Annotated in this window: 372 protein-coding genes and 51 pseudogenes (1 of these 423 only partly in view); 199 read left to right on the top strand and 224 right to left on the bottom strand. The window is 68.9% G+C overall.

Annotation, left to right across the window (positions count from 1 at the left end; genetic code table 11):
• From STRCI_RS42865 to STRCI_RS42825, 9 genes are all read right to left on the bottom strand, one after another.
• Window positions 1-234, bottom strand: partial view of an NACHT domain-containing protein gene (locus STRCI_RS42865; protein WP_269664393.1) — the beginning only. It extends 1,731 nt beyond the left edge of the window; the window shows 234 of its 1,965 coding nt (coding positions 1-234); it begins with the start codon at window positions 232-234; the stop codon falls past the left edge of the window.
• A gap of 35 nt (window positions 235-269) precedes the next feature.
• The gene (locus STRCI_RS42860) at window positions 270-722 is read right to left on the bottom strand and encodes a hypothetical protein (protein ID WP_269664392.1); all 453 of its coding nucleotides are present in this window, start codon (window positions 720-722) and stop codon (window positions 270-272) included.
• 1,055 nt (window positions 723-1,777) lie between these two features.
• Complete coding sequence (locus STRCI_RS42855) at window positions 1,778-2,179, bottom strand: hypothetical protein (protein ID WP_269664391.1); 402 nt, start codon at window positions 2,177-2,179, stop codon at window positions 1,778-1,780.
• Between the two features lie 626 nt (window positions 2,180-2,805).
• Entirely contained in the window at window positions 2,806-3,399 is a 594-nt protein-coding gene (locus STRCI_RS42850) for a sigma-70 family RNA polymerase sigma factor (RefSeq protein WP_269664390.1), read from the bottom strand.
• A gap of 282 nt (window positions 3,400-3,681) precedes the next feature.
• Window positions 3,682-3,930, bottom strand: coding sequence for a hypothetical protein (locus STRCI_RS42845; protein ID WP_269664389.1), 249 nt, complete (start codon window positions 3,928-3,930; stop codon window positions 3,682-3,684).
• A gap of 120 nt (window positions 3,931-4,050) precedes the next feature.
• Window positions 4,051-4,902, bottom strand: a complete 852-nt coding sequence (locus STRCI_RS42840; RefSeq protein ID WP_269664388.1) for a tyrosine-type recombinase/integrase — start codon at window positions 4,900-4,902, stop codon at window positions 4,051-4,053.
• Window positions 4,903-5,857: 955 nt separating this feature from the next.
• Complete coding sequence (locus STRCI_RS42835) at window positions 5,858-6,061, bottom strand: hypothetical protein (RefSeq protein ID WP_269664387.1); 204 nt, start codon at window positions 6,059-6,061, stop codon at window positions 5,858-5,860.
• A gap of 279 nt (window positions 6,062-6,340) precedes the next feature.
• A complete protein-coding gene (locus STRCI_RS42830; protein WP_269664386.1) occupies window positions 6,341-7,684 on the bottom strand; it encodes a WD40 repeat domain-containing protein in 1,344 nt (447 codons plus the stop codon).
• Between the two features lie 248 nt (window positions 7,685-7,932).
• Window positions 7,933-8,304 carry a hypothetical protein gene (locus tag STRCI_RS42825; RefSeq protein ID WP_269664385.1) on the bottom strand — a complete coding sequence of 124 codons (372 nt, stop codon included), beginning with the start codon at window positions 8,302-8,304 and terminating at the stop codon, window positions 7,933-7,935.
• 212 nt (window positions 8,305-8,516) lie between these two features.
• On the opposite strand from STRCI_RS42825, the gene STRCI_RS42820 reads away from it, so the two are divergent.
• Window positions 8,517-8,927 (top strand): hypothetical protein, encoded by a 411-nt coding sequence (locus tag STRCI_RS42820; protein ID WP_269664813.1) that lies wholly within the window; start codon window positions 8,517-8,519, stop codon window positions 8,925-8,927.
• 492 nt (window positions 8,928-9,419) lie between these two features.
• Here the strand turns inward: STRCI_RS42820 and STRCI_RS42815 are convergent.
• A pseudogene (locus STRCI_RS42815) lies at window positions 9,420-9,603 on the bottom strand (alpha/beta fold hydrolase); the annotation flags it as partial.
• A gap of 808 nt (window positions 9,604-10,411) precedes the next feature.
• Here STRCI_RS42815 and STRCI_RS42810 point away from each other — a divergent pair.
• The 7 genes and pseudogenes from STRCI_RS42810 (at window position 10,412) to STRCI_RS42780 (ending at window position 19,407) form a co-directional block, all read left to right on the top strand.
• A pseudogene (locus STRCI_RS42810) lies at window positions 10,412-11,169 on the top strand (transposase).
• A 442-nt stretch (window positions 11,170-11,611) separates the two neighbouring features.
• A complete protein-coding gene (locus STRCI_RS42805; RefSeq protein ID WP_269664799.1) occupies window positions 11,612-13,000 on the top strand; it encodes a site-specific integrase in 1,389 nt (462 codons plus the stop codon).
• A gap of 74 nt (window positions 13,001-13,074) precedes the next feature.
• Complete coding sequence (locus STRCI_RS42800) at window positions 13,075-14,814, top strand: hypothetical protein (RefSeq protein WP_269664384.1); 1,740 nt, start codon at window positions 13,075-13,077, stop codon at window positions 14,812-14,814.
• The gene (locus STRCI_RS42795) at window positions 14,811-16,889 is read left to right on the top strand and encodes a site-specific integrase (protein WP_269664383.1); all 2,079 of its coding nucleotides are present in this window, start codon (window positions 14,811-14,813) and stop codon (window positions 16,887-16,889) included. Before STRCI_RS42800 ends, STRCI_RS42795 begins: the two co-directional genes overlap by 4 nt.
• Complete coding sequence (locus STRCI_RS42790) at window positions 16,886-17,293, top strand: hypothetical protein (RefSeq protein WP_269664382.1); 408 nt, start codon at window positions 16,886-16,888, stop codon at window positions 17,291-17,293. The genes STRCI_RS42795 and STRCI_RS42790 overlap by 4 nt, the downstream gene beginning before the upstream one ends.
• Window positions 17,294-17,633: 340 nt before the next feature.
• On the top strand, window positions 17,634-18,701 hold the full coding sequence (locus tag STRCI_RS42785; RefSeq protein WP_269664381.1) for a hypothetical protein: 1,068 nt from the start codon (window positions 17,634-17,636) through the stop codon (window positions 18,699-18,701).
• Between the two features lie 112 nt (window positions 18,702-18,813).
• Window positions 18,814-19,407, top strand: coding sequence for a hypothetical protein (locus tag STRCI_RS42780; RefSeq protein WP_269664380.1), 594 nt, complete (start codon window positions 18,814-18,816; stop codon window positions 19,405-19,407).
• Here STRCI_RS42780 and STRCI_RS42775 read toward each other — a convergent pair.
• Both STRCI_RS42775 and STRCI_RS42770 read right to left on the bottom strand, forming a co-directional pair.
• Window positions 19,404-19,565 (bottom strand): hypothetical protein, encoded by a 162-nt coding sequence (locus STRCI_RS42775; protein WP_269664379.1) that lies wholly within the window; start codon window positions 19,563-19,565, stop codon window positions 19,404-19,406. The genes STRCI_RS42780 and STRCI_RS42775 overlap by 4 nt on opposite strands.
• A gap of 80 nt (window positions 19,566-19,645) precedes the next feature.
• Complete coding sequence (locus STRCI_RS42770) at window positions 19,646-19,852, bottom strand: hypothetical protein (protein ID WP_269664378.1); 207 nt, start codon at window positions 19,850-19,852, stop codon at window positions 19,646-19,648.
• A 16-nt stretch (window positions 19,853-19,868) separates the two neighbouring features.
• Between STRCI_RS42770 and STRCI_RS42765 the strand changes: the two genes are divergently transcribed.
• Window positions 19,869-20,756 (top strand): ATP-dependent DNA ligase, encoded by an 888-nt coding sequence (locus STRCI_RS42765; protein ID WP_269664798.1) that lies wholly within the window; start codon window positions 19,869-19,871, stop codon window positions 20,754-20,756.
• 119 nt (window positions 20,757-20,875) lie between these two features.
• On the opposite strand, the gene STRCI_RS42760 is transcribed toward STRCI_RS42765, so the two are convergent.
• The 3 genes from STRCI_RS42760 to STRCI_RS42750 all read right to left on the bottom strand — a co-directional run bounded on the left by STRCI_RS42760 (window position 20,876) and on the right by STRCI_RS42750 (window position 24,993).
• Complete coding sequence (locus STRCI_RS42760) at window positions 20,876-22,168, bottom strand: amidohydrolase family protein (RefSeq protein WP_269664377.1); 1,293 nt, start codon at window positions 22,166-22,168, stop codon at window positions 20,876-20,878.
• Between the two features lie 84 nt (window positions 22,169-22,252).
• On the bottom strand, window positions 22,253-23,680 hold the full coding sequence (locus STRCI_RS42755; RefSeq protein WP_418953446.1) for an amino acid permease: 1,428 nt from the start codon (window positions 23,678-23,680) through the stop codon (window positions 22,253-22,255).
• Window positions 23,681-23,808: 128 nt separating this feature from the next.
• Window positions 23,809-24,993, bottom strand: a complete 1,185-nt coding sequence (locus tag STRCI_RS42750) for a trans-sulfuration enzyme family protein (protein WP_269664376.1) — start codon at window positions 24,991-24,993, stop codon at window positions 23,809-23,811.
• Window positions 24,994-25,147: 154 nt separating this feature from the next.
• Here STRCI_RS42750 and STRCI_RS42745 point away from each other — a divergent pair, with 154 nt between their 5' ends.
• Complete coding sequence (locus STRCI_RS42745) at window positions 25,148-25,591, top strand: Lrp/AsnC family transcriptional regulator (protein WP_269664375.1); 444 nt, start codon at window positions 25,148-25,150, stop codon at window positions 25,589-25,591.
• Between the two features lie 10 nt (window positions 25,592-25,601).
• On the opposite strand, the gene STRCI_RS42740 is transcribed toward STRCI_RS42745, so the two are convergent.
• Complete coding sequence (locus STRCI_RS42740; protein WP_269664374.1) at window positions 25,602-26,444, bottom strand: PhzF family phenazine biosynthesis protein; 843 nt, start codon at window positions 26,442-26,444, stop codon at window positions 25,602-25,604.
• Between the two features lie 95 nt (window positions 26,445-26,539).
• Window positions 26,540-28,159: an amidohydrolase gene (locus STRCI_RS42735; RefSeq protein WP_269664373.1), complete on the bottom strand. Its 1,620-nt coding sequence runs from the start codon at window positions 28,157-28,159 to the stop codon at window positions 26,540-26,542.
• A gap of 145 nt (window positions 28,160-28,304) precedes the next feature.
• On the opposite strand from STRCI_RS42735, the gene STRCI_RS42730 reads away from it, so the two are divergent.
• Window positions 28,305-29,273 carry an Lrp/AsnC family transcriptional regulator gene (locus STRCI_RS42730; RefSeq protein WP_272591604.1) on the top strand — a complete coding sequence of 323 codons (969 nt, stop codon included), beginning with the start codon at window positions 28,305-28,307 and terminating at the stop codon, window positions 29,271-29,273.
• A gap of 292 nt (window positions 29,274-29,565) precedes the next feature.
• On the opposite strand, the gene STRCI_RS42725 is transcribed toward STRCI_RS42730, so the two are convergent.
• Complete coding sequence (locus STRCI_RS42725; protein WP_269664371.1) at window positions 29,566-29,805, bottom strand: hypothetical protein; 240 nt, start codon at window positions 29,803-29,805, stop codon at window positions 29,566-29,568.
• Between the two features lie 316 nt (window positions 29,806-30,121).
• Window positions 30,122-30,664: a hypothetical protein gene (locus STRCI_RS42720; protein WP_269664370.1), complete on the bottom strand. Its 543-nt coding sequence runs from the start codon at window positions 30,662-30,664 to the stop codon at window positions 30,122-30,124.
• A 570-nt stretch (window positions 30,665-31,234) separates the two neighbouring features.
• Here STRCI_RS42720 and STRCI_RS42715 point away from each other — a divergent pair.
• Window positions 31,235-32,148 (top strand): annotated as a pseudogene (locus STRCI_RS42715) (replication-relaxation family protein).
• An 85-nt stretch (window positions 32,149-32,233) separates the two neighbouring features.
• Here STRCI_RS42715 and STRCI_RS42710 read toward each other — a convergent pair.
• The 3 genes from STRCI_RS42710 to STRCI_RS42700 all read right to left on the bottom strand — a co-directional run bounded on the left by STRCI_RS42710 (window position 32,234) and on the right by STRCI_RS42700 (window position 35,514).
• Window positions 32,234-32,923 carry a hypothetical protein gene (locus STRCI_RS42710; RefSeq protein ID WP_269664369.1) on the bottom strand — a complete coding sequence of 230 codons (690 nt, stop codon included), beginning with the start codon at window positions 32,921-32,923 and terminating at the stop codon, window positions 32,234-32,236.
• A 243-nt stretch (window positions 32,924-33,166) separates the two neighbouring features.
• The gene (locus STRCI_RS42705; protein ID WP_269664368.1) at window positions 33,167-33,508 is read right to left on the bottom strand and encodes a hypothetical protein; all 342 of its coding nucleotides are present in this window, start codon (window positions 33,506-33,508) and stop codon (window positions 33,167-33,169) included.
• 1,802 nt (window positions 33,509-35,310) lie between these two features.
• A complete protein-coding gene (locus tag STRCI_RS42700; RefSeq protein ID WP_269664367.1) occupies window positions 35,311-35,514 on the bottom strand; it encodes a hypothetical protein in 204 nt (67 codons plus the stop codon).
• 179 nt (window positions 35,515-35,693) lie between these two features.
• Here STRCI_RS42700 and STRCI_RS42695 point away from each other — a divergent pair, with 179 nt between their 5' ends.
• The 4 genes and pseudogenes from STRCI_RS42695 to STRCI_RS42685 all read left to right on the top strand — a co-directional run.
• Window positions 35,694-36,386, top strand: a complete 693-nt coding sequence (locus tag STRCI_RS42695; protein ID WP_269664366.1) for a collagen-like triple helix repeat-containing protein — start codon at window positions 35,694-35,696, stop codon at window positions 36,384-36,386.
• 99 nt (window positions 36,387-36,485) lie between these two features.
• Window positions 36,486-36,734, top strand: coding sequence for a YdeI/OmpD-associated family protein (locus STRCI_RS43670; protein ID WP_418953444.1), 249 nt, complete (start codon window positions 36,486-36,488; stop codon window positions 36,732-36,734).
• Between the two features lie 87 nt (window positions 36,735-36,821).
• On the top strand, window positions 36,822-37,097 hold the full coding sequence (locus STRCI_RS43665) for a YdeI/OmpD-associated family protein (RefSeq protein ID WP_418953443.1): 276 nt from the start codon (window positions 36,822-36,824) through the stop codon (window positions 37,095-37,097).
• Window positions 37,098-37,234: 137 nt separating this feature from the next.
• A pseudogene (locus tag STRCI_RS42685) lies at window positions 37,235-37,604 on the top strand (peptidoglycan bridge formation protein FemAB); the annotation flags it as partial.
• A 221-nt stretch (window positions 37,605-37,825) separates the two neighbouring features.
• Here the strand turns inward: STRCI_RS42685 and STRCI_RS42680 are convergent.
• Both STRCI_RS42680 and STRCI_RS42675 read right to left on the bottom strand, forming a co-directional pair.
• Complete coding sequence (locus STRCI_RS42680; protein ID WP_269664365.1) at window positions 37,826-39,838, bottom strand: NACHT domain-containing protein; 2,013 nt, start codon at window positions 39,836-39,838, stop codon at window positions 37,826-37,828.
• Window positions 39,835-40,281: a hypothetical protein gene (locus tag STRCI_RS42675; RefSeq protein ID WP_269664364.1), complete on the bottom strand. Its 447-nt coding sequence runs from the start codon at window positions 40,279-40,281 to the stop codon at window positions 39,835-39,837. The genes STRCI_RS42680 and STRCI_RS42675 overlap by 4 nt, the downstream gene beginning before the upstream one ends.
• Before the next feature lie 258 nt (window positions 40,282-40,539).
• Between STRCI_RS42675 and STRCI_RS42670 the strand changes: the two are divergent.
• Window positions 40,540-40,839, top strand: a pseudogene (locus tag STRCI_RS42670) (thiamine pyrophosphate-dependent enzyme); the annotation flags it as partial.
• Window positions 40,840-40,842: 3 nt separating this feature from the next.
• Here the strand turns inward: STRCI_RS42670 and STRCI_RS42665 are convergent.
• Entirely contained in the window at window positions 40,843-41,928 is a 1,086-nt protein-coding gene (locus STRCI_RS42665; RefSeq protein WP_269664363.1) for a type III polyketide synthase, read from the bottom strand.
• 173 nt (window positions 41,929-42,101) lie between these two features.
• A pseudogene (locus STRCI_RS42660) lies at window positions 42,102-42,567 on the bottom strand (endonuclease I family protein); the annotation flags it as partial.
• Window positions 42,568-42,819: 252 nt separating this feature from the next.
• Between STRCI_RS42660 and STRCI_RS42655 the strand changes: the two are divergent.
• Complete coding sequence (locus STRCI_RS42655) at window positions 42,820-43,119, top strand: type II toxin -antitoxin system TacA 1-like antitoxin (RefSeq protein ID WP_269664362.1); 300 nt, start codon at window positions 42,820-42,822, stop codon at window positions 43,117-43,119.
• Window positions 43,116-43,508, top strand: a complete 393-nt coding sequence (locus tag STRCI_RS42650; protein ID WP_269664361.1) for a fic family toxin-antitoxin system, toxin component — start codon at window positions 43,116-43,118, stop codon at window positions 43,506-43,508. Before STRCI_RS42655 ends, STRCI_RS42650 begins: the two co-directional genes overlap by 4 nt.
• 17 nt (window positions 43,509-43,525) lie before the next feature.
• Here the strand turns inward: STRCI_RS42650 and STRCI_RS42645 are convergent, their stop codons facing one another.
• Window positions 43,526-43,678 carry a DUF6415 family natural product biosynthesis protein gene (locus tag STRCI_RS42645; RefSeq protein ID WP_336298844.1) on the bottom strand — a complete coding sequence of 51 codons (153 nt, stop codon included), beginning with the start codon at window positions 43,676-43,678 and terminating at the stop codon, window positions 43,526-43,528.
• A gap of 328 nt (window positions 43,679-44,006) precedes the next feature.
• On the opposite strand from STRCI_RS42645, the gene STRCI_RS42640 reads away from it, so the two are divergent.
• On the top strand, window positions 44,007-44,459 hold the full coding sequence (locus tag STRCI_RS42640; RefSeq protein WP_269664359.1) for a hypothetical protein: 453 nt from the start codon (window positions 44,007-44,009) through the stop codon (window positions 44,457-44,459).
• A gap of 161 nt (window positions 44,460-44,620) precedes the next feature.
• Here STRCI_RS42640 and STRCI_RS42635 read toward each other — a convergent pair whose 3' ends face one another.
• Window positions 44,621-44,989, bottom strand: coding sequence for a hypothetical protein (locus tag STRCI_RS42635; protein WP_269664358.1), 369 nt, complete (start codon window positions 44,987-44,989; stop codon window positions 44,621-44,623).
• An 850-nt stretch (window positions 44,990-45,839) separates the two neighbouring features.
• Here STRCI_RS42635 and STRCI_RS42630 point away from each other — a divergent pair.
• The 9 genes and pseudogenes from STRCI_RS42630 to STRCI_RS42595 all read left to right on the top strand — a co-directional run.
• Window positions 45,840-46,316: pseudogene (locus STRCI_RS42630) on the top strand (delta-60 repeat domain-containing protein); the annotation flags it as partial.
• Between the two features lie 158 nt (window positions 46,317-46,474).
• Window positions 46,475-46,963 (top strand): annotated as a pseudogene (locus STRCI_RS43660) (DUF7933 domain-containing protein); the annotation flags it as partial.
• Between the two features lie 120 nt (window positions 46,964-47,083).
• Entirely contained in the window at window positions 47,084-47,392 is a 309-nt protein-coding gene (locus tag STRCI_RS43655; RefSeq protein ID WP_418953492.1) for a calcium-binding protein, read from the top strand.
• Between the two features lie 166 nt (window positions 47,393-47,558).
• Window positions 47,559-47,738: pseudogene (locus tag STRCI_RS42620) on the top strand (transposase); the annotation flags it as partial.
• A 198-nt stretch (window positions 47,739-47,936) separates the two neighbouring features.
• Entirely contained in the window at window positions 47,937-49,661 is a 1,725-nt protein-coding gene (locus tag STRCI_RS42615) for a dolichyl-phosphate-mannose--protein mannosyltransferase (RefSeq protein WP_269664356.1), read from the top strand.
• 96 nt (window positions 49,662-49,757) lie between these two features.
• Complete coding sequence (locus tag STRCI_RS42610) at window positions 49,758-50,186, top strand: SRPBCC family protein (protein ID WP_269664355.1); 429 nt, start codon at window positions 49,758-49,760, stop codon at window positions 50,184-50,186.
• Window positions 50,187-50,403: 217 nt separating this feature from the next.
• A complete protein-coding gene (locus STRCI_RS42605; RefSeq protein ID WP_269664354.1) occupies window positions 50,404-50,871 on the top strand; it encodes an SsgA family sporulation/cell division regulator in 468 nt (155 codons plus the stop codon).
• Window positions 50,872-50,934: 63 nt separating this feature from the next.
• Window positions 50,935-51,636, top strand: a pseudogene (locus STRCI_RS42600) (Bax inhibitor-1/YccA family protein); the annotation flags it as partial.
• 181 nt (window positions 51,637-51,817) lie between these two features.
• Window positions 51,818-53,050, top strand: coding sequence for a cytochrome P450 family protein (locus STRCI_RS42595; protein WP_269664353.1), 1,233 nt, complete (start codon window positions 51,818-51,820; stop codon window positions 53,048-53,050).
• Between the two features lie 87 nt (window positions 53,051-53,137).
• On the opposite strand, the gene STRCI_RS42590 is transcribed toward STRCI_RS42595, so the two are convergent.
• From STRCI_RS42590 to STRCI_RS42575, 4 genes and pseudogenes are all read right to left on the bottom strand, one after another.
• Window positions 53,138-53,728, bottom strand: coding sequence for a DUF308 domain-containing protein (locus STRCI_RS42590; protein WP_269664352.1), 591 nt, complete (start codon window positions 53,726-53,728; stop codon window positions 53,138-53,140).
• A 43-nt stretch (window positions 53,729-53,771) separates the two neighbouring features.
• A pseudogene (locus tag STRCI_RS42585) lies at window positions 53,772-55,368 on the bottom strand (tannase/feruloyl esterase family alpha/beta hydrolase).
• A gap of 85 nt (window positions 55,369-55,453) precedes the next feature.
• Window positions 55,454-56,227, bottom strand: coding sequence for a cytochrome b/b6 domain-containing protein (locus tag STRCI_RS42580; protein ID WP_269664351.1), 774 nt, complete (start codon window positions 56,225-56,227; stop codon window positions 55,454-55,456).
• On the bottom strand, window positions 56,175-56,897 hold the full coding sequence (locus tag STRCI_RS42575) for a molybdopterin-dependent oxidoreductase (RefSeq protein ID WP_269664350.1): 723 nt from the start codon (window positions 56,895-56,897) through the stop codon (window positions 56,175-56,177). Before STRCI_RS42575 ends, STRCI_RS42580 begins: the two co-directional genes overlap by 53 nt.
• 368 nt (window positions 56,898-57,265) lie before the next feature.
• Between STRCI_RS42575 and abc-f the strand changes: the two genes are divergently transcribed.
• From abc-f to STRCI_RS42560, 3 genes are all read left to right on the top strand, one after another.
• Complete coding sequence (abc-f, locus tag STRCI_RS42570; protein ID WP_269664349.1) at window positions 57,266-58,897, top strand: ribosomal protection-like ABC-F family protein; 1,632 nt, start codon at window positions 57,266-57,268, stop codon at window positions 58,895-58,897.
• Window positions 58,898-58,976: 79 nt separating this feature from the next.
• Window positions 58,977-60,623, top strand: a complete 1,647-nt coding sequence (locus STRCI_RS42565; protein ID WP_269664348.1) for an ABC-F family ATP-binding cassette domain-containing protein — start codon at window positions 58,977-58,979, stop codon at window positions 60,621-60,623.
• Between the two features lie 115 nt (window positions 60,624-60,738).
• The gene (locus STRCI_RS42560; protein WP_269664347.1) at window positions 60,739-61,293 is read left to right on the top strand and encodes a CGNR zinc finger domain-containing protein; all 555 of its coding nucleotides are present in this window, start codon (window positions 60,739-60,741) and stop codon (window positions 61,291-61,293) included.
• Here the strand turns inward: STRCI_RS42560 and STRCI_RS43650 are convergent.
• A pseudogene (locus STRCI_RS43650) lies at window positions 61,283-62,014 on the bottom strand (AraC family transcriptional regulator); the annotation flags it as partial. The gene STRCI_RS42560 and the pseudogene STRCI_RS43650 sit on opposite strands and share 11 nt — an antisense overlap.
• A gap of 303 nt (window positions 62,015-62,317) precedes the next feature.
• Here STRCI_RS43650 and STRCI_RS42555 point away from each other — a divergent pair.
• The 4 genes and pseudogenes from STRCI_RS42555 to STRCI_RS42540 all read left to right on the top strand — a co-directional run bounded on the left by STRCI_RS42555 (window position 62,318) and on the right by STRCI_RS42540 (window position 64,701).
• Entirely contained in the window at window positions 62,318-62,734 is a 417-nt protein-coding gene (locus STRCI_RS42555) for an esterase/lipase family protein (protein ID WP_269664346.1), read from the top strand.
• Window positions 62,735-62,847: 113 nt separating this feature from the next.
• Window positions 62,848-63,518: pseudogene (locus STRCI_RS43645) on the top strand (discoidin domain-containing protein); the annotation flags it as partial.
• A 2-nt stretch (window positions 63,519-63,520) separates the two neighbouring features.
• A pseudogene (locus tag STRCI_RS42545) lies at window positions 63,521-63,955 on the top strand (RNA-guided endonuclease InsQ/TnpB family protein); the annotation flags it as partial.
• Between the two features lie 194 nt (window positions 63,956-64,149).
• Window positions 64,150-64,701, top strand: coding sequence for a hypothetical protein (locus tag STRCI_RS42540; protein WP_269664345.1), 552 nt, complete (start codon window positions 64,150-64,152; stop codon window positions 64,699-64,701).
• Window positions 64,702-64,727: 26 nt separating this feature from the next.
• Here the strand turns inward: STRCI_RS42540 and STRCI_RS42535 are convergent, their stop codons facing one another.
• From STRCI_RS42535 to STRCI_RS42505, 7 genes and pseudogenes are all read right to left on the bottom strand, one after another.
• The gene (locus STRCI_RS42535) at window positions 64,728-65,333 is read right to left on the bottom strand and encodes a GOLPH3/VPS74 family protein (RefSeq protein WP_269664344.1); all 606 of its coding nucleotides are present in this window, start codon (window positions 65,331-65,333) and stop codon (window positions 64,728-64,730) included.
• Window positions 65,330-66,769 (bottom strand): dihydrolipoyl dehydrogenase family protein, encoded by a 1,440-nt coding sequence (locus STRCI_RS42530; RefSeq protein ID WP_269664343.1) that lies wholly within the window; start codon window positions 66,767-66,769, stop codon window positions 65,330-65,332. Before STRCI_RS42530 ends, STRCI_RS42535 begins: the two co-directional genes overlap by 4 nt.
• A 107-nt stretch (window positions 66,770-66,876) precedes the next feature.
• Window positions 66,877-67,323 (bottom strand): VOC family protein, encoded by a 447-nt coding sequence (locus STRCI_RS42525; RefSeq protein ID WP_269664342.1) that lies wholly within the window; start codon window positions 67,321-67,323, stop codon window positions 66,877-66,879.
• Window positions 67,324-67,556: 233 nt separating this feature from the next.
• Window positions 67,557-67,982: an organic hydroperoxide resistance protein gene (locus STRCI_RS42520; protein WP_269664341.1), complete on the bottom strand. Its 426-nt coding sequence runs from the start codon at window positions 67,980-67,982 to the stop codon at window positions 67,557-67,559.
• Between the two features lie 244 nt (window positions 67,983-68,226).
• Window positions 68,227-68,421 carry a hypothetical protein gene (locus STRCI_RS42515; protein WP_269664340.1) on the bottom strand — a complete coding sequence of 65 codons (195 nt, stop codon included), beginning with the start codon at window positions 68,419-68,421 and terminating at the stop codon, window positions 68,227-68,229.
• Window positions 68,422-68,499: 78 nt separating this feature from the next.
• Window positions 68,500-68,979 (bottom strand): hypothetical protein, encoded by a 480-nt coding sequence (locus STRCI_RS42510; RefSeq protein WP_269664812.1) that lies wholly within the window; start codon window positions 68,977-68,979, stop codon window positions 68,500-68,502.
• A 115-nt stretch (window positions 68,980-69,094) separates the two neighbouring features.
• Window positions 69,095-69,358 (bottom strand): annotated as a pseudogene (locus STRCI_RS42505) (alpha/beta fold hydrolase); the annotation flags it as partial.
• A gap of 405 nt (window positions 69,359-69,763) precedes the next feature.
• Between STRCI_RS42505 and STRCI_RS42500 the strand changes: the two are divergent.
• Complete coding sequence (locus STRCI_RS42500; protein ID WP_269664339.1) at window positions 69,764-69,979, top strand: Rossmann-fold NAD(P)-binding domain-containing protein; 216 nt, start codon at window positions 69,764-69,766, stop codon at window positions 69,977-69,979.
• Window positions 69,980-70,104: 125 nt separating this feature from the next.
• Here the strand turns inward: STRCI_RS42500 and STRCI_RS42495 are convergent, their stop codons facing one another.
• Window positions 70,105-71,547 carry an aldehyde dehydrogenase gene (locus STRCI_RS42495; protein ID WP_269664338.1) on the bottom strand — a complete coding sequence of 481 codons (1,443 nt, stop codon included), beginning with the start codon at window positions 71,545-71,547 and terminating at the stop codon, window positions 70,105-70,107.
• A gap of 262 nt (window positions 71,548-71,809) precedes the next feature.
• Between STRCI_RS42495 and STRCI_RS42490 the strand changes: the two genes are divergently transcribed.
• Window positions 71,810-72,868: an alpha/beta fold hydrolase gene (locus tag STRCI_RS42490; protein WP_269664337.1), complete on the top strand. Its 1,059-nt coding sequence runs from the start codon at window positions 71,810-71,812 to the stop codon at window positions 72,866-72,868.
• A 92-nt stretch (window positions 72,869-72,960) separates the two neighbouring features.
• Here STRCI_RS42490 and msrA read toward each other — a convergent pair whose 3' ends face one another.
• A complete protein-coding gene (gene msrA, locus STRCI_RS42485) occupies window positions 72,961-73,476 on the bottom strand; it encodes a peptide-methionine (S)-S-oxide reductase MsrA (RefSeq protein WP_269664336.1) in 516 nt (171 codons plus the stop codon).
• 195 nt (window positions 73,477-73,671) lie between these two features.
• Here msrA and STRCI_RS42480 point away from each other — a divergent pair, with 195 nt between their 5' ends.
• On the top strand, window positions 73,672-74,523 hold the full coding sequence (locus STRCI_RS42480) for an alpha/beta fold hydrolase (protein WP_269664335.1): 852 nt from the start codon (window positions 73,672-73,674) through the stop codon (window positions 74,521-74,523).
• Between the two features lie 265 nt (window positions 74,524-74,788).
• Here STRCI_RS42480 and STRCI_RS42475 read toward each other — a convergent pair whose 3' ends face one another.
• Window positions 74,789-75,085, bottom strand: a complete 297-nt coding sequence (locus STRCI_RS42475) for an FAD-binding protein (RefSeq protein WP_269664796.1) — start codon at window positions 75,083-75,085, stop codon at window positions 74,789-74,791.
• A gap of 17 nt (window positions 75,086-75,102) precedes the next feature.
• Window positions 75,103-75,342: a hypothetical protein gene (locus STRCI_RS42470; protein ID WP_269664334.1), complete on the bottom strand. Its 240-nt coding sequence runs from the start codon at window positions 75,340-75,342 to the stop codon at window positions 75,103-75,105.
• Window positions 75,343-75,491: 149 nt separating this feature from the next.
• On the opposite strand from STRCI_RS42470, the gene STRCI_RS42465 reads away from it, so the two are divergent.
• Together STRCI_RS42465 and STRCI_RS42460 are read left to right on the top strand one after the other, a co-directional pair.
• Window positions 75,492-78,278, top strand: coding sequence for an ATP-binding protein (locus STRCI_RS42465; protein WP_269664333.1), 2,787 nt, complete (start codon window positions 75,492-75,494; stop codon window positions 78,276-78,278).
• Window positions 78,279-78,402: 124 nt separating this feature from the next.
• Window positions 78,403-78,879 (top strand): SRPBCC family protein, encoded by a 477-nt coding sequence (locus STRCI_RS42460; RefSeq protein ID WP_269664332.1) that lies wholly within the window; start codon window positions 78,403-78,405, stop codon window positions 78,877-78,879.
• Window positions 78,880-78,902: 23 nt separating this feature from the next.
• On the opposite strand, the gene STRCI_RS42455 is transcribed toward STRCI_RS42460, so the two are convergent.
• A complete protein-coding gene (locus STRCI_RS42455; protein ID WP_269664331.1) occupies window positions 78,903-80,438 on the bottom strand; it encodes an MDR family MFS transporter in 1,536 nt (511 codons plus the stop codon).
• 183 nt (window positions 80,439-80,621) lie between these two features.
• On the opposite strand from STRCI_RS42455, the gene STRCI_RS42450 reads away from it, so the two are divergent.
• Window positions 80,622-81,110 (top strand): TetR/AcrR family transcriptional regulator, encoded by a 489-nt coding sequence (locus STRCI_RS42450; protein ID WP_269664795.1) that lies wholly within the window; start codon window positions 80,622-80,624, stop codon window positions 81,108-81,110.
• A 76-nt stretch (window positions 81,111-81,186) separates the two neighbouring features.
• On the opposite strand, the gene STRCI_RS42445 is transcribed toward STRCI_RS42450, so the two are convergent.
• Window positions 81,187-81,714, bottom strand: coding sequence for an LLM class flavin-dependent oxidoreductase (locus STRCI_RS42445; RefSeq protein WP_269664330.1), 528 nt, complete (start codon window positions 81,712-81,714; stop codon window positions 81,187-81,189).
• Between the two features lie 693 nt (window positions 81,715-82,407).
• On the opposite strand from STRCI_RS42445, the gene STRCI_RS42440 reads away from it, so the two are divergent.
• Entirely contained in the window at window positions 82,408-85,167 is a 2,760-nt protein-coding gene (locus STRCI_RS42440; protein WP_269664329.1) for a helix-turn-helix transcriptional regulator, read from the top strand.
• Here the strand turns inward: STRCI_RS42440 and STRCI_RS42435 are convergent.
• On the bottom strand, window positions 85,155-85,955 hold the full coding sequence (locus STRCI_RS42435; RefSeq protein ID WP_269664328.1) for an alpha/beta hydrolase: 801 nt from the start codon (window positions 85,953-85,955) through the stop codon (window positions 85,155-85,157). The genes STRCI_RS42440 and STRCI_RS42435 overlap by 13 nt on opposite strands.
• Window positions 85,956-86,278: 323 nt before the next feature.
• On the opposite strand from STRCI_RS42435, the gene STRCI_RS42430 reads away from it, so the two are divergent.
• Window positions 86,279-86,749: an SsgA family sporulation/cell division regulator gene (locus STRCI_RS42430; protein ID WP_269664327.1), complete on the top strand. Its 471-nt coding sequence runs from the start codon at window positions 86,279-86,281 to the stop codon at window positions 86,747-86,749.
• Between the two features lie 478 nt (window positions 86,750-87,227).
• Here STRCI_RS42430 and STRCI_RS42425 read toward each other — a convergent pair whose 3' ends face one another.
• Window positions 87,228-89,000 carry a S8 family serine peptidase gene (locus STRCI_RS42425; RefSeq protein ID WP_269664326.1) on the bottom strand — a complete coding sequence of 591 codons (1,773 nt, stop codon included), beginning with the start codon at window positions 88,998-89,000 and terminating at the stop codon, window positions 87,228-87,230.
• Window positions 89,001-90,444: 1,444 nt separating this feature from the next.
• On the opposite strand from STRCI_RS42425, the gene STRCI_RS42420 reads away from it, so the two are divergent.
• From STRCI_RS42420 to STRCI_RS42395, 6 genes and pseudogenes are all read left to right on the top strand, one after another.
• Window positions 90,445-91,185: a peptidoglycan recognition protein family protein gene (locus STRCI_RS42420; protein ID WP_269664325.1), complete on the top strand. Its 741-nt coding sequence runs from the start codon at window positions 90,445-90,447 to the stop codon at window positions 91,183-91,185.
• A gap of 74 nt (window positions 91,186-91,259) precedes the next feature.
• Window positions 91,260-92,834, top strand: a complete 1,575-nt coding sequence (locus STRCI_RS42415; protein WP_269664324.1) for a glycoside hydrolase family 10-like protein — start codon at window positions 91,260-91,262, stop codon at window positions 92,832-92,834.
• Between the two features lie 625 nt (window positions 92,835-93,459).
• Window positions 93,460-94,065 carry a dihydrofolate reductase family protein gene (locus STRCI_RS42410; protein WP_269664794.1) on the top strand — a complete coding sequence of 202 codons (606 nt, stop codon included), beginning with the start codon at window positions 93,460-93,462 and terminating at the stop codon, window positions 94,063-94,065.
• A 652-nt stretch (window positions 94,066-94,717) separates the two neighbouring features.
• A pseudogene (locus tag STRCI_RS42405) lies at window positions 94,718-94,927 on the top strand (transposase); the annotation flags it as partial.
• A 42-nt stretch (window positions 94,928-94,969) separates the two neighbouring features.
• Window positions 94,970-95,127, top strand: a pseudogene (locus STRCI_RS42400) (IS630 family transposase); the annotation flags it as partial.
• Window positions 95,128-95,416: 289 nt separating this feature from the next.
• On the top strand, window positions 95,417-97,195 hold the full coding sequence (locus STRCI_RS42395; RefSeq protein WP_269664323.1) for a hydroxysqualene dehydroxylase: 1,779 nt from the start codon (window positions 95,417-95,419) through the stop codon (window positions 97,193-97,195).
• 913 nt (window positions 97,196-98,108) lie between these two features.
• Here STRCI_RS42395 and STRCI_RS42390 read toward each other — a convergent pair.
• Window positions 98,109-99,200, bottom strand: coding sequence for a tartrate dehydrogenase (locus STRCI_RS42390; RefSeq protein WP_269664322.1), 1,092 nt, complete (start codon window positions 99,198-99,200; stop codon window positions 98,109-98,111).
• On the bottom strand, window positions 99,197-99,886 hold the full coding sequence (locus STRCI_RS42385) for a GntR family transcriptional regulator (protein ID WP_269664321.1): 690 nt from the start codon (window positions 99,884-99,886) through the stop codon (window positions 99,197-99,199). The genes STRCI_RS42390 and STRCI_RS42385 overlap by 4 nt, the downstream gene beginning before the upstream one ends.
• A gap of 96 nt (window positions 99,887-99,982) precedes the next feature.
• Here STRCI_RS42385 and STRCI_RS42380 point away from each other — a divergent pair, with 96 nt between their 5' ends.
• The 5 genes from STRCI_RS42380 to STRCI_RS42360 are packed head-to-tail and all read left to right on the top strand — an operon-like array spanning window position 99,983 to window position 104,010.
• Window positions 99,983-101,230, top strand: a complete 1,248-nt coding sequence (locus tag STRCI_RS42380) for an MFS transporter (protein WP_269664320.1) — start codon at window positions 99,983-99,985, stop codon at window positions 101,228-101,230.
• A gap of 6 nt (window positions 101,231-101,236) precedes the next feature.
• Window positions 101,237-102,145, top strand: coding sequence for an NAD(P)-dependent oxidoreductase (locus STRCI_RS42375; RefSeq protein ID WP_269664319.1), 909 nt, complete (start codon window positions 101,237-101,239; stop codon window positions 102,143-102,145).
• The gene (locus tag STRCI_RS42370) at window positions 102,142-102,336 is read left to right on the top strand and encodes an NAD(P)-binding protein (RefSeq protein WP_269664318.1); all 195 of its coding nucleotides are present in this window, start codon (window positions 102,142-102,144) and stop codon (window positions 102,334-102,336) included. The genes STRCI_RS42375 and STRCI_RS42370 overlap by 4 nt, the downstream gene beginning before the upstream one ends.
• On the top strand, window positions 102,333-103,694 hold the full coding sequence (locus tag STRCI_RS42365) for an acyclic terpene utilization AtuA family protein (protein WP_269664317.1): 1,362 nt from the start codon (window positions 102,333-102,335) through the stop codon (window positions 103,692-103,694). The genes STRCI_RS42370 and STRCI_RS42365 overlap by 4 nt, the downstream gene beginning before the upstream one ends.
• Window positions 103,687-104,010 carry a DUF4387 domain-containing protein gene (locus STRCI_RS42360; RefSeq protein ID WP_269664316.1) on the top strand — a complete coding sequence of 108 codons (324 nt, stop codon included), beginning with the start codon at window positions 103,687-103,689 and terminating at the stop codon, window positions 104,008-104,010. Before STRCI_RS42365 ends, STRCI_RS42360 begins: the two co-directional genes overlap by 8 nt.
• 435 nt (window positions 104,011-104,445) lie before the next feature.
• Here STRCI_RS42360 and STRCI_RS43640 read toward each other — a convergent pair.
• The 3 genes and pseudogenes from STRCI_RS43640 to STRCI_RS42345 all read right to left on the bottom strand — a co-directional run.
• Window positions 104,446-104,793 (bottom strand): annotated as a pseudogene (locus STRCI_RS43640) (transposase); the annotation flags it as partial.
• Between the two features lie 58 nt (window positions 104,794-104,851).
• On the bottom strand, window positions 104,852-105,421 hold the full coding sequence (locus STRCI_RS42350; RefSeq protein WP_269664314.1) for a hypothetical protein: 570 nt from the start codon (window positions 105,419-105,421) through the stop codon (window positions 104,852-104,854).
• A gap of 2 nt (window positions 105,422-105,423) precedes the next feature.
• Window positions 105,424-106,440 (bottom strand): Ig-like domain-containing protein, encoded by a 1,017-nt coding sequence (locus tag STRCI_RS42345; RefSeq protein ID WP_269664793.1) that lies wholly within the window; start codon window positions 106,438-106,440, stop codon window positions 105,424-105,426.
• A gap of 554 nt (window positions 106,441-106,994) precedes the next feature.
• On the opposite strand from STRCI_RS42345, the gene STRCI_RS42340 reads away from it, so the two are divergent.
• From STRCI_RS42340 to STRCI_RS42330, 3 genes are read left to right on the top strand one after another with little or no spacing between them, the layout of a single operon-like run.
• Window positions 106,995-107,360 (top strand): ArsR/SmtB family transcription factor, encoded by a 366-nt coding sequence (locus STRCI_RS42340; RefSeq protein ID WP_269664313.1) that lies wholly within the window; start codon window positions 106,995-106,997, stop codon window positions 107,358-107,360.
• Complete coding sequence (locus tag STRCI_RS42335; protein WP_269664312.1) at window positions 107,357-107,890, top strand: SRPBCC family protein; 534 nt, start codon at window positions 107,357-107,359, stop codon at window positions 107,888-107,890. Before STRCI_RS42340 ends, STRCI_RS42335 begins: the two co-directional genes overlap by 4 nt.
• A gap of 2 nt (window positions 107,891-107,892) precedes the next feature.
• Window positions 107,893-108,450 (top strand): TIGR03086 family metal-binding protein, encoded by a 558-nt coding sequence (locus STRCI_RS42330; protein WP_269664311.1) that lies wholly within the window; start codon window positions 107,893-107,895, stop codon window positions 108,448-108,450.
• Window positions 108,451-108,832: 382 nt separating this feature from the next.
• On the opposite strand, the gene STRCI_RS42325 is transcribed toward STRCI_RS42330, so the two are convergent.
• The 3 genes from STRCI_RS42325 to STRCI_RS42315 all read right to left on the bottom strand — a co-directional run bounded on the left by STRCI_RS42325 (window position 108,833) and on the right by STRCI_RS42315 (window position 113,451).
• Window positions 108,833-109,447 (bottom strand): hypothetical protein, encoded by a 615-nt coding sequence (locus STRCI_RS42325; protein WP_269664310.1) that lies wholly within the window; start codon window positions 109,445-109,447, stop codon window positions 108,833-108,835.
• A gap of 8 nt (window positions 109,448-109,455) precedes the next feature.
• Window positions 109,456-109,821: a helix-turn-helix domain-containing protein gene (locus tag STRCI_RS42320; RefSeq protein ID WP_269664309.1), complete on the bottom strand. Its 366-nt coding sequence runs from the start codon at window positions 109,819-109,821 to the stop codon at window positions 109,456-109,458.
• A 495-nt stretch (window positions 109,822-110,316) separates the two neighbouring features.
• Window positions 110,317-113,451 (bottom strand): protein kinase domain-containing protein, encoded by a 3,135-nt coding sequence (locus tag STRCI_RS42315; protein WP_269664308.1) that lies wholly within the window; start codon window positions 113,449-113,451, stop codon window positions 110,317-110,319.
• A 467-nt stretch (window positions 113,452-113,918) separates the two neighbouring features.
• On the opposite strand from STRCI_RS42315, the gene STRCI_RS42305 reads away from it, so the two are divergent.
• Both STRCI_RS42305 and STRCI_RS42300 read left to right on the top strand, forming a co-directional pair.
• Complete coding sequence (locus STRCI_RS42305; protein WP_269664307.1) at window positions 113,919-114,152, top strand: hypothetical protein; 234 nt, start codon at window positions 113,919-113,921, stop codon at window positions 114,150-114,152.
• Window positions 114,153-114,522: 370 nt separating this feature from the next.
• A complete protein-coding gene (locus tag STRCI_RS42300; RefSeq protein WP_269664306.1) occupies window positions 114,523-116,748 on the top strand; it encodes a tetratricopeptide repeat protein in 2,226 nt (741 codons plus the stop codon).
• A 285-nt stretch (window positions 116,749-117,033) separates the two neighbouring features.
• Here STRCI_RS42300 and STRCI_RS42295 read toward each other — a convergent pair whose 3' ends face one another.
• On the bottom strand, window positions 117,034-117,279 hold the full coding sequence (locus tag STRCI_RS42295; protein WP_269664305.1) for a DUF2283 domain-containing protein: 246 nt from the start codon (window positions 117,277-117,279) through the stop codon (window positions 117,034-117,036).
• A 465-nt stretch (window positions 117,280-117,744) separates the two neighbouring features.
• On the opposite strand from STRCI_RS42295, the gene STRCI_RS42290 reads away from it, so the two are divergent.
• Window positions 117,745-118,143 (top strand): hypothetical protein, encoded by a 399-nt coding sequence (locus tag STRCI_RS42290; protein ID WP_269664304.1) that lies wholly within the window; start codon window positions 117,745-117,747, stop codon window positions 118,141-118,143.
• A gap of 247 nt (window positions 118,144-118,390) precedes the next feature.
• On the opposite strand, the gene STRCI_RS42285 is transcribed toward STRCI_RS42290, so the two are convergent.
• A complete protein-coding gene (locus tag STRCI_RS42285) occupies window positions 118,391-119,371 on the bottom strand; it encodes a GNAT family N-acetyltransferase (RefSeq protein ID WP_269664303.1) in 981 nt (326 codons plus the stop codon).
• Window positions 119,372-120,077: 706 nt separating this feature from the next.
• Window positions 120,078-121,508 carry a group II intron reverse transcriptase/maturase gene (ltrA, locus tag STRCI_RS42280; protein WP_269664302.1) on the bottom strand — a complete coding sequence of 477 codons (1,431 nt, stop codon included), beginning with the start codon at window positions 121,506-121,508 and terminating at the stop codon, window positions 120,078-120,080.
• A gap of 41 nt (window positions 121,509-121,549) precedes the next feature.
• Between ltrA and STRCI_RS42275 the strand changes: the two genes are divergently transcribed.
• Entirely contained in the window at window positions 121,550-121,882 is a 333-nt protein-coding gene (locus STRCI_RS42275) for a hypothetical protein (RefSeq protein ID WP_269664301.1), read from the top strand.
• A 502-nt stretch (window positions 121,883-122,384) separates the two neighbouring features.
• Here STRCI_RS42275 and STRCI_RS42270 read toward each other — a convergent pair.
• Window positions 122,385-122,585 (bottom strand): annotated as a pseudogene (locus STRCI_RS42270) (winged helix-turn-helix domain-containing protein); the annotation flags it as partial.
• Between the two features lie 304 nt (window positions 122,586-122,889).
• Entirely contained in the window at window positions 122,890-123,396 is a 507-nt protein-coding gene (locus STRCI_RS42265) for an SRPBCC family protein (RefSeq protein ID WP_269664300.1), read from the bottom strand.
• Window positions 123,397-123,459: 63 nt separating this feature from the next.
• Between STRCI_RS42265 and STRCI_RS42260 the strand changes: the two genes are divergently transcribed.
• The 3 genes and pseudogenes from STRCI_RS42260 (at window position 123,460) to STRCI_RS43635 (ending at window position 125,728) form a co-directional block, all read left to right on the top strand.
• Window positions 123,460-124,041, top strand: a complete 582-nt coding sequence (locus STRCI_RS42260; protein ID WP_269664299.1) for a TetR/AcrR family transcriptional regulator — start codon at window positions 123,460-123,462, stop codon at window positions 124,039-124,041.
• 211 nt (window positions 124,042-124,252) lie between these two features.
• Window positions 124,253-124,810, top strand: a complete 558-nt coding sequence (locus tag STRCI_RS42255) for a tellurite resistance TerB family protein (RefSeq protein ID WP_269664298.1) — start codon at window positions 124,253-124,255, stop codon at window positions 124,808-124,810.
• A 529-nt stretch (window positions 124,811-125,339) separates the two neighbouring features.
• A pseudogene (locus tag STRCI_RS43635) lies at window positions 125,340-125,728 on the top strand (hypothetical protein).
• Window positions 125,729-126,203: 475 nt separating this feature from the next.
• On the opposite strand, the gene STRCI_RS42250 reads toward STRCI_RS43635, so the two are convergent.
• The 5 genes from STRCI_RS42250 to STRCI_RS42225 form a co-directional block, all read right to left on the bottom strand.
• Window positions 126,204-126,656 (bottom strand): SLATT domain-containing protein, encoded by a 453-nt coding sequence (locus tag STRCI_RS42250; RefSeq protein ID WP_269664297.1) that lies wholly within the window; start codon window positions 126,654-126,656, stop codon window positions 126,204-126,206.
• 1,413 nt (window positions 126,657-128,069) lie between these two features.
• Complete coding sequence (locus tag STRCI_RS42240; protein ID WP_269664296.1) at window positions 128,070-128,558, bottom strand: DUF5959 family protein; 489 nt, start codon at window positions 128,556-128,558, stop codon at window positions 128,070-128,072.
• A gap of 125 nt (window positions 128,559-128,683) precedes the next feature.
• Window positions 128,684-129,469 carry a hypothetical protein gene (locus STRCI_RS42235; protein ID WP_269664295.1) on the bottom strand — a complete coding sequence of 262 codons (786 nt, stop codon included), beginning with the start codon at window positions 129,467-129,469 and terminating at the stop codon, window positions 128,684-128,686.
• 103 nt (window positions 129,470-129,572) lie between these two features.
• Window positions 129,573-135,578 carry a toxin TcdB middle/N-terminal domain-containing protein gene (locus STRCI_RS42230; protein ID WP_269664294.1) on the bottom strand — a complete coding sequence of 2,002 codons (6,006 nt, stop codon included), beginning with the start codon at window positions 135,576-135,578 and terminating at the stop codon, window positions 129,573-129,575.
• Window position 135,579: 1 nt separating this feature from the next.
• Entirely contained in the window at window positions 135,580-139,212 is a 3,633-nt protein-coding gene (locus STRCI_RS42225; protein WP_269664293.1) for a Tc toxin subunit A-related protein, read from the bottom strand.
• Between the two features lie 1,185 nt (window positions 139,213-140,397).
• On the opposite strand from STRCI_RS42225, the gene STRCI_RS42220 reads away from it, so the two are divergent.
• Window positions 140,398-141,117, top strand: coding sequence for a trypsin-like serine peptidase (locus STRCI_RS42220; protein WP_269664292.1), 720 nt, complete (start codon window positions 140,398-140,400; stop codon window positions 141,115-141,117).
• Window positions 141,118-142,615: 1,498 nt separating this feature from the next.
• Here STRCI_RS42220 and STRCI_RS42215 read toward each other — a convergent pair.
• Window positions 142,616-143,893 (bottom strand): NsdA family TPR-like regulatory protein, encoded by a 1,278-nt coding sequence (locus STRCI_RS42215; RefSeq protein ID WP_269664291.1) that lies wholly within the window; start codon window positions 143,891-143,893, stop codon window positions 142,616-142,618.
• Between the two features lie 32 nt (window positions 143,894-143,925).
• On the opposite strand from STRCI_RS42215, the gene STRCI_RS42210 reads away from it, so the two are divergent.
• From STRCI_RS42210 to STRCI_RS42190, 5 genes are all read left to right on the top strand, one after another.
• Window positions 143,926-144,195 carry a hypothetical protein gene (locus STRCI_RS42210; protein WP_269664290.1) on the top strand — a complete coding sequence of 90 codons (270 nt, stop codon included), beginning with the start codon at window positions 143,926-143,928 and terminating at the stop codon, window positions 144,193-144,195.
• A 565-nt stretch (window positions 144,196-144,760) separates the two neighbouring features.
• Window positions 144,761-145,195: a hypothetical protein gene (locus tag STRCI_RS42205; protein ID WP_269664289.1), complete on the top strand. Its 435-nt coding sequence runs from the start codon at window positions 144,761-144,763 to the stop codon at window positions 145,193-145,195.
• Window positions 145,192-145,422, top strand: coding sequence for a hypothetical protein (locus tag STRCI_RS42200; RefSeq protein WP_269664811.1), 231 nt, complete (start codon window positions 145,192-145,194; stop codon window positions 145,420-145,422). Before STRCI_RS42205 ends, STRCI_RS42200 begins: the two co-directional genes overlap by 4 nt.
• Window positions 145,419-145,934, top strand: coding sequence for a DUF6415 family natural product biosynthesis protein (locus STRCI_RS42195; RefSeq protein ID WP_269664288.1), 516 nt, complete (start codon window positions 145,419-145,421; stop codon window positions 145,932-145,934). Before STRCI_RS42200 ends, STRCI_RS42195 begins: the two co-directional genes overlap by 4 nt.
• 351 nt (window positions 145,935-146,285) lie before the next feature.
• On the top strand, window positions 146,286-147,332 hold the full coding sequence (locus STRCI_RS42190) for a methyltransferase domain-containing protein (RefSeq protein WP_336298843.1): 1,047 nt from the start codon (window positions 146,286-146,288) through the stop codon (window positions 147,330-147,332).
• 47 nt (window positions 147,333-147,379) lie between these two features.
• Here the strand turns inward: STRCI_RS42190 and STRCI_RS43630 are convergent.
• A pseudogene (locus tag STRCI_RS43630) lies at window positions 147,380-147,457 on the bottom strand (endo-1,4-beta-xylanase); the annotation flags it as partial.
• Window positions 147,458-147,683: 226 nt separating this feature from the next.
• On the opposite strand from STRCI_RS43630, the gene STRCI_RS42180 reads away from it, so the two are divergent.
• The 3 genes and pseudogenes from STRCI_RS42180 to STRCI_RS42170 all read left to right on the top strand — a co-directional run bounded on the left by STRCI_RS42180 (window position 147,684) and on the right by STRCI_RS42170 (window position 149,009).
• The gene (locus STRCI_RS42180) at window positions 147,684-148,238 is read left to right on the top strand and encodes a DinB family protein (protein ID WP_269664286.1); all 555 of its coding nucleotides are present in this window, start codon (window positions 147,684-147,686) and stop codon (window positions 148,236-148,238) included.
• Window positions 148,239-148,396: 158 nt separating this feature from the next.
• Window positions 148,397-148,639, top strand: a pseudogene (locus STRCI_RS42175) (response regulator); the annotation flags it as partial.
• Between the two features lie 55 nt (window positions 148,640-148,694).
• Window positions 148,695-149,009: a hypothetical protein gene (locus STRCI_RS42170; RefSeq protein WP_269664810.1), complete on the top strand. Its 315-nt coding sequence runs from the start codon at window positions 148,695-148,697 to the stop codon at window positions 149,007-149,009.
• 261 nt (window positions 149,010-149,270) lie between these two features.
• On the opposite strand, the gene STRCI_RS42165 is transcribed toward STRCI_RS42170, so the two are convergent.
• From STRCI_RS42165 to STRCI_RS42155, 3 genes are read right to left on the bottom strand one after another with little or no spacing between them, the layout of a single operon-like run.
• Window positions 149,271-150,695 carry an eCIS core domain-containing protein gene (locus STRCI_RS42165; protein ID WP_269664285.1) on the bottom strand — a complete coding sequence of 475 codons (1,425 nt, stop codon included), beginning with the start codon at window positions 150,693-150,695 and terminating at the stop codon, window positions 149,271-149,273.
• Window positions 150,696-150,717: 22 nt separating this feature from the next.
• Window positions 150,718-155,157 (bottom strand): NB-ARC domain-containing protein, encoded by a 4,440-nt coding sequence (locus STRCI_RS42160; protein WP_269664284.1) that lies wholly within the window; start codon window positions 155,155-155,157, stop codon window positions 150,718-150,720.
• A 5-nt stretch (window positions 155,158-155,162) separates the two neighbouring features.
• Complete coding sequence (locus tag STRCI_RS42155; protein ID WP_269664283.1) at window positions 155,163-155,531, bottom strand: CU044_2847 family protein; 369 nt, start codon at window positions 155,529-155,531, stop codon at window positions 155,163-155,165.
• A gap of 452 nt (window positions 155,532-155,983) precedes the next feature.
• Here STRCI_RS42155 and STRCI_RS42150 point away from each other — a divergent pair, with 452 nt between their 5' ends.
• On the top strand, window positions 155,984-156,226 hold the full coding sequence (locus STRCI_RS42150; protein ID WP_269664282.1) for a hypothetical protein: 243 nt from the start codon (window positions 155,984-155,986) through the stop codon (window positions 156,224-156,226).
• Window positions 156,227-156,794: 568 nt separating this feature from the next.
• Here the strand turns inward: STRCI_RS42150 and STRCI_RS42140 are convergent.
• Window positions 156,795-158,093 carry an RICIN domain-containing protein gene (locus STRCI_RS42140; protein ID WP_269664791.1) on the bottom strand — a complete coding sequence of 433 codons (1,299 nt, stop codon included), beginning with the start codon at window positions 158,091-158,093 and terminating at the stop codon, window positions 156,795-156,797.
• 100 nt (window positions 158,094-158,193) lie between these two features.
• Window positions 158,194-159,624, bottom strand: a complete 1,431-nt coding sequence (locus STRCI_RS42135; RefSeq protein ID WP_269664281.1) for an endo-1,4-beta-xylanase — start codon at window positions 159,622-159,624, stop codon at window positions 158,194-158,196.
• Between the two features lie 742 nt (window positions 159,625-160,366).
• Between STRCI_RS42135 and STRCI_RS42130 the strand changes: the two are divergent.
• A pseudogene (locus STRCI_RS42130) lies at window positions 160,367-161,833 on the top strand (non-reducing end alpha-L-arabinofuranosidase family hydrolase).
• A gap of 206 nt (window positions 161,834-162,039) precedes the next feature.
• Here STRCI_RS42130 and STRCI_RS42125 read toward each other — a convergent pair.
• Window positions 162,040-162,942, bottom strand: coding sequence for an SDR family oxidoreductase (locus STRCI_RS42125; protein WP_269664280.1), 903 nt, complete (start codon window positions 162,940-162,942; stop codon window positions 162,040-162,042).
• Between the two features lie 78 nt (window positions 162,943-163,020).
• Between STRCI_RS42125 and STRCI_RS42120 the strand changes: the two genes are divergently transcribed.
• Window positions 163,021-163,617, top strand: a complete 597-nt coding sequence (locus STRCI_RS42120) for a TetR/AcrR family transcriptional regulator (RefSeq protein WP_269664279.1) — start codon at window positions 163,021-163,023, stop codon at window positions 163,615-163,617.
• 668 nt (window positions 163,618-164,285) lie between these two features.
• On the opposite strand, the gene STRCI_RS42115 is transcribed toward STRCI_RS42120, so the two are convergent.
• From STRCI_RS42115 to STRCI_RS42060, 12 genes are all read right to left on the bottom strand, one after another.
• Window positions 164,286-164,468, bottom strand: a complete 183-nt coding sequence (locus STRCI_RS42115; protein ID WP_269664278.1) for a hypothetical protein — start codon at window positions 164,466-164,468, stop codon at window positions 164,286-164,288.
• A 153-nt stretch (window positions 164,469-164,621) separates the two neighbouring features.
• A complete protein-coding gene (locus tag STRCI_RS42110) occupies window positions 164,622-165,086 on the bottom strand; it encodes a DUF6174 domain-containing protein (RefSeq protein WP_269664277.1) in 465 nt (154 codons plus the stop codon).
• Window positions 165,087-165,508: 422 nt separating this feature from the next.
• The gene (locus tag STRCI_RS42105) at window positions 165,509-167,032 is read right to left on the bottom strand and encodes a cellulase family glycosylhydrolase (RefSeq protein WP_269664276.1); all 1,524 of its coding nucleotides are present in this window, start codon (window positions 167,030-167,032) and stop codon (window positions 165,509-165,511) included.
• A 20-nt stretch (window positions 167,033-167,052) separates the two neighbouring features.
• Window positions 167,053-167,637 (bottom strand): carbohydrate-binding protein, encoded by a 585-nt coding sequence (locus STRCI_RS43480; protein WP_336298842.1) that lies wholly within the window; start codon window positions 167,635-167,637, stop codon window positions 167,053-167,055.
• Window positions 167,638-168,744: 1,107 nt separating this feature from the next.
• Window positions 168,745-169,998, bottom strand: coding sequence for a low temperature requirement protein A (locus STRCI_RS42095; RefSeq protein ID WP_269664275.1), 1,254 nt, complete (start codon window positions 169,996-169,998; stop codon window positions 168,745-168,747).
• A 464-nt stretch (window positions 169,999-170,462) separates the two neighbouring features.
• A complete protein-coding gene (locus STRCI_RS42090; protein WP_269664274.1) occupies window positions 170,463-170,795 on the bottom strand; it encodes a putative quinol monooxygenase in 333 nt (110 codons plus the stop codon).
• A 252-nt stretch (window positions 170,796-171,047) separates the two neighbouring features.
• Window positions 171,048-172,127 carry an ABC transporter ATP-binding protein gene (locus tag STRCI_RS42085; RefSeq protein WP_269664273.1) on the bottom strand — a complete coding sequence of 360 codons (1,080 nt, stop codon included), beginning with the start codon at window positions 172,125-172,127 and terminating at the stop codon, window positions 171,048-171,050.
• 1 nt (window position 172,128) lies between these two features.
• The gene (locus STRCI_RS42080) at window positions 172,129-173,217 is read right to left on the bottom strand and encodes an ABC transporter ATP-binding protein (RefSeq protein ID WP_269664272.1); all 1,089 of its coding nucleotides are present in this window, start codon (window positions 173,215-173,217) and stop codon (window positions 172,129-172,131) included.
• Entirely contained in the window at window positions 173,214-174,059 is an 846-nt protein-coding gene (locus STRCI_RS42075) for a carbohydrate ABC transporter permease (RefSeq protein WP_269664271.1), read from the bottom strand. Before STRCI_RS42075 ends, STRCI_RS42080 begins: the two co-directional genes overlap by 4 nt.
• Entirely contained in the window at window positions 174,056-174,934 is an 879-nt protein-coding gene (locus STRCI_RS42070; protein ID WP_269664270.1) for a carbohydrate ABC transporter permease, read from the bottom strand. Before STRCI_RS42070 ends, STRCI_RS42075 begins: the two co-directional genes overlap by 4 nt.
• 82 nt (window positions 174,935-175,016) lie before the next feature.
• The gene (locus tag STRCI_RS42065) at window positions 175,017-176,618 is read right to left on the bottom strand and encodes an extracellular solute-binding protein (RefSeq protein WP_269664269.1); all 1,602 of its coding nucleotides are present in this window, start codon (window positions 176,616-176,618) and stop codon (window positions 175,017-175,019) included.
• Between the two features lie 18 nt (window positions 176,619-176,636).
• Window positions 176,637-177,662 (bottom strand): NAD(P)-dependent alcohol dehydrogenase, encoded by a 1,026-nt coding sequence (locus STRCI_RS42060; RefSeq protein ID WP_269664268.1) that lies wholly within the window; start codon window positions 177,660-177,662, stop codon window positions 176,637-176,639.
• Window positions 177,663-177,844: 182 nt separating this feature from the next.
• Here STRCI_RS42060 and STRCI_RS42055 point away from each other — a divergent pair, with 182 nt between their 5' ends.
• Together STRCI_RS42055 and STRCI_RS42050 are read left to right on the top strand one after the other, a co-directional pair.
• A complete protein-coding gene (locus STRCI_RS42055; RefSeq protein ID WP_269664267.1) occupies window positions 177,845-179,632 on the top strand; it encodes a sigma-54-dependent Fis family transcriptional regulator in 1,788 nt (595 codons plus the stop codon).
• Window positions 179,633-180,540: 908 nt separating this feature from the next.
• Window positions 180,541-181,734 (top strand): pentapeptide repeat-containing protein, encoded by a 1,194-nt coding sequence (locus STRCI_RS42050; protein ID WP_269664266.1) that lies wholly within the window; start codon window positions 180,541-180,543, stop codon window positions 181,732-181,734.
• Between the two features lie 207 nt (window positions 181,735-181,941).
• On the opposite strand, the gene STRCI_RS42045 is transcribed toward STRCI_RS42050, so the two are convergent.
• The 6 genes from STRCI_RS42045 to STRCI_RS42020 all read right to left on the bottom strand — a co-directional run bounded on the left by STRCI_RS42045 (window position 181,942) and on the right by STRCI_RS42020 (window position 191,342).
• Window positions 181,942-184,407: a site-specific integrase gene (locus STRCI_RS42045; protein WP_269664265.1), complete on the bottom strand. Its 2,466-nt coding sequence runs from the start codon at window positions 184,405-184,407 to the stop codon at window positions 181,942-181,944.
• A complete protein-coding gene (locus tag STRCI_RS42040) occupies window positions 184,404-185,228 on the bottom strand; it encodes a tyrosine-type recombinase/integrase (RefSeq protein WP_269664264.1) in 825 nt (274 codons plus the stop codon). The genes STRCI_RS42045 and STRCI_RS42040 overlap by 4 nt, the downstream gene beginning before the upstream one ends.
• A 587-nt stretch (window positions 185,229-185,815) precedes the next feature.
• A complete protein-coding gene (locus STRCI_RS42035; RefSeq protein WP_269664263.1) occupies window positions 185,816-186,016 on the bottom strand; it encodes a hypothetical protein in 201 nt (66 codons plus the stop codon).
• A gap of 137 nt (window positions 186,017-186,153) precedes the next feature.
• Window positions 186,154-186,609 carry a hypothetical protein gene (locus STRCI_RS42030; RefSeq protein WP_269664790.1) on the bottom strand — a complete coding sequence of 152 codons (456 nt, stop codon included), beginning with the start codon at window positions 186,607-186,609 and terminating at the stop codon, window positions 186,154-186,156.
• Between the two features lie 1,061 nt (window positions 186,610-187,670).
• A complete protein-coding gene (locus tag STRCI_RS42025) occupies window positions 187,671-190,322 on the bottom strand; it encodes a fibronectin type III domain-containing protein (protein ID WP_269664262.1) in 2,652 nt (883 codons plus the stop codon).
• A 639-nt stretch (window positions 190,323-190,961) separates the two neighbouring features.
• Entirely contained in the window at window positions 190,962-191,342 is a 381-nt protein-coding gene (locus tag STRCI_RS42020) for a hypothetical protein (RefSeq protein WP_269664261.1), read from the bottom strand.
• Here STRCI_RS42020 and STRCI_RS42015 point away from each other — a divergent pair, their 5' ends adjacent.
• A complete protein-coding gene (locus STRCI_RS42015; protein ID WP_269664260.1) occupies window positions 191,343-191,594 on the top strand; it encodes a hypothetical protein in 252 nt (83 codons plus the stop codon). It begins immediately after the preceding gene.
• 243 nt (window positions 191,595-191,837) lie between these two features.
• Here the strand turns inward: STRCI_RS42015 and STRCI_RS42010 are convergent, their stop codons facing one another.
• The gene (locus STRCI_RS42010) at window positions 191,838-192,911 is read right to left on the bottom strand and encodes a helix-turn-helix transcriptional regulator (protein ID WP_269664259.1); all 1,074 of its coding nucleotides are present in this window, start codon (window positions 192,909-192,911) and stop codon (window positions 191,838-191,840) included.
• 136 nt (window positions 192,912-193,047) lie between these two features.
• On the opposite strand from STRCI_RS42010, the gene STRCI_RS42005 reads away from it, so the two are divergent.
• A complete protein-coding gene (locus tag STRCI_RS42005) occupies window positions 193,048-193,470 on the top strand; it encodes a VOC family protein (protein WP_269664258.1) in 423 nt (140 codons plus the stop codon).
• Between the two features lie 160 nt (window positions 193,471-193,630).
• Here the strand turns inward: STRCI_RS42005 and STRCI_RS42000 are convergent.
• Window positions 193,631-193,810: pseudogene (locus STRCI_RS42000) on the bottom strand (transposase); the annotation flags it as partial.
• A 25-nt stretch (window positions 193,811-193,835) separates the two neighbouring features.
• On the opposite strand from STRCI_RS42000, the pseudogene STRCI_RS41995 reads away from it, so the two are divergent.
• Window positions 193,836-194,576: pseudogene (locus STRCI_RS41995) on the top strand (IS630 family transposase); the annotation flags it as partial.
• 121 nt (window positions 194,577-194,697) lie between these two features.
• Here STRCI_RS41995 and STRCI_RS41990 read toward each other — a convergent pair.
• The 5 genes from STRCI_RS41990 to STRCI_RS41970 form a co-directional block, all read right to left on the bottom strand.
• Window positions 194,698-195,897: an FAD-dependent oxidoreductase gene (locus STRCI_RS41990; protein WP_269664257.1), complete on the bottom strand. Its 1,200-nt coding sequence runs from the start codon at window positions 195,895-195,897 to the stop codon at window positions 194,698-194,700.
• Between the two features lie 491 nt (window positions 195,898-196,388).
• Complete coding sequence (locus STRCI_RS41985; protein WP_269664256.1) at window positions 196,389-197,618, bottom strand: eCIS core domain-containing protein; 1,230 nt, start codon at window positions 197,616-197,618, stop codon at window positions 196,389-196,391.
• 297 nt (window positions 197,619-197,915) lie between these two features.
• Window positions 197,916-198,062, bottom strand: a complete 147-nt coding sequence (locus tag STRCI_RS43475; protein WP_336298841.1) for a hypothetical protein — start codon at window positions 198,060-198,062, stop codon at window positions 197,916-197,918.
• A gap of 495 nt (window positions 198,063-198,557) precedes the next feature.
• Window positions 198,558-199,121, bottom strand: coding sequence for a lamin tail domain-containing protein (locus STRCI_RS41975; RefSeq protein ID WP_269664255.1), 564 nt, complete (start codon window positions 199,119-199,121; stop codon window positions 198,558-198,560).
• A 694-nt stretch (window positions 199,122-199,815) separates the two neighbouring features.
• Window positions 199,816-200,736 carry a hypothetical protein gene (locus tag STRCI_RS41970; RefSeq protein WP_269664254.1) on the bottom strand — a complete coding sequence of 307 codons (921 nt, stop codon included), beginning with the start codon at window positions 200,734-200,736 and terminating at the stop codon, window positions 199,816-199,818.
• 425 nt (window positions 200,737-201,161) lie between these two features.
• Here STRCI_RS41970 and STRCI_RS41965 point away from each other — a divergent pair, with 425 nt between their 5' ends.
• From STRCI_RS41965 to STRCI_RS41955, 3 genes are all read left to right on the top strand, one after another.
• Entirely contained in the window at window positions 201,162-204,143 is a 2,982-nt protein-coding gene (locus STRCI_RS41965) for a LodA/GoxA family CTQ-dependent oxidase (RefSeq protein WP_269664253.1), read from the top strand.
• A complete protein-coding gene (locus tag STRCI_RS41960) occupies window positions 204,140-205,282 on the top strand; it encodes an NAD(P)/FAD-dependent oxidoreductase (protein WP_269664252.1) in 1,143 nt (380 codons plus the stop codon). The genes STRCI_RS41965 and STRCI_RS41960 overlap by 4 nt, the downstream gene beginning before the upstream one ends.
• Window positions 205,283-205,390: 108 nt before the next feature.
• A complete protein-coding gene (locus STRCI_RS41955) occupies window positions 205,391-205,525 on the top strand; it encodes a hypothetical protein (RefSeq protein WP_269664251.1) in 135 nt (44 codons plus the stop codon).
• A gap of 13 nt (window positions 205,526-205,538) precedes the next feature.
• Here STRCI_RS41955 and STRCI_RS41950 read toward each other — a convergent pair whose 3' ends face one another.
• The 5 genes and pseudogenes from STRCI_RS41950 to STRCI_RS41930 all read right to left on the bottom strand — a co-directional run bounded on the left by STRCI_RS41950 (window position 205,539) and on the right by STRCI_RS41930 (window position 210,552).
• Entirely contained in the window at window positions 205,539-205,994 is a 456-nt protein-coding gene (locus tag STRCI_RS41950; protein ID WP_269664250.1) for a (2Fe-2S)-binding protein, read from the bottom strand.
• Between the two features lie 28 nt (window positions 205,995-206,022).
• Window positions 206,023-208,119, bottom strand: a complete 2,097-nt coding sequence (locus tag STRCI_RS41945) for a xanthine dehydrogenase family protein molybdopterin-binding subunit (RefSeq protein ID WP_269664789.1) — start codon at window positions 208,117-208,119, stop codon at window positions 206,023-206,025.
• Between the two features lie 651 nt (window positions 208,120-208,770).
• On the bottom strand, window positions 208,771-209,757 hold the full coding sequence (locus STRCI_RS41940; protein ID WP_269664249.1) for a phosphotransferase family protein: 987 nt from the start codon (window positions 209,755-209,757) through the stop codon (window positions 208,771-208,773).
• Window positions 209,758-209,813: 56 nt separating this feature from the next.
• Window positions 209,814-209,995, bottom strand: a pseudogene (locus tag STRCI_RS41935) (IS21-like element helper ATPase IstB); the annotation flags it as partial.
• 197 nt (window positions 209,996-210,192) lie between these two features.
• Window positions 210,193-210,552 carry a VOC family protein gene (locus STRCI_RS41930; RefSeq protein WP_269664248.1) on the bottom strand — a complete coding sequence of 120 codons (360 nt, stop codon included), beginning with the start codon at window positions 210,550-210,552 and terminating at the stop codon, window positions 210,193-210,195.
• A 439-nt stretch (window positions 210,553-210,991) separates the two neighbouring features.
• Here STRCI_RS41930 and fxsT point away from each other — a divergent pair, with 439 nt between their 5' ends.
• The 4 genes from fxsT (at window position 210,992) to STRCI_RS41910 (ending at window position 214,940) form a co-directional block, all read left to right on the top strand.
• On the top strand, window positions 210,992-213,130 hold the full coding sequence (gene fxsT, locus STRCI_RS41925; protein ID WP_269664247.1) for an FxSxx-COOH system tetratricopeptide repeat protein: 2,139 nt from the start codon (window positions 210,992-210,994) through the stop codon (window positions 213,128-213,130).
• Window positions 213,131-213,344: 214 nt separating this feature from the next.
• A complete protein-coding gene (locus tag STRCI_RS41920) occupies window positions 213,345-213,836 on the top strand; it encodes an SRPBCC family protein (protein ID WP_269664246.1) in 492 nt (163 codons plus the stop codon).
• A 196-nt stretch (window positions 213,837-214,032) separates the two neighbouring features.
• The gene (locus STRCI_RS41915; protein WP_269664245.1) at window positions 214,033-214,197 is read left to right on the top strand and encodes a hypothetical protein; all 165 of its coding nucleotides are present in this window, start codon (window positions 214,033-214,035) and stop codon (window positions 214,195-214,197) included.
• Between the two features lie 278 nt (window positions 214,198-214,475).
• Window positions 214,476-214,940 carry a hypothetical protein gene (locus tag STRCI_RS41910; protein WP_269664244.1) on the top strand — a complete coding sequence of 155 codons (465 nt, stop codon included), beginning with the start codon at window positions 214,476-214,478 and terminating at the stop codon, window positions 214,938-214,940.
• Between the two features lie 163 nt (window positions 214,941-215,103).
• Here STRCI_RS41910 and STRCI_RS41905 read toward each other — a convergent pair whose 3' ends face one another.
• The 4 genes from STRCI_RS41905 to STRCI_RS41890 all read right to left on the bottom strand — a co-directional run bounded on the left by STRCI_RS41905 (window position 215,104) and on the right by STRCI_RS41890 (window position 216,697).
• On the bottom strand, window positions 215,104-215,376 hold the full coding sequence (locus STRCI_RS41905) for a hypothetical protein (RefSeq protein WP_269664243.1): 273 nt from the start codon (window positions 215,374-215,376) through the stop codon (window positions 215,104-215,106).
• Window positions 215,377-215,800: 424 nt separating this feature from the next.
• The gene (locus STRCI_RS41900) at window positions 215,801-216,073 is read right to left on the bottom strand and encodes a helix-turn-helix domain-containing protein (RefSeq protein WP_269664242.1); all 273 of its coding nucleotides are present in this window, start codon (window positions 216,071-216,073) and stop codon (window positions 215,801-215,803) included.
• Window positions 216,061-216,306: a hypothetical protein gene (locus STRCI_RS41895; protein ID WP_269664241.1), complete on the bottom strand. Its 246-nt coding sequence runs from the start codon at window positions 216,304-216,306 to the stop codon at window positions 216,061-216,063. Before STRCI_RS41895 ends, STRCI_RS41900 begins: the two co-directional genes overlap by 13 nt.
• 154 nt (window positions 216,307-216,460) lie before the next feature.
• Window positions 216,461-216,697 carry a nucleoside triphosphate pyrophosphohydrolase family protein gene (locus tag STRCI_RS41890; RefSeq protein WP_269664240.1) on the bottom strand — a complete coding sequence of 79 codons (237 nt, stop codon included), beginning with the start codon at window positions 216,695-216,697 and terminating at the stop codon, window positions 216,461-216,463.
• A gap of 562 nt (window positions 216,698-217,259) precedes the next feature.
• Here STRCI_RS41890 and STRCI_RS41885 point away from each other — a divergent pair.
• The 3 genes from STRCI_RS41885 (at window position 217,260) to STRCI_RS41875 (ending at window position 219,179) form a co-directional block, all read left to right on the top strand.
• Window positions 217,260-217,850 carry a hypothetical protein gene (locus tag STRCI_RS41885; protein ID WP_269664239.1) on the top strand — a complete coding sequence of 197 codons (591 nt, stop codon included), beginning with the start codon at window positions 217,260-217,262 and terminating at the stop codon, window positions 217,848-217,850.
• Between the two features lie 450 nt (window positions 217,851-218,300).
• Window positions 218,301-218,564 (top strand): hypothetical protein, encoded by a 264-nt coding sequence (locus STRCI_RS41880; RefSeq protein ID WP_269664238.1) that lies wholly within the window; start codon window positions 218,301-218,303, stop codon window positions 218,562-218,564.
• Window positions 218,565-218,804: 240 nt separating this feature from the next.
• Window positions 218,805-219,179: a hypothetical protein gene (locus STRCI_RS41875; protein WP_269664237.1), complete on the top strand. Its 375-nt coding sequence runs from the start codon at window positions 218,805-218,807 to the stop codon at window positions 219,177-219,179.
• Here STRCI_RS41875 and STRCI_RS41870 read toward each other — a convergent pair.
• Window positions 219,142-220,038 (bottom strand): NAD-dependent epimerase/dehydratase family protein, encoded by an 897-nt coding sequence (locus STRCI_RS41870; RefSeq protein WP_269664236.1) that lies wholly within the window; start codon window positions 220,036-220,038, stop codon window positions 219,142-219,144. The genes STRCI_RS41875 and STRCI_RS41870 overlap by 38 nt on opposite strands.
• Before the next feature lie 148 nt (window positions 220,039-220,186).
• Between STRCI_RS41870 and STRCI_RS41865 the strand changes: the two genes are divergently transcribed.
• Complete coding sequence (locus STRCI_RS41865; RefSeq protein ID WP_269664235.1) at window positions 220,187-221,149, top strand: GlxA family transcriptional regulator; 963 nt, start codon at window positions 220,187-220,189, stop codon at window positions 221,147-221,149.
• Between the two features lie 861 nt (window positions 221,150-222,010).
• On the opposite strand, the pseudogene STRCI_RS41860 reads toward STRCI_RS41865, so the two are convergent.
• Window positions 222,011-222,127: pseudogene (locus STRCI_RS41860) on the bottom strand (IS5-like element IS4811 family transposase); the annotation flags it as partial.
• A gap of 179 nt (window positions 222,128-222,306) precedes the next feature.
• Here STRCI_RS41860 and STRCI_RS41855 point away from each other — a divergent pair.
• A complete protein-coding gene (locus STRCI_RS41855; RefSeq protein WP_269664234.1) occupies window positions 222,307-223,266 on the top strand; it encodes a hypothetical protein in 960 nt (319 codons plus the stop codon).
• Between the two features lie 392 nt (window positions 223,267-223,658).
• Here the strand turns inward: STRCI_RS41855 and STRCI_RS43710 are convergent.
• Window positions 223,659-223,746, bottom strand: a pseudogene (locus STRCI_RS43710) (transposase); the annotation flags it as partial.
• Between the two features lie 608 nt (window positions 223,747-224,354).
• Between STRCI_RS43710 and STRCI_RS41845 the strand changes: the two are divergent.
• Window positions 224,355-224,960 (top strand): dihydrofolate reductase family protein, encoded by a 606-nt coding sequence (locus STRCI_RS41845; protein ID WP_269664233.1) that lies wholly within the window; start codon window positions 224,355-224,357, stop codon window positions 224,958-224,960.
• Between the two features lie 482 nt (window positions 224,961-225,442).
• Here the strand turns inward: STRCI_RS41845 and STRCI_RS41840 are convergent, their stop codons facing one another.
• Both STRCI_RS41840 and STRCI_RS41835 read right to left on the bottom strand, forming a co-directional pair.
• The gene (locus STRCI_RS41840) at window positions 225,443-226,561 is read right to left on the bottom strand and encodes a fatty acid desaturase family protein (protein WP_269664232.1); all 1,119 of its coding nucleotides are present in this window, start codon (window positions 226,559-226,561) and stop codon (window positions 225,443-225,445) included.
• A gap of 7 nt (window positions 226,562-226,568) precedes the next feature.
• A complete protein-coding gene (locus STRCI_RS41835; protein WP_269664231.1) occupies window positions 226,569-227,624 on the bottom strand; it encodes a ferredoxin reductase in 1,056 nt (351 codons plus the stop codon).
• Window positions 227,625-227,710: 86 nt separating this feature from the next.
• Here STRCI_RS41835 and STRCI_RS41830 point away from each other — a divergent pair, with 86 nt between their 5' ends.
• Window positions 227,711-228,850 carry a PucR family transcriptional regulator gene (locus STRCI_RS41830; RefSeq protein WP_269664230.1) on the top strand — a complete coding sequence of 380 codons (1,140 nt, stop codon included), beginning with the start codon at window positions 227,711-227,713 and terminating at the stop codon, window positions 228,848-228,850.
• 873 nt (window positions 228,851-229,723) lie between these two features.
• Here STRCI_RS41830 and STRCI_RS41820 read toward each other — a convergent pair.
• Window positions 229,724-231,220 (bottom strand): IMP dehydrogenase, encoded by a 1,497-nt coding sequence (locus tag STRCI_RS41820; RefSeq protein WP_269664229.1) that lies wholly within the window; start codon window positions 231,218-231,220, stop codon window positions 229,724-229,726.
• 650 nt (window positions 231,221-231,870) lie between these two features.
• Here STRCI_RS41820 and STRCI_RS41815 point away from each other — a divergent pair.
• The 3 genes from STRCI_RS41815 to STRCI_RS41805 all read left to right on the top strand — a co-directional run bounded on the left by STRCI_RS41815 (window position 231,871) and on the right by STRCI_RS41805 (window position 237,792).
• Window positions 231,871-232,203, top strand: a complete 333-nt coding sequence (locus STRCI_RS41815; protein WP_269664228.1) for a CU044_2847 family protein — start codon at window positions 231,871-231,873, stop codon at window positions 232,201-232,203.
• A complete protein-coding gene (locus STRCI_RS41810; RefSeq protein WP_269664227.1) occupies window positions 232,187-236,413 on the top strand; it encodes a trypsin-like peptidase domain-containing protein in 4,227 nt (1,408 codons plus the stop codon). The genes STRCI_RS41815 and STRCI_RS41810 overlap by 17 nt, the downstream gene beginning before the upstream one ends.
• 545 nt (window positions 236,414-236,958) lie before the next feature.
• On the top strand, window positions 236,959-237,792 hold the full coding sequence (locus STRCI_RS41805; protein WP_269664226.1) for an alpha/beta fold hydrolase: 834 nt from the start codon (window positions 236,959-236,961) through the stop codon (window positions 237,790-237,792).
• Between the two features lie 223 nt (window positions 237,793-238,015).
• Here STRCI_RS41805 and STRCI_RS41800 read toward each other — a convergent pair whose 3' ends face one another.
• Both STRCI_RS41800 and STRCI_RS41795 read right to left on the bottom strand, forming a co-directional pair.
• Window positions 238,016-238,909 (bottom strand): SDR family oxidoreductase, encoded by an 894-nt coding sequence (locus tag STRCI_RS41800; protein ID WP_269664225.1) that lies wholly within the window; start codon window positions 238,907-238,909, stop codon window positions 238,016-238,018.
• A gap of 110 nt (window positions 238,910-239,019) precedes the next feature.
• A complete protein-coding gene (locus tag STRCI_RS41795; protein ID WP_269664224.1) occupies window positions 239,020-240,510 on the bottom strand; it encodes an MFS transporter in 1,491 nt (496 codons plus the stop codon).
• Between the two features lie 140 nt (window positions 240,511-240,650).
• On the opposite strand from STRCI_RS41795, the gene STRCI_RS41790 reads away from it, so the two are divergent.
• The 3 genes from STRCI_RS41790 to STRCI_RS41780 all read left to right on the top strand — a co-directional run bounded on the left by STRCI_RS41790 (window position 240,651) and on the right by STRCI_RS41780 (window position 244,437).
• Window positions 240,651-241,223 (top strand): TetR/AcrR family transcriptional regulator, encoded by a 573-nt coding sequence (locus tag STRCI_RS41790; protein ID WP_269664223.1) that lies wholly within the window; start codon window positions 240,651-240,653, stop codon window positions 241,221-241,223.
• A 799-nt stretch (window positions 241,224-242,022) separates the two neighbouring features.
• Entirely contained in the window at window positions 242,023-244,185 is a 2,163-nt protein-coding gene (locus STRCI_RS41785; RefSeq protein ID WP_269664222.1) for a bifunctional lysylphosphatidylglycerol flippase/synthetase MprF, read from the top strand.
• A 30-nt stretch (window positions 244,186-244,215) separates the two neighbouring features.
• Window positions 244,216-244,437: a hypothetical protein gene (locus STRCI_RS41780; protein WP_269664221.1), complete on the top strand. Its 222-nt coding sequence runs from the start codon at window positions 244,216-244,218 to the stop codon at window positions 244,435-244,437.
• 216 nt (window positions 244,438-244,653) lie between these two features.
• Here the strand turns inward: STRCI_RS41780 and STRCI_RS41775 are convergent, their stop codons facing one another.
• Both STRCI_RS41775 and STRCI_RS41770 read right to left on the bottom strand, forming a co-directional pair.
• Complete coding sequence (locus tag STRCI_RS41775; RefSeq protein WP_269664220.1) at window positions 244,654-245,019, bottom strand: hypothetical protein; 366 nt, start codon at window positions 245,017-245,019, stop codon at window positions 244,654-244,656.
• Window positions 245,020-245,379: 360 nt separating this feature from the next.
• Window positions 245,380-246,672 carry a PP2C family protein-serine/threonine phosphatase gene (locus STRCI_RS41770; protein WP_269664219.1) on the bottom strand — a complete coding sequence of 431 codons (1,293 nt, stop codon included), beginning with the start codon at window positions 246,670-246,672 and terminating at the stop codon, window positions 245,380-245,382.
• 368 nt (window positions 246,673-247,040) lie between these two features.
• Between STRCI_RS41770 and STRCI_RS41765 the strand changes: the two genes are divergently transcribed.
• Window positions 247,041-247,927, top strand: a protein-coding gene (locus tag STRCI_RS41765) for an IS5 family transposase (RefSeq protein WP_269664788.1) whose coding sequence is annotated in 2 segments (ribosomal slippage) — window positions 247,041-247,695 and window positions 247,695-247,927 — 888 coding nt in all. Because the reading frame shifts where the segments join, the coding sequence is not laid out codon by codon here.
• A 15-nt stretch (window positions 247,928-247,942) separates the two neighbouring features.
• Here the strand turns inward: STRCI_RS41765 and STRCI_RS41760 are convergent.
• From STRCI_RS41760 to STRCI_RS41735, 6 genes and pseudogenes are all read right to left on the bottom strand, one after another.
• Window positions 247,943-248,242 carry a DUF6506 family protein gene (locus STRCI_RS41760; RefSeq protein WP_269664218.1) on the bottom strand — a complete coding sequence of 100 codons (300 nt, stop codon included), beginning with the start codon at window positions 248,240-248,242 and terminating at the stop codon, window positions 247,943-247,945.
• Window positions 248,243-248,406: 164 nt separating this feature from the next.
• Window positions 248,407-248,853 (bottom strand): annotated as a pseudogene (locus tag STRCI_RS41755) (CHAT domain-containing protein); the annotation flags it as partial.
• Between the two features lie 135 nt (window positions 248,854-248,988).
• On the bottom strand, window positions 248,989-249,348 hold the full coding sequence (locus tag STRCI_RS41750; protein WP_269664217.1) for a hypothetical protein: 360 nt from the start codon (window positions 249,346-249,348) through the stop codon (window positions 248,989-248,991).
• Window positions 249,349-249,421: 73 nt separating this feature from the next.
• Entirely contained in the window at window positions 249,422-249,823 is a 402-nt protein-coding gene (locus STRCI_RS41745; protein WP_269664216.1) for a hypothetical protein, read from the bottom strand.
• Between the two features lie 296 nt (window positions 249,824-250,119).
• Complete coding sequence (locus STRCI_RS41740) at window positions 250,120-251,391, bottom strand: MFS transporter (protein ID WP_269664215.1); 1,272 nt, start codon at window positions 251,389-251,391, stop codon at window positions 250,120-250,122.
• A gap of 400 nt (window positions 251,392-251,791) precedes the next feature.
• On the bottom strand, window positions 251,792-252,466 hold the full coding sequence (locus tag STRCI_RS41735; protein ID WP_269664214.1) for an NAD(P)H oxidoreductase: 675 nt from the start codon (window positions 252,464-252,466) through the stop codon (window positions 251,792-251,794).
• Between the two features lie 112 nt (window positions 252,467-252,578).
• Between STRCI_RS41735 and STRCI_RS41730 the strand changes: the two genes are divergently transcribed.
• The gene (locus STRCI_RS41730) at window positions 252,579-253,508 is read left to right on the top strand and encodes an AraC family transcriptional regulator (protein WP_269664213.1); all 930 of its coding nucleotides are present in this window, start codon (window positions 252,579-252,581) and stop codon (window positions 253,506-253,508) included.
• 210 nt (window positions 253,509-253,718) lie between these two features.
• On the opposite strand, the gene STRCI_RS41725 is transcribed toward STRCI_RS41730, so the two are convergent.
• Window positions 253,719-254,108 (bottom strand): peptidase inhibitor family I36 protein, encoded by a 390-nt coding sequence (locus STRCI_RS41725; protein WP_269664212.1) that lies wholly within the window; start codon window positions 254,106-254,108, stop codon window positions 253,719-253,721.
• 342 nt (window positions 254,109-254,450) lie between these two features.
• Between STRCI_RS41725 and STRCI_RS41720 the strand changes: the two genes are divergently transcribed.
• From STRCI_RS41720 to STRCI_RS41710, 3 genes are all read left to right on the top strand, one after another.
• The gene (locus STRCI_RS41720) at window positions 254,451-255,608 is read left to right on the top strand and encodes a hypothetical protein (RefSeq protein WP_269664211.1); all 1,158 of its coding nucleotides are present in this window, start codon (window positions 254,451-254,453) and stop codon (window positions 255,606-255,608) included.
• A gap of 50 nt (window positions 255,609-255,658) precedes the next feature.
• Window positions 255,659-256,780 carry a caspase family protein gene (locus STRCI_RS41715; protein WP_269664210.1) on the top strand — a complete coding sequence of 374 codons (1,122 nt, stop codon included), beginning with the start codon at window positions 255,659-255,661 and terminating at the stop codon, window positions 256,778-256,780.
• A 2,168-nt stretch (window positions 256,781-258,948) separates the two neighbouring features.
• Complete coding sequence (locus tag STRCI_RS41710; RefSeq protein ID WP_418953491.1) at window positions 258,949-260,733, top strand: glycosyltransferase family 2 protein; 1,785 nt, start codon at window positions 258,949-258,951, stop codon at window positions 260,731-260,733.
• Window positions 260,734-260,892: 159 nt separating this feature from the next.
• Here the strand turns inward: STRCI_RS41710 and STRCI_RS41705 are convergent, their stop codons facing one another.
• Window positions 260,893-261,942, bottom strand: coding sequence for a mechanosensitive ion channel family protein (locus STRCI_RS41705; RefSeq protein ID WP_269664209.1), 1,050 nt, complete (start codon window positions 261,940-261,942; stop codon window positions 260,893-260,895).
• Window positions 261,943-262,540: 598 nt separating this feature from the next.
• Here STRCI_RS41705 and STRCI_RS41695 point away from each other — a divergent pair.
• From STRCI_RS41695 to STRCI_RS41685, 3 genes are all read left to right on the top strand, one after another.
• A complete protein-coding gene (locus STRCI_RS41695; RefSeq protein ID WP_269664208.1) occupies window positions 262,541-263,128 on the top strand; it encodes a TetR/AcrR family transcriptional regulator in 588 nt (195 codons plus the stop codon).
• The gene (locus STRCI_RS41690) at window positions 263,125-263,499 is read left to right on the top strand and encodes a hypothetical protein (RefSeq protein WP_269664207.1); all 375 of its coding nucleotides are present in this window, start codon (window positions 263,125-263,127) and stop codon (window positions 263,497-263,499) included. Before STRCI_RS41695 ends, STRCI_RS41690 begins: the two co-directional genes overlap by 4 nt.
• 218 nt (window positions 263,500-263,717) lie before the next feature.
• Window positions 263,718-264,491 carry a glycosyltransferase family 2 protein gene (locus STRCI_RS41685; protein ID WP_269664206.1) on the top strand — a complete coding sequence of 258 codons (774 nt, stop codon included), beginning with the start codon at window positions 263,718-263,720 and terminating at the stop codon, window positions 264,489-264,491.
• Between the two features lie 420 nt (window positions 264,492-264,911).
• On the opposite strand, the gene STRCI_RS41680 is transcribed toward STRCI_RS41685, so the two are convergent.
• The 4 genes from STRCI_RS41680 to STRCI_RS41665 form a co-directional block, all read right to left on the bottom strand.
• Entirely contained in the window at window positions 264,912-266,792 is a 1,881-nt protein-coding gene (locus STRCI_RS41680; protein WP_269664205.1) for an eCIS core domain-containing protein, read from the bottom strand.
• Window positions 266,793-267,517: 725 nt separating this feature from the next.
• On the bottom strand, window positions 267,518-268,396 hold the full coding sequence (locus tag STRCI_RS41675) for an LLM class flavin-dependent oxidoreductase (protein ID WP_269664204.1): 879 nt from the start codon (window positions 268,394-268,396) through the stop codon (window positions 267,518-267,520).
• A gap of 207 nt (window positions 268,397-268,603) precedes the next feature.
• Window positions 268,604-269,575 (bottom strand): alpha/beta hydrolase, encoded by a 972-nt coding sequence (locus tag STRCI_RS41670; protein WP_269664203.1) that lies wholly within the window; start codon window positions 269,573-269,575, stop codon window positions 268,604-268,606.
• Between the two features lie 95 nt (window positions 269,576-269,670).
• Window positions 269,671-270,603 (bottom strand): NADP-dependent oxidoreductase, encoded by a 933-nt coding sequence (locus STRCI_RS41665; protein WP_269664202.1) that lies wholly within the window; start codon window positions 270,601-270,603, stop codon window positions 269,671-269,673.
• 357 nt (window positions 270,604-270,960) lie between these two features.
• Between STRCI_RS41665 and STRCI_RS41660 the strand changes: the two genes are divergently transcribed.
• The 6 genes and pseudogenes from STRCI_RS41660 (at window position 270,961) to STRCI_RS41635 (ending at window position 276,065) form a co-directional block, all read left to right on the top strand.
• Window positions 270,961-271,518, top strand: a complete 558-nt coding sequence (locus STRCI_RS41660) for a MarR family winged helix-turn-helix transcriptional regulator (protein ID WP_269664201.1) — start codon at window positions 270,961-270,963, stop codon at window positions 271,516-271,518.
• 584 nt (window positions 271,519-272,102) lie between these two features.
• Window positions 272,103-272,321 (top strand): RNA polymerase sigma factor, encoded by a 219-nt coding sequence (locus tag STRCI_RS43470; protein ID WP_336298840.1) that lies wholly within the window; start codon window positions 272,103-272,105, stop codon window positions 272,319-272,321.
• Window positions 272,322-272,489: 168 nt separating this feature from the next.
• Window positions 272,490-273,554 (top strand): alkene reductase, encoded by a 1,065-nt coding sequence (locus STRCI_RS41650; RefSeq protein ID WP_269664200.1) that lies wholly within the window; start codon window positions 272,490-272,492, stop codon window positions 273,552-273,554.
• A gap of 619 nt (window positions 273,555-274,173) precedes the next feature.
• A pseudogene (locus tag STRCI_RS41645) lies at window positions 274,174-274,869 on the top strand (LLM class flavin-dependent oxidoreductase); the annotation flags it as partial.
• Between the two features lie 5 nt (window positions 274,870-274,874).
• Window positions 274,875-275,540, top strand: a pseudogene (locus STRCI_RS41640) (CE1759 family FMN reductase).
• Window positions 275,541-275,582: 42 nt separating this feature from the next.
• The gene (locus tag STRCI_RS41635; RefSeq protein WP_269664199.1) at window positions 275,583-276,065 is read left to right on the top strand and encodes a MarR family winged helix-turn-helix transcriptional regulator; all 483 of its coding nucleotides are present in this window, start codon (window positions 275,583-275,585) and stop codon (window positions 276,063-276,065) included.
• 48 nt (window positions 276,066-276,113) lie between these two features.
• On the opposite strand, the gene STRCI_RS41630 is transcribed toward STRCI_RS41635, so the two are convergent.
• Both STRCI_RS41630 and STRCI_RS41625 read right to left on the bottom strand, forming a co-directional pair.
• Complete coding sequence (locus STRCI_RS41630; RefSeq protein WP_269664198.1) at window positions 276,114-276,593, bottom strand: MarR family winged helix-turn-helix transcriptional regulator; 480 nt, start codon at window positions 276,591-276,593, stop codon at window positions 276,114-276,116.
• A gap of 228 nt (window positions 276,594-276,821) precedes the next feature.
• Window positions 276,822-277,089 (bottom strand): annotated as a pseudogene (locus STRCI_RS41625) (LysR family transcriptional regulator); the annotation flags it as partial.
• Here STRCI_RS41625 and STRCI_RS41620 point away from each other — a divergent pair.
• Both STRCI_RS41620 and STRCI_RS41615 read left to right on the top strand, forming a co-directional pair.
• Window positions 277,076-277,890: pseudogene (locus STRCI_RS41620) on the top strand (amidase); the annotation flags it as partial. The pseudogenes STRCI_RS41625 and STRCI_RS41620 sit on opposite strands and share 14 nt — an antisense overlap.
• 571 nt (window positions 277,891-278,461) lie before the next feature.
• Entirely contained in the window at window positions 278,462-280,369 is a 1,908-nt protein-coding gene (locus STRCI_RS41615; protein WP_269664197.1) for a P-loop NTPase family protein, read from the top strand.
• Between the two features lie 238 nt (window positions 280,370-280,607).
• On the opposite strand, the gene STRCI_RS41610 is transcribed toward STRCI_RS41615, so the two are convergent.
• The 4 genes from STRCI_RS41610 to STRCI_RS41590 form a co-directional block, all read right to left on the bottom strand.
• Window positions 280,608-280,763 (bottom strand): hypothetical protein, encoded by a 156-nt coding sequence (locus STRCI_RS41610; protein ID WP_269664196.1) that lies wholly within the window; start codon window positions 280,761-280,763, stop codon window positions 280,608-280,610.
• 791 nt (window positions 280,764-281,554) lie between these two features.
• Window positions 281,555-283,849, bottom strand: a complete 2,295-nt coding sequence (locus STRCI_RS41605) for a GDSL-type esterase/lipase family protein (RefSeq protein WP_336298856.1) — start codon at window positions 283,847-283,849, stop codon at window positions 281,555-281,557.
• Window positions 283,850-284,297: 448 nt separating this feature from the next.
• Complete coding sequence (locus tag STRCI_RS41600; RefSeq protein WP_269664194.1) at window positions 284,298-285,716, bottom strand: FAD-dependent oxidoreductase; 1,419 nt, start codon at window positions 285,714-285,716, stop codon at window positions 284,298-284,300.
• 964 nt (window positions 285,717-286,680) lie between these two features.
• Window positions 286,681-287,559, bottom strand: coding sequence for an alpha/beta fold hydrolase (locus STRCI_RS41590; RefSeq protein ID WP_269664193.1), 879 nt, complete (start codon window positions 287,557-287,559; stop codon window positions 286,681-286,683).
• 112 nt (window positions 287,560-287,671) lie between these two features.
• On the opposite strand from STRCI_RS41590, the gene STRCI_RS41585 reads away from it, so the two are divergent.
• Window positions 287,672-289,642, top strand: coding sequence for an AfsR/SARP family transcriptional regulator (locus STRCI_RS41585; protein ID WP_269664192.1), 1,971 nt, complete (start codon window positions 287,672-287,674; stop codon window positions 289,640-289,642).
• A gap of 365 nt (window positions 289,643-290,007) precedes the next feature.
• On the opposite strand, the gene STRCI_RS41580 is transcribed toward STRCI_RS41585, so the two are convergent.
• Window positions 290,008-290,841, bottom strand: a complete 834-nt coding sequence (locus STRCI_RS41580; protein WP_269664786.1) for an alpha/beta fold hydrolase — start codon at window positions 290,839-290,841, stop codon at window positions 290,008-290,010.
• Window positions 290,842-291,714: 873 nt separating this feature from the next.
• On the opposite strand from STRCI_RS41580, the gene STRCI_RS41575 reads away from it, so the two are divergent.
• On the top strand, window positions 291,715-292,752 hold the full coding sequence (locus tag STRCI_RS41575; RefSeq protein WP_269664191.1) for a helix-turn-helix domain-containing protein: 1,038 nt from the start codon (window positions 291,715-291,717) through the stop codon (window positions 292,750-292,752).
• Window positions 292,753-293,620: 868 nt separating this feature from the next.
• On the opposite strand, the gene STRCI_RS41570 is transcribed toward STRCI_RS41575, so the two are convergent.
• On the bottom strand, window positions 293,621-296,452 hold the full coding sequence (locus STRCI_RS41570) for a tetratricopeptide repeat protein (protein ID WP_269664190.1): 2,832 nt from the start codon (window positions 296,450-296,452) through the stop codon (window positions 293,621-293,623).
• A gap of 631 nt (window positions 296,453-297,083) precedes the next feature.
• Here STRCI_RS41570 and STRCI_RS41565 point away from each other — a divergent pair.
• Window positions 297,084-297,546 (top strand): annotated as a pseudogene (locus STRCI_RS41565) (transposase family protein); the annotation flags it as partial.
• A 124-nt stretch (window positions 297,547-297,670) separates the two neighbouring features.
• Entirely contained in the window at window positions 297,671-298,087 is a 417-nt protein-coding gene (locus tag STRCI_RS41560; RefSeq protein ID WP_269664189.1) for a hypothetical protein, read from the top strand.
• 133 nt (window positions 298,088-298,220) lie between these two features.
• Here the strand turns inward: STRCI_RS41560 and STRCI_RS41555 are convergent, their stop codons facing one another.
• Window positions 298,221-298,958, bottom strand: coding sequence for an SDR family oxidoreductase (locus tag STRCI_RS41555; RefSeq protein WP_269664188.1), 738 nt, complete (start codon window positions 298,956-298,958; stop codon window positions 298,221-298,223).
• A 92-nt stretch (window positions 298,959-299,050) separates the two neighbouring features.
• Between STRCI_RS41555 and STRCI_RS41550 the strand changes: the two genes are divergently transcribed.
• Window positions 299,051-299,911, top strand: coding sequence for a LysR family transcriptional regulator (locus tag STRCI_RS41550; protein ID WP_269664187.1), 861 nt, complete (start codon window positions 299,051-299,053; stop codon window positions 299,909-299,911).
• A gap of 387 nt (window positions 299,912-300,298) precedes the next feature.
• Here the strand turns inward: STRCI_RS41550 and STRCI_RS41545 are convergent, their stop codons facing one another.
• The gene (locus tag STRCI_RS41545) at window positions 300,299-301,252 is read right to left on the bottom strand and encodes an immunity 49 family protein (RefSeq protein WP_269664186.1); all 954 of its coding nucleotides are present in this window, start codon (window positions 301,250-301,252) and stop codon (window positions 300,299-300,301) included.
• A gap of 568 nt (window positions 301,253-301,820) precedes the next feature.
• Window positions 301,821-302,468, bottom strand: coding sequence for an NADPH-dependent F420 reductase (locus tag STRCI_RS41540; RefSeq protein ID WP_269664185.1), 648 nt, complete (start codon window positions 302,466-302,468; stop codon window positions 301,821-301,823).
• Window positions 302,469-302,564: 96 nt separating this feature from the next.
• Here STRCI_RS41540 and STRCI_RS41535 point away from each other — a divergent pair, with 96 nt between their 5' ends.
• The 6 genes from STRCI_RS41535 to STRCI_RS41510 all read left to right on the top strand — a co-directional run bounded on the left by STRCI_RS41535 (window position 302,565) and on the right by STRCI_RS41510 (window position 307,921).
• Window positions 302,565-302,918 (top strand): winged helix-turn-helix transcriptional regulator, encoded by a 354-nt coding sequence (locus STRCI_RS41535; RefSeq protein ID WP_269664184.1) that lies wholly within the window; start codon window positions 302,565-302,567, stop codon window positions 302,916-302,918.
• Between the two features lie 436 nt (window positions 302,919-303,354).
• Complete coding sequence (locus STRCI_RS41530) at window positions 303,355-303,978, top strand: RNA polymerase sigma factor (RefSeq protein ID WP_269664183.1); 624 nt, start codon at window positions 303,355-303,357, stop codon at window positions 303,976-303,978.
• 5 nt (window positions 303,979-303,983) lie between these two features.
• Window positions 303,984-304,346: a hypothetical protein gene (locus tag STRCI_RS41525; protein WP_269664182.1), complete on the top strand. Its 363-nt coding sequence runs from the start codon at window positions 303,984-303,986 to the stop codon at window positions 304,344-304,346.
• Between the two features lie 799 nt (window positions 304,347-305,145).
• Window positions 305,146-305,424 carry a hypothetical protein gene (locus STRCI_RS41520; protein ID WP_269664181.1) on the top strand — a complete coding sequence of 93 codons (279 nt, stop codon included), beginning with the start codon at window positions 305,146-305,148 and terminating at the stop codon, window positions 305,422-305,424.
• Window positions 305,421-306,335, top strand: a complete 915-nt coding sequence (locus STRCI_RS41515) for a hypothetical protein (RefSeq protein ID WP_269664180.1) — start codon at window positions 305,421-305,423, stop codon at window positions 306,333-306,335. The genes STRCI_RS41520 and STRCI_RS41515 overlap by 4 nt, the downstream gene beginning before the upstream one ends.
• A gap of 350 nt (window positions 306,336-306,685) precedes the next feature.
• Window positions 306,686-307,921 (top strand): PP2C family protein-serine/threonine phosphatase, encoded by a 1,236-nt coding sequence (locus tag STRCI_RS41510; protein WP_269664179.1) that lies wholly within the window; start codon window positions 306,686-306,688, stop codon window positions 307,919-307,921.
• A gap of 21 nt (window positions 307,922-307,942) precedes the next feature.
• Here STRCI_RS41510 and STRCI_RS41505 read toward each other — a convergent pair whose 3' ends face one another.
• Window positions 307,943-308,110: a hypothetical protein gene (locus tag STRCI_RS41505; RefSeq protein ID WP_269664178.1), complete on the bottom strand. Its 168-nt coding sequence runs from the start codon at window positions 308,108-308,110 to the stop codon at window positions 307,943-307,945.
• Between the two features lie 158 nt (window positions 308,111-308,268).
• Here STRCI_RS41505 and STRCI_RS41500 point away from each other — a divergent pair, with 158 nt between their 5' ends.
• From STRCI_RS41500 to STRCI_RS41485, 3 genes are all read left to right on the top strand, one after another.
• On the top strand, window positions 308,269-308,976 hold the full coding sequence (locus STRCI_RS41500) for an alpha/beta fold hydrolase (protein ID WP_269664177.1): 708 nt from the start codon (window positions 308,269-308,271) through the stop codon (window positions 308,974-308,976).
• 158 nt (window positions 308,977-309,134) lie between these two features.
• Window positions 309,135-309,668, top strand: coding sequence for a transposase family protein (locus STRCI_RS43465; protein ID WP_336298839.1), 534 nt, complete (start codon window positions 309,135-309,137; stop codon window positions 309,666-309,668).
• 659 nt (window positions 309,669-310,327) lie between these two features.
• Complete coding sequence (locus STRCI_RS41485) at window positions 310,328-311,032, top strand: calcium-binding protein (RefSeq protein WP_269664176.1); 705 nt, start codon at window positions 310,328-310,330, stop codon at window positions 311,030-311,032.
• A 624-nt stretch (window positions 311,033-311,656) separates the two neighbouring features.
• Here the strand turns inward: STRCI_RS41485 and STRCI_RS41480 are convergent.
• Window positions 311,657-313,072 carry an FAD-binding oxidoreductase gene (locus tag STRCI_RS41480; RefSeq protein WP_269664175.1) on the bottom strand — a complete coding sequence of 472 codons (1,416 nt, stop codon included), beginning with the start codon at window positions 313,070-313,072 and terminating at the stop codon, window positions 311,657-311,659.
• Between the two features lie 102 nt (window positions 313,073-313,174).
• Here STRCI_RS41480 and STRCI_RS41475 point away from each other — a divergent pair, with 102 nt between their 5' ends.
• Entirely contained in the window at window positions 313,175-313,873 is a 699-nt protein-coding gene (locus STRCI_RS41475; protein ID WP_269664174.1) for a winged helix-turn-helix transcriptional regulator, read from the top strand.
• Window positions 313,874-314,052: 179 nt separating this feature from the next.
• On the opposite strand, the gene STRCI_RS41470 is transcribed toward STRCI_RS41475, so the two are convergent.
• Window positions 314,053-314,883 (bottom strand): maleylpyruvate isomerase family mycothiol-dependent enzyme, encoded by an 831-nt coding sequence (locus tag STRCI_RS41470; RefSeq protein ID WP_269664785.1) that lies wholly within the window; start codon window positions 314,881-314,883, stop codon window positions 314,053-314,055.
• A 198-nt stretch (window positions 314,884-315,081) separates the two neighbouring features.
• Between STRCI_RS41470 and STRCI_RS41465 the strand changes: the two genes are divergently transcribed.
• Both STRCI_RS41465 and STRCI_RS41460 read left to right on the top strand, forming a co-directional pair.
• A complete protein-coding gene (locus STRCI_RS41465; protein ID WP_418953438.1) occupies window positions 315,082-315,759 on the top strand; it encodes an adenosylcobinamide amidohydrolase in 678 nt (225 codons plus the stop codon).
• 825 nt (window positions 315,760-316,584) lie between these two features.
• Complete coding sequence (locus STRCI_RS41460) at window positions 316,585-317,169, top strand: DinB family protein (protein ID WP_269664173.1); 585 nt, start codon at window positions 316,585-316,587, stop codon at window positions 317,167-317,169.
• 388 nt (window positions 317,170-317,557) lie between these two features.
• Here STRCI_RS41460 and STRCI_RS41455 read toward each other — a convergent pair whose 3' ends face one another.
• From STRCI_RS41455 to STRCI_RS41440, 4 genes are all read right to left on the bottom strand, one after another.
• Window positions 317,558-318,448: a glycoside hydrolase family 19 protein gene (locus tag STRCI_RS41455; protein ID WP_269664172.1), complete on the bottom strand. Its 891-nt coding sequence runs from the start codon at window positions 318,446-318,448 to the stop codon at window positions 317,558-317,560.
• A gap of 394 nt (window positions 318,449-318,842) precedes the next feature.
• Window positions 318,843-319,313: a hypothetical protein gene (locus STRCI_RS41450; protein WP_269664171.1), complete on the bottom strand. Its 471-nt coding sequence runs from the start codon at window positions 319,311-319,313 to the stop codon at window positions 318,843-318,845.
• Window positions 319,310-319,936: an IS3 family transposase gene (locus tag STRCI_RS41445; RefSeq protein WP_269664170.1), complete on the bottom strand. Its 627-nt coding sequence runs from the start codon at window positions 319,934-319,936 to the stop codon at window positions 319,310-319,312. The genes STRCI_RS41450 and STRCI_RS41445 overlap by 4 nt, the downstream gene beginning before the upstream one ends.
• A 345-nt stretch (window positions 319,937-320,281) precedes the next feature.
• Window positions 320,282-321,193, bottom strand: a complete 912-nt coding sequence (locus STRCI_RS41440; RefSeq protein ID WP_269664169.1) for a DUF5937 family protein — start codon at window positions 321,191-321,193, stop codon at window positions 320,282-320,284.
• Window positions 321,194-321,508: 315 nt separating this feature from the next.
• Between STRCI_RS41440 and STRCI_RS41435 the strand changes: the two genes are divergently transcribed.
• Both STRCI_RS41435 and STRCI_RS41430 read left to right on the top strand, forming a co-directional pair.
• Window positions 321,509-321,907, top strand: coding sequence for a DUF3869 domain-containing protein (locus tag STRCI_RS41435; RefSeq protein WP_269664168.1), 399 nt, complete (start codon window positions 321,509-321,511; stop codon window positions 321,905-321,907).
• A gap of 315 nt (window positions 321,908-322,222) precedes the next feature.
• Window positions 322,223-322,624 (top strand): hypothetical protein, encoded by a 402-nt coding sequence (locus STRCI_RS41430; RefSeq protein ID WP_269664167.1) that lies wholly within the window; start codon window positions 322,223-322,225, stop codon window positions 322,622-322,624.
• Between the two features lie 178 nt (window positions 322,625-322,802).
• Here the strand turns inward: STRCI_RS41430 and STRCI_RS41425 are convergent, their stop codons facing one another.
• The 6 genes and pseudogenes from STRCI_RS41425 to STRCI_RS41400 all read right to left on the bottom strand — a co-directional run bounded on the left by STRCI_RS41425 (window position 322,803) and on the right by STRCI_RS41400 (window position 327,498).
• Window positions 322,803-323,237, bottom strand: coding sequence for a hypothetical protein (locus STRCI_RS41425; RefSeq protein ID WP_269664166.1), 435 nt, complete (start codon window positions 323,235-323,237; stop codon window positions 322,803-322,805).
• A 407-nt stretch (window positions 323,238-323,644) separates the two neighbouring features.
• Window positions 323,645-324,364, bottom strand: a pseudogene (locus tag STRCI_RS41420) (SGNH/GDSL hydrolase family protein).
• Complete coding sequence (locus STRCI_RS41415; RefSeq protein ID WP_269664165.1) at window positions 324,361-324,831, bottom strand: cupin domain-containing protein; 471 nt, start codon at window positions 324,829-324,831, stop codon at window positions 324,361-324,363. The pseudogene STRCI_RS41420 and the gene STRCI_RS41415 overlap by 4 nt, the downstream one beginning before the upstream one ends.
• Before the next feature lie 82 nt (window positions 324,832-324,913).
• Window positions 324,914-325,750, bottom strand: a complete 837-nt coding sequence (locus STRCI_RS41410) for a helix-turn-helix domain-containing protein (RefSeq protein ID WP_269664164.1) — start codon at window positions 325,748-325,750, stop codon at window positions 324,914-324,916.
• Between the two features lie 99 nt (window positions 325,751-325,849).
• On the bottom strand, window positions 325,850-327,073 hold the full coding sequence (locus STRCI_RS41405; RefSeq protein WP_269664163.1) for a transposase: 1,224 nt from the start codon (window positions 327,071-327,073) through the stop codon (window positions 325,850-325,852).
• Window positions 327,074-327,111: 38 nt separating this feature from the next.
• Window positions 327,112-327,498 (bottom strand): transposase, encoded by a 387-nt coding sequence (locus STRCI_RS41400; RefSeq protein WP_269664162.1) that lies wholly within the window; start codon window positions 327,496-327,498, stop codon window positions 327,112-327,114.
• A 210-nt stretch (window positions 327,499-327,708) separates the two neighbouring features.
• On the opposite strand from STRCI_RS41400, the gene STRCI_RS41395 reads away from it, so the two are divergent.
• Complete coding sequence (locus STRCI_RS41395) at window positions 327,709-327,978, top strand: hypothetical protein (RefSeq protein ID WP_269664161.1); 270 nt, start codon at window positions 327,709-327,711, stop codon at window positions 327,976-327,978.
• A gap of 326 nt (window positions 327,979-328,304) precedes the next feature.
• Here the strand turns inward: STRCI_RS41395 and STRCI_RS41390 are convergent, their stop codons facing one another.
• Complete coding sequence (locus STRCI_RS41390) at window positions 328,305-330,512, bottom strand: NACHT domain-containing protein (RefSeq protein WP_269664160.1); 2,208 nt, start codon at window positions 330,510-330,512, stop codon at window positions 328,305-328,307.
• A 281-nt stretch (window positions 330,513-330,793) separates the two neighbouring features.
• On the opposite strand from STRCI_RS41390, the gene STRCI_RS41385 reads away from it, so the two are divergent.
• Complete coding sequence (locus STRCI_RS41385) at window positions 330,794-331,114, top strand: metallophosphoesterase (protein WP_269664159.1); 321 nt, start codon at window positions 330,794-330,796, stop codon at window positions 331,112-331,114.
• 613 nt (window positions 331,115-331,727) lie between these two features.
• Here the strand turns inward: STRCI_RS41385 and STRCI_RS41380 are convergent.
• Together STRCI_RS41380 and STRCI_RS41375 are read right to left on the bottom strand one after the other, a co-directional pair.
• Window positions 331,728-332,180: a nuclear transport factor 2 family protein gene (locus STRCI_RS41380; protein ID WP_269664158.1), complete on the bottom strand. Its 453-nt coding sequence runs from the start codon at window positions 332,178-332,180 to the stop codon at window positions 331,728-331,730.
• A 19-nt stretch (window positions 332,181-332,199) separates the two neighbouring features.
• Complete coding sequence (locus STRCI_RS41375) at window positions 332,200-332,907, bottom strand: SDR family NAD(P)-dependent oxidoreductase (protein ID WP_269664157.1); 708 nt, start codon at window positions 332,905-332,907, stop codon at window positions 332,200-332,202.
• A gap of 103 nt (window positions 332,908-333,010) precedes the next feature.
• On the opposite strand from STRCI_RS41375, the gene STRCI_RS41370 reads away from it, so the two are divergent.
• The 4 genes from STRCI_RS41370 (at window position 333,011) to STRCI_RS41355 (ending at window position 336,618) form a co-directional block, all read left to right on the top strand.
• Window positions 333,011-333,853: a helix-turn-helix domain-containing protein gene (locus STRCI_RS41370; protein WP_269664156.1), complete on the top strand. Its 843-nt coding sequence runs from the start codon at window positions 333,011-333,013 to the stop codon at window positions 333,851-333,853.
• A 120-nt stretch (window positions 333,854-333,973) separates the two neighbouring features.
• Window positions 333,974-334,849, top strand: a complete 876-nt coding sequence (locus STRCI_RS41365) for a hypothetical protein (RefSeq protein WP_269664155.1) — start codon at window positions 333,974-333,976, stop codon at window positions 334,847-334,849.
• Entirely contained in the window at window positions 334,818-335,198 is a 381-nt protein-coding gene (locus tag STRCI_RS41360; RefSeq protein ID WP_269664154.1) for a hypothetical protein, read from the top strand. The genes STRCI_RS41365 and STRCI_RS41360 overlap by 32 nt, the downstream gene beginning before the upstream one ends.
• Window positions 335,199-335,430: 232 nt before the next feature.
• Window positions 335,431-336,618, top strand: coding sequence for an IS4 family transposase (locus STRCI_RS41355; protein WP_418953437.1), 1,188 nt, complete (start codon window positions 335,431-335,433; stop codon window positions 336,616-336,618).
• Window positions 336,619-337,131: 513 nt separating this feature from the next.
• On the opposite strand, the pseudogene STRCI_RS41350 reads toward STRCI_RS41355, so the two are convergent.
• A pseudogene (locus tag STRCI_RS41350) lies at window positions 337,132-337,479 on the bottom strand (IS701 family transposase); the annotation flags it as partial.
• Window positions 337,480-337,690: 211 nt separating this feature from the next.
• On the opposite strand from STRCI_RS41350, the gene STRCI_RS41345 reads away from it, so the two are divergent.
• Window positions 337,691-338,149, top strand: coding sequence for an SRPBCC family protein (locus STRCI_RS41345; protein ID WP_269664152.1), 459 nt, complete (start codon window positions 337,691-337,693; stop codon window positions 338,147-338,149).
• Between the two features lie 177 nt (window positions 338,150-338,326).
• On the opposite strand, the gene STRCI_RS41340 is transcribed toward STRCI_RS41345, so the two are convergent.
• On the bottom strand, window positions 338,327-338,623 hold the full coding sequence (locus tag STRCI_RS41340; RefSeq protein WP_269664151.1) for a hypothetical protein: 297 nt from the start codon (window positions 338,621-338,623) through the stop codon (window positions 338,327-338,329).
• Between the two features lie 303 nt (window positions 338,624-338,926).
• Between STRCI_RS41340 and STRCI_RS41335 the strand changes: the two are divergent.
• The 5 genes and pseudogenes from STRCI_RS41335 to STRCI_RS41320 all read left to right on the top strand — a co-directional run.
• A pseudogene (locus STRCI_RS41335) lies at window positions 338,927-339,174 on the top strand (transposase); the annotation flags it as partial.
• A 57-nt stretch (window positions 339,175-339,231) separates the two neighbouring features.
• Window positions 339,232-339,444, top strand: a pseudogene (locus STRCI_RS41330) (DUF6192 family protein); the annotation flags it as partial.
• Between the two features lie 86 nt (window positions 339,445-339,530).
• Window positions 339,531-339,890, top strand: coding sequence for a RacP protein (locus tag STRCI_RS41325; protein ID WP_269664150.1), 360 nt, complete (start codon window positions 339,531-339,533; stop codon window positions 339,888-339,890).
• 239 nt (window positions 339,891-340,129) lie between these two features.
• Window positions 340,130-340,354, top strand: a pseudogene (locus STRCI_RS43620) (transposase); the annotation flags it as partial.
• Between the two features lie 64 nt (window positions 340,355-340,418).
• Entirely contained in the window at window positions 340,419-340,811 is a 393-nt protein-coding gene (locus STRCI_RS41320; protein ID WP_269664149.1) for an integrase core domain-containing protein, read from the top strand.
• Here STRCI_RS41320 and STRCI_RS41315 read toward each other — a convergent pair.
• The 3 genes and pseudogenes from STRCI_RS41315 to STRCI_RS41305 all read right to left on the bottom strand — a co-directional run.
• Window positions 340,809-341,297: pseudogene (locus STRCI_RS41315) on the bottom strand (transposase); the annotation flags it as partial. The gene STRCI_RS41320 and the pseudogene STRCI_RS41315 sit on opposite strands and share 3 nt — an antisense overlap.
• Before the next feature lie 179 nt (window positions 341,298-341,476).
• A complete protein-coding gene (locus tag STRCI_RS41310) occupies window positions 341,477-341,614 on the bottom strand; it encodes a hypothetical protein (protein ID WP_269664148.1) in 138 nt (45 codons plus the stop codon).
• Window positions 341,615-341,668: 54 nt separating this feature from the next.
• Window positions 341,669-342,883, bottom strand: a complete 1,215-nt coding sequence (locus STRCI_RS41305) for a right-handed parallel beta-helix repeat-containing protein (protein WP_269664147.1) — start codon at window positions 342,881-342,883, stop codon at window positions 341,669-341,671.
• A gap of 231 nt (window positions 342,884-343,114) precedes the next feature.
• Between STRCI_RS41305 and STRCI_RS41300 the strand changes: the two genes are divergently transcribed.
• Window positions 343,115-343,720 (top strand): TetR/AcrR family transcriptional regulator, encoded by a 606-nt coding sequence (locus STRCI_RS41300; RefSeq protein ID WP_269664146.1) that lies wholly within the window; start codon window positions 343,115-343,117, stop codon window positions 343,718-343,720.
• Window positions 343,721-344,344: 624 nt separating this feature from the next.
• On the opposite strand, the pseudogene STRCI_RS41295 reads toward STRCI_RS41300, so the two are convergent.
• The 7 genes and pseudogenes from STRCI_RS41295 to STRCI_RS43700 all read right to left on the bottom strand — a co-directional run.
• Window positions 344,345-344,794, bottom strand: a pseudogene (locus tag STRCI_RS41295) (transposase).
• A gap of 140 nt (window positions 344,795-344,934) precedes the next feature.
• Entirely contained in the window at window positions 344,935-345,129 is a 195-nt protein-coding gene (locus STRCI_RS41290) for a hypothetical protein (RefSeq protein WP_269664145.1), read from the bottom strand.
• A 424-nt stretch (window positions 345,130-345,553) separates the two neighbouring features.
• Window positions 345,554-346,086, bottom strand: a pseudogene (locus STRCI_RS41285) (DUF4396 domain-containing protein).
• Window positions 346,087-346,254: 168 nt separating this feature from the next.
• On the bottom strand, window positions 346,255-347,874 hold the full coding sequence (locus STRCI_RS41280; RefSeq protein WP_269664144.1) for a multicopper oxidase family protein: 1,620 nt from the start codon (window positions 347,872-347,874) through the stop codon (window positions 346,255-346,257).
• A gap of 653 nt (window positions 347,875-348,527) precedes the next feature.
• Complete coding sequence (locus STRCI_RS41275; RefSeq protein ID WP_269664143.1) at window positions 348,528-348,863, bottom strand: metal-sensitive transcriptional regulator; 336 nt, start codon at window positions 348,861-348,863, stop codon at window positions 348,528-348,530.
• A 6-nt stretch (window positions 348,864-348,869) separates the two neighbouring features.
• Window positions 348,870-349,235: a hypothetical protein gene (locus STRCI_RS43705; protein WP_472926758.1), complete on the bottom strand. Its 366-nt coding sequence runs from the start codon at window positions 349,233-349,235 to the stop codon at window positions 348,870-348,872.
• A 128-nt stretch (window positions 349,236-349,363) separates the two neighbouring features.
• A pseudogene (locus STRCI_RS43700) lies at window positions 349,364-349,522 on the bottom strand (HAD hydrolase family protein); the annotation flags it as partial.
• A 133-nt stretch (window positions 349,523-349,655) separates the two neighbouring features.
• Here STRCI_RS43700 and STRCI_RS41265 point away from each other — a divergent pair.
• From STRCI_RS41265 to STRCI_RS41240, 6 genes are all read left to right on the top strand, one after another.
• The gene (locus tag STRCI_RS41265; protein WP_269664142.1) at window positions 349,656-349,982 is read left to right on the top strand and encodes a rhodanese-like domain-containing protein; all 327 of its coding nucleotides are present in this window, start codon (window positions 349,656-349,658) and stop codon (window positions 349,980-349,982) included.
• Window positions 349,983-350,025: 43 nt separating this feature from the next.
• Window positions 350,026-351,255 (top strand): NAD(P)/FAD-dependent oxidoreductase, encoded by a 1,230-nt coding sequence (locus STRCI_RS41260; RefSeq protein WP_269664141.1) that lies wholly within the window; start codon window positions 350,026-350,028, stop codon window positions 351,253-351,255.
• 137 nt (window positions 351,256-351,392) lie between these two features.
• Entirely contained in the window at window positions 351,393-352,778 is a 1,386-nt protein-coding gene (locus STRCI_RS41255) for an MBL fold metallo-hydrolase (protein ID WP_269664140.1), read from the top strand.
• A gap of 87 nt (window positions 352,779-352,865) precedes the next feature.
• The gene (locus STRCI_RS41250) at window positions 352,866-353,447 is read left to right on the top strand and encodes a rhodanese-like domain-containing protein (protein ID WP_269664139.1); all 582 of its coding nucleotides are present in this window, start codon (window positions 352,866-352,868) and stop codon (window positions 353,445-353,447) included.
• Entirely contained in the window at window positions 353,444-354,364 is a 921-nt protein-coding gene (locus STRCI_RS41245; protein ID WP_269664138.1) for a sulfite exporter TauE/SafE family protein, read from the top strand. Before STRCI_RS41250 ends, STRCI_RS41245 begins: the two co-directional genes overlap by 4 nt.
• 160 nt (window positions 354,365-354,524) lie before the next feature.
• Window positions 354,525-354,815, top strand: coding sequence for a hypothetical protein (locus STRCI_RS41240; RefSeq protein WP_269664137.1), 291 nt, complete (start codon window positions 354,525-354,527; stop codon window positions 354,813-354,815).
• An 11-nt stretch (window positions 354,816-354,826) separates the two neighbouring features.
• On the opposite strand, the gene STRCI_RS41235 is transcribed toward STRCI_RS41240, so the two are convergent.
• From STRCI_RS41235 to sqr, 3 genes are read right to left on the bottom strand one after another with little or no spacing between them, the layout of a single operon-like run.
• On the bottom strand, window positions 354,827-355,300 hold the full coding sequence (locus tag STRCI_RS41235) for a DsrE/DsrF/DrsH-like family protein (RefSeq protein ID WP_269664136.1): 474 nt from the start codon (window positions 355,298-355,300) through the stop codon (window positions 354,827-354,829).
• A gap of 14 nt (window positions 355,301-355,314) precedes the next feature.
• On the bottom strand, window positions 355,315-355,632 hold the full coding sequence (locus STRCI_RS41230; RefSeq protein WP_269664135.1) for a TusE/DsrC/DsvC family sulfur relay protein: 318 nt from the start codon (window positions 355,630-355,632) through the stop codon (window positions 355,315-355,317).
• Between the two features lie 17 nt (window positions 355,633-355,649).
• Entirely contained in the window at window positions 355,650-356,891 is a 1,242-nt protein-coding gene (sqr, locus tag STRCI_RS41225) for a type III sulfide quinone reductase, selenoprotein subtype (protein ID WP_269664134.1), read from the bottom strand.
• Between the two features lie 277 nt (window positions 356,892-357,168).
• On the opposite strand from sqr, the gene STRCI_RS41220 reads away from it, so the two are divergent.
• The 5 genes from STRCI_RS41220 (at window position 357,169) to STRCI_RS41200 (ending at window position 360,547) form a co-directional block, all read left to right on the top strand.
• Entirely contained in the window at window positions 357,169-357,621 is a 453-nt protein-coding gene (locus STRCI_RS41220) for an OsmC family protein (protein ID WP_269664133.1), read from the top strand.
• A complete protein-coding gene (locus tag STRCI_RS41215) occupies window positions 357,618-359,312 on the top strand; it encodes an aminotransferase class V-fold PLP-dependent enzyme (protein ID WP_269664132.1) in 1,695 nt (564 codons plus the stop codon). Before STRCI_RS41220 ends, STRCI_RS41215 begins: the two co-directional genes overlap by 4 nt.
• Before the next feature lie 50 nt (window positions 359,313-359,362).
• Entirely contained in the window at window positions 359,363-359,743 is a 381-nt protein-coding gene (locus STRCI_RS41210; protein WP_269664131.1) for a thioredoxin family protein, read from the top strand.
• A gap of 69 nt (window positions 359,744-359,812) precedes the next feature.
• Entirely contained in the window at window positions 359,813-360,100 is a 288-nt protein-coding gene (locus STRCI_RS41205; protein ID WP_269664130.1) for a metal-sensitive transcriptional regulator, read from the top strand.
• A gap of 42 nt (window positions 360,101-360,142) precedes the next feature.
• Window positions 360,143-360,547: a DUF302 domain-containing protein gene (locus STRCI_RS41200; RefSeq protein WP_269664129.1), complete on the top strand. Its 405-nt coding sequence runs from the start codon at window positions 360,143-360,145 to the stop codon at window positions 360,545-360,547.
• 679 nt (window positions 360,548-361,226) lie between these two features.
• Here the strand turns inward: STRCI_RS41200 and STRCI_RS41195 are convergent.
• Both STRCI_RS41195 and STRCI_RS41190 read right to left on the bottom strand, forming a co-directional pair.
• The gene (locus tag STRCI_RS41195) at window positions 361,227-362,450 is read right to left on the bottom strand and encodes an MFS transporter (RefSeq protein WP_269664128.1); all 1,224 of its coding nucleotides are present in this window, start codon (window positions 362,448-362,450) and stop codon (window positions 361,227-361,229) included.
• The gene (locus STRCI_RS41190) at window positions 362,447-363,850 is read right to left on the bottom strand and encodes an NAD(P)-binding domain-containing protein (protein ID WP_269664127.1); all 1,404 of its coding nucleotides are present in this window, start codon (window positions 363,848-363,850) and stop codon (window positions 362,447-362,449) included. The genes STRCI_RS41195 and STRCI_RS41190 overlap by 4 nt, the downstream gene beginning before the upstream one ends.
• A 547-nt stretch (window positions 363,851-364,397) precedes the next feature.
• Here STRCI_RS41190 and STRCI_RS41185 point away from each other — a divergent pair.
• Window positions 364,398-364,772, top strand: a complete 375-nt coding sequence (locus tag STRCI_RS41185) for an ArsR/SmtB family transcription factor (protein WP_085573763.1) — start codon at window positions 364,398-364,400, stop codon at window positions 364,770-364,772.
• A gap of 83 nt (window positions 364,773-364,855) precedes the next feature.
• Here STRCI_RS41185 and STRCI_RS41180 read toward each other — a convergent pair whose 3' ends face one another.
• Genes STRCI_RS41180 through STRCI_RS41170 form a run of 3 tightly spaced genes read right to left on the bottom strand, consistent with a single transcriptional unit; the run spans window position 364,856 to window position 367,062 of the window.
• Window positions 364,856-365,893 carry an ArsO family NAD(P)H-dependent flavin-containing monooxygenase gene (locus STRCI_RS41180; RefSeq protein WP_418953490.1) on the bottom strand — a complete coding sequence of 346 codons (1,038 nt, stop codon included), beginning with the start codon at window positions 365,891-365,893 and terminating at the stop codon, window positions 364,856-364,858.
• Between the two features lie 17 nt (window positions 365,894-365,910).
• Window positions 365,911-366,708 (bottom strand): aquaporin, encoded by a 798-nt coding sequence (locus STRCI_RS41175; RefSeq protein WP_269664125.1) that lies wholly within the window; start codon window positions 366,706-366,708, stop codon window positions 365,911-365,913.
• Window positions 366,709-366,747: 39 nt separating this feature from the next.
• Window positions 366,748-367,062, bottom strand: a complete 315-nt coding sequence (locus STRCI_RS41170) for an ArsR/SmtB family transcription factor (RefSeq protein WP_269664124.1) — start codon at window positions 367,060-367,062, stop codon at window positions 366,748-366,750.
• A gap of 103 nt (window positions 367,063-367,165) precedes the next feature.
• Here STRCI_RS41170 and STRCI_RS41165 point away from each other — a divergent pair, with 103 nt between their 5' ends.
• The 4 genes from STRCI_RS41165 to STRCI_RS41145 all read left to right on the top strand — a co-directional run bounded on the left by STRCI_RS41165 (window position 367,166) and on the right by STRCI_RS41145 (window position 370,286).
• Window positions 367,166-367,801, top strand: coding sequence for an arsenate reductase ArsC (locus STRCI_RS41165; RefSeq protein ID WP_269664123.1), 636 nt, complete (start codon window positions 367,166-367,168; stop codon window positions 367,799-367,801).
• Between the two features lie 39 nt (window positions 367,802-367,840).
• On the top strand, window positions 367,841-368,260 hold the full coding sequence (locus STRCI_RS41160) for an arsenate reductase ArsC (protein WP_269664122.1): 420 nt from the start codon (window positions 367,841-367,843) through the stop codon (window positions 368,258-368,260).
• 5 nt (window positions 368,261-368,265) lie between these two features.
• Window positions 368,266-369,246 carry a thioredoxin-disulfide reductase gene (gene trxB, locus STRCI_RS41155; RefSeq protein WP_418953489.1) on the top strand — a complete coding sequence of 327 codons (981 nt, stop codon included), beginning with the start codon at window positions 368,266-368,268 and terminating at the stop codon, window positions 369,244-369,246.
• An 872-nt stretch (window positions 369,247-370,118) separates the two neighbouring features.
• Window positions 370,119-370,286, top strand: coding sequence for a suppressor of fused domain protein (locus STRCI_RS41145; protein WP_269664120.1), 168 nt, complete (start codon window positions 370,119-370,121; stop codon window positions 370,284-370,286).
• 1,494 nt (window positions 370,287-371,780) lie between these two features.
• Here the strand turns inward: STRCI_RS41145 and STRCI_RS41140 are convergent.
• Genes STRCI_RS41140 through STRCI_RS41130 form a run of 3 tightly spaced genes read right to left on the bottom strand, consistent with a single transcriptional unit; the run spans window position 371,781 to window position 374,244 of the window.
• On the bottom strand, window positions 371,781-372,143 hold the full coding sequence (locus tag STRCI_RS41140; protein WP_269664119.1) for a hypothetical protein: 363 nt from the start codon (window positions 372,141-372,143) through the stop codon (window positions 371,781-371,783).
• Window positions 372,140-372,709, bottom strand: coding sequence for a sigma-70 family RNA polymerase sigma factor (locus tag STRCI_RS41135; RefSeq protein WP_269664118.1), 570 nt, complete (start codon window positions 372,707-372,709; stop codon window positions 372,140-372,142). Before STRCI_RS41135 ends, STRCI_RS41140 begins: the two co-directional genes overlap by 4 nt.
• On the bottom strand, window positions 372,706-374,244 hold the full coding sequence (locus STRCI_RS41130; protein WP_269664117.1) for a sodium:solute symporter family protein: 1,539 nt from the start codon (window positions 374,242-374,244) through the stop codon (window positions 372,706-372,708). The genes STRCI_RS41135 and STRCI_RS41130 overlap by 4 nt, the downstream gene beginning before the upstream one ends.
• Window positions 374,245-374,412: 168 nt before the next feature.
• Here STRCI_RS41130 and STRCI_RS41125 point away from each other — a divergent pair, with 168 nt between their 5' ends.
• The 3 genes from STRCI_RS41125 to STRCI_RS41115 are packed head-to-tail and all read left to right on the top strand — an operon-like array spanning window position 374,413 to window position 377,037.
• Complete coding sequence (locus STRCI_RS41125; RefSeq protein ID WP_269664116.1) at window positions 374,413-374,625, top strand: DUF3311 domain-containing protein; 213 nt, start codon at window positions 374,413-374,415, stop codon at window positions 374,623-374,625.
• Between the two features lie 55 nt (window positions 374,626-374,680).
• Window positions 374,681-376,834 (top strand): carbon starvation CstA family protein, encoded by a 2,154-nt coding sequence (locus tag STRCI_RS41120; protein WP_418953436.1) that lies wholly within the window; start codon window positions 374,681-374,683, stop codon window positions 376,832-376,834.
• Window positions 376,831-377,037 (top strand): YbdD/YjiX family protein, encoded by a 207-nt coding sequence (locus tag STRCI_RS41115; protein WP_269664114.1) that lies wholly within the window; start codon window positions 376,831-376,833, stop codon window positions 377,035-377,037. Before STRCI_RS41120 ends, STRCI_RS41115 begins: the two co-directional genes overlap by 4 nt.
• Before the next feature lie 354 nt (window positions 377,038-377,391).
• Here the strand turns inward: STRCI_RS41115 and STRCI_RS41110 are convergent, their stop codons facing one another.
• Window positions 377,392-378,246, bottom strand: a complete 855-nt coding sequence (locus STRCI_RS41110; protein ID WP_269664113.1) for a hypothetical protein — start codon at window positions 378,244-378,246, stop codon at window positions 377,392-377,394.
• 390 nt (window positions 378,247-378,636) lie between these two features.
• Here STRCI_RS41110 and STRCI_RS41105 point away from each other — a divergent pair, with 390 nt between their 5' ends.
• Entirely contained in the window at window positions 378,637-378,870 is a 234-nt protein-coding gene (locus STRCI_RS41105) for a hypothetical protein (protein WP_269664809.1), read from the top strand.
• Window positions 378,871-379,176: 306 nt separating this feature from the next.
• On the opposite strand, the pseudogene STRCI_RS41100 reads toward STRCI_RS41105, so the two are convergent.
• Window positions 379,177-379,422 (bottom strand): annotated as a pseudogene (locus STRCI_RS41100) (TerD family protein); the annotation flags it as partial.
• Window positions 379,423-379,806: 384 nt separating this feature from the next.
• Between STRCI_RS41100 and STRCI_RS41095 the strand changes: the two are divergent.
• Window positions 379,807-380,329 (top strand): annotated as a pseudogene (locus STRCI_RS41095) (replication-relaxation family protein); the annotation flags it as partial.
• 49 nt (window positions 380,330-380,378) lie between these two features.
• On the opposite strand, the gene STRCI_RS41090 reads toward STRCI_RS41095, so the two are convergent.
• Entirely contained in the window at window positions 380,379-380,564 is a 186-nt protein-coding gene (locus STRCI_RS41090) for a hypothetical protein (protein WP_269664112.1), read from the bottom strand.
• Between the two features lie 16 nt (window positions 380,565-380,580).
• Here STRCI_RS41090 and STRCI_RS43460 point away from each other — a divergent pair.
• Window positions 380,581-380,875, top strand: a pseudogene (locus tag STRCI_RS43460) (transposase); the annotation flags it as partial.
• 314 nt (window positions 380,876-381,189) lie between these two features.
• On the opposite strand, the gene STRCI_RS41080 reads toward STRCI_RS43460, so the two are convergent.
• The 9 genes from STRCI_RS41080 to STRCI_RS41040 all read right to left on the bottom strand — a co-directional run bounded on the left by STRCI_RS41080 (window position 381,190) and on the right by STRCI_RS41040 (window position 389,578).
• Entirely contained in the window at window positions 381,190-381,522 is a 333-nt protein-coding gene (locus STRCI_RS41080) for a phosphotransferase family protein (RefSeq protein WP_269664111.1), read from the bottom strand.
• Window positions 381,515-382,297, bottom strand: a complete 783-nt coding sequence (locus STRCI_RS41075; RefSeq protein ID WP_269664110.1) for an SDR family oxidoreductase — start codon at window positions 382,295-382,297, stop codon at window positions 381,515-381,517. The genes STRCI_RS41080 and STRCI_RS41075 overlap by 8 nt, the downstream gene beginning before the upstream one ends.
• Window position 382,298: 1 nt before the next feature.
• A complete protein-coding gene (locus STRCI_RS41070) occupies window positions 382,299-383,528 on the bottom strand; it encodes an acyl-CoA dehydrogenase family protein (protein ID WP_269664109.1) in 1,230 nt (409 codons plus the stop codon).
• Entirely contained in the window at window positions 383,515-384,336 is an 822-nt protein-coding gene (locus tag STRCI_RS41065) for an enoyl-CoA hydratase-related protein (protein ID WP_269664108.1), read from the bottom strand. Before STRCI_RS41065 ends, STRCI_RS41070 begins: the two co-directional genes overlap by 14 nt.
• Window positions 384,333-385,151, bottom strand: a complete 819-nt coding sequence (locus STRCI_RS41060; RefSeq protein ID WP_269664107.1) for an SDR family oxidoreductase — start codon at window positions 385,149-385,151, stop codon at window positions 384,333-384,335. Before STRCI_RS41060 ends, STRCI_RS41065 begins: the two co-directional genes overlap by 4 nt.
• Before the next feature lie 141 nt (window positions 385,152-385,292).
• A complete protein-coding gene (locus STRCI_RS41055) occupies window positions 385,293-385,988 on the bottom strand; it encodes a TetR/AcrR family transcriptional regulator (RefSeq protein WP_269664106.1) in 696 nt (231 codons plus the stop codon).
• 84 nt (window positions 385,989-386,072) lie between these two features.
• Complete coding sequence (locus STRCI_RS41050) at window positions 386,073-387,599, bottom strand: class I adenylate-forming enzyme family protein (protein ID WP_269664105.1); 1,527 nt, start codon at window positions 387,597-387,599, stop codon at window positions 386,073-386,075.
• A gap of 139 nt (window positions 387,600-387,738) precedes the next feature.
• Window positions 387,739-388,368 (bottom strand): HAD family hydrolase, encoded by a 630-nt coding sequence (locus STRCI_RS41045; protein ID WP_269664104.1) that lies wholly within the window; start codon window positions 388,366-388,368, stop codon window positions 387,739-387,741.
• A 10-nt stretch (window positions 388,369-388,378) separates the two neighbouring features.
• Window positions 388,379-389,578: an acetyl-CoA C-acyltransferase gene (locus tag STRCI_RS41040; RefSeq protein WP_269664103.1), complete on the bottom strand. Its 1,200-nt coding sequence runs from the start codon at window positions 389,576-389,578 to the stop codon at window positions 388,379-388,381.
• A gap of 238 nt (window positions 389,579-389,816) precedes the next feature.
• Between STRCI_RS41040 and STRCI_RS41035 the strand changes: the two genes are divergently transcribed.
• Together STRCI_RS41035 and STRCI_RS41025 are read left to right on the top strand one after the other, a co-directional pair.
• A complete protein-coding gene (locus STRCI_RS41035) occupies window positions 389,817-390,656 on the top strand; it encodes an alpha/beta fold hydrolase (protein WP_336298838.1) in 840 nt (279 codons plus the stop codon).
• A gap of 47 nt (window positions 390,657-390,703) precedes the next feature.
• Window positions 390,704-391,525 (top strand): annotated as a pseudogene (locus tag STRCI_RS41025) (SCO6745 family protein).
• A 60-nt stretch (window positions 391,526-391,585) separates the two neighbouring features.
• Here the strand turns inward: STRCI_RS41025 and STRCI_RS41020 are convergent.
• The 4 genes and pseudogenes from STRCI_RS41020 to STRCI_RS41005 form a co-directional block, all read right to left on the bottom strand.
• Window positions 391,586-392,383, bottom strand: a complete 798-nt coding sequence (locus STRCI_RS41020) for a maleylpyruvate isomerase family mycothiol-dependent enzyme (RefSeq protein WP_269664100.1) — start codon at window positions 392,381-392,383, stop codon at window positions 391,586-391,588.
• Between the two features lie 314 nt (window positions 392,384-392,697).
• Window positions 392,698-393,492 carry an SDR family oxidoreductase gene (locus STRCI_RS41015; protein WP_269664099.1) on the bottom strand — a complete coding sequence of 265 codons (795 nt, stop codon included), beginning with the start codon at window positions 393,490-393,492 and terminating at the stop codon, window positions 392,698-392,700.
• Window positions 393,489-394,497 (bottom strand): annotated as a pseudogene (locus STRCI_RS41010) (NADP-dependent oxidoreductase). The gene STRCI_RS41015 and the pseudogene STRCI_RS41010 overlap by 4 nt, the downstream one beginning before the upstream one ends.
• Window positions 394,498-395,135: 638 nt before the next feature.
• A complete protein-coding gene (locus STRCI_RS41005) occupies window positions 395,136-396,221 on the bottom strand; it encodes a DUF2855 family protein (protein WP_269664098.1) in 1,086 nt (361 codons plus the stop codon).
• Between the two features lie 127 nt (window positions 396,222-396,348).
• Here STRCI_RS41005 and STRCI_RS41000 point away from each other — a divergent pair, with 127 nt between their 5' ends.
• Complete coding sequence (locus tag STRCI_RS41000) at window positions 396,349-396,945, top strand: TetR/AcrR family transcriptional regulator (protein ID WP_269664097.1); 597 nt, start codon at window positions 396,349-396,351, stop codon at window positions 396,943-396,945.
• Window positions 396,946-397,541: 596 nt separating this feature from the next.
• Window positions 397,542-397,832: pseudogene (locus tag STRCI_RS40995) on the top strand (tetratricopeptide repeat protein); the annotation flags it as partial.
• Window positions 397,833-397,992: 160 nt separating this feature from the next.
• On the opposite strand, the gene STRCI_RS40990 reads toward STRCI_RS40995, so the two are convergent.
• The gene (locus STRCI_RS40990; protein WP_269664096.1) at window positions 397,993-399,402 is read right to left on the bottom strand and encodes an IS701 family transposase; all 1,410 of its coding nucleotides are present in this window, start codon (window positions 399,400-399,402) and stop codon (window positions 397,993-397,995) included.
• A gap of 400 nt (window positions 399,403-399,802) precedes the next feature.
• Window positions 399,803-400,231, bottom strand: a complete 429-nt coding sequence (locus tag STRCI_RS43615; protein ID WP_418953488.1) for a transposase — start codon at window positions 400,229-400,231, stop codon at window positions 399,803-399,805.
• Window positions 400,232-401,308: 1,077 nt separating this feature from the next.
• Here STRCI_RS43615 and STRCI_RS40980 point away from each other — a divergent pair.
• Complete coding sequence (locus STRCI_RS40980; protein ID WP_269664094.1) at window positions 401,309-402,229, top strand: DUF3828 domain-containing protein; 921 nt, start codon at window positions 401,309-401,311, stop codon at window positions 402,227-402,229.
• A 241-nt stretch (window positions 402,230-402,470) separates the two neighbouring features.
• Here the strand turns inward: STRCI_RS40980 and STRCI_RS40975 are convergent, their stop codons facing one another.
• Window positions 402,471-403,754 carry a helix-turn-helix domain-containing protein gene (locus tag STRCI_RS40975; RefSeq protein ID WP_269664093.1) on the bottom strand — a complete coding sequence of 428 codons (1,284 nt, stop codon included), beginning with the start codon at window positions 403,752-403,754 and terminating at the stop codon, window positions 402,471-402,473.
• A gap of 684 nt (window positions 403,755-404,438) precedes the next feature.
• On the opposite strand from STRCI_RS40975, the pseudogene STRCI_RS40970 reads away from it, so the two are divergent.
• The 3 genes and pseudogenes from STRCI_RS40970 to STRCI_RS40960 all read left to right on the top strand — a co-directional run.
• Window positions 404,439-405,169: pseudogene (locus STRCI_RS40970) on the top strand (IS5 family transposase); the annotation flags it as partial.
• Window positions 405,170-405,291: 122 nt separating this feature from the next.
• On the top strand, window positions 405,292-406,374 hold the full coding sequence (locus STRCI_RS40965; protein WP_269664091.1) for an AAA-type ATPase lid domain-containing protein: 1,083 nt from the start codon (window positions 405,292-405,294) through the stop codon (window positions 406,372-406,374).
• A 174-nt stretch (window positions 406,375-406,548) separates the two neighbouring features.
• A complete protein-coding gene (locus STRCI_RS40960) occupies window positions 406,549-408,963 on the top strand; it encodes a SpoIIE family protein phosphatase (protein WP_269664782.1) in 2,415 nt (804 codons plus the stop codon).
• 61 nt (window positions 408,964-409,024) lie between these two features.
• On the opposite strand, the gene STRCI_RS40955 is transcribed toward STRCI_RS40960, so the two are convergent.
• The gene (locus tag STRCI_RS40955; RefSeq protein ID WP_269664090.1) at window positions 409,025-410,644 is read right to left on the bottom strand and encodes a sodium/solute symporter; all 1,620 of its coding nucleotides are present in this window, start codon (window positions 410,642-410,644) and stop codon (window positions 409,025-409,027) included.
• Window positions 410,641-411,177, bottom strand: a complete 537-nt coding sequence (locus STRCI_RS40950) for a DUF485 domain-containing protein (protein WP_269664089.1) — start codon at window positions 411,175-411,177, stop codon at window positions 410,641-410,643. The genes STRCI_RS40955 and STRCI_RS40950 overlap by 4 nt, the downstream gene beginning before the upstream one ends.
• Before the next feature lie 1,405 nt (window positions 411,178-412,582).
• Between STRCI_RS40950 and STRCI_RS40945 the strand changes: the two genes are divergently transcribed.
• Window positions 412,583-414,319 carry an HAD hydrolase-like protein gene (locus STRCI_RS40945; protein ID WP_269664088.1) on the top strand — a complete coding sequence of 579 codons (1,737 nt, stop codon included), beginning with the start codon at window positions 412,583-412,585 and terminating at the stop codon, window positions 414,317-414,319.
• A gap of 2 nt (window positions 414,320-414,321) precedes the next feature.
• Here STRCI_RS40945 and STRCI_RS40940 read toward each other — a convergent pair whose 3' ends face one another.
• Together STRCI_RS40940 and STRCI_RS40935 are read right to left on the bottom strand one after the other, a co-directional pair.
• Window positions 414,322-416,358, bottom strand: coding sequence for a tetratricopeptide repeat protein (locus STRCI_RS40940; protein ID WP_269664087.1), 2,037 nt, complete (start codon window positions 416,356-416,358; stop codon window positions 414,322-414,324).
• 188 nt (window positions 416,359-416,546) lie between these two features.
• Entirely contained in the window at window positions 416,547-416,882 is a 336-nt protein-coding gene (locus tag STRCI_RS40935; protein ID WP_269664086.1) for a hypothetical protein, read from the bottom strand.
• 428 nt (window positions 416,883-417,310) lie between these two features.
• Between STRCI_RS40935 and STRCI_RS40930 the strand changes: the two genes are divergently transcribed.
• Entirely contained in the window at window positions 417,311-417,856 is a 546-nt protein-coding gene (locus tag STRCI_RS40930) for a hypothetical protein (protein WP_269664085.1), read from the top strand.
• Window positions 417,857-419,089: 1,233 nt separating this feature from the next.
• Here the strand turns inward: STRCI_RS40930 and STRCI_RS40925 are convergent.
• From STRCI_RS40925 to STRCI_RS40910, 4 genes are all read right to left on the bottom strand, one after another.
• On the bottom strand, window positions 419,090-419,659 hold the full coding sequence (locus STRCI_RS40925; RefSeq protein WP_269664084.1) for a lamin tail domain-containing protein: 570 nt from the start codon (window positions 419,657-419,659) through the stop codon (window positions 419,090-419,092).
• A gap of 819 nt (window positions 419,660-420,478) precedes the next feature.
• The gene (locus tag STRCI_RS40920) at window positions 420,479-421,312 is read right to left on the bottom strand and encodes a PIG-L family deacetylase (RefSeq protein ID WP_269664083.1); all 834 of its coding nucleotides are present in this window, start codon (window positions 421,310-421,312) and stop codon (window positions 420,479-420,481) included.
• On the bottom strand, window positions 421,305-421,778 hold the full coding sequence (locus STRCI_RS40915) for an ADP-ribosylglycohydrolase family protein (RefSeq protein WP_269664082.1): 474 nt from the start codon (window positions 421,776-421,778) through the stop codon (window positions 421,305-421,307). The genes STRCI_RS40920 and STRCI_RS40915 overlap by 8 nt, the downstream gene beginning before the upstream one ends.
• A gap of 152 nt (window positions 421,779-421,930) precedes the next feature.
• Window positions 421,931-422,128: a hypothetical protein gene (locus tag STRCI_RS40910; RefSeq protein ID WP_269664081.1), complete on the bottom strand. Its 198-nt coding sequence runs from the start codon at window positions 422,126-422,128 to the stop codon at window positions 421,931-421,933.
• A gap of 201 nt (window positions 422,129-422,329) precedes the next feature.
• On the opposite strand from STRCI_RS40910, the gene STRCI_RS40905 reads away from it, so the two are divergent.
• Window positions 422,330-424,906: a tetratricopeptide repeat protein gene (locus STRCI_RS40905; RefSeq protein ID WP_269664080.1), complete on the top strand. Its 2,577-nt coding sequence runs from the start codon at window positions 422,330-422,332 to the stop codon at window positions 424,904-424,906.
• A gap of 237 nt (window positions 424,907-425,143) precedes the next feature.
• Here STRCI_RS40905 and STRCI_RS40900 read toward each other — a convergent pair whose 3' ends face one another.
• The gene (locus STRCI_RS40900; protein WP_269664079.1) at window positions 425,144-425,356 is read right to left on the bottom strand and encodes a hypothetical protein; all 213 of its coding nucleotides are present in this window, start codon (window positions 425,354-425,356) and stop codon (window positions 425,144-425,146) included.
• Window positions 425,357-425,564: 208 nt separating this feature from the next.
• Between STRCI_RS40900 and STRCI_RS40895 the strand changes: the two genes are divergently transcribed.
• Together STRCI_RS40895 and STRCI_RS40890 are read left to right on the top strand one after the other, a co-directional pair.
• Window positions 425,565-430,151, top strand: a complete 4,587-nt coding sequence (locus STRCI_RS40895; RefSeq protein ID WP_418953434.1) for a caspase, EACC1-associated type — start codon at window positions 425,565-425,567, stop codon at window positions 430,149-430,151.
• An 11-nt stretch (window positions 430,152-430,162) separates the two neighbouring features.
• Window positions 430,163-430,552, top strand: coding sequence for an effector-associated constant component EACC1 (locus STRCI_RS40890; RefSeq protein WP_269664077.1), 390 nt, complete (start codon window positions 430,163-430,165; stop codon window positions 430,550-430,552).
• A gap of 360 nt (window positions 430,553-430,912) precedes the next feature.
• On the opposite strand, the gene STRCI_RS40885 is transcribed toward STRCI_RS40890, so the two are convergent.
• Window positions 430,913-431,347, bottom strand: coding sequence for a hypothetical protein (locus tag STRCI_RS40885; protein WP_269664076.1), 435 nt, complete (start codon window positions 431,345-431,347; stop codon window positions 430,913-430,915).
• A gap of 439 nt (window positions 431,348-431,786) precedes the next feature.
• A complete protein-coding gene (locus STRCI_RS40880; RefSeq protein WP_269664074.1) occupies window positions 431,787-432,668 on the bottom strand; it encodes an NAD(P)-dependent oxidoreductase in 882 nt (293 codons plus the stop codon).
• 139 nt (window positions 432,669-432,807) lie between these two features.
• Between STRCI_RS40880 and STRCI_RS40875 the strand changes: the two genes are divergently transcribed.
• On the top strand, window positions 432,808-433,170 hold the full coding sequence (locus STRCI_RS40875; RefSeq protein WP_269664073.1) for a winged helix-turn-helix transcriptional regulator: 363 nt from the start codon (window positions 432,808-432,810) through the stop codon (window positions 433,168-433,170).
• A gap of 561 nt (window positions 433,171-433,731) precedes the next feature.
• Here the strand turns inward: STRCI_RS40875 and STRCI_RS40870 are convergent.
• The 3 genes from STRCI_RS40870 to STRCI_RS40860 all read right to left on the bottom strand — a co-directional run bounded on the left by STRCI_RS40870 (window position 433,732) and on the right by STRCI_RS40860 (window position 437,154).
• Complete coding sequence (locus STRCI_RS40870; protein ID WP_418953487.1) at window positions 433,732-435,018, bottom strand: alginate lyase family protein; 1,287 nt, start codon at window positions 435,016-435,018, stop codon at window positions 433,732-433,734.
• A 663-nt stretch (window positions 435,019-435,681) separates the two neighbouring features.
• Window positions 435,682-436,812 (bottom strand): methyltransferase domain-containing protein, encoded by a 1,131-nt coding sequence (locus STRCI_RS40865; protein ID WP_269664071.1) that lies wholly within the window; start codon window positions 436,810-436,812, stop codon window positions 435,682-435,684.
• Between the two features lie 12 nt (window positions 436,813-436,824).
• Window positions 436,825-437,154 carry an SPASM domain-containing protein gene (locus STRCI_RS40860; RefSeq protein WP_269664070.1) on the bottom strand — a complete coding sequence of 110 codons (330 nt, stop codon included), beginning with the start codon at window positions 437,152-437,154 and terminating at the stop codon, window positions 436,825-436,827.
• 194 nt (window positions 437,155-437,348) lie between these two features.
• On the opposite strand from STRCI_RS40860, the gene STRCI_RS40855 reads away from it, so the two are divergent.
• A complete protein-coding gene (locus STRCI_RS40855; RefSeq protein ID WP_269664069.1) occupies window positions 437,349-437,648 on the top strand; it encodes a type II toxin -antitoxin system TacA 1-like antitoxin in 300 nt (99 codons plus the stop codon).
• A complete protein-coding gene (locus STRCI_RS40850; protein ID WP_269664068.1) occupies window positions 437,645-438,034 on the top strand; it encodes a fic family toxin-antitoxin system, toxin component in 390 nt (129 codons plus the stop codon). Before STRCI_RS40855 ends, STRCI_RS40850 begins: the two co-directional genes overlap by 4 nt.
• Before the next feature lie 316 nt (window positions 438,035-438,350).
• Here the strand turns inward: STRCI_RS40850 and STRCI_RS40845 are convergent, their stop codons facing one another.
• The 3 genes from STRCI_RS40845 to STRCI_RS40835 form a co-directional block, all read right to left on the bottom strand.
• Window positions 438,351-439,106, bottom strand: a complete 756-nt coding sequence (locus STRCI_RS40845; RefSeq protein ID WP_269664067.1) for a hypothetical protein — start codon at window positions 439,104-439,106, stop codon at window positions 438,351-438,353.
• Between the two features lie 161 nt (window positions 439,107-439,267).
• Window positions 439,268-439,696 carry a peptidase inhibitor family I36 protein gene (locus STRCI_RS40840; protein WP_269664066.1) on the bottom strand — a complete coding sequence of 143 codons (429 nt, stop codon included), beginning with the start codon at window positions 439,694-439,696 and terminating at the stop codon, window positions 439,268-439,270.
• A 417-nt stretch (window positions 439,697-440,113) separates the two neighbouring features.
• Complete coding sequence (locus STRCI_RS40835) at window positions 440,114-440,488, bottom strand: hypothetical protein (protein WP_269664065.1); 375 nt, start codon at window positions 440,486-440,488, stop codon at window positions 440,114-440,116.
• A 133-nt stretch (window positions 440,489-440,621) separates the two neighbouring features.
• Here STRCI_RS40835 and STRCI_RS40830 point away from each other — a divergent pair, with 133 nt between their 5' ends.
• The 3 genes from STRCI_RS40830 to STRCI_RS40820 all read left to right on the top strand — a co-directional run bounded on the left by STRCI_RS40830 (window position 440,622) and on the right by STRCI_RS40820 (window position 442,680).
• Window positions 440,622-441,587: a hypothetical protein gene (locus STRCI_RS40830; protein ID WP_269664064.1), complete on the top strand. Its 966-nt coding sequence runs from the start codon at window positions 440,622-440,624 to the stop codon at window positions 441,585-441,587.
• A gap of 434 nt (window positions 441,588-442,021) precedes the next feature.
• Complete coding sequence (locus STRCI_RS40825) at window positions 442,022-442,369, top strand: hypothetical protein (RefSeq protein ID WP_269664063.1); 348 nt, start codon at window positions 442,022-442,024, stop codon at window positions 442,367-442,369.
• Window positions 442,370-442,464: 95 nt separating this feature from the next.
• Entirely contained in the window at window positions 442,465-442,680 is a 216-nt protein-coding gene (locus STRCI_RS40820; RefSeq protein ID WP_269664062.1) for a hypothetical protein, read from the top strand.
• Window positions 442,681-442,957: 277 nt separating this feature from the next.
• Here the strand turns inward: STRCI_RS40820 and STRCI_RS40815 are convergent, their stop codons facing one another.
• A complete protein-coding gene (locus STRCI_RS40815; RefSeq protein ID WP_269664061.1) occupies window positions 442,958-443,395 on the bottom strand; it encodes a hypothetical protein in 438 nt (145 codons plus the stop codon).
• A 221-nt stretch (window positions 443,396-443,616) separates the two neighbouring features.
• Between STRCI_RS40815 and STRCI_RS40810 the strand changes: the two genes are divergently transcribed.
• A complete protein-coding gene (locus tag STRCI_RS40810; protein WP_269664060.1) occupies window positions 443,617-444,510 on the top strand; it encodes an NAD-dependent protein deacetylase in 894 nt (297 codons plus the stop codon).
• 269 nt (window positions 444,511-444,779) lie between these two features.
• Here the strand turns inward: STRCI_RS40810 and STRCI_RS40805 are convergent, their stop codons facing one another.
• The 3 genes from STRCI_RS40805 to STRCI_RS40795 all read right to left on the bottom strand — a co-directional run bounded on the left by STRCI_RS40805 (window position 444,780) and on the right by STRCI_RS40795 (window position 448,008).
• Window positions 444,780-445,565, bottom strand: coding sequence for a hypothetical protein (locus STRCI_RS40805; protein ID WP_269664059.1), 786 nt, complete (start codon window positions 445,563-445,565; stop codon window positions 444,780-444,782).
• Between the two features lie 308 nt (window positions 445,566-445,873).
• The gene (locus STRCI_RS40800) at window positions 445,874-447,376 is read right to left on the bottom strand and encodes an FAD-dependent monooxygenase (protein ID WP_269664058.1); all 1,503 of its coding nucleotides are present in this window, start codon (window positions 447,374-447,376) and stop codon (window positions 445,874-445,876) included.
• The gene (locus STRCI_RS40795) at window positions 447,373-448,008 is read right to left on the bottom strand and encodes a PadR family transcriptional regulator (RefSeq protein ID WP_269664057.1); all 636 of its coding nucleotides are present in this window, start codon (window positions 448,006-448,008) and stop codon (window positions 447,373-447,375) included. Before STRCI_RS40795 ends, STRCI_RS40800 begins: the two co-directional genes overlap by 4 nt.
• A gap of 1,203 nt (window positions 448,009-449,211) precedes the next feature.
• On the opposite strand from STRCI_RS40795, the gene STRCI_RS40790 reads away from it, so the two are divergent.
• From STRCI_RS40790 to STRCI_RS40775, 4 genes are all read left to right on the top strand, one after another.
• A complete protein-coding gene (locus STRCI_RS40790; RefSeq protein WP_269664056.1) occupies window positions 449,212-449,538 on the top strand; it encodes a hypothetical protein in 327 nt (108 codons plus the stop codon).
• Between the two features lie 82 nt (window positions 449,539-449,620).
• A complete protein-coding gene (locus tag STRCI_RS40785; RefSeq protein ID WP_269664055.1) occupies window positions 449,621-451,699 on the top strand; it encodes an NB-ARC domain-containing protein in 2,079 nt (692 codons plus the stop codon).
• Window positions 451,700-451,813: 114 nt separating this feature from the next.
• Window positions 451,814-453,373 carry a hypothetical protein gene (locus tag STRCI_RS40780; RefSeq protein ID WP_269664054.1) on the top strand — a complete coding sequence of 520 codons (1,560 nt, stop codon included), beginning with the start codon at window positions 451,814-451,816 and terminating at the stop codon, window positions 453,371-453,373.
• Entirely contained in the window at window positions 453,370-454,590 is a 1,221-nt protein-coding gene (locus STRCI_RS40775; RefSeq protein WP_269664053.1) for a hypothetical protein, read from the top strand. The genes STRCI_RS40780 and STRCI_RS40775 overlap by 4 nt, the downstream gene beginning before the upstream one ends.
• An 871-nt stretch (window positions 454,591-455,461) precedes the next feature.
• Here STRCI_RS40775 and STRCI_RS40770 read toward each other — a convergent pair.
• Window positions 455,462-456,103 carry a TetR/AcrR family transcriptional regulator gene (locus STRCI_RS40770; RefSeq protein ID WP_269664052.1) on the bottom strand — a complete coding sequence of 214 codons (642 nt, stop codon included), beginning with the start codon at window positions 456,101-456,103 and terminating at the stop codon, window positions 455,462-455,464.
• A gap of 84 nt (window positions 456,104-456,187) precedes the next feature.
• Between STRCI_RS40770 and STRCI_RS40765 the strand changes: the two genes are divergently transcribed.
• Entirely contained in the window at window positions 456,188-456,925 is a 738-nt protein-coding gene (locus STRCI_RS40765; RefSeq protein ID WP_269664051.1) for an SDR family NAD(P)-dependent oxidoreductase, read from the top strand.
• A 147-nt stretch (window positions 456,926-457,072) separates the two neighbouring features.
• Here STRCI_RS40765 and STRCI_RS40760 read toward each other — a convergent pair.
• Both STRCI_RS40760 and STRCI_RS40755 read right to left on the bottom strand, forming a co-directional pair.
• Window positions 457,073-457,292, bottom strand: a pseudogene (locus STRCI_RS40760) (IS5/IS1182 family transposase); the annotation flags it as partial.
• 274 nt (window positions 457,293-457,566) lie between these two features.
• Window positions 457,567-458,475 carry a LysR family transcriptional regulator gene (locus tag STRCI_RS40755; RefSeq protein WP_269664050.1) on the bottom strand — a complete coding sequence of 303 codons (909 nt, stop codon included), beginning with the start codon at window positions 458,473-458,475 and terminating at the stop codon, window positions 457,567-457,569.
• A gap of 138 nt (window positions 458,476-458,613) precedes the next feature.
• Between STRCI_RS40755 and STRCI_RS40750 the strand changes: the two genes are divergently transcribed.
• Both STRCI_RS40750 and STRCI_RS40745 read left to right on the top strand, forming a co-directional pair.
• Window positions 458,614-459,432 carry a 3'(2'),5'-bisphosphate nucleotidase CysQ gene (locus STRCI_RS40750; protein WP_269664049.1) on the top strand — a complete coding sequence of 273 codons (819 nt, stop codon included), beginning with the start codon at window positions 458,614-458,616 and terminating at the stop codon, window positions 459,430-459,432.
• A 40-nt stretch (window positions 459,433-459,472) separates the two neighbouring features.
• The gene (locus tag STRCI_RS40745) at window positions 459,473-460,069 is read left to right on the top strand and encodes an NADPH-dependent F420 reductase (RefSeq protein ID WP_269664048.1); all 597 of its coding nucleotides are present in this window, start codon (window positions 459,473-459,475) and stop codon (window positions 460,067-460,069) included.
• A 132-nt stretch (window positions 460,070-460,201) separates the two neighbouring features.
• Here STRCI_RS40745 and STRCI_RS40740 read toward each other — a convergent pair whose 3' ends face one another.
• Window positions 460,202-460,480 (bottom strand): DegT/DnrJ/EryC1/StrS family aminotransferase, encoded by a 279-nt coding sequence (locus tag STRCI_RS40740; RefSeq protein WP_269664781.1) that lies wholly within the window; start codon window positions 460,478-460,480, stop codon window positions 460,202-460,204.
• Window positions 460,481-461,373 lie beyond the last annotated feature (893 nt).

Below are 461,373 nucleotides of genomic sequence, written 5' to 3'. Positions count from 1 at the left end.
GTGCAGCGCGGCCCCTTTCGCTTCCCTGTTCGCTTCCGGGCGCAGCGTGTAGGCGAGGTCGATCCGGGCGACGTCCTCGCCGAGCAGACGGAAGCACTCCGCGCTCTCATGGGCACGGACGGTTTGCCGCAGCCGGTTGAGGACCAAGGTCAGCGGGTCCTCAAGCCTCACATGTTGTTCGACGCGGTCGATGTGCAGCGCGGCCACCGCGCCGTTGTACGCGTTGATGCCCAAGGCTTCCGGATGGCCATGGGGCGCTCCCGGGACGGTCAGCGCTGTTCCGTCCCGGGGTGCGGAGGGTTTGCGACCGTCACCCCGCCGGTGATCACGGCGGCCGCCACACTGCTACCACCCGCCCTGACATTCAGGTCACCAGCCACGTGGAGCGCCGGTGCGCCGGCCGCGCACCGCAACTGTTCGACCTCCTCCATCAGCGTGTGCAGCCGCGCCGCGAACTCGGGGTCGTCGTCGGATGCGGCCCCCAGCGCCCGCGCCGCCGCGTCGAGGGTCTCCCCGGCCGGTGCCCCACCGGCCTCGATCTCGGCCCACAGCAGCCGGAACCGCGGCTCTTCCTCCAGGCGGGCAGTGACTAGGTCGTGAACCCGCTGCATGCCCGCGTCCAAGGCCCTGTCGGCCTCGGTGTCGGCCGGTCGGCCGCCTCTGCGCGGTATGTGCGCGGCCCATCCGACGACACACGAGATCACGACTTCCGGGCCGGACATCTCTTCTCCAGGGGGCGCTGCCCTGGGTGTTCCGCCAGGGCGTGGAACTTCGAACGGCCGGATTCAACACGCGTGCCACGGGCCGCGAGGGCGGTATTGCGGTTCTGCCCCAAGGTGAACGAATGTGATCACCAGGGACCGAACAGAGCGCGAGTTGGCGGATTCTGGCAGGGGCCTGACGAGAATCCCCTCCACCGATCTGACGCTACCGTCAGCAGCGGTGAACAACCGGCACGCACAGCGGGCTGGACCAGGCCCGGGTATGGCAAGACGTCGGTCGCATGCCTGATGTCGACGTCCCCGCGGCCATGTCGTACGGCGTCTGCCTCGGGATGGCGACGCACATGGCGGCGGTGGGACAAGGGATCCGGCCGCGGGCCCCTCGGCATCGAGGTACGCACCGTGCACTTCGTAACGGTCCTCCTGTCCCCGGCCCGGGGACTAGCAGATGAGGGATGGACGCGATGTGATCTGCCAGCCCTCGAAGATTGCGTGGCAGGGGTGGGCGGGCGTGGCGGTGGGACGGGGCCCCGGGCGAGCTCGCGCCGTCACTGGTCTGCGGATGCGCGGGAACGGGGGCGACGAATCGGCGCTGCCGATCTTGCCCAACAGTCCCTGATGCGCCCTCAGCGCTACCCGGCGGCTCGTTCGCCCGAGGGTGGCATCGCGGGCGTCGAGCCTGGCAGCGAACTGGCGCACCAGGTCGTACGTTCGGTTCAGATCCGGGCAGTGCTGATTGAGCCGCCGGAATGCCTCGGCTGTATCCAAGCTGCGGCGGGATGACCCGCTGGAAATTCACCGGGACGCCAGACCCAGGCGCTGGCAAGGAGCGCGCTCGACACCCACGAGCCGGGTCCCGGTGGAGAACCAGCGCGGTGCAACCGGCTGCCATCACATCACCCCGCCCCATGCCCACCATCACAAGCCGCCCAGACGGGACAACTCGCTTCTCTGAACTAGCCGCGGTGCTCTTGGAGCCGGTGCACATGGCGAAGGCCCTCACCGGAAGGAATGGCGAGGGCCTTGATAACAGGAGGAAAGCTTCCCGTCCCGCTCTACTTGCGTAGGGAACGGATCGCAGCGGCACCGCCCCACGCGGCGGCCGCCAAGGCGAGGGCGTTGGCGGCCCCCAAACCGCTCACCATCAAGACGATGGCGACGAGGAACGCGATGGCCCCGACAAAGGTGAGCATCACGGGGGAGGCGGTGGCGGTCAGGTGGACGGCCTTCGCGGAGAGGGCCCGGCGCCGCTGGTGTCGCCGGGCCCGGAGTTCCTGCCGGTGTTCCCGTCGCTGCTGACGCCTGAGTTCCCGGGCCTCGCGCTCGGCGTCGGCGAGCTTCTGACGGCAGCAGGCGAGATTACCCTCGGCGAGCTCCAGCCGGAGTGTGACGGAGTCCGTACGAGTCACGGTCGGGAAGTCCTGGCTCTTGCCGCCGTCAGAGGGGATCGTGGTCATGGTGTTCCTTCGGGAGGACCAGCCCGCCGCCCGGGGTTGGAGAGCCTGGGGGCGGCGGGCCCGACGCGTCGATGCGCCAGTACCTAGAAGCAGCGAAGCCGGGCCCTCACTGTGAGAGGGTCCGGCTCCACTACCGATGGTTTACCTTCCAGTCGTCAGCCCTTCGACGCGGCCGTGGACTCGGGTCCGCGGACCGCGCTCCCGGCGAGCCGGTCCGACGACCGGGCTGCGGGGAGGCAGCAGCAACAAAGCCGCCTCGACCCGGCAGCCGATCCACGCCCAAACGGCCATCACCGTGGCGATCACCGCGAAGTACCCGCGGTGGATGTGGTTACCCATGCCAACCTTCCGTTCCGTAAGAAGTGCCTCGCAGGGAGGCGTTCACCATGAGGTCGTCCGGACTTTCGTCCGGTTCTGGTGTGGATCCGCGGCTCGTGCTTGCCGGCCGGCCGCGGATTCACTCGCTTCTAGAGCTCCGCGGCCGCTGTCCCCTGGCCGTGGACCCTCAGTTCCAGCTGGTTCTCCTCCTTTCCTTCTGTCGGGATGGCGGCTGACGATGAGCCCCCACTCGGAGCTACGGGCTGAGCCGTCGTCGTTGCGGACCAGCCCAGGGCTCCTGGAAGCGACTAATCGTCGTCGGACACGACTCCCAGGCGGGCACCGACTCGTCGGGTTCCGAGCTTGCGGCGGGCGTGGCGAAGCGCGTCACGCACGTTGCCGGGCGTGGTGTCGATGAGCTCGGCGATCGACGGTGCCTTCAGGCCATACGCCTCGGCAAGTACGAACGCACGGAGCTGGAGCGTGCTGAACTCCTTCTTCAACACAGCCATCGCCTCGACGAGCTCGACCTGGCTCGTGAAGTGGACGCTGATGTAGTTGGCGGGGTCCTCCAGATTCGAGGTCTCGTCGCCCACGAAGTTCTCAGCGCGGGCAGACAGCTCGCTGAGGTGCTGGCCCGTGTGACGCTTGATCATCGTCCACAGGTACGGGGCGACGCTCTCGTTCAACGGGCCCGACAACAGGCGCCGGTAGAAGGCGATCGCCACCTTCGAGCAGATGTCATCCGCATGGTCGCGCCCAGCGCGGGCGCACGCGGACTTCCAGAGGGTCTTGCGCATCTTCACGTAGGCGTCCCACTGTTTCTGCGCCTCGTGGCACAGGACGCCAGCGGGGACGTGCTGGTGCGGGACCCTCCTCCCGTTCTTGTCGCTCCCGTTCATCGGTTCCTCTCGGCGTCGGCGGCGGTGAGATCGAAGACCGCCTCTCGCGCGGGCGATCTGCCTATAGACAGCGGGAGGAGCCGGAGACTGTGAGAGAGGAATCGCGAGAAATTTTTGCGGCCCGTCGGCGGCCCTGACGGGTGCACTCATTTCCCCAGATCAGGGCACGTTCGGGCGGCAGGAAGGCCTCGGCCGGACTGCAAGGCAGCTTGGCCGAGGCCATGGAAACGGGGTGGTCACCCTGCCGAGACGACGTCGAGCACTTCGCGCGCAGATGGTTCGTCAGGGCGAAGCCTCGGGTGAGCCGACCGAGCGGGCTGTGATCTGCTGGAGGGTCGGAACACCGAGGAAGACGGGCGAGGCTTTGCGGTCGTGTCTGGCGGTGATCTCCGCGATCTTCTCTTCGGCAGCGGCCAGGCTGGTGGATAGCCCTTCGACCTCCCCCAGCCATCCCTCGCGCTCGGCTTCCCTGATCCGGTCGGCAAGGTTGTCGCGGATCTCGACCAAGCGGGACATCTCGCCGAAGTCCACGATGAGCACGGGGCAGCGAACGCATGCGTGCTCGTGGATGCAGTCCGTTCCGTAGGCTCGTCCGCAGCTGCCGAGGGCGAGCTTTCTCTTCTCGAAGTGGCCGAGGAAGTCGTTCCACTCCTAGGGCGTGACAGCGCGATATTCCTCGACGGGCCTGAGTGCCCGCCGGCGCGCGATGAAAGCCCGGTGGGACTCGATCGCGTCGACCGGATAGATCGCCGCATAGCCCATCGTGCTGTTGATGTTGTTGCGACCTGCAACGACTTGGGCAATGTGCGGTGGAAGGCCGCTGAGGATCGCGTCGGTGATGAAGATCCGACGGAAGTCGTGGAGCTGGAACCTCAGCGGCTTGCCCGCGCTGTCAGTGAGCCCAGTGGCTTCGAGGGTCTGGTTGATCGCCTTGCGGATCGTGCTCTCCGCGAGCGGCCGGTTCTGGCCGGAGACGTTCCACTGATAGAGCAGCGGCATGGGAGGGTTCCAGACGCCTTCGTGCTGGTCATAACTGGAGACCAAGGGGACGCTCCCGTCCGAGCCACGGACGCGCGACACGATCGCGCTAAGCACGTCAGCGAGTTCAGGGCTGACGAGCAGGAGCCGTTCTTGATCGGTCTTCGACGGTGCGACCTGCAGCAGCGGAACCACTTGCCCGGTGGTTGGGAGCTTGTAGCTGAGGATGCTGTGGTGGCCGAGTTCCCGGAGCTCTTCGATGCGAATGCCGGTATGCCGGAAGATCTCGATCGTTGCCCAGGCCCAGAACGCGACCTTTTCCTCGGTCGCGAGCAACCGGCGGCGGCCGTACTCGTCGCGGACGCTCGCTGCCCGCCCCTCTGGGCGATTCGTGAAGCGCGGGGCAGTGAAGGCCTCGCCGAGCACTGTGAACGTGGATCCTGGCGCCGCGGCATGGAGAGCTTCGAGGCGAAGACGGGCTTCCTTCAGCCGGCGGTCGGCGACTCGGACGAGCGTGGGCAGCACGGGCAAGCGCTCACGAGTCCGCTGGTCTTTCCTGGACTTTTGCAGCTTTTCGAGCTTCTTTGCTGAGCATTCAGCCTCGCTGATGGGGGCGGGTGCCGCCCATGGCCCCCAGCGTTCTGGCTCGTCAAGAGCCCACTGGGCGATGTCCAGGTAGAAGGCCCGGACTGAGAGCTTGCCGGAAACCGCGCTGGACCGCGGTTCGACGGACTCCGTGACAGTTCCGTCGGCTTGGCGTCGGCGACATGCAGACGCGCCTGCCGTACACCGCATTCAGCCCCACCGGAACAGCAACCAGCACCGGAGGACGCATCCACGACCACTGCGCCAACACCATCCGCTCCAGCAGACCCGGCACCAACAACCCGGCAGAAGTACTGAGGCGCCCATGACTGGTTTGACGCCGCGTCCTGATCGCGGACGCGCGGGTGTCCCGGGGGCTGAGGACGGGGCGCCGTCCCGTACGGAGTTGGAGCGGTGGTTCTTCCTGGACGACGCGGATCGGGCGTTGATCGAGCCGAAGGCGCTGTCTGATCACCGGATGGCTTCGGGGTCCATATGGCGACGGCCCGTTTCCTCCGGGGTGTTCCTGAACGGCCCGGCAGACGTGCCTGTGACAGTGATCAACTGCCTCCGATTTGAGAGGGTCGTGGACCGCCGCGTGTCAGAGTCGTCTCACCGTCGGCGGTGATGGTGACCCGGGCGCCGTACACGGAAAGTCGTCCGGAGGTGTTGGGGCGGTTGCGCATGCGCTCCAGCTCCGACCACTACCGACCGAGGGCCTCCCTGAGTGGGCCGAGATGGACGTCGTCCGGACAGCCATGATCGAGTGGCGAGGGGGTGGGCCCGAGGCGTGGGCCGCCCCCAGGTAGCTCGGAGCCTGGCCCTCTGCACTGCAGCGCGTTCGTGACCCCGCCTCGACCGGACGCGGACCCAGCGCTTGAATCGAACGCATGGACTAGATGTCGCCGGATCCCCCGCGCCTCCGCGCGATCTGGCCCACCTCGACCGCCAGCTCGCCGACACCGAGACGATCGGCACCTGCCTCCGGCTTCAACGCGACGCCGTCCAGGCCGCGCTCGCCCGAACCGAGGCCCACCCCACGGCGCCTGGGCCGACTCCCGGTGGGCGGAAGCTCCTGCGCCGAAGCCCTTGCGTTCATCGCTCTGACCGTATTGATGGCCGCGCTACCGCTGTGCGTTCGCCAGCTCTCCGGCCCTCGCGCGGAAGGGCAATGCCGGGCGTCCGCGATTGGCTGATCAGCAACAGCTGGCTGGTCACCATCATCGTCTGTGCGATCTTCATCCTTCTGATCCTCGCGTAGAGCGCAACGGCCGTGAGCACAGCCAAGGGGCCGGCTCCAGGGCCAGCACAAGGGCCAGTTCAAGGGAGCAGCATGCCCCCTTGAACTGGCCCTTCATCGTGTGCTCCGGGCAGGGAATCAGTTGCGGGTGATCTCGACCGTCGCCTCAGCCGAGGAGGCGGCGTGCCAGTGGTCACCGCCGTACGCCACGACGTAGCGGACCTCGCCGGGCTTGGCCGGGGCGTCGGTCGCCGTGAAGGTGCCGTCGGCCGCCACCGGTACGGCGCCCAGGGAGACGCCTTCAGGGTTGGTGGCGTCGTGGCGTGTGACCGTGACCGTGGTGCCGGGAGCGATTCCGGGGGTCAGCGTGCCGGTGAGGGTCAGCGTCCGGCCCTTCCTGCTGGTCGCCGGCGCGTCGAGGGCGATCGCTGTCTGCACCGTGGTGTTGACCTGGAGAGAGTGGAACCGGAGCCCCATGACCCCGCTCTCCCCCGTCACGGCGAAGAGCCGGCTTCCGTCCGGCGCCCAGGCCAGGCCCCGGACCACCGGGCTCTGCGTGGCGGCGCCCAGCTCGACCGTGGTCAGCGGATCCGGGGCAGCCGGAGCGTAGAAGGACACGTCCGGGACGTCGGCGCTGGTGTTCTGGGCGCCCCCCGCCACCCTGCCGTCGGGTCCGGCGGCGACGGCCAGGGGCGAGGCCGGGGCCGTATGCGTCGCCACGTCCGAGAGATCGTCGAGGCGGAAGGCCCGGTACCCCGGCGATATGAGGGCGGCGGTCAGGATCGTACGGCCGTCCGGTGTCACGTCGATGTCCCGCAGACCGTTCATCTCGGTCCCGGACAGCACCCGCCGCTTGGCCATCACGGGCATGCCGCTGCTCACGTCGTACACCGTGAGGGTGTTGCGGTTGGGGTCACCGGTGCCGACCACCAGCACGTTCGGGTCGGCGGGGGAGGTGACGAGCTCCGCCCCAAAGTCCAGCGAACTGTCCAGCCCCAGTTCGACGACCGGCTCGGGGCCGCGCACGTCGATCGAGCCGAGGTCCCCGCTGACGCCGTAGCCGAACCACAGCTTCCCACCCGCGACCGCCACGCCCAACGGGGCTGTGCCGTCACCGACGTGGTAGCGCGCGGTCTCCGCCAGCGTCGCGGTGTCGTACGCCACGATGGTGTCGATGTCCCGCGCGGCCACGTACAGGGTCTGGTTGTCGGGCGAGAGCGCCAGCCCGCTGGCCCCCGGGAGGCCGCCCAGCCACGTGCTCTTCCCGTTGTAGTCCGTCACCACTACGCGGCCGTCGGCGCCGGCCGGCATGCTGAGGAAGATCTTCTGATGGCTGCCGTCGACCTTCATGTCGGCGAGCTGGTACAGCGGCAACGACACACCGGTCGCCGCGTACGCCGGCATGGCCCCCGGTATCGCCAGCAGTACGGAACCGAGCACCGCAGCGAACGTGGCACCCAGCGTGCGTCTGGATCTGCGCACGGCAGAACCCCCCTCTGTGTCCTGTGAGTTCGCACCGGCAGCCCCCTCGACCGGCCGGCGGAGACGACGCATGACGCCGTCGTCGATCATTCTGCGCCGCGATGAACGAAACCGGCGAACTATTTGGCAAGAAGAGCCAGCAAACCAGCGTCTGTTGGGCAGGTCACGATGTCACCCGATCGTGCAGCACACCCCTGACTCCGGGCCCGGTGTCGGTTCAGCAAGGACGCGCGGCCTCGCCACCGCTCTCACACGGGCACATAAAGGTCCTGCGGCGATGCGCCCAGGATGAGCCCGTTGTCGAAGCGGACCCGCACCGTCACCAGTGCTCCCTGTTCCTGGAACGCCACCCACGCCGGCTGCAGCGCGCCAACCTTCTGCTCCAGCTGCCGCCTGCTCTCCGGGGGCATGCCGTCACCGTAAGAATCGAGCAGCGACTTGAGCCGCTCGTACTCGCGGACGTCGGCATCCTCGCGGACGTGCTCCGTGACTTCTACTACGGTTCCTACGGTGTCGGCGGCGAGGGAAAGGATGCCAATGACCGCCCCGGACACCTCGATCGGGTCACTCAGACGAAGATCAGCGGCCAGCTTGACGCGCTGGCCTTCCTGCAAAGTCATGGGATTCCCTGTTCCACGGTCCGGTCGTACTCGTCCCATGATCGCGCCCGCCCCGCTGAGCCGAAAACCGGCCGGGCCGATGGCGGCGATCTCACGGTGGGAACTGGCAGAGAAGCTGCACGACGGCCTGACAGCGGTCGGCGGATATCTCCTGATCGCCTTAGATCCGAGTGGAATGCCTATGCCGCCAACTTCAACATCGGCGACGCCTGGTGAACGACCCCCACGCAGCACCCGCTGGACAGCTGGCGCCCCCGGGCTGGTCGTCGCAGCCCCCTGCAAGGACGCCGTCGAGCGCCCGCCTGACGGCCCGGGCGAGGGGTTCTCTGGCCCTGCTCGCCACCCTCGTCTCCGGGGGCGCCGAAGCTACCGACAAGGCCTTGTGGCAGCTCTGGACGAGTCTTCACCATCAGGGCGGCACGACCGCGGCAGGAGCACTGGCGGTACCGCTCCTGCTCCGGATCGCGGTGGCCGGGCGCCCCGAACTGCGTGCCGATAGCCTTCGCCTGATCGACGAGATCGGGCGGTGTCAGTACATGGGGGACGGATCGCGGGAAGGCCTGCTCCAGGTCGCCGAGGAGCCGTTGATGGTTGAGGGCAGCACGATGTGCCCAGTGGACTGAACGATCCAGGCCGCCCGTCAGGCCGTGATGGACAACCTGCACATTCTGCTGCCGCTGCTCTGCGACCCCGACCCCGAGGTCCGCTCCGCGACCGCCTACGTTCCGGCGGCGTCGGCCGGCGAGGTCACCCTCCTTTCCACTGCTCTGCGGTCCAGGCTGGCGGAGGAAGACGATGCGGTAGTCCGGGCGTCTCTGATCCCGGCGATCGCCCAACTCGCCCGCGAACACCATCATGAACACGCTCCCCGGTGGGCCCGGGGCCTGTGGTCGGATCCCGGGCGACTGCCCGAGGCCCGTAACGGCGTCGGCCTGGCCTGGCTGTGCCTGGTCCCCAATCCCGTTCCCGACGAGCTCCGCGCCCTCCTCACAGGCCCCGGCACCCGTCCCTACCAAAGCATGCTCGAGCAGGTGCCATGGCTCACCCGGATCGACGCCACCGGCAGCAGCGGGCTGCGCCGTTGCATCGCCTTGGCGCTGCGAGTGGACGTGGTCCGAGAGCGCTGCCGAGGTGGCACGGGTGAAGCCTTCGGGGTTGTCCAGCATGATGTTGTGCCCGCAGTCCGGGACCGAGACCACGGCCACCCCGGCTGCGGTGAGCCGATCGGTGCCTGGGAGCGGGCCGCCGGCCTCGGGCAGCAAGTAGGGTGCGGGGGATCTCCAGGTCCAGCAGAAGCTGGACGTTGCACGAACACCAAAAGGCTCGAGCCCTGATCAAGAAACCCCACCCGCCTTTGTTCACTACGTCGTACACGCCGCAAACCGGCTCACTTTTCAAGCGCCGCTTACGTCGCACCAGGTCCGGCCCTGAGGGTGCCGGCTCCCGGGCTTCGACGAGGCTGCCGACGGTGCAGGGACTCGGAGCCTTCGGGAGATCACGAGCCAGGGCGTCGAGCTCTCAGGGTTCGTGGTCGGAACCGACCATCCGGCCAAGACCGTGCGGGCGGTCCTGCGTACCGGGCCAATGACACTGTGAGCGCCGCGACTCCAGCACTGCCGACCGGCGCGCAGATGATGCGGAACCTGATCGAGGCCACACACGGGACACGGCAGCCGGCCCCCGACATGGCGGACCTTGCTCCTCGTTCTCCTCGACGAATCCGCCGTCGGCCTCGATCCGGTCCCGCCTCTCGATCGGGCAGCGCTGTCGTCGGGGTAGCGGTGTGCTGCCCGTTCGGCGCCATGTTTTGTCATACCGGCCGCCGCATGAACGGCGCTCCAGGGGGACACCCCCACGACGCCGCATATAAACCGGCACGGCCCGCGCGGCCGACAGCCAACAGCATTCAAGTGAAGGAGAAACTCATGTCCTTCGACAACGCCAGGCAGCAGGACCCGTCCGACTCGCCTGCTTGCCCGAGGCAGACCCCGGCCAGCCGCGAGCGGACCGCGGCCCGGCGGTCGAACCATCTGCGGCGACGGATCCGCGACCGGGCCGCCCTAAGTCTTGTCCCGTAACTGCTGGTCACGGGCGAGATGATCTTGACGTGACTGGTGTGATCGCGGCGTCGGAGTCGTCCTGGATAGCCCCGTTCACCGGGCTGAGCCCGCGTCAGTTCAGCAGGTTGATCACCGCGTTGCGGCGCGAGGGCGCGGACCCGGTGCGCAAGGGCCGGCCCTGGAGCCTTCCGCTGGAGGACCGGGTCCTGCTGGTCGCCGCGTACTGGCGGACCAACCTCACGCTGCGTCAACTCGCGCCGCTGTTCGGGGTGTCGAAATCCGCGGCGGACCGCATCGTCGACCATCTCGGGCCCGTGCTGGCACTCCATTCCGGAAGGACACGGTGCTGATCGTGGACGGAACCCTGGTGCCCACCCGCGACCACGCGGTGGCCGAGAAGTCGAAGAACTACCGGTACTCGACCAACCACCAGGTCGTCATCGACGCCGACACGCGGCTCGTGGTCGCGGTCGGCCGGCCGCTGCCCGGCAACCGCAACGACTGCAAGGCCTGGGAACTGTCCGGCGCCAAGGACGCCGTCGGCCGCACCACAGTCATCGCGGACGGCGGCTACCGGGGCACCGGCCTGGTCATCCCGCATCGCCGCGAACGAGGCCAGGCCGAACTCCCGGCCTGGAAAGAGGAACACAACGCCTCGCACCGCAAGGTCCGCGCCCGCGTCGAGCACGCTTTCGCCCGCATGAAGACATGGAAGATCCTTCGCGACTGCCGCCTCAAAGGCGACGGCGTGCACCACGCGATGCTCGGCATCGCCCGCCTGCACAACCTCACCCTCGCCGGGTAACAGACGAACGGGCAGGTCAACCACCGCGCCGTAGATCATTTACGGTACAAGCCTCAGGTGTCGCGCACGGCATGGGTACGGCTGCCGGCAGCATCGTCATTACCGCCACGATCACATGGGTCCAGACCCGCTGACCAACCGTGCTGTTCAATCTCGTGAACACCAACCGCAGTCCGGAGCAGACACCTCCCAAGATGCTGAACACCCGCCGTCGGAAATCGTGGACAGAGCCAGCCGGGCACGGTGCTTCCTGTTCTTCGTCCTGCAGGCCGATCAGCACCCTTCATTTATGCGCTGTTGAGCTGTCCACGGGCTATCGTCCAGCGTCATGTCGATCACGGGTTGGCGGGTGCGCTTCACCCGCAGGGACCCGGCGTGGCCACATGAAGCGACGCCGTTCATACGTGAGTTCAGTGCTCTGTTCTCCGGGCTCGATCAGCGATTGGACGATCTGGGCGTGCCCGAGGGGCAGCCGTTCCTGATCAGTCCGGCGGGTCAATACGACGTGGCGTTGAACCGCTACTTCTCGGTGTGGTTGGCGTCGTCTCCGTGGAACACCCAGGCCGCCCATGCCCGGGACCTGCGCACGTACTTCGATTTTCTGTGGTTCGGGCGAGGCCAACGCGACTGGCGCGATGCGTCCATGGATGATCGAGCGGCGTATGAGTGGTGGCGTCGTCGGGACGAGCACGGACCCCGGGTGGAGGACACCAGCTGGGACCGGGAGGTCTCCACGGTCAACCAGTTCTATCTGTGGGCGATTGAGGAGGATCTCGTCCGGGCCAATCCCATCCGCCAGCGCGCGGCTACGGCGTGGTCGCCCTGGGCACGCGGGACCGGTAGCGGCGTAGCGCGAACGGTGCCGGCCGAGGCGTCACACACCGGTGGGCGACGTGAGGTGAAGTGGCTGCCGCCGATGTCGTACCGACTGTGGCGCAATGTCGGGCTGTGCGGGTTCGACGCGACGGAGATGCCGAGGCGAGCGTTTCGCGGACGGTGGGCGGCGCGGAACGTGGCGTACGCCGACTCGATGATCCGTACGGGACTGCGGCTGTGCGAGCACTCGGCGCTGACGGTGTTCGAACTGCCGGAGCTGCCGCCGCCCGGGGCGGGGATCGTCAACGCGCGGGCGATGCTGCCGCACGCGATCTCCAAGGGGAGTTCGGGGCGGGCGGTGTACTGGCCGGTCTCGGTGCTGCGGGACGTACGCGACTACATGGAGTGGGACCGAACCGAGATGCTCGACTACGGCCGCGCGCGCGGCTTCTACACCCCCACGCCCCGGTCGCTGCTGGTGGAGGACCCAGCGGTGCCCAAAGTGCGGATAGGCGGCCGGTGGGTGCCGGTGGCCCGCCTGGACGCAGCCGAGCGGCGCCGACTGCTGGTGGCCACGGTGGGTGGCGGGTGGGAGCCGGCGATGGTGTGGCTGAACCAGTGGGGGCTGCCGATGACGACGTCCGGGTGGAAGCAGGTCTTCGCCGACGCCAACGAGCGATGCCGTGTGCAGGGCGTCGGCGTGGCGGCAACTCCGCACATGCTGCGGCACTCGTACGCGGTGATCACGCTGGAGTTGCTGTGGCGGGGACATCTGCAGGCGCTGGGAGAGATGAACGAGCAGCAGCGGCTGACGTATCAGCGGGTGTTCGGTGATCCGCTGAACTGGGTGCGGATCAGGCTCGGTCACCGGTCGGCGACGACGACGGCGGTTTACCTGCACACCTTGCAGGAGCTGGAGATGCGCACGCGGCTGGAGTTGGTGCCGGAGGGGGCGTGGGAGCCGGCGGGCTTCAGCGAGGAAGGCTGGCTGGAGCGGTCGGCGGTGGACGCGTGATCGAGGGCGGGGCGCGTGCGGGTCGCGGTCGTACCACAGCCGTGCCGGACGGTTTCTACGAGCCTCCTCCCGCAGTGGAGTTCCCCGAGGACGGCGGGGCGCCGGTGGTGCACTTCACCGGTGAGGACGGCCGCGAGTGCGTGTTCCGGTTCGCGGAGCTGCCGCTGCCGGGGATGCACCGGGACTTCGCCCACGCGCTCGGGGTGCGGATCGGGCCCGGCGGCGGGCGCCGCACGCAGCGGGCCGCGAGCGGCCAGTGGCAGACGGTCAAGCGGTTCCTCCTGCTCTTGGGCCAGCTCCCCATGCCGCCGCAGCGCGTGGAGGAGCTGCGGGTGCGCCACTTGGAGCGGTACCTGATGTCGCGGCGGGAGACGTGCCTGGAGACGTCCGCCCGCCGGTCTCTGCAGGATCTGCTGCGGATCGTGCGCGTGCTGCCGGACCAGGACCGACTGGACGGCGCCGTGGTGGACTACGCCGGACAGCCCGGGCACGGCGTGGATGCCCAGCAGGCGGTACGCCCGGGCTACTCGGATCGCGAGTTCCAGGCCGTTATGACCGCGGCCCGCTCGGATGTGGTGGCCATCCGTGACCGCATCGCGGCGGGCGAGGAGCTGCTGCGCCGTTTCCTCGACACCCCCGAGGCTCTGTCGTATACCGATCGGGAGCAGGGCGCGCGGCTGGAGGCGATGGCGCGTACGGGTCGCGTCCAGGTGGATTACCGAGGGCTGGCGGTGGGCGAGTACCCGGCGGCCTGCTACGCGCAGGCGCGGCAGCTGTTTGTGGTCGACCAGGACCTGGCTCCGCTGTTGGTCTACGCGGCCGGGCTGAGCGGCCGTAACCCGGAGACGCTCAAGGAACTGCCCGCCGAGCACCGGCTGATGGAGGAGCGGGCGGTGGCGGTGACGCTGGTCAAACGCCGCCGGGGCAAGGCCAACTCCCGTACGACCGTGCACTGGAGCGTGGATCCTGAACGGCAGTTGAGGACGATGGGCAGCTTCTACCTGCTGCTGCACCGGATGATGGCCCGCAGCCGGGCGCTGTCCGGCACTTCCTCGGTGTGGTCGATCTGGGCGGGCAACGGCCGGGGTGGTGTCCGCCATGCCTCAACCGGCGGGCACCTTGGTCCGTTCGACGCCGAGCTGGCGCGCAAGCTGAAGCTCGGGCAGTGGGCCGAGGGCCACGGCCTGGTCGGCGACGATGGGGCACCGCTGCAGATGATGCTGACCCGGATGAAGAAGACGGCCGAGGCGCGGACGGCCAAGCAGGTGGGCGGGCACCTGCCGTCCGCGCGGCTGACCAACACGGCTGAGACGTCCTTCACGCACTACCTGCGGGCGGATCCATTCATCACCGAGTGGGCTGCCGATGTGCTGACCGAGGCGATCCACGATGCCGAACGGCATGCCCGCGCCGTCGTCGTGCGACTGGGCGGCGCGGACGCGGACGCCGTCTCGAAGCGGTCGCTCGGCCAGGCGGAGGCGGGCGAGCTGGACACGCTCGCCGCCTCGTGCCTGGACATCGAGGACAGCCCGGCCGGCGGCCGGTGCCGCCAGTCGTTTCTGGCCTGCTTCGCCTGCCCCAACGCCCTGGTCCTGGAGCGGCACTTGCCCGCCCTGCTCGCGCTGGCCGACGCGCTGCGCGAGGACCTTGAGCGGCGGGACGTCGATCAGTGGACGGCCCGGCACGGGGTGACCTGGACGGTTTTGACCCGCGACATCCTGCCTCGGTTCAGCCCGGCGCAGCGCGCCGCCGCGGCCCACACCCGGCCGGTTCTCCCGCTGGACCTGCTCGACGGCCCGAAGGAGCTTGCGTGACCAGTCCTGTCGAGATCGCTCCACGGTCCTGGCCGGTGCCCGACCGGGCGCTCGTGCTGGCCGCGCGACCGCTGCGCGCCGAATTCCGGCTGGAGGAGACGTCCCGGTTCGCCGACGACGCGTGGTGGCTGACGCCGGCGTGGCTGCGGGCCGACCGCAAGTCGCTCAAGTTGGACTTCAGCACGGTTCCGTCGCCGTTCGTGGCCACGGCCAAGAGCCTGTTCTACACCCTGCTCACCCAGGACACCCCGCCCGGCGAATTGCCGCTCACCATCCCCAGCATCCGCACCTACTTCAGCTGCGTACGCCGTTTCCTCACCTGGGTTCACGACCGCGGACGCGTCCTCGCCCAGGTGAGCGGAGAGGACCTTGACACCTTCCATCGCGAGCTTGCCGAGCAGCGGTTGTCCCTCGCCTCCACGTACCGCTACCGCCGCGCGGTGCGCATGCTGTGGGCCTACCGCAGCCGGATCCCCGACGCCCTGGTCACCGACCCGCTGCGGCGCCCGGCCTGGCAGGCGTGGGCGCGCGCGAACCCGCGGCGGTTCGGCGAGAACCTCACCGAACGAATCCCTGAGCAGATCATGGGCCCCCTGCTCACGTGGGCGCTGCGCTGGATCGACGACTTCGCCGAGGACGTCCTCGCCGCCCGTGACGAGCGCGCCGCCCTCGACACCCGGACCCCGGCCGACCCCGACGCGGTGTCGGCCCTGGCCGTGCTGCTGGACGGATACCGCCACCGGCGCCAGCCTCTGCCCGCCCTTCCCATCGGCCGGCTGCGCCGCACGGCGCACCCGGCGCCGTGCCTCAGCCACCTGGCCCGGCTGCTGGGCCATGACCGCGACCGGCTGGAGCGCCTGGATGCCGAACGACTGATCGCCGAGGCCGCGCGCGAGGTCGGCGTGGACTCCGACTGCCCCCTTGCCCACCGAGTCCACGGACAGCTGGATGGCCGTCCGTGGCTGGCGGCGATCTCGTACTACGACGTGCCGCGATACGAGCGGCTGCTGCAGGGGGCCTGCTGGATCGTGATCGCCTACCTCTCCGGGATGCGCGACTCCGAGGCCAAACACCTCCAGCGCGGCTGCCTGAGCGTCCAACGCGATCCCGAAGGCCGCGTCTACCGCCACCGCCTGCACAGCCTCGCCTTCAAGGGCGAGGACGCCCACGGCGCGCAGGCCACCTGGATCGTCACCGCCCCGGTCGCTCGGGCCGTCGCCGTTCTCGAACGCTTCCAACCCGCCAACCAGCCCTACCTGTTCGCCCCGCCGCTAACCTCCCGCAGCTACCGCCAGCGCCGCAGCCCTTTCGGCGTGCTGGACAGCAACGCGACCAACACCGACATCACCGACCTGATCAGGTGGATCAACGACTACTGCACCGCACACCAGCGCCCGGATGGCATCCCGCCGGAGCGCGGGCGGGTGCCGCACCTGACCACGCGGCGGTTTCGCCGGACTCTGGCCTGGTTCATCGCCCGCCGCCCCGGCGGCACCATCGCCGGCGCCCTGCAATACCGCCACCAGGGGATCCAGATGTTCGAGGGCTACGCCGGCACCAGCGACTCAGGGTTCCGCGACGAGGTCGAAGCCGAAGAGGCCCTCGCCCGGGGCCAGTTCCTCGCCGAGATGGGCGCCGACGTCGACCGTCCGACACTGGCCGGACCGGCTGGAGCCGAGGCCGGAGCCCGGCTCGCCGAATTCGCCCGCCACACCCTCTTCGACGGCCAGGTCGTCACCGACGAAGCCCGCCTGCGCCGCATCGTGCCACGCCACGACCCGCACCTGTACCCGGGGACCTTCGTCACCTGCGTCTACAACCCCGACCGCGCCCTGTGCCGCGCCCCCGCCGACACCGGCCACCAACCGATCCTGGCCGACTGCCAGCCCCTGGCCTGCCGCAACACCGCCCTCACCCCCGCCAACCACAACGCCCTGGCCGGTCACCTCACTCAGCTGGAGGACGCCCTGGAAGACGGCGCCCGCCTCGCCCCTTACGTCCGCCACCGTCTCCAGGAACAGCACCGTGCCACGGCCGCGTTCCTGGCCCGCCACGATCCGGAGCCCGCCGAGTGAAACGCGCTCTGCCTGACACCGACACCGTCAAGGCCGCCATCGACACCGTCCTGGATGAGGCGTCCGCCAGCGGACGCAGACCGACCGTCACCGCCATTGAGCGGCACCTCGGCATCCCCCACGCCACCTTCCACCGCCACTACGCCGACCTGATCGACACCCACTTCCGGCCCCGAATCCCCGCGGCCCGCAATGAGACGCGCACGGCCCTGCCGAAAACCAACGAACTCAAGGAGGAGAATCTCCGCCGACTACGGCAGGAGAACACCGACCTGCGCCGAACCCTCGCGCTGTACGAGGAGGCCATCCGGCAACTCTCCCTTGAAAACCACGCCCTGCGCGGCGGCGCCACCGTCGTCCCGCTGCCCATGCGCAGCCGGCCCTCCTCACCATCACAGCCCTGATCTGGGCCCTGTCCGGGTCCGCCCAGCGCGCGAGGACCGGCGTCACCGCGTAGATGTGACGGTGTGGCCCTGACACCCCCGATCACGCCGATGCTTGCCGAAGCGCGGCGGCAGCTGCCCCCGGACGAGGCACTGCCGCGGGACTGGGTCGCGGAACAGAAATTATGAGGGGACGTTAGATCTGTCCGTTTGTCCGCCAGGGTGCCGGGCGTCGTGTAACGGCTGGGGTGAGACAACAACCCCGGGACACCAGCACCCCCGGTAAACCCGTTTCAAGGCAAGGGATCTGCCTTCTATCCTGGAGTCTTCGCCTAGCGGCGGAGTCCCTTGGGAGAGCCCCATGAGTTCGGAGCCCACCGCGATGTTCCCCGTGACTGATCCGGGTCGGCACGCAAAGGGGCGCTTGAAGATGCGCACGCTGGCGCTCGACATCTCGCGCATCTGGGAGGCCAGTGCCACGACCTCAACAACCTTGTGCCGCGACCACGGCATGGAGGTGGACACCGAACCCATCGAGATGGAGATCGGCTCGGCGCTGGCGGCCATTCGCACCCTCGACCTTGAGGTGATCCAGCGCAGCCAAGGCCACGACAATCGCGCTGAGGGTTGGCGGCGGTACGAGGCCACGCGAAACGCAGACGTTCAAGGGCGTGCGGTCCGGGGACTCACCCTCCTGCGGAACGCCGATACCCATGCTGCTGGAGTTGTCGAGGTATCACCCGAGGAGGTGTTCGGGGGAACCGCCGGATACCGCGTCTTCCCTTTCTGGAAGTTGTATGACGAGCTGCCCGAGGCCGTTCGTGCGAGCAGTGGGAACGAGGAGGCGTATCGGGAGGCGGTCGGTGGCCGGCTCGTGATCGAGACGTTGCTCGACGCCTTCGCCTTCCTCAACCGGTGCGACCCGACCCTTGCGAGCAGGGACCCGAAGACTGGCGAGCTGGAGTTCTTCCCCCTGAAGCCGTACCCCGGCCCGGTGGGCTACGAGAGGCGTCACCCGGATCAGCCCGGTCGGGCCGAGATCCACCTTGAGGTGCGACGGAGGGCCGAGGCGAAGTCTCCGGCTGGCATTCGGCGGACGATTCAGTACAGCTTCCCGTCCGGGGACTCCACGGTGTACTGCGGGTACACCGACAACGGCTCCCGCGGTCAATGGGCGTTCACGGAGTCGGCTGTCCAGGTGGCGCGCGACGTCCGCAACGGCTTCCCGTACATCGTCGCCACGGCCGACGGGGCACACCGCCGCGTCTCCGCAGGTCCCGACGGGCGGCTCTTCGCGGGCAGTACCGGCCTCGACGCTCTAGCGTTTCCCGCTTCGTCGGTGGATCCAGCCCCCGAGGTGTGGGAAGGCTGGTGGAAGTGGGCCAGCGAGGATGCGTTCCACTACAGGGACCAGCGCCATCTAGGTTGAGCAGTAGCGGAGTTGGTGCCCCGGGGCGCCGTTCCCGCCGGCCAGGGACTCGCGCATCCGCTGGGTCGGAACCCGGTGCATGCGCCCCGGTACTCCGGCCTAGTGTTCACTCGTGAGCCGAAAGAAGAGCGCAAAATACGCTGCCAACGCCTTCAAGAACGAGATCGACCGCATCCTTGAGTTCACCCGGGAGGCCGAGGACGCGAAGCTCACGGACCAGGCGATGACCTGGACGTACGAGCTTGCGTTGGTCAAGACCGCCGTCGCCTTCGAGCACCTGATGCTTGAGTGCATCGTCTGCGCGGTGAACAACGACACCGGGACGATCTCCGCACAGACCGGGATCAACTTCCCCAAGCACCTCACCGACGAGGTGTGCGAGTACCTCGTGACGGGCGGCGGGTACTTCGACTTCAAGGGGCGCGACGGCCTGATCAAGGTCCTCAAGCAGTTCATGCCGCCCGACCACTACCTGACCGTGGCGGTAAAGGACACGAAGTTCAGGGATGCGCTTGACCAGCTCGTGGCCCTGCGGAACTTCGCGGCTCACGAGAGCCCGGCGAGCAAGAAGAAGGTGCTCGAAGCCCTCAAGATCCAGAAGATCGGCAGCGCTGGAGCCTGGGTGAAGCGACAGGACCGTTTCCCGAAGCTTGCCGGGCGGCTGACTGATCTGGCGGACGCGATCAGCGACGCCGCGCCGTACTAGCCCTTCGGGCGAAGTCGCCGGACCCCGATGCTCACCTGCAACTCCCGTTCGAGCTCTTCGTTCCGAACGGTGAGCTGGCGGACGTTCTCGGCGTAGATCTGCACGAGCTTGCGGAGTTCGGTGTTCTCTTGTCGGACCCGGTGCAGGGCCTGGCGCACTGGCTCCTCCGCGTCGTCGGGGGAGCCGGCGGCGGGCTCGTCCTGCGGCCGTGCGGCGCGGGGCCGGAAGTGGTCCGTGATCAGGGATCGGTAGTGCCGGTAGAACGTTGCGTGTCGGTGCCCAGGCGGCGTTCGACCTCGGTGACTGTGGGCGTGTGGCCGGTGCGGGCCGCGTCGGCAAGCACGGCGTCCATGACCGTCCGAACCTCGGCAGGTCCCGCCGGGTGAAGAACACCCGCCATCCCGAGATCGACATGGCATCGGACTCTATCGATGGACATGTTCACAACCGCATAATTCAAGCTGGACGGCTTCAGAGCCATCCTCTTCGCGCGCCCCGGACTCGTCATGCTCCAGTCCCGCCAGGGCGCGGACCTCACCAGTGCCTTCCCTGACATCGCTGGCGCAGCCACCGGCCTGGGTGAGGCGCTCGTTTTAGACGGCGAGCTCGTGGTGCCGTACGAGGGGCGGCTGCACTTCGGCGAGCTGCAGCGCCGTGCGTGCCACCGGTGCCGCAGCGCCGCCCTGGCGGCGGCCGAACGGCCCGCCTATCTGATTGTTTTCGACGTCCTGGAGGCCGGGGGCACCGAGTTGCTCGCCCGGCCGTACCGTGAGCGGCGCGCGATCCTAAAGGACCTCTTTGCCCGCGACGTGCTCGCCGCTCCGTTCACGCTGTGCCCCGCCACCAGCGACCGGCAGGTCGCGCTGGATTGGCTGGACCCGGCCTGGGGCATGGTCGGCATCGAGGGCGTCGTGATCAAGGGCGGCGGGCAGCCGTACCTGCCAGGCAAGCGTGCCTGGATCAAGGTCCGCTCCCATAGGACTGCCGAAGGGCTGATCGGCGGTGTCACCGGCGCCCTGGCTTCGCCGGCCACGCTGTTGCTGGCCCGCTACGACGCCCTCGGGTACCTGCGGCTGATCGCGCGCAGCACGCCCCTTTCCACTGCTACACGCCGCGACCTCGCACTGCGGCTGCACCGGGCTGACTCTGATCACCCCTGGCAGGGACGCCACTTCAGTGTCGGCTGGGGCACCAGCGGCGAGCTGGAGTATCACCCGGTGCGTCCCGATCTGGTGGCCGAGTTCCAGGCCGATACCGCCGTCGACGCGGGCCGTTACCGTCACCCGGTGCGCTTTTTGCGGCTTCGAGAAGACCTCACACCGGGAGACGTGCCGCCGTTCGGCAACTGAGTCCTCGGCACCAGTGCGCCCCGTCAGGAGGAGCGCACTGGTGCGCGCCGCGTCCGCGCAGGTGGCCCCACGGGTGTGGAGGCAAGCGAGACGCAGAGGTCTTCGAACATCGAGTGCGCCTATTCGGCTGTCGGCTGCGGGCGCCAGGTGCCGTCGAGCGGGATGCCGGCGGCGGCCGCGATCCGGTCACGAGACGCGAGCAGCCGGGTCCTCAGGGCCGCCAGGTCCATGTCCACCAGTACACCGTCGCGTTTGACCACCCGGCCGCCGACGAGGACGGTGTCCACCAGGCCCGGGTGGCCGGCGCTGACGACGGTGGCGGCCCGGTCGGTGACCGGGAAGACGGTCAGGTCGTCGGCGCGCAGCAGAATTATGTCGGCGTCCTTGCCGGGCGTGATGCTGCCCGTTCGGGCGCCGAGTCCGCACGAGGCGGCGGCGTCGATGGTGGTGAAGGCAAGCAGGTCGCGGGAGCGCAGGCCGCCGTCCAGACCGCGCTGGACGGCGAAGGCGGTACGCATGGTGGAGAACATGTCGCCACCGGCGGAGGGGACGTCGTCGACGGACAGGGTCGGGCGCAGTCCGGCGGCCAGCGCCCGGCCGGTCATCGGGTTGCCGAAGCCCATCTTCAGCTCGACGTCCGGGCTGATCGACAGCGAGCTCCCCGCGTCGGCGAGCATCCGCAGTTCCTCGTCGCTGAGCCCGTTGCCGTGCACGAAGGTGGTGGTGTCCCGCAGGAGGCCGTGCTCACGCAGATCGGCGACAGCCCCGCTCACGATGTCCACATGCAGGCTGGTGCGCAGGCCGAGTTCGTCCGCCAGCTTCAGCTCGTGGGCGACGGTGTCCATGCCGGTGGCCTCGGGGCCCCGGAGTCCCAAGGCCATGGAGACCGGGCCGTCGTCGCCGAGTTGGGAGCGGACGCGGCGAATGGCGGCGTCGACGGGGTCGGTGGTGCCCCAGCCGGCGCCGAGGCAGAAGATCGACCGTCCCGGCGCGTCGCGCAGCGCGGCGACGGCGGCGTCCTCGTGCTCGGGGGTCTGCGCGACGTGGTACCAGTCCAGCATGGTGGTCACGCCGGAGTGGAGGGCCTCCAGGCGGCCGAGGAGGGTGCCCGCGTAGACGTCCTCGGGCCGGTAGTGGGGTTTGACCGTGCCGTGCATGGCCACCGCCCACTCGGCGAACGTCCAGTCCGCGCCGACGCCTCGGAACGCGGTCTGCCAGGTGTGGCGGTGGTTGTCGACGAAGCCGGGCATGACGATCCGGTCGGTCGCGTCGATCACCTCGGCGTCCGGCGCGTCGATGCGTTCGGCGACCTCGACGATCACGCCGTCCTCGATGAGCACGTCACCGCGGGCGAGATCGCCGACAGCCGAGTCCATGCTGACCACGGTGCCGCCACTGAGCAGGGTTTTCATCGGATGCACTCCTTCACGGACTTCTTCGGATGGGGCGAGATCGTGGTGTGGCGGCCGTAGCGGTGCCGCGCGGCTGGGCGCCGGTCAGGCACGGGCGGTCTGGGCTTTCTGGCGCAGGTAGCCGATGAGGGAGAGGGCCAGGGCCAGGCCGCCGGTGAAGTACAGCTGCACGCGGGTGTCGCCCTCGCGGGCCATGAGGGCCAGGATCGCCAGCACTCCCGCGAGCGCCGCCCAGGTCAGGGCGGGGAAGGCCCACATCTTCACGACCAGCTTCTCGGGCGCCTCCCGCTCCAGCTTCCGGCGCATCCGCAGCTGGGCGGCGGCGATGAAGCCCCACACCACCAGCACGGCCGCGCCGACCATGTTGAGGAGCCAGGTGAAGACGGTCTCCGGCCACCAGTAGCTGAGCAGGACCGCGATGAAGCCGAAGGCAGAGGAGGCGATCACCGCGCGTCGTGGAACTCCGCTGGTGACTGTGCCGAGGGCTTTCGGGCCCTGTCCGCGGGCGATCAGGGAGTAGGCCATGCGGGAGGAGCCGTAGATGTTGGCGTTCATCGCGGACAGCAGGGCGATGAGCACGATGACGTTCATGAGCTGGCCGGCGGCGGGGATGTCGAGGTGGTCGAGGACCGCCACGTACGGGCCGCTGGTGGTGACGGTGGGGTCGTTCCAGGGGATCAGCGTGACGATGACCAGCATGGACCCGACGTAGAAGACGCCGATCCGCCACATCGCAGTGCGCACGGCTCTGGCGACGCCGCGGACGGGGTTTTCGGACTCGGCGGCGGCGATGGTGACCGTCTCCAGGCCGCCGTAGGCGAAGACCGAGGTGAGCAGGCCGATGACCAGGCCGTTCGTACCGTGGGGCAGGAAGCCGCCGTCCCCGGTGAGGTTTGCTGTGCCCGGGGCGTGCGTGCCGGGCAGGATGCCGAAGATCGCAAGGCCGCCCAGGACCAGGAAGAGGGAGATCGCGCCGACCTTCAGTGCCGCGAACCAGAACTCGAACTCACCGAAGTTGCGGACCGCCGCGAGGTTCGTGCCGCAGAACGTGGTCATGAACAGCAGGACCCACATCCAGGACGGGGTGCCCGGGAACCAGCCGGTCATGATGCCCGCGGCGCCGATCGCCTCGGCGCCGACGCCCACGCACAGCAGCGTCCAGAACATCCAACCGGCCGTGAAGCCCGCCCACGGCCCGATCGCCCGTTCGGCGTGCACCGAGAAGGACCCGGAGGCCGGGTTGGCAGCCGACATCTCGCCGAGCATGCGCATCACCAGCATGACGAGCACGCCGGACAGTGCATAGGCGAGGACGATCGACGGTCCGGCCGCCGCGACGCCGGCGCCGGAGCCGACGAACAGGCCCGCGCCGATGACCCCGCCGAGGGCGATCATCGACAGGTGACGCTGCTTGAGCCCGCGCGCGAGCGGGGCACCGCCGCCGGGTGCGTCACCCTCGGATTCGTGGGCGAACGCAGCGTCGGCGAGGCCGCGGTTTTGCAGGTGGGACATGGACATGCACCTCTTCGTTGAGCTGCTGGACTCTCAAGGGCCGGTTGCGGCCGGACCCGCACCGGTCACGAGTGGAGGCACGGGCAGGTGGCGTCGCCGAGGCACGCGGTCGACGCACTGGTGGTGGTTCAGGCGCTTTCCGTCGTGGTGTGGACGGCGTCGGCGGCGGCGAGCGCGTCGGCCACCAGGTCGGCGGTGTCCTCGGTGCCTGCGGCCAGCCGGACCAGACCGAGCGGAACGGCCTCGGCGATCTGGTCCTCGCTGAGCATGCCGCGCCACATGGACGCCGGGTGCACGGCCAGGGATTCCACGCCGCCGAGGCTGGCCGAGCGCAGGGAGTAGCGCAGTTTGCCGAGGAAGGCGTCGGCAGTCTCGAAGCCGCCGGTGAATTCGATGCCGAGCACGCCGCCGAAGCCGCTCATCTGGTCGGCGGCCAGCTTGTGCTGCGGGTGGGTCGGCAGGCCGGGGTAGTGCACCCGGGCCACGGCCGGATGCTCGCTGAGGGCTTCGGCGAGGGCCAGGCCGTTGGCGTTGTGCCGGGGCACGCGCAGGGGCAGGGTGCGGATGCCGCGCAGGAGCAGCCAGGCGTCGATGGGGCCGAGGGTCGCGCCGGTGAGCAGGCCGACGTCCCAGATGCGGTTCAGGAGTTCGGCGGGTCCGGCGATCACTCCGGCGGAGACGTCGGAGTGGCCGTTGAGGTACTTGGTCGCGCTGTGCCAGACCAGGTCGATGCCGAGGTCCGCGGGCCGCTGATTGAGCGGGGTGGCGAAGGTGTTGTCCGCCATGGTCAGCACGTTGTTCGCCCGGGCCAGGTCCGCGACGGCGCGCAGGTCGGTGATCTGCAGCAGCGGGTTGCTCGGCGTCTCGACCAGGATCAGGCGGGTCTGGGGGGTCAGGGCCTTGGCGAACGCTTCCGGGTCGGTCTGGTCGACCTGGGTGGTGGACACGCCAAGGCGCGGGAGCAGGTTCATCAGGACCGAGCCGGTGCCGCCGTAGGTGGACTTCTGCCCGATGACGTGGTCGCCGGCGGAGACCAGGGCGAGGACGGCGGTGGTGAGCGAGGCCATCCCGGACGCGGTGACCATGGCCGCCTCGGTGCCCTCCAGCTCCGCGACGACGGCCGCCACCTGGGCGTGGTTGGGGTTGCCGAAGCGGGTGTAGAAGTCCTTGCCGCGCGGTTCGACGGCGCCGCGTGCGAACGTCTCGCCGTCCTCGGCCCAGAACGTCGCCGTCTGGTAGATGGGCGGAGCCACCGCGCGAGTGGGATGGATCCCGCGATCGGCGTGGACGGTGATGGTGCTCTTGCCTGGCATGGCCTGCCCCTCAATGGACGTCGGTTGCGACGCCATGAAGCGTGGCCGACCATCAGCCGAATGTGAGCCGATCATGGCAACTTTGGCAGCAAATTGCGCTTACTGAGGGCGCATGATTGTGGTACTCGATTGTGCGGCGCAATAATCTGCCGCCATGGATGAGGTGGACCGGGCGATTCTCGCCGTGCTTGAACAGAACGGCCGGATCAGTAACAACGAGCTGGCCGCCCGGGTCGGGCTGTCGCCGTCACCCTGCCTGCGGCGCGTGCGCCAGCTGGAGGACGCCGGGGTCATCCGCGGCTACCGAGCGCTGATCGACCCCGCGGCGGTGGGCCGCAGTCTGCGGGTGTTCGCCGGGGTGCGTTTGATGCGGCACACCAGGGCGGACGTGGTCGCGTTCGAGCGTGGGATCACCCAGCTGCCCGAGGTGGTCGCCTGCCACCACATCACGGGCAACTTCGACTACCTGCTCCAGGTCGAGGTCGCCGACCTGCCGGCCTACGAGGACTTCCACGCCAACCAGCTGGCCGCCCTGCCCGGCGTGGCCACGGTGACCAGCTACGTCACCATGAAGACGTTGTCCCCTGATCGCCCATGAGGTGTGGCGGTCAGAGGGTGATGGTGCCGCGGATGCAGATGACGGCGGCGCCGCTGACCCAGACCGTGCCGTCCGGATCGGCGGTGACTTCGATCCTCGCGGCCCGTCCCACCCTCGCGCCCTGGGAGACCCGGTAGGCGGAGGGGGCGGCGCCGGTGGAGGTGAGCCACTGGCCGACGGCGGCGTTCATGCTGCCGCACGCGGGGTCCTCGGGCACGCCAGCGCCCGGAGCGAACGTACGCAGCTCGAAGGCGTACCCGGATCCCTCGGCACAGGCGCCGATCGCGCCGACCATCGCGTCCGGGATCAGGGTCAGATCGGGTTCGAGGGCGAGGACCTCCTCGGCGGTGGCCAGCTGGAGCACGGCCCAGCCGGGCCCGTTGTCGACCCACTGATGAGCCACGACCCGCTCCCGCGTGATGCCGAACGCGGCCACGACCTGCTTCAGATAGTCCTCGTCGAGTACGCCGGTACGGATGCGGGGCGGGGCGGCAAAGGACAAGGTGTCTTTGCCGCGGCGCACGGTGACCAGGCCGGCCGCGCACTCCTGCACGATCCGGTCAGCGTGCTGCGGGGTGCCGCCGCCCTCCAGCCAGGCACGCGCGGAGCCGAGGGTGGGGTGCCCGGCGAACGGCAGCTCGCCTCCCGGGGTGAAGATCCGCAGCCGGTAGTCCGCCTCCCGGACGGTGGGCGGCAGGACGAACGTGGTCTCGGACAGATTCGTCCAGCGGGCCAGTTGCTGCATCTCCTCATCGGTCAGGTCCGTCCCGTCCAGGACGACCGCGACCGGATTGCCGGAGTAGGGGCTCGTGGCGAACACGTCGACCTGCACGAACTCTCGGGTACGCGGCATGGTCATCGACACCTTTCGGGAGCGGCCGTCATGAGGTCCATCTCAACGGCCGCTCGCGCCACCGGGACAGAGCCAGTCCCGGCTGAGTGGACTGATTACCGGCTGCCGGTCGGGGTGACCAGGAGGCCGCCGACGAAGGTGTGGCTGGGGCTGAGGTCACGCAGAGCCTCGCCGGCACAGTGGGCGGGGTCCTGGTCCCAGACGGTGAGGTCGGCGAGGCGGCCGGGGGTGAGGGTGCCGCGCAGGTGCGCTTCGCCGGTCAGGCGAGCGGCGCCCGCGGTGTGCAGGGCGAGGGCCTCGTCGTAGGTGATGGCGTGCTCAGGGCCCTTGATGCCGATGACGGTCTGCCGGGTGGTCATGCCCCAGATGGAGCGCATCGCGCCGAACTGGCCGACGGGGAAGTCGGATCCGGCGCTGACCTGGGCGCCCAGGTCGATCCAGCCGCGGGCCGGGAACAGCCGGGCGACCCGTTCCGGGCCCCAGAAGCCCTCCTCGACCTCGGCGGTGTCGTGCAGCAGCGGCTGCTGGATGGTGACGGGGATGCCCAACGCGACGGCGCGGGCCTGCTGTTCGGGACCGGCCAGGCCGCCGTGCTCCATCACCAGCGTGCCGGCGGCCAGCCCGGGATTACGCTCAAGGACGCGCTCGTAGACGTCCAGCAGGGTGCGCACCGCGCGGTCGCCGTAGGCGTGGGTGCCGACCCTCCAGCCGCGCCGGACCACGGCCTCGACGGCCTCGACCAGCGCGTCCGGATCCCAGGTCAGCATGCCGGAGAAGGAGTGGTCGCAGGCGTACGGTTCCTCGGTGGCCCCGGCCTCCAGGCCGCCGTCGAGGCCGAACTTCGCCCCCCACACCGACAGCCACGGGTCGCCGTTGTCCCGCCACTCCTCCATGACGTCGAGCAGGTCCTCCACCTGCGCGGCGCTGGTCAGTCCGAGGGCCGAGATCAGCGCCCGCACCCGGGTGCTGAGCACCCCCGCCTCGCGGGCGGCCAGCAGCACCGCGTAGTCCTCGGGGGTGACCGCGCAGTCGCGTATGGTCCCGATGCCTGTGGCGGCGTAGTCGCGGGTGGCCAGGCGCAGTCCGTCGATGCGCTCGGCCCGGTCCGGGGCCGGGACCAGGTGCTCCACCAGGTGCAGGGCGTTGTCGATCAGCCGGCCGTCGAGCTTGCCGTCGGCGTCGCGGCCGATGGTGCCGCCCGGTGGTACGGGGGTGTCCTCGGTGATGCCCGCCAGCCGCAGCGTGTAAGTGTTGACGACGTCGTTGTGGCCGCCTCGCTTGACGAGGACCGGGTGCCGGTCGGTGGCCGTGTCGAGTTCGGCCGCGGTGGGCATGCGGCGCTCGGCCAGGTTGAGTTCCTGCCAGTTGGTGGTGGTGCGGATCCACTCGCCCTCGGGGGTGACGGCGGCCCGCTGCCGGATCAGCTCCAGGAACTCGGGGATGTTGCGGGCCCGGTGGACGGGCACGTCGTGGGCACCGAGCGCCGCGAAGATCAGATGGGTGTGGGTGTCGTCGAAGGCCGGCAGCACGGTGGCACCGGGCAGGTCATGAACCTGCGTGTCCGCGCTCACCAGGTGATCGAGGCCGTGGCGGTCGGCGGACACGGCGGCGATGCGGTCGCCGCGCACGGCCACTGCCCTCTGCACCGCCTGACCGGACACCAGGGTGTGCACCGCCCTGGCGCGGATCAGCAGGTCGGCTCCGTGATCAGTCATCGTCTTCTCCCTCATCTCGCAGGTGCCGGATCCCGAACCAGCCGTTCGGCGACGAGACCTTTGTAGGAGCGATGCGGGACTTCACCGCCAAGCTGACGGCTCCTGCGCAGAAAGTACGCCAGCACTGGGGCCTATCATGCGGATCATGCGACAGGTGCTCGATGGAACCGACCGGCGGATCGCGGCCGCTCTGGTCGCCTCGCCGCGTGCCTCCTGGCGGGAGGTGGCCCGCTGCCTGGGGCTGTCCGAGCGCACTGTCGTACGCCGGGTCGCCCTGCTGTACGCCGACGGCACCCTGCGCGCCACCGTCGTACGTAACCCGGCACGCTTCCCGCATCTGATCCCCATCGCCCTGCGCATCCGCTGCAGACCCAACAAGATCCGGCAGGTCGCCCAGGCGCTGGCCCGCCGCACCGACACCGTCTGGGTCGACATCCTCGGCGGCGGCGACGAGATCTCCACGATCTTCTTCCTGGAAGGTCCGGAAGCCCGCAACAACCTGCTGCTGCGCGACCTGCCCGCCACCGACGCCGTCGGCACCTGGACCTCTCACACCCTGCTGCGCGTCTTCCCCACCGCGTTCCGCTGGACGGCCGGCCTCCTCTCACCCGCAGAACTGGCCGAACTCGCCCCCGACCCCGCGCCCTCGACGGTCTCGGCACCGTCGTACACGCCTGTCGACGTTGACACCGCGCTGATCGCCGGGCTGACCGAGGACGGCCGGGCCACCTTCACGGACCTGGCCCGCCGCGCCGGCACCACCGCCCTCACCGCCCGCCGACGGCTCGAAGCCCTCATAAAAGGTCAGGTGCTGCGCCTGGCCACCGAGCTCGATCTCGCACTGCTCGGCGCCAAGACCGAGGCACTGCTGTGGATCTCGGTACGGCCGGGTGCGCTGCAGGAGACCGCGCAGACCCTGAGCACCCACCCCCACGTCCGGTTCTGCGCCGCCACCACCGGGCCCGCCAACCTGGTCGTCGCCGTCGCCGCCGAGAACCTCGACGCCCTGTACACCTTCCTCACCGACGCCGTCGGCCCCTTGGAAGCTGTCACCGCCATCGACACCACCCCGTTGCTGGCGACCGTCAAACGCACGGGCCTGATCCGGCACTGACGAAGTGTGAACTCACTGTCCGATCGGCCGCATCCGGTTGGGGACCGCCTACAGAGACCTCCCAGCGGGCCGTGGCACTGGACAACGGACAACAACAAACCCTGTCCATAACGGATACTCCCACCACCCCGTCACCGGAATCAGGACCCACCCGCTGACCGGTCTCACTTCCCACCCATAGAGCGGTGTGGCGGCTCAGAGGCTCAACTGGCTCCGGCATCAAGGAAGTTCGCAGGAAAGCGGAACGAGCGGAGTACCATTCAGTGTCGGGGATGCAGCCATGGAAACGGCCTCAATAGCAACCCTGGCTACGGGTGTCGCTGCCGCGATCGCCGCGCTCATCGGGTATCTGATAACGCATCACAGCCACCGCCGCGACCAGGCTGCAAAAATGTATGCGGATGCGCTCCAAACGATTGCCGAGTACCAAGAGCTTCCCTACCTCATTCGACATCGGCCAGGCACCAGCGCGGAGACGCGAGCCAACCTTATTCAACGACAGGCAGACGTCTTCGCTCGACTCATCCGTCACCAGGCGGTGCTTGACCTGGAGTCACCCCTAGTGGGTGAGGCGTACCGCACCCTTTTTGAACGTACCCACCAAGAGTGCCGCCGCTATCGAATGGCTGCCTGGGCTGCCACTCCCATCGAGGAGGACGGGCAGGTTCCAAACCTAGGCGCCAACTATCCATACGACAACGCACTCGAGCTTGAGCACTGTCTCACGTCGATGCGTCGCGAGCTGGCCCCGTGGTCGTTCTTAACGAATCGTCTCACACGCCGAGATCATCGTGCTCTGCGCTCCCGGCGGCCCCTGCCCCCTCAATCGCCACCATGAGCCTGACGCCTCACTCTTCGGGGGTCGAACGTGATCCAGCCACATGTGTCGACAGGTAGCCCCGATGCCTGAGTGAAGCAACACCAGGTGGAAGCGTCGATGCTTCAGGACCAAGCAGGTCTTCCCGCACGCAGCTGATGAACGTCAGCATGAGGTCGGTCCAGCGAGGCCTATCGAACTGCCTGCCACGCCACGCGACGTCCTCGATCGCCGCAATCAGGTCGTCGGCCGCGGTGACGACCCGGGGAGCCCCAATGTGCAGCAGCGGGATGAAGGCCAGGTGGACCTCGTCACGCGCTTCCCGCACCTTGCCGAGGTAGTCCTCAGCGGCAGAAGTCGAGTCACCCGCCACGACGCCCCGGGCTCTGCCCGCCTCAAGGTGGAAAGCCATGTATGCCTGGCGTTTGTCGGCATGAAGTCGGTAACCATCCTCACGCTCGTACTCCTCACACCTGACCCGGCGCGCTTCACGCGCCTGCCATCGATGTCCGATGAGCGAACCTGCGATGGCGATGAAGCCTCCCAGAGCAGCCAGCGCCAAAGAACTGATCACGTTGTACGACTACCCCGCACTCATGATCAGCACCAGGGATCGCAGACAGACACGACCCCGACCAAGCAACATCAGGACAGACCCCCACACACGGCACGGGAACAACACCCGTGAACACCCTCCCAGAGCCGGGCCACGCAACCCCAACCACCGCCCCGACCACGACCACGGCATACGGGCGTTCCCGGGTCGTGACCCCGGCCGGGGTCACGACGACCGGGCCCTCACGGCCGGACGGCGGGCGGTCAGGGTTTGAGGACTGCCTCCCACCCATGACCCCTCCCACACCAGACGTCCCCCCACCAAGCCGCCCCCAACCCCCGCCGGACGCCTGCGCCTGCGCCTGCGCCTGCGCCTGCGCCTGCGCCTGCGCCTGCAGATCCTCACCGCACTCGCCGGGCACCGCCTCAGCCTCACCCGGCCACGGCCCGAGTGAGGCCGGGATGTGAAGAAGCACCCTGACCACTGCCGCGAGCTTCTCCTGCCGAGCCCCGATCGCGAGTTCTCATGCCCCGCGGTACAGCCGCGTGGTCGGGGGCCGGGTCGGGGACGGCGGGTTGGCTCCCCTCCATGACCCGTCCCCCACCAGATGCTGCAGCAGCCGAGCCGGCCCCCAGCCCCGCCGAACCCCTGCGCCTGCAGATCCTCACCGCACCCGCCCTGCACCGCATGGCCACCACCGGCCAGCTCCGCCAGATGCTGCGCCCCGACAACTCCCGCCAACTCATCTCCCGCGTCCTCAACAGACTGCGCTGCACAGGCCTCGTCGGCCTCACCCCGCTGCCGGAATCCGGCCGGTCCCGAACGCACGCCTGGTACCTCACCCCCGAAGGAGCACGCCTCACCCGCGACCTCCCCCTCCTGCGGGGCGTCCGCCGTACCCCATCACCTCGACCACCGCCGCGTCACTGAAAACCCCGCACACACTCACCGTCGTCCGCACCCACCTATCCTTCGCCGCCGACGCCCGCCGGCTCGGGCACGAACACGGCCCCTTCGACTGGACCCCCGAAGTGGCCCACCCCATCGGCGAGGGCGAGCGGCTCGTCGCCGACGCCGTCATGCACTACACCCTCATCACCAGCGAACACCGGCAGAAACTGCGCGCGTTCATCGAAGTCGACCGCACCACCATGAGCAGCGAACGCCTCGCCGTGAAACTCATCGACTACGCAAGGCTGTTCCACCATGAAGCGCAGCCCGCCGGCCGCCGCCGAGCCGTCTCCAACGGCCCGGCCTGGCTGCGCTGGTACCCCCTCTTCCCCCGCGTCCTCTTCGTCCTCACCGGCGCCTCCCGGACCCGACTCACCAACCGGATCAGCGACCTGAAGGCGATGGCCGCCCACCACCCCCTCGTCGCCGCCCTCGCCCGCGAAGTACCGCTCGCAGCCGCCATCCTCGAAGACACCGAGGAACACGGGCCATCCGGGCCGGTGTGGACACCCCTCATCGGCGGTGAACCCCGTTCATGGACCGACCTGTAGCCACCCCGCCCATGCCGGCCAGGAGACCCAAGGCCAGCAGTCCTTGAAAACCAGCCCCGCCGCAGTGACAACAGGAAAAGGGCGGTCACCTCGCCTTGCGCCGGCGGCGCCGCTGCGCCGGGACGTGCCGCCGCGTTGGGCACGGCCCCGCGGTGCCCGCATACCTCTGATGTGCAGGTGGACCGGACGCGGAAGGCGTAACCAACGAACGCCTGATGCCTGCCTCGGCAAGGCTTACTCTGGGCACCGCTCCCCGCTCCGGTACCAGCGCCTCCAGCGGACTGGTAAGGCTGGGCGCCGGCTTGACCAAGGGCTGCCGCCTGTCTGCCACGCCCAGCACCCACGCGCCCAGCATCCGCGGCTCAAAGATGCATTCCAACGGCCTGAACCTGTGAGCCCCGTCGAGGAGGACGTAGACGGGCTCAGGCTGGCGGGCTGTGCGGTACTTGTGCAGCGCGCCGTAAGAGCCGGGATCGGAACGGCAACGGTAGTTGATGAAGACGAAGGGCAGCCGCTTGCCGGTGCCCAGGGGCGTCGCGGCATAGACAGTGGCGGCCTCAGTCAGACGGCGCAGACGGCGCTGCATGAAGGCGAAGAACCAGCCCTGCTCGCGCCTGGGGGCGGGCAGTTGGGGAACCTGGTCATAGGCGCGCAGCAGGTAGCCTCGCGTCTTCGCGGCGCATGCGGGCTGGTGCTGTGCTGCGGTGAGGGCCGGCGACTTCGCCGCTTTGCAGCGGTGCCGGTAGGCAGCCTGTTTGCCGGGGTCGCTGCACAAGCGCCGGGCACGGCCGGTGGCGCGCTGGACGAGCGGCGGGGATGTACATCCGGCACTCCCGCACCGGTGCACCGGTACTCCCTTGCGGCCTTCCCACCACAGCCAGGAGAACCTCGGCCCGCCCGCTGAGCGGAACTCCTCAAGCAGCGCAGGCCCGTACTGGGAGGTCTTGATTGCTGGTCGGGGGCTGTCAGGACCGCGAAGTGCCCGGAGCATCCGGCGCCTGATGCATCCGGACACCGACTACGTGCGCTCACCGCCCTCCGGTACCTCGTCGAGACGGTCCATGTTGCGCTCGATGAGCCCCCAGTACTCCCCCTCCTTTCCCGGAACCTTGATGCGCACCGCTCCACAGCGCAGGAGCAGCCTGCGCAGCTCCTCGTCCCCGTACCCCGGCACATGAAACTGGATCTTCGAAAATAGGCGCCTGCGGTACTTCCTGTGCTTCAGCAGCAGCACCAGAGCAGCCTCCACCCGGAACTCCGTGCGCAACTTCAGATTCCGCTCGACATACACCGTCACCGCAGCGCTCAGAATTCCAGCACAAACCCCACTGACCAGCGCAATCACAATCTCTTCCGACATGACGGCACGGTAAGCGGCTACGGCACCCCCACCCAGCGGCCCACAACACCGCCGCACCACATCCACCGAAATAGCCCACCAGCCGCCCCCATGACGCCCCGTCAGCCCCCCGGCCGAAGACGGATCACTTTCCGCACCTCACGGCACCCCCATGCACGGAGGCAGACACCCCCTCCAAGCCGTCCGTGACCGGCAGCCGGGCCGCACGAACACGAGCCCGGCACCAGCAGACGTCACAGCCCCGCACAAGACACCACGCCGACCATGCCCCCGACCACCGCCCCCACCACGCCAGCTCAGACAACGTCGCCGCTGCGCAGGTGACGTCCGGCTGCGCAGCCCAGCCCATCTGCGCCGTCCAGCCCGTGCGCGCCTGTGCAGACACAGACCACAGTGCGCAGGCCCCGCCCTGCTGCACGGCACAACAGCCTCACCCAGTCATCACGCCACCCTGTGCGCAGCACCCGCACACGGCATGGGCCGGCACCCTGACGCAGGACCGGCCAGGAGGCACCCACCGCCTCCACCACAAGCCCGACCACAGGACTGCCCACGACCATCAGGGCGTACGCAGCCACCGCGCCTGACGCCTCCTGCACAGGTACGGCTTCTTGTCAGGTCAGCAGGCGCCGAAGGCGATGGCGGCCCGGGCCAGAGCGCTGGCGCAGGTGGCACGGTCCAGGCGGGCGGGCTTGCCCGCGCCGACGGCAGCCGGCCAGCACCCCTCGCGTCATTCCTGCGGGATGTGACGCTCCGCATGTTCGATCTCATGTGCGGATCCTTGAGCCGGAACTTGCCCGGCCGGCGTGGCGTCTGACACGCCGTAGAACGGGGACATTGGTCTTTCACAGCCAGTGAAGTACCCCCCTCCCGCCGACCCCAGGCGGTGGTGCTCTGCCATGAGCGCCAGCTTTGTCTCTCCCAGAGATGGGAGGGGCGAAGACGAGAGGCTGAATACAGTGTCGATCACCGAGCTCATCGAGGCCCTGTCAGCAGCTTCACCCTGGATCCCCGTGATCCGGCTGACGGCACAAGGACTGTCGGCATGGCTGCGGCGCGGCGACGGCAGCACCCAGACCGCACGTGTCCGGGACTCTCTCCATGACGAGGAGGAAGAGAACGGGGGCAACAAATGCCCCCGATGCCGTGAGGGCTGAAACCCCCTCACCGTCAAACAGGCCCATCGATGAGACAACCAGGAACACCTGTGGGCCCCACCCGGGGCCCACAGGCCCCGCCACCGGCCAGCCCCAGCCCCCAAGGCCGCGGGGAACAGGCCTCGACCGGCCCCGACAGCCCCATACCCGGCAACCAACCCCCGCGAGCACGGGAACCAGGACAAGCCCGCACACACGGAGACGCACGCCACGGGACCATCCCCGCAGATGCTGGGAGCAGTTCACGGATGCCCCCGGCCAGCTCCTCACCGCGGGACCATCCCCGCGGGCGCGCGGAGCACATATCCCCTCCCCTTGGCGGCCGCGATGTCCCCAGGGTGGACGGGGATGACCGCATGACGGGTTCTCGGATCAGTCCAAGTCTTCCCACGTCCACGGGGCAGCGGCGCTTCCATAAGGCACCGTGCTCAGCACAAGATGCTCCTCGCCGGCTCGCGGCCGGCAAGAGCGGTGACGGCAGTGAGTGACGGCAACGCAGCCAGACAACGGCAGTCAGCAGCTGACCCTGTGCAGGGTCGTCGCCCGGGACGTCAGGAGACCATCCACGATTCACCCACCAGTACAAAGCCCCCGCCGGTCTTGGCGGGGGCCTTCGACATCCGCATCCGACATCAACGGAGACGATCAGGAGCGGCTATGCCGCCCCCGCAACAGCCGGTCCATGTGCCCGGCCGCCTCGCGGGCCACCGCTTCGGCGAGGGCCGCCGGAGACGAACGGGCGGTCCATGATCCCGGGCGGCTCAGTGAGCTCTGCTCGGCGGCGCGGCCCCGGGTGGTGCATACGGTGAAAGCAGGCGACGCGGCGCCCGGCAGGCGCGGCCGCGCCATGCGCACCAGGTGGGCGAATGCGACGGTCCGGGCCTGCTGGCGCCCTGACGGATTACTCCGGCTTACTGATAATCGCCGCGTGTCGACCAGCCGTGACGATCTATCAGCTGCCCACGGGACAGGCTCGCCGTTGGGTTCGGACGTTACATCCCCAGCCGATCGCGACAAGGAGCACCCACATGAGTCCCGACAACAGGACAGACACCCGACTGGGACCCCTGCCCCGCCGCGTCAGGTGGAGGGGCAGCGGCACGATCGCCTCCCTCACACTGGTCCTGGCCGCGGGAATGGCCAGTCCGGTCACGGCCGTGGCCCAGGCCATGAGCGAACACGTCAGCGCAACGAGCAGTACGGGCGGCGCAGGCGACAAGTGCAAGCACCAGTCCCACCACGGCGGCAAAGACACCTGCCACAAGGGACCCAAGGGCGCCACCGGCGCGACAGGAGCAAAGGGCCCCACAGGCCCGACAGGAGCGGCCGGTGAGGACGGCGCCACAGGCCCGACAGGAGCGGCCGGTGAGGACGGCACGGCCGGGCTCACCGGAGCCACAGGAGCGACCGGCGCCACAGGAGCCACGGGAGCGACCGGCGCCACGGGAGCTACGGGAGTGAACGGGGTCGCCGGGTATCAAGTCGTCATCGAAAGCAACCTTCCCGTCGCCGCAGGAGGAGTCGCCCAGGAAGTCGTGGACTGCCCAGAGGGCAAGAAGGCCATCGGAGGCGGCTTCTTCGGGTTCGTCCCCGAAGTGGTGGCGTTCAGATCGTTCCCCCAAGGAGCGGACTTCGAGGCCTGGATCGTCGTCGTCAAGAACACAGGCAGCGGAGCCAGCGCCTTCGACGCCTACGCCATCTGCGCAGACGTCGACGGATGACCCCACGGCATCGCAACCACACCCGCCATCACCATGACGGCCGCGCGCAGCGATGACCCTTCGGGCCGCATCACTGTTCAAAAGCCTCCGGAATGCCTCATGACCATCGGCCGGGTGCGGTCCGCTGCCGGGGCGACCCAGGACGTGGAGACCGTCGCCTTCGCATCCGCCGAGGCATTCCAGGCCTGGCTCGGCGAGAACCACGCCGTCTCGCCCGGCATCCGGCTCAAGCTACGCAAGAAGGGCCCCGCAACCGCCGCGCTGGACTACGCCCAGGCACTCGACGCGGCACTACTCTGCCACGGCTGGACCGACGGCCAGAAAGCCACCTTCGACGACCAGTGGTGACTCCAGCAGTTCACCCCGCGCACGCCACGCAGCAACTGGTCCAAAACCAACCGGGACAAGGCAGCCGCCCTGAACGAGCAGGGCCGGATGCGTCCGCCGGGACAGGCCGAAGCCGACCAACGCACGGCAGACGGCCGCCGGGCGGCGGCCTACGACGGCGCGAGGACCGCCACGGTGCCGGACGACCTGACGGCAGCCCTGACCGCCGACCCGGCCGCGGTGGCGTTCTTTCAGACACTCGACCGGCACAACCTCCACGCGATCCTGCACCGGATCCAGGACACCAAGAAAACCCACACCCGGGCACGCCGCATCGAAAAATACACAGCCATGCCGGCGAAAGGCGAAAAGCCGCACCCGTAGTCACGCAGAGGGACCGCGGCCGTGTACTGCCCTGGACCCCCGGCGCCTGCGGCCCCGGCAGCCACCAACCGCCTTACTTGCCGTCGCTGAGCGAAACGACACATCAGAAGCCCTCAGCAGCCGCACCGTTCAAGAAGGCCGACAACGACGACCGGATGCGCCTCTGCCTCGCCCATCACCAAGGCGAGATGTCCGCCGCCGCCACGATGCTGACCGCCGGCGAGCACGTCTGGTCTTCCTACGGCGCCTCGACCAGCCGCAAGCGCGGGGTCCAGCCGCACCACGCCATCCAGTGGTGGCCGATGTCCGACGCCCACGAACTCGCAGCGGCCGTCCACGACGTCCGCGGCACCACCCGACACCCCGGAAGAGAACAACCGCCTGCTGGGGCTGCTCCGGTCCAACGCCGGCACCGGCGGCCAGGCCGTCGAATACGTCTGCGCGTGGGACTACCCGCTCAACAAAACCCTGGACACAGCCCTCGACATCTCCATGTCCCGCCGCTGACCTGAGGGTTCACGGTACTGCGGCCAGAGCCCTCAAAAGGGCCAAGGGCGCTCTTCCGTTCTCCAGCCGGCCGGTGTCGGCGAGAAGACGAACGAGATCACCTGCATCCAGCCACTGCCGGACACCGTCGCCGACCCGGCAGGCGCCGTCGTGACCAGCGACGCCATGCACACCCGGCGCGAACACCCAGGCAGGCCCGGCAGGACGCGGCACCCACCTGATCACTGCGGCCGGCGGGCCAGCCGCTCCTGGAGCCGTACATGCCGGAACTCGTACGCGGGCCCGCTCGCCCGCAGCAGACCACGCCGGTGCGCATCGTCCAGGAAGGCCATCAGGCGCAGGGGTGTGCCCTCGCGGACGGAGAGCTGTACACCGGTGAGGGCGGTGGCGATGGCCGCATTGCTGAGAACGCCGGCCATGAGGGCATGGCCGATGCCTACAGCAACGCCGAGGGCGAGACCGAATCCCGCTCCGTTCGAAGTCGCCGCCAGCACCCCCGCGTACAGGCCCACGGCGCCCCCGGCCAGCAGTCCGAGGGGGAACAGCATGCGCGTGTGATGGCGCCAGACGTCCCTGGGACCCAGCACCCTCGTCGCGGTCTCCAGCTCGGGGATCCATTCACGTGCACGGCGTGCCAACGGGAAGGGTGCCACGATGGTCCTGGCCACCAGGTCGGCGGCACGCCCCCGCATCAGCATGCCGCCGAATCCGAACGGCAGCCCCAGCAGGCAGCACCACAGCAGGTTCTGCGGATACCCGGCGAAACGCAGCCCGAACCAGGCCACCCCACTCACCACGATCCAGTCGAACAGACCGCCCAAGACCGCCAGGACGGGCAGGACATCCCGCCAGCCAGCGCTGGTCAGCTGCTGCTCATGGTGGAGCCGGGACATGCGGATGCCAGCATCGACAGTGCCCAGGGTCCACCCCATCAGGGCGGCGCCCGCGGCCCACAACGGTCCGATCCACGCTGTCAGTGCGAGGACGACGACCGTCAGGTAGACCACGGTGACAGCGGTCCCCGTGAACCACGCCCGTGACCGCTGCCCCGGCCAGGACGGAATCCGCCACCAGCACAGGACCGTGGTGTCCTCCTCGGTGAGCCTCGTGGCGAGATACCGCAGCGTCCGTTCGGCCGTCTCGGGGGCGTAGGGGCGGCACCCACGGGGCCGCGGCTTCCTGGTGTAGGCCGCAGCGACCGCGTGATCGAGCAGGTGGTCCCGGATGGCATCGGCGTCGGCCAGGCCGAGCACCTCCTCGACCGGCCCGTGGGGCGCGTAGACCTCCGCCAGCAGGCTCACCGTGAGGGGATCGGCCAGGGCACGGGCCACCGCGCTGTCCGGCTCCTCCAGCAGCTGCCGGACAAGCTTCTGCCAAGCCGCGGGAGCCGGGTCGTCCAGCGAGTCCAGGAGGTACTCGGCGGCGTCGGCGGGCCGCACCGGATCGAGCTCCAGGGCCACGGCGCCTGCCGGCAGCTCCCGCTCGGCCGTGTGCGCGGCCTCCTCGGTGCGGGAGATCAGGACGACACGGAACGGGGCGGACTCCAACGCGGCCACCGCCAGGGCCCGTACCTCCTCACCGACCTCGTCGAAACCGTCGACAAACAACGCGATCCGGCCGGTGTCCAGTAACGGGCGGAGATACCTGTGCCCCTTGTGCATGCTGGACAGCCGCTCGACCGCCCAGTCGACCACGTCCCTCTTGGCGTCGTCCGGCGCCCAGCCGTCCAGCGTCACCAGTACCGGTACCGGGATCCCTGACCTGTACGGCATGCTCGCCGGCTCCGCGCGGTGCTCCAGCGCAGCGCGCAGCAGCACGACCGCGGCCGACGTCTTGCCCGCCGCAGCTGGCCCGACGATCATCACACGCCCCGAGGCCAGGCCCCCGTACACCCGGTGCAGATCGGCCAGGCTGCCGCCCGCGCGCAGACTCTCCTCGGTCACCGGAGCGAGACCGGGCAGCGGCGGGAACCTCGGCGAGCCCCGCTCGGCCGTGGCAGCGGCGACCCGGGTCGTGAGCCGGTGCCGGCTCACCCTCCAGTGCACGGGCACCTGGCTCTTGAGCAGCCGCCGGCTGCCCGCCTCCCGGTTCCAGTGCCCGGCTACCGCATCAGCCAGCTGGTTGGCGGCCTCATCCAGCCCGCTCTCGGTGATCGTGACGCTCGTGTAGTGAATCTCGGCATGACTGCCCTGGCCGTTCAGCACGACCGCGGGCCTGAAGAAGTTGTTGATCACCCGGCCGTCCCGAAGTTGACCACCGCACGGCCGTGCGCGCCGTTCACGACCACAGGGGATCCACCATGGAAATGGTTGGCCACGCCCGCCCCTGCCGACCCGCCGCCGATGGCGAACTCCCGCGCCAGCGCCCGCGCTTCAGCAGCCACCCGGCCCCGCTCGGCGGGTTCCATCCGCTGCAGCATCCCGGCGAACTCCGCCGTCCACCTCCGCGCGTGCTCCGCACGCACCCGCTCGCGCTCATCATCGTCCGATGCTGCGTCCAGTGCGGCCAGCGTCTCCTCCCAGCTCGCCTCCACCTCACTCTCGCGCCCGGTGTCACCCCGGCCCAGACACCGGGTGAACCGGAGCACCCCGGCGTTGTAGCCGTGATTCAGCGCCGCCGCAAGCACCGTCGTCCCGCAGAACGCCGCCAGCCCCGGGACATCGTTCAACCAGTCCACAGCCCTACACCCCCCAACTCACGCGGGAGCTCCGCCCCGCACCCAAACCAGATCCTCGTGCCGCCCCCGACCCCCAAAAAGCCCCGAACTGTCGGCCGCAGCATCGATCACACTAAACTCCCGACAACTCTCCGCCCCGACAAAGGCACACTCTGTTACGAAAACGAGGCGAGCGAAACACCGAACAACCAGACCCGCGGGCGCGGACGCGGTCCATCAACCGCCTACGCGCTCAACTCAACGGGATTTTCCCCGCACGCCATCGCGGAGCTGGCGACTGCCCGCCAGTACGACCTGAACGTCACCTGGCTGATCGTCGACGACGGCGGCTACAGCATCCTGCGCGAGTACATGACGGACACCTTCGGCCAGGCCACGGCCACCGAGCTGACCCGCCCGGACCATGTGGCGCCGGCCGAGTCCTTCGGCGTTCCGGGAGTGCGGACCACGCCTTCGACGCTGGAGGCGGACCTGGCGAAGGCGCTCGCGGCACCGGGCCCCTCGGTGGTCGTACTCCCGGCGGTGCTGCGGATGTTCGCGCCGACACACCCCGGCTGAGTATCACCTTCCGTCCCAGCGCAGCAGCACGAGTTCGGCGACGATGCCGGGCCCGAAGGCCGCCACCACGCCCCAGTCACCCGCCGGGGACGCGGTCTTGATGGCGTCGGCCAGTATGTGCAGGGTGCCGGCGGAGAAGATGTTCCCGTTGCGCGCGAGTACCGACCGGGACAGGGCCATGGTGTCGTCCGCGAGGGACAGCCCTTTGCCGAACCCGTCGATGACCAGGGCGCTTCCGGGATGGCAGACCCATACGCCGACGTCGTCGACCGTCAACTGGTGACGGGACAGCAGGCGTTCCACGGCCGGGGGCGCGAAGGTCTCCACCAGGGCGGGCAGCCCGGGGCCGAGGAAGGTCTCGATGCCGTCTTCGGCGACCCTCCAGCCCGTGAAGCCGGAGGAGTCGGGCAGCAGCATGCTCATGGCGTCGACGACGCGCGGCGAGCGGGCCGCTGGGACGCAGCGATCGGCGCCGGTCATCACGACCGCTGCGCTGCCATCGCCGAAGAGCGCCCATTCGACGAGTCGGCTGAAGGCTTTGGTGCTCTGCCCGGCCATCACGGTCGGCGCCTCGGAGGCGACACCGACGGCGATCTGCCCCAGGTTGCCCTTCAGATGCTGATGCATGCGGGCTACCAGCGCCACGCCTCCGGCGCAGCCCATCTCGAGCAGCGGCAGTCGTTGCACATCGCTGCGGAGCCCGGCCAGTCGAGCCACGTCAAGGTCCCAGGGCGGGGAGCCGATGGCCATGCACGACGTGGTCACCAAGAGATCCACCTCGTTCGGGCGCAGACCGGCGTCCGTGAGCGCGTCTGTCAGCGCGGCGGCACCGTACTCGACGATCTTCTCGCGCTGCAGCCGACTCGCTCGTGCCGCGGAGGTCAGGCGGAAGGAGTCGGTCAAGGGCTGGACCGTATGACGGTGTTGCACGCCGGAGTTGGCGAACATCCGGCGTGCCGCGGCATGACTCACCGTCTTCGGCCCGGCCGGGAAAGGGTCTGGCCGGTGGGCCAGTGCCGCGTCCGCGAACTCGCTCTGGGCGTAGCGGTGCGGAGGCAACAGCCCGCGGATGGAAACGAGAGAAGTCATAGCCGCTCATTCTGTCCGGACCAGAGGGCGGAAGAAATCAATCCCCGTCCTTCATCCGGTCGTTGAGCGGCAACGCACGACATCCCCGCTCTCTTCGAGCCGCGGGGCAGGTGGTGAGGCGGGCCGGGGCCGAGTGGAACCGGGGCGCCCGACCCGCCCTGTGCGTGGATCCACCAGATCGCCCCGACCCATTCCGGGTGGTCGATGAACGGGTTCCGGTTGCCCTGGTAGTTGGTGTGGATGAGCTGGTTGCGGCGCTCCTCGAAGGCGTCCGGCGGGTCCTCGTCGTTCCATGCCTTCAGGACCGAGAGCCGGCCGTGGCATGGCACGCTCCGGTTGGTGACCGCGTCGTTGGGCTCCAGGTTCGGCCAGCTGTCGTCGCCCTCGTAGCGGACGGCCATGCAGAGGATCATGCGGGCCACGTCGCCCTTGACGGCGTCGCGGGGCCCGAAAGGGGTTGGAGTCGGTCAGGCTGCCACCGGAGTTGGTGAAGCTGCTGCCGCCGATGTCGAAGTCCTCGTTACCGCGGACGCTGTCGACCGACACGTCCTCCGGGTGCAGATGGTGCAGGTCAGTGCCCGGACCGGCCCAGGTACCGAAGCCACCATGGGACTGCGCCCAGACGTGCTCACGGTTCCAGCTAGGCCCCCGACAACAGCAGCAGACTCCCCCACCGGAGCACCATGATCGTCGGCCATCCGATCGAGCCCGGCCACTGGACGGACTGCCATCCCCGCTGGCGCCGGGCGTTCATCCCCTTCTGCAACCGGCCCGACGGCGCCATTGACGCGAGCCGGAGCGACCCGCTCGGCGCCGTCTCCTTGCGGGGCGGCTTCCCAGGCCAGGGCCGCGGTGTGACAGCGGATCGGTACCACTGGTACCGTCGGTACCATGTCGAGTTCACCGAAGGCTATGAACCTGCGCTTCCCGGACCCCGAGCAGCGGGCCGCCATCGAGGCCGCCGCCAAGAAGGAAGGGGTCAGCATGCAGGAGTACATCCTCTCCGCGGCCTACGCCCGGGCGACCGCCGTAGAGGAAGCCTTCCTCACGGCCTTCCGGGACTCGATGACCTTCGCCGGCCCGGCGTTCGCGGCCGAGCCGAGCATCGTCGACCCTTCAGCGGCACAGCGGGAGGCCGAGCGGCAGGCGCGGCAGGCACTTGAGTCCGGGGAGCAGGGTCACGCCGCGTGAACCAGCCCCATGCTGAGCAGCCAGTGCCCTTGGATGTGCCGTTCCTGCTGCATGCGGCCGGGCTCCTCGACGGTGATCCCCAATTCGATGACTACGGGCCGCTCTTTGCGGCGGTGGGGCGTGTCAATGCGCACGCGATGGGCCGTGACATCTACGGGTCGGCGTACCTGCGGGCCGCGGCATTGCTTCAGACACTGGTGAAGCTGCCCCCACTGGAACACTCCAACGAGGCCTTTGCCTGGCACTCGTGCGAGGCGTACCTCGCCCTCAACGGTCACCGTCTGACCTATCAGCCCAAAGACGCCGTGGCCCTGGTCCGCGATACCGCAGCCGGCACGGTGGGCGTCGCACAGACGGCACGCCTGCTGCACACCTGGGCCGGCAGCTGAGCCGTCGCCGTGGCCCCTCAGCGGGTGTGCCGCTCGTCGGCCGCAACCGTGCCGCGGGCCTCGCGGACACAGGCGAGCGCAACGCAACGGGGCACGCCGTCCCCGGGCAGCCGCGCGGCGGCCTGCTCGATCTCGGGGATGAGGAGCTGCATGTGGCCCCCCCAGCACACCCGGCAGCGTCTCCAGCGCGGCCCAGCATCTGGCGCTTGAGCATGTTCATCCCGTTGACGTGGCCTTCGACGGCGCCCGAGTTCCAGGCCAGGGTGAGGTCGGCGAAGACGGCGTCACGGTCTCGGTCGATGCCGGCGGTAAGAGTGTGCAGGCTGGGCAGCTCGTTTTGCCCGATGGCACCGAGCCAGTCCGGCAGCCGCACTCCCGGCCGGTAAGCATGGCCGCGAAGGAAAAGGAAAGTGAGCTTCGGTGATCGGCGGTCCCAACGGAACACCGGCAGTCGATCAAGGACGAGATCGGGCGTATCACGGGGACGAGAGTGAGCGAATGAGCAAGGGCGACGGCACGGCAGCAGTCGGCGGACCGGGGGAAGCCAGCAGCACGGTAGAGATCGGCGGACTGGCCCTTCCCAAACCTCTGGCAGACGCGATCGAGGACGGATCGTGGACGCGCCCGAAGGACGCGGAGGTCCTCCGACGCGTCTTCGGCGACGAGCCGGACGGCCCGATGTTCTACGACCTGCCGTCGATGACACGGCAGAACAGGTCATTCCAGCAGTCCGCTCTGCAAGACGTCTTTGGAGACGCGTCTGCGACAAGCCTTGGCGTCAGTCCCCGCCAGGCAGTCCTGATCGGTGATCTCGGCGCCGAGATGCCCATCGCGCTGGACTACCGGGAGCACGCGGAGAGCCCGCGGGTGATCTACCTCGGCCCTGAGGGCTGGATCGAGGTGACCCCGCGGATCGACATGCTGCTTGATCTGCTGCACGGACAAGGCTGACAAAGGGACAGGTCCGAGAGTGCGTGCACGGCGCGCCGTCGTGTCGGGCAGTCGGTTGCCGCTGCCGCGCGCGGCCCTGCCGGCGTGTCACGTGGTGAGCGGTGGCAGCGGCGACCCGGCCCCCAGGGCTTCGGCGTAGTCGGCGGGCGCCCGTTTGGTGATCACGCGAGGCCGAGGAGTGCGAGGGGTCGGCGGGCCTCGCGTGCGTTGCGACGGAGGCCGGAGGCGACGTTCTTGACGCCGCTCGGCCGGAGGGCACCGACGGCGAGGTTGGGCCAAGCCGCCATCGCGCGGGGTGCGTTGCCGGTCCGCAGCTGGGAGGCGTCCTCGGCGAAGGTGATGTCGCGGACGTGGTGCAGGGCCTCGATCTTCCAGTGGTCGCAGATCAGTCTCGCGAGTTGGAGGAGGGTGGCCTGCTCGGCAGTCAGGCTGACGACCGCGTAGACGGTCGTGATGCCGGTCTCGCGGTCGGTGCGGCGGCGCTTGATCTCGACGGCCTGGCGGGCGCCGGGCAAGAGCACGTTGTTCACGGTGGCGACCTTGATCCGGCGGATCTCCGCGCGGCCGTGGCCGGTGCCCCCGCGCGCAGCCCTGGAACGGGATGCCCTTCCAGGGAAGGGACTTCAGCTGCTTGCGCAGCTTGTGCTGGCTGCCCTGGACGATCGCGATGCAGTGGGCCCCGCGGCCCAGGAGGTAGGCGGCGTGCTCGCGTTGCGTAGGAAGGGCGTCGCTGGTGACCACGGTTGCGGCCAGGTCGGCGACGGTGTCGAGCAGCAGTGGAAGCGGGTGACCTCGCCGGTCCTCTTGCCGACGTCGAGCTGGGCCAGGACCAGCCCGGTGGAGTGCTCCACTGCAGCAAGTAGGTGGATCCTCCACCCCTGGGCGTTGGCCGCTCCTCGCAGGGACTTGCCGTCCACGGACAGTCCGCGCAGCCGAGAGCTCTCGGGCCGACGGTCGGCGAGCCATCCGCCCACCGTCTGGTCCAGGGCATCACCGTCGATGCGGGGAGCAGCCGGCGGATCGTCGCGTCCGAGGGCATCAGCCTCCGGGGCAGTACTGGATCGAGGCGCACGCCGAGTCGCTCCGGCACGTGCGGCGGTGCGTCCGTGAGTCGCGAGGCGGCCACGTGGGCGGCTGTCCGAGGTGCTCGGCGGTTCTTGGAGGCTACGGGGTGACGGCTGATCAGGTACTGCCGTGTACCGCTTGGCCGAACCCGTGCAGCGCCACCGGGATCGCGCGGAAAGGCTGTGGTGGTGAGCGTCCTGGGTCGGCATGTGCCGACCTTCTGGGACCTGCCGCGAGCGGGTGCACGAGCCACCCGCGACACAAGCCGTCGCCGGGGCGATCTGAGGGGCGGCACGAAGGCGAAAGGTAGCTTGAATGGCCATCTCCAGGCTTCTTCCGGATCCGCTCTTCAGGTTCGTACGACGCACGAGAGGGGATGTAGGCCGGCGGCGGTCGAGGAACGGCCGGGTCGGGGCGGCGGCCGCGGGCGCGGCGCTCGTGTTGTTCTGCCCCGGGACGGCGCTGGCGGCGCCGGGCGACCTGGATCCCACCTTCGACACCGACGGCAGAGTGACCACCGACTTCGGCGGCTTCGACCAGGCCTCCGGAGTAGTGGTGCAGCCCGCCGACGGCAAGATCGTCGCCGTCGGCCCTGCGGGCGGCAACTTCGCGCTGGCCCGTTACAACCCCGACGGCAGCCTGGACACCACATTCGACACCGACGGCAGAGTGACCACCGACTTCGGCGGCATCGACGAGGCTTTCGGGGTGGCGGTCCAGCCCGACGGCAACATCGTGGCCGCCGGCCGCAGCAACTTGACCGGGAACAACTTCGCGCTGGCCCGCTATGACACCGACGACGGCAGCCTGGACGCCACCTTCGACACCGACGGCAGAGTGTCCACCGACTTCGTCGGCGTGGACACCGCCTCGGCGGTGGCCTTGCAGTCCGACGGCAAGATCGTCGCCGCCGCCGGAGCAACACGGCCGGCACCGTCGACTTCGCGCTCGCCCGCTACAACCCCACCGACGGCAGCCTGGACACCACCTTCCACGCCGACGGCAGGGCGACCACCGACTTCGGTGGCAGCTTCGACTCGGCTGCCGGGGTGGCGGTGCAGGGCGACGGCAAGCTCGTTGCCGCCGGCGGCAGAAGCGTGAGCGGAAACACCGACTTCGCGCTGGCCCGCTACCAGGTCGCCCAGGCGGGGCCGGACCTGTCGGTCACCAAGACCGGGCCGGCCACCGTCAGCCTGGGCGACCAAGCCTCCTACACCGTGACGGTGACCAACACCAGTGCCACCGACGCGGCCACCGGCGTCACGCTGACCGACACCCTCACCGGCCCCGGCACCCTGGCGTCGGCCACGCCCAGCCAGGGCACCTGCACCACCACAGCCGCCAGTGCCAGTTGTGCCCTGGGCTCCCTCGCTGCCGGCGCCGCGGCGACCGTGACCGTCGTGGTCGAACCCACCGCCACCGGCACCCTCACCGACACCGCCACCGCCGACGCCACCGAGACCGACCCCACACCGGGCAACGACACCGACAGCGCCACCACCACCGTGAACAACGCCCACGGCTGCACGATCCTCGGCACCAGCAGCGCCAACAACCTCATGGGCACGGCCGGCAACGACGTGATCTGCGCCTTCGGCGGCAACGACAACATCAACGCTGCCAACGGCAACGACACCGTCTACGGCGGATCCGGAAACGACACGGCCAGCGGCGGCAACGGCAACGACACCCTCAACGGCGGACCCGGCAACGACACCCTCAGCGGCGGCAACGGCGACGACACCCTCAACGGTGAAACCGGCGACGACACCCTCAACGGCGGCAACGGCGCCGACAACATCAACGGCGGACCCGGCACCGACGTGTGCTCCACCGGCCCCGGCGACACTGTCACCACCTGCCCATAACCCGACAACCACGGCGCATGCCTCCAGCCCCGCTGACCCGCGACCTGGGTGACCACGCCGAAGCATGCGGAGCCGTATCCGACGACTGCGGCGAACGCGTACGGGGTGGCGATGTACACCCGGGCCGAGAGCGCGGCCGCGGATGCCACGACGAAGGGGCGCCCCAAGGTCACACCTTCATTTCCTGCGCAACGTCTTCAGCGTGATCGACAAGGATTCCGGTGAAATGGTCGCCGCGACGATCCGCACCATCTTCACCCAGCCCACCGCCGGCCTCGTGCGCACCCAGCTGGACACCGTCACCGACATGCTCGGCACCCAGTTCCCCAAGGTACAAGCGATGCTGCTCGCACCGCACGGTCGGGGCGCACCTGTACCAGATCTACCCAAGCTCGGCATCGCGTCCCGGGTGGCGCTGCGGGACGTGCTGCACCGGCGGGATCCGGTGTGAGGCGCGGGCCTCAACTGCCGTACACCTCCGGGACCATGGCCTTCTTTCGGCCACCGGCGACGCACCGGCCGACACGACGTTTAAGGTCGCCCGGTGACGAGTAGCAACACGACAGGTTTCCCCGTCCTCGACGAGACCCGTCCGACAACGGCGCCCAGAACCTGGCAGGAACGTCTTCGCCGGTTCGGTTACGTGGCACGCCCCGGCGCCGGGGTTCGCGAGCGTCTTGTTCCGCCCTTCCCGAAGCCACCCGCGCGCCTGTGGGAGTTCACACGTGTCGGGCCGGGGCAGGCGTACCGCCTCGCGAAGGTGATGGAGTGGCTGGGGCCGGTACTCGTCGCCGTGCTGGCCGGAGCCATCCGCTTCTGGCACCTCGGCCGGCCGCGGGCCGTCATGTTCGACGAGACGTATTACGCGAAGGACGCCTGGTCCATGTTGCGGCTCGGCTACGAGGGCACCTGGCCGGACCGCAAGATCGCCGACCCGCAGATCCTCGCCGACCCTCAGGTCATCTCGCTCTCCGACCCCGGAGCCTTCGTCGCGCACCCGCCGACGGGCAAGTGGGTGATCGCCCTCGGTGAGTCGATGTTCGGCCTGGACCCGTTCGGCTGGCGCTTCATGACGGCCGCTCTGGGCACCCTCTCGGTGCTCATGCTGTGCCGAATAGGCCGCCGCCTGTTCCGGTCGACGTTTCTGGGCTGCCTGGCCGGTGCGTTGCTGGCCATGGACGGTCTGCACGTGGTGATGAGCCGTACCGCGCTGCTGGACCTCGTCGTGATGTTCTTCGTCCTGGCCGCCTTCGGATGCCTGCTGATCGACCGGGACCATGCCCGGGCCCGACTCGCGGCGGCTCTGCCGGTCGGCGCGGACGGTGGTGTCCGGCCGAACGCACACACCGGTGACCGCGCCAGGATGGGGCTCCGTCCCTGGCGGCTCGCCGCCGGTGTCTGCCTGGGACTTGCGGCCTCCAGCAAATGGAACGGCCTGTACGTCCTCGCCTTCTTCGTCGTCATGACCCTGCTCTGGGACGTCGGTGCCCGCCGCGTCGCCGGGGCTCGCCGGCCGTACCGGGCCGTGCTGCGCAAGGACTTCGGCTGGTCGGTGCTCTCCCTGGTTCCGGTCGCCGCGCTGACCTATCTGGCGACATGGACCGGCTGGTTCCTCTCGGACGACGGCTACGGCCGCCATTGGGCCGACGGCCGCGGCGGCACGTGGTCCTGGATACCCGGGTCGCTGCGCAGCCTGTGGCATTACGAGCACGGGGTCTACGAGTTCAATGTCGGGCTGCACTCCGCGCACACCTACGAGTCGAACCCGTGGAGCTGGCTGGTCCAGGGCCGGCCCGTGCTCTTCCACTACGAGTCTCCGAAACCCGGACAGGACGGCTGTCACACGGCGGCCGACTGCTCGCAGACAGTCCTCGCTCTCGGCACTCCGCTGCTGTGGTGGTCGGCCTGTGCCGCCCTCGTGTACCTGCTCTTCCGCTGGGCGCTGCGCCGCGACTGGCGCGCCGGCGCGGTGCTGTGTGCGGTGGGTGCCGGCTATCTGCCGTGGTTCCTCTACCAGGACCGCACCATCTTCTCCTTCTACGCGGTCGTCTTCGTGCCGTACCTGTGCCTGGCCGTGACGATGGCGCTGGGGGCCTTGGCGAGTCCGGAGGGCGCGTCCGACACTCGCCGTACCGTGGGCGTCGCCGCGGCGGGCGTGCTGGTTCTGCTCATCGCCTGGAACTTCATCTACTTCTTCCCGATCTACACCGGCCAGACGATCCCGTACACCGACTGGAAGTCGAGAATGTGGCTCGACACCTGGGTGTGAGAGCCCCAGTAAGAAATAACCGCCTTGACAGGTGACGCCCATTCCTGCGAACCTCGCGTCACCAGTCAGAGCAGTTATTTCGCGTGAGGAAGACCCATGACAGTCGTACGGTTCGATCTCGTCTCCCGGCTCAGCCAGAAGGACGTGCTGGCGGTGCTGACGGACTTCAGTCCCTCGCGCGCGGCGTCCTGGCCCACGATCGACGCCGAGCACTTCGAGGTGCACGAACTCGGCGACACCTGGGCCGAGGTGACCGAGGGCACCGCCGCCGCCTGGGAGCGGGCCCGCTACGAGTGGGAACCGGCCGGTGACACGGTCACCATCACCACCCTGGACTCCAAGCTCTTCGGGCCCGGCGGCGGCTGGGTGTTCCGGATGACCCCCGAGGGCGACGGCACCCGGGTCGACGTCGAGCTGACGCGGCAGCCGGCCACCCTGAAGGGCAAGATGCTCGCCGCCCTGCTCCCCCTCGCCGCCCCCGCGTCCTTGCGCAAGTCCTTCGCGGGCCCCCTCCAGGGCAAGTGACCTTCCGCCGGGCGACTGGGCACCACCAGCCCCGCCACCCGGCCCCACAGCACATTGACTTACGACGGCTCCCCGGCAGTCCGTACGGCGGATCCCGGCGGCCTCGGACACCGCGCGCGGTCCCACCCTTTGACCGTCAAGTGACCGATGTGCGGGTTCCGTTCCAGGCGAAGAGTGAGAGTCACAGAATTCGCCCTACGGAGGGGAACCCCCTGTCATGCAACGTGACCACTCACCACTGCGGGCACGCTCGTCGTCCGAGCTCGTGCCGTCGCTGCTGCTGGACGTCGATCAGATGCTCGACGAGTTCACGCGGCTTCCGATGCGGGCGAAGTTCCGTTTCGACCCGGACATGGCGTCGGTCATCACGGTCGAGTTCCTGCCCGGACGAGGGCCCGGTCTCATCTGGCACATCGGCCGTGAACTCCTGCACCGCGGGGTGTCGTCGATGAGCGGCTCGGGCGACGTGCGGATGTGGCCGACGCTGCCCGGGGTGCGGCCCTCGTCGTGGCTGCTGCTCGAGTCCGAGGAGGTGGAGGCACTGTTCGAGGTGCCCACCGAGGCGCTGGCGCAGTGGCTCGACGCCACCTACCGGATCGTCTCGGCCGAGGCGGAGATGGACGGTCTGAACTGGGACGGCTTCCTCATGGAGCTGCTCGACGGGCCGGGAGCACCGTCGGAGTGACCGCCCGGCATCCATACGCCTCCCCCGCCGCCACCGGTCTGCCGACCCCATCGACCGGCTCGACCGGCTCGACCGGCCTCGACCCCGGTGACCATGGACGACGTCGTCGTCCGCACCGCGACGACCCTCGGCGCCGTAACCCTGACCGCCGTACTGTCCTGGCTCCTGCTACCCGTCGACGAGGCGAACATCGGCCGGTCCTACGGCATCGCCCTGGGCGCCGGTCTCGCCGCTGCGGTGCTGTCCGTGATCCAGGCGTTCCGGCGGGCGCCGGCTCCGGGCCTGATCCTGGGATACGCGGCGCTCGAGGGCGTCTTCCTGGGAGTGCTGTCCAGCACGGTCTCGACCTACCTATCGCCGGGCGTGGTCGCCCAGGCGGTACTCGGCACCCTGGCGGTCTCCGCGGGGACGCTCGTCGCGTACCGGATGCGCTGGATCCGGGTCACCCGGCGGTTCACCGGCTTCGTCCTCGCGGCCGCGACCGGATTCCTGCTGCTGCTCTTCGCCGACCTGCTCTTCTCCGCGTTCGGCGCGGGCAACGGGCTCGGCTTCCACAGCGGCGGCCTCGGCATCGCCTTCGGTCTTCTCGGCATCGTGCTCGGCGCGGCCTTCCTCGCCCTGGACTTCAAGCAGGTCGAGGATGCCGTCGCCTACGGCGCCCCGCGCGAGGAGGCCTGGCTCGCGGCTTTCGGGCTCACCATGACGCTGGTGTGGATCTACTTGGAGGTGCTGCGCGTGCTGACCCTCTTCAACAGCAACAGCTGAAGCCTGGCGAAAACGCCTCAGGGGCATGCGCACCGCGCATGCCCCTGAGGCGTTTTCCGGACTCGTTTCCGTAGGGCCCGAACTCCTCACCGGGCCGCGCTCGTTGCCATGACGAACAGCCCGGGAGGCCGCCCGGCCGTCCCCGGACACCACGAGAACGCCACAACGGAAGAGAGGTCCCATGAGCCTCCACGAGCAGTGCCTGTACGAGGACGGCAGGGTGAACCTGGGTCCGGCCTTCAAGGCGGACGCCCCCGCTCAATACGCCCGGCTGCGCGAACTCGGCCCCATCCACCCGGCCCACTTCCACCTCGGTCTGCGCGGCTGGGTGGTCGTCGGTTACGACCTGGCCCGGGAGGCTCTCACACACCCGGGCCTCCTCAAGGACTCCACGCCCGCCGCCGAGGCCCTGGCCGCCGCCGGATACGTCCTCAACAAGCCGTCCGTGGGGCTGGGCGCGCAAATGCTCGAGGCCGATCCGCCCGAGCACGGCCGCCTGCGCCGACTGGCCTCGGCCGCCTTCGCCGCGCGCCGCACGGCGGAACTCGCCCCGCGCATCGAACAGATCGCACACGAACTGCTCGACGCCCTGCCGCAAATCGGCGAGACCGACCTCGTCGAGGCGTTCCACGCGCCGCTGCCCGCCACCGTGATCGCCGAACTCCTCGGCATCCCCGAGCAGTGCCACGCGGACTTCCGCCGCTGGTCGAGCCACGCCCTCCAGGTCACCTCTCCCGAGCACCGATCCGCGCTGGCCGGACTGCACGGACTGCTGGCCGACCTGATCGCGGACAAACGGCGTGCCCCCCAGCACGACCTGCTGTCCGCCCTGGTCGGCGTCCGCGACGAGCAGGACGGCCGGCTGTCCGAGGAGGAACTGGTGGGCACCGCCCTGATGCTCGTCGTCGCGGGCCACGAGAGCACGGTGAACCTGCTCGGCAATGCCACACTGGCGCTGCTGCAACGCCCCGACCAACTAGGGCTCTTGCGCGAGCGGCCGGAGCTGATGCCCTCGGCGGTGGAGGAGTTCCTGCGCAACGACACCTCCGTCGAGCGGTCCACGAGCCGTTACGCGGCCCATGACCTGGAACTGGGCGGAGTGCGCATCCCGCGGGGAGGCATCGTCGTCGTGGCGCTCGGCTCGGCCGGACACGACGCCCCGCAGGCCGACGACACCGACCCCGCCGTTCTCGACGTGACCCGGCCCGGCGCCCGCCATCTGGCCTTCGGACACGGCATCCATCACTGCCTGGGCGCCCCGCTGGCCCGGCTGGAGGCCGCCATCGCCCTGCGGACCCTGCTGTCCCGCGTCCCGGAGCTGGAACTCGCCGTGCCGGTGGACTCGTTGGAGTGGATCGGCTCCGGCATCATCCGCGGCGTGCGGTCCCTTCCGGTGCGCTACCGCCGCGTCTGACCGCCGTGGCACCGGCCCCGCACAACAGGAAGTCCCGGCCCTCGCCACGGGGCGCGGGCCGGGACGGCACCAGAAGGGGTACTGCGGTCAGACGGTACGGGTGCGCAGTTGGCGGGTCTTCCAGCCGAGCAGGGCGGCCTGGGCGATGAAGAACACCCCACCGCCCGTGGCGTAGACGGACAGCACGTCGAGCGAGGGCTCGTCGCCCGCGGCCTGGATGTTGTAGAAGACGCCGACGAGGAAGGACAGTCCGCCCGCGATCAGCATCGGCCACTGCTTGCCCAGCTCGGGGCCGCGCCGCTGGAGCCCGACGATCACCTGGGCGGCGCCGGAGACGACGGCCCAGGTGCCGAACACATGGAGCACCGGCACCACGCCGCCGGCCCCGGCGATGCCGACCGCGACGGCCGCGAGCGTGCTCAGCACGCCGTTGAACGCCGTGATCCGGCGCTCCGAGCCGTCGGGGAGGGCGCGGTGGTCGATGAGTGAGGACACCGCGTCGATCAGCGGGTAGACCACCAGCAGGGTGATCGCCACGGCGTCGACGTCCTCGTGGGCTCCGGCGAAAGCCAGGGCCCACGCCACGGCGAGGACGCCACGGCCCAGGTACAGCCTCAGCAGGGAGGAGCGGCTCTCGGCCGGCGCCGGGTCCGTCGGCGTCGTGGTCTGCGTGCTCATGATGGTTCGGCCTTTCTCAGGTCAGGGGGCGTCGACGACCCGGTCAGCGCCAGGACGGGGAGACGCAGCGGAAACTGGCGGCGGCGTCCGGGTCGCCGTAGCCCTGGTAGCGGGACACCTTGGGGTAGCTGCACAGGTTGCGGGCGACCTGCTCGCCGTCGGCGTTGACGAGGGTGGCGGGCAGCGTCTTGGGCGCCTTGCCGTGCTCGACCCAGGCGGTCAGGGCGGCGAGGCCGTCGGCCGAGCCGTCCTGGCCGTTGAGGCCGCAGTGGTTGGTGCCGGGGGCGAGGAAGAGGCGGTAGAAGTCGTCGACCTTCTTGGCGCCGCCCATCTTCCGCTCGACCTGCTCGCGGTAGTCCACGGTGCCTCGGGTCGGGATGAACTCGTCGGCCTGCCCATGCCACGTCAGGAGCTTGCCGCCGGACTTGCGGAAGGCGGACAGGTCCGGGTCGGCCGTACCGATGACCTCGTCGTACTCGGCCCGGGACTGCTGGAACAGCTGGGTGAACTGGCTGTAGGTGACCGTGGAGAGGTCGAAGGACGGGTCCTTCTTCACCCAGTACGACAGCCAGGCCGCGGGCACCGGGAAGGGAGCGCCCTTGATGACACCGTCGGTGCCGGGCGCGCTGGAGGCCAGGCCCTTCAGATCGGCGCCGACCGGGACACCGGGCCAGAGCTTCTTGCCGGTGGTGGTGCGCGGGCCGTCCCAGATCTTGCGCACCACGGCCGGCCGCCGTGATGGTCAGCTCCTCGCCGTTGCACACGACCTTGGTGCCGATCAGCCGCCGCGGGTCGAAGTCGCACCGGGAGGCGTCGTTGACGAGGCCGTCCTTGGCGCCGTCGAGCGGGTCGCAGGCCTTGACGGCGGCGTTGGTGAAGGCGTCGAGCTCACAACCGGTGGGGTAGGTCTTCTCGTTGTTCATGACGACCTGCGGCCACAGGGTGGCGACCTCGTACTCGGCCCAGCTGATGGCGGGCGCGTCGGCGAGGATGCCGTCGTAGTCGTCGGGGAAGCGCTGGGCCTCCATGTAGCCCTGGCGTCCGCCGGTGGAGCAGCCTGTGAAGTAGGAGTAGGCGGCGTTCCTGCCGTAGACCGCGCCGACGACCTGCTTGCCGACCACGGCCGCCTCGTGCTGGGAGCGGGAGGCGAAGTTCTTCAGCAGGGCGGTGTTGACCTGTCCCGCGCTGTTCAGTGCCCAGCTGGTGTCGAGGACGTCACCGACGCCGGCGTCGGTGGTGGTGGCCGCGTAGCCGTTCTTGACCGCGGTGGCCAGATCGACACCGTTGTCACCGGCCCGGTAGGCGGCGCCCCCGAGCCCCTGGAAGCGGCCGTTCCAGCCCTGCTCGGGCAGCCAGGTCCGCACCGTGGCGCGGTCGTCGGCGCCGGGGTGGGAGATGGTGATGGTCACCTCGCAGAAGGCCGGCACACCGGTGACCTCGCCACCCAGCAGGCCGGTGCCCTTGATGGTGCCGCCCGGTCGGCTGACCGCCGTCACGGACTCCACCTCGGTGCCGGCCGGGGCCTTCACCGTCACCGGGCCGCAGTTGAAGGGCTGGGCGGCGTCGGCCGACGCCGTCGGCAGGTACACAGCCGCGGTCAGCGGAACGCCGGCCGCGAGGGCAACCAGAAGTCGTCTCATGGGATTCCGTCCAAGAAGTAGGTGTGCGCCTCGACTGGGCGGCACGTGTGTACAACTCTGATCAGGCAATGGGGGCCGACAACAGTCAGTTGACGGTCCGTGTTCCCGGCTCCCGGCTCCCGGCAGGGATCGGGTACGCACGTGTTAGGTCATTCGGCGGTGAAGGTGTGCCCAGGGGGCACCGCTTGTCCGTGCTTTCGTCGCGCTCCTCGCTCAGCCAGCGGGCGTGGTACCGCCGCGCCCAGGACCGGCTTACGTAACCGGTTCGCATCCCGAGCCGCGCCTCCGGGTCCTCCATGGCCCGGCGCACGTGCTCGAGTACGGCGATAGTGATGGCCCAGGCCAGCACGTCGTGGACGAAGATCGCGCTGGTGCGGGAGAGGGCGGGCAGCAGGCCGATGAACCACATCAGCAGGCCGGTGAACATCATGACCAGCACGGCGCCGGCGATCCAGCCCGCGTAGATCTTCTGCCCCGCGTTGAACTTGCCGGCCGGGCGCGCCTCGGGCGAGGTCCTGCGCGTGCGGACGGCTCGCAGCCACGTCCGGTCGTACGGCGCGAAGCGGTTCAGTCTGCGCAGGTCCGCGCGGAACTCCGCGGAGAGGAGCCCGAGGAAGAAGGGCAGCGGCAGCAGGATGCCCGACCATTCGTGGACTGTGATCATGAGGTGCCGTCGTCCGACCAGCAGGGCGAGCGGACCGATGTACAGGCAGGCGGCGGTGATCAGGCACAGCAGCATCAGGTAGCCCGTGGCGCGGTGGACCAGGCGCTCAGCGGTGCCGAAGCGGCGCACCCGGTCGGGGGTGTCAGGCTCCGTCGCCGTTCCGGTCGGCGTCGTCGAGCCAGCCGTCGATCGCATATCCGCGCTCCTCCCAATAGCCCGGGATCACCTTGTCGGTGACCGATATGCCGGACAGCCACTTGGCCGACTTGTAGAAGTACATGGGCGCCACATACAGGCGGACGGGTCCGCCGTGCGCGTGGGTGACGGGCTTGTCCTGCATCTTCAGAGCCACCAGGACGTCCGAGCGGCGGGCCTGTTCCAGGGTGAGGCTCTCGGTGTAGGCGCCGTCGAAACAGGTGAAGCGGATCGCCGTACCCGGCGAGCGCACTCCGGCGGCGTCGAGGAGGTCCGCCAACTTCACCCCCTCGAAGGGCGTTTGGTTCACCCGCCAGCCGTCCGTGCACAGCACGTCGTGGACGACCCGGGTCTGCGGCAGCGCGCGCAGATCGCCGAGGGTGTAGGTCTTGGGTCGGTCGACCAGCCCGTCGACCCGCAGCGTGTAGTTCGTCTCGTCCTTGTGGGGCACGGAGCCGACGACGCTGTAGTACCGGAATCCGCCCGGGTTGGGCAGCAGGCCGGTGAGCCCGGTCGAGTCGACCTCGGAGGCGGCGGCGAGGAAGTTCTCCCAGCCGCGCTGGAGGTAGGGCGCGGCGGCGAGCCCCGCGGCCCCCGCACCGAGCATGCCGAGCATCGCCCGCCGCGCCACCGGTGCGCCCTCGGCCTCTGGTTTCGGCTGTCCTGCCATGGTCAGTGTGCTCCTTCACGACGGCGAGCCCACACGTGTGAACGCCATCGGCCGAGCACCGCGACGTCACCGGTTAAGCTGGTGACGATGGTGGCACACCGCCACTGCGGCCGTCAACGGGGGTCCTCACACATGTGCAGGAAGCACGCAACGCGGGCTGCTACGCTGGCCCACGACACAGACCTTCGATCGAGGAGTCGCAGACGTGGTGGGTGACGACGACATCTCCGGGTGAGAGCCGGATCTGACGGCCACCGGCCGGCGCTGAGAGCGCTGCCGAGGTGGTCCGCTTCGTCGTACCTCTTTTCCCCACGTCTGCCCAGGGCAGAGATCTGAGTCCTGCCCTCCGTACCTCCGAGGTCACTTCCATGTCCGACGCCGCCGTCGTCTGCTCGAACCTGTCCTTCACCTGGCCCGACGACACCCCGGTCTTCCAGGATCTGTCCTTCACCGTGCCCCCGGGCCGTACGGGCCTGGTCGCCCCCAACGGCTCCGGCAAGAGCACCCTGCTCAAGCTGATCGCGGGTGAACTCAAGCCCGCCACCGGCTCGGTGACGGTCACCGGGACTCTGGGCTACCTCCCGCAGAGCCTGCCCCTGACCGGCGATCTCACGGTCGCGGAGGTCATCGGCGTCGCCGAGGTGATCCGCGCCCTGGACGCCGTCGAGTCCGGAGACGTCAGCGAGGAGCACTTCACCACGATCGGCGACGACTGGGACATCGAGGAGCGCACCCGCGCCCAGCTCGACCGCCTGGGCCTCGCCGACCTCACCCTGGACCGCAGGCTCAGCACCCTCAGCGGCGGCCAGGTCGTCTCGCTCGGGCTCGCCGCCCAACTCCTCAAGCGGCCCGAGGTGTTGCTGCTGGACGAACCCACGAACAACCTCGACCTGGAGGCCCGGCACAAGGTGTACGACGTCCTGTCGGACTTCACCGGCTGCCTGCTCCTGGTCAGCCACGACCGCGCCCTGCTCGACCGCATGGAACGCATCGCCGAACTCGGCGACGAACTGCACCTGTACGGCGGCAACTTCACCGAGTACGAGGAAGCCGTCCGCGCCGAGCAGGAGGTCGCCGAGAAGAACATCCGCAACGCCGAACAGGAACTGAAGCGGGAGAAGCGGGAGATGCAGCAGGCCCGCGAACGCGCCGAGCGCCGCGCGAGCAACGCCGCCCGCAACCTGAGCAACGCCGGGCTGCCCCGCATCTTCGCCGGCAACATGAAGCGGGGCGCGCAGGAGTCCGCGGGCCGGTCCGGCCAGATGCACGCCTCCCGGGTGAGCGAGGCCAAGGCCCGCCTCGACGAGGCCGGGCGCGCCCTGCGCAACGAACAGCGCATCACCCTGGACCTGCCCGACACCCACGTGCCCGCCGGACGCAACCTCTTCTTCGGCGAGGGCATGCAGATCCGGCTCGGGGACCTGCCGGTGTTCGCGGCGGGCGGGGTGGACCTGACCGTCCGGGGGCCCGAACGCATCGCACTCACCGGACCCAACGGCGCGGGCAAGAGCACCCTGCTGCGGCTGATCACCGGCGAACTCGTCCCGGACGGCGGGGAGATCAAACGCAACGACGGCCGCGTGGCCTACCTCTCGCAGCGCCTGGACCTGCTGGACCTGGACCGCACCGTGGCGGAGAACTTCGCCGCGTTCGCCCCCGAGCGACCCGAGGCGGAGCGGATGAACCTCCTCGCCCGCTTCCTCTTCCGCGGCGCGCGGGCGCACCTGCCGGTCGGGGTGCTGTCCGGAGGTGAGCGGCTGCGCGCCACCCTGGCCTGCGTGCTGTGCGCCGAACCGGCCCCCCAGCTCCTCCTGCTCGACGAGCCGACCAACAACCTCGACCTGGTCAGCGCGGCCCAGCTGGAGAGCGCGCTCAACTCCTACCGGGGCGCCTTCATGGTCGTCAGCCACGACGAGCGGTTCCTCGCCGAGATCGGCGTCAACCGCTGGCTGCGACTGTCCGACGGGCAGCTCAAGGAGACGGGCGCCCCCGAGGTGTGAACCGCCGACGTGTGCAGTGGCCCGCGTCCGAGGCTCCGTGCCCGGCGGGCCGTACATCGATCACGTTGGACGGTTGCCCATGCCACAGCCCGCTCTGCTCGCCCACGACATCGTCCGCGACCTTGGCGGCCGACGCGTCCTCGACGGCATCTCCCTGACCGCCTCCCCCGGCCACCGCATCGGCCTGATCGGGGAGAACGGCGTCGGCAAGTCCACCCTGCTGCGGGTGCTCGCCGGTGTGGACGAGCCCGACTCCGGAAACGTCACCCGCCCCGCCGTCCTCGGCTTCCTCCACCAGGAAATGCCCTACGACGCCCACGCGACGATCGCCACGGTGCTGGACGAGGCACTGCGCGAGGCCCGCGAGGACCTCGCGGAGCTAGACCGGCTCGGAGAGGAACTCGCGCGTCTCGCCGAGGACGACCCCGCGCACCAGGAACTCCTCGACGCCTACGGCAGGCGCCTCGAACAGGCCCAGGACCGGGAGTCCTGGGCCGCCGACCGCCGGGCCGCCATCGTGCTGGACGGACTGGGCCTCGGCGCGTTCGGGCACGACCGCACGCTCGGCTCGCTCTCCGGCGGACAGCGCGGCAGACTGGCCCTGGCCGCGCTGCTCGTGCGGCGGCCTTCGGCCCTGCTGCTGGACGAGCCGACCAACCACCTCGACGACGGCGCCGCCGCCTTCCTGGAGGAACAGGTGCGCGGTCTGCCCGGGACCGTGGTGGTCGCCAGCCACGACCGCGCCTTCCTCGACGCCGTGTGCACTGACCTGATCGACCTCGACCCTGCGGTGGACGGCCCCGTCCGCTACGGCGGCAACTACGGCGCCTACCTGTCCGAGAAGCAGGCCGAGCGGGCGCGCTGGGAGCGGCGATACGCGGAGGAGCAGGAGGAGTTGGCGGAGCTGCGCCACTCGGCGGGCGTGACCGCGCACCGGGTCGCCCCGGACCGGGGCCGCACCGACAACGAGAAGATGGGTTACGGGCACCGGGCCGGACGGGTGCAGAACCAGATCTCCCGCCGGGTCCGCAACGCCGCCCGACGGCTGGACGAACTGGAGCGCACTCAGGTCGCCGAGCCGCCGCGTCCCCTGCGGTTCGCGGCCGGAGAACTGACGGCACGTGCCGAGGACGGCTCCCGGCCCTTGGTGTCCTTGGGCGAGGTACGGGTGCCCGGCCGACTCGCGCTGGCCGGCCTGAAGGTGTCGGCGACGGACCGGCTGCTGGTCACGGGCGGCAACGGCGCGGGCAAGTCGACTCTGCTGGCCGTACTCGCCGGGCGCCTGCAGACCGAGGGCGAGGTGCACCGGCGTCAGCGGCTGACGGTGGGGCTGCTCACCCAGGGCACCGTCTTCGAGCGGCCCGAGCGCACGGTCCGGGACACCTACGAGCTGTCGCTGGGCGAGCAGCGCTCCGAGAAGGTGCCGCTGGCCTCCCTCGGTCTGATGCACGAGGCCGACCTGGGCAAGTCGGTCGGCCAGCTGTCCGTCGGCCAGCGCCGCCGGCTCGCGCTGGCCCTCCTGGTGGCCCGCCCGCCCCAGTTGCTCCTGCTCGACGAACCCACCAACCATCTCTCCCCACGGCTGTGCGACGAACTGGAGTCCGCGCTGGGCCCGGCCCCCGGCGCGATCGTCGTGGCCAGCCACGACCGCTGGCTGCGCCGACGGTGGCAGGGCCGCGAGTTTCGCCTGGAGCCGGGACGCCATCACCGGGAGCCCCGCTCCTGACCTGCACCGGCAGCACGAAAGGACGTCCTGCTGCCGGGCGGGGCGTCCTCTGGTGTCCGAGGATAGTGTCCGAGGCTTCTTGCCCTCCACCCGAGTCACCTGTCAAGATGGTGATGTGAATCTTGACCATGTATTCGTGTGCGGACACCCGGCGCTCGACTTCGCGGCCACCCTGCGAGCCAGGCGCTCGACCCGGTTCGAGATGTTCGTGACGCCGGAGCGGCTGAATGCCTGGTACCTGGAGTCCGGTCTGGTGGACACGATCACCCCCGGCGACGAAATCGACCTCCGGGCGGCCACGACTCTGCGCGAGGCCATCTACCGGCTCGTCACCGACCGCCGGCTCGGCGAGGAGTTCGACGCGGCGGCGCTCGACACGGTCAACACCGCCGCGCGCAAGACCCCTGTGACGCCCCAGCTCACCAAGGCGGGACGGCACACCGAGGCCACGCCCGAACAGGCGCTCGCGACCGTCGCCCGGCAGGCCGTCGAACTCCTCAGCGGCCCGGACGTCCCCCTGATGAAGGAGTGCAGCAACCCCGAGTGCACCCGCGTCTACATCGACCGCTCCCGGGGCATGCGGCGCGAGTGGTGCGGCATGGAGTCCTGCGGCAACAAGATCAAGGCCGCCGCGTACCGGGCCCGCAAGAAGGCAGCCACAACCGCGTGAGGGTCCCCTCGCCCTCGCGGAGCCGCTTGGCCGCCAGTTCGATCCGCCACGCCGTGAGGTACTCGTACGAACTTCGCCCGACCGCCTTCTTGAACCGCTCGGCGAGCGCCGGTGCGGGACACGGAACCGCGCGCGCCGGTTCGGCGACCGTCCAAGGGCGGGCCGGGTCCCGGTGCACACAGGCCAGCGCCGCGGCGACCGCCGGGTCGGCCAGACCCGCGAGCCGGCCGGGACGGCGCGCTCCCCGCTGGTCAGGTGAGACCGCAGCACCCGGACGAGCATGACGATCGCGAGGTGCTCCGCGATCAGGTCGGCGCCCAGCCGCCGGTGCCGCAGCTCCTCGTCGATCGCGTCGAGCACCCAACCCACCGTCCCGGCCCGGCGAGAAGCGCCCACCCAGTAGGTGCACGTCCTCGCCCGCCCGGGCCATGCCCGCGTCGGCCTTCGCGAAGAGATGCCCCACCGGTACGGCCGGGACGTCCGGCTCGCTGCGGAGCGTGAAGGCACGTCCCTGGGTCAGCAGAAGCAGTCGCCCGCCGACAGCTCGACCGGCTTTGGCACGCCCTCGACCTCCAGCAGACAGCTTCCGCTCCGGACGGCGTTGAACTTCACACCGAGGCCGGCGGGAAATCAACCGCCCACCGGCCGCGCCCGCCACCAGGCCGGCCGAGAGGTGACCGCGCGTGTCGAGCAGCACGAGGACGTCCTCCAGCGGGTCCACGCCGTCTTCCTCCCCTCAGCTGCGGACGCGTATCGCGGTTTGCCCCGCGCTGCGGGCGGGACCGGCGGGGAGGAGCCCACTGGCGTGGACGAGCGCGCAAGTCTCCCGGACGTCCGGACATGGTGCCCACGGGGCACACTCTCTACGCTGGCGAGCGCGACAAGCGAGACATGTCTCTCCCGCGCGATGCCGGCGGTCACTTGTGCTCCCTCCCGCCTCCTCGTCCCCGATGCCCACTGCCCCGAACCAGCGGGCGTGCGTCCGCATGCCCAGCCGGTTCCCTTCAAGAATGTCGTCCCCCGCATGAACAGCGCACTGCCCAACGACCCCGTGATCCTGCTCGTCCACGGTGCCTGGCACGGCTCCTGGTGCTGGGAGCTGCTGGCTCCCGAACTCGCCGCGCTCGGCTGGCGGGTGGAGAGCGTCGGCCTTCCGAGCGCGTCGGCCGGCCCCGGCAGCACGGCCGGGATGTACGACGACGCCCGCGTCGTCCGCGCCAAGCCGGCCGGGCTCGACGGTCCGGTGACGGTCCTCGCGCACTCCTACGTCGGGCTGCCCGTGACCGAGGCCGGGGCAGCCCCCAACGTGTCCCGGCTGGTCTACCTCTCCGCCTCCCAACTGGACGAAGGCGATTCCCTGTCCGGCCTGAGCGGCGGCACCCTGCCCACCGGCGAGACCGGCACCCTGCCCGCCCACGAGGACGCGAGGCACCACCTGTAGGCGGACGTCCAGGACGACATCGCGCGGCAGGCGGTCGACCGGCTGGTGCTGCTGACCGTCGTGTCTTTCAGCGAGCCCCTGACCACCGCGATCAGTTGGCGGCACGCTCGGATGACACCCCGCTGAAGTTCACACCGTCCTCCGACGCCTGCACGCAGACCGTCCAGCTCGGCGCCCGCCGCGCCCGGCACGTCCACGTCCGCTGTCCGACCCGGGCCACCGGCTGGGGCAGTTCGCTGTGGATGCCGGCCGTGTACGACAGCGCCCGTCCCGGCGGAGGCCTCCAGCGTCGACGAGGACGGCCACTGCGCGGCCAACGCGACCGACAGCGACCCGCGCACACGCTGGTCCTCCACCCACACCGACGACCAGTGGATCCGCGTCGACCTCGGCTCGGTGCACTCCTTCGACCGGGTCGACCTGACCTGGGAACAGGCCTACGCGCTGACCTTCGTCGTGCAGGTCTCCAAGAACGGCGAGAAGCGGACCGACGCGGCCTGCGTGGACAACACGGCTGTCCCGCTGCCCTTCAACACCGCTGACGCCGCGCTGCGGGTGACCGACTTCGAGGCCCGGACCGCCTGCTACGTCCGTCTGTCCTGCGGTGTCCGCAACACCAGTTGGGGCAACTCCCGGTGGTCGCTGGCCGTCGTGGACAGCGCCAGACCGGGCACCGATCCCGCCCTGCGCCGGAAGGTGACGGCCTCCACCGAGGAGGACGGCCATCCGGCCGCGCACGCCACCGGGCAGCCGCGGCACTCGCTGGTCCTCCGCCTACGAGGACCAGCCAAGTCCGTGCACGACGCTGGATGGTCGGCGTTCGTGACCATGCTGCAGTACAAGGCCGCCCGGTACGGGCGGACCTTCGTGAAGATCGGCCGCTTCGAGCCCACCTCCCAGGTGTGCTCAGCGTGCGGCGTCAAGGACGGCCCCAAGCCCCTGCATGTCCGTGTGTGGACGTGCACGGGGTGCGGGGCCGTTCTGGACCGGGACGTCAACGCGGCGGTCAACCTCGCCAAGGCGGCCGGACTGGCCGTGACAGCCCGCGGAGCGCAGGTAGGACCGGGACTCGTCCCGGCACCGCGCGGCGAAACGGGAACCCACCCGACACCGCAGCCTTCAACAGCGCGGTGGGCGGGAATCGCCGTCCTCCAGGGCGGCGAGGATGCCAATCACTCCCCCGGTCACAGCGCGGGGGTGAACCTGTCGGGCCACATGTAGCCGAGCTCGGTCTCGGTCCCGGCGAAGGAGGCTGGCCTCGCGGCCCGCACATACGCCGGACAGTCCACACACATTCTTCATCTGTCGCGAAAGAGCAACTTGCCCGGAACACCTGCCAGAGTTGACACTTATCTACGAGAAGTCCACGTGGTGGGTACCGTGCGCAGCGTTACCCGTGTCGAGGGAGGAACAGTGTGACCAGCCAATCAGCCGCCACGCTCCGGTCGCGTTACCTGGACCAGGCCGCGTCGGACCTGGAGCAGAACCGTCGGCAGCAGCAGGAGTTGACGGAGAAGCTCACCAGGTTGAAGCAGGAGGAAGGACTCCTGGCGGGCATCCTGAACCTCGCCGAGCAGTACGAGGGTTTCTCGGATGCGTCGCGTCTGCCCGAGCAAGCACAGGACGAGCCCGTCGTGGCAAAGTCCAGGCGGACGCAGTCCGCAGGCGGTTCCAAGCGTTCGGCACCGGCGAAAACCTCCGGAACCACAGTGAAGAAGTCCGTTGCGAAGAAGTCACCCCAGCCTCTGCTCGGTGACGTCCTGACGGACCTGCTCTCCCAGTACCAAGAGCCGCGTGCGGCGAAGGAGCTGCGGGACGAACTCCTAAAGAAACACCCCGACCGCAACCCGACACCGCAGGTCGTGCGGAACACCCTCGAATCCCTGGTCGCCAAGGGACGCATCGAGCGCCACAAGCAGGATCGCTCGGTCATGTACACCCTGGTGGAGCCGGGCGCGACCGCCTGACGCCCGCCCTCCACCGGAGCACCGCCCTAGTAACCCCGCCAGATGTTGTCGAAGGCGGCATCCTCGACGTCCCGGCGCAGCCGCACGGCCCGCAGCTCCGTCACCGTGTCCCCGACGGCTCCCACCACTTTGGTGATCGCGTCCCCGTCGGGGTTTTCGTGGTGGTCCGGCGGTGTGTCCCCGATCCTCAGGACCGACGTCAGAGCGGCGAGGACGGGCTCGCCCGATGCCTGGCGCTCCGCGGCGCGGCGGAGCTGCGGTGTGTCGGCCGGCGCGCTGCGCGAGGTCCGCGGCCGAAGGCCGCGCCCCGTTGAGGGGGCGATGAGCCCAGCCCCTTCCAGCTCCTTCGCGTAGACGCCGGCGAGCCCGCTGCCGCGACGCCACAGCCAGTCCTCAACCGTCTCGTACGGCTCCCGCCCGACGAGCGCGGTGGCCGCCTGGTCCAGCAGCCGGTCGCCCGTCGCCGGCTCGGGGCCGGGCACCATGCGGTCGCCGTCCAGGGTCAGCGCACCCGCCTCCAGCAGGTCGATCGCCTCGGCCCCGGCCAGCGCCAGGGAGAGGTCGCCCCGCTCCACGGTCCGGTCGGGCGGCAGGCTCAGGATGACGAGCGCGAGGTCACGTGCGGTGGTCATCGGTCCCTCCTCGTCTCCAGCAGGCGCAGCCATACCTCACTGATGGTAGGAAACGCGGGCACGGCATGCCACAGACGCTCGACGGGCACTTCACCGGTGATGGCGACCGTGGCCGAGTACAGGAGTTCGGCGACCCCCGGTCCGGCGAAGGTGGCACCGACCACGGTCCGGCGGTTCCGGTCGATGACCAGGCGTGCCCGGCCCTTGTAGCCGGAGCGGTACTGATGGGCGCCCGCGAGCTGACCGATGTCGTAGTCGACGACCTCCACGGCCCGGCCCTCGCGTTCCGCGCCGGCCTCGGTCAGCCCCACGGTCGCGATCTCGGGGTCGGTGAAGACGACCCCGGGGACGGCCACGCCGTCGGCGGCCGCGCTGTGCGGGGCCCAGCGTCCGGTGTCGAGAGTCTCGCCCCGGGCGCGGGCACCGATCACGGAACCGGCGATACGGGCCTGGTACTTGCCCTGGTGGGTGTAGAGCGCCCGGCGGTTGACATCGCCCACGGCGTACAGCCAGTTCCCGGGTGCGTCGGTGACGGTCAGAGTGTCGTCGGTGGTGAGCCAGTCCCCCGGTGTCAGCCCCACCGCGTCGAGCCCGATGTCCTCCGATCGCGGGGCGCGGCCGGTGGCGAAGAGCAGCTCGTCGGCGGTGAGTTCGCCGCCGTCCGCCAGGGCGACGCGGACCTCGCCGTCAGGGAGCCGCTCGGCAGCGACGACCGACGTGTTGAAGCGTACGTCCGCACCGGCTTCCTTCAGGCGCTCGGCGACCAGTTCGCCCGCGAAGGGCTCCATGCGCGGCAGCAGCCCGCCGTCCCGGGCGAGCAGCGTCACCCGGGAGCCCAGACCCTGCCAGGCGGTGGCCATCTCGACGCCCACCACTCCGGCGCCGACGATCACGAGGCGGCCCGGTGGCCGCTGGGCGCTGGTCGCCTCGCGGCTGGTCCAGGGACGTACGGTCCCGATCCCCGGCAGATCGGGCAGGGCGGCACGGCTGCCGGTGCACACGGCGACGGCGTGCCGGGCCCGCAACCGGACTGTACGGCCGTCGGGTGTCTCCACGGACACCTCGCGCTCTCCCACCAGGCGGCCGTGTCCGCGCAGCAGGTCGATGCCGGCCGACTTGAGCCATTCGACCTGACCGTCGTCCGTCCAGTCGGCTGACATGCGGTCGCGGTGCGCGAGGACCGTCTCGGTGTCCAGAGGGCTCTTGAGAGCCGGACCGAGACCCGGAACGTGCAGTGCGTCGGCGCGCATCAGGACGGGGCGCAGCAGTGCCTTGCTGGGTTCACAGGCCCAGTACGAGCATTCACCGCCGACGAGCTCGCTCTCCACGACGACGGTGCTCAGACCGGCGGCGGTGGTGCGGTCCGCGACGTTCTCGCCGACCGGTCCCGCGCCGATCACGATGACGTCGTAGGTGGCTTCGGTCTCGGTCGTCATGTGTCCTCCGGTGGTTGGGTGCCGGTCGGATGCGGTCGGTTGGATGGTGTCGGTCGGAGGTGGGTCGGCCCCGGCGCGGCAGGGGGTGGCCGCGCCGGGACCGGGTCTCAGCGGCCGGGAGCGCGTTCCGTGACCTCCTGCAGGAACCACTCGTTGCCGTCTACGTCCTTGAAGGCGGCGAAGCTGCCGTAGCTGGCCCGCTCGGGGTGCGGGCCGGGGACGCGGTGTGCGTCGCCCGCGTGGTGGAAGGCGCCGGTCTCGTCGCGGAATGGCCCGGAGACCTCCACACCACGGGAGGTCAGCTCCTTCTGAGCCTTGACGATGTCGGTGACGGTCAGCTGGAGGCCGTGCAGCGTGCCCGCCTCCTGCTGGGTGAGGCCGGTTCCGAAGATGATGGAGCACTCGGAGCCGGGCGGGGTCACCTGCACGATCCGGTAACCGTCGTTGATCGGGAAGTCGGCGTCGAGACGCCAGCCGAGCCGCCCCACGTAGAAGCCCACGGCACGGTCCACGTCGGAGACGGGGAGGATGACGACTTCGAGCTTCATGTCCATGGCTGTGTTCTCGCTTTCAATGGTTCGAGTCAGGCATACGTGTGAGTCGTCGAGTCCCTGTCTCCGATGGGACATGTCACCCGAGAAGGCTCGAGGCCGCCGGGCCGTATCCCGAGAGCGTCACGCTCTGGGACCACAGCCACGCCTGGGTGTCGGTGGGCCAGTCCCGGTCCTCGCGGTGTCGTTCTTCGCGGGGCGGCGGCTCGGCGTTGCCGGCGGAGGGGCTCTCCATGTCAGGCCGCGGCGGCCTTGATGGTGACCGGGACGTTGTCGCGCGTCGCCTTGGAGTACGGGCAGATCTGGTGGGCGGCGTGCGCGAGTTCCTCCGCGGTGGCCTGATCGACACCGCCGAGGACGGGGCTGAGGACCGCGGACAGCGAGAACTCGCCGTCGTCGCCATGGGTGAGGGTGATCTCGGCGGTGATGGTCGTGCTGGTCAGCCGTATCTTGCGGAGCGTGGCCGCGCGGCGGAGGGCACCGAGGAAGCAGGCGGCCCAGCCGGCGGCCAGGAGCTGCTCGGGGTTGGTGGCCGTGCCCGCGCCGCCGAGCTCCTTGGGGAGGGCGAGGCCCGTCTCCAGCAGGCCGTCGGAGGAACGGACGTGACCGCCGTTCCGGCCTTCTCCGTCCACGTCGACAACGGCGGTGTAGCTGACTGCCATGGCTGCTGCTCCCCATCTGGGTCGAAAGGTGGTGGGACGCCTCCCGACCAGGACTCTTCTGCGTCACTGGTTGAGGCGGTGATGTAATCATGGCAGCACCAACATCACCCGTCAAGCCGGTGACGGAATGATCGGCCGCCTGCCGGAGACGCCGCCGGGAAAGCAACGACGCCGCGGTTCCGGCGGCCCCCTCAGGGCCACCGGAACCGCGGCGTCGCCGGTACCGGAAGGTCTCGAGACGGGCCTACAGGCCCATGTCGAGAGCCAGACACGAGTAGTACTTCCACGAACCTTCAGGGCTGTAGGTGGCGTTCACCCCACCACCCGGCTCGCCCTCGACCTCTTCGGTCATGTCCTCGAAGCGGATCCGCTCGGGAAGCTTGCCGAACCGTTCGTGACGAGCCGCCGCGGCGGCGTCGATCGTGAGTTCCTTGTCCATGACCATTCCCCACTTCGCGGATCGCGTGCCACTCGTCACCTTGGACGACCATCAGGATGACCCACCATGCATCACCTGTCAAACCGGTGACTTTACTGACGGGGTGATCACCACATCCCGCCGACTTCGACGATGGCGTAGACGAACGCCCCGGGCTGCTCCTGCGGCAGGTTGTGGCCCCCTCCCGGGACGAGTCCAGGGGCCAGAGAAGTACGGGGCGTAGGAGCTGCCGTCCGTGGGCGGGATGACGCCGTCGGCCTGGCCGTCCAACGTGACCGCGGGGACGGTGATCTTCGGCTGGCCCAGCAGTCTCCGCTCCAGGCCGGAGTCGCGCGGGTCACCGGGGGCCACGGCCAGGCGGTGGCGGTAGCTGTGAATCACCACGTCGACGTAGTCCGGATTGGCCCACAACTCCGCCGCCTGCACGAATTCGGCCTCGGCGAACTGCCATTGGGGTGAGTTGCGCTGCCAGACGACGCGCGCCAGGTCCTCCCGGTGGCGCTGGAACCCCTTCCGCCCACGCTCGGTGGCGAAGTAGAAGAAGTACCAGTACCCCAACTCCGTCTCGGGGGTCAGGAGTTCCTGGGCGAGGGCCAGGTTCTGGATCAGATAGCCGTTCCACGGAGACCAGTCCGGCGCACCGCTCCGGCCACAGCGCCGCGGCCACGTCAGCGGCCCGCCTATCCCAGTCGTATCCGGCGAACAGGGCCCGGGGAACGCGCAGGGCGTCCATGAACGCGAGCAGGTCCGCGCCGAGCGCCGCCTGCTCGCCGGACCGGAAGGTCTCCGCGTCGAGGAAGCGGGTCTCTCCGTGGCCGCGCAGATAAGGGACGTAGCAGCGGTAGCCGCGCCGGGCGAGCACGGGCGCCACCTCGGCGTAGGAGCCGACCGGACTGAAGAGCCAGCCGTGCAGGAGGATCACCGGCCTGCCGCGCATCGGCCCTACGTCGTGATAGGCGATGTCCAGGACGTCGGTGCGGGCGTACCGAAGGGGCCCCAGGTCGCGCACGGTCCGCCCGGCCGGCATCGCCACGGCGCCGGACAGCGCCGACGCCTGGGAGACACCGGTCGCTCCTGTCACGGTTGCCGCCGTCATGACCTGAGCCAGTCTCCGTCTGCTGATCACGTCACTTCCTCCCGTTCGATCCGAAGCGTGCGAGCAACGTGTGCACACATTTACCTCTCGTCACCGCTCTGACGGGTTACGAGAATTGCGGTGTCGGATGTCGCTGTCAAGGCGGCCCCCCGGAGACCGATGGCCCAAAAACATGTGCCACCACCGGATGATGCGCGAGAAACCCGCAGTCAAACGACGGACGTCCGCCGGTGCTCACGCGAGGGCGTGGTCGGGGCCGTCGTCTCACAGATCCGTGGCGCGGACGGCCGGCAGCCCGGCGACCCGGCCCGGATCGCGCGGATCCTGCTGGACATCGCCGAGACCGGCAACCCGCCGCTGCGCCTGCTGCTGGGCAAGGACGCGGTGGCCGTCGCGCAGCGCATGGCCGACCGACTCGCCACCGAGGACGCCGCATGGCGCCCTGTCAGCGAGTCCGTGTGACCCAGTGAGCCGGACCGCGGCTGCGGCAAGCCGGTGGCAGGGAGACGCGCCGACGGCGGCAGGTGGTTCGCCCCACCTGCCGCCGTCGGCGCGTCTCCCCATGGTGTGTCCCGTACGAGCGCGGGTCATACGGTGATCGTCTTGTACTCGGTGTAGGTGCCGAGGCCGACCGCGCCGTACTCACGGCCGATGCCGCTGGCCTTGAAGCCGCCGAACGGGCCGTCGAAGGCGATGGAGGCGCCGTTGACGGTGACCGTGCTGGTGCGGACCCGACGGGCGACCGCCAGCGCGTGCTCCTCGTCGGCGGACCAGACCCCGCCGGACAGGCCGTACTCGGAGTCGTTGGCGATGCGGACGGCGTCGTCCTCGTCGTCGTAGGCGATGACCACCAGGACCGGTCCGAAGATCTCCTCCTGTGCGATGCGCATGGAGTTGTCGACGTCGGCGAAGACGGTGGGGGTGACGTAGTTGCCCTTTTCCAGGCCCTCGGGGATCTGCGGGCCGCCAGCCACCAGGCGGGCGCCCTCCTCGATGCCGAGCTGGATGTAATTGCGCACCCGCTCCTGCTGGTCAGGGCGGATCATCGGGCCGATGAAGGTGTCGGGGTCGGCCGGGTCGCCGACCTTCAGCGACTCGACCAGTTCCTTGAGGCCGGCCACGACCTCGTCGTACCGGCTGCGCGGGGCCAGGATCCTGGTCTGGGCGATGCAGGACTCGCCGTTGTTGAGCAGCGAGCCGAACCTCAAACCCGCGACGGCCTTCTCGATGTCGGCGTCGGGCAGGATGATCGCGGCGGACTTGCCGCCCAACTCCAGGCTGACCCGCTTGAGCTGCTCACCGGCGATCACGGCAATACGGCGGCCGGCCCGCGTCGAGCCGGTGAAGGCGATCTTGTCGACCTCCTTGTGCGAGACCAGGTACTCGCTGGTCTCCCGGTCGGCGGGCACCACGCTGATCACACCCTCGGGCAGGCCCACTCGCTCCAGCAGTTCGGCCAGGAAGCCCATGCTCAGGGAGTTCTCGGGGGACACCTTCAGGACGACGGAGTTGCCCGCGAGCAGCGCGGGGATGATCTTCGAAGTGGCCGAGGAGAAGGGCGAGTTCCACGGGATGACCGCTGCCACGACGCCGATGGCCTCACGGCGCACCACGCTGCGTACCGGGGAGGCGGGGTCGGAGGGCGCGAGGGTCTCCTCCCAGCCGAATTCCTCCGCCGCCTTCAGGTAGGCGTTCGCCTGCCGGGTCAGGCCGGGCTGTCCGGCGCGGGTGAACCATCCGGCCGAGCCGTTCTCCAGCGAGATCAGGTGTGCGATCTTCTCCGCGTTCTCCTCGCGCAGGCTGTTGAAGCGGCGCAGGAGCGCGATCCGCTCCGCGGGCGGTGTCAGGCGCCACTCCCCCGCCTCGAAGGACGCCCGCGTCGCGGCGACCGCGCGGTCGATGTCCGTCGGCTGCGCCTGCGCGGCGCGGCCGACCACCGACTGGTCGTGCGGCGAGGCGATGTCGAGCAGTTCCGGCTGGCTCGGCTCGACCCAGGAGCCTCCGATGAAGAGCCGGTCGTAGGTGATCATGCGCTCTCTCTCTCTTCCGTACTCGATTCGCTCGGACACGGCGCCCAAGTGCCACATCAATGTAGCACTTAGGAGCGTTAGATGCGCGTGCGCGTGAAGGATGTCCGTCATGGTCGCCCTTCAGTCGAATGACCTCGCACACGTCGGCCGACCCCGCCCGCGACCTACCGTCACATGACTGATGTGTGTGCATGTGTCACCGGCGAGAGTGTGTGGCGTCGGCCCACCTGGGCGACAAGGCGCACCACGGAGGTTTTTCCACATGATCAACAGGCGTACCTTCAGCAAGGCCGTCGGCCTGGGTACCGGCGCGGCCGCGGTCTCACTGTCCGGCCTGCAGAACAGCGCGTTCGCCGCGCAGGACACCAGCGGCACACGTGTTTCCACCGCGCCGACCGTCACCCCGGGCACGCACACCGAATTCGCCACGCTCAAGCAGGTCAAGGCGGGGGTCCTCGACATCGGTTACGCCGAGGCGGGGCCCGCCCACGGCCCGGTCGTCATCTGCCTGCACGGCTGGCCCTACGACATCCACAGCTTCGTCGACGTCGCCCCACTGCTGGCCGACCTGGGCTACCGGGTCATCGTTCCCTACCTGCGCGGTCACGGCAGCACCCGGTTCCTGTCCCGCCGTACGCCCCGCAGCGCCGAGCAGTCCGCCATCGCGCTCGACATCATCGCGCTGATGGACGCGCTGAAGATCGATCAGGCCGTGCTGGCCGGCTTCGACTGGGGTTCGCGGACCGCCGACATCATCGCCGCCCTGTGGCCCGAGCGCGTCAAGGCCCTCGTCTCCACCAGCGGTTACCTCATCACCAATCGCAAGGCGCAGCTGGAGCCCGCGAACCCGGCCGTGGAGCGCAACTGGTGGTACCAGTGGTACTTCGCCACCGAGCGCGGCAAGAAGGCCATGGAGCAGGTCGACGAGCGCATCGCCCTGTGCCGGTATGTGTGGACCCTCGTCTCCCCCAACTGGAAGTTCGACGACGCCACCTTCCAGCGCACCGCCGAGGCGTTCAAGAACCCCGACTACGCCGCCATCGTCCTGTACAACTACCGCTGGCGGATCAGCCTGATCGAGGGTGAACGCCGGTACGACCGCTACGAGAAGCAGCTGGCCGCCCAGCCGCCCATCGGCGTCCCGACCATCACCCTCGACCCCGCCCTGGACCCCTTCACCGCGCCCGGCGACGGATCCTCCTACCGCAGCCGCTTCACGGGGCCCTACGAGCACCGCACGATCGCGAACATCGGCCACAACCTCCCGCAGGAGGCTCCCACGACGTTCGCTCAGGCCGTCGTCGACGCCGACCACCTCTGAGTCCGCGCGACCTTCCGCCTCGGACGGCTGACACACATACGGCCGGGCAGGATCCAACCTGCCCGGCCGCGTGTGCGCTCAGAACTCAGGACTCACGACTCGGCGCGCTTCGGCAGCCGCCAGTTCGGCCGCGGGAAGTGGCAGGTGTAGCCGTTGGGGTAGCGCTGGAGGTAGTCCTGGTGCTCCGGCTCGGCCTCCCAGAACTCACCGGCCGGCACGACCTCGGTCACCACGGACCCCGGCCACAGTCCGGACGCCTCGACGTCGGCGATGGTGTCCTGCGCGACAAGCCGCTGCGTGTCGTCGGCGCAGAAGATCGCCGAACGGTAGCTGAGGCCGATGTCGTTGCCCTGCCGGTTGCGCGTGGTCGGGTCGTGGATCTGGAAGAAGTACTCCAGGATCGCCCGGTAGTCGGTGACCTTGGGATCGAAGACGATCTCGATCGCCTCCGCGTGCTGTCCGTGATCGCGGTAGGTGGGACGAGGCTTGCCGTCGTCACCGCTGTATCCCACACGGGTGCGCACCACCCCGGGAAGGGACCGGATCAGCTCCTGCATACCCCAGAAGCAGCCGCCGGCCAGCAGCGCCCTCTCCTCGACGTCACCCATGGCGCCTCGCCTTTCTCTCCGCGTCTGTCCACGAGGGTCAACCTCGCACACCGGGCTCGAGTTTCCCGCATCTTTCGTCACCACCTTGACAGGTGATGACGGGGATGACACGTTCGTCACCAGTCAGGGCGGTGACGCGATCCGGTGAAGACCGGCGGCCCGCCCGTACTCGTAGCGCCTGAAAGGGGCATTTTCGTGCTGAGCATCAACGGTGGACGCAAGCGGCTGGTGACGGGTGTGGTCTCGCTGGCCACGGCGGGTCTGGCACTCGGAGCGTTCGCACTCAGCGGCACCGCCTCCGGCGCGACCAAGACCACCGGCGCCGACAACAGCACCAAGCCGACCATCGTCCTGGAGCACGGCGCCTTCGCCGACGGCTCCAGCTGGAACGGCGTCATCGCCGACCTGCGCGCCGACGGCTACCCGGTCGTCGCCGCCGCCAACCCGCTGCGCGGCCCCGCCTCCGACGCCGCCGCCCTGCGCACCGTCCTCGACCACATCAAGGGCCCGAAGATCCTCGTCGGCCACTCCTACGGCGGCAACGTCATCAGCCAGGCCGCCACCGACGACCCCCAGGTGAAGGCGCTCGTCTACGTCGCCGCCTTCCTCCCCGCCCCCGGGGAGACCGCCCTGGAGCTCACCAACAAGTACCCCGGCTCCACCCTCCCCGGCACCCTCGACCCCGTCACCTACCAGCAGGCCGACGGCACCACTGCCACCGACCTGTACATCCAGCAGGACAGGTTCCGCCGGCAGTTCGCCGCCGACGTCCCCGCGCGGCAGGCCGCCCTCATGGCCGCCGCGCAGCGCCCCATCGCTCAGGCCGCGCTGGAGGAGAAGGCCACCACGGCCGCGTGGAAGACGAAGCCGACCTGGGACATCGTCACCACCAGCGACCTCAACATCCCCGCCGCGGTCCAGCGCTTCATGGCCAAGCGTGCCCACGCCCACACCACCGAGGTCGCCGCCTCCCACTCGGTCGCCGTGTCCCACCCGCACCTGGTCGCCGACGTCATCGAGCGAGCCGCCCGGGCCACCGTCCGCTGACACCCCACAGAGGTCCGGCGCACCGGACAGACGCCGCCGCTCCGCACTCCGGAGCGGCGGCGTCGCTGTACGCAGGGGAGCGAGTGCGCCGCCCTGGTGCCTTTCACCACAGCGGACGACGGCCGGGCCTGGGCCGGACACGCCCAAGCACTGGAGCCCAGAATCAGGGAGATCGCCCGGAACCTGCTGGACAATCTGGACCACGAAGGACCGGGCGAGCCCGTCGACCCCGAAGGACGCTTCGCCCATCCGCTGGCCCTGCTCGTCATCTGCGAGCCGGGCCATGTTCTCGCCCGCGAAGTAGATGCCACCGCCGTAGAAGCGCGAGAACCGGCTCCCCCCCAGCAGCGGGCTCTGACCGCCACCGAGGAGGTACCCGACCACCCCGTACGTCCGGGGCCGAACCCGCGATCGGGGCCAGGCCGAACTCCGCGGCGCGCGGCAGCACGTCGGACCACCGGGCACCCGGCTCGGCCCGCACGGTGCGCTCCGGCGTGTCGACGACGATCCGCCGCATCCGCCGCGTCGTGATCAGCAGCCCGCCCTCGGCCGACGAGACCACCTGATGGGCGGCGAACTTCACCGCGACGGGCAGCCCGTGCCCACCGCGAAGCGGACCGCCGCACGGACGTCCGACTCGCCGGCCGCGCCGACCACCAGAGCCGGCCGGAGGCCGCAGGTCAGGTTGTAGGTGGCACACTCCGCCACGTACTCCTCGGTACCCGGCTCCAGCACCGGCCCCTCCACGGAGCGCCGCAGCGCCGCGATGTCCTCCGCCCGGAAATTCACCCTGGCCGCAGCAGACTTGTCCGTACTCACCTTGACCTGCCTCATTCGCTCACAACGTCCTTGACGTCACTGAGACGAGCCGGACCCGCCCTGTTGTTCACATCGATGCCGCCGCCGGCCGAGCGCACGGCGGAAGTGGAATCTGGACGCCCTTCACAACTCGGTGATTGCATGGCCGCATGAAAGCGGGGGCGGACAGGCACGGCCGGGTCGGCACGGATCTGGTCGGACGGGACGAGGACCTCGCGTTCGTCCGGTCCTTCCTGGCCGACTCCGAGGTCCAGGGTGCGGCCCTGCTGCTCTCGGGCGAGGCGGGGGTGGGCAAGACCGCGATGCTCGACGAGGTGGCGCGGGACGCCGCACACCAGGGCGTCCGGGTCCTGCGCGCGCGAGGCGTGCAGTTCGAGGCGGACATCGGCTACGCCGGTCTCAACCAGCTCCTCGTGCCCCTCTTCGACGACTTCGACGTCCTGGACCCCGTCCACCGCGACGCCCTGCGGGTCGCGGTCGGCATCGGCACCGGGCCGGCTCCCGACCGCCTCCTGACCTCCACCGCAGTCCTGCTGCTGCTCCGCCAGACGGCCGCCCGCACGCTCCTCCTGCTAGTCGTCGACGACCTGCCGTGGCTGGACCGGGCCACCAACGCCGTGCTCGGCTTCGTGGCCAGGCGGCTGGTCGGCAGCCCGATCGGCTTTCTGACCGCCGCCCGCGAGGGCTCCGACAGCTTCTTCGAATCGAGCGGTCTGACCGAGTACCGGCTCAAGCCGCTGACCGACGCATCGTCGGCGGAGCTGCTGTCCCGCGCCCACCCCGACGTCTCCCCCGCGGTACGGCGCCGCATCACGACCGAGGCAAGGGGCAACCCGCTGGCGCTGGTGGAGCTGCCGACGGCGCTCTCCGCCGAGCAGCGCACGACCCTGGCGGCGGTGCCCTCTGTGCTGCCCCTGAGCGAGCGGCTGCAGGCCCTGTTCGCCTCGCGTGTGGCCGGACTTCCCGTGCCCAGCCGCAAGCTGCTGCTGATCGCCGCTCTCGACGGCACCGGTGACCTGGCCGCGATCGAGGCGGCCGTCGCCGGCCGGGCCGGCGTGGACGATCTCGCTCCCGCCTCCCGCGACCGGCTGGTGACAGTCTCGGCCGACCACCGGCGGCTGTCCTTCCGGCATCCGCTGATCGGCTCCGCGGTGGTGGAGCTGGCGACGCCCGCGGAGCGCAGAGAAGCCCATCAGGCGCTCGCCGACGCCCTCAAGGACCGACCGGAGCGCCGTGCCTGGCACTTGGGCGAGGCCGCCCTGGGCCCGGACGAGACGGTCGCTGCGCTGCTGGAGGAGGCGGCACGCCTGCGCCTGCGCCGCGGGGACGCGCTCGGCGCGGTGGCCGCGTTGACCCGTGCCGCCGCGCTGAGCCCCGCGAGGGCCGACGAGAGCCGTCGGCTGGCCGAGGCGGCCTATGTCGGTGTGGACTCCGGCGGCGAACTGGACGACGCCACACGGCTGCTCGCCGGAGCCCAGGCGCATCCTTCCGGGCAGCAGTCGCTGCACGCGGCGGCCGCGTCCGCGTTCCTGCTGATCAACCAGGACGGCGACATCGACACCGCCTACCGGCTGCTGGTCGGCGCGATCGAGACCGGGCAGCACGGCTGGGACGCCTCGGACGACGCCCTCGTCGAGGCTCTGCACCTTCTGGTGCTGCTGTGCTGGTACGGCGGTGAACCGGAGCTGTGGCAGCCGCTGTTCGCCTTCGTGGACCGGCTGACTCCCGAACCGCCCGAGCTGCTGTGGGTGATCACCCGGACGTTCGCCGACCCGGCACGCACCGGACCGGCCGCGCTGCCCCGGCTGGCGGAGCTGATCGCGACCGTGGGGGACGAACCCAACCGGGTAATCCGGGTGGGCACCGCCTCGGTCTTCGCCGACCGGCTCGGGGAATTCCGGTGGGCCACCCGCCGGTTGGCCGAGCAGGGCCGGGCCGGCACCGCACCGGTCCGCAGGCATCTGGGCGCGCTGATGCACCTCGGCCTGGACTATCTGCACCTGGGCCGGTGGGACGACGCCGACGACCTGGCGGTCGAGGGCCTGGCCCTGTGCGAGGACCACGACTACCGGTTCTTCGCCTGGTACTTCCAGTACATCCGGGCGGTCGTGGCCGCGGTGCGGGGCGACCGGGAGACCAGTGACGCGCTCACCGGGGAGATCGTCCGATGGGCGGCACCGCGCGGAGCACGCGGCGCGGTCTACTTCGCCGACCATGCCCGGGCGCTGGCGGCCCTGGGCGGCGGCGACTTCGGGACCGCCTACCAGCATGCCTGCGCGCTCAGTCCGCCCGGGGCCGTGGCGCCGTACGTCCCGATCGCGATGTGGGGCACGATGAACCTGGTCGAGGCGGCCGTCAGGACCGGCCGGGACGCAGAGGCCACCGCCCACACGGCGGCGATGCGCGCGTCCGGGATGGCGGAGCTGTCACCCCGGCTGGAACTGCTCGTCCTGGCCTGCGAGGCACTGACCACGCACGGCGAGGAGTCCGTGGCCCTCTTCGAGCGGGCGCTGTCCCTGCCCGACCCCGAACGCCGGCCCTTCGACACCGCTCGCGTCCGCCTCTTCCACGGGGAACGCCTGCGGCGGCTGCGCGCCACGACGGAGGCCCGAGAGCAACTAACGCTGGCGTTGCGGTCGTTCCAGCAGCTGGGCGCCCAGCCCTGGACGGCCCGGGCGGCGGCGGAGTTGCGGGCGAGCGGCCGGGCCACCCCGACCGCCGCCACGCCACGACGGCAGGCGCTCACCGCGCAGGAGCTGCAGATCGCCACCCTCGCCGCGACCGGACTGACCAACAAGCAGATCGCCGAGCGGCTGTTCCTGTCCCATCGGACGATCGGCACCCACCTGTACCAGATCTATCCCAAGCTGGGCATGACCTCGCGGGCCGCCCTCAGGGACGCGCTCGCCGAGCTCGACGCCGAGGCGGGCGCCTGAGGGGGCCTGAGAATCGTTCCGACCGCCCAGTCATTCGACGTATGCCGGGCCCCGGACACCCGCGCAGAGTGGACGCCGAGTGGCCGTGCCCGATGCCACCAAGCACCACGAGAGGAAGAACCGGATGCCCGGTGTCTCAGACAGTCATCCCGACATCCACTGGCCGTCGGGGTTCTCGCCCGATCACGCCCACAGCTTCTGCCAGGCGCAGGCCGTCGTGCACGCCCCGCCGGCCACGGCCTTCGGCCTGCTCGCGGAGGTGGGGCGGTGGCCCGACTGCGTTCCGGGCATCACCGAGGCGTGCGCCGGAGTCGCGGAGGACACCTTTCACGTCCGGTTCCACGGCCACCGTTTCGAGGTCTACGTCGGCGAACGGGTGCCGCCGCACAGGCTCGGCTGGTCGGGTGTGGGCGCCGGGGTGCAGCTGTACCAGGCCTGGTTGCTCACCGAGGTCGGCGGCGGCACCCACGTGGCGTCCGAGAACGTCGTACGGGGGCCTGCCGCCGAGCGCCTGCATGCGCTGCGGCCCGTGTGGGCACAGCGCATGCAGGCTCTGTGGCTCGCGCAGCTGAAGAGGCTCTGGGAGAACGCCCCGGCGTAGTCCTCCGAGACCTCGGCGGCGTCTCAGGCCGCGGTGACGGTGTCCTCGGCCGCGCGGACGGGGGCAGGGGCGCCGGTGGTGTTCCCGGTCCTGCGGGACGGCCTGAGGAAGAGGGCGAGGACGACGCCGACGGCCAGGGTCGGGGCGATCCAGAGGTAGCCGGTGGCCGTGGCGTGGGCGAAGGCGTCGAGCGCGGTGTCGCGCAGGGCGGCGGGCAGGTGGCCGATGGTGTCGGGGCGGGCCGCGTCGAAGCCCCCGCCGGTCGGCAGGTCGTCGGTGCCGTCGGCGAAGCCGGTGTTGAGGAGGGTCCCGAACACGGCGACCCCGAAGGCGGCGCCGATGGAGCGGGCGAAGGTGACGACGGCGCTGGCGGCGCCGAGGTCGGCGGCGGGGACGCTGTTCTGAACCGTGGTCAGCACGACCATGGGCACCATGCCGATGCCGATGCCGGTGATCAGGAAGTAGCCGCTGAGCACCAGGGTGCCGGTGGCGGCCCCGATGGTGCCCAGCAGGAGCAGCCCGGCGAGGTTGGCGGCCAGGCCCGCGAGCAGGATCGGGCGCAGCCGGTCGGCGTGTGCGGACCAGCGTCCGGCCAGGGACTGGCTGATGACCAGACCGGCGACGAGGGGCAGCATGTGGATGCCGGAGAGAGTGGCCGAGACCCCCTGCACGATCTGGAGATACGTCGGCAGGTACACCAGGACCGCGAACATGGCGGCGTTCGCGAAGAACCCGATCAGCGAGGAGAAGACCACCGTCCGGGAGGCGAGCATGGCCGGCGGCAGGACCGGGGCGGCGGCGCGGCGCTCGGCGGGCACCAGCAGCACGGCCAGGGCGACGGTGGCGGCGATCAGGCCGACGATGGACGGCGAGCCCCAGCCCCAGCGCTCGCCGAAGAACGTGATCAGGACCAGTCCGGTGGCGATGGCGGCCAACAGGGTCGCGCCGAGGTAGTCGATGGGCGCCTTGGCACCCCGGGTGGCGCTGGGCAGCGCCCGCGCTGCAATGGCCAGGGCGACGAACCCGACGGGCAGGTTGATCAGGAAGGCCCACCGCCAGGACAGCTGGTCGGTGAAGACGCCGCCCAGCAGCGGTCCGACGATGCTGGCCACGCCGTACACCGAACCGAACATGCCCTGGTAGCGGCCGCGTTCGCTCGGCGCGACGATGTCGCCGACCAGGGCGAAGGTCAGCACGATCATGCCGCCGCCGCCCACGCCCTGCAGCACCCGGGCGCCGATCAGCTCGGGAAGGTTCTGTGCGAGGCCGCAGGCGACCGAGGCGACCAGGAAGATCGTGGTCGCGGCCAGGTAGAGCCGCTTGCGGCCGAACATGTCGCCGAGCTTGCCCCACAGCGGTGTCACCGCCGTGGAGGCGAGCAGGTAGGCGGCGCTGACCCAGGCGATGTCGTCGAACCCGTTCAGGTCCCGCGCTATGCGGGGCAGCGCGGTCGACACGATGGTCTGATCCAGGGCCGCGAGCAGGACCGCGAGGATCAGCGCGCTCATCGCCGCGGCGACACCGCCCTCCCGGGGTGAGGGGGACTGTGACTTCGGCATCGGAACTTGCCTTTCGCTTGGCACTACCAGAGTTAACTGTCACTTCAATGTAGCACTTAGCTGGCAGATCTCTACATCCATGAGGTGGTAGGTGCCTCAGAGGTCACATGCCGGGCTAGACTGCCTGCCGTGAGAGCCGACGCCGTACGAAATCTGGAAGCCGTCCTGACCACCGGAGCCCGCATGCTCGCCACCGATCCGGGCGCGAGCATCGCGAGCATCGCCGCCGAGTCAGGGGTGGACCGGCGCACCGTCTACCGACGCTTCGCCTCGCGCGAAGAACTTCTCGCCGCCATCTACGAGTCCCGTCTGACGGCCATCGAAGAGGCCATCGAGGACGCACGGCTGCGCGAGGCCCCCGTCGCCGTCGCCCTGCACCGCTACGTCGAGAACATCATCGCGGTCAACCGCAGGTGGCCCGTCGACCTCGCCCGCATGCTCGCCGACGACACCGTCCGCCGACGCCGGGACGCATCCGCCCACGAGGTCGACGTCTTCCTCGAACGCGCGACCGAAGAGGGATTGCTGCGCCCCGGGCTGCCCGAGGGCTGGGCGAGCGCGCTGCTGCCCCAGCTCATGCATCTGGTGTCCGGGCAGCTGCCCGAGTTGAGCCCCGCGCAGGCCGCGGACGTCGTGGTCGACACCCTGCTGAACGGTCTCGGAGCAGCCTGACACGACGAAGCCCCCGGAAACACATGTGTTCACGTGTTCCCGGGGGGCGGTGTGCGCGATGGTCGGGCGTGTCCCGTCAGCCGCGCCGTACTCCTTCGATGAAGCGGCCTGCCAGGTCGACGCGTTCGGCCAGGGTGGCGGGGGTCTGCCCGAAGTCCATGAACAGTTCGTGCACGCCGGCCTCGGCGGCGGTACGCGCGTAGTCGATGTACTGACCGAGGGTGCCCGCGCGGGGCATCAGTTCCGCATCGGTCCTGATGTCGGTCAGCTCCGGGTTGACGCGCAGTGCCATGTGCAGGCCGGCCGGGTCGCGTTCGGCCTCGACCGCTTCCTTGCAGATCACGACCCACATGCCGAGGAGGTGCGGCAGCGGCATCGCCACCGGCAGCCAGCCGTCGAGCCGCCGGCCGATCCGGCGCAGGCCGCCCGGGGCGAACGCGGCGAGCAGCACGGGCGCTCCGGGCCGCTGGCTCGGCTTGAGCCCGACCACGGTCTCCGGGACCGTGAACAGCGGCCCCTCGTGGGCGAAGACGTCGTCGGCCCAGTACTTCTTGAGCACGTCCAGCGTCTCGTCGAGCTGCGCCCCGCGGCCCTTCCAGGGCACGGAGACCGCGGTCTACTCGTCCGGCATCCAGCCGAGGCCCAGACCCACCAGCAGGTGTCCCCCGCTGAGCAGGTCGAGGCCGGACACGTGTCGTGTGGGATGCGGCGAAGGTGAGCGCCACCAGCGGATCCATGTGGTTCTCGTAGACGCGCGGCATCCGGCCGTCGGGGCTCGGATAGGGGGCGGAGGGCGCGAGCGGGGCAAGGACCCGGTCTCCCGTCCACAGGGAGTCGTACCCCATCTCCTCGGCGGCACGGCAGACTTCAAGGATGCCCTCCGGCTGTGCGTCGGGACCGAAGGTCGGTATGGCCAGGCCCAGTTTCATGTGTGTCTCCTCGTGAAGTGACTGCCCTTGCGGCGCCCGGCCATGGTCACAGCGGGGTGGTCGGGATCCCAAAGCACATGTGTCGAGCCGCGTGTCGGGGCCCGGACACACCCGGGGAAGTGCGAGCAACAAGAACCTTTTCGGCCAAACCGCGTGACGAGGTCACCTGAGACATCTACTCTTCTCGTGTGAGGACCGAGGTGTGAAGTGGGCGGTAGGCGGCGGCACGTCACAACCGATCCCCGCTTCCACCAGGAGACCGCTCCGCACCCGCATGTGACGGGCCGGACACCGGCCGCGCAACCATGATGCGGCGGAGCGACGTAACCTCGCTCTTGCGCCTCAACGGGGAAGACAGTGGGGGAAGTATGGAGTCCGTCGTCGGGACCATGTTCGGCCGCGCAAGCGAACAGGACGTGCTGTACGAGTTCGTGACGGCCCCTGGAGGCAAGGCTCTTGTGCTGCGGGGCGAGACGGGCGTCGGCAAGAGCGCCCTGCTGGACCATGCCGCCGAGCTGGCGGCCCGCGAGAACCACCGGGTGATCCGCGCGGCCGGGGTCGAGGCCGAGTCGGAGCTCCCGTTCGCCGGTCTGCACCAGTTCCTGTACCCGCTGCTGTCCTACGTCGATCGCCTGGACGACGTGCACCGGCGAGTGTTCGACGTCGTCTTCGGCAGGAATGAGAGCACACCCCCCTCGGTCATGACCCTCGGCATCGCCGTGCTCGACCTGCTCTCGCTCGCCGCGTCGCACAAACCCCTGCTCCTCGTGCTCGACGACGGCCAGTGGCTGGACTCCTCCAGCACCGAGGTGTGCGGATTCGTGGGACGCCGGCTCACCGGCAGCTCCGTCCGGCTCATCGTCGGCCTGCGCTCCGACATACCCTCGGGCTTCGACACCGCCGCCCTGTCCGTACTGCCAGTGAACACGCTGGATGAGAAGGCCTCCGAGCAGCTCCTCGACCTGCGCCACCCCGGCCTCGACGCCCGGATCCGCCAGCTGGTCCTGAACGAGGCGCAGGGAAACCCGCTGGCCCTGCTGGAACTTCCACCCTACGTCGAGCGGGCAGGGCTGAACTCAACCGACAGCGTCGGGTACACCGGCGTACCGTTGCCCCTGCGTCTTCAGCAGGTGTACGGCTCCCGCATCGGCGCTCTCGGCGACGCCCTGCGCGCCGAGTTGCTGCGCGGCGCCCTGGACGGTGTCAAGGCGGGTACCGCGGCGGGCGGCACCCGTGGCACGCGCTACCGGATGCGGGACGCCGACGAGGCGGTGGCGGCCGGCCTGCTGGACATCGACCCGCTCAGTGGCGCCTTCGTCTTCCGGCATCCTCTGGTGCGGTCGACCGCGGTCCAGATGGCCACCCCGAACGAGCGGCGGGCGGCACACGCGGCTCTCGCCCAGGTCCACCGGGACGACGTGGAGCGACGGGCCACCCACCTCGCCGCCTCGGTGGTCGATCCCGACGAAGAGGTCGCGCTCGCGCTGGAGGCCGCCGCGGAGTCGGCCACCCGGCGGGGCGGCGCCGTGGCCGCCGTCGCCTGGCTGACCCGGGCTGCGGAGCTGAGCGAGCGGCACGAGGACCGCTCCCGCAGACTCGGTGACGCGGCCTTCGTCGCCGGCCACACCGGCCGCCTCGACCGGGCACAGCAACTGCTGCGCTCCGACACCGCGTCCGGGCCGGGCGACTCCCCGGCCGCGGTGGTCGCCTCGGCCTATGCCGCGCTGTACGAGGACGGGGACGTGCGGTCCTCGCAGCACCTGGTGCGGGCGGCGATCGAGAGCATCCGGGACGGTGGCGCGGGAGAGTCGAGCGAGGTGCTGACCCGGCTGGTCAACCTGCTCCTGGCCATCAACCAGTACGCGAGCGACGAGGGACCCTGGCAGCGGACGCATGAGCTGCTCGACTCGCTGGGTGACCTAGTGCCGCCGTACTCCCGCATCTACCAGGACTCCTGGAGCGATGTGGTGCGGCGCGGCGCCGGCGTCCGCGAGCGGGTCGAGCATGCCTTCGCCGGCCTGCGGGCGCTCGAACCATGGGACATCAGCCGGCTGAGCGTCGCCGCCTACCACGTGGACACCCTCAGCCAGTACCGGCCGCATCTGCAGCGGACCGTGGACCGAGAAGTGGAGACCGGAGCCATGGCGCCGGGCATGACGATGCTGCATCTGATCATGCTCGACCAGATCGCGGCCGGTGAGTGGCAAGAGGCCGAGCGGACCGGGCAGCGCGGTCTGGAGCTGATGACGTCGCACCGCCACGACCTGTTCGCGCACCACAGCCGGGCATACCTGGGCCTGCTCGCCGCCCTGCGCGGCGACACCGACCGAGCACGCGAACTCCAGGCCACGGTCGACGCCTGGGCCCGGCCCCGCGGCGTCGGCTTCCTCACCCAGATCGCCGACGCCATCGGCACCACTGCCGCCCTCAACGACGGCGACTACGAGGCCGCCTACCTCCACGCCATCGGCATCACACCCCCAGGCACCTTCCAGCCGTACACCCACCAGGCCCCCCGCACCCTGCTCGACCTCGTGGAGGCGGCCCTCCACACCGGTCGCACCGAACAGGCCCGCGCGCACGCCCTCGCCGCCCAGCACGCCCGACTCCCGGACATCTCCCCCCGCCTCGCCCTGATCACGTACGGCGCCCTTGCCATGACCGCCACCGACCCCGGGGAGGCGGACACCATGCACCGCCGGGCCGAGACGCACCCCGGCGCCGCCGGCTTCCCCTTCGAACTCGCCCGCATCCGCCTCGCCCACGGCATCCGCCTGAGGCACACCCAGGGCCGTAAAGCCGCACGCCACACACTCATGATCGCCACGGAGACCTTCGAACGGCTCGGCACACCCGCGTGGACCGAGCGAGCCCGGGCCGAACTCCTCGCCGCCGGCTCCTCCGCCCCTGCCACCTCGGCGCACCCCACCGCGCTGACCTGGCAGGAGCGCCGGATCGCGGATCTCGCTGCCGGCGGACTCACCAACAAGGAAATCGGCGACCGAATGCACCTGTCGCCGCGCACGGTCAGCTCCCACCTCTACCGTGTCTTCCCCAAACTGGGCATCACCTCTCGCGCCGCCCTGCGCGACGCGCTGGGCAGGCTGCCGAGCGATCAGGACGTGTGAGGGCGGACGCCGTGCTCGTCGAGCCAGCCGAGCACATAGTCGGCCACGAAGCGCCATCCGCTGTCCATCACCAGTGAGTGGGCACGGTCCGCGAACTGCTTGAGGTCGGTCACGGCCGTGGAGTCGCCGTACTGCTTGTAGACCGCGCGCGTCACGGAGTCGGGCACAAGGCGGTCCTCCTGTCCCGAGATCAACAGGAGCGGTCCGCGACGCACGTTGCCGGTGTCCGCCGCCGCGAGCGGGCTACGCACGGCTCCCCCGCATCCGAGGTCGGCGAGCAGTCGGCGCGGTGCCGGTATCGCATAGCGCTCGAAGAGCCGGCCGGACTCCTCGGGCCCGACGGTGTTCGCGACGACGTGCCGGAACTGCTCCGGGGACAGGGACACCAACGGATCGGTGTCCTCGCCCCGGCCGGGTGCCCACAGCGGAACGGGGGGCGCGGGCTGGGTGAAGTCGTTGATCGGGGCGGGCGCGATCGCCACCGCGGCCCGGCCGACATCGGCGCCGACGAGATGCTGTGCGATGAGCCCGCCGACGGAGTGACCGACGATCACCGGCGAGACCTCGAACGACCGCACGATGCCGGCGTAGTGCTCCGTAAGCGTGTCCAGGCCGAGCCGGCCGAACGGCCCGGGAGACATGCGCGTCTCGCGGACGGCCGCGGCCTCCCCGGGCCAACCGGGGGCAACGGCGAGGAACCCCCGACTCGCGAACCGCTCCGCCCATGCCTCCCAGGACAGCGCGTGCAGCCACGCGCCATGGATGAAGACGACGGGAGTACGGTTCACGGCTGGTTCCTCCGAGCATCACGACCACCCGGCACCGGCACGCGGGCGATTGGTTCAGCATCGTTCAGACGTGCGCCGGGGACGACAGTCGAATGACTGAATGCCGAAGCCCCCGTCCGGCGCGTCCGCGGGCCGCGGCCGGGCCCGGATGCCCCGACTTCACGGACCCCGGAGAGGGGCAACTGCCCGCAAACCGCCCAGCGGACACGGTGATCACTCTGAAGCCAGGTGAGACGGGACAGTCAAGTTACTTATGTACACGGCTGCCGCGGCGACGAAAGTAGATCGGGCCACCCTCCGTCCCAGCGAAGGACCACTCCGACATGAGCGGCAACGAACCCGGTTCCCAGGCCCCTCGAAAGGCACCGCCCGGCCGACTCGACCTGACCCTGGACATCGAGCGCGTGCTCGGCGTCTGCGCGCGGCAGCCCGTCCGGGCGGAGTTCCGGTTCACCCCGGAATCCCCCTTGATCGTGAGCGTGGAGCTCCTCGTCGAAGGAGGCCCGCGGGTCCTTTGGCGGATCGGCCGGGACCTGCTTCAGCAGGGGCTGTACTCGATGAGCGGCCTCGGCGACATCCGGATGTGGCCCTCGCACCTGGAGGAGGGCGCCACCGCGTGGCTTCAGCTGGCCGCGAGCGACATGGCGGCCCTCTTCGAGCTGCCCGTGCCACCTCTGGCGCAGTGGCTGGAGCGCACGTATCACCTCGTCCCCGCGGAACAGGAACTCGCCTGCGTCGACTGGGACGTCGCCACCGCGGACCTGCTCCCCGCCCAGGGAGCGCCGTCCGGCTGAAGGCACGGGAACGTGCCCCACGGGGCGAGCCGCGTCCTTCGCTCACCGGACGATCACGCGTGGCCACCGGCCGCCGACCACCACACGGCCGTCATCGCCGTGGCCTCCGAGACGGCGGCCAGCCGCTCGTAGTCCAGGGTGCCGGGACGGTCCGTCCGTCGACCCGTGGTCGTGCGGACTACGGAAGTTGGCGGTGTCCGTGAGCATGAGCGCGGGAATCTCCCGGTTCCAGAACGGTGCGTGGTCGCTGCGCCCCAGGTGGTTGGCAGGCGGCACGGCCAGTCCGACGAGCAGACCGTCCGGCCGCCGGTCCCGCAGCAGCAGACCAGGGCAGGCCGGGGACTACGGAACCAACAGAGCCCCTTCGGTCGCCGGTGTGCTGAATGGAATCACCACGCCGACGACGAGGGGCCCTGCCTCGTCACCACACCTGCCGACCAGCCCACTTCCCTGCCAGCACAGGATGAAAAAGGTTCACTTAGAAGGTGACGTTCCAGGAGTCGATCCTGCCGGTGTCGCCGCCGGCGTTGTCGTTGACCCGGAGCTTCCAGGTGCCGTTGGCGGCCTCGGCGGAGGCGTTGACGGTGTAGACCTGGCTGATGTTGTCGGTGCTGCCGCCAGATCGGTTGTGGACCGTGTAGACGGTGCCGTCCGGGGCGATCAGGTCGACCTTCAGGTCCCCGATGTAGGTGTGCACGATGTTCACACCCACCTTGAGGGTCGCCGGGGCGTTGCCGGTCACGCCGCTGACGGTGATCGGGCTCTCCACGGTCGTGTTGTCACCGATGGCGAAGTCCGCTGTGTTCTCGAAGTACTTGCCGGGTGGCGGGGTGCTGCCGACGGCCTTGAGGGCGTCGACCTGCCCTTCGCCGAAGAAGCCGTTCTTGGCCGTGGTGCCCTTGCAGCGGCTGTCCGACGGGCAGGCGACGTCGTTGGCCTGGGTGGCCAGCTTGTCGCGCAGCTGTGCCGGGGTGATGCCGGGGTTGGTGCTGGCCAGCAGCGCCGCCACGCCGGCGACGTGCGGCGAGGCCATCGAGGTGCCGCTCTTGGAGCCGTACTTGCCGCCCGGCAGCGTGCTGTAGATGCCGGTGGTGTCTCCGCCCGGGGCCGTGACGTCGACGACGTTCAGACCGTAGTTGGAGTAAGAGGCCTTCGCGGTCGTGCCCATCGCCGAGACAGTGACGACGCCCGGCAACTCGGTCGGGATGTCCAGGCAGGCGTTGGTGATGGTGCGGGTGACCGGCGTCGAGTCGTTCGGGCTCTCGGTGTCGGTCGTCTTGTTGGCCAGGTCGATGTTGGAGTTGCCGGCCGCCGCGACCTGGAGCGAGCCCTTGCCCTCCGCGTACTCCTGGGCGCGCCTGACGCCCTCGATGATCGCGGCCTGGTCGGCGTCGTCCGGGCAGTTGAACTGCCACGGGTCGGTGTAGTAGCTGTTGTTGGTGACCTTGAAGCCGTGGTCGCCGGCCCACATGAAGCCGCAGATGGTGTTCTCGGCGAAGAAGAGCGAGCTTCCGGGCTCGGCGATGCGCACCGAGGAGATCTTCACGCCCGGGGCCACGCCGATGACGCCCTTGCCGTTCTTGGCAGCCGCGACCGTACCGGCCACGTGCGTGCCGTGGGTGCCGACGTCACGCCAGGCGCCCGTACGGGTGTCCGGCTTGCCGTACGCGCAGGACGCCGAGTCCGCGGCGTTGAAGTTCGGCGCCAGGTCCTGGTGCTGGTCGTCCACCCCGGTGTCCAGGATGCCGACCTTGACGGAGGCGGAGCCGGTGGTGACGGCCCATGCCTGGTCGGCCTTGATCTGGGTCATGTCGGCGCGGACCGGCTCGCCCGAAGGGGTCGTGGACTGCGCCGGGTTGGCGGGCAGCGCCGGGTTGTAGGCGTCCGCCGGCACGTCGGAGGTACGGGTGGCGCCGACCTGCTGAACTCCGCCCACACCGCGCATCGTGGCGGCGAAGGAGGCGGACGCCGAGTGGGCGGTGATGACACCGATCGCGTCGTAGTACTGGAAGACCGTTCCGCCGTTGGCGGTCACCGCGTTGCGGACCGCCGTGGTGTCACCCGGGGCGGTGATCACGAGGTACGCGCGGGTGCCAGCAACCCAGGTCGCATTCGGGGAAGCGGGGGCCGCGCCCTGGGACGTCGCTGCGGGGGCGGGGGCGGCAGAGCCGGAGGGGGAGACGGGTGCGGTGTCGGCGAGCGCGGCGGGGGCCCCGAAGGCGAGCGCCGCGCCGAGCGTGGCGGCCGGCACGAGGGTACGTAGAGGGCGGTTGGATCTGTGGGGTATCAATGCGTCCTCCGAGGACCCGGTGGTCAGGCCGGGTCGTACGAAACAAGTGATGGACGCAAGATGTCATGCGCGCGACTAGTTGCGAAAGTGCCTTTACAGCAGAGGAGTTCGTTTATCGGTGGCCGAATACCGACTATAGGTGCAAGCACAGTGAATGCGGCGGGCCGACTGAGGAGGGGGCGCAGACCGTTACGCCGTCCTGCCCTTGGGTGGTGCGTGGAGACCAAGTGGCAGTCGCTTCGGAGGTCGGGCCCGCTTCCGCCGGCTCCGTCCCGACTGGGACGGTCCACGGTCCGCCCGCCCCTTCTCCGGCGCCCTGCGGGAAGCACTGGGAACGAACCGGTGTGCCGCCCTGGTCTACGGCAATGCGATCGACTCGCTCACCTGGGGCTGGGCCCTTCCGCTCCTCCTGGCCAGGCAGCTGCCCAGGCTCGACTCTGCCGTGATGATCGATATCGAGCACCGCACCGGAGCTCGATCCACGTTCTCCTTCCCCATCACGTACCGACGCTCGCTCCTTGTCGGTGCCCAGGTACTAAGCCGCAGCCGTCGGGCTGGTGACTGCCTCGGTCCGACGCGACCGGGGAAGCCTCTCGCCATGACTTCGACCGTCCCGAACGCGGCCGTCACCGCCTCGACATCCACATCGTCGATCCCGGCGAACACCAACGAGTCCCAGAACGGTGCACCGGCCTGCATGACCAGCACCATCACCGTCCCAAGCCAACCGCAGCGGCGGTCTACAGGAACTGAGGGAGCGTCAATTCTGGTCGACGGACGACAAGCCGTACGCGGTCTCACGCGAACAGTTCCCGGGTCTGACTGGGGAGGAACAACAAGAACCGCGATCAGAACCAGTCCACTTGCCGTGAGTGCGGTGGCCGCCCTGACAGACGGTTCTTCAGGCGCACACGCCGCGGCCAAGATGGCAAACGCACCCAGAAGTCCCCGGAACGGTGGCGACTGAAATGACCGTTCGGCCGGTGTGCGAGGAGGGCGGGGCGGGGATCGAAGCCTCTGAGACTGCGCACATCGGTCCACGACCACCAACAACGGAATGGCTTCCGTGCCGGTACGTCGGACGACTACCGCCATCTTGACTGGAACCTGTCAACATCTCGACAATTGCTTGTAGCTCCTCACCCCTTGGAGGACTGTTGACCCACGGCCCGTCTCGCCGCACGACGCTGCTGGCGGCAGCCGCCTGTGCGTTCGCGCTGCCCGCCATATGTTCCGCACCCGCACGTGCGGGCACCCCCCTCCCGCCGGGACGCCGTGAACTCCCCATCGTCACGCACTCCCGCCACCCCGGCGCCGTCCACGGCCCCGCAGCCGCGCGCGGCGCCCACGCCGAACCCCTCAACGCAGCCGTCAACTGCGCCCTGGACCAGGGAGGGCCAAGCTGATGGCCACGTTCGTCACCCGCTCCCAGTGGGGGGCCAGAGCGCCCAACAGCGTCAGCAACAACATCACCCCAGCCCAGGGCGGCGTAGTCGTCCATCACGTCGACGCCGTAAAGGTGGCCAAGGCCAATCACGCCGACTGCGCCGCCCAGGTCCGGGGCATCCAGAACTTCCACATGGACTCCAACGGCTGGTCGGACATCGCCTACAGCCACCTCGCCTGCGTCCACGGCTACCTCTTCCAGGGCCGTGGCGAGTACGTCCGCACCGCCGCCCAGGGCACGACGCAGGGCAATGACGACTGGTACGCGGTCTGTGCACTGACCGGCGGCTCCGCCAGCAACTACGACACCATCACCGCCGGGCTCATCGACGCCGTCCGCCACGGCATCAACCGCCTGCGGGTGTCGGGCGGCGCCGCGCGGGCCATCACCGGCCACCGGGACCACCACGCGACCGCCTGCCCGGGCAACCTGTACGCCAGGGTGCTCAGCGGCGAGCTCAACCCCGGCGGCGGCCCCCTGCCCTACCCCGGCGTCAACTTCCGCCAGCCGCCCACCTTCGTGCACGCCAGCGTGGCCACCTGGCAGTACCGGATGAACAGCACGCACGGATACTCCCTCACCGTCGACGGCCAGTACGGCCCGGGATCCGACTCCGCCTGCCGCAGCTTCCAGTCGAGCAGGGGCCTGAGCGTCGACGGCGTCGTCGGGCCGGCCACCTGGGCAGCCACGTTCGCCTAGAACCGGCCAAAGCCCACCGCCTTCCCACGACGTACGCCCGCAGCCGACGAACTCCACCGAGGGGACACCTCGACATGCGTTTGCCTCGCGTACTCACAACCCTGGCGGCGGGCCTCGGCCTGCTCCTCGGCGCACTCACCGCGCCGCCCGCCCACGCCCGTGCCGACGACGGCGCGGCACCGCCGGCCCAGTGGCGCAGCTACTGGGTGGACGCGTTCAACCCGGGCATCTACACACCCGCACAGGTCACGGCCCTGGTCCAGGACGCGTTGGACGTCAACGCCAACGCCCTGATCGTGCAGACGGCCCGGCGCTACGACTGCTTCTGCAACAACGCCCTGTACCCGCGCACCGACGCCGCGATCGCCCCGGAGCCCTACGACCCACTGGCGGAAGTGGTCCGGCAGGGACACGCCGCCGGACTGCAGGTGCACGCCTGGGTCAACGTCAACACCATGTGGAACAGCAGCACCCCGCCCCGCTCCCCGGACCACGTCTTCAACCAGCACGGCCCGGGCGCCACCGGAGCCGACCGCTGGCTCAACAAGAAGGCCGACGGCCAGGAACTGGTGGGTGCCAACGCCTATGTGGACCCCGGCCATCCGGCGGCCGTCGACTACATCGTCCGCGGCATCCAGAGCATCGTGCGCAACTACGACGTGGACGGCGTCAACCTCGACTACGTCCGCTACCCGGACGGCAGTTCCACCACCACCCACAGCGACTGGGGCTACAACGCCGTGTCCCTCGCCCGCTTCCAGCAGGCGACGGGCCGGACGGACGTACCCCTCCCGTCCGACACCGCCTGGAGCGACTGGCGGCGCAACCAGGTCACCCAGCTGGTGCGCAGGATCTATCTCGGAGTCTGGGAGATCGACCCGCAAGCCCGCCTGTCGATGGACGCCATCACCTACGGACACGGGCCGCAGGCGGTCGGCGGCTGGCGGGCCACACGCACATACACCGAGGTCCTTCAGGACTGGGCGGGATGGCTGGACGAGGGGATCATGGACACCGCCGTGACCATGAACTACAAGCGCAACTGGAATCCGGACCAGGCGCGGATGTTCTCCGAGTGGTCCGAGTTCCTGGCCGACCACCAGGGCGAGCGGCAGGCGGTCAACGGACCCGCCCTGTACCTGAACAGCGTCGCGGACTCGCTCAGCCAGGTCAGGCAGGCGCTCAGACCCAGCACGGCTGGCAACGCCGCGGCCGGCTGGAGCGGCTACTCCTACGCCGCCCCCAGCAAGGACGTGGCAGCCAACGGCCTGCCGGCCGAGCGGGCCAAGCTGGTGCAGGCGCTGACGCGGGGCGAGGACGCGCCGTTCAGCAACGAGGCGACGGTGCCCGGCATGCCATGGAAGACGGCACCCCGGGACGGGCACGTGACCGGCAGGCTCCTGCTCCACAGCGGCGGCCCGCTGGACCAGGTACCGGTGACCCTCACCCCGCTCACCGGCGGCGGCGAGAAGACCACCCGGCTCAGCGACGGCTCGGGCTGGTTCGGCTTCACCCATGTGAAACCAGGTCTGTACCTACTCACCCTCCTTCTGCCGGAGGGTGTGATCGGCGCTCCGAAAACCGTGGTGAGGGTGACGAAAGGCAGCATCGCAAGAACCGCGTTCCCGCCATTCCTCGCCGTACCATGACGCCCGCGGCTGAACGCAGCACAGCACCTACCCAAGGGACCATCCCCGCGGGGATGCGACCGCGGCCGTGCCGACCGCGCGGCGATGTGCTCCCCGCACCCGCGGGGATGGTCCCGAGGACTACCCGGTCCGCGTGATTCAGGTCTTGTGCTCCCCGCACCCGCGGGGATGGTCCCTCCTCATCACCGGGCTGGAGAAGAAGGTCACCGTGCTCCGCCCACCCGCGGGCATGGTCCATTGCTGGGCGGGATGCTCGACACGGGCCTGTTGTCCGCGCGGTCTCCGCCCGTGACCTCGCCCGGACTCTACGGCGAACGAAAGCCCGTCAGCCGGTACTTCACCGGCGCCATGGGGCTGCAGAGTCCTGGCTTGGACAGGCTGACGGTCATGGACCGTATAGGCCTGGCCGCTGTTTTGTTCACCGATGACACGCTCAAGCTGGGGGCACCGCAGCCCACCGGTGTCCGGACAACCAACTCCGTCCGCCGTTGGGTTCCTGAATGCCTGTCAGAATCCCTCCAACAAGGATGTGCGTCCGAGGTCTCTCGTTGCTCCACGGCGCGGCCGATGAGTTTGTGGCTCCCGGCCGGTGCAAACTCGTGACACCCCAGGAAAGGACACTGCCATTCCGGAGCTTCTCGTTGACTTCATCACCTCCCTCGACCGCTACGCATCGGCAGAGGGGTGGCCGGGGTTCTGGGGACTGGAGGGCCCGGAGTACCTCGCATGGCTCGGCGAGCAGCCCGAGGCCACCTACCTGATGGGAGCGAATACCTACCGCCTGATGTCGAGCTTCGCTGCAGGCGAGGTCCCGAAGGGCCAAGACGAGTTCAGGCCCGAAGAAGAGGCGTCCGTCGACGAGCTCACGCAGGCATCCAAGGTGGTGTTCTCCTCCTCACTCAACGAGCCACTGACGTGGGCCAACTCAACGCTCGTCCGCGACAACGCCGTCGAAGCTGTCCGCGCCATGAAGTCCAGTGGCTCGGGGCTCCTCAGCACGATCGGCAGCCTCAGCCTGTGCCGGTCCCTGCTACGAGCCGGACTCGTCGACCGCTTCCGGGTCGTTATGTTCCCGGTGATCACCGGCGCCACGGGCGAAGAGCGCATCTACGACGGCTACCCGGACGTTGCCCTCGAGGTGATCGACCACCGCACCTTTGACGACCGTATCCAGCTGGTTGAGTACAAGCCCCGCGTGCTCGAGCACCCGCCGCTCGGCGTCCCTGCGTGACGTCGCCCCGTCCGCCGGTCTGGACGGCCGCCAGGCCGGCGCCGACGGGTGCGGAGCAAGACCTAATAGGGCGAACGGCCAACATCGTGACGCCGGTCCAGGTCCACGTGGTTAAGGGCGGCAGAGTTCCTCTCGCAGCTGGAGGCGCTCCCGTGCCCGTACACGGCCGGGAGACCAGCGATGCCCCACAAGCCCTCCTTGTTGTTCGGCTGCGTCCACAACCCCGGTTGTTGCTCCCGGATTCGATCTCCGGGAACGAAGCCACCAGGCTCGTGCCCCCCCGTGAGTGCAGGACGACCCGGCCCACGTGGACGGCGACCAGCGCCCGCCACCCCGTGCCACTTCGGCTCACCCGCCAACCCCGGCAGCAGCGCAGGGTCGGGCAGGGGGCAGCGGGCATCGGTTCCGGGGCGTGTCCACGCCACAGCCCATGCCTTCCAGCCAGCCCGCCCGTCGGGTAAACCGAGTGCGCCTTCGCACCCGACTACCGGTCCGACCAGGGCAGGTCAGCGCACTACAACACTTCCCTGGACGCAACCGCACGTCCTGGCAGCGCAGGTGGACACTGCGCTGTCAGGATCCCGTGTCGTATGGTCTGTTGTCGCGGGCACCCACCGTCTGCAACGGATCTGACCGAACCCGGCAGTGCCCGATCGAGAGCGTCAACGCCCGCATCCGCAGAGCCGTTCGTGCCCGCGGACACTTCCCCAACGAGGCCGCCGCCCTCAAGTGCATCTACATGGCGCTGATGAGCCTGAACCCGACCGGGAAGGGCCACAAGAGGTGGGCCATGCGCTGGAAGGCACCCCTGAACGCGTTCCAGATCGCCTTCGAGGGCCGCCTGACCCCGAGCAACAACTGACCACTCAACAACCAAGATCAGCCGCTGAATTGACACACCCACTTCCTGCCGGCGTATGCACCGGACCTCAACCCCGTCGAGGGCATCTGGCCACTGCTGCGCACGGTCTCCGCCAGGTCCAGTACCGGAACATCCTCATCGCCGGATGTCTCGCCGAGTCCGGCCTCACCTTGACGACATCACGCCAGCAAGGTCAGTAGCGGTCAGCAAGAGGACATGCCTGCGGGATCACAGCTCACAGCCGCAGGCACACCGAAGCATCGATGAGACCTCACACCGCGGCAGCCGTCGCCATGAGCGGCCTCACACACAGCGTGCGGCATATGGCACCGCGGGCTCACCGTGTCCGGGGCGCTTGCCGCGTCGGGCCGCGACCCCCATTTCCAGCCATCGAAGGAATGGGGCCTCAAGTGGCTTCCGGGTCACGCGGGTTCTCCGTATGCTCCTGCGCCGGACGGGTGGTTACCTGCGGGTAAGAGGGGGAAACTGATGGCTGGTTCGGGCGCCTCACGACGTACACTCATCGCTGCAACCGCCGCGGCCGGCGGTGCTGCCGCGCTGGGTACGGCCCGTACGGCGACAGCCGCGGCAGCCACCTCCGCAACACGCACGCCGGGGTCGGTCGCCGTGCTCGGCGGTGGGGTGGCCGGGCTGACCGCCGCGCACGAACTCGCCGAACGCGGCTTCCGCGTCACGGTCTACGAGCGCCGGGCGCTGGGCGGCAAGGCCCGCAGCATGGGGGTCCCGGGAAGCGCGCGCGGCGGGCGGCGGGAGTTGCCCGCCGAGCACGGCTTCCGCTTCATCCCCGGCATCTACCACAACCTGCCCGACACGATGCGGCGCATCCCGTTCCCGGGCAACCCCAACGGCGTCTGGAACAACCTCGTCGCCCCTTCCGAGATGTCCTTCGCCCGCACCGGCCGTGAGGACCTGCGGCTCCCTCTCCCCTGGCCCGGCCACCAGCCGCCCGACCTCACACTCGACGACGTGCGCCGCGCGCTGACCGCCGTCATGGAGACCGTGCGCGGGATACCCCCGCACGAGACGGCGTACTTCCTGAACCGCGTCCTGGTCTTCCTCACCAGCTGCGACGAGCGGCGCAATGACGTCTGGGAGGCCACGCCCTGGTGGGACTACATCAGGGCCGAGCGCATGAGCCACGACTACCAGCGCATCCTGGCCGTCGGAGTCACCCGCAACATCGTCGCCACCAAGGCGGAGGAGGCCAGTACGCGCACGGTCGCCAGCCTGCTGGAGGCGTTCGTCTTCAACGCGCTGGGGCGCGGCGCGGACGGCCCGCTCGACCGTATCCTCAACGCGCCCACGAACGAGGCGTGGATCGACCCGTGGGTCGCCCATCTGACGTCGCTCGGTGTCGAGTTCGCGGTAGGCAGGACCGTACGGGAAGTACTGTACGACGGGGGCAGGGTCACCGGAGCTCGGATCACGGACCCGGACGGCGCGGCGCGGACCGTGACCGCCGACCACTACGTGTGCGCCATGCCCGTCGAGCACGCCCGCCGCACCTGGGGCGCGGACCTGCGGGCCGCCGATCCCCAGCTCGCGCGCTGCGACAAGCTGCAGACGGACTGGATGACCGGCATCCAGTTCTATCTGACCGAGTCCGCGCCGCTGCTCGACGGGCACCTCAACTGCGTGGACTCGCCCTGGTCGCTGACGGCCATTCAGCAGGCCGGGCACTGGCCGGACCGCGACTTCCACGCCGACTACGGCGACGGCGCCGCCGTCGACTGCCTCTCCGTCGACATCTCCGAGTGGGACAAGCCCGGCATCCTGTACGGCAGGACGGCCAAGCAGTGCACCCGGGACGAGGTCGCCAAGGAGGTGTGGGCGCAGCTGAAGGCCGCGCTGAACGACACGGGGAAGGTGGTGCTGAGGGACGGCGCGCTGCACTCCTGGTTCCTCGATCCGGGCGTCGACGGCATCGGAACGCCGCATCCGGTCAACGAGGACGAGCTACTGATCCACCCCGCGGGCACCTTCCACAACCGGCCGACGGCGGCGACGAGTGTCCCGAACCTCTTCCTCGCGGGTGACTACGTGTCCGTCGACATCGATCTGGCGACCATGGAGGGCGCCAACGCCTCCGCGCGGGCGGCGGTCAACGCGCTGCTGGACAGGGCGGGTTCGGACGCACCGCGCTGCACGATAACACCGTTGTACCGGGCCCCGGAGTTCGAGGCTCTCAAGCGCCATGACCGGACCCGCTACCGCTGGGGCCTGCCGAACGCGTTGGACCTGGGCTAGCCGGCCGCCGCCGTCGAGCAGAACTTCGCCCAGCTCCACCAGTTCAAGCGCCTCGCCGCCCGTTGGGAACGACGCCTTGACCTCCCCAAGGCCTTCGTCTCACTCGCCTGCGGACTCATCTGCTGGCGGCGTCTCAAGAAGACCCGCCCGTGATCGTGGCACGAGCTTTTACGGGGCAGCTTTGGCCTTCACCCACTGACCTGTCTCCTCATCCCATCTCACCCGGATCGGCGCGGTGTCCGTTCCTCCACGCACGAACTCGTCGAAGTCCCGTATCAAGGCTTGGTGAGCCTCCTCTGCCAAGTTGCCAGGGACTCGCATGTTGAGCTGCTCGTCCTCCGTACACACGATCGTCAGGTACACACCGTTCGGATGTCGATCTCGCAGTTCACTCAACTGCGAGAGCACTCTTCGGAACGACTGCCAAAGAGCATCAGTAACGCGGGAAGCGAGAACCTGGGCGAGAGGTGGGCGGCGGCGACCACACCCCCTCTGTCGCCACCGTCCCCACCACTATCGATCCCTCGCGCTGGCCGATCCTCCTGGAGCGCACGAACATTTTGCGCCAGTTGGAGCCGACGTGAGCGCCGCGGCTCACGGCAGCCGGACCGCGACATCCAATCCCCCCACGGCATCGGCGTTCGCAAATGATCTCCCCGTCGTGGGCGCGTACCACGACCCGAGCGATGAACAGGCCGAGTCCGGAGCCCCGCAAGTCGCGTACAGGTTGGCCGACTGACCGCGGCGGCTGCACGACCTACACCCGTGCTGCGCGTCCCCAGCCCCTGCTCCCGCACCGACAACGTCTCCCCGCGGTCAACCATCGGGTGACGGATCCAGGACCAGACCTCCTCTCGCACGGTCAATCGTCCGGCAAGCGGGCGAAGGACCGGCGCGGGGCTGAGCGGCAGGGTCAGATCGGCGACCGCTCGCGGACTCGGTCCGCTATCGCGCGGGCCAGCTCGACCGTGGTGCCCTTACCGTGCAGGTCGGGGGTGAGGGGCGCCTCGGCGGGGCCGAGGGCCAGCACGTCCTCGATCGCGCCGAGCAGGTGAGCGGCCGCCTCGGGGTGACCGAGGTGCTCGAGCATCATCGACGCGCACCAGATCTGGCCTACCGGGTTGGCGATCCCTTGCCCGGCGATGTCCGGGGCCGAGCCGTGCACCGGCTCGAACAGGCTGGGGTGGTCGCGCTCAGGGTTGATGTTGGCGCTGGGGGCGATGCCGAGGGTTCCGGCACAGGCCGGGCCCAGGTCGGAGAGGATGTCACCGAAGAGGTTGCTGGCCACCACGACGTCGAAGCGCTCGGGGTGCAGTACGAACTGCGCGGCCAGCGCGTCGATGTGGAGCTTGTCGACCCGCACGTCGGGGAACCGCCCGGCCATGTCGGCGACGCGCTCGTCCCAGAACGGCATCGAGATGGAGATGCCGTTGCTCTTGGTGGCCGACGTGATGTGCCTGGCGGGGCGGCGCGCCGCTTGCTCGTACGCGAAGCGGAGGACCCGGTCGACGCCGATGCGGGTCATGACGGTCTCCTGGAGCACGGTCTCGCGCTCGGTGCCCTCGAAGACGCGTCCGCCGACGCTGGAGTACTCGCCCTCGGTGTTCTCGCGCACCACAACGAAGTCGATGTCACCGGGCTCGCGGCCGGCCAACGGGCTGCGCACCCCGGGCATGAGCCTGCAGGGGCGCAGGTTCACGTACTGGTCAAACGTCCGTCGGATCTGCAGGAGACTGCCCCAGAGCGAAACGTGGTCGGGCACGATCTCGGGCCAGCCGACCGCGCCGAAGTAGATGGCGTCGTAGCCGCGCAGGGTCTCTTCCCAGTCGGCCGGCATCATCGTGCCGTGCCGCTGCCAGTACTCCGCGCTGGCGAACCCGAACTCGTCGAGTTCGAGGCTGATGCCGAAGCGGCTCGCGGTGGCGTGCAGTGCCTCGAGTCCGGCGGGCACAACTTCCCTGCCGATGCCGTCGCCGGGGATCACGGCGATGCGGTGCCGGCTCACCGGGCCTCCCGCAGCGCGTTGAGGCCGCCCTGGGCGTCGGACACGGCGAGGCGCTCGGCGGTGGCCTCATCGCGGGCACGCAACGCGCGGACCAGGGCACGGTGGCTCGCGTACCGCTCCAGGCCGAACGTCTCGTCCTCGGCGACGCGGCTCAGCAGCAACTCGCGGCGGCGGGTAGGGGTGAACACGCGGCTCTGCTCAAGCATGCGGACCAGCACCGGATTGTGGGCGCAGGCGCTGACCGTGTCGTTGAACTCCTGCATGGTGTCGAGCAGTTCGGTGAGATGCCGGTCGGTGGGCCGGTCCTGGCGGCTGCGCTCCTTGAGCAGGATGAGCAGGTCGTCGGCGCGGTCGAGGATGGCGTCGAGGGCGTCGAGCTGCTCGGCGGTGGCGTGGCGGGCGGCGAACCGGGCGACCAGGCCGCGCAGTCCGACTTCGACCTCTGCGAGGTCGTCCTTGGCGGCGTCGCGGATCGCGGCTACCAGCACCGTACGGGGGCCGATCCGCTCGATGAGGCCGTCGATCTCCAGGCGTCGCAGCGCCTCACGGACCGGAGTGGGGCTGATGGCGAGCCGGTCGGCCATGCCGCGCTCGGTCACCTTCTCCCCCGCCGCAAGCTCGCCGCTGGCGATCGCGGTGCGGACATATCGGTACGCCTGATCGGCGAGGGTCTCAGCGGAGTTCATACCGGCATCCTAGCTCACGCCATGGCGAAATAGTCTTGCAACTGTTGCTTATTTTGCTACATCAAAATACCGTGACGCCGGACACGTGGAGGTCACATGGCTGAAACCCCCCGGAGAATCACGCTCTTCATCGCTCTCGCCCTGTTCGCCCAGGAGGCGACCTGGAACTTCTACGACAATCAGGTGCCCGTGCTGCTGCGCGAGCACGTCACCAGCGCCGCACTGATCGGCGCGCTCATGGGCATGGACAACCTGCTCGGCATCTTCGTCCAGCCCTGGATCGGCAACCGGTCGGACAACACCCGCACCCGGTGGGGACGGCGGGTGCCGTATCTGGCGGTCGGCATGCCCCTGGCGGCGCTGCTGTTCACCGTCCTGCCGTGGACCACCTCGGCGGCCATGCTGATCGCGGTCATGGTCCCGTACGCGCTGGTCGCCAACACCATGCGCCCGCTCGCCGAGTCGCTGGTGCCGGACTTCATCGCGCCGGAACGGCGTAGTCACGCCAACGCCATCGTCAAGATCGCCACCGCGCTGACCATCATCGTCGCGTCGCTGATCAGCATTTTCGTCGTCGACGAGCACCCCAGGGCGGCGTTCGCGATCCCGTCGGCGATCCTGCTGCTGGTCACCGTCGTGGTTGTCGTCAAGGTGCGCGACAACCGGTCGGCCGCCTATCAGGCCGCGGTGGCCGAGGACGCGACCGTCGGACCGCAGGCCGCACGAGAACCGTTCCGGCAGGTCATCACCGAGATGGTCACCGACCACGACCGGCGACGCCTACTGCTGCTGCTCACCATCATGCTGTTCGGCGGCGCCTGGTTCGCCTCACGGTCGCTCGTCACCCCCTACGGCATGGAGGCCCTTGGCCTTTCCCGCGGCAACGCCGGCGGCCTCACCCTGCCCAGCGGCATCGCCTACGTGATCGCCGCCTACCCGGCCGCGCTCCTGGCCGAACGCTGGGGCCGCGTGAAGACCATGGGCGCCGGGATAGCCCTCTTCGCCGGCGCGATGGTTGCCGGTGCCCTGTTGCGGAACACCACGGCGACCGTCGCCGTGTTCTGCGTCGCCGCGGTCGGCGCCGCCGCCTTCCTGATCAACGCGGCCGTCGCGCTGTGGAACCTGGCCCCGTCCAGCCGGGTGCTCGGCACCTACACCGGCCTGTACGCGGTGTCCTGGTATCTCGGCGGCTTCGGCGGCCCCGCCCTGATCGGCGGCGCCGTCGACCTGACGGGCTGGAACCTGCTGATGCTTCACATCGCGGTACTCGCCGTCCTCTCCCTTCTCGTCCTGCTCCGACTCGGCCGCCTCCAGTGCCTGGCCGTCACCCCGATCCTGAAGTGAAGCCCGATGCCGACCATTTTGATCACCACCGACTATCTGACCCCGGGCGACGAGGTCGACGCCTACCTCACCGGGCTCGGCTTCATCACCCGCCACGATCCGATGCGCGGCATGCGCACCGCCGAGCAACTCGTCACCGCCCTGGACGGCGTGACGGGCGCGTTGGTCGCCAACGAGCCGATGACGGCCGAAGTACTCGGCCGGGCACCCCAGCTGCGCGCCGTCGTGCGTACCGGCGTCGGGTATGACTCCGTCGACGTCGCCGCCGCGTCGCGGCTCGGCATCAGCGTCAGCAACCTGCCGGGTGTCAACGCCAACGCGGTCGCGGAGTACACCATCGGGCTGCTGCTCGTGCAGGCCCGCAACCTGGGCGGCACGGCCGCCGGGGTCGCCGCGGGCCGCTGGCCCCGTCGCGACGGCTTCGAGCTGCGCGGCAAGACGCTCGGCATCATCGGGCGTGGGGCGGTGGCTCAGCGGGTACGGCCACTCGCCGAGGCGTTTGGCCTGAACGTGCCCGAGGGTCTCCCCCTCGAAGAACTGCTGCGCGTCTCGGACTTCGTGTCGATCCACACAGCACTCACCGACCGGACCTGGCACCTGATCGACGCCGCCGCACTGGCCACAATGAAACCGACCGCGCACCTGATCAACACCGCACGCGGCGGCATCGTCGACGAGAACGCCCTGGCCGACGCCGTCCGCACCGGCCGGATCGCCGGCGCGGCGCTGGACGTCACGGAGACCGAGCCCCTGCCGGCCGGAAGCGTGCTGCGCGGTATCGACGGAATCACCGTCTTCTCGCACATGGCCGGGCAGACGGCCGAGGCCCGCCGTGACGCCGGCATGAAGGGCGCCCGCGAACTGGTAGCCGCCCTCGCCGGGCACCCCGCACACGCTCTAGGAGGACCACGGTGATCAGCACGGACGTCAACACCGTCGGTGCCGGACCGGCCGGGCTCGTCGCCATCGCCGAAGTAACCCGGGCCGGCCGCCCGGTGACCCTCCTCGACCAGGCATCCCAGCAGAACCTCGGCAGGCAGGCAGTCTCCGGCCGCCAGCCGGCCCACGCCATCAGCTACGTCACGACACAAGGAGCAACCCGGTGAACGAAGTACGCGTCCTCACGCCGGTCGGCATGCTCGGCGCGGGGTTCCCGCCCGAGACCCTGACCCGCGGCCTGGAACTGGGCGCCGACGTGATCGCCGTGGACGGCGGCTCGACCGACTCCGGCCCCTACTACCTGGGCGTCGGCATCGCGAAGACCGCCGCCGCGGCCGTCGCCCAGGACATGCGGCTGCTCCTGCGCGCCGCCGCCGGCTCGGGAATCCCACTGATCATCGGCTCGTGCGGAACCAGTGGCACCGACTCGGGCGTCGACTGGGTGGCCGACATCACCCGCGGCATCCTCGCCGAGGAGGGCCTCGATCTGAAGGTCGCGACCATCTACAGCGAGCAGCGGGCCGCCGACCTCGGCGCGCGGCTCGACCGGATCCACCCGCTGCCGCCGACCGGTCCGCTCGACGCAGCGACACTCGACAGCTGTAGGCACATCGTCGGCATGATGGGCCACGAGCCGATCGTGGCGGCCCTCGAGGCCGGCGCCGACGTGGTGCTCGCCGGGCGGGCCACCGACACCGCCATCGCAGCCGCGTTCCCGCTGATGAAGGGCATGCCGGCCGGGCCCGTCTGGCATGCCGCGAAGATCGTCGAGTGCGGCGGGCAGTGCACCACGAATCCGCGCGCCGGCGGGGTGCTGGCCACCATTGACGCGGCCGGCTTCACGATCGAGCCGCTCGATCCGGACAACGCGTGCACACCGACATCGGTCGCCGCACACATGCTCTACGAGACGGTCAATCCGTTCACCATGCGTGAGCCGGCCGGCACCATCGACGTGTCCCAGGCCGTCTACGAAGCACTCGACCCGCGTCGGGTACGGGTGGAGAAGTCCCGGTTCATACCCGCCGACCAGCACACGATCAAACTCGAAGGTGCACGGATCACCGGGTACGAGACCATGTCGTTCACCGCGATCCGCGACCCGCACATCCTCGAGCAGATCGACACATGGGCGGCCCTGATGCGCAAGATGATCGACGAATGGGTGAGCCGTACCCTCGGCCTGAGCAGCGACGACTACGCCTTCGACCTGCGACTGTACGGCTACGACGCCATCCTCGACGGCATCGAGCCGGACCGGCGGCCACCCCGCGAGGTCGGTGCCATGCTGCTCGTGCGGGCCACCGACCAGGCGACCGCCACGGCGATCGCCAAGGTCGCGAACCCGCTCATGCTCCACCTGCCGACGCCGGACATGAACTACCTGCCGAGCCTCGCATTCGCGACCTCGCCTGCCGAGACCGAGCGCGGCGCCGTCTACGAGTTCGCCCTGCACCACGTCATCGACGTGAACTCCCCCACCAGCATGTTCCGCATCAACCTGCCGGAGGACAGCGATGTCTGAGAGCCGTACCATCGCCGACCTCGCCCTCGAGGTCCGCTCCAAGAACGCCAGCCCCTTCTGGGTCACGATGGAACTGTTCATGCGCGACACGGCCGGCTACACGATCGTCGCCGACCCCGGCTACCTCAACGCCTCGGTGATCGCCCGGCTGTACGGCGTCGACGCGGACACCGTGCAGATCTTCCGCATCCCGGCGCTGGACGTCGTCAAGATCTCCTTCCCGCGACCGGTCTCGCAGGGCAGCCTCCGCGACCGCGACATCCACGCGGGCCAGCATCACGTGCCGTTGTCGCTGTTCCCACTCCCCAACGAGTGATCAACTCACGCTGAAGATGCGCCGGTGAACACGGCCGACACAACGGGGGGCCATCTTTCCGCCAGCCTTGGATTCGGGCCCCTCTCGGCCGGGAGACACCGGCAGAGGCGCCAGCCCCGCCAGGGCAGGCGACCATAGCGGCCACACCGCCAGGAGGACCCCTGCCCAGGGTGAACGGGGTCCTCCTCCCCCGCGAGGCACGCTTCGCGAAGAACGGCCCCGACCACCAGCACACAGCGGAACGGGACCGGGGGCCGCGCACGTACCCGCGGCACGCGCCGGCTCGATGACGCCGCCCTCGCCAGCAGCACCAACGCAGCCGCCAGTTGCCGACTCGAAGGTCAACCGGCAACAAGCCCCCGGTACCGTCTTCGTGGCTCCCCTCACCTACGCCGATCAGCGCCGCCGTTGCTCTTGTACGGTCGTTCTGCAGGTCCCCCTTTTCCTCGCCCCGGCGGCGTGCTGGTGGGCCCGGCAGACGGTGGAGTCGACATTGAGGTCCCAGGTGATGAAATCCTGAGCATCGGCCCGGGCCTGGACCCGGGTGAAGATGCGCTGCCAGGTCCCGTTGCGCTACCAGTGGCGGAACAGGTCGTACACCCGACCCCACGACCCATGCTCCTCGGGCACGTCCCGCCACGGGATGCCCGTGCGGACCCGGAATCGTATGCCGTCGATCTGCTGCCGCCGGGTCCACACCGGCGGCCGACCGGGCTTCTTGCCCTTCGGCAACATCAGCTCCAGCACGGCCCATTGGTCGTCCGTCAGATCTCCACGAGCCACGATCATCCCACGGCCAAAATCTACTTCCGATACACGCCCCAGCAGCCCCGCTCCCGTGTCATCCACGGCGCAGCGACGCCTGCTCGTACTCAACACCTGTGACAGCGCCTCCGCCAACGCCCAAGGGCCCTATGACGATCACGGGCTGGCCCGGTCGGTCGCCAGCCCCCGGCAGGCTGTCATAGGGCACCTCTGGCCGGTTCCCGGCGGAGCCGCTGTCGTTTTCGGGGTCCTGCTGGCATGTGAGCTCGCCGACGGCTCCGGCTTCGCCGAGGCATTCGAGGCCGCAGTACGGGGCGTGCAGGACACCTGGCCCAACCTTGCACGCCGTCTCGGAGACCGTGGCCTGGGCGGGCAGATCGCCGAGGCCTTGGACGACTTCCGCGAGCTCACTGTGCTCGACTGAGGCAGTCCGGCTTTCCTCGAGTAGACCACCGCAGCGGCGGGCGTTGAGGCCCTCCCAGCAGTCAGAAGACGCGTCGCACCTGCCGGACTGGCAGCTCAAAACGATGCCCTGTTTGAAGAACTTGAGGCCCTGCACACCCGGCGCGAGCAAGCCGACTGCCTCCTCGGCCGGGCGGTCCCCCACTTGGTGGTCGTCAAGGGCAGCCAGAAGGAGCTGCGCCAAGCTTAGTTGTGGACGGTGACGGTCACCTGAGGTGACCAGACAGCCATCTCCGAACCGGTGGCCACGGCCCACAACGTTTGCTTTCCGTTGGAGAACTTCCTGGTGTCCCAGTCCATATCCCAGTTGGGCCCGGTTTCGCTGGTGCCGATGGGTGTGTTCCCGTCGACGTAGTACGACACGCTAACGGCGTTCGTGGCCGAAGCGGTCACGGGTGTGGTTCCGCTGACCGTTCCTGACGTCGGGCTGGTGATCTTTGCTCTGACGTCCGTCGAGCAGGCGTTCACCCAGGAACAGAGATTGTTCACCACGATAAGTGCCGTGGCGCCCACCCCTGCCAGCAGGGCCTGCAGGACGAGGATGGCTCCCGCGGGTGCCAGTGTGATGCCGATCGAGGCCAGGATCGCGATCAGGCCCGTGACAGGAGCGGCCGTCGCCGTGAGCAGCCCGGCACCCACCACGAGCAGCATCGTCAGGGCGATGCCGAGGGTCCACAGTGCGACACGGCAGGTCCAGCAAGCTGCCGCCCCCTCCGGACCTGCCCCCGGCGCTTCGGGGGCGTCGATGTACGGGGTCAGCGTGTCGATGATGGTGGTGTACTGCGCCTCGGTCGGCATCGTGGAGAAGAACACGTAGGAGCTGCTGTCGGCGTTCGTCACCGTGATCGTCCACGTGCCCACCATGGGGTCCTGGATCATGCACGACTGCACCATGGTGGGGTCATTGTTGACGCACACGACGAGGCGGTCATCGGTTTCGCTGTGCCTCACCTGATCGCCATTCGGGTCCGTCAACGTGACGTTGACCCCGGGGGGAAAATTTCCGTCATCCGTGGTCACGCTACCCATGAGAAACGGCACGCCCTGCACGACATCGACCGTCAAGGTCTGAACAGACTCCTCCGTCGGAGTTCCCCGCAGCAACTGCAGCGGATGGACCACCTCGGCCCCCGACGACTGCGCCGGGACCACCCACCCCGCGCAGTAGGAATACGGCCCGTCAACTTCATTCCGCACCAGCATGGCCACTGGCCCGCTCCTTTCTCAGGTATGCGCACTGCGCATGTCTCGCACTGCCGGTGCAGCAGTCACGGGGCCGCCGCGATGACCGAGACCGGCCGTGCCCAGCTCTTATGACCGGTCCCCACTCAAGCGCCGGGGGCGGCCGTATGTTCGTTCATCGACAGTGCGGCCCACATGCCGACACCAAGCAACATCCCCCGGCAACGCGCCAAGCCCAGGCCCCTACAGCAAAACCATCCTTTCGAGGGGCAGAGCCGCCCAAGGCCCTCGCGCAGCCGCATGACATCCGTCCTGCGATCACGCAAGGCCAAGGAGTACGAGCGGGCGCCGCGGCGACGACCAGCCGCGATGTTCACCGCTCCGACTGCCCACGATGCCCCGACGTCAAGGCTGCGCCAGATGGCCACCGCGCGAGGCGCATTGCCGGTCCGCAACCGAGAGACGTCCCCCGGCAAAAGCCGTACCGCAGACGCAGTTATTCAACCGATCGGTTGACTAGCGGGAGCCCCGGCCGTAGAGTATTTAACCAATCGGTTGAACATGGAGGGTGTGAGGTGGTCGACGATCCGCTGTCGCTGGTGTTCTCCGCGCTCGGCGACCCCACGCGGCGCGACATCGTGGCCCGGCTCGCCGCCGGGGATGCCACGGTCAACGAACTGGCCGAGCCCTACGACGTCACGGTGCAGGCCGTGTCCAAGCACATCAAGGTCCTGGAAGACGCCGGCCTGGTCAGTCGCAGCAGAGACGCCCAGCGGCGGCCCTGCCACCTTGAGGCAGAGGTCTTCGACCTGATGACGAAGTGGATCGAGCGTTATCGGGGCGAGGCGGAGGACCGTTTCCGCCGTCTCGATGCGCTCCTGGAACAGATGGGTGAGCAGCCGACGACGGGCACCCCGGCGAGGAAGAAGGCGGCATCATGAGCACCACCAGCACGCCCCACCGCAACGAGACGCGGATTGTGGCCGACCCGGATCTGCCCACCATCCTGATCATCCGGGAGTTCGACGCTCCGCCGGAGCGCGTGTTCCGGGCGTACACCGACCCGGATCTGGTCGTCCAGTGGCTCGGCCCGCGTCGGCTCACGATGCGAATCGACCGGTACGACGCGCGCAGCGGTGGCTCCTATCGCTATGTGCATCGCGACGACGACGGAACCGAGTACGGCTTCCACGGCGTGTTCCACGAGGTGCGTCCCGACGCGCGCATCGTGCAGACCTTTACCTATGAGGGCTCTCCGGACGGTGTCAGCCTGGAGACGGCCGTGTTCGAGAACCTCGGTGGTCGCACCCGGGTCACCAGCAAGTCGCTCATGGACTCCATCGAAGCCCGCGATTCGATGCTCAAGAGCGGTATGGAATACGGCGTCCGCGAAGGCTACGAGCGGCTTGACGAGCTGCTCGGCGGCCAACAGAGCGACAGCGCCGACCGACGCACCGAGACGGGATCTTGATCATGGCGAGAACAGCAGCCGATGAACACCGCGCCGTGGCACGCCTGTTCACCGACCGCGTACGCGGCACGGACCCAGAGGCATGGGACAACCCGGCGCCGTGCGAGGGGTGGGTGGCCCGGGACGTCGTCCGTCACCTCGTCGAGTGGTTTCCCGACTTCCTCAAGGCGGGCGCCGGAGTCGAACTCCCGAAAGGACCCTCGGTGGACGGCGACCCGGTGGCTGCCTGGGCCATCCACAGTGACGGGGTGCAGGCCCTCCTCGATGACCCGGCCACCGCCCACAAGCTGCTGTCGAACCCGCACATCGGAGAGCTCCCACTGGACCAAGCGGTCGACCGGTTCTACACCGCCGATGTCTTCATGCACACCTGGGACCTGGCGCGGGCCACCGGCCAGGACGAACACCTCGATCCCGCCAAGTGCGCCCAGTTGCTCGACGGGATGCTGCCGCTCGACGACGTTCTCCGTGCGAGCGGGCAGTACGGTCCACGGGTCGAGGTGCCGCAGAGCGCCGACGTCCAGACCCGCCTGCTCGCCTTCATCGGCCGCAAGCCCTGACGAGCCGCAAGACACCGCCGGCGAGGCCGGCACAGGACATCGCGGCCACGGTGCAGGTCCCCCCGCTCGGCGGCATTGTCAGAGTGTTCCGGCGCCTTGTCGCACGCCTCCGCCGCCTCCGTCGTGCGGCTGAGGCGCCGGGGCAGGCCGGCGCAGGCGGCAAAAGACGCGTAGCCGTCCATGTCCAGGGCCTCGACCAGGCGCAGCGCAGTCTCCGCCACCGCGACCGCACGGCTGAGGGCGACCACGGGGGTCGGGGCCAGCCGTATCAGCGGCGAACTCCAAGCCCCCGGCCGGGACAAGACACTCGTTCAACTCCGCGATCCCCCGGCGCAGCTCATCCGCCTCCTCGCGGACCGCTGCTTCACTCCAACACAACTCCTCAATCAGCGAACTCAACCGGCGCCTCCTCCCTCCCGCCGAAACGCAGGAGATGACGCGCCGAACGACGTATCACGGTCGACACGCTCGGCCTGCCCATGATGATCACGGTGACACCCGCCGGCCTCCAGGACCGCGACGCCGCCCGCGACGGGGGCAGGACCTGCCCGGCGCTGCGCACCGCGGAGCCCAGCATCCCCATCAGCGCCTCGTACCCCCCGAAGGCGGCCATGGCCCCCGCGCCCACGATGACCACCGGGATGGCCACCCCGGCAGCGGCGGCGACGCTTGCCGCGTACTGGGAGCCGGGTGCGTGCAGCTTCGCCCGCTCCTGCTCAGCGTTCGGTTCTTCTTCCTTGGGCAGGAACTGGTAGAGGATGGCTCCCGGCACGGGGCACCCCCAGATGAGTACGCCGCTGTTGCCCTTGTGGGTGAACGGCTCCACGCCGGTTGCTCCCGGGTTGTACCGGCTGCCCGGCCTGAAGACGGACTGCTTGAGGATGCCTTCCATCAAAGTGATGTAGTCGCGCATCTCGGCGACAGCGAGCGCCAGCGAGGTGAAGGGTTTGATCTCGTAGATCTGCAGCCGTGTCAGGTCGACGAAGTCGGGGCGCATGCCGAGGTTCAGCCAGGCAGACCCAGCCTCTCGCCGTACCCACCGCCTTTCAACGCACCAAGAATGCAGATGGTCCTGGCGACCAGGGCTTCGACCTGCTCGTCCGTGATCCTCCGCGGTGCCCCCGAACGCGGCCGGTCCACCAGGCCCTCCAGCCGGTCCGCGGCGAACCTCGAGCGCCACTTGCGCACCGTCTCCCGCGAGACACCCAGGTCGTCCGCTACCTGAGCGTTCGGCCGGCCCTCCGCGCAGGCCAGCACGATCCTCGACCGCAGCACCAGCGCCTGCGAGGCGGTCTGCTTGCGCAACCAGCCCCGCAGCACCCGGCGTTCGTGATCGGACAGCTCCAGCGGCAACAGCTTCGGACCAGGCACCGCCCCACCCTACAACCGCAAGTGAACTAACGACTCAGGACACTAGAACTCCTGGCCACCCTGCTGGGCGAGGTCGAGGCCTACTACGGAAGCGAGGACCAGAACGGCGAGGACGACTGGGCGGAGCTGTATCCCGATCGCTTGGGCTTCTCGGCTCCGTGGAGCGGCGAGTACGACACCTGACAGACCGGGCGGTCAGCTGAGTCGGGAGGTCCGGCGACTCCTCGTCGCGGACCGTACTCAAATCGCAGTTGGCCACTCTGCTCGGCGCTTGTGGGCCAGTCGCATCTGGAGTTGGCCTGGCTTGGGGCAAGAGCCTCCTGCACATGGCCAACCAACTGTGACTGAGCAGCCCAGTTGTCACCGCTCGCCAACTCGGGCGCTCAGTTCCTTGCTAGGTGGTCCCTTGCGTCCGTTGGTGCGTGTGCTGTGGCAGGCTCTGGGGTACCGGCGTATTGCCGTGCGTGCCGCATGATCGCGCGATGGCTGGGGTCGTCACGGGTGTGGTAGTGCCACGGCTGCGGGGTAGGGGATCTGCACAACAAGGGAGGCTCCGTGGAGCAATGCCGGGCGCATGTCGAGGCCCGGATGCTCCCAGCGCCAGCGGGGTTTGCCTCGGGCAACGTCCAATGCGGTGATACTCGGGAGCCGGGTGGTTCCGCGCAGACGGCGTCGGCTCGGGTATGCCGATTTCGCATACAGCAGGCCGGAACGAGTACCGATCAGTTGGAGCCCGCAGGCAGCCTCAGCCTCGGTCTGTGCACGGCGGGTGATCACTCTTTGCCACGCGACGTCGCCCGAGTGTTCCCTGATGGCGGTCACCACTTCTCCCCCATGGGCCGGGTCGTACGTACCCGTGATGACGAGACCGTCTGTGGCGAGGGGGGTAGTGGCGTACTCGCCGACCCGCCGGGACCACAGGGTGGTCCCGGTCGCTGTGTCGAGCGCGTGCAGGAGTCCGCCGTCGCGGAGGTGGACCACTCCTGGAGGATCGCCCGCAGTGAATCCCATCGGCACCGGGCGGGCCCCCGGGTGCCGGGACCAGCGCACCCGGCCCGTGGGCGGGTGCAGGCCGAGGAAACCGTCGGTGTGGGCGACGACGAGGCAGCCGGGCGCCACCGCGCCGCTGAGGCGCGGACTGTGCGGAATGTACGTACTCCAGCGCTCGGCTCCCGACGCCACGTCGACGGCCGTCACCGAACTGCCGTCTGCGTATATCAGGAGATCGCCGACATGGATCAGCGTCGGCGTATCCGAATCGGGCACGCAATCGCGCACGGCGTGCGACCAACGCACACGTCCGTCCGACGGCCGGCGGGCCACAAGTCGGCCGATGCCACCGGCCGTTGGCTGAATCATGATGTACAGCCCCTGGGTCGTGCCAAGAACCCCGACGCGGTGGGGGTCGGTGACAGGACGGTCGGTGACACCGGCGTCACCGTCGGCGGTCCACAACGCGGCGCCCGTCCCGGCGTCGATCACGCCGACGCGCTCGCCGCAGGACCAGCCCACGCCGTCACCGACCGAGAAGAGTCTGTCGGCGGACTCCGACAGGTCATCTCCCCACAAGGTGGCCCCTGGGGCGACCGCCGCGTGTTGTCCGTAGCCGCTCGGCGCCGGGCTGACAGTCGGTGCGGCGTCCGACGGCCAGGCGGATGTCCCAGGTTGGTCCAGATCGGCCGTCCACCCGGTCCAAGGGCCTAGGCAGTCGCCGGCAAGTTTCCTCAGGGCCTCGGCCCGCTCCTGCGGGGACTTCATGGCACGCGCGGCCCTGGCGCCTTGCTGAATGGCGGTCGTGGTGGGCAGTGGATCGGGGTCCCGTGTTCCGGTGGCCACCTCAAGGTCGGCGCGCACATACGCCAGCGCGCCTGAGGATGTGAACGGCAGGATGAAGTGCCCGCGGAAAGGATCCTCCCGGACCGCTTCGAGGATTGCGTCGGCCTGCCTCCGATGAAACTGGGCGAGTTGGTCGTATCCGGCCGCGTCCGCGACGGTTGCCTGGGCGCGGCACTCGTCCGCCGCTTCCTGTGCATGAAACTTCACATTCGGCTTGGCCCGGCTGAGAGCCTCGTTCGTCCCTGCCACGTCACCAACGCGAAGGCGAGCGTCCGCCACCCCGCTCAGCGCGTCGGCTTGCTCGCGTCCGGGCGGGAGCCGTTCGACGACCTGGAAGGCGGCGGCCAGGTCACGTTCAGCGACGCCTGCCGCCAGCCTCGACAGGGCCGTGAAGCGGGCGCGCTCACCCTGGATCTCGTTCAGCCAGTCTTCCGCCTCCCAAGGTTCGTTCTTCGCCGCGGCCACCGCACTCACAAGAACCTCGTCCGCGACGGAGGCGGGCAGGCCGGGGTTGCGTCGTACCAGCTCGAACGCCCGCTCTCGCAGAAGGGATGCCAGGGCCACCGCGATGGCGCCGAGGGCAGCTGTGGCTCCCTCGCGGGGCTGCACGGAGAAGAGCACCTGCTGGGCTTCGCTGAGAAGCCGTAACGCCCGCTTCGGGGCAACAGGGGCTACCTGTGTGGCAATGCCTGCCAGGCTCTCGGCGAGCCGAGCTCGGTCACCCTGGGCGTCCTTCCAGGACAACTGTTCCGCGAGACTCATCAGTTCTCGAGCCAGCGTCGCGTCGAAACGAGCCGCCAAGAGGCTCGTGTCCCCGAGTATCCCGCCGAGCGACCCCATATAAGCGGCCTCGGCAGCCTCGCGAAGCAGGGCTGCTGCGACGACCGACAGCGATCCAGGATCGGTGAGAGCAGGCACGAGTTGAGGCCTGTCGTCCCCGGCCGGGCGCAGCGCAGTAAGCGCCGCCGCCACCGAGCGCGCCGAATCCGGCCGGTCGGCGGGGTCCTTGGCCAGCAGTCGCCCCAGCAGCACGTCCAGGTCGGGCGCCGCGCCGGCCACTGCGTCGGGGAGTCGCGGCGGGGGATCCTCCAAGTGCTGCCTCGCCAGCGCATAGAGGGCGCCGTCAGCCTCGAACGGCGGCGTCCCGGTCAGCAGCGCGTACACCACACAACCCAGCGAGTAGAGATCAGACCGCGCGTCGACCTGCTCACCCCGCCATTGCTCCGGCGCCATATAGGCCGGCGTGCCGAACACGCGGCCGGTCTGCGTCAGACCGGCCGTCGCGTCCTCCGGTCGCGCGATCCCGAAGTCGCAGATTTTCAGCCTGCCGGTGGACAACACGAAGAGGTTCCCGGGCTTCAGATCCCGGTGCACGACGCCCCCTTCGTGCGCGGCCGCGAGCGCTTCCACGGCCTGTACGGCCAGCCCAAGAACCTCATTCACGGGCAGTCCGCCCGGAGACCGGCCCAGAGTCTGGGCGAGGTCCTCGCCGTCAAGTAATTCCATGACGATGAAGAGGAGACCGTCATGGTGCCCGATGTCGTGCACGATGGTGATCCCCGGATGCTGCAGCCGCGCCCCGATCCACGCCTCTCGGCGGAATCGGGTCACGATCTCCTCATTCACCTCCGCGCCCAGAAGGACCTTGACGGCGACCGGCCGATTCAGCGAGAGGTCGTGACCCCGCCACACCTCGCCCATCCCCCCGCGGCCGATTCGCCCGTCCAGCTGATAGCGCCCCACAAGAAGATCCCCAGCCTGCATACGCACCTCAAATCCCACCGCCAGCGCCACTTCTCAGCAGAACCAGTGTGGCCTGTGGCCTGCCTGCCTCACCGCTCACCGACGCTCTCACGGTCCTGGATCAGTCGGGGCCGCCTTGGGAGAGCGGGCACACAGTGATCCGCTTGAGCGGGCAGGCCCTCTCGCCGCATGTCACCGGACCGCTTCGCCGCAGCCGCCGCAGGGCTGGAATCCGACCCGTCATCGGCCTCGACGTCGTCCCCTCATCCCACCGGACCCGGCCACCGCACGATCCCGTACGCCAGTACGCGGCGGCGCGCACGTGCTGGAGCCGCCGTTGCGGATCATCTTGCTCGCGCAGAACGCGGCGGGGTGGGCGCGGCTGTGCCGCCTGGTGTCGGCCGCGCACGCCGAAGCCGACGGCTCAGCGCCGGTCGTGTCGTGGCCAGCCTTGCGTGCGTACGCCGACGACGACCTGGTGCTGCTGCTCGCAGGATGTTCCAGGCATGGAGGTCCCCATGGATGAGGGTGTCCGGCTGGGAACGGCCCAGCTCCCGAACGGTCGTCAGCGTCTGTTGCGGGCCCGCGAGCTGCTGGAGACCACCGACCTCACCGTCGATCATGTGGCCAGCCACAGCGGACTCGGCACCGGCGGGTCCCTCCGCCAGCACCTGAGCCGCCACATCGACATGACCCCGGCCGCCTACCTCAGCGCCTTCACCCACCACCCGCACCTGAAGACTGATCGATAACCTGCATGACTCGACCCGGACGTGTCTGTCCGGCTTGATCGCCTGCTCCCTGGCCGCCGCAGGTCGACAGCGAGCAGCCGGGCGAGCCGAAGCTGTCTGTGGGCGGCGATCAGGAAGACACTGGGCAAAGTGCGCGTCAGAGGGCACTCTTAGCCGACCTGGCCGGTGCAGGAGGCCCGCTTCAGTACGGACGGCTCGCCCCGCCGGGCACGCTGGGCGGTGGCGGGCGGTGCGAAGGCCGCTGTTGCAGCATCCGGGGGTGAGCAGAGTTGCGGGTAACGGCTCTAGCACACAAGGGACTTGGCCGTCATGGACAGTTAGGCTCTGGAGAGCGGCTCGGCCGGAAGGAGAGGCAGGGGGTGGACGACACGTGGAACCCCCGGCAGACGACGCGGGCACCGTGCGCGGCGACTTGATCGATTTCCGTGAAGGCAGCTTCCACGCCCCGGTGCTGGGCGAAGGCGTTCAGCACAACCACTTTGGCGCACCGCGCAATCCGGTCTCGTGGCCTCATCAGGTCGGCACGATTCCCGCGCAGGCGGCGTGCTTCCAGGACCGTGCCGAGAGCGCCCGGCTGGCCTCGGCACTGACCGGCGGTGGTTCCGCCGTGATCACCCAGACCGCCCCGGTGGGCGTGATGGTGGGCCTGGGCGGGGTGGGCAAGACCCAGCTTGCCGCCCGCTACGCCCGCACCCTGTGGCGGGCCGGGGGCCTGGACGTACTGGTGTGGATCACTGCCAGCAGCAGCGAGAGCATCGTGGACGGCTACGCGGCTGCGGCCACCGACCTCATCGGCACCGTCCCCAGCGATCGGGTGCGGGCCGCCCTCGCGTTCCTGGCGTGGCTTGAGCCCAAGGCCGGGCAGAGTCCGTGCCGGTGGCTGGTGGTGCTGGACGACGTGAGCGATCCGGCGGACCTGGACGGGCGCTGGCCGCCCGCAAGTCCCACAGGGCGGGTCCTGGTCACCACCCGCCGCCAGGAGGCCGCTCTGACCACCGGTCGCCACCACATCCCCGTCGGTCTCTACACCTCCAAGGAGTCCCTCGCCTACCTCACCCACGCTCTCCCCCACGCGGAGTCGGCCGTTGAACTGGCCGCGCTCGCACAGGATCTGGGGCACCTGCCGCTGGCCCTGTCCCAGGCCGCTGCCTACCTCACGGATACCGGGACCCGGGCGGGCGAGTACCGGCGGCTGCTCGCTGACCGCACCACCACCCTGCGCGACGCCGCACCCGACACCCTGCCCGACGGACAACACCTCACCGTGGCCGTCACCTGGTCCCTGTCGATCGACCACGCCGACCGGCTCCGCCCGCCCGGCCTGGCCCGCCCCCTCCTCCAACTCGCCGCGTTCCTGGACCCCAACGGCATCCCCGATACCGTCCTGGAAAGCGTGCCCGCCCGCACCTACCTGGCCCACCACCGCACCAGCCACACCGCCTCACCTGGCCCGGCGGGCGCCACGGCGGAACCGGCACAGGTATCGGAGCGAGACGTAGGGCTGGCGCTGAGCGCCCTGCGTCGGCTCAGCCTCATCCAGCACCACCCCGCCACACCGCAGACCGCAGTGCGCGTTCACCGACTCGTCCAACGGGCCGTGCGCGACGCGCTCAGCGGCGCCCGATGCGATGACGCCGCCCGTGCGGCCGCGGATGCCCTGGCAGCCGCCTGGCCCTATGTGGAACGCGATACCTCACTGGCGGGGCTCCTACGCGACAACACGGCTGCCCTGGCTTCCTGCGCCGAGGACACCCTCTATCGACCACGCGCACATCCAGTCCTCTATCGCGCTGGACGCAGCCTCGGCAAGGGCGGCCAGGTCGCCGCCGCCCGCGACTACCACCGCCGACTCGTCACCGCCACAACCGAGCGCCTTGGCCCCGATCACCCCGACACCCTCACCGCCCGCTACGGCCTCGCCCGCTGGACAGGACAGTGCGGAGACGCCGTCAGGGCGGCGGCACTCTTCTCCGAGTTACTGAAGGACATGGTGCATGTGCTGGGCTCCGATCACCCGGACACTCTCGGCACCCGGCACAATCTCGCCTACTCGTGGGGGCAGGCAGGTGATGTGGCCCGCGCGGCCGCCGCTTTCGCTGAACTCCTCAACGACCGAACCCGAGTTCTCGGCGCCCACCACCCCCACACCCTCGACACCCGGAGCAACGTTGCCCGGTGGCGGGGAGAAGCCGGTGACGCCCCCGGCGCCGCCGCCGCATTCACCGAACTCCTCAAAGACCGAACCCGGATCCTGGACCCGACCACCCGCACACCCTCAGCACCCGAAACAACCTTGCCCGGTGGCGTGAGCGACATGGTCCAGGTACTGGGCCCCGAGCACCCCTCCACCCTCATCACCCGGGAAACCCTCGCCGAGTGGCAAGGCGAAGCCGGAGACCCTGCCCGAGCCGTGGCCGCATTGACCGACGTAGTACAGGACATGACTCGGATACTCGGAGCCGACCACCCCCGCTGCATCGCCAGCCGAAAATCCCTCGCCCACTGGCGCGAACGCCAAAACCCAGGGCAGAAGGACTGCGGACCGCCCCGTCGCGGCTGGAAGAACCTGATGATCTTTATGCTCCCCCTTGTCTGAGACGACATCCGCCGACCCCGACAAACCAATCCCGCGCCACGCACGTCAGGACAAGGACGTCCCAGGACCGCGGGCGCATGGCACGGCAGCCTCCGGCGCCCTGCCGGCCAAGTCCCCGAAGGGGATCGGGTAGGACACGGAGAGCCATACCCAGCCCCCTGGGCCCTCCTGGCCGTAATGCACCTCCGCCACCGAGTCGTACTGATGGCTCGCCTACGGCGCCGCCATGCACACTGAGGCGACTCCAACCAGATACAGCGCGAGGCGAGGGGCTACTCAACCGCTTCATGCACCGTCGGCGTCCAGACGCTCAGATGACTCGAGCAGATACTCGGGCAGCTTGGAACTGGCATCCAGTACCTCGATGCCGATGAGACGTCCTTGTTCGTCGAAGTCAAGGTTGATCATGCCGCCGACCTCCACCGGCTCGCAGGGGTACATACGCGAGGACTTGGTGCGAACCTGCGGATCGGTGAGGTAGACGTACGCTGCGTTCGCAGTCTTGTCGTAAGTGACTCTGAGTTCCGTCACGGCTGGCCCGCTCCCTTGTGAGGCTGGTGTCGGCACAGTCTCTGTCGTGCCGTAGCTCTACCAGGCCATGCTGAGACTGCTGACTAAAGACGATCTTCGGCTACGAAAATCTTGCCAGAGACACATAGGCGCGTACGCCGACAGCCCAGATCGACGAGGCCGCACGGGAAGGCTGACTGGGCGAGGTCGAGGAACTGCAGATCAGCCTCGCCGACGCGAAGGGCAGACTCAGTCAGCTTGACGCCCAGGTGAACCGGCGCACGAAGGTCGTGAGCCTTGGCTTCCCGTCAGTCACTCGTCACGGACCAGACTGCCGATCACCAGGAACGTGATCTCAGGCGGCAGGCGCGGCAAGACGGATCGGCGACGCTGCGTTCCTTCGGTGTTCTACTATCAGCCGTTGATCTGGGGAGGAGTCGCTTCATGTGGTGGGGCAGCATCGGTCGCAGGAAGGCGCTCCGGAGGATGGCCGCGGCGATTCCCGTCCTCGCCGCGTCAACGCTGGTGACCGGTTGCTCCTCATACGACCCAGCACAGGCTTCGGCCTGGCAGCGGGACTACTGCGTCAAGCTAGCGGCCTGGCAGAGCGCCAGAGACACCATGGTGTCGAGCGCGGGCGGTGTCGACGCGAGCGATTGGCAAAAGATCGAATGGCCGGAGTATGACCGGGCCGAAGAAGCTGGATCCGAGGCAATTGATGCGGCCCAGGTCCTCGATCGGGAGAACCTTGACCATGCCTCCAGCCACATCTTCGATGACACCGAAAAGGCGGTCATAGACCGCAACGCGGACGCTGAGGCGCGGGCGGTCATCTACTGCTCGGGCTCGGGATTCGAAGATCTTGTTCAGGGGACGGGCAACTAGGAACGGTCGCGGAACCAGGGGTTTGGGCAGCGGAGCCCGGGTTCCAGCCAACCTGCGGACCGCACCCTTACCGACCTTCAAAGCGTGGTGTCGTAGGCGCTGACGTCTCGTGATCCCTGCGGTGTCCCGACGTGGTCAGTAGGAACGGTGACGGGTGGTCAGCGGCAGGTCGTCCAGCGTGAAGTCCTGGTGTCAGTGGTCTCCTGACGGCATCGGGTCTTCCCCGAAGCCGAGTATGGCGGTGGACTCAGCGCCAGTCGTCGATCACATAGGCGTCCGGGTGGCTGTAGCCAGGTTCGTTGGGCTTGTGCATGGTCACGCCTTGCAGCCAGGTACGGAAACCGCGGTCGACCATGCGCCGGTAGGCATCCTGGCGGGCCAGGCTGATTCCGGCGTCCAGTTGCCCCAGCCCCTTCTCGGTGGCCAGCTGCTCGCACGCATTCAGCAGTCGTTCGAACCGGTCCGCGGCGTCCGGGCCAGGGCGTACGGCGCCGAATTTGACGAAGCACACGTCCTCACCGGCCTCCGACCCCGCTCCGCAGTGGCAGACAGCCAGACCGTCGAGGCCGGAGTCGGAGTCGGCGCCCTCGAGGAGGATGGTGTCACCAATCCGCTGCGCCTGAGTGGCCACGATCTCGCGCTCCAAGCTCAGGCCCGCGTACACGGCCCCCGTCAGTGCGCGACTAAGAGTCAGTGCGTCGGGCCGCTCAGCGGCGGTGAGCTCGCTGTACAGCACTCGGCCGGGGACTGCGACACTGACGGCAACCTGTTTCTTCATAATGGCGGTAAGGAATCGGGGCCAGAAACCGTACCGGCGGTAGAGCTCAAGGTGTTTTGGACTGTGCGAGAAGGTGAACAGGCCGAGGTGGCGGTTCTCCCAGGTGTCGAAGCAGGCCATGACCGGTTCCATGAGGCGCCTGCCGATGCCCTGGTCCCACAGATCCGGACGTACGGTCAGCGGGCCGAAGAACCCGACGCTGCCCCAGTTGCCGGCAAAGTTGGATCCGACGACCTCGCCCTCGACGGTCGCTGCGAAGGCCGCGTGTGGATCTGCCGCCCAGCGGGTGCGGACATAGTCGGCGGTCCCGAAGAATTTCTCCGGCTCAGGGACCCCGAGGAAGGTCCCGAAGGCAACCCTGAAGATCTCGTCGGCCCGATCCAGGTCCGGCTCAACCAGCGGGCGGACCGACACCGAGGCGGTGACACTCGTTCGGGTCGCTGCGGGCATGGTCGCTCTCCTTCCGCCCCCACTTCCATCGCACCACGGACGTGCGCCGCAGTCGAAGCGACAGGTCCGGCGGTACTTCAAGGATCGAGCGGCCGCGTTCCCCGACGACCGGGCGGCCGTCTTCCTGCCGATCGACGACCCGCTGGGCCCTGGCCCGCCGGAGGTCTCCGAGGAGCCGGAGGAGCGCCGACTGTGCCTGCTCTACCGCCTCGCCCCGCCATGGTTATCGCCGCCGTCGACAAGTTCGCCCAGCGAACTATCGGAGCCCGCCCTGGCTGCTCGACCTTGAATGCGTGATGCCGTCATGGTGGCTGGCGTCGGAGGCCGGTGCCGGTGCCGGTGCGGTGGTTGGCGAGGACGTCGTGGCGGTACTGGAGCTGACGGAGGCCGCATCGGACGGCAGTGATCAAGTCATCGGAGTCGGCAAGGCACGACTGGCCACGGTGGTGCGTGCCGCAGGACGGACGAGATGCCGTCGACCGGGTTGAGGTCGGGTGCATAGGGCTGCAGTTGGACGACAGTGAGCCAGTCTCGGTCGGCGTTGTAGCGGCGCATGCCAGCGGTGAGGCGGGTGGTGAAGTCGATCCGGGGCGCGGTTCCGGTCTTGTCGACCGACCCGTTTCCCCAGACCGCTTCCCGCACCCGGCGTGCCCGTTTCCGAGCACCGGGCGCTCCACAAGTCCTGTTCAGAGCACGTGTGTTGTCCTCATTCCAGGCCGGGCCATGGAGTCGGGATGACTGTTCCCCGGTAGCGGTAACGCGTGGTGGTTACCTTCGCGGGGTTGAACAGCGGCCTTTCCTCCGAGGCCGGCCACCATCCGACGTCGCAGTAGCGGCGGCGGAGGTCTTTCCAGGTGGACCGGCGGTGTTTGCGGCGCAGCCAGCTCCCGACCTGGCGCCACGTGTAGTAGCTCAGGTAGGCGAAGGTCGCGCTGGACACGCCGGGCCGGAAGTAGACGCACCAGCCCTTGAGCGCCGGGTTGAGCTGACGCAGCAGGGCGTCGAGCGGCTGGCTCGTGTCCGTTCTCCGGCACATCGTCCTGACCTTGCCGGTCATGGCCTTGACGGCCTTCCCGGATGGATAGGTGTAGATGTACTGCCGGTTGCTGCCTCGCTTTCGGTGGCGCTGGATGCGCCAGCCGAGAAGATCGAGGCCCTTGTCGATGTGGGTGATCAGGGTCTTCTCCGGTGACAGGCGCAGGCCCATCCCGGACAGGACGTCTGCGATCTCTTCCCGGAGGGCTTCGGCGTCGTCGTTCGTGCCCGACACCATCAAGCACCAGTCGTCCGCGTAGCGGACGAGCCGGTAGTTGGGCAGGCGGTGACGACGGCGCTTGGCCCTCTCCGTCTGGCTTGAGGCGGGTCCGCCGGGGCCTTGGGCGATGTGCTCGTCCAGGACCGTCAGGGCCACGTTGCTCAGCAGCGGCGAAAGGATCGAACCCTGCGGGGTTCCGGCACTGTTGTCTCGCAGCATGCGGTCCTCGCCGAGGATGCCTGCTTTGAGGAACGCCTGCACCAGTGCCAGGACGCGCTTGTCTCCGATTCGTTCCCGCACCCGGTCCATCAGGGCCGGATGGGAGATCTCGTCGAAGCATGCCGTGATGTCGCCCTCGACGACCCACTCGTAGGAGCGGGACGCGAAGTAGCGCACTTCAGCCACGGCGTCGTGAGCACGACGATTCGGGCGGAACCCGTAGGAGCACGGGTAGAAATCCGCTTCGAAGATCGGCTCCAGCACCAGCTTCAAGGAAGCCTGCACCACTCGGTCGGCAATGGTGGCGATCCCCAGGCGGCGCAATTTGCCGCCCGCTTTCGGGATCATCCGTTCCCGCACCGGCAGCGGGCAGAAACTGCGGTCCTTGACTTGCGACCGCAGCCCGTCGAGGAAATCCACGACGCCCTGCCCGGCCTCGATGGAACGGGCCGTGCGCCCGTCCACTCCGGCCGTGCGCGCTCCCTTGTTGCCCCGCACCCGGTCCCACGCGATCAGAAGGAACGCGGGATCGGCAACGAGGTTGAACAGATCATCGAACCTGCGATGAGGGTCATCACGGGCCCAACAGTGCAGCTTGGCCTGGATCTTCAGTACCCTGCGCTCCGCTCCGAACAGAACAGAGTCAAGTTCGTCGGTATTCACCGGCGACAGCCTCCTGATTTTCCAGTACGTCCACTGCTGACTTGCTGGTCTCCTTCGCCATGTACGCGCCTCTCGCGCGCTCGGACTACTACGAGACCTCCGCCCCGCCCAACGGCCATCAGTTGGCAACGGACCTGCCCGCCTCCGAACTGGCTGTCCGGCGGGAAGGGCGACCGCAGGCGGTTCCCACGTTCACCACAGAATCGATCAAGGAGGGAGGTGTCCACCTCTACCCCGACAGCCTCGCCATGCCTACGCCGCAGGCTTTCGGCATGGCCTCCCCACCGGACCTAAAAACCGGCTTCGGAGTTGAACTCCACCCAGACGAGCGACAGTTCATGCGCTGCAACCCGGCCCATATCCGTCAGGTTTGAGCCGAGCGGGACACTTACGGGGCGTCAGACGGCGGTTCCTCGCGTACACCTTCTCCTCGCTGCTTGCCGGACCCGGACCGTCTGACAGTGCCGACCCGTCCCGTACGTTGTCGGGGCTGCTTTCCGCCGCCACCTGCGTTCCCACATGGCGACTGCCCCCAGCTTCACCGGGCGGCTGCGACCGCCCGACGGTGGAGTCCTTTCACCTCCACTCGATTCCGTAACGCCTCGTGGCGCACTTCAGGTTGTCCCAGACCAGCACAATCGGACCGCCAAGCTGCTGGTGGGCTGTCTGGATCAGGTCGCGATAGTCCTTCCAGGAGCAGCTTTAGCGCCCATCGGGGCGGGCGTCCGGGCAGGGTCTGTACATCAGCCGCGAGGACTCACCGCCTTGGAGCAAGCAATCCAGGGCGGCCACGAATAAGCGGCGGCGGGAGTGGCCCCGCACGCGGACCACAGGGGTGTGGCCGCCATCGGGACCAGGTGCGGGGGCTCGGCGGTGTCATCGAGAAATTCGGTTTCGTCCTCGACGACGAGCCAGGCGTCGATGGCCGCCTTCCACCTGCGGCCACGTCTCCTTCACCCAGCAGGCCACCACCTTCTCGTCCTGCTCGACCGCCCGCCGGGCGGGGACCTGGCAGCTCCAGCTGTGCCGCTTGAGTAGGGCGGCCGCCCCTTGCGCGGTGTGGCTCCTGTGAAAGCGGCGCCCGAGAAGGTCAGGTCGACGTCGTCATGTCTGCCCTCACCTTGGCCGGGCGTCGATGGCTGACGTCAGGCACAACGCCACGCATGAACGCACCTCGGCAGACAACCGCTCACCGATCACATGGCGAAACCCGCACCTGCTGAGCCCACCGCGCCAGCTGCCCCCAGCCGCCGCCCTTCCAGCACAAGTCGCCGAGGTTCTCCTGCCGGTACGGCGCGGGGTGGCGGGCCAGACCTTGTCGAGCCCACGCTCGGCCCGCCGGATGACGGGCGCCCAGCCCGCGCCGGGATCGGATCGTCGGCTAAAGCCTCTTCCGCATCGCGCGGGCGGCCAGGGCCTGCAGGACGCGCACGTACGGCGACCAGCGGGCCGGGCGGGCGACGGTGCCCGTGCAGGCCCGTTCGGCCCGGTCGAAGGCGTCCTCCAGGCAGGCGTCGTGCAGGGGGCGGAACGCCAGCGGCCAGGTGATCCGGGCCAGGCCCCTGGCGGACATGGTCAAGGTGTGGTTGATCCGGGCATGCCCCGGGCCGGCTGGCAGCACGGCCAGCTCGTGGAAGCCGTGGAAGCCCCGCGGCCGGGTGAACTCGAAGCGGATCCAGCGCCCGGGAACGTACCCGGACACCGTGTACCCCACCGGCCCGTGGCCGCCCACTGCGCCGGGGCCCAGTGGCCGGTCAAATTCCATCGGCGACCAGTCTCGGCCCGGCCACAGCAGGTCGCGGTCCCCGCTCGCCAGGGTGTCGATGAGTGCTCCCAGCTCGCTCTCGTCCGCGGCCAGCAGGCGCTCGTGCACGTTGCAGACGGCCATGGTGCTCCTCCTCCATCGTATTGGAGACTTCCCTCCAATTAAATGGAGAGTACTCTCTGATTCATGGTGAGACCACCCCGCTTCGACGCCGACCAGCTCCTCGACGCGGCCGTCCGCCTCTCCGCCGCCGGCGGACCGGCCGCTGTCACCATGTCGGCGGTCGCCCACGCCGTCGGCGCTCCCAGCGGCTCCGTCTACCACCGCTTCGCCGGACGTACGGCGCTCCTGGCGGAGGTGTGGCTGCGGACCGTGGAACGCTTCCAGGACGGCTACCACGCCGTCCTCGTCCGGCAGAGCGACCCCCACCAGGCGGCGCGCGCGGCCGCCCGGCACGTGGTGGGCTGGAGCCGGGCCAACCCGGACGAGGCCGCACTCCTCCTCTACGGCGCCGCCGACTTCGGCCGTGCGAACTGGTCCGAGGAACACATCCGGCGCGCCGACCTGGGCAACGAGCGGGTATTCGCCTCCCTGGGGGCGCTCGCCGAGGCCCTCGGCGCCACGGACGAGCAAGGCCGTGAGCGCGTGGCCCTCGCCCTGGTCGACCTGCCGTTGTCCGTGGTCCGTCGTCACCTGCGCGCCAGCGAGCCCCTGCCGCCGTATGCCGAGGACCTCACCGAGGAGTGCTCGGCCGCACTGCTGGCGTAAGACCGGGGTGACGGTGCAGGTACCGGGTAGAAGTCCTCCAGGTCCAAGACCGGGAGGTCGGCGGGGAGGCAAGCGCAGCCAGTCCGGCGGCGCCTGGCATGGACAGCCGCGTATGCCGCCGGGCGCCCGGCCGCCGGTGTGGTGGCACCTTTGCCGGATGCGGGGCGTTCACGGGGAGAGATCACACAGTTCGAGCACCGAGGTGACATCGATGGCACTGTTCGACCGGCTCAAGGACCAGGCCAAGAGCTTGCAGCAGCAGGCGCAGGGCGGGCAGGGCGCGCGCGGCGGGCACAGTGGTGCCCCGCACGGCGGCTCGCGCGGTGGCTCCCGCGCGCAGCTCGTGGGTCTGCTCAAGACCCAGCTCGGCTCGATCAAGACCGAGCTGAAGAGCGGTGCCTACCGGGACGCGAGCATGGCGATGTGCGCGCTGGTCGCGGCGGCCGACGGCCAGGTGGACGCGAGCGAGATCCAGCAGATGGAGTCGATGATCCTCGGCAACGAGGTGCTCCAGAACTTCCCCCCGGAGCAGCTGCGCGAGCGCTTCCACAAGCATGTCGGCCAGCTCACCCGGAACTTCGCGCAGGGCAAGGCCGAGGCGCTGCAGGACATCGCCAAGGCCGCCAAGAAGCCGACCGAGGCCCGGGCGGTCGTCCAGACCGGCATGGTCATCGCCGGGGCCGACGGGCACTTCTCGCAGGCCGAGCAGTTGGTCCTGCGGGAAGCATGCGCGGCCCTGGGGCTGTCCCCCACGGAGTTCCAGCTCTGACCTCGGCGGGCCGACGGAGACGCCAACCACCACGCCAGCCCTCACCCGCCGCCACGCCCTCACCCAGCCTTGTGCAACACCCTGCAAAGGCTGTTAAACAAGGCGCTGAGCTGGGCTCCCCCTGGTATGGCTGAGGCGTTTAGTCTCTCGACGTGCGCGTGAGAGGAGTGCGGAGATCTCACGCACGCGGCAGTCCAGTGCGTGGATGCTGCCGTGGTCGACGACCTGCCCGACCAAGGCTTCGGCGCCTGCCAGGCCCCGAACTCCTCTCGGATCTCGGCCAAGCGGCACAGGGCGCCAGTGTCGCCTCGGTCGGCGGTTTGGCGGTGGAGAGCTTCAGCGCCCTGCCGGTCCCCGGCCACTTCCCGAATCTCGGCCAGGCGGATCAGGGGGTGGGTGTGGCCGTGTCCGGCGGCCTGCCGGTAGAGGGTTGCGGCGCTTTCCCGGTCCACGGCTACCCAGCTACGCCGGAACCTGAGCGAGGACAAGCAACGGCTGGCCGTAGGCTCTCGGCGAAGGGCAGGTTGCAGTGGACATCACGGTGCAGTGGAACAAGACGTCCTGGACGAAGCACTCTCGGGGCGGGGAGGCCGCTGCCCGCAGAAAACGCGTTCGAGCCAGGAAGACGTTCGCGAGATCGGTGCCAGCGTGCGCAACGAGGGTGACCGGCTCCGAGTGCTCGCTCGTGTGGAACCGCTCTTCGGGCTGCCACCTCGGCCGCGCAGGCCGCCCCCAGTACGGCTGCTTCCCGGTCAGTGGGTTCGCTGGCAGTTGAACTACCGGTTCAGCAGCGCCCTGGGAATCCGCGGCTGGTCGTACTGGCTCGACCCGTTCAACATCGCTTATGGCCCCGTCACCCGGGATGCCTCCCTCTCGGAACCGACCGTGATCGTCGATGAGTGCGTGCCAGTCCAATAGAGCCGACTGACCGCGCTCAGGCGTTTGGCCACAGGTTCGAGTCCTGCCGTGTCGGTAACGGCTGAATCGTGGACCGGGGGCGCAAGTCTCCGCCCTCCACTTGGGAGGTCCTTTTGTGCTGGTCAGAGCCCGATCAGACACGCACAGAAGCGCGCCGAACCCTCACTCTGCGCCGCGCGCAGCGTCCGGCGCTGTCCGGCTGTCACCGGGTTCCTGCGCGTGGCTGCGTTAAATACACGGGGAAGCGCCCGGCCCTGATCGGGCCCGGATGGGTAGTCCCAGAAGCGTCAGCCTCACGCTTGAGCCAGTGGCCCGGACCGGCGCCGTCACACCACCACAGGGCGCTGCCGATTCAAGTCACGACCGCCTGTTCGCCGCTCGCGAGCCCAGAAGATTCACGACCTGCTTCCTTCGCCGTCGCTGAGGGCGGGCCTTCCACTGCGTCAACCTGCCTCGCAGCACGGTCATGGACCTTCTACGGCAGTGCAGGAGCCGCCTGACGCAACTCATCCAGCTCACTGGCGAACCGACTCAGCACCTCGCCGTTGACCAATGACTGATCCGCCAATTCGACCTCCATGCTTCGGCGGAGGCGCCCGTAGGCCAGGGCCGCTCGCCTGTGCTGCTCAACCACCACGGCATAGTTCTGGAAGGCATGAAGCGCGGCCAACACCGCAGCAAGCACACTGAGCAGCCCGGCCAGGATTTGCAGGCCAAGGGCCGGCGACGTGTCGATTGTCGCGAAGATCGCTGTGCCCACCACAGCCGAAAGGGTCACCGAGGAGGCGCCCAGCACTCGGCCACGGCTCTCGAACGATGCACCGGCCCGCTCATGCGCGACGTGCAGGATCCGCACATGCCTCCTCCACTGGTCTAGCGTCCTGTGAGCCTCCGAACCCTGTCTGGCTTTCTTACTGAAGGCGCGCATGATGTCACGGTATGTTCGCCTTCAGTGCGATGCATTCCGGCATGATCCCGGCATGGGAGAGCACACACGCTTCGGAGGCACAGAGGCCCTTCAAAGGCGCCCGAAGGGCGAGCGCCCCCTCCGTCCGCCATACAGACGGGGGCGATGCTGTCCAACTGCCACTGGATTTCCGGTCGTGGCCGCCGAAACACCCTTCAGCCAAGAGTTGATCGCTCATCTGCACAAGCTACAACCCCTGCAGAACACGGTGCTGCCCCGGCGCGACCACCCTGAGCGCGATCGCCGGTACCGGCTACCTCAGCCGTACTCCGACCACCGCCTGGGTGCTAGGCCTTGCCTTTGGCGCAGGCATGGAATGTGGCTCAAGCCGCGCTGAGCTGGGTCAGAGAATCCGCGTCTCATCACGAGCACACGCCCCCCGGCCTCTCGCTCACGGCCGACCGCCGGATCGCACTCGCCCACGCCGTCATGGGGGTGATGCTCGTGGTCGCTCCCATCACCGAGCTCAACGCGGATCTGGGCGCAGGGATCCCCCAACTGCTGCAACTGCTGACCTCCATTGGGCCCTTGGGCTTCACCGGGCTTGTGCTGGCGTTCTCTGCCTACGCGTGGCCCTACTACGCCGCGACCAGGGTCGTGCTGGCGGCAGGGGGAAGGCTGCCTTGGCGGCTGCAGGCGTTCCTCTCCGATGCGCCCCGCTTGGGCGTGCTGCGTTCAGGTCGGCCCCGTCTACCAGTTCCGTCACCCCCGCCTTCAGCAGCGCCTCGCTGCCCTGACCCGAATTCCGGAGCCTCGCCCTGCAGGGGCCCGATCCGGCTCCCCCTCATACGAGCCCACGTCGTCCTGAACGCTCCCGGTCGTCTGCATAGCCGTTGGTAGTCGGCATTGAGGCTGTGCAAAGCGCCCTGGTGCATGCGACCGCGCTCGCAGTATGCCGCCCATGCCGGAATGGGCGTTTCACCCTCCCTGGGCACGGGGACCGCATGTTGGATCAGGCACTGTGTCAAGCGCGGTTGTCCATGCAGGAAATACGCCGTGGCGTCACGAACTGGATGCTGAGCGCCCGCCCCGGCACCCCCGCGCAGCACACGTGGACGTAGTTCTCCCGTGGGCCGTTGCGCACCAACCGGGCAGCTACGCAATACATGGACATGGAGTCCTCGAACGACTTGAAGCCGCCTGAGCCCAGCGGCTGTTCGCCGTACTCGCCCGATAGTTCCGCGAGCGTGGCGGGGCGCATCGCGCCTTCGAGATGAAGATGGAGATGGGCCTTCGACAGCCCGAGCCAGGCTTCGCATGATGCATCAATCCCTGACGCCCCCTGTGACGATCCGCTGGGAGATCCGCGACGACATACACAAAGCCTTCCTGACGCTCGGATGCGTCCTCATCTGCTGGCGGCGACTTGTCTGCCTAACCTGACAGCATCGGAACCCAGTGATCCATCACCTGGCGCAGCCGCTGGCGGTGGTCAGCAATCCAATCGTCCGGCGGGACGAGCGGGACCCGCACGGTGACCATGGACCCGGACTCGTCCTCCACGACCACCTCCGGGCAGTCACGCTCGCTCGTGAGCTGGATGAAGATGGAGGGCCCTCTGCTCATCTCCATCCAGGCCACGTCTTCGCCGGCGTCAAGCCGGTCCAGCGCGTCGGCCCAGCTCTCCAGCCTCGCCACGTACAGCGCCAGGTCGATACGGCCGGACACGAAGGGCGTCTTGACGACGATCTCCGCGTCGAGCCCTGCGGTCCACCTGGGGCTACGTCCCAGAACGTTGACCGAGACACTGTTGCCCTCGTCATCAGCGAGCGAGATGAGCTCCCTCGGGGGACTGTCGCCCATAGCTGCCCTTTCGTCGGAGAGTACCGTGCGATCCTCGTTCGACCTGAGGCCATCCTTCATCTCATTTTGCTTGGAGTTGCTGGGCGACGACTTGCCCGCTGCTTCAGGGCCTCGGGGGCGAGCGAGCAACGTGGCGATTCAGCAACCAGCGCGCGCCGCCCGGGCTCCTGCCAGGAGACGGCCGCTCAGTGGTGTCCCGAGTACGGGTCGCGTGACCAGTCCCGCAGCTCGGACCCGTGACGCATCGGGATTCTGAGTACGCTGCCCGCTGTCCGCCACAGCGCGTCCTGATCCGCCGCCTCCACGTACGCCGGGAACCCGGACGACAGGTGAAGCCTGCCGGAGGCGTCGAGGACGAGGTAGTGAGCGCGCAGGCATGTCGTGACAGCGCGAGGGCTGCGGCACTTGACCCTGGCGACGACATCCGACCGCCCGGGTTTCGCGTACATGACGTCGAAGGCGGAGTGCGGGAAGGGAATCGCCACGGGGGGTGCCGGCGGTCGTGTTGGGCGACGCCGTTCCGTGGACGTAGGTGTGGTTGTGGAAGTCGTCCGGTATTTGTTCCATGGTGCCGGGAAGATCATCCAATCGTGGGTGCCGTGCGGTGGGGATTGCGCCGGGGCCACGGTCACGGCGGCGGACAGCCTGGACCGCAGCTCAGCCATCGGCCCTTCGAGCAGGTGCAGCGGTTCCGGACGGGCGCAGAGGTTCAGCCAGGGCTGCAGGTCGGCGCCCATCTCCACCTGGTAGAACAACTCCCGTCCTGACGAGATGCCTTCCTGCTCGAGGTCGACGTATCCCCACCGGGATTCGGAGATTCCCGTAAGCACAAGCGACAGCGCGATGATCCGTGTGGCAGGTGCCCAGGCGCTGCGGGCGAACCGGTTGCCTGATTCGTCCGTGAGCGTCAGGGACGTTCCGTAGTCGAAGACGGGCGAGAATCGTGCGTCCGGGCCGAGGACGCCGAACATTCCGGGCACTGACCAGCCGCTGTCCGTGCCTCTCGACGGGGGAACGTTCGCACGACTGGCCGAGCGGGCTGCCCCTCCCAACAGCGACCTCATGAGGGAACACTCAGTAAGTGAGAATCGGGTTGGCGCCGGCCGGCGGCCAATTGTTGTCGTTCTTGTACGCCCAGTACTCGAAGGGATTGTCGTAGTAGGCCGCCGTCTCGATGAGGCTCCCGAGGCCAGAGGCACGGGTGTCCGTGTGCCAGAGCCAGACGACGCTGCCGACGATCACACCGCCGACGGCCCACACGACGTAGGTGGCTTGGAACAGCGGGCCGAAGATCCGCTGCTGCGTGATGTGCAGTTCCTCGTGGTTGGCGATGAACGACGCGTTGACGCCCTTGCCGCCCTGCCCCGCGTTGGAGATGACGTTGCCCTGGGTGAAGGCGAAGTCCTTCTTCAGCGCGAAGCCGCCTTCGTACACGTTGCGGTTCTGGCGTCGGCTGAGGTCCTCGCGGTAGTTCGCGTCCTTGTAGAACAGATTGATCACGTGCACGACGTTGCCCAGCGAGGTGCCGATCAGGCTCCAGGTGGAGTCGGACAGGAAGGCGAGCCACCCGGACGGGCTGGACCAGTCGTAGACCCCGTGCAGGCCGCAGATCAGTCCGTTCATCCCGCCCATCGCGAGTCCGAACGGGCCTGCGACGGTCCAGCCCAGCCAGGCACCGGCGGCCGTGGTCAGCCCGGTCTCGAGGGCGGTCATCAGGCTGCCCCAGCCCTGACCGTTCACCAGGCCGTAGACCAGTCCGGTGACAAAGCCGACGGCGAAGCCGACCGCGGCCACGATCAGGTCGTCGATCCCGAACCAGAGACCGGACGGATCCTTGAAGGAGAGCGGGTTGTTCAGCGCGTAGGCGTACACGGCGAAGCCTTGCGGCAGCCGCACCACCTTGCCCGGATGCTCCAGCACATACCAGTCCGCGGACAGGAAACGCCCGAGTGCCGGGTCGTACCAGCGCGCACCGAGCTGGAGCAGCGCCAGCTCCACATCGGGCTCGCGGCCCAGGTAGCGGCCTGCGCCGCCGGGGCTCGGGCCGGCCGCGAGCGCCGCACCGAACGGCGCGTACCGCTGCCAGGCGAGGACGGCTCCGGCGGCGTCCAGGGTCGCCACCACGGTCCCGTGGTGGTCGCACAGATGGAATCGGGTGGTCGCCGCTCCGCCTGCGGATGTTTCGACTCCGGCCAGCAGTTGGGTGCCGAGGAACACATGCCGGACGGTGCCTTGCGCGGACTGCTCCCACAGCCCAGCCAGGTAACGGGTCCGCGCGGTGAGCGCCCCCGCCCCGTCGCGCACCTCCTTGAGCACACGGCGGCCCTGCGGGTCGTACCGGAAGCCGACGGTCGCCGTCCCCCCGCCGCCGGGCAGCACGGTCTCGGCCTGCTCCAGCCGGTCGAAGGCGTCAAGGCGCAGTCCGCTCAGCGCGCCGTGCGTGGTCACCTCGCCGCGGGAGCCGTACGTGACGGGTGCGGCGAGCGCGCCGGTCCGCCGGACCGAGGTGATCCGCCCGGGGTGGGAGGGGTCCGTGTAGTCGAGCGTGGCCCCGCCCGCGTCGCCGAACGTGCGCAGGTTCCCGGTGAGGTCGAACGTGTACGCGTGCTGCCGTACCGGCGCGCCGCCCGGACCCCCGGCACGCACCATGGCGGCGACGAGCCGGTGCAGTCCGTCGTAGCGGAACTCGCTGAATTCCGTGCCGCCCGGCGCGGTGTCCAGCATCCCGGTGATGCTGCCGTGCGCGTCGTACGTGTACTCCAGCGCGCGCTGTACCGGAGCGCCACCTGCCGGGACGGCGCGGACCGCGGTCAGGCGACCGGAGAGCGGGTCGCGCGGGGTTTCCACGCGGGCCCCGCCGGGCAGCCGGTACGCCAGCAGCGCACCGTCGGCCGCGTACTCCGCGTGGTCGGCGAACCCTTCGACGGCGAGGACGGCACCGCACGCGTGCAGCCGGTAGCCGATCCGCGCGCCGTCCGGATAGGTCAGCGCGACCAGCCGGCCCTGGAGGTCGTACTCGCGGCGCAGGGTCAGCGTCTCGCCGTCGACGGTCTGTTCCTCCGCCACGGGGCGCCCCGCGGTGTCATAGGCGTAGCGGAAGGTGACGGCCGATCCGGCAGGCCCCTCGCGCAGTACCGCGACCCGCCCGTCGAGGAAGCGTCCGGCGGACGGGTGGGCGGGGTCGGGGTCGGCGTCGTACACGACCTCGCGCACCCGCACGGGCGTTCCGCCTTCGGCCGGGGCGTGGTCCACGGCCGTGACCCGGCCCAGCACGTCGAAGGTGTACCGCAGTTCAGCGCCGTCCGCGCCGGTCTGACGCACCAGCCGCCCGGCCGCGTCCCGGAGGTAGCGGCGGGTGCCCGCGTCGCGGTGGCTGATCCGTACCGGCTCGGACGGCCCCGCGTGCACCCAGCCGGCCACCTCCGCCCCGGTGCCGTCGCGCAGCACCGCCACACGGCCGTCGGGGTCGAGTGCGTAGTGGTGCTCGGCCACCGTGCCGTCACCCACCTGCTCCAGCACCGCGGTCAGCCGGCCGCGGGCGTCGTACCGCTCGGTGCGGGTCAGCTGCCCGCCCTCCCGGTGCGCGATGGTGAACGGGGCACGCTCGGCGGTGAACTCCGCCCCGCCGGGGTCCGTCACCGAGGTCACCAGCCCGGCGGAGTCGTACCGCGTGTGTTGCGTGGACGGGTGGGCGAGCTGCTCGGGTGACGGGACGCCGGGCCAGCTCAGGTCCGTGGCGAAGGCGGGGGCGAGCCGGGCCACGATCAGCGAGCGGCCGTCCATGACGACCCGGTCGGTGAGTGCGGCGCGGGACGGGGCGCCGGGCGGGCCGGGCACGGTGCTCGCGGTGACGAGCGGGTTGCCGAAGCCGTCGTGGAAGACCCGGGCCACCGAGACCCCGGCCGTCTCCGGCAGCGTCATCGGGTCGGCTGCCAGCAGCTGGGCGCGCTGCGCCCCCGCCGCGGCCGGTGCGTAGGAAGTGATCGATCCGGGCACGGTCGCGGTGTCCAGCGCCCATGCCTTCGTCAGCTGCTCCGTACCGGCCGGACCGGACGGCGACTCGTACACCGCGATCAGCCGGCCCAGGAGGTCGAACTCCGAACGGCTCGTGCGGCCGCCGGGCAGGACGGTGCGCGAAGGCTCGCAGGAGCGCAGATCGAAGGCGGTCGTCGAGGTGCGTCCGGCCGCGTCCGTGGTGGCCTGCGGAAACACTCCGTCCGCGTCGTACGTCGTACGGGTGGCGGCGCCCGTCGGATCGCGCATCTCCACGGGGTTGCCCCGGGCGTCGCGGCGCACTGCCTCGGCGCGCGCGTACCACCCCGGCGCGGGTCCCTCCATCCGTTCATAGCCCAAGGCGGCTGGATCAGTGGCGCCGAAGTGGTCCGCAGGGGTGCGGGAGTCCAGCAGCCTGGCCTCCCAGGTGGCCGTGAGCAGTCCGGCGTCGGCCTGACCGACGGGCAGTCCCTCGAAGTCGGGCCCGTCGTAGCGGGTGACCCGGCAGGCGAAGGGTCTGCCGTCGCCGGCCACGGCCGTCACCCGGGCCGGGAGGTGCACGAGCCAGCGGCCGATGGTGGGGTCGGCCGGGGCCGCCACCCATTCCGTACGTTCCTCGGTGCGCAGCCACTCGCTCTGGGCGGCGCCGTCGGCGAAGCTCTCCCTCACCTGTGACGTCACATTGCCGTAGGGGTCGGGGGCCCCGTAGGTGGTGCGCTCGACTCGGTCCGGGGTGCCCGTTTCCCGGGTCTCGATCTCGGCCGCGAACGGGAACCAGACGCTTCCGGACGCGCCGCCGTCGTGTTCGAGCCGGGCGTCCCAGCGTTGGGCCGAGCGCTGGAGCGTCCGCCATCCGGCACCGTTGCGTTCGAGGCTCGCGGTGCCGACCGGGCTGCCGGCGAGGGCCCGTTGTCTGGCGCGCTCGACGAGGTCCGGCTCGTCCGGGTCGCCCTGGAAGAAGCTGACCTGCTGGCGTACCGGCAGCGCAGGGTCACCGCCGTCCACGGTGACCGAACGGAAGCCGCGGAACTCCCGGTTCGGCCCGTCCCAGACGCCGTCGTGGTAGCGGAAGGCGGTGGCGGTCACCCGGCCGGTGACGTGGTCCTCGTGCTCCAGTGCGGTCAGGACGTGGATGACGAGGGGCAGCGCCCCGCTCCACGGGTGTCCGTCCGCCTCGTCCCGTCGCCGCATCGCGGTGGTGCTGTCGTACCGCATCCGGGAGCGGCCGCCCATGCCGTTGTCCACGTGCGTCATGAGATACGGTGCCGGGCTCGCGGCGGCGAACCGCAGGACCCGGTAGCCGCTGTCCCCGGTCGCGGTGCCGCCGTCCCAGACGAATCCCGGGCGCCCGTCCCCGTACAGGTCGGCGGCCACGACCCGGCGGCCCGGCGGCGGTCCGATGGGCACGGTCGTCGGGGGCGCGAACCCGTTGCCGCACCGGTTCAGCCAGACCGTGGTCCCCTCGTCGCCGAAGTAGACGACGTCCGCGCAGCCGTCGCCGTCGACGTCGACGAGGTGCAGCTGCTCCTCCCGGTAGCCCGGGGGCAGCACGGGCGCACCGGCCAGGGAGATCTGAGGGCCGTAGCGGCCGTCGCCGAGTGCCGGCCAGTACGACGCCTGGCCGCTGCGCAGCAGCACGATGTCCTGCAGGCCGTCGCCGGTCAGATCCGCCAGCCGTACCCCGCGCTCGCCGAAGCGGACATCGGGGAAGGCGTCGAGGTCGCGCACCCGTGGGATGACCGCCGGTTCCCGCCAGCCCTGGCCCTGCTCGTGCCGAAAGGCGACGAAGGCGTCCGGGCCGGTCCACAGCAGGTCGGTGACTCCGTCGCCGTCGAGGTCGGTGAGCCGGGTCGCGGGGTCGGCCAGCCGTAGGGAGGGGCGCTGCGCGAAGGTCTGTGGCAGGTCCTCGAAGCCGCCGTGTCCGTCGGCCCGGAAGGTCAGCGAAGTGGGCTGGTCGACGGCGAACAGGTCCGCGCGGCCGTCGCCGTCGAGATCGGCCAGTGCCACATTGCTGCGGGTCAGGGAGACGAGGGAGGGCAGCACGGTCAGCCGGTAGGGGCCTTCGAACGCCCCGTCGCCGTTGTTGTGCCAGCGCCGTGCAATCCCGTCGGCGAGCTGGAGCACATCCGGCAGTCCGTCGCCGTCGAGATCGACGAACTGGGTGCCCGGGTCGCCGACCGGAGGCGGCGGCAGTAGGGCCCCGATCCGGTCCACGGATGCGTCGGCGGTGTCGAAGGGTGCGTAGTCGAAGGTGAGCGGGGGGTGCGCGATCCGCTCGGCGCCCTCGCCCGCGGACAGTTCGATGCGGTGGAGCAGGGATGCTCCGTTCGCGGCCTCGGCGTACTCCAGCCGCCAGGTGCGCAGGGGCTGGGCATCGGTGGAGCGGGTGCAGTGCAGGGCGATGGTGCGGGTGCGCAGCCCGGTGGTCCGCAGGAAGCCCGCGCGGGCCGAGCGCAGCACGTCCGGGCGCGGCTCGTAGGCCAGTTCCAGGGTCCACACCGACCAGCGCAGGGCCGCCGGATACAGCCGCTGCCCGTTGCGCAGGTAGTCGTAGTGCACGGCGTTGCCGGCCGGGTCGGACTCCTCGGCCAGCCACCAGCCGAACACCTCGCCGCCCGGGCCGGTCTCCCGTGACGCCTCGGACGTGCCGAGCAACTGGGCGCGGCCCCGGCCGTCCTGGATCCGCCAGCCGCGCGTGGGGTCGGCGCCCGGGAGCCGCTCGATCCGCCAGTGCTGCGTGTCGGTGCGCGGGCGGTACACCCCGCCGCCGACGTGGACCAGGACGTCCGCGCCGCCGAGGGTGAACTCGTCGCTGTCGGTGTAGGCGGGCCGCCCGCGGTCGGTACGGCGCTCGATGCGCAGGGGTTCCAGCCGCCAGCCGAGTCCGAACGGTCCGTTGCCGGAGCCGGTCGAGTACGTCAGTGACGGCGTCGGTCGCAGGTCGTTCGGCCCTTTCGGGCAGGGCAGCGACACCGCGTAGCTCCCGCTGCCGCGGACGAGATCGGGCTGGAAGCGGTCGCCGAGCGGTGCCACTCCGCCTCCCGCGGCGGGGAGCGCCACCTGCCCGAGGCCGGAGTCGCCTCGCACCTCAGGCCTCCGCGGGGTAGGTGAAGGAGTATTCGAGGCCGATCTGCGCGGACACCAGCCGGTCCGGCCGGACGACGCCGTCCTCGGTCACCGACGGGCCTCCGGTCAGCTCCAGCCGCCAGGTGCCGAGCGGGCTGGTCCCGACGAGCGCGGGCAGGGCGGCTGTCAGGTCGACAGCTCCTGCCGTATCGGTGGTCACGTCGACCGGGGGCTGCCCGGGGGCCGTCACCTTCAGCGTCATCGCCGCCGGGTCGACACCGGGGCGCGGCTGTACCCGGAGCTGTACCGACGCGGTGGTGAACTCACGCTGGTTGGCGGGCATCCGGACCGGGTCGAGCGTGAAGTCCACGGCAGCGCCGCGGTAGAAGCCGTACCAGGCATCCGGTGCGTCGTAGCGCAGGTTGACGGTGCGTACGGCCGACAACTCGCCGGGGCGGGCCGGCGCGGCCAGCACCGCGTCCCGCAGCCCGGGGTCGAATTCAGCCGTGTAGTACACCACGAGGTGGACGTCGACGATCCGCGCGAAGTCGAAGTTGTTGCTGCGCCGCGGCAGCCGCAGCTCCCAGGTGGTGCCCAGCCCCAGGCCCTGGAACAGACCGCGTACGCCGGTGTCCGCGCCGTACACGAACAGGTCGTTGCGCAGCTCGAAGTCCGACAGGGCCATGGTGTCGACCGCGTGCACGCGCGCGCCGGTGCCGCCGTCGCGTTGCCGGTAGCGGGTCACCCCGCCCGCGGAGAAGGTGCCGTTGAGTCCCTCTTCCGGTACGAGGCCGACGAACTCCAGCTCCACCGCCTCGATCCGCTGCTGGTGGAAGCCCGGGTGCAGCCGGTCGAACTCGTACAGGTCGGATTCGAAGGAGAGCAGGCCGGTGCGCCGGAACTGCTCGAAGTGCGCCGGGTACTCGGCGGCCAGCGAGATGACGTCCTTGATCCGGCTGCGCTTGCGCCGTGTGGTGGTGATGGCCGTGTAGGTGAAGGAGTCGATGTCGGCGAGCAGCCCGTCGCCGCCGAGGAGGACCGCGTCGGCACCGGCCGCGTTGGCCACGGCGAATCCGTACTGGTCCTTGATGACGAGCAGCGCGGTGTCGTGCTCGAAGTTGTAGGCGCGTTCCATCAGTTTGGCGATCCGGATCGCCCGCCACAGGTAGTCCCGGGAGATGTCACGCATGACGTCCGCCATCGCGGACCAGGCCTCGGGGGTGAATTCATTGGCGTCGAAGGCAGCCAGCGCCGCGTCGGCCAGCTGCGCCCGTTGCAGCGCCGCCTGCCAGGCGATCTCGGCCGCCCTCGCCACATGCCGCGCCGAGTCGACCTGGGCCTGGGCGACCGGGATCGCGGCGTTCAGCTCGGCGATTCCGTCGTCCATCTTGGCCAGCTCGTACTCACGATTGCGGCGGCCGGCCTGGAAGGTGTAGGCCGCCGCGAGTTTGCCGCGCGGGCCGCTGATCGACTCGCCGCGGTCGAGCTTGTCGGCCAGTTCGCTGATCTCGTTGAACCACGAGTCCGAGCCCATGCCCTGGGCGGTGGCGGCGGCCTGCGACCAGATCTGGGTCCAGCTGGCGGCGGCGTAGTCATCGCGCTGTGCGACGGCGTCGTCGCGACGCCGGATCGCCAGATCGAGTGCGCGCTGCGCCGCTGTCCTGTCGGCCTCGGCGGCGCGGTACTGCTCCTGGCGACCCTGCGCCTCGGCGCGCGCCATCGCCCTGGTGGTCTCCAGGTCCCGCCGGCTGGCCGCCTCGATCTGCTCCCGGCTGCGGAAGTTGACGTACTCCCGCTCGGCCTGGACGGCCTCCTGGGCGAAGCCGCGGGCGACGCTCTGGAGGTACTCGAAGGTGTGGATGGGCGAGAGCAGCAGACCGTAGAAATCCAGTCCGCCCGCCAGTTGGCCCAGGTAGGACAGGGCGCCGAGCAGGTATTGCGTGATCTCGGACTGCATCTCGGGCAGCGGCCGGTCGCCCAGGTGTCCGATGATGTCGCGCGCAAGGTCGGCGGGGGCGGTCAGGCCCGCGACGGTGTAGAGCGGTGAGGCGCCGGGCACCGTGGAGTCCTCGGTGACCAGCTTGCCGTACTGCGCCTTGGCGCCGTCGAAGTCCTCGGCCCGGTAACAGGTGTGGCCCCACTCCAGTGCGTTGCGGGCGAGGCGCACCCAGAGGGCGAGCGCCTCGGTGTCGGGGTTGAGGTAGCTGTAGGCGGCGGCCGCCAGATAGCCCTCCTCCGCCTGCCGGTACCGGCCGAGGGCGTGCTCGACGTCCGCGCAACGCATCGGCAGCGCGTAGCAGTAGAGATGGGTGAGGTAGGCGGCGGTGCTGGCCGCGTCGGCGGCCACCAGGCGCAGAGCAAAAAGGTCGGCGGCGCCCGCCCGTGGCTCGTAGACCAGCTCGGTGAGCCGGGTGGCGATCTCGTCGGTGTCGACGCCCACGGAGAACTCGGCCAGCCCCTGTCCCACCGGGACGGCGACCTTCCACGGCTGCGAGGCGACCTCGTGCTCGGCCCGGCTCGCCGCGGGAATGACCTGCCACCCATCGACGCGGCCGGGCAGCCGCAGCGCGAGGGTGTGTACGTCGTGCGAACGGGCGGGGTCGAGCACCTCGGGCGCGCGGCCGTTGCGCCCGATCAGCGCCGTGGGAACCACATCGGCCCGGTCGGAGCCGGGCCGTACGGCGAACGCGGGCCTCGCCGCGTCCGCGCCCAGCCGCAGCTCCGTCAGGTCCCCGGTGACACTGCGCACCGCGGTCCGCGCCTCGACGCCGCCCGCCTCGCCCGTCGGGTGATGTCCGTCGGAACCCGCTTCGCCGTGGACCGCTGCACGCTCACGGTGCTGCTCCTGAAGCACGGCGTCGATCCGCGCGAACAGTTCTCGGGCGGCGCCGGTGTCACCGACTGCGGTCGCGCCTACGGCCTGTGTGTGCAAGGCCTGCACCAGGCCGACCTGGTCGCCCTCGGAGCCGAAACCGTCGGCCGCCTCGGCCGCGATCTGCCGGGCCTTGTCGGGGTCGCCGCCCTGGAGCAGCGCGGCGGCGAGGTTCAGGTACGTGCTCGACAGCGCGTGCGGCGTCGTGCTGTGCCCGGACGCCTCACGCAGCGCCCGCTCGGTCACGGACACCGCCTGCTCGGGCTTGCCGTCGGCGATCAGCGTGACCGCCTGCTGAGCGGCAGCCTCCAGCAGCACGTCCCCGGTGGCCTCGCGGCGATATCCCGACTCCGTGTACCGGCCCAGCGCCTCGCCGAGCTGAGCCGCCACGGCATCCTTGATCAGCGCGGGCGACTCCGCGAATTCCGGCTGGAGGGTCCGCACCATTCGCGCGGCTGTCACGAGCAGCGCCTTCTCCACTTCGACACCGGTCGGCAGCCCGATGGCGTACCGATCCCGGAGCCACTGCGAGACGTCGAACGGAGGGTGCAGCAGCCGATAGACCAACCCGCGTGCCCGTTGGTACCCCGACAGGGCTGCCTCGTACGAGCCTCGCTGGGCATCGGCATCCGCGCCCTGCACGGCCAGCTCGATCTCGGCGAGGGACGCGCGCGCCGCGTCCGACGCGCGCCCCGACCCGAGCCGGCCCACCTCGGCGAGCAGTACCTCCCGGTCACGGAACACAGGCATCGACCGCACGGCCCCGGCGATGACGTTCGGCATCAAATCTCCCTCGTCCAGGTCGGCCTGAAGAGACTTCGCCGCAGCGCGACGAGCGGCAGCTCCGGCAATTCTGCTCGTGCTGGGCAACGACGGGTATCAGCTCGGCGACGTATTCGAGACACCTCATACTGCCCATACATCGTGCGACTTGCGGGGCGCGCCACGGCTGGCTCACCCGACCGGACCGGTCGGTCGCCGGTCGTTCGCGTTGTGGGACAGCCTTCAACCCAGCAAGGCTTCCTGACACAACCTGGACAAGGCCGCTGGGCGGGACGCCTCACCGAGGCCCACCTCACAACCGAGACAGCAGTGGCGTTCTATCGTCAGCCAGCGGCCCACAACCCGATCCGCGGCACATGGCGAACTCCTCGACGCCCAGACACGGGACAAGTTCCGCCGCCGGAACGGGCAGCGCGCGAAGGAGTCCGAGCAGGGTGTCCTTGCCGGTGTTGACGGCCATGCGTCCGCATGGATGGGCTCCGGCACGTCCGCCCAGGAGCAAGGCGATGTCCGTGAGCTGGGCGGTGAGGGGATTCGTGCGGTGTGCGTGTCGATGCGTCAGGTCCGGGATCTGCTCGGCGAACGTCCGACACCCACAGCTGCCGTTGCCGCACACGAGACGACGTGCCCACAGATCGATTCGCACCTGTCGGCCGGCGACGGGACGGTCCGGCAAACACACGGCACGCCCATTGCGGCCAAGACAGCGATGAACCGGTCCGCGTGGCCGAGTGACACCAACCGGCGGCTGGCGTCCGCGCGCCGGGGGCGTGCGCCCTTACCCGGGGCCAGGGCCGGGATGATGCTGCACTTGTCGTGCGCAGCAGGCCTCTCCAGCAGCGATGAGGAAGCCGTGATGCCAGAACCGATGGACCGCCCCGCCCCGGCAGTCAAGACGAACACCCCGAAGAGCGCCACTCGCTCACGGCTGAGCGTGGTGAGTCTGATGCTGATCGGGGGTTCCTCCTCCCGGTTCCCGCGGCACCCGCCTTCGCGGATGGAGCCGGGAACCGGGCGGTTACGCATTCCTCATATGAAGTCGTCGCCGGCAAGCCGCTCTTGACCGCAAAAGCCGCCCGACTGGGGCGTACTCCGAGCGAGGCACTTCGCTCCTACTGGACACCCACCCGGATGGCAAAGGCTGACGCAGGCGCCGGCGCAACAGGTCAAGCCACGAACACGACCATGGATGACCCGACCGTTTCCCAGGCGGTCCCGGTGTTCGGTCCGTACTCGGGAGCGAATCCGAACAGGTTCATCGGGAAGGTCTTCTTCACCCTCCCCAACGGCCAGGACAGCAAATGCAGCGGCTCGGTGGTAAACGCGTCGAACCGGTCCATGGTGTCCACCGCCGCACACTGTCTCTACCCGGACGGGCGGTCCGGCGGGGCGGTCCGCAACTTCGCCTTCGTTCCGGCCGCCTATGCGGGCACCACCCCTCTCGGCGTATGGACGCCCCGTAACCTCTTCGTCCCGCGGCGGTGGGCTGAGGAGCCGCACATCACGCAGTTCGACTTCGGCGCCGCCATCATGACCCGTGATCCCGCAGGCCGCGGAATCCAGGACGTCCTCGGCGCCTTCTACGTCCAACGCAACTTGGGGGACGCCTTCGTGGATGCCATCGGTTACCCGGAAGAAGGCCGCTTCAATGGGCAACCGATCATGCAGTGGTACTGCGCTGGATACTCAAAGATGCTCGACTCTCGCACAGAGCGGTCGCTGAAGTGCGACTTCCTCCCAGGGGCCAGTGGCGGCCCGTGGTACAGGACAGTCCGGCCGTTCCCCACTCTTCCTCCGATCTGGTACCTCAGGGGCCAGACCAGCACCTACGGCGCAGGAACCACCTACAGCCCCTACTTCGGTGACGGAGTCTTCTCCTTCTACCAGCAGGCAGGTTCACGCTAGCCTGCCGTCGATGGCAAGGCAGAACAGGTCACGGATCATCGCCACCAATGCGGGCCAGCGCCTGGACAGCCTCTTCGGGCGGCAACCACCTGCCGTTCAAAGGCGGTGCCATGACCTGGCGCTGTAGCCGCTCTTCGTGGCCAGTTGCCGCGTGCTCAGTTCACTGCGGTCCTTGAGCTTCGTATGCGTACGACCAACTGGCTTACCTGTGGATGCAGTTCGCCAGGCAGCTCCTTCCAACGCGATAGGCCCTCCCCCACTCGCGCTTTGGCATCCCCGCTCCCGGCCGCGTGGCCCGAAGTCCCCCCGTATCCCGGCGCGATTCTGCATCACCCGTCACTTAGATCACGGTTCTCCGGTGCAGCAGCCCTGCTGTGGAACCAGGCGGACACGTTTCAGCAGGTCAGCGGATGGGACATCCCGCGACGATGCCACTTTCGCCTCAGCCGTGGCCTGGCTCCACACCCAGCCCGCAGTCTCGATGAGACACCGGCCGCTGCGGTCGGCTCCGCCAACGCACCTCAATGACACCTTCAACGGAGGAGAACAGCATGCCGGCCCGACAAAGTTGCGGAACTCCGTGCGTTCGACGACTGGCGTAGCCGTGCTCACTGAAGAAGGACGTGCCAAGTGAAGGACAAATGCTCCGTCCTTCTCTCCGTGGCTTTCATCACCTTCCTGGTGGTGGGCTGCGGAGCTGAGAACCGAGGCTCGAATGATGGGGAACAGACGCAGAATCGGGCAGCGGCAGGCGTGACGGGTGCGCCGGTCAGAGATCTGACGACCGTGGAGGAAATCGAGGTCGACCGCGCGGAGGAAGTACTCGTCAAAGCGTGCATGGTCCGCCAGGGCTACCCGTACTGGCCGGGGCCGGTGGCAAGCGCCGCGGAACGCAAGGTCGGAGCCTATGTGGTGGACGACGTCGAGTGGGCTCGCCGCTGCGGCTACGGGCGGCCCTTCGACATCGCGGCCGAAGAGGCGCGTCGCAGCCACCCGAACATCACCTACGCCAACAAGCTCCCCGAAGAGGAGCGCATCCGCTACTCGCGTACGCTCGACGGCGACTTCGACGACACCATCTCCGCCGAGGTGCCGTCCGGCGGCACGGTCCGGACCCCGCGCGGCGGCTGCCACGCCGAAGCGCGGGAGCGGCTGTACGGCGACTATCCGACCTGGTTCCGTGTCAAGAAGACGGTGACGGGGCTGACTCCCCTGTATGTGCCGGAGATTCTCCGGGACGAGCGCCTGGCCGCCGGCGCCACAGCCTGGACCCGATGCATGCGTGAGTCGAAGCGCCCTTTCAGCAGCCCGGACGAGATACGCCAAAAGCGGGAAGCCCTGGTGGAGGGAATGACCGCATCTCAAGCGCAGCAAGCCGAAATCAGCCGGACCTACAAGAGTCGTGCAACCGGCACGGCTGTCGCCGTTCCCACAGAGCGGCTGAGCACTCTCTACACGGCCCCCGCCTCAGTCATCGATGACGGGGGCCGTTCCACGTTCAGGCCGTGCGGCGCAGCACCATCGCGTCGTACAGGGGCGCATCCTGGAAAGGCAGCACTTCGCCGAACCACTCGTACCCCCACCCCTCGTACAGGCCGCGCACCTTCGGATGAGCCCGCTCGACAAGCAGCGTCACCCGCTCCTCCGGCCGACCGTGCAGCAGCGCGTCATGGACCAGCTTCGCCACCCCGGTCCCGCGGACCTTGTCCACCACCATGAGCTCCGACAGGGCGAATGTACGGGCGCCGCTCTCCTCGGTCGCACCGTCTGGCACCGGGGTGCGCAGCCCGCCCCACGACCGGGTGGCCGGCTGCAGGGTGCACCCGTACGCGTAACCGACCGGCACCTCGTCGAGGTAGCCGACGACCGCAGCGAAGCCGGGCACCTCCGTGTTCCAACTGAGCCGCTCGTCAAAGCGGGCCACGCTGTGGAACTCCTCGCCGAGCCGGTCAGCGTAGATCTCCGCGTACACATCGAGCAGTTGGGCCCGGATGTCCCCGAGGTCTGCCGCGTCCCTGCGCTCCAGCCGTAGCCCGTCCACGCCCTCACACTCCCGTCTGCCGTGTTCGTTCCAGGAAGTCCGCCGCTTGGGGCACACTGCCCGCGTAGCGGCGCATCTGCTGCCGCAGGTCGTACAGCCGCCCTCGGACCCGGTCGCTGTGTACCCGCTCCGCCATCGTGGCCGCCTGCCCCACCTCGTCCGCGGCATGCTCGACGTCCCCGCCGTCGAGTAGGGCCTGAGCCCGCTGCAGCATGTAGTAGACGCGGTTGCGTTCGAAGCGGGGCTCCAGCATGCCGAGCGCGTCGGCGGTGAGTTCTCCGCCCGTCCGTACTTCCCGAGCGCCTGGTGCGCGACCCCTGCGAGGCCGGTGAGTTCGGCCGGGGTGAGGAACGACAGCCACGCCGCGGGTTCGCCCTGGGTGCGCCCGTACGACGTCTCCGCGCGGGCCAGGGACCGATCGGCGCGCACCCGGTCCCCGACGCGGGCATGGCCGACGGCCTGCCGGCAGTGCAGCAGTGCCATCAGCCACGGATCGGTCCTGGCTTGCCGGGTCTCGACGGCCGCACGGCCGATCCGCAGCGCCTGCCGGTCACGGTCCAACAGGCGCGCCTGCATCGCCAGGTTCGACCAGACGCGTGCCTGTAGCTGGCCGTCACCGGCGAGCATGCCCGCCTGGAGGGCCTCGTTGTACAGGCCGGTCGCGGCTTCCTGCCGTCCGGCGTCATATGCGAACCAGCCCGCCGACGCGGCGAGATCGCCCGCGGCCGCGTACATGGCGCGCTCGACGCGCTCGCCGTAGGTGCAGTGTGGTTGAGCCCGTGATGGACCTGCCGCACGGCCTGCGCCGCGACCTCGAGGAGGGCTCCGCCGCCGAGGGCGTGGTCGTAGGTGTACAGGGCGAGGACGATCGCGTGGATCCGTTCGACGTCAGCGGTGCCGAAGCGGCCGGCGGAGGGGATCGCGTCGAGGCCGAGGGCGGCGGCGAGGCCGACCGCGATGAACTCCCGTCGTCGCACCGGGTCTTGATTCTTCACGCGCGTCGGCCGCCGTGGCGGGGGCGGGGCCGGGACGCGTGATGACTTGCGCGGGGTGAAGCCCATGGTCTCCGGGCCGCGGCCGAAGATTTCCTGAAGCGGCAGAAGGTAGCGGGACCAGGGCCATTGCACGTCTCCGGCAATCCAGCGGCGCACGTGCCGGTCCGTGCACTGAGTGGGCTTGCCGAAGATGTCCTGTGCGGTCTGGTTGACCTGCTCGGCTAACCCGGTGTGGGTGTAGCCGAATTCGGTCAGCAGCGCTTCCAGCTTGGTGTTCCGCTGTCTGGCCGCGGCCGTCCCCCATCGTGCGCTCGCGTCCCTCGACGGTAGCCCCACCGCCCTTCTCCTCGGGTAAAACTGTCCGGTCCGTGGGCGGTAAGTGCCCTGGTTCTGTCCTGATCAACAACAGGACAGTTCCGGTTTCCTCGGGTAACGACGAAACCCGGCGGCCGCGCGAACGGCCCCGGGCGTGGCCAACGCTCAAACGCAAGGGAGCGTCGACATGACGAGCAGTACGGCCCGCGGTGGGGCGTTAGCACCACCAAGTCCGCCCGCGACGCACGAGGTTGAAGCGTGGCTCGCTTCCGACCACCCCTTTCCTTTGACGGTGAGCCCGGCGTGGGACGGCGAGGCCAGGCTCGCCCTGATCCCGCTGGGGCGGCTCTTCGACGCGGTCCGCATCTCCGTAGCCGTCGCCCACCACGCGTTCGCCAGCAATGACGTGCCGGTCGTCGCCCGGCGCCTGGCGCGGCACGTGCGTGATGGCCCCGTCATCCATGACCCCGCAGGCAGCCGCTACTACGCCCTGGTCCCGCCCGGCACCACGGAGGACTGGCGGGCGCCCGCCGCGGAGTGCCTCGGTGAGGGCACCTACCTGGGCGTTCCCCGCCCTGACCTGACGGAGCTGGATCAGGGCACGGGCTGCTCGTACTGGGCGGTGCCGATGTCCCGGCCGGGCAAGCTCTGCCGGGTGTCGGACGTGCTGACCGTGGCCATGGTGGGCGGTGCCCTCGCCGACGAAGAGCCCGAGGCCGCGTCGTGACCGGCATCAAGCCTCCCCAGGCCACGAGCGCGCGGCCGGTGCGCGTCGACCCCTTCGAGGCGATGGAGACGCTGAGATCAGCCCTGGACGAAGCCGGGATCACCTTCCCCGGGCTCTGGGTCAACTCGGCCTCGTCAGAACCCCAACTCGTCGAGCTGGGCGAGGTCCGCGCCGACGTCGCCCTACAACTGGCGCACGCACTCCAGCTAGGGGCCCTCGAAGCATGAGCGCGAAGGAACTGACGGAGACTCCGGCTGAGCTTGTAGACATCGCCACGATGCGCGCGACCGTCGCCCAGGTCCTCCCGCCCGACGTCACCCCCACTAACCCGGCCAGGCTGGCGACGCTGACCGGGATGATGCGCGGGCACATGCATTTGCTCATCCCGGAGGTTGAGCGGGCTGCAGCGGAACAGCCCGCCGCCGACGTACCCCGGTACGTCGCGCTCGCCTGCGTCCGCGAAGCCCGCGGCAAGCTGGAGGCCAGCCCCGGGCTGATGCCATCCGACGCCGGGGCGTACACGCGCAAGCTCGGCCGGTCACTGCTCGCGCTGTGCGACCACTACGAGACGCTGACCGGCGTCCGCGTGTGCCTGGCCTGCGACCAGCCCATCAGACCCGGTGAGGCAACACAGCCGTACGCCCAGGTCAGCCCCTCCGGCGGGGCAGCATTCTCTGGCCGGATCCATGAACACTGCGCGAACGCCGTCCGCCTGGCTGCCGGCGCCTCCCCCGCGTAGAAGGCACCCAGGCGACCGCATCGAGACAGAGGCACCCCCATGAACCCCCGCCCTGGCCCCCGCCGAACGGGTTTCAGCGGACCATGACGAAGGAGAGACTGTGCTCGACATCGTGCAGAACGGCGGCGACGGGCTTCCCGGCGAACCCGCACCCCCGCCCCCGCCCACCCCGGATGGCGGCCCCGGAGTCCCCAATCCACCCAAGGCCGTCTGAGCCATGACCATCAACGCACACCAGGAGCGCCCCAGCCGTACCGAACTGGGGCGCAAGCTCATGGCGGGGGCGCGCTCTCTTCCGACTGGGTCCGCTCGTTCGCGGCCGTGCCCCGCTCCTTCTTCCTCCCTGACCTCATGTGGCCCTTCGATATGGAGACGGGGCGGAGCGTTCCGGTCTCGCGTTCGAAGGACCCGGCGGCCTGGTTCGGGTACGCGGACGCCGACGTACCCGTCGTCACACAGTGGGACGACGGACAGCACACCGGCACCGAGCCGGGAACGGTGGCCACCTCGTCGGCGTCCATGCCATCCGTCGTGTTCCGGATGCTGCGGGACCTGGACGTGCAGCCCGGAAACCGCACCCTGGAAATCGGCACCGGCACCGGATGGAACGCCGCGCTGCTCGCCCACCGGTTGGGGGCTGAGAACGTCGTCACCGTGGAAGTCGACGAGGCCGTTGCGACGCGGGCCCGTACAGCTCTCCGTCACTTCGAGCTCCCGGTGCGGATCATCCACGGCGATGGGCTGAAGGGGTATCCGGAAGGAGGGCCGTACGACCGGATCATCGCCACGTGTGGCGTCCGGTCCATTCCCGTCGCGTGGATTGAGCAAAGCCGGCCGGGCGAGGCCATCGTGGTCCCGTGGGGGACTCACTACAGCAACGATGACGCCGTAGCCCGCCTGGTCGTCTCGGAAAACGGAGCCGACGCCACGGGAGCGTTCACCGGCCCCGTCGCGTTCATGAAGGCGCGGGCCCAACGGCTCGTGCCCGTCACACACTCCGAGTACGTCACGGACAGCGCAGCCGACCGCGAGAAGTCCTCCACGCCGATCACGGAAACCGAGTTCCTGGGCGAGCGATTCAGCGCCCAGCGGTTCGCCCTCGGGCTCAGTCTCCGGCACTGCGTGCACGTCGTAGCCGAGAAGCGCGACGGCGCACGACCTGTGTGGTTCTTCGGGCTCGGCGATCGGTCGTGGGCGTGCGTCAAGTTCCAGGACGGCCAGGCGCACTCGCAGGTCTGGCAATCCGGGCCGCGCAGACTGTGGGACGAGGTGACCGCCACGCTGGACTGGTGGCGGGAGGCCGGCGAGCCGGGGCACGAGCGGTTCGGCCTCACACTCACCCCCGAGGGCACACACCGGGCCTGGCTGGACGACCCCACGGACAGCTGGGCAGTCTGACCTGCCTCGGCCCGTCGCGACGGCTCGCCGGGGCAGGGCCGAAGTCAGCCCATCTGCCGGGAGTGCCAGGCAAGGGTGTGGCCGCGCACTTGCTTGCCGTTCTGCACCGCCCACTTGTAGACGCGGCCACGGTGCCCTCTGTGTCCTCCACACCGGAAGCGGACGGGTGCGGATGCGAGCCCGGCTGCGCCTGCTGCGCGCAACGCCGGTCCGCATGGCCACTGGCTGTGTTTACGCGGATCAGCACGGCCCGGTGTGACGTGGCGGCGCGCCGCGGCTGGCTGCTGGACGGTGAAGCGGGCATCATCGCAGTCCCCGGCGGAGCCGGAGCGGCGACCGAGAGCAGCAGTCATGACGCAGGCGCACCCGATGGACCGGCAGGCTGTATACGACGGCTACGAGCGTGCCCGGCAGACCTTCCACCGTCTGCTCGACGCCGCCTCCGAATCCGACCTCGCCCGTCCCACTCGCGGCACCCGATGGACCAACGGACAGCTGCTGTGGCACATGCTCTTCGGCTACCTGGCCGTCCGGGCGCTGCTGGTCCTGGCGCGCGTCTTCGGGCGGCTCCCCCGCGGCGTCAGCAAGGTGTTCGCCCGGCTGCTGAACGCGGCCACGGCGCCTTTCGATCTCATCAACTACGCGGGTCCCGTCGGAGCGGTGAAGGTCATTACGCCCCGGCGGATGGGCGCCGCGTTCGACCGGGTCATCTCCTCACTGCGCCGCCAGCTCGAAGCAGAATCCGAGGCCGGCCTCGCACGCGGCATGCACTACCCCGTCCGATGGGATCCCTTCTTCAAGGACTTCATGACCCTCGCGGACATCTACGGCTACCCGACCGAGCACTTCGACTTCCACCACCGCCAGCTCACTCTCGGCGAGGCGGCCTCGCGGGCTCAGACCTGAACGATGCCCGGGCATCAAGGGCGCCGTCGGCGCGTTGTTCGGGGAATGTACGGGTGTCGCCGTGCCCACGGGAGTGCGGACCGGTGCGCGGTGAGCATCGACGGGTTCACCGGCCCGCCCGCACGTGAAAGGCAGCGTTGACAGAGTCCAGGGGCCTCGTGCTGATCGTCGAGGACGAGCGTCACATCTGCGATGTGCAGCGGCTCTACCTCGCCCGCGAGGGCTTCGGTGTCCACGTCGAGGCCGACGGGAGAGCCCCGCTCGCGGCCGCGCGGCGGATGCACCCGGTGGCGATCGGGCCGGACATCGGGCTGCCGGGCATGGACCGTATCGCCGTCTGCCGTGCCCTGCGGGACGCGGGCGACTGGACGCCGGTACTGCTGGTCACCACGCGCGGCGAGGAGGCCGACCGGATCGGGTCCCCAGCGTCGGCTACAGCGCGACGGACACCACCGCGTGAACCGCCCCCGTCGCGCCTCCCTCACCCGCAACACTGTGGGGCTGACCACCGTCGTGGCGGCCCTCGCGGTGGCGCTGACCGGGCTGATCGCATGGCAGACCGCCGCGCGCGGGGCGGAGCAGCGTGAACGCGACCAGCTGGCCCGGCACGCGACGGTACTCAGCCGCCTGCCGGCCCTGTCCGAGGCGCTGTTCACCGGCGCCCAGGTGCTGGCGCGGCCGAACGGGGTGCAGCTCGCTGTCATCGCCCCGGACGGCACGGTGAGCGGAACCGCCACTCCGGCCGTCGACCGGGCGGCACCGGACAGCTGACGCTGCGTCCCGTACTCAAGGAGGGGAAGGTCACCCTCGCCGTCGACGGGCTCACCGTCCTCGGCCGCTCCAGCCCCACCAGCCGGCTGGGGATGGGCTACGGCGGCCCTGGACCGGAGGCGGACGCGCTGAGGGAATACGCCCTCGGGCTGAAGGCCACTTCCGTGCACGTCGAGCCGGACGGCCTGCGCGTCGCTCTGACGGGCGGCCCGAGCGCCCCGACCGGCGCTTGACGCCGACGGGATCAGGCTGGCCAGCTTCTTACCTGACCTTGTATTCGGGGCCCTCAAACGTATGGACATGGCCCGGGCCCAGGACCTTGCCGGCGGCGTCGAGCACGGGTTTCGGAGTGTCGGAGGTGAAGTACGCCTCAGCGCTCACACCGCTGGCCTCGGCGGCCCGCTTCAGGTGCGTCAGTTTGCTGATGGTCTTGTCGAGCTCTATGGCCTTCGCGGGGCCGCCGACCTGGATGAGTTCCTGTTTGGGGCCGAACACGTCGACTCTGGCGACACCACCCTGGCCGTTCGGCAAGGTGTAGCGAACCTCGACATCCTGGAGCACGCCCCCTTCGCCAATCTTGGCGCTTCGAGCGTCCCTGGCCAGTCTTCCACCGGTCAGCCGAGCGACGGCCAGTTCGTTCTGGAATCCCTTGTCGACCCGCATTTCTCCCGGACGCGGGCCCGCGAGGTCCCGCAGTGTCGGTGGGTCCGGCTTGTAGGCGCCCCTTCTCGGCTCGTACGTCGTGGGTGGCCGGGGTTCGTAGCCGCGGACCTCGGGGGCCGGCTTCACGAGGCCTTCGGACGCGGAACCCGGCTTCATACCAGCCGCTCCCTTGGCCGTGCCGGAGACGAAGGCGTCGTTGACGGCCTGTTCGCCCGCCTCCTTCTCCGCGTTGATCCTGGCCTCGGGGCCGATCCTGCCTCTGGAGACGAACCGGTTCTCCTGAGACCGGTGCTTTTCGAGGACGTTGTCAATGACGACGGGCTCCTTGGTGTCCATCTCGCGGTGCCGCAGGGGGCCGTTCCTTTCCAGCTCCTCCTCCAGGTCGCGGGGCGAGATCTTGCTGCTGTCGATGGGGCCCCGGCCAAGCCCCAGGACGAGCTGTGCGAAGCTCTTGCCGGTCCGCTTCTCTAGTTCTCTGCGGACCTCGTCGTCGGTCCGTCCGTCCCGTCCCCGCTTCTCCTGGCGGGCGATGACGGCGCGGCCCGAAGAGTCGTACTGGACGACGTGCGCGAGCTCGTGCGCCAGGAGACGCCGGCCCGAGTCGCCATGTACGGACTCCCCACCGCCGAGGACGATGTTCCGCCCGAAGGTGTAGGCGCGCGCCCCTAAGCCCCGCGCCAGCTCGGCGGCCTCAGGTCCGCTGTGCACGCGTACGCCGCTGAAGTCGTGCCTGAAGGCCCGCTCCAGCTCCGTCCGCGCCGAGGAATCCAGGCGATGCCCACCGCTTGCGGGTACGACGCCCCCGCCCGGGACATTGCGTTCCGCGGGGCGCCCGGCCGATGCCGTCACCCCCGTGGCCATCGCCCTGCCCGGCACCGCCAGAGCACGGTCGGCGAGCACGTCTGCCGCGTGCTCCATGGTGTCGCTGGACTTGGTGACCGCCAGGCCGCGCGCCGTCCATGGGGTCTCGCCTCGGCCTGCCCCGGAAGCCGGGGAGCGGTGGGCGTGAACGTACGAGGGCATCACGTTCCTCCAGGGTCAGTGCTTAAGGCCACCATCGGCTGACGCCGCGGGTTTCGGCCAGGATGGCGGTGGGGACGCCTTCGCCGCCCAGGGCCACGACAACCGGGACCAGCCCGGCGAGGTCGCTGAGCAGGTCCTCGCGGGCTTGGCTTGAGGACTCGCGGAACGGCGAACCGCTCGGCCGTCCGGTCCAGACACCGGCGAGCGTTTCCCTGGGCAACGTCGCGATCCGTGTGGCGACTTCCTCAAGCGCGCGAGCCCGGCACTCCGGTTCCCACAAGGCACTGGCTACGTCCAGCGCACGGGCTGGCTCATCCAGTTCGGCGAGCCGGACGGCCACGGCCGAGAGCATGTGCTGCTCGGTGTACCAGTCGTGAGCGGGCCACACCCACTCGGGCGGCACCGGCTCGGCCGACACGCCCGCGCCGGCGATCCGCTCAAGCAGACGGTCGATCGCGCGCAACGGCAGATCCCGGACGATGCGCGGCAGCGCGGCCGCGAGCTCGTGGCTGGGCGGCCCCTTCGTGAGGATGTCCAGCATGCCGAGCACGGTCTCTGCGATGTCGTCCCCGTCGGGGTGCCGTGAGGCGCCCGGCTCGCGGAGGGCCAGCGCGACAGAGGTTTCCGGGAACGAAAGGCCGGCGCCCTCCGCCGTGCTGGGGAGCAGCCCCGCCACCCGGTCCGCCAGATCCGGCGGCGCGTGACGCGCGACGGCCGCGAACGCCATGTCTTCCATGTCACCGACGTGGACAGCCGAAGCGGGGCCGTCCCAGCCGCTCTCAAGGCATCCGAGGGCTTCTTCCGCCACATCTCCGCGCGTATCGGCCGGTAGGTGCGCCAGCAACTGGCTGAACAGGAATGCCTTGAACAGCATCGCCTGCCGCTCCTCCCACTGCCTCAACCGGCGTTGGTGTTCCAGCCAGTTCTCCCGTTCCTTGACACTCTCTGTGCTGTCGTCCACCCACTGGCCGTCTTCGAGGTAGGGCCGCACGGACGACTCACGCGTTCTCACCGTGCGGACGACGTCCATGGCTTCACCCGGGTAGCCGGCGTCCGCGAGGGAGTTCAGCAGCGTCGCGTACATCTCGCACAGCTGGGGTGTGCTCCACACGGCCCAGAGCCACGTCCCATGGCCGAAGTCACTGGCCAACAGAGCAAGCACGTCAGCCGGGCGGTCAGATACGAGGTGGGCGACGCCGGACATCCGCGCCCCGGGATCCTGCGGCGCCATCGCCGTCTTCCAGGCCTTGTCCAGCAGAAGCCTGCTGGCCGCGGGGTCTGGGAGCCGGGGTGCGATGGCCACCGCGCTCGCGACCCAGTCCACCCCGGTGGCCTCCTCAGCCGCCCGCTCGGCGTCCTCGAGGCGTTCCTCGGCGATCAGATGCGGGACGAGCCGGCTCGTCGCGCGGCCGCGCGCGGCCGCGTCTGCGATGACGCCCGCCAAGGCGAGCGCCTGGGAGACCGCCGCCGCCGGCAAGTGCCGCGCCATGGCTGCGAGCGTCGTGGCGCGCTGGTCCCCGTCGGCCAGCGACGACACGAGGTCAATGGCCTCCTCTGGATGGCCGAGTTCGGCGTGGCGGGCGGCGAGCGCCGCGAGTGCGGGGGTCTGGTGTGCCTTCTGATGCTTGACGCGCGTCAGGGCGGTTCGAACGAGCGGTGCGGGCAGGCGCGCGGCGACAGTCGCCAGGGCCTGTGCCCGCACTGGCGACGCCCCGGCCTCGAGCGCCTGGTCCAGCGCCCGCTCAAGTGTCCTGGTTGCCTTCGGCTCGGGCAGTCGCTCGGCGATCCTCGCGTACGCCGCGGCCTCCTCGGCCTTGTTGCGCAGTACAGGGATGTCCTCCAGCAACCGGTGTACCTCCGCGTCGGCTAGCCAGGGGAGGTAGGGCTGCAGGGCCCGGATGCGTTTGACCGGTCCGCGCGTGTGCTGAGCGCGCTCCATGGCGGCCTCGCGGAGCGGCTGCGGCAGGTCCCGGGGATTCCGTCCGAGGGCGCGCCAGCGCGCCTCGGTATTGCCGATCCGCTGGGCCGCGTCGACCGCGGCCTCCGGCAGCCCGCTGTCGGAGAGCACCTCGGCGACGTGGGACAGCGCGCTCGCTCGCTCCCGGGATGGCGTGACCTCCTGGGCGGCCCGGACGGCCTCTTCGGCCGCCTCCGGCCTGTGGCGGGCCGTCACGGCCAGGGCCGTGGCGCGCAGCGCCGGATCGCGAAGCCGGTCAACCGACGCCCGGCCGTTCTCGACATGGCGCAGTTCGATCAGCCGGTCGGCCAGCTGGCCGACCGCGGCGGCGCGGAGCCCCTCTGGTGAGATCGCCTCCGCGGCCGCCAGTGCCTCTTGGACCAGACCGTCCGGCAGGTGCGGGGCGAGGGCGGCCAGCGCGGCGCTCCGCTGTTCCGGGTCGGGGACGCGGGCGGCGTAGGTGAGCACCTCGCGGGCCGCCCGTACCTGGTGTCTGAGGGCGGCGGCGAGCAGGTGCGGCGGGATGTTGCGCGCCAGACTGTTCAGGGATGCCGTGATCAGCGCGTAGCGCAGCTGGAGCGTGATGCTCGGGCCTGCTCGGCTGGGGTCGGCGGAGTCGTAGGCCGCCTCGGCCAGTTGCCATGCCAGGCTCACGTCGGAGAGGAAGCCCGCGATGTCGCCGAGGCCGCTCTTGGCCGCGTACCAGGCGTGGCGGCCATCTTCGGCGGTGAGACCCAGAAGCCGGTGCAGTTCGCCGGCCTGTCCGGCCTCGGCGAGGTGGCGGCACAGGTATTCGAAGAAGTAGCCGTCGTCCGGCCCGCTCGGCCAATCATCCGGGCACTGGGCGCGGTAGGCGTCGAGCAGCTTCTGCTGGCGATCCCGTGCGTCGCCCGCCTCGGCCCGTACGGCGCGCACGTAGTCGAAGAGAAGGTCGTGCAGGGACAGGCGGTCATCGGCGTCGCGCTGGACCAGTGACCACTGGACGAGCAGTTCGATGTCGTCCTGCGCCTTGCCCGCCGACAGGCCGTCCGCCTGCCACAGCGTCAGGAGCGCGGCCTGTGGAACAGCCGCGTCTTCCGGGAAGAGCGCGAAGTCGAGGTACCGGCCCGCGACTTCCCTGTCGGGGAGCGCGTCCACACTGACCCGCAGCGCTTTGAGGAGGTTGTCGGCGTCCGGGTACCCGGGGAGGTACTGGCGGATGCCGCCCAGGTCAGCGGTGCGGAGCTTGTGCAGTACGTTGTCCCACCGGTAGCTCCGCCCACGGACCATCGCCCCGATCATCGACAGCGCCAACGGGAGCCGCCCGCAGGCGCGCACGACCTCTCGGGCACGCTCCAGGTCGGATTCCTCGCCGGCCCATTTCGTCAGCAACTCCAGAGCGAGGTCCTCGGACAGCACGCTCACCTGGTACTCGGCCGCGAACGGGGCGACTTTGGCGTAGCGGCTCGTGACCAGTATCCGGCCGTGCGGGCCGAGGACGTCGAACGCGCTGAGATCCTGCCCGGACCACACATCGTCCAGTACCAGCAGGCATTTCCGGGCCGCCAGCAGGACCTTCAGCCTCGCTGTGCCCTGATCCGCGTCGGCGAACGCGCGGTCCCCCTCGCCGAGGTCCTCCGCGAGCTTGGCCTGGCTGCGCGTGAGCTCGCGTTCACGGCCGAGGGTCACCCACAGCACCCCGTCCGGGAAGGACGCTCGTACGCGCTCATCCCGCGCCGCCGCTGCGGCGAGAACGGTCTTTCCGATGCCGGGCATGCCGTGCACGACCACCGGCTCGTCGCTCGCCGACAGCAAGTGGGCGACAAGAGCCTCCACCTCCGCGTCCCGGGAGACGAAGATGCGCGGTTTGTCCGGGACGTAGCCGCTCACCCGCCCCGCTGCCGGGGTGAGGTCGGCGATTCCGGCCAGCAGCGGGGCGAGGTCCTCCGTCCTCGTGACCCAGGCGTTGTTCCAAAACCAGGAATCAGAGGGGTTGTAGCGGGCCGAGACGATTCCGATGACCACGCCGTCGGACAGGCGCCGAACGGGGGCGCCGCTCATCCCCAGCGCCACGTCCTTCGAACTGAGCCGACCCAGCGCCCCCCGGTCATCGCGCACCGTACGGCCTTCCCAGGTTCCACTGGCATTCAGGTACCGGTACTCGTAGGGCGGGTCTTCCACCTTCGAAACACCGGTGACGATCACGTGCTCCGAGTGACCCACGCTGTCCGTCGGGGCCAGGACCGGTACGGAGGCCGTGAGTGAGCGGTCCGAGCGGATCACCGCGAGGTCGTGCACCTCGTCGACCCGCTCGACCTCGCCCGTGAAAGCCGGGCCACTGGCGAGCTCATCAAGCGGGTCGAGCGTCACCGTCGAGCCGCGCTCTCCGGCCCTCAGATCGTTGAGCACATGCCAGGCGGTCACGAACACGCCCTGCGCGACCTGGAAGCACGTACCTTTTGGAACTCCGGATGAATCGAGCACCCGGCCGAGGAAGGCGGGCACCCGCCCGGAGGCGGTGTTCACCGGCATCACCCACCGCGACGCGCTGGCGTGCCGGCCCCTGCACCGCTGCGTGCGTCAGGGGTGTACGTGAGCCGGACGTTGAGCGTGGCATCGGCAGACGCTCCCGCCACGATGATGTTTCCGCTGGCCGATACCGCCAGCCCGAACTCCACCTCGATCTGGTCGGGACGTGCGCTGCGTTCCGCGAGACGACGCACTGTGTCGACGGTGGTCGACGCCACCGCCACGATGGTCTCCTGGGCCTGCTGGTACGCGTCGGCGACTCTTTCCCGCGCCGTTTCGAGGGCCGATGTGTTCTCGGAACCCGGCACCGCGGTTGTCTCGACCAGGACCTCGACATCACCGATGCGCATCGGCATCAAACGACCGGACATGGGGCCACTTCCTTGCCAGCCGTGGCTCCGCTCCTCGCGGGCTGTGACGGGACCGGAGGGTTGTGCGGATGAATTCATCGTAATTCGCGGGGCTTCGCGATGCCTGCTGAAAGGCGCGAGGTGGGGTTGCCGCGCACGACCGCCGAGGCCGCCGCCCCGCTGGGGTGCGACGTGGGCGCGATCGCCGGCAGCCTCATGTCGGCCACCCCCAGGCGCAGCCGGCCACGATTGCCGCGCGGGGACCGTTCGTGCCTCCGGGCGAACCCGTACCGGTGAGGTACCGGTCAGGTGTCGAGACACGCGGACCGGCTCCGACATCTCCTGTGCAAGCGCCCCGCGCACGAGGCCGCAGCCCACGGAAGGGAACGTCATGAAGTACCTGGTGGTGGTGCAGGCCGACTATGACGCCATGAACGGCAAGGCCTCCGCGCGTCCTGACGGCCGAAGCCAGCGTGCCCGGAACCTGGTGGGCTGACCTCCGGGCCGCCCTCGCCACCAGCGCGACCATCGCCACGGGCCGCCAGGCCGTACGACAGCAGTGGATCGACCGCAACTTCACCCGCTTCCTCGGCACCCCCACACCCACCATCAGCTCCTGGACCACTGGCCACGGCGACCTCCACTGGGGCCACCTCACCCCCGAATCCCTGGTGATCCTCGACTGGGAAGGATGGGGCCTCCTCCCCACCGGCTAGCACGCAGGCCTTCTTCACGCCTACGCCCTCACCCAGCCGACCACCGCCGCCCGCATCCGCGCCGAGTTCACGCACATCCTGGACACCCCCGAAGGGCGGCTCGGCGAACTCGTCGCGCTGGCCCGACTCCTCCAGGTCGCAGGCTGCGGCAGCCACCCCGAACTCGCCCCGCACCTCGCCCGCCGCGCCCACCACCTCACCGGCACGCCCGTACCCACCGCCTGATCCCGATCGAGGACCTCGTGCGGCACATCCGGCAGTTCCGGCCCGAGATCGTGGTCACCCACGACGCCTACGGCCAGCTCACCGGCAACCGCCACAGACACCGCGCCACCATCCTGGGCTTCGCCGCCGGACTGGAACATCTCTACCCCGACACCGGCCAACCGTGGCAGCCCGCGGCCCTGTACGCCGCCCCCCCACTCCGCCCTCGACGACCTGGGCCCCGTCCTCACCGCCGTGAAAACCACCAGGCCCGATCCCAGAACAGCCCTACCTGCGACAGCCGTCCAGACATGAAGATCGCGATCTGCAGCTGAAGTATTCGCCGCACCACGGAGTGGGCGCGTCACTGGAACTGTGCGAAGAACCTCCAGATCTCTGCTTTGGTCCAGGTGGCGACGCCGCTTTCGCCGGAGGAGCCGTCGACAGGACCGGGGATGTGACCTCCGTCGAACGCGGCCCATTGGACCGGGTATCCGGCACGGCAGCCCGAGTAAGTGGTGGTGACGTGCGCTCGGCTGCCCGGCGCGGGCTCGCGCGGGCTCTGGGAGGCACAGCCGTTGTTGCTGACGAATCTGTCGCGCAGGGACCGTCCTTGCGCGATGTTGAGGACGGAGTCGCTGATGCCGTGGATTCCGAAGTAGGCGATGGGCTGGGTGCCGCCGCTGCACCCACTGATCTGAGCGCCGGAAATGACCGCGACGGCCCTGAAGATGTTCGCCCGGCTGCATGCGAGCGCGTAGCTCATGCCGCCGCCCCAGCTGAATCCCGTGGCGAAACGCTGTGCCGGGTTGACACAGAGGCCGCCCTCGATGCGCCGGATCATGTCGTCGACGAAGGTGACGTCCTCACCGCCTGAATTGGCCCAGCCGTTGCCGAGGCCCTGGGGGGCGACGAGGATCGCCCCGATGTTCGACTGTTCCTGTTGGCCGTAGTAGGACCAGGCGTTCCCGCTCGTGCCGCCCGAGGCGACGTCGCCGGCGGTTCCGCCCCGCCAGTGGAAGGCGAAGATCAGCCGGTAGGGGTGGCTGTTGTCGTAGTTGGCGGGGACCCTGAGGATGAAGCTGCGGCTCTTGCCGCCGCTCTGAATCGTGTGCGAACCGCTCGCCAGAGTCGGGGCACTGCCGCATCCGCCGCCACCGGACGACAGCTTGATCATCTGCCATTGCTGGTTGGCGCCGCCCCAGTCGGTGTACTGGACGACGTTGCCGCCGTCAGCGGTGGCGGCACCCTGGACCTCCACCGCCTTGCTGCTGGTGCGGTTGACCAGCCGGACGTGACCCGCGTCGGAGTCGGCCAGACGGAACTGCTGGTTGACCCCGTTGTGGTCGGCCCACTGCTGGATCGCGGCACCGTCTGCGGTCGAGGCGCCGGCCACGTCGAGAACCTTGCCCGAATGCCGGGCCTTGAGGCGGTAGAAGCCGTCGCCGGAGTCCACGAACTGCCACTGTTGGTTGGCTCCGTCGTTGCGCGTCCACTGGCCGACCCGCGCGCCGTCGGCGGTGGACGCGCCAGAGACGTCCAGCGCCTTGCCGCTGTTGCGATTGACCAGGACGTACCAGGCATTGGTGTCCACCGTCGCCGCCTCGGCGGGCGCCGGATTAGCCGCTGCGAGCATGCCGATCGCGAGGGTCGCCGCCACCACCGCGGCGACCCGCGATAACCAGCGGCGCCTGCGTGGAGGAGCGGAGGCAACCGCACCGTGGGTCTTCATCGATTCACCCTTTCGTCTGAGACAGGTCCCATCAGGTGCGGGTCCAGCGTTGGTTGCTGCCGTTCGAGCAGGCGTAGAGCTGGATCAGGGTGCCATTGGCGGTGCCGCCTGCGACGGCGTCGAGGCAGAGGCCGGACTGAACGCCGACGATGGATCCGTCGGAGTTGAGGCGCCATTTCTGGTTGTCGCCGCCCCAGCAGCTGTAGATCTGGACTTTGGTGCCGTTGCCGGTGCCGGCGGCGTCCAGGCACTTGTTGCCGTAGACCCTGAGCTCGCCGGCGGCGGTGTACGTCCACTGCTGATTGGCGCCGTTGTGGCAGTCCCACAGGTGGAGTTGGGTGCCGTCAGTGGTACTGGTGCCGGGCACGTCCAGACAGCGACCTGAACCCACGCCCTTGATCGTTCCGGAACCCGAAGGGGGCGTAGTGGAGCCGCCGTTGAGTGCGTTGAGGACGGCGGTGTAGGCGGGCTTCTTGCTACCGTCGCCGTTGAACAGCAGCGGCGTGTGCTCCGGCCGCCAGGAGTCGGTGTCGCGCACACCCCAGACGGTGATGCCAAGGCAGCGCGGGACGGCCAGGCAGTCGTTGGTCACGTTGGCGTAGGTCGTGGCCGGGGCGCCCTGGATGTCGAGTTCGGTGATGGCCACGTCGACGCCGAGGGCGGCGAAGTTCTGCAGGGTGGTGCGGAAGTTGCTGTTGTAGGGGCTGCCGCTGTTGAAGTGCGACTGGAAGCCGACGCAGTCGATCGGCACACCGCGCTGCTTGAAGTCTCGGACCATGGCGTACATGGCCTGGGTCTTGGGCCAGGTCCAGTCCTCGACGTTGTAGTCGTTGTAGCAGAGCTTGGCGGCCGGATCGGCGGCGCGCGCGGTGCGGAAGGCGACCTCGATCCAGTCGTTGCCGGTGCGTTGCAGGTTGGAGTCGCGCCGGGCTCCCGAACTGCCGTCGGCGAAGGCCTCGTTCACGACGTCCCACTGGACGATCTTGCCCTTGTAGTGGCCCATCACGCCGTTGATGTGGCCGATCATCGCCTGGCGCAGATCGCTGCCGCTGAGGCTCTGCATCCAGCCGGGCTGCTGGGAGTGCCAGGCCAGGGTGTGGCCGCGCACCTGCTTGCCGTTTTGCACCGCCCAGTTGTAGACGCGGTCAGCGGCGGTGAAGTTGAACTGGCCCCGCTGCGGTTCGGTGGCGTCGATCTTCATCTCGTTCTCGGCCGTCACCGAGTTGAACTCACGGCCCGCGATCGTCGTGTACGCCGAGTCGCCCAGTCTGCCCGAGGCGATGGCGGTGCCGAAGTACCGGCCGCTCTGCGCCGCCGCGGCGCCGAGCGTGTTCTCGGCGGCGCGTGCGGTCGGCGGCGCGACCAGTGCGGCGACCGTACCGAGGACGCTGGCGACCAGCACCAACAGCAGGCAGCGGATCTTCCGGCGGACAAGGGGCCTGGGAAGGGCATACGAGCCCATGACTGTGCCTCCAAGGTGGACACCACGGAAGGACTGAAGCGCAGCGGAATGCTTCGTTCGCTCTGCACGGCCACCGCCCGCCGTACGTCACCCCGGCGGGCGACCGGGTGTCGTCCGTGCCGGTTGAGGTCGGCCCGGTCCCATGACCCCACGGTGACCGGTGATTGCGTACTGTCCGGGTTCCGGCCCGGCCCGTCCGTTTGCCGAAGCCACGCGGCGTCGCACACCTCTCCAACTGCGCGAAGAGCCAGGATGCGCCGGTGCGAACCTCACCGGAACGAAGCGGAGTGGCGCAGGTGCTTTGGTGCGTGGATCTGCCGTGCAGCGCTGGTTGCTCAAGATGATGTCGTTCGATATACCGAACTGCGGTCGGTTTCTCAGACAGGAAGGTTGAGGTATTGACGATGGATCGTCAATACCCCCCGCAAAACAAATTTCGGATCTCATCCGAAACATTTCGCAACCTCGGTGAGCCCGAAGGCGAACCCCCAGCGCCGTCTTCGACAGTTGCCATAGGGTCGAGGCCTGGGACGACTGCGCGGACACCACCCGCTCGGCGAGGCGCCGTTTGCGGACAGATTAGCGACAGGCCTTGACCAGAGCAGCCCACATTCCTAGCTTGTGGCGTCAAAGAATGCGGGAATTTCTCCGAAACATTCGAGACTCTCCCCTGTCCCCCGGCATGCGCGCTCCGCGGTTCATCGGGGCAACCTCACCCCCGCCCCCCAAAGGAGGCCCTCTGATGTGGTTTCGCCACCAGTCCCCGGTCCGTATAAGACGCTTATTCGCTGTCCTTGCGCCCCTGCTGCTCGTGGCCACCTTCCTCGGCGCCCAGCCCGCCGGCGCAGCAACCATAGATCCCAACGCCTCGTATGTGCTGGTCAACCGCAACAGCGGCAAGGCCCTGGATGTCTACAACCTGGCGACCAACGACGGCGCCCGCATCACCCAGTGGACCAGGAACGACCAGAACCAGCAGCAGTGGCAGTTCGTCGATTCCGGGGGCGGCTACTACCGCATCAAGTCCCGACACTCGGGCAAGGTGCTGGACGTCTACAACTGGTCCACCGCGAACGGCGGCTCGATCGTCCAGTGGGCCGACCTGAACAGCACCAACCAGCAGTGGCGGCTGGCTGACAGCTCGGACGGCTACGTCAGGCTCATCTCGCGCCACAGCAACAAGGCCCTCGAAGTACAAGGCGCCTCCACCGCGGACAACGCCAACATCGTCCAGTACGACGACTGAGGCGGCACCAACCAGCAGTGGCAGCTCGTCAAGGTCGGGAGCGACAACCCCGGCTCGTGCGCCCTTCCGTCGGCCTACCGCTGGACATCAACGGGCGCGCTGGCGCAGCCCAAGTCCGGGTGGGTCTCGCTCAAGGACTTCACCGTCGCCCCCTACAACGGCAGGCAACTCGTCTATGCCACGACGCACGACACGGGGACGAGTTGGGGTTCGATGAACTTCGGCCTGTTCACCAACTGGTCGGAGATGGCCTCGGCCAGCCAGAACACGATGTCAGCCGCCACCGTCGCGCCCACACTCTTCTACTTCGCGCCGAAGAACATCTGGGTGCTCGCCTACCAGTGGGGCGGGACCGCCTTCTCCTACCGGACGTCGAGCGACCCCACCAACCCGAATGGCTGGTCACCCCAGCAAGTGCTCTTCTCCGGAAGCATCTCCGACTCCGGAACAGGACCCATCGACCAGACGCTCATCGCCGACGGAACGAACATGTACCTGTTCTTCGCCGGTGACAACGGCAAGATCTACCGGGCCAGTATGCCGATCGGGAACTTCCCGGGCAGCTTCGGCACGACCTCGACAGTGATCATGAGCGATACGGCGAACAACCTGTTCGAAGCCCCGCAGGTCTACAAGCTTCAGGGCCAGAACCGCTACCTCATGATCGTCGAGGCGATCGGCTCGCAGGGCCGCTACTTCCGCTCGTTCACGGCCACCAGCCTGAACGGTGCATGGACACCCCAGGCCGCGACCGAGAGCAACCCCTTTGCCGGCAAGGCCAACAGCGGCGCCACCTGGACCAACGACATCAGCCATGGCGAACTGATCCGCACCAGCGCCGATCAGACCATGACCGTCGATCCCTGCAATCTGCAGTTGCTCTACCAGGGCCGCAGCCCCAACTCCGGCGGCGACTACGGCCTCCTGCCCTACCGTCCGGGTCTGCTGACACTGCAGCGCTGACGGCGTGACACGAGTCCGGCGCCGGTATGCCGCCGGCGTGGCGGGCTCGGCGGAAGGCCGAGCCCGCCCGGGTCACACGACAGCGTCAGCGGTCTTACGGCGACGGAGCCCGGGGGCGGGCACGCTCCCCAGCCCGAGGGCCATCCCGTGACGCGGTGCCGCCGCCGGTGGCGCTCCCCACGAAACAGCTATTGCCTGGGGCCGGGTCAGTTGGAGCGGGAGTCGGCGTTGAAGTAGTGGCCCTTGTCCAGGTCCTCCAGGAGGCTGGGGCCGACCGGGCGCCAGCCGAGCAGTTCGCGGGTCAGCGCACCGGAGGCCGGCTGGTCGACGGAGAGGACCATGCCCAGGAAGCCGAAGTCCTCGGCCGGGTGGGAGGCCGTCGGCAGGTCGAGGTGACGACCGATGACCTCGGCGATGTCGCGGATCGGCACCCCCTCGTCGCCGACCGCATGCAACATCGATCCCGCCGGGGCCTGCTCCACGGCGAGCCGGAACAACCGGCCCGCGTCCGCAACATGCACTGCGGGCCAACGGTTGGAGCCGTCGCCGACATAGCCTGCCGCCCCCTTCTCCCGGGCGTGGGCGATCAGCCAGGAGACGAAGCCCTGGTCTCCTTCGCCGTGCACGGTCCGAGGCAGTCCCACGACGGACGAGCGGATGCCACGCGACGCCAAGTCGAGAGTCGCCTGGGCGTTCGCGGCCCGTCCGGCCGTGGGAGAGCCGGGCGGGAACTCGGGACGGTCGCGCTCGGTCGCCACCTCACCCGGGATCGCGGGCGTACCAGCGGCGATGACCAGCGGCTTGCCAGAGCCCTCCAGTGCCGCGCCGAAGGCCTCGATGGCGCGCGCATCGGTCTGCACCGAGGCGTCGAACCGGGAGAAGTCGTGGCCGAATGCCAGGTGGACGACCCCGTCGCACTGGGCCGCGCCGGTGCGCAGGGTGTCCAGGTCGTCGAGTGCGCCGCGGAGCACCTCCGCTCCCCTGGCGGCGATGGCCTCGGCCGAGGATTCCGACCTGGCGAGCCCGAGGACCTCGTGCCCGGCGCCTATGAGTTCAGGGACGACGGCTGAGCCGACCCAGCCGGACGCGCCCGTGACGAATACCCGCATGGAAACCTCCGTGATGTCAGGAACTGTCATCACCATAGCAGGGTGATGACAGGGACTGTCATCACGTAGAATCACGCCATGGGTAGATGGGAGCCGAACGGGCGGGGACGGCTGGCAGAGGCGGCCCTGAAGCTCTACGCGGAACAGGGTTTCGAGAGGACCACGGTCACCGAGATCGCCGAGGCGGCGGGGCTGACCGAGCGGACCTTCTTCCGGCACTTCGCCGACAAACGCGAGGTGCTGTTCTACGGAACCGAGATGGCGTTGGACATGCTCACCCGCACCATTGCGGAGGCACCGGCCTCGGCGTCCCCGATGGACGCGGTGGGGGCAGCGCTGGAGTCCTTCGGGGCCTTTTTCCAGGAGGATCCGGAGCGCGTCCGGCGGCGGGACGCGATCGTCTCCGCCAGTACCGAACTGCGCGAACGCGAGCTGGTCAAGCTGGATGCCTTCGCCTCGGCGATGGTCGGCGCGCTGCGTGAACGCGGCACGCCGGAGCCGGCCGCCAGCCTGGCGGCCGAGGCAGGTATCGCGGCCTTCAAGGTCGCCTACGCCCGCTGGGTCGCCGCCGAGCCTGGCAAGACGGGCAGGACGGACGAGCAGGAGCTGCCGCGGCTCGTACGCAAGACACTGACGGAGTTGCAGGAGATCCTCGCGGACCGCGCCTCGGTGTAGCAGCGGGTTCTCAGGTATGGGCCCCGGTCATCACCAGGCTCGGATGCTCCCCCCAGGCCCGGCCGTCCAGCACCCGGCCGCCGGTGTTCGGGATGAGCCCACCGCATCGTGCGGCACCGTGAAACCCTCACCGACAGCCAGAAACGAGGGGCTCCTTCAGGTCCGGCTCGCCCGCCTGGTGTTCGTAAGGGGCCGATCAGCCAACGTAGGGTCATCCACTCGTGGGAGACCCGACCCTGGTAGTGGCCTGGGGTTTTGCGCAGCGGGCAGGTCAGTGGTGACGTACGCCGCCGCGCCGGAGGTGCGGTCAGGCTCGGGCGCGCGTTTCCGGACCAAGAAGAGCAGCCCGAACAAGCCCTTCGCCTTGAACGACAACTGGGCTTCGCGGAACGGCCTGTTGGCGACCTGGGAACCGATCGGCCGCCATCCCCCGGCGGATCCCCGCGCCGAAGCGGCTCACCACCGGGACTGCGCCGGGCGCGCACGGCGGCACACCAGGCCCGCCCCAATGGGGCGGGCCGGAGGGCCCGGGCGTAGAGGCGTGCGCGTGTTCCATGGCGTCAACCCACCCGCCGACTCCGACCAAACCGACGGCCACCAGCCCCGACCACCGGTCACAATCCAGCAACGCAGCGGCCTGGCTGGCGTGGTCGGACTCTTGGTCGGGCCTACCAGGCGCCTTCGGCTGTGGTGCGCAGGGCGTCCCGCGCCAGCTCCCGTCTGCGTATCGGACGTCCGGGCCCTGCGGCCGTGCTCCAGGTGATCGCATAGCGGTCGCCGGTCTGGGCAGCACAGCGCCAGACGCGATGGACGGGTGCGGCCGACCTGGGCTTCTCCGCGATCTTCGTCAAGTTCGAAGGGGAGATCGACAACCGCCTCAAGGCACAGATCGAAGTGGCGCTGTACATCTTCACGACTTGGGAAGTGAACTGACGGGATCCGGCACCCCACGCTGCGGATCCGCCAAGCCGGTCCAGCGCTCGCATGTACGCCGACTACCCTCCCTAGCCCGCTTCGGGCACGTAGTTGCTGATGATGTAGCCAATCTCGTCGTGGATCGTGTTCTCGTCCCAGTCGAGGGAGATTCGCTCGGGGTGGCCGTCGGAGGCGTAGTCGGCTTCGGTGATGTGGGCGTTCTCGGCGCGGGCCCGGCCCAGTTCGTCGAGGAGGTCGCCGAGAGTGGGGATATCGTCGGGGAGGTCGCGGTCGACGCGGCGGCCGGTGTCGTCGAGGCCGTGGGCCTCGGTCACCTTGTGGTCCTCGACGGTGATGCGGATGGGGCCGACCGGCGCCTCGCCGCCTCCGGATTCGAGGGTGTACGAGTAGGACGCGGGCTCTGACCACTCCTTCATCGTCAGCCCTTGAACGCTGGGCTTGCCCTCCGGCTGGTCGTCGCCGCATGCCGACAGCAGTCCCGCCAGCAGTACGGCGGAGGCAAGCGCGAGGGCGCGGCGGGTCACGGTGGTCATGGTGATGGTCCCCTTAGATCACGACTGCACCTGTGACGCCGCGGGGCCACGGAACGTTCGGCGCTAGGTCGTGTCCGATGGGTCGTGGAATCGCGCAGGCTCGATGAAGCAGTGCGGCGATGATGTGCGTGTGTTCTACGAAGATCTCAGCGAGTACGACGACCAGGACTGAGTGAAGCAGGGGTGCCAGGCAGGTAGCGCTGCTGGAACCACTCTTCCTACCGGCCCGGTTCCCCGAGGTCTGCGCATCACTTCCCGTCAACCCCGACCTCTGACGTCCGGGTGCGGTCAGACGCAGCACATCCACCTGAACGCGTGCCGGACTTGGAGTGGAGCTGACGTTCCGAGACGGCCGGCCGGAGGCCTCCTTCGGCGCCTCCGGCGGCGTCGGGGCGTGTGGTGTCGTTCGGGGCGGTGCGTGCTCAGGTCGTGGGGAAGGAGTCCGGTGTGCGGATCCGGTCGCGGATCCAGACGCCGGCCGGCTTGAGTGAAGTGGTGCCGGTCCAGGGGCCGTTGTTGTTGCAGGTACCCGTCCTGAACACGGCGCCGGTGCGCTCGTCGTCGGAGAAGTTCCAGTTGACCCAACTGATCTTCTTGACGGCCATCAGGTCGAGGTACTGCTGGGTGCGGGTGAAGTTGTTCGGGCCGTCACCGGAGGCTTCCTGGGTACCGAACTCGGTGACGAAGACCGGGATGCGATCCGATGCCCGGTTGAGCGCGTCCAGGTACTCCTGGTCGTGCGAGGCCGCGTAGAAGTGGAAGGTGTACATGATGTTGGTCGCCTGGACCGGGTTGTTGATGATGTCGGTCTCGTTGCGGCCGTCGGAGATGCCGAGGGAGCCCCAGCCGTGGGTGCCGATGAGAATCGGGGTTGCGGGGTCCTGGGCGCGGATGACGGGGATGAGCTGCTCGGCGTAGGACTTGATCCGCGACCAGCTGACGCCGTTGGGTTCGTTGGCGATGTCGTACAGCAGGTTGGTCTTGCCGCGGTGGCGCTGCGCGATCTCGGTGAAGAACGTCTTGGCGCGGGAGAGGTTGTCGTTAGGGTCGCCGGGCGTGAGCTGGTGCCAGTCGACCAGGGCGTACATGCCGCGGGCCGTGGCCATCTCGATGAGCTGGTGCACCCGGTCGGTGAACATCCTCGGGTTGGTCTCGTAACCGCCCTCCTGGACATAGAGGGAGATACGCAGGACGTCGGAGTTCCAGTCGGTGGCGAGCGCGTCCAGGGAGCCACTGGTCAGGCAGTGGCTGTACCACTGGAGGCCATGGCTGCTCATGCCGCGCAGCTGGATCGGATTGCCGTACTGGTTGCACAACTTCACACCGCACACCTTGAGCCGGCCGTTGATCGCGGCGGGTGTGGTGCCCGGCGGCGTTCCGCCGCTCTGGGTGGTGGCGGTGACGGCGCTGGAGGCCGGAGAGACGTTGCCCGCCGCGTCACGCGCCCTGACGGTGAAGGTGTACGCCGTGCTCGCCGACAGCCCGCCGACGGTGTACGAAGTGTTCGTCGTCGTGGCGACCTGGGCGCCGTCGCGGTACACCACGTATCCGGTCACGCCCACATTGTCGGTGGAGGCGTTCCAGGCCAGGGACACGCTGGAGGAGGTGGTGCCGGTAGTGCGCAGGCTGGTCGGGGTCGAGGGAGCGGTGGTGTCGGTACCACCGCTGCTGTCACCGAGCAGCTTCCACAGCGCGGGGGTGTTGGAGGGCTCCCAGCCGGTCAGAGAGGTGTGGCTCTGCAGGCATTCGTAGTCCTTGCCGCCGTAGGACACGCGTGTGCCCACGTTGTACGAGGTGTTCGGCTGCCACGCCGGGTAGGCGGCGATCTGGCCGCTTGCCGCCGGGGCCTGCTCGGTCACGGTGGCGAGTGCGGGGGAAGGGGCGAGGCCGAAGCCGAGTGCGGCAAGCAGCGTGCCGGCGAGCAGAGTGGACAGAGGTCTGCGCATGACATCCTCTCGATGGGGTCTCAACTAAGGGTGATCTTGCGGACGTTGGGTCCGCCGTTGACGATGAGGTCCATGGGGCGATTGAGGGTCGTGCCGTTGGCGTAGAGCAGGGCAAGGGTGGCGAGGCCCGCAGTGCTCGCCGGGACGGTCCATTCGACGAACGAGCCGGTGACGTTGTCGTGGTTCACGAAGCCGGTCCCGGAGAAGCGGGAGTGGTTGGACTCGACGACGCCCTGCGAGAAGAAGGTGTCCTCCGCCTGGTCATCGACCGCGGCGGGGCCATCGATCAGTTGGCAGCCGTGCATGTGCCGCAGGAGCAGGTAGCAGTCCTGCAGTGAGCCGGACGTGGCGCCGAGCGAGTGGTAGATGCCCCACTTGGGCCGCACCCGGTCGAGCAGGAAGGTGTCGACGCCCGTCTTGGTCCCGACAACGAGGGTGATGCCCTGCTTGCGGAGGATCCACCGCACGGTGCCCGCGGTCCCGTCGCCGGTCTTCATCTGGAAGTCGACGTCGCCCCCAGGAGCCGCGCGGCGGGACGAGTTCGGTGCGGCCGACGAGGATGTCCGGCGCGAACAGTTCAGTTCGATGGCCTGTACGTCGTTCACCCGCCGCAGCGACATCACGGGATGCACATCTGGTACGTCGTGCGCTACGTCTCGCCCGGGAGCCGGCCCAGGTACGAACTGCCGGACGGACGCATGTCGGTCACTTCCTGGTGCTGGCGGTACGTGGAGGCGTCCCGGGCGACCATGTGCCTGTTGAACCTCAAGGCGTCGCCCACTGGGTGGACGTGCGATTGGCCCTCGGTGTGGGAGTCGGCCCGATCGTCCTCGACAGCCTCCAACACCCCGAGACCGACACTCGCCGGAGAGGGCGCCCAGCACAGTGCCCAGGAGCCAACGCGTGTTGCGGCCGTCGCCGTACCGGACGACACCCGCAGGGACGCGGGGTGGGCGGCTGCGGCGAGACCGCCGACGGCCGCGCCGAACAGGCCGCGGCGGGAGGTTCCGGTGCTGTGGCATCAGGGGTCTCCTTGCTGTGTAGCCGGGCTGACATGCCTGATCAGGACGTACGGAGCCGCTCGGCAGGGGGTGCCTTCACTCCTGCACTGCGGCCGAGAGCGACGAAGCGAAACCTGATTGTTAGGAAAGTTTCCTTACTTCCTCGGAGAGTATGGTCCTGTCCGAGTACGGTCAAGAGGATGGCTGGACTGAGCTCGGACGGCTCAGGCATTCACCATGCCGGACAGACGCGGGACGCAACGCGTATGTCCAGTCACTGCCGTCCAACCCACGCCAGCGCCAGTGTGGTTGCCGACACCGCAGCGGCATCACCGCACCGGCCAGGCACCAGGCGTCAGTCTGGGGCAGGTCTCGGCTTCTCCACGGAGATGGGCCGGGCCGGACGGCAGCCCTGCGCGGGCCGCCTGCCTTCCGCGCGCAGTGCCTCGACCGCGCGGTGCAGGGGAACAGCGCTACCCCCGCGCCCGCAAATCAGCAGAACTCCTGCGAACACGTGGGCGGAGTGCGCCAGTTCGGCCACCACCAGCTCCAGCGCGCCGACCGATGGACAGCGTGCCGTGGGAGAACGACCGGTCGAGGGTGAGGATCAGGCCCTTCGCGCCGCCCGTCCGGGCGTGTTCGACGCGTCGCAGGATCGCGTCGCGGTCCCCCGTCCCGTACGGCTGGAAGAACGCGACTGACCGCTCCGTGTCACTCGGCCGACCTCTCGTTGATCAGGGAGCCTTGGCGTAGCCATCTGGCGAACGCGAAAGCCCATGTCGCGAAGAGGAGGAGCAGCAAGGTGAGTGCAAGGAGCCAGGGGGCGGGGCGGGACCATCCGGCGAGGAGGGCGACGACGGCAGCCATGACAAGCACGGCTTGCACCGACTTGTAGGTGGAGGGGTAGCGGTCGTAGTCCGCCAAAGTGGGCAGCAGCACCACCGTAGTGACCAGCATCGCGGCTACGGACCCACCCATCAGCCAGCTCACGGCGACCGGTGTCCGGTGATCGGTGGCGTGCTCCACAAGCCCGACCATGCCCGCCCCGGCAGCCGCCACGGCCATGGTCATCGGCAGGTGAGTGAAGATCCACGTCGCCAGAGAGTGGCCGGTCTCGCGGGGCAGCCTTCGTGACACCAGATCGGCGTAGTTCCACCAGAAGCCGAAGCCGATCGCGAGCCCGAGCAGGCCGGTGGTCGTCACGAGCGTGCTGCGTTCGGTGTCGGTCAGGCCGTTCACGACACCGATGACGACTTCGCCGAGCACGATGATGATGAACAGTCCAAAGCGCTCGACCATGGGCTCGGTCACGACGTCATAACTCGGCCTTCTGCGCCAGAAGATAAGAATGACGCACTCCACGCTGCACCACGCGACGACGAACACCGCCCAGACGACGAGACGGACGTCGGCCGACAGAGGTACCGATGCCGCGATCAGGATGATGCCTGCGACCATGACGATCAGATAGCGTCGGGGCGTCCTGCGCAGCTCCGGTAGGTCCTGCCGGTACACGGAGTACCACTGGTAGCTCAGCAGTGCCAGCAGCAGGGCGTAGAGTGCCGCCAGGGTGCGGCCGTCGTCGCCGTCGGCGTGGCCGACGTAGACCGCCATGAGGGACAGCAGCAGCATCTGCACGAAGATCATCGAGCGGGTGTGACCGTCTTCGCGGCCGTGCAACTCGTAGAAGAGTGTGCCGTTCAGCCAGGCGATCCAGATCAGTCCGAATACCACCGCGAATACTGCCGTGCCTCGCCAGGAGAGGTCCTCAGCCAGGGTGTGCGCCGCCTGGCCGACCAGGACGACATAGACGAGGTCGTAGAAGAGCTCCAGGAAGCTGACGCTGCGACCGGTGTCCACCTCACCGTGACGCCGCGGAGGGCGGAAGAGCCATCGGCGGGTACCGGTGCCCAGGGGGACTGCCTCTGCGGTGACGGGACGGGGGTCGGGGGCACTGTCGGACATATGAGGCTCCTGTATGACGCGGCCGACGTGTGGCGAAGTGATGGTGACGGCTTCGCCTCCGCAGCGGACGCGGGCACGCCGCGGCGTGTCGGACGGCCGTCGGTGATTCGGCAGGGCGGAGCAGCAAGGTCGCGTCCAGCGGTCATGGATAGCGGCGCTCTGCGGGGACGCTCACCGCGTACGTTCTGACCCGGACTCGGGACAGTCCGGAGACTCCACGGAAGCGTGTGAGCGTCGTGAACGCCATATTCCGGTCCCCCTGTTGCAGCACAATCCTCTCCACGGCCACGGCCACGGCCACGGACTGGTCAGGTGCACCCTTGGGCGGGGCACGTGAACAGGCCGAGGCCGCCCGCGCGTCGGCGAATGGTCAGGTGGGCGACCCAGTTCGCGGCACGTTTCGACTGGCAAGCCGCCGGCAGTCGACCTCACCGTCGCAAGATCCCCGACAGGCTCAGGAGCGACTACTCCTGGCCGGGGACCGACATCTCGCCCAGCAGCGACCAGTCGTCCTGGGGAACGGTCAGGTTCACGATGCGCGGCGTCTCGACCAGGTGGGGCGGCAAGGTCTGCTGCGCGGCCTTGAAGTGCGCGGACTGTACGTGCGCGCCTCCGGCCGCGTCATCGCGGAAAGCCTCGACCAGGACGTATTCCAACGGGTCCTCCACGCTGCGCGACCAGTCGAACCACAGGCAGCCGGGCTCGGCGCGGGTGGCCCGGGTGAAATCAGCGGTGATCTCGGGCCAGCGGTCGGCATGTTCGGGGCGGACTCGGAACTTGGCGGTGATGAAGATCATGGGATTCCTCCACTGCTGTCTGATGTCGATCTGCCGGTTGCCGCGTCGGGCGGCGGAAGGGGAACAGTCGCCCCGCGGGCGGGCCCGGCAGTACCTGTGCCTCGGCCGCGCCCACCCGGACTCGTCGTGTCGAAATCGTACGGTCTCGGCTTGCCGTCACCGAGCCGCGGACCGGCTGGACAACGCGCGTCGAGCACCGTCGCTCGGCGTCGTCCGCGCCTCGAAGGGGGTGGCCAGAGGCCTGACGGGCGATCAGGACTGGAGCACCAACTGACCGTCCGCGTACGGAAGGACCTTGGCGCGCGGCAGATGGATCAGGACGTCGTCGCCGTCCGGAACGCCTTCCTCCCGCGGTGTCTTGGCCCTCAGGAGCTGTCCGGCCACCTCGACTTCGAGCACGCGCTGCGCGCCGTGGTCGCTGACGGCTCGCAGTCTGCCGGGGAAGGTGTTGGGGCCGGGTTCCGTGACGGCCTTGATGTACTCGGGCCGGATGCCGACCTCGACCGCGGTCGTGCCGTGCGGGATGTCCCAGGCGACGGACAGCGTCCGGCCGCCCAGTGCGAAGTTCCGGTCGTCCCGGTCCACGGTCAGGAAGTTCATCGCCGGTGAGCCGATGAAGTAGCCGACGTAGGTGGACGACGGCGCCTCGAAGAGCTGTTCCGGGGTTCCTTGCTGCACGGCACGGCCGTCCTTCATCACCAGCACTTCCTGGGCGAAGCTCATCGCCTCGTACTGGTCGTGGGTCACGTAGATCACGGTGGGCCTGAACTGCTCGGTGATCTCGCGGATCTTGCGTCGCAGCATCTGCTTGAGTTGCGGGTCGATGACGGTCAGCGGCTCGTCCATCAGGATGGCCGCGACGTCGTCCCGGACCAGACCACGGCCGAGTGAGATCAGCTGCTTGTCGTCGGCGGTGAGCCCGCGGGCGGGCTGCGCCAGCCGGTCGTGCAGGTCCAGGGCCTCGGCAACCTGGCGAACCTTGGCATCGCTCCTCGCTCTGTCCCAGCGCCGGCATTGAAGGGGGAAAGCGAGGTTGTCGTAGACCGTCATCGACTTGTAGATGACCGGGAACTGGAAGACCTGGGCGATGTTGCGGGCCTTCGTGGGCAGGGCCGTGACATCGGCACCGTCGAACAGCACCTGTCCCTGGGACGGTCTGACCAGGCCGGACAGGATGTTCAGCAGCGTTGTCTTGCCACAGCCCGAGGGCCCGACCAGCGCGTAGGTCTTACCGGACTCGAAGGTCAGATTCAGGGGCTTGAGCGCCCACCGCTCCTCCTCGATGCCCGGCGCATACGCGTGCCCGACATCGACGATGTCCAACTGCGCCATGTCAACGCCCTTCCACTGCAGCGAGATCGTATGAAGGTGTCCGCACGAGCGCCCCGATCTCGTCGAAGGCGAACAGCCGGTCGGGGCGGAGTCGCAGTTTGACCAGGTCACCGAGGGTGACATCGTGAATGCCCTCGACCTGAACGACGAAGGGGCTCTCGCCGACGACCACATGGACGAAGGTCTCAGAACCGGAGATCTCCACGAAGGTGACCTCGCCCTCGACCCCGCTGGAGGCCAGGCCGACATCCGTGGCGCGCAGTCCGAACTGGTAGGTGCCGTCCGGCAGATCGGCAAGGTGCGACGAGACGTGCGTGGCCTGGAAGCCGGCCACCGTGACCAGGCCGCCCTCGATCCGGCCCGCGAAGATGTTCATGGGCGGGTCGTTGATGATGGACGCCACCGTGGTGGTCGCCGGGCGTTCGTAGACCTCCTGCGGGGTGCCCGTCTGCAGGATGCGCCCCTCGTGCATGACCAGCACCACGTCGCCGAGCATCATCGCCTCGGCGGGTTCGGTGGTCGTGTAGATGACGATCGTGTCCCCCTGGTCCGAGAAGAGGGTCTTGAATTCGTCGCGCAGTTGTTCGCGCAACTTGTAGTCCAGGTTGGCCAATGGCTCGTCGAGCAGGAGGACGCCGGCGCCGCGTGCCAAGGCCCGGGCCATCGCGACGCGTTGCTGCTGGCCGCCGGAGAGCTGGGAGGGCTTGCGCTTCTCGAAGTCGGCGAGCCCCACACTCGCCAGGCTCCGCCGGACCCGTCGCTGGATCTCGTCGCGTGACAGCCCGGCCCGCTTCAGCGGAAAGGCCACGTTGTGGAACACGTTGAGATGCGGGTAGTTGATGAACTGCTGGTACACCATGGCGGTGTCGCGCCGCCACACCGGCGTTGCCAGGAAGTCCGTTCCCGCCCGCGTCAGCGAGCCGGAATCCACGTTCTGCAGGCCGGCCAGGACCCGCAGCAGGGTGGTCTTCCCGGCCATCGTCCGGCCGATGACGGTGTGCAGCCGCCCCGGCTGGAAGGTCGCGGTCACATTGCTGAGGTGGTCGACGCCGTCGACGGTCAGGCACAGTTCAGTGGCGTTCAGGTTCATCGGACCGCTCCCGACAGGTTCCCCTTGGACAGATAGCGCTCCACCCAGATCGCGAGCAGGATCAGCGGTGTCACGCCGAAGAGCGCGGCGGCGGACAGCGTCCACCAGGGCGGAATGGAGGAGTTGAGGGCGACGACCGCCTGGGGCAGGGTCTGGACCTCGGTGAAGGTCAGCCGGAAGGCGAAGAAGAAGTCGTTCCAGCCGAACACGGCGCAGAACATCGCCGCCACGGTCAGGCCGGGCAGGGAGTTCGGCAGGATCGCCCGTACGAAGGTCTGCAACGGGCCGCAGCCGTCCAGCATCGCCATCTCGTCGATCTCCCGCGGGATGCCGTTGAAGAAGTCCACCATCACCCAGACCGCGATGGGCAGCAGCAGGGCGATCGTCACGATGACCAGGCCGGGGATGGTGTCCAGGAGGCTGCCCCATTGCAGGAGGTAGAAGAAGGGGATCACCAGCACCACCGGCGGCATGATCCGTTGGGAGACGAAGAAGAAGACGATGTCGCCGTTCTTGATGAAGCCCAGTTTGAACCGGTAGCGGGACAGTGCGTAGGCGGCCAGGGACCCCAGGGCCAGGCTGATGGCGGATGCGGCGATGGTGACGATGGCGCTGTTGACGAAAGGATCGATCACATCGACGCCGCCGGCTCCGCCGAAGATGTTGCGCCAGCCGGTGAGGGTGGGTTCGTACTGCGCCCAGGGGAGGTAGGTGGGGCCGCCCTGGACCGCGTTGGCGTTCTTGAAACTGGTCGTCATCGCCCAGAAGAACGGTCCCGCGACGAAGCAGGCCCACAGTGCGATCACGGTGTACTTGAATGTGGGATAGAGGCGCGACCTCATGCGTCCCCCTTCAGCTTGAACGCCCTGGTGAGCAGGGCGGCAACAACCGTGAGCGTGACGCTCATCAGTACGAGGTAGATGAGGGACATCGCGCCGCTGTACCCGGTCTGCTGGTCCCTGAGCCCCTGGATGTAGAGGTAGTAACCCGGTGTCTCGGTGGAGGAGCCCGGCCCGCCGGAGGTCAGTACGTAGACGCTGTCCGAGAGCTTGGACGCCTCGATCAGCCGGATGACGACCGCCGCCACCGACACCGGCGCCATCAACGGGAAGGTCACCTTCCAGAAGGTGCGCCAGGTGCCGGCGCCGTCGATCGCGGCGGCCATGAACGGCTCCTTCGGCAGGCTCAGCAGGCCCGCCAGAAGCAACAGGAACATGAAGGGCGTCCACTGCCAGACCTCGACGGTCATCAGCGCGACCAGTGCCGGACCGGACTCGGTGAGCCAGGGAATCCTGGCCAGGCCCAGCAGTTGAAGCAGATCGTTCGCCGGGCCCAGCGACTCATGGAAGATCGTCTGCCAGATGGCGGCCATCACCACGGGCGTGGTCATCATGGGGACGAGGAACAGCACCCGCCAGAATCTGCGGCCCCGTACCTCGCGCCAGACCAGCAGGGCCATGCCGAAGCCGATGACGTACTGCAGCAGCACCGTGCCGCCCGCCAGCAGGATCAGCCGGGTGATGGACGACCAGAAGCGGCTGTCGTGCAGCACGGCGGTGTAGTTGGCACCTCCGATGAAGTCCATGTAGGGGTTGCTGACGTTCCATCCGGAGAAGCTGACGCGGATGGTGAACAGCAGCGGAAAAATGATGATCAGCAAGAGGGTGAGCAGTCCCGGCAGCAGGAACATGCTCTTGTACCGGCGCAGGCCGTCCATGGTTCTCCTTGCGGGCGGGGGGCGGGAGCCCCGGGGCGGCCGGCCGGTCCGGTCCGGCCACCCGGGGCGTCCTGCGGTCGGGTCAGGAGTTGTCCTCGAGGGCGACCACATCGCGGTAGGCGCTCTGCACCTTGTCCTTGCCGATCTGGTCGGTGATCTTGGACCATTCCCGGGCCACGCCGTCCAGCGCCTCCTGCGGCGAGTCCTGGCCCGCCACAGCCGACGCGATGCCGTTGGCCAGCGCGGACATGTACTGGTTGACACCGGGAACCCGCAGGTCGAAGACGCGGTTGCCGCTCTTCTCCATCCCGGAGAGCGTCAGTACGTACGACTCGGCGACATCCTTCTCCCAGCCCTGCTGCTGCCAGAACGCCGGGTCGAAGTGGGCGTACCGGTAGGGGTTGACACCGAATCGGCCGATGGTCAGGTCGAGGGCGGTGTTGGCCTCGTTGCTGAAGAAGCACAGGTAGTCGAAGGCCATCTGGTGGTGAGTCGAGGCCTTGGCCACCGCCGATGTCCACCCCCAGGTGAAATAGGGCGCCTGGTTGGCCTTCTTGTCCCACGCCTTCGTGGTGCGGTTGTAGACCTCGGTGGAACCCGGCAGCGGTGCCGCCTGAACGTCGTTGCGGATCCTGCTGTCCGGCTGCTGGGCCTGGATGAAGGCGTCGTCCCACGAGTAGGACATCAGCGTCTGCCCGCCGCCGAAGGAGAAGATCTCGTCTCCCAGCCCGAAGTTGGCGCCGCCGGGCGCCCAGGTGGACTTGGCCTTCACCATGTCCTCCAGAGCGCGGACGAACCCGGGCGTGTTGATCAGCGGCTTCATGGTCTCGACGTCGAAGAAGACACCGCCCTTGACCTCCGGGTTCTTCACATACGGTGCCGCCCGGCTGATGAACGCGGAGAACGTCAGGTCGTCGCGCTTGGTCACCTCGGCGCTGCCGTAGTTGCGCTTGCCGTCGTCGTCGAGGTCCTTGCCGCTGAAGAACTCGGCGATCTGCTGGTACTCGGCCCAGGTCTTGGGGACTTGCAGGTCCTGGCCGGTGGCCTGCTGGTAGGCCGCCTTCCACTGCGGGTCCTTCAGCACATCGGCGCGGACCTTGAGGTAGTGCCGGTCCCCGTCCACCGGGTATTGCACGACCTTCCCGTTCCAGGTCGCCACGTCCATGTAGGTCTTGGTGACGTCCTTCATCCCGCGGGTGTCGAGGTACTCCTGCGGCACCGGTTCCAGATACGGGGCCATGTCGCCGATCCACAGGGACGGGTAGAACATGACGTCGTAAGCGGGCTGGCCCGCCTGAAGCGGTGTGAGGATCTTCTGGTGCAGCTCACCGAAGGGGACGTTGACGATCTCGACCTTCCCTCCGGTGATGTCCTCGAACTGCTTGGCGTGCAACTGGGTCGGCTCGCCGATGACAGGAACGGCATGGCTGATGATCTTGAGTGTCTGGCCGGAGTAGTCCTTGCGGCTGATCGAGTCGTAGCTGCAGCGTCCGGGGACGTCGTTGACCTTCGTGGCCGGGTAGTCCTTGCCGTACTTCTGGTAGCTGATCTGCGAACCGGGCTTGAAGAGTCCGGCCTTCTCCTTGGGCTGGTGCTGTGCCTGGCTCTGGGCGGTGCATGCCGTGCCGGTCAGGGTCGCGACGACGGCGAGAGCGATCAGGGCCGTGGACGGTCTGGTGCGCATGAGGCTTCTCCTGCGGTGTCAGGGGACCAAGATCGCGCGGCCGCGTACGGCCCCCGCGTCCAGGTCGTCGAGGGCCTGCTGGAAGGAGGCGAGGGGGTAGCGCTGGGTGTGCAGGGTGACCTTGTCCTGGGCCGCGAGGACCATCAGCTCGGAGAGGTCGTTGTAGGAGCCCACGAGGTTCCCGATGAAGTTGATCTCCGTGGAGATGACGTCGATCGTCGGCACGTTCAGGTGGCCGCCGTAGCCGATGACGTAGTAGTTGCCACTGCGGCGCAGGCAGGCGATGCCCGTCTCGACGGCACCGCCCTCGCCGACGAAGTCCAGGACGGCCTCCGCCCCGTGCCCCGAGGTGAGGTCCCGTACCCGGTCGGCTTCGCTCCCGTCCGCGACGAGGGTGTGGTCGGCGCCCAGTTCCTTGGCCAGCGCAAGGGCCTCCGGACTGCGGTCGACGACGATCATCTCGGCCGGCGACAGGGCCCGCAGCACCTGAATGCCGATGTGCCCGAGCCCGCCGGCACCGATGACCACGGCACGGTCGCCGGGCCGCAGGACCCGGGCCGCCTTGGCAACCGCGTGGTACGCCGTCAGCCCGGCGTCGGCCAGGGCCGCCACCGAAGCCGGCTCCAGGGACGGGGTGAGCGGCACGACCGAGCGGGCGCTGGTCTTCAGGTATTCGGCGTAGCCCCCGTGGGTGTCGATGCCGGGGAAGGCCGAGTTCATGCAGTGCACGTCGTCTCCGGCCCGGCAGGCTCGGCACAGACCGCACGTCGCCAGCGGGTGCAGGATCACCGGGTCACCGGCCTTGACATGGGTGACGGCCTGGCCGACCTCCGCGACCCACCCGGCATTCTCGTGGCCGATCGTGTACGGAAGGGTGACTCCGCTCTTGGCCTTCCACTGTCCTTCGAGGATGTGCAGATCGGTCCGGCACACTCCGGCGCCCCCGATCTTCACGATCACATCGAGCGGACCGGTGACCTGCGGATCGGGCACGTCCACGAGCGCGGGCGGCTCGTCGTACTCGATGACCTGCACGGCTTTCATGGCGGCTCCCTGCGAGTCGGCGGGTGGATGGTGCGCCGATTACACAGGCCGCCGCGACAAGGCCGATGTCTCAGAAAGCGTCCACGGATGTCTCAATGTGATACACGCCGTAGGCGCCACGCCGTCGAGCTGGTCCAATCACTGCATTGAGGGAAAGTGACGCGCGCAGTACGGGAGTGTTAATGCCCCACCGACAGCCCGGAACGTCGCTGAGAGTCGCCAGAGAGCTGTACCTGGAGGTCACCAAGGACCCGAGCGCCCGGCCGGTTGTGGTGGCCTCGTGGCAGCGCTCGATGGAGCACAAGGTGAAGTCGGGCAGTCTTGACGCTCCGTACCTGGACAACCCCAATCTGGAGAGCCCCCTCGCCAGGGCGGCGCTGCCGATCGTGGACAGGTTGCACGAGCAGCTCGCCGACGACCCGGTCTCCATGATGATCACGGACCGGAACGGCGTGGTGCTCTCCCGGAAGGTGTCCCACGAGGGGCTGACGACCAACCTCAACCGCGTGCGGCTGGCCCCGGGCCATGTGTTCGCCGAGCGCTACGTGGGCACCAACGGCATCGGAACCGCGCTGGCCAGCGGCCGCCCCGTCATGATCGCCGGATTGGAGCACTACGTCGAGGCGTTGCGGGACTTCCACTGCGCGGCCGTCCCCATCCTCCATCCCACCCGGCGCACCCTGCTGGGGGCCTTCAACCTCACCACCATCCGTCAGGGCTCCGACGGCATGCTCATGGCCTTCGCCCGCTCGGTCGCCGCCCAGATCGAGGGTGAGATCGCGGCTATCACCTCACGGCGTGAACGGGCTCTGTTCCATGACTACATGGAAGCGTGCTCCTCGGTGCGTCCAGGACCCGTGCTGGCCATGAGCCGCGATGTCGTCATGATGAACGACCAGCTCAGCGCCGCGGTGACCGGGCCGGATCACGACGCGCTCCTCGACCACGCCCGCGAGCTCGCCGACAACCCCCGCGCGGAGGGGACACGCAGTCTCGCCCTGCCCTCCGGTCGGGTCGCCGAGCTCAGGATCAGCCGCTGCCGACGCGAAGACAGCGACGCGGGCGCCGTCTTCAGGGTCCGGCTGATCGGACGCCCGCAGCCCGGACCTGCCGCCCTTGTGACGACGCCCGTCCGGTCGGACCTGGGACTGGTGGGCTCATCCCCGCACTGGCTGCGCGCCGTCGCAGACAGCCGCGCGGAGTTCGTCGCCGGGACGTGGCTGCACCTGTCGGGCGAAGCCGGCGTCGGCAAGAGGACGCTCGTCGAGACTCTGCACCGAGCGCACGGCGCCGGACGCCGACTGGAGATGATGCAGCCACCACTGTCCGACGCACCTGCCGTCACCGAGGGCTGGCTGCACGACATCGCAGCGCTGCTCGCCGTACCGTCCAACGTGCTCGTCCTGCGCGACTTTCACCTCGTGAGCGATCAGCTGCGACAGCGGCTGAGGAAGCTACTGACGCACCTCGACGGCACCGCAACCGGGCAACTGGTCGTGACCAGCCAGCCATCGATGGCCGGCGCCGATGACCAACTCGACCAGCTCTGCGGTGCTTTGGTGGAGGTGCCGCCCCTGCGCCACCGGCACGGGGACATCGAGCTGCTGGCCCGCTTCTTCCTGCGCAAGTACCGGCCGAGCGGCGAGAGCCGGTTCTCCCCCGATGCCCTGACCATGCTGCAGCGATGCCCGTGGCCGCAGAACGTCCACCAGCTTGAATCGGTGATGCGCAAGCTGGCGCGGCGGCCGTCAGGCCCGACGATCCATGCGGAAGACCTCCCGCCGGAATGCCGGGTGTCCTCGCACAAAGTCCTGACCACCATCGAGGCGCTGGAACGCGACGCCATTCTGCACGGGCTGATGAACCGCAACGCCAACGTCCAGCGCACCGCCCAGGACCTCGGGATTTCCCGCGCAACGATGTACCGCAAGATGCGCCGCTACGGCATCGTCCCGTCGAACCTGACCTGACAAGGCCACTCCGGGGCATCGGGCCGCCATGGGCGTGCGGCACCGCTCGATACAGCCGTCTCGGCGCGTACACCTGACCCCGGTCTGCCTCAGGCCACAGGCCCAACTGGCCGCCCCACAGCCCTGTCAGTTACTGACACGGTCCATCAACTGGCCGGTTCAGGCCCATGCCGTGACCCTGTTGGTGATCTTGGCAGGGTAGTGACAGCAGCCGCTGCTGGCGGTTGGCCGGTCAGCGGCGAGGCGGCGTCGGTCCGGGGCGGTAGACGGTGTCGATGCGTCCGGCAAGTCTCCAGCGGACTCCTTCCATGACGGTCCGCACTGCGTGGGCATGTCCGAGGGGACTCCGGTCATGCTGATGCGGGACCGGCTGGATGTGGTGTTCGCTGACGAGGACTTCACTCATCTGTATCCGGCCGATGGAGATGCGGGAAGTGGCCGGAGACCAGGAAGCCGCCGATTCCCCGGCCCGGCAAGCCGCCGACCACGGCAACACCACCGCCCTGTACCGCCTGACGGAGATACTCGCCAGGTTGTGGCCGTATGGCCTGGACCCGGATGGCACACCCACGCCCCCATGGCAGTAATTCCTGCGGTACAGGCCAGGACGGGCTCCCTGCCATGCCTTACGTACCTGAAGACCCATCGGATACCCGTCAGGCATGCATGAAGACGGCTACATGCCTGACGTGCCTTCTCCGAACTAGGCAGCTTCGGAGGCTCCGACTGCCGACGGCCTGGCAGTTCTGCCGACCAGAACAGACGTGAACAGCTGTGGCCGTTAGAGAGTGATCGTCCCTGGCGTAACTCAGAGGGCTGACGGGCGATGAGGCACATGAGGCATGCAGGTACCGGGGCAGTGAAGGTCGGCTGCAACCGGCCGGGCGCCCTATTCAGTCTTGTCGGTTATGAGCCCACGTCTGCCCCGGCGCCAGGCTGAGCGGCGCGGCCTGAGCCTGTGGCCCGTCGGTATCGTCCTGCTCCTGGCCTTCACTGCTGCGGTCCTGGTTGCCTCTGCCGTTTTCTACGCCGGATGGGGCCTGCTCGACGCACACGAGTTGAAGCCCGAGCGGCGCATCGACTCCAAAACGCTGTTCGACCTGGTCAAGCTCGCCTTCGGTGTCGTGGCCGGCGCGGGCGCCCTGGTCGCCCTGGTCGTGGCCTACCGTCGCCAGCGCGTCGACGAGGACGGCGCCCTACGCGACGCCACCCGCCTACACACCGAACGCTTCACCACCGCCGTCTCCCAACTCGGCGAAGAATCCGCCGCGGTACGCCTCGGCGGCGTACACGCATTGGCCGGCCTCGCAGACGACGCCCCCACCCGCGAACTACGCCAGACCTGCATCGACGTCCTGTGCGCCTACCTCCGACTGCCCTACACCGCCGAAGCCGACCTACCGGAGAACGACGCGGAAGCCCGTCACGACTACTTGGCCCTGCGGGAAGTCCGGCACACCGTCATCAGGCTCATCCGCGACCACCTCCGCCTACCACTCCAGCACCACCACTCCTGGCAAGGCCACGACTTCGACTTCACCAGCGTCACCTTCGACGGCGGGGACCTCTCGCAGACAGTGTTCTCCGGTGGCACGGTCCACTTCATCGGTGCGACGTTTGCCAGCAGCAATGTCGACTTCAGTGGGGCGACATTCTCCGGCGGCACAGTCCACTTCGGCGGAGCGACGTTCACGGGCGGCTGGGTCGACTTCAGAGTGGCGACCTTTTCCGGTGGCACGATCTTCTTCGGCGGGGCGGCGTTCTCCGGCGGGACGGTCGATTTCACCGGCGCGACCTTCTCTGGTGGCACGGTCTACTTCGTCGAAGCGGCGTTCTCCGGCGGCCGGGTCGACTTCGGCGCAGCGGCGTTTTCCGGAAGCATGGTCAGCTTCATAGGAGCAGAGTTCTCCAGCGGCCGAGTCAACTTCAACGCGGCCACGTTCTCCGGCGGTAGGGTCCGCTTCGACGGAGCGACCTTCTCCGGCGGGACAATCGATTTCACCCGCGCGCTTGGCCCAGCGCCGCACGGCCTGATTCCAGCAGCTGGTTCGCCCCTGCCTGGTGGGCTCGCCCTGGCAGCGGCCTGGCGCGCAGGTCACTGACGAGGGCGGGGCCGCCGCCACCAGCTTCGAGCAGTCCACTTTGGTAAGCCCGAACCAAGCTCATGTCACGCGACGGGCGACACATGGCCAATGCGCCTCATGACCCGTGGATACGCCGTGAGGCATGAAAAATGAATTGCGCGGCACCTCACACGCCTTCTCCGAACTGCCGCCAGAGAGGCCGTCCGGCGTCCGACTGCGGCGTGCTTAGTCCGTCTTGTTCAGGTTTTGGGCTTCCCGGACCGCTAGTTGCTTGATCGTCGGCATGCCGACGAATACCGGCGAGCTCTTCCGTCTCTCGTTGGCGTCAATCTGGCTGATCTTGTCGTGGGTGGCGGTGAGGCTGACGGTCAGTTGCTCGACGTCGCCCAGCCATCCTTCTCGTTCGGCTTCGGCGATCCTGGCGTGAAGGTTCTCGCGGATCTCTTCAAGACGGGGCCGTTCGTCCGGCCCCACGATCAGTACCGGGCATCGCACGCATGCGTGCTCGTGGACACAGCTACTTCCGTATGCTCGGCCGCACTGTCCCAGGGCCAGCTTGCGCCGCTCGAAGTGCCCGAGGAACTCCTGCCACTCCTCGTCGGTCACCGCCCGGTATTCCCCGGCAGGTCGTAGGCCACGGCGCCGGGCGATGAAGGCTCGGTGAGCCTCGATGGCATCTTCCGGGTAGATCGCGGCGTACCCCATCGTGGTTCCAATGTGGTCGTGACCAGCAATAACCTGGGCGATGTGCGGCGGCAAGCCGTTGAGGATGGCGTCGGTGATGAAGATCCTGCGGAAGTCGTGCGGCTGGAAGGTCAGTGGCTGTCCGTGGGCGTCGGTGATGCCGGTATCCGCCAGCAGCGTGTTGAGTGACTGGCGGATCGTGGTGATGGAGATCGTCCTGTTCTCGCCGCCTACGGGCCACTGGTAGAGCAGCGGCATGGGCGGGTTCCAGACCTTCTCGTGCAGGTCGTAGGACGGGATGCTCGGCACCCTCCCGTCATGCCTGCGAACGCGGCTGATCACAGCGCTGAGAACGTCGGCGAGCTCGGGGCTGACTAGCAGGAGGCGCTCTTGGTCCGTCTTGGACGGTGCGATCTGCAGGAGCGGGATCACCTCTCCGGTGGTCGGCAGCTTGTAGCTGACGATGCCGTGGTGGCCGAGCTCCCTAAGCTCTTCGATGCGTATCCCGGTGTGCCGGAGGATTTCCACGGTCGCCCAGCCGTAGAAGGCCAGCTTCTCCTCCGTTCGGAAGTCACGCCGCGCTCCTGTGACGTCAACGACCGTTGAAGGTTTGCCGCCGGCTCGCTCGGTAGACCGGGGCAGGGTGAAGCTCTCGCCGAGCACCGTGATGGTGGATCCCAGGGCAGCTGCCTCCAATGCCTCCAGCCGCTCCTGGGCTTCGTTCAGCCGGCGGGCAGCTGCCTGTACCAGCGCGGGCAGGACCGGCAGCCTCTCTCGGGTGCGGGCGTCGGATCTGGTGCGGACCTCCTGCTCGACGTTCTTGGCGGAGCAGTCGGCTGCTGTCACCGGGGTCGGAGCGGCCCACGGTCCCCAGCGCTCGGGCTCGTACAGAGCCCACTCGGCGATGTCCAGGTAGAAGCCCCGCACTGCTGTCCTGATACTCAAGGCTGCGATGCGCGGCTCTGTTGTCGTGGCGACCGTGCCGTTCGGCATGCGGTACTTGACCGTCTTGACCGCGATTCGGGCCTTCCACGCGTCGCGCACCTCCGGGGCCAGGTGGAGGCTGTCGATCCCGGGATGGTGCCGTTCCAGGTCGGCCCAGAAGTAGCCGACCAGATTGCTCGACAGTTGCACCAACGTGACGTAGTCGATGGTGGGCTGTCGCTCGGTCAGGTAGCTGACGAGCAGGTCGCGAATCGGCTTGTACTTCACGCCGAACCGGTCGACGAGCTGGGCCGGGCTCACCTGTCCGGCACGTATCTCGATGCTTCGCAGGGTCTTGGGTGCGTCAGGGGGAAACTGGCCGCGGCTCTGAAGCAGGGCGTAGGCGAGTCGCGTGTGGCTCCTGGAGGTTCCCGTGGCCGCCAACAGCAGTTCGAGGACATCGCCGACCACGATGTCGTCGATGCCGCCGCCCTTCGCCGCGAGGATGCGGGCCACGGCCTTGAGCGCCTTCGATGTGCGCCGCGGGTCCGGCTGTCCGGGCATGCGTGCGTCACGAAGTTCGGCAAATCCCCTGGGATCGCGGGCGGCTTCGATGGCTTCGCGCAGGTGGGGGGAGAGGCTGCTGGCGAGCCACGGCATGCTGGGACGGATGGCATCAGCGCAGACCAGGGCCAGCAGCCCGGACCCGAGCCCTGCCTTCTGCGGCCTCCTGCCGTGAGCGATCCCCCAGGCAAGCGGGGCCTCAGTCCAGCCGACCGAGGTTGCGGAGGCCGGGCTGGCGTTCCAGCGTTGCTGCCAGGTCTTCCCCTTGAAGGTCTCCAGCCATCGCAGCAGCAGGCGCGCGCCGACCATCCGCATCTGGTGGGTGGAGTTCTTGCCGTTCTTGAACGGCGGCCGCTCCAGCCTGTGGAGGACCTCCTCGCGGGAGATCCGGGTAGTGGGCCAGTCGGTTCCCGGGCTACGTGGCGGAAACCTCTGCAGCTGGGCATCGATCTCGCTGCCGGCCAGGCTCTTCGCGGCCAGGGGCGGCGGGGTGACGAGCGGGACGGTGGTAGTTGTCACCCGGGGCTCCCGCCGAAGAGGACGTCGAGGGAGTCGCGGTTGTAGGCCGGCGCGGGCGGGGCCGGAGGCGGGTTGTTGCGCTTGTGCTCCTGGCGGGCGTGGTGTGCGAGCCCTGCTGAGATCACGTCGTCCCTGGTGGGCCGGTTGTAGATGTCCAGGGTGGACAGATGCTTATGGCCGAGGATGTGCTGGACGTAGACCGGCGGCATGTTCGGATCGTCGAGCATCAAGAACGTCGCGGTGTGCCGCAGGTCGTGAAGAGTCCAGTTGGCGCCCAGGAGCTCGTTGGCGCGGTTGAACATCATGCGGGCCGCGTCGTACTCCAATGGCCGCCAGGGGCGGCGCAGGGTCCACCACAGCGGCTGCGCGTGGCGGCGGGGGACGCCCTTGTTCCAGGATTCTTCCTGGTAGAGCCGCAGCCAGACGAACGCGTCGGGGGTGGCGGGCAGTTCCTGGTAGGCGCGTGTGCCCTTGCGGATCACGCCGATGGTCTGCTGGCCGACGACTGCATCGCCCTGCTTGGCGGTGAGCAGTTCCTCGGCTCGGGCGCCGGTGGCGACCCAGAAGGCCAGGAGGGCGCGGTCACGGTGCGAGCGGAGGCCCGCGAAGACCTCGGTGTACTTCTCGTCGGGGATGCGGCGCGGGATTCGCTTGGGGACCTTGGGCCGGTAGAGGCTGGTGCGCTGTTTGTTGTGTTCCTTCTCTGGGTTGTGGTGGGCGTTGGCTCGCGCCGAGCGCTGGTTGCGGACCAGAGGGAAGGGATTGACCAGCAGCGACCCGGTGTTGCGTTCCAGGTGGAAGTCGTAGAAGGTCCGGAGCACCGTCTCGCAGTGCGCCCGGGTAGTGGGCGCGTACTTCTTTGCCGAGGGTGGGCTTGCCTGTCACCGGGTTCGGGGATCCCGGCACGGGACTGTCACGCCGGACCGGAGGTATCTCGGCCGGGTCCTTGCCGCGGTGGCGCCAGTGGACGCGTACCGGCTTGTCCGCCAGCTTCATCCACAGCATGAAGTCCCGGGCATCTTCACGAACCGCGCGGTCCCACTCGATTCCGAATGCCCACAGGTAGCGCCACCAGCGCAGCAGATCCATCCCGTACGAGCGTGGCGTCAACGGCGAACTGTCCGCTGCCATCAGGTCTCTGAGGTACGTGGCGACAGGCTCGATGGGCCGTCCGAACTGGTCCAGGACCTGGTACGGCTCCCAGGGGTCTCCCGTCTCCAGTAGCTGGCCTAACTCAGGCAGCACGAAACTCTTCAGATCCCTGTCGGGACGCTGTTTGCCGGGCATGCCGGGAAGCTAGCAGAAACCCCAACTGGCCTGCGAGAACGCGAGAGTTAGTTCGGTCAACGTGCCTGCTGCTTGCCTGCAACCCGGGATAACGGTTCCCTTCAGTCGTTCGAGCCGGAGATCAGCTCGGGGCGAGGAAGCGGGAGAACCGCTGATACGCGGCCTGGCGGGGCGTGCCCAGGGCCTTACCGATGGCCGTCCAGGTCTGTCCGTCCTTGCGGGCCGCCGCGCCGGCAGGCGGCGCCACGTCGCCAAGGAGCTTCTCCAGCCGGCCGATCGCGGCGAGCGCGACCGCCGGCCAGTCGGCTGCGTGCTCCCGCACTGCCTTCGCCACCGTGGCCAGCGCCATGCGGTCGAATCCGCGATCAACCGTCTCAAGAGGAACCGCGTGTCACGCGCTACGACAAGCTCGCGGTCCGCTACGAGGCGACCGTGCTGGTCGCAGCGATCAACGAAGGGCTATGCCCCTGTCTCACGCGTCATCACGTATGTGTTCCCGATGTCGGGGTCGCCGTAGAAGAAGAACAGCTTCAACTCGTCGTGCTGATCGCGGTCCACGTAGAAGGACCACACGTATGTCGATGGGGCTTCAGGGGCCGAAGCGTCAGTAGCGGTCGCGGAGGAACGGCTCTCCTGTCGGGTCCGGGCTGCCAGCGCGAGTCGCACGACCTGTCCGCCGTCGCCGTCGGCCAGTTGCCAGGTTCCCGTACCGGACACGCGCCAGCCGTCGTCGAAGTCGAAGTCCTGCCCGTCGAGCTTCTCGACAAGAGCCGTTCCGTCCTCGCGCAGCACCACACGGGTTCCCTCGACGTTTTCCCAGCCCCCAGCGACCTCGGCCGCCGTGGTGTCGTGGACCCCTGTCCCCTCGCCGTACTGATAGGGGCCAGCGCACGCCGTCAGAGCAGCCACAACCACGATCAAGCTACCGAGGGCAGTCCCCCACACACGCAGCCTGCTTCCGCCCGCCACCAGACACCCCCACCCTCAGCCCGCATCGGCCAACCGAGGAGCGGGCCTTGAAGAGATACCCTGCCAGACGTGTTGAACGTGTTCAACTCCACGGCTGGGGAAGTGACGCGTACTGCTCCCGACCCGTGTATCCAGCACCGCCCGCAACCACCGACGAACACCGCGAACAGCGCTTTCGATACACGGCCCAGTAGCTCTGCCAAGGGATCTCCGGTACGGCCGCGGTCTGCCGAAGGTCTACTGAAGAGCGTCAGCCCAATGAGGTGGGCGGATCGCCGACCGGGCCGCCGCCGGCTCCGAGGACACGGCACGCAGCCTGGGGCGCCGTCGGCTGAGCTCCCAGAACCCGGGTGTCGCCGAACTGTGCAGCGAAGTGTGCCGCACTCTGACCTGCCGGCAGTGGCGCTGCCAAACAAGCGGCCACCGGGAGTGAGTCAAGGGATCGATACTCTCTGGCCCTGCGACCTCGCGGAGCGCGGCAGCTGGTTCAGCTCGTTCCGCAGTCCCCCTGGGAAGAGGCGATCCCTCCCACCACCACTGCGGGAGCAACGTTCGTCCGTTTCGATTCCGTTGGGGTAGTGGGAGATGCCGAAGGCCGTGCACCGCACGTAGTCCTCGAACAGGCCCGCATTCAGTGCTCGTCGGGCCAGTGCTGCGTTCGCTTCCCTGGCCCCGACGGTGCACAGCGTCCTGGACAGTGCTCCCCCATGGCATCCGCTGCCGAGGCAGACGCCGCGCACCCGCGATGCGCTGATTCCCGGCTGCCCGCCCCGACAGACGTTCGGGGATACCGCAGACCGTGCCATCGCGCCGCAACGGACCTGTCATGCACCACAGCTGGGCGGATGGCGGCGGGGCAATAGGCTCAGGGCGCCGCTCCAGCCGACCGGGCGGGCCCTCTACCGAGTGGTCGGCGCCGCGGTCACCCCCGTGCTGATCATCGCGGAGGATGGCTTCGGGTGCGCCCGGCCGCAGCCCACCGCGCCCAAAGCCACGCCTCTCGTTCCTCAGCCCGCCGGTATGCCGGCCGTGGCGTTCGAGGCCGGCTGAGAGCGTAGGCGCAGGAGCTTGTTGAGGGTCGGGCTCAGCCCTGCCGCGTACTTCCCCACTGCCGAGGGGGACTTGCCCGCCGCCGAAGGGGTCTTGCCGGCCGACCGGGGCTCGACGTCGCCCGTCGGGGGCGGCTTCGGGAGGGACACGCAGTTCGACCTGCCGGACTCCGCAGCGCCGTTGACCGCGGTGACGCAGAAGTCGTAGTTCCAGTTGCCGGGGACCAAGAAGGCGATGCCCCGGTCGGTGGTGTCCGAGATGTATTCGTCGGCCGTGAAGTCGCCGCCGGTGTAGTTGTTGCGTACCCACACTCGGTAGCCGGCCGCCTCCGGCGACCCCTTCCAGTCCAAATGGACGGTCGCCGGGTCGACAGATCGGATCGTCAGGTCCGTGGGTGCCGGTGGCGTACCCGCACCCACGGTCACCGGCCTGGCTCCCCCGGGCAGGCCGCCGCCCACATCGTTCCAGGTGACCACCGCGACGACATGGCGGTGACCGGGCTTGAGGCCGTCGACGTGCAGGGAAGTGCCCCTGACAGCCTTGCTCTGGATGAACGCGCCGGGGGTGTCCCTGTCCCAGGTGATGACCTCGTAGCGGTCGATGTCGTCCGTGTACGGGCCCTTCGCCGGCTCCCAGGACACGTCGATGCCCGTCGCGGTGGCGCGGGTGACGATCTTCTCGGGCGGGGCTGCGGTCTGGGGGTGCGCGACCGCGCTGACCGTCGGGGACCACGCCGACCGGCCATCCCCGCCGTTGTCGGTACGGACCTGGTACTCCCAGTTCACACCGTCCGCGGTCCAGGTCGTGTCGAAGCGGTTCGTCGCGACCGGTGTCTCGTTCCATTGGGCGGCGCCCACGATGCGGCTGCGGACTCTGTATCCGCGGGCGCCGAAGACCGGTTGCCAGGTCACCTTGATGCCCGTGGGGACGGACTCGGCGACGGGTCCGGGCACGGCGGGTGCCGGCCTGGCCGGGGCGGTGCGCGGGACGTCGGGCACGAACGTACCGATGCCGAAACGCTCCTTCAGGGTGATTTCGAAGGCCTGCGCGATCTGGAACTCCCCGAGCGCGTTGGGGTGCAGACCGTCGTAGCCCGCCGGACAGTCCACGGGACCGCAGTCGTACCCGCCGGCCCAGTCCACCAGCTCCACCGGGGAGGCGGGGCTGCTCCAGGACGAGACCGCGTCGGCGAGCAGGTCGTTGTAGTCGGCGGTCGTGGCGGGCAGGTCCTCGCGCCCGTCGATGAGGGAGCGCTGGGGAACGTTCGCCACGGCGAACCCAACGCCGGGCCTGGCGGCGCGGGCGTTGTCGATCAGCTCCTTCATGCTGTTGAGCGTGCCTTCCGCGCCGCTGACGAGCCAGCCCATGTCATTGAACCCGAGTCCGACGAGCACCAGATCAGGTTCGTACTGCGCGACCATCCTGCCGATCAGATTCTTGTCCTGGGCCGCCTGGCGTCCCCAGACCGCGAAGTGGTCGCTGTCGAAATCCGGGGACACTCCGGCCGCGTACTCACCCACGACAGGTGGGCCCTCGGGGGGTACATCCTCGATCTCTCCCTGAAGCGCTGGCCTGGCCGGGGCCGCCGGGGCGGCGGGAGTCTTGGTCCCCTTGTAGGGGCCGACGAAGTCGACGTCGACGTGCTGGTTGTTGAACCACTGCCACAGCCGGTAGCGCCAGGTCCAGTCGCCTTCGGCCCCCTGGGTCATGGAGTCGCCGACAATCATCACCTTCCGGGGCTTGTCCCGGATGCCGAGCCGGCCCAGGGCCTCGGCAAGTTTCGGCGCCCAGCCCTCCAGGCGGCCTGCGATGAAGTTCAGCGGGTCGCCCCAGTTCGTGAGCCTGGTCGCGAAGTTCCGCAGAGAGATCTGGATCTCCGTGATCATCGAGGCGCCGTGCTCCGTGACCCACTTCGTCGCCACTCCGCCGAGCCCCGCGCCGGTTATCGCGCCCGCGATCGCCATGGCCACCGCCTCGGCCCATACATCGCCGTCCCCGAGCGACCTATTGTCGAAGTAGGCGTTCATCAGCTCATTGAGGAGTCCGGTGAGGGCCCCTCCCACGGCGCCGCACACCGGAGCGGCCGCGGGCGCCCCCACCGCGAACGCGCCCATGCACACCCCCGCCGCCAGGAGGCCGATGGGCGTGGCGACGGCCCAGGCGACGAGCTTCTGCCACCAGTTCGCCGCGGTGCTGACGCCGCCCGCCGGGATCACCAACACGAGACTGCTGTCGACGGCGAACAACTCCCCGTCAAAATCAGGTCCCCCCTCGGCCGGCGGGTAGATCCCGACGCTGTTCTCCTGCGCCGTTCTCGTGAACGACTCCGCCAGCGTCATGCCCGCGCTCCGGTCGGCGCGTGTCCGCTCGACCAGGTCCTCCGTCTGACCGCGTATGTACTCGTCGCCCTTGAAGTCGAGGACGACCATCAAGTCGTCGTCGCTCCCGGCCAGAGCGCGCAGCCCCTCGGGGGCATCGTTCGCGCAGCCCAGGCTCAGGGTCACGGCCCCCTCCTGGCCCTGGGGGGACGCGGCGTGCGTCGCGCACGCGGGCACCGGTGCGGCCGCGCGGCCCTGGGCCACAGCGGACTCCGTGGCCGCGACGAACATCAGCGCAAGCGAAACGATGCAAATCAGTAGGTAGGTGCCCGCGGAGCGGAGCGCCCCGCGTCTCATGCGTGTCTTTCCTAACATGGGCATGCCGTTCAGCACGTCCTTCCCCTTCATGACATCGGACAACAGGACTCGTGGCACGTACTTCACGGGCGTCCTGCGCCTCCGAGCCAGTGGGGACAGACGCGCCGTACGGCCCCGCCGAGAGAGCCTGCGACATCACCTGTCCCAGCCGCCACAAAAGGCCGGCAGTCCGGGACGCTGGAACGCAGAAGGCACCCTTGACCAGGTCAAACACACAATGCCTGGAACGCCGCACTGGGACGCGGTGCCTGCCGCCCCGAACTGTTGCGATGCGCACCAGGCCGAATGACCACACTTGCCCGAGGACCCCATTCACCCAGTGGGTAGCGGGGCCCACCGACCGGCACCGGCAGACGAAGCGCCGGCCCTCAGCCGCCACTTGAACGGATAGCGCTGATGTTGGCCGGCCGGGCAGGTGCACGTCTGACGCATGAACTCGCCGCCCGGGCGCGCCGGTCCACGCTCTTGCGGCTGATCCGCCGCCCGCCCGAGCCTGCGACTCACACTCCGCGCGTGCTCGGGGGATGAGTTCGCGCTGCGCAAAGCGCACAACTACGGCACGGTCTTGATCGACATTGAGACCCGCACCCAGCCGATCTGCTGTCCGATCGGGCCACCGCCACGGTGGCCGGGTGGCTTGCCGGTCATCCCGGCGTCGAAGCCATCCGCCGCGACCGCTCCACCGCCTACGCTGAAGCCGGACGGCTTGGCGCGCCCGAAGCGGCCCATGCCGCCGACCGGTGGCGCACCTGGAAGAACCTCATAAAAACCGTTGAGACGACTGTCGTTCAACACCGTGCTCCGCTGCGCGAACCGGAGGCCGCCGGCCCGAGCGACACCGTTGCGGTCCTTGAGGCCACGGACCTCGACGCAATCTCCCCGGCTGCGCCACGCCAACCCGGGCGGCCGTCTGATCGGGTGCGGGAACAGCATGTGGCCGTGCACACCCTGCTCGGGCAGGGGGTCGGCCCGCGGCCGACCGCGCGCGAGGTCGGTCTGGCCCGCCATACCGTGCGCCGCCTGGCGCACGCGGCCACCGCGGACGACCTGCTGGTTGGACGGTGGACCGGCCTGCCCAGCATCCTCGATCCGTTCAAGTCCCCCCTGCACCAGCGGTGGGCCGAGGGCTGCACCGTCGCCCGCCGCCTGTTCGAGGAACTGGGTGCGCGGATACACGGGCGGTGAAGGCGTCGTGCGCCAGTACGTGCACCTGCTCCGCGAAGCCTTCCCCCATGACGATCCACCCCGCCCAAGCCCGTCCGTGCGGGACGTAACCGGCTGGCTCACGCGCCGCCCCGATCGCCTCGACTGCGACCGAGCTCAACAGCTCAAGCCGATCCTCTCCCGCTGCCCCGCACTTGAGCGGACCAGTCAACACGTGCGGGCCTTCGCTGAGTTGATGAGCAACGTCAGGGCACGCAACTCGGGCTATGGATCGAGCGTGTCCGAGAAGACGACTTGCCAGCCCTGCACGGCTTCATCACCGGTCTTGGCCAGGACCTGGACGCCGTCGTCGCCGGACTCAGCTTGCCGTGCAGCTCCGGCGGTCGCGGCGGCGTAGCGGCGGGCGAGTGTGGCGCAGGCTTCGTGGAGGGCTGGCGGGCCGATGACGTGCAGGTTCGCGTCGAAACGGCCAAGGCTGGCAGCGAGGGCGGTCCAGGACCAGGATCCAGTGATGACGCGGCATCGCGTGGGCCCGAGCGGTTCCACGATGCCGTCGGCGGTGTAGGGCACGACTTCCGAGGCGGGGAGATCCACAATGGCCTCGCCTTGGCAGGGCCACGCGGCATCAGTGCCGTCGGAGCCCCGGAACCGGCTGGTGACGAACGTGAAGACGTCCCCGCCAGGCACCTGACGTACCGTGAAACGCGGACCGGTCGGCGTGCGTGGGGTCATGCGGTCGGTGCGGAAGGTGCGCCAGTCGTCGCGGTCGAGATCCCAAGCCAGCAGGTACCAGTGGGTGCGCCAGGCCACGAGGTGATGGGGCTCCACGCAGCGTCGCTGTGGTGCGGCCTCCTGGTGCGGGGTGTAGTCCAGGCGCAGTACTTCGCGGCGCTGGATCGCGGTGCTCACGGTGGCGAGCAGGTCCAGGGCCTGGGCCGGTGGGGTGCCGGGATCGGGTGGGCGGACGGTGGTGACGTGGAGTGCGTCTATGCGCTGCCGCAGGCGCGGAGGGAGGACGTTCCGGATCGTCGCGAGCGCCCGGTCGGCGTCCTCCGCGATCGCGGGGTGGGCGGTGCTCTGCAGCGCGACGGCCAGAGCGATGACCTGCTCGTCGTCGAAGAGCAGCGGTGGCATCTGCGATCCGGGACGCAGACGGTATCCGCCGCCCGGGCCCTTGTCCGTGGCGACCGGGTAGCCCAGCGCGCGAAGGCGGTCGATGTCACGGCGCACGGTGCGCACGGTGACCTCCAGCCGCTCGGCCAGGTCGTCTCCGCTCCACTCCGGTCGTGCCTGGAGCAGGGAGAGCAGGGCCAGGAGCCGCGAGGACGTTTTCTGCATGCCTCCATCCTGCCGCAAGTACAGGACACAACCTGTCCTGTATGGGTGCCATGCTCCGTCACAGATTCCAGAGAAGGGCATTTCGCCCGTCATCCGCATGTGCCTCATCCGGCGCACTTCCCGGCAGGAGCAGACCATGTCCGTCACCACCACCCCGCATCTGAACTTCCGCGGCTCGGCCCGTCAGGCGCTGGACTTCTACCAGTCCGTCTTCGGCGGGCACACCGTCGCGGTGACCTACAAGGACGCCGCCAACGTTCAGAACGACAGCGAGGCGGACTGGGTGATGTGGGGCCAGGTCGTCGCCGACAACGGCTTCCACGTCATGGCCTACGACGTGCCCTCGGCGATGCCGTACGAACAGGGCACCAACCCGTTCTTCGTGTCCGTGCGCGGCGAGGACGCCGACGAGATCAGCACCCTGTGGCAGAGGCTGGTCGACGGCTCGAACGTGCTGCGCCCACTGGAGCCCGCGGCCTGGGCCCCGCTGTACGGCATGCTGACCGACCGCTTCGGCGTGACCTGGGTCCTGGACGTCACAGCCCCCTACAACAGCTGACCCACCCCGGGGCGGGCACCCCGCAACGGCTGCCCGCCCCGCTCATCTTCGCCACCAGCCGCCGACGGCAGTCGGCACACATGGGAAATGGACCCTGCTATGCGCGGTCACGTCCGCTGGAGTGGCGTATCGGCGGACACTCGGTGATCTCGAGTTGAGACTATGCGGTGACTTCGGTGGGCAGGGCGGTCTCGTCGGTTTGTGACTCGACCGGGTGGAGGCGGGCCTTGGCAAGGAGTTCGCGGCCCATGTAACGGCGGGCCTCGGTCCACTCGTCGTTCTGCTCGGCCAGGACGGCGCCGACGAGCCGGATCACGGCGGCGCGGTCGGGGAAGATGCCGCCGGAGCCGCCGCCGATCGTCGCGGTCGCCCGGGAGTTGCGGGTGACTGCGGACACGGTCCGCAAGTGGCGGCGGCGCTTCCTCGCGGAGCGGCTGGACGGGCTGGCCGACGAGCCGAGGCCGGGCCGGCCGCCCACCATCAGTGTCGATCAGGTGGAGGCGGTGGTGGTCACCACGCTGGAACAGGTGCCGAGGAACGCCACTCACTGGTCGCGGAAATCGATGACCGAGCACAGTGGCCTGTCGAAGTCGACCGTGGGCCGGATCTGGCGGCAGTTCCAGCTCAGGCCGCATCTGGCGGACACCTTCAAGCTGTCGACGGACCCATTGTTCGTGGAGAAGGTCTATGACGTCGTGGGCCTGTACTTCAACCCGCCCGGGGGAGCGGTGGTGCTGTCGGTGGATGAGAAGTCGCAGATCCAGGCTCTGGACCGGTCTCAGCCGGTGCTGCCGATAATGCCGGGCATGCCCGAGCGGCGCACCCATGACTACGTCCGCAACGGCCTGACTACCTTGTTCGCCGCCTTCGACGTCGCCACGGGTGAGGTCATCTCCGCCCTGCACCGCTGGCACCGGGCCGTGGAGTTCAAGAAGTTCCTGATCAGGATTGACAAGACGGTGCCCGCGCACCTGCAGATCCACCTGATCGTGGACAACTACGGCACCCACAAAACACCCGCGATCAAAGCCTGGCTCGCCAAACACCCCAGATTCGAACTGCACTTCACTCCGACCGGATCGTCCTGGATCAACCAGGGGTCAAGGCCCCTCCACGGTCGCTCAAAACCCGTACCCACGACAACGAAGCGACCGCCTGGCCGCACCCCACCCCCTGCCGCTTGACACCCAACGGCATGGGGTGTCAGACAGGACGCCGTGCCGGACCTCACCCAACGCCCTGCCCACCGGGGAGGCGAAAGCCGGCGAAGAGTTCGTCCAAGCCGCGTCGGGCCAGACGGTTCGGGGTGGCGCGGACCGCGAGGTCCCGGGCGGCCGCCGCAAGCGGGTTGCGTACGGCGCCCAGGCGACCGACCCGGCGGGCACGGACACGCACGGCGTCGGTCCGGGCCCGGCGGGCGGCCGTGTACGCGGCCAGGGCCGACGGGACACGGTCCGCGACAGTGCCGGAGGTGTCCGCCGCGGGCAGCAGGTGAGCCAGGACCACCGCGTCCTCGATCGCCTGGCAGCCGCCCTGGCCGAGATTGGGAGCCATGGCATGGGCGGCATCGCCCAGCCAGGCAATCCGGCCGTGGTGCAGGGCAGGCAGCGGGCCTGCCAGGTCGTGGAGGTCGCTCTGCAGGACGCCGGCCGCATCCAGACGGCCCACGCGTTCCAGCAGAGCCGGGATCGGGTCATGCCAGGAACCGAAACGGCGGCGCAGTTCGACGCGCACGTCGCCCCACCGGGTGCCGGCCGGGACGACCGCGGTGGCATAGAGGTAGAGCCGGCCGTCGGACAGCGGGGTGATACCGAACCGCTCCCCCCGGCCCCAGGACTCACTCATCGCCGTCACCCCCAGCTCCGGGGCGTCCACCACGCACCGCCAGGCGGTCTCACCGATGTAGTGCAGGCCCCGATGGGCGGGAAAGAACGCACGGCGCAGCGGGCTGTGGATACCGTCCGCGGCCACGACCAGATCGGCGGGCAGGTCAGGGCCGGCCGCCGTACGCACCGCCGGGCGGCCCCCGGCATCATCCACACCGGTCACAGCGGTGCCGTAGCGCAGCGCCGTCGGCGGCAGAGCGGCGGCAAGGGCGGCGGTGAAAGCCGGGCGGGCAACAGCAATCGGAGGCATGCCGTACCGGGCCGATATGCCCGCAGTGGCCTCCCGCACCAGCCAGGAGCCATCCCACCGGCGCAGGCCCATCGTGGCGGGTACAGCACTGCCGACGGCATAGGCAGCATCCACGCCGATCGCATCGAGAGCACGCAGAGCGTTGGGAGCCAGCCCGATACCGGCACCAGTGGCGGGCAGTTCAGGAGCACGCTCACAGACCGTGACACGCCAGCCCCGGCGGTACAGCGCAACAGCAGCAGTCAGACCACCGATCCCCGCCCCGACCACCACCACATGACACTCGGGCACGGGACACCCCTCCAGTCGCGGTCAGGCACCGGGCAGCCGCGGCACCACACCCACACGCTACAACCGAGGGGCAGGTGGCCCGGCAGCCGGGGACGGGTGGTCCAGCAGCCGGGCACGACCGAACAGACACGGGACGCGGCCGGAGGCGGCCCGTCAGCAAAGCCACCGCCAACGCCGCCGCATTCACGCCCGATCGGGGCCGATCGGGCCCGGGCCGAGGACCAGAGTCGCGGTCTGCCCGGAGCCCGACGAGCAGCTGCCCGGCCCCGGGTAGGGCCAGCACCGACCGCGACACGCCGTCCGCGACACAGGGCAGAGCCCGCGCGGGTGCGGTGGGGCCCGACGCACGCGGCGTGTCTCAAGCGGGTGCTGGTAGTCCCACGCCGAAAAGCAACGAGGTGGCCTCGAACGTGGGCTGATCGGCCCTCGGGAGTCGGAACAGGAATGAGCGGTTGCCGCTGCTCATTCCGTCCGCCGCCGCTGCGCTTTACTCATTGCTCCCGGTGCGGTCCCGCCTTGCACGTCCGGTTCCGCCAGAGGACGGTGGCTGCCTTTCCTGAGATCACGATCGTGGTACGCCTGATGACGTGCTGGTTGATGGCGGACGCAATGTTCATGGGCAGGCGCACGCAGCCATGCGAGGCGGGCCGGCCGAGCACCGGCTGGGAGTCGTGGATTCCGATGCCACGGCCCGTGCCAAGGTCGACGTACCAGGCCATTGCATCGCCATCGGCGTTCGTGTACCCGGGGCCACCCAGGAATGCAGGAGAAAAGGTCCCGGTCGGAGTGCAATTCAGGTTGTTCTGATTGGCACAGGGATCGTGCGCTGTGCACGGCTGTCCGCGACCGGAGGAGATGGAACTGCCTCCCCCTGGGGAACCGTTGCCCCACTCGTACCGGATGGTTTGGCTGGTGAGGTCGATCGCGATGCGGCTGATCCACGGCTTACGGGTTGAGGGGACCGGGTCCCGGTGCCGGTCACGCGCCGTGGGCACAGCTGTGTCTTGGCCTGCCGTGGAACCGCCATCGGCAACCAGGAGCCCGGGTGACACGAGCTCATCGGGACTCTCAGGGACGGGCCGGACCGGGCCGCCCGGTGGGGTGTCTCCGTCGTGGACGGAATCCTCCCGGTCCGCCTCGCCAGCGGCCTCGGCTGTGTCCGCGCTCTCCCCGACGAGTGCAGCGGCGTCCTCGGCCATCCGAGACACCAGCGGCGACGCCTCTTCGGCCGGGTCCACCTCCGTTGCGCAGTTGCACGCGGCCGGGCCGCACCGCTGCACCGTGTGCCGGCCGCTGCCGTCGCTGCAGGCCGACACGGCGGCCACAGCCGGGGTGCCGGCTGAAGCGACGCCAGCCCCGGTGGGAGTGTTCTGCCTGCCGTCGGTCATCCGGTGCGCAGTGGTCTCGGCCTCGCGTTCAGCAGCATCCTGCGGATGGCTGATACCCATCGGTGTCCTCACCCCGTCAGCCACGGAGCGCTGCTGGAGAACATGTGTGAGTTCATGCGCGAGCATCCGCAGGCCGTCCGCCGACCCGGGCCGGTAACGGCCGGTGCCGAACACGATGTGCCTGCCGACTGTGTAGGCAGCCGCCCGCAAACCGAGCGCCGTCGCGGCCGCAGCATCATCAGTGTGTACCCGCACCCGGGAGAAGTCCGCTCCAAAGCGCGCCTCCATATCCCGCCGCACGGGCACCTCCAGCGGCGCCCCCGGGGTCCTCATGACCTTCCGCACACTCCGCCACGTGCGGCCGGCTGCCTCAGGGGCGCGATGGACAGGCACAGCAAACTCACCCATGCGCCCATTGCGACACGACTGTGCCGCCGCCACCGCAACACCACCCCCACCCCTCCCACCCCGAAGACATGCGCCTCGCCGCCAGCCAGGCTCCCGACGTCCACACCACCCACCCGACACCGGAGATGAAGGGGAGCGGCTTGCGGCCGTCGATGAGCACGCTGCACCCGGGGTGACGCGATGTCCCCTGCTCTGAAGGCCAGCACTGCCAATAGCCCTGCGTCAGGAGTGGTCGATCACGTTGCCGTTGGAGCAGTTGTTGTCGTGGTCGCCGGCGTAGCCAGGGCCGCCGGAAAGAGCCGGAACGATGGCGACTTCCTGCAGGCAGACAACGGCCGCCGAGAAGTTCCAGTTGTCGGCGGCGTACACAGGCCCGGCAAAGCATGGGGTCGTCGTCAGCGTGGGCTGCAGGAGCCGCAAGGGACAGCGCGAGAGCGGGAAGTGCCGCGAGCATGATCTTCTTCATGGTCCGCTCAACGGCCAAGCCACCTCACGGGACACGTCCACCCCGCCATCCGGGCACCGGACACCCGCAGCTCGCGACTCGCCAGCGGAGCAGCGCTCGCGCTCGGTTGGCTTCCCTTCCGCTTCACGGAGGAATCATGACGACGACCACCCAACGCCTCCTCGACCTCGCTGCAGCGGCCCCGGCCAGCCACGACGAGGACCTGGTGCTGCGAGCGCCAGCCAGCCGAACGTCCTGTGACAGTCCGGGCATGTCCTCGGCCGGTGAGGCGCGGGGCCCACCCGGCCGGTGACCGAACAAAGCAGCGGTGTGCCCGGCCACCGAGACGGCTGGCCGGGCACACCGCTGGTTACGCGTGGGTGGGGTGTTCAGCTGTCACCCGCGCAGAATCTGGGTGGTCAGTGGCGGTCACCGTGGTGCCCTCGGTCGCCGTGGTGGCCACGGTCGCCGTGGTGCCCGCGGTCGCCGTGGTGGTGGTTGCCGCCGTGGTGGTGGCGGTCGTGGCCCCAGGACTCGTCGTCGATGAAGCGGCCGCGGTCGTTGCGCAGGGTGGCCGTGCCGGATCGGTTGTCCCACACGTAGTCACGGCGGTCCTGGTACAGGTCGGTGCGGGTGTCGCGCCCCTCTCCGGTGTGGATGCGGACCGTGGCCCGGCCCGCCAGGCGGTAGCCGTCGAAGGTGTAGGTGCGGCCGTGCTGGTCCTGCAGCGTCCACCCGTCGAGGTACACAGCACGCCGGGCGGTGTTGGTCAGCTCCACCCACTCCCGGTTCAGCGAACGGTTCGACCGGTCGTCGCGTCCCGGGGAGTCGTACTGCACAGCCGAGATCTCCACCCTCGGACCGTGCCAGCCGCGATCCTGGCTGGCAGCGGACGCCGGAAGCGCCACCGCCCCCACAACAGCCCCGGCCGCAAGCACGGCGCCGAGCAGACGGCGGGAAGTGACGGAAGAAGAAGCAGACATGAACCCACCTGCATGGTGCGGGCACCCACCCAGAAGGCGGCCCACCCTTGACGGGCCGAGCTCCGGGCAGTGGTGCGGTATGTGACGACGGCCGAGCCGGCCGCGCACCACAGACCCTCGCCCCCACAAGCGGCAACTGACCGGCAACACCGACCCTGTTACCCATTGCCCACATTCCAGTGACCCTCGACTGCAATGCCCATATATGTCCTGTAGGAGCGAAGGCCGGCCTTCCAACGGAAGACCCGCCCATGCGGCAGCAGGACCACACCCCCTTCGACCACCACGACACGCCACCCCCTCCACCCGGCCCCTCACCCAAAAGTGAGTAACAGCCCGGGCCGGTCCTCGACCCCACGCCGTCTCGACACGCGCAGAGCCGCACCGAGCCGCCTTTTCTGCCCACCAACAAGCCGACCGACATCGAGGCGAACCAGCCGGACAAGGCAACACGCCGCCATCACGGCACAACAGGACCGACACCAACGACGCCGAAGCGGCAGCACATGCCATGCCGGCTGGCCAGCCGAGCCACCGCAACGGCCAAACCCGCCGACGCACCCGTCAAAGCCTCTCTTAGCGCCTACGACGGGGCCTCAGTATCCGCAGCTTCGCAAGCTAAGGCGTGAGTTCGGTCGTCGGTCAAATGACGTGCTGCATCCAAGTCTGTTGACGGCCAGGTCGATGCCCTCTTTCACTCAGCTGCATCGAGCACACTGCGGTGCCTGCGGAGGATCTCGATGTCAGGGACGTTCGGGTTGGCCCCACTCGCCATCGCTTCGGCGACCATCTCCGTGTCCTGGGTTAGCACGCCGAGGAAGAGCCGCACGTCCGGGTCGTGCTCATGGACTCCGGCGGCCACGAGGATTGCCAACTGTCGGCGGAAGTCAGAGTCGGAATCGTCTCCGGTGGTCGGCCCTTCCTCCTCGAGGCCCTCGTGTCCGCGCACCAGCCGCGCACGCAGTTGCTTCGCTTCGGCCGAGGTACTGTCCATGGTGATGTACCGCAGCACCTGCCCTGCGTACCGCATGAGTGCCCCTGGCTCCACCTGGGCTTGCAACGCCAGATCCACTGCCCCGACAAGTTCTGTGTCATCAGTGCGGAGGCTGAGCCGGTCGCGGATCAGGGAGCGCGTTTCTTCCTGCGCGAGAAGAGTTGGATCACCCAGGCCACCGGTGAGCTGCCGTCCCAGCATGAAGGACTCGCTTGCGTGCGTTCCCCAGCGGGTCTTCAAGGCCCGGCAGATGCCGTACGTGTCATTCACGTCGTGGGCGACGCGGAGTTCGTCGGAGACGCCGAGAAAGACGGCCTCTTCGGAATCCGGGTTGGTGTTGTGCATGACGAACGCGGATCCAACAGCAGCTGCGGCCCGCAATGCGGGTTCGCGCATGGTGCGGATCTGTTTGTTGAGCGCGCTTACCCGGTCCTGCAACTCCTGGTTTCTGCGTAGCACCTCATTGTGTTCCTGGGCTGCGTCGCGACGCTCGAGTGCCTCGGCCGCCTCGGCCGCGGATGCACCGCCGCTGAGGCCAGCGACGAAGAGATAGATGTCGTCGCCGGGGACGTCGAGTGCGTAGAGGAGCAGCCCGGCGACAGTAGCCAGGAGGCTTGCCAACAGGACTGGCTTACGGATGTGGGAGACGAGCCCAGTGTCTGTAACGGGGGGTTCTGAATCACCCATCTGAGACCTCATCCCGAAGTGGTGGCCAGTCAGATGGACTCTTCCTCGGCGCCCGCACTCCAAATCCCGGTCTCGGAAATCTGGCCTCGGCTGCCCCTTCGGGCGAATCCGAACCTCTGCTGCCACGGACACGCCGCGGCTAACTCAGTCCCCGGTCAAAGCCGGCCAGGAACAGGCCCGGAACCTTCCTTCTTACCCGTGCTCCACCGCCTGCCCAACTCGTCTGCCCCACGCGGCGGAAGCCGCGGTCGCCCACACGGCGGAAGCCGCCCCTCACTCCCCTGGGCCCGGCGGGCTGGCGGCCCTCGCGACCCGCAGCGGACAGTGGCAGAAAGACCCCGCCCGGAAGGCCCGCCCCCATGTCCGGACCCATCGAACCCCTGCCCGACTGCGCCGACGACCCCACCGGCGCACTGCGCGCCATGTTCGTGGACCTGGTGCAGGGCAGGCGGATCGCGCAGGGGCAGGAACCCGCGCTGCGGCCCGTCTTCCTCAAGGCCCACGGCTCCGCCCGGGGCGTCCTCACCGTCGACGCCGACCTGCCCGAGGAGCTGCGCGTCGGCTTCCTGGAGGCCGCGCGCGCCCAGGGCGGGCTGACCGCCTGGGTGCGGTTCTCCAGCGACACCGTGCCCGCCCGGTCCGACCTGCGCACCACCCTCGGCATCGGGATCAAGCTCTTCGGGGTGCCCGGCGTGAAGCTCCTGGCGGACGACAGCGCCGCGGACACCCAGGACCTCCTGCTCCAGAACCACGACGTGTTCTTCGTCGACACCGCCCGCGACATGTGCGAATTCACCCGCGCCGGGGTGGTCGACAACACCTCCCAGGCCTACCTGGACAGCCATCCGGTCACCCGGACGGTCATCCAGGACATGGCCAAGGCCGAGAAGAGCACGCTGACGGCCACGTACTGGAGCGTGCTTCCGTACGGCTTCGGGGACGAGCGGCACGTCAAGTACAAGCTGGTCCCCGCGGGCTGCCCGGACGGCGATCCGCAGGCCGTGCCGCCCGACGAGGACCCGTCCTTCTTCCGCGGCGACCTGCGGCACAGGCTGGCCGCCGGGGAGGCGGCCTTCGACCTGTTCGTACAGTTGCGCACCGACCCGGACGCTATGCCTCTGGACCGGGCCACGGTCCGCTGGGAGGAGGCGGCGAGCGCTCCGGTGCGGGTGGCCAGGCTGACCCTGCATCAGCAGAACACCGAGGCGCGCGGCCAGGCCGCGTACGGCGAGAACCTCGCCTTCAACCCCTGGCACTCCCTGCCCGAGCACCGCCCGGCCGGCAGCATCGCCGAGGCCCGCCGGGTCGTGTACCTCGCCTCGGCTGCCCGGCGGCGCGACGCCAACGGCGTCCCCGCGACCGAGCCCGGCCCCGCCCGGCCGGCCTCCACCGAGCCGCCCGGCCGCGACACCCGGATCGTCCGCGCCGCCATCCACCCGGCGATCGGCGTGGCCCGGGTCGGCGACAGCGCCGAGGGGTTCTTCCTCGCCCCCGAGGTCGACGACGCACCCCCCGAGGCGTCGTACAAGGACGCGACCGGGGCCCTGAAGCGGCAGGCGGTCCGCTTCCGGGTGTACGGCTTCAACGTCGCCGGGGAGCCGGTCGCCGAGCTGACCGCGGACAACGCCGACCTGCGGTGGACCGTGCACGTGGCCAACAAGAAGGCCGCCTGGTACCAGTTCCAGCTCGCCCTGGACATCCCGGAGGCCGCCCAGGCCCCGGAGAGCAAACTGCGCAACGCCACCGTCCGGCCCCGGAGCCAGCTGGTCATCAACCCCGGCTCCCGGTCGGTGCGCGGCCGCGACCGGGCCGGGCTGCCCGAGCTCCGGTTCGACACCGGCACGTTCATGGGCACCCCCGTCTACCTGGGCGAACTACGCACCGACCGGGCCGGCCGGCTCCTCTTCCTCGGCGGCCGCGGCAAGGCGGCCTCGGCGGGCAACCGCCCCGCCACCGACTACGCCAACAACGACGGCTGGCACGACGACATCGCCGACGGGCCGGTGCGGGCCGAGGTCCGGATCGACGGCCGGACCATCCCCGTCGAGCCCGCCTGGGTCGTCGTCGCACCCCCCGACTACGCGCCCGGCCTCAAGTCCGTCCGCACGCTCCACGACCTGCTCCGCGACACCTACGTGACGGCCGGCCTGCTGCCACGCCCACAGTCGGTCTCCTTCACCCACGACGTGCTGCCGGTGCTGAGGCGGCTGTGCGACCTGCAGTGGGTCAACCACGGACTCGCCGTCCAGTTCGGCCACGGCGGCCGCGACCATCTGCTGGCGCCCGAGCGGCTCACCCGGCTGGCGAGCAAGGACCCGGCCCACAAGGAGCTGCGGCGCCAGGTCTGGGCATCACTGCGGCACCTCGACCGCGACGGCATGTCCACCGTCCCCTGGCCCTCGGTGTACGGCGACGCCGTGAATCTGCCGCCGGTCTCCCCGCGCCAGCACCTCGCCCTCTCGCCCCTGCAGTACGACCTGCTGACGCGCTGGATGGACGGCACCTTCGACGAGGACTTCGATCCGGCCGCCACGCCGGTGACCAGGCTGGAGGACGTTCCGCTGGCCGAGCGCCCCGCGACGCTGGACCGGGCCGCGCTGTCATTCTGCCTCGCCGACGCCTTCCACCCCGGCTGCGAGCTCACCTGGCCGATGCGGCACGCCACGATGTACTCGGCGCCCTTCCGGATCAAACACCGCGACACGGGTCTGACCGACCAGAGCTACGGCCGAGTCCTCACGCCCCAGGCCGCGCTCGGGGTCGACGGCCCGCTGTACGCGCAGGGGCCCGGCCACCTCACCCGATGGATGGCCGTCCCCTGGCACACCGACACGGCGAGCTGCCGCTCCGGCTACGACCAGGGCTTCGGACCCCGCTACGACCCGTACCTGCCCACGTTCTGGCCGGCCAAGGTGCCCAATCACGTCCTGGCCGAGGAGGAGTACACGATCGCGATGGACCCCGCGCGACCTCAGCAGGAGCGCCGGCTCGCCTTCGAGCGCAGGTCCGTGTGGCTGCGCTGGCTGCCCCCCGGCTACGAGACCCAGATGAACGAGATGGTCCGGGACTTCGGCAAGCTCGGGATCGTCAAACGCCGTCCCGGACCGCAGGACACCCCTGGGCTCCCGGAGACCATGCTGGTGGAGTCCGAAGTGACCTTCGCCCCCGAGCCCGCACCGCCCCGCGAACGCAATCTGATCACCTTGCACGTGCCGGAGGCCGCCGATCCGGAGGTACGGGCCGACGCCGTGGCCGCGGCCGTCGCGATGGCCGAGCCGCCCGACGAAGAGGTCTCGGCGGGCTTCATCAACAAGATGACCCGCCTCCGGGGCCGCCAGTGACGGGCGGCTGGGACGCGGTCGTGGCGGGCGCCGGGCCGGCCGGGTCGGTCGCGGCGCTGTGTCTGGCCCGCGCGGGCCGCCGGGTCCTGCTCCTCGACCCCCGGCCGCGGGACCTGACTGGGCCGCGGGGAGCGGGCCCGTACCGGATCGGCGAGACCCTGCCGCCCGCCGCCCGGCCTCTGCTGCGCGACCTCGGGCTGCTGGCCGGCCTCGACGCCGACGGGCACCTGCCCTGCACCGGCACCGACGCCGCCTGGGGCTCGGAGCACCTGCACGGGCGCGGTCACGTCATGGACCCGCACGGCCACGGCTGGCACCTGGACCGCGTCCGCTTCGACGCGTTCCTGCGCGGCGCGGCCGAGGACGCCGGGGCCCGGCCCGTGTGCGGCGTCGCGGTGCGCCGGACCGGCCGGCCAGGAGCGTGGCGGCTGGTGGTCCGCGAGCGCGGGGTGGAGCGGGAGCTGCCCTGCGCATGGCTGGTGGACGCCACCGGCCGGCGCGCGCTGATCGCCCGGCGGGGCGCCGTACGGCTGCGGCAGGACCGGCTCGTCGCCGCGTACGCCCTGCTGCCCGGCCCGGTACCGGCAGACCAGGACCTGCGCACGCTCGTCGAGTCGGTGCCGGGCGGCTGGTGGTACACCGCGCGGGTGCCGACCGGGCGGCTGTTCGCCCACCTCACCGACCTCGACCTGGTCGAGCCCCGGCTACGCACGGCCGCCGGGTTCCTGGAGGGGGCGGCCGGCACCCGGCACGTACGGACCCGGCTGGACGGCTATGCCGTCGGGCGGCTGCCGGAACCGCGATGGGCGCCGGCCCATGGGCAGCGTCTCGCCCCGCCGGCCGGGCCGGGCTGGGTGGCCGCCGGGGACGCCGCGCTCGCCTGCGACCCGCTCTCCTCCCAGGGGATCCTCACGGCCCTGCACACCGGCGCCCGCGCGGCCGCGGCCGTCGACGGCTGCCTGCGCAGCGAAGCGGACGCCCTGGCCGCGTACCACGCCTTCGTCGACGGGATCGCGGCGCGCTACCTCGCCCTGCACGCCCGGGCCTACGCCGACGAAGCCCGCTGGGTGTCGTCACCGTTCTGGGCGCGGCGCCGCCCGGCGGTGGCGGCCCGGTCCGGGGTCCTCACGCCGGGTTGAGCCAGATGATTAGGCATTCCCCCGGCGACCGCGTCGGGGCGAGTACGGCGACGGCCGACCGGCCCACGGACCCGCACCTTCTTCAACGTGCGAGGCCGAACGGTGCGCATGCGCAGCAAAGCCGACGAGATCATGAGCTTCCGCCTCGCGGACGCCTTCGTCCAGCCCGGCGCGCTGCGCGCCACGATATCGCTCGCCGACCGCGTTCCCCGGGGAGAGTGTCCGCCCCCCCTCCCCCGCTGACGCCATGGAGGCGTCAGCCGTCCGCTGACGCCTTCTTGATCGCTTCGCGGATCCGGGGGTACGTGCCACAGCGGCAGACGTTCTCGATCCGGTCGATGGCGGCGTCGGTCGGCCGGGGCGTCTTCTTCAGCAGGGCCACGGCTGCCATGATCTGGCCCGGCTGGCAGAAGCCGCACTGCGCGACATCGCAGTCGAGCCAGGCCTGTTGCACGGGGTGCAGCCTATCGCCGTCGGCCAGGCCTTCGATCGTGGTGACCCGGCGGCCGGCGCAGTCGGCGACCGGAACGACACAGGGCTGGATCTCCCCGCCGTCCAGGTGGCTCGTACACGCGCGGCAGACGCCCACACCGCAGCCGTACTTGGGGCCGGTGACGTTCAGCAGGTCGCGCAGCACCCACAGCAGGGGCATGTCGGCGGGGGCCTCGACGGTGACCGGCTTCCCGTTGAGGACGAAGGAGTAGGAGGGCATCGGTGTCCTTGTCGGAATCGGGCTCGGATCAGAAGGTGAGGGGGAAGCGACGCGGCTTGGTGCCGGTCGCGCGGGCGTAGGCGTTGGCGACGGCACCGGCCGCGGCTGGGACACCGAGTTCGCCCGCCCCGCCGGGCTCCCGCCGGGAGGGTATGAGGTGCGCCTCGAAGTGCAGGGGGGCGTGCCGCTGGCGGGCGTAGTGGAAGTCGGCGTAGCTGCTTTCGCGGACTGCCCCCTGGTCGATGTGGAGGCCGGCCTGGAGCACGGTGGAGATGCCGTCGATCACTGTGCCCATGAGCTGGGCCTCAAGTCCGCGTGGATTGACGGCCGTTCCGACGTCGGCCGCCACCACGACCCTGGTCACGCGGGGGTTCTTCGGGTCGGTGGCGTTGATCTCGACGAGGCAGGCCACGCAGGAGCCGTACTCCTCGTGGACGGCGACGCCCTGCGCCTGGCCGGCCGGCAGCGGCCGACCCCAGTGTCCGGTGGTCGCGACTTTCTCGAGTACTGCTTTCACGGCCTTGTTCCTGAGCGTGGTACGCCGGAAGGCGACCGGATCCCTGCCCAGGCTCCTGGCCACCTCGTCGACGACGATCTCCTCGGCGGTGCGCATCGTCCCGGAGTCCACCGAGCGCCAGGCGCCGAGGGGGATCGCCAGCTCGACCGAGCCCGAATCCCCCGACAGGCGCCCGAAGTTGTACAGGCCGCTGTCACTGGGCAGCGGGTTTGCGGCGCCGGCGACGGCCCGGGTCACACCGCCCTGAGCGGTCGCCCCCGACTCCGGGAAGGCCTCGCTCACCGACGCCATCGAGTGGGCGAAGGCCACCACTCTTCCCCGGGCATGGCTGGCCCGGATCCGGTGGTGGCTGGCGGGGCGCATCCTGCCGTGCCGGAAATCGTCGGCGCGGCTCCACATCAGCTTGACCGGCCGGCGGGCCGCCTTCGAGATGAGGGCCGCCTCGATGGCGGCGTCGTAGTTCAGCCGCCGGCCGAACGAGCCGCCGCCGCGCATGACATGGACCCTGACCTTCGACGCGGGCAGGCCAACGGCCGCGGCGATGCTGTCGCGAGCGTCCATCGGCGTCTGGGAGGAGAACCAGATCTCGGCGCGACCGGCACGTACGTCCGCCACCGCGGTCAGCACCTCCATCGGGGCATGGCTGACGAAGGCGAACTCGAACTCGCCCTCGGTCTGCGCCGATCCGCGGGGCGCAGGGCCGAGGCGTGGCACGGCCGCCCGCAGCCGCGAGCGGATCTCGGCGTCGGACAGCGACGCGAGCGGGCCCGGCGCCCAGGTGATCCGCAGGGCGTCCCGGGCCTTGAAGGCATGGTGGAAGGAGTCCGCCACCACCGCGACCCCGCCGGCGACCTTGACGACCGCGTGGACGCCCGGCATCACGCGGGCCGCCCGGTCGTCGACCGAGACAACCGTGCCGCCCAGTGTCGGCGGGCGGGCCACCACGGTCGGCTTCGCTCCGGCCACCGTCAGGTCTCCGGCGTATGTGGCCTTGCCGGTGACGATGTCCCGGGCGTCGATCCGGGTGGTGGGCCGCCCGATCACACGGTGCCGGGACGCCGGCTTTGGCCGGCTCGACACGGAGGGCCGCTGGATACCGGCGGCGCTCGCGGTCAGGGAGCCGAAGGTGGCCGAACGACCGTCCGGGGCGATCACCCGCGTGTCCCGGGTGCGCAGGGACCGCGCGGGGACGTGCCACCGCTTCGCGGCCGCGGTCACCAGTTTGGCGCGCGCCATGGCGGCCAGCTGCCGGGCAGGACCGTACAGCGAACTCACCGAGTTCGAACCGCCGGTGTACTGGTTCCCCTTGGTGCGGGCCTCGGCGAGCGGGATGTCGACGTCGACGAGCCGGGCGTCCAGTTCCTCGGCGATCATCATGGCGACCGCGGTCGTGACGCCCTGCCCGACCTCGACGCGCGGCAGCCGTACGACAACCTTGTTGGCGGTCGTGATTTCCAGGACCAACATCTCCTCGTCGGTTCCGGTCACCAGGACGTCAGACGGTCGGCGCCTGCCCGCCACGGTGGACTCGATGCCCTCCGCCGTCGACGAGGCACAGCCGAGCGGCGCGGCGACGGTCAACGTGGACGCCGCGAGCGAGTAGACCACGAACTTCCGGCGGGACAACTGACGGGCCAACAGACGCTCCTCTCCGAGTACCGCTTGGTTCGACTGGTATGAGGGCCCAGCGCTGTCCGGGGTTGCCTTACGACGGCAGGCAGGCCGCGAGGGCGGCCGCCGTCATGAGCCAGGGCTCCCAGCGGCCGCGTGGCTCTTGGTCGGGCCGGCTTCGGCGTAACAGTACGAGGAACACGTCAGCCGGCAGCGGCTGGTGATCTCCGATTCGAGGAAGGTCACGCTGCCCGGCGCGGGCGCCCGAAGGCCGTCCGCGCTGAGCGGTGGCGGCGTCGCGGACACGTAGTAGTTCGGAAGATCAGGGGCGTCTCCGCGAGGACTCGTGTGGCTGTCCGCCGCGTCGAAGATGCGCGGATGTGGCCTGGCGCAGTTGCTGACGCGCTCGCCCGTTTCGAGTGGGCGTTCAGGCAACCCGGCCGCTATCTGAACGCGTCCCAGGTCTGGCAGCCCGGACTGGAGGTGGAGTATGCCCGCGATGATCTGGAAAAGGTCATGCTTCACCTCCCTCACGGTGCCCGGCGCGATCTCGGCCGGCTGACAACGCGTTTGGACTAAGAATTCGAGCGTCGCACTCTGCCGAGTCCTGGGCCGGCGAACACCTTCACGGTGGGCGGATGGTGGTGGTCAGACCAACAGAGCCAACGCTTCCTTCGCGTTGTGCTCGGCGATTTCCTGCATCACCGTGCGGTGCGGGAAGTCTCCATCGAGCAGGCGAAGGGGGCCTGCCACCAGGGAGAGGCGCATCGCGAGCATGTAGAGGTCGAGCCGTGCCGGATCGAGTCCGGGGCGGGACAAGGCTGGGTACTGGTCGCCGAAACGGAGCTGCAGGAACACGTGCTCCCACTCGACATCGAAGAACATCAGGCCCTCGATGTCGATGAGGACGGGGTGGCTGGAGGCATCGACCAAGACGTGGTCGGGCCCGAGTTCGCCGTGGATCAGTCCGTGGTGCGTGCGCGGAGCCACTCGCGTGGCCAGCTCCTGCAAGCGATCGTGCAGAAAAGCTGCGGCAGATCCGATGCTGGGGTCGCGTTCAGCCGCCTCGGCCAGATCCTCGAGGGCACGTTCGAGCACCAGTTGCTCGCATGAATTACCACTCGCTTTGTCGCCTGATTCGAGAACGTCCACCCTGCCGTAGTGCTGACTGTGCTGCCGGTGCATCACGTCGAGCATTGCGGCCAGCTCGCTCAAGGCATGTGATGCGCGTGCGGGATCCGTCTTCAGGAGCGCTTCCAGAGTGCCGCCGGCAACGTCCTCGACAACTGCCACGTCAGCCGGGTAGCGGCGTCGGCTGTCGTCAGCGAGAAGCACCCCTGGAACCCGGACTTCAAGACCGGCCAGTCTCCGCTGGGCCGCCAGGAAGGGGGCAAGCCCGGAGGCGGGAGCGAACGGGTGGGCCGGGTCGATGACTTCCGCAGCCGGCCAGAAGTTCTCGGCCTCGGCCCAGCTGTAGATGATCACACTCGCTGCATGTGATCCGCTCGTGTGAACCCGGTAGACCCCCTTCTTACTCCCGCCGCGCAACCGGTCCACCCCGACAACGCGGGCCTCCGCCCCCAGTGCCGCATGCACGATCCCTGACAAGGCTTCACTGTCCGTGAACTGGCGCATCCGCCGACCCTATCCCCGGCCAGATGCACCCGTTGGGCGAGTCGGCTTCCAGTGAATCAGCCGACCTTGGCAGGTTCTTCGGCTCGTGCTCGGGTGCTGGCGAGGCCGTAGGAGTCGGGGCCAGCTTCTAAGAAGGTGCCGATGAACGCGAGACGGTCGCCGATTGCCGCGCAGAGGCGGGGGTCGGCGAAGCCTTGGTCCAGGCGCCGCAGGACTCGTTGGAGGCGATGGCGACGCTGTACGTCGTCGAGCAGAGACGTTCGCCCTGCTAGACCACTTCAAACGCCTCGCCGTCCGCTGGGAACAACGCCTCGAACTCCACGACGCCTTCGTCTCACTCGCCTACGGTCCCATCTGCTGGAGACGCCTCAAGAGGACCCGCACATGAGCGCCTGGTGAGCACATAGCGGGCCTGGACCGGGTGGCGGTAGGTCATCACGCAGGCCGGTTGTGGTCAGAGGGGGCGCCGCCGAACCCGATCTCGTTTCCGTCCGGGTCGTGGTAGGTGGCCTTGCGTACGCCGTTGGAGTAGGTCTCGTGTTTCGTGGGCTCCAGTCCCCGATCAGCGATCTGGGCGATGCGGGTATCGAAGTCGTCGACAAAGATGGTGTGCAGGGCGTGGCCGGCGTGCCCGGGCCGGTGTTCGATGAACACTGATCGATGTTCCGCGAGTTCCCATACCGCCTCGGTGTTACTCGCGATGAATGTCGGCGGGGAGCCAAGCAGTCGTTCGTACCATTGCAGTGCCACTGTGTAGTCGTTGACTGGGATGCCTGCGTACAAGTCGAGCCCCATGACGCCATGGTAGGTCTGGTCACTCCGTGACTTTCGGTGGAGCTGTGACCTCGCAGGAGATGCTTGACCGTTTGCGCTCTGGACATCGTCGACACGTTCGACTGAACGTCCGTCAGCTCCCGTCCCGGCCGCTCTGCCCAGGGCACGGAGCGGCACGGCCCTCCACGCCGCCGACGAGCCGGTCGAGGTCGAGCGCGAGGTCCACCGGGATGGACTCGTCGGCTTGGCAGGTGGCCGTTACCGGGTCGGTTCGCCCCGGCTGGCCGTACCATCACGTTCCGCCTGAACGGACACCTCATCCACGCCATCGCCGACAACGCTCTGATGGCTGCAGGCTTTCGCACCCTTGCATCGCCCCGGATGTGAGCCTGACCCTTTGAGGGCAGCACTCCTAGGTCGACCTGTGCAAGGCTGTGATTTGGGGCGAACGGGGGCAGGCATGGCGGAGGACGCGGCCGACGGGGCGGAGCGGGAAGTCACCAGGAACAGCCTGTCAGGGACCGTCTACGGGCCGGTTGTCCAAGCCGGCACCGTCAAGGGCGGCGTGCACACGCATTTCCACGAGTCGCAGCTGCCGCTGGCGTCGGACGTTCACGCGTTCACGCCGGTGGCGAACCCGCCACGGCCCCCGTCCGGTCGGCTGTGGGGCCGCGACGATGATCTGAGCGAAGTCGTCCGGCTGCTTGAGGCGCCCTCGGACGGCGGCTTCGGTGTGGCACTGGTCGGGATGCCCGGTGTGGGCAAGACCGAACTTGCCCTGCATGCTGCCCGCGCGCTGCGGACGCGGTATCCGATCACCTGGTGGGTCAGCGCGCAGGACAGCGGGGCCATGACGCGGGGCCTGGCGGCCCTGGCCCGCCATCTGCTGCCCGGGCACCGGCACTGGCGTACACCTGACGATGCAGCCGCCTGGGCCATGGACTGGCTGCACCACCACGACGGCTGGCTGCTCGTCCTCGACAGTGTCGAGACGCCGAGTGACGTGGCCATTGTGCTGGCCCGGATCGCTCGCGGACCGGTGATGGTGACCACGCGGTGGGACGTGGACTGGACGGAGTGCGGGCTGGCCGCGAGGGCCGTCGAGCCCCTGCCTGCCCCCGTTGGCGCGGCGTGGCTTTCCGGACACACCGGCCTGGACGCGGACGACGGTGCCCACCGGCTGGCGGCGGACCTGGGAGGGCTCCCCCTCGCCCTCCAGCAGGCCGCGGCCTACATGCGCGAACAGGGCTTGTCCTGCGAGAGCTATCAGCGGCTGCTCGACGCCGAGCCTGGCGAACTCCTTGCCTCACCGGCGTGGACGGACGTGCACCGCCGCAACACGGCGCGAAGCCTTGGCCTGAGCGTCGACGCCGTGGCTGCGTTACGGCCGAGCGCCGTGCGCCTCCTCAAGGCGGTCTGCTGCTATGCGCCAGAGCCCATCCCGCTCGGCTTGCTGACGCCGCAACCTCAGACGTCGCTACGCCACCGCTCCGACATCGAACTCCTGCGTGCCTATTCGCTGATCACTGCGGACCACGCAAGCGTGAGCGTCCACCAGCTCCTGCGACGGCTGCTCCGGTCGGGCATGACGGTGGCCGGCGGGGAAGTGGCCATGGCCTGCGAGCTGCTCAGGTCCGCCCTTCCCGAGGACCCGTTCTCGACGGTCGCGGACTGGCCGCAATGGGTCGGCCTGATCCCGCACGCCGAGGCCCTGGACGCCTTCGTCGACTCGGTCAGTGGTGTGCCGAGGCAAGCGGTCGCCGAGCTCGCAGGTGCACTGCACGGCGTGGGGACGTTCATGCTGGCCCAGGGGTGGACCGGCCAGGCGCGTGGCACTCTGGCGCGGGCGGCCGAGCGGCGCACGACGGCACTGGGAGAGGGGCACGCCGACACCCTCGCCTCCCGCCACCGGCTGGGAGAGGCGCTCCGCGCCCTCGGCAGTCTGCAGGAGGCGCTCGACGTCCACTTTGTGACGCTGGACGCCCGGTTGAGGCTGCACGGCGCGGCGCACCGGCTCACCCTGCAGACGCGGGAGGCGCTGGCCATCACCTGCAAGGCCATGGGACGAACCGACGAGGCCATCGTCCAGCACCAGGCCATCCTGCGTGACCGTGCCGCGGCCCTCGGCGACGATCACACCGACGTGCTGTGGTCGATGCACAACCTCGCACTCGCCTACAAGCAGGCAGGCAGGCTCGATGAGGCGCTGGACCTGCACGAGCAGGTCCTCGAGCGCCGCACAGCCGTACTGGGACCGGACCACCCGGACACCTTGCGGTGCCTGCACAACATCGCCAACACCCACCACGACGCGCGGCGCTACGAGGAAGCCATCGCCGCGCAGGAACAGAGCGTCGCGGACCGCAGGCGGGTCCTGGGACCCGGGCACCGCGACACGCTTCGGTCCCAGTCCAATCTGGCCGACTCCTATCTCGCCGCGGGCCGAGTGTCCGAAGCCGTTGCGCTGCACCAGCGCACGCTCGCCCAGCGGGAGCGGGAACTCGGGCCGCAGGAGCCGGACACCCGCCGGTCGCGAGAGCGATACGACGCCGCCCGGGAACAGCTGCACTCTGCGCCGCAGACCGACGATTCCCCCTGAACGGAGCACGCCCGCCACCGCAAACGGCGGTGATCTTGTCCGGACATCCCTCGTGCAGGTGAGCCGGACGTTGTTACGGCTGCGGTGTGTGACGCCCCGCGAGGACGATCGGCCATTGTGGCCCGTACGCCGTTGGGCATGGACGAGTTGGTCGAGCACTGGACGCTGCTGACTAGAGTTGCCCGTTCGCTCAGGAACCTGGAGGGCTCTACCCATGAAGTACACCGTCTCGATCGAGATCGCCCTGCCTCGGGAGAGGGTGGTCCAGCTGCTCGCCGACCCGGCGCACCTGCCGAAGTGGCTGCGGGGCCTGGTGCTGCACGAGCCGCTGAGCGGGGTGCACGGGCAGGTTGGTACCACGTCGCGGGTCGTGATGCAGATGGGGCAGCGGAGGATCGAGTGCACCGAGACGATCACGCGCCGGGACCCGGCAGACCTGCACGGGATCCCTAAAGGGAGCGTCGTTCACTTCGACCGCGAGATCGTCAGCGAGGGCATGTGGAGCGCCGTGCGCGACCAGCTGACCGAGGCCGGTCCCGAGACGACACTCTGGGTGAGCGAGAACGAGTACCGATTCAGCGGGTTGCCGATGCGGCTGGTGGGGCTCCTGATGCCTGGCGCCTTCCGCAAGCAGTCGCACCAGCACATGCAGGACTTCAAGGCGTTCGCCGAGCAGGGGCAGGACGTCCGCGAAGCGAAGGGCTGATCTGCTCGCGGACAGCGGCGTCGACAACGTCGCGAGCCTCGTCACCCCCGGCGCCGACCTGCACGAGCGCGGCATCGACCTGTACGTCATCGAATAGGGACGCACACTGCGAACTACGTGCCGTACTGCGAGCTCTGGCGGCGGCAGAGAAGCACCTCAACGACGCCAGGTCTAACCGGCCCAGTTGGTGCGCCTGGTGTCCGACGTCGACCTCGCCGTGGACTCCGGCCAAGCCCTTCTCAACCTCGTTGATACCGCCCGCGCACACCGGCTCATCGTCGACGGGGAACGGCTGCTGCCCGCCGCCCGAGACAAGACGCGCGGAGTCTCCCTCACCTACCGGGCCCCCGAGCCACCTTGACCTCAAAGAGCCCGAACCTGCCGCCCCGTCAAGCCGTACAACAGACAACCGATCAGACCTAGACACTGATGCCCGTCCAGCCCGTCTCATTCAGCCTGGTTCACGCCCATTCGGACGAAATCCAGAAGCCTACTTGTCCCAGGCAGCCGACCCTGCATGAACGCTGGTGAACGGCACTGTACGCGGCCCTACAAGGCACCACCGCAGTTGGAGAACGTGTTGGTATCCGAGTTGGACATCGGCGCACGGATGACGGTGATGCATGATCAGCTTCGTATGTGGAGACCATCATCGCCAGCGGCATAGCCGTCCTGGGCACGCTGCTCGGTTCCGGGATCACCCTGGCGTTCCAGCAGCGCACCGCCGATCGAAGCCACCAGTTCACCCGTCGCGAGAAGCTCAGGCAGGAACGACTCGATGCCTACTCCGCCTACGCCGGCGCGCTGCTCAACTACCGCCGCTGCCTGGTGCACCTCTGGTTCTGCGAGCACGATCAGCCACCACCGGAAGACCCCGAGACCGTGCGGATCCGTGCCTACGACCTACGCTCCAACGCCCAAGAGGCACTGTTCAGAGTGCAGATGCTCACCGATGACGAGACGCTGAGCCGGGCCGCGGAGGACGTGCTCGCAGTCGTTGCCGCGTTGTCCAAGACAGACAGCAGAACCGAACTCGACGAGGCCAGGGTACGGACCCGTGACGACATCAGCCGACTGGTCACAGCAGCCAAGCAACACCTCTGAGGCACTTGCAGACACGCCGGTTTGTAGGAGTCCACGCCGACAGTGGCCGCACCACAAGCGCACCAGATCGAGCGGGAAACGGCAGGGAATCACTGTGAAGACCGCCGAGCCCTCAGAGGCCACGAACCGGCCGTTCGAGCGGGTCACCGCCTACGACGGGGCCTCAATATCCGCAGCTTCCCAAGCTGATGGCTGCCAACCGAACGGCCGTCACGCCAGCCGTGCAGCTCAGCAGCAGCACGGTCAGTGTCCTGGTGACCTGTCCAGCCAGGAGTACCGCGATGGCGTGCTCGGTGACGAGCATCCGCACCACCCCGTCGTCCTCGCCGTACACCTCGGTCGTGCCGATCGGGTCCTCGCAGGCCGCCCGCCAGAGCCAGCGCCCGTTGCTCGCTCTCGGCAGACGGCATCGCGTCGTGCACCGCGTCCGTGCCATTGCCGTACTTGAGGCGGTAGGTCATCAGGCGACGCCGCGAGCTCGGGCGGCGGCCTCGGCCCTGGCGAGCTCGCGTCCGCGTTCGGCGGCGGCTGTGACGTCGGAGGCGATCTGCTGCCACTTGGCGAAGACCGTGACGCCCTCGTGGACCTGAGCGCGGTTGATCTCACCGAGGAACCGCTGCTTGGCGGCGGGGCCGCAGAGCCCCTCGCAGATCGTCTCGATGGTCCAAGCGCTCGCTCATCGCCTGGGCCGCCGGCAGTCGTCGCGGGTCCCGTGATTCACGGTACGCGGACCAGGTGAGGGCTGGGGAGAGAGTACGGAGGTTGGGCGGCATCGGAGCCTCCCCCTGGAGCTGGCGGACGACGGCTCGGCGGCCCCGGCTGACCTCGATGAGGCCGTCCTTCTTGAGCTGGGTGAAGGCTCAGTGAGCGGTGCCGACCGAGACGCCGTGGGCCTCGGGGATGTCGCCGACGGTGGGGACGTCCTCGCCGGGCAGCATCGTGTCGTCCTTGACGGCGTCCGTGAGATCGTTCGCGATCACTTCCCAGGGAGCGAGCTCGCGCGGTGGGGCCGCTTCTGCCTTGATGGCCCGGCCGATGGGGCCCACGGCCCCGTCCGGTCGGGCCTGGACGGCCGCCTCCCACTGGGCGCACAGGGCCTCTGCGACGTCCTCGCTGACCACTACATCGCCCACAGTCTGTTGCCGCACTCGCAGGCCAGGCGCAGGCCGTTGATGATAGTGGCAACCGGCTGCTCGGCCAGCAGTCCTTCCGGGACCGGCAGTTGCTCGGCGAAGGCGGTGACGGCCTGGCGATCGGACGTGGCCAGGAAGGCGGCGTAGTACAAGGCGGCTGGAGCTCGCGTGACCGGACTGCGCACGGTTGTGGTGACGATCACCGCCGCTTTGGGCAGCCGCGTGCCAACCAACGTCCCCAGCAGCGTACGCAGTTGTGCACAAAGTCGTGTAGCGACTGACCGCCGACACGGCGGCGGTCAGCGGTTGTCCGTCCAGACGATCCGGTCGGCGAAGCCGCCCCGCTCACCCGCATTGGCCTCACGAATCATCTCCAGCCGATTCGCGTCAACCCCCAAGTCCGCAGCGAGCGCGCACGACCTCCAGCACCTCCGCGAGCTCCTCCGGCGCCGAGTCCTCGTCCGCGTCAAGGAACTCTGCCACCTCCTCGCCGGGCTTGTCCCTCAGCCGGCTGCGGCATTCCTCCCGGCCAGCGGTGTCGGTGACCGGCTCGGCCCGGTTTGCCAGATGATCCGCGCAATTCCGGTCCCGCACCAACTTGCCGTGCCTGCTGTAGGGCTCCACCCGCGCTCTCCCACACCTGTCGTCGTGAAGTGGTCGCCGGACGCCGCCCCCTTCATGCCGGTGCAGCCTGGAAAGGTCGCCTCACAACTCGCCATGCGAACTGCCAACCCCGTTCGGAGGCGCGTCTTGCCGCGGCGGCTCGTCACCGCTGTACCCGCGGCAGGCCCGACCGCCGGAGCAAGCAGCCCGCTGCTGCAGTGAAGTGGTGGGCAAGGCAGTGACTCTCAGGGCGGCATCCCTCGCGTTGAAGGCCTCATCCCGTTCCACCTGGACCTCGACCCGTTCTCTCACCAGCCGCTCGATCATGACCGCGTAGCTGTTCACCAGTTCCATCAGCTGCCGCTTCTCCCTTGGATTCCTCGGCCAGTTCAAGGATGGTGAGCTTGCCCGAGGATTTGCGGCGGGATCCCGGCCGGCAAACGGTCGGCAGCCGTCCGCAGCGTGACGCACAACTCCTCCTGCGGATCCGGCCCAGGACTCACGCCATGCCTCCCTCGGACCGGCTGGAGGTCAGGTGGGGGTGGGCGTCGATGTCGTCACGGGGCCTGGATACCGTTCTGTCATGACAGACGAGGACCTGATCGCCGACCACGTCGCCGCCTGCCCCGTCACGCCCCTCTTGATGGAGCAGATCGTCGGCCTGGCGGAACTGCCGTGGGACGACCCAACAGTCCTTGAGGCGGCAACGCGGCGTCTGGGCTGGTGTGAAGGTGACGGCTTGCCGTTGGAAGACACTCTCGTCACCGCCGAAGGTCATCTCGCCTACCTCGGGGACGACCTCGCCCTGTCGTTCGCCCACTTCTACTGGGTTGGCGGCGAAGACTGGGGCGAGGACTTCTGGGGCACGTTGCCCGGCTGGTCCAGCCACGAGAACGCCGGACGGGAAGTGTTCGACGCGCAGATCGACGCCGCGATTGCCGGCTTCACCCAGCGGCTCGGTCCCCCAGAGCGCGACCTCAGGTCCGAAGGCGGCACCCTTGCCATGGGCCCCGGCCACTGGCGGCACGCCGCCTGGCGCCGCGGGAACAACCTTCTCGTCATCGGCCCACGCCACGAAGGGCTCTCCTACTTCCAGTTCGAGGAGGCCGTGATCTACATCGGATCCGTCGAGACGACCGCTCCACCGCCTGCCCTCCACGACTTCATCGCCTGACCACCCGGCAACACCTCGTTCTCGGGCCCGAACGTCATCCGCAAGCCGGGCGCGGCACCGGCCTCCACCTGGGCGAACCCAATATGGCACAACACCCGCCGCCCCGCTCTGGGCGTATCGGCGGGAAACCGCAGGCAGGAGCTGCGTATCCGGCTCGGACGGCTCCACAGTCCGGACCCGCCGCCCCAGCTGCCGTACCGCGGACCTCGACGTGCATCGCCTCGGCTGAGCGTGAACGAGATGCGCCGCCTGCTGATCAGATTCACCCACACCGTCCGCCACGAAGCCGGGGACATCTTGCACTGGTCGCGCCGGCGCCGCCGACACCAGCACCGAGCCCGCCCCAGCCACTACCGCCGCCGACCCCCTATAACCGCGGATACACGTCTACACTGCCATCGCTCCCGGCGCTCCCTTCCGACGCCGTCACAGCCCCGGAGGTCCGACGCGATGAACCTCACAGACGCCAAGAGGCAGTTCCAGAGCATCGTGGAGCAGCACCGTGACGGCATGCCGTTGGATGCCACGGCCCGCGCAGCAGCGCTGGTCGAGCTGACCCATACGTACCAGCTCGCGAGGCAGAAGATCGACCGGTTCACCGCTGAACAGCGCGGGCGGCGGCCTGGCTTCCTGCCGAGGAATACGCGGAACGGGTTGGTCGGCAAGCTCGACCGGCTCCATTCATCTGCCAAGGCGGCGCTGGGGCTCGACTGACGCACCTCGGCAATGCTGCCAGGGTGCGACCGCACACGAGCACCACAGCACAACTACGGCTGCAGTACTTGCCGGCGTACGTCTCGACTCGGTGACCTCAGCGTGCCGTCCGAGTCGGTGATTTGGAAGGGAATCTTGATCAGTGTGGTCCGGTGGCGGTGATGCTCGTGGACGCTTCCGTCCGGATCCTCAAGGCGAGTGCCTCGCTGCGCCTGCCTTGACCAACCATTGCCGGACCTGGTGCTGCTTCTGGGCGAGGCGGACGCGATGTACCAGCAGGGCCTTCCGTCTTTGCACCGGGAGGTGGCAGTACGCCGCGGCAAGCTGGCCACCGCGGACCTGATGTTCGCCGCGGAGACGGCGGCCATGCGCTGTGATGCGTGGCAGGACCGCGACGAGGTGATCCTGCTGCTGGCCCTGGTCGCATGGGAGATGACGCCGGCCGCCATGGCGTACGCGGAGATGGCCGAGGCCGGCGTGCGCCGACCCCGGGATTCTCCACCCCACCGACGCCATCGCGCGCACCGTCCGGTCCAGGCGCGGGCGGGCCGGGAGTCCCGGCCCGCCCACCGCCGTATTAGGCCGCCAGCGCTTCGCGGAGCGTTGAGGGCTTGAGTCCGAAGGTGTCGCGGATGTCGCTGTCGTCCACGATGAATGGACGCTCGGACATGTAGCTCATCTCGGCGAACTCCCGCCAGATTGGATCGGTGAAGGACAGCAGCGCCACATCCCGTTCGGTGAGCGGCTCCAACCGCGGTTCGGGCGCTTGGTGGAGTGCGGCGAAGTCGGTCGCGGCCTGGCGCAGGGTCGTGGTTATGACCGGCGCGTGCCAGGCCCGTCCCCAGGCCCGCTCGTCGCCGCTGACGGCCACCAACGCCGCTGCGACGTCCTCGGTGTACGAAAACGAATGCGCCGCATCGGGGTTGCCATGGACGAGAGCCAGTTCACCTTCGCGGACCCGAGGCGCCACCAGCAGCGTGAACGCTGAGACTGCGCCTGGACCCACGTACTGGCCGGCTCGCACTTCGGTGACCCGCAGCCGCCCTTCGTCGTGGGCATGCTTGGCCTGCCGCCACAGCTCGGCCCTCACCCGGCCTTTCCGGGTGTGCGGGGCCATCGGGGTGCGCTCGGTGACCGGCGCAGCAGTCTGCTGATAGCCGTAGTGGTTGCCGAGCATCACGTAGTCGGTCTCGCTCCGCTCGGCCGCAGCGAGGATCGAGGCGAACAACGGCGGCATGGTCTCTGGCCAGGTGTGGTAGGCGGTCATAGCGGCGTTGTAGACCGTGGTCGCTCCGGCCAGTGCCTCGGCCAGTTCGTCAGTGCGGCCCGCGTCCAGGGCGATCCGTTCGATGCCGGGGTGGTCAGGGCCACTGCCCTTGCGGGTAATGAGGCGGACCCGCTTGCCGCTGTCGGCCAGGCGCCTGGCGGTCGCGACCCCGGTCGCGCCTGCCCCGATGACGACTGTGTCAGCCATGACGTTTGTCTCCGCATCCCTCAGAAATGGAACGCTTCCCTGAAGAGGGAAACGCGGTTCGCGGGGGCCCGACCGCTCACCCAACTGTGCCGTGCGGACGCACGGTAGGGTCAGTGGCCTGAAAGCCACGAGGCCCAAGGATCTAGCCATGCATCGTGTCGCTGTCCTGGCCGTCCCCGCGGTCAAGCCCTTCGACCTGTCCATGCCCTCGACATTGCTCGGCGCCGCCGAACTCAAGGGACGCCCCGGCTACGAGGTCACGGTGTGCACTGCCGCGCCCGGCACCATCGCCGCCTCCGGCGGGATCGAGGTGGTGATCCGGCACGGCCTTGAGGCGGTCACGGCGGCGGACACGGTGATCGTTCCCTCGACTGCCAGCCGACACGACGCCGAGCCGGCCGCACTGGACGCCCTGCGACAGGCGGCCGCCGCGGGCAGGCGCATCGCCTCCATCTGCAGCGGCGCCTTCGTCCTCGCCCAGGCCGGACTCCTCAACGGGCGTGTCGCCACCACCCACTGGGCACTTGCCGAAGAACTGCAGCGCGCCTTCCCCGCAGTTCACGTGGATGCCGACCGGCTGTTCGCCGACGACGGTCAAATCATCACCGGTGCGGGCTCCGCCGCCGGGATCGACCTGTGCCTGCACCTGATCAGCCGCGACTACGGCGCGGCCACAGCCAACACAGCCGCCCGCGCCGCCGTCGTCACCCCCGTGCGCCACGGCGGGCAGGCGCAGTTCGTCCAGACCCCGCTACCGGCCGAGACCGACTCCCCCTTGGACGCGGCCCGCACCTGGGCACTACAGCACCTGGACCAGCCGATCTCACTGCACGACCTGGCCGGCCAGGCCAAGATCAGCGTGAGGACCCTGACCCGCCGCTTCACCACCGAGACCGGCGTGACCCCGTTCCAATGGCTACTCCAACAGCGACTGCTACGGGCCCGCGAACTGCTGGAGACCACCGACCTCACCGTCGACCACATAGCCAGCCGCAGCGGCCTCGGCTCCGGCGAGTCCCTCCGCCAGCACCTGAGCCGCCACATCGGCATGACCCCAACCGCCTACCGCAACGCCTTCACCCACCGCCCGCGCACAAAGACCGACCGATAAACCACGCACAAGTCGACCCGGACGCGCCTGCCCGGCCCGACCACCTCCACCCTGACCCGAGCAGACGGCCCGCTTCAGGGCGGACGGCTCACCGCGCCGGACACGCTGGCCCGTGGCGGGCGGCGCGAAGGCCGCTGCTGCGGCACCGAGTGTGAGCAGAGCTGCTGGTAACGGCCTTGGCGCACACGGTACTTGGCCGTCACGGACAGTTTGGCTCCGGAGACCGGCTCGGCAGCGCAAGAACCACACAGGCAACCCCTGGCCGACGACAGGCGACGCCTGCCGCGTTCACGCAGGACACCCAGCACCGTTGTGGCGCTCTGCATTTCGCATACCTCCCGGATCTTCCGGTGTCCGAATCACCTGGCCCCCTTCGCCCTGCGGACGGCTTTCCCGTCCTCCCTGGCCGGGCGTGACTCCGGCGACTACTACGGGGCCTCCGTCGCCATAGGACTCGCGTCCCGTAGGCGATCCCACGTTCGTCTCTGCTGTACGTCATAGCGCGACGTAGGCGTCCCACTCATCTCCTTGAATGCCCTCACTGGACATCGCTCCGCGCTCCGGAGGTGCACCGGCCAACAATAGAAACCTGGTGCAGAACGCGGCGCCGGTTACAGCTGTCTTTCCGGCGGATGGGAACTTGCATCTGCTGGAGATTGGGCTTCAAACAATTCAGTCTTCGCCATATCGCGCGGGCCACCCAGCACACCGTCCCTGACAACTGGGCCCGGTCACTGGTTTCCTGACATGCTTTTGTCCCCTCTACCTTTCGGCATCAGGTAAGTCATTGGCCCAGGAACCTCCTTCCGAGTTCCTCCCGGCTGAGCCGGGGATACAGACAGAGCGCCTCGTGGCGCACGGACTACGTTCGACGACCCAGTGGCGGGGCAGGACTACGAATCCGGTGGCGTCCTTGGGCCGGCTGACGGTCTTGATCGTGAGGCGGAGGCACTTCTCTGCCTGGTCGACGACTGCTCCCCGAGGGAACCCACTGCGAACCGAGAACCCCACGACTTGCTTAACGAAGAACATAGAGTCCCCCGCACAGGGCCCACAGAATCCCGCCATACGGAACGGTAACGGGGCACAGCATGGCTATCATGTAACGATCACCAGGAATGTATTGCCTGATACATGAGTCTTCCTAACCTGCCTGCATGTCATTCTTTTCTATTAGCCGCAAGGGAACCCCAGCCATCACGCTGGAGCTTGACGATGTGCGCCTCGGGAAACTCCTCAAGTCGCTGCGCGCCACGATGGAAACGGTTGCGATGGGGCGCACAGACGTTTGCGTGGCGCAGGTCGAGAATTTCCTGACACCCACACCCCAGGACTGGGACCGCAGATCCTTCCGGCTGGCCGTTCTGGCACGCTTTCTGTCCAAGTCCCCCGTGCCCTCGGAGTGGGCCAGGACGAATCCGGACAATGCCACCGCCCTGATCCTGCATGCCTGGTCCACACTCTGCCGGGCCCGCACGACAGGCAATTCGGAAGGCGTCTCCAGGGCCAGAACCGACTGCCTTCGCGCTGCGGATCTCGCCCCCCAGGACCCCACGCCCTGGATCGTCCTGCTGGAGATGGGCCGCTTGGAGCGCCACGCCCCTGCAGACGTCTTCCAGGTGTGGAACGAGGTGGTGCTGCGCGACCGCTGGAACCGGGAGGCCTACCTGAGCATGATGCGCTACCTGACACCGGACGAGGGCGGTTCGCGGCTTCAGGTACTGGAATTCGTCGACTCTCTCCGTGCTCGCGTTCCCGCAAACGCGCCCTGCGTAGCAACGGAGCTGACCTCCCAGGTACTGCATTACCAGTCGATACAGGCCCGGGGAGGCGTCGAAGGCCTCATGGCACGCAATTTCTGGACCGATAGACAGGTCAATGACACGCTCGACCGCGCCGCACAACACTGGGCCCGGCCGTCCTTCTTCAACCACGCAGCTGCCCTCGCCGACCTCAACACCCTCGCCTACGCCCTCATGGCAACCAACCGCCGCCGTGATGCCCATCCCGCCTTCCAGGCAATCGGCTCAGCTGTCACCCACTGGCCCTGGCAATTCGAAGGAGACCCGGTGACCGTGTTCCAACGCATGCAAGCACGGGCGAAATCCGGGCAATAGGCCCCTGGCCTTCGCGGTGAGGCGGATGAGTCGCTCGTAGCAGCATCAGCCAGTGGCTACCAGGGGCTTCTCGGCGAACTCTTCACGGGCGTACAGCAAGGCGCATTGGGCGCCGGTTACCGATGCCCGTGAAGATCGCAATCGCGCACGGTTCAGCAAGGGAGCATCTGATCAACGCTCAGGCTGTTGTGGGCGGTCATGTCCGTTTCGGATTTGCCAGGTTGGCGCGGATTCTCCCGTCAGTCCGCGGGACATCTTGTTACTGAGCCTGAACTCAAGGCATCCGCCGATGAAGTGGGGGCGGCACTGGATCCTCCTCATGCCGTGGCGGATGGTCTGGATGAGGTGCTCGGGAGTGGTGAATGCAGTGTTGGACAGCCAACCGCACCGCTGCAGTGACCAGATGCCCTCGACCGGGCTGAGGCCGGGCGCGTAGGAAGGCAGCTGGTAGACGGTCAGCCAGTCCAGCCGGGCGATGAACTGCCGTATCCCGTAGGCGAAATGAACGATGAGGTTCTGTCCCAGATGAGCACGGCCTGCCGAGCTGCTGATGCACGGACAGGAGCAGGTCGCGGTAGTCGGCCCAGGCAAAGCTCATGCGGCCATCGCGCCGGCCGTCGTCATGGAGACACGGCAGCGGGAGCGGCCGCGGACCCGGATATCTGTGGCATCGACGACGACCACGTCGCCACCAAGCAGCTGCCGCCGTCAGGGACGTCGGCGGTCCGCGAGGTCCTCTGGGAGCACTGGCCTTCGGGGTGGGTGCGGGGGAAGGTACGCGAGGACCGGGGGCTGACCGCCGGCATCGGGTGCGCGTGTGATGTCGGGATGCCCTGCACTCGCCTCCAGTGGCTGCGTCGGACCGGCGGCCTCGGTGACAGGTACGGCGTCGCACAGAGCTCGACGCGGCCATGAGGCAGGGGCCTGCCAGCTCGGTGCCTGTGCTAGTCGGGTCATCCAGGCAGTGCCGCTCCGTCGACCTGATCGGCTGCAGCGTCATGAGGTTTCTCGTTACTCCACGGCGCGGCCGATGAGTTTGTGGCTCCCGGGCGGTCCAAGCTCGTGACACCCCAGGAAAGGACAGCGCCATGTCGGAGCTTCTCGTCGACTTCATCACCTCCCTCGACGGCTACGCATCGGGAGAGGGATGGCCCGGGTTCTGGGGCCTGGAAGGCCCGGAGTACCTCGCATGGCTCGGTGAGCAGCCCGAGGCCACTTACCTGATGGGAGCGAACACCTACCGCCTGATGTCGGGCTTCGCCGCAGGTGAGGTCCCCGATGGACAAGACGAGTTCAGGCCCGAGGAAGAGGCGTCCGTCGACGAGCTCACGCAAGCGTCCAAGGTGGTGTTCTCCTCCTCACTCCAGGAGCCACTGACGTGGGCCAACTCAACGCTCGTCCGCGACGACGCCGTCGAAGCTGTCCGCGCCATGAAGTCCAGTAGTTCGGGGCTCCTCAGCACGATCGGCAGCCTCAGCCTGTGCCGGTCCCTGCTACGAGCCGGACTCGTCGACCGCTTCCGGGTCGTGATGTTCCCGGTGATCACCGGCGCCACGGGCGAGGAACGCATCTACGACGGCTATCCGGACGTGGCCCTCGAGATGATCGAGCACCGCACCTTCGACAGCCGTATCCAGCTGGTCGAGTACAAGCCCCGCGTGCTCGAGCACCCGCCGCTCGGCGTCCCTGCGTGACGTCGCCCCGCCCGCCGGTGGTGCCGCGGTTGAGAAAGGCAGGGTTCCTCTGGCACCCGGAGGCGATGCCGTGCTCGTACACGGCCGGGAGACCAGCGATGTCCGGCAGGCCCTCTGCGCTGATTCGTCTGCGTCCACAACGCCAGCCGCTGCTCCCCGATTCGATCTCCAGGAACGACACCGCCAGGCTCGTGGCCCGCCGTGAGTGCAGCACAACTCAGCCCACGTCTACGGAGACCAGCGCCCGCCACCAGCGCAGGGTCGGACACCGGGGCAGCGGGCGGGCATCGGTTCCGGACGTGTCCACGTCACATCACATGCTGAGCTCCCGGCGCACGTCCGGGCAGCGCAGCTAGAGACCGGGCTGCCCGGATCACGTGTCGTACGGTCTGATGTCGCGGGCCCCCACCGACCGCAAGGGACCTGACCGAACCCGGCGGTGCCACCGGTACGGCCGAAGGATCTCAAACCGATACCGAGAATCAGGCCGCGAGGACCTCCTGCTCGCGGTTCGGTGTCTTGACCTTGGGCTTCTTGTTCGGCAGCGAGAGCCGGACGACCTTGTGCCACGCGGAGAACACCTGCTTGGGCAGCGGCCCGGTGACGTACTCCAGCTCGTACTTCTCGAACAGTGCGCGCACCTTCACCGCGACCTCGGCGTACCGGTTGCTGGGCAGGTCCGGGAAGAGGTGGTGCTCGATCTGGTGCGAGAGGTTGCCGGTCATGAAGTGCATGGCCTTGCTGCCGCTGATGTTCGCCGAGCCCATCATCTGGCGCAGGTACCACTCACCGCGCGTCTCGCCCTTGATCGACCGGCGCTCGAAGACCTGCACGCCCTCGGGGAAGTGCCCGCACATGATCACCGAGTGGGACCAGATGTTGCGGACCAGGTTGGCGGTGAACGTGGCGGCGAGTGTGGTGAGGAACGAGGGGCCCGACAGCAGCGGGTGGATCACGTAGTCCTTGAGGACCTGCTTGCGGATCTTGCGGCCCACGGCCTTGGCCCGCGCGCGGAACTCTGGGTTCTTGCGGCGGTGCTTGGACAGGTTCGCGCCGAGTTCCAGGTCGTACGCTGCGATGCCGTATTCGAAGAAGCAGGCGTTGAGGAAATTCCACAGCGGCTGGCCGAGGTGGAACGGGTGCCATTTCTGGTCCTCGTCGACGCGCATGATGCCGTAGCCGAGGTCGTTGTCCTTGCCGAGCACGTTGGTGTACTTGTGGTGCAGCTCGTTGTGCGAGTGCTTCCACTGGTCGGCCGGCGAGACGTGATCCCAATCCCAGGTGGTGGAGTGGATCTTCGGGTCGCGCATCCAGTCCCACTGGCCGTGCAGGATGTTGTGACCGATCTCCATGTTGTCCATGATCTTCGCCACGGACAGTCCGGCGGTGCCGATCAGCCACGCGGGCGGGAAGAACGAGAACAACAGCACGCCCCTGCTGGCCAGCTCGAGCTTGCGCTGCGCCGAGATCACCTTGCGGATGTAGGCGGCGTCTTTCTCGCCGCGGCTGGCGATCACCTCATCGCGGATCGCGTCCAGCTCGCGGCCGAGCTCCTCGATCTGCTCCGCGGTCAGGTGGGCGGTGGGGTCGATGGCGGTCAAGGTGCTCCTAGCGTTCGATGTCGCAGGGGCCCGCGGCGGCGGACACGCAGGTCTGGATGAGGACGCCCGGTTCGGCCTCGGTGATCTCACCGGTGCGCAGGTCACGGACGGCGCCCGCCTTGAGCGGTGTGGTGCAGCTGAAGCAGATGCCCATGCGGCACCCGGAGGGCATAAGCACTCCGGCCTCTTCGCCGACGTCCAGCAGCGGCGTGGTGCCGTCCGCGTCGGCGGTCTTGCCGGTGGTGCTGAACGTGACCTCGCCGCCGTCGCCGGCGACGACGATGCTGGGGCGGAAGCGTTCGGTGTGCAGGCGCTCTGGGACGCCGTGCTCGGCCCAGTGCTTTTCGGCGGCGTCGAGCAGGCCCGTGGGCCCGCAGGCCCAGGTCTCACGCTCGGCCCAGTCGGGTACGAGTTCGTCGAGACGGGCGATGTCGAGCATGCCGTCCGTGTCGGTGTGCACCTCGGTGAGCTGCAGCTTCTTCTCCGCGACCAGGTCGTGCAGCTCGTTGCGGAAGATCACGTCGTGCGGCTGTGGCGCGCAGTGGACCATGACGACATCGTCGAATGCGGTGTCGCGCAGCATGCCCATGACGGGGGTGATGCCGCTGCCGGCCGTCAGGTAGAGCACCTTGGCGGGCTTGGCCTTCGGCAGCACGAAGTCACCGGTCGCCTGGTCGAGCTGGATCAGCGTGCCCGGTGTCGCCCTGCGGACCAGGTGGTTGCTGACTTTGCCGTCCGGGATCGCCTTCACGGTGATCGTGACGCGGCCGTCCTTGCGGCTGGTCGGTGAGGTGAGCGAGTAGGCACGCCACAGGCGCACGCCGTCGACGTCCACGCCGATGCGCACGTACTGGCCGGCTGTGTGGCCGCGCCAGCCCCGTCCCGGTCTGATCACGATGGTCGCGGCGTCGCCCGTCTCGGGGTGCACGGCCTCGATGCGTCCCCGCAGGTCAGCGCCCGCACGCAGCGGGCTGACCAGGTCGAGGTAGTCAGACGGCAGCAGCGGCGTGGTGACCATCTCCAGTAGTTTCCACGCCCTGCTGCGGAGGGCTGTACTCGTCATGGCTCCAGCTTGCTGCGCCTCAGGGCGTAAAGTCCTGACCGCAGGACGTAAATCTGATCGGCTGAATTGTTCGCAGGGAATAAAACGTGAGCCACGTGATGCGGAGGGCCAGTGAACTGGCCCTGGATGAGACGACGGTCACAGCACTTCGGGCCGCGCTGAAGGCCACCGCCGACGAGGTCGTCCAGGCGATCATCGACGAGGTCCCGCCCTACGCCAATGCCCTCACGGGCCACATGGGCGCCACCATCCGCCGAGCCGTCCGCACCGCCCTGGGGCACTACCTGGACCTCGCGAGCGGGAACGCCACGGGCGTCGACGGCGGTGACGCGGCCTACGAGCTGGGCCGCGGCGAGGTCCGCGACGGCCGCTCGATGGACGCCCTGCTCAGCGCCTACCGCGTCGGCGCCCGCGTGGCCTGGCGATGCCTGGCAGACGGTGCCGTACCCGCAGGGCTGCCCGCCGCCGAGGTCGCCAAGTTCGCCGAGCTGACCTTCGCCTACATCGACGAGCTCTCCGCCGCGAGCGCCGCGGGCCACGCCGACGAACTGGCCGCCCGCGGCCGGGCCCACGAGCGCCACCTGGAACACCTGGCCCGCGACCTCCTCGCCGGTGCGGGCCCGGACGTGCTGCTGGCCTCCGCGCAACGGGCGGGGTGGCAGCCTCCGGGTTCCCTGACCGCGGTCCTGCTGCCCGCCGCCCAGGCCCGGCCCGCCTACCGCGCGCTCGACCCGAGCACCCTGGTCCTCGACGACCTTCCGGACGCCACCGGTGTGCTGCTCGTCCCCGACGCCGACCGATCGCATCTCCTGCGTCAGCTGACCGACCGCACCGCCGTGGTCGGCCCGGCCCGGCCCTGGACTCGAGCGTCCGCCTCATACGCACGCGCCGTACGCGCCCGGTCCCTCTCCTCTGATATTCGCGACACCGAGGACCACCTGCCCGAGCTGGTGCTCACCGCCGACGCGGACGCACTCGCAGACCTGCGTGCCCGAGCCCTCGCACCGCTGCGGACCTTGCCCGTCGCAACCGCACGCCGGTTGGAGGAGACCTTGCGGGCGTGGCTGCTGCACCAGGGCAGGCGGGACGAGGTGGCGGCGGAGTTGTTCGTCCATCCCCAGACCGTCCGGTACCGGATGTCACAGCTGCGGGAGCTGTTCCCGGACCTCGCATCGCCGCACCGGGTCCTTGAACTGACGCTGGCGGTCGCCCTTCGGGGCAGCTGACGCGTACTGCGAGCGGCCGCGACCGCCTCCCAGATCGGGGTCCTCTCGCCTACGCCTACGAACGCTGATCGACCGGCGACTGGATCTGCCCACGTTCTGGACGGACGACCACGAGTGGTGCCGGCTGGCGGGCCTTGACGACACCGTCGCCCTCGAGACGGAGGTGGCGGGCAGCCGTCACCGGAGCAGGGAGTCGACGTCGCAGCCCTGACCGCCAGGCGCGGACTCGGTCGGCACGAGCTCACTGATCAGTGGCGGGACTGGTGAGCACCCCATCATCGTGAGTGGTCAGGCTGCGGTGGGCCGTCTCGGTTTCCGTCTCATTCATCTGCGTTCGGGAACGTTCAGGCGCGTTCCGCATTCGGCCTCGCACGGGTCGGTGCGACCACGCATGAACCCAGGGAACGCCCCCGAACGACCCCCGGCGTCGTCAGCGAGCAGGTGGCGGTAGTCGGCCGCGCTGGTCCTGGTATCGGTGCAGCAGACGGCGGCCTGCGGCAGAGCAAGCGGCAGATACCCCAGATCCGGGGGCGAAGGACCGCCTTCAGCGCATGCGAGCCTCGATCCCGTTGCCCGACGAGGAACAGGCAGCCGGTCGACGACGGCCAAACCTCCCTCAACCGGCTCCTGGAACACCTCGCGGACACCCTCACACCGTCCATGGCGCACACTGTCGACCAGTGCACGGCCGAGCCGGCCGCGCACTGCGCTCGCTGGTGGCGGCGGGACCTGATACCGCAGGCGTCGCTGACTGTCGGCATCCCCGCTCACCTCGATGACTGGCAGCAGCTGGCGGTGGGTGGGGCCGGACTGTGCCGACCGTGCACTGTGCCCCTACGACCCGTAGTGCCGTCGGCGGGCCTTGCCCGCTTGTCAGGATGCTGTGGCCGGGGTGTCCCGCAAGGCGACGTTGGCGTGGCTCTCCTGGAAGCTCTGGTCTGAGACGAGGGTCAGCCGGGCCGTGGACTGGAACTCCGGCAGGGTGGTGGAGCCGCAGGAGACCATCGTGGTCTTGAGCTTGGCGATGGTCAGGGCGAGTCCTTCGTTGAGGTCGCCGGCGTAGGGGACGTAGCCGTCCACGCCTTCCTCGAAGACCAGCCCTTGACCGCCCTGGCCGTAGCGCTGCCAGTTGCGGGCCCGGTTCGAGCCCTCGCCCCAGTACTCCTTCACGAACCCGTCGCGGGTGGGCAGCTTCGCGCCGGCTGCCTGGTCGAAGCGCGCGAAGTAGCGTCCCATCATGACGAAGTCGGCTCCCATCGCCAGCGCCAGAGCCACGTGGTAGTCGTGCACCAGACCGCCGTCGGAGCAGATCGGCACGTACTCGCCGGTGCGCTCGCGGAAGGCGTCCCGGGCTGCCGCGACGTCCAGCACAGCACTGGCCTGGCCGCGGCCGATGCCCTTCTGGTCGCGAGTGATACAGATGGAACCGCCGCCTACGCCAACCTTGACGAAGTCCGCCCCCGCCTCCGCGAGGAAGGTGAACGCCTCGCCGTCGACCACGTTGCCGCCGCCGACCGGGATCTCGGGGAAGTGCTTCTTCACCCAGGTCAGGGCCTGGGCCTGCCAGTCGCTGTAGCCGTCGGACGAGTCGAAGCAGAGCGCGTCCGCGCCCGCCTCCACCAGGGCCGGAATGCGCTCCTGGTAGTCATGGGTGTTGACGCCCGCGCCCACGCGCAGGCGCTTGGCGTCATCCACGACCTGGTTCGGGAATCTCTTGTTGTCCGTGTAGTCGGACCGGAAGACCAAGTACTGCAGGTTGCCGTCGCTGTCCAGCACCGGCAGGCAGTCCAGCCGTTCGTCCCACAGCCGGGCGTTGGCCTCGGAAAGGGTGGTGTCAGGCCCTGCGTGGGGCAGGTCGGCAATGGCAGTCATCCGCCCTCTGACCGGTTCGGCCAGGTCGTGGCGTTCGGGGTGGAAGTCGCGGGATGTCACCAGGCCGAGCAGGCGGCCAGTGGCGGTCCCGTCGTGGGTGACTGCGGCAGTGCTGTGACCTGTGCGGCGCATGATGTCGACCAGAAGATCCAGGCTGTCATCAGGCCGCACATTCGTATCGCTGGTGACGAACCCGGCCTTGAAGTTCTTCACTTGGCAGACCGCTGCGACCTGGTCCTGGATCGACTGGTTGTGGTGCAGAAAGCTCAGACCGCCGTTGCGAGCGAGCGCGATCGCGAGTTCCGGTGTGCTGACGGCCTGCATGATCGCGGACGTGAACGGGGAGTGCAGCTCGATCGCCGATGCCTCGCCGACAATGTGCCGCACGAGGGGCGTACGCAACTCGACCGTCGCGGGCGAGCAGTCGGTCCGGGTGCGGTTGGGCAAGAGCAGAAACTCGTTGAACGTCCGTGAGACCTCGGCCATGATCTGTGCCACTCGTTCCTCCTGACCCGTCGGCTGGGCCCGACTGCCCCGCCGTGAAGATCGCGCCCGTGTCTCAGGGCCCGGGCAGGCAGGGATCGGCGAGGCAGCCATAGAGGCGCCACACATGAGGCAGAGCCCTGACCGGCCCGTGAATTCGAACGGGTGCGGTCGTGACCTGGCACCTTATCGATTGGCCAGCCCTCAGTGCGAATTGTGCCGTTGAGCGGCAACTGCCGCCCGGCGGTTCCTTCAGGCCCTCGGCCCGATCCCCTGCGTCAGCGCCACGCGAGCACCAGCTTCCAGTGCGAGGCCGCGGCACCGCTGCGCCGGGCTCCGCGCCTGCCCCCCGGCGAACTCCCGCTCCAGTCGCCACATCTGACGCCGCGCCGTCCAGCGTGCCGAACGCGGCCTCGGCATCCGGCTGCCCGGGCTGGATCACCGAGACCACAGACTCCAGGCTGTCTTTCATCAGCAGAGCCGCTTTCGGCCTGCACGGAGACTTCGACGCGGTGAGCGCCACCCGGACGACCGACCGGAGCTCCGGCCGGGGGCAGTTCGACCGTCCGCGGACTCCGGTTCACTTCCCCTTTTGCCATCACTCCGGGCCCGGAGCGCGGATACGCTGCGGTGCAGTGTTTGAAGTCAGGGGGACGGACAGCACGATGGGTGAGCAGAAGGCGCTACAGATCCTGTCGTACGGCGTGCGAGACGGGACGCGGGTGCGCTTCGAGATCGAGGCGGGCGAGCAGTGGCAGCAGGTCACTTCGGTCGGCCGTGCGGGGCCGGTCCTGGATGCGGTGTCACCAGCGGTGGAAGGCGCGCGGGAGCACGTGAAGGACCCGCAACTGGGGCAGGGGGAGGCCACGTTCGGGGTGCGGGCGGCGGGCGCGGCGACCTGGCTGACCGCCGGGGCCGCGACGGAAGCGCACTTCGAGATCACTCTGGCCTGGCCTGGTCTGGAGCTGCCTCGGACGCGGCATGACAGCCGCAGGTGACGGTCCTCGGCCGGCTTCGGCTGCCTGGGTTGCGGCTGTCCATCGGTCCGAGAGCGACCGTCAGCCGATCGGTGCGGGGTTCCTCATCGACGGTCAGCGTGTGCTGACGTGCGCACATGTGGTGTTCGAGCAGGGACAACCGCGGCCCGAGTTGTGGGTGGCCTTCCCCAAGGCACCGCGGCTCGGGTACCGACGGATTCGGGTCACCGCCGTGCAGGCACCGCCGATGGCCGAGCACGATGTGTGGGACGTTGCGGCGCTCGTCCTGGACGAGCCGGTGGCCGAGGGATACGCGGCTCGGCTGCGGCAGCCCGACATCGGCAGCCTGATGGCGCGTCAGGGCCAATGGTGGGCGTTCGGGTTCCCCGACGGGATGCTGGGCAACTCCGCCCACGGCGCGGTCGGCGAGGAACTCGGTTATGGGTGGATCCGGTTGGACACCGACTCCCGCCATGGCGTCAAACGAGGCTACAGCGGGGCAGCGTTGTGGTCGGGTGAGTACCAGGCGGTGGTCGGTATGGTCGGCCAGGCCCAGGGCAACGGGGACGCCCGTGCGATCACCATCGAGGCGATCGCGCAGAGCCTGCCCGAGCAAAAGATCCATCTGCTGACCGAGTGGGCCACCGAGGCTGCCGGGGAAAGCGCGCTTGCCGCGTGGGGATGGAGCCTGGACGCCGACCCCGAAGCGGTGCGGCACTGGCGCCCCCGGGCTCGGGGCGTACACACCGACAGCGAGCGGGGGTTCAGGTTCCGCGGGCGCACCGCCGCCCTGACACAGATCCGCGACTGGCTCAGTGGCGTGCTGCCCCACGGCCGGGTCCTGGTCGTGACCGGCTCCCCCGGCGTGGGCAAGTCCACGGTCCTCGGCCGCATGGTGACCACCTCCGACCCGGCTGTCGCCGCGTCGCTCCCTTTCGACGACGACGCCGTGCGCGCGGTGGAAGGCTCGGTCGCCTGCGCCGTACACGCCAAGGGCAAGACCGCCCTGGAAGTCGCCGGTGAAATCGCCCGGGCCGCCTCGGCACGACTGCCGTGGGAGCCGGCCGAGCTCGCCGAGAACCTCGCCGCAACCCTCGAGCGGTCCCGGCGCGGCAGCTTCAGCGTCGTCATCGACGCCTTGGACGAGGCCGTCGGTCCTCAGCACGCCCGTCAGATCATCTGTGACATCGTCCGGCCGCTCGCCCACGACCTCCACCATCTTGGTGTGCGCGTCGTCGTCGGGACCCGCCGTCTCGACGACGCCGGCCCCCTGTTGGACTACTTCGGCAACACCTACGTGCTCGACCTGGACGACGCCCGCTACTTCAGCCAGGCCGACCTCGCCGCCTACGCCCTGGCCACCTTGCAGCTCCAGGGCGCCGAGCGACCCGGAAACCCCTACACCGATACCGACGCAGCCCTGCCCGTTGCGGAACGGATCGCGCAGCTGGCCGACCGTAACTTCCTGATCGCCGGTCTGGTCGCCCGCGCCCACGGCATGCACGGCCGCGATCCGATCGACCTCGACGCCCTGCACTTCACCCCGACCGTCGACGCCGCCCTGAACAACTATCTGACCTTGCTGCCCCGTACCGACGGCGTGCCCGCGGCCGCGGTCTTCGCAGCCCTCGCCTACGCCGAAGCCCCGGGTATGCCCATCCATCTCTGGCGCGCCGTCATCGCCGCCCTGGGCTACCCCTCCCCCAGTACCGCCGGGCTGGAGGCCTTCGCGCGGTCCTCAGCCGCCAACTTCCTCGTCGAAACCAGCACCACCGACCTGCCGGTGCCCGCCTACCGGCTGTTCCACCAAGCCCTACGCGACGCCCTCGTCCGCCACCGCAACACCACCGCCGACGAGAACGCCATCACCCACGCCCTGCTGGCCAGCGGCCGCGAACTCGGCTGGGACCGGGCCCCCGCCTATCTCCTCAGCGCGCTGGCCGGCCACGCCGAACGCGGCCAAGCCATCGACGCTCTCCTGGCCGAGGACGACTACCTCCTCCACGCCGACCTCCGTCGCCTCATCCCCGCTGCCGCAACCGCCACGACAGCACCAGCACGACAACGCGCCAGCCTCATACGCCTGACACCCCACGCCATCGACGCCCCACCCGCCGAACGCGCAGCCCTCTACAGCCTGACCGAGACCATCCATGACCTGGGATCCAGCTATCGTGCCCGCCAAGGCCCCTACCGCGCACGATGGGCATCGATCCGGACCGGCCAACAGCAAGTCGTCCTGGAGGGCCACACCGACTGGGTGAAAGCCCTGTGCACGGTGCACCTGCCGGACGGCCGCAACCTCCTTGCCTCCGGCAGCAACGACGGATCGGTACGGCTGTGGGACCCCGCAACCGGCATCCCGCAACACCACCTCACCGGCCACACCTACCCGGTTGTGGCCCTGCGTGCTGTGCAGGTGCCGGACGGCCGCACCCTGCTCGCCTCCGCCAGTATGGACGGCACGGTCCGGGTGTGGGATCCCGTCACCGGCGCCCAAGAACACCACCTCGTCGGCGACCACACCGACGCGATCGTGTCCTTGTGCACGGTTCAGATGGCCGACGGCCGCACCCTGCTCGCCTCCGGCAGCGACGTCGGCGCGGTGCGGCTGTGGGATCCCGCCACCGGCACGCAAGAACACCACCTCATCAGCGACGACCGCATGATCGAAGCCCTGTGCACGATCCAGGTGGCCGACGGCAGAGCTCTGCTCGCCTCAGCCGGCCATGACGGCGCCGTGCGGCTGTGGGATCCCGTCACCGGCACCCAGGTAGACCATCTCACCGGCCACACGGGCGCTGTCACCGCCCTGTGCACCATCCAGACGGCCGACGGCCGCATCCTGCTCGCCTCCGCCAGTCACGACAGCACGGTCCGGCTGTGGGATCCCGCCACCGGCACCCAAGCACACCAGCTCACCGACCACACCAACTGGGTCACCGCCCTGTGCACCGTCCAGACGGCCGACGGCCGCACCCTGCTCGCCTCCGCCAGTCACGACAGCACGGTCCGGCTGTGGGATCCCGCCACCGGCGCCCAAGCACACCAGCTCACCGACCACACCAACTGGGTCAGCGCCCTGGGCACGGTCAGGTCGAGCAACGGCCGCACCCTGCTTGCTTCTGGCGACGGCAACGGCGCGGTGCGGCTGTGGGATCCCGCCACCGGCACCCAGGAACACCACCTCACCGACCACACCGACCGGGTCAAGGCGTTATGCACGGTTCAGATAGCCGACGGCCGCACCCTGCTCGCCTCCGCCAGTTACGACAGCACAGTCCGGCTGTGGGACGCTTGCGGCGCCCAGGAGCTTCACGTCGCTGACCGCGCTGACTGGGTGAGGGCCTTGTGCCTGGTGCGGCTCTCGGGCTGTCGCACGCTTTTGGCCTCCGGAGGTGCCGACGGCACCGTCATGCTGTGGGATCCCGCCACAGGCATCCAGGAACACCACCTCACCGGCCACACCGACGCGGTCAGGGCCCTGTGCACGGTCCAGGTGGCCAACGGCCGCGCCCTCCTCGCCTCCGGGGGCATCGACGGCGTCAGGTGGTGGGATCCCGTCACCGGCGTCCAAGAACACCACCTCATTGGCCACACCGACCAGGTCAGCGCCCTGTGCACGGTCCAGATGCCCGACGGCCGCACCCTGCTCGCCTCCGGGGGCACCGACGGGGTGAGCTTGTGGGATCTTGCCACAGGCGTCGAAGAACACCACCTCACCGGCCACACCGACCAGGTCACCGCCTTGTGCACGGTCCAGTTGCCCGACGGCTACACACTGCTCGCCTCCGGCAGCTTCGACAACACGGTCAGGCTGTGGGACCCGGCAACAGGCGTCCAGGAACACCACCTCACCGGCCACACCGACGCGGTCGCGGCCCTGTGCACCGTCCAGATGGCCGACGGCCGCACCCTCCTGGCCTCCGGCAGCATCGACGGGACGGTCAGGCTGTGGGACCCCGCCACAGGCATCCAGGAACACCACCTCACCGGCCACACCGACGCGGTCGCGGCCCTGTGCACCGTCCAGATGGCCGACGGCCGCACCCTGCTCGCCTCCGGCAGCATCGACCGCACGGTCCGGCTTTGGGACGACGCAGGGAACCTCAGAGCCCGGATTCCGGTCGGAGACGTCTGGGCGCTCGTCCCGTGTGCCGGACTGGCCATTGCGCTGACCCGCGGGCTACTCGTTGTAGATGTAGCTGGCAATTTGCTCCAGGAGCCTTAGACAAGCCGGGCGGCGGCGTAGAAACGCGGTTGGAACTGGCCAGAATTCCATGCAGCAGCGGTGTGCCACCATGCGCCGGTGACGCTCCCTCACGGATCGACGTGCTGACTGCGAGTGTGACGGCCTCGTACGGATCTCGTCTCCCGCGCCTCGGTGCCGTGCGGTGTGGGTGGAACGAACGTGGGAAGCGTCTGGTCTGGTCCGCATCGCGACCTCCATCCCGCGTGGACTGCAGTCGCGGCTCTCACAGGCTCGGCAAACGCGCCTGCTAGGCCGTGTACCGAAAGTGGATCGCCCGCCAAGCGGTGAAGACCGCTTCGATCAAGGCCCAGCAGGCATCGGACACATCACTGCGGTAGAGAAGACGAACACTCACGCCTGGCCTAGCGACCACCCACACCGGCCGTCACAAAATCATCCCTGTCACCCTGCGCGCTGGTCGGCCACTGTGCTTCGCAGCCGGCCGCGAACTGTGACCGATGAGTCTGCACCATCCGGAGGGTCTAAGCATCGACAGACCCATCACAGCCTCATCCGGAGAACACATGACCACTAACCCGACTGACACCGCTGCTGTCGGTTCCCTCAAGGTGCCCGGCGCACGTCTGCACTACGAAGTGCGTGGCGAGGGTCCTCTCATCGTGCTGGTCGGTGCCCCGATGGACTCCGCAGCCTTCGCCCCGCTGGCCGAGCTGCTCGCCACCGACCACACCGTGCTCACCACCGATCCACGCGGCATCAACCGCAGCAAGCTCGACGACCCCGGCCAGGACTCGACACCCCAACTGCGCGCCGACGACCTGTCCCGGCTGATCGCCCGCATCGACGCGGGACCGGCCATCGTCGTGGGCTCCAGCGGCGGTGCCGTCAGCGCCCTGGCCCTCGCTCAGACCCATCCCGACCAGGTGCACACGGTCGTCGCCCATGAGCCACCGCTGATCGAACTGCTGGAGGACTCAGAGCAACTGCGTACCGGCACCGAGGACCTCATCGCCACCTACCTCGCCGACGACGTGACGGGGGCCTGGAAGAAGTTCTTCGCCCAGGCCAACATCACGATGCCCGAACCCCTGATTGAGCAGATGTTCGGCGGGGAGCGCGATCCGCAACAAGTGGCGGACGAGCGCCGCTGGTTCGCGCACGAGATGCGGGCTTCCACCTACTGGCAGCCCGACCCGGCAGCCCTGCGCGCGGCGACCACTCGCATCGTGGTGGGCATCGGTGACGACTCCGCCGGACAGCTCTGCGACCGAACCTCCCGCGCGCTCGCTGACTCGCTGGGCACCGAGCCAACGACGTTCCCCGGTGGCCACATCGGGTTCGTCGAGACCCCCGACCTCTTCGCCACCCGCCTGCGCATGGTCGTACGCGAGGGCTGAGCGATAGGAACACGCATCGAGTGCGGTCTGAACTACGCGGTTCGGCCGCGCTCGATGCGTGCCCGGTGCGCCCTGCGCACGGGACGCGCACTGCTCGCCCGGATCCGGGCATCGAGCCGACGCGCTGCCCTTCCTGCGCACGGCGGCAGGGGGCGCAACCCACCGCCAGCTCGCGTCGGTGGGTTCCGCCGCCCGAACTCGGCGCCCCGGGTTTCGCGGCGTGTCAGGCCGTGTAGGCGCCGGCGTCAATGTCTTCGATGAGGGTGGGCCCGCTGGGCTCCCAGGACAGGAGCTGCTGGGTGGTCTTGCTGCTGGCGGTCATGGCCGACGCGAAGAAGCGGCCGACGAAGCCGAAGTGGGATCCGGCGTCCTCGGGAGCGACGGAGGTCACCGGCAGGCCGAGGCTGCGGCCGATGGCCTCGGCGATTTCCTTGGTCGTGACGCTTTCTTCGGCCACGGCGTGCAGGCGTGTGCCGGCAGGTGCCCGCTCCATGCCACGGCGGATGAGGCGGGCCGCGTCCGTGCGGTGCACCGCGGACCAGTCGACGGAACCGTCACCGATGTACCCCGAGGCGCCGCGCTGGCGGGCGGCGGCGGTCAGGAAGTTGACGAATCCCCAGTCACCGCGGCCGTGCACGCTCGGCGCGAACCGTAGGATGACGGTCCGTACGTCCTTGGCAACGTAGTCCAGGGCAAGATTCTCGCTGCCTCCGCGGTTGGAGTTGGGGCCCACGGCCGGTGAGGCATCCGCCTCGGTGGCCGGCCGACCTGCCACCAGGCCAGAGAGTGCGGAGGCGACCAGGAGGGGCCGGTTGCTGCCGGTCAGGGCATCGCCGAGCGCTGCGACGGCGGCGCGCTCAGCCCGGTCCGACTCGGCCGGGTTGCCCCAGTCGTGCTTGTTCGCAAGGTGGATGACGGCATCGGCCTGGTCCGCGCCACGTTGCAGCACGGCAAGGTCGTCGAGGTCGCCTCGGAGTGCGGCCGCGCCCTTGGCGGTCAGCTTCTGCCCGCCCTGTTCGGATCGGGCAAGACCGATGACCTGGTGTCCGGTCGCGAGGAGCTCGTCGACTACGGCAGACCCGATCCAGCCGGTGGCTCCAGTGACAAATGCACGCATGAGTGTGGCCTCCTTCGCCCCTGAGGGGCTGTGATGGTGGAGAGGGTGGTTGGGGGTGTCTCGGGCACGGCGCTTGTGCCGAATACGGGGACGTCTGGAGCGGTATCGCCTTACTGACGCGCCGTCTTGTGCCCGCGCCAGGCACCAGCGACGACCACTGCTCCAGCGAGCAGGACGACGAGCGCGGCCGCACGCAGCGCGATTTCGGCTCCGTGAGTGAAGGCCTGGGTGATGGCGTCGTGGTCCGAAGGCGCAAGGGTGAGCGCCTCCTTGACGGTGCGTGGGATAGGCGAGTGCTCGCTCAGCGCCGCGGGAAGGTGGTGGGTGAAGTCGGCGGTGAGGATGGTGCCGAAGACCGCTACCCCCAGGGCGCTGCCCAGTTCGCGGGTCGCCGACTGCAGGCCTCCGGCGATGCCGGCTCGCTCCACGGGCAGGGCTGAGGCGATCTGAGCGGTCAGGCATGGGGCGGCCAGCATGATGCCCAGGCCGATCACGACCAGTGCGGTCGCGTAGACGGGGTAGGCCATGGTGGAGGCGTAGGAGAGCCAGAGCAGGCCGGCGCTGCTCAGCAGGAATGCCGCAGCGAGCGTGGCGGGGGCCCCGATGCGGCGCATCAGTGTCGGCACGTAGCGCGTGCCGAGCAGGAGTGGAACGGTCAGCGGGACGATGCCGAGGCCGGTCTGCAGAACGGAGAAGCCGCGCCCGTACTGCAGCAGTGAGGCGTTGATGTAGAAGAGGCCGAAGCTTCCGAAGAAGACAACGGTCATTCCCAGGCTGGCGCTGCTGAGTGCCGGGCTGCGGAAGACCCGGGGATCCAGCATGGGGTGGGCCACACGCAGCTCGACCAGGACCCAGCACGCAGCCAGCAGCACGCTGGCGGCGAAGGCGGCGAACACGACGTTGCTGCCCCAGCCTTGTTCGGGCCCCTCGATGATGCCGATGAGCAGAGCCACCACGGCCGCTATGAACAGCAGCGTGCCCGGCAGGTCCAGGGTGCGCTCGTGTCGGGGGCTGCGCGGCGTCGAGCGTGCAGCCCAGGCCAGACACCCGGTGGCGATGACCGCGACGGCCACGAACAGGGACCGCCAGGATCCCGCGGTCAGCACGGCGCCGCCACCCACATTGCCGACAACGCCGCCGATTCCGGAGGCTGCAGCCCAGACGGCCAGGGCATGAGTTCGGCGCTCAGGAGCAGTGGCATGCAGCAGAATGCCGACACAGTTCGGCAGGACGCATGCGGCACCAAGGCCGGTGATCGCGCGGCCGATCAACATGATCGCCACGCCGGGCGCGACGGCCGAGACGATGGCCCCGGCCGCAAATATGCCGAGCCCTGTCAGCAGCGTTCCCTTGCGGCCGAGCTTGTCGCCAGCCGCGCCGGCGGGGATGACCAGGCAGGCGAAGACCACCACGTAGGCGTCGACGATCCACAACAGATCCGAGGACGTCGGCTGTAAGGAGCTCGCCGCCAGCCCCGGAACTGCCAGGTTGATCGCCGCGACGAACCCGACCACCAATGCGGTGCACACGCTCATGCACGCCAGGACCAGACCGGACCTCTGGGCCGGGCGCACGGGACTTTCCAGCGTGGTGGTAGCCATTGCTCTCGTTTCCTTGATTGGACGAGGTACAGGACGCACGGCACGAAGGGGCAGGCCAGACGGGCAGCACCTATTTCCGAGTCACCGTGCACCGTAAAAGTAACACATGCGGGACACGATGCCTCGTTTATAGTGGAGCCATGGTGGGTGCCAGCGGCCGCGGACGGCCACGCAGCGAGAGCGCACGGGCCGCCGTGCTGCATGCCGTCGACGACCTCCTGGTCGAGGTCGGCTACGCGGCACTGACGATGAAGGGCATCGCAGAACGAGCCGGCGTGGGCCGGCAGACCGTATACCGCTGGTGGTCGAACAAGGCCGAAGTCCTGTACGAGGCGAGCGTGCTCGACGCACAGGACGAACTGGCGGTGCCTCACAGCGGCGACGCCCGCACGGACGTAGAGGCCTACCTCAACGCCCTGGTCGCCTTCTTGGCACGCTCCCACGCAGGAGCGGCCTACCGGGCCCTCATGGGAGAAGCACAGCATGACCCGGCCGTGGCACGCCTGTTGGCCTCCCGCGACATCCTCGGAGAAAGTGCCGCAGCGACGGTAAAGACCGCTATCGCCGCCACCAGTACCACCCTGTCCGCCGAGCAAGCGACCGCGCTCTTGATCGGCCCCGCCTTCTTCCGGATCCTGTCCGGGCATGACGCGGACAACATCGACACAGGCGCCCTGGCCGACCAATTCATGCGGGTCCTGAAACAAGGCTGAGGCACAGGACCGAAGGACGACCCGGATCAGGGGACCCGGGCCTCCTCCGGCCGGCCGACAGGGAGCGGACCGCGAGGGCCACGTAGCGGGCGACGTCCTCGGGCTTCCTCCTGCGCGCGGTGCGCACACCGGCAAGCCAGCCGGCCGCGAATCCCGCCGGATTGGTCACCACCCCTGCCTCGCCAGCGGGAACCAGGCGAAGTCGGCCGACGGGAAGAGCGCGCCGGGCGGCCCGAGGCCGTCGGCCCGAAGGTCCGCAGCAAACCACGGCGCAGATGAGCCCCGCGTACATCGTCCAGGGCGGACCGGCCCGCGTGCACCCTTTCCAAAACAGGGCGTACACCAGGCTCGGCAGCACCGCCGACGACGCTACGGACACGGCGCGAACTGCGCTGGGAACTGGATCCGCCAGCTCTGTGCCAGCACCGACAACGGCACGGCGACGACCCCCACGACCGGAGTCGCCCACCGCATGGCTCTCACTCTGCGGCGGGTGCCACTCCTCCCCCGCGGACACAACCAATGCGGTCAGCAGGTCACCGGACGTCCCGCAACCAGCTCCTGACCGGTCGACGAGCCGCTCGAAGAAGGGTCCCGATGGTCGCTGACGGGACGTGGGGGGGGTGCCTTCGGCGTCCTGCGCGGTGATCGCGTTGGCGTCGCAGTGCAAGGCGCAGCGTTCGACCGCGCGTTCGGCCTGCTGCAGCAAACAGGGCATCGGCTGGCGCCCGCCACGGCCGCACCCCACGCCTAGCCACCGACGCGCACGGTGTCCAACCTCCACCTTTAATGGTTCTTCGTGGGCATTCGACAGCTCAGCTCAGGCCGCTTCGATCGACCGGCGGACAGCGTCGCCTCCACCGACGGCAGGGGCCGCGTCATACGGGTGGCGCTCCGGCTGCCGTTCACCTTCGGGCTGCTCGTGGCCATGCTCGTGGTTGCCCTGGCCACGCAGTCCCTGTGGCGGCCGGTGGAGGACCGTTCCTGGTATCCCCAGATCGCCTACGGGCTGCCGTCGTTCGAGGCGAACCGCTGGTGGACGTTGTTCAGCGGGTTCGTGTTCGGGGCCCGGCCAAGCGCCGGCCTGGTCATCGTGGTCGCCGTGATCTTCCTGGTGGGCTTTGCCGAATGGCGGCTGGGCACCCGGTGGGCCGCGGCGACAACGCTCGTCGGCCATCTCGTCGCGGTGCTCGCCAGTGCCGGACTGCTGTGGCTGGGCCGGGGCGTGAACTGGTCGTGGGCGGAGCTGGTGTCCAGGGACCTGGACGTGGGGCCCTCGGGCGGCGCGCTGGCCGCTGCGGCCCTGGCCACCGCGACCCTGCCCTCCCCCTGGCGGCTACGGGTGCGGCTGGCCCTGTCGGGCTATGTGCTGGTGGTCTTCCTGTTCGTGGGCGGGATCGCCGACCTGGAGCATCTGGTCGGCGTCGCGCTGGGCCTGACCGCCGCCCGGTGGCTGCCGGTACCGGGCCGGTCCCCCGCCTCGGGCCGGGTGAGCCGCCGCGAGTGGCGCCTGTTCGCCGCCTCGGGCATCGTGCTGCTCCTGGCCATCACCGTCACGGTGTGGTTGATCTCCGCCCAGGGACCCATGGGATCCACCTACAGGCTGGGTGGGTCCGCGCTCCACGCCGCCCTCCACGCGCTGGTGGCCGCCGTGCTCGTCAACGGACTGCGCAAGGGCCGACGCGCGGCCTGGTGGATCAGTACCGTCCTGGCCGCGCTGTCGGTGCTGCTGGGGGCGCTGGTCGCGGTGGCGTACGCGCTGGCGGACGAGGCGGACCGGCGTGACGTACTCGAAGACCTGCCGGTGCTGGTGCCGGTGGGCGTCGTCTGGGCCGCCGAGCTCGCCGTTCTCCTGGCGGGACGGTCCGCGTTCCGCGTCCCCACCCCATGGCTCGGCAGATTCCGCCGCTCGCGCGAGGCGACCCCGCAAGAAGAGCGCGAGCGGGCCGTGGACCTGCTCGTCCGGCACGGCGGCACCAACCTGTCCTGGATGACCACCTGGCCCGAGAACTCCTACTTCTTCGCCCCCTCCGGCCACGCCTACGTCGCCTACCGAAAGCACGCGGGCGTCTGCATCGCCCTCAGTGACCCGGCCGGGGCGCCGCAGGACCGACGGGCGGCGGTGCGGGACTTCGTCGACTTCTGTGAGCACCACGGCATGGTTCCCTGCCTGTTCTCCACGACCCGCCCGGTCGCTGAGGCCGCCGAGGCGCTGGGCTGGCACAGCGTCCAAGTGGCGGAGGACACCGTGGTGCCTCTGTCAGGGCTGGAGCTCACCGGCAAGCGGTGGCAGAAGGTCCGCAGCGCCCTGAACCGCGGCAAGAAGCTGGACGTCGGCTTCGAACTGGTCCGCCTGGCCGATCAGCCGCGCCAGGTCGTCAGCCAGGTACGGGCCATCTCCGAGGAGTGGGTGGGTGACAAAGGGCTGCCGGAGATGGGTTTCACGCTGGGCGGCGTCGACGAGGCGCTCGACCCCCACGTACGCGTCGGCCTGGCGACGGAAGGCACGACGGTGCTCGGGGTCACCTCGTGGATCCCCGTGTACGCCGGCGACGGCCAAGTGCGCGGGTGGACGCTCGACGTCATGCGCAGACGTGCGGACGGGCCCTTCCCGCCCGTGGTCGAGTTCATGATTGCCTCCGCGTTCCTGGCCTTCCAGGAGGAGGGCGCGGAGTTCGTGTCCCTGTCCGGGGCCCCGCTCGCCCACAGCGACAGCGCCTGGTCAAAGTCCGCCACCCCCTTCGACCGGCTCCTGGACCAGCTCGGCGTCTTCATGGAGCCGTACTACGGGTTCCGGTCCCTGCACGCCTTCAAGCAGAAATTCAACCCGCGGTACGAGCCGCTGTACCTGCTGTACCGCGACGAAGCGGACCTGCCACGCATCGGCGTCGCCCTCACCCGCGCCTACATGCCGGAGGCCAGGACCCGCGAGCTGCTGCGGGCACTGCGGAAACCCGAGTGAGCGCGGACTCCACCTGAGCGCGGACGGCCGTTGCCGCCGCTCTCCCTGATCGTCACCGGCGGACAGCGGGCGGACTGCACCCAGTTCCAGACGGTTCTGGCGAAGATCCGCGTTCCGCGGGTCGGTCCGGGTCGGCCCCGCCCGAAGCCCGACAGTGTCGCGGCCGACAAGGGATGCAGCAACGGCCCGTGCCGCGAGTACCTGTGGCGCCGGGGCATCCGGCACACGACCCCGAAGAAGCCCGATGGCTAGGCCGCCCGCCTGTGCAAAGGCTCGCGCGGTGGACGGCCACCGGGCTTCGCCGAAGGGCGGTACAAGAAGCGCAACACCGCCGAACAAGCGATCAACAGGCTGAAGCAGTCCCGGGCCGTAGCCACGCGCTATGACCAGCGTGGCTACGTCTTCCTTGGCGCCCCCGCAGCAGGTGGCCTTGTCCTCTGGCTCCGAACATGACCGCTAGGACCAGGTTCACGGAGTCCCGCCGCCGCCCTTCCGGTTACCCCCGGCGAGCTGACCCACCATCATGACGATGAGGCCGGCAAGGAGAATCGCGGCGCCGATCAGCGTTCCCGACGGCCGAGCATCAGAATCGCTGATCATCAACCCGAAGACCAGCTGCCAGCACAGCGCAAAGGCCACCACCAGCTGACCCCAGCCATAGATCCGCGGGGTGCGAACATGGTGCCGGGTCATGGGAAGCACCCAGCCGCTGGTAACCGCGGCAACGCCGGAAGCGGCAATGAGCAGCGCCAACGGGACGAGAGTCACGGCGAGGTATAGCTTCACGGTTCCTCCCCTACGTACCGGGCCCATGCCCGCCGAAAGCGTGATCATGACACCCACTCCATCGCACGTCCATAAGTACGCAGGCACAGTGATCAGCTGAACAAGTTCCTAGCGGCGCTTTCGTCTTCGTGCTCGCCTTCCTTCTCACCCGGCTGATCCCTCTGCTCATCCGGGCCGGCTGCGGCCCCTTCCGAACCCAAACACCGGGGCAGCTTCCATGTGCGCCACCTCGTGCCCATCAACTGCCTCATGATCGGCGGCCGATTCGGAGCGGTGGCCTCCAAAGGCCTTGGTCTCGCCGCCCGGCGTCGCGGACACTGCCGTGGCGCAGCGCGAGGGGCCGGTCGGGGCGACGTCCCCTTCTCACGGCCGGGCAGGTGTCATGTCCTGCGCGGCCGTCTGAAGCGTTCAGGGCGTATCCGGGATGGTGAGGGTGGCGGCGAGGATGGTGATGTCGTCGCGGTTCCAGTCGGCGTCGTGGTGGGCGCTGGCCCGGTAGAGGGCATCGACCACGTCTGCGGGATCGTCTCCGGCGCGGGCCACGGCGTCGGCGACGGCTGTCCGGCCGAGCATGGTGCCCGTGCGGTCGCGGGCTTCGGTGAGGCCGTCGGTGGCCAGCACGATCAGATCGCCAGGAGCGAGCGGGCTCTGCCGGACGTCCCAGACGTCTTTGGGGGTGGTGAGAAACGGCCCGATGACCGGTCCGGTCGGCTCAAGTTCCTCGACGGTGCCGTCGCCGTGGCGAAGCAGTGCGATCTCGTGACCGGCGCTGAGCCAGCTGAGGCAGCGGCGGGCGGGATCGAGGACGGCGATGACGAGAGTGGTGAAGCGCTCGTCCTCCGGGGCAATGACGGTCCAGGCCGCGGCTGCTGCGGTGCGGGCCTCGGGGGTCAGGTGGAGGGCGGCGACGACGGCGCTCTTGACCCGGACGGCGAGCAGGCCGGCATCGGTGCCGTGGCCTGCGACATCGCCCTGCAGGAGGACAGTGATGCCGCCAGGCAGGGCCAAGGTGTCGAGGAAGTCTCCAGCGATGACGCCCTCGGCACTTTGGACGCGGCCGTGGGCGCGCACGCCAGGGCCGGGGGCGTGCTGGGCGTTCAGGATGCAGCGCAGTCCCTCGGAGGCGGCGGCATCGGTGCGCAGGGCCTCGCGGTCCTTGTGGGCCTGGTGCTGGGACTGTTTCAGGACCTGGAGGGTGTGTTCGGCCTGGCCGAGGACGCCGCCGAGCCATGGGGTGGGGTGGTGGGTGATGCGGGTGGCCGGTGAGGTGCCGAGGCTGATGCTCCCCAGGTGAGTCTCCAGGTCCGTGAGCGGCAGGATGATCCGGCGCCACACCACGAGGGCCAGGCCGCCCAGAAGCAAGAGCAGGACGACCACGAAAGCCAGGTGGAGGGCGAGCAAGGTGTTCTGGGCGGCGACAGCGTCCCTGCGGTCCTGGGCCTTGTGCTCGTCAAGAGCGGCAGCGAGGACGTCGGCCGCAGCCAGGAGCGGATGGAGGCCGGTGTCAGGCCGGGCGATCCAGGCCGGGAGGGCGGCGGAGAGTGCCTCGCCCTCGGCCGTCATGCCGATCGGACGGGCATCGGCTTCGATATCCCGGGCCAGCGCCCTGGCACGGTTCGCGTACGCAGCCGCCACGGGACTGCTCTCGCGGACGGCGGCACGGTGGCGGCTCTCGTCGACGGCGTGGACGGTCGCGAACAACGCGCCCATGCTGCGGCTGGCATTGTCAGCGTGGCTCCCGGTCATCGCGCTGCCGGTGTACGCACGGAAGGCCAACAGAACATCCACCACGGCCAACGCGACTGCGACCACCAAGGCCGCCACCAGCGTCGCACCAGCCGAGCGAAACACGAGACGACGAGGACGCGCCCTCACCACAGTGGTCTCCGATCCATCAACTCCCGGCCGCGCACACGGCCCGCACCGGTTCGGCGTCCCGCACCGGACGCCGGCACCCGAGAGCATCATCACCGCCCCAGTGATCCCACATCCGAAACGACCCGCCGCCCGCCCGCGGACCCCCCGGATACGCGATGGTGCTGTCCCGGGTTCAAGTCGTTGGCATGTTCATGGGGCGGGGAGATCTCACGAATGAGGAATGGTTGCGGCTGAAGCAGCATCTGCGGAAGTGCGGGCAGCGGGGCGGGCGTTGGGAGAGTCATCGCAGGGTGATCAACGGGGTTCTCTTCCGACAGCGCACCGGGGTGCCGTGGCGGGATCTGCCTGCGCGTTTCGGCAAGTGGAAGACTGTGTACGAGCGGCACAGGCGCTGGTCTGCGGACGGCATGTGGGACAGGATCTTCAAGGCCGTCCTGGCCGACGCGGACGCGACGGGCTGCATCGACTGGTCGATGGTCAGCGCGGATTCAACGTCCTGCCGCGCTCACCAGAACACCGCCGGAGCACGCAAGAAGCCACCCCGGGTTCCGGGAAGACGAACGCCCCGGCAGCACCGCCCCGATGAGGGGCTCGGACGCTCCCGGGGCGGGCTGACCTGCAGGATTCATCTGCTCGGTGAGGGGAGTTGCCGGCCTCTCGCCTTCCTCATCACGCCGGGCCAGTGGGGCGACGCACCGCAGCTCGTTCCCGTGATGGAGCGTGTCCGTGTCGCCCGCCCGGACGGTGGGCGCCCCCGGACCCGGCCCGATCATCTCGGCGGTGACAAGGCGTACTCATCCCGGCGGAACCGCCGCTACCTGCGCCGACGCCAGATCAAGCACACCATCCCGAACCGAAGAACCAGCGGGCCAACCGCCAGCTCCGCGGCAGCAGGGGCGGCCAGCCCACCGGCTTCGACACGACGATCTACAAGTGCAGGAACGAAGTGGAACGCACCATCAACGCGCTCAAGAACTCCCGGGCGGTCGCGACGAGATACGACAAGAGGGCCTACATCTTTCACGGCACCGTCACCGTCGCAGCCATTCGGCTCTGGCTCCGGTCCCTATCGGGGTGAAGGAGCTGGCACCCGTCACGAGAAAATCGCGTGCACCTGATCGACCGCTTCGGGTCCGTAGCCAACCGTGCCCACGGGGACTGCGCCGTTGATCGCCTCGATCACACGCCCGGCCCATACCGGCCCGAATCCCCCGCACAGTTCAATCAGCTGCACGCCCTCGCCCACCAGGCGGCGCGCGGCCTCGATGCCCTCCTCGGGCTTCTCCACCCCGACGAACACACTGCGGCACGTACCCGTGTCCACGACGCTGACATCGCCACCTGCCGCGCTGCCGTCCGCCGTGTAGATGAACCCCCAGTGTGTGAGCGCCATACGTATCGACCTCCTGTGATCGTCAGAGCCACCAGCCAAGCAGAGCCAGGACGGGAATGGCCTGGAACGGAGACAAGCCGTGAGTGATCTACGCCGCACTCCGGATGCCCGCACCGTCCGAGTACAGCAACACGGCCCGCTAGCGCATGATCCGCCGACAGCTCCTAGGTAACAGGTCGGGTCTTTCCGAAGCCGAACAAGACGAACCCGGCCCATTCGCGCGGTGGACGGCCTGCGGCGATCCGGTCGAGCGCGGCCCGGCGAACGGCCTCTGCTACATCGGTGTGGGCCAGATGCCGGTAGAACGCGGCAGCGAAACGACTCGCCGCACCGTCCGCGATCGGCCAGGAGGTACCGAGCACATTGGCGGCACCGGCCTCCATGAATGCTGGGACGAGACCGTACAGCTCGTCTCCCGGCCCAAACCGGTAGGTCGCCCCGTTGCAGACGTTGAGGTAGACGAGGTCGTAACCGCGCAGCGGAAGCTCGCGGACCCGGGCACTGGTGAGCTCGGGACCGGCCAGCTGGACAGCGTGGCCGTGCAAAGCGTGGGCACTTGGGAACTCGCCGTGGGAGGCGATGTGCAGTACCCGGGCCCGCTCTGCGTGTGCCGCGAGTGCTTTACGCCGCCGACCTCGTCTTCCACGTCACCCCCGCGCCGGCCACCTGACGCGTCCGCCCTGCGGGGAACAGTGCGGGCGGCGGCTCGCCTTCCGGCCGCGCCGCGCTGCACTGGTGCCAGGTGCTCAGTCCTGTCGCCAGTCCCCGGTGATGTGGGTGTTGTCGACGCCGGAGAGGAAGTAGAAGTAGTACTCGCCTCCGCTGAGTTGGTACTGGGGGATGGCGCGGCCGTGGCAGGGGATCCTCAGCACGTTCCCGACCTTCCGATCGACGCCCCAGGTGACGTGGTAGAGCTGGGCTCCGACGAAGTCGCCGTCGCAGCTGGCGTCGAGGATGATCCGGTGCTCGCCGGCCGCGAGGTCCGCCTTCGGTGAGGTCCCGTGGACGTTGAACCAGATGCTGAAGCTGGGTGCGGCCGCTGACGGGGGCACTGCCGCCGATGCGCCGGGGGCGCTGGCGAGGGTGAGGGTGAGAGCCGTGGTCATGGCCACGAGGAGAGCACGCATGGGGGACCTTTCCGGGGGTGCGAGGAGAGGGAGAGGGGCGACGTGCCCGTGGTCATGCGCCTTCGGCGATGACGCGGGTGCTGTCGACTCCGGAGAGGAAGTAGAAGTAGTACCAGCCGCCCTGCAGGTTGTAGGTGACGTCCCTTGACCCCCCGCAGGGGATGAGGAACGCGGAGCCGACCTTCTTGTCCACTCCCAGCGCGGCGTGGTAGAGCTGGCCACCCACCGAGCCGCCGCCGTCACAGTCGGCGGTCAGCGTGTACCAGTGGTTGCCCACCGTAAGGTTCTTCTTGGGTGAGTAACCGAACTGGTTGAACCAGATGTCGAACACGGGCGCCGCCCGGCCCGACGGGACGGTGCCTTCCGTCAGGGGCGAGGGTGTCGCCGTGGCGGGGGAGGATGCGGCGAACAGCAGGGCGACGAGTGCGGTGCAGCCCGCGAGGAACCGTGACATGTTGATCAACGTAGGCGCGGTGCTGCCCCGGTACCCCCACGGCACAGGGGCGCGCGGGCGCTTTCACGGGGCGTGACCGGCGCACTCATCGGTCCTGCCGGGCTGCCCCTCGTCGACGGGGCGTTGTCAGTGGTGTCCCCTACCGTTCTCGACATAGCGACGGCCTATCTGGAGCTGCCGCAGAACGGCGGTGCGGGGGTCGAGACGATGACAGCTCCGTCGCCGACTGGGAGCGACATATCAACGAACAACGCCTCTGCCATCAGGATGGGGCATTGCTCTCGAGATGGTCCGTTTCAGGATGCCTTCTGCTCGGCAGGCTTCTCGATCTCAGTGGTCACCCGTGCCCCTCGGAAGAGCACCGGGAGCCACAGGAGACATGCCAGCAGCGGGACGACGGCGTAAGTGGCCATGCCCACACTGGAGCCCAGTCCGTCCATGAGCGTGCCGAGGACGAGGTAACCGATGCCGATGAGCGCCGACTCCACGAATGCGATCATCGACAGCAGGCTCGCCCGGTGGCGCGACGGCACAGCCTCATTGAACACGTTGTCCACGATCACGGCGGTGATCTCGGGAATCCCGACCAGGGCCAGGAACACGGCGATAGTGACCCAGACAAGGCCGAGGCCGGTCAGGCCGAGTGCCGCGGCGAGTGTCAGGAGAGACACCGGGACGATGACCCGATACCCGACGCGCCGGTCCGCGCGGTTCGACAGCAGCGGAGTGAGCCCGCCGACGAAGAATCCCGCCGATATGACCACGCTGACCAATGCGGTGCCCGCTCCCTGATCGGAGAGGGTCTTCTGCGTGAAGATGATGTACGGAGTCAAAGTCGCATGCATCAAGCCGGACACCACGACCAGCGTCACGAGCGCCGGCGTGGCGACCCGAAGCATCGCCCGCCATGCTGTCGTGTCGCCGTGCTTCTCCTCGGCTCCGTCCTGCTCGTCCACCGCGTCCGCGCCGCGGATCTCGGGCACCCGTGACATCAGCACCACCACGGCCAGGACGAGGCACGCCGCCGAACCGACGTAGACGACTCCCCAGGAAATCTGCTGCAGTTGGCCGCCGAGGACGATGGCGGCTCCCGAGGTGACCGTCCCGAGCATGGTGAACCGGGACTTGATCCTGACGTAGCCGGCCGTTGCACCACGACGCACGAGCAGGTCGTACAGCAGGGCGGTGTCCGAACCGGACACGCATGCCATGCCCACGCCCTGCCCGATGAACAGCGCCAGGAACAGCCAGTAGTTGGAAAACGCCGCCTGGCCGAGCAGACATCCAGCGATCAGCACCTGGCCGATGACGATGCTGGCACGCCTGCCGATTCGGTCGGCTATGACTCCCGTCGGCAACTCGGCAAGCCCGCTGACCAGGTACAGCAGTGTCTGAAGCAGGGCCACTTGCCCGGCGGAGAAGCCTCGCTGATAGAGGAAGAGGACGAATACGCCGCGCTGGAACAGCGAGTTGGCGAGCACGGCATAGACGTAGAATGGGCGCGTGACACTTCGTGCTGCATCGTCGGCTGCAGCCGACCCGCTAGGGGCCTGCGTGGTGCCGGTCACGCTGCGGGCTCCCTGGTGACTCCGGTGATCACGAGAGTGTCCTGTGCCTGCTGTTGCATCTTCCCCTATCCCTGCCGTGCTGGAGAACCTGGGTCCGCTGGACGGGGGCCAAGACCACACGAGCCGTCGCCATGCTCGGCATCCCCAACAGCCACACTAATCAAGGACCTTGAAACCGCCCTGGGGATTTACAGCACGCCGGACGCAGCCTGGTTTACTCGCTGGCAGCACAGATCCGGCGTTCCCCTCTCACGTCAGCCGGGCACATGGCCGGGTTCACCCCGTCCGGCTTGTGCGGGCGGGCACTCGCGGTGCGGCGACGCGACCGAGTCGCCGTCCGCGCCAGGCGCTTTGGGCTGACGGGCGGGACCGCCGGTCAGCCCAAAGCGCCCAGGCGTCGTCAGACCGCGAGCGGTTCGTGCACGAGGAACTTTTCCACGAAGTCCAGTGTCCGACGGTCGAATTCGGCGTACTGCGATTGCCGGTCAGCGCCGACGACCGCGTCGCCGACGTGCAGATTGCCCTGGGCGTCGACGCGCTGCGGTCGCTCTTCCGCGTCGAGGAGCAGGCCCACACTTGAGTGGGAGAAGCCGCAGTAGCTGGCGATGCCCTCGCTCAGGTTGGCCTCAAGGACGGACTGCATTCCCTCGGCGATGGGATCGTCGGCGGTGGCGCCGGCCAGGCCGAGCCACAGCATGCGCTTGCCGGCCAAACGCGGCTTGCTACGGCCGTAGGCGAACCCGTAGTTCCACACGCGGTCGATCCATCCCTTGAGGACAGCGGGCACGCTTTGCCAGTACACAGGGAAGACGGCGACAACTACATCTGCGTCGAGGATGCGCCGCATATGGGCGTGCACCTCTTCCGAATACGCCTTCTCCCGATCGCCCCAGTCCGGCTGGTCCTCCACATTCATCCGAGGGTCGAATCCCTCGGCGTGCAGGTCGAGCAAGTCGATGCGATATCCGGCCGCCTGCAGCCGGGCGGCCGCACGGCGGGCGGTGTGTGCGGTGAGGGAATCGCTGCGATGGTGCGCGACGACCACGAGGGCTGTTTTGGCGCTGTGCTGCTGCACGGTGTCTCCCGACGGGGCTGGATGTCTTCGGTGACTCCAGTACAACGGCGACCGCGTAGATGATCCATGGGAGAAAGTCTCCAAGCCATAGGAGGTCGTCTACGATTGGCTGATGGATCCGTTGAGTTCGCTACTGAGCGGCATCCGGGCCGAGGGCTCGGTCGTCAGCCATGCCGTCCTCCACGCGGCGTGGAGCATCCGCTTCACCGACGGCGCACCGCTGACCATGGTCACCGTGCTGCGCGGGGGCGGCACCCTGCTGTTGCCCGACGGCAGCGAGCGGGTGATCGCCGCGGGCGACACGGCCATCGTGCGCGGCCCCGCGCCGTTCCGCCTCATGGACCAGCCCGCCACGGTCGGGCACCCCCACGCCGAGTATGAGATCAACTGCTTCACCGCAGAAGCCTCGTGCTCGGACCAGGAACTCGCCGGCATCCATTGGGGCACCGACCCGGGCGGAGCCACGGCACTCATCGTGGGTGCCTACCGCGCCACTGGCCATCGCCACGAACGGCTCCTGCGCGCGCTGCCACCAATCCTGGTCGTCACCGAGGACGCCGACGTCTGCGCCTGGCTGGAGAGCTCCGCCGCCGACGCCGCCCGGTTCTCCTCCGGTTCGCAGGCGCTGATGGACCGGCTCCTCGACTGGGCACTGGTGTGCACGCTGCGCACCTGGTTCGACCGGGCCGGCGCCGACGCTCCGAGCTGGTATCGCGGCTTCGCCGACCCGGTCCTCGCGCCCGCCCTGCGCGCATTCCACGGCCGACCCGCCGAGACCTGGACGGTCGCGTCGCTGGCTGCGCAAGCAGGCGTCTCCCGGGCGCTGTTCGCAAGGCGCTTCACCCAACTGATGGGCCGCCCGCCCCTTGCCTATCTCACCGAATGCCGCATGGACGAGGCCGGGACGCTCCTGGCCGACACGGATCTCAGCATCGCCCAGATCGCGAAGACCATCGGCTACGCCGACGCCTTCGGCTTCAGCGCCGCCTTCAAACGCCACACAGGCCAGAGCCCCAGCAAGTTCCGCGCTGCGGCGGCGTGACCCGCGACGCGCGGGCCCAAGTGATCAACTTGTCCCACCGTTCGACACTGGACGCGAGCAGATGGAGGACTCGTTTGGAGACCTCGAAGCGAGCCTCGACGCCTCTGTGGCGGACGTGTCGACCGCGGCCCCCTGATCGCCCCGGAATATACGCCGCAGCCCCGGTCTGGAAAGGCTCCAGAGCGGGGCTGGCGTGCGTGACGTGACGGCCTACCAGCCGGGCGGCGTGAGGCCCCCGGTGCAGACTGTCCCCCGGGAACCGAACTTGCTGCCCGCGTTGGAGCTGAAGCCGCCGGCGCGGATCCTGCCGTCGTACAGGTACACGGAACCGGTCCAGGTGTAGACGTCGACCGGCACCGGCAGGTTGTTCACATACGACCCGATGCCGTCGCTGAACCCGTTCCAGTCGGTCAGGCTGAAGCAGGCCTTCGTGCTGGTGCTCGTGATGTCGAGGTGGGCGTAGTTGGGATCGTCGTAGAGGCACAGCTTGCCCGACGGGCAGCCACCCACCGCCGCCGCGGACGGCGCAGTCGCCGCCATGCCGCTTACGGCCATGCTTCCAACGAGCGCAACCGTCGCCAGCTTGCCCTTGAAGTTCACCCATGCCTCCTGGTTCGGATACGCACCGTGCGGTCTCGCGCGGCGACAGGAGTCTCGCCCTTCGTAACCTTCCTTTCCACGTATCGAAATTGCAGACAATGAACTGCACCGTACGACGGCGCCCGGCCCCACCTGACCACCACCACCGGGCTGAGCGACCAGATCCTCGCAAGAGGGGCGTGCCGGGTGCCCGGATGGTGTACTGATGGTTCGTCAACGCATGGCCTGATCCGTCGCGTTGATCTACACAGGGGGAGCGGTCGGTTGCCAGTCGTCCACGTTCACGGTGTCGCCACGCGTACCGACGAAGCGTATGAACGGCAGCAGGTCCAGCGAACGGCGTTGTACCGCGCCTTCCTCGGTGCGGCACTGTGCGCCGCGCCGTCCCGGCTCAACCTCGTCACCCCCTACTGGGGTTCGTCCGCGGCCCACTTCGCCTGGCGGCACGCCTCGCTTCCGCGTGACAGCTCCGCGGAGTCGTTCGGCGGCGTCGACGGCCTCGTGGCCGAGGCCATGGGCGCCCACGACCTCACCGACACGCACGCCGATGCCCCGCTCACGGCTCTGGCGCGCGAGTCGCTCGCCGACGCGATCGATCTGCTGTGGGCCGTGGGCATGGACGACGCCGATGAGCCGGACGCCTCCGTCCTCGCCGGCCTGGCGGTCCCGGCGATGGAGCTGGACGACGGCCGGGCGGGCAGGACTACGGCGGACATGGACGACGACGAGCTGCTCGAGTGGCTGCTGGGCGCCGCGCCCACCACGCGGGCCCGCGCCGGAAGCGAGCCGGTTTCGCGTCCCGTCGAACGGTTCGGAACCAGCCACGCGCCGCAGGAACGCAGGGCGTTGTGGCGGCTGCAGGAGGCCGTCTCCCGGATCGGGTACTCCGTGGCGCGCGGCGGCAGTACGGCAGCCGTCGCCTTGTGGCGCAACTCCTGGCACGCACGCAGCTCGGTCTTCCTGGGCGACGTGCTCACCTACCTCCGCCAGCGCGAACAGGCGGGAGCTGACGCTCCGATCGCCGAGTTGATCGGCTCGGCATTGGCCGAAGGAGCCGCGTTGCGCAGCGCGGACGATCCCGCTCTGGTGGTCGTGGCCCACAGCATGGGCGGCAACATCGTCTACGACTTGTTGTCGCATCTGCGGCCCGACTTGGCGTGCGACGCCCTGGTGACGGTCGGCTCACAGGTCGGTGTGTTCGCCGAGCTCGGTCTCCTTCCGGCTGTTGCCGCTCCCGGCGATCCGTCGGTGGAGCGGGTGCCCGCTCTGCCGAACGTGGGCCATTGGATCAACGTGTACGACCCGGACGACCCCCTGGCCTTCGTCACCTCCAAGATCTTCGAAGGCAGCGAGGACTTCCGGTACTCCACCGGACGCGGGTTGAGGGCCTCGCACTCGGCCTATTTGCGCCGGCCCAGTTTCCATCACCGGCTCGCCGAACGCCTGCGCGCGTGCCACCTGCCGACCGCGGACGTGGCCGCGGGCACGCTCCAGGAGTGATGCGGGTGTTCTTCGAGCAGCCCGGCACCGGACCGGGCATCCACGCCCTGGTGATCGGCGTCGGCGGCTACCCTCACCTGGCATCCGGGGCGCGAGCCCGCGGGCGCGTGCCGCGCTTGCTCCGGGGCCTGGGGCCGCTCACGTCCCCGCCACGCTCCGCTCTCGCGTTCGCCCGCCATCTCGTGGACGGCACTGACGGGATCTGGCAGACGCCGCTGCGCAGTGTCGACGTACTCCTGAGCTGGGCGGCCGATGACACGGACGGGCTCGGACAAGCGGCCTCAGTACAGGCGTCGCCGGCCGGGCTGGACGATATCCGCGAAGCGTTCGAGCGGTGGACCGCCTCTTGTTCCACGGATCCCGACAACGTGGGCATCCTCTACTTCTGCGGTCATGGCCTGCAGTCCGACGGGCAGATCCTGCTGGCTGACGACATCAACCGCTTCGCCGAGTCGCCCTTCGCCCAGGCCTTCGACTTCGACAGGACGCGCCTGGCGCTCCAACAGCGCGGTCCCCGCACGCAGTTCTTCGTGATCGACGCCTGCCGGGTCGGAGGATCGGGCGACGAGCCGCCTGCGGTGCTCGCCCTCGCGGACCGCACCGTGTTCGGGCTCAGCGTGCGCCAGAATGAACTCACCGTGCGCATGCCGCCCTACTCCGAAGCAACCGGCTACCCGGAGCAGGTGTCCCACCTGACCAGCGCGCTGATCAAGGCGCTCGACGGCCAGGCGGCCGAGACCGATGACGCCGGAGAATGGGTGGTCCGCATGGAGGGCATATCAGGAGCGATCAACACCCTCCTCATGCGGGAGCTCGGCGTGGAAGCCCTGGATCAGGGAGTGGAGACCACCATCGTGGGCGATGCGGTCCTGTACCGGCTGCACGAGGCACCCGCGGCCCGGCTCACCGTGCGCTGTCTGCCACCTGAGGCAGCGTCCCGCACGAAGCTCACCTGCGTTCCCCACGAACCGCCCGACAGCCCCCACATCCACGGCGGGCAACCGGTCGACGCACGCCCCACGGCGGACGGCGAGCGCATCCGCCAGTGGGAACTGCACTTACGCGCCGGTGTGTACACGGTGCGTGCCGCCTGTGACGAGGCCGCCGCCGTATCCCGATGCCTGCCCGTGTGGCCGCCCCACTCCCGGACGAGCCTGCGGGTCGCACCGTGAGCGAACGATCGGCGGTGATCCTGCGCCCCTCCGCCACTCCCCTGGTCGCGATTCCGGTCTGTTACCGCATCGTCGACATGCGTCTGCGCACCGTCGAGGAAGGCGTCCTGCTCCTGGGTGCATCCCTGTCGATCCGTCTGCCTCCCGGTGAATACGCCGTACGTCTGCTCCTGCCGTCGGGCTCGGAGGCGGGCAGTGACTACGTCCGGATCGGCGGCCTCGACGGCGAGCGCCCCGATGCCGCGGCGCCCCAGGTCCTGGAGTACCGCGTAAACCCGGACGAACGGTATTTCGGGCTTGTCCACGGGCCCGGGGCGGTATCGCAACAGCCGCTGCCCTGGACGGCGTTCCGGCCCGCGGTCGCGCTGGCACCCTGGGCACGTCTGTGGGAGCGGCGCGACGGACTGTGGAGGGTTTCGGCACACTCGCCCTCGTCCCTCACCAGCTCCGCAACGCGTACCTCCGTCTCATACGGCCAACTGCCCTCGACCGTCCATCTGCTCCAGGTGGGCAGCGCCCACACACCTTGGCGGTTCCTCCGGCTGCCGACCGGGCAGCGGGTCGATGTCACCGTCCAGCCGGCCGGTCCCTCGACGCCACGGCTCCAGGTCGCCGTGGTCGGACAGGATCACGGTGCGCATGCCCTGCTGGGCTACCTCTCTCAGGGCGCCCGCCGTCAAGCCGACCTGCTGGCCCGCCATCTCGCCCGCGACGACCTGACCTGGACCTCTCCCCTGCGCTGGGCGGCGATCGGCTACCACCTGCTGCGCACACCGGGGTCCGGACTCTCCGACGATCTCTTCCCCCATGTCCTGTCGGCCCGTGCTCATCACCCGCAGGACACCGACCTTGCCGTGATCTCGGCCTGGCACCTGCTGGAGCGCATGCGGTCCGGTGCCGTCGAACCCTCAATGGAAGCGGTGGCCAACGCGTTCCTGGCCGCCGTACGCACCCTTCCCGCCTGTACCGAAGGGCTGCGCCTGCTCACCGACGGCCTGCGGCTCCTGGACGGCCCCGGGCATCAGGCGTCCATCCTCCATGACACCCTGGCCCACTGCAGCCGCTACCTCGCCGCCACCGACGCCTCCTCGCCCCTGCTGGCATTCCACGGGGAACACCCCGAGGCTCCCGGGCCCGCTGTCGCCGGACCCTCGGTCACACCTGACGGCGCATTCCTCCTCGTTCACCCCCTCTACACCGGGCCCGTCCCGCTCGACGCCACGGCAGCACCGCGCGAGCGGCGCGCCTCCACGCCGGGCGAGGACGTCCGCACCCTCCTCTCGCGCCTCCCGACCTGGCGCCTTCGCTCCGCGGAATGGGACGAGGTGATCGATGCCCTCCAGGAGTGTGCCAGTGCGGTCGGCGGCGTGCGGGCCGCAGATCTCCCCGGCTTGGTCGGGGAGCGTGCGCTGACTCCGTCTTCCGCGGAGGAGTTGCTCGCCTCAGCCACACGGCGACTGAGGGTCTGCGCCGCCGCCCAGCGGACAGCCCCGGGGCATGCCGTGCCCGCCCCCGCAGCCGTACGGACCCAAGCGCACGAGATCCTCGCCGCGCTCGACGGTGCGTCGGTTCAGGAACCGGAGGCGGAACCCGCTGCCGCAGGCACCGACGTTGCCGCACCCGCCGACTCTTCCGGCGGGGAACAGCAGCGCGATCCCGCCACCGTCAACGCCGAAAGCGCCGAACTGGTCAACAGCGCCCACGACACGAGGGACCCTGATCTCCTGCACGCCAGCATCGACATGCTGCGTGGGCTCCAGCACAGCCTGGAGCAGGATGACCCGGTCCGGCCGGTGGTCCTGGTCAATCTCGGCCATGCCTTGCAGGAGCTGTACCGGTGGACGCGGACCAAGGCGCTGATCGAGGAGGCCGTGGAGTGCGTCGCGGAGGCGGTCGCCCTGACCCCGGTCGACGACCCGGCGCTGGACCGCAGGCGAGCCGACCTTGAAGCAATGCGGGCGGTGCTGCGCGTCGGACTCACCGGGAAGCCCCCCGAGTCGGCGCCCCGCACGAGCACCGCTGTCGGCGGCACCCTGGAGCTGACGTTCCAGAGCCCTCGGCACCCGACGCGGCCCGCCCGTAGTCGGCGACCGGCGCCTGGCGGTGGCCGTCCCGCACCCCCCAAGCCGTCAGGTCCCCTGCCGCCGGACCCCGACACCCCACGGCCCATTCCGCCCGCGTCCGACGACTCCGACCAGCACTGGGCGGAAGCGCAGAAGACCTGGCGTTCCCTGTTCCGCCCCCCACTGCGCCCGCTGCCCCGCTACGACTACGAGCATTACAGCCGCTTGGCCGGCCCCCTGACCCAGCCCAGCGCGGGCATCCCCTACCGGGTGCGCCACCGCTCCCTGTTGTCCGCCGAACCCCACCGGGTCAGAACCGCGCTGGCGCTCGCACTGGTGCCTCTGATCTCGCTGTGCACCCTGCTGTGGCTGCTTCAGCCCTCCCACTGGCAGCACCAGCCGACGCTGTGGATCGTCATGCTGGGCTGCGTCGGTGCCATCGAAGGCGCCCGGCTGACGAGCGTGCTCTCCTGCGCCCACGCCACCCTGTTCGCCCAGGATCCCATTCCCGTGGTGCCCGAGACCGGGACACGGGTCGCCTTCCTCACGACCTTCGTGCCCGGCAAAGAACCTCTGGAGATGCTGAGCAACACACTGCGCGCGGCAGTCCGGATTCGGCACCGGGGCCTGATGCACGTCTGGGTCCTGGACGAGGGGAACGATCCGGAAGTGCGGGCGCTCTGCGATCAGTTGGGGGTGCACCACTTCTCCCGCAAGGGCGTGGCCAAGTGGAACACCACCCGAGGTGTGCACAGAGCCAAGACCAAACACGGCAACTACAACGCATGGCTCGACGCGCAAGGACGGGACTACGACTTCATCGCCGCCGTCGACACCGACCATGTGCCCTTCCCCAACTTCCTGGAACGCACCCTCGGCTACTTCCGCGACCCTGACACCGCCTTCGTCGTCAGCCCTCAGGTCTACGGCAACTACGACAGTGTCGTCACGAAGATGGCGGAGAGTCAGCAGTTCATGTTCCACGCGCTGATCCAGCGCGTCGGCAACCGGCACGGATCACCCATGCTCGTCGGGACGAACCTCGCAGTGCGCACCACGGCACTGCTCCAGGTCGGAGGATTTCAGGACTCCATCACGGAGGACATGCTCACCGGGCTCGCCATCCACCAGCGGCGCCACCCCGTGACCGGCCGCCATTGGCGCTCCGTGTACACGCCCGACGTGCTCGCCGTCGGCGAGGGCCCGTCGGCCTGGACGGACTTCGTGACCCAGCAACTGCGGTGGAGCCGCGGCACCTACGAGACCCTGCTCAAGGACTTCTGGAAGGCCCCGTTCAAACTCCGCCTGCCCAGTCTGGTCAACTACTTCTTCCTGCTCTCCTGGTACCCCCTGCTGGCGATCTCCTGGATCCTGGGCGGGGTGTCACTGGCCCTCTACTTCGTGGGAGGAGCGAGCGGGGGTGACATCGATCCCGTCGTATGGGCCGTGCTGTACGGCAACGCCGTCGCCCTGCAAGTGGCGCTCTACATCTGGAACCGGCGCCACAACGTCAGCCCTCACGAACCGGTCGGGTCCTCAGGCCTCGCCGGCATGGCGATGACCCTCATCATCGCCCCCGTGTACACCCGCAGCTTCACGGACGCCTTGCTGCGCCGCAAGAGCAGGTTCTTTGTGACACCGAAGGGCTCTTCCGCCTCCCCCGACCGGTTCTTCGGCACCTTCCGGATCCACCTGTTCTGGGCGGTGACGGTCACCGGCCTCGCCGCCTACGGGATCGCGGCGCACCACACCCATCCGGCCATGCTCGTCTGGGCCACCCTGACGGTCGCCGCCAGCCTGACGCCGGTGGTCCTGTGGCAACGCGAGATGCGCAAACAGCGTCGGGAGTGGGGCTTTCGGCGCGACGCATTGGCCAATCCGCCCAGCTGACAGGGTGGCAGGCCGGTCAACCCGGCTGTCCATGGGGCTGGGCTCGGCACCGTCCCGGACACCGGCCGTGACGCGGACGGTGCCGCGTAGCGGTATCGGGTTCCCGTCAAGGAGCGCACCGGTTTCGCAGTGCGGCGCCATCAACCGGAGGTACGGGCCTTACGGGCGCCGCGGACTTGATCCGGTCGCATTCACCGGGGAGCGCTTCTCGTCCTCGTTGCGCAGCCAGATGGAACGCTGGGGGAAGGGCAGCCCGATGCCTGCGGTGTCGAAGGCGTTCTTGACGCGGTGGCGCAGTTCGCGGGTGACGGCCCACTGCTTGAGAGGAACGGTCTTGACTGCGATGCGGACGACCACGCCGTCGGCGTCGAGGGACTGCACGCCCCACACGGCGGGGTCCTCCAGGAGGATGTCGGCGAAAGCGGGGTCCTCGCGCATCGCGTGACCCGTTTCCTCCAGGACCCGGTAGACGACATCGAGGTGTGAGTCGTAGGCGACGGACACATCCAGGACGGCGCGGGCCCATTCCTGGCTGTCGTTGCGCACACGGAGGATCTCACCGTTGCGGATGTGCCAGAGGCCGCCGTTGAGGTCTCGGACCTGGGTCAGGCGCAGCCCCACCTGTTCGACCTCGCCCACGGCTTCGCCCAGGTCCACGGAGTCTCCGATGCCGTACTGGTCCTCGACCATGATGAGCATCCCGGACAGGTAGTCGGCGACCAGGCTCTGCGCGCCGAAGCCGATGGCGAGCCCGACGACTCCCGCGCTGGCGAGCAGGGGGCCAAGGGCGATTCCGATCTGTTCCAGGATCATGGCCAGCCCGGTGACCGCGATGACGATCGTGACGATGCTGCTGAGGACCGAGCCGATGGTGCGGGCCCGTTGCTGGCGGCGCTCGCTGGCTCGGCTGCTGTCGCGCTGCAGCACGAGTGGGCCACGGGTGCTGCGGCGCTCCGCGCCGTCCAGGCCGGCCGGTTCCAGGATGCGCTGCACCACGCGTGTGATGGCCCGTTTGGCGATCATCCGCACCAGGGCCGCAATCACAATGATCAACGCGATCCGCAGGGGTATACCGATCAGCATGTCCGCATTACCCATGAGCCAGTCGGGCAAGGCATCGACCTGGCTGGTCAGGCTGGTCAGGCTGGTCAGGGTGACCGACGCGGGCGGATCCAGGGACGCCAGGAGGAAGGACGAAGAGGACGACAAAGGGGTTCTCCAAAGCACAGTCGTTCGAGCATGCCCTCTGCCCAGCGGGCCGGCCAGCACGGGCACTGAAAGAACCTCGGATGGTTCCTCCCGCCTCCTCACCCCGTGAACCGGCCCCATGTCCGGGGTAGCTGGATCTCCACGCCGGCGTCGCAGGCACCTCACAACCGTGTGCGGACCGAACCTGCTGGGCGCCCTGGGCACCGGCGGGCCTCACGTCTCCAGCGGATCGGCCACCGAGTACACGTCGTTCGAAGAACTGCTCGACGCTCAGGGCCCCGCCCGCATCAACCCGGCATATTCCCGTGAACAGCAACTTGCCGACATTCCGCGAGATCTACCCCGCCCAGAAAGAAGCCCAAGGCGCACCACCATCACCGTCTCGACCTCCTCCCACCAAGGGCGCCAAGAAGGCTGTCATGCAACCCCGTTGACATCGACGAGGCCCGGCGACACCTGACGCGCAAGCAAGTGGGCCGCCCCTCGTACTGTTGGGCGGCCCGGCATGAACATGCCCTCCACCCCCGGCCAACACCGGACCTGCCGATCCCGAGCCCTCATATTCCATACGGGTCGACTCGTATGGTAATTATGGAGTATGACTTCCTTCCCTGCAGAGCGAGGGCGCCCCAGAGACGAGCGGTCCAGCGCCGCGATCATCAAGGCGACCGCCGAACTGGTCGTGGAGAGCGGCTACGCGGCGATGTCCATCGGCGCCGTCGCCGCACGAGCCAGCGTCGGCAAGGACACCATCTACCGCCGCTGGTCCGGCAAGCCGGAGCTGGTCTACGAGGCGGTCTTCACCACGACCGACACAGCCGACCTGCCCGACACGGGGACCCTGCAAGGCGACCTCACCGCACTGGTGCAGTCCCTGATCGATGAGTTCTCCGCACCCCAGGCCGCAGCCGCCCTGCCCGGCCTGCTCGCCGACTTCGCCGCCACGCCAGACCTCCGCGCAACGATCCGCTCCCGGTTCCTCAAGCCCGCCAAGGAACGACTCACCGAAGTCTTCGACCGGGCGCAGCAGCGCGGCGAGGCCGGCGCAGACCTACCGGTCGACCTCGTACTCGACACCCTGGCCGGGGCGGTCTTCTTCCACCTGGGAATCATCGGCGAACGTCCCGCACCGGATCTTGCCCGGCGTATCGCCGCGATGATCGCACGCGGAATAGAGGCCCGATGAATGGCTGGCTGCTCACCGCAGGCATCATCGCCGCGGCAACCACACTCATCCACGCCACCGTCGGCGGACAGTCGGTCGTACGCCCCCTTCTGGGCAGCAAGATGACCGCCGAACCCAAGCGCACCCTGCACGTCGTTTGGCACATGGTCACCGCCGACCTGCTTATCAGCTCCATCGCCCTGCTCGCCCTTGCCTTCACCACCCAACCCAGCACGCCACTCGTCGTGTTCATCGCCGCCCAATACCTCGCCTACGCCCTGGTGTTCCTGATCGTCACACTCACCGCCGACTGGCCCAGACCGCTCCTCCAGCTCCCCCAATGGATGCTGCTGCTACCCGTCGCGGTCCTCACCCTCCTCAGCACCATGTGAACCCAGCACCCGCACCCGACCGACACCCCGCCGGGCTGGCGACGATCTCAGAGCGAGGCGACAGCTTCACTTCCGCCGCACAGGGCCTGGCGGTCAGGCCCTCGCGGCCGTCCCGCCACCACTCCGGCGGTGGCTCTGGCAGTAACGGCTCATTGAGCTTCTACTCGATTGCAGTGCTTGAATGGACCGTCATTCCTGGTCTGGCAAGGAGAAGCGCTGTGCCCCTGGTGTCTGTCGTGATGCCCGTGTACAACTCGGCAGCCACCCTCGGCGCAGCCGTCCGATCGGTGCTCACGCAGACCCACAGCGACCTGGAGCTGCTGGTCACCGACGACCAGTCCTCCGATGGCTCCATGGACCTGCTCCGCGAGTTCGCTGAGCAGGACGAGCGCCTCCTGCCGGAGACGGCGCCCGAACGGGGCGGTGCGGGCCGGGCCCGCAACCTGGCGATCGAGCGGGCCCGCGGGGACTACATCGCGTTCCTCGACTCCGACGACATGTGGCTTCCAGAGAAAACCGAGAAGCAACTCGCTTTCGCCGTGGAAGGTGACGCGCCGCTGACGTTCACCTCGTACTTCAAGATGGACGCCGACTACGACGGTGAGAGCACCGAATGGGTCCCGAACGGTCGGGTGGTCCGTGCGCGGGAGCACGTGGACTACCGCGCGATGCTGGTGCGTGACTACATCGGAGCTCTCACCGCCATGTACGACCGCAGTGTCCTGGGCACGAGGTTGATGCCAGAGATGCGCAAGCGCCAGGACTACGGCCTCTGGCTGTCGATCATGCGGGACGGCGCTGACGCCCGGGGTCTGGCTGAGCCGCTTGCGGTGTACAGAGCCCACCAGGCGGGATCGCTGTCCTCCAACAAGCTGTCTCTCGTGCAATACAACTGGGCCCTTTACCGCGAGCACGAGCATCTGTCGGTCCCGCGGGCGACGCGGGCGCTGGCCGGCGCTGTGTGGCAGTCGCTGCGCAACTCGCGCATCTAGTGCTGTGACCGGGAACGTTTGCCGGGTTGAGTAGGCTGTGCGGCTGCGATGAGGGAGGGCGGGGATGACGCCGCGGCCGTTGGTCGATGAGGCCGTGGGGCTACTTGAAGGCGAACTGAGGGCGGGGCAGCGCGCGCTTGCCGACCTTGGCGCGGAAGAGGTCTAGCAGGCTTTCCTCCACTGGCGGCGACGTGTGCCCGCTCGTATGGGGACGCGGTCCGTGGGTGTAGCCGACGACGGTCACACGATCTGTTCGTCCAGGCCGCGCTGGTGGGGTCGGCCGCGCAGGGCACAGGCGAGGTACCAGCAGGCTTCGGCGAGAAGCTCCGACCCTGGTCATCCGGGCTCGGCTGCCCCGCTACGCACAACGCTTGAGGCCGCGACGGCGCTGGGGGCCAAAGCCCACGTACCGTGATCGGGTCAACGCTCGCGGGGGCCCTCACCGGCCTTCACCGCGGCCGCGGCTGCGCCGGCCGCCGCAGCGGCACGGGGCAGGGCCTGCCCCGCGCCTGCGCTGCCCGCCGCAGTGACACGGGGTAGGGCCTGCCCGGCGAAGCGAAGTGCGGCAGTCAGCATCCCCATCAGCACCTCGTATCCCCCCAGGGCTGCCATGGCCCCGTGGCCCACGATGACCAGCGGGACGGCCACCGCGGCAGCGGCGGATACGCTGGCCGCGTACTGGGAGCCGGGTTCGTGCAGCTTCGCGCGCTCCTGCTCAGCCTTCGGTTCCTCCTTCTTGGGCAAGAACCGGTAGAGGATGGCTCCTGGCACGGGGCATCCCCAGATGAGTACGCCGTTTTGGCCCTTGTCGGTGAACGGCAGCGCCATCGTCGTTCCCGGGTTGTGCGGGCTGCCAGGCCTGAAGACTGACTGCTTGAGGATGCCGTCCATCAGGATGATGTAGTCGCGCATCTCCGCGACGGCGAGCGCCTGCGACGTGAAGGGTTTGATCTCGTAGATCTGCGTCCGCGTCAGGTCGACGATGTCCGGGCGCATGTTGAGGTTCATCAGCAGGTCCTTCGTGCTGCCAGGCGCTTTGAACATGTTCGCCAGACGGGCCGCATAGGCCGCGATGGGCAAGTCGTAGAAGGACACCGGATTCAGCGCGACGTAGACGCCGCCGATGAGGCTGTGCGCGAGGTTGCCGGCCTCGAGCTGAGGCGGGATGACCGCTGCGGCCGCGAGCATGTGACCGACGTCCTCGGCCACGTCCTCCGTCGTCTGGGTCTTCTTCTCGCCGGTACTGTCGGGAACCAGGCCAAGTTGCAGGCGTACGAAGGCCAGGGCGGTCGCGGCATCCACGCCGGCGGCCTGCATCATCGCGACGACGGTCATCGTCTTGGTGCCGAGCGGGTCGGTCGATGCCTGCTGGTAGCGGTCCCGCAGAGCGTCCAGCACTCGCCGCAGGCTGACTCCGGACATTGCCTGGACGGCACCGTTGTAGATGTCGACAACCACTGACGCGTCCAGGCTGGCCATCCGGCCGCGGATGCCTGCGTCGTCGAAGCCGTTGACGGCGATGGCGGCCGCCTTGTAGTCGCGTGCCGCGAGCGCCTCGTTGTAGTCCACGGACAGCACCGCTCCGCGCACGCGGTGCGCCCACTCGGGGATCGCGGCGCGCAGTCGGCCCCGGTCGGGCTTCGGCAGGCGGTCTGCGGCCACCCGCGCGATGATGTCGGCATCGCTCATGTCGTTGAGGATGGTGGCGACGTCCCCCCACCGGCCCTCACTCTTCGCTGCGGTGAGTTCCGAATCCAGCTGCTCAGGCGTCTTCCTGGGAAGCTGCTGACGCTGCACCCGAAGCGCTGCGGTCTGGTTCCGGGCCCCACCGTGTGCGTCTGTCTGCTGAGTGACATGGGTCAGCTCGTGGGCCAGCAGGCGCCGGCCTTCGTGCGTGGCCGGCGAGAACGCGCCCGCGCTGAACGCGATATGCCTCCCGACTGTGTACGCGAGGGCCTGAACGCTTCGAGCCGACCGAGCTGCCGCGGCATCGGTGTGAACGCGCACCCCCGAAAAGTCGCGTCCGAAACGCTCTTCCATGAACGCTCGCATAGCGGGGTCCAGCGGTTGTCCCGGCGAACGCATGACGTCGTCCACCTCCGCGGGCAGCGCCGACACCCCTGCGGGGACCGCCGTCGTACGCTGCACCCCGGCCTCCCGGCCTTGAGGTTGGGGTGGCGACACGGATGCGGCCATGCCCAGCACGCGCTCCGCCATCCGGTCGGCTTCCTGCTCAAAAGCGTCGCCCGACGAGCCCGCAACGAGTCGGGGCTGCAGCCGCCCCGCCGTGGACGCGCGCACCGCCGTACGGGTGAAGTCTTGGGAGCGGACCGGGCACGGAGCGTCATATGTCCTGGGGGCTCCCTTTGTGGGCCCTGCCACCAGTTCGGCCGACCCGAACGACACAGCCTGAGCGCGGCTCGCCGAGCCGGTGTTGTGCCGCTCCGGCTGTTGAGTCGCGCGCGGGGCGGCGTGGGTTCTCGACACAGTGCATCCCCAAGCAGTGTGAGCGCAGCACCCGGCGTTCCAGCGTCAGCCCTTCGATGCAGGCGCCCCATTTGTCAGACCGGATCATGTCAATCCAAACCATCCGCACGCACGTCGGCAACCTGAATGCGCTGGACGAGGCACGGCAGAGCGCGGTGCTGCATGCGTTGACCTGACAAGAGGGAGGTGTGTCGGAGCAGCCTCCGCTATACGGCGGTGACAACGGCGATCACCAACCCAGCGCCGAGGGCTCCGAAGAGCTCGGGCATCGCGGCCACCAGCAGGGATTTCGTAGCCTCATCCAGTCCGGTGGAGGCGAACGCCTCGGCAGCTGCAGGAGGGAAGCGGTCTTGGCCCGGGCCCGTTGCGGCTGTTGCCACTGCCGGCATCGCTTGGTCAGCTGCTGCAGCGGACCGCCCTCGCGCGGGCCCGGTCCGCCAGCTGCCCGATCAACTGCTCGTCCAGCGCGTCGGCCGACCGGGACCGTAGAACGGCGCGCACACCCTTGCGCACCAGCACCGATAGGCGGGTAAGCAAGCTCAACCGTCCTGGGCGAGGGCTGCGCGGACGGCCGGGGCGACCTCAGTGGCGAAGGTGCGGATCTGCTGCTCGTGATCGCGTTCGGGCCAGATGACGAAACCGTTCATGCCATTGCTGCGCACAAGTTCCCCGAGCTGGTCGGTCCACTGGGCGACCGGTCCGCGGAACGGGCCTTCCGTGGAGGGCTGGATCACGCCAGCAATGTTGTAGATCTTGCGGATCGCGCTCGGATCACGTCCTGCGGCCGTCGCGGCGTCGTCCAGGCGCTGGACGGCTTCAGGCAGCGCGTCAAGTTCGAGGTAGGCGTGCGAGGGCAGCCAACCGTCGGCCCGTGCACCGGTCAGGGCCAGCATCCGCGGCCCGTACGAGCCCAGCCAGAGGCCCAGGCCGGGACTGGGCGCGGGGCCAGGGTGGATACCGGCGAGGGAGTAGTGCTCGCCGGGCGTGCGGGCACTACTGCGACCGCTCCACATCGCCCGGATGACGGTGATCGCTTCGTCCAGGGCGTCCACGGCCTCTTTCGGCGTGCGGGCCGGGCCACCCATGGCCTTGACGGCTTCCCAGAAGGCCCCGGCGCCCAGGCCGAGTTGGATCCGCGATCCGGTCAGCCGGTCCAGGGTCGCGGTCGCCTTCGCCAGCACGGCGGGCGGGCGCAGGGGCAGCGAGGCGACCGTCGGGACCAGCGTGACCTGCCGCGTCCGCGCGGCCAGGAAGCTGAGCAGCGTCCAGGTGTCGTCGAACGCCGACTGGTACGGGTGATCCTGGATGGTGAGCAGGTCCAGGCCGAGGTCGTCGATCAGCCGGGCCTGGTCACCGGAGCGTCCGGTGGGCAGTGCGAGCGGGTCGACGTTCGCGCCGAACAGGACGGGCAGGGCCATGGAGTGCCTCCTTGGGCCAGAGTTGCATGGTGAGTACGTGAGGGGTCATCGCGGCACAAGGGCCAGCGTGCCGAGACCGGAGCAGTGGCGCCCGTACGCCCCGCAGGCTCTCCCAACCGCGGGAGCTGGGGTGGTGTGTTCGCGGCTGGCTGGGGCTGGGACCTGTGGGTCCCGGCCCCAGCGCGCCAGATCCGCCGGCGTAGGCAGTCAGCTGGTGAGAGTGCGGCGCACCCAGGCTTCGCGGGCGGCGAGGGCGGCCCGGGACAGGGCCGCGGCGGGGGCGGCGCCGTCGAAGATGTGGAAGCCTCCGGCCCACACGTGGAGTTCCACCTGCACACCGGCGGCCCACAGCCGGGAGGCGTAGGCGACGTCCTCGTCCCGGAAGACCTCGGCAGAGCCGACGTCGATGAAGGCCGGGGGCAGGCCGGAGAGGTCGGCGGCGCGGGCGGGGGAAGCGTAGGGGGATACGGTATCGGTGGCGCGCCGGTCGCCGAGCAGCGCGGTCCAGCCGGTGGTGTTGCTCTCTCGGCTCCAGGATCCGGTGCCGGTGTACTGCAGGGTGGAGACCGTTTGGTCGCGGTCGTCGATCATCGGGCTCATCAACATCTGTGCCAGTGCCTTCGGGCCCTGACGGTCGCGGGCCAGCAGGGCCACCCCTGCGGCCAGGCCGCCGCCGGCGGAGGTGCCGGCGAGCAGGATCCGCTCGGGGTCGATGCCGAGGTCGGCGGCGTGGGCTGCGGTCCATATGAAGCCGGCGTAGGCGTCCTCCACCGGAGCCGGGTCCGGGTGCTCGGGGGCGAGCCGGTAGTCGAGGGAGACGACCACGGCATTGTGTTCTATGGCGTAGTCGAGGATGTTCACGATGCCGGTGAATCGATCGCCGATGATGAAGCCGCCGCCGTGAAGGAAGTAGATGCCCGGTCCGGCCGTGGTCTTGCCGCGTGGGGTGAACACGGAGGCGGTCAGCTCGCCGTCCGGGCCGGGGACGGTGACGACCTCGTGGTCGAGGGCACGGGTGGCGAGAACTTCCTCGATCGGGGCGGTGAAGGGAGCAGCGCGCAGCGGTTCGATCATGTCTGGCGTGATGGCGGCGGGCAGCGGGCTGTTGGCCAGTAGGGTCCCGAGCTCCGGATCGTAGGGCGGGCGGGCGGGTGTCTGGGACACGGATGTTGCGGTCATGATGCCCTCCGAGGGTGGTGTCAGGGTGGCTACTGGCGCGGGGTGATGCATGAGGTTCACGGGCCCGGCAGGTGCTGGAACCGGCGTCGGGTGAGTCAAGGGGTCAGGACGGTCTTGCCGGGCAGCCGTCCGGCAGTGGCGTCCTCGTGGACGGCTGCCAGGTCGGCCAGTGGGCGCCGCTGGGCGACGTCGATCTTCAGATCGCCGGCGTCCACCCGGGAGACCAGTTCGGTGAGTTGGGCGGCGTCGCTGAGGGCGAAGACCCGTACCGTGCGCACTTCGCGCGCGGGGTTCTCAGGGCCCGGGGTGGTCGTGCTGACGAACGCTCCTCCGTCGGCGACCAGGTCCACGAGAGCCGCGGTCTCCTCGGGGCTGGTGGGCACCAGGTTCAGCACCACATCGAACCGCTGTCCGGCCACCGCCTGATGCAGTGGTGTGGCCAGGTAGTCGATGATCTGCTCGGCGCCATAGGAGCGCAGGCGGTCGGCGCTGCGCGGGCTGGCGGTGGCGATGACGGTGGCACCAGCCTGCCGGGCGAGCTGGACGGCGTAGCCGCCGACAGCCCCGCCCGCGCCGTTGACCAGGACGTTCTGCCCGGCCTTGAGGTCGGCGTGCACGAACAGCGACTGCCAGGCGGTCAGTCCGGTCGACGGGAGAGCCGCGGCATCGGCCAGGTTGACGCTCTTCGGGGCACGGGCCAGCGCTTCGGCTGGCACGGTGGCGTACTCTGCGGCCGCTCCAGGCTGGTTCATGGGCAGGAACGCCACCACTGCGTCACCGGCCTTCCATTCGCTGACCCCTTCGCCGACCTCGGTGATCACCCCGGCCACGTCGTAGCCCGGGATGTGCGGGAAGGCCAGCGGAAACACCTCGTGCAGGAAGCCCGCACGGATCGCGGCGTCCGCGGGGCTGAACGCGGTGGAGGCTACTCGCACCACGACCTGGCCCTCACCCGCTCCAGGACGGTCGGTGTCCTCGTAGACCAGGACGTCGCTGTCGCCGTAGGAGTGGTAACGCACTGCCTTCATGATCTCTCCTAGAGTCAATGTGCTTCGAATTCGAAGCGCATTGACCATAACTTGCTTCGAATGCGAAGCAATCCCGCCCACGGATGTGACGCTCGTCACAATCCACTGACCCAGCGGTCACCCGAGACGGCTGCGCCGCACCACCGCAATCCCGGGGCGACTCACCCAGTACGCGAAACGTGGGCGGATCCAGCCCGTCGACGGCGGGGACGAAGGCCGCACACGGCGGCGGCGCCGCACCCTGATCGACAGCGATCGCAAGGTTCCGGGAACCAGGCAGATCGCCGGACGCGGAGCCTGTGCGACGCAGGGGCGCTCGGCGTAGTGCTTCAAATTCGCAGCATGTAGCCTGAGGGGATGACCGAGATCCGCCCCGACGCCCAGCTCAGCCCCGCTGCCGGACCCGGTGCCCAGTCGCTCGATCCCGCTCAGCTGAGCACCTACTTTGTGCTCCTGGAGGCCGTAAGCCTGCTCCAGTACCAGCTCGAACAGCAGCTGCGCGCGGAGGGCGGCATCAGCTACGTGCAATTCGAACTACTGGCCCGTCTCGCCGACGCACCCGGCCCGCTGACCATGACCCAGCTGGCGGACGGCGTCGTCTACAGCCGCAGCGGCCTGACCTACCAGGCCGGCCAGCTGGAAAAGGCCGGCCTGATTGCCCGCGGCCCCGACGCCGACGACGACCGCGCAAGAGCCGTCACCCTCACCCAGGACGGCCTGGCCCTCTTCCACCGCATCCTGCCCGGTCACATCCAGCTCGCCCGCCAGCTGCTGTTCGATCCCATGACCCGCGATGACCTGCACCACCTCGGCGACATCATGACCCGCGTACGCGACCACATGCGTACCCAACCGCCCCGCTCCGCCTCACCACGCAAACGGCGCCGGCCCGGCCCGAACCCGGCACAGGACTGAAGAGGTCCTCATCCGGCGGCACCCCCACCGTCCAACCGCTCCCCCGTCACCCGGCCGACCCCCGGCACCGGCCGCTGCAGACAGCCGGAACCAACGCCCGCTATCGGCCTCCACCCGCACAACTCCTCCGCGACTTCATGACCGTGTCGCGGACGCATTCATGCGGTGCCGAAAGGTGCCCATCGCAGGCCAACTCGACGCACCGGTGCAACGGATCGCCGTGAGGAACAGGGCCCGAGACCGAGCACAACCACATGAAGGCGCGGTCCGGCCCGCGAGGGCCGACCGTGGAGCCTTCTTCCGCGGCAGTCAGCAGCGCGAGAAGGCGCGACTGCTCGAACGAGCCTGTGCGACCGGGGGCAAAGAAGCTGAGACCCAGCACCGAGGCTCCCGAAGAGGACCGTGCCGATGCCCGGACACCCGAGGACGACGCCCTACGGCCCTGACGGTACGGAATCGTCGCCAACGTCCTGCGCAATACCCGCCGCGCTGCCCGCCGTCACAGCGCCGCACTCGCCCGCCTCCCGGGCCGGCCAGCAGACCACGAGACCGTGCCCGACTTCGCCGACAGACTCGTTGTCCGCATGGAGGACGCTGAACGACTCGCCGCGGCCCACGCCGCACTGAACCAGCTCCGCGGACCCGAGCACGAGGTGTTCGCCCTGTGCGTCTGGTCGGGCCTGAGCTACGCGGCCGCCAGTGAGGCCCTCGGCGTATCGCCCAGCACCGTGCGATCACGCCTCTCCCGCGCCCAAAGTCCAGTAGCGGTGACCGTCCCGGCCACCGGCCTTCCCCGGTGCTGACGCTCTCGACGACGGGGGTCCAGCCGGGTGTGAGATGACACCGGTCTCCACGGCATCGCCCCGGTGCCGGCCCGGCGCCGGAGTGGAGCCCCACGGACATTCACTTGGCTAGCCACATAGTGGGTGCTACTTTTATGTGGCCAGCCACTGAAACCGTTGGAGACTGCGATGACTGCACACCTGTGGAACCCTGCAACCCTGGGCAAGCTCGAGCTGCCGCACCGCCTTGCGATGGCCCCGATGACCCGGGACCGGTCCACCGCGGAGGGCGTGCCGACCGCACTGAACGCCGCGTACTACACCCAGCGCGCCTCGACAGGCCTCCTCATCACCGAAGGCACCCAGCCCTCCGCCGACGGGCAGGGCTACCTGCTCACCCCCGGTATCCACACCGCCGAGCAGATCGCCGGATGGCGCACGGTCACCGACGGCGTGCACGCGGCCGGCGGCCAGGTCGCCATCCAGCTCATGCACGTGGGACGTATCTCCCACCCGTCCAACACGCCCCACGGCCGCCAGCCCGTGGCACCGTCGGCCATCCAGCCCGCCGGCGCAATGTTCACCATGTCCGGGCCGCAGGAGATGCCGGTTCCGCGGGAGTTGTCCACCGAGGAAGTCACCGAGACCGTGCGGGACTTCCGCAAGGCAGCGGCCGCCGCCATCGAGGCCGGCGCCGACGCCGTGGAGATCCACGCGGCCAACGGTTACCTCGTCCACCAGTTCCTCTCCAGCAACGCCAACAAGCGCACCGACCGCTACGGCGGCTCGGTGGACAACCGGATCCGTTTCGCCGTCGAGGTGGCCGCGGCCGTGGCCGACGAGATCGGGGCCGAGCGGACCGGTATCCGGATCTCCCCCGGGAATCCGTTCAACGACATCACCGAGGAGGACACTGCGCGGCTGTATCCCGCGCTGGTCCGGGCCCTCGCCCCGCTGAACCTGGCCTACCTGCACGTTGTCGCCGGAGGCGACGAGGAACTGCTGCACAGCCTGCGACGTGAATGGCCGACCGCGCTGCTCCTCAACCGGCCCGGCGCCGACATCGCCACCCGCGTCAAGGACATCGAGACCGATCTGGCTGACGTCGTCACCGTGGGCATGATGGCGCTTGCCAACCCCGACCTCGTCGAGCGCATCCGCACCGGCGCCCCCCTCAACAACCCCGACCCGGCCACCTTCTACGGCGGCGGCGAGGTCGGCTACACCGACTACCCCACGCTGTCCGCCGGCTGAACCTGCGCAGCCGCGTCGCCTCCGGGCGGTGCGCAACAGTCGTTCCAGTTGCGCAGTTCTCATTCTGGGCGCGGGGCCACCGCGCCCAGGCAGACGGGATGCTGCCGCGCCGAGCGTCCGCATCCCGGCCTCGGGTCGGCCCTGATGCAACAGATGAAGCATGATCCCCGCGCCGCATGCCGGAAGCCGGACTGCTCACCGGCAGCCGGCTGCGCCTTGCCAGTGCCGGGTGCAGCCTGGACTCCTGGTGACGCTTGCGGGCTCTCACTCGTGCGCAGCCAAGCCACGACGGAGGCGTTCCATCACGGTGCTGCCAGCGCACGGTCCGCCGGCCCGGCGCGCCGGGCTCCGCAGGGCGCCTCCGACGACGCGCCAGCACACAGTGAGCCCCTTCCAACCTGACTGTGAGATCGAGGGGTTGCGGTGACGGGACGACGAAGCCCCAAGTAGATGGGTTGTCGACTAACGGCAACCTTCTCCGCCGAACTCCGAGTCATTGCCCACCCAAGTTGGGTTACATCTGTGCACTTCAGCACTGCGGCTGTCTGCGGCTGGAGCTGACCGCGCGGCGACGACAGATCGGCACCAGGCGGCTGACGTGCAGTCGTCAGGCGCTGGCGGCCTTCGCCTCGCCATCGAGAACTACGACCTCCTGCGTCGGCTGTGGCGGGAGGACGTCGTCGACTGGGAGGGCAAGTTCCGCACCCCTCTGCGGGGATTCACCTCAACCCCGCGCCCACTCGCGGGCACGCCGCCGCTCGTTTGGCACGGCTCGATCCGCAGCCCTGAAATCGCCGAACAGGCCGCGTCCTACGACGATGGCTTCTTCGCCAACCACATCTTCTTCCCCCGCGAGCACTTCGTGCCCTTGGTGAACCTGTACCGGCAGCGCTTCGAGCACTACGGCCACGGCCCGCAGGACCAGGCCGTCGTAGGTCTCGGCGGCCAGGTGTTCATGCGGCGCAGATCCCAGGACGCTGTGAGGGACTACCGGCCGTACTTTCGCACCATGCCCCTCTACGGCGGCACGTCGCTGGAAGACGTGGCCGAGCAGACTCCGCTGACCGTGGGCCGTCCCCAAGAGGTCATCGACAAGACCCCGTCCTTCCGGGACGCCTTCGGCGACTATCAGCGTCGGTTGTTCAGCCTGGATGCGAGCGGGTTACCCGAAAGGACGGGCATGGAACAACTCGACCTTCTCGGCGAGATCCTCCCGGTGCCGCGCCGCGAGTTCGACGCACGCCACCCCGCGCACGTGCCGGACGGCCCCACACATCCTGCGGTCAGCCGCCCGGCCGGCGCGGTAGGACAGTGACCACAATGCAACCTCTCCGCCTGGTCGCGGTGTCGGCCGGACTGAACTACCCCTCCTCCACGCGCCCTCGCCGACCGGCTCGTCAGCGCCGTGCAACGGCAATTCAGCGGGGAGGAGCCGACCATGGGCGTTCGCGTCGTGGAACTGCGCGACCTCGCCGTGGGCATCGCCCACCACCTGACCCTGGGCTATCCGAGCCCGGCCCTGGGCGAGGCGATCAGCACGGTGGCCCGCGCCGACGGTCTGATCGCGGTCACACCGGTCTACCACGCCTCCTATAGCGGTCTGTTCAAGTCGTTCTTCGATCTGATCGACCCCGCTGCCCTGGCCGGAACCCCGGTACTGATCGGCTCGACCGGCGGCACCGCACGGCACTCGCTCACCCTGGACCACGCGCTGCGTCCGCTCTTCGCCTACCTGCACGCCTTGGTCGTTCCGACCGCCGTCTTCGCCGCCACCGCGGACTGGGGCACAGCCGCGGAATCCCACCCGAATCCCTCCCGGCAAGGATCGACCCCGCGGCGGGCGAACTGGTCGACCTCATCACGTTCCGCGCTGTCCGCCCCAGCCCAGGCACGCCGCTTGACGCCGACGACAACCCGCCCGAGCCCGGCGCCCCGGAGGTGGTTCCGTTCACCGATCTCCTCGCCGGCCTCCGCCGTCCGTCCTGACCCCTAAAGCCAAGTGGCCAGCCGAACAAGGTGGAGGTGGCGATGCCTGAACAACGTGCGGAAGCTGCGGCAGCAGTGACGTCCGCCCCGCAATCTCAAGGCACGGCGCGCCTGAGTGTCGCGATCTTCGGCCTGGCGTGGGCCCACCGGGCCCACGCGGCCGGGCTGCTACGCAGCCTGCGTCTGCATCCCGCCCAGGAACTGCTCTTGATGAAACTGCTGGAGCGGGACGGGCAGACCCAGTCCGAGCTTCTGGAGAGCGTCAGCCTGGACCACTCGACCGTCTCGAAGTCCCTGCGCCGCATGCAGGAAGCCGGACTGCTCACCCGGCAGCCTGCCGAACACGACCGACGGGTAGCAACCGTGTGGCTCACCGACCGGGGACGGGATATGCGCGAACCCATCGAGGCCATGTGGTCCGCGCTTGAGCACACTTCGGCACAAGAACTGGACGCCGAGGCAATCGAATCCTTCATCACCGTCGCCCGCACAATCGAAAAGTCGATCACCCGCCGCAGCCAGTAGGAACTATGCGAGTCTGCGCTTGATCCACAGCCCAGCCCCTGCCGCAACTCATTCCGCCGGATGCGCCGCCCGGTTGCGGCTGACGATCGCCTTCTCGATCGCCTGCGCGGCGTTGATGAAGGACTCGATCTGGTCCGCGTTCAGATGCCTGACAGAAGTCTCTTCCAGAGCCGCCCACATGGCCGCGATGGGCTCACGCAGGCTTCTGCCCTTGTCCGTGAGCCAGACGACGAGCACTCGCTGGTCGTGCTCGGCCCGCTCGCGTGTGAGCAATCCGGCTTCCTGCATACGCCGCAACGCCTTGGACACGGTCGAATGGTCCAGGCCAACGCTTTCCAGGAGTTCCGACTGCGTCTGCCCGTCCCTGTCGAACAGCTGCATCAGCAGCAGTTCCTGACCGGGGTACAGGTCCATGTCACGTAGCATTGCCGCCGCATAACCGCGATGGGCCCGGGCGAGCTGGAAGACCGCGTAGCTGAGGCGTCCTTCACTCACCGTGGTCGGGTAAGGAGTGGAGGGGTTGGTCATCACTGCTCCTCAGCCGTGGTTCGAGGCGGGTGTCACGTGGTCGGCGCACCCTGTCTCGCCGCCCCGTCACAGGCGTGTCTGGGCTGTCCGGGGATGCCTTGGAGCGTACACGTTCGATCATGCCGCGTTGGCGGGCAGTTGCGCCCTCACGCGGGAACTCGTTGCTGACGCCCTGAACTGATTGTCACTTCAATTCCTTCACGAGCTGCGGCAGCACCATTGCCGTTTTCAGCGGCCGCACGCGGCTGTCGCGTGCTCGATGCAGGCTCGGATCAGCGGGTTGGCGCTACCTTCGTTCCACACCGCGGCCACCCGGCTTGGCGCCATGCCGGTGAGTGGCACCACGGCCGGTTCTGCGGGCGGGTCGTGCCCGAGAGGCCAGACCGACCGTGCCGTTCCAGTACGGCCTGGAAGCATTCCTCTGAACGGCGCGCACCACTGGGCCCTCGTGCGGCCTGCCGCCGTTCCAGTACGGCTGCCAGCTGCGGCCGGTGCCTGCCCAGCGCATCCGGGCACGGCAGTTGTCGCCCGTCGAACTGGTCGACTCCGTCCTGGGCCGGATCGAGGAGACGGAGCCGCGTCTGCAGGCATACGGCACGGTGATCGCCGAGCGCGCCCGCCTTGCTGCGCAAGAGGCGGAGCGCACGGCCGCGGCAGGACGCTTCACGGGCCCGCTCCACGGCATCCCGATGGGTCTCAAGGACCTGATAGACACCGAAGGAGTGGCAACCACAGCCGGTTCCCAGGTCCGGGCGGACAGGGACAGCACGGTCGCCGCACAGCTGACAGACCAGGCGCGGTGCTGGTCGGCAAGACCCGCACCCACGAATTCGCGTACGGCCTCACCACGCCGCAGACGCGGCACGCCTGAAGCCAGGACCGAGTCGCCGGCGGGTCGGCCGTGGCCACCGGTGCGGCCACGTTCGCGATTGGGACCGACACCGGCGGTTCGACCGTGTGCCGTCCGCTCAACGGAGTCGTCGGGCTGAAGCCGACATACGGCCTCGTCTCCCGGCACGGCGTGACTTCACTATCCTGGTCGCTTGGCCATGTCGGCCCCATCACCCGCACCGTCGAGGACGCGTCGCTGGTGCTGGCCGCCCTTGCCGGGCACGCCCCGCGCGACCCCGCCTCCCTGCCCCTGCCCCCGGCCGACTACTGGCTGAACAAGGACCAGGACCTCACGGCACTGCGTATGGGTGTGCCGAACAACCACTACCTCGATCACATCGACCCCGACATCGAGGCTGCCGTGCGGCAGGCCAACGGCCGGTCAAGGGCGCCTTCGGCGGCGCTCCGCGCTGGCCTTGCGGCCACCCTGAACAGCCCTGACCAGACTGAACGACGGTCGCAACGTCACAGTCCCCCTGGCCCATTGCGTGACGTTCAGGGTGGGGAATTGGCTGACCGTCGACACCCTCACCAGATCACCGCCAGGCGGGCGCCCACCGCTGCGTCGGAGCCGGCGTGCGCACTCGATCGAGGCGAGAGCACCCCGCAGCCCGGACATGCGGCATGATCGGCTGTGCTACAAGCACGCGCGAGAGCCAACTCGTCGCCTGATGCGGCACTTTCAGTCACAGTGCCTCCGGCCCGATGGAACCAAAGGTCCTGTATGTGCACATCGCCACTGCCGCTCATGATCGCGGTTGCGATGACCCCCTGACACGGCCTCATGATCTACCCGATCGTTACGATGGCGATCGCATGACCGGACCTCCGAGGAGTCAGAAGTGACAGATGGAAGAGGCCCCTACCGCGCAATCGGTGAAAGCCTCGCTGCCGGCCGCGAGCGGGCCTTCGTCGGGCGCCACGCGGAACTCGCCCTGTTCCGGACCGCGCTAGCCGGAGACCCCGGAGCATGCACCGTGCAATACCTGCACGGCCCGGGCGGCATCGGCAAATCCATGCTGCTACGCAGGTTCGCCATGGAGGCCCGTGCGGCCGGCCGGCCGGTCGTCGAAGTCGACGGCCGCACGATCACCCCAACGCCAGAGGGCTTCGCACAAGCGGCGCAAAGAGCGATCGAGGCGCCAGGGGCCGTGCTGCTCGTCGACACGTTCGAACGCTGTCAGGGCCTTGAGGGATGGCTATGGGATCACTTCCTGCCGAAGGTCCCGGTGGACAATCGCATCGTCATCGCAGGCCGGCTGCCCCCAGACCCCGTGATGACCAGCGACCCCGGTTGGGCCGGACTGCTTCAGGTCACCGCGCTGCGCAACCTCGCTCCCCAAGACGCCGCCGAGTTCCTGCAGCTCCGAGGGGTACCGCCGCGGGCTCATGCGGCGCTGCTTTCCTTCACCGGTGGCAATCCGCTGGCACTTGCCCTGGCAGCTGCCGTCGCGGTGCACGACGAGGCGGCGGCACCACTGTGGAAACCCAGCCACGACGTCATCGCAACCCTGCTGCCCCAGCTGATCGGGAACACCCCCGACGAACTGCATCGCAAGACGCTGGAAGTATGCGCACACGCCTACGTCACCTCGGAGTCGCTGCTGCGCTCCTTGCTGGGTGAGCACACCGCCGAGCTGTTCGCGTGGCTGCGCCGCCAGCCCTTCGTGGAAGCGACCGTGAGCGGGTTGTATCCGCATGACGCGGTACGCGAGGTACTGGAAGCAGATCTGCGGTGGCGCGACCCTGAGGGGTTTGCTGCGATGCACCACGCCATGCGCGAACAGCTACTGGAGCGTCTGCGTTCCGCGCCCGAAACGGAGATGCTCCAGGCCACGGGCGCTCTGATCTACTTGTTCCGGACCGACCGGTCGATGTCGGACTTCAACGGATGGCGTGAATCGGGCCTGGTGGAAGACCAAGCATACGCAGCGGGCGACCGGCAACGAGTGCTGGACCTCGTGCGCGAAGCGGAAGGCCCGGAGTCGGAGCGGATCGCCTCGTTCTGGCTGGACCGCCAGCCGGAGTCTTTCCGCGTCTACCGCTCCACCCAGTCCGGCCGGCTCAACGCGTTCTCGGCCTGGCTTCGGCTCTCAGATTTCGGAGGATCGGACATCGACCCGGTCGTCGCGGCCGCATGGGCACATGCGCGGGCAACAGGCCCGCTCAGGCCGGGCGAGCATCTTGGAATGGCCCGCTTCTCGGTGGCAAACCAGGCGTATCAGCGGCCGTCGGCGCCCATGACCCTGACCCAGTGGCGCGCCACAGGAGAGATGATACGGGCGCAACGGCTCGCCCACTCGTACGTGGTGATGCGCGATGACGGCTTCTGGAATGCCCACTTGGGCGACATCAACATGCTGCCCATCGACGCCCGCCCCGAGGTGGGCGGCAACGCATACGCCTTGTTCTCACACGACTGGCGTGTCCAGCCCGCCGGACCCTGGCTGCAGGAGAAGAGTCAGGCAATGCTGACGGGCTCGCCCATGGTCGAAGTGCGGCAGGCTGCTTCGAGTGAGCTGAACGTCTTGTCCCAGCCTGAGTTCGAGGCCGCGGTGCGCGATGCGCTGCGTACGTTGCGGCAGCCTGAACTCCTTGAGGCGAACCCGTTGCAGCGCAGCCGCTTGGTGGCCGAGAGCGGTCAACTGCTGGCCGAGGTACTGGAACAGGCGGCGAACGCGCTTCTGGACGAGCGCGGAGGCGAGAAGCGTCACCGCGCCGTAATGACGACCTACTTCAGGGGTGCCCCGACTCAGGAAGCCGCCGCTGAGCGTCTGGGTCTCCCCTTCAGCACCTATCGACGTCATCTCACCGCGGCTGTCGAGCGCATGTCCAAGGTGCTGTGGCACCACGAACTCAGGGGCACCGCGATCACCCGCGCCTAATACGCCACTTCGGTGGGTGTGGTCTTGCGGTGCGCTGAGGTCATGCGCTTGTCGAACGGACGCGCCGGAGTACCTGTAGAAGCAGTTCAGACGGGTGGTTAGCCCGCTGGGAACGGCCCAGCGCGGGAGCGCCAGCAAGGCGGCCGCTTCACCCTGATGGCCCCTCGGGCTGTATGCCTGGAATCATCTGCCTCCCGGTTTCGCGCGGCCACTCGCCGCCCTTTCCATGACCGCCTCGTCAGCTGTCCACTCCCACGACGTGCGGCGTCTTTGGTTCCTGATCCGGCAGGCAAATCAGCCGCAGCAGCATCGACTTGCTCGCCTGGGCCGTCAGGACTTCGGAGAAGCGGGCGCTGGCCCAACCGGCCAGCATCGCCGCCAGGCGTGCAAGCACGTCTGCAGACTGGCACTTCGCCGTGGGCGGGAAGGCGGCCCGTCGACCTGCTCGGCGAGCGTTGCCTGCCCGCACGCGAGTTCGCGGCAGCGAAACCGCCGTACCTGTGACTCCATCACTACCCGACGGTCGCCGACCGCACTGTCGGCAAGCCGACGTACGTACCGGCTGCGCACACGGGACGACAGTGTCCGTCAGGCCGCACACGCCGCCCGTCCAGTAGCTGTCCGGGCCCGGACGGTCACCAACTCCCCCTCGGACACGGCGTTTTCAAGCACGACACCATCGACCTGGTGGAACCGCAAGTCCTGGAGGAGCACAAGCGCAGGGTGTAAGAGACCTGGTCGAGGTCCAGGGCTGGCGGCGGTTGTCACCATCAGCCAGCGCAGCACGTGGTGCACGCAGGTGTGCCCAGATCTCCTGGTAAGCACGCCGCGTTGATGGGTTCTGACCTCAGCAAGGACGCCTTCTGCCACTCAGCGTTCCTGGTGGAGTGCGGCCTGGCGGGCGGGATGACGACAGGCATCGCGCGTCGTCATCACCAGGCGGTAGTTCTCAGCCGCGCGGCCGGGGCCGTGCAGTTGGCAGGCCGCCACGCGCACCGGCACCGGTCCCCTATCGCGGGGCCGCTGGTGGCGTGGATGCGAGAGAGTCAGGCTCCGTCCCGCAGCATCCGGTTTCAGAAGGCACTTCGGCGTTTCGGCTGGACCGTGGGCCAGGTCCAGCCGAAACGCCGCGATTGACAAGCTGACTAGCGGCAGGGCGGGTGAGTCAACTCGTGCACTGCTGGGTTATATGTTTCCTCCTCGATTGAGCCACGCCCGAACTGACCCCCCGTCATAGACGACGACATAGTCAGCCTTCCCGTCGCCACTGATGTCCCGAAAAGCTACCTTATCTCCTGGATAGCCGGTTTCGTTGACGAAGTACAGGTGCTCATTGAAACCACCTCCGCCATTCCCACCGTTATTAAAGTAGGCATGGACGGCCCCGGTGGAACCGACCATCATGTAGTCGACCTTGCGGTCACCATTGACATCTGCCAGACGCAGTTTGTCACGAGATCCGTACCAAACCCCAGGCGCCCAGTTCAGGTGCTCGACTTTGAATTCCGCATAGTTCAACCCCGCCGATGATGCGCGATTTTCGTAGGCGTGAATAGAGCCATCTTCACCTACCCGCAAGAAGTCATCGCGGCCGTCACCGTCGATGTCGGCAAACCGCATCGAAGCTGTTTTGATACTCGTGTCGGCTAGCCATGGGCCCATGGGGACATACGCAAGTGTCGACCATTTCACTTCACCGTCGATTACGCCCGTATTTATGCGGTATTCGATCCTATACTTGCTGTGATCGATGATCAGCCGGTCATCCCTGCCGTCGCCGTTCATGTCCGCCCACTTCATGGTTCCCGTCCCCAGCGGGTCGTAATGCGGATTGAGTTCGACCCAGTTCGGCCTGCCGGGCTCTCCGGGCATATTGAGTGCATACCGAACCGTCCCGTTCAATCCCACCTTCACGTAGTCGGCTCGGTCATCACCATTGAGCTCGACGAGGTCGGTGTCTCCTTCCGGGGTCGGCATGCCAGTAGTCAGGACACCGAGGGGATTCCATCCCGGGCCTGCCGCGGTGTCGGGATCGCATTTCTGTCCGGTGCCTTGAACCGGTTCCTTGAGCCATCCCTGATCTTCAACGTAGTAGATGGCAGTAAGAAACTCTTCTCCCATCTTTTTGTAGCCGGCATCGTTCGGATGCGAGCCGTCGACATCGTTCACGGTCAGCTCGCCCATACTGACCAGCATGACATGCTTTCCGGCGGCTCGACGCTGCTCAATCACTTGGGGAAGTTCCGCGTTGAATCGATCGATCTTTTCCTGCATTCCCTCCTTAGTGGAGGGAACCAATTCGGATACGAGTACGGTCGTCTCGGGTGCGTCTGCGAGTATCTGATCGACCAGTGACCCCAGCCTTTCGGGCGCGGCTTCGATGGCCCAATTCTGATTCAGGTCATTGGTACCCGCCATCAAGAGCGTCAGGTTAGGGCGATGTGCGGGAATGGAGCAGTCCAATATCTTTGCGACTTCGTCGATCCGCCAACCGGGATGCCCGTCGTGGTCAGGATCGGGCATATCGCCGCTCCGCTCCGTTCCAACCATATCGACGTCTCTCCGGTATATCCCGCTTAGGGTGCTCGTCCCGTCGTAGACCCAGCTGCGATATCCTGCACCATTGCTACTGTTCTGACCCGTGGGAATACTGTCACCCGCCGTTGACACGCGACTGGGAAATATAGCGGGAGGTGGTGGAGGAAGCTGGTCATTCCCAATCTGGATTGGGTTGTGGTCGGATTGGATCCTGGGATACAGGTAGGTGTCGTGCCCCACGATCCTTTCACTCGAAACGAAATAGTCCAGGTTTCCGCCAGACACTTGCGTGGGTCCAGCTGTGTTGTAAATATAAGCCGGATACGTCAGATCGTCATCCGCGTCGGCGTTGTCTCGCCTATCGAGGCGGGCCCTCAGTGTCGTGGGGCTCACATTGAAGTCACCGCCGACGGTCCATTCGTAGATTCTCCCAGACTGAGTACCCCAACGATCTACCGCATTATCGATCGCCTCGATCATCGCTGCAGAATCGCCGCCGCCCTCACCGCCATTGCGATTACTGGACAATCCGTGAAAGGAGAAGTACCAGCTACTTCCAAAACGTACACCCAGCGCGGCGCGGCCGGCTTGGACTGGGTTGCGGACTACTCGAACCTCATCCGGGGCATTGCGAGTCACAATCATAATATTGACTCGCCCGCCCTGGCCCGTCCCTCCCACAGTGTCCGTCTGGAGCCAGTAACAGGAGTATGGCCCTCGCTGACGCCTCTCTGTTTCTGGCATCCATAGCGCAAATCTGTAAGTATCACCATCTCGAGTCTGCATGTCTATGGGATCCCGCCGAGTGCCGTCGACCTCTACAAAACTGTTCGGAGGACCAGAGCCAGCTTCTTGAACCAGGACTATGGGCGCCCTCCGCAGGTACTCCCTGAGTTGATAATACTTTGCACCGGGCTGACCATTCGATCCCTCACCTTGCATATTCCAGGTGGTCACGGTCGTGGCGGAGAGTGGCGCCGCACCAACCTCGCTCGGCGTCGAACCCACAAACACCACGGTCGCGATTATTGCCACCAGAGCAGATAGGCCTGCACCTATCTTGTCCCGCATGGATGAAAATCTTCTCTGGTTCAATGTTTCCTCTCCTTTGTGAATACTGCCTACGCTGAGAAAGGTTGGAGTTCTGCGGGATCCACCTGGGTCCGTCTTACGAACACGGACGGTGTGGGCAGGACGTCGCTGCGTTCGGACAGCGGGTCGAGATGCTTCTCACTGCGCGGCTCAGCCTCACCTGTGGTCAACGACCGCTGAGCCGCGAGAGCATGCCTGGTACCCGCGATACGTTCCTACGGGCAGCCATGCGCAGGATGCGTGCCGTTGGCCCCAGAGGCACGGCGGCTCGACGCTGCCGCGTCCGCGGGCTCCGGCATCAGTTCGCTTCAATGATCTCTAGCAGCTGGGTACGGTCGGGACCGGGGTAGGGGTAGCGGGGAGCGTTGGCACCGAGTTCGATGATCCGTTCCACCAGCCCCGGGCGGGCCAGCACCTCGGCTGGGCCGGCCAGCATGCAGCCGACCTCGGCGTAGCTCCGCAGGACGTGAGGGTCGCGGAGCCGGACAGCGTCCAGCATGCTGCGCAGGTTCCAGTCGTCATCGTCGGTCGTGTAGCGCTCACCGCGGATCTCGGCATCGATCTCGGCGAGCCGGTGCTCGTCCCAGTTGAGAGATCCGCTCCAAATCGGCTCGAGCAGTTCCTTCGTGTCACGGTCGAAGTGCAGCGCGAGCTCGATCGGGTTGTCAGCTCCGAACTTGCGGAGCGACTCCCGGAGCAGCAGAGCGTGCCGGACTCCTACCGTCATACCCATGCCGAACTGGGGGTTCGTAGTGGCCCACGAGTCGCCGACCGCCACGAGTCCCGTAACCACCGGCGTTCCATCCACGGTATACGTCCAGTGCTTGCTTTCCGTCCCGCCCATCGCGTTCACATCGGTGATCGGTTCTCCGGCCAGCCAGTGCGAAACGTCGGGGTAGCTGGCGGCAACCCGGGTCCATACGTTCGGGTCCTTCAGCGCCCGCAGCTGCTGGTCGCGGCCGGACGTGACGAGGGTGAGCGACCAGGTGTCATGGTCACCGGGCGCGGTGATGGCCGAGATGCTGTTGTAGTGGAAGATCGGCCAGGTCGGCTGGGCGGGCAAGTCACCGTGCTCAGACCTGAAGTAGCGGGTGTAGTAGCGGAAACCGACAGCGGCGTGCTGGCTCGTCGGGGCGGCACCGAGGTCTGCGAGCAGGGCGGGTATCCGGGTGCTGCGGCCGGTGGCGTCGACCACCAGGTCAGCAGTGATCGTCTCCCCGTTCCTGGTGGTCACTCCCACGACGTGGGGTGTCCCGAGTGTGCGGGCATCGCCAGTCACCAGGCCGGTAACCTTCACATCGCACCGAACGGTGATTCCGGGCGTCTCCCTCGCCTCCGCGAACAGCGCCATCTCCAGGACGGGGCGCCTGGCGGCGACGGTCTCGAAACGCTCGTCCCCCTCCTGGCGTTCTCCGACTTCGCCCGCCCCGAAGGCCCCTTCGATCATGTTGTGCGGGCGTCCGCCCACAGCCAGCAGTCGTGCCGCGGCGCCCGGAAGCTCTCGGGCGAGTGTCTGGTAACCAGCCGGCATGAAGATGTGCGTGTGCCCGAACTGGGCGACACCCGGCCGCTTCCATTCCCCGCCGAACACGGCGGCCGTTGTCCGGGAGTCGGCGGGGTCACGGTCCAGCACGGTGACGCGGTGTCCGTCCGCAGCGAGAAGCATCGCGGTGACGAGCCCCACCGGGCCAGCGCCGAGCACAAGGGTGTGCGGCATGAAGGAACTCCTCTGGTTCGTCGGTGCAGCCACTGTGTCTGCAGAAACTGCTCACCTCCCAGACCGAAAGATTGCTCAGTTTTGGCTTCCTCCGGCAGGCAGAAGCACCGGCCTTGGGCAACTCCCCCGCCCGCCCACAGCCAGGGTGGGTGTCTTGTAATCGGTGGGGAGGTTGGTGCGTGGGCATGGTTGGGGGGATCTCTCAGCGGTGATCCAAAGCGGGTCGAGCCCTTCTCCGGGCTGCCCGAGGGGCAGTTCGCCAGGCCGGTGACGTTGGTGCTGCGTCGTGGTGGTGGCACCCCTGGCAGCTGCCGGCGGCGGCCTATTGGTGCACGAGCCTGACGTTGCGGCAGGTGGCGCCATTGCTCGCGATCTCGAATAGGGGTCTGGGCCTACCGCTTCCTCGATCACCTGGCACACCCGCGACCGCGGTATCGCTGCGTCCAGCAACAGGTACCCGCTACTTGAAGAACCATCAGCCTGATCCTGCAAGGCCCCGGGTCTTCAAGCCCGAAAGGACGTGCATTCTGACGGGCAACGCGGAGCACCGCCGTATCGCGTGGTGGGGCTCCCCGACGGCGCCGCGCTCAGTCCGGCCGCTTCTGGTTCTCGGTGTACTCCTCGACCACGGCGATCCCTGCGTCACCGCAGGATCCGGCGAACTACGAGGGGGAACAGAAGCGCTCACCCCACAGGTACTTGTTGATGGGCAGGGCAGTCCTGCTGCAGGCGCCCCGTGCAACAGGCGCTTGCGACAGGGCCCGACGTAGCGGGGACTCCTGCCGCGGCCATGTGCTTCATCGATCGTCGGTTCCGGTTGCTCCACCTCGCAGACGCCCTCAGTGCCACGGTCTTCGTCACCGGTGCGGCCAAGGCCGGAGTTTCCGATCCGGGTCAGGGGTCCGCATTGCACGACAGTGACGGATCCCGGACTGCGGGCGGGTGTGTTGAATGACCCAATCGGTCAGCGACTCGTCAGCGCTCGGAGGGCGCCGGCAATTTCTGCTGGAGCTTCCTCGGCCATGAAGTGACCCGAGGTCACCGTGGTGTGCTGGAGATCAGCGCACCAGGAGCCCCACAGTGCGGCAGCGTCGAAGCCGAGGGCCGCGCCCCAGTCCTGTTGGAGCACGCTGACAGGCATCCTCAGCTGATTGTCGGCCGCACGGTCCGCCCGGTCGTGCTCGATGTCAATGGCCGCGGAGGCACGGTAGTCGGCGACGATCGAAGGCACCGCGCCCCGGCAGGCCTTCAGGTAGGCGGCGCGGATGTCGGCGGGAATCGCCTGCGGGTCGTTGGTCCAGCTGTCGAGGAAGTGACCGAAGAAGGCATCCGGGCTGGCTGCGATCAGCTGCTCGGGCAGTCCCGGCGGCTGCGCCATGAGGTAGAGGTGGAAGCCGACGGACGCCGTGACTCCGTGCATCACATCCCACATGTCCAAGGTGGGAAGCACATCGAGGCAGGCCAGGTGGGTGATCCTGTCGGGGTGGTCGAGGCCGGCGCGGAAGGCCACGAGGGCACCGCGGTCGTGCCCGGCCAGGGCGAAGCGCCTGTATCCCAGGGCTTCGGACACGGCCACTATGTCGGCGGCCATGGTGCGCTTGGAATAGACGGTGCCGTCGGTGTCCACGGGCTTGTCGCTGTCCCCGTAGCCTCTCAGGTCGGGACAGATCACGGTGTGGTCCGCCGCGAGGTCGGCAGCGACATGCCGCCACATCAGATGCGTCTGCGGGAAGCCATGGAGCAGGACGAGTGGTGCACCCGAGCCGGTGACGGCCACGTTCAGCGACACATCGTCGGCGACATGGATCCGGTGGTAATCGAAGGTGGCGACCGTTTGTGCCATGAGCCGGCTTCTTTCTGTGGATGAGCTGGTCCTTTAACCCTGGCTGCCGCGGATGAGCATCGAATGAGCAGGCGATAGCGTGACCTGGCGTGGGGCGGAGAGGGGCCGGGCAGTGAGCGTGACATTCGGAATCCTCGGGCCGGTGGCGGCCTGGGGCACGGATGGCTGCCCGCTCGCCCTCAAGGGGCCCCGGCACCGTGCGGTCCTCGCCCGCCTGATCATTGCCCGGGGCCAGGTCGTTCCTGTGACGCGTCTGGTGGATGATCTGTGGCACACACCGCCCCCGAAAGCGGTCGGGGTCGTCCGCACCTTCGTCTCCGCCTTGCGGCGGGCCCTGGAACCCCAGCGTCCTCCCCGTATGCCGGCCCGTCTGCTGATCACGGACGGGCCGGGCTATGCGCTGCGGGTCGAGGACGATCGTGTCGACAGCCGACGGTTCGAGCAATCAGTCGCTGCGGCCGCCGCACTCCGTCCGGAGTCGGCCTTGCCCCGGCTGCAGGAAGCGCTGGCCTCTTGGCGAGGCCCGGCTCTGGCCGACTTCGCCGATGAGGGGTGGGCCCGTACGGAGCGCTCCCGCCTCAGTGAACTTCGGCTGCATGCTGTAGAGCGGCAGGCCGAAGCGCGGCTGGCTCTTGGGCGTGCCGCGGAAGCCGCGCCCGATCTCGACGCGCATGTAACCGAACATCCCTGGCGCGAGGATGGATGGCGGCTGCTGGCCACCGCGCTGTACCGGACCGGTCGCCAGGGAGACGCGTTGGCCGTGTTGCGCCGGGCACGCACGCTCCTGGTCGAGCAGTTGGGTGTGGACCCGGGTCCGGCGCTGCGCGGTCTTGAGGCGGACATCCTGGCCCAGGACCGTCGCCTCGACCTGCCTCCCGGCCTCGGCGGTACGGCGGAGAGGGTATGGGCGGACGCGGCTGCCGCATACGACCGCACCGTGAGGCCCGGCACCCGGGCCCGGCTGGAGTCCACGGTAGGCCTGTTGCGCAACCTCGCCGTCACCGGCGGCGACGGCCTGGAAGTCGCCCGGCGCCACCGCTTCGCTGCCATCGCCGCAGCCGAGGAGCTCGGCGACCCGGAGCTGACAGCCCGGGTGATCGGCGCATACGACGTTCCGGCCATCTGGACTCGCGTGGACGATGCCCAGCACACGGCGGACGTCATCTCCTCAGCGGAGCGTGTTCTGCAAGAACTTCCTCCCGGGCATCACGACCCTGCCCGGGCCCGTCTGCTGGCCACCATTGCCCTGGAGTCACGAGGGACACGCTCGGCACGAGGCCTGCAGGCCGCTCAGCAAGCGGAGCAGATCGCCCGGCGGCTGGATGACCCTGGGCTGTTGGCTTTCGCTCTCAATGGCGTCTTCATGCAGACGTTCCATCGGGCGGGCCTGTCCCCGCGCCGGGACCAGACGGGCGCGGAACTGATCGCCCTGTCCGCACGACACGGCATGGTCACCTACGAAATTCTCGGCCACCTCATTCGGCTCCAGGCCCGCAGCGCCCTCGGGGACTTCCTCGGTGCGAACCACCACGCCATCGCAGTTGACCGCCTGGCCGAGCGTAACGAGCTGCCTCTCGCCAGCGTGTTCACCGCGTGGTACCGGGCCTTGCGTCTCTCCCTGACCGATTCGGTGCCGGCTGCGGAAGCGGCCTTCCGTGACGCGGCGGCCCGGCTGGGCGGGGTGGGCATGCACGGTCTGGAGGACGGCCTGCTGCCGATGACCCTGCTCTGTCTGCGCGTCCTGCACGGGCAGCCCGCTCAGACGCGTGACCTCTCCGGCTGGGGACCTCATGAACCCTGGGCCACGCCGCTGGTGCTCCTCGCCCGCGGCGATCGCGCCGAAGCGGCCGCGCGATTGCGCCACATGCCCGATCCCCCTCCTGGCCTTCTGTTCGAGGCTCAATGGAGTCTCGTGGCGCAGGCTGCGATAGGGGTAGGTGACCGGACCATGATGGAGCGGGCGCGCACCATGCTCCTGCCTGCTGCTGGGGAATGGGCCGGGGCGGGAAGCGGTCTGCTCACTACAGGCCCGGTGTCACGCCATCTAGGTGATCTCACCACCGCGCTCACATCCTCACGCTGACACCCATTCCGGTGTACGGGCTCACGTCAGCACGTACGCGGACACCCTGCTGAGCAGGCAGTGGCCGGTGGAGATGTGTCGGAATCACAGCGGTGGTGATTGCCCGGTGTCGCAGCGCCGCATCAAGCCGCCGACTCCCATGGCCTGCTGCTTCAGGTGGAGTCGACCCCGCTGAGCCTGCACCGTCCGGACGTGGCTGAGGCAGCGTTCTCCCGGTGATCCCCAGCGAGAGAACGTGGCCGAATGGATCGCTCGACACTCTGCCATCCCAACCGAGCGCTCCGACGACGCCAGTGGCTACCGCATAAACACCACCATGGCCCGCCGGTTGGACGGGTGGGCCATGGTGGTGTCCGGGCTGACGACTACTTGGCCAGGAAGGTCAGCAGTGCGTCGGTGACCTCCTCGGCGTGGGTCCACAGCAGGCCATGCGGAGCTCCTTCGATCTCGACGTAGTCCGCGTGGGGGACGGCCTGGTGGAATGGACGGCCAGTGGCTTCGATGGGCAGGATGCGATCCGCGGTGCCGTGGAGGATGAGGGCGGGCACATCGATCTTGTCCAGATCACTGCGGAAGTCGGTGGTCCAAGTCGGGACGCACGCGCTGGACGCGTAGGGGGAGGCGCCGGCGGCCGTCTTCCAGCTCGCGCGAACGGCTTCCTCGCTGATCCGGGTGCCCAGGTTCTCGTCGAGGTTGTAGAAGGCCTGGTAGAAGTCGGTGAAGTAGGCGTACCGGTCCTTCGTGACGGCTTCCAGGATGCCCTCGAAGACGCTGCCGTCTACGCCGGTCGGATTGTCCTCGGTCTTGAGGAGGAAGGGCTCCAGCGAGGCCAGGAAGGCGGCCTTGGCAACCCTCTGGGATCCGTAGGCCGACAGGTAGCGGCCGACCTCGCCGGTACCCATGGAGAAGCCGACCAGTACGGCGTCTGTCAGGTCGAGAGTCTCCATCAGGGTGTTCAGATCGGAGGCGAAGGAGTCGTAGTCGTAACCGGTGGTCGGGCGGCCGGAGCGGCCGAAGCCCCGTCGGTCGTAGGTGATCACCCGATAGCCGGCCGTGAGGAGGGCCGCGGTCTGCTTCTCCCAGGAGGCGCCATCGAGCGGATATCCGTGAATCAGGACGACCGGCCGGCCCGAGCCGTGGTCCTCGTAGTAGATCTTGATGTCAGCGCTGTTCTCCAGGCCGACGGTGATGTACGACATGACAGTCTCCTCGATGGTGCCGGATCGGTTGTGCTGAGTCATGGGGCTCGGGATAGGTCGGCTGTGCCGCGCAGCCCGCTCGATCAGCCGGGTCACCGCGTCGGGACGGGATACCCCCACCGCAGGCGAGGCGTCCGCCTCGACGATGTGAGCGCTGGCCCCTTCGGATATGAACCTCTGAGCGGCAGAAGGCGGGAAGCGACGGAATGTTGTAGCGCTCGGTGGCGACGAGCGAACACGAGGGGGATCGCCTTCCACGCGGCACTGGCCGACGGCTCCTCGGACGCGATCGGCCGATGCGTCCTTCGCGGACACGTCCGCCGCGAACTGGCCCCGGAACGTGTTCGGCTTGATGGTGAGACCGGTTCCTGGACGCCGTCCTGGCCGACGGCGGCGTCACTGATCACGGTGTCGCCGTAGGGGTGCCCGCCCAATCACAGGGAAGCCCGTCTCCTCCAGGTTCTTCGTCACACCGCTTCGCCTGGAGGCCTCCGCCAGCGGCCATGATCCACAACGATCTCCGCCGTAAGTCGGGCGCCGATCCCGCACGGCCGGACGCGACCGCGGTAAAGGCTGCCGTGTGCTGACAGCGATGAGCGCTGAGCGCGTACGCCTCGGAACAACCAGCGACGGCCAGTTCATGCCGGTCTCCTCCAGCAGAAGATCAACAACGGGCAATCTCGACGCGAAGCCCACAGGGCGCGGTTGCCTGCGAATCGCGAGGTGCGGTGTGCCAGCCACCTGCACACACGTTAGATTCAGCACCAGCGGCGACTTGTCTGTCCGTGCACCGACTGTGTCGCAGAGCGCATTGGCTCCTGCACCGACCGGGTCCCGCCGGGTGGGGCGGGAGGGGGGCTGGGAGGTTACGACGTGACGGCTACGGTGCTCTCCACAGAGCCGATTCCCGCCAAGGAACGGCTGGCCTACTGGCACGAGATGATCAGTCGGATCTACGACGAGCTGGCGTCCGTCCGGATGGACATCGCCCTACCCGTGGACGCGCCTTACCGGGGCACGATCACCGCAACCCGACTCGGTTCCCTGCACGTCGCCACGACGGACGCCGACCCGCAGCGGTTCCGCCAGACCAAAGGAGTGGCTGACGGGCCGGGTGCGGACTACGTCAACGTGTGCTGGATGGACCGCGGGGTCCTGGCGCTGGATCAGAACGACCACCGGGCGCTGCTCCGGCCCGGGTCTTTGCTCTTCTTCGACACCAGCCACCCGCACCGAACCAACTACCCCGTCCCATTCCGCCAGCAGGTCATCCAGGTGCCACGGTGGATGCTTGGCCTACGGGAGGGCGAGATCCAGCGCCTCACCTCAACGCCCATCGGACCCGACACCGACACTTCGGCGCTTGTGATCCAGTTCCTCTCCCAGTTCGCCACCAAAGCGGCATACATCCCTCCGCACATCGGCGACCTGCTCGCACGCAACACCGCAGACCTGCTGGCCACCTTGATCGCCGAGCGACTGGACCGTGTCTCTCCCGACACCGGCACCGATGCCGCAAGAACCGCGCTGCGGCTGCGTATCAAGGGCTTCATCGACCGCAATCTCGCCGACCCGGACCTCTCCCCGCAGATGATCGCTGACGCGCACCGCATCTCCGTGCGCTATCTGCACTGGCTCTTTCAGAACGAGGAGACCACGGTCAGCCGGTGGATTCTGCACCGCCGCCTGGCTGCGGGCCAGCGCGACCTCGCCCGCTCCAGCCGCTCGGCACTGTCCGTCGCCGCCGTCGCCCACCGGTGGGGCTTCACCAGCCCTTCCCATTTCAGCCGCGCCTTCCGCGCCGCCTACGGCATGACACCCCGCGAATGGCGCGCCGGGCCCGAGCAGGATCGACCCATCCTCCTCAACCCTCCGGGCGGAGTCCACGCCGAAGGTATAGCCGGGCCCTGACCACCGCGGAGCCTGTGCCCTGGGGGCGGAGACGGCGCCATCGGGCCGTGGACGATGCGGGCTGCGCTGCGGAGGGGGCCGCAGGGATCGGGTGGATGCCTGTCCGCGGGTCCCGGCGCAGGGGAGTGGTGACATTTGCCTGGGCTGGCTGAGTCGGCGGGGCACAGCCAGCGGCGAGCGCAGTGTGTCTGGTGGAAGGCGAGAAAGTATCTGGCCCGGTGAAAGGCCCGAGCGGCGCGGTTGGCAGGCGGCCGGGACCTGGCGTTCATGCTTGAGCAGGCACTGGAACACCGGTGAAGACCGCACCGACAGCTGCAACACCCGCCAGGAAGTCACGATCAGCGAAGCCGGCGAAGCACCCGAAGTGGGAACAGGCTCCACCCGCATCGGCGGCCGATGGCTGCCGTAAACGACGGCCAGACGGTTGCCCTCCACCAGCGCCCTCGACATCGACCACCTCGTACCCCTGGCCGAAGCATGTGACTCGGGGGCATCTGGCTGGACGCCAGCCCGCCGCAAAGCCTACGCAAACGACCCCCGACTCACTCGTCGCCGTCACCGCGCGCAGCCACCACTCAAAGCCGACCAGGACCCCGCGCAGTGACTGCCGCCAGCCGCAGAGCAGCATTACCGCTATGCCTCGGAATGGGGCGGCACCAAACTCCGCTGAAACCTGACCCGGCCCCCTCGTGATGGGCGGCGATCAGGTCCTCCCCTACCGCTCTGATCGCCCGCGAAATTGCCGTGCCCGCTTCACTCACGACGCCCCCGCTCCCCATGGGTAATACGTGAATCTTGCTGCAACTCCGTCGAGAATGAGCATCGTTCGGCGTACCCCGGCCCCGGCGTCAGCAGCATGCCGCACGAGCTATTGCCATGGGGGTGTCGGAGTACCGTCGGGGTCCAGGCCATGGGGCCACAGTCTCGTGAGCAGCTGCCAAGTCCCGGGCATGAAGAACAGGGCGTCCGTGTCGCCGTGATCGGCGGCCTGCCGGACCAGGGCCTCGGCGCCCTCCCGGTCCCCCGCCTCCTCCCGCATTTCCGCCAGACGCCGTATGGCGTCGGTGCTGCCATGGTGGGCGGCCTGCCGGACCAGGACTTCAGCGCCCTCCCGGTCCCCGGCCTCCTCCCGCATCCGGGCCAGACGCAACAGGACGTCGGTGTCACCGTGGCCGACGGCCTCCCGCGCCAGGACATCAGCGCCCTCCCGGTCCCCGGCCTCCTCCCGCATCCGGGCCAGACGCAACAGGACGTCGGTGTCACCGTGGCCGACGGCCTCCCGCGCCAGGACATCAGCCCCCTCACCGTCCCCCGCCCGCTCCCGCATCTCGGCCAGACGCCGCAGGGCGTCGGTGTCGCCGTGCTGGGCGGCCTGCCGGACCAGGGCCTCGGCGCCGTCCCGGTCCCCGGTCTCCTCCCGCATCCGGGCCAGGTGGTACAGGGCGTGGGTGCTGCCGCAGTCGGCGGCCTCCCAGTAGAGGGCTTCAGCATCTCTCCGGGCCCCGGACTGCTCCCGCATTCCGGCCAGGTAGGTCAGGGCGGCGGTGAAGCCGTGGCTGGTTGCCTGCCGGGCCAGGGCTTCAGCGCCCTCCCGGTCCCCGGCCTCCTCCTGCATCACGGCCACGATGAGCAGGGCGTCGGTGTCGCCGTGGTCGGCGGCCTCACGGACCAGGGCCTCAGCGCCCTCACGGTCTCCGGCCTGCTCCCGCATCTCGGCCAGGGAGTACAGGGCGTGGGTGCTGCCGCAGTCAGCGGCCTCCCGGACCAGGACCTCAGCGCCCTCACGGTCTCCGGCCCGCTCCCGCATCTCGGCCAGGGAGTACAGGGCGTGGGTGCTGCCGCAGTCAGCGGCCTGCCGAGCGAAGGCTTCAGCCCCCTCACGGTCCCCCGCCTCCTCCCGCATCTCGGCCAGGCGCCGCAGGGCATCGATGTCGCCGTGGTCGGCGGCCTGCCGAGCGAAGGCTTCAGCTCCCTCCCGGTCCCCGGCCCGCTCCCGCATGCCGGCCAGGCGCAGCAGGGCTCGGGGGCTGCCGTGGTCGGCAGCCTGCCGCGCCAACGCTTCAGCCTCCTCCCGGTCCCCGGCCCGCTCCCGCATGCCGGCCAGGCGCAGCAGGGCTCGGGGGCTGCCGTGGTCGGCAGCCTGCCGCGCCAACGCTTCAGCGCCCTCCCGGTCTCCTGCCTCCTCCTGCATCACGGCCAGGGTGTGCAGGGCTTGGGTGCTGCCGTGGTCGGCGGCGCGGTGGCGGAGGTGGTGGGCCCATTGGAGGCGGTGGCGGTCCTCGGCGGCTTCGGTGAGCTTGTGCAGGTCGTCGGGGTGGGTGAGGTGGGTGTGGGCGGCGTGCCAGAACGAAGCGGGTGGGCACAGGTGGCGGCGAGTGGTGCGGCCGTGTTGTTCGAGATAGTCGGCGAGCCGGAACACCGGTCCCGCAGGCGGAGCTGCGTTGTTGGCGCTGGTGGTGGGGGTGGGCGGGTGTTGCGGGGGGCGGGGTGTGGTGCGGCGCAGCGGGGCCTGCTTGCCGTGGACCGGCTGGGCGAGTTCGGCGTAGGCGGCTTCGGCCCAGTGGTCGGTGAGCTGGTCGTAGTCGTGCTCGCTGAGGTAGCCGGCGGCGGCGTCGGTGAGAAAGGCGTGCCGGAGGTGGAGGCGGACGCCGAGTCGACGCGCGTCCATCGCTGCTTCCAGCAGGGCTCGTGCGGGCGGGGTGGACTGTTCGTAGCGGCGCAGCAGTTCCGGGGCGCCGGCCAGGTCCTGGGCCACTCGGCCGTGATCCCGGGTGCGGGTGAGGGCGTCGGCCAACAGCCCGTCACCGTTCTCGGCGAGAGCGGCGGCCGCGGTCAGGGCGCTCGTGTCGAAGGTGTCGGGGACGGTCAACGTGTGGCCGGCCAGCAGTTCCCGGGCCCGGCTGTGGGGATCGTGTCCGCCTGGAGTGGGCAGGGCCGTGTACTGGTGGGCGTACTCGGGCCACAGCGTGCCCAGCACCAACACCGGCCCGCGCTGCTCATCACTCAGCAGTCGGTGCACGGCCGCCGCGACCAGCTCGCCGACAGCTGGGTCGCCAAGGTAGTGCTGAGCCTCGTTCAGCCACACCACCGTCCGAGGTCGGACCTGCTGCAGCTCCTCCAACGCGGCCTGCGCGCGGGTCGGGTCGAAGGGATGCCACAGCCTCCACCCCTTCACTGCAAGCGGCTGCACCGCCTCCCAGCACGCCCTCGTCTTCCCCGTCGACGACGACCCCACCAGGAACACGATCTTGCTGCGACCTCCTGACGCATCCCGCACCGCAGCAGCCAGAGCCTGGTCATGCCGGCGGGGCACGTACCCGGGCAGCGTCCGCACCCCACCGCCCGAAACGGTCTTGCCCAATCCTGCGGGGTGGACTTCCAGTTCGTGCGGCTCCCACTGACCAATCGACCTGCCTGGCCCTGACGCGTGTGCTGAGGGCGCGCCCGACTCCTCGGCCGCCTTTCGCTGTAACTGAAGCAGCTCACCCACCGACAGCCGCAACGCGCGCGCCAGAGCGGCCACCGTGTCCGCCGACGGCACACCCCCGCTGGACGAGAGTGCCTTCGACACCGTCGTCCGCCTCAGATTGGACTGATGGGCGAGCTGCGTCAGGTCCAGTCCCGCCCGGGCCCGCCCCTCGGCAAGTCTCCTGCACAGCTCGTCACGTGCCGGACTGCGGCGGCCTGACCCGTCGTACATGTCGGCTGTCCCCCGAGGTGGTGTGTTCGCCCGCGTTCATCATGGTCCCGGCGAACCATGGCGCGCACCGTTTCCGCGACCTTCGACTCTGTCAACATCCCAACCATTCACAGAGCCTGCCGGGAGTCTCACCGTCCATGCCGGTTCGGCGGGCGAGCATCTGAGTAAAGTCCCGTACAGCCTGTGGGTTTGATCCAGCTCGGGAAAGATGTCGAGAGGGGATTTCAGCCGGGTGGTTTCGTCCTCGGTGAGGGTGCCGGGGTGCGGATGATCCAGTCGAACGACGGTGCGCTCGGGCGGCGCTGCGGTGCAGGGGCCAGCGTGTTGGGCCACTCCAGGCGGCTGCGGGCCCAGTCCCGCGAGCTGGTATAGGACACCCGCCGGGCATACCGCTGAACGGTGTGTCGCGCCCAGCCGAGGTGACGTGCGATGGCCCGCAGCACCGTCCTGGCTCAACAGGCCATGGACCAGGGCATGATGGGCACGGATCCACTCCGTCCGAGGCTGGCCAACGCAACGTCAACTCGGCCTGCAAAGAAGCTGCCCGCCCTGTTCATCCCCGACCACGAGGGGCAGCAGGAGGAAGCTCGACCGCGTCTGCGTCCGCTCGACACTCGCGTCCGGCACAACTCGGAAGATCCGCCTCAAGGCGGCCCTGCTCGGGCGTTCCAGGGGCGGTCAGACCAGCACAGTCCATGCCGCCAGCGGGCGCAAGTGCCGCCCGCTGGCGCTTGCATTGATCGAATGGCAGGCCCCTAACAGCCCTTGGTTCATGCGGTCGCCGGGGACAAGGCCTACTCGTCCCGCGGTAACCGCGCTCACCTGCGCACACATGGAATCAAGGCCATCCCGGAAAGAAGGACCAGGCCGCCAACCGGAAGAAGAACGGCTCCACGGGCGGCCGGCCCGTCAGCCACGACGCCGAGCTCGACAAGGAGCGGAACACCGTCGAGCGCCTGATCAACAAGGTGAAAGGCTGGCAATGCATCGCCACTTGCTACGGCAAGACCTCTGCGGGCCACCTTGCCGGCCTCCACCTTCGCGGCGCGATGATCTGGTTCAAGGACCTGGCCAAGTGTGCCGAGGCTCGGTAGTTGTCACCGACGGCACCGCATAGGCTGCACAGAAACCAGGTCGAAGCAGCCGGACTGTCACCAGAGAGGCGCTGGAGTTGTCACACATAGCCGATCACTGGTCTTCCTGCCTCCGGGGCGCAGTGTGACTCGCGACGACCTCATCGCCATGCTCGGCGAACAGACTCCGGCATGCGGGCCTGCACGTGACGCCTTGATCGTCGGGGCTGACTTCGTCGTCTGGGACGGCCTGGTCCCGGCCAACCGGCACGCGGGCGTCTTCCGGCGGCGAATGCACCATTCCTTGAAGCGTGGCCACACGATCGATGGCCTGGCCGACAGCGTCGACATCCTTCTGCGAGCCGGGCAAGAGCCTCTTCGTACCGGATCCATCGAGACGGCGGACAGGTCATCCTGGTTCCTGATCTTCCTGAACTCCACGGCGACAGCAGTGGTGGCCTGCTGCGGCGGACGCCGGCCCACCACCATGGAGCCGGCTGTCCCGCCTCCGATGAGCCGGTCCGGGAACGGGGCCGTCGCCTGCGACGACCCGATCGACTGACACGCCGCGTCGCCGGAGATCCCAGACGATCTGGCCCTGGTCGCACGGATGCCTCCCGCTGTCTCTCCGATCCGGTCCGTCCGCACCCTTTCGTGGACCCGCCGGGGCTTTGTCGGCTCGGGGCAGTCCGTGGTCACCAGGGGACGACGCCGTCGTCCTCGAAGAACGAACCGCTCGGGCCGCCGTCGGGCAGCGTGGCCAGCCGGATCGCTGTGGCCGCGCCCTGTTGGGGGGTGCGGGATCCGTAAAAGCCGGTGAAGTCGGTGGCGACCAGGCCCGGGCAGGCGGCATTGATGAGGATGTTCGTACCGGTGAACTGCCGGGCGTACTGGACGGTGAGGGCGTTGAGGAACGACTTCGACGGCGCATAGGCCGCCATGATCGGGCCGATCTCGGTGTCGGGGTCGGCCTGCCGGGCCAGGGAGCCGACGCTGCTGGAGACGTTGACGATGCGCGGCGAGGCCGAGCGCCGCAGCAGCGGCAGCATCGCGTTGGTCACCCGGACGACACCCATGACGTTGGTATCCACGACCGTGCGGAACACCTCCAGGTCGAGCGCGGTCGGGTCCTGCTCCCACCCCGGGCCCGTCTCGCCCGAGATTCCCGCGTTGTTGACCAGGGCGTCCAGGCGCCCGGCCAGCCGTTCGACCAGTTCCGCGGCATCGGTGACGCTCCGGTCGTCGGTCACGTCCAGCGGTACCCCGAACGCGTCCACGCCGAGGGCGCGCAGTTTTCCTACGGCGGTTTCGCGTCGGGTCTCGTCGCGGGCCCCCACACCCACGCGGTACCCGAGGCTGCCCAGCCCGGCCGCGATCTCGTACCCGATGCCCTTGTTCGCGCCGGTCACCAGCGCGATCATCGTTTCGCTCATGCTGATGATGGTGTCCCTCGGACAAGTGGCGCGGCCAACACCGATCCGGTGCCCTGTCATACCTGCCAGGTATCACCGCGTACACTGCGGCCGTGGACACCCTGGAGACCCGCGAGTTGAGGTACTTCGTGGCCGTCGCCGAGGAACTGCACTTCGGGCGGGCCGCCGAGCGCCTCGGCATGGCCCAGCCACCGCTGTCGCGGGCGATCCAGCAGCTCGAACGGCGCCTCGGGGTCTGCCTGCTGCTGCGCAACCGCCGTGGTGTCCGCCTGACCGGTGCCGGAGAGGTGCTGCTGCACGAGGGCAGGGCGGCCCTCGATGCGACCGTCGCCGCCGCTCGCCGCACCCGGCGCGCCGGCGGTGCCGACTCCGGCGGCCCCCGCAATCGCCTGGTCCTCGCGGTGAAGGCCGCCGCGTCCCACGAACTGCTGCGGAAGCTTCTCGACGCCTACGCGGCCGAGCCCGACAGTGCCGAGATCGAGGTGCTGCCGTGTGGCCTCTGCGAGCAGGAAGAGCTACTGCGCGACGGACGCGCCGATGTCGCGCTCATGCACACGCCGTGGAACTCCCTCGCCGGATTCGACAGCGAGGCACTGGCGGCCGAGGGGCAGGTCGCCGTTCTGCCGGCCGGGCACCCCCTCGCCGCCCGCGAGACCCTGTCCCTGGCCGATGTCAGCGACATCCCCGATCTGCCGCTCGCCCGCTGGCCCACCCGCGGCAGCTACGCGCCCGGCCCCGGCCCCGAGGTCCACAACCAGACGCAACTGGCCCAGCTGATCGCCCTCGGACGCACCGTAGCGGTCGTCCCCGACTCCGCCCGCTCCTGGCTGTGGGCCGAGCACACGGCCGTCCCCCTGGCCGACGCACCTACCGTCGTGACCCACATCGTCTGGCCTGCGCACAGCCGCTCCCTCACCCTGGCCGGCCTGGTCAGCACGGCCGCACGGCTTTGACCAGGTCCTGCCCCCATCGGTCAGCACTCGGGACGGCTCAGACACCACCGGGGTCTGTGGGACCGGAGGAGCAGACCTCGGAGACCGGATCAACTGGGACAGCAAGCGAATCGCCAGCCCTCCAAGGCCGCGCAACACGCCCTGGACGTTCTTGATCGGGTGCCGCCACGCCGTTTGGGCACCACCGTCCACACCCGGCTGAATCGCCTGGAGTGCCTGCTCGCTGCCCGCCCGCCGAGTACGTGGCCGATCTGCCCGAACGCCCGCGCACCCTGCCACCTCCTGTGGACGTGTCGGGCGCTGCATCGGCGTTATTTCGCTGCTCGCTTCAGCATGGGTTCCGTCAGCACTTCAGGCTCTTGGCTCCCCATGGTCTGTCCGCACAGGCTACTTGGCGTACCAGCCGCCAAGGTCATTCGCACCGGCGTCCGCTGCGCGCCGCAGCGCATCCGTGGAGCCCAGCAGGCCGTGCGGCAGATAGCCGGACCGGACGCCCAGCTCCCACCCATGCACCTGGACGGCAAGGGCGGCCAGGGCGAGGGCTCCGACCGGCAGCAGCGTCCTGGGGGCGGGATCGGCCCCCGCACTCTCCCGGTGCTCCGTGAGCCGGGCCGTGAGAGCCTCCTCGAAGGCGTGCTGGTCGTCGTCAAGGAGCACGCGAAGCAGGCGCTGGTCCGGTGCCAGAGGACCGGCTGCGTCCAGGTGCCGTGCAGCCTCGCTGCGTTCGCCGGTGTCCGGCTTGCGCAGCGTCACGGTCGGCCAGTCCCGGGGCAGATGCCCGCCCGACTCGGCCAGGTAGACACACAGGGCGTCCATGGCGGCCAGGTCCGCCGGATCCGATGCCGAGTCCAGCTTCGAGTACGGCACCCCGTTGCGGATCTCCTCGGCGTAGTCGCTGCGCAGCAGCAGGCCGATCACCCGCTGCCAGTCCCACACCAAGCCGCTGACGACGCACAGGGCGAATGTGTCGAGCCACGTCTGCGCCGTCGGTGCCTGCTCGATGACGTCTTCGAACGCGATGGTCTCGCTGCTGAGTTGCTCCCCGATCAAGGGAAAGAGGATCTCCTGGTCCCCGCCCGGGTAGCAGCCCACGCTCAGTACACCCAAGGAGCACTCCGCTGCCGTCCGCAGCGCCGCGCGTGCCGTCTCATCCAGCGCGGGGTCCGCTCCGGCGCTCGCCGCGACATGGTCGAGGAGATCGTCACGCATCTCCTCGAGCTTCTCAGGTGACGGGTCGTCGTAACGCATCAAGTGCCACCGGCGCCCGGTACGCCGCCCGATGTCATCGAGCGCCTGGGTTATGTGCTGTCCGCCCACCTCATGGCACGCCACTTCTTGCACGACTGCAGTCCTCTCATGATCGTCCTGCCGGGATGTAGCACGCTACCAACGAGGGCTGACACTGCCCCGGGGGCCCGGACACAGAAACGGAGGCTGAAGAGCTGGATGGCCGCACCGTGCGTCATGACTAACCGCATGTCAGGCGGACTTCAGAGCACGGCACTTGCCTCACCTCTCGGATGTCTCCGAAGCATCGGGCAGGCCTCGCTGCGATCTCGCCGAAGGGCCGTTGCATACGCTCCCTTCCGCCTCCAAGACCACCCGGACGACCGTCACCACGGTGCACGGGGACACAGGCCGCAAGCTCCGGAATCACCGATTGGCGGCAGCGACGCCACGGTGCGGATCTGGGACCCCGACACTGGCCAGACACAGACCATAATGCGCACCGACTGCCGCGCGTTGTCGTTCGCTTGGGCTCCGGATGGGCGCGCCTCGTGTGCCGACGCGGCAGTAGGCCTGTTCGCCGACAACCTTCGTCAAGGCCAGGGCGACTCGATTGAGGTGCACTCGGGCCGCCTTGATTCAGCCAACCCCGCCCAGTCCCCGTGCGCGCGGGAGTTGACGGCTACGCGGTGACGACGGAGAAGTTGAAGTCCACGGGGCCCAGGACCCCGAAGAGCCGCAGCCACAGCGGCATGAGCAGTTCTGTTGCGCGGGCGCTGGACAGGTCCCCGAGGTCGGTGATCTGGTCGGGAGCCCAGCCGAAGGACCGCAAAAGAGCTGCCACCTCGGTCTTGGCGTGCTCGTCGTTTCCACTGAGGAACACGTTGTGATGGCCGGGGACCCTGCTGGGCTCGACCATGACCGTGTTGGTCATCGTGTTGAGGGTCTTGACGACCTGCGTTTCCGGGAACGCCTTCTGGAGCTGCTCGGCAAGGCTCCCGCCGTCGGGAGTGACGACCCTGGGCGGGAACCCTTCGGAGGAATCCAGTGGGTTGGACACGTCCACGAGCACCTTGCCGCGCAGATTCTCGGCGCCCGCTGCCTCCAGCACGGCCAGCGAGACCAGGCCCCCGGTGGCATTCACCACCAACTCCGCGGCACCAGCTGCGTCGGCGAAGGTGCCGTGTGCGCCGCCGTTGTCCGCGGCCCACTGCTTGGCCTCGGCGTTGTCCACCGTCCTGGAACCGATCGTGACCTCATGTCCCAGCGAAGCGAGCTTGGTGGCGAGCCGTTGACCGACCTCGCCGGTGCCAAGTACCGCGATCTTCATGCTTTTACTCCCCTTCGCAACTGAGGTACACGAACGTAGACACGTACCGTTCTACGCGGAAGTAGGCACTATTTGGTGCCTGTCCCAGGAGGCCCGATGCAACCCGACGTGTTCGACCCGAACTGCGGCTCACGGGAGGTGCTCAACCTGATCGCCGGCAAGTGGAGCGCCCTGATCCTTTACGCGCTCCAAGGCCGCACCCTCCGCCACGCCGAACTGCAACGAACCATCGGCGGTATCAGCCAGAAGATGCTCACCCAGGCGCTCCGTACCCTGGAGGCGGACGGCATCATCCAACGCGTCGCGCTGCCGGTCGTACCGCCTCACGTCGAGTACTCCCTCACCCCTCTCGGCGAATCGCTTTCGCCCCTGCTGACCGAGGTCTGCCGCTGGGCCCAGGACAACCTCACCGACGTCCAAGCCGCCCGCACCGTCCACGCACCCGGATAGGGTGAACTCCTTCGAAGCCACTTCAGCCTCAGTGTCACCTGCACCCTTACCGAGGGTATTGGCTCGTTTGACCACGCTCCCGTCGCGCTGCCGCTGGCGATCGTGACCACTGCCGCGACGGCGGCCCAGCGGCAGAGGTGCGGTGCCACCAGGGCCCGGGCGTCGCAGACGCGTTGTTGCCTACGCCGGCGCCGCCCGGATCTGCTTCGGCGCGGCAAAGTCAGAGGTGAATCCTTTTCGGATCTCCCTGCCTCTTGTCTGTGTACCGGCCGAACGGGCCGGCAGAACCGGGAGGAACCACCAATGATGGTCACTGGCCTCATAGTCATCGGAGCCCTGCTCGTGGGTGCGTGCAGCTGGCACCTGATGCGGCGCTACAGGAGCCGAAGCTGACCGACACCTGCCCGTAGGGCGCCTTCCGGGTAGGAGTCTTTCGATGAACCAACGCTTCACTTGGCCGGACGAGCGGCTGATCAAGGCCGCTCAGGACGGTGACGTCACGTCGCTCACCACCGTCGTCATGGAATCGCAGCCTCATGTGCGCAGGTTCGCCATGTCGTTGTGCTCCTCACCGCAGGATGCCGAGGACGCGGCGCAGGAGGCGCTGATCATCCTCTACCGGAAGATCGGCACCTTGCGGGCCACGAGCGCGCTCGCCTCATGGATGTTCCGGATCGTGCGCAACGAATGTCTCCGGCAGGTACGGCTGCTCGTCTCACGCAGCGACGAGGCGACAGCCGAACCGGAGGCGACTGCCGAACCGTCCGCCGAGGACGCGGTGTTGCACAGGCTGGAGGCGCAGCGGATCGCGGCCGCGGTCAGCGGCCTTCCCCGTGACCAGCGGCAGGTCCTGATCATGCGGGACGTACAGGGCCTGCCCGGCAAAACTGTCGCCCATGCGCTCGGTCTGAGCAACGCCGCGATGAAGTCGCGTCTGCACAGAGCACGCGCAGCACTGCGCCACTCTCTGACAGCGACAGACCAACCACCCGGTCAACCCACCGACCAGGCACGCGATCAAGCTATCGACCCACCAGCCGGAGGAATCTCACAACCGTGAACGCCGTGAACACAGTGAAGCCCCCGCAGGAAGCGAAGATCGAGGACACCGCGCCCGAAAGGAATTTCGCCAGCAAGTCCGTCCCGCGCCATCTGGCGCGCGGCGCGGTCGGCTTCGGGTTGATCATCGCCTCGATCGCCCTGGTGCCCGTCGCTGGCCCGGCCACCCTGCTGGCGGCCCCGTTGGCCTTGATCGCCTTCCGCGGATGCCCCACCTGCTGGATGGTCGGCCTGGCACAGACTATCTCCCTCGGCCGTCTGGAGCGCCAGTGCGTGGACGGCGTTTGCACCCTCACCAACGCGCACACGGCGGCGAAGGCCACCGGCGAGCCGACAGCCCATGTCGACGTCCCGGCTGCTTCCCGGTGACCACACCCACTGATCATTCGGACAACCCGTCCAGTAGGGTCGGCCGTTGCGGGCTGGGCATGAGGACTTGGCGGCCCCGGCGACGCCGACGTCCCGGTCGCTGATGACCCGGTACGCGCCCTCGGCAAGCGGGATGTCTGATGACACTCAGAACCCTGTCTCTCACGGTGACAATGGGGTGGACCCGCGGCCTCCACCCACTACGCACTCCTCTACCGAGTGATGCATCCGCGAACTGCCTTATCAACGCGACGAGTTGATACGTAGCCCTGTCTCCCCAGGGCCCGAAAGGGAGCATAATCCACCTACCGGACGGCAAGCACGCGGTCACCGGAGGGGGAAGGCGATGCAGCGAAGCAGGCTTTCGGGGCGGGCGGTGCCATTAACAGCGGCGGCCTTACTGACAACGGCTCTCAGCTGCGGAGCGCCGGCGCAGGGTCGCGCGCCGGCAGACTACTCGGACGCGGCGGGAGCTGATCAGAGCACCCGTAGTGAGGGTGCACAGACCCAAAGCGCACCCAACGCCACCAGCTCTGACTCCACCTCCAGCGGCGGTCCCCAGCCGACACCAGACACCGAATCACCGGGGCAGCGCCCCAAAGTCGGGGTGAGCTGGCCTGGTTTCGGCCCCACCGGCGCGCCCACGGGTGACACCACTCCGCCGCCGCCGAGCCCTGAGGACTCCCCATCCACGCCCGACGCTGCCCTCCACGACAACAGCACTACGCCGACAAGGATCGTGCTGCGCGCATCCGCCTCCAACTGGTACGCGAACCTGGTGAACAAGGATTGCGCAGGTGTGCAGGATTCTGAGGCTCAGGACAGCCTGGCAACGCTGCTCCGCGGCCTGAGAGCGGCCTGTCCCGCCGTCAGTCCGTCAGGCCGGGCGGACTGGCCCGGCGCCGAGGGGGCATACAACGACCTCGCCGCGGCAGGTGGACTGGCGGGCGCGGACTGCGAAGTCAGCAACGGATATCTGCTCCTCGAACAGCTCGTCACCGCGTACCGGTCGAGCCCCGGGGCCGACTTCTACGTCGAGACGGGCACGGACGGCTCCTACAGCGGCTGCGCCCCATGAGCACGGCACAACCACCGGAGACCCCTGAGCCCGCTGCCTCCTCGCTCCGGTCCTTCGTCATTCAGGCCGGCGCCACGGTAGCCGCACAGGTTTCACTGCTAGCAGCGCTGCTGTTCTATTTCGGCTGGAGGAGAAACCAAGCGTTTGCCGACTATCTCGGCTACTCCGAGAGCCAGTTGAATTCCACCGTACAGAGATACGTGCTCAGCAGCATACCGGCCCTCTTCGACCCACTACTGATAGTTGCCGGACTGACGCTGGTCTGGCGGATCGCAAACCCCCTCCTGGAACGCACGCTCAGCGGGAACGGTGCAGCTCGCCGCCGGGTCTGCTCAGGGCTGGCGTCAGCCTTGGCTGTCGTCCCTGCCTGCACGTGGCTGTCCCTCCGGCTCGCTCCCGAGTGGTGGGAACTGGGACTGCCCGTCTCACTCACCGCCGGAGTCCTGTTGGCCTGCTGGGGCGCGACACTCTGGTCCAGCACGAGCGAGAACGACACGAGCGACGCCACTGCGGCAGACAGCGAACCCGCCAGGCCCGCCTGGCCGGCCTGGAGCACCTCACTCTCCCTCTACGTCCTGGGCATCATCGTCGTACTGACGTTCTGGACAGCGGGCACCTTCGCCGACATCCAGGGACGCGGCGCCGCCCAGAGCCTGACAGCCGACCTCGGCAGCCGAATGAGCGTGACAATCTTCAGCGACAAGGACCTCCGGCTGTCTCCTGACGGGGGCGTCGAAGCCGAAGCTCTGGCCTCGCACGGCGCATACCGGTTCCGGTACCAGGGGCTGAAGCTGGCCGCCTACTCGGACGGAAAGCTCTTCCTCATCCCACGCGGGTGGTCCTACGACCACCCCAAAGTGATCGTCCTGCCCGAGCAGTCGGCAATCCGAGTGGAGTATGTGTACCCCTGACACCCACCGCGATGAACGCCGACGGTAGTGGGGAAGCGTGTCATCGAGGCGGGCGGGGAGGCCCCGGCTGTTGTTCTTCCCGGTGCCCCACAAGCAGCTGCTGGTCTGCGGCCCCGATGCCCGTCGGCATTGGGGCCGCGCCAGAGCGACGATGGCGTAGTCCCCGCCCTTGCCGGCTGCCGTCGGGGGTGGTGCCCGTCTCATCAGGTGCCGCCGGGTCCACGCTGGGACAATTGAGCATGGGAGTCGGCCGAACGCCTCTCGCTTCCGTCGTGATCGCCGGCACCCGGCAGGGGGGTCCCGGCCGAGTCCGGCTCGGTTGAGCAGCGGAAGGGACGGACGCCAAGCCGATGAAACCGAGCATTGACTACAAGGCGTTGTTCACGGCCACGCCCAGTCCGTATCTGGTGCTGGATCCGGGTCTGGTGATCGTCGACGTCAACGAGGCGTACCTGCAGGCCACCGGCCGGAGCCGGCCGGACCTGGTGGGCCAGTTCGTGTTCGACGCCTTCCCGGACAATCCGGCGGATGCGAACGCGGACGGGGTGCGGAACCTGAACGCCTCGCTGCAACGGGTCCTGCAGTCGAGGCAGCCGGACACGATGGCGGTGCAGAAGTACGACATCCCTGTGCCGTCCCTGGCCTGGGCGTTCGAGGAGCGGTGGTGGTCGCCGATCAACACCCCCGTCCTGGGTCCGGACGGGCAGGTGGCGTGGATCATCCACCGGGTGGAGGACGTGACCGAGTTCGTCCGGTCCCGCCCGCCCGGCCCGCCGGGAGGGCCTCTGGGCCGGCGGGAGGTGATCGAGGCCGAACTGTATGCGCGGGCAAGGGAGCTGCAGAGGCTGAACGAGGAGCTGCGGCAGGCACACGCCCGGGAACGCCAGGTCGCGGTCACCCTGCAGGAGGCCATGCTGCACTCGCCCGACCTGGGCCTGCACTCGGATATCGCGGTGCGCTACGTGCCGGCTGTCGGGTCGCTGAACGTGTGCGGCGACTGGTATGACGTCGTCGATCTGCCCGACGGCGCATTCGCCGTCGCCGTCGGCGACGTCGTGGGCCACGGCCTGGAGGCCGCCACCGTCATGGGCATGCTCCGCAGCGCGCTGAGCGCCGCCGTCCGGGCCCTGCCCGAGCCGGCCAAGTCGCTGGAGGTGCTCGGCTTGTACTCCCGGTCCGTCGAAGGGGCGCTGGCCACCACCGCCGTCCAGGTCGTGATCGACACCAGCCGTCGGCAGATCGCGTACAGCAGCGCCGGCCACCCGCCGCCGGTCCTGCTGCACCCCGACGGCAGCTGCGACCTCCTGGACCAGGCCACCGACCCACCGCTCGGCGCGCGCCCCAACCACGTTCCGCGCCCGCAAGCCGCCGTGCCCTACATCCCGGGCGACTGCCTGGTGCTGTACACGGACGGGCTGATCGAACGCCGTGACCGGGACATCGACGTCGGCCTGCGGCAGCTCACCGATGCTCTCGCCGGCCATGTGGGCCTGGGCCCCGAGCGCCTCGCGGACGCCATCCTGGCCCGTCTCGGCGTCGCCGGCGGTGCCCGCGACGACATCGCCCTGGTCGCCGTCCGTCTCTGACAGCATGCCGAGGCGGCGCGATCACTCCGCTGGGTCCTCGGCGACGACGCCCGGGCGGAGGTTCTGCTCGGATGCGTCCTCGGCATGGCAGAGCACCCGGGGGGCGGTGTTCCTGCTGCGGGCGCGGCTGATCGCGTCGCGTACCGCGGACACGATCTCGTCCATCACCTGGTCTAACTCAAGCGACACCGCTTGTTCAATCTCCACCACCCCTACCTGGTGCCCGGAGCAGGCTTCCCGAGCCTCACACGATCAAGTGACGCTCGCGCGTCTTTCGCCGTTGTCCGGCCTCGGGGAACACCGGAACAGCCATTACTAGCGTAGACCCGTCCGCATATCCTCCGGACATGGTTGATCATCGCTCGGTCGACGTTGGCGAGGTCCGGCTGGCTTATCAGATGTCGGGTCCTCCGGATGCTCCGCCGCTCGTGCTGCTGCACGCGCTGGGCGAGGATGCCACCGACTGGGAGGCGGTTGTGCCCGCTCTCGCCCGGAGTCGAAGGGTGTATGCCCTCGATCTTCGCGGTCACGGCCGAAGCGACTGGCCGGGGGACTACTCGCTCGAACTCATGCAGGCCGATGTGCTCCGGTTCTTGGATGCACTGGGACTTGGACGAGTGGATCTGATCGGGCACTCCATGGGCGGGATCGTGGCCTACCTGCTCGCGGAGGACCATCCGCAGCGGGTGAGCCGGCTCGTCCTGGAGGATGTGCCGGTCCCCCGTCCCCGGGAGCCGAGCACCCCGGCCAGGCCGGACGGCGCCCTGACCTTCGACTGGGAGATGGTGCTGGCCGTCAGGCGGCAGATCGACCAGCCCGATTCCAGGTGGCTGGAGCGACTCGGTCAGATCACCGCCGAGACCCTCGTGCTCGCCGGCGGCCCACACAGTCATGTTCCCCAGGACGGTGTCGCCGAGCTCGCCCGCCGCATCCCCGGCGGGCGAGTGGTCACCATCCCGGTTGGACACCTGATCCACCACGCAGCACCGGAGGCGTTCACCGAGGCGGTTTCGGCGTTCCTGGAGGAAAACTTCCGTCCTGCCCGCCAAGCATGAGCGCGGTCGCAGGCCGTGACGTGGGCACAGCCGCACGGGTTCTTCGATTGTGACCGAGAAGTGGGCCCGTGCGGCTTTGTCCCATCCTGCCTTCACAGGCGTCTCGCGTGCACATATCGGCGGTTTGATCGAGGAGTTGGCCGTGCGCACTCGCCGAGTTGTACGGGGTCGGCCGCTCCACCGTCACCGAGGCCATCGGCGAGATCCGCAGGCTGCTCGCCGACCGCGGCTTCGCTGTCCCCGGCCAGTCTGGACTGCGCCTGCGAACATTGGCCGACGTGTTCGCCGCCGATGCGGACGGCGTGACCTTGCGGATTGACGGGACCGAGACCCAGGTCCGCCGCCTGAAGGCCCACCGGTCAGGCCGCTGCGCGTTCGTCTCCGGCAAGAAGAAGCAGAACACCATGAAGACCACCACGATCAGCGATGGCCACGGCCGCACCCTGCGGTCCGGGGCCGACCGGCCCGGAAGACTCCACGATCAGACCGCGATGCGCACCGAAGGCATCGCCGAGCAATTCCGTCTCCACTCGGACGTGAGAGCCGAGGTGGATGAGGGTTACCGACGTCTCGCGAACGAGCTCCCCGAACCGGTCAGCGCGCCGCCGAAGAAGCCGAACGAAGACCCCCTGCTCGGTGACCAGTACGCCTGGCGTGAGCAACGGCGCCGCCGGTCCTCGGCGCGGATCTGAGTCGAACACGCCAACGCGGAGCACAAGCAGTGGCGCCCGCTGCAGCGCTTCCTCGGCCACCGCGAGCACTACCCGGCCACGCACCGGGCCATCGCCGGCCTGGTCTCCGACCGAGCCGCCCAGCGGCCCACCCGCCGCAAACCGAGCACCGGACTTGTGCCCGTCAGCCCGACGACCTGCTAAATCACCCACCAGCCGAACTCTCAGGTCATCACGCCTCAACATCACTAGCCGACAACGTCGCAAGTACTTGATCTTGAGGCCTCAAGCCACCTCGCTCTCAGCCCCCTTCTCGCGCGAATATCGGAGCCGTCCACGCAGGCGCGGGACCAGTCGAGTTCGCCGACCGCGTTCAGCTTCGCGAGCACAATGTGGTGCAACTGGTCGAAGACCCCGGCCTGCTGCCAGCGGTCCAGACGCGGCCAGCAGGCTTGATCCGAACCACGTCAGTGCCCGCCCTGCACGTGGTGATCACGCTGCATCATCGTCGGCCCGCCCGTGAACGTGCACCGCTGTACGATGCACTGACTGATCAACAGGCCCGCTCGAAAGGGCAGTTCGGCGGGACATGAGGTTCTTGCCCTTGGGGGGGTCATGTGCGTACCACGACCAGACGAGTCGCCACCGCCGGTCCGATCTGTGTCCTCGTGGGAGCCGCTTTGGCGATCCCACCCGCGCGAGCCGCGGCCGCTGACGAGATCACGGTCGACAAGGTCGTCGTCAACGGGGGCAAGCCCGTGGTGGTGGGCACGCATGCGGTCGTGAAGTTCCCCATCGCTGTCACCGCGACGCACGCCTCCGGCGTCTACCAGGCCAACGCGACCCTGTTCAGCCCGTCATACGCCGTTGTCTACACGGACGGCGGTCAGCTGCTCGACTGCGCGGAGACCAAGCCCACGACGACCTGCACCGGCGCCTACACGGTGGACCCGATCAGGCTGTTCACTCAGGGCAACACACCGGCCGGAACCTGGAAGGTCCACCTCCACATCGACGCGTGGGAGGACACCTACGAGAACCAGGACAAGTACACCTTCAAGCTGCTCCGCGCCACCAAGCTCACCGCCAACGCCACGCCCGAACCGGTACAGAAGGGCAAGACGATCACCGTGAGGGGCACCCTGACGCGGGCTGACTGGAGCATCGACAAGTACGTCGGGTTCAAGGAACAGCCGGTGAAGCTGCAGTTCCGCAAGAAAGGCAGCAGCACCTACACCACCGTCAAGACCGTCACGAGCGGCAGCAGCGGGGCGGTAACCGCCACGGCTACCGCCGGCTCGGACGGGTACTACCGCTTCGCTTTTGCTGGAACTGGCACTACCGCTTCCGTCAACGCGAGCGGCGACTTCGTCGACGTTCGATAGCTTCGGGGCTTCATAGCGGCCGGTCAGCTTTTCCGGCGGGTCGCTCCGGATTGACGTCCTGGCCGATCGCACGTCATAACACCGTCACCTGCTGAAAGGAGACGTGGGCGTCCAATCGACGTCGATGACCATGGCACCCCACGGAGCAGACACGTCGGGGCCTCATTCGGCACTGACACCGCTCGGGAATGGGTCGGCACATGATTCGATCACGGTGGCAGCCGCTTCAGCCGTGCCACGCGACCCAGTACGCGCGCTCGGCAGGCAGGCATCACGAGATGGGGAACAAGAGCGTGTCCAGGGAATGACAGGACCACGGGTCGGGATTTTCAAAGATCGTCACCAGACGCCCCGATGCCCGAGCACGCTGTGTCTTTCCGCGTGTGGCGCGAGGACTTCATCCCGCACCTGATCCTCCTGGTCTCCCCGAACGGCCCCGTCCGCCTGCTTCACCCGTGGCAGACCGGCGGGTCACGCATCGCACTGCCGCTGGGCAACACCACATACCAAGGCGACTCGGTCCGCCCTGTGCACGTTCGACACAAGCCCGCTGCCCCGGAGAGCCCTGAGGTTCGCAACCGCCACAGGATCCCGGATCCCCTCATCGGCCGTCGTCGGCCCTGCTCAGCCGGGACGGATGTTCTTGTTGTGGCGGAAGGTGTTGTCAGGGTCGTACTTGGCCTTGACCTCGGCCAGTCGCCGATAGATGCGATCGCCGTACGCCTCTCGGACACGGCCGGCATCGTCGTCCGCATCAAGGAAGTTGACGTAGACACTCCCGGCGCGGTGTGGCTGGAGGGCGTCGAAGAACCGCCGGGCCCACGCGGTCTCAGCCGCGGCGTGCTCTTCCGGATCAGCGGGCAGCCACACGGCATCGATGTTGATGTTGTGGGCGATGTCACGGCCGGCGTAGGGGGTGGCCGCGTGGGGAACCCGGGTGACGGCGCCGCCCATGTGGAACATCACCGCGTACGACCGGGGCGACCGAGCGCGGTAGGCGTGATCGGTGATGACGGAGATGGCGTCGTCGGACAGGCCGACGAGGTCCGTGGCCTTCCAGTAGTAGTGCCAGCCGTGGGGCACGGTGCCGTCGGTGGCGCTCTGGTGAGCCGTGTACGGCTTGGGTGCGAGCAGATCCACCAGCGGGGTCCGCAGCCGGCGGAGGGCCTCCACAGCGCGCTCACCGTCGGCGATCGGGCCGGCGTAGCAGCAGACGACGGCGATGGCCGGCCGCCAGTGCAGCTCGTCGGGGATGGCCGGCAGCGGGGGTATGGTCCCGAGCCTGACCACGGTGCCGAGTTCGTCGGGTGCGCCGGCGGCGAAGTCCCGGTAGAAGCGGAGCACGTCGGTGGTGTGGTCGGCCGCCCAGAAGACGGGACCGGCAAGGACGAGCGGGCCCACCGGGTGCAGCGCGAACCGGAAGGTGGTCACGACTCCGAAGTTGCCGCCGCCGCCTCGCAGTGCCCAGTACAGATCGGGGTGGTCGTCGGCGGACGCGCGGAGAATGCTGCCGTCGGCCGTGACCACCTCCGCGGCCAGCAGGTTGTCGACGGTGAGTCCGTGTGCGCGCATGAGGAAGCCGATACCGCCGCCGAGGGTCAGCCCGGCGACGCCAGTGTGGCTCACGATGCCGCCGGTCGTGGCCAGTGCGTGGGCCTGCGTCTCGTGATCGACATCGCCCCACAGAGCGCCGCCCTGGACCGAGGCCGTGCGGTCGGCGGGGTCGACCGACACGGCCCGCATCTGCGAGAGGTCGATCACGACGCCGTCGTCGCAGACCGCGGTGCCGGCCACGTTGTGGCCGCCGCCCCGTACGGCGATCACCAGGTCGTGATCGCGGGCGAACCGCACGGCCGCGGCGACGTCGGCGGTGCCCGCGCATCGGGCGATCAGCCGGGGGCGCCGGTCCACGGCGCCGTTCCACACGGCACGGGCGCTGTCGTAGTCGGCGTCGCCACCGGTGATCAGTCGCCCCCGGAACCCGTCGATCCTCATGACGGTCGCCTCCTCACGTAGGCGGCCGATATGCTCGGCCGCCACCGCCAGCTCCTTGCCATCGACCCCATCGCACCCCTGAAGGCCGCGGATGTGAAGTCAAGAATCTGGACTGCGGGCCTGCGGCAGCGGTGCCAGACTGGTGGTGTGCGGAGCTACGGCCAGTACTGCCCGATCGCCCGTGGTGCCGAGATCTTCGCCGAGCGCTGGACGCCCCTGATCATCCGCAACCTGTACCTGGGCTGTGGAACCTTCGGCGAAATCCTGGAGGGCGCCCCCGGCCTCTCCCGCACCCTGCTCTCTCAGCGACTCAAGCAGCTCGAACGGCTCGGCATCGTCGTGAAGGCACGCAAGCCCGACGGGCGCCAAGGCCACTACGAGCTCACGCCCTGCGGCCACGAACTGTTCAAGGTCTGCGTGTCGCTCGGTGAGTGGGGTGCCGCCTGGCTCGAGATCGCCCCCGAGCACCTCGACCCCTTCGTGGCTCTGTGGTCGATGTGCAACGCGCTTCGCCGAGACCGGCTCCCGGAACAGCGCATCGTCATCCGCTTCGATTTCACCGGCCGCCCGAGCCCCGAGCGGTACTGGCTGCTGATCGAGCACAAAGACACCGAGATCTGCAAGACGTACCCCGGTCTCGACGAGGACCTCTACATCACGGCAGAAGCCGAAGCCTTCGTCAAATGGCACGCCGGCCAGCAGACCTGGGGCGACGCCGTCCATGACCACCGCATCCAGCTCCACGGCCCCTCCTGGCTCATCCGAGCGTTCCCCACGTGGAACGCCCGCAGCGCCTTCGCCCACATCACCCCGGTTCCCCGCCCCATGACGAGTCCCGCAGCCTGACATTGGCGACGCGCCGCCGCATCCAGGCCATCAGCGGCCAGTGCCCGACTGCGGACGACCACTTGAAGAGTCACTGTTCCGGCCCCCGACAGTTCGGCCTGGTCCGGGCCCGAGTTCCCCTCCCCCACGCCCCGGCACCGCACACCACTCGCCAGGTGCCCTCGGCGGGGAACCCGAGGTCAGGGCGCCTTGAACAGGGTGGGGAAGCGGGGGGCGAGCCAGGGCTTGCGGCCCCAGGCGAGGACACCTCCGCGTGCCATGGCCCGCCAGGGACCCAGGCGCCCTAGCGCGATGAGGAGGAAGACGACCGGCTCCGTGAGGATGGTGCAGTCCGAACGCTCAGGCGGGTCGGGAAGCACCTCAACCTGGCCGTCGGTGAAGGTGACGCCGAAGGCCGCGCTGCCCGGGACGCGCAAGGTGTAACGGGCCGTCAGCGTGGAGGTGCCGGCGATACGCGGCATCGCCGTCTGCAGGAAGGGCAGGCACAACCCGACCCGCGTCGCATTGATCATGTGCGGCCGGCGCAGCCCGCGGGCGAGATCGTAGCCGTGGCCGAGCATGTGGGTCAGCAGGTACGCGGCGAGAACGTCCTGGTCCATGGGACCGAGCGGGGTCTGCAGCGTCCGCCCCGCACTCCCTTCCGCCGCGGCCCGCTCAACCGCGTCCAGGAACACGTCGGTCTGTTGCACAAGCAGCGCCGACAGCGGCTCCGCCCCGCGCTCAGGAAACTCCACGAGACTGCGCGCATTGGCCGCCGCGATACCTTCCGGCGTGCCGTCCCCGTACGGGCGTTCCCGACCGGACGCGAGATCGGCCATCAAGCCGTTGGCCATGGCCAGGTGGGCGGCCGTCTCACCGACCGTCCACTCCAGTCCTGGCACCCGGCCGCTCATGTCCGTGTCCGCCGCACCGTCCAGGAGCGCCGCGATGGCCTCGGCGGTCTCCCGTATCGCCTGACCGAGCCCTTCCGGCAGACAGTCCCGGACACCGTTCTGTGTTCCCCGCTCCACGCCGTCGCTCTCCTCGCACTCCACGTGATCAAACACCCGTAGCGCGGTACAGAACCAGACCCGCCCGTCCAAGGGCAAGAGTCCCGCGCAAGGGTCCCTGGGCAAGGGCCCTGACGACGCTGGCCCGGCACAGCCCGCCCGCACAACGCGACGTACGATCACTCGGATCTCGCCCGGCCATCAGTAGGAGTCCGTCCGGTGACCGCCCTCCATCCGCCGACCCGCCACCTCGCGGGCCCGCCCGGCATGCAGCACCTCACCCGCATCGAGGACGGTGAGCACCTGCACAGCCTGCTGTGGCGGGTGGGCGACGGCTGGCGGATGATCAGCAGCGCCGTCCTCGGCGGCGGCATCGGCGAACGCGCCTGGATCCTCAACACCCAGGTCACCCACGGCTATCGGCGCACCGACCCGGACCGCCACCTCGCCGACCTTGCGCGCGCCGCCGGCGCCCGTGGCCCGGGCGTCGGGCTGATGACCGCCGCCGACGTGCGCAAGTACGGGCTCGCCCACGACGGTGGGGTGGACGCCGTGGCCACCGCGGGGCTCGGGGTACGCGGATGGGCCGCTTCCCCGGCCGAGGGCACGGCCGCGACACCGCGGGCCGGCACGATCAACATCGTCGCGACGCTTCCCGTGTCCCTGACCGACGCGGCGCTGGTCAACGCCGTAGCCACCGCCACGGAAGCCAAGGTGCAGGCGCTGCTCGAAGCGGGGTACGACTGTTCCGGCACTCCCACGGACGCCGTCTGCATCGCCGCCCGTGCCCCGCGCGCCGACGACGAGGTCCACGCCTTCGCGGGCCCCCGCTCTCTCTGGGGCGCCCGCCTCGCCCGCGCCGTCCACGACGCCGTACGAGCCAGTGCCAACACGTGACCTGGTCCCGAACCGGTGTCAACTGAAGGCGCCGACGCGGACCTTCAGGGCACCGAATTCGTACGCCGCTCCGCCTGCCCCCTGAGAGCATCCCGGTCCCGCCACGAAACGCCGAGCGCACGGATCCACGGGCGGGTGATCACGGAGGGCGCGCAGGTACCGCTGCCTTGTGCAGCAAGGTGGTCAGGCAACTCGCCGACTCGGCATCGAAGTGACCAAGGGGGCAAGCTATTTCAGCCTGCTCGACACGTCGGCAGGCCCGGTCGCTCAGCGGTGGAGACGGTCATGAGGAGGACGCCTTCAGGGTGGCCGCCGCCGGACAGCGTGATGGCGCGCCCGCGAGCGAACGCATCGTTCGCGGCCGCATCACGGCCCAGCGACTTCAGAGCGTTGCCGAGGTTGCGGAAGGCCTCGGAGGCCCGGGGCCGGTGCCGCGCATCTGACCACGGAGGTGGAGACACTCACGATCCGCGGCATCAGCGATGTGGCGAACGCCGCCCGAAAGCCAGGGGACCACCAGGGGGCCCAGGCGCATGCTGCGGCCCGGGCGGCGAGGGCGGCGGCTGTGCTCCGCGAGCTGAACCCGACGCCACCGCGACCCACGAGCACAACGTACGGGGGCGACCATATCGACTTCCGCGACAGTACGTTCTTCGGGTCGGCAGTGGGAAAGATCGTGCCGCGCGGCGACGACTGATGTCTTCACCACAAGGTTCCGCGGTTGCATCACGTCATCCGAGTTGTCTCACGTGCCGCGTTTCGCGATCTTCGGGACCACATAAGGGATCTTGAGACCACGAGCAGGCCGTGGCAGGCTCATGCCGCATGATCGATGAATTCGCGAAGGCCAACCTGCACGGGAGACTGCGGCGCGACCGCAAGGCGCTGCTCTGGAAACTCGACGGCTTGTCCGACTACGACGCCCGCCGACCTTTGACGGCGACCGGGACCAACCTCCTCGGTCTGGTCAAACACGTGGCCACCGTCGAGGCCAGGTATTTCGGCGAGGTCTTCGACCGTCCTTCCCCGGAACCGCTGTGCCGGTGGCAGGACCACAACGGCAGCGATCTGTGGGCGACAGAGGACGAGACCCGCGATCAGATCATCGGGTTCTACCGGCGTACGTGGGAACACTCGGACGCGACGATCAACGAGCTTCCCCTCGACGCCCCTGGCCACGTGCCGTGGTGGCCGGAGCCCTATCCCAACACGAACCTGTTCGCCGTCATGGTCCATGTCCTCGGCGAGTCAAACCGGCATGCCGGGCACGCCGACATCCTGCGCGAGGGCCTCGACGGCCGGACCGGGGTACGCGCCGAACACGAGGAATGGATCGACGAGGAAGCCCGTGCAGCCTACTGCGCGAAGATCGAGCAGGCCGCCAGGTCGGCCGCACCGACCAAGGCATAGAGGTTGTCTCACGTGACTTGATGTTCGTGCGGCACGATGCCGGTCGTGGGCGCTGAGGACGAATTCGGGGCCCGGGGCGAGGTGGACCGGACACCGGCGATCGTCGACGGGGCCTCCGTTCGCGCCAAAAGAAGGGGGTCGTGCCAACACTGGCAGCACACAGCGGGCGGCCACGCGTTGCAGGGCCTCCATCCGCTCACTCACAGACGCTCCTCACCCTGACGCCGCCGCACAGAGCGACGCAGCGGGCTGCGCGGCTCCCGACCGCGGCGGCAAGCATCGCGGTCGGGGCGAGCGGAGGCGCGGGGGTGTGGGCGCATGCGGGACGCAGGGGCCGACCTGATCAGGGGCATGACATCCCGCAAGGCACCAACACCGGGACTCGCCGTCAGCAGTACAGGTTGCCGCCGGGTGACGTCCCGAGGATCTGCGTGAACCGCTGGTAGTTGTTCACGCGGCTCTGCACCTGGGCCGGGTTCTTGCCGTCACACTCCAGGGAGCCGTTGATGCTGCGGATCGTCTGGCCGAAGCCGGCGCCGTTCACCATGGCGTTGTGGGGAGTCATGGTGCCGGGACCAGTCTGGGTGTTCCAGTACCACAGGGCCGTCTTCCAGGCGATGGCCGAGTCGTTCTGCACCAGCCAGGGGTTGCCCAGCAGGTCGATGCCGAGCGCGTCGCCCGCCGCCTTGTAGTTGAAGTTCCAGCTCAGCTGGATCGGGCCGCGGCCGTAGTACGCGGCCTGACCGGCCGGACAGCCGTACGGGCGGCTCCAGTCGCAGTAGTGCGGGTAGTTGGCCTGGTTCTGCTCCACCACGTGCACCAGACCGCCGGTCTCGTGGCTGACGTTGGCCAGGAAGGCCGCGGCCTCCTGCTTCTTCACCGTGTCGCTGCCGGTGTTGGCGAAGCCGGGGTAGGCGCTCAGGGCCGCGGTCAGGCCGCTGTAGCTGTAGAAGGAATTCCGGTTGGGGAACATCTGGTTGAACTGCGCTTCCGTCACCACGAAGCGGGCGTCGGGCGTGCCCGGCCCGCTGTCGCAGGCGTACGGCTCCCAGTACCAGGTGCTGATGACCGGGTCGTAGCCCGGGTTGGCGTGCTCGGCGATGTACGCCTTGCCGTCGGTGTAGCGGACGATGTCACCGGCGTTGTACGACCTGCCAGCCACCCAGTTCGGGTAGCTGGAGCACGCCGCGGCGGCGGCATTCGTGGCCGGGAGCAGCACCGGGGCGGCACCGGCGAGGGTGAGGACGGCCACGACGGCAGCGAGTCGGCGTCTCGACACGGGATCAACTCCTTTGCGGGGCACGGCCGCTCCTCGGGGCAGGACGCAGCGAGCCCGCACCGCACGCACCGGTGGACCGGACACGGCGTGGGGCGGCCGTGGTGGGGGGTTATGGAAGTTCACTCAACCGCTTTGGTCTGTACCAGTCAAGGGTGTAGACCAGTCAGGTCTGGACCAATTGGCGAGAGCTGGTGTGGGGCAGCGGATACACCAGGTTTCCGGCAGACGCCACCGGCACACCGCCATCAGTCGACAGCTGCACGAACCCGGTACCGCGACAACCGCACACGCCTGTCTGCTCACCGCTGTGAACGGCGCCCTGGACCGGGGACGGTATGTGGCGCGGAGCCTCGCGGGCGCGGGGCTGTGCGTGCGAAATCGCAGAAGGCGCCCGTCAGGCGATCCACGCCGCACTGCGCCGATGCCGCCCAAGACCCACCGCCGAGAACTCGTCCCCGTCGGCACTCGCCACCACCCCCAGCCGTCGCAACGCCTGAGAGATAGGACTGCCAGTGGCCGGAAACGGCTGGCCCTCCTCCACATGGAGCGGTCCCAACACGAGGGTCCCTCCGTCCCACGCGGCGGCGCGCTGCTCGCCCGCTCCCCCGAAGTACTCGGCTTCCACGTAGGCCACCGGCCCAGCGGCCGACCACCCGGCCACAGCCACATCGAACCCGTCCGGTAGCCACCGAAACCCCCTCGCACCCCTGCCTCTGCCACTCGCCACGGCATCGCAGAGGGCGTCTGTCAGGGGCATCAGCGCCAGGCCCTGTCCGAGCGTAGCCAGCCGGGCAGCGGGCAGATCCCGCACTGCGGCGCGCAACACCTGCTCACCAGCGATCACCGCCTGCAGGACATAGGTCATTCCAACGCCCCTCTCCCGATGCGGCGCCGCCGCCCGCGGATGACGCCTTCCAGGCCGAGTTCGGCCATCAGCCGTTCGACCGTGCAGCGGGCCGCATCCGCGCCCCTGCGCCGCAGCGCGTGGGTGATTCTCCGAGCGCCGTAGGTGCCGCCGGATTCGGCGTGGATCTCCTCGATCACGGGCATGAGCTGCTCGTCGCGGAGCCGGCGGGCCGACTTGGGCCGATTCTTGCGGGCGAAGTACGTCGACGGCGACAGCTCCAGCACCCGGCATACGGGATCGACCCCGAGGTCCATCTGAGCAGGTGGTCGATCACCTGCTCGGCCTCGTCCGGGGACGGTCGATCTCCTGGGCAAAAACACCGAGGCGGCTTTGAGGATCTCATTCGCCCGCTTCAACTCGGCATTCTCCTTGCGGAGTTGCCTGAGCTCGTCGCGTTCGGCGGTGGTCAGCCGGTCATCGCGCTCGCCGTGGTCGGCTTCGGCCTGGCGGACCCATTGCCGCAGGGCTTCCTTGTGGATGCCGAGGTCCTTCGCGACATGCGCGACGGGCCGGCCGGTGGTGCGGACCTCGCGGATCGCGCGCTCACGCAGCTCGTCGGGATACTTCCGTGGTGCTGGCACTGATGTGGTTCTCCTTCGCCAGGACCGTAACCCTGGCATCAAGGACTCCACAATCTCAGTACAGCTCATCCGAGACGGGTCATCGACGGCTTGACAATGAGCAGTTGCTCCACGCAGTTCGATAACTACGTACTCCATGCTCCTGCCGGCGCTGACCACCGGTTCCTCGTGGTTCTGCTCGTGCTGGGCATCCATAACCTGCCCACAGAGCCCGCACCGCAAGTTGTCGTGTGAGGCATCCACGGCGGGCATCGTACGCCTTGCTCGAACACGTACACCCCCCGTCCCACCGGGTATCGGCTCGCCAGCCGCCTCTACTCCCGTCACTGATCCGGAGGAAACGTCCTAGCCGCGAGCTTCTTCCAGCAGACCTGCCGCATGTGCGGTCCGCTGGTACAACACGTAGCGCCCGTCTCTTACCTTGGTGACGAGGCGTGCGCGGCGCAGGGCGCTGAGGTGGTAGGAGACGGTGCCCGGGGTGTATCCGGTTCGGGCGGCGAGTTCCGCGGTGGACCGGGCGGTTTCGAGGTCTGCCAGCAAGGCCGCTCGGGCGTTGCCGACCACTTGCGCGATCTTTCCGGACCTGCGATCCCGGTCGGCTCCGATCCGCTGGGCGGGGTAGTAGAGGACGAACTGCCCAGGGGTGTCGACCTGGATGATGACGTCGGGCCAGTTGAGCACGCTGGGGGTGAGGACCAGGTCCCGGCCGGTGACATCGATTTCGGCATCCCGCGGCTTGGCGAAAGTGATCGCGTCACCTGCCCAATCCATGTCGGGGTGGAGTGCACCGAGCATCCGGCCGACGCCGTGGGTGGCGATGGCTGTCGCGCGGTGGGCGATGTCCTGATGGGTGATCGAGCGCAGTTCGGGCCAGCCCTCGGCTAAGGTATCGCGCCAGAACCGGGCGAGACCGTTGGCGAGATGTCGCTGCATCCGCCCCGACTCTGCGATCCGGCGGGTGGTGGCCAGCAGCGGCCTGGTCCAGTGGGTCCGGGTGTGGGTGAAGACCTGGGTTTCGAGGTCGTCTTGCGCTGCGGCCTCGATTTGCGCGATCTGCTCGTCGAGCAGGTCGCGGCGCTGTGCGTCCGTTCCTGGCTGAGGGGTGAGCAGGTCAGGTCTGTAGGTGTCGCCGTTTTGCGGCAACAGATCCGCGAGCAGGGCAACGTCGGGATGGGCAAGTGACGCGCGGGCGAGTGGTCCGGGATCTCCGAACACCGGGTGCCGTCCCGAGGCGGCGGTGAGTTTCAGCCACGCCATGGACTCCGACGCGGGGGAAGGGGCCAATCGCGTCCTGGACACTGTGTCGACGTCTACACGCAGAGTGAGCACCGCTCCGACGGTAGCAGTCGTCGCGATGGATTTGAACCGGCTCGAATGCTTTCCGGCACGAGGTCCACGCATGTTTGAGTCGTGTTGCCGAACAACGGCAGCAACGTTCACTGCCCGATCTGAGGCGGTCGCGTCCGCACGACGGTGGGGTTGTGCACCCGTTACTCGAGGAACCTGGGAGTGGTTGTCATGGTGAGGTTGAACGACAGACCGAAGGTGAAGAGCCGCACGAGGAAGGTCGGCGTGGCCGTGACCGCCGCCGCGTCGGTTGCCGGGGTGGTCTTCGCGGCGACACCCGCGACCGCCGCCGTCACTGCTGGCGCCACCGTCTCGATTGAGTACGGGGCGAGCTACTACAAAGGCACGGCCAGCTGGTCCAACCGGTCGGTCGCAGTCGACGCATCGTTCAAGGCCACCGGGTGTCGGCGGGTCTACGTGCGGGCGTTCGCCGGTAGCACCTCGCTGGACTTCAAGAGCACCAGCACCTGGTGCGATCGATCCGGGCCGGCGGACTTCGCCCTTGCCGCGGACGTCGTCGGTGGGTCCGACAACATCTGGGTCTACATGACCGACGGAAACCAGAACTACCTCAAGGGACAGACCTGCTACCGCGCCGGCTACTGCATCGACGGCCTGCACTAGTCGTCTAGGACGTTGCTGGTGTTCTGGGTGGGCCGTCCGGGGAGGTCGCGGTCGGCCCACCCAGATCGTAAGGCGCGCAGCTCCCATTGGCCCTGTCGCCCCTCAGCCCGCTGACCCGATCACGGCCAGAATGACATGCGGGGCTGACACATCCGGCAGGCCACAGCCATGTGTTGATCGCGGCGATGAGAATCGTCGCTTCGAGACGGACCGCGAGTTTGCCGAACCGGGGCGCCACCGCCCGGTTCCGCTTCACCCGGTTGATCCCGCACGCGACCGCGTGTCGGGCCCTGTAGGCCCCATCCTGGAGAGCGAATGAAGACTCATCTCGCCGCCGCCCTCGGTTTCGTCGTGCTGACCGCGGGCACCTTGCTGGGCGCTCCCACCGCCGCCGGCGCGCAGACCGCCCCCTACCCGACCACCCCTTTCGACGTCACGCTCGGCGCCAGCTCCGTCCGCGGCACCCTGACTTGGTACGACCGGTCGGTCGGGGCCGGTGGGAAACTCCAGGCCGTCGGCTGCAACAGGGTGGGGTTCAGCACGTACGGTGCCTCTGGCAACGAGCTCGGCACCTGGAGCACCACCCTTCAGTGCAACGTTACATACCAGTTCAATACCGTGCTCCCTGCGGATGTGCCCGGCGGGGCGGCATCCGTCAGGATCTGTCTTAGCGATGAGGACATGGCAGTCAAGTGCGAGTGGTACGACCGGCCCTGACCCATCCGACCGGCCGGGCTGCGTAAGACTGTCGGCCGCTAGCCACCGGAGGCCGTGCCGATGAGAAACGGGCAGACAGATCGCAGACACGCTTCGCATCGGCGACCGTTGGGTGCGGACGGCCTCGTTGGTGGTCTGCGCGAAGATGGTGCGTCGCGATCCTTGACCGCCTGCTGCATCACTGCGAAGTCGTCTCGATCACGGCAACAGCTACCGGCTCCGCAACAAACTCTTCGCGATCGACGGCGGCGACGCAGCGACCGCCTGAATCCGCGGCTTCACTCCACACGGCCGGGTCGAGGGCTGACGCCCTCGACCCGGCCAAAACTCCGTACGCACCTCTGCATTTGAGCCCGTACTTCACTCTGCAGATGAGCCAGTACCCCGACACACGTCGAGTGTCGGGGTTCCGGCCGGGGCTTGCGGTCGGTGAGGAACAGCGGGTGCGGCGGGCGATGAGGCGGGGCAGCAGCTGGGCGGTGCCGGACTGCCAGTGAATCCACTCGGTCGCCCCGCCCTTGGCGGTGATCCTGCCGTGCTTGTCCTGTGGATAGAGGTCTTCCACGTTGAGGCACAACACCTCGTCGGCCCGAGCGGCGGACTCGTAGAGCATCTTCCACTGCGTCTTTCCCGCAGCGCGACGTCAAGGCGCCACAGGGCGGCGATCTGGTTCTCCGCGAGAGCCTTGGTGCGGTCCGGCGGTGCCGGCCGCCGCTCGATGCCGATCGTGGGATCGCCTTCGATCCAGCCCTGGCGCTGCCACCAGCCGATCGCCTTGCGCGCGATGGACAGCTCCCGATTGGCGGTGTCAGCGTCCATCTCGTCCACCCGCGCGGCGCCCAGCTAGGCCAGGACCTCCGGCAGTGCCGGGTCGTCGACCGCGGCGACGGGGAAGACGGGCGGCTTCGCGCCTCGGACGAGCAGCACACGGCGTCTTACCGATCGGCACCGAGCCGCTGCCCGAAGCCATGCCACCTCCGCACGGTAGATGGCATCCGACTGGCCGGGCGCCGGAACCAGCTACGCGCTCTGGGTCAGCAGACCGGCGTCGATGACCTCAGCGATAAGGGTGGCGCCGCGGCTGTTCTGGTGGATGTGGTCGGTCGTGAGCACGAGACCTCGCCGCCGCGAGATCGTGTCGAGACTGCGGCGCAGCACTGCGTGCTGGACGAGGACGCCGACGGCCGCTGCGGGCGTCACCTCCCGGTATGAAATCGGCGGCGGGTCCGCTTGGGGCAGTTCCTCTATCTGGCGTTCGTGGAGCGGAAGGTAGGCCACCTCGTTGGCGGCGGCGACCTCGGCGATCATCCGGCTGTACGCCTGCGATGCCTGTGCCGCTGTTCCGTCGAGTTGTTGGCCGAGTACTGGTAGCGACAGCAGACCGATCGTCGCGTCGGTCTCCGCTCGCAGCCGTGCGACGACGGCTCCCAGGCACTGTTGGAACCAGCCTGACGACGGGCGATCGGGGAGCTATTTGCGCTTCATGGCCTGCTCGACGGGGTAGCCGGCAAGGCTTGCTCGGGCGTCGTTGGTCCCGATCAACACAGTGATCACATCGGGTGGGTTCGTGACGACAGTATCGAGGCGCTGCAAGAGGTTGTAGGCGAAGTCGCCGTTGGCGCCGAAACGGGCAAACTGCACGTCACCGGGAGGGTGGCGTCGTCCGAGAAGACCCAGGTAGTCGACGCTGAACTGCGCGCGGGTGAGGCTGTCGCCGAGGCACGCGATGCGTGTCGTCACGGCGCTTCCTCCGGGCTGGGCGTGCCGACGCGTTCGGTCGGGCGGGTGTCGGTCCGAGGACGGTGGTCGGTGCCGAGGGTCGCAGTGATGGCCAGGATGGACGTCGGCCCCTCCATGTCGACCACATGCCATACCCCGGCCGGGTTGATGGTGGCCTCGCCCGGCCCGAGCAGAACGCGGTCGGGCACCCCGTCCACGTCGCGGGTGACCGTCACGGACCCGCTGAGGCAAACGACCAGTTCGTCGCCTGCAGGGTGGCTCTCCCAGTGGTCGCCGAGCCTGTCGCCGTCGAAGATCATCACCATCCGGCCCTCGGCGCCGTCTGCCGCGACCGCGGCGCCGTAAGCCTGGAGCACCTCCGGGTCCCAGGTGAAACCCTCGACCGGTGTCGCTCTCGATCCCAGTCCGAGGTGCACGGGGGTGGTCCGCAGGTCCATGGCATTGCGTTCGTGGTTGACGAGTCTCATGCCGACGATCGTCCACGACAGCGATCGGCCGGTCTTGAAGAAAAGGGAAGAGAAGACGGCGCGACCGGCGGACGGTTGGCCGCTACCCGGCTCCGAGGAGGACTTCGCTGCGACGCCAGGCCGTCGGCGATCGGCCCGTGAACTCGCGCCAGTCCCGAACGAGATGGGCCTGGTCGGCGTAGCCGGAGACGGTTGCCACATCGCCCCACGGGAGCGGGTCCTGCGCCGCCGCCAGTTCGTGCGCGTGCTCGAAGCGCAAGACTCGGGCGAAGGTCTTCGGCGACAGGCCCACCTCACCGCGAAACCGCTCTGTGAGGTACCGACGGCTCCAGCCGAGTTCCGCGGCGACCGCACCAACCTGGACGCAACCCCGCGCGGCGACGAGGCGGCGCCATGCCTCGGCTACCTCGGGGCGCACCCAACGCACATGGTCGCCGCAGGCGCCACGGCTGACAGCTCGGAGGAGCAATTCGTCCAGCGCGGTGAACCGCGCCGCCCACGTTGTCGCCGATCGGAGCCGGTCGACCAGCTCGACGGCAAGCGCTCCGAGAAGCTCGTCAAGTGGGACCAGTCGGTGGGCGAGCTCGGCGGACGGCATGCCGTAGATGGCCCGGGCCCCGAGCGGTGTCAGCGATACCTGAACACCTTGCTGGCGTCCGTCGTGGTGAATCGCGACGGACCGGCGCATCAGACCGCTGGCCACGCTGCCGAATCGGGTGACCGGTGACCCGTCGTCAACGCCCGCCGCCACCTCCAAAGGATCTGACAGGCTGATCACCGCAGTGAGCGCGCGGCTCGGCGGGCCGCAGTGCACCCCCGTCGGGAGCCCGCGGAGGTCGAAGCCGACATACGAGTCGACGTACTCCCGCAAGACGGGCGCCGGACGTGCACCGATCCCGGTGGCCGTGTGGTCCTCCATTTTCGTCAGTGTACGAGCCGCCCACCCCAGGAAGATCACAGTCCAAGGACTGATCACCACCGTTTGCGGCTGGTGACGATCCTGCTGGCCAATTCGAGGTCACGCGGTGAGGGAGGGGTCGAGTCGGGCGAGGTGACTGCAGCGGGTTCGGTCGAGGAGATGGCCGTTCCACCAGGCGTCGAGGCGGATGAGGTTGAGCGCGACCGCCGAGTACGCGTGTTCCAGATGGGTCTTCTGCAGGCCGCGGTAGCGGGCGCGTCTCATGCCAGTGACGGCGACGGCCTGGTGGATGGTGCCCTCGACGCCAGCGCGGGTGGCGTACTTGGCCCGCCATTCCTGACTGGTCTGCAGAGTGTGGGCCTCATCGAGGACCTGCTGTTGATCGCAGGAGCGCAGGGAGAGTGTGCGGCCGCCACTTCTGGCTCGGGTGCATTTGTCGCGGACTGGGCAGGGATGACAGGTCTCCTTGTCGAACTTGACCACGATCGCTTTGGCGCCGCGTTGGACGGCGGGGCTCCACCAGGTACTGGTGTGCCCGCGCGGGCAGGTGGCCTGTCGGTTGTCCCAGTCGATAGTGAAGGCGGTGCGGCTGAACCCGGCGCCGGAGCGGGCCTGGGGTGAGCTGTCCAGCAGGACCGGGGTGACCAGGGTGACGCCGAAGCTCTGCTTCATACCGACGATCAGCTCGGCTGACGGGTAGCCGGAGTCCAGATCGTGCTCGGCAGGCAGCAGGTCGCGGGCGGCGAGCATGTGGTGGACCGGTTCGGTCATCTCCGCGTCGGTCACGGTGGCATCGGTGGTCGCGATGTTGGTGATGATGCGCAGTGGGCCGGCCGCATCCGATCCGGACCCGGGTGCCGTCCCGCCGTCAGCAGGGATGTTCTCTTTCTCTTCCTCGGGGTCGCAGGTCTCGCTGATGTGGACCTTGTAGCCGGTCCACCATGAGCCCTGTTTGAGGCCGTAGCGCGTGTCCAGGTCATACGGCGAGGTCAGTCGCAGTCTGCTCGGCGGGAGATCCTCGCTCTCCCGTCGCTTCACCTCCCGCCCCGTCTCACTGACCGTGCGCGTGTAGTTCTGCAGCCACACCGCCCGCAGGACCTGCACCGCCGGGAGTTCCCGCAGCCACAGCGGTGCGTCCGCGGCATGCGCCGCTTCGAGGAGCGCGAAGCCGTCCCGGCCGTAAGCCAGCGCCAGCTCGGTGCGCTGGGCCTGGGACGACGGCAGTTGCCAGGAGTCGATCCGCGGCCCGTACCGCTCCGTCCATTGTCGAATCGGCACCGCCTCGGCCAGCCAGTCGGGCGCCGCGCATGCCAGGGACTCCATCGCGGCGCGCAGGGTCTCCTCGGCCAGTTCCAGCCGGTTCAGGTCTCGTACCGCACCGCCAGCACACGAGTGGAGTCGGTCCGCTGCCGCCCGCCCGCCTTCACCAGGCCCTTGTCCTTCAACGTGGTCAGCAGCAGGTCCAGCGCCCGCTCCTCCAGGCCGTGTTCGACCAGGCGGGCACGGAACTCGGACAACACCGAGGCGTCGAACCCTGGATCGTCCAGCTCCATACCCAGCGCGTACTTGACGTCCATCCCGAACCGCACCCGATGCGCCGCGGCCCGGTCGGTGAGGTTCTCGGCGAACTGCAGCACCGTCACCAGCGCCAACTGCCCCGGCGACCAGCCCCGCCGCCCCCGCACCCCGAATGCCTGGGCGAACTCGGCGTCCGAGAACTGTTCACCGAGCTCGTCACGGACCCTCATCGCCAACGGATACGGTCCTCGCGCCGCTGCGGCCCGTGCTGCGTGCCCGGTCGCTTCCGGCACCTGCGGCCACGGCCGCGCCTGCATCGACACCCCACACCCCACCCTGCGGCCGATGACGGAAGACGCGACCGCTATACGGAGCGAGCAACACAACCGACCAGCAATGGAATTGGCCAGCAGGATCGGTGACGCGGTTCGTAGCGCTACATGTCCATTGGCCGTAGCTGTACGAGAACAGGGCCGAGGGCCGAGGAGTGCGCCACCGCCGCGGCCAAGTCCCCGGGAGCCGCCGCGCTGATCGCGGACGGCAACAGCGAATACCGCGGGACCTACCGGCGCATCCTCGGCGCCGGCCACCCCGTCCCCGACGCCGACCCGGGCACTGTCGCCAAGCAGCTGCACGCCAACCTGGACCAGGCCCACGAGCACCGCCACCACCAGGCCGGACAGACGCTCAGCCTGGCCACCGGCGCCTGACCCTGGCCCGCCGCTTCGGAGCACCCCGCTGCGAACAGCTCGTCGCCGACCTCCTCCCCCGCTTCCAGCCCCACACCCGCGCACACGGCGTACCAGAACTCCTCCAACTCGCCGCAGCGTAGCCAGCCCTTCGGCGGAGCTACCCCCGCGGGCGCGGGGACGACGTCCAGTGGCGTGGTCACAGCACGTGCCCCCAGACGCTGTGGCCTTTGCTGATAAGGACGAGATCCCCCGGCCTCGGCGCGATGCCAGCGCTGGCGGGATCGACGGGATTACGTGGCGGCACCTCAACGCGGGCGGGTTCGTTGAGCACTCCTGCTGCCCGCTCACCGCGAGGTCGTCGAACCAGAGCCGCTTCCCGAGAGGCCAGCGCACAGGCGTGGGCCCGGCACGCGGGCGCTTTCGGCAAGATGATGTTGCAGGCGGGCGTGGCGGAACTGATACGTCGAGCCCGCTCTGCGCAAAATGCCGAGGCGATGAGCGTCCGTGAGGAATGTCTGTAGTCGCCAGGGCAGTTGACCGCGGGCCGCGAACTGGCACCGAGCGAGCAGGTAGTGCGGCCAGGCGCAGGTGGCCAGGGCGAGTACCAGTCCGATGGCTCCGACGGTGAGAAGCCGCGCGGCAGTCACGATGGGAAGATCGGTGAGCCCGCCGGTGAAGTAGATCTTGTTTCTGATGCCGGCGTCGGGCAGTACGAACAGAACGGCGCAGGCCGCTGCGCTGAGCAGGGCGCGCAGTCGGTCGGTGCGCAGGGTTGCTTCGACGGTGTCCTGATGGTCTTCGGCGGAGGCCGTGCGGACCCAGCGGAACAAGGCGAGGGCCACGCCCAGGACGGCACCGATCACCAGCCCGTCGCGCAGGCTGGTCAGGAATCTCGGCTCTGCGGCGCGATGCCCGTATTCCACGTAGCTGGCAAAGAGCAATCCGTAGGAGACAGCGACCCAGGTAACGCCGCCCAGTGCGGTGGGCAGGCGTCGTCTCCAGTGAGCCATGCTCGGACGGCCGTGGCTAGGCAGCTCCGGTGGGCCCGGCAGGCCAGTGGCGAGAACCACCAGCCACAGGCTCAGGCCGGCGAAGGGGATCGAGGCCATGGCGTCCTTTGCCACTGCCATGCCTGGGCCGGGCATGAAGGGCACGGCTGTCAGGATGAGGGCGAGGCCGCCGATCAGCGACGCGGACGCGCAGATGATTGTTCGCCGAGCTGGTGTTGTCGACACTGCGGGCACTCGGCTGCCGAAGAGGAACAGGGGCAGCACGGCGACACCGTGTGCCATGCCGAGCGCTACGACCCACCATGGCGCCCCGAGAAGCACGACGAACGCGTTGGCAAGGAACTGCCCGATCAGGGCGACTGCCAGCCAGGTAGCAGCGCGTCGCCAGGGTCTGACGAGACTCGTACTCCACGTGTGGATCTTCCACCAAGCCAGGTCGAGTGTGTTCTGTCTGCTCAGCTCGTCCGCGAGGAACGTGAGATAGCGCTGCGCGTTCTGCGGGTGCCAATGCCTGGTGGGGTCCTGCCGTCGGGAGCGCTCATAGAGAGTGGGGATCAGCGCGTCCAGCAAGTGCCGTTCGAGGGCTGTGGCGGTGGGAAAGCGGCGGAGGTCGGCCAGTTCCGTGAGGTCACGGTCACCGGTTGTGTAGACGGAACGGACCAGGGTCGCCATCAGCGGGCTGGTCAGGACGTGCGCGACCGGTGCTTGCGGGATCGAGTCGAGGCGTCGGGCCAGAGTGTCCCAGGCGTCGCGGCGCTCCGGGACAGTGCTCAGCCGTAACGCGGCGAGCGCTTCGCTGCGGCCTAGAGGCACCGGCTGCAGGACGGCTGCGTTCGCCACAGGGGTGCTTTCCTGCACGGCCCGCGCGTAGTCGTCGGTGCGGCAGGTCAGTACGAGGGGTGCGTTGACCGGCATGGTGTCGTTGAGGGCTGTCAGGACTGCCGCCCGGCGTGGCGGGGGCACTTCGTCGAGTCCGTCGAGCAGGGGCACGAGGCGGTGCTCGGTTAGCAGGTCCACGACGGAAGCGGTCCCATACCGCTGTGTGTCGCTCAGGGCCGGATAGTCCTCGGTGATGCGGCGCTGCAGCCAGTCGCGTGTGTTCTCTCTCGAGGGGTCGAAGGAGGCCAAAGGACACAGCACGGGTACCGGATCCTCGGGTCTGCGGGATCGCAGCAGGGCCAGGAGAAGCAGGACGGCGAACGTCGTCTTTCCCGAACCGGCCGGTCCCAGCACCACGACGCGCTGAGGTGTGGCCCTGCGAAAGGTCGCCATCAGCTCGTCGGGGTCATGCGCGTGGCACACGAGCGTGGTGTCCGTCCGGGTGCGCCCGTCCACCAGCGCTTCAGTACGGCAGGAGGTCCACGCCACAGGCAACGGCGCGGGGTCAAAGAGCTGCCGCAGAACAGCCTCGTCCTCCCACTGGCGTCGCACCATGCGGGCGAGGGCCTGTGCCGTCTCGGCGATTTGACCGGTGTCGGCACTGCCATGGCGGGGCTTGCCTCGCCATGCCCACACCGTCAGAACACCCAGCAATCCCGTCACAGTCCCGAGTACGGAAGCCGCAGCGGAGACCTGATCAGGACTCCACACTGCCCACACCGCCACCAATCCGCTGGCGACCACGGCGCAGAGCAACCATGCCACCACCCAGCGCCCTCGCATGCTGAGACAACGCCTCGACACCCCAACCGGTCACCCTCGAAACGCTGAAGGGTGCGGATCGTTTGAAGTGACGGTAGGGATCGGTCGGCGGGCCAGGCTCCTCGGGCGAGAAGGCTCTGGTCCGGAGCGGTGGCGGAGGCTAGTTTCAGACGATGCGGATCTTGCATCTCTCCGACACCCATCTCGATCAGGCCGGAGCTCCGGACGCAGACGGGGCCGACGGCACTGCCGCCTTGCGTCTGTTGCTGAACGAGCTCGCATACCTGGACGGCCTCGACGCGGTGATCGTGACCGGTGATGTTGCGGACGACGGCTCCCGCGAGGCGTACACGCGGGCGGACGAGCTCTGGTCCGGTTATGCCGGCCGTCGGGGAGCGGAGGTCTTCTACACGACGGGTAACCACGACGAGCGCACCGCATTCGGGGAGGTACTCGGAAGTGGGCCAACAGCCCGAGGCTGTGTATGCGGGAGCGGCGGGTGAGCGGGCGGCGGTCAGCACGGTCGGCGGATGGCGGTTGGTCACGCTGGATACGCTCGTGCCGGGCAAAGGCTATGGCCGTGTGGGTAACGCTCAGCTCGGCTGGCTGCGTGAACTGCTGGCCGCGCCTGCGCCGTTGGGAACCGTTCTGGCGTTCCACCACCCGCCGGTCGCCCTGGATCTCGAGGTCCAGCGTGCACTGGGCCTGCAGAATCATGAGGAGCTGGCCGAGACGATCCGCGGGAGCGACGTCCAGCTCATCTTGTGCGGGCACTTCCACCTGCAGATTCTGGCGCGTCTGGAGCAGGCAACGGTCTCGGTCGCCCCGGAGGGCGCGGAACCTAACCCGGGACCACACACAAATCCACGGACCAAACGCTCAGTAAGTCCAGGGGCGAGCGGGAGGCGGAGGCCAGCTGACGGAGCGCATGGCACGGGGCAAGGCCGCACAACCGCCGGTGCAGACACATCAGCAACTCCTGGCAGCGCGGCCCCACGACATGCGCGCGATCAGGGATCTGCACCGGCAGCGGCACCGTGCCCAGCCGTCGATCCCGGCGCGCCCCGGGGCTGTGGGACTCTGGGGCGTCGGCGTATTCGGGTGTGGTGTGTGGGGTCAGCGGGCTTGGGCGGCCGCTTCGGCTTCGGAGTTCGCGATGCCGAGGTTGGCGTAGGCGACGGGGTTGGCGTACTCCCACACGGTGGTGATCTGCCCGTCCTGGACGTCGATGCGGAAGATGTAGACGTTGTTGTAGACGAGCTTCTCTGCGCTGGACAGGATGTCCCCGTTGGCCTGCAGGAACACCGAGCGGGCGTCCTCGCTGACCGTCCAGACCTTGTCCAGGAACGCGACGTGGTCGAACTTCGCCGCGACGGATGCGATGTAGCCCAGCACCTGCTCCGGGCTATCGAAGACGTACCAGGGCTCGGGCGTGCCTTCGATCGACAGCGGGATGGTGAAGGACGCGATCGGTGCGAGGAGCGCGGCGACCGCATCCCGGTCACGGTCCTCGAAAGCAGCGATGAAAGCCTGCGCGGTCTCAAGGGCCTTGTGGTGTGTGATGTTCATGATGGTTCTATCTGTGTGGTCACCAGGGAACGGGCCCAGAGGCTCCGATGAAGGTGCCGGTGGGCGCGTCCGTGCCCGACAGGGCGGCGGCGATGATCACGGCGGCTCCCTGTTCGACGCTCTGCGTGCCCTGGTGGCCGTTGAGGTCGGTCGCGGTGAAACCGGGGTCCACCGTGGTGACGGTGATCTGAGGGTAGGCCTGCGCATACAGCACGGTCAGCATGTTCAGTGCCGCTTTGGAGGAGTTGTAAGCGAGCAGCGGCGCCCAGGCCGGGAGGATGTCGGTGTGCGCGGCCGGGTCGGCGTTGATCGTCAGTGATCCGAGGCTGCTGCTGACGTTGACGATGGCCGGCCCGCTCGAGGCCCGCAGCAGGGGCAGGAAGGCGTCAGTGGTGCGGACTGCTCCGAAGACGTTGGTGTCGTACACCTGCTGAAGATCGGCGGCGGTCAGTTCACCAGCCAGCGCGGTCGGGCCGGCGATGCCGGCGTTGTTGATCAGCACGTCCACGTGTCCGGCCTCGGCCCGCACGCTTTCCGCGGCAGCGGTGACCGACGCGTCGTCGGTGATGTCGATGAGGAGCGGGCGGGCACCCAGGGTCCTGGCGGCCTCGGCCCCGCGGTGCGGGTCCCGTGCGCCGGCATAGACGGTGTGGCCCTGCTCGATGAGACGGCGGGCCGTCTCGAAGCCGAGGCCCTTGTTCGCTCCGGTGATAACGGTGACTGTCATGTCCCTCAGCCTGTGCGCCCTGCGCAGCGACAGACAGAGCCCTCCTCAGCGGGGGGCCGGGCAGTACCAGGCTGTCGCCCGGTCCCGGGCAGACAATGGCAGCGTGAACAACGATCCCGCGGCCCTCGGCCAAGCACTGCGCCACTGGCGCGACCGGACCAGTCCCAACGACGTTGGACTCCCCCAGGGCGGCGTCCGACGCGCCCCCGGCCTGCGGCGGGAGGAACTGGCTCAGCTCGCCGGCCTCTCCGTCGACTACGTCGTCCGCCTGGAACGAGGACGCGCCACCTCACCCTCGCCGCAAGTGCTCGCCTCGCTCTCCCGTGCCCTGCGACTGTCGGAGCTCGAACGCGACCACCTCTACCTGCTCGCCGGGCAGGCACCACCGACCGCAGGGCACATCTCCCCGCACATCCCGCCCAGCGTCCAGCGGCTGATCGATCAGCTGCGCAACACCCCCATCAGCGTCCACGACGCCGCCTGGAACCTTATCTCCTGGAACCCCCTGTGGGCCGCCCTCATCGGTGACCCTTCTGCATGGCGGGGAAAGGAACGCAACATCGCCTGGCGACACTTCACCGGACTGCCCAGCCGTGTCACGCACACCCCCGAGCAGGAAGCCCGCCTCGAGACAGCCCTTGTCTCCGACCTGCGTTCCTCTGCCGCCCGCTACCCCCAGGACACAGCACTGCGCTCGCTGATCATCCAACTGCGACGCGCAAGTGACCGCTTCGACGAGCTGTGGGACGCCCACGCCGTGGGCTTCCACACCACCGACAGCAAAGCCGTTCACCACCCGGACGTCGGAATCGTTACGGTGGACTGCGACACCCTCACCGTCCCCGGGAACGACCTGCGCATCGTCACCTGCTCAGCAGCCCCGGACACCGCCGCATCCGACCAACTCGAGCTGCTGGCAACCATCGGCACCCAGGTCTCGACATAGCCCCGGAGGCACTCCGCCGGTCGCGGTGATCTGCCGGCCCCTCTCGAACGGACTGGCTCCCCGGACATCCTGGCTAGGAAGGCCAAGGTCGGCACCGACATCTGCGCCGAGATCTTGAAGGTGCTCACTGTCGTCGCCGCACAAGAACCGCAGGTCGTCCTCACCTGCGCTCCAGCCCCGGTCGGGACTGTCATTTATGAGGCACGAGGGAATCCGCTCGCCCTGCTCGAGCTGTCACAGGCCACGATGCCCGGTCCGTGGCCGAGACGTGCGGGCCCCGACCCGCAGGCGGTGACGCGGAAGATCGAAGAAGCGTTCCTCGAACGAGTGGCGAGCCTGCCCGATGCGACTCGGCTCCTGCTGCTGGTCGCTGCCGCCGAGCCGCTCGGTGACGCGCCGCTGCGGTGGCGGGCCGCCGACCGTCTCAACATCACCAAGACCGCAGCCGTCCCCGCCCATGCGGCTGACCTGCTGGAAATCGGGGTCCGCGTCCGTTTCCGGCACCCACTGGTGCGATCCGCCGTGTACACATCCGCCTCCCTGTCCGACCGGCGCAGGGCTCATGCCGCGCTCGCGCAGTCCACCTCGCCGACCGACGACCCCGACCGCCGTGCCTGGCACAGCGGCCAGGCCGCATCGGGACCCGATGAGAACGCGGCCGCCGACCTGGAAGCCTCCGCCGACGGCGCCCTGGCGCGTGGATGGGTCTCCGCAGCGGGCGCGTTTCTTGAGCTGTCAGCCACCCTGCCCCCCGAGCCCGAGCTACGCATCAACCGCACACTGCGTACCGCCCAAGCAATGCGTGACGCCGGTGCGCCGCAGCGGGCACTCAGTCTCCTGTCCAGCATCGACACCGGCGTGCTCAAACCACTCCACAGCGTCCGTGCCGACTGGCTGCGCGCCCAGATCGCCTACGAAGCCCGACGCGACGATGCCGCAGTGTCACTGTTGCTGCAGGCAGCGTATGGCGGCTCACAACGCCGCCACGGCGCGTGAAATCTTCCTCGAGGCCTTCGCGGCTGCCGTATTCGTCGGCCGTTTCGGGCCGGCCGAACGCCTGCGCGACATCGCCAAGGCCGTCGCCGCCACGCCGACCCCTCGGCCACCCAGACCACTCGACTTGCTGCTGGACGGCTTGATCACGCAGGCCACCGAGGGCTGCCAGGCGGCACGCGTTCAACTACAGGGTGCCGTAGACGCCTACGCAGAGGCCGCGGACGACCACACGGTGAGCATCGGCTGGCTGGGCATGGCCTGCAGCGCCGCCCTGGACATCTGGGACGACAAGGTCTGGCGCACCCTGGCCGAACGGCAGGTCCGCATCGCCCGGAAGGACGGGCCTTGACCCAAGGCCGGGTAGTTAGCGTTTTCGCAGGTCGTGCAGGGGAGTTGCAGGGTTCTCGACGCAGAGCAACGGAGCTCGTTGGTACAGGCAGTCGACCAAGACAGCTTGTCCCGAAGGAGCTCCGTTGCCCCGTCATTGTGTCCTGCCGTTTGCGCTGACGACTATCACCCGTACGGTCACTGTGGCCGCAGGCCCGTTCGCTCCCGGGCATCTGGGCGAGTTGACTGCCGTTGTGCCGTTCGAGCTCGTGGACACGGTCCTTGCGGAGACGAGGGCGGTACAGCGACGGCTGCGCGATCTGCCGTCGCGGGTCGGGGTCTACTTCCTGCTGGCGATGTGCCTGTTCCCTGAGGTCGGCTACCGGCTGGTCTGGGACAAGCTGACCGTGGGCCTGTCCGGGATGCCGGTGGTCCATCCGTCGGCGAAGGCGTTGCGTGACCTGCGCCGACGGATCGGCAGCGCGCCGATGCGGGCGTTGTTCGAGGTACTTGCCGGGCTGCTGGCCCGGCCGACGACACCAGGGGTGCGGTTCGGCCTTTACCGGATGGTGTCGTTCGACGGCTGCAGTTCGCTGAGGGTCCCCGATTCCGAGCGGAACCGGGCCTGGCTGGGCAGGACTTCGCATCATGGCTATCGGACGCTGGAGTTGATGACTTTGATCGAGACCGGCACCCGGGCCCTGGTCGGCGCGGTGTTCGGTCCCACCGCCGAGGGCGAAACGAGTTACGCCAGCCGACTGCTGCACCTGCTGCGGCCGGACATGTTGGACAAAGGTTTCGACAGCAACACCTTCCTCGCTGCGGTCACCGACACCGGCGCCCAGGTCCTGGGCCGGCTCTGCAGCAACCGGCGCACGCCGGTCCTCACCCTCCTCGTCGACGGCTCCTACCTGTCGGTGATCGGCACTGTGAAGGTTCGGGTCATCGACGCACAGATCGCTGTGACCTGCGTGGACGGCACGTCCTTCACCGGGTCCTACCGGCTGGTCACGACCTTGACCGACGCCCGCCGTTACCCTGCCACCGCGCTGGTGGGCCTCTATCACCAGCGCTGGGAACATGAATCGGCGTACTACGCGCTCCGCCACACGATCATGAACGGGCGCAACCTGCGCTCGGGCGACCCGGCAGGCATCGAGCAGGAGATGTGGTCCCTGCTCACCCTCTACCAGGCCCTGCGCACCGTGATGGTCGACGCCGCCGAGTCCGTCCCTGGCACCGACCCGGACCGCTGCTGTTTCAGCATCGCGCTCCACACCGCCCGCGACCAGGTGCTCCAGGCCACCGGCATCATCCCCGCGGACACCGACCGGGACATGCTCCTCGGGACGCTCGGCCGTCGGATCCTCACTAGCCTGCTCCCGCCCCGCCGGCAGCGGGTCAGCACCCGCAAGGTCATCCCGCTACAGCGAGCGGCGTGACGACGGCCGGCCCAATACCAGCCGCACTGTGACCCACCTCGACGTCACTGTCCTCGAACCCGCGGATCAGTCACCCGCACTGCCCACAGCTTCCCGGGACGACCGGCACTCAACCCCTGCGGCGCGGCGCCGACACCGCGTCCTGGCAGTGCTCCAGGAAGACCCCACCCGTCTGTGGCAACCCCGTGAAATCGCCGCCCACTTCGGCGACATCACCCTGGAGACCATGTACAGACAACTGAATCGCTGGGCTGCCAGTGGCCTAATCCACAAGCTCGGACCCGGCCTCTACGCCGCAACACAATGGTCCCCAGGACCAGTTGCGTGACCTGCGAAAACGCTAACTACCCGGCCTTGGCCATCACCCCTACCTGGGGCGAGCGGTATGAGGGCGTCTGGTGCGGGGTGGCGGGCGTGTTCGTCGGCGCGGACGACTGCGAGAAAGGCACGGGCGAACATGGCGAGGGTGACCCACCGGCGCCAGGACATCCACCACCTCACCTGGTGTTCGTCCAGTCCGGCCTGGGAGTTTTCGATGCGGCCCGCGGTACCGGTGTACTGGCGCTGCACGCCCACGGTGTGGGTGCCCTTCTTCAGGTCGCCGGTCTCGTCGACGACCAGTACCGCATCCTGATCACCGAGATGCTCCACGACGTATCCGCGCAGGTCGTCGCGGACCGCGTCCGCGTCCCACTTGGCCCGGGCCAGCAGGTGCTGCAGGCCGTCCGGGCTGGCGTGTCCGGCATGCTCAGCGATCGTCCAGCAATTCTTCTTTGGCAGGTCGGACAGCAGTCCCAGGACGAGGGATCGTGCGCGGCGTCGCGCTTCGACCCGCACGAATCGGCCCGCGATCCGACCCATCAGGGCATCGAATATGCCCCGCCATCGCGCGGGGTCTACGCTATGGCCTGCGGCCACCGCTTGATCTTCGTTTGTCCACACAACACACGATGATCACCGGTGGCCGAACCTGCCCTCGCACTGCCCTGACCAGCCACATCGCAGTCTACGGCTAGCGCATTAGGATGGGTGTAGTGGTCGACCTCGACGCCTTTGGGTGGAAGGGTTCGTGATGACGCACGAGCGCGGACTGAGGCTACAAATGCAGCGTGTTCTCACCGCGCCCTGCTCGGTCGTATTCCGAGCCTTGACCCAACCAGAGGAACTGGCCAAGTGGTGGGGCCCTGAAGGGTTCACCACCCCGAGCATGGAAAGCGACCTTCGGCCAGGAGGCGGTTATCGGATTGCGATGCAGCCTCCGGAAGGCGATCTGTTCTACCTAGTGGGGGAATTCCTTGAGGTCGACCCTCCGGAACGCCTGTCCTACACTTTCCGATGGGAGGATCCCGATCCCGAGGATCGAGAGACCGTAGTGACGCTGTCGCTTCGCGATATCGACGGTACGTCGGCGGAGCTGGTCTTCACCCAGGGCGACTTCGCAACTGGGCGACGACAAGCTCTCCACGAGGAAGGCTGGACTCAGGCTCTCAACAAGCTGGAAGAGCTGATGTCGTCGGCTGCGTCGCCTTGAGATCACTCCTCCCCGGGAGGGGCCTACCGGTGGCCGCACTGTCTTCACGCCGCGCTGACCAGAGATCACGATCTACGGCTGGAGTACTGGGGTCGCATGTGAGGAAGTTCTATGGCATGCCCAGATGGCCTAAAACGGCCTGGACAGCAAATGTTTGCGCCACAGCCTCCTTGAGAATCAGGCGCCAGAGTTGTCGACGAACCCAACGATATCGAGGTATTCGATTTTGGGCGGGACGCCATAAATCCCCGCCACCTTGTCGACGAGCTCCTCCGTGAAGAAGGACCGGCCTTTCTCCTCGTCATCCCACACGTAGAAGTTCCTTGCCTGAACGCCGTCTTCGTCGAGCATGAAGCTCTTGAAGCGAAGGCCGACCATGCCTTCGAACGGTCCACGGAGTTCGCCGGCAATCTTTACGAGAGTTGCACGATCAAACTTGTCGGTTTGTGCGAAAGTCACGAGCACGCCGAGCATCGGGTCTCCTATCCATTGGGTGAGCAACGGTCAATCGAGTGATGCTAGTGGCGGATCCTAGTACACGCGGCCGGAAATTCTGGTCGCCAGACCGCGAGTCCGAGGTACGGCTCACGTCCGGCGATGCAGGCCAGGAACGCGTCAACAATTTGTATGCATGAACGCCCGCTCAAACGGGTGGGCCATTTGGCGCACATCATTCCGGCCAATACGTGCGGCCGCGCCTACCTGGAACGTATCGAGCCGTGATCAATTTGCGGGATTTTACCCTCGCCCAGAAGTCTGATCCGGCGATCATCTTGCGTGACGCAAGTACAACTGACGAAGGAAGAGCGGGAGTTCATGGGGCCGTACCTGCCGATTGGCGAATATGGCCCGTACCCCGCGCCAGCAGTTCGAGGGCGTGATCTGGCGGTTCAAGACGGGCGGGCAGTGGCGGGAGATGCCGCAGGAGTTCGGCGCCTGGCCGACCGACTCCCACCGCTTCCGGCCAGCGGCGTGACGCCGGCATGCTCGAGGCCCTGCTGGAAGGGGGCTCTTGGGTCGGCCGGGAGCGGGAACCGCTGGGGATGATTCGGGCGTTTGGGTTCTGCGAGCGTGGCCTTTCTCTCGACCTGGTCACTGCCTGCCACGCCTTCGTGGCCGCCGCCGGCCGGGTCGTGCCCGGACTGCACGGCCGCGCAGTCTCGGTGGAGGAACGCTCGCTCCTGCACGAGAACATCGCCCGCTGCCGGGCCACCCTGGACTGGATGGAACACGCTGTCGACACCGGGAACGTCGACGTCGACGACGCACTGGCGCGGCTGTTGCGGGGCGAGTAGTGATGCCGCGCTCCAGGACACGGGAGCGCGACCGACGCCGCTCACCCAGTGCCGCGCGTCACGCCGACACCATCCGGCTTGCGTTGATGGAGACCGCCCCGGCCGGGCTGAAGAAGTCCCGGCTGATGGTGGTCACCGAGCTGTCCCGCTCGCAGATCGTGCGCGGCCTTGCCGCCTACCGCGAGTTGGCGGGCGGGAAGCGGTGGCCGCCCCTGATGTGGTCGTTCGACCGGGGCTATCACTTCTGCGAGGACGCCGACGAGCTGGAGGCATGGGAGCGGCAGTGGGCCGAGGTGAAGTACACGCAGATCAGCAGCGTGATCACCGGTGTTCTTGACCCGCACGCCCGACTCTTTCCCAAGAGCCGCTGGGTGGCCTACGTCGTCGCGCAGATGAACGCCATCCAGAGCTCGCTCGGCATGATCGCCCACCCGCAACTCCAGTAACCCAAGGGAGGTGGTCCGCCTCACGCGAAGGAGCCCAGGGACTCGGCCCGGTCCGCCCATCCCGCATTCCCCGATCCGGCTGGCCCCTGGCCTTCTCGCATGCGCACTTCCCGCTATCCCTCGGACATGACGGACGCAGAGTGGGCCCTCATCGAGCCGCTGCTGCCGATCCTGAGCCTTCCCCTTGATCGTGGACACCTGGAGACGGGGACATGAGGTTCCAGAGGAAGTAGTGCCGGGTGGGAAGTAAGAGCAACCGCAGCAGGCGGTACACGGAGGAGTTCAAGCGGGACGCGGTCGCGCTCGTGCGCTCCTCCGGGAAGACCGTCACCGAGGTGGCCCGTCAGATCGGGGTCAGTGCCGAGGGCCTGCGGAACTGGGTCAAGCAGGACGCGATCGACCGCGGGCAGGGGGCGCCGGGAGAGCTGACGACGGCCGAGCGCGAAGAGCTGCGCCGACTGCGGAGGTTGGCCGCTGAGCAGGTGGAGACGATCGAGGTGCTGCGAAAAGCGAATTGCCTCGCGCCGCGTGGTCGGCTGGTCCACCGCCGATCATCTGCGGACCGGTCTGGTCGCGGACGCTCTCAGCTCCGCCTGCCGCCAGCGTCGTCCCACCCGGCCGGTGATCTTTCACTCCAATCGCGGCTGTCAATACACCAGCCAGCAATTCACGTCACTGGCAGCGGAGTTGGGTGTCATTCTGTCCGGCGGGCGCACCGGACAGTGCTGGGACAACGCACTCGCCGAGTCGTTCTTCGCCACCATCAAACGGGAGTTGCTCGACACCACCGTCTGGCCCAGCCGGGCCGCCGCCCGCACCGCGATCCTCGACTTCATCGAGGGCTGGTACAACTTGCACCGTCTGCACAGCAGCCTCGGCTACCGCAGTCCCGCCGAATACGAGACCGCACTCTCAGCCTGACCACCACGGGGTGAAGCACAGTTCGACCTTGTGTTTCTTGGCCCAGCGGCGGATGTCTGCGCCCTTGTGGGCGGACAGGTTGTCCAGGATCACGTAGATCGGTGCGCCGTCGGGTCGGGCGGCACGGATCGACTTCAGTGCGGCCAGCGTGTTCCCGGCGCCCTTCCTGCGACGGTTGACGCCCCACAGGGTGTCGTCACCGACCGAGTAGCAGCCGTGGAGGTACCGGACTCCGTGGGTGCGGTGGTAGGTCGCCGGCATCCGGTCGGGATGTTACTGTTCGGCCCAGCCCGAGCCCGCGATGGGCCGGATCTCGAGCGGGCCGAACTCGTCGAAGGCGAAGACCCGGTCCGGGAAGCGGTCAAGGACCTCCTCGATCCGGTCCAGCTTCGTCTCCCGTTCGGGGTCGGGGGATTCCTTCCAGGTCTTTGTGCGCTGGAAGGTGATGCCGCGGCGGGCGAGCAGGCCGCGTAAGGTTTCGCGGCCGGCGCTGGGGCCTTGGGTCAAGGCCCCAGCGGAGTTCACCGTGGACACACCTCTGACGCGGTGGACACCGATCCGTCGGACGGCCGGTGCCGCACCACGCCGTGACGTGCCGCCAATGCCCGCAGCGCCACACGCAAACGGCCCGGTCTCCAAGGCGACACCCGCATCGAACCAGCGGGTCACGGCCGTTCCGCTCGCGTCAGCAGCGTGAAGTGCGCCGGTTCGTCCGCCGCCTTGGAGCGGTCACGCAGTCTGAGAGCGCCCTTCAGCGCGTCCCAGTAGTGCCGCACCATCCCCAGCCTCAACAGCAGCCGCACACCGGGTTGATGACACTGGAAGGCGTCCCGACCCAGAGGAGGGGGTAGCGGGGATCAGGGCTGGTACTCGAAGGCGCCGATGTCGCAGGCCGGGCCCTGAGGCCGGGTGACGCCTCTCTGATCGGTGGCGGGGCAGTCGGAGGCCGCGTCAATGGCCGGGCTGCCGAACAGCAGTGCCGCGGTGTCCGTGGGCCCGCCGTGGTTGCCCAGGGGGCCGAGGCGCGGTTCCTGGCGGGGCAGATCGCCCGCGGCTGTCAGACCGCAGGTGCCGGCGCTGTCGAGGTTGCCGCCGCGGGACTCGATCGCGGCGAAGGCCTTCTTGCAGTCGCCGGGGGCGGGGCCGACGGTGTTGCCGGCGATGATCGTGTTCTGCAGGGCGAGGTGGCCCAGCGGTGCGTCGATCGCGTCGGTGACCCCGGAGGGCAGGCTGTCCAGGTAGGCGGGGGCGATGTTGATCCCGCCCCCTCCGTCGGTGGAAGTGTTGCCTGTGATCGTGGAGTTGCGGATGTCCACCAGGCCAGTGCCGCGGATGTCGATGCCGCCTCCGTATCCGGACAGGCTGCCCGGCCTGTCCCAGTCGTCAGTCACGCGGTTGTCTGCGATCGTGGAGTTGAGGACGGTGCCCGTGTCGTCGAAGCGGATGCCTCCGGCTTCGCCGGCGGTGTTGTTGCTGACAGTGCTCTCGATCAGGGTCAGGTGGGAGTCCGGGATGTTGAAGATGCCTCCTCCGTAGCCGGCGGTGTTTCCGGTGACCGCCACACGGCGCAGCGTCATGTTCTTGCTGTTGGCGATACCGCCACCGCCGGGGTCGGTGAAGCGCACCTCGCGTTGCTTGGCCTCGCCTCCGGTGACGGTGAGGTCGGACAGTGTGGTGTCGGCTCCCATGCGCAAGACCCGGTCGACACGGTCTGCGTCGATGACGGTCTCCCGTGCGCCAGCCCCTCGGAAGGTGGTGGGCGCGGTGACGTTCAGGTCGCCTGTGGTCGGGTCGGCAGTGCGGGTGTTCAGGTACTCGGGATTCGGCGGGATGGACAGGCGGTAGTGGCCGGCGGGCAGCTCGATCGTGCTGCCGGGCCGGGTGTTGGCGGCCATGACCGCCGCGCGCAGGGTGCAGGTTCCTGCAGCGGTACGGCAGACGCCGTCGGACACGTCGGCGTCCACGGCATCCAGAGCGGAGTCGACGATCATGGTCACGGGCCCGTCGACCGCCTGCGCGGGAGTCGGCGCGACAGCGACGGTCCCGGCAACGGCCGCCAGTAAGGCGGTCATCGCCGAAAGGGCAGTTGAGTTCTTCATGGTGGGGGGTGCCTCTCTTCTTTCTGTCTCGTCCGGCGGGATCTCTCGTCCTGCGGGCTTCTCATCGAGCGACAGAGTGAGAAACATTCGCGTACACAACATGTATCAGAATGCTTGGCAGCCATGACAGATTCGATCCGGCCCCGACTGAAGCCACATCTGACCAGCCTTCCCCGCGGGCCACACGGGCTCGCGCAGGAGCTCGTGACGGGCTCTCAGCGCCAACGACTCCTCTACGCGATGACGGTCGTGGTGGCCGAAAAGGGCTACCTCGCCACGACCGTGGCCGACGTCACGTCGCGAGCAGGCGTATCCCGCAAGACGTTCTACGCACTCTTCGCGGACAAGGAAGAGTGCTTCATCGCCGCCGCCGAGGCGAGCCGTGAGCTGACCATCAAGTGCCTCAAGGCGTCGTTCGCGCAATCGTCGGAACAGTCACTCGCGCCCGTGGCGACACTCCGCGCCTCGATCCGCGCCTACCTCAGACTGGTCGCCGAAGAACCGGAATTCGCCAAGGCGTTCTTCCTGGAGACGGCGTCGGCCGGCGGCCGCGCCCGAGAGCACCAGGACGCCTGCCGCTCCTGGTTCGCCGAGTCGATGCGCGTCTGGCGCACCAGGCTTCCTGAGTACCGTCGCGTCCCGCACGCCAACTACCTCGCCGCCGCCGACGCCACCCATGAGGCTCTATGCCGGTGCCTGCGGCAGGGGAGCATCGACGAAGTCCCCAGCCTGGAGGACGCGGTGCTGCACATCTGCTTCGCTCTGCTCGGTGTCGCTGACCCGATGGAGGATGAGCCGGAGCACGCCTGATTCAGGCACCGGCGGCAGGGGTGCCCGCGCACTCGCCTGCGTGTCCTGGCACGGCTTTCGCAGCGGTGGATCATCTCCCCGTGGCGAGCAGTCTTCAGGCTGTGTTCTGTTGAACCAGTAGGACCTGTCCGGCGGAACTTGCCGGGGCTGCCGGGCTTGGCGCGCACATCTGCGGCGTACAAGGGGGCGTCGACCGGATCCGGCCTGATCCGCAGGACAGGCCTAGGATGGCTCCTCGCCCGCACCCCCGAGTTCGCCATCTGCGCATACTCGCCGATCCCTACCGCCGCTCGCTGGGAATCCCCCAAAACCCCCGAACGGTCCACAGTCGGCTCCATGTCGCGAAAGGGCCAGGCCAACAGCCAGAAGCGCGCACGCCATCCCCATGCCGCTCGTGCGCTGGCCAGTAGCCAAAGCTGTTGGCGATCTTCGTCTATCCGCTCCAGTGAACGGCCTCGGCCCCAAGGGTCGTTGACGGTGACGGGCTGCTGTATTTCGCTGCCTTCCAGACGCTGCAGGAGCACGGCAGGAGCGACAGGCAGAGCACGAACCTGGCGAGTGACCCTCCGCCGGGTCACGGGGTGCCGGGTAGAACGCTGTCACCGATCCTGCTGGCTTATTCGGTCACGCGGTGAGGGAGAGGTCGAGGCGGGCAAGGTGGCTGACGCGTGTGCGGTCGAGCGGGTGGCCGTTCCACCAGGCGTCGAGGCGAATGAGGTTGAGCGCAACGGCGGAGAAGACGTGCTCCAGGTGGGACTTCTGGAGACCGAGGTAGCGGGCACGTCTCATCCCGGTGACCGCGACCGCCTGGTGGATGGTTCCCTCGATGCCCGCGCGGGTTCCGTACTTGGCTCGCCACTACTCGTCGGCCTGCTGGAGACGGGCATGGTCGAGGACTTCTTGCAGCTCGCGGGGTTGCAGGCAGAGGGTCCGACCGCCGGTCTTCGAGCGGGTGCACTGGTCGCGCACCGGGCAGGGGCGACACGTCTCCTTGTCGAACTTGATGACGATGGCCTTGGTGCCGCGCAGGGTGGCGTGGCGGATCGCCGAGGAGAGCGGCATCGGGCGGGCCACTCTGTACAAGTACTTCTCGGACGTTGAGTCGTCTTGGCGGCGTGGCACGAGGGGCAGATCGCCGGTCACCTTGCCGAACTCGCCGAACTCAAGGACCGTCCCGGCACCCCTGGTGAGCGGCTCGAAGCGGTGCTGGAGCGCTACGCGTTGATCCAGCAGCAGCGGCACGGACAGGGGGAGAGCTGTCCGCCGTCCTGCACCGGGGTGACCATGTCGCGCACACCGAGCAGCATCTGCGGCACTTCGTCCGGGGGCTGCTGGCCGAAGCGGTTCAGGCGGGCGAGGTCCGGGACGACATCTCTCCGGAGAACTGCCCGGCTACTGCCTGCACGCACTCACCGGGACCGGAACCCTGTCGTCGAAGGCTGCTGTGCGGCGGCTCGCGACGGTGACCCTGGCCGGCCTGCGTCCCCAGGATGCGGGCCGGCCCGCCCGGCGTGACGCGTAGGCGACGGGGACGCGGCTCGGTGACCGAGCCCTGCGACTCGTACAGCTGGACCTGTTGCTGCCGAGTGTCGGCGTCGCGCACACCCTGAGCCGTGCCGGGGTGCACGGTGGATCCTGTACCTTCCCGCCCCTGGCCGACGTGGTGGTGGCGTACGCCCTGTCCCCATCGCTGAACAGGCGAGCCGCGCGCTGCTGAATGGGCCCTGGGCTTCGGCGCTCTGCCGGGTTCGCCCTGTCTCGGTGACGCAAACGCCTTCGGGTCGTCCCTGTTATGTCAGGGACGACCCGAAGGCGTGGGTCTGCAGGGGTTCGTCAGTGGTGGGCGTGGACGACGGCGTGGCCGTTGCCGCGGCCGATCATCCACTTGTTGACCGGCGTGGTGACCAGGAAGGCCACCGCGAATCCGCCCAGCAGGGCCGCCCAGAACAACCCGTCGAACAGGTGGGCGTCCATCGCACCCGGGGTGAGGGCGATGACGGCGTTGTCGACGAGCTCCATGACCGCGATCGATACGGTGTCGGCGGCCAGCGCGCCCTTGATCGCGGACTTGAGGTCGAGGCCGGCCCGGAGGACCGCGAACAGCGTGAACGAGTAGCCGAAGAGGAATGCCAGCGTGATCGCCAGGGCCATGGTGGGCGCGTTGCCCCACATCAGCGCGGTGCCGATGACCATGCCGAGGATCTCGCCGATGGCGCAGCCGGTCAGGCAGTGCAGCGTCGCCCTCACCGCTATGGACCAGGACGCCCTCGCGTGAGCGCCGTGGTGCGCCGCGTGGGCGTCATGACCGTGGCCCTCCTGGCAGCGTGCTCACGCGTGGTGCCGGTGTGATGAGCGGTGTGGTCCATGACCTTCATCTTCGATTCCCGTCCAGCGTGACCCGTTCCCGGGACCCAAAGCCATCGACTATATACCCCCATGGGTATATAGTCGATGGCTTATACCACGCGGGGGCTGTGGCCCGCTCCTGAACGGAGGGGTTGGCGGTGGGTGTAAATGAACCGGTGTGGTGGAGATCAGCTCTGGTAGGCCACGAGGGCCATCATTCCGGCTTCGCCGTGGTAGGCGTTGTGGCAGTGCAGCATCCACTGGCCCGGGTTGTCGGCGTCGAAGAACACCGACAGAGTCTTCCGCGGGAGGACGATCGCGGTGTCCTTGCGCGGGCCGCCGGTGCCGAGTTGGTAGGTGTGGCCGTGGAGGTGCATCGGGTGCCACATGGTGGTGGTGTTGACGAAGTTCAGCCGTACTCGCTGGCCTTGCTCGACCGTGATGGGGCTCGCGGTCGGGTTGTTCATGTCGAATCGCTTGCCGTTGATGGCCCAGTTGTACGTCATCATGCCGCCGGTGAGTTCGATGCGGTGGACCTGATCCGTCGGCTTTGAGGGCAGCCGTACGTCGTCGCCCGCGCGGAGCTGTGACGCGGTGATGATGGTTCCGTCCAGTTCCTTCGGGCGCGTCGTCGGCTTCGGCGCGCTGCCCGAGCCTGTGCGGACCAGCGCCAGCCCGGTGGCGTTCTTGCCCTCTGCCAGTGCGACGAGGGGGAACACGCCATCGCCCAGGGTGACGAGGGCGTCGTAGCGTTCGCCCATGCCGATCAGCACGGCGTCGACCTGCTGGTGCCGGATCGGGAAGCCGTCGGTGTGGGTGAGGGTGAGCCTGTGGCCGCCGAGGGCGACGCGGTACGCGGTGTCGCCGCCGGCGTTGATCAGTCGCAGTCGGATCCGCTTGCCGGGCTTGGTGCGGAAGACCTCCGGGTCGGCCGGGACGCGGCCGTTGATCAGGTGGTGGGGGTACTTCACGTCGCCGGCGTCGCCGCCGAGCAGCGGGCTCCGGGCGCCCATCAGCATGAACTTCGTCGACATGCCTGCGCCGGAGGACGGGGACGGTGAGCTGCTCGTCGCGCCCGTGCCGCCGTCCATGTCCATTCCGCCCATGTGTCCCATGTCGTGGCCGGAGGAGCTGGACGAGCTGCCGGAAGCCTCGCCCATGTGCATCCCGCCCATGCCCTGCTTCAGCTCGGCGAAGACGTCGTCCGGGGTGCCGGTGACGCCGTCGAGCCAGTCGTCGAGGACGACCACCCACTCCTCGTCGTACGACAGTGGCTCCTTGGGGTCCTCCACGATCAACGGCGCGTGCAGGCCCCGGTCGAGCTGGACACCAACGTGCGGGTGGAAGAAGTAGGTGCCGGGAGCGTCCACGGTGAACCGGTAGGTGAAGTTACGGCCGGCTCGGACGGCGGTCTGGGTGGCCGGCGGTGCGCCGTCCATGTCGTTGCGCAGGGCAATGCCGTGCCAGTGGATGGAGGTGGCGGCTCGGTTGGGCAGCTGGTTGGACAGCGTGGCGGCGAGCGTGTCACCGGCCGAGACGCGCAGTTCCTTGCCCGGGGCCTGGCCGCTGAAGGCCCAGGTGCCGGCCGTGAGTCCGGCGCCCAGGTCAACCTTGGCCTGTGCTGCGGTCAGGGTCAGCTCGTGCGCCCTGCCGCTCTTCGTGCGCTTCTTGTCGGCGGCGGCGACGGCCGGGCCGGAGGGGCTGATCAGGGCAGGCGTGCTGCCGGAGCCGCTGCAGGCGGCGAACGCACCCGCGCCCGCGACGCTGAGGCCGGCCAGCAGGACGGAACGGCGGTTCATGCTGTTCACAGGGTGTCCTCTTCTCGATGTCGCTTCTGTTCGGTCGCGTGCGGTCTCGGCTGAGCGCACGCGTGAACGCGCGCAGCCGAGGGCGCGGCCTACAGCAGCAATCGAGAGAGAACCGAAAGATCGGGTGGCGCCCGGCCCGTCGTTCCCGGGACGTCGTGGCGGGCGGCTGCTCCGGAAGGGAGGGCCGGAACCCGGCTGCTGGAGGGGTGGTGAGGAGGCGCGAGCTTCACGCTGTCGACACCGGCGGCGGAGCAGTGCTGCATCACCGTGCCAGAGCATGCCCCATGATTGTCGGCCGTGGCCGTGGCGCCCGGCGACGTGGCGTGCCCGTTCGTGTCTACGGAATGGGCTATTGCGGCCGCGTGGTGCATGCCCGCGAGGCTGCTCATGTCCGAGGCCGCCGTGGGCGGCACGAGAGTGTTGGCCACACCCGTCTCGTGGTGAACGAGAACAGCGAGCGCCGCCATCAGCGCGATGACGGCAGCGCGCGTCCACCGGAGTGCGGCGCTGCTGGCGCCGCCTCGCCGGTGGTCGACTGTCGTCATGGCTTCCGTCCGTGCTGGTGCTGAAAACGGCTCGCCGTCGTCAATATACCCCTCGGGGTAATTGGGCGACTGGAGCGGGGAGGGCGCGGACACCCACCGCAAGAGTGGCTACAGACGCACTGCGCGGCGCAAGGTGTCGCACAGTTCTGCGAACTTCTCCTCGGCTTGGGCGGGATCGGTGCGGGCGGCGCCGGTGACGCAGCCGCGCACGTGGTCGTCGAGGAGACTGAGGGCGACTTCTTGGAGGGCGCGGCTGGCGGCTGTGATCTGGGTAAGGACGTCGATGCAGTAGCGGTCGCCGGTGACCATGCGGGAGATGCCGCGTATCTGTCCTTCGATCTTGCTCAGCCGGGCGAGGTGGTCGGCGGCCTTGTTGTCGGCGTAACCGAGTGCCTGGGTGTGCTGTTCGTGGGCGTGGCGAGAGGCGGCTGGAGCGGTGGTCATCGAGGTTCACCTCCCTCGCGCGGGCTGCCGGACATCGGGGCGGTGTAGCGGTCCGGGTCCCCGTCGAACGTGGCGGCGCAGCGAGCGGAGCAGAAGTAGTACGTGCCGTACTCGGTCCTGCCGGTGTTGGGCGGCGCTGGTCCTGTCCACCTGCATGCCGCGCACCGGGTCCGCGACCGCGGTGTCCCCGCCTTGGGAAGCGGTGTGGGGGTGCCCATGCCCCGCCGCGGCCATGCCGTCGGCCTGGGCTCGTTCGGCGCCGGACTCGACACGGGGCTGGACGCGGGACGGCTGGGCCTCGGGCAGCGGCTGGGGGTGCCAGCGGCGCAGCCGGGAGGCGTTGGTGACGACCGACAGGGAGCTGAGCGCCATGGCCGCGGCGGCGATGATCGGGCTGAGCCAATCTCCCCACAGTGGGTAGAGGGCGCCCGCGGCGAGGGGATGCCGACGGCGTTGTAGACCAGGGCGAAGAACAGGTTCTGCCTGATGTTGCGCATGGTGGCCCGAGACAGGCGGATCGCGGTGACGACTCCGCTCAGCGAGCCGGAGATCAGGGTGATGTCGGCGGCCTCGATGGCCACGTCCGTGCCGGTTCCGATGGCCAGGCCGACGTCGGCGGCGGCCAGGGCGGGGGCGTCGTTGATGCCGTCGCCGACCATGCCGACGGTGCGGCCTTCGCCCTCAGCGCGTTGCCTCTCAGGCAAATACCCCTGGGGGTATTTGACGCTCCCCCGCATGCCGCCGTACTCTCGCCAACAAGATACCCCCGGGGGTAATTGAGGAGGCAACGAAATGGCTCGTGAAGTGACGCTGGAGGCGTTCGCCGCGGCGTGGGCCGACGGCCCGCTCGTGGTCGACGTACGGGAGGCGGACGAGTACGCGGCCGGGCACGTTCCCGGCGCGCGGCTGATGCCGCTGCGCACCGTGCCCGCCCGCCTCAGCGAGCTGCCCGCCGACCGACCGGTGTACGTGATCTGCGCCAGCGGCAACCGCAGCAAGACGGCCGCGGACTGGATGACCTCCGGCGGCATCGACGCCTACTCCGTGGCCGGCGGCACCGGCGCCTGGGCGCGCGGCGGGCGTCCCGTCGCGGCCGGCGCGCACGAGCACGCGACCTGACGCCCGTACACACCCACCCCGGCCCGCCGGAAAGGAGCCCGCCTTGGCCGCCACCCCCTCCCCCGCGGACGAACCGCTCACCGGCCGTCACCGCGTCGCCGTCATCGGCGGCGGCAGTGCCGGTATCAGCGTCGCGGCCCGCCTGCGCCGCGCCGGCGCCCGCGACATCACCCTGATCGAACCGTCCGACACACACTGGTACCAGCCCCTGTGGACCCTGGTCGGCGGCGGCCAGGCGCCTCTGCGCATCAGCCGCCGCCCCGAAGGGGCGGTCATACCCGACGACGTGCGGTGGATCCGCCGCCGCGCCCTGGCCGTCGACCCCGACACCCGCACGGTGACGCTCTCCGAGGGCGCCGAACTCACCTACGAGCACCTCGTGATGGCGCCGGGCCTTCAACTCGACTGGGACGGCGTGCCGGGGCTGGCCGAGGCGGTCGGCCACGACGCGGTGAGCAGCAATTACGCGCCGCAATACGCCCCGCGCACCTGGGAGCTGATCCGGCAGATGCGCTCGGGAACGGCCGTCTTCACCCACCCGGCGTCCCCGCTCAAGTGCGGCGGCGCCCCGCAGAAGATCGCCTACCTTGCCGCCGACAGCTGGCGCAAGCGCAATGTCCTCGACGACATCCGGATCATCCTCGTCATCCCCGACCCGACGATGTTCAAGGTGCCGGTCTGGTCTCAAGTACTGGAGAAGGTGGCCCACCGGTACGGCATCGAAGTGCGGCTGCGCTCGGAGATGACCGCCGTCGACGGCGGCCGCCGCGAGATCACCGTCACCGACCACGCCGACGGCACGCAGGAAACCATCGGCTACGACTTCCTGCACGCCGTGCCGCCGCAGAGCGCCCCCGACTGGGTCAAGACCAGTCCGCTCGCCGATCGGGCCAGCCCGCAGGGTTTCGTCGCCGCCGACCGGCACACGCTGCAACACCCGACGTACGACAACGTGTTCTCCCTCGGCGACGTGGCGCACCTGCCCACCTCCAAGACCGGCGCGGCCGTACGCAAGCAGGCCCCCGTGGTCGCGGCGAATCTGCTGGACGTGCTGAACGGCCGCTCCCCGTCGCGCCGGTACGACGGCTACACGTCCTGCCCGCTGGTGACCGCCCGCGACCGGATGCTGCTCGCCGAGTTCGACTACGACCTGCGCCCCGCTCCCACCTTCCCGCTGATCGACACGTTCAAGGAGCGGCGGGACATGTGGCTGTTCAAGCGGTACGTACTGCCGCCCGCGTACTGGCACGGCATGCTGACCGGCCGCCTCTGACCGGCCGGCCCGGGCATCCCCCGACCCGGGCCGGCCTCGCCCTCGCCCTCGCCCTCGCCCTCAGACAAGGGCGGATCAGATGCTTCTACATACCCCCCGGGGGTAATCATTCTGTCCGATCTGGAGGTCACCCGACCATGTTCTTCGCCCAGTACTACCTCGACTGCCTCTCCCAGGCGTCCTATCTGATCGCCGACGAAACCACGGGCAAGGCCGTCGTCGTCGACCCTCGCCGCGATGTCTCCGAGTACCTCACCGACGCCGCCGCCCACGGCTTCACCATCGAGGCCGTCCTCAACACCCACTTCCACGCCGACTTCCTCGCCGGCCACCTGGAGCTGGCCGACCGCACCGGCGCCTGGATCGGCTACGGGCAGCGCGCCGAAGCCGAGTACCCCATCCGCAAGCTGGCCGACGGGGAGCGGATCAGCCTCGGCGACGTCCAGCTGCAGATCCTCGAAACCCCGGGTCACACACCCGAGTCGATCAGTGTGCTGGTGTACGAGCACACCGGCGACCCCGTCCCCTACGGCGTACTGACCGGTGACGCGCTGTTCATCGGCGACGTCGGCCGGCCCGACCTGCTCGCCTCGATCGGCGTGACCGCCGACGAACTCGGCCGCATGCTCTACGACACCATCCAGCACAAGCTGATGGCCCTGCCCGACGCGGTCCGGGTCTTTCCCGCGCACGGGGCCGGCTCCGCCTGCGGCAAGAACCTGTCCACCCAGCGCCAGTCCACCATCGGCGAACAGCGCCTCACCAACTACGCCTGCCGCCCGATGAGCGAGGAGAAGTTCGTCGAGCTGGTGACGGCCGGACAGCCCTCCGCGCCCGCCTACTTCGTCTACGACGCCATTCTCAACCGCAAGGAGCACGGCCTGTTCGACGCGGCAGCCGCACCGCGGCCCCTGTCGGTCGAGGAGTTCATGGAGCGGCGCGCGGCCGGCGCGGTCGTCCTCGACGCCCGTTCACCGCAGGACTTCGCGCCCGGGTATCTGCGTGGCTCGGTCAACGTGCCCGCGGACGGCCGCTTCGCCGAGCAGGCGGGCATGGTCGTCGGCCCTGAGCAGGAGGTTGTGGTGGTGGCGCCGCAGGACCGTGAGGAGGAGGTCGTCACCCGGCTCGCCCGGATCGGCTTCGACAAGGTCGGCGGCTACCTGCGTGAACCCGAGGGCGTCTTCCCCGCCCTCGCCGACGACATGGAGCAGGCCAGCCGCCTGACCGCCGACGGGCTGCGCGGGCTGCTGAACAGCGCTGAACCGCCGCTGGTACTCGACGTGCGCAACCCCGCCGAGCGCGAAGAGGGCTTCATCGAAGACTCGCTGCACATCCCACTGGCCGAACTGGCCCGCCGCCTCGACGAGATCCCGGCCGACCGGCCCCTGGTCGTGCACTGCGCGGGCGGCCACCGCTCTTCGATCGCCGCCAGCCTGCTCCGGCACACGGGCCGCACCGACGTCTCCGACCTGCTCGGCGGATACGGCGCCTGGCCGGCCCTGCCCGCGCCCGCCGACGTCTGATCCACCGCACTGCGGGCGGCGACCGCAGCGCCGGCCGCCGCCCGCCCCCGTCAGCACAGAACACTTCACACAGCAGGGAACCCCCCGATGACCCTCCATGCCGACAAACCACGCCTCGACACCGCCGCCCTGCGCGACCTGACCCGCTCCGGTGGGGGCCCGCGCCTGCTGGACGTACGCACGCCCGGCGAGTTCCGCACCGCGCACATCCCCGGCTCCTACAACGTCCCCCTCGACACCCTCCGCGAGCACCGCGCCGAGCTGTTGAACCACCTCGACGAGGACGTCATCCTCATCTGCCGCTCCGGCGCCCGCGCCACTCAGGCCGAACAGGCCCTCGCCGAGGCCGGACTGCCCAACCTGCGTGTTCTCGACGGTGGTGTCATGGCCTGGGAGGCCGCCGGCGGCCCGCTCACCCGCGGGCCCGCCCGCTGGGACCTGGAACGCCAGGTCCGGCTCGTCGCCGGAAGCCTGGTGCTGGTGACCGGTGTCGCGGGCCTGATCGTGCCCGGACTGCATCTGATCGGCACGGCCGTCGGGGCGGGACTGACCGTTGCCGCGCTCACCAACACCTGCGCGATGGGCATGCTGTTGTCGAAGCTGCCCTACAACCGCGGCCCGCGCACCGACCTCGACACAGTCGTCGCCGCCCTGCGGGGCACCCAATGATCGCCGCCGTCGTCGCCGCATCCCTGCTCATCGGTGTCAGTCTCGGAATCCTGGGCGGCGGCGGGTCCATCCTGACCGTGCCCATCCTGATCTACCTGGCCGGCATGGAGACCAAGGAGGCCATCGCCACGTCGCTGTTCGTCGTCGGCGTCACCAGCGCCGCCGGCGTCGTCTCGCACGCCCGCGCCGGACGCGTCCGGTGGCGTACCGGGCTGCTGTTCGGTCTGGCCGGCATGACCGGCGCCTACGCAGGCGGACGCCTGGCCGGGTTCATCCCCGGCACCGTCCTGCTCATCGCGTTCGCCCTCATGATGATCGCCACCGCCGTCGCCATGATCCGCGGCCGCCGGAAAGCATCGACGAAGGCCCACCACGAACTCCCCGTCCTCCACGTGCTGCTCGACGGCATCGTCGTCGGGCTGGTCACCGGACTGGTCGGCGCGGGCGGCGGATTCCTCGTCGTTCCCGCACTCGCGCTGCTCGGCGGCCTGGCGATGACCGTCGCGGTCGGCACCTCCCTGCTGGTCATCTCCATGAAGTCCTTCGCAGGGCTGGCCGGCTACCTCACCACGGTGCACATCGACTGGGGCTTCGCCTCGGTCGTCACGGCCGCCGCCGTCGTCGGCAGCCTGCTCGGCGGCCTGCTCGCCGGGCGCATCCCGCAGGACGCGCTGCGCAAGTCCTTCGGCTGGTTCGTCGCTGTCATGGGCGTGTTCGTCCTCGGCCAACAGATCGGTTCCGATCTGCGTCACACGCTGCTCACCAGCCCCTGGACATGGAGCTACGCGGCCGCGGCAGCAGGTGTCGGGGTCAGCTGGTACCTGCTCAGGCGCATCGCTCGCACGCCGGAGCGGACGAGCACCACCCCGGAAGAGCCGGACAGCGAAAGCCCTGACCCTCTCGTCACCCGCCCATGAGCAAACGCCCCGGAGCAAACATCCGCGCGGGGGAACAATGCGGCCCTGCGCAGTGCTGTTACAGATACCCCTCAGGGTATCGAGGTCGCAGACAGCACGGCTGTCGCGGAGGACACCCGCTGGGGACTGTCACCTCACCCGGCCAAGGAGTGTGAGAACGATGGCGACCGCAGACCGTGACTGGCCCGCTACGGGCGAGGACAGCTGCGTCGTGACCACCTGCGGGCGCAGGATCGGCGTACGGCGCCTGCAGCTCGCGTCTGCGGAGCGGCCCATCAGCCGGGTCGCCCTGGACGTAGGCCGGGACCAGGGCGGCGAACCGGGCGTGTGGGCGGCTCTCACCGCAGACGAGGCACGTGACCTGGCCCGCCTGCTCCTCCTGCATGCCGGCCTGGCCGAGGGCGGCAACGAGCCGTTCCAGGCGACGCGCGAGGCCACCTCTGCAGCGTGAAGCCGGTCGTCTCAGGTGTATATGATCTCGCTGCCGGCCGCGCGTTCGTAGAACTCGCCGACCGTGATGATGCCCTGGACCTGCTCGACGAGATCGTCCTGGTCGAGTTCGAACAGGTCCACCGACGCCTTGCAGGCATAGATACCCGCTCCCGTGTCGGCGATCATCTCGATGAATTCGGGGATCGGCGGGATGTCGAGCCGGTCCATCTTCCGTTCCATGTAACGCGTGACCAGGTCGGGCACGCCCGGGAAGCCGCCCAGCAGGGTCGGCAGGTGCAGGCCGGGGTTGCCGACCGTGGCGAGCTTGATGTGCTCCCAGCGCTTCTTCGTGACAGCGTCCAGCCCGAAGAAGGTGAAGAACAGGTCGGCCTCGATGCCTTCGGCGCGGGCACCGTTGGCCATGATCAGTGCTGGGTAGATCCCCTCCAGTGACCCCTTGGAGACGATGATCGAGACTTTCTCGATCGTGGCGGTGTCGGCCATGAGCGCACGCTCCTTCAGATGCAGCCGCGGGGCTTGGGGATGCCGGCGATCCTTGCGGCGGTCTTCGCCGGTCCCTTCGGGAACAGCTGGTAGAGCTCCTTGACGCTGACGCCGGAGGTCTTGCCGAGCACGCGCACGGTGGGGCCGGTGCCCTTGGCGGCGTACTGCTCGCGCATGAAGCGGATGACCGTCCAGTGCCGGTCGGTCAGCGTGTCGATACCGGCTTCCGCAGCGATCTGCTCGGCCATCGGCTCGGTCCAGCGTGCGGGGTCGGTGAAGAAGCCCTCGTCGTCGACCGGGACGGCCGTGTCGGCGTAGGTGGCGGTGAGCATGTCGGGGTCCTCTCCGTTCAGACGGATACGTGGTTCTTGCCGCGCTCGGGCATGGCCGAGCCGATGCCGGGCAGCTCCCGGCCGGGCAGCAGGCTGTGCCAGTACAGCCACTCGAAAGCGAGTTTGCCGAGGTGGGCGGCGTGCGACTCCTTCAGCAGGGGCAGGCCGACCGGGCCCGGGAAGTGGCCGTGCAGCGGCTCGGTGTCGTAGTTGAAGTCAATGAGCAGAGCCTTGTGGAAGCCGGTCTCCACAAAGCAGTTGGCGTGCCCGTCGAAGGACGCGTCCAGCGGCTGACCGGCCAGGAACCGGCCGATGTTGTGCACCAGTACCTCCCCCTCGAAATGCGCCACCGAACCCGCCTTGGACGCCGACAGCCCCGCCGCGTCCCCGATCGCGAACACGTCCGGGCGGCCCGGGAGCTGGAGCGTGTGCGGATCGACGGGGACGAAGTCGAGTTCGTCGCCCAGGCCCTCTGAGCGGCCCACGTACTCCGCGCCGCCGTGCAGGGGCACGACGACCGCCAGGTCGAAGGGCACCTCGCGCTCGTCGTACGAGACGAGCCGACCGCCCGCGCCGTCGACCTCACCGAGGGTGAACTCGGTGACCAGCTCGATGCCCTTGTCCTTGAGGAGCCCGCCCAGCGCCTTCGCCGCGACCGGCTTGGTGAACGCACCGTCCAGCGCAGTGACATACGTCAGCTCGACCCGGTCGCGAAGTCCTCGCCGCTGGAAGTACCAGTCGGCGAGGAAGGCGAATTCCAGTGGGGCGACCGGGCACTTGACCGGCAGGTCGGCCACGTCGATCACCACGCGGCCGCAGTCGAAACGCTCCAGCGCGTCGTGCAGGCCGGCCGCGCCGGGAAGGTCGTAGAAAGTGAAGACCCTCTCCCCCCATCCGGGACCGGTCAGCCCGTCGGTCTCCTGGGGCAGCAGCCTCGCGCCGGTGGCGACGACGAGGACGTCGTACGACAGCCGGATGCCACCAGCGAGGTGTACGGTCCGCGCGTCCAGGTCGACCCGTTCGACCCCCGCCGCCTTGTAGTCGACGGCCGCGTCCAACTGCCGGGGGCGGGAGCGCACCAGGTGGTGCGGCTGAGCGAGACCGAACGGCACGAACAGCAGTCCGGGCTGATAGAGGTGGTCGTCGTCCTGGTCGACGACCGTGATCCGGCACTCGTCCTGGTCGTACGTGCGACACAGACGGTTGGCCGTCATGGTGCCGGCGGTTCCGCCGCCGAGAATCACGATGTGTTTGCCCATGTCCCCACTGTCGTGCGGGAGATGAGGGCCGGGCATGGGCCGCTGGTCCCCACTCCAGTACCCACCCGGGTATGTTTGCGACCGGGCCCACCGCCCCTCCTGGCCCCGGTTGCCCGCCTCGAACGCCCTGGTAAAATACCGGGCAGGGTATATCGCCGCGACATCAGGCGCGAGGGCCCAACGGTCCTCGACGCACCCCGTCGGCCCCTCACCCGGGCCGCACCCTCAGCGGTCGACTGGAAACCGGACAGCCGACACCAGCGAGAGGGGTCCGGCCATGACCGGCACCACACCGCAGACCCTCAGCACGAACCGAACCGGCTCCCTGGGCGTGCATCGCCTGGAGGTCGTCCATGTCGAGGGCGACGCCTACACCGTGGACGTCCGCGGACACCGCCTCCAGGTCGACCAGCCCGTCGAGGCGGGCGGCACGGACACCGCACCCACTCCCACCGAGCTCTTCGCGGCCTCCCTGGCCACCTGCGTGGCGTTCTACGCGGGCCGCTACCTCCACCGCCACAATCTGCCCCGGGCCGGCCTGCGCGTCCGTACGGAATTCACCATGGCAACGGACCGCCCGGCGCGAGTCGCCGCGCTGCGCCTGCTGGTCGTCCCGCCCCCCGAGCTGCCCGAGCAGCGCCGCGCCGCACTGCTGGCCGTGGCCTCGCGCTGCACGGTCCACAACACCCTCCACGAGCCACCCGAGATCGACATCGAGCTGGAACCATGACCACGACCTCGGCACCGACCGCATCAGCACTGCTGGACCGCGTCCGCGACGGCCTCATCGGCGACGACGAGGTACTGGAGGGCCCCTACGGACCGAAGCGGATCGTCTACGCCGACTACACCGCCTCCGGCCGCTCCCTCGACTTCATCGAGGACTTCGTCCGCGAGCAGGTGCTGCCGCGCTACGGCAACACGCACACGGAGAGCTCCAGCACTGGCCTGCAGACGACCCGGCTGCGCGAGGACGCCCGCCGGATCATCCGGGACGCGGTCTGCGGCACCGAGGACGACCTCGTCATCTTCTGCGGGTCCGGTGCCACCGCCGCGGTCAACAAGCTGGTCGGCATCCTGGAGTTGCGGCACCCGGACCGGCCCGCGGCAGCCGAACGGCCGGTGGTGTTCGTGGGCCCCTATGAGCACCACTCCAACGAACTGCCCTGGCGCGAGTCCATCGCCGACGTCGTCGTGATCGACGAAGACGCCGACGGCCACATCGACCTGGCCGGGCTGGAGGCCGGGCTGCGGCGGTACGCCGACCGCCCGCTGCGCATCGGCAGCTTCTCCGCCGCCTCCAACGTCACCGGCATCCTGACCGACACCGAGCGCGTCGCGCGGCTGCTGCACGCATACGGCGCCCTGTCCTTCTGGGACTACGCGGCGGCGGCACCGTACATCCCGATCCGGATGGCCCGGAGCACGCCGGGCGCCGAGGACCACAAGGACGCGCTGTTCCTGTCCCCGCACAAGTTCGTCGGCGGCCCGCAGACCCCGGGGGTGCTCGTCGTTCGGCGCGAGCTCGTGCGCAACCGGGTCCCCACCGTGCCCGGGGGCGGCACGGTCGCCTTCGTCGATCCGCTCGGCCACCGCTATCTCGACGATCCGGTGGCCCGCGAGGAGGGCGGCACCCCCGCGATCGTCGAATCCATCCGGGCCGGGCTCGTCTTCACCCTCAAACAGGCGGTCGGCACCGACACGATCCAGGCCGCCGAGGAGCGCCATTGGCGCCGCGCGCTCAGTCAGTGGGACCGCAACCCCGCCATCGAGATCCTCGGCAACCACCACGCCCGCCGGCTGTCGATCGTGTCGTTCCGCATCCGCCACGGCGAGCACGCCCTGCTGCACCACAACTACGTCGTCGCCCTGCTCAACGACCTGTTCGGCATCCAGGCCCGCGGCGGCTGCTCCTGCGCGGGACCCTACGGCCACCGCCTGCTGGCCATCGACGCCGCCACCTCGCACGCCCTGCTCGACGAGGTCGTGCACGGCTGTGACGGCATCAAGCCAGGCTGGGCCCGCGTCAACTTCAACTACTTCATCAGCGACACCGTCCGCGACTACCTCATCGACGCCGTCGACCTGATCGCCACCCGCGGGCACCGGCTCCTGACCGACTACCGCTTCGACCCGCACACCGGACAGTGGCACCACCGCGCCGGACCCGCCGACTCTCCGCTGCGGCTGACCGATGTGCGCTGCACGGCCGACGGCCGGCTGATCGCCCCGGCCGTTCGCCACCGTCGGCTGGGCGAGGAGGCACTGCCCGGTCAGCTCGACCGCGCCCGCGAGATGCTGGCCGCCCGTCCGGACCGCCTCGACGGCGGCCCCACTGGACTACCGGCCGACTTCGAGCGCATGCGCTGGTTCCCTCTCCCTCCCGCCTGCCTGGAACAAACCCCGACGGGAACCGGTTGAACCAAGCAGAAGCACATACCCCACCGGGTATATGACAGCGGAGGGACCCCATGCCGACCGTCGAACTGACCAAGGACAATTTCGAGGAGACCGTCACCGGCTCCGATATCTTGCTCATCGACTTCTGGGCCGCATGGTGCGGACCGTGCCGGATGTTCGGCCCCGTCTACGAGAAGGCCGCCGAGCGCCACCCGGACATCGTCTTCGGCAAGGTCGACACCGAGGCACAGCCCGAACTCGCCGGCGCCTTCCGGATCTCGTCCATCCCCACGCTGATGGCCGTCCGCGACCGGACCGTTTTGTACGCACAGCCCGGCGCACTGCCGCCGCAGGCACTGGAAGAGCTCATCGGCAAGATCCGGGCCGTCGACATGGCGGACGTACGCCGGAAGGCGGCAGCAGGCTCGGCAGGGGCAACGGAACAGGTGTGATCATGGGCGGTCGACGCCGTACCGAACCGGGACCTATAGTACCCCTAGGGGTATTTTCGAGGAGTGAATGTGGAACTGGAGCTTGAGGGTGACGACCTGAAGGCCGTGTTGAACCGGCTGCGTCGCGCGCAGGGCCAGATCTCCGGCGTGATCAAGATGATCGAGGAGGGACGCGACTGCGAGGACGTCGTCACACAGCTCGCCGCCGCCTCGCGCGCGCTGGACCGCGCCGGTTTCGCAATCATCGCGACGGGCCTTCAGCAGTGTGTCATCGACATGGAGTCCGGCCGCAAGAACGGCGAGGACCCGGAGGCCATGCGCGCCCGGCTGGAGAAGCTGTTCCTGTCCCTGGCGTGATCCGCCGGCACGCGGCACGAGTCGACAAGAAAGGCCGATGTCATGCGCTACGACCGGACCGTGCACCTCGACGCCGACTTCGCCACCGCCGTCACCCGGACCCGCGACGCCCTCGCCGCACAGGGCTTCGGCATCCTCACCGAGATCGACGTCACCGCCACCCTCAAGGCGAAGCTCGACCACGACATGGAGGACTACGTCATCCTCGGCGCCTGCAATCCACCTCTCGCCCACCGCGCCCTGGAGACCGACCGCACCATCGGCCTGCTGCTGCCGTGCAATGTCGTCGTCCGCCGGGACGGCGACCACACCGCCGTACAAGCCCTCGACCCCAACACCATGGTCACCCTCACCGAACTGGACGCCCTGCGCCCGGTCGCCGAGGAAGCCACTCGCCGCCTCGACGCCGCCCTCTCCTCCCTCACCGCTCCAGACACGAGCATCTGACCGACAACCCGACACTCCAGCGGCTCTCGCAGGCCCGCGCACGTTCCGTCCGACCCACGCATGCTCTGTCCCAGAGCGTGTGCGGCTTCGCCCGGGACCTGTTCATGGGTCCGGTCGCTGCCGGGTGCCTACGTCCCGGGCGAGGGGCGTTCCTCGGGCACGGGTTGAGCGAAGCCACTCTCGAAGCGTTCGCGGACGCCCTCGGGGTCGGCCCCGTCCGGCTCCTCACAGACCGGGCGCCAGTTCACACGCGCGTCCACGACGCACTGCCCGCGCTCTCCGCCGCGTATGACCTCCCGATGATGGCCCGGTTCGTCCCCTGCACGAGCTGCGCACGGCCGTTGTCGATGCTTCTGAGTGGCGGCTGGCCGCCCAGTGCACGCGCATTGACCGCACGCTTCCCGGCCTGCTCGCTGAACGGGCCCGCGTCTACCACGCGACCCCCACCCGGGACCGGGCCGGACTCGCCGAACTCCTGGTCAAGGCAGGCCGCTCCGCGATGCCGTCGTCTTCAAGTTCGGCGCGCGCGACTTGCCCGCCCGCCTGATCGACCTCATGCGATGGGCAGCCCTCCAGTGGGCCCGCCGGGCAGCCCGCGGCTGGAACACCTACCTGGCGCGGCTCGCCCTGCGCCGGATCGGTACCGCGCGCCGCTGCACCGACGGCTTGTGAGAGTCCCTCAGTGGGGTTTGGCGGTGCCTGTCCACGGCGCGGTGAGGACGGCGGCCATGGAGACGGTGGCGAGGAGGCAAAAGAGTGGTCCGTAGCCGCCGAGGGGTACGGCCAGGGCGGCGCCGGCGAACGGCGCGAGGGCTGCCGCTGTGGTGGCCGGTGCCGCCAGGAGTCCGGAGAGGCGCCCGTAGTGGGTGGCGCCCCAGCGGTCGGTGATGGCGGTGGCCTGGAGCAGGGTGAGGTTGCCGCGGACCATGCCGGCCAGGATCGACACGGCGATGAGCAGGGCGTACGGGCCTGGAACGGCGGCGAAGGCGGCGGTGGTGACGCCTCCGAGCGCGATCAGGATCGTGGTGCGGGCCGTGGCAGTGGTACGGCGTGCGAGTGCTGCGTACAGAGTGCGGCCGAGGGTTTGTCCGGCGCCGCCGATGCCGAGGGCCCAGGCGGCCTGACTGGTGGTGTAGCCGCGTTCCAGGAAGAGCGGGACGAGGGCGACGACGACGGCGTACATCGCGAAGCCGGACAGGGTGAAGGCGGTGGCGAGCAGGAGGAACGGCCGGGTGCGCGCGGCCTCGGCGGCGCCTGTGACCGCGTGTGCAGGGGCGGTTGGGGCGTCCGGCCAGGGTGCGCGCAGGGCCAGGGTGTGGGCCGGGATGGTGATGGCGGCGAGGATGCCGGCGAGCACAAGGTAGGTGTGGCGCCAGGACAGCTGGGCGGCGAGGGCTGCGGTCAAGGGCGCGAAGACGGTGGAGGCTAGCCCGCCGGCGAGGGTGACGACCGTCAGGGCGCGTACGTGGTCGGGGGCCCACCAGCGGGTCAGGGCGGCGAACGCCGGCTGGTAGAAGGTGGTCGCCATCGCGAGTCCGGCCAGCGCCCAACCCGTCATGAAAACCGGAAGGTTCGGGGCCGCAGCCACGATCAGCAGGCTGACCACTCCGACCACAGAGCCGACGGTCATGACGGTGCGCGGGCCGCGCCGGTCCAGGATCCGGCCGACGCGGATCCCGGCGAGGGCGGAGACGACGAGACCGAGCGAGAACGCCGCGGTGGTCGCTCCGGCCGGCCAGCCGGTCGCGGCGGTGATCTGCGGATTGAGGACGGGGAAGGCGTAGTAGACGATGCCCCAGCTCACGATCTGCGTGACGCAGAGGGCGGGCAGGGCGGCGCGGGGCCGCGACCGGTCCCCTGTTCCGGTCGCGGCCCCGCGAGCGGGGGTGTTGAGGTCGGTCACGAGCCGCAGCAACCGCCCGCCGGGGCCTGCTCGGCAGCCACCCCGGCCGCGGCGGGGGCGCCGAGCTGGACGAGCTGCGGCGCGGGCGCGCAGCAGCCGCCGCTGTCGGCCTGGTCGGCGTCGGGGGCGTCGAACAGGCCGGCGCCGCCGCAGACTCCCGTCTCGGGCAGGGTGAGTTCCACGCGGTCGGCGGAGGCGAGGTCGCCGGCGATCGCGGCGGCCACGGAGCGGACCTGCTCGTAGCCGGTCATCGCCAGGAAGGTGGGGGCGCGGCCGTAGGACTTCATCCCCACCAGGTACACGCCCTGCTCCGGGTGGGAGAGCTCGCGGTGGCCGTGCGGGTAGACGGTGCCGCAGGAGTGCTGGTTGGGGTCGATCAGGGGGGCCAGCTCGACCGGTGCCTGGAGGCGCTCGTCCAGGCCCAGGCGGAGTTCGCCCATGAAGGACAGGTCGGGGCGGAAGCCGGTCAGCACGATCACCTCGTCCACCTGGTCCAGGCGGCGGCCGTCCTCGCCGACCAGGACCAGGCGGCCGTCGGCGTCGCGCTCGATCGCATCGGTGCGGAAGCCGGTGACCGCGTCCGCGTGACCGGCGTCAACGGCGGCCTTCGCCGCCAGACCGAGCGCGCCGCGGGCGGGGAGCTGGTCGGCTTCGCCGCCGCCGAAGGTGGATCCGGAGATGCCCCGGCGCAGGATCCACAGCCCCTTGGTTCCCTCGCCGTCTTCGGACTTGGCGAGGTCGGCCAGGTAGGCGAGGGCGGTGAAGGCGGAGGCGCCGGAGCCGATGACGGCGGTGCGCCTGCCGGCGTACCGGCTGCGCACGGCGGGGTCCTTCAGGTCCGGGACGCGGTAGGTGATCCGGTCGGCCGCGGCCTTCTCCCCGAGGGCGGGCAGCCCGCTGCCGCCGGCCGGGGACGGTGTGGCCCAGGTGCCGGATGCGTCGATGACCGCGCGGGCGAAAAGGCGCTCCTCGCGGCCGTCGGCATGGGCGGTGTGCACGACGAACGGCTGCTGCTCGCGGTCGGCGTCGACGATGCGGTCCCGGCCGGTGCGGGAGACTCCGGTGACCGTGGCGCCGTAGCGGACGCGGTCGCCGAGGACGTCGGCGAGCGGCTGGAGGTAGAGGTCGGCCCAGTCGCCGCCGGAGGGGTAGTCGGCCGGGTCGGGGCGTGTCCAGCCGGTTGGGGCCAGGAGCTTCTCGGCGGCCGGGTCGACGACCTCGGCCCAGGGGGAGAACAGGCGCACGTGCGCCCACTCGCGCACCGCGGCTCCGGCACTCTGGCCGGCTTCCAGGACCACGGGCTCGATGCCCTGGTCGATCAGGTGGGCGGCGGCGGCCAGTCCGGCGGGTCCGGCCCCGATCACGACGACGGGCAGGTCGGTGGTGGCGTGCGCGTTCACGGCGACTCCTTGCTTGTTTCGACATCCGTCGATGGCTTGCGCGGCCCAGCATGGCAGCTGCATCGATGAACGTCAACATAGACATTTATCGAATCCAGGGGTTCCGTCGCGGGAGGACATCGGCGTCACCGTGATCAGCGGCTTGGACGCCGCGCCGCTCGGGCCGCTCGGGCCGCCCTGGCCGCCCTGGCCGCCCTGGCCGCCGGACGGCCCGAGCGGCGGCCGCGGTTCGCAGACACGGACGGAGCCAAGGTCATCCGGCCCGACGGCGAGCGGGGAGGAGGTCGACGCGATCGCCACCGACACCGTCCCGATCTGCCCCACCTCGACAACGCCCCCGTTCGCCGCCCGGAACCCCCGCCATCGCGAGGGTCTCGCCACCGAGGTTCCGGGACTGGCCCTCGTCGCGCTGGAACGGCACTGCAGCCTGCCGTCGGACTCGCGGCGCGGCGCGGGCCGGGACGCAGGCCGCGTCGCCCGCCGCCCACCTCGCGCACCGGTAACGGTGGCCTCCCCGCACTGGTTCGACGTGTGTCAACATAGACGTATGTCGAATGCGAAGGTGCTGCCGCTGCTCGAGCCCGCCGACGGTCAGGGTGTGGCGCCGTGCTGCCCGCCGCTGACCGAACGCCCGATGACCGCCGAGGAGGCCGAGACGGCCGCGCGGATGTTCAAGGCGCTGGGCGACCCGGTCCGCCTGCGGCTGTTCTCCGCCGTGGCCTCGCACGAGGGGGGCGAGGCGTGCGTGTGCGACATCTCCGATGTCGGCGTCTCCCAGCCCACCGTCTCCCACCACCTCAAGAAACTGAAAGAAGCCGGGCTGCTCACCTCAGAGCGCCGCGGCACCTGGGTCTACTACCGCGTCGAGCCGTCCGTGCTCGCCGCCATGGGCAAGCTGCTGGCCCTGCCGGCCGCCGCCTGACGGCCGGACCGGAGGGGGAAGCGGTGCGCGGGACGCGTGCGCGGACGTCGTCGAGCGCCGCAGTCTCGCCATCCGTCCGACCGTCACAGCAGCTGTGCAATCGCGCGGGCGGCATCACGCGCCGGGCGGCCGACGCCGATGAGGGTGGCAGAGGCCGGCCCGGTCCAGTCGCCGTAGCCGAGCAGGTGCAGCCGCGGCTCCCCGAGGGCGCGCGTGCCGGCGGTGGGGATGTGCCCACGCGGGCCGCGCAGGTTGAGCGGGGCGAGGTGGGACAGGGCCGGGCGGAAGCCGGTGCACCAGATCACCGCATCGGCACGGCTCTGGCTGCCGTCGTCCCACCGGACACCGTCGGCGGTGAGCCGGGCGAACATCGGCTGTGCGCGGAGAAGTCCGGCGTCGCGGGCGGCACGGACGGGCGGCACGGCCACGACGTCGCCGAGCGAGGCCACTCCCCCGGGATCGCTGCGACCGGCGTCGAGGGCACGGCGGCGGGCGGTGGCGACATCGAACAGGGCGCGGCCGTCGATGTCGTCCGGCAGGAAGCGCGGTGGGCGCCGGGTCGCCCACGTGACATCGGCACGGCCGTCCAGGGCGAGGTCGGCGGCGATCTGGGCACCGGAGTTGCCGCCGCCCACCACGATGACGCGCTGCCCGGTGAAGTCGGCCGGGGAGCGGTAGTTCACGGTGTGGAGCTGCCGACCGCCGAAGGTGCCGCGCCCCGGGACGGCAGGCACGAAGGGTCGCGACCAACTGCCGGTGGAGCTGATGACCGTGCGGGCCCGCCAGGTGCCGGAGTCGGCTTCCACCCGGAACTGGTCACCGTCATGGCGTACGGCCTCGACGCGGATGCCGCGCTGGACGGGCAGCTCGTAGCGCTTCTCGTAGTCGGCGAGATAGTCCACTGCGTGCCCGGCGCCCGGGTAGGTCTCGCCTGCCTGCGCGGGCATGAGGCGGCCGGGCAGCGAGGAGTGCTCGGCGGGAGAGAACAGGTGCAGTGAGTCCCACATGTGCTGCCAGGCCCCGCCCGGCGCCGCGTCGGCGTCCAGGATCACGAAGTCAAGGCCCTGGCGGCGCAGGTGGTATCCGGCGGCGAGCCCGGACTGGCCGCCGCCGATCACCATCACCTGCACGGTGGCGGTCACGATGCCGACGGCTCGTCCGTCCGGCCCCGCCGAAAGATGAGCGCCACCAGCGCCAGACCGACCACGGCGCCGATGATCTGCATGCCGATGAAGCCCGCGACCGAGCCCGGGGCGATGCCCGCGAAGGTGTCGGTGAAGGCGCGGCCGACGGTCACGGCCGGGTTGGCGAAGGACGTGGAAGAGGTGAACCAGTAGGCGGCGCCGATGTAGGAGGCGACTGCGACGGGCGCGAAGCGCAGACGGTCGGTGCGGGCCAGACCGAAGATCAGCAGGATGAGACCCGCCGTCGCGACGACCTCGCCGAGCAGCAGGTGACCGGCGGAGCGGTCGTGGGTGGACCACTTCACCAGCGGCTCGCCGAACATCGCGTCCGCCAGGATGGCCCCCGCGATCGCGCCGAGTATCTGGGCGGGGATGTACACGGCGACGTCCCGCGCGCTGACTCCGGCGCCGCCGCGGCGGGCGGTGAACCATTCGGCCAGTGTGACGACCGGGTTGAAGTGCGCCCCGGAGACCGGGCCGAGCAGCAGGATCAGAATGCCGAGGCCGAACACGGTGGCCGTGGAGTTGGCCAGGAGCTGCAGCCCGACATCCTCGGTCAGTTCGGTGGCCTGGATGCCCGAGCCGACCACGACCGCCACCAGGGCCGCTGTGCCGACCAGTTCGGCCGCCGCCTTGGCGCTCAGCAGAGGAGCCTGGGGCGGGGTGGCGCCCGGGGCGTGCTGCGGTTCAGCGGTGGGAGTGACGGCGCGCCGGCCGGTTCTGTCGTGCTCGGTGGCCTCGGGGGCGGTCAACAGGAACTCCTCGGTGCAGGTCGCCACAGGGGGCGGGGATCAGGGGCAGGACCGCTTGATGTTGTTCTCGGCGGTGGCGCGCGCGGTCTCCGCCAGATCGGCGAACTGGCCCGCGAGGGTGGCGATGACGTTGGGCTTGAGCCGGTAGTAGGTGAACCGGCCGCACGGCTCGGTCTCCACGACCCCGGCCTCGCGCAGCACCTTCAGATGGTTGGAGAGGTTGGTCTGCCTGGCCCCCGTCTCCTCGATCAGGTGCGTGGAGCAGAGCGTCTCCTTGGCCAGCAGGGTGACGATCTGGAGACGGAGCGGGTCGGCCAGAACCCGCATCAGATCAGTGTCGACTGACGTCATCATGGACTGATACTGTCACATCACTCCGGGCTGATACCAGCCTGTGGTGATCCCTGGGATCCGCATCCGCACCCATGGTGGGACCCATGCCCCGAAGGGGGTTCCCATGACCGCTTCCCCGCCGCCCGTCCTGTCCGACGAGCGCCTCGCGTCCGGCATAGCCCGCCTGGCCGTGCGCTACCGCGGACGCTTCTCCCCGGAGACCGTCCAGCGCCTGGTCGTCGACTCCTACGAGCGTCTCGCCGGGCACGCCCGCGTCCGTACCCACCTGGTGGTGCTGGCGGAGCACCTGGCCGCCGAGCGTCTGGAAGCGCTCGCCCACGTCCAGGGCGCCCCGGGCAGCGGCCTGCCCCGGGTACTGTTCGTGTGCAGCCACAATGCCGGACGCTCCCAGATGGCGGCCGCCCTCCTCACTCACCGCGCGGGCGGACACGTGGTCGTCTCCTCCGCGGGCACCCACCCGGCCGCCGAGGTGGAGCCGGTTGTTGCGCAGGTGCTCGCCGAGGCCGGCGTGAACCTCACGGAGGCGTTCCCCAAGCCGCTGACCGACGAGGTCGTCCAGGCCGCCGACATCGTCATCACCATGGGCTGCGGGGACGCCTGCCCCGTCCTGCCGGGCCGCCGCTACCTGGACTGGCCCGTCAACGATCCCGAGGGCGCCCCGATCGCTGTCGTCCGCGGCATCCGCGACGAGATCGACAGCCGCATCACCGACCTGCTCGCCTCCCTGCCGAGCACCTGAACCCCCGCACCGTCCGATCCACTTGTTAAGGAAGAACCGATGTCCTCCAGCCCGCTCGCCTCCGTACTGTTCGTCTGCGTCCACAACGCCGGCCGCTCGCAGATGGCCGCCGGATTCCTGACCCACCTCGCGGGCGACCGGATCGAGGTCCGCTCCGCCGGCTCCATCCCCGGCGACCAGGTCAACCCCGCCGCGGTCGAGGCCATGAAGGAAGTCGGCGTCGACATCTCCGAGGCTCAGCCGAAGATCCTCACCACCGAGGCCGTCCAGGCGTCCGACTACGTCATCACCATGGGCTGCGGCGACGCCTGCCCCATCTTCCCCGGCAAGAAGTACCTCGACTGGGCGCTCGAGGACCCGGCGGGCAAGGGCGTCGAGGCCGTCCGCCCGATCCGCGACGAGATCAAGACCCGCATCGAGGCCCTGATCGCCGAGATCGACGCCCAGCAGGAGGCGTGACCTCCGTGACGGACCACTCGATACGCGAGGTCGTCATCATCGGCTCCGGCCCCGCCGGATACACCGCCGCCCTCTACACCGCCCGCGCCCAATTGAGGCCCCTGCTGTTCGGCAGCTCGATCTTCGTCGGCGGGTCACTGACCACCACGACGGAGGTGGAGAACTTCCCCGGCTTCCCCGAGGGCGTCGACGGCCCGGTCCTCATGGAGAACATGCGGGCCCAGGCCGAGAAATTCGGGGCCGAGATGATCGACGACGACATCATCTCCGTCGACCTCACCGGCGACGTCAAGCTGCTCACCGACACCGCGGGCACGGTCCACCGCGCGAAGACGGTGATCATCGCGACCGGCTCCGGCTACCGCAAACTCGGCCTGCCGAAGGAGGAGGAGCTGTCCGGCCGAGGCGTGTCGTGGTGTGCGACCTGCGACGGGTTCTTCTTCCGTGACCGGGACATCGTCGTGGTCGGCGGCGGCGACACCGCCATGGAGGAGGCAACCTTCCTCACCCGTTTCGCCCGCTCGGTCACCGTCGTCCACCGCCGCTCCACCCTGCGGGCCTCGAAGGCCATGCAGAACCGGGCGTTCGCCGACGACAAGATCTCCTTCGCGTTCGACAGTGAGATCGCCGAGATCAAGGAGACCAACGGCATGCTCGCCAGTGTCGTGCTGCGGGACGTCTTCACCGGCGCCACCCGCGACCTGGACGCCACGGGCCTGTTCATCGCCATCGGCCACAACCCGCGCACCGAGCTGTTCACCGGACAGCTCGACCTCGACGCCGAGGGCTACATCACCGTCGCCGCACCGACGACACGCACCAGCCTGCCCGGAGTGTTCGCCGCCGGCGACGTCGTCGATCACACCTACCGCCAGGCCATCACCGCAGCCGGAACCGGCGCCGCAGCGGCCCTGGACGCCGAGCGCCACCTCGCATCCCGCGACACGGCGCAGGCCGAGCAGGAGACCGCCGCTGTCCCTGTCTGACCGGCACAACGTCGGCGTGTCCGCTCCCACGAGTCCCTGGGCACGGCCGTTTGGATCAGCCGAGCGTGATCCAAACGAAGACTCTGACTCACTCCCCTCCCCACCTCCGTCTCGATGACCCAACTGCCTCGGGACGCGGAGCCCCGGCAGCCCGGAGCGGCAGGTCCGCGTCACCCATTCCGCGGACCACCTCGGCCTACTCGGCGAGGTGCCCGTCCAGGGCCAGCAGCCGTACCTCGCCACGCCTACGATGCCGAAGCACCGCCGGGCCGCCGGGGAGGGGAAAGCCACACCCGTATTCCGCACGCGGCACACACCACGACATAACGGGAAGCTCCGGCCTCGGGACTGGTGGGCTCGCCTGTCGAGCTGTCGTGTATTCGGAGCTGACGTCGGCAGCCCATGACGCCGCTGAGTGAGCTGTCAGGGGCGGTCCATCGCGGTCTGGGATGATCGCGCGGTGAGTGATGCGAGGCAGCTGGCCGCGGTGGCTGCTGAGTCACATGTCCGGGCGTTCTTCGAGGGGCATTCGGTGGAGGTCGTCGACTACGACCTCGGGCCGGAACGGCGACAGGTGGCGCCCGATCTGCGCATCCTCGTTGGGAGACCCGGTCCCCGCAGCGATGGCTGGGCCTATGTGACCGCCGGGTGCTGGGCCGCGATGGAGAAGGACGGTCATGGGCTCGAGTTCGTCATGACCGCCCATGTCCGCGACCAGCGGTTCATCGAGCTCATGGCGATGATCGCCTACTACCACTGCGGAGGACATCAGCTCGACCTGGAGCACAGCATGCCGATCGGTGAACCGTGGGTGCCGGGTTCAACCTGCGATCACCTACTGATCAGCCTGCCCTATCTCCACGGACCCGAGCTTGAGCACTGCCCACTTCCTGGGGGGACACGCTCGCATCCTGTGGACGCTGCCTGTGACGACCGCCGAGATCGAGTTCCGCAGGCGTCACGGGCCCGAGGCGTTGGAGCAGCTCTTCGACGAGGCAGGGATCATCCCCACCGATCCTTTCAGGCCGTCGGTCGCCTGAGTTCCGGCCTCCGGCAGTCACCGTTTGCGGTCTCCGGGGGCGTATCAGCTCCAGGTTCCGCCAGCCTCGGTGACGAGGCGGGTGGCGGTCTTGTCGTGGTAGCCGATGGCTTTCGCGATGGCTGGGGCCGGTACTTGGAGGACGAGTTGGCGGATCGCGGAGGCTTGCCGCGCTGGGATGGGACGCCGATCTCGCGCAGATGGACTTGGAGGCTGACCGGGCTACTGGCGTATGGCAGATGTTCGCGGGAATGAAGGCAGGCGCGCATGAGGTCCGCGATGGGGCACCGGTCCGGGCATGTCGACGGTCAGTTCCCGGCGGACGGGTCAGAGGAAGGTGAGCTTCTCGAAGAGGCCGCGGCTCACGACTTTTCCGCAGTTCCCGTCTCCGGCGAAGCCGTCGCGGCAGATGACGCTGCGGACGCCCGGTCCGGTGGTTCCGTGCCGAGGAGTTCACCACACTGCCACTCGCCGACAGCCTTCTTGGTTACCTGAACCGCTGCGGCCTCTATCCATAAGGACCCGGGGACAGAACAAGCCGTCCGCCGGGGCCACTTCATGACGCCCCATCTTGGCGCAGCAGCCCCGAGCTGAGGCCAGTCGGGGTGTCGTCAGGAGGCTCCAGGACCGGACGAAGCTCTGCCGGCCGTGGATGAACCTGCTGTTCGCCCGCCGGGGCACCGACGGCAGCCTCGGCTCGACACCCAACACTGAGTCGTCGAGCGCGCGTTCGCCCATCTGCGCTGGCCCCGCCACCTGCGGAACCGCGGGGAGATCCGCGACGACATCCACGATGGCTTCCGCACCCTGGGCTGCGCGCTGTTCTGCTGGCGGCGGCTCACGCCATCACGACGGTTGTCCTAGAAAGGGGGCCAGTCCGAATCGGCGGGAGGCCTGGGATGAATCCGCTTCCCGGTGCCGCGCTTCTCCAGCGGCCAGCGCCGGTCGACAGTGGCCGCGGCCTTCTTGCAGGGTTGGCAGACATCCTGCCTCTCGGCGCCCACATCCCGTATGGAGCGGGGGTCAGCCTGTCGCTCCTCATGCCGCACAGGGTCATGCCGAAGTCCTCGTAGGTGTGGGCCTCGTCGCAAGCGTGGGACACGTCCCCAGGCAGCTCCCGTGACTCTGCCCGTTCCCAGCGCAGGTGCACGGGCTGATACTGCGGCCGGGAGACCTCGTGCGGCTGGTGTCTCAACTCGGTCCCTGCGTAGCACCAGGGGCAGAACCAGCGCTCCTATTACGGGCAGAGAGTTCCTGGCCGGCTCCACGCGAGTCGCCCACAAGGCCAGCCATCTGCGATGACGGACATTCCGTTCGCCACTGGCATCGCACCCGCACACCCCGCTCCGGCCACTGCGGCCATCCGCCACAGACCCCCAGAGCGGACCTGGCCGGAACGGGCAGCCACGACGACCGGGCTACAAGCCCAGTCGCTCCCACGCGCCCAATGTTCATGCCGGCTCCTCAGGCGGTACGGCCAGGGCGGCGGCCCCAGCTATCCCCGGGACGAAGCCCCCAGGCCACCCCCGACACCACCCCCGGCCGCGCCCTCTTCCAGCACAGCGGAGGACGCCCCCGCAGCCGACCCGTTGCCCGAGAAGATGACGCCGGGATTCTGCGGAGCCTGGTTGAGGACCCACAGGCCGAGCAGCGTGGCCAGGGTGAACACGACCGCGATCAGGACGGCGAGGACGAGTCGGCGTCGGCGTTCCCGGCGCCGCCACTCGCCGCGCGCCGTGCGGTAGGCGTCGGGCGCGGCCTGCACGCCGTCGGCGAGGGCGGAGAGGGCCTCGCGCAGCTCCCGCTCCGTGCGGTCCGCGCTGATGCCACGCGACGGAGTCGCATCTCGATGCGTCATCGCCGGGCCTCCATCGCCTGGGTCAGGGCGGCGAGGCCGCGTGAGGTGTGGGTCTTGACGGATCCGCAGGAGATGCCCATCGCCGCGGCGATCTCGCTCTCCTTCAGTCCGAGCCAGTGGCGCAGCACGAGCGCCTCGCGCTGCCGGGGCGGCAGTTGCTGGAGCGCGTCCATCAGCACGCGCTGGTCATCGCGGAGAATGGCGGTGCTCTCGGCGGAGGCGACGAGTTCGTCCGCGGGCTTCTCCACGTGTCTGCGGACCACTTGGAGGTGCCGTATCCGCATCCGCGTCAGGTTGCACACGGTGGAGCGCAGATACGCCTCCGCCGCCTCGGTGTCCCTCAGCCGCCGCCACTTCCGGTAGATCTGGTAGTACGCCTCGGCGACGACGTTCTCCGGATCGTCGGCGCCGAGCAGGACGGCGAGACGCAGCATGGACGAGTAGTGCACCTCGAACAGGCGGGCGAGACCGGCCTCGCGTTCCACGTCCGCCGGGTCGCTCACCGCGGGGGTGAGGGGGACGGCGGGTATCGCGGTGCCGCTCTCGGGTCTCAGATGCTGTCTCACGGGTTGTTGGCTCCCGTCTCGGGGCGCCGCCTGACGTGCAGGCGTGACGGCAGGTCGGTCAGGTCGGCGCCGCGCGGGACGCCGAGGCGGCTCAGCACCGCGGTCCCGGCCACGGCGACGGTCAGGTTGAGGAGCAGGGCGGCGAGTCCGGCGTAGATCTCCGGGCCGGAGCCGAGCGGGACGATCGACGAGAACCCTCCCCGTACGACCATGAGAGTTCCCGCGAACATGCCCACGCCCCACCCGGCGAGCAGTGCCCGCGGATGCAGCCACCCGGTGTACAGGCCCACGGCGACGGCCGGGAAGATCTGCAGGATCCAGACCCCGCCGAGGAGCTGGAGGTTGATGGCGTCCTGGTCACGCAGGCCGAACACGAACGCCACCGCGCCGACCTTCGCAGTGAGGGAGACCACCTTGGCGATGCGCACCTGACGCTTGGGGGTGGCCGTCGGGTGGACGTACTCGACGTACACATTGCGTACGAAGCTGGTGGCGGCCGCGATCGACATCACCGCCGCCGGGACCAGCGCCCCCACCGTGATCGCGCCGAACACCAGCCCGGCCAGTGGCCCCGGCATCAGCCGGTCCACGAGCAGCGGTACGGCGGCTTCGGCGCCGCCTTCCGGGGCGCGCACGCCCGTCGCGAGGGCCGCGATGCCGAGGAACCCGAACAGGGCGAGCAGCCCGGTCCAGGCGGGCAGTGCCACCGAGACCTTGCGCAGGGTCTGCGGGCCGTCGGCGGCGAAGCCCGCGGTCAGCACGTGCGGGTACATCAGCAGGGCGAGCGCCGAGCCGAGGGCGAGGGTGGCGTACGCGGGCTGCTGCTCCGGGGTCAGGAGCAGCGCCGGTCCGCCCAAGCGCTCGGCCGCACCGTCGAAGGCCGCGCCAGGGCCGCCGAGCCGGTCGAGGACCAGCCAGGTCACCGCGGTCAGCGAGACGAACACGGCCACGGCCTTGAGGGCGGAGATGACGGTCGGCGCGCGCAGCCCGTGCCGGTAGGTGGCCACGGCCAGCCCAGCGAACAGCGCCACCATCACCGCGTCCCCGGCCGCACCTCCCGGGTACAGGCCGCCCGCCGCCAGCACCGCCCTGATGCCGAGCAGTTGCAGCGCGAGATACGGCATCGTCGCGAGGATCCCGGTCAGCGCGACCACGAGGGCCAGCGGCGGTGAGCCGTACCGGCCGCGCACGAAGTCGGCCGCCGTGACGTAGCCGTGCCGGTTGGCCACCGTCCACAGCCGGGTCAGCAGGACGAAGGCCAGTGGGCAGACGATCACCGTGTAGGGCACCGCGAAGAAGGCCGGCGCGCCGTTGCCGTACGCCAGGCCCGGGACGGCGGCGAAGGTGTACGCGGTGAAGATGGTGCCGCCGAGCAGCAGCCAGGTCCACACCGGGCCGAGGCTGCGGTCGGCCAGCGCCCAGCCCTCCAGGGAGGGGAGCCGGTCGCTGGGGCGCAGGCGGCGCGCGGTCACGGCGAGCAGCGACGCTCCGCCGATCACGGCGAGAAACGTCGTTGTCATGGCGCCATCCGCCATGGGTCACCGTCCTTGGTGTGCCTCGGCCCTCACCCACGCAGTTGCGCGAGGGGCTCATTCGGAGGACAGGAAACGGCGGGAAATTTTCTCGACATCCGCTGTCAACCGTCTCCGGCCGGTCGGCAACTCTTGCACAAACCCACAGCGGACGGGAGGGGAGGGCAGGTCATGGCACGGAGGGGTGGTTCCCGGCTACGGCGCGTCGCCATCGCCGCACTGCTGCTCGCACCCGCCGCGGGTCTGCTGGGGGTTCCGCTGTACGCCGGTGCCGATCCGCGGCTGGCTGGCACGCCCTTCTTCTACTGGTACCAGCTCGCCTGGGTGCCGGGGTGCTGCCTGTGTCTGCTCGCCGCGTACGTGCTGACGCACCGGCATCGCTGAGCCGCAGTCCCCCTACCCCTCTTGCGTTGCCCACCTTTTGAGATCAGGAGTCGTCATGCCCACATCAGCCATGCCCGCATCCGGCGGCGAGGCGCCGGAAAGATCACGGATGTCAGGTAAGTCCGTTGCTCTCTGGCTAGCCGTCGCCCTTGTCGGCGCGCTCGGCTGGGCCGTGCTCGCCCTGTCCCGGGGTGAGGAGATCTCGGCCGTCTGGCTGGTCGTGGCGGCCCTCGGCTCGTACGCGATCGCCTACCGCTTCTACTCCCGGTTCATCGCCCGCAAGGTCCTCCAGGTCGACGACACCCGTGCCACCCCGGCCGAGCGCCTGGAGGACGGGGTCGACTTCCACCCCACCGACAAGCGGGTGCTGTTCGGCCACCACTTCGCGGCGATCGCCGGTGCCGGTCCGCTGGTCGGCCCGGTCCTGGCCGCGCAGATGGGCTATCTGCCGGGCACGATCTGGATCATCGCGGGCGTGATCTTCGCCGGCGCGGTGCAGGACATGATCGTCCTGTTCCTCTCCATGCGCCGCGACGGCAAGAGCCTCGGCCAGATGGCCCGGGACGAGATCGGCAAGGTGGGCGGTGCCGCCGCACTGCTCGGCGTCTTCGCCATCATGATCATCCTGCTCGCGGTCCTCGCGATGATCGTCGTCAACGCGCTCGCCGAGTCCGCCTGGGGCACGTTCTCGGTCTCCATGACCATCCCCATCGCCCTCTTCATGGGCTTCTACCTGCGCTACCTGCGCCCCGGCCGGGTCGTGGAGACCAGCTTCATCGGCGTGGCCCTGCTGCTCCTCGCCATCCTCGGCGGCGGCTGGATCCAGGACTCCTCACTCGCGAAGTACTTCGTCTGGAGCCCGGAGACGCTGGTCTTCTGCCTGGTCGGCTACGGCTTCATCGCCTCCGTCCTGCCGGTGTGGATGCTGCTGGCGCCCCGTGACTACCTCTCCACCTTCATGAAGGTCGGCACCATCGCCCTGATGGCGGTCGGCGTGGTGATCGCCGCCCCGAACCTCAAGGCCGAGTCGGTGACCGACTTCGCCTCCACCGGCGCCGGACCGGTCTTCGCCGGGTCCCTGTTCCCCTTCCTGTTCATCACCATCGCCTGCGGCGCCCTGTCCGGCTTCCACGCCCTGGTCTCCTCCGGCACCACCCCGAAGCTGATCCAGAAGGAGTCCCAGGTCCGGCTCATCGGCTACGGCTCCATGCTCACGGAGTCCTTCGTCGCCGTCATGGCACTGATCGCCGCCTGCGTCCTCGAACCCGGCCTGTTCTACGCCATGAACTCCCCCGCCGCACTGCTCGGCCCGACCGTGGACACCGCCGCCGAAGCGGTCAAGAACCTCGGCTTCACCATCACCCCGGACCAGCTCACCGCGGCGGCCAAGGCAGTCGAGGAAGAGACGCTGGTGGGCCGCTCCGGCGGTGCGCCGACGCTGGCCGTGGGCATGTCGGAGATCTTCGCCGCGGTGTTCGGCGGCGCCGGGATGAAGGCCTTCTGGTACCACTTCGCAATTATGTTCGAGGCGCTGTTCATCCTCACCACGGTCGACGCCGGCACCCGGGTGGGCCGCTTCATGCTCCAGGACATGCTCGGCAACGTCTGGAAGCCCATCGGCCGCGTCACCTGGAAGCCCGGGATCTGGATCACCAGCGCCCTGGTCGTCGGCGCCTGGGGATACTTCCTCTACGCCGGTGTCACCGACCCCCTCGGCGGCATCAAGCAGCTCTTCCCGCTGTTCGGCATCGCCAACCAGCTCCTGGCCGCCGTGGCCCTGGCTGTCACCACCACCGTGCTGATCAAGTCCGGCAAGCTGCGCTGGGCCTGGGTCACCGGCATCCCGCTCGCGTGGGACGTGGCCGTCACCTTCACCGCGGGCTGGCAGAAGATCTTCTCGGACGACCCGACGATCGGCTTCTTCGCCCTGCGGGACAAGTACGCGCAGGCCATCGAAGACGGCCAACTGCTGCCGGGCGCCACGAACATGGACGACATGCACACCATCGTGCTCAACAACACGGTCGACGGTGTACTCATGTCGGTCTTCCTGCTGCTGGTCCTCACCGTCCTGGTCAACTGCGCGGTCGTGTGCGTGCGCGCGGTCCGCGCGACGGGACCACTGCCGACGGCCGAAGTGCCGTACGTGGCGTCCCGCATCGACGCACCGCAGACGTCCGAAGAACCGCTGGTGGGGGCACGCCCATGAGAACCCGGCTCGTCACCCGGACCGCGCGCACCCTGCGCACCGTGCGCTGGTACCTGCGCGAGCTGACCGGGGAGGCGCAGTACGAGCGCTACTGCACGCGGCACCAGAACCAGCACCCCCACACCCCGGCCCCGACACGACGAGAGTTCGAGACGCTGCAAGCCAAACACCGGGAGGAACACCCCACGAGCCGCTGCTGCTGATCCCGCAGTTGCACGGCGAAGACGCGGGGCCGGCAACGTATCGCTGGCGGCCCCGCGAACGGGCTTGCTGCCGGACCGGATCGCGCGTCGTACGCCTCCTTGGTCGGGTCCGTCGTCTCCGGTTCGTCGATGCCGGGGTATTCGGCCTGCAGCCGTACGTCGCCATCATGTTGGCGCCGGCGTCCGTCAGCCTTGCGAGGTCGGCGCGGCTGTGACAACCGCTAACCAATTGAGGCGATCGCGTGCTGGTGGTTGTGCACGGCTGACGAGTGTGGTGCTGCCACTCGGCCGGAGGGGCTCCGGCCTGGGCGATGGGACGCTGCGCACGTTGGCCGTAGCCCGGAGTTCAGCCCGTCAGGAATAGGCCAAAAGCACCAGCTGGAACGGCATCATGAGGAGTCCGACCAGCAGGAGCAATCCCCCGAACAGGACAACCCCCAGCGTCCTGAAGACCAGGGTCGACACCGCCAGGGAGCAGACGGCCCTCTCCGGGCGCTGCGGGTTGTAGACGACGTTGATGCGGTTGGGGTCGTCTCCGAGCCCTCTGGCCGCGTAGTCGGCCTGGATCTCGTGCACGCCGCCGTCCAGGTCGGTGTACTTGAAAAACCGCCGCTTGCCATGGGCGCGATCGAACACCGCCACAACCGCGACGCCCCGCTTCCTCAGCACCAACCGGTCACGCGCATTCACCACCGCAGGTCCGACGATGATCAAGCCGAGGAAGACAGGCATCACACCCGCCACCCACATCATCACCTGGACCGGTTCCCCCAACAGCGCGAGCAGGGCAGCACCCCCGACGTAGACCATGAGCACAGCGAGCGCCACGACGCGCTCGCGAGGACTCATTCGCTTCCGGCCGGCCGCCGGGTGGACGGACACCACCTCAACCAGGCCCGCTCCTCCGCCCGGCGGACTGCTCTGCGGCCGCGCCCGGTTGATCACCTCGACAAGGCGGCCTGCTTGGGCGGCATCCCGGCCCTCCACTATGAACGCCGGTCCCGGAGCGCCGCCACTGCCCCAAACAGAGATCTCGACCGATCGCTGCCCGCCGCCAACAGCCTTGGCCCCTTCGATCGCCGCGAGCGGTATCCGCCGTCGTGTTCCCTTCTGTTCCAGGAGAACGGCCCTGCCCTCCAGCCAGATACTGTCGCCGTACCCGCGCAACGTGATCGACGGCAGTGGGGAGGGTTCGGCTCGGCCGGGCATGTCTACCTCACTCTGGACAGCTGGGGCGCGTTGGCCCGCAGCTTCTCACAGCCACCGTGGATCCTGGATGGGCCGTGCGTCTCAACAGGTCGCCTGCGGGAGGGTGGGGGGATCAGGGCGCAGAGCCCACCTGCCTACAGACGTGGCAGGCAGAGCCTGCCAACCCGATCAACACATCTGACGTACCGCCCCAGCTGGCGGCCGAGCACGGCACCACCATCCGCAGCCTGGTGGAGGACCTCGCGCAGGCACTCCGACCCAGGCCGGGTACGCCGAGCTGGCCCGCGCCGAGCGCGCCTCCGCCCTCGGCCACACGCCCAGCCCGGAGGCCGAGGCCCGGGCCCTGCTGGAGCGCCTGGGCGCCGCCTCGCACGGCCCACGGGGGGCCGCATGGTGCCGGCGATCGCGGTCGTCCTCGACCACACGACCGCCACGGCGCTGCACGACCCGAAGGATCCGGTGGCACTGCGCCACCACGGCGACCTGCAGGCGGCCAGCGCCCAGGGCGGCGAGGCCAGCGAGGAATACCGGCAGTGCTACGGCCCCCAGCAGAGTCAGGCCCGCCAGGCAGGTGTCACGGCCAGTGTCGGCGAGGCATGCCCCACCCTCAACGCCAGGCCATGACGGACGCTTCGACCGGTCACAGACCGGCGGCATGCCGACCGGCGGTCGGAAGGGCTCCGGCGCCGGAGCCGTCCCCTGGAAAGGCACCGGCGCGGAGGGCTGCTGAGTCCCTGGAGCAGGAGCTTGGAAAGGCACGGGAGCCGGGGCCCCGGCCGGCGGCTGGAAAGGCACCGGAGCCGGATGGAACGCCTGCGCGGGCTGAGCCTGGGCAGGGGCGGCCGGGACGTGATCCGCGACATCGACGCCGTGGTCCGTCGCCAGGCCGGCCAGACCGTTCACGTACCCCTGGCCCACCGCACGGAACTTCCAGCCTCCCGCCCGCCGGTACAGCTCCCCGAGCACCGTCGCCGTCTCACCGCCGGCGTCCGTCATCTCGTACCGCGCGACCGAGGTGCCGTCCGGAGCGAACGCCTCAACCGACAGCTCCGGCACGTCTCGCATCGCGCCGGTCTGCGTCGACCCGACCACCAGAACCCGGGTGATCTCCCCCTCGACCGCGGTGAGCCCGGCCTCCAGCCAAACCGTGCCGCTCTCCTCCCCCAACAGCCGCACCGCACCGGAAGGATGGACCGGTGCCCCGTGGAACACGATGTCGCCGTCCCCCCCGGACCCGGCCCTGCTCCGTCAGCAGCAGGACCGCGACGTCGACCCCGTTCCGCACAGCGATCCTCAGCGGCACCGTCGGAACGAAGGCGTTGCCTCCCTTGAGGATTTCCCCTCCCCAAAATGGATCACTCCTGGATCTTGCTGCCACCGTGGCCCACGGGACAAGGTCTGCAGAAAACTAACTGCGGCCGGGCACACGCGATGTGCCACGATTTCCGGGCCATGGCTTTCCAACGACACGTCCAGTCCGCCGCGCCGGTCTCAGCCGTCGTCGCCGGATTCCTCGCCGTACTCAACGGCCCTTCAACACTGCGCACCACCGGCTAGGCCGACCGCACCCCGCTGCCGGACCCGGGCCGTCCACGCACCCACGCCTGATACCTCACCCCCCACGGCGCCCGCCACACCCGCCGCCTCCCCGCCCTGCGCGGACGCTCGCCCCACCCCATCACCACCACAGCCTCACTCAAAACCGCCCACACCCTCACCGTCGTCCGCACCCACCTGACCTTCAGCACCGACGCCCGCCGACACGGGCGCGAACACGGCCCCTCGACCGGCCCCCCGAAACAGCCCACCCCATCGGCGAAGGCGAACGCCTCATCACCGACGCCCTCATGCACTACACACACATCAACGACCAGCAACGCCCCAAACTCCGCGCCTTCATCGAAGCCGACCGCACCACCATGAGCAGCGAACGCCTCGCCACCAAACTCATCGACTACGCACGCCTCTTCCAGCACGAAACCCAGCCCGTCGCACGCCGCAGGCCGACGACGACCGGCCCGGCATGGCTGCGCTCGTACCCCGTCGTTCCCGCGTCCTCTACATCCTCACCGGCGCCTGTCGGCGTACACCTGAACGTGGCCCTGACACGAAAGACCCGGCAACTATGCTGGTCAAGCGGTAGGGACGGGCTCGAAGCGGATCATGAGTCCAAGGCTGTTGGCTTCCTTCGTCATGCGTCGCATGACGCGTTCGGGGTCGCGCTGGGTGAAGTAGTCGGCGCCGAGTTCGCGGTAGGGCACCCTGTCGTGCAGCACGTACCAGATCGCGATCGCGAGTTTGTGCATCACCGCGACCATGGCGCGTTTGCCTCCCCTGGAGGCGAAGGAGGACCTGACCGCCTTCGCGGACTTCCCGCCCAGGCACTGGACGAAGATCCAGTCGACGAACCCGCTGGAACGGGTGAACCGGGAGATCAAGCGAAGGATCGACGTCGTCCAGGTCTTCCCCAACGACGACGTGCTCATCCGGCTGGTCACCGCCGTGCTCTTCGAGATGCACGGAATGGATCGCCTTCCCCCGCCGCTACCTCCCCGAAGGCAGCATGGGTGAGATCTACCGCGAAAGCGCCCCGGCGCTGCCCAACACTTCGAACACGCCCGCCAGTTGATCCCCAACACCACATCAAGGGACACTACCCATCGAGCCGTTGTTGCCCGAGCCGCCGCACTCTCCCTGCGCTCGAACCCCGACTCCCACAGCTCACCCACCGGAAAATGGCCGTGCGCGATACTGACTGCTCCAACTCGGCTGATCTCTGCCATACCCAGGGCCCGTCAGGAAGGCAGCAGTCACACAGCAACACTCGGCCACGTTCGACGCCACAGACATCACACGTTTATGCGGTCCGCAGATCAGCCAAGGCGGGACAGCGGCAACACCTCGCTGACCTCGGGCGACTTGCGCCACCACTGGCCGGGATCTTCAAGTGTCCGCCTCGATCGGGCGGCTGGCCCTTCGCCCGCGCAGTGCGCAGCTCGAGCATCCGGCCACGCTGCTTCCGTGAATGGAGGGTTCGGACACACCGATCTCGGCCGCCTCGCGGGCCACGTTGGGCGTCGACGCCAGCAGGCGACCCACCGGTGGGCGCCGCAACACCCAACTGCGGCCGTCCTGATCCCGTACGAGATACGTCAGATTCGACTGGCCCAGCCAGATCCGCTCGACGGCCAAGGTCCCCGCGAAGTCGACGCCGAGGGCGGCGAACCAGCGGCCCAGCGCCCCAGCGTCAATTCCGACGATGTCCGCGCTAGACACCGATGCCGACTCCCTGCCTGAACGGGAGCGCGTCACCGAGCAGTTGCCCGCCGTCGATCACCATCGTCTCGCCGGTCATCCAGCTCGCGGCATCCGAGACCAGGAACGCCACCGCGGAGGCAATGTCGGCAGGCTCCCCGATGCGGCCCAGCGCCACCGAGGCGGACACCTCCTCCTCGTGCTCCTTCCACAGAGCCTCAGCCAGCTTCGTGCGCACCACGCCCGGTGCCACCGCGTTGACGCGGACCTTCGGCGAGAGCTCCAGGGCCAGCTGCTTCGTGAGATGTATCAGCGCGGCCTTCGACGCGTTGTACAACCCGATGTTCGCCTCGGAGGCCAGACCGCCCACCGACGCGGTGTTGACGACCGCCCCGCCGTGCTCCCCCATCCAGGCCCGGGTGGCCAGACCCGTCCACAGGACGGGCGCCCACAGGTTCACGTCGAAGGTCTTCGCGAACCGGCCGTGGTCCTGGTCGATGACCGGCCCGAAGGCCGGGTTGGTCCCCGCGTTGTTGACGAGGATGTCCAGTCTGCCGAAGCGTTCGAGCGTCTGATCCACACAGCGCTGGGCCGCCCCTTCGTCGACCGCGTGCGCACCGACGCCGATCGCTGTCCCCTTGACCTGGGCCGCGGCGGCGTCCGCCGCCTCCTGGGAGCGGGAGGTGAGGACGACGTTTCCGCCGGCCTCCGCGATGGCCTGGGCGATGGCCAGCCCGATGCCGCGCGAGGCCCCGGTGACGATGGCGGTGCGACCGGTGAGATCGAGTCCTGCCATCTCAGCTCACCGCCACCGTCGCCGCGTCGCGGTACCGCCGCAGTTCCTGCTTGGCGATGGCCCGCTTGTGGACCTCGTCGGGACCATCCGCCAACCGCAACGTCCGCAGATGCGCGTACATCAGCGCCAAGGGGAAGTCGTCGGTCACTCCCGCTCCCCCGTGCACCTGAATCGCGCGGTCGACGATCCTCAACGCGATGTCGGGGGCGGCCACCTTGATGGCCGCGATCTCGGTGCGCGCTTCCTTGTTGCCGACCGTGTCCATCAGGTACGCGGCCTTGAGCGTGAGCAGGCGGATCATCTCGATGTCGATCCGCGCTTCCGCGATCCAGTCCTGGATGTTGGACCGTTCGGCGACCGGGCTGCCGAAGGTCACCCGTGACTGGGCGCGCCGGCACATCAGTTCCAGCGCCCTCTCGGCCGCGCCGATGGCCCGCATGCAGTGGTGGATACGGCCGGGCCCGAGCCGGGCCTGGCTGATCGCGAAGCCCTCGCCCTCGCCCTTGAGCACGTCCTTGCCCGGCACCCGGACATTCTCGAAGATGATCTCCGCATGGCCCTCGCGGTCCGCGTACCCGAACACCGGGAGGTTGCGGACCACGGTGACACCGGGGGCGTCGATCGGGACGACCATCATCGACTGCTGGCGATGCGGGGCCGCCGTGGGGTCGGTCTTGCCCATCACGATGAGCACCTTGCAGTTCTTGTGCATCGCGTTCGAGGCGAACCACTTGCGGCCGTTGAGCACGTACTGGTCGCCGTCGCGCTCCATGCGCAGCTCGATGTTTGTGGCGTCGGAGCTGGCCACGGCCGGCTCGGTCATCGCGAAGGCCGAGGCCATCGTTCCGTCGAGCAGCGGCTTGAGGTACTTCTCCTTGTGCTCGTCGGTGCCGAAGAGGGTGAGCACCTCCATGTTGCCGGTGTCGGGCGCGTTGCAGTTGCACGCCTCGGAGGCGATGTGGCTGCGGCCCATGATCTCCGCCAGCGGCGCGTACTCGAGGTTCGTCAGACCGGGGCCCCACTCGGGGTGCGGGTGGAAGAGGTTCCACAGTCCACGCCTGCGCGCCTCCGCCTTGAGTTCCTCGAGGATCGGCGGGTGAAAGTGCGGGTCGCCCGACGCGCGCATCTGCTCGTCGTACACCGCCTCGGCGGGGTAGATGTGCTCCTCCATGAACTCGAGCAGATCCGCCCGGTACTTCTTGGCGCGGTCCGACATCTCAAACAGGGACATCCGAACTCCTGAAGGGTAGGGAGGGAAAGTTGGGCGGGCGCTTCTCCAGATGGCTGGCCACGCCCTCGATGACGTCGGCCCCGCGGAAAGCCTGGAACATGAGGCTTTCCGCACGGGTCACGGAATCGGCGTAGGTGCCGTCCGCGTCGTTGCTCAGTTGGCTCTTGATGGTGGCCATGGAGGCCGGGGAGCAGCGCCCAGCCAGATCGGCGGCGTACGCCACAGCGGCATCCACCACGCTGCCGGTGTGGACCAGGTGGTCGAGGAGTCCGATACGGAAGGCCTCCTCGGCATCCACCATGCGACTCGACAGCAGCAGATCCGCGGCCCGGCTGCGCCCCACCAGCCGGGGCAACAGCCAGGAGATTCCGTACTCGGCGATCAGCCCGCGCTGCGCGAAGGCCGTGGTGAACCGGGCCGAGGGCGAGCCGAAGCGAAGGTCGCAGTACAGCGCCTCCACCATGCCCAGGCCGGCGGCCACCCCGTTGATCGCTCCGATCAGCGGTTTGCGCAGGGTCCGCGGAATGTCCCGCGGGCGGCGCCGTGCCCGGTCGGCCTCGGAGACTTCGGAGATTTCGCCGATCGCCTGCAGCCGTTGCAGGTTGGCTCCGGCGCAGAATCCGCGTCCCGCGCCGGTGACCACGACGGCGCGTACGTCCGGGTCGTCCTCGGCGGCGTCGAGCAGCGCGAAATAGCGGTCCTCGAGTTCGTCGGTCCAGGCATTCAGCTTGGCGGGCCGGTTGAACGTGAGGACCAGCACCGGCCCTCGGTGTTCGGCGAGGACGAGCTCGCCCGGCGCGCCGGTCATGCCTGCGCCTGCAGGGAGCTCTGGTACCGGCGCATACCGCGCAGCCACCGGTCGTAGTCCGAGCCCTTGTGCCGGTACATCTCGAGGACGTCTTCATGCGGCAGGACGAGGAAGCGCTCGTCCTCGATGGCGGTCAGGACGGCGTCGGCGACTTCGGCCGGCTCCAGGACGTCTCCGGCGGAGGTGACGGCCCGCGTCGCGGCTCTTCCCAGTGCGTCCCCGGAGTCCTCCCCTGCCGTCAGCATCGGGGTGTTCACGCCCATCGGGCACAGACAGCTGACCCGGACCCCGCGATCGCCGTAGGTGACACTCAGCCACTCGGCGAAGGCGACGGCCGCGTGCTTGGTGACGGCGTACGTGGCGGAGCCGACCTGGGTGAGCAGTCCGGCCGCCGAAGCGGTGCTGACGAAGTAGCCCTCACCGCGCTCGAGCCACTGCGGTACCAGCAGCCTTGCCGCACGGATATGGGCTCGCAGGTTGACGTCGATCGAGCGGTCCCAGTCCTGCTCACTCACGTCGAGGCCGAGCGCGCCGCCGATACCCGCGTTCGCGAAGTAGAAATCGACCGGTCCGAAGGCGCTCTCCGCCAGGTCGACCAACTGCTGGATCTGCTCGGTGTCCGACACGTCCGCGCCGGCACTGACGGTGCTTCCCGGATGATCGGCGTTGACTGTCTCCGACACCGCCCGCGCGGCCTCCGCGTCGAGGTCCGCGAGGACGACCCGGGCACCCTCGCGAACGAGCCGCGCGACCAGCGCGCTTCCGATGCCGCCACCCCCACCGGTGACTATGGCGACTCTTTGTGCGACGTTCACGGCAACCCTCTCCGTTGACGGGGCCTGCGATGCTCCGATCTGTATAATTGAATCCGACGTCAAGTTCAAGCGCTGCCCACACGAAACCCCATGAGAAAGCCGCCCAACCTCAGGGGGATGAGCGGCTAGGAGGCCGACGGATCAGCGGTGGCCGGGGAACCGGAGAGCGTTCGCCCAGAGCCGGGTGACCGTGGCCACGAGCTCCTCGAAATCCACCGGCGTACCTTCTTCTTCCTGCCCGTCACTGCGCACGAAGGCGTTGTAGGCCATGCCGCTGACCATTCCCGACAGCGCACGGGACGCCATCATCGGATCGACCTCACGGTCTGCGACGCCCCGCGCCTGCAGGTCGGCGATGCCACGGGCGTTACGGCGGATGAACGCGTCTCCACGCCGCCTTCGGAACTCACGGAACTCCGGCTCCACTTGGGCCACCTGCTCCAGCAGCGCCATCAGCTTGGCGTTCCGTTTGTACGCCGCGAGATAGGCACGGTTGCTCGCCTCGAGTACTGCATAGGGATCGTCGGTGCCCTCCACCCGACCCATGCCGGGATGCATCATGTCCTCCTGCGCCTCCAGCAGGACGGCGGCAAGCACCTCTTCCTTGTTGGAGAAGTAGGTGTAGAAGGACCCCGCCGCGCACCGAGCTTCTTTGGTGATGTCGGTCAGGCGAGTGTCGAGGTAGCCGTCCCGTTCGAACACCTTGCGCGCGGCCTTCACCAGGGCGGCCCGTGTCCGCGCCCCGCGCTGCGTCGTGGGCGGCTCGCGAAGTTGCGAGAAGGGCGCCACCGGCGGTGCCTGCTCGGTGTCGGTCTCCTCGGGCGCAGTGGTGTCCATTCCCCGGACTTTACTTGAATCCGACGCCATGGTCACAAACTCCCAAGGGCGGGCGGGACCGGTTGATGGCCTGGTCGGCGAGGCTCATTGGCGACCGGCGGCAACGTCACCGAAGGCGGCGTCGCGGGTCAGAGCGCTACGGTCGATGGCCCGCTTGAGGATCTTCCCCGACGGTCCCTTGGGCAGCGCGTCGACGAACCGGACGATGCGCGGGATCTTGTAGGCGGACAGACGCTCTCGCGCCCAGCTCGACACCTCGGCGGCACCGAGCCCCGAACCGGGCCGGGCCGCGATGAGCGCGGCGACCTCCTCGCCGTAGTGGTCGTCGGGAACGCCGATGACGGCCGCTTCGACGATGTCGGGGTGGTCGTAGAGCACTTCCTCGACCTCACCGGGGTAGACGTTGTAGCCGCCGCGGATGATCAGGTCCTTGATGCGGTCGACGATGCGCAGGTCGCTGTCCGTGTCGGTTTCGCCGAGGTCGCCGGTCCGGAGCCAGCCGTCCGGTGAGATGGCCGCGGCGGTGTCCGCGGGGCGGTTCCAGTAGCCGCGCATCACTGTGGGCCCCTTGATGTGGACCTCACCGACGGTGCCGGGCGGGCACTCGTTGCCGTCGCCGTCCCGCACCTGGACCTGCAGTCCCGGGACCGCCCGGCCGGTATAGCCGGTCTTTGCGCCTCGGTCGATGTCGTTGAAGGTGCCGAACGCGGTGGTCTCGGTGAGCCCGTATCCCTCGAGGATGGTGCAGCCGAAGCGGGCCTCGAAGGCGCGGGCGATCTCGCCGGGCAGCGACGCACCGCCGGAGACGGCGACACGGAGCTGGGCGAAGTCCGCCGGGCTCGCGTCGCCCGCCGCGTGCAGCATCGCGTTCCACATGGTCGGCACGCCAGCCATGATGGTGAGCCGGTCGCGGCGCAGCATCTCCAGCATCGACGCGGGGTCGAACCGGGCCAGCAACGACATCGAGCCGCCCGCGGTCAGGGCCGCCATCAGAACCGAGGCCTGGCCGAACACGTGGAACAGCGGGAGTCCTGTGCCGATACGGTCGGCGCTCGATGCGCGACTGCACTCGGCGCCGATCTCCCCGGCGGACAACAGGTTGCCGACCGTGAGTTGAGCCCCCTTCGGCCGCCCTGTCGTACCCGAGGTGTACAGGATGGCCGCGGTCTCGTCACGGTCCCGGTCGACGGCGTCGGCAGGGGCCGCACCGCTGACCGTGACGCCCGGGGACAGCGCCCAGAAGGGCACCTCGAGTGCCGCGGCCGCTTCGGCGACGGCTGGACCGAGGGCGTGCCATGCGATCGCCAAGGAGCACCCGGCATCGCCGAGGACATACTCGGCCTCGGCCCGGGTGCACATCGTGTTGACCGGCACCACGACGCAGCCCGCGGCCTGGATCCCGAGGTAAGCCACCACGAACTCGGGCACCGACGGCGCGGCGAGCAGCACCCGGTCCCCGGGAGACAGACCCGCGGCGGCCAAGGCACCCGCGTATCCCACGCTCGCGTCGTGCAACTGACGGTAAGTCCACTCATCCGTGCCACCGCGCAGGGCGATGTTGTCGGGGGTGGCGGCCGCGTGGCGGCGCACGGGATCGAAGACGCTGGTCATGAGCGGTGCCTTCCGGAAGGTGAGCAGCTGATGGTGTGGGTCGCACCCTTGTCGATGAGTTGACTTGGCCTGGTTTCGGCGTCGAGTCCTCGGACGGTGTGGCCGGATCACCGGCCACACCGCGCCCGTCGGTGGATCGTCAGGCGGTGATTCCGAAGCGTTCGGCGAGTTGGCGGCTGGTATCGGCGGCGCTGGTGTGCAGTACGCCCCCGATTCCGATCCGTGCCGCTCCGTCCAGGTTCTGCTGCAGATCGTCGATCATGACTGACTCCTCGGGGTCGACGCCGAGTCGCTCACATGCGATCGCGTAGATCCGCCGGGAAGGCTTGCGGATGCCGACCTCGGACGAAATGACGACCACATCGGCGACGGCTGCGAGGTCGACACCGTCGTAGGTCCCGGTGCCGAACGAATTGGACACGAGCGCGACGGGACGGCCGGCGGCTCGGAGATCACCGAGCAGCGCGAGCATGTCCCGGTCGATCGACATGCCCGCCTGCATACGGGCCGTAAGCCCCTCGGCCGCCACGTCGGCGCCGTGGGCACGGAGCCGTTCGGCGAATCCTCGCTCGAAGGCTGCGGCGTCGATACGGCCGCATTCGTGGTCGGCCAGGAGGGTGCGCGATGCCTCGTCCCGGCTGAGGAGGTCCAACGGCAGGCGCGGGTCGCCGCCGAGCGAGGCGCCGAAGTCGGTGAAAGCCCGCAGCACACTGGAGGTGATGACCCCGCCGAAGTCCACGAGGACGGCGGCTCGCGCTTTGTCCGTCACGCGCCACACCTCAGGCGACCTCGAACAGTCCGGCCGCGCCCATTCCGCCGCCGATACACATTGAGATCACGACATGCCGAGCGCCCCGGCGCTTGCCCTCGATGAGGGCATGCCCCACCAGCCGGGCACCGGTCATTCCGTAGGGATGACCGACCGAGATGGCACCGCCGTTGACGTTGAACCGCTCCGGGTCGATGTGCAGTTCGTCCCGGCAGTACAGCGCCTGGGAAGCGAACGCCTCGTTGAGTTCCCACAGGCCGATGTCGTCGATGGTGAGATTGTGCTGCTTCAGCAGCTTCGGGATGGCGAACACCGGCCCGATGCCCATTTCGTCCGGCGCACAACCGGCAACGGTCATCCCCCGGTAGACGCCCAGCGGTTCCAGCCCGCGGCGCTCGGCCTCCTTCGACTCCATCAGTACCGACGCCGAGGCCCCGTCCGACAGCTGCGAGGAGTTGCCCGCCGTGACGCTGGAATGCGCGGTCACCTGACCGTCGGGCAGCACCGGCGCCAATCCGGCCAGTCCTTCGAGCGTCGTCGACGCGCGGTTGCCCTCGTCCCGGGTCAGGGTCACGGCCTCGTCCCGCACCTCCCCGGACTGCTTGTCCTGGACCTTCTTGACGCTGTCGAGCGCGACGATCTCCTGGTCGAACCGGCCGGCCTCCTGCGCCGCCGCGGTGCGCTGCTGCGACAGCAGCGCGAACTCGTCCTGGCGCTCCCGGCTCACGCCGTAGCGTTCGGCGATGATCTCCGCCGTGTGCAGCATCGGCAGGTAGATGCCCGGCTTGTGCTCGACCAGCCAGGGATCCGTCATGCGGTGGGTGTTCATGTGGTCGTTCTGCACGAGGGAGATCGACTCGACACCGCCGCCGACAGCGACCTGCATGCCGTCCGTGACGATCTGCTTGGCGGCCGTCGCGATGGCCATGAGGCCCGACGAACACTGCCGGTCGATCGTCATCCCCGACACGGCATCAGGAAGTCCGGCCCGCAGAGCGGCCTGACGCGCCACGTTGAAACCGGAGGACCCCTGTTGCACGGCACAGCCGAAGACGACGTCCTCGACCTCGCCGCCCTCGAGCCCGGCGCGCCGCACCGCGTACGCAAGGGCGTGGGCGGCAAGTTCCTGCGCCTGAGTGTCGTTGAACGCGCCGCGGTACGCCTTTCCGATCGGCGTCCGTGCCGTCGAAACGATGACTGCTTCCCTCATGTCGCCTCACTGTTTGCCGTTGGTCCGGTTTGTCCGGGGGACTCCGGGGCGGAACTCCGAGCTCCGTGGGCCGGGCTCGATTGCCGGTAGGCGGTGCCGAACACCAACTGGGGTGACAGGGGTCGGCCTTCGGACCCGGTTATAATTGAATTCGACGTCAGCTTCAATAGCCGCCAGGTCTTGACATGCCGCCCCCTTGCCTGAAGGGTACCGACCAGTCGGTACGAAGGGGTGGATCGTGACTCACCTGAGCATCACGACAGGTGCGGGCGTGTTCGATGCGATCGCGGCCGGTCCGCCCGAGGGCCGCCCGGTGCTGCTGTTGCACGGTTTCCCGCAGACCGGCCTGGCATGGCGGCGGCAGATCGAGGCGTTGGCCGCAGACGGCTACCGGGTGGTGGCACCCGACCAGCGTGGGTACTCCCCCGGCGCCCGCCCACAGCAGCCCGAGGACTATCGCATCAGCCTTCTCGTCGACGACGTCGTCTCGATCACGGAGGAACTGGGCTGGACGACGTTCGACCTGGTCGGCCACGACTGGGGAGGCGCGGCGGCCTGGTGGACCGCGGACGCCCACCCCGGCCGCGTACGCACCCTGACAGTTGTCTCGACCCCGCACCCCGGCGCCCTGGCCACCACCCTGCGCACCGACCAGGATCAGCGCCGACGCTCTCACTACATGATCGACTGGCGGAAGGATCCCGCGACCGAGGAGCGCATGCTCGCCGACGATGCCCGAGAGCTTCGCGACTTCTACGCCGGAAAGGTCCCGCGAGACAGTGCGGACGCCTACGTGCGCCACCTGTCCCAGTCGGGCGCTCTCACCGCCGCGCTGAACTGGTACAGGGCCGACCGCCCCGAACGCGCGATCGGCGTCATCGGCGTCCCCACGCTGTACGTCTGGAGCACGGACGACAGCGCGTTCGGCCCGGCAGCCGCGCAGGAGACGGAGCGATGGGTGAACGGGCCGTACCGATTCGAGACTCTCCAGGGCGTCAGCCACTGGATCCCTGAGGAGGCGCCCGAAACGCTGAGCCACCTGCTGCTCGACCATCTCCGAGCGCACGGGAAGCACTGAACCCGCAGCGAGAACGCTGTCGCCGACCCTCAGAGAAGGTGACCCCCATGGAGACTGCGCGTGCCGCCTGGCGCCGCCTCGAGCCCGTCCACGCCATGATCTACTTCGTCCCCGAGGCAAGGCGACGGTACGCGGACCTCGGCCTGAGCGGCCGGGCTGGCTATTTCACCTCCCGGACCGCCGCGTTCGGCCCGGCATCCGCCGAGCTGGTTATCTCGACCTTCTAAAACTTCCACCCCGAATTCGTACGGAAGGCGGTCGACGGGGCCTGGGACACCACGCCCCCGCAGCAGGTGTTGGACGCCCGGTATGCCGCGGCGGGCAAAGCCCCTGCGACGGGCGGGCATCCACGAGCTGCCCGACCTGGAGGAGGTGCTGGCGCTGACCCGTCGGCCGCCGAGGCGGCCTGCGAACACGCGCAGGGTCGCCCGCTGTTTGCCACGCATGCCGCACTGCCTTGGCCGGAGGAGCCGGTACTGCAGCTGTGGCACGCCCAGACACTGCTCCGGGAGTTCCGCGGAGACGGCCATGTCGCGTGCCTGCTGAGCGAGGGCGTCGGCGGCCTGGAGGCCCTGATCCTGCACGCCGCCACCGGTGACGTACCCGTCGACTTCCTCAAAGCCAGCCGCGCATGGCCCGAGGAGGAGTGGTCCGCCGCCTCGGAGCGCCTGCGCAAGCAAGGGCTCCTCGACGGAGACTTGCTCAGCCCGAAAGGCCCGACCCTGCGCCGGCACATCGAGGACCGCACCGACCACCTGGCCCTTCCCGCCTACGCCGCCCTCGGTGACGCCGACTGCGAGCGTCTCGCCGAACTCGCGAGCCCCTTCGGCCGCGCCGTCGTCGAAGCCGGCCTCCTCAAGGTCGGCTGACCGGGCTCTTGCCCCTCCGCCTCGTGCTTCATCCGCTGGAACTGGCGGCCATGCACGGCCTCAGAAGGCGGAGTTGGCGAACCAGTGGGCCAGCAGGTGCTCGTCCCCCGCATGAGCGAGGCCCTCTGTCCCGTAGGCCAGGCGGCCGTAGACGAGCAGGAGCAGGTCGGCCGCGGTTCCCGTGACCGTCGCGTCAGCGGTTTCCGCGGCCGGGTTGGACGTGTCCAGTCCGAAACCGTCGGGCCGCAGGCGAACGAGCCAGGCGTCGTCTCCGTCGGTCGTGCGGAAGCGGATGGTCTGGTCGGGGCCGCGCAGGTTGGCCACCTTCGGGGCGAAAAACGTGGCGAAGGGCAGGTTGACGAGGAACTCGTCGATCCCGTCGACCGCGAGGGTGCGGTCGATCGCGGGCCGCAGGCCGAGGGCGAGCTCGGCGTCGGCGCGGTGCAGGAGCGTTTCGAAGAGCATGCGTCGGGCCCAGAAGCGGGCGTGCTGGTCAACGCCCCATGCCCACATCGGCAGGTCCGGATCGGTGGCGGCGAAGGCGTCCGCGGCCACGGTCGCGCTCTCGGCCAGCCAGTCGGGGTATCCGTCCTCCTGGTCCGGGAGCCGCAGGTCCACCTCCCGCGTGCGCGGAGGCTCCTGGATCCGCGCCTGCAGCAGGACCGAGAACCAGCGCTGGACGCTGCCGGTGTGCTTGACCAGGTCGGCCAGCGTCCAGCCAGGACAGCTGGGCACCGCTGTCGCCAGGTCGGCGTCCTTGACCGCGGCGACGAACCGCGCGGTCTCCGCCGCTACCGCCGTGCGGTGATCGACCGGGGTGACAACGGATGCGCGATCGGCGTGGTCGGCCGTGGTCATCGTGACATGCCTTTCGAAGAAGCTGCGGGGTCAGCCGGACGGCTGATGGTGGACGGCCTGAGAACTGCTCTTGACCTTCCTCAGGACGAGCGTACGAGGCGTGTGCGCGGACTTGATTCGACGGGGCAACGGCGATCACCAGGCCGAATGCCCTCCGGCGATGGCGAAGGCGAGCGTGAACTGGCTCCCCTGGGGCAGTAGTGGCATCCCCGAGGTCGCCTGTCGAAGGTCGGTCTTCCCGTCCGTCCAGAGCGGCCGGGGCTCGGCCAGACGGCTCGGCAGCCCGTGGCGGCTACGGGCTGCCGCGAGTCTTCTCAGATGCCGGCGAGCTTGCCCGGGCCGGGGACGGTGCGGAAGCGGAACGGTTCCGATTCGCGGCCCGGCTGGACGTACCAGCACTCCCCCGCACCGTCGCCGGTGACGATCCGCAGCACCGTGTCCGCCACCACCTCGGCCGGGATGATCGGCATTTCCTGCTTGGACAGCATGCCGCGCAGCGGATCGATGATCCGCGACTCGGCGTACCCGGGGCAGACGGCGTTGAAGCGCACGTTGTCCGGCGCCAGAGCCGGCCCCAGCGAGCGCGCCAGCCCCACCACCGCGTGCTTGTTGGCCCCATACAGCGGATCCAGCGGCACCGCCGCCAGGCCCGCCAGGGACGCGGTCGCCACAATCGCCCCGCCACCGCGGACCCGCAGCGCCGGCAGCACCGCATGCGTGCCGAACACCACACCGTCGAGATTGGCGCCCATCGCCCGGCGATAGCGCGCCAGGTCGAAGTCCTCACCCACCCCACAACCGGTCATGACGCCCGCGTTGAGGAGTGCGATGTCGACACCGCCGTACTCCTCCTGAGCGAAGTCCACCAGCGCACGGTTGGCGTCCAGGTCGGACACGTCACAGGCACGGAAGGCGCCGCCGACCAGGTCGGCCACCTCGCGGCCGGCCCGCGCGTCGACGTCGGCGACGACCACCCGCGCCCCGGCCCGTGCCAGCGCGAGTGCCGTGGCCCGGCCGAGTCCGCTGGCACCGCCGGTGACGATCGCCACCTTGCCCGCAAGCGCGGCGCCGGCCGTCTGCCCTCCACGGAGGGCCCCGGTGGCGGTCATGCCAGCTCCAGCACGAGTTTGCCGACGTTCTCGCCGCGAAAGAGCATCTGCAGCGTCTCGGGAAAGTCGTCCACGGTGCCTCTCACCACGTGTTCCTTGACCTTGATACGGCCGTCCGCGATCCAGGCCGAGATCTCCTGCGCGGCCCCGGCGTACTGCTTGGCGTAGTCGAAGACGACGAAGCCCTCCATGCGCGCCCGACGCACCAGCAGCGTCAGGTAATTGGAGGGGCCCTGGACGGGGGTGGCGTTGTTGTACTGGCTGATCGCGCCGCAGACCACCACGCGTGCGCGCATCGCCAGCCGGGTCAGGGCAGCGTCGAGGATGTCCCCTCCGACGTTGTCGAAGTAGACGTCGATGCCGTCGGGGGCTTCCCGGCGCAGCGCCTTGCGCACATCTTCGGCGCGGTAGTCGATCGCCGCGTCGAAGCCCAGTTCGTCGGTGAGCAGCGCACACTTCTCCGGTCCTCCGGCGATGCCCACGACCCGGCAGCCCTTGGCCTTCGCGATCTGCCCCACCATGGTGCCCACCGCACCCGCCGCCCCCGACACCACCACGGTCTCGCCGTCCTTCAGCGCCCCGACATCGAGCAGGCCGAAGTAGGCGGTCATGCCGGGCATGCCGAGCGCGCCCAGAAAGGTCGAGGGCGGCGCGAGCGAGGTGTCGATCTTCAAGGCGCCCCTGCCGTCGCTGACCACGTACTCCTGGACACCGAACGTGCCCACTACATGATCGCCCGGCCGGTAGTCGGGGTGGTTCGAGGCGGTGACCTCGATCACCGACCCGGCCCGCATCACCTCACCGATGCCCACCGGCGGCAGAATAGGAGGGACGGTCGTCCAGCCAGCCCCGCATCGCCGGATCCAGCGAGATGACCCGGGTCCGGCCCGCGAACTGGCCCGGACCCGGCTCCTGCACAGGCTCTGAACGGTGCTCCCAGTCCTCGGGCTTCACATCGCCCAGGGGACGAGCGGCCAGACGGATCTGGCGATTGGTCGCAGACATCACGGCTCCTGTCGTTCACGGTCCACACGGAGGGTACCGACTGGTAGGTATGTCATGGGTGGGTAGTGACGGGTGCTACACGCCCAGAACGGATCCTGCCCTTCAGCGGTAGGGCAGCAGGTCCCGGCGTTCCCCGGTGAAGTGGGAGTGGCCGTTGAAGGCAAGCAGGCTGATGCCGGATCCGCGGCTACGAGCGCGGTCACGACGGAGTTCACCGCGACCCGGTTGAGGCCGACGGTCCCCGCGGCCGATGCGCCGAGGTGCCTGCCGCGCAGCGCGGCCAGGACTCCTCCAGACGTGACCACCGCGGCGTCACGGCCGGGACCGAGGGAGGCGAGCAGGCCTCCCAGGTCCGCGAAGGCTCCTTGGGAGACTTCCGTCCAGCCGTCGTCGTCCGGGTCCGGGTTGTTCATCCGTCGTGCCGTACTAGCAGTGCAGCGTGCCGCAGACGACGAGCGGATCGCGCCGACTCGGCAACGACGGAGGTTGCTAGCTGCCGCCCGAGTTCCGAGAGCACCTCGTGCTCCGGTGAACCTAACGACGCCTGGCCGTACAACGAATGACCGGCATGCGGGACTTTTCGGGGGGGCGGAGCGCGGCCGTGCGCGATGGGCGCACGTCGAGCGGGACCGCCAGGGTTACGGGGTGATGATGTGGCCGGTGCGCGGCGAGGTCCGCCCCGACTGGACCTCGTGCCAGACCCGCTTCAGGCTTTGCGGGCCGCTGCTGTGCACGATGTCGACCCACCCCTCGGCCACCGGCAGGAATTCCTTCCACGCGTCGGCGAACCGGTGGTCCAGCCCTTCCCGTCCCCAGTCGCCGATGCGCTTGCGCATCTGGTCGGGGGCGAAGAACATGGCCGGCCCCGTCTCCGCGAGGGTGCCGGCGGGCGCGGGTTCCTGGTTGGTGATCCCGACGACCACCTCGTGCACCATCAAGTCACCCAGGTGAGCGCCCAGCCGGGCGGACAGCTGCGCGTCGCCCGCGAAGTCGGCGTACAACGTCGGAGTGCGCGGGAGCCCGGAGACGTCCTCGTAGGTCAGCACCCGGTCGTAGCAGCCGAGGCCCTCGGTGAAGGCCAGGTTGCGCGGGGAGGTCAGGCCGACCACCTCACACCCCTGCCCCTTCAGCAGGTGGGCGGCGCCGTAGGCCGTCTTGCTCGACGCGGAGGACAAGACGACGGTCTTCGCACCAAGGAAGGCGTTGTCGACGAGCCAGTCGGCCAGCATGAACGAGGTCCAGAACAACGGGCGGAACAGAACGTGAAGGTCTTCCCGGTCGGCTTCGTAGGCGATGTCGCCGGTAGTGAGGGCGTAGGCGTTGTACGGCCGGGGCAGCGGCACGCGATGGGAACTGGCCTCGCGGAAGCCGCGCTCGTCGACTCGGTCGGGGCGGACCAGCAGGTGGCTCGCCGACGGGAAGTAGCCGTAGTAGCGGCTGCCGGTCTCTATGCCCTCGACCCGGGAGGCGACGACGTCGGCGAAACCCCACAGCGGGACGATGCCCCAGCCGGCGCGGGGCGCCGGGAAGAACTCCCAGTAGCGGAACGCGTCGCCGAGCGCGGCGTAGGTAACGTTGTTGGCGGTCAGGCCGACCCGGTCGACGCGCAGCAGCGCCTCGCCGTCCCGCACCTGGGGGACGGGGGCGTCGGCGAGCTCCGCGGTGGACAGGCCGTCGCGGCGGATGAGCAGATTCCAGGACGTGGCAGCGGTGGTGTTGTCCATGACCGGAACGTACTTGAATCCGGATTCGGATTCAATAGTGGGCTAGGATGCGCACATGCTCTCCCCCGACCCTGGAACCGGACAGCCCACGCAGCCCCAGCCGGCCGGGACACGTACTCGGCGCGGCATGCGCACCCGCGACGGCCTGGTGACCGCGGCCCGGCGGATCTTCGAGCGGGACGGCTATCTGGACGCCCGCATCGTCGACATCGCAGCCGAGGCGAAAGTGGCCACCGGCAGCTTCTACACACACTTCTCATCCAAAGAGGACGTGTTCGCCGCCGTCCTCGCGCGGCTGCACGACGAGATGCTGCACGCAGGAGTCAGCGACGGCGGTGACGAGAGCGACGGCGAGCGCAAGGACCTGTGGCGAGGCGTCGAGGACGCCAACCGCGCCTATCTGGAGTCCTATCGCCGCAACGCCGGCCTGATGGCCGCCATGGAACAGGCCGCCGCCGTCGACCCGCAGTTCGTGCGCGTACGGCTGGAACGCTCGCGCGTATTCATCGACCGCAGCGCCGCCGCCATCGCCCGTCTCCAGCAGTCGGGCCTCGCCGACCCGGAGCTCGACCCGGAGATCGCCGCACGAGCCCTGAGCGCGATGGTCAGCCGGCTCGCGTACGCGACCTTCGCCCTGGGCGAATCCCTGCCCTTCGACACGCTGATCGACACCGTCACGAAGCTCTGGACGAACGCGCTGCGCATGCCGCGGGACCGAGCCTGACCGCGGGCCAAGGAACATCAGCCGACGCGCGGTCTGCTGTGCAGGCGGGTTCCCGGAAGTCGGCCCGCTGCAACCGGTGCGGCCGTTGGTCAGAACCCACAGTGAGCCGTCCTCGGTCACTGCGAGCGCGGTCATGCCGGACCTCACAGCCGGTCAGGTCCGAAGGGCTGGCAGGCCCACACCGCGATACGGGCATGACCCTCTCGCCGTTCTTGGCCAGGGCGATGGCGCCGACGATCTCCAGATAGCGCCGCTGGGCTTCCCTTCCACCACCGCCTGGACTCGCATCTGACCGCTGTGTGCATACTCCATGCCGATTCTCTCGCCGTGCCGGCTATCAACGTGGCCACCCAGACGGAAGCACCCCAACCCCTTCTGGATGCCCTCAAGCACATCATCGACAGCCCCGACAAGACCTGTCCGACTTGGAGTTGCTGGCACAGGAGCTCCCTACCAACAGCCACAACCTTGCCCACTGCGCCGCCGATCTCACCCAACTCATCACCGACCACCAGCGCATCCGCGCCCACGCCGATCCCAACCACCTGCTCGACCTCGCAGGATCCCTGAACAACCTCTCCAACCGGCTGGGAGAAATGGGGCGGTGGGACGAGGCACTGGCCGCGATCACCGAAGCCATCGACATCCGCCGGGAACTGGCCCAATCGCAGCCCGACGCCCACCGCCCCGAACTCGCTGGGAGCCTGAACAGCCTCTCCATCCACTTGGGAAACCTGGGGCGATGGGAGGAGTCGCTCACTGCGATCGAGGAAGCCGTGGAAATCCGCCGGGATCTCACGCCAGCGCAGCCCGAAGCATTCCGGCCGGATCTTGCCATGAGCCTGACCAATCTCTCCGGCCGGCTAAGCAAGATGGGGCGGCCACGCGAGGCACTCGCCGCCAGCGAGGAAGCGGTGGAGATCCGCCGCCAGTTGGCCCAGATACGGCCGGAAGCCCACCGACCCGACCTCGCTACGAGCCTGAACAACCTCGCCATCCAGTTGGGACACCTAGCTACCGGTAGTTCGTTAAATTCGGCGGTAGAGGTCAATGCCGTGTCCGGTGGTGACTGCGTCGATCAGAGCCTGGAGCTCGGAGGGTGGGTCCTGGTCCGTCCAGGCTCGCCACCACCGGTTGAGGGTGACGGCGGGGGTGAGCCAGGAACGGATGGCGCGTAAGGCCCTGGGCCAGCAAGGCGGTTGGGGTGGGTGGGGTTCTACTGGTCCCCCTCTCTGGCCCCTGGTTGGGGCACGGGTCGGGCGCGGTGGCGTCCAGGGGTCCGGGTGGGGCGAACCATTGGTCCCAGCAGAAGGAGAAGGCGCAGTTGACCAGGATCTGGTGGCGGCGGATGGCGCGGTCGGAGCGGACTTGGAAGTCGGCCCAGCCGAGTTCGTCCTTGATCTGCTTGTAGCTCTGCTCGATCCACGGCCGCAGTCCGTAGAGGCGCACGATCTCGGCGAGGTCGGCCGGCGGGTGCGGGCTGGTCGCGGCGTGGGGTGCGTCGGGGTGGGGCAGGTTGGTGGCCAGGTACCAGGTGGCCTTCTCCGGCAGCCGGGCCGGGTCGGTGGTGGCCACGACCAGGCGGCAGAGTGAGTCGGGGCCGTATCCGCCCAGGCGGGCATCGGTGGCCCACCAGGTCTCGGTATGCCCGTCGCGGAAGTGACGCTCCACGGGCCTCCAGTCGCCGGGACGCTTGGCATCGTGCCAGGTCAGGGCGTGGGCGGCTTCGATGGGGGTGTGCGGCTGGTCGGCCGGACCCCAGGTGCCGCGGTGCGGCTTGAGCGCGACCACGTAGGCCAGGCCGGCCTCGCGCAGTGCGAGGTACCAGTCGTCGCTGACGGAGTAGGCGCAGTCGGCGACCACTGCCCGGCAGCCGAAGCCCGCCGCCTTTCCGCGGGCCGCGAGAGCAGCGGACAACTGCGGTTTCGTGCGGAAGGCCGGATCGGACCGGCCGCGGGCAAAGTGATGGGCGGGGGTGTAGGGAGTCGCGGGCAGGGGGTAGTACACGCGGCCGTCGGTCCACACCGTGGTCACCGTGACGATGCCGCTGTCCGTCTTGCCCAGCCGGCCCAGCCACTGCCGGCCCACGTGCGCGGTCGCCGTGCCGTCCTTGCGGTCCCCGGAGTCGTCGATCACGATGACCCCACCGTCATGCGGAGCCGTCGCCGGCTGCTCTCGCAGGAGCTCGAGCCGCCGGTCGTTGACCTGATCGGCCTCCCAGGGGGACTCGGACAGGAAGAACTGCAGCCGCTGCACCCCCGGCATCCCCGCACCCGCCGCCGGCTCCGCCCCCGCCAGGCAGGTGATCGTCTTGTTCCGGTCCCGTGGCGCCAGCAGTCCGGTCAGGTACTCACGAAACCCCCGCCGCTGGGCCAGGCTGAAGAAGAGGTCGTCGAACCGGGCCGCGTACTCCTCCAACGGCCCCGGCGCGGGCGGACACGGACGGCGAGCAGTCATCTTCAGCCCCCGGCAACGCAGTTGACTCCTACCACCGGCCTACGACCAACCCGACCTGCCGTCAACCCACACCAACGCCGGATCTAACGAACTACCGGTAGCGCCCAGCCTCGCAGCAGCGCGCACCCCAACAACGGCCGCCCAGGCGCCGGGCCTTCACGCCCGCATCAGGCTGGACAGGCGCACCAGGCCAGGCCCCCAGAGCAGCTGGCCGACCAGGACCACGATGCCGACCCCTCCAGCCTCCTATCCGATGTCCGGGCGCGCGGTGCCGACGGCCACCAGCGCCGACCCACCGAAACCCACGCCTGCGGACCATGCACACAACTGACGACGCCATCGTTGTTGCCGCTGCCGGCGACAGCGGGAATGCCGAAGCAATCTCACTCAAGGGCGACAGCTACCGCATGCGCGGCCGCGACCTCAGACGGGTTGCCGCAGCCAACACCGGGGAATGACCAACATCAACTGACGCAGTGGGGGCCAACCTTCCAAGTCGAGGACCGGGTCCGCTTTCAGGTTCTGGATCACTTTTAGTGCCGAGGCCACGAAGGGGCGCCACGACCGCGATCATGAACGCCCTCGGGCCGTCAGGCGGACTCGTTTGCGGAGCAGGCCAGTTGGCTCGGCCGAACATCTGCCGCTTCAGCATCTTGATCTTGTTGTTGAGGCCCCCGACGGCGCCGGCGCTGTAGGGCGAGCTGACCCAGGCGACGACCGCGTCGAGGTCCTGGCCGAGACCGGAGACGAAACCGTGCAGGGCCGGCAGCTCGTCGGCTTGGACACGCTCGATCCATTGCCCGAGTTGCGCACCCTGGCGGTTGTTCATCAACTCGGCGGGTCGTCGTACATCGACCTCAGGAACGCGTGTCCCGCCACCTGCTGGTTTGTGATCGGCATGACGCTTCCTACTTCCGCGATGAGCTGACGCGCCGATCATGCACACCACCACTGACAACGGCGTCACCTATGCAAAACAGACCCAGCGAGACCAGGACTTTCGCAACACCCCCGAGAGTGTCGAGGGTTCGCTTGTCCTGGTGGTGCAGCAGGCATGAGACGTATAGGTCCGAGCGGCGGAGCGCCTCGGACGAGCTGATGTCGGTCTGCGCGTCCCACCCGGAAGCCGCCGCGATGCTGAACTCGGTCGCGACGGCCGGGGTTGCGCCCACGACTGCAGGTATGCCGTCGACTTCACCTCGGTGGGCCACCCCTTGGGCGTCCGGATGTCGACGCTGTCCCATTCGGTGCGGGTACCGGCGGCGGCGCCCAGCGTCGTGGCCACCACGTACTCGGCCAGCACGCCAAGCATGGTGTTGCCGGCCAGGTCGGAGCACGCCCAGCTTAAGAAGTCAGCGAGCCTGCCTGCCCGCTGCTTCGCCGTCGGCCCGTATCGGCTCACTGCCCTTGCGGCGCGCTGTGACCAGCCGCCCAAGATCGGCACCCTCGCTGTCCGTGGGACGTGACCGGGAGGGTCGATCAGACGCATCGGGCACCTCCTCGCACCCAGGCACGGTCAGGGTCTGGTCGGCCGAGACGGCGCGGCGGCGTCTCCCGGCATCTCAGGACGGCGTCTCAGGCAGGGCTTGTTCGCGCAGCTCAGGGTGGGTGAGACGGTTGCGTCGTTGCGGGTTGGGCGGTGGTGGTTGCGGTGGGTCCTCGGCGTCTTCGAAGCTGTGGGTGTCGCACCGGCCGGGGCGATTCGAAGGCCCCGGTAGCAGCTGGTGACGGCTCCCGCCATGTGCCTGCGTACCGGGCGTCCGTGTGCCCGGGTGCCCGACGCGCGGCGTTCGGCATCCTGCGCCCGGCGACCCCGCGTTCGGCGGGCGAGCGGGTGCGGGTCGGCGCGGGCCGGTGCCGGCCGGGAGCGACCCCATAAGAATCACGATGAGAAGGAAGACACGACATGAGCAGCAACACCCACGCACGCCGTCGTCCGGGCCGCCGCGCGGCTCTCGCCGCCGGGCTTGTTCTGGCCGTCGGGCTCGGTGTGGCGACGCAGGTGACGGCACAGGCCACCGGTCCCGCCCCCGCCAAGACATCCGCGAAGGCGTCCACCGCGGTGCGGTCTGTCAACGGCTTCAACGGTGAGGTGGTGACCCAGGTCGCCGACTTCTACGGCGCGTACGTCGACGCGAAGAACGACTCGGCGGCCCCGGACGCAGCGCTGGCTGGGGCGTTGCGTGCGCACTACCTGGCGCCCGCCTTCGCTGAGCGGCTGAAGGCCTGGGAGAAGAAGAACAAGGTGGACGGTGTGCTGCGGGCCCAGAACGTCCCGATGGACTGGACGGTGAGCGAGGGCGCCACCGGCCTTGAGGCCGTCGTCACCCTGACCTTCGGCGGCGGGGAGTCCCCCACGACGACGACCAGGTTCGTCGTGAAGCAGGAGCCGACCGGCGACATCATCGACATCCGCACGACGAACAGCGCCCCCGCGAAGGCGTCCACCGCGGTGCGGTCGGTCAGTGGCAGGACCGGTGACTCGGTCACCCGGGTCGCCGACTTCTACGGCGCGTACGTCGACGCGAAGGACGACCCGAAGGGCCCGGACGCAGCGCTGGCCGGGGCGTTGCGTGCGCACTACCTGGCGCCCGCCTTCGCTGAGCGGCTGAAGGCCTGGGAGAAGAAGAACAAGGTGGACGGTGTGCTGCGGGCCCAGAACGTCCCGATGGACTGGACGGTGAGCGGGAGTCGCAACGGCCGTGACGTCGTCGTCACCCACAACTTCGGCGGCGGGGAGGCGCCGACGGTGAGGACCGATCTCGTCGTGGGGCTGGAGCCGGTGTTCGGCGGTGTCACGGACATCCGCAGCACGAGCACCCGCTGACGCCACATCCGCTCCGCCTGGTCCGCTTCCGGCTCGTGCCGGGGGCGGACCGGCAGCGCGCCGATGGCCGACACCGGCGGGCCCCACTGCGCGGTGCACCGAGACGGCGGGGCCCGACCCAGGGCATCAAGGGAAAGGGACCCGAGATCCTATAAACGGCCTCGTGCCACTCCCGTGAACCAGACAGGCACCAGCAGGCACCCCGCAGGCGCAGCGGTTGCCGCGCACGCCATTTGCTCCGTCAGCTGCCGGTGTCCGACATGTCGGCGGCGGGGATCGGGACCCAGCGACCGGGTTGGTGATACACGCGGTCGTACCGGTAGCCCGGCAGTGCTTTGGTGCTGGTGCTGCGGAAGGGACGGCCGTTGTCGTCGATGCGGACCGTGCCGGTGCGGCCTTGTGACGACCATTCGAGGTTGAGGTACCAGTCGCAGGTGCAGGACTCGTTGAGCGCGGAGACCACCAGCACTTCGGGCTCCTGCAGGGACACCTGGTAGGGGAAGTCGATCGCGGGGATCTTGGCGCCCGCCGCGTTGTCGCCAGGCATCGAACGAGCCAGCGGCTGGTGCGCGTCGAGGTCCACGGAGAAGAAGCGGGGTGTGATGCTGGCGCCGCAGCCGTCGCTCAGGGAGTAGACGCTGCCCCGGTCGGCGGCGGTGGCGGCACGGTTGACCACGCGCACGTGCAGGGCCTCCAGGACGACGGCGGCGGAGCCGCGTCCCTGCACCGTGATCTGCACAACGCTGGTGCCCCCGTGCACCGCCCGCTGGGAGGCGACCCACGCCGCGATGTCCTCCGGGTGCGGCGGCGGCGGAACCTGCTGCGGCGGCTCGGCGACGACGTACTCTTCCCCGCAGCCGGTGAGTCCGCGGGTGTGGGAGTTGGCGGTCCAGGTGAGGGGAGCCACCTGTGGGGCCGCACCGGCGCTTGCCGGGTTCGGCCCGGACTTGCCTCGGTGTGTGGTCGACGCGGAGGGGGGTCCGGCGGCGGATGCGGTGAGGCCGAGGAGCGCGGCGACAAGCGAGGCCGCCAGAACCCTCGATCGCACGGGTCGCCGTCGGGGGCGCCCGTAAAGCCGCGGCGGCCAGGGCGATGAGGTGGGCTCGGAGCGCTCGTCGGCCGGTGCGACTGGGCTGGGCGCCGCCACGGCCGAGCCGCGGCCGCTCGCGGAGACAGCCGACACGGCATCGCTCGCGGGGGCGATGGATGCGGCTGCGCCCGTGGTGGTGTGGTGCGCCGGAGCCTGCCGGGTGTCGGAGGGGCGTGACCGTTGCCGCGCGGTGTGGGCCATGATCCACCGGCGGTGCAGCTCCGTGCGTTCTTCGGGGGTGGCGCCGCAGAGTACGGCGAACCGCTCGATCCCGGCGAAGTCCTGCGGCACCGCTTCTCCGGAGCAGTAGCGGTGCAGGGTGGAGGCGTGCACGCCCATCCGACGGGCCAGTGCCGCGTAGCTGCGGTCGGTGCGCTCCTTCAAACGCCTCAACAGCAACGCGAAATCCCCTACATCATCGTGCATCGAAACCATGTCGTCCGTACTCGTATCCGTCTGTCGGCCCGTGCGGGCGTCTCCCGATGGGGCACGACTCCCCGGCGCTCCCCGTATCTGCACGCCAATGAGCCCGAGACGGTTCCAGGATCGCGAAGCGTGACCATGTCAACACATGCATCGCGGTCGGCGCTTGCCGCTGAAGACGGGCCACTTGTCAACGAAGGCCCATTGCTGCTGGTGGGCGTCGGTGAAGCGGACTTCGACCAAGCTGGCCTGGGGTAAGCATGCTCCGCCACCAACTCGGCACCGCGCTCGTCGAGGAGCGCCAAGGCGTCGTCCGGTTGGCCTGATTCGTACAGCAGGCCAAGGACGCCGTCGAAGAAGCACACAACGTGGTAGTCGAACGTCGGGCGGCCCACCTCGACGGCTACAGCCGCGACGAATCCCTCGCTCTCACTCCAACTTCGTCACAGCGACAGCGCCCGGAACTTGTGCCAGACCCTCTACTCATCCGTGAGGCCCCGCCGCCGTTCATCACTGTGGGGCAGCACACGACCACCTTTCGACTGCCGTCGGCATGAGGCCCTACGCACCTTCGACATGAGTACCAGTCCCTGCATCTGCGAGGACGGCCGGTCCCTCGCGTGCTCCGCCACTGACTGGCTCTAACAAAAGCGGTTGATCATGTGACTGTCGGCTTGATCGCTCGTTGATGTGGTCATGGGGAAGCGTCAGTCACGGCCGTGGATCGTGTCGGACGAACTGTGGTCGCTCATCGAACCGTTACTGCCCGAGCCACGGCCGAAGCAGGTCGAGGGACGGCCACGGGTGCCCGACCGTCAGGCCCTGTGCGGGATCCTGTTCGTCCTGCACACCGGTATCCAGTGGGAGTACCTGCCACAGGAGCTCGGCTTCGGCTCGGGCATGACCTGCTGGCGCCGCCTCGCGGCCTGGAACGAGGCCGGCGTCTGGGACCAGCTCCACCAACTGCTTCTGAACAAGCTCCGATCGAAGAACCAGCTGGACTGGTCGCGGGCGGTGATCGACTCCTCCCATGTCCGGGCCGCCCGCAGGGGCCCAAAAGCGGCCCCAGCCCGGTCGACCGAGCACGCCCGGGCAGTAAGCACCACATCATCACCGACGGCCAAGGGATCCCGCTCGCGGTATCGCTGACCGGCGGGAACCGCAACGACGTCACCCAACTCCTGCCCCTGCTCGACAAGATCCCGCCGGTAGCCGGCCGTGTCGGGCGGCCCCGCCGACGGCCAGACGCCCTCCTGGCTGACCGCGGTTACGACCACGACAAGTACCGGCGTCTGCTCTGGCAGCGCGGGATCCGCCCGGTCATCGCGCAGCGGAGCCAGCCACACGGTTCCGGCCTGGGCATCTTCCGGTATGTCGTCGAGCGCACGATCTCCTGGCTGCACGGCTTCCGCCGCCTGCGGATCCGCTGGAAGAGACGCGACGACATCCACGAAGCATTTTTCGGCCTCGCCGTCTGCCTGATCACCCACCGACACGTCCAGAGGTTTTGTTAGGACCAGTTGAATCCGCCCTCAACCGCGATGTCGTCATGATGAACGAGCAGCTCAGAACCGCCGTGACCGGGCCCGACCACGATGCGCTGCTCGACCACGCCCGCGAGATTGCCGACCATCCCCGGCTGGAGGGGACCCGCAGCATCGCCCTGCCCTCGGGACGGGTCGCCGAACTCAGGGTCGGACGCTGTCGTCGCGAGGGCAGCGATGCGGGCGCCGTCTTCCGAGTCCGGCTGATCGGCCGGGCCCAGCCCACACCTGCGGCTTGCGCCGCGCCCGCCCGCTCCAGTCTGGGACTGGTGGGTTCGTCCCCGCTCTGGCTGCGCGCGGTCGCCGACAGCGAAGCAGCGTTCGTCGCCGGGACATGGCTTCATCTCCTGGGCGAGGCCGACGTCGGCAAGAGGACGCTGGTCGAGGCCCTGCACCGGGCCCACGGCACCGGACGGCGGCTGGAGATGCGGGAAGCGCCGCCGTCGGATTCACCTGCCGTCACCGAGCGCTGGCTGTACAACATCGGCGAGCTGCTCGTCGTGCCGTCCAACATGCTCCTCCTGAGCGACGTCCACCTGCTGGGCGACCAGCTGCGTCGGCGGCTCACACATCTGCTGGTCCAGTCGCACGGCAGCGCGACCGCGCAGCTGGTGATGACCAGCCAGCCGTCGATGGTCAGCACCGACGACGAGCTCGACCAGCTCTGCGGCGCCTCGGTGGAGGTGCCCGCCCTGCGTCACCGCTCTGGGGACACCGAGCACCTGGCGCGGTTCTTCCTGCGCAAGTACCGGCCGAGCGGTGAGAGCGGCTTCCTGCCGGACGCGCTGACCATGCTGCGGCGATGCCTCTGGCCGGAGAACGTCCGGCAGCTGGAGTCGGTGGTCCGGGGCCTGGCGCGGCGGCCTTCGGGCCGGATGATCCACACGGAGGACCTGCCGCCGGAATGCCGGGTGTCGTCGAACAAGGTCCTCACCACCATCGAGGCGCTGGAGCGCGACGCCATTCTGCGTGGGTTGATGGGCCGCAACTCCAATGTCCTGCGGACCGCTCAGGACCTCGGGATTTCCCGCGCCACGATGTACCGCGAGATGCGCCGCTACGGGATCGTCCCGTCCAGCCTGACGTGACGGGCCGTTCCCGCACGCAGGCGTCACCTGTGGCGTGGACCGCAGGTCGGATCCATCGTGGAGCAGGGAGCGACCCACCCGGATCCGAGTCACGTGGGCTGCCGCCGTGTGCGAAGAACCAGGGTGGAGATCATCGGTATCCGATACGAGGTGGTGTCCCGGGTGGACAAGCGGATGACAGTGCTCAGCGAGAGCCCGGACGATCCTTTCGCACTGCACCACGCCGCCTCGGCGGTGCTCGACGACCGGGGAATCGTGGTCCGCTGGAGTCGGCGGGCCCAGGAGGTGCTCGGCTACCCGGCGGCCGCCGTCATCGGTCGTCCGGCCCTCGACGTCCTGATCGACCCCGGTGATCTGCCGGCCGCCAAGGACGCCGCGGCATCGTGCAGGAGAGATGGAGGCTGGTTCGGCGTCATGCCGGTGCGCCATCGCAGCGGGCGGCTCGTGGAGATGGGTTTCCGGGCAGGTGAGCTGCTGCGCGGTGACCATGTCCGCGACTGGTTCCTCGTCGGGGCGCCCGCGGCGGAGGTCCTCGACTGGCAGAGGGACCGCGCGGTCCTCGACGGGTTGTTCCGCCGGTGCCCGATCGGTCTGGTCGTGCACAGCCCCGAGATGACGATTCTGCGGGTCAACAGGGCGATCGAGCGGTTCACCGGTGCCCCGGCGGCCGCCCTTCGGGGAATGCCCACGGGGACCCTGCTGGTTGCCGAGGACGCGCGGACCTCCGTGGAACGGGTGCGCCAGGTGATGGAGAGCGGAAGATCACTGGTCTCCACCGAGCAGTACGCCCGGCTGGAACAGGACCCGACACGTGTGCGAGCCGCGTCCGTCTCGGCCTTCCGACTGCAAGACCCCGCCGGCCGGGTCCTGGGGGTGGCCGAGACAGTGGAGGACGTCACCGAGCGCCATCGGGCCCGACTTCGCCTGGCACTCCTCGACCAGGCTGGCGCCCGCATCGGATCGACGCTCGACGTACGACAGACGGCCCGCGAACTCGCGGATGTCATGGTCCCCCACCTGGCCGATCACGTAACGGTGGACCTGTCACAACCCGTGACGCGCGGCGAGGATCCGGCGCAGGCACTGGCGGGACCCGTCGCACGGGTCGCGGTCCGCGACGTCGTGACCCAGCAGCCCGATCTGCCGCACCCGGATGGCGAGCCGGTGCAGTTCGCCCCCGGCACACCACAGGCCAGATGCCTTGCCGACGGGCGTCCCCTCCTCGAAGCTGTCCTTTCGCCCGACTGGTTCCTGGCAGAGCCGCACCGGGGCGAGCAGGCACCGGACCTCTCGGCTCATTCCCTGATCGTGGTGCCGCTGGCCGCGCGTGGTGTGGTCCTAGGCGTGATGAGCCTGTGGCGATCGCGGCACCCCGAGCCGTTCGAGGCCGACGATCTCACCCTGGCCCAGGAACTCTCCTCGCGCGCCGCCGTCAGCATCGACAACGCGCGGCGCTTCACCCAGCAGCAGCAGACCGCGTCCACCTTGCAACGCACCCTTTTGCCGAGGACCGTTCCGCACCAGCCGGCCCTCGAAGTGGCCCCTCGCTACCTCCCGGCCAGTACGCCCCCCGGTCCCGGCGGTGACTGGTTCGACGTCATCCCGTTGTCGGGGGCCAGGGTCGCACTGGTGGTCGGCGACGCGGTGGGTCACGGGCTGCACGCCGCCGCCACGATGGGCCGCCTGCGTACCGCCGTGCACACCCTCGCCACCCTCGACCTGGAACCGGACGAGGTCCTCTCCCGACTGGACGACCTGGTCAGCCTCCTTGCCGCCGAACAAGAGACAGCCGTCGAACGACCCGCGGGCGAGCAGATCGTCGGCGCCACCTGCCTGTACGCGGTCTACGACCCCGTCTCCCGGCAATGCTCCGCGGCGCGGGCCGGTCACCCACTGCCGGTCGTGACCACACCGGACGGACAGGCAGCCCTGCTCGACCTGCCCCCCGGCCCACCGCTCGGCCTGGGCGGTCTGCCGTTCGAATCCCGGGAGATCGAACTGGCCGAGGGCAGTCTCCTCACGCTCTACACCAACGGACTCATCGGCGAACGCCACCTGGACGTCGACACGGGCCTGCAACGGCTGCGCAGTGCGCTCACCCACCCGGCGGACTCCTTGGAGAAGACGTGCCAGGCGGTCGTCGACTCACTTCTGCCCGGACCGCCCGCTGACGACATCGCCCTGCTCATCGCACGCACCCGGGTACTGCCACCGGAGAACGTCGCCTCCTGGCAACTGCAGCTGGAGCCGACCGCCGCCGCCCAGGCCAGAACGCTCGCCACGGCCCAACTCACTCAATGGGGACTGGAACACCTGGCGTTCGCCACCGAGTTGATCGCCAGTGAACTGGTCACCAACGCCTACCGCTACGCCACAGGACCCGTGACCCTGCGACTCATCCGTGAACGATGTCTCGTCCTTGAGGTCGCCGACGCCAGCCACACCTCTCCGCACCCGCGTCGCGCCCGCACCACCGACGAGGGCGGCCGCGGACTGTTCCTGGTGGCCCAGCTGACCGAGCGCTGGGGCACCCGCTACGACCGCGAGGGCAAGACCGTGTGGACCGAACAATCGCTGCTCGGGCTGTGAACCGGATCATGGCGCGGCGCATCCCACCGCAGGAGCATCGTCGTACCGCCGTCGTCGCGGGTCATTCGGCTGCGGCGAGCAGCTGTGCCTCGCTCTCCTCGTACAGCCGCCGGTTCTCCCGGCTCTCGGCTGCGCGGCGCCGGTGGTCGAGGCAACTGCCCAGCCAGCCCGCGAGGTAGCCGAACGGGATGGAGACCAGACCGGTGGACTGCATCGGGAACAGGTCGAAGTCGGCGTTCGGGAAGACGGCGGACGGCGTGCCCGAAACGGCCTGGGAGAAGACCATCAGCACCAGTGTGCAGGCCGCGCCGCCGTAGAGCGTGGCGAGCAGGCCGGTGCGCGTGAAGCCTCGCCAGAACAGGGAGTAGGTCAGCGCGGGGGCCACCGCCGATGCGCCGATAGAGACCGCGAGTGTGGTCAGCACGCCGACGTCCCAGTTCTGGACCATGGTGGAGAGCACGATGGCAACGGTTCCCACGGCGACGCTGGTCCACGCCGCTACGGTCATCTCCGTACGCGGCTCCGCCTCTCCCCGCCGAGCCGCGTGGGCGAACAGGTCGTGGGCGAGCGAGGAAGCCGCGGCCAGCGTCATACCCGCGACCGACGAGAGCAGGGTGATGAACACCATGCCTGCTACGCCCGAATAGAGAATCGTCGCGCCGGCGGAGCCGGGGTCTCCGCCGAGCACCTGGGACAGCATGAGCAGCGACGTCCTGCCGTGCGGGTCGGCCGCGTTGATGTCCTGGGATCCCACCAGTGCCGCCGCGCCCGTACCCATGATGATCACGAGCAGGCAGAACGTGGTGACCGTGCTGACCGCCCACGACATCGAACGGCGCACGGCGGGTACGTCCCGTGCGGAGTACAGACGCATCGTGATGTGCGGCAGGCAGGCCACGCCGAGGATGACGGTAATCTGGAGGCTGACGAAGTCCAGTCGGCCACCGGCCGAAGTGCCGAGCTGCAGGCCCTGCTGAAGGTAGGCGGGGCCGGTGCCGCTGCCGTGCTGGGCCGCCCGCAGCACGTCGCCGGGGCTCCAGTCGAAGCGGTTCAGGACCAGGGCGGCGATGACGATGCTGGTGCCGAGCAGGAGGATGATCTTGATCATCTGGATGAGGGCGGTGCCCCTCATGCCACCGATGGCGGCGTAAATGATCATCAGGCTGCCGACGAAGACGATGGACGTGGTCCTGGCGCCGGCCTCGTGCGGGATGTCCAGGATGTAGGTGAGCAGCGATCCGGCCCCCGAGAGCTGGACGACAAGGAAGGGCAGGGTGGCCGACAGCGTCACCACGCAGGCGGCGATACGGACGGCCCGCGGCCGGGGCATGTTGCGGGCCAGGACGTCGCCCATGGTGAACTTGCCGGCGTTGCGCAGGGGTTCGGCGAGCAGGAACATCAGCAGCACCAGCGACATGGCGGTGCTGACCGCCAGGACATAGCCGTCGTAGCCGGCGAGCGCGATGATGCCGGTGGTGCTGAGCACCGTGGCCGCGGAGATGTAGTCGCCCGCGATCGCCAGGCCGTTCTTGAGCGGGGTGAGCGAGCGGTAGCCGGTGTAGAAGTCCGTCAGGTCGTCGCGGTCCGGTCCCGCCATCACGCACATCAGCAGGGTGACGGCGACCAGGGCGGTGAACAGAACCAGGACGGTGGCCTGCGTCTCGGCGCTGAAGCCGTTCATCTCGCGGCCCCCAGTTCCCGGCCCGTCGGGACTGCCCGCTCCCTGACGACCTGCGCCAACGGGTCCACTGTGCGCTGCGCGCTGTGTCCGTACCAGTAGACGGCCGCGAAGGTGACGACGAGCTGGAAAACGCCCAGGGCCATTCCCAGGCTCAGCTCTCCAGCGATCGTCGACCCCATCAGGCCGGGCGCATAGCAGGACAGCACCACGTACACCACGAAGGAGCCGAGCGCGGTGAGCGTGGAGAGCCGGCGGAGCAGGCGGTAGGCCGAGCGGAGGGCGGCGAGGTCGGAGCCCTGCCGGTGCGTCGCCTGCGTGTACGGCTCCTGCCTGGGGGTTTGCCCATGCGGGGCGTACTGAGAGTTGGCGTATGCGTAGGTGTCGTACGCAGGGGCGTCGTGTCGGTGCGGCCCCTGCCAGGGATCCCGCCCGTACGGGCCGTACCGGCGGGCGTCCCCGTCGGATTCGGTCCGCGGCTGCGGCCATCCCGTCGGTGGTGATGGCGGGTGACCGTTGTCGTCGGCGTATGTCATCGCCTGGCCTTCCAGTGCGGCGCGGATCCTGGGTGAGCTGTGATGAATGGAGCGGCTGGCGCAAGGTACCGACTGGTCGGAATGTGAGGTAACCCAGCTGTGCGTTACGTTTCGGGCTCGATGTGGCATCCGGTCGGCAGTGATCGGCCGACCGGAACGGATCGCGGGCCGTCGCCTCCAGCCCGCACAAGGCCCTGGACGCGATGAAGTGCCCGACCAGGGAGGGGCTGCGGGACACGGCAAGCCATCATCTGGTCCTTGCTCCGGCGCAGCACGACCGCCAACGTCGTCTTCCGCGACCGCGACCACCTTGTCCAAGCCGTCCGCAGCGGCCTGCACCGAATCCAACGACGCACCGACCTCATTGAGGGATGCCTCGCCGAAACCAGCCTCTCGCTCAACGCGACAACTGAACGGAAAAGTCAGCATCTGCCAGTTAGCAGATCATGCCCACGGAACAGACGCGATGCTGACGGTGTCAGGACGCGCAGCCCCGGCGCCAGGACGGGCACACCTCGCTCCACCGGTTGCGCGACACCGCAGGAGGCGGCGTGTGGCGCGGCCTCCAATCTGGCGCAGCCACCGCTACCGGCCCGGATCACAGTGCGAGGAATTTGCCTCTACTCGCAGACCTGCCGGGGTAGTTGGCCGCCCCCGCCCAGGACGTGCGAGGCAAGCAGACGGCGGGCCGAATCGTGCCGCACGCGTAGTTGGGGCGCGATGTGATATGCATCGTTGTGGCGGGGGTGAAGGGTGGGGCTGGCTGGAGCTGGCTGACGCATGAGGCGCCTTGCTGCCACAGTCATCATCAATAGCCAATGGGGGTTCTGCTATTGGTGATTCTCCAGGAGCGATAAGGTTACTGGTGCGTCTCCCCCTCCCCAGCCGCCCAAAGATCTTGCACGGCTATGGGGAGGAGGAAACGGAAGTGGCCTCTGGCAACGAGTTGCCGGAACAGAAGCAGGGGCGTGAGAAACCCAGTTCGCCCGCTACTGGTGCCAGCCAGTAAGGGACGTCCTCTTCAGCTCCGGTGGAACCAGCACCGCTTCAGGACCTCGGATCCCGCCCTCCAAGGCACTTTGGGATCCGGGGTTCTTCATTTCACCGACCCTTCCTAAGATCTACGGCCTCTTAGGATCACGGCGACGCCATCAATCTGCCGCCGATAGGCGAAAGCAGCTGAATGACGTGCTCCTAAACTGCACTGGACTCACAGACGGGTCAGCAGACACAGAACCTCTGAACCTGCCTGCCCGCGCGCCAACTGTAACGTGCACGGCTTGTAGTTGACGGTAAACAGGGTGTGTGGCGGCCGATCCGGGTTCGATGCAGCGGTATGCCTGCCTCGCACACCGGCTGCCTCTAAACTGCGCGCGACCGGGAGGAGGGCGTGTTGGCTCGAGGTATGGCCATCTACTTCGACGGCCAAAGGCTGAGGACGGAGCGCGAGCGGGCCAAAGGCGGCCGCGGAATGAGCGCCGCCCAGCTGGCAGCGTGCATCAATGCCAAGACCTACGAGATCGTCGCCTATGAGCAGGGGGCGACATGTCCGGAGCCGGAGCGCATCCGGAGACTGGCCAAGGCGCTCGGCATCGCGCCCTTATGCCTGGCCGAGACCGCCCGTAGGGACCGTTGGAACCTCGCAGACCTGCGCCGCCTGAGCGGGTGGACGGCACGGGAGATCAGCGAGGAGCTGCGTCTGTCCCCCCGTTCCTATCGCCGATTCGAGACCGAGGGCCTGCTGCCCGCCCATCGCCGGGCGCTCGTGGCGGAGGTCGCGGCGCTCTTGCACGTCAGCCCGGACACTGTCGAGGAACTGGTGGGCCGCTCACCCCGGGTCCGTGAACGCCTGAACGAGGTGAGGCAGCCGCTGACGTGTCTGGTGACGGACTTCCTCCAACCGCAGCGACTGGGAGAGCCCGACCCGTCCGACCCCCAGGTCATCCGCGTTGCGGGCCTGTACCACCGGTCATCTGTGACGGTGGCCCGCATCCTGAGCCATGAGATCGCCGCACTGCGCGACCTTCACCGCAGACGGGTGAGTTTCAGCGCCGCCGCGGACTACGCCCCGTCCATGGAGGAGCGCAATCGAGCCGAGCGGCAGGTCGAGGCCGAAACCCAGCGCATCAGCGATCTCCGGGTCTCCTTGCCGCGGCGTCTGGACCTATTCTTCCGGCACATGATTTCCCAGGATGCCTGGCGGGCACTGTCACTTCTCAACGAGGCGAAGACACTTGGCCGATGGTGGTCTCACGAGGCGCTGGGCATGCACGAGGGGTTCGACAGCATCCCGGACCACTTCCTGCAAACCCGGCGCAGCCTGAGCGGGGAGTTCCGGGTCTCCCAGCAGGGTGCGCAGCACTGCAGCGACTTCGGCTCCTGGTACGGGGCTTGCTACCCATCGGCGACCGCTTTCGTGACAGCCCAAGTGAGCATGCTGGCCGGTCACATGCCCGACAGGCACCTCAACGCCGTGCTCGCCGCCTCGGACGCGCTGGTCTTCAGTTTCGACAGCCTGCTGTCCCGTCTTTTCGCCGCCACTCTGGAAACGGTTTCCCGCAAACTGCTGCTGGCGGCGCGGGAACTCGACCTGCCGACCAACATGACCATGCCAGCGGATCCCGTGGGTATGCTGCGGGTGTTCGTGCGGCATGCCTCCGGCTCACAGGCCCGCCAGCTCGGCTATTTCCTGCAGATCTACGAAATCGAGGCTGCCCGTCGTGCCCATCCGCTTCCCGGCATCAGTGAACTACTGGAGACTTTATCCGGGAGCGGGTGGCGCTTGGCAATCGTGACCGATCATTCTGACGTTGCCGTCAAAATGTTCCTGGATCGCCTGTGGCTGGACGGCAGCGCCCAGAACATCAAGGTCATCGGCCGTCCGGACAATCCCCTGCGCATGAAACCGCATCCGCACAATCTGGTCAGGGCAGCAGACGTGCTCAAGACGTCGTGTGAGCGGATGGTGCTGGTAGGCGAATCCGCCACAGACGCGGAAGCCGCCCACCGCGCAGGACTGTCCTTCATCGGCGTCGCCACGGGGCATCGTCTACGCCTGCTGCGCGAGACGGGCGCAGAGACGGTGCCGTCGCTCCGTACCATCGTCGACGTGATCCGGTCCGGCCCCTGCCGGGCCAGCTGAGGTCAGTTCCCGGTACCCGGTCCCGCGCTGGGGTCCTGCAGAGCCCACCGGGCCAGAAGTTCGGCACAGTCCTTCGTGAGCGGATGGCTCTCCCCCAGCAGCCGCCCGCTTCGCTCGTGCAGCGCGGACAGCACGGCATCGGCTTCTCCCCGCAGCGACCTGGCCCGAAGGATCGCAGCGAACAGATACCCGGTGGCCAAGGTGTCGGGGTGATCCTCGCCATACAGGGTGCGTTGCGCAGCGAGCGCCTGTTCGCACTCGAGGTGGGCCTGCTCCATCAGCCCCATGTCGTGCAGAACGCAGGCGTAGTTGTGCCAGACGGTGACCGTGCGCGGGTGCTCCTCACCGGACAGACGGCGCCGGAGCACGAGCAGGTGAGCGTATTCGCGGCGAGCCTCGTCCATCCGCCGGCGCCGGTGCAATACCCGCGCCAGTTCATGACGTGTGGCTAGTGCATTGGGGCTGTCGGTGCCATCGGTTGCGTCCCGTACGGCCAGTACCGCCTCCAGATGTGCCTGGGCCTGCGGCAGGCAGCCCCGGTCCAGCAGGACCCTGCCGAGCTCATGACGCACCGTCAAGGTCTGGGAGTGCTGCGGGCCTCTGGCGTGGCACAGTGTCTGCCACACCTTCTCATACAGGCGTTCGGCTTCCTCCAGCTCGCCCAGGTCGTGCAGGACAAGGGCCAGGTTGTGGCGCGTGGCAGCCGTGTCGAGTTCGTCGGCGTCACCCTCCGTCCGCAACGCCAGAACCTGCTCGAAGCCCTTGCGGGCCTGCCCATAAAGCCCCTGAGACTGCAGGTAGCGGGCCGCCAGTTCGCCTGCGTCGGCACACGTCTTGCGCTCGGATGGACTGAACGTGGCGTCCTGCGCCTGGAAGACGTCTGCGAGATCGAGGGCATGGGGCGCCAAGATCCTCCACACGGGCCACGCCTGCGGATTCTCCGGCGGTACGCGCACCTCCTGCAGCTGCAGCACCCGCTCCATCAAGGCGATGACGGCGCGGGGCTGACGCCCGCGTCGGGCGAGGTCACGGATCAGGGGATGCAGCCGCACGCAAAGTGGTCCTTCATGCCGGGAGGGGATCTCATCCAGTTCTAGCAATTGCAAGGCTGCAAGTTCACGCAGGCTCCGCCATACGGCGGTGCTGTCAAGCGCCCCGAACTCAGGCAGCGCCATGAGGACTCCGGGCTGCAGCAGCAAGGTGTACGGGATGGGCGCTGCACTGAACGAAGCCAGGACTCTGACCAGTTCAGACGCGTGGGACAGGCCCTGGCGGTGCAGCAGGTCCATGGAAATCTGCCAGGTGCTTTCCACCGCCGCAGCCGGGTCTACGCCCACACCATACCGGTCGAGAGCCGCCCGGAACGCCTCAAACGTCATCGGTGTGCCGGGATGCCGCAGCGGCGCCGGCATCGCGTTCGCCTCCGCCAGATACGAAGCAGCCATGCGCAGCGCCAGGGGCAGCCGCCCCAGCCGCTGCGCCAGACGGCAGGCCTGTGCCGGCGTGCCGGCAGCAGGGCTGGCGTGATCGGTGAGCACGCCCGCGGCCTCTTCCGTGCTCAGCGGGCCCACCGCGTGCAGCGAGGCGCCTGTCCCCCACAGCCTGGCGATACCGGACTGGGTCGTCACCAGCAGCAGGCCGTCGGGGCAGTGGTGCGGCCGTAGCCATCCCGTGCCGGCCGCAAGCCGTCCAGGTCCGTCGAGCAACGACAAATCGTCCGCTCCGTCAACGATCAGCAGCCAGCGATACGGGGCCCGCCCCAGGTTCTCCCACAAGGCGTCCACGACATGACCCGCGTGCACGTCCTCGTCACCCACACCCGCCTGCCGCGCCACCTCCCGCATCCCGGCTGCGAAGGCCGCCGGATGGCGTGCGTCGATCCACCAGATGCGCGGCCCTGCAGACTGCCTGTCCGCAACGGCGCGCACGCGCGTCACCACCTCCAGTGCGACCGCGGTCTTTCCCGCGCCGCTCAGCCCGTGCAGCACATGCATCCGGCCGTCGGCCGGGTGACCGCTCAGCCGCAGGATCCGTTCCACGATGCCGCGGCGGCCCCGCAGTGGAAGGGACGGATCCCGTTCCCCCACAGGTGTGGCCAGCGTTACCGTCCATCCGCTCGCCGCGGCAGGAGCAGCCACCACGACCTGCGCTATGTGCATCCTCCCGGCGGCCACACCTCCCCATTGCGCCAGCACACCGGCGGACGCCTCCGGGACGGCCAGCCGTTCTAGTCCTGCCGCCGGGGAGGTAAAGGGGAGGACAGGTGGATGCCTCCCTCCACCGTGACGGCAGCCCCGGCCACCGAACCGCCCGCCGCACGCACCGACACGTCCCGGGCGCAGTCCACGTGAATCCCGCCCGCCACGGACCGCCGCCGGCGTGCCTCATCGACCACGCCGCGCAGGTCGGCCGCGGCTGCGGCACGATGCCCGTCGGGCAGCGACTCCAGCCACTCCTGCAGGCACTCCCGCCACGCCTGGGACCACCACTCCTGCACACGTGCACGCTCCTGCAGGGCGCCCGGCACCGCCAGTTCCGCCGCCATGGCGTCCAGTCGCGCCACCGACCGAGCCCCTTCACCCTCATCGTGCCGACCCAGCACGCGGCCAACCACAGCCCGCACCGAATTCCACGCATCCGTTCCCGCAGCCTGCACAACAGCTGCCCCCGCAGCAGCAGATAACGCTGCTATCGACTCACCCAGCACGTTCGTCCCCCGGAGAAACAAGAACACCCATCGAACATATGCATGCCCGGTCCTAGCATTCCTCACGGCCGCCCGTTCAACCCAGGCCGGCCGCAAGATTGCGAAGCGCCGGGGGCGCGGTGGGCGCAAAAAGGGAAGCGTCCGGTTGGCGCAGAGCGCGCAATCCTGCCGGACACGCACAACGAAGGATAGATGCGTAGACTACGGACCCTTCCCGGCTGCATCCTGCTGCGGCAGGAAAGCCCGTCGGCCTGGAGCCATCTGCTCGTGACATGGAGAGACGCGTGAGCCCCCGTCGGCGCCGCCCCCGCAGCGAGGACCCCCGCCGCAGACAGCTCCTCGACGATTACGCGCGGCTGGTGTTCCCGCTCCAGCTGTACCTCTTCATGAAATGTGCACCACAACACGTCGACCCGCTCGATATCGCCGACACGGCCTACGCGCACGTTTTCAGCGACACCAGCAAACACGGAAGCCACGCAGAAGTCCGGGACGCCGCTGATGCTCTGTGTAAAAGATGCTTACCAGAAGCGGCATGCCGCCCACCCGATTACCGTCTGGCAGACGTCTTCGATGAGTACTTCCCGAACACGCTTCCACTTCTGCGTCGAGGGCTGGCCTGTCTCGACCAACTCGGCGCCAAGGAACGCGGCATCGAAAGACGGAAAATCGTACTTCTCCTGGGCGACGACGCGGTGGCAGACGTGCTGGGCGCCAGCGCTTTGCCGAACCCGGAACACTACAACGAGAAATTGGCTAGGTTGCGACTCGGGAACGCCGACCGGAGCGCGCTCGAGCCGTTCTTCGCAGACGCTGGGGAGACCCCATGAGGGCAGACGATGAACCTGACCTGGAGATGTACCGTGCGTGCACGCTGCTTCACCAGCAGGCTCAGGCCTACCGGCCACGACTCGACCAGCGCTTCGAACGTCTCACGCAGGCCAAGCAGATGCAGGACAGCCGACGAAAACGGCCAGTCCCCCACCCCCGCATGGCCTTACCGCAGATGCCCCCCGCACGGCTGATCCGTCTCCTGGCACTGCCGACTGCCCTGTTCCTGGCCCCGCTGGCAGCGGTCTGGTACGCCACCCAACGCACACCATGGTGGGCCGGATATTCCATCGCCCTCCTGGGGCTGGCACGCCTGGCTGTGAAAGCCCTGCACCGTACCGGCGCTCTGGTTGCGACACAGCACAGAAGGACGGCATCCCGACCCGCCGCGGACCGCCCCCAGACGCTGACACCACAAGGCGACAAAGGCCCACCCGGGCCCCCGCACCACGCTCCCACACTGCCGGCTCCCCGACAGCCCAAGACCCACACCGGCCGCCGCTGACTGGGGCACCGCACCTGCGGCAACCACCGCGAGCCGTTGCCTCTCAACCACCTGCAGCAGTGGCACAGCCACCAACACCCCGCCAGCACCGGCCAGCTGATCGCTCCCCCGCTGCTGCCGGGCCCATGACAGGCTCTTCGTCTTCCGGCGCACCTCGGCCTGCCTGCGCAGACAGGGTTACGGAACATGTCGGTGTGCGTCGCTGAGCCCGCACCCCCGTCCCGCTTTCGCCCTGCCGCACGCGCACCTGACCCGCGGCAGCGTACGGACTCATACACCAACTGCGCAGTATCGAGGGCATCAAGGCCCTGAGCGAGGGGCCGAGGGCCCCCGGCAACGGTGACCAGGGAGAAACGCGTGCGCAACGACCAGCAGGGCATCGCCGAGGACCAGTGGCGCCAGGCCAAACTGATCTGGGACTACCACCAGATGCAGCACGAGATGCGGCCCGTCCGTCGGCTCAGCGCCCTGCGGGGCCCTCGCCGCACTCGGCCCCCAGGCGCTGGCCGCCCGCTGTCAAACCCTGCCAGTCGGCGCCAGTGAGACGCCGCGGACGCCGGCCGGCGCGCAATCCAAAGCCACTCCCGGCCGGCGAAGAGCAGGGCCTGCCGGGCCGGTGGCCGAACAAAGCAGCGGTGTGCCCGGCCACCGAGATGGCCGGGCACGCCCCTGTCATGGGCACGCGCGGGTGGAGTGCTCAGCTGTCACCTGCGCAGAATCTGGGTGGTCAGTGGCGGTCACCGTGGTGCCCGCGGTCGCCGTGGTGGTGCCCGCGGTCGCCGTGGTGGTGCCCGCGGTCGCCGTGGTGGTGGTTGCCGCCGTGGTGGTGGCGGTCGTGGCCCCAGGACTCGTCGTCGATGAAGCGGCCGCGGTCGTTGCGCAGGGTGGCCGTGCCGGATCGGTTGTCCCACACGTAGTCACGGCGGTCCTGGTACAGGTCGGTGCGGGTGTCGCGCCCCTCGCCGGTGTGGATGCGGACCGTGGCACGGCCCGCCAGGCGGTAGCCGTCGAAAGTGTAGGTGCGGCCGTGCTGGTCCTGCAGCGTCCACCCGTCGAGGTACACAGCACGCCGGGCGGTGTTGGTCAGCTCCACCCACTCCCGGTTCAGCGACCGGTTCGACCGGTCATCGCGTCCCGGGGAGTCGTACTGCACAGCCGAGATCTCCACCCTCGGACCGTGCCAGCCGCGATCCTGGCCGGCAGCGGACGCCGGAAGCGCCACCGCCCCCACAACAGCCCCGGCCGCAAGCACGGCGCCGAGCAGACGGCGGGAAGTGACGGAAGAAGAAGCAGACATGAACCCACCTGCATGGTGCGGGCACCCACCCAGAAGGCGGCCCACCCTTGACGGGCCGAGCTCCGGGCAGTGGTGCGGTATGTGACGACGGCCGGGCCGGCCGCGCACCACAGACCCTCGCCCCCACAAGCGGCAACTGACCGGCAACACCGACCCTGTTACCCATTGCCCACATTCCTGTGACCCTCGACTGCAATGCCCATATATGTTCCCTATGAGCGAAGGCCGGTCCTCCGACGGACGACCTGCCCTTACGGCAGCAGGGCCACACCCCTTCGACCATCACGACGCGCCACCCCGTCCGCCCCGGCCCGTCACCCAAAAGTGAGTAACAGCCGCGCAGGTTTCCCGACCCCCGTGCCCACGCGCCGTCCCGGCACATGCTGCAGCCGCGCCGAGCCGCCTCCCGCGCACCAACGAGCCGGCCGTCATCGAGGCGAACCAGCCGGACAAGGCAACACGCCGCCGTCACGGCACAGCAAGACCGACACCAACGACGCCGAAGCGGCGGCGCACGCCGTGCCGGCCGAGCCACCGCAACGGCCAAACCCGCCGGCGGACCCGTCAAAGCCCACCGGCACCTCACGACGGCCAAGGCCTCCGCGGAATAGCTCTCTTGAACCCCGTGGTGGTCGAGGAGTCGTCAGACACCGATGAGCAGTTCGAGGGTTGTCTGTCGTTCGATGCCGCCGGCGAGGGCCCGCCGGCCTGGTCGCGGCCCGCCGGAGCGGAACCTGCGGGGCAGGCCTCAGGGTCTGTGACCCGCTCGATCGCGCCGTGCGGCCGATGCGCTTTCCCGGACTGGGACGGGAGGGCGGATCAGCGCAGCCCGGCGAAGAGATCGTTCTCGGGTACGGCGGCGCCGGTGGCGTCCTGGACACGTACGAAGGTCTCCATGCCCATCAACTCGCCGAACCTCTCCTTGCCCATCCTGAGGAAGAAGATGTTCTCGCCCTGACTCGCGTGCGCGGCCAGCGCGTCGAACTTCTGGTCGCTGAACGCGGTGGTGTCCACCCATGTGGAGATGTCACCGTCGGGCAGACCGATCTCAGCCATCGCGGCGGCCTCGGCAGGATCAGGCTCCGGCATGTCCGGATGAAACTCACGCATGATCTCCCCGAACCGCTGCATCATCGAGCGGGGCATCGTCGTCCAGTACACCTTCGGTGTCAGCGCGGTCATCTCCAGCGCGGCCATCGTGATGCGGTGTGCCTGGATGTGGTCGGGGTGGCCGTAGAAGCCGTTCTCGTCGTAGGTGACGACCACATCGGGTCGGTAGTGCCGCATGAGTTCCGCAAGCCGGGCCGCGCCTTCCTCCACGGGGGTCTGCCAGAAGGATCCGGGGGCGTCGTTGCTCGGCCAGCCCATCATCCCGGAGTCGGCATAGTCCAGCAGCTCCAGATCACTGATCTTCAGGACATCACAGCTCGCTTCGAGTTCTTGACGGCGCATCAAGGCCACCGCCGCCGGATCGTGTCCCGGATCGCCCGGCTTGACACCCCCCGTTCCGTCACCACAAGCACCGTCGGTACACGTCACGAGAACCGTGCGGATGCCTTCCGCCGCGTACCGCGCGAGGACGCCTCCGGTTCCGGTGGCCTCGTCGTCGGGGTGAGCGTGCACTGCCATGAGCGTCAAAGGCCGGTCAGGCATGAAACAGTCCTCCTACAGACATACATCGTGGTCCCGGTGCGCGGCGGGCCTGCCGCGATCCTGGGGCCCGCTTCCTGGTGGGGCGCACGACCTTGTGATTTCCGTGCTCGGACGTCCGTACGGCGCTGGCCCCGGTCTGTGCAACCGTGCCGGCCCCAGCAACTGTTCCCGGCACCGCCACTCGGCCGTCCAGGCCGGCGGCCTGCCAGGCGCCCAGCGGGGCGAGGCGCAAGGCCGCGCCGTTCTCCGAGGAGTCCTGGCCGCCGAATTGTCCAGGCGCCACCTGCCGCCGGGGCTGGCCCGCGCCGATCCCGCGGAGCACCTCGTGCATGAAGGCTCCGTAGCCGCGGTGCGTGTCGTCGGGGTTGGCCTCGGCGAGGCGCAGGGCGAGGCAGTCCTGGTCGATGATGCTGCCCTCGGCGAGCTCCCGTTCGGCGACGAGCGTCGGGCCGCCGACGGTTCTCACACGAACTCGCGGGGCTCGTTCACCGGGTCCTGGACACGCAAGGCAGACTGGCGAGCGGGCGGTATGTCGTCGGGCTGGACCATGCGTGTGCAGCGCTGGTGACCCGCCGGTCAAGGGAGTGGACACCTTCCATGCCCACCGCCGCATGCTCGTCAGGTCAGGACACTGGCGATCGCCGCGGTCACGGCCGCGGCCAGGGTGATCACGGCACCGAATGCGGTGGCGGCGCGGGCCAGGGCGGTCGGGTAGGTGGCGCCGTCCAGGCGGGCGAGCTTGCCGGTGCCGGCGGCGGCCAGCAGTGCGACGACGATGACGAGTGCGACGGTGAGGAGGACGACGGCGACGCTCACGGCAGACTCCCTGTACGCGGTGGGGTGTTGACAGGGTTGAAGGTCGCGGAAACGGTGTGCGCCATGGTTCACCGGGACGATGATGAACACGGGCGAACACACCATCTCGGGGGAACAGTCGGCATGCGCGACGAGCCAGACCGCACGGCAGCACTTGTCGAACTGCGCAGGAGACTTGATGAAGGTCGTGCCCTGGCGCGGTTGGATCAGACGCAGCTGGCCAGGCAGTCCGGTCTGGGGCGCACGACGGTGTCGAAGGCGCTCTCGCCTGCGGGGGACGTTCCGTCCGTGGACACGGTGACCGCGCTGGCCCGCACGTTGAGACTGCCGACGGGCGAACTTCTTCGACTACAGCGGACCGCGGCCGAGGAGTCAGGCGCTGTCTCGCTGCCTGCGCCGGGGCCGGGGCCGGGGCCGGGCAAGCCGATCGGGCGGTGGGAACCGCACGAACTGGAAGTCCACCCCGCCGGATCGGGCCACACCCTTGCAGGCCGGGGCAGGGTGCAGACCCTGCCCGGTTATGTGCCCCGCCGGCATGACCAGGCGCTGGCCGGTGCGGTGACGGCAGCGGCAGCGGGCCGCAGCGGGATCGTGGTCCTGGTGGGGACGTCCTCGACGGGGAAGACGAGGGCGTGCTGGGAAGCTGTACAGCCCCTCGCATCGCAGGGGTGGCGGTTGTGGCATCCCTTCCACCCGACCCGCGCGGAAGCCGCGTTGGAGGAGCTGCATCAGGTCCGGGCGCGGACGGTGGTGTGGCTCAACGAGGCCCAGCACTACCTCGGCGACCCAGCGGTCGGTGAGCGGATCGCGGCAACCGTGCACCAGCTGCTGGGTGATGAGGAGCGCGGGCCGGTCCTTGTGCTGGGCACGCTGTGGCCCGAATACGCCCACCAGTACGGCGCCCTGCCCACTCCAGGCGGACCTGACCCCCACAGCCGGGTGCGGGAACTGCTGGCCGGACGCATCCTGACCGTCCCCGACACCTTCGACACCACCGCTCTGGCAGCGGCCGCCGCTCTCGCCGAGAACGGTGACGGGCTGCTGGCGGACGCCCTCACCCGCGCCCGGAACCACGGCCGGGTGGCCCAGGACCTGGCCGGCGCCCCCGAACTGCTGCGCCGCTACGAACAGGCCACCCCGCCCGCACGAGCACTGCTGGAAGCGGCAATGGACGCACGCCGCCTCGGCGTCGGCCTCCACCTCCCCCACGCATTCCTCACCCACGCCGCGTCGGGCTACCTCAGCGAACACGACTACGACCAGCTCACCGACCACTGGGCCGAGCAGGCGTACGCCGAACTCGACCAACCAGTCCACGGCAAACAAGCCCCTTTGCGCAAGGCCACGCCCCGACCCCGACAACACCTGCCCGCCCCCACCACTGCGACCAGCGCCCACATCACGGCCGCCCTGTCTGCCGGACCGGTCTTCCGGCTCGCCGACTACCTCGAACAACACGGCCGCACTGCCCGCCGCCACCTGTGCCCGCCCTCCTCCTTCTGGCACGCCGCCCACACCCACCTCACCCACCCCAACGACCTGCGCCACCTCACCCAAGCCGCCTACCGCCGCTACCGCCTCCAATGGGCCCACCACCTCCGCCATCGTGCCGCCGAACACGGGGACACCGACGCCCTGGCCCGCCTGGCTGTGGTGCGGGAAGAAGCCGGGGACCGGGAGGGTGCCGAAGCCCTGGCCCGACAGGCCACCGACCACGGCGACACCGACGCCCTGCGCCGACTGGCCATGATGCGGGCACAGGCCGGGGACTGGGAGGGTGCCGAAGCCCTGGCCGGGCAGGCCGCCGAGCACGGAGACACCGGCCCTTTGTGTCACCTGGCTGAAATGCGGGAGAGCGCTGACGACCGCGAGGCCGCCGAGACGCTCTACCAACAAGCCGCCGACCACGGCAGCATCAGCGCCCTATGGCACTTGGCCGACATGCGGGAGAAAACTGACGACCGTGAGGCCGCCGAGACGCTCTACCGGCAAGCCGCCGACCGCGGCAGCATCAGCGCCCTGTTCAGTCTGGCTTTGCTGCGCGAGGATGACGGGGACCGGGCGGCGGCTGGGTCTCTCTACCAGCAGGCTGCCGACCAGGGCAGCATCAGCGCTCTGTTCCATGTGGCTGTGTTGCGGGAGGAGGCCGGCGACCGCGAGGGCGCCGAGGCTGCGGCACGGCGCGCCGCCAGTAACGGCGACACCGACGCTCTGTATCAGCTGGCTGAAATGCGAGAGGAGGCCGGCGACCGAAAGGGCGCCGAGGCCCTGGCTTGGCAGGCCGTCGACCACGGCAGCGCCGTCGCCCTGTTCCACCTTGGCGAGATGCGGGACGAAGCCGGGGACTCGGAAAGCGCCAATGACCTCTACCGCCGGGCTGCCGACCACGGCAGCACCAGCGCCCTGTTCCACATGGCCGTGCTACGGGAGGAAACCGGGGACCGCGAGGGCAGCGAGGCCCTGGCTTGGCAGGCCGCCGGCAACGGCACCACCACCGCCTTGTACCGGCTGGCCGAGATGCGAGAGCAGGCCCAAGACCGCGAGGGCGCCGAAGCCCTCTACCGGCAGGCTGCCGAACACGGCGACACCGACGCCCTATACCGGCTGGCCGAGTGGCGGGAGCGGGCCGGGGACCGGGAGGGTGCTGCAACCCTGGCCCGGCAGGCCGCCGACAACGGCGGCGTCCTGTACCGCTTCTCACGCCATGGGCGGCTGCTCAAGAGGCTGTGGCCACATGGCCTGGACCCGGACGGTACGCCGACACCTCCATGGCAATAGTGCATGCACCGTGCTGACGCCAGGGCCGCAAGGCAGAACAGTCGCGATGCACCTGGGTCGCGGGCGAAGTGTGAGAGTGCATGCGGCCATGGCCTCTCCGTACATGCGCGGCGGTTGCGCCGAGAGGGTCGGCGGCGGTCTTCACTGCTCACCACCCATCACTGGTCGTCAAGCCACACGCCTCGCGGGTGGGTGCAGGAGACCAGGACGGACTGCGGCAGTCGCGGCGCGTGACACTCACATGGCCAGATCCAGGACGTGGAAGGCCAGGCCGGCGGGTTGGGTCGACAGGCCCATCGCGGACAGGGCCACGGTGATCAGGAAACCGGCGAGTGGGCTGAGCGATACGTGGGTGGCGCCACGCAGGTGAGTGAATAGGGGGCGTGCGCTGTCGACGCTCACGTAATTCGCCATCAGCAGCACCGCCTTCCCCGTCCAGCCGTTCGACAATTTCGTGCCTTTCGCTCAGATCCTCAGGTCGGAGCTGCATTGCGTGCCCCTGCGCCGTACGGCTGACCACTGCCCCCTGCGACTGTCGCAACCCGACCGGCGTTCGGTGGTGGTGTGGGCAGCCCTCACTACACTCAATCCGCCAGCGGCTACGTGGAGTCGGGCCGCTCGTGCCGAGTGGTGCGGGCGCGAGCGTCGGGGGACGTGCATGCATGAGGAGGCGGCCGCACGTCGGTGGGGTGACATTCCCGGGGCGAGGGTCCTGCTGGTCGGCGCAGGCCGTCATCTGACCGGTTCTTCGCTCCCGGACGTGCCCTCCGTGCGCACCACTGTCCTGGACCTCGCCCAGGCGCTGACCGAGCGCTGCGGCATGCCCTCGGACGCGGTGCGGACCCTGCTGGATCCGGCATCCCCCGTGGAGCTGGGGGACGCTATCGGGACGACCGTCGACGAGGCCGAGGGGCTGCTCGTCGTGTATTTCGTGGGGCACGGGCTGGTCGACCAGAGCAGCGTGCTGCATCTGTCCACCGCGTGCACGGACACCCGTGCGACCCGGCTGTCGCACACCGCGCTGCCGTATCCCGTACTGCGGCAGTACGCACTGGAGTTCCTCAACAGCGGCTTCGACCGCTCCCTCGTGGTGGTGCTCGACTGCTGCTTCTCCGGGCGGGCGGTCCGGCCGCTGGGTCCAGGCGGCGTCGATGACACGGTGGTTCAGATCGCCGGGGTGAATGGCGGCTACGTCCTCACCTCGGCAGGCCGTGACGAACTCGCGCTCGCCCCCGAGGGGCAGCGGCACACGGCGTTCAGCGGTGCCCTGCTGCGGCTGCTCGATGCCGGCGACCGCGACGGGCCCGCCGAGCTGAGCCTCGATGATGTGTTCCGTTCCCTCACCCGCACCCTGCACGCGGCGCAGGCGCCGAAGCCGCAGCGTTTCGTCGAGGGCCGGGCGAACGAGCTGATCCTGGCCCCCAACCCGGCCTACCGGGCGACGGCCGCTGCGCGACGTCCGGACGGTGGGCGGGCGGTCATGGGCGCCTCGCAGGTCCGCCCCTACAAGGGGCTCGCGCGTTTCGATGTCTCGGACGCGGCCTGGTTCTTCGGCCGCGAGGTGCTGACCCGGACCGTGGTGGGGCGGCTCGCGCGGCACTGCGACGACGCCGTTCCCCTGGCCCTGATCGGCTGCTCCGGATCCGGCAAGTCGTCCTTGCTGCGGGCGGGGCTGATCCCCGCCCTGCGCCAGGGCGAACTGGGCATCGCCGGTTCCGCGACCTGGCCCCGGCTGTTGCTGACGCCGACCGCCGATCCGCTGGGGATGCTGGCCGCCGCGGCCGGACGGCTGTCGGACGACGATCCCGGGGACCTGGCGGCGCGGCTGCGTGCGGACCCTGCCCAGCTCTCCTCCGTCCTGCGCCGGTCGCTCAAGGGGCAGGCCGGGGGCCGGGTGGTGATCATCGTCGACCAGTTCGAGGAGCTGTTCACCCAGTGCGCCGACGCCGAGGACCGGCGCGTCTTTCTCGAGGCGCTGTGCGGGGCGGCGCGGGGTGCGGACGGAGAGCCGTCGGCGCTGGTGGTGATCGGCCTGCGTGCCGACTTCTACGAGGCCTGCCTGGCCCGGCCGGAGCTGGTGCCGTCCTTGGTGGCCGGCCCGGTGGTGGTCGGTGCGATGACCGTCCCCGAACTGCGCGCCTCGATCACCCTTCCCGCCATCCGTGCCGGACTCGAACTGGAGCCGGGGCTCGTCGATCTGCTCCTGGCCGACCTCGGCGTGCGCGTCGGGGACGACGACGAGGAGACGGCACAGTCGTACGAGGCCGGCCGGCTGCCTCTGCTGGCACACGCCCTGCTGATGGCCTGGCAGCGCCGCAAGGGCGACGCCCTCACCACGGCCGACTACCGCCGGGCCGAGGGCATCGCCGGCGCCCTGTCCGCCACCGCGGAAGGCGCCCTGCACCGTCTGGACGAGCCCGCGCGAGAGGCGGCCCGCATCCTGCTGCTGCGGCTCGTCCAGGTGGGGGACGGCGCCCACGACACGCGCCGCAGGTGGTCCCGGCAGCGGCTGCTGGCCTCGCTGCCCGACCTCGCCCGGGGAGCGGCGGTGATCGAGGCCTTCACCGCCGAGGACACCCGGCTGCTGTCGGTGGAACAGGACAGCGTGGAGATCGTCCATGAGACGCTGCTGAGCGCCTGGCCCCGGCTCCAGGCGTGGATCACCGCCGACCGAGCCCGGCTGCTGGCCGAACAGCAGCTCAATGACGCGGCCCACGCGTGGGAGCAGGCCCGGCGCGATCCTGAGCTGCTCTTCGGCGGAGTGCGGCTGGAACTGGCCCGACGGGTCACCGAGGACGAAGGGGGGCCCGGGGCGCTGACGTCGTCGGCCCGGGACTTCGTCGCGGCAGCCCTCGCGCGGGTGCGGGAGGAGGCGGCGGCTGCGCTGCGCCGGACACGCCGCCGCAGAACGGGCCTGCTGGCCGGCGGATGCGTCCTGGTCGTCCTTGCGCTGGTGTTCGGCCTGTTGTGGAAGTCGTCCCTCGAACAAGAACAGCGGGCCGAGCGCCAGCACACGGTGGCCACCGCCCAAGGGCTCGTCTTCCGCGCCGAGTCACTGCGCGACGTGGATCTCACCACCGCGCTGCGGCTCGGCGTGGCCGCGCACACCCTGGACGCGAAAGCCGAGAGCCGCGCGGGACTCGTCGCCGGGCTCCTCCAACGACGCGACGCCCTCTACCTCGACACCCCGACCGGGCACGTCACCTCGACAGGCGCGAGCGGCAGGGGCGGCGCCGTGGACGAGGTGGCGTACAGTCCGTCCGGCCGGGTCCTGGCCAGCGCCGGCGCGGACGGATCGTTCACGCTGTGGGACGTCACGAACCGGGCCCGGCCGCTACGGCTGTCCCGGACGCCGGCTGGATCGGGCGCCCTGCTGGCCCTGGGGTTCGCAGCCAAGGGCAAGCTGCTCGCGACCGGCGACACCCAGGGCGTCGTACGGCTGTGGGACATTTCGCGCCCTGGCCGGCCACGGCAGTCGGCCGCGCTGAGGGGACACGGCAAGCGGGTCGAGGCCCTCGCGGTCAGTCCCGACGGGCAGACGCTGCTGGCCGCAACGGGCGGGCAGGACGCGGTGCTGTGGGACATCTCCGATGGCGCCGAGCCGCGGAAGCTGACCAGGCTGGAGAGCGGGAGCGCCGGGCCGGTGCGTGCGGTCGCGTACTCCGACGAAGGCGCCACCGTGATCGTCAGCGGGGACGGCGACGCCCCGGCCGTATGGGATGTGCGTCGCCCCGGCACTCCCGTGCCGCTGGGTTACATCCCCTCCCACAGCGCTGTTGTCCAGTCCGTCGCGTTCGCACCCGGTTCCCGCCTGGTCGCCACGGCGGGCGACGACGGCATGGTGGAACTGTGGGACCTCAACCGTGCGATCGACGAGGCCGACCAGGGGGTGCTGGCCTCGATCAGTGCTCACCCCCTCGCGGCCCGCGATGTCGCCTTCAGCCACGACGGACAGACGCTCGCCACAGCGGGCGCCGACGGATCGGTGTACCTGTGGGACGTCACCAGGCCGTCCGCGCCAGAGCGCGTCGCTGCTTTCACCGGCCACACCCAGCAGGTCCGCTCCGTGGCGTTCAGCCCCGACGACCAGAGCGTGCTCAGCGGTGGCGACGACGGACCCGTCGCTCTGTGGGACGCCACCGCCCACATCACGGGCCATGCCGTGTCGGTCCTGTCCCGGCCGGGCGGCGAGGCAAAGACCGTCGACTTCGGACTGCAGGGACATCTGCTCGGCATCTTTCAGGGCGAGTTCGAGGACAGAGCCGAACTGCGCGACCTCAGCACCCCGAACCGGCCACGTGACCTGGCGAGCCTGGACATGGGCGGAGCCTGGCTCTGGGCCGCGGCCTTCAGCACGGACCGCCGTCTGCTGGCCACCGGCACGGACCAGAACGAGACCCTTCTGTGGGACATCTCCGATCAGGCCCACCCCCGACGGCTTGCCCGGTTACCGGGCCTCGACGGCCAGAACACCGCGGTCGCCTTCCAGCCCCACGGCCCCCTCCTGGCCACCGCGACCGGCGACGGACGGCAAGGCGATGCCTCGACCATCCTGTGGGACGTCAGCCAACCCACGGCCCCGCGCCGCCTGCAGAAGCTGCCCGACGGCCCGGTGACCTCCCTGACCTTCAGCCGCGACGGCAGCACACTCGTGACCACCACCTACGGCAAGGCGCACATCTGGCAGGTCACCCCGAAGGGCAGGGCACGCCATCTCGCCGCGTTCAGCGACGCCGAACAACGCGTCGAGACCTCGGCCCTCAGCGCCGACCGGCGCACGGTCGCGATCGCGGAGACGGCCTCCCAACGCGTGGCGCTCTACGATGTCCGCGACCGCTCCCGCCCCAGGCGACTGGCCGAACTGCCGAGCACGGCGGCCCCCGTGCGTGCCCTCGCGTTCAGCCCCACCGACGCCTTGCTCGCCGTCGGAGCCCAGGACGGCTCGATCGTCCTGTGGGACATCACGCAGCGCACCCATCCGCGCCAGCTGACCGAGCTCAACGGCATCCGTTCCGGGGTCACCCTCCTGGCGTTCGGGCCCGACGGCAGGCATCTGGCGGCAACCGAAGACGGAGTCGATGTCGCGGCGGGCCGCACCATCGTGTGGGACATCAGCCGTATCGCCGCCGTGGTCACACAACCGGTCCAGCGTGCGTGTGCCCTGGCGGGACGAGGCCTGTCCCGCCAGGAGTGGCCGCGCTACACCGACGGGCTCCCCTACCAAAACACTTGCGGATCACGATGAGAGGGACTGCTGTGGACACCGTCTCGGTCACCAGCGACACCCCCGGACCCGACACCCTCCACGCACTGTACGCATGGGTCCGCCAAGACCCCGCGGTCCGCGAGACCCGTACCCGGCTCTCCCTGGATCGCGCACCCGCACGGCCCGGCACACTCGGCAGCACCTTCGAGAGCATCAACGCCGTACTGGCCTCCGCCACCGGCCTCACCACTGTGGTGCTGTCCGTGCTGGCCTGGCGGGACACCCGCCCCCGCCCGCCCCGGATCCGGTTCGAACGCGACGGCGTCACCGTGACCGTCTACGACGACTCCCCCGACAACCTCACCCGGATCCTCGCAGCACTTGGCGAACCACACATGCCGCCACCGCCCGACGACGACGACCCGACCTGCGACAGCTGACCCCCAGCCGACCGGCGACGAGCCGACTCCAAACATCACCCGATCACCGACGGACGGCACACCACGCCCGCTCATGCGGTCGCCCTGCAGGCCCTGAGAACAGGCTGATCGTCTACCGAACCCGGCTGGCAATGCTGGCGCAGGAGGACTCCGCGTCGTGTGCGGTGATCCGGGCGTGCTGGGCCCGGGTGTCGAGATCAAAGGTGAAGCAGCGGTGGACCCTACCGTCTGCCGTGCCGCCGAGGTGCCAGCCGAGCCGGTACGGGCGGGAGAACTGTGCCACCACGCGTATGTGCCCGTCAGCCGGTCCTACAGCGAGGATGTCGCCGGGTGGGCCGACGGCCGCGGTCTGGGCGGCTATCAGGTCCTGGCGGTCAACCTGCGGGGCGAGTTCCCGTGTTTCGAGGAAGTCCGCAAGCGCTCCGCATCCAAGCGGGTGTCCTCGAAGGCTGCTCGCTCCCGGTCCGCTTCCTGGCTGTTGGCCACAGTGAAGGTGATGACGATCGCCGCGAGCAGGGCAAGGACGATCGCCCCCAGGGCCTTGGCCCACGGGCGGTGCGGCCCATCTGTTCGGCTGACATGCCCCACCTGGAGTTCGCTCACCGCGCGCCGGAAGGTCTCCGCGTCCGCGAAGACGCCTGTGCTGCTGGAATGATAGCTTCCACGGCTGACGCACCACGCGTCGCCGAGGACGCAGGTGACATCTTCGTCGCCCTGCGGGGCCACCACGACCCTGTCGATGCCCTCGGGGAAAACCGCAGACGCGCGTCCCTCCGACGTGACGGGCTGTTCCACCTGCGCACCGGCGGCGTGCTCGTGACCTGACGAGCCGTCAAGCGGTGATCCGAGCACGCCGCCTGGACCGCCGCTGGATCAGCCGTCGAAGTAGGTCCAGGGGATTGCGAGCCACCCCCAGCGACCCCAGAACCTTGTGATGTACCGCGCCCACCCCAACCGAACAGTTCCCGTGCCACTGGGCCGTCATCCCGGCCATCACGCCCGGTACGACGCAGAAGCGTGTAGAGGTACACGGCCGCCGCCAGGGCTCCCACGGCACCGGAGACAGCACGGCTGCCAGCATGTCACCGTACTCGGCAGCTAGATCGGTGCGCAGGGCCTGATACGGGGCGATCATCGCGGCCTCGAACAGGGCGAACTGGAGCACCACCCCACCCGATCCTCGCGTCCTGAGCAGCAGGACACGGCGGATGCCGTGCGGCCACCGGACTTCACCTCACGCGGCGGGATGCTTGATGCTCTCGATGATCCGGGCGAACCCTTCCGCCCCGTGACCGGCGTCCACCTGACGCTGGACGAGCCGCTGGACCATGGCGATCGGCTCGGCGCTCACCTGCTGCTCAGCACTCGCCTCGATGAACAGCCCCAGGTTGGAGAACTCCAGGCTCTGCTGCCCGGCAACCGTGTAGTCCCCGCCGTCGATGACCTCGGCGTATCCCGCGAGTTCGCCGGTCATCGCGGTCAGCCACGGCGCGGCCATTTCCGCGAACCGGCCTGCGGACACCCCGGCCGACGCGAGCATGGCCGCACCGTGCATGAACCCCGCGAACATCACATACATCGACGACAGCAGCGCGAAGTCGTACAACGACGCCAGCCCCGCATCCTCGCCGAAATAGCTACTGGCCGCCCACACGTCGAGCAGCGCCACATGCTCACGGAACACCTCCTGCGATCCGCTGTACAGGATCGACGCCCCCGGCTGCCCGATCATCGACGGCACCGCCATGATGCCGCCGTCCAGATACGCGATCCCGGATTCGGCGGCCCAGGCGGCCAACTCCCGCGCCTGCCGGGGCTTGGTCGTGGTCACATTGATCACGGTCCGTCCGGCCAGGTCACCGGCGAGCGGGCCGAGCACCTCGCGCACCGAGTCGTGATCGAACAGGCAGGCGATCACCAGCCCGCTCGCCCGGACCGCCTCGCCGGCCGACGCCGCCTCCGTCGCGCCCTGCGCGACGAGCGCATCCGCCTTCCCCGCAGACCGGTTCCACACCACGGTGGCAAACCCGGCCTTCACCAAAGCCCCAGCAAGGGCGCTGCCCATCGCGCCCAGCCCGAGGACACTCACCTGGGTGCCGTCGTGGTTCTCCGTCATGTCACTACTCCATTGCCTCGCTCACAGAAACTCCCTGACGCCTCAATCCTCAGCACCACCAGTAGAGTTGACCAGTACGGACTAATTAGTGCGGTACTCACCTTCCGGTGAGTACCGACGGGGCGACAGGGAGAAACGCATGGCGGCATCGGCACGACAAGGGCCCTACATCTGCGGGATCGACGCGGCCATGGACGTCGTCACCGGCAAATGGAAATCCCTGATCCTCTGGGAACTCCACGAACACGGCACACGCCGCTTCGCGGAACTACGGCGCGGCCTACCGGGCGTCAGCGAGAAAATGCTCGTCCAGCACCTGCGCGAAATGGAAGAAGACGGCCTCGTACACCGCGAGGTGTACCCCGTGGTGCCGCCAAAGGTCGAGTACTCCCTGACCGAACACGGCATCACTCTCAACACTGCCCTGGAATCCCTGGCGGTGTGGGGACAGGAACGAATCCAGCGGATCGGCGCGGAAAAGACCGCCACCGACGCCGCCTGAAACCACGAACCCATCCAGCGCACAGGAACATCCCTGCAGGCGCGGGGAACACGAGGTGGAGCGGCTCGACTTCGCGCCGCAACAAAGACCATCCCCGCAGGGAGCACATTTCCCTCTGGCGAGCATGGCGAAGTTGAAGGGACCATCCCTACAGGACCGCTCGTCCCCGCATATCGACTCCACCGGATACCCGCGACCCGCTACGGTGAACGCCGTCATGTCCGCGTTCTCGTGCGACGTCGTCGCCGGATCCACCGCCACCACGACGCGCTGATGGTCCGGCACACATGCCCGGGCCGGGGCCGGAAGCCCCAGCATCCAGCCCTTCCCCAGCACGCCCTCAACGTCCTCAAGGAGTTCACCGGACAGGTGGCTCCCGCCCCGCAAGGACGACGTGGGCCCACACTTCACGCACGTCGCGGGAGCCCTGGTCGTCAGCCAGTCCTGCCGCAGCCTCGTTTGCTTGCGCTCGTCAGGCCGGCCGGTGCGGCTCGTCGCCCAGGTCACGCACCGGTCGGTCGTCGACCCGCCGTCGGGCAGCTGGTGCGAGGGGGAACCCGGTCAGTTGAGGTTGTTGGCGTGGGTGAGCGTCTCCCAGGCAAGGAAGTAGTCCGCGCCGCTGGGGCGTTGCCGGGTCTGGATCAGCTGTTTGGTCTTGGGAAGACTGATTCCCTCCCGGCCGGCATAGTGGTTGTAGGCGACCTCGAGGACAGAGCCGATGCCGCGGTCCACTGAGCCCTTGCAGAGCCAGGACGGCACCGTTGCACCGAGTTCGTAGGCGGCGTGGAACTCCAGCGCCTTGGTCATCCGGCGTTCCGCCTCGGAGTAGAGGTCACGGCCCTGGATACGAGCGGTCTCTGCGACATGAGCCGCAGCGGCGAAGCCCCAGCCGGTGTGACCGAAGTCCCGGCAGGTCTCCTGGGCCAGCCCATCGACGAACGTGGACTGGCCCTGCCAGTAGTCGATCAGCTCTTCCCGGGTGTCCTTGCTGCTGCCTGCCGGGCTCTTCGGCAGCGCCCCGTCGCTCTTGAGGTAGATATAGGCGGGCACCCGCTTGCTCCAGATGGCGATCGCCTTGTCGAAGGACGCCCGGTCATCGAGGAAGACCGAGATCCCGGTGGCGGCGTCCATCATGATGAGTTCCCAGTTGCCGTTGGCGTTCGGCCGTCCCTTGATCACCATGGGCAGGTACACGGTGCGCAGCATGGTGGCGAAACGGCTCTGCCGCGCGCCCGGCCAGCCGGTGTACGTGTGCTTCATCAGTTCGCCGGCGCGGGCGAAGGAGGCACCGGACCAGCCTGTCTGCAGGGGCGCGTTGTGGTTCGTGTGTTCCTTGATCACAGCGGACCATGCGTCCATGATCTCGATGGCCTTGGTGGCATGGCGGCGGTCCTTGGTGAGATTCCACAGCAAGGCGTGCGTGTACGCCGCGAGTGCATCCTCGCGCTCGTCAGAGCATCCGTGATTGGGGCTGGACCCGGGACCGCACTCGACCGTTGCCCGTGGCTTCGCCGTCCAGGACAACGACGCGTACTTGCTTTTCACCATGGCCCCGTACGCGGACGTCCACGGCTCCGCCTTGGCCTTCACCCTTCCCCGCACAAAGTCCAGTTGCGCTTTGCTGACCAGCACTCCGGGATGCTTGAAAGAACTCTCGGCCGACGCCGCGGCACGAGGCTGCGCACCAGCCGCCTCGGCGTCATCGGACCCAAGCGAAGGAAGCGTCACCGCCCCGAGCGCGAAGGCAACAAGAGCCGACACGACAGTCACCGAAAGCCGTCGGCGCCTGCGATGTCTCCCACGGGCAGGCCCCTCAACGCCGTCGGTTCCATGACGCACGTCCGTCATCAACGCCTCCGCGAAGCAGTCGATCCTGATACCGATACCCGAAAGCGCGGCCTCAGGCACGACACCGGAACGCAACCCCTCCGGGACACGCACACCACGGGCAGTGCCCACAGAACTGCCATCTCGACACCGAGACTTCGCCATGGACACGCACGGCACACTGACCCAGAACAAAGATTGCGGTCAAGCTAGTGAGCCTGCGTTAGGAAACCCTTAAGGCAGGGGAAAGGAAACGCCGCACCAGCAGGCCGGCAGTACCCGGGCCTCCAGGTCGTCGCCGTCATCGACAGACCACAGTCGGCATAACCGTGACACCAGTGGCCGGTAAGCCGCATGCGCACCCCTGCAGCCGCCTCCTGCCGATCGGTGATACCCAGACCCGCAGGCGCAGAATGCAGCGTGACCACAAAGAGCCCATGGAAGGGCGCTCAGAACACAGCCGCAGTTACAGGGAGCACACTCCCGACGCGACCGGCAACAACCAGCATCCCCGGACCAACCCCGCAGGCGGGGGGGGCAGATGCGGCCGAGCAGAGCGATGACGATCTCGTTGGGACCATCTCCGCGGAGCGAGGGGCTTCGGGACGTCGGGCGCGGCGCCTGTCGGCCCCGTCCGTCCGCCACGGGGGAAGCGGACGGGCGGGCGGTCAAGTGTCCCGGTGGTCAGTTCACGGTCACGGACCATGCTCCACGCGAGAGGGTGAGGGTGCCCTCCGGGTCGATCCGGACCCGCGCCCCGTACACGGGCAGTGTGCCCTCGCGGTTGAGACGGTTCTGAACGCGCTCCAGTTCTCGCCACAGCCGCCGGGGGCCGCCCTGGTGCACCGTCGGCGAGTCCAGGAAGCCTGCCGCTGTGGCGCGGGCCCAGGAGCCGTCAGCGTGCAGCATCCACACCGTGCGCCTCTCGCCCTCCTCCAGGCGGTAGTCGATCTCCGGAACAGACAGCGCCAGCATGGACGACACGTCCCATGCGTCCGGCGGGTACAGCAGCGGATACCGGCTCGTCGAAACCTCTTCGCCGTCCGCCCACTTCACCTTCTCCCACAGCTCACTCGTGGGCCGGGGCGCGTAGTCCTCGCCATGCCGGGTGCGCATGAAGCCCGCCCGGTACGGGGAGATCTGGCCGACCGCGCCGCCGTCCTTCGTCTTGTCGGCGACAACGATCAGCCCCGTTCCCGCGATCGTGGTCACCAGCCTGCCACCGAACTTCAGCGCAGTCAGCCACGAGGACGGGATGGGCCGCACAGACACCGTGGACACAATCCGGTCGTACTCCCCCGGAAGCCGGCCCGTGATGTCACAGACAGCCAGGTGCGGGCGCAGGCCGATCAACTCCAGCCGGGCACCTGCCGTCCCCACCAAATACGGGTCCACGTCCACGCTGGTGACGTTCTGCGCCCCGATCCGGCGGCTGGCGAGCGCGGTCCCGTAACCGGTCCCGGTCGTCACCAGCACGCGCAAGTCCTCGGCGAGCACCGCATGCCGGTACATGTCCACGACCAGGACAGGGAGAGTGGAGGACGACGTGGGCAGGCCCTCCGCCACGGCACCCGGCTCGGCATGATCGGCATGCAGCGGACCAACACGGGTCACCAACGTATCGTTGGTGTAAGCCGCTTGCATCCACGCCTGCGGATCATCCTCACCGACCCTCAGACGCCACCGGCCGCCGGCGTTCTCCCACCAACGGGGCACAAACACATGCCGCGGCGTGACGGCCAAGGGCTCATACCAGCGGGATTCGGGCCGGACGGTGTCCGCCGCCAGGCGCCGCGCGTGCGTCTCCCAATCCATAGGATCAGTCTCCTAGTACGCCGGGTCACACGCTTCGGTGTTGGCCGGATCGCAGTCGTTCGAGTCGGCCGGCGTGCAAGCTCCCTTGGCTGCGCCAGGCGAGGGCATGCAGGAATCCTCGTCCGGCGTGCAACCGGACCGAGTCCGGGCCGGGATGACGGCAGCGACCTCGGCCCACTTCGGGGAGGCGAATACGGCCGCCAGGCCCTGAGTCTTCACGTCGCCAGCAGGGAGGAACCGCCCCAGTACGCAGGGGGTGACCTGACCGTCCGGCATGACCGCAGCACGGCCCCGGGCCCAGTTGCCGCACAGTACCGATGCGGTCGGCAGGACCTTGACCACGCCTCTTCCTGCAGCTTTGTCAGCGGCGGACGCGTTTCTCAACCACTTTCACCGCTCGCGGCATATTGCACATTGTCGGTGTGCTCAGTGCTGGAATGCTTCCTCGTATTGAGAAACCACGGACGATTCGGGTTTGGGGTCTTCCCCGCCCCGGAGCCTGCAGGGCTGGCCCCCGATGTGGTACTGGAGGTACCATGTCTCAGCCCAAGGCCATGAACCTACGTTTCCCCGATCCGGCCCAGCGCGCCGCGATCGAGGCCGCCGCACGGCAGGCTGGGGTCAGCTTGCAGGAGTACATCCTGTCCGCCGCCTACGATCGCGCCACTGCCGTAGAGGCCCGCTACCTCGAGGCGTTCAGAGCATCGATGTCCCGCAGTGGCGACGCTTTCACCGAGGGGGCCGGCGCGGCAGATCCCAGCCAGGAGCGGCGCGCCGTGGAACTGGCTGCACGGCAGGAAATTGAGGGGCAGGAGAATCGGGGTCACGCCGCGTGACGCAGCACGAACCGCTCCACCCGCTTGATGTGACCTTCCTTCTGCACGCCGCCGAGTTGCTGCCTGGCGATCCACAGGTGGACGATCTCGGCCCGCTGTACGCGGCCGTAGCCCGGGCCAACGCCCGGGCTCTGGAACGCGACGTCTACGGGTCCGTGTACCTCAAAGCGGCCGCGCTGCTGCAGACGCTGGTGAGACTGCCACCGCTGGAGCACTCCAACGAAGCCTTCGCCTGGCACTCCGCAGAGGCATACCTCACCCTGAACGGGTACCGCCTCGACTACCCACCCAAAGAAGCGGCCACTCTCGTGCGGGATGCGGCCTCCGGCACAATGGGGGTCGGCCTGATCGCCCGCCAGCTACGTACCTGGAAGGCCGCCGACTGATGACCTGAGCGCCCCGGCAGCGGGTCCGCGAGACCACGACGGCGCTCGCTGAAACCGGCACTGACCACAGTTCCATGAACCAGAACGCCTGCGGCGCCAGCGATAGTCACAAGCGCCGATCGCCCCGCCTCCCCACCGTAGAGCAAGCCGCTGCGGTGAATGATCCTCAAGCAGCCTGGCAGGAACGGCTGAACAGCCTTGACTGACTAAGCAGACCTTGTCCTGACGTCGCCACCAGCAAGCACCCGGGCCTCCACCGGCAGCCGCCGCGCACCGCCCCGCTCAACGAGACCACTGCGGCGCCCCACCCACGCAGCTACCCCGCAGCAACGACACGGCGCGCTGCCTCAACCCTCTGGCGATGAGCCGTACGCAGTTCCTTCAGGACCGCAGTGTTCTTGTCGATGTCCGCCTGCTGGAGCGCCGATTCGGCCTTGAACCAAATGTCGAGCAGGCCCGTCTCCTCCTTGCACCCGACATCCGCTGCCGCGGTCTGCTTCTCCTTCGCGGAGACGTCTTCGCCCTTGAACGCCTTGTCGTTCAGCGGCTGAAGCGGCGACGCATAGCGGAACCCGGCCTCCTCCATACACGCCGACCACGCACCAAAGCCCTTCTGGACCGACGGCTCGGTCAGGGCGTCCTCGTAGCTCTGCGTGGAGATGCGGCGGGCGATCTGGGCGGCCTGCGGATGGTCGTACTTCGCGAGCTTCGCCACCGACTGGCCCAGGCAGCCTCTGGCGGGAACTTCCTTCCCCTTGTACACGATCCGCTCGCCACCGGCCGGGTCGGCCTGCCGGCTGCCGTAGAACACCCGCAGCTCCTCATCTGTCAGACCCGGAGCCTCGGGAAGGGGGCCGAGGTCGGGGTGGTAGCCAAGGCGTGCTGCCTCGTCCGCGCTGGCCAGCCCATAGCGGCGGTCGGCGGGCGCGGGCGACCGGGTGTCCTGCTGAGGCGGTTCGTAGTCGATGCCGAAGGAGTGCAGGCAGCGCTGCGTCAGTATCTGCTCGGCGGACTCGATCGTGGCGGTCTCGGTGTCGGTGTAGCTGTACCGGGCGATGGGCAGCCGGTCCATGTAGGAAACCTGCTGCTCCGGCGCCGCACTGCCGCTCGGTGCGGGCGGATTCGTCGCGGCCCCTCCCTGGCCGCCCCCCTCGCCCGAGCCGCTCCCTGAGGAGCAGCCGAGCAGGGCGGCGGCCAGGACCAGGCATACGGGTGCCAGGCGTCGCATACGTGTCAGAACTTGTAGCAGTTGCCGTCGTAACGGCCGTAGCCGAAGGACGCGTTCTCGTTGTACGTGTTCTTGAGCTGCGACGCCCCGTCCATCTTCGGGATCGAGTCACATGCGCCCGCGAGGTTGCTGTTGTAGTAGATGACCAGGTTGTAGTAGGACAAGTTCCACGCCGACGCGGCATTGTTCTTCACGTACTGGCCCTGACCCGCCCCGCCGGAAAGGAACTTGTAGCCGTCCAGGCTGTAGTGGTCAAAGCCCGTGAACATGGTGTACGAGCCCTTGTAGCTGCTGTTGTAGTAGAACTGCATGCAGTAGTCCTGCGAGTTAGGACAGGTCAGACCCGCCGCGGCGTTCGCCTGCGGCGCCGTGCCCAGGGACAGGCCCGCCGCGGCAACAGCCGTCACGCCGAGGGATGCAAGCTTCCGGCTCACACGCATAGCACATCTCCAATGCTCGTCAAAATACGGGGATTTGGTGCAGCCGGCCCGCACCCCCGAGACATAGGGGCTCCGGCTGGACCTGAACGGTTACGGCAGAACTACGCCTTGGCCACCAAGACCGCCGGGCGGCCAAGAGGTTGAGCCCCTCACCGACCCTGGCAAGCCGAGGCCGGGGACAGGTCAAAGCCGCATGCTCGACGCACCTTTCAACAGCGTCTGGATGACAGCGGCCCGGGACAGCAACAACGCCCACCGCGCCCACCTGCCGGCGTACCCGCGACCGGGCGGGCAGGAGCAAGCTTGCCGCCCGACCAACACCCTTTCAACGCAACCCAGTTGCAGAGAAATCCACTCCCCCCACACAACACCATCACCCACCGCCAAAACCGGTGCCTGCGCGGTATGCGGTCACGGGCGCCGTCTGCCCATCGGGTTCGCCTCCCGCTCGCCCGGATCCACCAGGTCCAGGAACTGCTTCCGGGCGGCCTCGATGTCGGCTTCCAGCGTCGCGCGGACGTGGGCGGCCACCGCAGCGACGTCTGCAGCGTCGCCCGGGTCGGCCGCCCAGGTCGCCGCGACCAGCCCGGCCTCCACGACCAGGGCTCCGGTGTCCGGCGCCGGGTATCCGCAGTCCTCGCACAGCCCAGCCGAGCATTCCTGACCGCAGCCCTCGCACGGCAGCTCCTGCCGCACCGCTTGGGCGTCCGCAGCCTCCTGCCGCGCCCGCTCCGCCCGCTCCCGGCCAGCCGCACGGGCCTCTTTCGTGCCCGCTGGCCATCGCACGCGCCATGAGACCTTGAGAGCGCCGAGCAGACCAGCTCCATGTGAGCTGAGTCACACGCGTGGAGTTCTTTGCCGCTCGTACCGTCCGCAGGAGCCGTAATGCAGAGAGCAGAGCGTCCTAAGGAGTAGCACGGTGGCCGAAGCGCCCGCGGGAGTCCCGCCGATGGCCCATATGACCGACGAGTCAGGCACCGCTGAGTACATGTTGGTCGCCCATCCCACAGAGAAGGCCACGCCTGAGATCCCGAAGAACAACCTCTTTGAAAATCTCACGCTGGTGCGATGGGAAGGAGAAGGGTTCGCAAGAGTATCCAGCGGGTTTGATGCGCTCAAGGCCATGGTCCCCATGCGGAGCGCGCCGAGTGAAGGTCCGCGCGACCTGACGCTGCTCCTCGGGGTGCGTCTCCTGGTGACCACACCTCCCTTTCAACAGCTTCCCGAGCTAGTGAGGTTGGGAAGCGCTTTGGGTGCCGGAAGTCGGTTTGCCGCCCAGTCCTCCATCGACACGTGGCAGCAGCCGGAGTTCCGCAGGAATGCGCTGGACGCAGTCGCGTCGAAGCACTTGGCCCTGCCGACAAGCGAGCGCTGGCGCGAAGCGGTCTCGACGGCACTTCTCGGAGACTGGACGGCGCCCCTGGAACGCGGGGACCGTCTGTCGTCTACCAGCGCGGTGACCGCGTTGAGAGCCGAAGCTCGTACGCTGCACCGGCAGTTGGTGCCGCTGTGGCGGCGGCGCACGCGGCACGGTCGAGTGCTGTCCCTGGACGCCGACCTCGGCGGCCTGTCACTTCACGACCTGGTCGCCGACGACTTCCGCAGTCTCTCCCACACGGCAGACGGAGTGTTCGAGGACGAGCGGCTGAACATGGTGCTGCGTGGTCTCAACGAGACGGAGCGGCAGGTGGTGTTCGCCTACGCCGAGGGCGATGGGGCCACTTGGACGGAGGCCGCGACCGTGGCCGGCGCTGACGAGCCCGAGATGTTCGGCGAGCGGGTCCGCCGAAAGGCCAAGCGGCTCGCCAGAGAGCAGGCGCGTCGTGCTGCCGCGCGACATGATGCCATCTCGTCGGCTCTCCTCGGTGGGGAGCGGCAGCGGTGAACAGCGTGCACGGACCGAGGCGGCACTTCCCGGTCGTTGTCCCCGCACCATCCTCACCGGCTTCCGGGCAGGCCGCACCACCTCACCTGCTCCACGTCACGCCCACCGACAACGGCCTTACGCGGGGCCGAGAACGAGGGTCCATGCTGGGAGACCTCACCCGGCAGCCCGAACTGGTCCAAGCGCTCAAGCTCCGCGGTAAGGCCAGCGGAGCACTTGAGAATCTGCTGGGAATCAGGGAAAGCCTCCCTCCCAAAGCTGTCGATCGCTTCGCCTCCCGCGTTCTGGCGGTTGCCCGCAGCGAGCGGTGGCGGGAAGCCCTGACCACAGCTTCATTGGGTAGTTGGTGCGATCCCCTGTTCGCCACTGGGTACCTGCCAGCCAGCGCGCTTGGAGCCCTCAAAGCGGAGGCGCGAGCAGTACACCGCCAGCTGGTGCCGGTGTGGCGGCGCCGGACCCGGGCCGGACGGGTGCTGTCCCTGGACGCCGGCCTCGGCAACGGACTGTCGCTGCACGACCTGGTCGCCGCCGACCTCGACCTGCTCACCCGCACAGCGGACGGTGTGTTCGACGACGAGCGGCTCAACACGGTGCTGCGCGGCCTGGCCCCGGCCGAACGCGCGGTCGTGTTCGCGTATGCCGAGGGCGAGGGCACCACCTGGGCCGAGGCCGCAACCACCATCGGATCCAACGACCCGGACGCACTTGGCGAGCGAGTCCGGCGCAAGGCCAAGCGGCTCGCCGCCGAACAGCGACGCCGTATCGGGCAACGACGAGCATGAAAGCGGCGCCCGTGGTCTTCTCCAAGATTCTTTGCCGGTAGGGCCGGCGCCCAGGGCCGAGAGGTGAAGACCACAGATCGAAGGAAGCCAGGAAAGTGATCATTCTCCTCGTGCTGGCCCTGTCCATCCTCGGACTCCTCGTCTGGCGGGCCATGGACAAAGCCAGCACCACCGACGTCACCGGCATCGTCAGGGGCGGTCTCACGGCGATCGTGACACTCGTCCTGACCTACGCCGCCCTGCGCGTCCTGCCACCCGAGTCCGCGGCCGATCTGCTGCACAGCGCCTTCACGGCACTGAGGACAGCCTGAAACACCCCAGCCCCTCGGGCCTCCTCAGTGCGGCGCGGGCGTCAAGTTCACCCCGGGTACAGCGTTCGGGATCGAGCGCACGGTGCGCATCGGCTTCGCGGACGACACCGACACGCTGCGCACCGGACTCCATTTGACCAGACGATTCCTCGAACACCTGGCCCGGGCATAAAGGGTCATTGTCCCGTCTCGGCTCCGAGTCGCACCCAGTCGACGGCGGATCGGCCCGGTGGTGCGCTGCTTGTAGTGGTTCGCGGCGGATCAGGGCGCGATGTGGTCACGCACCGCTTTCCTCGGGTCGCCTGATCTGCGCGAGGATCCGACGAGCTTCGTCGCGGACACCGTGGTCGGCATCTCCCGCCAGTTCCTTCAGCTGCAAGATCAGGCGGTCCGTGCCCTCGTCCGTCATCCAGGCAGCATCGCCATTGAGGGCAGCGTTGAGCTCATCCGCGGTCCAGGTCTCGGTGACCCGGCTCATTGCCATCACTACGCAACGCAGACCAACGGCGTCCTTGCGTGCCAACAGGGCGTGGGCCGTCTCCTGGGTAACTCCTGTGTCCTGGGCATCGAGAAGAAGGCGAACGAGGACATCTGCCATTTCCTCGATTCGGGTGGACATCGCAAGCTGCCGCCCGGCAGCAACGCGCACTGCCCAGTCCGGGGACGCGGCGTCCTTGATCGCCCTGCTCAGCTCGTGATCGTCGTAAGAGGTCATGTCCCCAGCCTGCCGTAGAAGAGCCGGCGTCCAGACGTACGTGCGGCTCCTCGACGGCACACCCCGCCGCGCAGCAGCGAGCGGTATTCGCCAGGCCTGAGGGGAAGCTCTTCGCGTCGCAGCCCGATGCACCGCTTCCGACGGTGCGTGCGTCGCACCGTCCACGTGGTCCTGGCCTGGCTACCAGGGCCGCGCGGTCACGGATTCCGTATCCTTGCGGCATGCGCATGCGCCCCACCCTGAGCTGGGCTCCTGCCGAGGACCTGCCGCCCGGCACCACGGATCTGGCACCGGTCGTCGATACCCTGAGCGCCGGCGGTGTGCTGGTACTCAGCGGAGCGGGCCTCTCCACGGAGTCGGGCATCCCCGACTACCGGGGCGAGGGCGGAAGCCTTGGCCGGCACACGCCGATGACGTACCAGGAGTTCACTGCCAGCGCCCAGGCACGCCGCCGGTACTGGGCACGCAGCCATCTCGGCTGGCGCACCTTCGGTCGTGCCCGCCCCAACGCCGGCCACCGGGCCGTCGCCGCGTTCGAGCGACACGGACTGCTCTCGGGTGTGATCACTCAGAACGTCGACGGCCTGCATCAAGCCGCAGGCAGCAGCAACGTCGTTCAGCTGCACGGCAGTCTCGAACGGATCGTCTGCATGTCCTGCGGGGCCGTCAGCTCACGCCGTGAACTCGCCCTGCGTCTGGAGGAGGCCAATGCGGGCTTCGAGCCGGTGGCCGCCGGCATCAATCCTGACGGCGATGCCGACCTCACCGACGCACAGGTCGGGGACTTCCGCGTGATGCCCTGCGTGATCTGCGGCGGCATCCTCAAACCGGACGTCGTCTTCTTCGGTGAATCCGTCCCCCCACCGCGCGTCGAACAGTGCCGTCAACTGGTCCGGGAAGCGACATCGCTGCTGGTCCTGGGTTCGTCGCTCACCGTGATGTCCGGCCTGCGGTTCGTCCGTCAGGCATCCCAAGCCTCCAAACCGGTGCTCATCGTCAACCGGGATGCCACCCGGGGTGACCGGTACGCCCTTACCCGCGTCGCGCTCCCGCTGGGAGCAGCCCTGACCAGTGTGGCCGACCACCTGAACCGCCCTCTCGACGACAACCGCTGACCTCCGTCGCCCTCGCAGAGCCCAGCCGAGCCTCGCCCGCTCGCCTTCCACGCCGGTCCGCGACTCGGGATGCTGCGCCCACATCTGCTGTGCCCTGCTCTGCCCGCGCTTCGAACTCGACCGGGCCGACCGCATGATCAGGTCCGCCCCGACCCGACCTGTGAGGAAGGCCCGAGCCTGTCCCCCAGCGCCCGGTCACACAGCGGACCCGAGGGCGCCGGTGGCGATGAACGCCTCCCGGCGGCCACGGCTATGCCGGCGCCCGGTGCTCACCGCGCCTGGCGCGCGGCAGAGCGCTCGAGGACCCACAGCCGTCGTGCCAGGCTGCCCAGCGGGGCTCGGCGTGCCTCGGCGAGTTCGGGCGGGCTGACAAAGCCGGCGTCTTCCAGACAGTCCAGGGCGGTGTTGAGGTCGGCTTGTATCGCCGCGCGGTCGTCGTCGTCCAGAGCGGCCACACGGGCGGCGAACTCCTCGAAGGCCGGCCGCGCCACGACGGGGACGCCCCGGCGGGCCGCCTGTTGGGCCATGGGCACGCTCACCACGCAGGAGACGGTCACGGCGATCTGGACCCCGCACAGGCTCCACAACCACCAGGACTGCTCGGCCCAGGACGCGGCCGCGAGAAGGCCGGCCGAGATCAGGGCGAAGCAGGCCTCGAAGCCGGCCAGGAGCGTCTCCCGCGCCGTGGCCCTCGCCCTGCCGGTCCGGGTCCGCTGCCATTCGAGGACCCGCAGCAGCAGATGGGCGGCCGAGATCAGCCCGATCACGCCGTACAGGTTGGCGGCGTCGTCCGCGTCCTTCACCGCGAAGATCGTCAGCACAGGCAGAGCCAGAGGCGCGAAGAGGACCGCGAGCCACGCCGCGTCCAGCGCATGGTCCCATCCACGCCTGTCCCGGTCGAGATCGGCGCCCGCCGCCACCGCCGCCTCGTACACCTCGGGCACCCGGCCGAACGCACTCGACTCCAGATCACTCCACCGAAGAGGAGCGATCACACCGTTCACCACCGCCTCCGCATACGCAGCAGCCGTGGACGATGCTTCTGTAGTGGACATCAGCCCGTGTACTCCCTGCTCACTCACCCGCCACCTCGACGGCCCGCGGAACATAACAGCAGCCCCACCCGCCGACAACACCCCCGACCCCGGCACCCATCGCGGCTCCCCCTGACCGTGAACGCCTCGCACAGAACACGTGGTCGTCCACGGCACGCGTGCGCGGAGCAGCAAGGCGCAGAACTTCCCTCAGCGTCTCGCCGGATGCACCGAAAGGACGCAGCATCGCCTCACATCGGTGGGTCACCACTCTCCAGTCACACGCCTTCATGACCCGCCAACCGCACGCGACAGTGGCGGCACCCGGCCTACGAGCGGATTGGTGCCGCGGACACGGCGTCAGATGGTGCTGCCGGGCCGTACCAGTGCTGTAGCGCCTGGTGGAGCCCGTCGGCGTGGCCGTGGCCCGCAGTGCGCAGCCAGGCGGTGTGCCCGTCCGGCCGCAGGAGGATGGCGTGGAGTTCGGGATGGCCGGGGCATGCCGCGGTGACGAGGTCCACTCGGTCTGCCCATCCTGCGGCCGACTCACGGATGGCGCTTCCTCCGGTCAGGTCGAGCAGCAGGCCACGTCCCGAGGCGAGCAGCTCGGCCAGGCGCGTACAGCCGTCTTGCGTGGTCAGTTCTAGGTCGGGCGCCAGACGGCCAAGCCAGGGATGGTCGGCATCAGGACGCATCTGGTACCGGGTGTCCAGTGCGGTGATGGTCTCGGCGAAGGCGCGGTTTCCCGCAGGGTGGCCGGCGATGCGGGTCAGCAGGTCGGTGAGCGGCCCAAGCCGATCGTTGGCCTCGCCGAGCAGCACCTGGGCCCGCGTGTTGGCCAGCACATGCGCACCGGCGGTGTGGCGTTCGGCGTGATAACTGTCGAGCAGATGTGCCGGTGCGGTGCCGCGGATGGTGGCGGCGAGTTTCCAGCCGAGGTTGAACGCGTCGTCCAGGGCGACATTGACGCCGATCGCCCCGGCCGGCGGGTGGATGTGCGCGGCGTCCCCGGCCAGGATGATCCGGCCCCGGACGTACTCGGCAGCCTGCCGGGCGGCGTCGCCGAACCGGGTCAGCCAGCGCGCGGCGCGCAGCTCAATGTGGCGGCTGAGCGCGTCGTCCACCGCGCTTTGGAGCAGGTTCAGGGTGACCGGAGTGTCCTTGTCCGCTGGGGGTTGCTGGTCGGAGGTGATGATCCTGACGTAGCCGGGGCGGGGTATGACGAAGACAGCACCGCCGGGTCCGGTGGTCGCGCCGAACGGCAACGCGTCGGGGTCGGCGAGCTCGACGTCGCCGAGCAAGGAGAAACGGGTCGCCTCGGTACCGGGGAAGTCGATGCCGGCCTGTTTACGGACGGTGCTACGGCCCCCGTCGCAACCGACCAGGTATTTGGCCCGGACGCGATACTCACCGTCGCCGGTGGCGACAGCGGCGGTGACAGACTCGGAATCCTGTTCCAAGGCGAGCAGTTCGTGTCCGCGCCGGATGTCAGCTCCCCGGCGAAGAGCGTGCTCCTCAAGGATTTCCTCGACCCTGGTCTGCGGGATGCCCAGCGAGTACGGATGGCCGGTATGCGTGCCCGCGAGGGTGAGCGTCACCGGCAGGCCGGAGAACGCGGCGTGGGGCACTTGCCAGCCCTCGCCGGCCAGCCTCTCCGCGAGACCGCGCCGTGCCAGCAGGTCCAGGGAGCGGGCGTTGAGGTTGAAGCCCCGGACGAAGCCCGGCCGCTGCGCGTGGCGTTCGACAACGACGGTGTCGACGCCGGCGAGCCGGAGCTCGCTGGCAAGTAACAGCCCGGCCGGGCCGGCTCCCACGATCAACACGCCGGTCATCGGGTGCTTCCTTTCCCGTCTGAGGGGGCGGACCAGGTCCAGCCCTGTTCGGTTCGCTCGGCCTCGGGCCACAACAGACTGCCGTCGCCGATCTCGGCGATCGTGCGCCGCGTCCAGGCCAACTCAGCCTCCCAGGCGTGCAACGCGCACTCGACTTCGATCATGAACAACCGGGGAACCGCACCAGCGCCGACCGTGTCGGCCAGCACCCTGTTCGTCTCATCGATCCGCTGGACCAGATGCCTCACCCGTTCGGCCAGTGCCTCTGCCGCCCTGTCCGGGCCCAGGGCGCCGAGGTAGGACACCGCGGCCATGAACTTCGGGTACTCCGCGACGGGCATGCGGAGGAGCTCGTCGATCCAGCGAACGAACTCGCTCTGGCCCAACTCGGTTGTCGCGTACACGGTTCGCTCCGGCCGCCTGCCGTCGCGCGCCGTCTCCACCGGCTCGATCCAGCCATGCCGAACCAACGCCTCGACGGTGTCGTACAGCGACCCAGAGTTGACCTTGAAGCTGCTGTCCTTGTGCCGCTCCCGCAGGGTGGACGCCATCTCATACGGGTGCATCGGCTGCTCCTGCAACAGCCCCAGCACGGCCAACGCCAGCGTGTTGGAGATCTTCCGCTTCGCCATCTACATCACCGAGCCCAAATAGTCGGATCCGACTATACGGAATCGGCTACTGGAGGCAAGCCTGCGGCTTCAGTTGCGGGTCGACGGCGAACGCGGGTCTCTCAAACGGTCCTTCACCGGAGCACGATCGGAAGTGAGCCACCGGACGCCTGTCGATCTTCGATCGGTTCTCAGAACCCGTTCTCGCTCAGAAGCAGGGTGAACCCCGTTCCGAGACTTGCAGTGTGCGAAAGCTCGGGGCCATGACGGACCCTCACAACCCCCCGCCGGGCGACGCGGACGACGTCGAGCGCCAGCCCTCCCCCCGCTGCAGCGTCCAGCCGGATCGCCCTGCAGCTCACGCGGCGGTGAGGTCGCCGACGCCCGCCCACCGGCCGGTCCACGAACGTGGCCCGGCTCGCGAAGTCGCTGCGGGTGCCAACCCCGGCCGACCGGGCACCGGACAGCCGTGGCGGCCCGGCACCCCGCCCCCGATGCCGGGGTCCAGGACACGCCAGGCGCGGACATCCGCATCGGCCACGCCCGCTGCCCGACCCTCGACCAGGAACTCGACTCGCAGCTCAACGCCCTCACAGCGCACGGCATCCAGCGCAACAGGGTGTTCAGCGAGAAGTCCCGTACCCGCGTGCGGGTGCGTCCCAGTCTGAGGACCGCCCCCAAAGAGGGGCTCGGACAGAATCCCCGTGCCGCGCCGGGGCCTCGGCCGCGGCGAATTCGCGCTGCGGGGCAGGCAGGTGCTCGAACCGGGCGGTGTAGGGGGTGGGGCGCAAGAATGGGCCGCCGCCACCTCCACAGAGTCACGGCATGGCCTCGAGGCACGTGCACTGGCCCACTTCAGCGCCCCAGACGACGCGTGGTCCAACAGCGAACCGCGGTACTCGTCTTCCCACCAGGCTCCTCAATCAACCACCGCACGCCCCTCAGGTGCACCAGCCGATCACAGCCCGATCAACTGAACGATCCCATGGCTCACAAGCGCCCCAACTCTTCGATAGGGCCGTCACTCGAAGAATCGTTTTTTCTAGTGAGTCATGCATCCGACAGCAGAGGCGGAGGGTACCGTTATCGATACCTGTGTACTTGCCCGGCGCCACCTGCAGATCTTCTTTTGACGTTACGCACGCGAACGCAGCTGACATCCATTCAGCATGCCAGACCGCCTGACCTGTCCGGTCTGGTCAACTCAATTAGGGAGAGTGACGCGTGACAGAAGACATTGTAACTGCTGCTCTCGCCAAGATTTCCGAAGGATCCGGCGCCAGGCTTATCGACCTCATCCGCCGCCACCTTTCACAGCATCAGGAGCCTTCACAGGAGTTGGAAGTCCTGACCCTGGCGGAACATGGAACTATCTCCGCGGATGACAAGCGTAAACTTGAGGCTCTGCTGCTCAAGCATGCGAGCCAGGACCCAACATTCCGGGAACACTTGCACAGGCTTGCGATGTCCGTAGGCGTCAACAACTCCGTGACATCCAGCACTGTACATAAACTGATTCAGGCTCAGAATGTCGGTAGCGTCTCGATGTGACGCACAAGGAGGCAGGGATACGAAGCGCTAAGGGCGCCGCTGCCGACCCGTGCCCGTAGGCAAGAACTGGAGGTAAGGCTCAGTGAATCCCGAGCAGGAGGGCGTTCCACATAATATTGCGGAACGCCTGTCGGCGAATCAGCTGCTGCAGGTGGGGTCGTCAGGGCCTATTTATGTCCAGCGGTCACCTGCAGCGAACCGCGCGGAAGTACCCCACATGCTGCCCGGTGCCGTGGGCCGGGTCATCGGCCGGTCGCACCTCCTTAAAGCCATGGACGACGCCATGGGATCATTAGGATCCCGATGCTGTGTGCTGTGGGGACTGGCCGGATCGGGCAAGACCACACTAGCCCTCGCATGGTCGGGTTCACGGCTGGAAAATTATCCCGACGGTCAATTCTTCGTCGACATGCAGGCCTACTCAAATGCCCCAAGGGTAGACCCCCGTGACGCATTGCGCACCTTCCTGGCCGCTCTCGGCGTCAACCGCTCCGACTTGACCGACGACACAGCATGGGGCAGCGCGTTCCTCGCAGCGACCGCAGGAAAGAAATGCCTGGTCATCATTGACAACGTGTCGACCTACGACGACGTCAGGGAGCTCGTCCCCGGCATGGGCTCCAGCCTGATCATCACCAGTCGACGCGCCATCCCCGAAATGATCATTCGACACCAGGCACAGGTCCTCAAATTGCCTCTGCTCAGCATCGAAGAAGGAATCGAACTGCTCGCGGAACGTGTGGGCTTCGTCCGCGTCGGCAGGGACAACCACAGCGCGACCCGCATCGTCGAACTGCTGGAAGGACACCCGCTGGCGCTTGCCATCGTCGCCGCCAAACTCGCCGTCCACACCACCTGGGACCTCCAGGACGCACTGGTGGGAATTCAGTCCGGAGACACCCCCCTACGGTTCCTCGACGACGCTGATCTCGGCATAGAGGTCGGAAGGGTCGTCTCTTGGTCCGTCGAAGACCTCGACCCAGAAACCAAGTACATCCTCTACGCAGCCTCGATGTTGCCCAACTCTGAGCTTTCCAGCGCCGTGCTGCGCCTCGTCCTCGATCAAGACGAAAGCAGATGCGACCGGACCTTGCGCGCACTGAGTCTCGCATCGCTGATCGACGAGATCAGCCGAGGGCACTACCGCATGCACGACATCATCCGGGCCTACCTCTCAGAAACCCGCGCCCAAGTACTGGACAGCGAGCAACAGACCGACATCGCCCGCCGGATCCGCACCACCTACCTCGCACTCAGCTTCGCAGCCGACCAAGCAATCGATCCCAACCGATCCCCCATCTCCCTTGGAGACACAGCAGAACGGATCGCCAGCGAGGTCCAGTTCACCGTTCCGGAGGCACTCACCTGGTTCAGCACCATCACACCCTCAATGGTGCGCCTGATGAGCGAAGGATCAGACACCCACGACTACGAGTTCGTCACCCGCTTCGCCTGGTGCGTCAACACCTACCTCTACTGGCGGCAAGACGTCCCCAAAACCCTTGAGGTTCACGAACGCGCCCTCCAAGCAGCCATCGTCGGCGACCACCCCATGGAAGCGCACTGCCGACGCGGCCTGGGCAGGGCGCTCGCCGACGCCGGACAGCTCGACTCCGCAAAGGAAGAACTCCTAGCGGCCCTCAGCATTGAAAGTGCCCGCGGCGACTGCAGCCAGACAGCATCCACCCAACACGCCATGGCGGAACTCTCACTCCGCTCCGGCGCCTACCACGAGGCGCTGCGTTGGGGGCTGCGCGCCGCGAGAGAATCCCGGCGCAACAACAACACCGTGCGCGAAGCGCGAGGCCTGTACGACGCTGCACGCGCCCTGATCGAGCTCGGACGCTACACCTGGGCCGAAGACCTGGGCCTGCGCAGCTTGGCAATGTGCGAGGAGAGCTCGAACGCATACGGCCGCGCCCTCGCCCTGCGCGTCCTGGGAACAACAGGAATCAGATCCGGAGACCTCGACAAGGGCTGCACCTGGTTGGAGCGTGCTTGGCGAGCCGAAGAAGCCCTCGGCAACTCCCGTTCCGTGCGAACGATTCTGCAGCAACTCGAAGACGCCTACACCCAAGTCGGGAACAACAGCGCGGTGGCCGAGGTCCATCGCGTCCTCACAGATCTCGATCGCTTCGTCAACGCAGGCGAGGCCGGGTGAAACGGCAACCATATGGCTCTGCGTCACACACCACTCGTCCCCTCTGATCGCTTGGCCAGCCCCTCCTCCTATCGCCAACTCTCCCGCCGCCAAGGGGACCTCCGCTTCCGCGCCATGCTCGACGATCTCATCGGGACACAAGCCCTTGGCACCTTGAGCCAAGCGCTCGCCCGCGAGGGAGCCGTCAGCACGACCGGACTCATTCCGACAGGCCATTTCGACGACTTCCGGCAGGATTACGACGCGGAGATGCATGCACGCGGCAGTCGCGGCACGCTGCACTCCTACCTCAACATCGCCTCGTCGAGACCGTTGCTGACCAACCCAGGCATGTGGGAAACCGTTGCGCACCCGCTCTTCACCGTCCTCATCGCCTACGCACTGGGCGGCCCCATAAGGGTCACCGACATGCGGGCCAAGGACACCTACCCGGTCGACGTCGTCGCCCGGGACAACACCCTGCACCTGGACAACAGCCCCTTCATGGACGAGTACAAAGTGGTGGTCACCTGGAGCTTGGGCAGCACGAGAGGACCTTCAGGCCAAGGACTCACGTACCTGCCTCGCACAAACCGGCTCTACAGACAGTGCTTCGTAGAGGCCGACGGGAGCGTCTGGAGCGACGAAGACGCCTGCATCTTTCCCTTCGAGAGTCGAGTCGACGAAGTACTCACGGCACAGGCGGACTTCCTCGAGACGCCCCACCCCGCCGTTGTTCACTTAACCGATCTCGACGCGCCATGCCATACGATCTTCGCGGCGAGCAGACTGGTCCACCATCGATACCGCACATCGACCGGAGCGGCCCGAAGCGCTGTCATGGCGTCCTTCCACCGCACCGATGACAGCGAGGAACACCTGGGCTCCGAAGTGCCCGGACATACACCGCTCAAACAGTTCCTCGTCGCCGGCGGAACACAAGACCAATTCCTCTCCGCCGTACACCACGAACTACCCGCCATCCATGCAGCCTTGAACCGACTCTCCGCAAGGCCCCACCTTGTAGTGAACCCCCGCCAATACACGCTCACGGGCAAAGCCCTCAGCCACTGGTATTCACGTCAATGCGCGGGCGTCACACTCAACGCCCTACGCACACGGCAGATGTCCCGGAAAAACGCAGACCGCACGGCTCCCGTCGAACGGCTCGTCCAAAGACTCCAGTACGACCTGCAAGGCCCTCTCAACATGCCCTTCTTCGCCGACATGAGAGAGACCCGGCGCAAACGCGCGCGGATCTGGCTTCGTGAAATGTCCCCTGAAGACATCCGCGAAGTCATCGATGCAGCGCGTACGGCCTCCCCCCACGCCACCAACACAGCTCAACAGGAAGCGCTCCACGGACCCCCACCCGCCCTGCGCAGTCTTCTGCAGGACCTCAGCCGGCTGCTGGCCCAATCACCGCCGGCAGCCGAATCCAGGGCCATACCGGAACCAGCAGACGCGTGGGCTGTTCGCTCCTTGCCTCCATTCATCCAGGACCTCACGACCACAGCGAGCTGGCTTGAGGACGGGGACGAGGACTCGCTGACCACAGCTACGGCGTTCGCCCTTCTCGCCTCCGCTCTGAGCGCACGACGGTTCAGTTTGGGAGACGAAGGCCGCCACATCACCGAACGGCTGCTTCAAGGCTACGTTGCCCTGGTGAACGACACCGCGGACGCTCACCCATGACATCCGATCGCCACGACCTCGACACCTACCTGCAGTCCGTCAACGAACAGATCCAAACGACCAAGATGTCATCGGAGATGTGGTTTCGAAGCCCTTCCCGGCACCAGATTCACGTAAATGACCGGTTCGTGCGATCGCTCATGCAGGAAGGGCTGGCCCCTGCGGCATCGCCCCTCACCACCTCCGCGGCTGAACAGCTAGACCGAGACCCAAGTGACCTGCGCAGTGCGTACTGGGCTCAAGCCACACGAACCCGAGACATCGCCGTCCGCTTCGGCGCGGCCGACCACGCGTCTCTCCACACGTACTTCACAGCCGACCCAGGCCGAAGCAGCCAAGCTGCCGGCGCACGGGCACGACGGACCGTGACCCCTTCCTCACCAGCGGACTACCTCATACGCAGCATCGACCGGCTCACCGCAACGACCGGCTCCCACCCGGCCGATTCCTGGCGCAAGATCATGCGCACACTGGCGCACGACTGGCCCCGCCTCGTCCATACATGCCAGGCATCACCAGACTCCGCGGTCCCTGCATCCCACATACTTCGCGAGTTCTACCACGCGACCGAAAGGGAAAACCTGCCGAGTAATGGCCCCAAGCAAACACCACCCAGCTCCCCAGGCGGCAGTCCATCGATAGTGCTCACGGAGGGCGAGGCCCGTGAGATGGCGACGTCGTACATGCTCGGCCGACTCCCGTTCACGGCCCAGGAATACGACATGGCGGCAAGACTGGTGACCATGCCTCGACTGCAGTCCGCGCTGCTCGCCGTGCAACTGCAGCTCACAGCCTCCTCCGTAGAGCCCCTGACACGACTCGTAGCAGGCATCGGGACACCGCGAGTCCTGCTGCCGTTCACCGAAGCCTTCGTCGACCGCTTCGACTACAGCTCGCCAGCGCGAATCGACTTGTGCCCGAACCCCAAGCTGATCACGGTCCTGTGCAACAACGTCGTTCCCGCCATCGCTGGCGAACTTATACGCAAAAGGGCTCGGGCCGCCGACCTGGACTCCGAGTCCATCCGGGCCGGTGTCATCGCAGCAAGACGACGCCACATCTATGAGATCGCGATCGCGCTCTTCAACCGAGCAGACACACTCCCCCGCCACATGATCACACTGTCCGGCTTTAACCGGCGTGTCTGCCCCGCCGCCGCACCATTCTCAGCATTTCTCGAACAATGGCTCCCCTACCACTTCGACCGCCATCCGTAACCTGGCCAGAGCTTGCCCACGTGTTGAGCCAGACCCCAGCTTGCGAGCCGAGCCGTGGCCGATCCCTACACCGTCGCGCAGCGCTTGGAGTCCTGGCGCGCCAAGTTGGGCTGGTGGGTCAGTTCGGGGAGCATGGCGCGACGTTCGCAATCCTTGGGCGAACTGGCTCCTCCTCTCCGAGGGATGCGTCGACAGCGAGCGAAAGGAACGTCACCTGTTGGGACATCTCCACCGGTGGAGGCCGCAGCGCGGTATCCGCCCGCAGCAGGGCGAGAGCCTCCTCAAGGCGTCCCGTCTCTTCCAGGATCCATGCTTTGCTGACCGTCAGACCGTACATACGGCGGCAGCGTCTTGGCGTAGGTGAGGGCTTCCTCGTAAACAGCAGGGGCTGTGTGGCTTACGGCGTTCACGCCCCAAAACGGGCACGCCATCCGGCGATGATGTAGTCACGGCAGGCGTCGATCCACCGCGGCCCTGGCTCGGGCCGTGGCACCAGCCGTGTGAAGTCGCCAGCAGGACGTGATCCCCACCCTCACCTCCGTACCGCGCCTCCCCGCCGCCCACTACCAAAGCCCCTTGAGCACGGCCGGATCCAGCAACGAGACCGTACCGGCACACCCATCCCGGCCACCGGCGTTCACGGCACAGAACAGACCTGGAACAAACGCGATTCCCTGCACCAGACACCTGTGACGCCCCGTCACGGCGACGGGCACGAGTCGACCGGATCCGGCCGGGCCGCTGATCTTGACGGCTGGGACCTTAGATGATCAATAAGATGGGCCACTTGGCTGTGCGACGGGCAGCACCGCAGGGCTAGGCAGCCCTTGGTGTTGTGTGCGGCGGGTCATGTTGCCGCGATGGCACCATGTTAGTTCTCGCGGGCCGGGCTGTGCCCGGTTGCGAGGCGAGTCTGTCCCTCGGGCATGGGCAAGACCGCCAGTGCGGTGTCTGCGATGTTCCGCAGCGACTCCGGGTCCAGGCCGGCCTTGCCTACCGCCTCGATTCCGCGGACCACCGTCAGCAGCAGTGCCGCCAACCGCTCCGGATCCGCAGCGCTGTCGATGTCGCCGTGGCGCTGGGCGGCGCTGATTTCCGTCCGCAGGAGGGTCAGCAGTGCCGTCATGGTCTCGGCCGACCGTCCGGCGACCGTCGGATCGTGCTGGGCCAGTTCCGCGGCGCCCTTGGCCAGCAGGCACCCGCGGTGATCGGTGTCGGAGGCGGTGTTCTCCGCCATGAGATGCACGTATGCCGCCAGCCGGTCCAAGGCCTCTGCGTCGGGACCACCTTCTAGCCGCGCTTCGGCCACCTCGACGACTGCGGTGCACCAGTCGCCGAACACACGGTGGAACAGCTTGCTCTTGTCGCCGAATGCGCCGTACAGGCTGCCCTTGCCCAGGCCGGTGGCCTGGGCGATGTCGTCCATGCGGGTTCCCGCGTAGCCGGTGGCCCAGAACTGTTCGCGGGCCCGCTCCAGGACTTGGCGTTCGTCGAATGCGCGTGGTCTCGCCATGGTCTCAGCCTATCGATTCTTGACTCGATCGTCCATTACTGCCTACGTTATGGACGATCCATTCCACAACTGAAGGGGTTCGACATGCCAGGCGTGCTGCAGGAGAAGGTGGCTGTGATCACGGGAGGGAGCAGCGGGATCGGGCTGGCCATCGCCCACCGCTTCGTCCGGGAGGGCGCACGGGTCTTCGTGACCGGCCGGGACATCGACCGTCTCGAAGCGGCGGTCAAGGAGCTGGGCCCTGCGGCCATCGGCGTACGATCCGATGTCTCGGTCCTGGCCGACCTGGACGCGCTCTACGCGCGAGTCCGCGAGGAGGCCGGACGCATCGACGTGCTGGTGGCCAACGCGGGAATCGTCGCGGACGCCGCGCTCGGCGGCCACACCGAGGCGAACGTCGACCTGACGCTCGCCGTCAACGTCAAGGGCCCGCTGTTCACCGTTCAGAAGGCGCTTCCGCTGCTGGCGGCGAACGCCTCCATCCTGGTCGTCGGCTCGAGCAACAGCGTGCGGCCCAATGAGCACCTCGAGGTCTACAGCGCCTCGAAGGCGGCAGTAAGCAACCTCGTGCACAACTGGGCCCGGCAGTCGCGTGAGCGCCGATTCCGGGTCAACGTGCTCAGCCCGGGACCCACGCGGACTCCTGGCCTGCTGGGCGCCGCGGGGCCGGAGGTCGACCAGTTCGCCGAGGCCGTCGTGCCACTGGGGCGGCTGGCCGACGCCGAGGAAATCGCCGAGGCCGCTCTCTTCCTGGCTTCGGACGCCTCGTCGTTCGTCACCGGCGCCGAACTCTTCGCCGACGGCGGCTACACGCGGGCCTGAACGACGGCCGGTGGTGCGATCCGGCTCCCTCGAAGCGATGTGGCGCACGCGTGTGCGTCGTACGAGGCGCCCTGCGCCCGAAGCAACGAGGGGGAGCTGCTTGTTGAGGCGAAGGCGTACTCCTAGGTCTCTCCGGTGGGGTCGCGACCTGAGCCAAAGTTGGATCGAGTCAACGGTGACGGTGCCGCGGAAGACGTAGGCACGTTTGTCGACCCTCGTCGCCACAGCCCGGAAGCTCTTGAGGCCTTGATTGTCCGCTCCACCTCGTTCCTGCGTTTGCAGATCGTCCTGTCGAAGCCAGCGGTCCGACCGCCCTGCTGCCTTTGTGCTGTCGGTTGGCCCGCTGATTCTTCGGTTCGGGGAACGTGCCACCGCAGCACGCCAACCCTGTATTAACCCGCAGCGGCGCGGTCGCTCAGCACGTCTCCTAACGCGGCGGCGATCTGCTTCAACGTCAGCAGCCACGAGACCGTCAAGACGTTCGTGTCCTGCATTCTCGGCAAGGGCTTCGCGACCCCGTTCAGGTTGGTCGTGTACGCCTACTGCCGGGGGCCGGTGTAATGCGGGTCCGCACAGCAGCCGCCCGTACGGCATCGAGGTGGTCCCGTGGACGAATCGGTGAAGCGGCCGGACGTCGCCGACTACGACGGCGTTCCGCACGTGGCCAGTGCGGTTCGCGCCAGCCCTCGTAGCCAGGCGTGGGCGTGGTCGGTGTCGTAGCGCTGATGCCACGACAGGTATATGGGTGCCGACGGCAGTTCGAGCGGGAGGGGGAGCACGACCAGGCCGAGGTCGGTGACCGCTGACCGTGTGGTGGCTTCGGGGACGCTGATCAGGAAGTCGGAGCCGCGCGCGAACTCCAGCGCGGCCGCTTCCGTGGGCGCGGTCGCCACCACGCGGCGGGTGAGGCCGAGTTGTGCGAGGGCGTCGTCGAGGGCATTGCTGAGGTTTCCACGTCGCGAGACGGTGACGTGTTCAGCGGCGGCGTACTGCTTTGCGGTGACGGTCTTGACGCGGGTGAGGGGGTGTCCCTGCCTGACGACGATGACGAGGCGGGTCTCGCCCACGTTCTCGGCACGGATGTCCGGTGCGCTCGGGCGGTTGGCGTTCGCCTCCAGGTCGACCTCGCCGCGCCGCAACTCGGGGGTGTCGATGCTCGATTCCGCGACGAAGCGCAATCGCACGCCCGGCGCCTGTCCGCGCACGGCCGCGAGCAGTGCGGGGCCGCCCATAGCGACCAGGGAATCGTGCCAGCGGAGAGTGAAAGTGCGCTCCAGCGTTGCCAGATCGAGTTCACGGCTGGGTGCCAGCACCCCCTGGACCTGGTGCAGTAGTTCGTGCACCTGTTCCCGGACGGCGATCGCATACGGCGTCGGGGTCATCGTGCGGCCGGTGCGCACCAGGATCTGATCCCCGGTCGTGCGCCGGATGCGGCCCAGACTCCGGCTCATCGCGGGGGCGGTGACGTGCAGGCGCGCGGCCGCCCCGGCCACGCTTCCCTCCTCCAGCAGCGCGTCGAGCGCGGCGAGCAGGTTCAAATCCAATTGCATGTGAGTAATCCTAGCCGTGCTTAACATGCATTTGAAGTTAATTGAAGGCCTCTATACCTTCGAGGTGAGAGCGCAAGACGGAACGCACAGCGCGGCCCGACCCGCCTCAATCACCCCTCCTCACATGGGAGTTCGACCATGTCCGAAACGCTTCAGACCACTGACGTCGCCGCCACCGACGCCGACCTGCTCGGCCAGACCGTGATCGCCGTGCGTGCGGCCGGTTCGGCGCTGCGCGAGCGCTTCGGCGAGGTGGTCCGCTACCGGACCCGCGAAGAGTTGATGCGCGCGCTCGCCGCCAATGACGACACGGCCCTCGACATCCTGCGCCCCCGGCTCACGCGGCTGCGCCCGGACGCCGGCTGGGTGGAGGACGAGCTGGACGGCGGGGCGCTGCCGCCCGGCGAATGGTGGGTCGTGGATCCGGCCGAAGGCAACGTCAACCACCTGCACGCCCTGCCGGAGTGGGCGGTGACCGCCACCCTCGTGCGTGAGAACCAGCCGGTACTCACCGCGATCCACCTCCCGTTGACCGGCGAGACCTACACCGCGCTCACGGGCGCGGGAGCCCACCTCGACGGCCGGCCGCTGCACGTCTCCCAGGCCGCGGACCTCGGCCTGAGCATCGTGGCCACCAGCCAGGCCCGCCCGGACGAGGACGAGAAGGTCGTGCGACGCGTCGGCTCCTCGATCACCGCGATGCTCTTCGACGCGCTCGTCGTCCGCACCGCCGTGCCCGCGACCCTGCACCTGCTGAACGTGGCCGCCGGCCGGATCGATGCCTTCTGGCAGTTCGCCGGCGCCCGCGCGGATCTGCTGCCCGGAGCTCTGCTCGTCACCGAGGCCGGCGGACAGATCTCCGACGTCGAGGGCCGCCCCTGGACCCCGCAGAGCGAGAGCTTCCTGGCCGCAGCGCCCGGCGTCCACGCCGAGGCCGTCGCCACGCTCTCCCGCTGACCGCGCACCACAACCTGCACGTATGGAAGGACAGATCATCATGACTTCGATCGCAGTTCTCGGAAACGGCCGCGTCGGCGGCAATCTGGCCACAGCGCTCACCCGGGCAGGGCATGAGGTGACCGTGGCGGACCGCGCGCCGGGCGCCGCCGCCGACGCTGCCCGGACAGCCCAGATCGTCATCAACGCAACCCCTGGAGCCGGCTCGGTGGACCGGCTCGTCGCCCTGCGCGAGGAGCTGAGCGACAAGATCCTCGTCGACGTCTCCAACGCCACCGTCGACGGACCGGACGGACTGCCTGCCCACCTGATCTACCCCGGCTCAAGCCTCGCCGAGCAACTCCAGGAAGCGCTCCCCGAAACGCGCGTCGTCAAGACACTCAACACCATGCTCTTCCCGGTGATGACCGCACCGGCAACGCTTGCCCAGGCGCCCGACGCCTTCCTCTCCGGCGACGACCCGCAGGCCAAGCAGACCGTTAGTGAACTGCTCATCGACCTCGGCTGGCGCAAGGAGTGGATCACTGATCTCGGCGGGATACAGACCGCCCGCGCCACGGAGGCCGCAATACTGTTCGTACCGCACGTGATTCGGTCCAGCGGATTCACGCCCTTCGCGATCTCGATCGCCCGCTGATCCGCACGCAGTGCACCGTCGCAGGGATGGTGCCCCGGACCACCATCAGCTGAGCCAGGACCAGCACGGGTGGGATGCGTCCACAACGTGGCGCGGCCGCAGCAGGGTCGAGTGCCGCAGCGGGTGCGGGGCTCATGACGAACTCCGAGTCATTAGGGCGTCCATGTTCTCGGGCAGCCCCCACAGGTGGACGGCGACGACCACCTTCGTGCGACGGGTGATGCGACGGGCGACGTCGTCGAGGTCGAACTGCCCGCGGGTGTCGATGTCGGCGAGCGCGGGGCTGGCGGCCCCGATGTGGAGGAGCGGGGTGGCCGTGGCGTGGAGCGTCAGTGCCGGCACGATCACCTCCTCACCGGTCCGACACCGGCAGCCGCGTACATCGAGTGCAGGACAGCCGTCCTCGTGCAGGTGATGACGACATGGCGGACGCCGAGGAAGGATGCCAAGGAATCTCCCGCCGTGGAAATCAGCTGGCTGGTGCCCCGCCTCGACGTCGCGCTCCTCGAACGGAGGCCAGGCAAGGTGAGGTCCGGGGGCGTCGATGACGGGCGAAGCCGCCGAGGAGAGCGAGGGGTGGTGCCGACGGTCACAGCAGGTACTCCTCCGGGTGGGCGGGCGTGAGGGCGCTCTGGGAGGTGTAGGCGGCGGCCAGGTACCCGGTGTGCGTCACATGGGCGCTGGGAACTGAGAGTTGGTCCGCTTGCCGTCGAGAAAGCGGCAGAAGCAGTCGATCTCGGTGACCGGACCGGCTCCTCCGCCTCTCAGCTGCCCCGGTACGAGCGGGACCTTTCCCCCTGTCCGATGCCGACGTCCTCAGACGTTTCGCTGATGTGCTCGATACTCCGCCCAAGGGGTTCGGGCTCACCGCGACTTGGTCCCCCGGGCAGACCCGACACGGATACTCCGTCGAACCTGCTCTCGCGTACCCGCGCCCTCCCGGGCCTAAAGCGGGACTAGCTCAGCGGGAGGAGGGCGACGACCCCATGCGGCGACGGAAGTTCCTTGCTCTCTCAGCCGCGGCGAGCGCTGGCATCTCGTTACCAGCATCGTCGGCTCAGGACTTCCCGGTGGGTCAGCCTCGTCGGCCGTCTGCGGGACGTGATGCTCGGTATCGGCCAGGACACGAACTGCCGGCCCTCGATCAGTTGCCTGCCGAACTCGCCCACGTGCACGCCGACTTCCACACCTGCCACTACACAGACCTCGCCGTACGTCTGCCCCGCCTGATCCGTGCCGGACACGCGCTCGGCCCCGTCGACGAGGGAATCTCGACCTGCTCGGGCAGAGCTACCTGCTCGCGA

It is taken from the genome of Streptomyces cinnabarinus (assembly GCF_027270315.1).
Lineage (GTDB): Bacteria > Actinomycetota > Actinomycetes > Streptomycetales > Streptomycetaceae > Streptomyces > Streptomyces cinnabarinus.
The sequence above is the reverse complement of the archived record's forward strand: the minus strand, read 5'-3'. Positions and strand labels throughout refer to the sequence as shown.

What these genes read in the sequence shown, in the direction of transcription:
- STRCI_RS40975 (WP_269664093.1), bottom strand. Translation starts at nt 403,754, where the DNA reads ATGGTTTCGATGCACGATGATGTAGGGGATTTCGCGTTGCTGTTGAGG.
- STRCI_RS42305 (WP_269664307.1), top strand. Translation starts at nt 113,919, where the DNA reads ATGGATGAGGGTGTCCGGCTGGGAACGGCCCAGCTCCCGAACGGTCGT.
- STRCI_RS43705 (WP_472926758.1), bottom strand. Translation starts at nt 349,235, where the DNA reads ATGGCGCTCAGCTCCCTGTCGGTCGTCACCAACGCCTCCCGGCTGCGC.
- STRCI_RS41605 (WP_336298856.1), bottom strand. Translation starts at nt 283,849, where the DNA reads ATGCAAGGTGAGGGATCGAATGGTCAGCCCGGTGCAAAGTATTATCAA.
- STRCI_RS42090 (WP_269664274.1), bottom strand. Translation starts at nt 170,795, where the DNA reads ATGATCTTCATCACCGCCAAGTTCCGAGTCCGCCCCGAACATGCCGAC.
- STRCI_RS40780 (WP_269664054.1), top strand. Translation starts at nt 451,814, where the DNA reads ATGCTCGACGATCTCATCGGGACACAAGCCCTTGGCACCTTGAGCCAA.
- STRCI_RS42420 (WP_269664325.1), top strand. Translation starts at nt 90,445, where the DNA reads ATGGCCACGTTCGTCACCCGCTCCCAGTGGGGGGCCAGAGCGCCCAAC.
- STRCI_RS41590 (WP_269664193.1), bottom strand. Translation starts at nt 287,559, where the DNA reads ATGGCACAAACGGTCGCCACCTTCGATTACCACCGGATCCATGTCGCC.
- STRCI_RS42070 (WP_269664270.1), bottom strand. Translation starts at nt 174,934, where the DNA reads ATGGACGGCCTGCGCCGGTACAAGAGCATGTTCCTGCTGCCGGGACTG.
- STRCI_RS42530 (WP_269664343.1), bottom strand. Translation starts at nt 66,769, where the DNA reads ATGACGACCGAGACCGAAGCCACCTACGACGTCATCGTGATCGGCGCG.
- STRCI_RS41660 (WP_269664201.1), top strand. Translation starts at nt 270,961, where the DNA reads ATGACCGAGATCCGCCCCGACGCCCAGCTCAGCCCCGCTGCCGGACCC.
- STRCI_RS41665 (WP_269664202.1), bottom strand. Translation starts at nt 270,603, where the DNA reads ATGAAGGCAGTGCGTTACCACTCCTACGGCGACAGCGACGTCCTGGTC.
- STRCI_RS42330 (WP_269664311.1), top strand. Translation starts at nt 107,893, where the DNA reads ATGGCGAGAACAGCAGCCGATGAACACCGCGCCGTGGCACGCCTGTTC.
- STRCI_RS41240 (WP_269664137.1), top strand. Translation starts at nt 354,525, where the DNA reads ATGGCGACCGCAGACCGTGACTGGCCCGCTACGGGCGAGGACAGCTGC.
- STRCI_RS42835 (WP_269664387.1), bottom strand. Translation starts at nt 6,061, where the DNA reads ATGAACGCAAGGGCTTCGGCGCAGGAGCTTCCGCCCACCGGGAGTCGG.
- STRCI_RS40990 (WP_269664096.1), bottom strand. Translation starts at nt 399,402, where the DNA reads ATGACTGCTCGCCGTCCGTGTCCGCCCGCGCCGGGGCCGTTGGAGGAG.
- STRCI_RS40845 (WP_269664067.1), bottom strand. Translation starts at nt 439,106, where the DNA reads ATGGACCGGCTGCCCATCGCCCGGTACAGCTACACCGACACCGAGACC.
- STRCI_RS41975 (WP_269664255.1), bottom strand. Translation starts at nt 199,121, where the DNA reads ATGTCTGCTTCTTCTTCCGTCACTTCCCGCCGTCTGCTCGGCGCCGTG.
- STRCI_RS40875 (WP_269664073.1), top strand. Translation starts at nt 432,808, where the DNA reads ATGGCGGCATCGGCACGACAAGGGCCCTACATCTGCGGGATCGACGCG.
- STRCI_RS40920 (WP_269664083.1), bottom strand. Translation starts at nt 421,312, where the DNA reads ATGCCTGACCGGCCTTTGACGCTCATGGCAGTGCACGCTCACCCCGAC.
- STRCI_RS42190 (WP_336298843.1), top strand. Translation starts at nt 146,286, where the DNA reads ATGTGGCCCTTCGATATGGAGACGGGGCGGAGCGTTCCGGTCTCGCGT.
- STRCI_RS41865 (WP_269664235.1), top strand. Translation starts at nt 220,187, where the DNA reads ATGCATCGTGTCGCTGTCCTGGCCGTCCCCGCGGTCAAGCCCTTCGAC.
- STRCI_RS41695 (WP_269664208.1), top strand. Translation starts at nt 262,541, where the DNA reads ATGACTTCCTTCCCTGCAGAGCGAGGGCGCCCCAGAGACGAGCGGTCC.
- STRCI_RS41760 (WP_269664218.1), bottom strand. Translation starts at nt 248,242, where the DNA reads ATGGCGCTCACACACTGGGGGTTCATCTACACGGCGGACGGCAGCGCG.
- STRCI_RS42180 (WP_269664286.1), top strand. Translation starts at nt 147,684, where the DNA reads ATGACGCAGGCGCACCCGATGGACCGGCAGGCTGTATACGACGGCTAC.
- STRCI_RS42440 (WP_269664329.1), top strand. Translation starts at nt 82,408, where the DNA reads ATGGAGTCCGTCGTCGGGACCATGTTCGGCCGCGCAAGCGAACAGGAC.
- STRCI_RS40870 (WP_418953487.1), bottom strand. Translation starts at nt 435,018, where the DNA reads ATGACGGACGTGCGTCATGGAACCGACGGCGTTGAGGGGCCTGCCCGT.
- STRCI_RS42575 (WP_269664350.1), bottom strand. Translation starts at nt 56,897, where the DNA reads ATGGCAGGACAGCCGAAACCAGAGGCCGAGGGCGCACCGGTGGCGCGG.
- STRCI_RS41855 (WP_269664234.1), top strand. Translation starts at nt 222,307, where the DNA reads ATGTCATTCTTTTCTATTAGCCGCAAGGGAACCCCAGCCATCACGCTG.
- STRCI_RS41510 (WP_269664179.1), top strand. Translation starts at nt 306,686, where the DNA reads ATGAAACCGAGCATTGACTACAAGGCGTTGTTCACGGCCACGCCCAGT.
- STRCI_RS41940 (WP_269664249.1), bottom strand. Translation starts at nt 209,757, where the DNA reads ATGCGCCAGTTCACGGACAGTGAAGCCTTGTCAGGGATCGTGCATGCG.
- STRCI_RS41580 (WP_269664786.1), bottom strand. Translation starts at nt 290,841, where the DNA reads ATGTCGTACATCACCGTCGGCCTGGAGAACAGCGCTGACATCAAGATC.
- STRCI_RS41930 (WP_269664248.1), bottom strand. Translation starts at nt 210,552, where the DNA reads ATGGGGCTCGACTTGTACGCAGGCATCCCAGTCAACGACTACACAGTG.
- STRCI_RS42260 (WP_269664299.1), top strand. Translation starts at nt 123,460, where the DNA reads ATGGTGAGACCACCCCGCTTCGACGCCGACCAGCTCCTCGACGCGGCC.
- STRCI_RS42325 (WP_269664310.1), bottom strand. Translation starts at nt 109,447, where the DNA reads ATGCGCCCCGACTTCGTCGACCTGACACGGCTGCAGATCTACGAGATC.
- STRCI_RS42450 (WP_269664795.1), top strand. Translation starts at nt 80,622, where the DNA reads ATGCTCGCCACCGATCCGGGCGCGAGCATCGCGAGCATCGCCGCCGAG.
- STRCI_RS42240 (WP_269664296.1), bottom strand. Translation starts at nt 128,558, where the DNA reads ATGAAGGATGGCCTCAGGTCGAACGAGGATCGCACGGTACTCTCCGAC.
- STRCI_RS40795 (WP_269664057.1), bottom strand. Translation starts at nt 448,008, where the DNA reads ATGGCGAAGCGGAAGATCTCCAACACGCTGGCGTTGGCCGTGCTGGGG.
- STRCI_RS41870 (WP_269664236.1), bottom strand. Translation starts at nt 220,038, where the DNA reads ATGGCTGACACAGTCGTCATCGGGGCAGGCGCGACCGGGGTCGCGACC.
- STRCI_RS41215 (WP_269664132.1), top strand. Translation starts at nt 357,618, where the DNA reads ATGACCACGACCTCGGCACCGACCGCATCAGCACTGCTGGACCGCGTC.
- STRCI_RS41065 (WP_269664108.1), bottom strand. Translation starts at nt 384,336, where the DNA reads ATGACCGGCGCGCCGGGCGAGCTCGTCCTCGCCGAACACCGAGGGCCG.
- STRCI_RS42760 (WP_269664377.1), bottom strand. Translation starts at nt 22,168, where the DNA reads ATGAAAACCCTGCTCAGTGGCGGCACCGTGGTCAGCATGGACTCGGCT.
- STRCI_RS42730 (WP_272591604.1), top strand. Translation starts at nt 28,305, where the DNA reads ATGCGACAGGTGCTCGATGGAACCGACCGGCGGATCGCGGCCGCTCTG.
- STRCI_RS42755 (WP_418953446.1), bottom strand. Translation starts at nt 23,680, where the DNA reads ATGTCCCACCTGCAAAACCGCGGCCTCGCCGACGCTGCGTTCGCCCAC.
- STRCI_RS41075 (WP_269664110.1), bottom strand. Translation starts at nt 382,297, where the DNA reads ATGGCAGGACTCGATCTCACCGGTCGCACCGCCATCGTCACCGGGGCC.
- STRCI_RS41675 (WP_269664204.1), bottom strand. Translation starts at nt 268,396, where the DNA reads ATGGCCCTGCCCGTCCTGTTCGGCGCGAACGTCGACCCGCTCGCACTG.
- STRCI_RS42415 (WP_269664324.1), top strand. Translation starts at nt 91,260, where the DNA reads ATGCGTTTGCCTCGCGTACTCACAACCCTGGCGGCGGGCCTCGGCCTG.
- STRCI_RS41040 (WP_269664103.1), bottom strand. Translation starts at nt 389,578, where the DNA reads ATGAGGGAAGCAGTCATCGTTTCGACGGCACGGACGCCGATCGGAAAG.
- STRCI_RS42250 (WP_269664297.1), bottom strand. Translation starts at nt 126,656, where the DNA reads ATGCGCGCCTTCAGTAAGAAAGCCAGACAGGGTTCGGAGGCTCACAGG.
- STRCI_RS41670 (WP_269664203.1), bottom strand. Translation starts at nt 269,575, where the DNA reads ATGACCGCAACATCCGTGTCCCAGACACCCGCCCGCCCGCCCTACGAT.
- STRCI_RS42740 (WP_269664374.1), bottom strand. Translation starts at nt 26,444, where the DNA reads ATGCCGCGTACCCGAGAGTTCGTGCAGGTCGACGTGTTCGCCACGAGC.
- STRCI_RS42075 (WP_269664271.1), bottom strand. Translation starts at nt 174,059, where the DNA reads ATGAGGTCGCGCCTCTATCCCACATTCAAGTACACCGTGATCGCACTG.
- STRCI_RS41530 (WP_269664183.1), top strand. Translation starts at nt 303,355, where the DNA reads ATGAACCAACGCTTCACTTGGCCGGACGAGCGGCTGATCAAGGCCGCT.
- STRCI_RS43655 (WP_418953492.1), top strand. Translation starts at nt 47,084, where the DNA reads ATGGGCACGGCCGGCAACGACGTGATCTGCGCCTTCGGCGGCAACGAC.
- STRCI_RS41220 (WP_269664133.1), top strand. Translation starts at nt 357,169, where the DNA reads ATGACCGGCACCACACCGCAGACCCTCAGCACGAACCGAACCGGCTCC.
- STRCI_RS41630 (WP_269664198.1), bottom strand. Translation starts at nt 276,593, where the DNA reads ATGACCAACCCCTCCACTCCTTACCCGACCACGGTGAGTGAAGGACGC.
- STRCI_RS42665 (WP_269664363.1), bottom strand. Translation starts at nt 41,928, where the DNA reads ATGACTTCTCTCGTTTCCATCCGCGGGCTGTTGCCTCCGCACCGCTAC.
- STRCI_RS40805 (WP_269664059.1), bottom strand. Translation starts at nt 445,565, where the DNA reads ATGTCCACTACAGAAGCATCGTCCACGGCTGCTGCGTATGCGGAGGCG.
- STRCI_RS42520 (WP_269664341.1), bottom strand. Translation starts at nt 67,982, where the DNA reads ATGGCAGTCAGCTACACCGCCGTTGTCGACGTGGACGGAGAAGGCCGG.
- STRCI_RS41050 (WP_269664105.1), bottom strand. Translation starts at nt 387,599, where the DNA reads ATGACCAGCGTCTTCGATCCCGTGCGCCGCCACGCGGCCGCCACCCCC.
- STRCI_RS41440 (WP_269664169.1), bottom strand. Translation starts at nt 321,193, where the DNA reads ATGGCGTGGCTGAAACTCACCGCCGCCTCGGGACGGCACCCGGTGTTC.
- STRCI_RS42525 (WP_269664342.1), bottom strand. Translation starts at nt 67,323, where the DNA reads ATGGACATGAAGCTCGAAGTCGTCATCCTCCCCGTCTCCGACGTGGAC.
- STRCI_RS40755 (WP_269664050.1), bottom strand. Translation starts at nt 458,475, where the DNA reads ATGCAATTGGATTTGAACCTGCTCGCCGCGCTCGACGCGCTGCTGGAG.
- STRCI_RS42705 (WP_269664368.1), bottom strand. Translation starts at nt 33,508, where the DNA reads ATGTCGGAAGAGATTGTGATTGCGCTGGTCAGTGGGGTTTGTGCTGGA.
- STRCI_RS42855 (WP_269664391.1), bottom strand. Translation starts at nt 2,179, where the DNA reads ATGACCACGATCCCCTCTGACGGCGGCAAGAGCCAGGACTTCCCGACC.
- STRCI_RS41800 (WP_269664225.1), bottom strand. Translation starts at nt 238,909, where the DNA reads ATGCGTGCATTTGTCACTGGAGCCACCGGCTGGATCGGGTCTGCCGTA.
- STRCI_RS41950 (WP_269664250.1), bottom strand. Translation starts at nt 205,994, where the DNA reads ATGCCCTCCTACTCCTTCGTCCTCAACGGGAAGCCGGTCACCGTCGAG.
- STRCI_RS42125 (WP_269664280.1), bottom strand. Translation starts at nt 162,942, where the DNA reads ATGCGGGTATTCGTCACGGGCGCGTCCGGCTGGGTCGGCTCAGCCGTC.
- STRCI_RS42165 (WP_269664285.1), bottom strand. Translation starts at nt 150,695, where the DNA reads ATGCCCTCGTACGTTCACGCCCACCGCTCCCCGGCTTCCGGGGCAGGC.
- STRCI_RS42055 (WP_269664267.1), top strand. Translation starts at nt 177,845, where the DNA reads ATGCCCCACCGACAGCCCGGAACGTCGCTGAGAGTCGCCAGAGAGCTG.
- STRCI_RS41535 (WP_269664184.1), top strand. Translation starts at nt 302,565, where the DNA reads ATGCAACCCGACGTGTTCGACCCGAACTGCGGCTCACGGGAGGTGCTC.
- STRCI_RS42220 (WP_269664292.1), top strand. Translation starts at nt 140,398, where the DNA reads ATGGATGACCCGACCGTTTCCCAGGCGGTCCCGGTGTTCGGTCCGTAC.
- STRCI_RS41555 (WP_269664188.1), bottom strand. Translation starts at nt 298,958, where the DNA reads ATGAGCGAAACGATGATCGCGCTGGTGACCGGCGCGAACAAGGGCATC.
- STRCI_RS42060 (WP_269664268.1), bottom strand. Translation starts at nt 177,662, where the DNA reads ATGAAAGCCGTGCAGGTCATCGAGTACGACGAGCCGCCCGCGCTCGTG.
- STRCI_RS42020 (WP_269664261.1), bottom strand. Translation starts at nt 191,342, where the DNA reads ATGCTGTTCCCGCACCCGATCAGACGGCCGCCCGGGTTGGCGTGGCGC.
- STRCI_RS41460 (WP_269664173.1), top strand. Translation starts at nt 316,585, where the DNA reads ATGATCGATGAATTCGCGAAGGCCAACCTGCACGGGAGACTGCGGCGC.
- STRCI_RS41810 (WP_269664227.1), top strand. Translation starts at nt 232,187, where the DNA reads ATGACAGCCGCAGGTGACGGTCCTCGGCCGGCTTCGGCTGCCTGGGTT.
- sqr (WP_269664134.1), bottom strand. Translation starts at nt 356,891, where the DNA reads ATGGGCAAACACATCGTGATTCTCGGCGGCGGAACCGCCGGCACCATG.
- STRCI_RS40955 (WP_269664090.1), bottom strand. Translation starts at nt 410,644, where the DNA reads ATGAACGGCTTCAGCGCCGAGACGCAGGCCACCGTCCTGGTTCTGTTC.
- STRCI_RS41375 (WP_269664157.1), bottom strand. Translation starts at nt 332,907, where the DNA reads ATGACAGTCACCGTTATCACCGGAGCGAACAAGGGCCTCGGCTTCGAG.
- STRCI_RS42495 (WP_269664338.1), bottom strand. Translation starts at nt 71,547, where the DNA reads ATGATCACCTACGACCGGCTCTTCATCGGAGGCTCCTGGGTCGAGCCG.
- STRCI_RS40865 (WP_269664071.1), bottom strand. Translation starts at nt 436,812, where the DNA reads ATGGATTGGGAGACGCACGCGCGGCGCCTGGCGGCGGACACCGTCCGG.
- STRCI_RS40880 (WP_269664074.1), bottom strand. Translation starts at nt 432,668, where the DNA reads ATGACGGAGAACCACGACGGCACCCAGGTGAGTGTCCTCGGGCTGGGC.
- STRCI_RS42605 (WP_269664354.1), top strand. Translation starts at nt 50,404, where the DNA reads ATGCAACGTGACCACTCACCACTGCGGGCACGCTCGTCGTCCGAGCTC.
- STRCI_RS41130 (WP_269664117.1), bottom strand. Translation starts at nt 374,244, where the DNA reads ATGGCGGATGGCGCCATGACAACGACGTTTCTCGCCGTGATCGGCGGA.
- STRCI_RS41635 (WP_269664199.1), top strand. Translation starts at nt 275,583, where the DNA reads ATGCCTGAACAACGTGCGGAAGCTGCGGCAGCAGTGACGTCCGCCCCG.
- STRCI_RS40770 (WP_269664052.1), bottom strand. Translation starts at nt 456,103, where the DNA reads ATGGCGAGACCACGCGCATTCGACGAACGCCAAGTCCTGGAGCGGGCC.
- STRCI_RS41425 (WP_269664166.1), bottom strand. Translation starts at nt 323,237, where the DNA reads ATGCTCTACGAGTCCGCCGCTCGGGCCGACGAGGTGTTGTGCCTCAAC.
- STRCI_RS42430 (WP_269664327.1), top strand. Translation starts at nt 86,279, where the DNA reads ATGAGCGGCAACGAACCCGGTTCCCAGGCCCCTCGAAAGGCACCGCCC.
- STRCI_RS41115 (WP_269664114.1), top strand. Translation starts at nt 376,831, where the DNA reads ATGAGAACCCGGCTCGTCACCCGGACCGCGCGCACCCTGCGCACCGTG.
- STRCI_RS42490 (WP_269664337.1), top strand. Translation starts at nt 71,810, where the DNA reads ATGATCAACAGGCGTACCTTCAGCAAGGCCGTCGGCCTGGGTACCGGC.
- STRCI_RS41985 (WP_269664256.1), bottom strand. Translation starts at nt 197,618, where the DNA reads ATGAGGACCCCGGGGGCGCCGCTGGAGGTGCCCGTGCGGCGGGATATG.
- STRCI_RS41955 (WP_269664251.1), top strand. Translation starts at nt 205,391, where the DNA reads ATGCGCAGCAAAGCCGACGAGATCATGAGCTTCCGCCTCGCGGACGCC.
- STRCI_RS41000 (WP_269664097.1), top strand. Translation starts at nt 396,349, where the DNA reads ATGCGCACCCGCGACGGCCTGGTGACCGCGGCCCGGCGGATCTTCGAG.
- STRCI_RS41345 (WP_269664152.1), top strand. Translation starts at nt 337,691, where the DNA reads ATGACGCACGAGCGCGGACTGAGGCTACAAATGCAGCGTGTTCTCACC.
- STRCI_RS41750 (WP_269664217.1), bottom strand. Translation starts at nt 249,348, where the DNA reads ATGACCACGGCTCTCACCCTCACCCTCGCCAGCGCCCCCGGCGCATCG.
- STRCI_RS42465 (WP_269664333.1), top strand. Translation starts at nt 75,492, where the DNA reads ATGAAAGCGGGGGCGGACAGGCACGGCCGGGTCGGCACGGATCTGGTC.
- STRCI_RS40745 (WP_269664048.1), top strand. Translation starts at nt 459,473, where the DNA reads ATGACTTCGATCGCAGTTCTCGGAAACGGCCGCGTCGGCGGCAATCTG.
- STRCI_RS41275 (WP_269664143.1), bottom strand. Translation starts at nt 348,863, where the DNA reads ATGACCACCGCTCCAGCCGCCTCTCGCCACGCCCACGAACAGCACACC.
- STRCI_RS42065 (WP_269664269.1), bottom strand. Translation starts at nt 176,618, where the DNA reads ATGCGCACCAGACCGTCCACGGCCCTGATCGCTCTCGCCGTCGTCGCG.
- STRCI_RS41730 (WP_269664213.1), top strand. Translation starts at nt 252,579, where the DNA reads ATGGATCCGTTGAGTTCGCTACTGAGCGGCATCCGGGCCGAGGGCTCG.
- STRCI_RS40815 (WP_269664061.1), bottom strand. Translation starts at nt 443,395, where the DNA reads ATGACCTCTTACGACGATCACGAGCTGAGCAGGGCGATCAAGGACGCC.
- abc-f (WP_269664349.1), top strand. Translation starts at nt 57,266, where the DNA reads ATGTCCGACGCCGCCGTCGTCTGCTCGAACCTGTCCTTCACCTGGCCC.
- STRCI_RS42380 (WP_269664320.1), top strand. Translation starts at nt 99,983, where the DNA reads ATGGCTGAAACCCCCCGGAGAATCACGCTCTTCATCGCTCTCGCCCTG.
- STRCI_RS42120 (WP_269664279.1), top strand. Translation starts at nt 163,021, where the DNA reads ATGGGTAGATGGGAGCCGAACGGGCGGGGACGGCTGGCAGAGGCGGCC.
- STRCI_RS43670 (WP_418953444.1), top strand. Translation starts at nt 36,486, where the DNA reads ATGACCATCGGCCGGGTGCGGTCCGCTGCCGGGGCGACCCAGGACGTG.
- STRCI_RS41070 (WP_269664109.1), bottom strand. Translation starts at nt 383,528, where the DNA reads ATGTCCCTGTTTGAGATGTCGGACCGCGCCAAGAAGTACCGGGCGGAT.
- STRCI_RS41180 (WP_418953490.1), bottom strand. Translation starts at nt 365,893, where the DNA reads ATGGTGATCGGCGGCGGCCAGTCCGGGCTCGCCGCCGGATACCACCTG.
- STRCI_RS41165 (WP_269664123.1), top strand. Translation starts at nt 367,166, where the DNA reads ATGACCGCTTCCCCGCCGCCCGTCCTGTCCGACGAGCGCCTCGCGTCC.
- STRCI_RS42215 (WP_269664291.1), bottom strand. Translation starts at nt 143,893, where the DNA reads ATGTACGCGGCCGCGGGCGATCTCGCCGCGTCGGCGGGCTGGTTCGCA.
- STRCI_RS42700 (WP_269664367.1), bottom strand. Translation starts at nt 35,514, where the DNA reads ATGGCGCGGCCGCGCCTGCCGGGCGCCGCGTCGCCTGCTTTCACCGTA.
- STRCI_RS40765 (WP_269664051.1), top strand. Translation starts at nt 456,188, where the DNA reads ATGCCAGGCGTGCTGCAGGAGAAGGTGGCTGTGATCACGGGAGGGAGC.
- STRCI_RS42850 (WP_269664390.1), bottom strand. Translation starts at nt 3,399, where the DNA reads ATGAACGGGAGCGACAAGAACGGGAGGAGGGTCCCGCACCAGCACGTC.
- STRCI_RS42640 (WP_269664359.1), top strand. Translation starts at nt 44,007, where the DNA reads ATGAGCAAGGGCGACGGCACGGCAGCAGTCGGCGGACCGGGGGAAGCC.
- STRCI_RS42195 (WP_269664288.1), top strand. Translation starts at nt 145,419, where the DNA reads ATGAGCGCGAAGGAACTGACGGAGACTCCGGCTGAGCTTGTAGACATC.
- STRCI_RS42745 (WP_269664375.1), top strand. Translation starts at nt 25,148, where the DNA reads ATGGATGAGGTGGACCGGGCGATTCTCGCCGTGCTTGAACAGAACGGC.
- STRCI_RS42095 (WP_269664275.1), bottom strand. Translation starts at nt 169,998, where the DNA reads ATGTCCGACAGTGCCCCCGACCCCCGTCCCGTCACCGCAGAGGCAGTC.
- STRCI_RS41405 (WP_269664163.1), bottom strand. Translation starts at nt 327,073, where the DNA reads ATGGAGTCCCTGGCATGCGCGGCGCCCGACTGGCTGGCCGAGGCGGTG.
- STRCI_RS41570 (WP_269664190.1), bottom strand. Translation starts at nt 296,452, where the DNA reads ATGTACGACGGGTCAGGCCGCCGCAGTCCGGCACGTGACGAGCTGTGC.
- STRCI_RS42005 (WP_269664258.1), top strand. Translation starts at nt 193,048, where the DNA reads ATGTCCGTCACCACCACCCCGCATCTGAACTTCCGCGGCTCGGCCCGT.
- STRCI_RS42155 (WP_269664283.1), bottom strand. Translation starts at nt 155,531, where the DNA reads ATGTCCGGTCGTTTGATGCCGATGCGCATCGGTGATGTCGAGGTCCTG.
- STRCI_RS41395 (WP_269664161.1), top strand. Translation starts at nt 327,709, where the DNA reads ATGTCCATTGGCCGTAGCTGTACGAGAACAGGGCCGAGGGCCGAGGAG.
- STRCI_RS41400 (WP_269664162.1), bottom strand. Translation starts at nt 327,498, where the DNA reads ATGAGGGTCCGTGACGAGCTCGGTGAACAGTTCTCGGACGCCGAGTTC.
- STRCI_RS42610 (WP_269664355.1), top strand. Translation starts at nt 49,758, where the DNA reads ATGACAGTCGTACGGTTCGATCTCGTCTCCCGGCTCAGCCAGAAGGAC.
- STRCI_RS41885 (WP_269664239.1), top strand. Translation starts at nt 217,260, where the DNA reads ATGACAGACGAGGACCTGATCGCCGACCACGTCGCCGCCTGCCCCGTC.
- STRCI_RS41245 (WP_269664138.1), top strand. Translation starts at nt 353,444, where the DNA reads ATGATCGCCGCCGTCGTCGCCGCATCCCTGCTCATCGGTGTCAGTCTC.
- STRCI_RS41120 (WP_418953436.1), top strand. Translation starts at nt 374,681, where the DNA reads ATGCCCACATCAGCCATGCCCGCATCCGGCGGCGAGGCGCCGGAAAGA.
- STRCI_RS41430 (WP_269664167.1), top strand. Translation starts at nt 322,223, where the DNA reads ATGAAGACTCATCTCGCCGCCGCCCTCGGTTTCGTCGTGCTGACCGCG.
- STRCI_RS42375 (WP_269664319.1), top strand. Translation starts at nt 101,237, where the DNA reads ATGCCGACCATTTTGATCACCACCGACTATCTGACCCCGGGCGACGAG.
- STRCI_RS41360 (WP_269664154.1), top strand. Translation starts at nt 334,818, where the DNA reads ATGGCGGCTCACAACGCCGCCACGGCGCGTGAAATCTTCCTCGAGGCC.
- STRCI_RS41200 (WP_269664129.1), top strand. Translation starts at nt 360,143, where the DNA reads ATGCGCTACGACCGGACCGTGCACCTCGACGCCGACTTCGCCACCGCC.
- STRCI_RS42235 (WP_269664295.1), bottom strand. Translation starts at nt 129,469, where the DNA reads ATGTTCGGCGTCCTCGGCCCGGACGCACGATTCTCGCCCGTCTTCGAC.
- STRCI_RS41255 (WP_269664140.1), top strand. Translation starts at nt 351,393, where the DNA reads ATGTTCTTCGCCCAGTACTACCTCGACTGCCTCTCCCAGGCGTCCTAT.
- STRCI_RS41450 (WP_269664171.1), bottom strand. Translation starts at nt 319,313, where the DNA reads ATGACCTATGTCCTGCAGGCGGTGATCGCTGGTGAGCAGGTGTTGCGC.
- STRCI_RS41340 (WP_269664151.1), bottom strand. Translation starts at nt 338,623, where the DNA reads ATGCTCGGCGTGCTCGTGACTTTCGCACAAACCGACAAGTTTGATCGT.
- STRCI_RS42460 (WP_269664332.1), top strand. Translation starts at nt 78,403, where the DNA reads ATGCCCGGTGTCTCAGACAGTCATCCCGACATCCACTGGCCGTCGGGG.
- STRCI_RS41170 (WP_269664124.1), bottom strand. Translation starts at nt 367,062, where the DNA reads ATGATGACGTCAGTCGACACTGATCTGATGCGGGTTCTGGCCGACCCG.
- STRCI_RS40950 (WP_269664089.1), bottom strand. Translation starts at nt 411,177, where the DNA reads ATGACATACGCCGACGACAACGGTCACCCGCCATCACCACCGACGGGA.
- STRCI_RS41110 (WP_269664113.1), bottom strand. Translation starts at nt 378,246, where the DNA reads ATGCCCGGCCGAGCCGAACCCTCCCCACTGCCGTCGATCACGTTGCGC.
- STRCI_RS40925 (WP_269664084.1), bottom strand. Translation starts at nt 419,659, where the DNA reads ATGTCTGCTTCTTCTTCCGTCACTTCCCGCCGTCTGCTCGGCGCCGTG.
- STRCI_RS41815 (WP_269664228.1), top strand. Translation starts at nt 231,871, where the DNA reads ATGGGTGAGCAGAAGGCGCTACAGATCCTGTCGTACGGCGTGCGAGAC.
- STRCI_RS42085 (WP_269664273.1), bottom strand. Translation starts at nt 172,127, where the DNA reads ATGGCGCAGTTGGACATCGTCGATGTCGGGCACGCGTATGCGCCGGGC.
- STRCI_RS41880 (WP_269664238.1), top strand. Translation starts at nt 218,301, where the DNA reads ATGAACCTCACAGACGCCAAGAGGCAGTTCCAGAGCATCGTGGAGCAG.
- STRCI_RS42225 (WP_269664293.1), bottom strand. Translation starts at nt 139,212, where the DNA reads ATGCCGAACGTCATCGCCGGGGCCGTGCGGTCGATGCCTGTGTTCCGT.
- STRCI_RS41745 (WP_269664216.1), bottom strand. Translation starts at nt 249,823, where the DNA reads ATGTCACGGTTCCTCGCGGGCTGCACCGCACTCGTCGCCCTGCTGTTC.
- STRCI_RS42285 (WP_269664303.1), bottom strand. Translation starts at nt 119,371, where the DNA reads ATGCCCGCAGCGACCCGAACGAGTGTCACCGCCTCGGTGTCGGTCCGC.
- STRCI_RS41790 (WP_269664223.1), top strand. Translation starts at nt 240,651, where the DNA reads ATGGTGGGTGCCAGCGGCCGCGGACGGCCACGCAGCGAGAGCGCACGG.
- STRCI_RS40980 (WP_269664094.1), top strand. Translation starts at nt 401,309, where the DNA reads ATGAGCAGCAACACCCACGCACGCCGTCGTCCGGGCCGCCGCGCGGCT.
- STRCI_RS42565 (WP_269664348.1), top strand. Translation starts at nt 58,977, where the DNA reads ATGCCACAGCCCGCTCTGCTCGCCCACGACATCGTCCGCGACCTTGGC.
- STRCI_RS42385 (WP_269664321.1), bottom strand. Translation starts at nt 99,886, where the DNA reads ATGAACTCCGCTGAGACCCTCGCCGATCAGGCGTACCGATATGTCCGC.
- STRCI_RS40895 (WP_418953434.1), top strand. Translation starts at nt 425,565, where the DNA reads ATGCATGAGGAGGCGGCCGCACGTCGGTGGGGTGACATTCCCGGGGCG.
- STRCI_RS41105 (WP_269664809.1), top strand. Translation starts at nt 378,637, where the DNA reads ATGGTGCCGGCGATCGCGGTCGTCCTCGACCACACGACCGCCACGGCG.
- STRCI_RS40945 (WP_269664088.1), top strand. Translation starts at nt 412,583, where the DNA reads ATGGCCATCTACTTCGACGGCCAAAGGCTGAGGACGGAGCGCGAGCGG.
- STRCI_RS41835 (WP_269664231.1), bottom strand. Translation starts at nt 227,624, where the DNA reads ATGACGAGTACAGCCCTCCGCAGCAGGGCGTGGAAACTACTGGAGATG.
- STRCI_RS42735 (WP_269664373.1), bottom strand. Translation starts at nt 28,159, where the DNA reads ATGACTGATCACGGAGCCGACCTGCTGATCCGCGCCAGGGCGGTGCAC.
- STRCI_RS42110 (WP_269664277.1), bottom strand. Translation starts at nt 165,086, where the DNA reads ATGACCACCGTGACCCGCCGCGCCCTCGCGCTTGCCTCCGCCGTACTG.
- STRCI_RS42080 (WP_269664272.1), bottom strand. Translation starts at nt 173,217, where the DNA reads ATGAACCTGAACGCCACTGAACTGTGCCTGACCGTCGACGGCGTCGAC.
- STRCI_RS42515 (WP_269664340.1), bottom strand. Translation starts at nt 68,421, where the DNA reads ATGGACAAGGAACTCACGATCGACGCCGCCGCGGCGGCTCGTCACGAA.
- STRCI_RS41005 (WP_269664098.1), bottom strand. Translation starts at nt 396,221, where the DNA reads ATGGACAACACCACCGCTGCCACGTCCTGGAATCTGCTCATCCGCCGC.
- fxsT (WP_269664247.1), top strand. Translation starts at nt 210,992, where the DNA reads ATGGCGGAGGACGCGGCCGACGGGGCGGAGCGGGAAGTCACCAGGAAC.
- STRCI_RS42345 (WP_269664793.1), bottom strand. Translation starts at nt 106,440, where the DNA reads ATGCTGGTGCGGAATGAAGTTGACGGGCCGTATTCCTACTGCGCGGGG.
- STRCI_RS42265 (WP_269664300.1), bottom strand. Translation starts at nt 123,396, where the DNA reads ATGGCCGTCTGCAACGTGCACGAGCGCCTGCTGGCCGCGGACGAGAGC.
- STRCI_RS42825 (WP_269664385.1), bottom strand. Translation starts at nt 8,304, where the DNA reads ATGACTTTGCAGGAAGGCCAGCGCGTCAAGCTGGCCGCTGATCTTCGT.
- STRCI_RS42595 (WP_269664353.1), top strand. Translation starts at nt 51,818, where the DNA reads ATGAGCCTCCACGAGCAGTGCCTGTACGAGGACGGCAGGGTGAACCTG.
- STRCI_RS41250 (WP_269664139.1), top strand. Translation starts at nt 352,866, where the DNA reads ATGACCCTCCATGCCGACAAACCACGCCTCGACACCGCCGCCCTGCGC.
- STRCI_RS41775 (WP_269664220.1), bottom strand. Translation starts at nt 245,019, where the DNA reads ATGATCACGCTTTCGGCGGGCATGGGCCCGGTACGTAGGGGAGGAACC.
- STRCI_RS41905 (WP_269664243.1), bottom strand. Translation starts at nt 215,376, where the DNA reads ATGGCACGGACGCGGTGCACGACGCGATGCCGTCTGCCGAGAGCGAGC.
- STRCI_RS42335 (WP_269664312.1), top strand. Translation starts at nt 107,357, where the DNA reads ATGAGCACCACCAGCACGCCCCACCGCAACGAGACGCGGATTGTGGCC.
- STRCI_RS41600 (WP_269664194.1), bottom strand. Translation starts at nt 285,716, where the DNA reads ATGCCGCACACCCTTGTGCTCGGCGCTGGCCCGGTGGGGCTCGTCACC.
- STRCI_RS41415 (WP_269664165.1), bottom strand. Translation starts at nt 324,831, where the DNA reads ATGAGACTCGTCAACCACGAACGCAATGCCATGGACCTGCGGACCACC.
- STRCI_RS40855 (WP_269664069.1), top strand. Translation starts at nt 437,349, where the DNA reads ATGTCTCAGCCCAAGGCCATGAACCTACGTTTCCCCGATCCGGCCCAG.
- STRCI_RS41650 (WP_269664200.1), top strand. Translation starts at nt 272,490, where the DNA reads ATGACTGCACACCTGTGGAACCCTGCAACCCTGGGCAAGCTCGAGCTG.
- STRCI_RS40800 (WP_269664058.1), bottom strand. Translation starts at nt 447,376, where the DNA reads ATGACCGGCGTGTTGATCGTGGGAGCCGGCCCGGCCGGGCTGTTACTT.
- STRCI_RS42785 (WP_269664381.1), top strand. Translation starts at nt 17,634, where the DNA reads ATGAGTTCGGAGCCCACCGCGATGTTCCCCGTGACTGATCCGGGTCGG.
- STRCI_RS41410 (WP_269664164.1), bottom strand. Translation starts at nt 325,750, where the DNA reads ATGGAGGACCACACGGCCACCGGGATCGGTGCACGTCCGGCGCCCGTC.
- STRCI_RS42695 (WP_269664366.1), top strand. Translation starts at nt 35,694, where the DNA reads ATGAGTCCCGACAACAGGACAGACACCCGACTGGGACCCCTGCCCCGC.
- STRCI_RS42860 (WP_269664392.1), bottom strand. Translation starts at nt 722, where the DNA reads ATGTCCGGCCCGGAAGTCGTGATCTCGTGTGTCGTCGGATGGGCCGCG.
- STRCI_RS43665 (WP_418953443.1), top strand. Translation starts at nt 36,822, where the DNA reads ATGCGTCCGCCGGGACAGGCCGAAGCCGACCAACGCACGGCAGACGGC.
- msrA (WP_269664336.1), bottom strand. Translation starts at nt 73,476, where the DNA reads ATGGGTGACGTCGAGGAGAGGGCGCTGCTGGCCGGCGGCTGCTTCTGG.
- STRCI_RS41185 (WP_085573763.1), top strand. Translation starts at nt 364,398, where the DNA reads ATGTCGAATGCGAAGGTGCTGCCGCTGCTCGAGCCCGCCGACGGTCAG.
- STRCI_RS41920 (WP_269664246.1), top strand. Translation starts at nt 213,345, where the DNA reads ATGAAGTACACCGTCTCGATCGAGATCGCCCTGCCTCGGGAGAGGGTG.
- STRCI_RS40965 (WP_269664091.1), top strand. Translation starts at nt 405,292, where the DNA reads ATGATGAACGAGCAGCTCAGAACCGCCGTGACCGGGCCCGACCACGAT.
- STRCI_RS41140 (WP_269664119.1), bottom strand. Translation starts at nt 372,143, where the DNA reads ATGACGCATCGAGATGCGACTCCGTCGCGTGGCATCAGCGCGGACCGC.
- STRCI_RS42750 (WP_269664376.1), bottom strand. Translation starts at nt 24,993, where the DNA reads ATGCCAGGCAAGAGCACCATCACCGTCCACGCCGATCGCGGGATCCAT.
- STRCI_RS41690 (WP_269664207.1), top strand. Translation starts at nt 263,125, where the DNA reads ATGAATGGCTGGCTGCTCACCGCAGGCATCATCGCCGCGGCAACCACA.
- STRCI_RS41805 (WP_269664226.1), top strand. Translation starts at nt 236,959, where the DNA reads ATGACCACTAACCCGACTGACACCGCTGCTGTCGGTTCCCTCAAGGTG.
- STRCI_RS41160 (WP_269664122.1), top strand. Translation starts at nt 367,841, where the DNA reads ATGTCCTCCAGCCCGCTCGCCTCCGTACTGTTCGTCTGCGTCCACAAC.
- STRCI_RS40810 (WP_269664060.1), top strand. Translation starts at nt 443,617, where the DNA reads ATGCGCATGCGCCCCACCCTGAGCTGGGCTCCTGCCGAGGACCTGCCG.
- STRCI_RS41845 (WP_269664233.1), top strand. Translation starts at nt 224,355, where the DNA reads ATGTCGGAGCTTCTCGTCGACTTCATCACCTCCCTCGACGGCTACGCA.
- STRCI_RS41125 (WP_269664116.1), top strand. Translation starts at nt 374,413, where the DNA reads ATGGCACGGAGGGGTGGTTCCCGGCTACGGCGCGTCGCCATCGCCGCA.
- STRCI_RS42105 (WP_269664276.1), bottom strand. Translation starts at nt 167,032, where the DNA reads ATGCGCAGACCTCTGTCCACTCTGCTCGCCGGCACGCTGCTTGCCGCA.
- STRCI_RS41055 (WP_269664106.1), bottom strand. Translation starts at nt 385,988, where the DNA reads ATGGACACCACTGCGCCCGAGGAGACCGACACCGAGCAGGCACCGCCG.
- STRCI_RS41305 (WP_269664147.1), bottom strand. Translation starts at nt 342,883, where the DNA reads ATGACCGCCTTACTGGCGGCCGTTGCCGGGACCGTCGCTGTCGCGCCG.
- STRCI_RS41795 (WP_269664224.1), bottom strand. Translation starts at nt 240,510, where the DNA reads ATGGCTACCACCACGCTGGAAAGTCCCGTGCGCCCGGCCCAGAGGTCC.
- STRCI_RS41235 (WP_269664136.1), bottom strand. Translation starts at nt 355,300, where the DNA reads ATGGCCGACACCGCCACGATCGAGAAAGTCTCGATCATCGTCTCCAAG.
- STRCI_RS41230 (WP_269664135.1), bottom strand. Translation starts at nt 355,632, where the DNA reads ATGCTCACCGCCACCTACGCCGACACGGCCGTCCCGGTCGACGACGAG.
- STRCI_RS42360 (WP_269664316.1), top strand. Translation starts at nt 103,687, where the DNA reads ATGTCTGAGAGCCGTACCATCGCCGACCTCGCCCTCGAGGTCCGCTCC.
- STRCI_RS40775 (WP_269664053.1), top strand. Translation starts at nt 453,370, where the DNA reads ATGACATCCGATCGCCACGACCTCGACACCTACCTGCAGTCCGTCAAC.
- STRCI_RS41020 (WP_269664100.1), bottom strand. Translation starts at nt 392,383, where the DNA reads ATGACCACGGCCGACCACGCCGATCGCGCATCCGTTGTCACCCCGGTC.
- STRCI_RS42655 (WP_269664362.1), top strand. Translation starts at nt 42,820, where the DNA reads ATGTCGAGTTCACCGAAGGCTATGAACCTGCGCTTCCCGGACCCCGAG.
- STRCI_RS42135 (WP_269664281.1), bottom strand. Translation starts at nt 159,624, where the DNA reads ATGGGCTCGTATGCCCTTCCCAGGCCCCTTGTCCGCCGGAAGATCCGC.
- STRCI_RS41015 (WP_269664099.1), bottom strand. Translation starts at nt 393,492, where the DNA reads ATGACCGCCACCGGGGCCCTCCGTGGAGGGCAGACGGCCGGCGCCGCG.
- STRCI_RS41515 (WP_269664180.1), top strand. Translation starts at nt 305,421, where the DNA reads ATGAGCACGGCACAACCACCGGAGACCCCTGAGCCCGCTGCCTCCTCG.
- STRCI_RS42555 (WP_269664346.1), top strand. Translation starts at nt 62,318, where the DNA reads ATGAACAGCGCACTGCCCAACGACCCCGTGATCCTGCTCGTCCACGGT.
- STRCI_RS41210 (WP_269664131.1), top strand. Translation starts at nt 359,363, where the DNA reads ATGCCGACCGTCGAACTGACCAAGGACAATTTCGAGGAGACCGTCACC.
- STRCI_RS41090 (WP_269664112.1), bottom strand. Translation starts at nt 380,564, where the DNA reads ATGGTCGCGGTGATGCACAAACTCGCGATCGCGATCTGGTACGTGCTG.
- STRCI_RS42290 (WP_269664304.1), top strand. Translation starts at nt 117,745, where the DNA reads ATGGCCGCGGCGATTCCCGTCCTCGCCGCGTCAACGCTGGTGACCGGT.
- STRCI_RS42255 (WP_269664298.1), top strand. Translation starts at nt 124,253, where the DNA reads ATGGCACTGTTCGACCGGCTCAAGGACCAGGCCAAGAGCTTGCAGCAG.
- STRCI_RS42010 (WP_269664259.1), bottom strand. Translation starts at nt 192,911, where the DNA reads ATGCAGAAAACGTCCTCGCGGCTCCTGGCCCTGCTCTCCCTGCTCCAG.
- STRCI_RS43615 (WP_418953488.1), bottom strand. Translation starts at nt 400,231, where the DNA reads ATGAACAACCGCCAGGGTGCGCAACTCGGGCAATGGATCGAGCGTGTC.
- STRCI_RS42535 (WP_269664344.1), bottom strand. Translation starts at nt 65,333, where the DNA reads ATGACCACCGCACGTGACCTCGCGCTCGTCATCCTGAGCCTGCCGCCC.
- STRCI_RS42050 (WP_269664266.1), top strand. Translation starts at nt 180,541, where the DNA reads ATGAGCCCACGTCTGCCCCGGCGCCAGGCTGAGCGGCGCGGCCTGAGC.
- STRCI_RS41265 (WP_269664142.1), top strand. Translation starts at nt 349,656, where the DNA reads ATGGCTCGTGAAGTGACGCTGGAGGCGTTCGCCGCGGCGTGGGCCGAC.
- STRCI_RS42025 (WP_269664262.1), bottom strand. Translation starts at nt 190,322, where the DNA reads ATGTTCGTCGCGGCCACGGAGTCCGCTGTGGCCCAGGGCCGCGCGGCC.
- STRCI_RS41500 (WP_269664177.1), top strand. Translation starts at nt 308,269, where the DNA reads ATGGTTGATCATCGCTCGGTCGACGTTGGCGAGGTCCGGCTGGCTTAT.
- STRCI_RS42455 (WP_269664331.1), bottom strand. Translation starts at nt 80,438, where the DNA reads ATGCCGAAGTCACAGTCCCCCTCACCCCGGGAGGGCGGTGTCGCCGCG.
- STRCI_RS41380 (WP_269664158.1), bottom strand. Translation starts at nt 332,180, where the DNA reads ATGAACATCACACACCACAAGGCCCTTGAGACCGCGCAGGCTTTCATC.
- STRCI_RS41325 (WP_269664150.1), top strand. Translation starts at nt 339,531, where the DNA reads ATGGAGACCGCCCCGGCCGGGCTGAAGAAGTCCCGGCTGATGGTGGTC.
- STRCI_RS40960 (WP_269664782.1), top strand. Translation starts at nt 406,549, where the DNA reads ATGACAGTGCTCAGCGAGAGCCCGGACGATCCTTTCGCACTGCACCAC.
- STRCI_RS40750 (WP_269664049.1), top strand. Translation starts at nt 458,614, where the DNA reads ATGTCCGAAACGCTTCAGACCACTGACGTCGCCGCCACCGACGCCGAC.
- STRCI_RS42395 (WP_269664323.1), top strand. Translation starts at nt 95,417, where the DNA reads ATGGCTGGTTCGGGCGCCTCACGACGTACACTCATCGCTGCAACCGCC.
- STRCI_RS41965 (WP_269664253.1), top strand. Translation starts at nt 201,162, where the DNA reads ATGTCCGGACCCATCGAACCCCTGCCCGACTGCGCCGACGACCCCACC.
- STRCI_RS43470 (WP_336298840.1), top strand. Translation starts at nt 272,103, where the DNA reads ATGGAGGACGCTGAACGACTCGCCGCGGCCCACGCCGCACTGAACCAG.
- STRCI_RS42590 (WP_269664352.1), bottom strand. Translation starts at nt 53,728, where the DNA reads ATGAGCACGCAGACCACGACGCCGACGGACCCGGCGCCGGCCGAGAGC.
- STRCI_RS41540 (WP_269664185.1), bottom strand. Translation starts at nt 302,468, where the DNA reads ATGAAGATCGCGGTACTTGGCACCGGCGAGGTCGGTCAACGGCTCGCC.
- STRCI_RS42580 (WP_269664351.1), bottom strand. Translation starts at nt 56,227, where the DNA reads ATGCGATCGACGGCTGGCTCGACGACGCCGACCGGAACGGCGACGGAG.